At 71.2% G+C, this 354,088-nt stretch carries 302 protein-coding genes, 5 tRNA genes and 3 pseudogenes (1 of these 310 cut by a window edge); 126 read left to right on the forward strand and 184 right to left on the reverse strand.

The genetic code is table 11. The features are described from left to right. Positions 1 to 711, forward strand: partial view of a class A beta-lactamase gene (gene bla / locus ACIP6U_RS22940; protein ID WP_401720756.1) — the 3' portion only. 219 nt of this gene lie to the left of the window's left edge; 711 of the gene's 930 nt are visible here — the last part of the coding sequence; the start codon falls outside the window, past its left edge; it ends in the stop codon at positions 709 to 711. A 21-nt stretch (positions 712 to 732) separates the two neighbouring features. Here the strand turns inward: bla and ACIP6U_RS22945 are convergent, their stop codons facing one another. The 6 genes from ACIP6U_RS22945 to ACIP6U_RS22970 all read right to left on the reverse strand — a co-directional run bounded on the left by ACIP6U_RS22945 (position 733) and on the right by ACIP6U_RS22970 (position 7,468). Further along, the gene (locus ACIP6U_RS22945) at positions 733 to 1,788 is read right to left on the reverse strand and encodes a hypothetical protein (protein ID WP_401720758.1); all 1,056 of its coding nucleotides are present in this window, start codon (positions 1,786 to 1,788) and stop codon (positions 733 to 735) included. After that, complete coding sequence (locus tag ACIP6U_RS22950; protein WP_401720761.1) at positions 1,785 to 2,777, reverse strand: SCO2521 family protein; 993 nt, start codon at positions 2,775 to 2,777, stop codon at positions 1,785 to 1,787. Before ACIP6U_RS22950 ends, ACIP6U_RS22945 begins: the two co-directional genes overlap by 4 nt. Position 2,778: 1 nt before the next feature. After that, positions 2,779 to 3,759 (reverse strand): SCO2522 family protein, encoded by a 981-nt coding sequence (locus ACIP6U_RS22955; protein ID WP_401720764.1) that lies wholly within the window; start codon positions 3,757 to 3,759, stop codon positions 2,779 to 2,781. After that, on the reverse strand, positions 3,756 to 4,673 hold the full coding sequence (locus ACIP6U_RS22960) for an SCO2523 family variant P-loop protein (RefSeq protein ID WP_401721486.1): 918 nt from the start codon (positions 4,671 to 4,673) through the stop codon (positions 3,756 to 3,758). The genes ACIP6U_RS22955 and ACIP6U_RS22960 overlap by 4 nt, the downstream gene beginning before the upstream one ends. Before the next feature lie 2 nt (positions 4,674 to 4,675). Further along, complete coding sequence (locus ACIP6U_RS22965) at positions 4,676 to 6,601, reverse strand: SCO2524 family protein (RefSeq protein WP_401720767.1); 1,926 nt, start codon at positions 6,599 to 6,601, stop codon at positions 4,676 to 4,678. A gap of 63 nt (positions 6,602 to 6,664) precedes the next feature. Further along, on the reverse strand, positions 6,665 to 7,468 hold the full coding sequence (locus tag ACIP6U_RS22970; protein WP_401720770.1) for an SCO2525 family SAM-dependent methyltransferase: 804 nt from the start codon (positions 7,466 to 7,468) through the stop codon (positions 6,665 to 6,667). 221 nt (positions 7,469 to 7,689) lie between these two features. Here ACIP6U_RS22970 and ACIP6U_RS22975 point away from each other — a divergent pair, with 221 nt between their 5' ends. Further along, positions 7,690 to 8,169 (forward strand): GNAT family N-acetyltransferase, encoded by a 480-nt coding sequence (locus tag ACIP6U_RS22975; RefSeq protein WP_401720777.1) that lies wholly within the window; start codon positions 7,690 to 7,692, stop codon positions 8,167 to 8,169. Here ACIP6U_RS22975 and ACIP6U_RS22980 read toward each other — a convergent pair. Together ACIP6U_RS22980 and ACIP6U_RS22985 are read right to left on the reverse strand one after the other, a co-directional pair. Continuing rightward, a complete protein-coding gene (locus ACIP6U_RS22980) occupies positions 8,150 to 8,605 on the reverse strand; it encodes a protein phosphatase (RefSeq protein ID WP_401720778.1) in 456 nt (151 codons plus the stop codon). The genes ACIP6U_RS22975 and ACIP6U_RS22980 overlap by 20 nt on opposite strands. A 47-nt stretch (positions 8,606 to 8,652) precedes the next feature. After that, positions 8,653 to 9,309, reverse strand: coding sequence for a TetR/AcrR family transcriptional regulator (locus tag ACIP6U_RS22985; protein ID WP_401720781.1), 657 nt, complete (start codon positions 9,307 to 9,309; stop codon positions 8,653 to 8,655). Positions 9,310 to 9,425: 116 nt separating this feature from the next. Here ACIP6U_RS22985 and ACIP6U_RS22990 point away from each other — a divergent pair, with 116 nt between their 5' ends. The 6 genes from ACIP6U_RS22990 to ACIP6U_RS23015 all read left to right on the forward strand — a co-directional run bounded on the left by ACIP6U_RS22990 (position 9,426) and on the right by ACIP6U_RS23015 (position 16,596). Then, on the forward strand, positions 9,426 to 9,866 hold the full coding sequence (locus ACIP6U_RS22990) for an ester cyclase (RefSeq protein ID WP_401720784.1): 441 nt from the start codon (positions 9,426 to 9,428) through the stop codon (positions 9,864 to 9,866). Between the two features lie 178 nt (positions 9,867 to 10,044). Continuing rightward, positions 10,045 to 11,634 carry an ABC transporter substrate-binding protein gene (locus ACIP6U_RS22995; protein WP_401720787.1) on the forward strand — a complete coding sequence of 530 codons (1,590 nt, stop codon included), beginning with the start codon at positions 10,045 to 10,047 and terminating at the stop codon, positions 11,632 to 11,634. 4 nt (positions 11,635 to 11,638) lie between these two features. Beyond that, positions 11,639 to 12,601 carry an ABC transporter permease gene (locus ACIP6U_RS23000; RefSeq protein ID WP_401720790.1) on the forward strand — a complete coding sequence of 321 codons (963 nt, stop codon included), beginning with the start codon at positions 11,639 to 11,641 and terminating at the stop codon, positions 12,599 to 12,601. After that, positions 12,598 to 14,610, forward strand: a complete 2,013-nt coding sequence (locus tag ACIP6U_RS23005) for a dipeptide/oligopeptide/nickel ABC transporter permease/ATP-binding protein (RefSeq protein ID WP_401720793.1) — start codon at positions 12,598 to 12,600, stop codon at positions 14,608 to 14,610. Before ACIP6U_RS23000 ends, ACIP6U_RS23005 begins: the two co-directional genes overlap by 4 nt. A gap of 43 nt (positions 14,611 to 14,653) precedes the next feature. Beyond that, positions 14,654 to 15,670: an oligopeptide/dipeptide ABC transporter ATP-binding protein gene (locus ACIP6U_RS23010; protein ID WP_401720795.1), complete on the forward strand. Its 1,017-nt coding sequence runs from the start codon at positions 14,654 to 14,656 to the stop codon at positions 15,668 to 15,670. Beyond that, entirely contained in the window at positions 15,670 to 16,596 is a 927-nt protein-coding gene (locus ACIP6U_RS23015) for a dihydrodipicolinate synthase family protein (protein ID WP_401720798.1), read from the forward strand. Before ACIP6U_RS23010 ends, ACIP6U_RS23015 begins: the two co-directional genes overlap by 1 nt. 29 nt (positions 16,597 to 16,625) lie before the next feature. Here the strand turns inward: ACIP6U_RS23015 and ACIP6U_RS23020 are convergent, their stop codons facing one another. From ACIP6U_RS23020 to leuA, 3 genes are all read right to left on the reverse strand, one after another. Then, on the reverse strand, positions 16,626 to 17,807 hold the full coding sequence (locus tag ACIP6U_RS23020) for an exo-alpha-sialidase (RefSeq protein WP_401720801.1): 1,182 nt from the start codon (positions 17,805 to 17,807) through the stop codon (positions 16,626 to 16,628). A gap of 215 nt (positions 17,808 to 18,022) precedes the next feature. Continuing rightward, complete coding sequence (locus tag ACIP6U_RS23025; protein ID WP_401720804.1) at positions 18,023 to 18,718, reverse strand: TerB family tellurite resistance protein; 696 nt, start codon at positions 18,716 to 18,718, stop codon at positions 18,023 to 18,025. Positions 18,719 to 18,901: 183 nt separating this feature from the next. After that, positions 18,902 to 20,623: a 2-isopropylmalate synthase gene (leuA, locus tag ACIP6U_RS23030; protein ID WP_401720807.1), complete on the reverse strand. Its 1,722-nt coding sequence runs from the start codon at positions 20,621 to 20,623 to the stop codon at positions 18,902 to 18,904. Positions 20,624 to 20,970: 347 nt separating this feature from the next. On the opposite strand from leuA, the gene ACIP6U_RS23035 reads away from it, so the two are divergent. The 4 genes from ACIP6U_RS23035 to ACIP6U_RS23050 all read left to right on the forward strand — a co-directional run bounded on the left by ACIP6U_RS23035 (position 20,971) and on the right by ACIP6U_RS23050 (position 25,031). Further along, positions 20,971 to 22,041 carry a M4 family metallopeptidase gene (locus ACIP6U_RS23035; protein WP_401720810.1) on the forward strand — a complete coding sequence of 357 codons (1,071 nt, stop codon included), beginning with the start codon at positions 20,971 to 20,973 and terminating at the stop codon, positions 22,039 to 22,041. A gap of 20 nt (positions 22,042 to 22,061) precedes the next feature. Then, positions 22,062 to 22,328, forward strand: coding sequence for a protealysin inhibitor emfourin (locus ACIP6U_RS23040; protein ID WP_401720812.1), 267 nt, complete (start codon positions 22,062 to 22,064; stop codon positions 22,326 to 22,328). An 82-nt stretch (positions 22,329 to 22,410) separates the two neighbouring features. Next, positions 22,411 to 23,742, forward strand: coding sequence for a GH1 family beta-glucosidase (locus tag ACIP6U_RS23045; protein ID WP_401720815.1), 1,332 nt, complete (start codon positions 22,411 to 22,413; stop codon positions 23,740 to 23,742). After that, positions 23,739 to 25,031, forward strand: a complete 1,293-nt coding sequence (locus ACIP6U_RS23050; protein WP_401720818.1) for an MFS transporter — start codon at positions 23,739 to 23,741, stop codon at positions 25,029 to 25,031. The genes ACIP6U_RS23045 and ACIP6U_RS23050 overlap by 4 nt, the downstream gene beginning before the upstream one ends. A 21-nt stretch (positions 25,032 to 25,052) precedes the next feature. Here ACIP6U_RS23050 and ACIP6U_RS23055 read toward each other — a convergent pair whose 3' ends face one another. Then, on the reverse strand, positions 25,053 to 25,907 hold the full coding sequence (locus ACIP6U_RS23055; protein ID WP_401720821.1) for an NAD-dependent epimerase/dehydratase family protein: 855 nt from the start codon (positions 25,905 to 25,907) through the stop codon (positions 25,053 to 25,055). Between the two features lie 119 nt (positions 25,908 to 26,026). Here ACIP6U_RS23055 and ACIP6U_RS23060 point away from each other — a divergent pair, with 119 nt between their 5' ends. Further along, positions 26,027 to 26,881 carry a helix-turn-helix transcriptional regulator gene (locus ACIP6U_RS23060; RefSeq protein ID WP_401720824.1) on the forward strand — a complete coding sequence of 285 codons (855 nt, stop codon included), beginning with the start codon at positions 26,027 to 26,029 and terminating at the stop codon, positions 26,879 to 26,881. On the opposite strand, the gene era is transcribed toward ACIP6U_RS23060, so the two are convergent. Continuing rightward, positions 26,878 to 27,840 (reverse strand): GTPase Era, encoded by a 963-nt coding sequence (era, locus tag ACIP6U_RS23065; RefSeq protein WP_401720827.1) that lies wholly within the window; start codon positions 27,838 to 27,840, stop codon positions 26,878 to 26,880. The two genes, ACIP6U_RS23060 and era, sit on opposite strands and share 4 nt — an antisense overlap. 82 nt (positions 27,841 to 27,922) lie before the next feature. On the opposite strand from era, the gene ACIP6U_RS23070 reads away from it, so the two are divergent. Continuing rightward, a complete protein-coding gene (locus tag ACIP6U_RS23070; RefSeq protein WP_401720830.1) occupies positions 27,923 to 28,261 on the forward strand; it encodes a P-II family nitrogen regulator in 339 nt (112 codons plus the stop codon). Here the strand turns inward: ACIP6U_RS23070 and ACIP6U_RS23075 are convergent. The 5 genes from ACIP6U_RS23075 to ACIP6U_RS23095 form a co-directional block, all read right to left on the reverse strand. Next, the gene (locus tag ACIP6U_RS23075) at positions 28,155 to 29,165 is read right to left on the reverse strand and encodes a WxL protein peptidoglycan domain-containing protein (RefSeq protein WP_401720833.1); all 1,011 of its coding nucleotides are present in this window, start codon (positions 29,163 to 29,165) and stop codon (positions 28,155 to 28,157) included. The genes ACIP6U_RS23070 and ACIP6U_RS23075 overlap by 107 nt on opposite strands. Before the next feature lie 107 nt (positions 29,166 to 29,272). Then, positions 29,273 to 30,592, reverse strand: a complete 1,320-nt coding sequence (locus tag ACIP6U_RS23080; RefSeq protein ID WP_401720836.1) for a beta-xylosidase — start codon at positions 30,590 to 30,592, stop codon at positions 29,273 to 29,275. A gap of 142 nt (positions 30,593 to 30,734) precedes the next feature. Next, positions 30,735 to 31,208 (reverse strand): hypothetical protein, encoded by a 474-nt coding sequence (locus tag ACIP6U_RS23085; protein WP_401720839.1) that lies wholly within the window; start codon positions 31,206 to 31,208, stop codon positions 30,735 to 30,737. A gap of 218 nt (positions 31,209 to 31,426) precedes the next feature. Then, the gene (locus ACIP6U_RS23090) at positions 31,427 to 31,780 is read right to left on the reverse strand and encodes a cytidine deaminase (protein ID WP_401720842.1); all 354 of its coding nucleotides are present in this window, start codon (positions 31,778 to 31,780) and stop codon (positions 31,427 to 31,429) included. A 71-nt stretch (positions 31,781 to 31,851) separates the two neighbouring features. Continuing rightward, on the reverse strand, positions 31,852 to 32,673 hold the full coding sequence (locus ACIP6U_RS23095) for a helix-turn-helix domain-containing protein (RefSeq protein WP_124000428.1): 822 nt from the start codon (positions 32,671 to 32,673) through the stop codon (positions 31,852 to 31,854). Positions 32,674 to 32,813: 140 nt separating this feature from the next. Here ACIP6U_RS23095 and ACIP6U_RS23100 point away from each other — a divergent pair, with 140 nt between their 5' ends. Beyond that, entirely contained in the window at positions 32,814 to 34,256 is a 1,443-nt protein-coding gene (locus ACIP6U_RS23100; protein ID WP_401720845.1) for an MFS transporter, read from the forward strand. On the opposite strand, the gene ACIP6U_RS23105 is transcribed toward ACIP6U_RS23100, so the two are convergent. The 5 genes from ACIP6U_RS23105 to ACIP6U_RS23125 are packed head-to-tail and all read right to left on the reverse strand — an operon-like array spanning position 34,218 to position 38,820. Further along, positions 34,218 to 34,577, reverse strand: a complete 360-nt coding sequence (locus tag ACIP6U_RS23105) for an MmcQ/YjbR family DNA-binding protein (protein ID WP_123999877.1) — start codon at positions 34,575 to 34,577, stop codon at positions 34,218 to 34,220. The genes ACIP6U_RS23100 and ACIP6U_RS23105 overlap by 39 nt on opposite strands. Beyond that, positions 34,574 to 34,864: a hypothetical protein gene (locus ACIP6U_RS23110; RefSeq protein ID WP_401720848.1), complete on the reverse strand. Its 291-nt coding sequence runs from the start codon at positions 34,862 to 34,864 to the stop codon at positions 34,574 to 34,576. The genes ACIP6U_RS23105 and ACIP6U_RS23110 overlap by 4 nt, the downstream gene beginning before the upstream one ends. Before the next feature lie 18 nt (positions 34,865 to 34,882). Next, positions 34,883 to 36,184 (reverse strand): hemolysin family protein, encoded by a 1,302-nt coding sequence (locus tag ACIP6U_RS23115; RefSeq protein ID WP_401720851.1) that lies wholly within the window; start codon positions 36,182 to 36,184, stop codon positions 34,883 to 34,885. Then, complete coding sequence (gene ybeY / locus ACIP6U_RS23120; protein ID WP_401720854.1) at positions 36,181 to 36,678, reverse strand: rRNA maturation RNase YbeY; 498 nt, start codon at positions 36,676 to 36,678, stop codon at positions 36,181 to 36,183. The genes ACIP6U_RS23115 and ybeY overlap by 4 nt, the downstream gene beginning before the upstream one ends. Positions 36,679 to 36,690: 12 nt before the next feature. After that, on the reverse strand, positions 36,691 to 38,820 hold the full coding sequence (locus ACIP6U_RS23125) for a PhoH family protein (protein ID WP_401720857.1): 2,130 nt from the start codon (positions 38,818 to 38,820) through the stop codon (positions 36,691 to 36,693). Positions 38,821 to 39,131: 311 nt separating this feature from the next. Here ACIP6U_RS23125 and ACIP6U_RS23130 point away from each other — a divergent pair, with 311 nt between their 5' ends. After that, the gene (locus tag ACIP6U_RS23130; RefSeq protein WP_401720860.1) at positions 39,132 to 39,854 is read left to right on the forward strand and encodes an FAD binding domain-containing protein; all 723 of its coding nucleotides are present in this window, start codon (positions 39,132 to 39,134) and stop codon (positions 39,852 to 39,854) included. Between the two features lie 27 nt (positions 39,855 to 39,881). On the opposite strand, the gene ACIP6U_RS23135 is transcribed toward ACIP6U_RS23130, so the two are convergent. From ACIP6U_RS23135 to ACIP6U_RS23145, 3 genes are all read right to left on the reverse strand, one after another. Continuing rightward, positions 39,882 to 41,033: a carbohydrate kinase family protein gene (locus tag ACIP6U_RS23135; RefSeq protein WP_401720863.1), complete on the reverse strand. Its 1,152-nt coding sequence runs from the start codon at positions 41,031 to 41,033 to the stop codon at positions 39,882 to 39,884. Between the two features lie 202 nt (positions 41,034 to 41,235). Then, positions 41,236 to 42,525, reverse strand: coding sequence for a glucarate dehydratase family protein (locus ACIP6U_RS23140; protein WP_401720866.1), 1,290 nt, complete (start codon positions 42,523 to 42,525; stop codon positions 41,236 to 41,238). Further along, positions 42,522 to 43,490 (reverse strand): 5-dehydro-4-deoxyglucarate dehydratase, encoded by a 969-nt coding sequence (locus ACIP6U_RS23145; RefSeq protein WP_401720869.1) that lies wholly within the window; start codon positions 43,488 to 43,490, stop codon positions 42,522 to 42,524. The genes ACIP6U_RS23140 and ACIP6U_RS23145 overlap by 4 nt, the downstream gene beginning before the upstream one ends. Positions 43,491 to 43,576: 86 nt before the next feature. On the opposite strand from ACIP6U_RS23145, the gene ACIP6U_RS23150 reads away from it, so the two are divergent. After that, positions 43,577 to 44,359 (forward strand): IclR family transcriptional regulator, encoded by a 783-nt coding sequence (locus ACIP6U_RS23150; RefSeq protein WP_401720872.1) that lies wholly within the window; start codon positions 43,577 to 43,579, stop codon positions 44,357 to 44,359. A 209-nt stretch (positions 44,360 to 44,568) separates the two neighbouring features. Then, entirely contained in the window at positions 44,569 to 45,777 is a 1,209-nt protein-coding gene (locus ACIP6U_RS23155; protein WP_401720875.1) for an MFS transporter, read from the forward strand. 11 nt (positions 45,778 to 45,788) lie between these two features. Here ACIP6U_RS23155 and ACIP6U_RS23160 read toward each other — a convergent pair whose 3' ends face one another. From ACIP6U_RS23160 to hrcA, 10 genes are all read right to left on the reverse strand, one after another. Next, positions 45,789 to 46,778, reverse strand: coding sequence for an adenosine deaminase (locus ACIP6U_RS23160; RefSeq protein WP_401720878.1), 990 nt, complete (start codon positions 46,776 to 46,778; stop codon positions 45,789 to 45,791). A gap of 20 nt (positions 46,779 to 46,798) precedes the next feature. Continuing rightward, positions 46,799 to 47,704 (reverse strand): ribonuclease Z, encoded by a 906-nt coding sequence (locus ACIP6U_RS23165; protein WP_401720881.1) that lies wholly within the window; start codon positions 47,702 to 47,704, stop codon positions 46,799 to 46,801. A gap of 6 nt (positions 47,705 to 47,710) precedes the next feature. Continuing rightward, positions 47,711 to 48,064, reverse strand: coding sequence for a histidine triad nucleotide-binding protein (locus tag ACIP6U_RS23170; protein ID WP_401720884.1), 354 nt, complete (start codon positions 48,062 to 48,064; stop codon positions 47,711 to 47,713). A 94-nt stretch (positions 48,065 to 48,158) separates the two neighbouring features. Further along, positions 48,159 to 51,359 (reverse strand): S41 family peptidase, encoded by a 3,201-nt coding sequence (locus ACIP6U_RS23175; protein WP_401720886.1) that lies wholly within the window; start codon positions 51,357 to 51,359, stop codon positions 48,159 to 48,161. Between the two features lie 73 nt (positions 51,360 to 51,432). Continuing rightward, a complete protein-coding gene (locus ACIP6U_RS23180; RefSeq protein ID WP_401720889.1) occupies positions 51,433 to 51,993 on the reverse strand; it encodes a hypothetical protein in 561 nt (186 codons plus the stop codon). A 104-nt stretch (positions 51,994 to 52,097) separates the two neighbouring features. After that, positions 52,098 to 52,490: a VOC family protein gene (locus ACIP6U_RS23185; RefSeq protein WP_401720891.1), complete on the reverse strand. Its 393-nt coding sequence runs from the start codon at positions 52,488 to 52,490 to the stop codon at positions 52,098 to 52,100. A 20-nt stretch (positions 52,491 to 52,510) separates the two neighbouring features. Further along, positions 52,511 to 53,263, reverse strand: a complete 753-nt coding sequence (locus ACIP6U_RS23190; protein WP_401720894.1) for a 16S rRNA (uracil(1498)-N(3))-methyltransferase — start codon at positions 53,261 to 53,263, stop codon at positions 52,511 to 52,513. Beyond that, positions 53,260 to 54,336: a nitronate monooxygenase gene (locus ACIP6U_RS23195; protein ID WP_401720896.1), complete on the reverse strand. Its 1,077-nt coding sequence runs from the start codon at positions 54,334 to 54,336 to the stop codon at positions 53,260 to 53,262. Before ACIP6U_RS23195 ends, ACIP6U_RS23190 begins: the two co-directional genes overlap by 4 nt. A 258-nt stretch (positions 54,337 to 54,594) precedes the next feature. Further along, positions 54,595 to 55,728: a molecular chaperone DnaJ gene (gene dnaJ, locus ACIP6U_RS23200; RefSeq protein ID WP_401720899.1), complete on the reverse strand. Its 1,134-nt coding sequence runs from the start codon at positions 55,726 to 55,728 to the stop codon at positions 54,595 to 54,597. Next, complete coding sequence (gene hrcA, locus ACIP6U_RS23205; RefSeq protein ID WP_401720902.1) at positions 55,729 to 56,745, reverse strand: heat-inducible transcriptional repressor HrcA; 1,017 nt, start codon at positions 56,743 to 56,745, stop codon at positions 55,729 to 55,731. A gap of 149 nt (positions 56,746 to 56,894) precedes the next feature. Between hrcA and ACIP6U_RS23210 the strand changes: the two genes are divergently transcribed. Continuing rightward, on the forward strand, positions 56,895 to 57,629 hold the full coding sequence (locus ACIP6U_RS23210; RefSeq protein WP_401720905.1) for an MBL fold metallo-hydrolase: 735 nt from the start codon (positions 56,895 to 56,897) through the stop codon (positions 57,627 to 57,629). Positions 57,630 to 57,696: 67 nt separating this feature from the next. After that, positions 57,697 to 58,503, forward strand: a complete 807-nt coding sequence (locus ACIP6U_RS23215; protein ID WP_401720907.1) for a DUF3097 domain-containing protein — start codon at positions 57,697 to 57,699, stop codon at positions 58,501 to 58,503. Positions 58,504 to 58,523: 20 nt separating this feature from the next. On the opposite strand, the gene hemW is transcribed toward ACIP6U_RS23215, so the two are convergent. Together hemW and ACIP6U_RS23225 are read right to left on the reverse strand one after the other, a co-directional pair. Then, entirely contained in the window at positions 58,524 to 59,756 is a 1,233-nt protein-coding gene (gene hemW, locus ACIP6U_RS23220; RefSeq protein ID WP_401720908.1) for a radical SAM family heme chaperone HemW, read from the reverse strand. Positions 59,757 to 59,827: 71 nt separating this feature from the next. Next, entirely contained in the window at positions 59,828 to 61,690 is a 1,863-nt protein-coding gene (locus ACIP6U_RS23225; RefSeq protein WP_401720911.1) for a SpoIIE family protein phosphatase, read from the reverse strand. A 217-nt stretch (positions 61,691 to 61,907) separates the two neighbouring features. Between ACIP6U_RS23225 and ACIP6U_RS23230 the strand changes: the two genes are divergently transcribed. Continuing rightward, positions 61,908 to 66,071: a HAMP domain-containing protein gene (locus ACIP6U_RS23230; RefSeq protein ID WP_401720914.1), complete on the forward strand. Its 4,164-nt coding sequence runs from the start codon at positions 61,908 to 61,910 to the stop codon at positions 66,069 to 66,071. A 12-nt stretch (positions 66,072 to 66,083) separates the two neighbouring features. Beyond that, positions 66,084 to 66,659, forward strand: a complete 576-nt coding sequence (locus ACIP6U_RS23235; protein ID WP_401720916.1) for a two-component system response regulator — start codon at positions 66,084 to 66,086, stop codon at positions 66,657 to 66,659. 99 nt (positions 66,660 to 66,758) lie between these two features. Here the strand turns inward: ACIP6U_RS23235 and ACIP6U_RS23240 are convergent, their stop codons facing one another. Both ACIP6U_RS23240 and lepA read right to left on the reverse strand, forming a co-directional pair. Next, entirely contained in the window at positions 66,759 to 68,633 is a 1,875-nt protein-coding gene (locus ACIP6U_RS23240) for an AMP-dependent synthetase/ligase (protein ID WP_401720919.1), read from the reverse strand. Between the two features lie 226 nt (positions 68,634 to 68,859). Beyond that, positions 68,860 to 70,734, reverse strand: coding sequence for a translation elongation factor 4 (lepA, locus tag ACIP6U_RS23245; RefSeq protein ID WP_401720921.1), 1,875 nt, complete (start codon positions 70,732 to 70,734; stop codon positions 68,860 to 68,862). 221 nt (positions 70,735 to 70,955) lie between these two features. Here lepA and rpsT point away from each other — a divergent pair, with 221 nt between their 5' ends. After that, complete coding sequence (gene rpsT / locus ACIP6U_RS23250) at positions 70,956 to 71,222, forward strand: 30S ribosomal protein S20 (RefSeq protein WP_123999906.1); 267 nt, start codon at positions 70,956 to 70,958, stop codon at positions 71,220 to 71,222. 374 nt (positions 71,223 to 71,596) lie between these two features. Here the strand turns inward: rpsT and holA are convergent, their stop codons facing one another. The 9 genes from holA to leuS all read right to left on the reverse strand — a co-directional run bounded on the left by holA (position 71,597) and on the right by leuS (position 83,486). Beyond that, positions 71,597 to 72,583: a DNA polymerase III subunit delta gene (gene holA, locus ACIP6U_RS23255; RefSeq protein ID WP_401720925.1), complete on the reverse strand. Its 987-nt coding sequence runs from the start codon at positions 72,581 to 72,583 to the stop codon at positions 71,597 to 71,599. A 178-nt stretch (positions 72,584 to 72,761) separates the two neighbouring features. Beyond that, positions 72,762 to 73,007, reverse strand: a complete 246-nt coding sequence (locus ACIP6U_RS23260) for a hypothetical protein (RefSeq protein WP_123999908.1) — start codon at positions 73,005 to 73,007, stop codon at positions 72,762 to 72,764. Positions 73,008 to 73,047: 40 nt separating this feature from the next. Continuing rightward, the gene (locus ACIP6U_RS23265; RefSeq protein WP_401720927.1) at positions 73,048 to 73,929 is read right to left on the reverse strand and encodes a YceI family protein; all 882 of its coding nucleotides are present in this window, start codon (positions 73,927 to 73,929) and stop codon (positions 73,048 to 73,050) included. 96 nt (positions 73,930 to 74,025) lie between these two features. After that, complete coding sequence (locus ACIP6U_RS23270; RefSeq protein ID WP_401720930.1) at positions 74,026 to 74,907, reverse strand: arylamine N-acetyltransferase; 882 nt, start codon at positions 74,905 to 74,907, stop codon at positions 74,026 to 74,028. A 4-nt stretch (positions 74,908 to 74,911) separates the two neighbouring features. Next, positions 74,912 to 77,509 carry a ComEC/Rec2 family competence protein gene (locus tag ACIP6U_RS23275; protein ID WP_401720932.1) on the reverse strand — a complete coding sequence of 866 codons (2,598 nt, stop codon included), beginning with the start codon at positions 77,507 to 77,509 and terminating at the stop codon, positions 74,912 to 74,914. After that, a complete protein-coding gene (locus ACIP6U_RS23280; RefSeq protein ID WP_401720935.1) occupies positions 77,506 to 78,597 on the reverse strand; it encodes a helix-hairpin-helix domain-containing protein in 1,092 nt (363 codons plus the stop codon). The genes ACIP6U_RS23275 and ACIP6U_RS23280 overlap by 4 nt, the downstream gene beginning before the upstream one ends. Positions 78,598 to 78,764: 167 nt before the next feature. Next, positions 78,765 to 79,610 carry a DegV family protein gene (locus tag ACIP6U_RS23285; protein WP_401720938.1) on the reverse strand — a complete coding sequence of 282 codons (846 nt, stop codon included), beginning with the start codon at positions 79,608 to 79,610 and terminating at the stop codon, positions 78,765 to 78,767. A gap of 72 nt (positions 79,611 to 79,682) precedes the next feature. Then, entirely contained in the window at positions 79,683 to 80,417 is a 735-nt protein-coding gene (locus ACIP6U_RS23290) for a hypothetical protein (protein WP_401720940.1), read from the reverse strand. Between the two features lie 186 nt (positions 80,418 to 80,603). Next, positions 80,604 to 83,486 (reverse strand): leucine--tRNA ligase, encoded by a 2,883-nt coding sequence (gene leuS / locus ACIP6U_RS23295; RefSeq protein WP_401720943.1) that lies wholly within the window; start codon positions 83,484 to 83,486, stop codon positions 80,604 to 80,606. A 415-nt stretch (positions 83,487 to 83,901) separates the two neighbouring features. Between leuS and ACIP6U_RS23300 the strand changes: the two genes are divergently transcribed. Together ACIP6U_RS23300 and ACIP6U_RS23305 are read left to right on the forward strand one after the other, a co-directional pair. Continuing rightward, complete coding sequence (locus tag ACIP6U_RS23300; RefSeq protein ID WP_401720945.1) at positions 83,902 to 85,230, forward strand: cytochrome b/b6 domain-containing protein; 1,329 nt, start codon at positions 83,902 to 83,904, stop codon at positions 85,228 to 85,230. After that, complete coding sequence (locus tag ACIP6U_RS23305; RefSeq protein ID WP_401720948.1) at positions 85,227 to 86,840, forward strand: NADH-ubiquinone oxidoreductase-F iron-sulfur binding region domain-containing protein; 1,614 nt, start codon at positions 85,227 to 85,229, stop codon at positions 86,838 to 86,840. Before ACIP6U_RS23300 ends, ACIP6U_RS23305 begins: the two co-directional genes overlap by 4 nt. Before the next feature lie 83 nt (positions 86,841 to 86,923). Here ACIP6U_RS23305 and ACIP6U_RS23310 read toward each other — a convergent pair. The 9 genes from ACIP6U_RS23310 to ACIP6U_RS23350 all read right to left on the reverse strand — a co-directional run bounded on the left by ACIP6U_RS23310 (position 86,924) and on the right by ACIP6U_RS23350 (position 92,018). After that, positions 86,924 to 86,996: transfer RNA gene (locus ACIP6U_RS23310), tRNA-Ala, on the reverse strand. A 125-nt stretch (positions 86,997 to 87,121) separates the two neighbouring features. Continuing rightward, entirely contained in the window at positions 87,122 to 87,355 is a 234-nt protein-coding gene (locus ACIP6U_RS23315; protein WP_003976229.1) for a hypothetical protein, read from the reverse strand. Positions 87,356 to 87,753: 398 nt separating this feature from the next. Continuing rightward, a tRNA-Ala gene (locus tag ACIP6U_RS23320) sits at positions 87,754 to 87,826 on the reverse strand. A gap of 94 nt (positions 87,827 to 87,920) precedes the next feature. Then, positions 87,921 to 88,592 carry a histidine phosphatase family protein gene (locus tag ACIP6U_RS23325; protein WP_401720951.1) on the reverse strand — a complete coding sequence of 224 codons (672 nt, stop codon included), beginning with the start codon at positions 88,590 to 88,592 and terminating at the stop codon, positions 87,921 to 87,923. Continuing rightward, entirely contained in the window at positions 88,592 to 89,035 is a 444-nt protein-coding gene (gene rsfS, locus ACIP6U_RS23330) for a ribosome silencing factor (RefSeq protein WP_401720954.1), read from the reverse strand. Before rsfS ends, ACIP6U_RS23325 begins: the two co-directional genes overlap by 1 nt. Positions 89,036 to 89,136: 101 nt before the next feature. After that, positions 89,137 to 90,870 carry an LCP family protein gene (locus ACIP6U_RS23335; protein ID WP_401720956.1) on the reverse strand — a complete coding sequence of 578 codons (1,734 nt, stop codon included), beginning with the start codon at positions 90,868 to 90,870 and terminating at the stop codon, positions 89,137 to 89,139. A 27-nt stretch (positions 90,871 to 90,897) separates the two neighbouring features. Further along, positions 90,898 to 91,536 (reverse strand): nicotinate-nucleotide adenylyltransferase, encoded by a 639-nt coding sequence (gene nadD / locus ACIP6U_RS23340; RefSeq protein ID WP_123999920.1) that lies wholly within the window; start codon positions 91,534 to 91,536, stop codon positions 90,898 to 90,900. A gap of 45 nt (positions 91,537 to 91,581) precedes the next feature. Then, positions 91,582 to 91,746 carry a hypothetical protein gene (locus tag ACIP6U_RS23345; protein WP_401720958.1) on the reverse strand — a complete coding sequence of 55 codons (165 nt, stop codon included), beginning with the start codon at positions 91,744 to 91,746 and terminating at the stop codon, positions 91,582 to 91,584. Positions 91,747 to 91,856: 110 nt separating this feature from the next. Further along, positions 91,857 to 92,018: a hypothetical protein gene (locus tag ACIP6U_RS23350; protein WP_185146190.1), complete on the reverse strand. Its 162-nt coding sequence runs from the start codon at positions 92,016 to 92,018 to the stop codon at positions 91,857 to 91,859. 124 nt (positions 92,019 to 92,142) lie between these two features. Here ACIP6U_RS23350 and ACIP6U_RS23355 point away from each other — a divergent pair, with 124 nt between their 5' ends. Continuing rightward, positions 92,143 to 93,282: a M48 family metallopeptidase gene (locus ACIP6U_RS23355; RefSeq protein WP_401720961.1), complete on the forward strand. Its 1,140-nt coding sequence runs from the start codon at positions 92,143 to 92,145 to the stop codon at positions 93,280 to 93,282. 382 nt (positions 93,283 to 93,664) lie between these two features. On the opposite strand, the gene ACIP6U_RS23360 is transcribed toward ACIP6U_RS23355, so the two are convergent. The 5 genes from ACIP6U_RS23360 to proB form a co-directional block, all read right to left on the reverse strand. Continuing rightward, positions 93,665 to 94,735, reverse strand: coding sequence for a hypothetical protein (locus ACIP6U_RS23360; protein ID WP_401720963.1), 1,071 nt, complete (start codon positions 94,733 to 94,735; stop codon positions 93,665 to 93,667). A gap of 100 nt (positions 94,736 to 94,835) precedes the next feature. Further along, positions 94,836 to 95,441 carry a hypothetical protein gene (locus ACIP6U_RS23365; protein WP_401720966.1) on the reverse strand — a complete coding sequence of 202 codons (606 nt, stop codon included), beginning with the start codon at positions 95,439 to 95,441 and terminating at the stop codon, positions 94,836 to 94,838. A gap of 69 nt (positions 95,442 to 95,510) precedes the next feature. Then, positions 95,511 to 96,797 carry a glutamate-5-semialdehyde dehydrogenase gene (locus ACIP6U_RS23370; protein WP_401720968.1) on the reverse strand — a complete coding sequence of 429 codons (1,287 nt, stop codon included), beginning with the start codon at positions 96,795 to 96,797 and terminating at the stop codon, positions 95,511 to 95,513. Between the two features lie 61 nt (positions 96,798 to 96,858). Then, complete coding sequence (locus tag ACIP6U_RS23375) at positions 96,859 to 97,299, reverse strand: hypothetical protein (protein WP_401720971.1); 441 nt, start codon at positions 97,297 to 97,299, stop codon at positions 96,859 to 96,861. 134 nt (positions 97,300 to 97,433) lie between these two features. Beyond that, positions 97,434 to 98,540, reverse strand: coding sequence for a glutamate 5-kinase (gene proB, locus ACIP6U_RS23380; protein ID WP_401720973.1), 1,107 nt, complete (start codon positions 98,538 to 98,540; stop codon positions 97,434 to 97,436). 234 nt (positions 98,541 to 98,774) lie between these two features. On the opposite strand from proB, the gene ACIP6U_RS23385 reads away from it, so the two are divergent. Continuing rightward, positions 98,775 to 100,181, forward strand: a complete 1,407-nt coding sequence (locus tag ACIP6U_RS23385; RefSeq protein ID WP_401720976.1) for a polysaccharide pyruvyl transferase family protein — start codon at positions 98,775 to 98,777, stop codon at positions 100,179 to 100,181. Positions 100,182 to 100,236: 55 nt separating this feature from the next. Here the strand turns inward: ACIP6U_RS23385 and ACIP6U_RS23390 are convergent, their stop codons facing one another. The 9 genes from ACIP6U_RS23390 to rplU form a co-directional block, all read right to left on the reverse strand. Then, complete coding sequence (locus tag ACIP6U_RS23390) at positions 100,237 to 101,448, reverse strand: glycosyltransferase family 2 protein (protein ID WP_401720979.1); 1,212 nt, start codon at positions 101,446 to 101,448, stop codon at positions 100,237 to 100,239. A 149-nt stretch (positions 101,449 to 101,597) separates the two neighbouring features. Further along, positions 101,598 to 103,682, reverse strand: a complete 2,085-nt coding sequence (locus tag ACIP6U_RS23395; protein WP_401720982.1) for a hypothetical protein — start codon at positions 103,680 to 103,682, stop codon at positions 101,598 to 101,600. 167 nt (positions 103,683 to 103,849) lie between these two features. After that, on the reverse strand, positions 103,850 to 105,346 hold the full coding sequence (locus tag ACIP6U_RS23400; RefSeq protein ID WP_401720985.1) for an SDR family NAD(P)-dependent oxidoreductase: 1,497 nt from the start codon (positions 105,344 to 105,346) through the stop codon (positions 103,850 to 103,852). Between the two features lie 225 nt (positions 105,347 to 105,571). Next, positions 105,572 to 106,786: a hypothetical protein gene (locus ACIP6U_RS23405; RefSeq protein ID WP_401720987.1), complete on the reverse strand. Its 1,215-nt coding sequence runs from the start codon at positions 106,784 to 106,786 to the stop codon at positions 105,572 to 105,574. Between the two features lie 64 nt (positions 106,787 to 106,850). Then, positions 106,851 to 108,401: an alkaline phosphatase D family protein gene (locus tag ACIP6U_RS23410; protein ID WP_401720990.1), complete on the reverse strand. Its 1,551-nt coding sequence runs from the start codon at positions 108,399 to 108,401 to the stop codon at positions 106,851 to 106,853. Between the two features lie 139 nt (positions 108,402 to 108,540). Further along, on the reverse strand, positions 108,541 to 110,031 hold the full coding sequence (locus ACIP6U_RS23415) for an FG-GAP and VCBS repeat-containing protein (RefSeq protein WP_401720991.1): 1,491 nt from the start codon (positions 110,029 to 110,031) through the stop codon (positions 108,541 to 108,543). Between the two features lie 234 nt (positions 110,032 to 110,265). Continuing rightward, positions 110,266 to 111,705, reverse strand: a complete 1,440-nt coding sequence (gene obgE, locus ACIP6U_RS23420; protein WP_401720993.1) for a GTPase ObgE — start codon at positions 111,703 to 111,705, stop codon at positions 110,266 to 110,268. A gap of 146 nt (positions 111,706 to 111,851) precedes the next feature. After that, positions 111,852 to 112,106 carry a 50S ribosomal protein L27 gene (gene rpmA, locus ACIP6U_RS23425; RefSeq protein ID WP_401720996.1) on the reverse strand — a complete coding sequence of 85 codons (255 nt, stop codon included), beginning with the start codon at positions 112,104 to 112,106 and terminating at the stop codon, positions 111,852 to 111,854. 14 nt (positions 112,107 to 112,120) lie between these two features. Beyond that, a complete protein-coding gene (rplU, locus tag ACIP6U_RS23430) occupies positions 112,121 to 112,441 on the reverse strand; it encodes a 50S ribosomal protein L21 (protein WP_007381993.1) in 321 nt (106 codons plus the stop codon). A gap of 361 nt (positions 112,442 to 112,802) precedes the next feature. Here rplU and ACIP6U_RS23435 point away from each other — a divergent pair, with 361 nt between their 5' ends. Then, positions 112,803 to 114,830 carry a glycosyltransferase family 2 protein gene (locus ACIP6U_RS23435; protein WP_401720999.1) on the forward strand — a complete coding sequence of 676 codons (2,028 nt, stop codon included), beginning with the start codon at positions 112,803 to 112,805 and terminating at the stop codon, positions 114,828 to 114,830. A gap of 55 nt (positions 114,831 to 114,885) precedes the next feature. Beyond that, on the forward strand, positions 114,886 to 115,479 hold the full coding sequence (rfbC, locus tag ACIP6U_RS23440; RefSeq protein ID WP_401721002.1) for a dTDP-4-dehydrorhamnose 3,5-epimerase: 594 nt from the start codon (positions 114,886 to 114,888) through the stop codon (positions 115,477 to 115,479). A 59-nt stretch (positions 115,480 to 115,538) separates the two neighbouring features. Here rfbC and ACIP6U_RS23445 read toward each other — a convergent pair whose 3' ends face one another. From ACIP6U_RS23445 to ACIP6U_RS23470, 6 genes are all read right to left on the reverse strand, one after another. After that, positions 115,539 to 116,861, reverse strand: coding sequence for an FG-GAP repeat domain-containing protein (locus tag ACIP6U_RS23445; protein WP_401721005.1), 1,323 nt, complete (start codon positions 116,859 to 116,861; stop codon positions 115,539 to 115,541). Positions 116,862 to 116,903: 42 nt separating this feature from the next. After that, a complete protein-coding gene (gene rfbD, locus ACIP6U_RS23450; RefSeq protein ID WP_401721008.1) occupies positions 116,904 to 117,803 on the reverse strand; it encodes a dTDP-4-dehydrorhamnose reductase in 900 nt (299 codons plus the stop codon). Beyond that, positions 117,800 to 118,795: a dTDP-glucose 4,6-dehydratase gene (rfbB, locus tag ACIP6U_RS23455; protein ID WP_401721010.1), complete on the reverse strand. Its 996-nt coding sequence runs from the start codon at positions 118,793 to 118,795 to the stop codon at positions 117,800 to 117,802. Before rfbB ends, rfbD begins: the two co-directional genes overlap by 4 nt. Next, positions 118,792 to 119,859: a glucose-1-phosphate thymidylyltransferase gene (locus ACIP6U_RS23460; protein WP_401721013.1), complete on the reverse strand. Its 1,068-nt coding sequence runs from the start codon at positions 119,857 to 119,859 to the stop codon at positions 118,792 to 118,794. Before ACIP6U_RS23460 ends, rfbB begins: the two co-directional genes overlap by 4 nt. A gap of 357 nt (positions 119,860 to 120,216) precedes the next feature. Further along, positions 120,217 to 120,747 (reverse strand): hypothetical protein, encoded by a 531-nt coding sequence (locus tag ACIP6U_RS23465; protein ID WP_401721016.1) that lies wholly within the window; start codon positions 120,745 to 120,747, stop codon positions 120,217 to 120,219. Positions 120,748 to 120,825: 78 nt separating this feature from the next. Continuing rightward, positions 120,826 to 121,203, reverse strand: coding sequence for a hypothetical protein (locus ACIP6U_RS23470; RefSeq protein ID WP_401721019.1), 378 nt, complete (start codon positions 121,201 to 121,203; stop codon positions 120,826 to 120,828). A 306-nt stretch (positions 121,204 to 121,509) separates the two neighbouring features. Between ACIP6U_RS23470 and ACIP6U_RS23475 the strand changes: the two are divergent. Then, positions 121,510 to 121,993: pseudogene (locus ACIP6U_RS23475) on the forward strand (site-specific integrase); the annotation flags it as partial. Positions 121,994 to 122,145: 152 nt separating this feature from the next. Here ACIP6U_RS23475 and ACIP6U_RS23480 read toward each other — a convergent pair. The 6 genes from ACIP6U_RS23480 to ACIP6U_RS23505 all read right to left on the reverse strand — a co-directional run bounded on the left by ACIP6U_RS23480 (position 122,146) and on the right by ACIP6U_RS23505 (position 130,994). Next, positions 122,146 to 122,565, reverse strand: coding sequence for a hypothetical protein (locus tag ACIP6U_RS23480; protein ID WP_401721022.1), 420 nt, complete (start codon positions 122,563 to 122,565; stop codon positions 122,146 to 122,148). Positions 122,566 to 122,567: 2 nt separating this feature from the next. After that, entirely contained in the window at positions 122,568 to 123,425 is an 858-nt protein-coding gene (locus tag ACIP6U_RS23485) for a polymorphic toxin-type HINT domain-containing protein (protein ID WP_401721024.1), read from the reverse strand. Positions 123,426 to 123,521: 96 nt separating this feature from the next. Next, the gene (locus tag ACIP6U_RS23490) at positions 123,522 to 127,721 is read right to left on the reverse strand and encodes a ribonuclease E/G (protein ID WP_401721027.1); all 4,200 of its coding nucleotides are present in this window, start codon (positions 127,719 to 127,721) and stop codon (positions 123,522 to 123,524) included. Between the two features lie 273 nt (positions 127,722 to 127,994). Beyond that, positions 127,995 to 128,759, reverse strand: a complete 765-nt coding sequence (locus ACIP6U_RS23495; protein ID WP_401721030.1) for a TIGR03936 family radical SAM-associated protein — start codon at positions 128,757 to 128,759, stop codon at positions 127,995 to 127,997. 48 nt (positions 128,760 to 128,807) lie between these two features. Further along, positions 128,808 to 130,064 (reverse strand): hypothetical protein, encoded by a 1,257-nt coding sequence (locus tag ACIP6U_RS23500; protein WP_401721033.1) that lies wholly within the window; start codon positions 130,062 to 130,064, stop codon positions 128,808 to 128,810. 57 nt (positions 130,065 to 130,121) lie between these two features. Continuing rightward, the gene (locus ACIP6U_RS23505; RefSeq protein ID WP_401721036.1) at positions 130,122 to 130,994 is read right to left on the reverse strand and encodes a helix-turn-helix transcriptional regulator; all 873 of its coding nucleotides are present in this window, start codon (positions 130,992 to 130,994) and stop codon (positions 130,122 to 130,124) included. Positions 130,995 to 131,137: 143 nt separating this feature from the next. On the opposite strand from ACIP6U_RS23505, the gene ACIP6U_RS23510 reads away from it, so the two are divergent. Further along, positions 131,138 to 132,049 (forward strand): alpha/beta hydrolase, encoded by a 912-nt coding sequence (locus tag ACIP6U_RS23510; protein ID WP_401721039.1) that lies wholly within the window; start codon positions 131,138 to 131,140, stop codon positions 132,047 to 132,049. 76 nt (positions 132,050 to 132,125) lie between these two features. Beyond that, entirely contained in the window at positions 132,126 to 132,710 is a 585-nt protein-coding gene (locus ACIP6U_RS23515) for a TerD family protein (protein ID WP_401721041.1), read from the forward strand. Positions 132,711 to 132,767: 57 nt separating this feature from the next. Here ACIP6U_RS23515 and ACIP6U_RS23520 read toward each other — a convergent pair whose 3' ends face one another. Continuing rightward, positions 132,768 to 133,109, reverse strand: coding sequence for a VOC family protein (locus tag ACIP6U_RS23520; RefSeq protein WP_401721044.1), 342 nt, complete (start codon positions 133,107 to 133,109; stop codon positions 132,768 to 132,770). Positions 133,110 to 133,281: 172 nt separating this feature from the next. Between ACIP6U_RS23520 and ACIP6U_RS23525 the strand changes: the two genes are divergently transcribed. Together ACIP6U_RS23525 and ACIP6U_RS23530 are read left to right on the forward strand one after the other, a co-directional pair. Further along, the gene (locus ACIP6U_RS23525; RefSeq protein ID WP_401721046.1) at positions 133,282 to 133,938 is read left to right on the forward strand and encodes a winged helix-turn-helix transcriptional regulator; all 657 of its coding nucleotides are present in this window, start codon (positions 133,282 to 133,284) and stop codon (positions 133,936 to 133,938) included. A 66-nt stretch (positions 133,939 to 134,004) separates the two neighbouring features. Further along, on the forward strand, positions 134,005 to 134,706 hold the full coding sequence (locus tag ACIP6U_RS23530) for a DUF899 domain-containing protein (protein ID WP_401721049.1): 702 nt from the start codon (positions 134,005 to 134,007) through the stop codon (positions 134,704 to 134,706). Positions 134,707 to 135,413: 707 nt separating this feature from the next. Here ACIP6U_RS23530 and ACIP6U_RS23535 read toward each other — a convergent pair. The 11 genes from ACIP6U_RS23535 to ACIP6U_RS23585 form a co-directional block, all read right to left on the reverse strand. After that, positions 135,414 to 137,387 (reverse strand): TIGR03960 family B12-binding radical SAM protein, encoded by a 1,974-nt coding sequence (locus ACIP6U_RS23535; protein WP_401721052.1) that lies wholly within the window; start codon positions 137,385 to 137,387, stop codon positions 135,414 to 135,416. Positions 137,388 to 137,526: 139 nt separating this feature from the next. Next, positions 137,527 to 139,050 (reverse strand): CHAD domain-containing protein, encoded by a 1,524-nt coding sequence (locus tag ACIP6U_RS23540; RefSeq protein ID WP_401721055.1) that lies wholly within the window; start codon positions 139,048 to 139,050, stop codon positions 137,527 to 137,529. A gap of 86 nt (positions 139,051 to 139,136) precedes the next feature. Beyond that, positions 139,137 to 140,333: a rod shape-determining protein RodA gene (gene rodA, locus ACIP6U_RS23545; RefSeq protein WP_401721058.1), complete on the reverse strand. Its 1,197-nt coding sequence runs from the start codon at positions 140,331 to 140,333 to the stop codon at positions 139,137 to 139,139. After that, on the reverse strand, positions 140,330 to 142,576 hold the full coding sequence (gene mrdA, locus ACIP6U_RS23550; protein WP_401721061.1) for a penicillin-binding protein 2: 2,247 nt from the start codon (positions 142,574 to 142,576) through the stop codon (positions 140,330 to 140,332). The genes rodA and mrdA overlap by 4 nt, the downstream gene beginning before the upstream one ends. Before the next feature lie 80 nt (positions 142,577 to 142,656). Next, entirely contained in the window at positions 142,657 to 143,337 is a 681-nt protein-coding gene (gene mreD / locus ACIP6U_RS23555) for a rod shape-determining protein MreD (RefSeq protein WP_401721064.1), read from the reverse strand. Positions 143,338 to 143,353: 16 nt separating this feature from the next. Further along, positions 143,354 to 144,301, reverse strand: coding sequence for a rod shape-determining protein MreC (mreC, locus tag ACIP6U_RS23560; RefSeq protein ID WP_401721067.1), 948 nt, complete (start codon positions 144,299 to 144,301; stop codon positions 143,354 to 143,356). Between the two features lie 146 nt (positions 144,302 to 144,447). Next, positions 144,448 to 145,467 (reverse strand): rod shape-determining protein, encoded by a 1,020-nt coding sequence (locus tag ACIP6U_RS23565; RefSeq protein WP_123999956.1) that lies wholly within the window; start codon positions 145,465 to 145,467, stop codon positions 144,448 to 144,450. Between the two features lie 341 nt (positions 145,468 to 145,808). Next, positions 145,809 to 146,222, reverse strand: coding sequence for a nucleoside-diphosphate kinase (gene ndk, locus ACIP6U_RS23570; RefSeq protein WP_401721070.1), 414 nt, complete (start codon positions 146,220 to 146,222; stop codon positions 145,809 to 145,811). Positions 146,223 to 146,289: 67 nt separating this feature from the next. Continuing rightward, positions 146,290 to 146,679: a DUF4233 domain-containing protein gene (locus ACIP6U_RS23575; RefSeq protein ID WP_401721073.1), complete on the reverse strand. Its 390-nt coding sequence runs from the start codon at positions 146,677 to 146,679 to the stop codon at positions 146,290 to 146,292. A gap of 6 nt (positions 146,680 to 146,685) precedes the next feature. Next, positions 146,686 to 148,170, reverse strand: a complete 1,485-nt coding sequence (locus ACIP6U_RS23580) for a bifunctional folylpolyglutamate synthase/dihydrofolate synthase (protein ID WP_401721075.1) — start codon at positions 148,168 to 148,170, stop codon at positions 146,686 to 146,688. Between the two features lie 783 nt (positions 148,171 to 148,953). Further along, the gene (locus tag ACIP6U_RS23585) at positions 148,954 to 151,578 is read right to left on the reverse strand and encodes a valine--tRNA ligase (RefSeq protein WP_401721078.1); all 2,625 of its coding nucleotides are present in this window, start codon (positions 151,576 to 151,578) and stop codon (positions 148,954 to 148,956) included. A 136-nt stretch (positions 151,579 to 151,714) separates the two neighbouring features. Between ACIP6U_RS23585 and ACIP6U_RS23590 the strand changes: the two genes are divergently transcribed. Then, the gene (locus ACIP6U_RS23590; protein ID WP_401721081.1) at positions 151,715 to 152,677 is read left to right on the forward strand and encodes a hypothetical protein; all 963 of its coding nucleotides are present in this window, start codon (positions 151,715 to 151,717) and stop codon (positions 152,675 to 152,677) included. An 84-nt stretch (positions 152,678 to 152,761) separates the two neighbouring features. Here the strand turns inward: ACIP6U_RS23590 and clpX are convergent, their stop codons facing one another. From clpX to ACIP6U_RS23615, 5 genes are all read right to left on the reverse strand, one after another. Beyond that, a complete protein-coding gene (clpX, locus tag ACIP6U_RS23595) occupies positions 152,762 to 154,051 on the reverse strand; it encodes an ATP-dependent Clp protease ATP-binding subunit ClpX (protein ID WP_280876679.1) in 1,290 nt (429 codons plus the stop codon). A 179-nt stretch (positions 154,052 to 154,230) separates the two neighbouring features. After that, positions 154,231 to 154,911: an ATP-dependent Clp protease proteolytic subunit gene (locus ACIP6U_RS23600; protein WP_401721084.1), complete on the reverse strand. Its 681-nt coding sequence runs from the start codon at positions 154,909 to 154,911 to the stop codon at positions 154,231 to 154,233. Between the two features lie 50 nt (positions 154,912 to 154,961). Further along, a complete protein-coding gene (locus ACIP6U_RS23605; RefSeq protein WP_124000436.1) occupies positions 154,962 to 155,564 on the reverse strand; it encodes an ATP-dependent Clp protease proteolytic subunit in 603 nt (200 codons plus the stop codon). Positions 155,565 to 155,914: 350 nt separating this feature from the next. Further along, positions 155,915 to 157,303, reverse strand: a complete 1,389-nt coding sequence (gene tig, locus ACIP6U_RS23610; RefSeq protein WP_401721087.1) for a trigger factor — start codon at positions 157,301 to 157,303, stop codon at positions 155,915 to 155,917. 163 nt (positions 157,304 to 157,466) lie between these two features. Continuing rightward, positions 157,467 to 157,543, reverse strand: a tRNA-Pro gene (locus ACIP6U_RS23615). Positions 157,544 to 157,709: 166 nt separating this feature from the next. Between ACIP6U_RS23615 and ACIP6U_RS23620 the strand changes: the two genes are divergently transcribed. Beyond that, positions 157,710 to 157,783, forward strand: a tRNA-Gly gene (locus ACIP6U_RS23620). A gap of 63 nt (positions 157,784 to 157,846) precedes the next feature. Here the strand turns inward: ACIP6U_RS23620 and ACIP6U_RS23625 are convergent. Further along, on the reverse strand, positions 157,847 to 158,041 hold the full coding sequence (locus ACIP6U_RS23625) for a hypothetical protein (RefSeq protein WP_123999966.1): 195 nt from the start codon (positions 158,039 to 158,041) through the stop codon (positions 157,847 to 157,849). Between the two features lie 394 nt (positions 158,042 to 158,435). Here ACIP6U_RS23625 and ACIP6U_RS23630 point away from each other — a divergent pair, with 394 nt between their 5' ends. Beyond that, a complete protein-coding gene (locus ACIP6U_RS23630) occupies positions 158,436 to 159,542 on the forward strand; it encodes an acyltransferase family protein (protein WP_401721091.1) in 1,107 nt (368 codons plus the stop codon). 17 nt (positions 159,543 to 159,559) lie between these two features. On the opposite strand, the gene ACIP6U_RS23635 is transcribed toward ACIP6U_RS23630, so the two are convergent. The 4 genes from ACIP6U_RS23635 to ACIP6U_RS23650 all read right to left on the reverse strand — a co-directional run bounded on the left by ACIP6U_RS23635 (position 159,560) and on the right by ACIP6U_RS23650 (position 164,537). Next, positions 159,560 to 160,006, reverse strand: a complete 447-nt coding sequence (locus tag ACIP6U_RS23635) for an HD domain-containing protein (protein ID WP_401721489.1) — start codon at positions 160,004 to 160,006, stop codon at positions 159,560 to 159,562. Positions 160,007 to 160,020: 14 nt separating this feature from the next. Next, a complete protein-coding gene (locus ACIP6U_RS23640; protein WP_401721093.1) occupies positions 160,021 to 162,453 on the reverse strand; it encodes an ABC transporter permease in 2,433 nt (810 codons plus the stop codon). After that, entirely contained in the window at positions 162,453 to 163,247 is a 795-nt protein-coding gene (locus ACIP6U_RS23645; RefSeq protein WP_401721095.1) for an ABC transporter ATP-binding protein, read from the reverse strand. The genes ACIP6U_RS23640 and ACIP6U_RS23645 overlap by 1 nt, the downstream gene beginning before the upstream one ends. Before the next feature lie 96 nt (positions 163,248 to 163,343). Continuing rightward, complete coding sequence (locus ACIP6U_RS23650; RefSeq protein WP_401721097.1) at positions 163,344 to 164,537, reverse strand: PP2C family protein-serine/threonine phosphatase; 1,194 nt, start codon at positions 164,535 to 164,537, stop codon at positions 163,344 to 163,346. Positions 164,538 to 164,699: 162 nt separating this feature from the next. On the opposite strand from ACIP6U_RS23650, the gene ACIP6U_RS23655 reads away from it, so the two are divergent. Beyond that, on the forward strand, positions 164,700 to 165,929 hold the full coding sequence (locus ACIP6U_RS23655) for a GNAT family N-acetyltransferase (RefSeq protein WP_401721099.1): 1,230 nt from the start codon (positions 164,700 to 164,702) through the stop codon (positions 165,927 to 165,929). 209 nt (positions 165,930 to 166,138) lie between these two features. On the opposite strand, the gene ACIP6U_RS23660 is transcribed toward ACIP6U_RS23655, so the two are convergent. Both ACIP6U_RS23660 and ACIP6U_RS23665 read right to left on the reverse strand, forming a co-directional pair. Further along, complete coding sequence (locus ACIP6U_RS23660) at positions 166,139 to 166,948, reverse strand: Fpg/Nei family DNA glycosylase (RefSeq protein ID WP_401721101.1); 810 nt, start codon at positions 166,946 to 166,948, stop codon at positions 166,139 to 166,141. Between the two features lie 105 nt (positions 166,949 to 167,053). After that, complete coding sequence (locus ACIP6U_RS23665; protein WP_401721104.1) at positions 167,054 to 167,542, reverse strand: ribose-5-phosphate isomerase; 489 nt, start codon at positions 167,540 to 167,542, stop codon at positions 167,054 to 167,056. A gap of 207 nt (positions 167,543 to 167,749) precedes the next feature. On the opposite strand from ACIP6U_RS23665, the gene ACIP6U_RS23670 reads away from it, so the two are divergent. Continuing rightward, a complete protein-coding gene (locus ACIP6U_RS23670) occupies positions 167,750 to 169,186 on the forward strand; it encodes an amino acid permease (RefSeq protein ID WP_401721106.1) in 1,437 nt (478 codons plus the stop codon). Here the strand turns inward: ACIP6U_RS23670 and ACIP6U_RS23675 are convergent. Beyond that, on the reverse strand, positions 169,173 to 171,149 hold the full coding sequence (locus ACIP6U_RS23675; protein WP_401721492.1) for a serine/threonine-protein kinase: 1,977 nt from the start codon (positions 171,147 to 171,149) through the stop codon (positions 169,173 to 169,175). The two genes, ACIP6U_RS23670 and ACIP6U_RS23675, sit on opposite strands and share 14 nt — an antisense overlap. A 241-nt stretch (positions 171,150 to 171,390) precedes the next feature. Here ACIP6U_RS23675 and ACIP6U_RS23680 point away from each other — a divergent pair, with 241 nt between their 5' ends. Next, the gene (locus ACIP6U_RS23680; RefSeq protein WP_401721109.1) at positions 171,391 to 172,113 is read left to right on the forward strand and encodes an LPXTG cell wall anchor domain-containing protein; all 723 of its coding nucleotides are present in this window, start codon (positions 171,391 to 171,393) and stop codon (positions 172,111 to 172,113) included. Between the two features lie 46 nt (positions 172,114 to 172,159). Continuing rightward, a complete protein-coding gene (locus ACIP6U_RS23685; RefSeq protein WP_401721112.1) occupies positions 172,160 to 172,579 on the forward strand; it encodes a hypothetical protein in 420 nt (139 codons plus the stop codon). A 51-nt stretch (positions 172,580 to 172,630) separates the two neighbouring features. Here the strand turns inward: ACIP6U_RS23685 and ACIP6U_RS23690 are convergent, their stop codons facing one another. Continuing rightward, the gene (locus ACIP6U_RS23690; RefSeq protein ID WP_401721115.1) at positions 172,631 to 173,212 is read right to left on the reverse strand and encodes a biotin transporter BioY; all 582 of its coding nucleotides are present in this window, start codon (positions 173,210 to 173,212) and stop codon (positions 172,631 to 172,633) included. A 434-nt stretch (positions 173,213 to 173,646) separates the two neighbouring features. On the opposite strand from ACIP6U_RS23690, the gene ACIP6U_RS23695 reads away from it, so the two are divergent. The 7 genes from ACIP6U_RS23695 (at position 173,647) to ACIP6U_RS23725 (ending at position 180,842) form a co-directional block, all read left to right on the forward strand. Beyond that, positions 173,647 to 174,864 carry an ROK family protein gene (locus ACIP6U_RS23695; RefSeq protein ID WP_401721117.1) on the forward strand — a complete coding sequence of 406 codons (1,218 nt, stop codon included), beginning with the start codon at positions 173,647 to 173,649 and terminating at the stop codon, positions 174,862 to 174,864. A gap of 194 nt (positions 174,865 to 175,058) precedes the next feature. Continuing rightward, positions 175,059 to 176,123: an ABC transporter substrate-binding protein gene (locus tag ACIP6U_RS23700; RefSeq protein WP_401721120.1), complete on the forward strand. Its 1,065-nt coding sequence runs from the start codon at positions 175,059 to 175,061 to the stop codon at positions 176,121 to 176,123. A 20-nt stretch (positions 176,124 to 176,143) separates the two neighbouring features. Further along, the gene (locus ACIP6U_RS23705; RefSeq protein ID WP_401721494.1) at positions 176,144 to 176,980 is read left to right on the forward strand and encodes an ABC transporter permease; all 837 of its coding nucleotides are present in this window, start codon (positions 176,144 to 176,146) and stop codon (positions 176,978 to 176,980) included. Next, entirely contained in the window at positions 176,956 to 177,690 is a 735-nt protein-coding gene (locus tag ACIP6U_RS23710; protein WP_401721123.1) for an ABC transporter ATP-binding protein, read from the forward strand. The genes ACIP6U_RS23705 and ACIP6U_RS23710 overlap by 25 nt, the downstream gene beginning before the upstream one ends. Positions 177,691 to 177,845: 155 nt before the next feature. After that, complete coding sequence (locus ACIP6U_RS23715; RefSeq protein WP_401721124.1) at positions 177,846 to 179,183, forward strand: LLM class flavin-dependent oxidoreductase; 1,338 nt, start codon at positions 177,846 to 177,848, stop codon at positions 179,181 to 179,183. A gap of 12 nt (positions 179,184 to 179,195) precedes the next feature. Beyond that, positions 179,196 to 180,092, forward strand: coding sequence for a TauD/TfdA dioxygenase family protein (locus ACIP6U_RS23720; protein ID WP_401721127.1), 897 nt, complete (start codon positions 179,196 to 179,198; stop codon positions 180,090 to 180,092). Positions 180,093 to 180,200: 108 nt separating this feature from the next. Next, a complete protein-coding gene (locus ACIP6U_RS23725) occupies positions 180,201 to 180,842 on the forward strand; it encodes a superoxide dismutase (RefSeq protein WP_401721129.1) in 642 nt (213 codons plus the stop codon). A gap of 113 nt (positions 180,843 to 180,955) precedes the next feature. On the opposite strand, the gene ACIP6U_RS23730 is transcribed toward ACIP6U_RS23725, so the two are convergent. Together ACIP6U_RS23730 and ACIP6U_RS23735 are read right to left on the reverse strand one after the other, a co-directional pair. Next, positions 180,956 to 181,579 (reverse strand): histidine phosphatase family protein, encoded by a 624-nt coding sequence (locus ACIP6U_RS23730; protein ID WP_401721132.1) that lies wholly within the window; start codon positions 181,577 to 181,579, stop codon positions 180,956 to 180,958. Positions 181,580 to 181,639: 60 nt separating this feature from the next. Then, entirely contained in the window at positions 181,640 to 183,259 is a 1,620-nt protein-coding gene (locus ACIP6U_RS23735) for an FGGY-family carbohydrate kinase (protein WP_401721135.1), read from the reverse strand. Between the two features lie 206 nt (positions 183,260 to 183,465). Between ACIP6U_RS23735 and ACIP6U_RS23740 the strand changes: the two genes are divergently transcribed. The 4 genes from ACIP6U_RS23740 (at position 183,466) to ACIP6U_RS23755 (ending at position 187,633) form a co-directional block, all read left to right on the forward strand. Further along, positions 183,466 to 184,269 carry a DeoR/GlpR family DNA-binding transcription regulator gene (locus ACIP6U_RS23740; RefSeq protein WP_401721138.1) on the forward strand — a complete coding sequence of 268 codons (804 nt, stop codon included), beginning with the start codon at positions 183,466 to 183,468 and terminating at the stop codon, positions 184,267 to 184,269. Then, positions 184,266 to 185,321: a 2-hydroxyacid dehydrogenase gene (locus ACIP6U_RS23745; protein WP_401721141.1), complete on the forward strand. Its 1,056-nt coding sequence runs from the start codon at positions 184,266 to 184,268 to the stop codon at positions 185,319 to 185,321. The genes ACIP6U_RS23740 and ACIP6U_RS23745 overlap by 4 nt, the downstream gene beginning before the upstream one ends. 95 nt (positions 185,322 to 185,416) lie before the next feature. Further along, positions 185,417 to 186,838: an FGGY family carbohydrate kinase gene (locus tag ACIP6U_RS23750; protein WP_401721143.1), complete on the forward strand. Its 1,422-nt coding sequence runs from the start codon at positions 185,417 to 185,419 to the stop codon at positions 186,836 to 186,838. 561 nt (positions 186,839 to 187,399) lie between these two features. Then, positions 187,400 to 187,633 (forward strand): hypothetical protein, encoded by a 234-nt coding sequence (locus ACIP6U_RS23755; protein WP_401721146.1) that lies wholly within the window; start codon positions 187,400 to 187,402, stop codon positions 187,631 to 187,633. Between the two features lie 6 nt (positions 187,634 to 187,639). On the opposite strand, the gene ACIP6U_RS23760 is transcribed toward ACIP6U_RS23755, so the two are convergent. Then, positions 187,640 to 188,302 carry a DsbA family protein gene (locus ACIP6U_RS23760; protein WP_401721149.1) on the reverse strand — a complete coding sequence of 221 codons (663 nt, stop codon included), beginning with the start codon at positions 188,300 to 188,302 and terminating at the stop codon, positions 187,640 to 187,642. 151 nt (positions 188,303 to 188,453) lie between these two features. On the opposite strand from ACIP6U_RS23760, the gene pepN (ACIP6U_RS23765) reads away from it, so the two are divergent. Both pepN (ACIP6U_RS23765) and ACIP6U_RS23770 read left to right on the forward strand, forming a co-directional pair. Further along, the gene (gene pepN, locus ACIP6U_RS23765; protein ID WP_401721151.1) at positions 188,454 to 191,030 is read left to right on the forward strand and encodes an aminopeptidase N; all 2,577 of its coding nucleotides are present in this window, start codon (positions 188,454 to 188,456) and stop codon (positions 191,028 to 191,030) included. Between the two features lie 188 nt (positions 191,031 to 191,218). Further along, positions 191,219 to 192,256: a hypothetical protein gene (locus ACIP6U_RS23770; RefSeq protein ID WP_401721153.1), complete on the forward strand. Its 1,038-nt coding sequence runs from the start codon at positions 191,219 to 191,221 to the stop codon at positions 192,254 to 192,256. A gap of 110 nt (positions 192,257 to 192,366) precedes the next feature. Here the strand turns inward: ACIP6U_RS23770 and ACIP6U_RS23775 are convergent, their stop codons facing one another. From ACIP6U_RS23775 to ACIP6U_RS23790, 4 genes are all read right to left on the reverse strand, one after another. Continuing rightward, positions 192,367 to 193,563 carry a glycosyltransferase gene (locus ACIP6U_RS23775; protein WP_401721497.1) on the reverse strand — a complete coding sequence of 399 codons (1,197 nt, stop codon included), beginning with the start codon at positions 193,561 to 193,563 and terminating at the stop codon, positions 192,367 to 192,369. A 374-nt stretch (positions 193,564 to 193,937) separates the two neighbouring features. After that, complete coding sequence (locus ACIP6U_RS23780) at positions 193,938 to 195,077, reverse strand: serine hydrolase domain-containing protein (protein WP_401721155.1); 1,140 nt, start codon at positions 195,075 to 195,077, stop codon at positions 193,938 to 193,940. Positions 195,078 to 195,190: 113 nt separating this feature from the next. Beyond that, positions 195,191 to 196,960: a TIGR03767 family metallophosphoesterase gene (locus ACIP6U_RS23785; RefSeq protein WP_401721157.1), complete on the reverse strand. Its 1,770-nt coding sequence runs from the start codon at positions 196,958 to 196,960 to the stop codon at positions 195,191 to 195,193. Positions 196,961 to 197,191: 231 nt separating this feature from the next. Beyond that, positions 197,192 to 197,638: an NUDIX hydrolase gene (locus ACIP6U_RS23790; RefSeq protein ID WP_401721499.1), complete on the reverse strand. Its 447-nt coding sequence runs from the start codon at positions 197,636 to 197,638 to the stop codon at positions 197,192 to 197,194. A gap of 79 nt (positions 197,639 to 197,717) precedes the next feature. On the opposite strand from ACIP6U_RS23790, the gene ACIP6U_RS23795 reads away from it, so the two are divergent. After that, on the forward strand, positions 197,718 to 198,260 hold the full coding sequence (locus tag ACIP6U_RS23795; protein ID WP_401721159.1) for a CGNR zinc finger domain-containing protein: 543 nt from the start codon (positions 197,718 to 197,720) through the stop codon (positions 198,258 to 198,260). Positions 198,261 to 198,423: 163 nt separating this feature from the next. Beyond that, positions 198,424 to 201,714, forward strand: a complete 3,291-nt coding sequence (locus ACIP6U_RS23800) for a S8 family serine peptidase (RefSeq protein ID WP_401721160.1) — start codon at positions 198,424 to 198,426, stop codon at positions 201,712 to 201,714. Between the two features lie 81 nt (positions 201,715 to 201,795). Here ACIP6U_RS23800 and ACIP6U_RS23805 read toward each other — a convergent pair whose 3' ends face one another. Both ACIP6U_RS23805 and ACIP6U_RS23810 read right to left on the reverse strand, forming a co-directional pair. Next, positions 201,796 to 202,521 carry a hypothetical protein gene (locus tag ACIP6U_RS23805; RefSeq protein WP_401721163.1) on the reverse strand — a complete coding sequence of 242 codons (726 nt, stop codon included), beginning with the start codon at positions 202,519 to 202,521 and terminating at the stop codon, positions 201,796 to 201,798. Between the two features lies 1 nt (position 202,522). After that, a complete protein-coding gene (locus ACIP6U_RS23810) occupies positions 202,523 to 203,050 on the reverse strand; it encodes a sigma-70 family RNA polymerase sigma factor (protein WP_123999994.1) in 528 nt (175 codons plus the stop codon). A 211-nt stretch (positions 203,051 to 203,261) separates the two neighbouring features. Between ACIP6U_RS23810 and ACIP6U_RS23815 the strand changes: the two genes are divergently transcribed. Beyond that, complete coding sequence (locus ACIP6U_RS23815; protein ID WP_401721167.1) at positions 203,262 to 204,278, forward strand: aspartate-semialdehyde dehydrogenase; 1,017 nt, start codon at positions 203,262 to 203,264, stop codon at positions 204,276 to 204,278. A gap of 60 nt (positions 204,279 to 204,338) precedes the next feature. Here the strand turns inward: ACIP6U_RS23815 and ACIP6U_RS23820 are convergent, their stop codons facing one another. From ACIP6U_RS23820 to ACIP6U_RS23830, 3 genes are read right to left on the reverse strand one after another with little or no spacing between them, the layout of a single operon-like run. Beyond that, positions 204,339 to 204,686 carry a type II toxin-antitoxin system PemK/MazF family toxin gene (locus ACIP6U_RS23820; protein ID WP_401721170.1) on the reverse strand — a complete coding sequence of 116 codons (348 nt, stop codon included), beginning with the start codon at positions 204,684 to 204,686 and terminating at the stop codon, positions 204,339 to 204,341. Then, a complete protein-coding gene (locus ACIP6U_RS23825; protein WP_401721173.1) occupies positions 204,673 to 204,903 on the reverse strand; it encodes a type II toxin-antitoxin system ParD family antitoxin in 231 nt (76 codons plus the stop codon). The genes ACIP6U_RS23820 and ACIP6U_RS23825 overlap by 14 nt, the downstream gene beginning before the upstream one ends. Positions 204,904 to 204,948: 45 nt before the next feature. Continuing rightward, positions 204,949 to 205,422, reverse strand: a complete 474-nt coding sequence (locus tag ACIP6U_RS23830; protein ID WP_401721176.1) for a DUF1203 domain-containing protein — start codon at positions 205,420 to 205,422, stop codon at positions 204,949 to 204,951. Between the two features lie 112 nt (positions 205,423 to 205,534). Between ACIP6U_RS23830 and pepN (ACIP6U_RS23835) the strand changes: the two genes are divergently transcribed. Continuing rightward, positions 205,535 to 208,108: an aminopeptidase N gene (gene pepN, locus ACIP6U_RS23835; protein WP_401721179.1), complete on the forward strand. Its 2,574-nt coding sequence runs from the start codon at positions 205,535 to 205,537 to the stop codon at positions 208,106 to 208,108. 56 nt (positions 208,109 to 208,164) lie between these two features. Here pepN (ACIP6U_RS23835) and ACIP6U_RS23840 read toward each other — a convergent pair whose 3' ends face one another. From ACIP6U_RS23840 to ACIP6U_RS23850, 3 genes are all read right to left on the reverse strand, one after another. Continuing rightward, entirely contained in the window at positions 208,165 to 208,923 is a 759-nt protein-coding gene (locus ACIP6U_RS23840; protein ID WP_401721181.1) for an SDR family NAD(P)-dependent oxidoreductase, read from the reverse strand. 66 nt (positions 208,924 to 208,989) lie between these two features. Continuing rightward, positions 208,990 to 210,345: a sigma-70 family RNA polymerase sigma factor gene (locus ACIP6U_RS23845; RefSeq protein ID WP_401721502.1), complete on the reverse strand. Its 1,356-nt coding sequence runs from the start codon at positions 210,343 to 210,345 to the stop codon at positions 208,990 to 208,992. Between the two features lie 315 nt (positions 210,346 to 210,660). Beyond that, entirely contained in the window at positions 210,661 to 211,569 is a 909-nt protein-coding gene (locus tag ACIP6U_RS23850) for a LysR substrate-binding domain-containing protein (protein ID WP_401721184.1), read from the reverse strand. Between the two features lie 158 nt (positions 211,570 to 211,727). Between ACIP6U_RS23850 and ACIP6U_RS23855 the strand changes: the two genes are divergently transcribed. After that, a complete protein-coding gene (locus ACIP6U_RS23855; protein WP_401721187.1) occupies positions 211,728 to 212,621 on the forward strand; it encodes an SDR family oxidoreductase in 894 nt (297 codons plus the stop codon). Here the strand turns inward: ACIP6U_RS23855 and ACIP6U_RS23860 are convergent. Then, positions 212,609 to 213,601 carry an EamA family transporter gene (locus ACIP6U_RS23860; RefSeq protein WP_401721189.1) on the reverse strand — a complete coding sequence of 331 codons (993 nt, stop codon included), beginning with the start codon at positions 213,599 to 213,601 and terminating at the stop codon, positions 212,609 to 212,611. The genes ACIP6U_RS23855 and ACIP6U_RS23860 overlap by 13 nt on opposite strands. 106 nt (positions 213,602 to 213,707) lie before the next feature. Between ACIP6U_RS23860 and ACIP6U_RS23865 the strand changes: the two genes are divergently transcribed. Further along, a complete protein-coding gene (locus tag ACIP6U_RS23865; protein ID WP_401721192.1) occupies positions 213,708 to 214,211 on the forward strand; it encodes a MarR family winged helix-turn-helix transcriptional regulator in 504 nt (167 codons plus the stop codon). Between the two features lie 38 nt (positions 214,212 to 214,249). Here the strand turns inward: ACIP6U_RS23865 and ACIP6U_RS23870 are convergent, their stop codons facing one another. After that, the gene (locus ACIP6U_RS23870) at positions 214,250 to 215,701 is read right to left on the reverse strand and encodes an FAD-dependent monooxygenase (protein ID WP_401721195.1); all 1,452 of its coding nucleotides are present in this window, start codon (positions 215,699 to 215,701) and stop codon (positions 214,250 to 214,252) included. A 119-nt stretch (positions 215,702 to 215,820) separates the two neighbouring features. Between ACIP6U_RS23870 and ACIP6U_RS23875 the strand changes: the two genes are divergently transcribed. Continuing rightward, entirely contained in the window at positions 215,821 to 216,399 is a 579-nt protein-coding gene (locus tag ACIP6U_RS23875) for a TetR family transcriptional regulator (RefSeq protein WP_401721197.1), read from the forward strand. Positions 216,400 to 216,466: 67 nt separating this feature from the next. Here ACIP6U_RS23875 and ACIP6U_RS23880 read toward each other — a convergent pair whose 3' ends face one another. From ACIP6U_RS23880 to ACIP6U_RS23890, 3 genes are all read right to left on the reverse strand, one after another. Continuing rightward, complete coding sequence (locus ACIP6U_RS23880) at positions 216,467 to 216,730, reverse strand: hypothetical protein (protein ID WP_401721200.1); 264 nt, start codon at positions 216,728 to 216,730, stop codon at positions 216,467 to 216,469. A gap of 67 nt (positions 216,731 to 216,797) precedes the next feature. After that, entirely contained in the window at positions 216,798 to 218,897 is a 2,100-nt protein-coding gene (malQ, locus tag ACIP6U_RS23885; RefSeq protein ID WP_401721203.1) for a 4-alpha-glucanotransferase, read from the reverse strand. A gap of 29 nt (positions 218,898 to 218,926) precedes the next feature. Next, complete coding sequence (locus ACIP6U_RS23890; RefSeq protein ID WP_401721206.1) at positions 218,927 to 219,139, reverse strand: hypothetical protein; 213 nt, start codon at positions 219,137 to 219,139, stop codon at positions 218,927 to 218,929. 180 nt (positions 219,140 to 219,319) lie between these two features. On the opposite strand from ACIP6U_RS23890, the gene ACIP6U_RS23895 reads away from it, so the two are divergent. The 3 genes and pseudogenes from ACIP6U_RS23895 to ACIP6U_RS23905 all read left to right on the forward strand — a co-directional run bounded on the left by ACIP6U_RS23895 (position 219,320) and on the right by ACIP6U_RS23905 (position 222,160). After that, a complete protein-coding gene (locus tag ACIP6U_RS23895; protein ID WP_401721208.1) occupies positions 219,320 to 219,853 on the forward strand; it encodes a PadR family transcriptional regulator in 534 nt (177 codons plus the stop codon). Beyond that, the gene (locus tag ACIP6U_RS23900; RefSeq protein ID WP_401721211.1) at positions 219,850 to 220,548 is read left to right on the forward strand and encodes an ABC transporter ATP-binding protein; all 699 of its coding nucleotides are present in this window, start codon (positions 219,850 to 219,852) and stop codon (positions 220,546 to 220,548) included. Before ACIP6U_RS23895 ends, ACIP6U_RS23900 begins: the two co-directional genes overlap by 4 nt. A gap of 257 nt (positions 220,549 to 220,805) precedes the next feature. Further along, positions 220,806 to 222,160 (forward strand): annotated as a pseudogene (locus tag ACIP6U_RS23905) (ABC transporter permease). A 111-nt stretch (positions 222,161 to 222,271) separates the two neighbouring features. Here the strand turns inward: ACIP6U_RS23905 and ACIP6U_RS23910 are convergent. Then, the gene (locus ACIP6U_RS23910; protein ID WP_124000013.1) at positions 222,272 to 222,808 is read right to left on the reverse strand and encodes an HNH endonuclease; all 537 of its coding nucleotides are present in this window, start codon (positions 222,806 to 222,808) and stop codon (positions 222,272 to 222,274) included. A 332-nt stretch (positions 222,809 to 223,140) separates the two neighbouring features. Here ACIP6U_RS23910 and ACIP6U_RS23915 point away from each other — a divergent pair, with 332 nt between their 5' ends. The 14 genes from ACIP6U_RS23915 (at position 223,141) to ACIP6U_RS23980 (ending at position 242,172) form a co-directional block, all read left to right on the forward strand. Then, on the forward strand, positions 223,141 to 224,244 hold the full coding sequence (locus ACIP6U_RS23915) for a mechanosensitive ion channel family protein (protein ID WP_401721216.1): 1,104 nt from the start codon (positions 223,141 to 223,143) through the stop codon (positions 224,242 to 224,244). A 218-nt stretch (positions 224,245 to 224,462) separates the two neighbouring features. Then, a complete protein-coding gene (locus tag ACIP6U_RS23920) occupies positions 224,463 to 225,674 on the forward strand; it encodes an ROK family transcriptional regulator (RefSeq protein ID WP_401721218.1) in 1,212 nt (403 codons plus the stop codon). A 94-nt stretch (positions 225,675 to 225,768) separates the two neighbouring features. Continuing rightward, positions 225,769 to 227,106 carry an ABC transporter substrate-binding protein gene (locus tag ACIP6U_RS23925; protein ID WP_401721221.1) on the forward strand — a complete coding sequence of 446 codons (1,338 nt, stop codon included), beginning with the start codon at positions 225,769 to 225,771 and terminating at the stop codon, positions 227,104 to 227,106. Beyond that, the gene (locus ACIP6U_RS23930) at positions 227,107 to 228,048 is read left to right on the forward strand and encodes a carbohydrate ABC transporter permease (protein WP_401721223.1); all 942 of its coding nucleotides are present in this window, start codon (positions 227,107 to 227,109) and stop codon (positions 228,046 to 228,048) included. It begins immediately after the preceding gene. Positions 228,049 to 228,050: 2 nt separating this feature from the next. Beyond that, complete coding sequence (locus tag ACIP6U_RS23935; RefSeq protein WP_401721225.1) at positions 228,051 to 228,944, forward strand: carbohydrate ABC transporter permease; 894 nt, start codon at positions 228,051 to 228,053, stop codon at positions 228,942 to 228,944. 6 nt (positions 228,945 to 228,950) lie between these two features. After that, positions 228,951 to 230,216, forward strand: coding sequence for a 6-phospho-beta-glucosidase (locus ACIP6U_RS23940; protein ID WP_401721228.1), 1,266 nt, complete (start codon positions 228,951 to 228,953; stop codon positions 230,214 to 230,216). Further along, on the forward strand, positions 230,207 to 231,178 hold the full coding sequence (locus ACIP6U_RS23945) for an N-acetylglucosamine kinase (RefSeq protein WP_401721231.1): 972 nt from the start codon (positions 230,207 to 230,209) through the stop codon (positions 231,176 to 231,178). The genes ACIP6U_RS23940 and ACIP6U_RS23945 overlap by 10 nt, the downstream gene beginning before the upstream one ends. 194 nt (positions 231,179 to 231,372) lie before the next feature. Further along, complete coding sequence (locus ACIP6U_RS23950; protein WP_401721234.1) at positions 231,373 to 232,824, forward strand: hypothetical protein; 1,452 nt, start codon at positions 231,373 to 231,375, stop codon at positions 232,822 to 232,824. A gap of 68 nt (positions 232,825 to 232,892) precedes the next feature. Next, entirely contained in the window at positions 232,893 to 233,930 is a 1,038-nt protein-coding gene (locus ACIP6U_RS23955) for a glutamate ABC transporter substrate-binding protein (RefSeq protein ID WP_401721235.1), read from the forward strand. A gap of 81 nt (positions 233,931 to 234,011) precedes the next feature. Then, positions 234,012 to 235,349, forward strand: coding sequence for a hypothetical protein (locus tag ACIP6U_RS23960; protein WP_401721237.1), 1,338 nt, complete (start codon positions 234,012 to 234,014; stop codon positions 235,347 to 235,349). A 25-nt stretch (positions 235,350 to 235,374) separates the two neighbouring features. Further along, positions 235,375 to 237,855, forward strand: a complete 2,481-nt coding sequence (locus ACIP6U_RS23965) for a tetratricopeptide repeat protein (protein WP_401721240.1) — start codon at positions 235,375 to 235,377, stop codon at positions 237,853 to 237,855. After that, positions 237,856 to 239,223, forward strand: a complete 1,368-nt coding sequence (locus tag ACIP6U_RS23970) for a protein phosphatase 2C domain-containing protein (protein WP_401721505.1) — start codon at positions 237,856 to 237,858, stop codon at positions 239,221 to 239,223. It abuts the gene before it with no gap. 110 nt (positions 239,224 to 239,333) lie between these two features. Beyond that, a complete protein-coding gene (locus ACIP6U_RS23975) occupies positions 239,334 to 240,680 on the forward strand; it encodes a VWA domain-containing protein (RefSeq protein WP_401721243.1) in 1,347 nt (448 codons plus the stop codon). A 37-nt stretch (positions 240,681 to 240,717) separates the two neighbouring features. Beyond that, a complete protein-coding gene (locus ACIP6U_RS23980; RefSeq protein WP_401721244.1) occupies positions 240,718 to 242,172 on the forward strand; it encodes an FHA domain-containing protein in 1,455 nt (484 codons plus the stop codon). A gap of 25 nt (positions 242,173 to 242,197) precedes the next feature. On the opposite strand, the gene ACIP6U_RS23985 is transcribed toward ACIP6U_RS23980, so the two are convergent. After that, positions 242,198 to 243,184 carry a methyltransferase domain-containing protein gene (locus ACIP6U_RS23985; RefSeq protein ID WP_401721247.1) on the reverse strand — a complete coding sequence of 329 codons (987 nt, stop codon included), beginning with the start codon at positions 243,182 to 243,184 and terminating at the stop codon, positions 242,198 to 242,200. A gap of 130 nt (positions 243,185 to 243,314) precedes the next feature. Here ACIP6U_RS23985 and ACIP6U_RS23990 point away from each other — a divergent pair, with 130 nt between their 5' ends. The 4 genes from ACIP6U_RS23990 (at position 243,315) to ACIP6U_RS24005 (ending at position 251,016) form a co-directional block, all read left to right on the forward strand. Next, positions 243,315 to 243,719 (forward strand): globin, encoded by a 405-nt coding sequence (locus tag ACIP6U_RS23990; RefSeq protein ID WP_401721249.1) that lies wholly within the window; start codon positions 243,315 to 243,317, stop codon positions 243,717 to 243,719. 173 nt (positions 243,720 to 243,892) lie between these two features. Continuing rightward, complete coding sequence (locus tag ACIP6U_RS23995; protein ID WP_401721252.1) at positions 243,893 to 247,129, forward strand: FtsX-like permease family protein; 3,237 nt, start codon at positions 243,893 to 243,895, stop codon at positions 247,127 to 247,129. Between the two features lies 1 nt (position 247,130). Continuing rightward, positions 247,131 to 249,956, forward strand: a complete 2,826-nt coding sequence (locus tag ACIP6U_RS24000) for an FtsX-like permease family protein (RefSeq protein WP_401721255.1) — start codon at positions 247,131 to 247,133, stop codon at positions 249,954 to 249,956. A gap of 97 nt (positions 249,957 to 250,053) precedes the next feature. Further along, positions 250,054 to 251,016 (forward strand): ABC transporter ATP-binding protein, encoded by a 963-nt coding sequence (locus ACIP6U_RS24005; protein ID WP_401721257.1) that lies wholly within the window; start codon positions 250,054 to 250,056, stop codon positions 251,014 to 251,016. A 14-nt stretch (positions 251,017 to 251,030) separates the two neighbouring features. Here ACIP6U_RS24005 and ACIP6U_RS24010 read toward each other — a convergent pair whose 3' ends face one another. The 4 genes from ACIP6U_RS24010 to ACIP6U_RS24025 form a co-directional block, all read right to left on the reverse strand. After that, positions 251,031 to 251,711 carry a hypothetical protein gene (locus ACIP6U_RS24010; RefSeq protein ID WP_401721260.1) on the reverse strand — a complete coding sequence of 227 codons (681 nt, stop codon included), beginning with the start codon at positions 251,709 to 251,711 and terminating at the stop codon, positions 251,031 to 251,033. After that, on the reverse strand, positions 251,708 to 252,136 hold the full coding sequence (locus ACIP6U_RS24015) for an acyl-CoA thioesterase (protein WP_401721262.1): 429 nt from the start codon (positions 252,134 to 252,136) through the stop codon (positions 251,708 to 251,710). The genes ACIP6U_RS24010 and ACIP6U_RS24015 overlap by 4 nt, the downstream gene beginning before the upstream one ends. A 6-nt stretch (positions 252,137 to 252,142) precedes the next feature. Further along, positions 252,143 to 253,807, reverse strand: coding sequence for an energy-dependent translational throttle protein EttA (ettA, locus tag ACIP6U_RS24020; protein ID WP_401721264.1), 1,665 nt, complete (start codon positions 253,805 to 253,807; stop codon positions 252,143 to 252,145). 150 nt (positions 253,808 to 253,957) lie between these two features. Beyond that, the gene (locus ACIP6U_RS24025; protein ID WP_401721267.1) at positions 253,958 to 254,575 is read right to left on the reverse strand and encodes a TetR/AcrR family transcriptional regulator; all 618 of its coding nucleotides are present in this window, start codon (positions 254,573 to 254,575) and stop codon (positions 253,958 to 253,960) included. Positions 254,576 to 254,659: 84 nt separating this feature from the next. Here ACIP6U_RS24025 and ACIP6U_RS24030 point away from each other — a divergent pair, with 84 nt between their 5' ends. Then, a complete protein-coding gene (locus ACIP6U_RS24030) occupies positions 254,660 to 255,451 on the forward strand; it encodes a glucose 1-dehydrogenase (protein WP_401721269.1) in 792 nt (263 codons plus the stop codon). 105 nt (positions 255,452 to 255,556) lie between these two features. On the opposite strand, the gene ACIP6U_RS24035 is transcribed toward ACIP6U_RS24030, so the two are convergent. From ACIP6U_RS24035 to ACIP6U_RS24050, 4 genes are all read right to left on the reverse strand, one after another. Next, the gene (locus ACIP6U_RS24035) at positions 255,557 to 256,963 is read right to left on the reverse strand and encodes a Cys-Gln thioester bond-forming surface protein (protein ID WP_401721272.1); all 1,407 of its coding nucleotides are present in this window, start codon (positions 256,961 to 256,963) and stop codon (positions 255,557 to 255,559) included. Between the two features lie 270 nt (positions 256,964 to 257,233). Then, a complete protein-coding gene (locus ACIP6U_RS24040) occupies positions 257,234 to 257,707 on the reverse strand; it encodes a single-stranded DNA-binding protein (RefSeq protein ID WP_401721274.1) in 474 nt (157 codons plus the stop codon). Between the two features lie 300 nt (positions 257,708 to 258,007). Continuing rightward, the gene (locus ACIP6U_RS24045) at positions 258,008 to 260,038 is read right to left on the reverse strand and encodes a GTP-binding protein (RefSeq protein WP_401721277.1); all 2,031 of its coding nucleotides are present in this window, start codon (positions 260,036 to 260,038) and stop codon (positions 258,008 to 258,010) included. A gap of 3 nt (positions 260,039 to 260,041) precedes the next feature. Continuing rightward, positions 260,042 to 261,649: a dynamin family protein gene (locus ACIP6U_RS24050; RefSeq protein ID WP_401721280.1), complete on the reverse strand. Its 1,608-nt coding sequence runs from the start codon at positions 261,647 to 261,649 to the stop codon at positions 260,042 to 260,044. Between the two features lie 323 nt (positions 261,650 to 261,972). Here ACIP6U_RS24050 and ACIP6U_RS24055 point away from each other — a divergent pair. Continuing rightward, positions 261,973 to 262,045, forward strand: a tRNA-Arg gene (locus ACIP6U_RS24055). Positions 262,046 to 262,136: 91 nt separating this feature from the next. Further along, the gene (locus ACIP6U_RS24060) at positions 262,137 to 262,436 is read left to right on the forward strand and encodes a hypothetical protein (RefSeq protein ID WP_401721283.1); all 300 of its coding nucleotides are present in this window, start codon (positions 262,137 to 262,139) and stop codon (positions 262,434 to 262,436) included. A gap of 280 nt (positions 262,437 to 262,716) precedes the next feature. Here the strand turns inward: ACIP6U_RS24060 and ACIP6U_RS24065 are convergent, their stop codons facing one another. The 3 genes from ACIP6U_RS24065 to ACIP6U_RS24075 all read right to left on the reverse strand — a co-directional run bounded on the left by ACIP6U_RS24065 (position 262,717) and on the right by ACIP6U_RS24075 (position 265,231). Then, positions 262,717 to 263,001: a hypothetical protein gene (locus ACIP6U_RS24065; RefSeq protein ID WP_401721510.1), complete on the reverse strand. Its 285-nt coding sequence runs from the start codon at positions 262,999 to 263,001 to the stop codon at positions 262,717 to 262,719. A gap of 364 nt (positions 263,002 to 263,365) precedes the next feature. Beyond that, complete coding sequence (locus tag ACIP6U_RS24070; RefSeq protein ID WP_401721286.1) at positions 263,366 to 263,806, reverse strand: VOC family protein; 441 nt, start codon at positions 263,804 to 263,806, stop codon at positions 263,366 to 263,368. Positions 263,807 to 263,992: 186 nt separating this feature from the next. Beyond that, a complete protein-coding gene (locus tag ACIP6U_RS24075) occupies positions 263,993 to 265,231 on the reverse strand; it encodes a hypothetical protein (RefSeq protein ID WP_401721289.1) in 1,239 nt (412 codons plus the stop codon). A 91-nt stretch (positions 265,232 to 265,322) separates the two neighbouring features. Here ACIP6U_RS24075 and ACIP6U_RS24080 point away from each other — a divergent pair, with 91 nt between their 5' ends. Both ACIP6U_RS24080 and ACIP6U_RS24085 read left to right on the forward strand, forming a co-directional pair. Further along, positions 265,323 to 265,490 carry a hypothetical protein gene (locus ACIP6U_RS24080; protein WP_401721291.1) on the forward strand — a complete coding sequence of 56 codons (168 nt, stop codon included), beginning with the start codon at positions 265,323 to 265,325 and terminating at the stop codon, positions 265,488 to 265,490. Positions 265,491 to 265,500: 10 nt separating this feature from the next. Then, positions 265,501 to 266,643, forward strand: a pseudogene (locus tag ACIP6U_RS24085) (N(5)-(carboxyethyl)ornithine synthase); the annotation flags it as partial. 7 nt (positions 266,644 to 266,650) lie between these two features. On the opposite strand, the gene tatA reads toward ACIP6U_RS24085, so the two are convergent. The 4 genes from tatA to ACIP6U_RS24105 form a co-directional block, all read right to left on the reverse strand. Continuing rightward, positions 266,651 to 266,890, reverse strand: a complete 240-nt coding sequence (gene tatA, locus ACIP6U_RS24090) for a Sec-independent protein translocase subunit TatA (RefSeq protein ID WP_401721294.1) — start codon at positions 266,888 to 266,890, stop codon at positions 266,651 to 266,653. 86 nt (positions 266,891 to 266,976) lie between these two features. Further along, on the reverse strand, positions 266,977 to 268,776 hold the full coding sequence (locus tag ACIP6U_RS24095; protein ID WP_401721297.1) for an LCP family protein: 1,800 nt from the start codon (positions 268,774 to 268,776) through the stop codon (positions 266,977 to 266,979). Between the two features lie 147 nt (positions 268,777 to 268,923). Beyond that, on the reverse strand, positions 268,924 to 271,647 hold the full coding sequence (gene mgtA, locus ACIP6U_RS24100; protein WP_401721299.1) for a magnesium-translocating P-type ATPase: 2,724 nt from the start codon (positions 271,645 to 271,647) through the stop codon (positions 268,924 to 268,926). After that, entirely contained in the window at positions 271,640 to 272,011 is a 372-nt protein-coding gene (locus ACIP6U_RS24105; protein ID WP_401721302.1) for an ArsR/SmtB family transcription factor, read from the reverse strand. The genes mgtA and ACIP6U_RS24105 overlap by 8 nt, the downstream gene beginning before the upstream one ends. 243 nt (positions 272,012 to 272,254) lie before the next feature. Between ACIP6U_RS24105 and ACIP6U_RS24110 the strand changes: the two genes are divergently transcribed. Then, on the forward strand, positions 272,255 to 272,524 hold the full coding sequence (locus ACIP6U_RS24110) for a GlsB/YeaQ/YmgE family stress response membrane protein (protein ID WP_401721305.1): 270 nt from the start codon (positions 272,255 to 272,257) through the stop codon (positions 272,522 to 272,524). Between the two features lie 18 nt (positions 272,525 to 272,542). Here ACIP6U_RS24110 and ACIP6U_RS24115 read toward each other — a convergent pair whose 3' ends face one another. Next, entirely contained in the window at positions 272,543 to 273,109 is a 567-nt protein-coding gene (locus ACIP6U_RS24115) for a hypothetical protein (RefSeq protein WP_401721308.1), read from the reverse strand. Between the two features lie 390 nt (positions 273,110 to 273,499). Here ACIP6U_RS24115 and ACIP6U_RS24120 point away from each other — a divergent pair, with 390 nt between their 5' ends. From ACIP6U_RS24120 to ACIP6U_RS24130, 3 genes are all read left to right on the forward strand, one after another. After that, positions 273,500 to 275,113 (forward strand): MFS transporter, encoded by a 1,614-nt coding sequence (locus ACIP6U_RS24120; protein ID WP_401721311.1) that lies wholly within the window; start codon positions 273,500 to 273,502, stop codon positions 275,111 to 275,113. A 39-nt stretch (positions 275,114 to 275,152) separates the two neighbouring features. Then, complete coding sequence (locus tag ACIP6U_RS24125; RefSeq protein WP_401721314.1) at positions 275,153 to 276,112, forward strand: D-2-hydroxyacid dehydrogenase family protein; 960 nt, start codon at positions 275,153 to 275,155, stop codon at positions 276,110 to 276,112. Between the two features lie 91 nt (positions 276,113 to 276,203). Further along, entirely contained in the window at positions 276,204 to 276,494 is a 291-nt protein-coding gene (locus tag ACIP6U_RS24130; RefSeq protein WP_401721316.1) for a chaplin, read from the forward strand. 122 nt (positions 276,495 to 276,616) lie between these two features. Here ACIP6U_RS24130 and ACIP6U_RS24135 read toward each other — a convergent pair whose 3' ends face one another. The 7 genes from ACIP6U_RS24135 to ACIP6U_RS24165 all read right to left on the reverse strand — a co-directional run bounded on the left by ACIP6U_RS24135 (position 276,617) and on the right by ACIP6U_RS24165 (position 281,456). Next, positions 276,617 to 277,483 carry a tyrosinase family protein gene (locus tag ACIP6U_RS24135; RefSeq protein ID WP_401721319.1) on the reverse strand — a complete coding sequence of 289 codons (867 nt, stop codon included), beginning with the start codon at positions 277,481 to 277,483 and terminating at the stop codon, positions 276,617 to 276,619. After that, a complete protein-coding gene (locus ACIP6U_RS24140) occupies positions 277,467 to 277,961 on the reverse strand; it encodes a tyrosinase family oxidase copper chaperone (protein ID WP_401721320.1) in 495 nt (164 codons plus the stop codon). Before ACIP6U_RS24140 ends, ACIP6U_RS24135 begins: the two co-directional genes overlap by 17 nt. 176 nt (positions 277,962 to 278,137) lie before the next feature. Continuing rightward, positions 278,138 to 278,656: a hypothetical protein gene (locus ACIP6U_RS24145; protein WP_401721323.1), complete on the reverse strand. Its 519-nt coding sequence runs from the start codon at positions 278,654 to 278,656 to the stop codon at positions 278,138 to 278,140. Positions 278,657 to 278,881: 225 nt separating this feature from the next. After that, entirely contained in the window at positions 278,882 to 279,379 is a 498-nt protein-coding gene (locus ACIP6U_RS24150; RefSeq protein ID WP_401721326.1) for a DUF5949 family protein, read from the reverse strand. Between the two features lie 232 nt (positions 279,380 to 279,611). Then, entirely contained in the window at positions 279,612 to 279,902 is a 291-nt protein-coding gene (locus ACIP6U_RS24155; protein WP_124000080.1) for a hypothetical protein, read from the reverse strand. Positions 279,903 to 280,206: 304 nt separating this feature from the next. After that, entirely contained in the window at positions 280,207 to 280,959 is a 753-nt protein-coding gene (locus ACIP6U_RS24160) for a hypothetical protein (RefSeq protein WP_401721329.1), read from the reverse strand. A gap of 257 nt (positions 280,960 to 281,216) precedes the next feature. Beyond that, positions 281,217 to 281,456 (reverse strand): chaplin, encoded by a 240-nt coding sequence (locus ACIP6U_RS24165; protein WP_401721332.1) that lies wholly within the window; start codon positions 281,454 to 281,456, stop codon positions 281,217 to 281,219. Positions 281,457 to 281,714: 258 nt separating this feature from the next. Between ACIP6U_RS24165 and ACIP6U_RS24170 the strand changes: the two genes are divergently transcribed. From ACIP6U_RS24170 to ACIP6U_RS24210, 9 genes are read left to right on the forward strand one after another with little or no spacing between them, the layout of a single operon-like run. Further along, positions 281,715 to 282,809, forward strand: coding sequence for a DUF3344 domain-containing protein (locus ACIP6U_RS24170; RefSeq protein ID WP_401721335.1), 1,095 nt, complete (start codon positions 281,715 to 281,717; stop codon positions 282,807 to 282,809). A gap of 54 nt (positions 282,810 to 282,863) precedes the next feature. Next, a complete protein-coding gene (locus ACIP6U_RS24175) occupies positions 282,864 to 284,039 on the forward strand; it encodes a glycosyltransferase (protein WP_401721338.1) in 1,176 nt (391 codons plus the stop codon). Continuing rightward, on the forward strand, positions 284,036 to 285,460 hold the full coding sequence (locus ACIP6U_RS24180; protein ID WP_401721341.1) for a sugar transferase: 1,425 nt from the start codon (positions 284,036 to 284,038) through the stop codon (positions 285,458 to 285,460). The genes ACIP6U_RS24175 and ACIP6U_RS24180 overlap by 4 nt, the downstream gene beginning before the upstream one ends. Before the next feature lie 4 nt (positions 285,461 to 285,464). Beyond that, positions 285,465 to 286,826, forward strand: coding sequence for an O-antigen ligase family protein (locus tag ACIP6U_RS24185; protein WP_401721344.1), 1,362 nt, complete (start codon positions 285,465 to 285,467; stop codon positions 286,824 to 286,826). Further along, on the forward strand, positions 286,823 to 288,667 hold the full coding sequence (murJ, locus tag ACIP6U_RS24190; protein ID WP_401721347.1) for a murein biosynthesis integral membrane protein MurJ: 1,845 nt from the start codon (positions 286,823 to 286,825) through the stop codon (positions 288,665 to 288,667). Before ACIP6U_RS24185 ends, murJ begins: the two co-directional genes overlap by 4 nt. Continuing rightward, positions 288,651 to 289,412, forward strand: coding sequence for a polysaccharide deacetylase family protein (locus ACIP6U_RS24195; protein WP_401721350.1), 762 nt, complete (start codon positions 288,651 to 288,653; stop codon positions 289,410 to 289,412). Before murJ ends, ACIP6U_RS24195 begins: the two co-directional genes overlap by 17 nt. After that, on the forward strand, positions 289,409 to 290,575 hold the full coding sequence (locus ACIP6U_RS24200) for a glycosyltransferase (protein WP_401721352.1): 1,167 nt from the start codon (positions 289,409 to 289,411) through the stop codon (positions 290,573 to 290,575). Before ACIP6U_RS24195 ends, ACIP6U_RS24200 begins: the two co-directional genes overlap by 4 nt. Beyond that, positions 290,572 to 291,228 (forward strand): lipopolysaccharide biosynthesis protein, encoded by a 657-nt coding sequence (locus tag ACIP6U_RS24205; protein ID WP_401721353.1) that lies wholly within the window; start codon positions 290,572 to 290,574, stop codon positions 291,226 to 291,228. The genes ACIP6U_RS24200 and ACIP6U_RS24205 overlap by 4 nt, the downstream gene beginning before the upstream one ends. After that, the gene (locus ACIP6U_RS24210; RefSeq protein ID WP_401721355.1) at positions 291,225 to 292,310 is read left to right on the forward strand and encodes a GNAT family N-acetyltransferase; all 1,086 of its coding nucleotides are present in this window, start codon (positions 291,225 to 291,227) and stop codon (positions 292,308 to 292,310) included. The genes ACIP6U_RS24205 and ACIP6U_RS24210 overlap by 4 nt, the downstream gene beginning before the upstream one ends. Positions 292,311 to 292,332: 22 nt before the next feature. Here the strand turns inward: ACIP6U_RS24210 and ACIP6U_RS24215 are convergent, their stop codons facing one another. After that, positions 292,333 to 293,721 carry a glycosyl hydrolase gene (locus tag ACIP6U_RS24215; protein ID WP_401721358.1) on the reverse strand — a complete coding sequence of 463 codons (1,389 nt, stop codon included), beginning with the start codon at positions 293,719 to 293,721 and terminating at the stop codon, positions 292,333 to 292,335. A 120-nt stretch (positions 293,722 to 293,841) separates the two neighbouring features. Between ACIP6U_RS24215 and ACIP6U_RS24220 the strand changes: the two genes are divergently transcribed. Both ACIP6U_RS24220 and ACIP6U_RS24225 read left to right on the forward strand, forming a co-directional pair. Then, entirely contained in the window at positions 293,842 to 295,161 is a 1,320-nt protein-coding gene (locus tag ACIP6U_RS24220) for an ATP-grasp domain-containing protein (RefSeq protein WP_401721361.1), read from the forward strand. Then, positions 295,161 to 296,420 (forward strand): NAD(P)-binding domain-containing protein, encoded by a 1,260-nt coding sequence (locus ACIP6U_RS24225; RefSeq protein ID WP_401721363.1) that lies wholly within the window; start codon positions 295,161 to 295,163, stop codon positions 296,418 to 296,420. Before ACIP6U_RS24220 ends, ACIP6U_RS24225 begins: the two co-directional genes overlap by 1 nt. 67 nt (positions 296,421 to 296,487) lie before the next feature. Here the strand turns inward: ACIP6U_RS24225 and ACIP6U_RS24230 are convergent, their stop codons facing one another. The 3 genes from ACIP6U_RS24230 to ACIP6U_RS24240 all read right to left on the reverse strand — a co-directional run bounded on the left by ACIP6U_RS24230 (position 296,488) and on the right by ACIP6U_RS24240 (position 298,427). Beyond that, entirely contained in the window at positions 296,488 to 297,348 is an 861-nt protein-coding gene (locus ACIP6U_RS24230) for a chaplin family protein (protein ID WP_401721365.1), read from the reverse strand. Positions 297,349 to 297,461: 113 nt separating this feature from the next. Then, entirely contained in the window at positions 297,462 to 297,689 is a 228-nt protein-coding gene (gene chpD, locus ACIP6U_RS24235) for a chaplin ChpD (RefSeq protein ID WP_124000095.1), read from the reverse strand. 321 nt (positions 297,690 to 298,010) lie between these two features. Continuing rightward, positions 298,011 to 298,427, reverse strand: coding sequence for a rodlin (locus ACIP6U_RS24240; protein ID WP_401721366.1), 417 nt, complete (start codon positions 298,425 to 298,427; stop codon positions 298,011 to 298,013). Positions 298,428 to 298,620: 193 nt separating this feature from the next. Between ACIP6U_RS24240 and ACIP6U_RS24245 the strand changes: the two genes are divergently transcribed. Beyond that, entirely contained in the window at positions 298,621 to 299,034 is a 414-nt protein-coding gene (locus ACIP6U_RS24245) for a rodlin (protein ID WP_124000097.1), read from the forward strand. A gap of 240 nt (positions 299,035 to 299,274) precedes the next feature. Further along, the gene (locus ACIP6U_RS24250) at positions 299,275 to 299,685 is read left to right on the forward strand and encodes a rodlin (protein WP_124000098.1); all 411 of its coding nucleotides are present in this window, start codon (positions 299,275 to 299,277) and stop codon (positions 299,683 to 299,685) included. Between the two features lie 61 nt (positions 299,686 to 299,746). Here ACIP6U_RS24250 and ACIP6U_RS24255 read toward each other — a convergent pair whose 3' ends face one another. Next, the gene (locus ACIP6U_RS24255) at positions 299,747 to 301,690 is read right to left on the reverse strand and encodes an AMP-dependent synthetase/ligase (RefSeq protein WP_401721370.1); all 1,944 of its coding nucleotides are present in this window, start codon (positions 301,688 to 301,690) and stop codon (positions 299,747 to 299,749) included. 82 nt (positions 301,691 to 301,772) lie between these two features. Then, on the reverse strand, positions 301,773 to 302,576 hold the full coding sequence (locus ACIP6U_RS24260) for an SDR family NAD(P)-dependent oxidoreductase (RefSeq protein WP_401721372.1): 804 nt from the start codon (positions 302,574 to 302,576) through the stop codon (positions 301,773 to 301,775). A gap of 174 nt (positions 302,577 to 302,750) precedes the next feature. On the opposite strand from ACIP6U_RS24260, the gene ACIP6U_RS24265 reads away from it, so the two are divergent. Further along, positions 302,751 to 303,326, forward strand: a complete 576-nt coding sequence (locus ACIP6U_RS24265) for a TetR/AcrR family transcriptional regulator (protein ID WP_401721375.1) — start codon at positions 302,751 to 302,753, stop codon at positions 303,324 to 303,326. Position 303,327: 1 nt separating this feature from the next. On the opposite strand, the gene ACIP6U_RS24270 is transcribed toward ACIP6U_RS24265, so the two are convergent. From ACIP6U_RS24270 to iolC, 9 genes are all read right to left on the reverse strand, one after another. Further along, positions 303,328 to 304,938: a von Willebrand factor type A domain-containing protein gene (locus ACIP6U_RS24270; protein WP_401721378.1), complete on the reverse strand. Its 1,611-nt coding sequence runs from the start codon at positions 304,936 to 304,938 to the stop codon at positions 303,328 to 303,330. Between the two features lie 157 nt (positions 304,939 to 305,095). Further along, positions 305,096 to 305,959: an ABC transporter permease gene (locus ACIP6U_RS24275; RefSeq protein ID WP_401721380.1), complete on the reverse strand. Its 864-nt coding sequence runs from the start codon at positions 305,957 to 305,959 to the stop codon at positions 305,096 to 305,098. Continuing rightward, positions 305,956 to 308,712 (reverse strand): CocE/NonD family hydrolase, encoded by a 2,757-nt coding sequence (locus tag ACIP6U_RS24280; protein WP_401721383.1) that lies wholly within the window; start codon positions 308,710 to 308,712, stop codon positions 305,956 to 305,958. Before ACIP6U_RS24280 ends, ACIP6U_RS24275 begins: the two co-directional genes overlap by 4 nt. A gap of 184 nt (positions 308,713 to 308,896) precedes the next feature. Then, positions 308,897 to 310,288, reverse strand: a complete 1,392-nt coding sequence (locus ACIP6U_RS24285; protein ID WP_401721386.1) for an APC family permease — start codon at positions 310,286 to 310,288, stop codon at positions 308,897 to 308,899. 208 nt (positions 310,289 to 310,496) lie between these two features. After that, positions 310,497 to 311,999, reverse strand: a complete 1,503-nt coding sequence (mmsA, locus tag ACIP6U_RS24290) for a CoA-acylating methylmalonate-semialdehyde dehydrogenase (protein ID WP_401721389.1) — start codon at positions 311,997 to 311,999, stop codon at positions 310,497 to 310,499. Positions 312,000 to 312,013: 14 nt separating this feature from the next. Next, positions 312,014 to 313,897, reverse strand: a complete 1,884-nt coding sequence (gene iolD / locus ACIP6U_RS24295; RefSeq protein ID WP_401721392.1) for a 3D-(3,5/4)-trihydroxycyclohexane-1,2-dione acylhydrolase (decyclizing) — start codon at positions 313,895 to 313,897, stop codon at positions 312,014 to 312,016. Further along, positions 313,894 to 314,709, reverse strand: coding sequence for a 5-deoxy-glucuronate isomerase (iolB, locus tag ACIP6U_RS24300; protein WP_401721395.1), 816 nt, complete (start codon positions 314,707 to 314,709; stop codon positions 313,894 to 313,896). Before iolB ends, iolD begins: the two co-directional genes overlap by 4 nt. A 7-nt stretch (positions 314,710 to 314,716) precedes the next feature. Continuing rightward, positions 314,717 to 315,631: a deoxyribose-phosphate aldolase gene (locus tag ACIP6U_RS24305; RefSeq protein ID WP_401721507.1), complete on the reverse strand. Its 915-nt coding sequence runs from the start codon at positions 315,629 to 315,631 to the stop codon at positions 314,717 to 314,719. 68 nt (positions 315,632 to 315,699) lie between these two features. After that, positions 315,700 to 316,650, reverse strand: coding sequence for a 5-dehydro-2-deoxygluconokinase (gene iolC / locus ACIP6U_RS24310; RefSeq protein WP_401721397.1), 951 nt, complete (start codon positions 316,648 to 316,650; stop codon positions 315,700 to 315,702). Positions 316,651 to 317,039: 389 nt separating this feature from the next. Here iolC and ACIP6U_RS24315 point away from each other — a divergent pair, with 389 nt between their 5' ends. Beyond that, complete coding sequence (locus ACIP6U_RS24315; protein WP_124000110.1) at positions 317,040 to 317,240, forward strand: MerR family transcriptional regulator; 201 nt, start codon at positions 317,040 to 317,042, stop codon at positions 317,238 to 317,240. 81 nt (positions 317,241 to 317,321) lie between these two features. After that, complete coding sequence (locus ACIP6U_RS24320) at positions 317,322 to 317,963, forward strand: GNAT family N-acetyltransferase (protein WP_401721508.1); 642 nt, start codon at positions 317,322 to 317,324, stop codon at positions 317,961 to 317,963. Here ACIP6U_RS24320 and ACIP6U_RS24325 read toward each other — a convergent pair. Then, a complete protein-coding gene (locus ACIP6U_RS24325; protein ID WP_401721399.1) occupies positions 317,935 to 318,987 on the reverse strand; it encodes a zinc-dependent alcohol dehydrogenase family protein in 1,053 nt (350 codons plus the stop codon). The two genes, ACIP6U_RS24320 and ACIP6U_RS24325, sit on opposite strands and share 29 nt — an antisense overlap. Then, the gene (locus ACIP6U_RS24330) at positions 318,956 to 321,271 is read right to left on the reverse strand and encodes an MMPL family transporter (RefSeq protein WP_401721402.1); all 2,316 of its coding nucleotides are present in this window, start codon (positions 321,269 to 321,271) and stop codon (positions 318,956 to 318,958) included. The genes ACIP6U_RS24325 and ACIP6U_RS24330 overlap by 32 nt, the downstream gene beginning before the upstream one ends. A 135-nt stretch (positions 321,272 to 321,406) precedes the next feature. Between ACIP6U_RS24330 and ACIP6U_RS24335 the strand changes: the two genes are divergently transcribed. The 4 genes from ACIP6U_RS24335 (at position 321,407) to ACIP6U_RS24350 (ending at position 325,926) form a co-directional block, all read left to right on the forward strand. After that, the gene (locus ACIP6U_RS24335; protein WP_401721405.1) at positions 321,407 to 322,072 is read left to right on the forward strand and encodes a TetR/AcrR family transcriptional regulator; all 666 of its coding nucleotides are present in this window, start codon (positions 321,407 to 321,409) and stop codon (positions 322,070 to 322,072) included. Positions 322,073 to 322,309: 237 nt separating this feature from the next. After that, entirely contained in the window at positions 322,310 to 323,263 is a 954-nt protein-coding gene (locus ACIP6U_RS24340; RefSeq protein ID WP_401721408.1) for a PrsW family intramembrane metalloprotease, read from the forward strand. 71 nt (positions 323,264 to 323,334) lie between these two features. Then, positions 323,335 to 323,574, forward strand: a complete 240-nt coding sequence (locus tag ACIP6U_RS24345) for a heavy-metal-associated domain-containing protein (RefSeq protein WP_401721410.1) — start codon at positions 323,335 to 323,337, stop codon at positions 323,572 to 323,574. A 96-nt stretch (positions 323,575 to 323,670) separates the two neighbouring features. After that, positions 323,671 to 325,926 (forward strand): heavy metal translocating P-type ATPase, encoded by a 2,256-nt coding sequence (locus ACIP6U_RS24350; protein ID WP_401721413.1) that lies wholly within the window; start codon positions 323,671 to 323,673, stop codon positions 325,924 to 325,926. A gap of 647 nt (positions 325,927 to 326,573) precedes the next feature. On the opposite strand, the gene ACIP6U_RS24355 is transcribed toward ACIP6U_RS24350, so the two are convergent. The 3 genes from ACIP6U_RS24355 to ACIP6U_RS24365 form a co-directional block, all read right to left on the reverse strand. Beyond that, positions 326,574 to 327,863: a citrate synthase gene (locus ACIP6U_RS24355; protein WP_401721415.1), complete on the reverse strand. Its 1,290-nt coding sequence runs from the start codon at positions 327,861 to 327,863 to the stop codon at positions 326,574 to 326,576. Between the two features lie 179 nt (positions 327,864 to 328,042). Then, entirely contained in the window at positions 328,043 to 330,325 is a 2,283-nt protein-coding gene (locus ACIP6U_RS24360) for an ATP-dependent RecD-like DNA helicase (protein WP_401721418.1), read from the reverse strand. Between the two features lie 78 nt (positions 330,326 to 330,403). Further along, positions 330,404 to 330,748 carry a hypothetical protein gene (locus tag ACIP6U_RS24365; RefSeq protein ID WP_401721420.1) on the reverse strand — a complete coding sequence of 115 codons (345 nt, stop codon included), beginning with the start codon at positions 330,746 to 330,748 and terminating at the stop codon, positions 330,404 to 330,406. 99 nt (positions 330,749 to 330,847) lie between these two features. Here ACIP6U_RS24365 and ACIP6U_RS24370 point away from each other — a divergent pair, with 99 nt between their 5' ends. The 6 genes from ACIP6U_RS24370 to rbsD all read left to right on the forward strand — a co-directional run bounded on the left by ACIP6U_RS24370 (position 330,848) and on the right by rbsD (position 337,396). After that, a complete protein-coding gene (locus ACIP6U_RS24370) occupies positions 330,848 to 331,369 on the forward strand; it encodes a GNAT family N-acetyltransferase (protein ID WP_401721423.1) in 522 nt (173 codons plus the stop codon). Between the two features lie 142 nt (positions 331,370 to 331,511). Next, on the forward strand, positions 331,512 to 332,549 hold the full coding sequence (locus tag ACIP6U_RS24375; protein WP_401721425.1) for a LacI family DNA-binding transcriptional regulator: 1,038 nt from the start codon (positions 331,512 to 331,514) through the stop codon (positions 332,547 to 332,549). Beyond that, on the forward strand, positions 332,546 to 334,096 hold the full coding sequence (locus ACIP6U_RS24380) for a sugar ABC transporter ATP-binding protein (protein ID WP_401721427.1): 1,551 nt from the start codon (positions 332,546 to 332,548) through the stop codon (positions 334,094 to 334,096). The genes ACIP6U_RS24375 and ACIP6U_RS24380 overlap by 4 nt, the downstream gene beginning before the upstream one ends. Next, positions 334,086 to 336,032 (forward strand): substrate-binding domain-containing protein, encoded by a 1,947-nt coding sequence (locus ACIP6U_RS24385; RefSeq protein WP_401721430.1) that lies wholly within the window; start codon positions 334,086 to 334,088, stop codon positions 336,030 to 336,032. The genes ACIP6U_RS24380 and ACIP6U_RS24385 overlap by 11 nt, the downstream gene beginning before the upstream one ends. A gap of 75 nt (positions 336,033 to 336,107) precedes the next feature. Further along, complete coding sequence (locus ACIP6U_RS24390; RefSeq protein ID WP_401721433.1) at positions 336,108 to 337,010, forward strand: ribokinase; 903 nt, start codon at positions 336,108 to 336,110, stop codon at positions 337,008 to 337,010. Next, positions 337,007 to 337,396: a D-ribose pyranase gene (gene rbsD, locus ACIP6U_RS24395; protein WP_401721435.1), complete on the forward strand. Its 390-nt coding sequence runs from the start codon at positions 337,007 to 337,009 to the stop codon at positions 337,394 to 337,396. Before ACIP6U_RS24390 ends, rbsD begins: the two co-directional genes overlap by 4 nt. 265 nt (positions 337,397 to 337,661) lie before the next feature. Here rbsD and ACIP6U_RS24400 read toward each other — a convergent pair whose 3' ends face one another. The 6 genes from ACIP6U_RS24400 to ACIP6U_RS24425 form a co-directional block, all read right to left on the reverse strand. Next, positions 337,662 to 338,624 carry a hypothetical protein gene (locus ACIP6U_RS24400; RefSeq protein WP_401721438.1) on the reverse strand — a complete coding sequence of 321 codons (963 nt, stop codon included), beginning with the start codon at positions 338,622 to 338,624 and terminating at the stop codon, positions 337,662 to 337,664. A gap of 64 nt (positions 338,625 to 338,688) precedes the next feature. Continuing rightward, positions 338,689 to 339,117, reverse strand: coding sequence for a hypothetical protein (locus tag ACIP6U_RS24405; RefSeq protein ID WP_388114620.1), 429 nt, complete (start codon positions 339,115 to 339,117; stop codon positions 338,689 to 338,691). Positions 339,118 to 339,258: 141 nt separating this feature from the next. Beyond that, complete coding sequence (locus tag ACIP6U_RS24410; protein ID WP_401721442.1) at positions 339,259 to 340,341, reverse strand: helix-turn-helix domain-containing protein; 1,083 nt, start codon at positions 340,339 to 340,341, stop codon at positions 339,259 to 339,261. A 368-nt stretch (positions 340,342 to 340,709) separates the two neighbouring features. Next, complete coding sequence (locus ACIP6U_RS24415) at positions 340,710 to 341,540, reverse strand: sugar phosphate isomerase/epimerase family protein (RefSeq protein ID WP_401721445.1); 831 nt, start codon at positions 341,538 to 341,540, stop codon at positions 340,710 to 340,712. Then, on the reverse strand, positions 341,537 to 342,688 hold the full coding sequence (locus ACIP6U_RS24420; protein ID WP_401721448.1) for a dihydrodipicolinate synthase family protein: 1,152 nt from the start codon (positions 342,686 to 342,688) through the stop codon (positions 341,537 to 341,539). The genes ACIP6U_RS24415 and ACIP6U_RS24420 overlap by 4 nt, the downstream gene beginning before the upstream one ends. Beyond that, positions 342,685 to 343,842, reverse strand: a complete 1,158-nt coding sequence (locus ACIP6U_RS24425; RefSeq protein WP_401721451.1) for a Gfo/Idh/MocA family protein — start codon at positions 343,840 to 343,842, stop codon at positions 342,685 to 342,687. The genes ACIP6U_RS24420 and ACIP6U_RS24425 overlap by 4 nt, the downstream gene beginning before the upstream one ends. Positions 343,843 to 344,144: 302 nt before the next feature. On the opposite strand from ACIP6U_RS24425, the gene ACIP6U_RS24430 reads away from it, so the two are divergent. Continuing rightward, positions 344,145 to 345,191: a LacI family DNA-binding transcriptional regulator gene (locus ACIP6U_RS24430; protein WP_401721454.1), complete on the forward strand. Its 1,047-nt coding sequence runs from the start codon at positions 344,145 to 344,147 to the stop codon at positions 345,189 to 345,191. A gap of 37 nt (positions 345,192 to 345,228) precedes the next feature. Here ACIP6U_RS24430 and ACIP6U_RS24435 read toward each other — a convergent pair whose 3' ends face one another. Next, a complete protein-coding gene (locus ACIP6U_RS24435; RefSeq protein WP_401721457.1) occupies positions 345,229 to 345,408 on the reverse strand; it encodes a hypothetical protein in 180 nt (59 codons plus the stop codon). Between the two features lie 43 nt (positions 345,409 to 345,451). After that, a complete protein-coding gene (locus tag ACIP6U_RS24440) occupies positions 345,452 to 346,513 on the reverse strand; it encodes an alpha/beta fold hydrolase (RefSeq protein WP_401721459.1) in 1,062 nt (353 codons plus the stop codon). Between the two features lie 629 nt (positions 346,514 to 347,142). Here ACIP6U_RS24440 and ACIP6U_RS24445 point away from each other — a divergent pair. From ACIP6U_RS24445 to ACIP6U_RS24460, 4 genes are all read left to right on the forward strand, one after another. Further along, complete coding sequence (locus tag ACIP6U_RS24445) at positions 347,143 to 347,814, forward strand: response regulator (RefSeq protein ID WP_401721461.1); 672 nt, start codon at positions 347,143 to 347,145, stop codon at positions 347,812 to 347,814. Further along, positions 347,811 to 348,857, forward strand: a complete 1,047-nt coding sequence (locus ACIP6U_RS24450) for a sensor histidine kinase (RefSeq protein WP_401721464.1) — start codon at positions 347,811 to 347,813, stop codon at positions 348,855 to 348,857. Before ACIP6U_RS24445 ends, ACIP6U_RS24450 begins: the two co-directional genes overlap by 4 nt. A 184-nt stretch (positions 348,858 to 349,041) precedes the next feature. Continuing rightward, positions 349,042 to 349,572 carry a hypothetical protein gene (locus ACIP6U_RS24455; RefSeq protein ID WP_401721467.1) on the forward strand — a complete coding sequence of 177 codons (531 nt, stop codon included), beginning with the start codon at positions 349,042 to 349,044 and terminating at the stop codon, positions 349,570 to 349,572. Positions 349,573 to 349,594: 22 nt separating this feature from the next. Beyond that, a complete protein-coding gene (locus ACIP6U_RS24460; protein WP_401721469.1) occupies positions 349,595 to 350,092 on the forward strand; it encodes a DUF1653 domain-containing protein in 498 nt (165 codons plus the stop codon). 18 nt (positions 350,093 to 350,110) lie between these two features. On the opposite strand, the gene ACIP6U_RS24465 is transcribed toward ACIP6U_RS24460, so the two are convergent. Beyond that, the gene (locus tag ACIP6U_RS24465; protein ID WP_401721471.1) at positions 350,111 to 350,473 is read right to left on the reverse strand and encodes a DoxX family protein; all 363 of its coding nucleotides are present in this window, start codon (positions 350,471 to 350,473) and stop codon (positions 350,111 to 350,113) included. 121 nt (positions 350,474 to 350,594) lie between these two features. Between ACIP6U_RS24465 and ACIP6U_RS24470 the strand changes: the two genes are divergently transcribed. The 4 genes from ACIP6U_RS24470 (at position 350,595) to ACIP6U_RS24485 (ending at position 353,952) form a co-directional block, all read left to right on the forward strand. Beyond that, the gene (locus ACIP6U_RS24470; RefSeq protein WP_401721473.1) at positions 350,595 to 351,452 is read left to right on the forward strand and encodes a LysR substrate-binding domain-containing protein; all 858 of its coding nucleotides are present in this window, start codon (positions 350,595 to 350,597) and stop codon (positions 351,450 to 351,452) included. An 80-nt stretch (positions 351,453 to 351,532) separates the two neighbouring features. Further along, entirely contained in the window at positions 351,533 to 352,129 is a 597-nt protein-coding gene (locus ACIP6U_RS24475) for a dihydrofolate reductase family protein (protein WP_401721476.1), read from the forward strand. A 79-nt stretch (positions 352,130 to 352,208) separates the two neighbouring features. Continuing rightward, entirely contained in the window at positions 352,209 to 353,141 is a 933-nt protein-coding gene (locus tag ACIP6U_RS24480; protein ID WP_401721479.1) for a GNAT family N-acetyltransferase, read from the forward strand. A 10-nt stretch (positions 353,142 to 353,151) separates the two neighbouring features. Then, positions 353,152 to 353,952: a sugar phosphate isomerase/epimerase family protein gene (locus ACIP6U_RS24485; RefSeq protein WP_401721482.1), complete on the forward strand. Its 801-nt coding sequence runs from the start codon at positions 353,152 to 353,154 to the stop codon at positions 353,950 to 353,952. Positions 353,953 to 354,088: the final 136 nt, after the last annotated feature.

Genomic DNA, 354,088 nt, shown 5'->3' on the forward strand with positions numbered 1-354,088 from the left:
ACCCACCGCGCCGACGAGCGCTTCCCGATCTGCTCGGTCTTCAAGACCCTCACCGCCGGGGCCGTCCTGCGCGACCTGGACCGTGACGGCGAGGTCCTCGCCCGCCGGATCCACTACACGCGTGCCGACCTGGTGGACGGCGCCCCGATCACCGGCACGGCCGAACACCTCGCCAACGGCATGACGGTCGCCGAACTCTGCGACGCGGCCGTCCGCTACAGCGACAACTCGGCGGCCAACCTCCTGCTGCGCCTGCTCGGCGGCCCCACCGCGATCACCCGCTTCGCCCGCTCGCTCGGCGACCGCGTCACCCGCCTGGACCGGTGGGAGCCGGAGCTCAACTCGGCCGAGCCGGGGCGGATCACGGACACCACGAGCCCGCGCGCGATCGGCGGCGACTACGGCCGGCTGATCCTCGGCGAGGCCCTGAACCGCCGGGACCGCGACCTGCTCACCCACTGGCTCCTGAACAACACGACCGGCGCCAACCGCATCCGTCGCGGTCTGCCCGACACCTGGACGGTCGGCGACAAGACGGGTTCCGGCTCGTACGGCACCACCAACGACGTCGGCATCGCCTGGACGCCCGAGGGCGCCCCGATCGTGCTGGCGATCCTGTCGACCACCCCCGACCAGGACCGCCCCTGGGACGACGCCCTGATCGCCGAGGCGGCGGCGCTGGTGGCCGACGTACTGGGCGAGACCTCGTAGCGCCCCGGCGACCCGGCAGCGTCACTCGTCCGTCGACGGAATGCCGTGGTGCGGCAGGTTCGTCGTCGCCTCCCACAGGCGCGTGAACTGCCGCATGCGGTGCTCCACATGGGAGGGGCGGGCGTTGAGCGTGGTCTTGGCGTTGACGTCCTTGGTGTCCTGGTCGATCTCGTAGGACAGTTCGCGGTCGAAGACGATGAAGTCGCTCTTGGTGCCCAGTTGGGCCCAGGGCGGCAGCTCGGAGAAGGCCACCACGCGGGCGTCGATCTCCAGGGCGCGCTGGTTGTTGCAGAGTTCCCTGAGTTCGTCGTCTATCTCCTCGGGGACGTTGACGAGGAACAACCGGCGTATCTCCACCTCGCGTTGGACCGCGTCGCTCTGGGCCTCCAGATAGCGGGCGGCGGGCTCGCTGCCCCAGAAGTCGCGGTCCACCGAGGTGCTGGTGGCGTCGAGGCTGTGCTTGATGCAGTGGGTGAGGCCGATGAGCCAGTCCTGGTTCTCGCCGAGGCAGTCCGTGCTGCGGTTGCTCAGGTTCTCCAGGAGGCCCGCGAGCCGTTCGATCTCCTCGCTGGCGAAGGTCTTCACGGTCTCGTTGTTCAACTGGCCGCACTCCGTCGCGCTGCGGGCCAGCTTGACCACCCCGTCCGAGCGCAGCACCGAACGGTCCACGTTGCTGAAGAGTTCGGTCGCCTCGCTGATCCGGGCGAAGCGGTCGTCGACCAGTTCGGTCAGGCCGACGTGGTGACTGGTCAGGTTGTCCTGCACGTCCCTGATCAACTGGGCCTGGCCGGCCTCGATCTGTTCGAGGCGGCGTTCGAAGTCGACCAGGTACTGGACGATCAGGGCCGCCCCGCCGATGACGATGGACGCGGTCAGGTTCCAGACGTCGCCCTGGTCCTGGTCGAGCGTGTTGGTGACCAGGTAGGCGACGAGGAAGACCAGGGCGGTCACGAGGATCTTCACCAGGACCGGCGGGAAACGTAATCCCCTCGGTTCCGGCCGGGCCGGCAGGCTGGTCCGGTGCGGTGGGGCGACGGTGGTGGTCGTCGTGGTCGTGGTCACCGGTACTCCGTTCATGGTGTCTCCCCCGTCGGGACTCGGCGCGGTGCAAGGGTGTTCAGCAGGGCGAGCTGATCCCGGATCCGCTGCGAGATGCTCTGCCACTGCCGGGTGAATCCGGGCTCCTGTTCCAGTACGTCCCACAACGTGCTCAGGGTGCGGTCCCCGCGGGCGCGGGGCATCCACAGGTGCATCAGGTGCTCGACGGCCGGGCGCAGTGCCGTCAGCGCGGTGGGCGCCTCGACCGATCCGAGCCGGCCGTCGAGCAGGCGGACCACGGTGGTGAGCAGCCAGTCGTGCAGCGCGAAGTCCTCGCACAGCCCGGCCACGGCCACCGGCTTCGTCCCGTCGGGCACGGACAGCCGGATGGTGCGCAGGTCGCCCTCGCCGAGGGTGAAGCGCTGGATCGAGGGGCCGGGGTCGACACCGGGTTCGAGGCCGGCCGGGGCGGACAGCGCGGCCCAACGGAGGCGCGTGCGCCGGGACTTCTTGAACGGCACGGCTTGGTCCAGCAGCGGGTGTCGCAGGAGTTCGCGGAGCAGGCCGTCGGCGATCAGGCCGAGGTCGAGTTCGCCCGGGCGTCCGCCGTTCAGGATGCCGTCGGCCGCCTCCTGTTCGGGCAGTCGGCCGAGCGGTTCCACCCAGCCGGGCCGCATCAGGTAGTGGCCCCAGGCGCGGCGCCGTTCGGGGCCGTCGGCCGGTGCCCGGAAGTAGGCGGTGGTCTGGAGCACGCGGCCCTCGGTGAGGGTCGCGCGGACCGCGACCGTGCCGACCACGCGCACCTTCGCCCCGTTGGCCGTGGGCAGCGCGCAGTCCACGCCCGTGAGGGTCTCGGGCGAGAGCGCGTAGAGGTTGGGGCGCTCGGAGACGAGGACGCGTTCGTCGGTGCGCAGGCTCAGCAGTGCCGCGGCCGACTCGGCGTCGAGGGGCTGCTGGGACGGCAGGATGCAGGTGAGCACCTCGCCGCAGCTCAGGACCGCGCTCGCCGCGCCGGGCGGGGCCGTCATCTCAGGGCCCCGCGTAGAACACGTACGAGACGCGCTCGGCGACGGAGTCGGGGGTCGACAGGCCCTCGCGGCCGGCGCGTTCGGTCGCCTGGCGCAGGGCTCCGGCGTCCACGTCGGTCTGGTCGAGGACGACCCGCACCGCGTGTTCGACGGACAGGAACCGAGAGGGCAGCACGGACCAGGTGCGGTAGGCGCTGAACGGGGCGGCGGCCGGGTCGAGTCGGAGCAGCGGCGGTAACTCGTCCCAGGCGCCCGGGAATTCGGGCGGGCGTCCGTCCCGCGTGGTCACGTCGCGTGCGGTCAGGACGGGTTCGCCCTCGTTGCGGAGCAGGCCGAGGCGGGCCAGCTGCCAGACCGCGGCGAGGAAGGCGCAGGACCAGACGCGGTTGCCGTCGCGGTCCTGGTCCCACAACTCGACGTCGACGAAGACGGAGTGGCGGCGGGCGGCGGTCTCGCTGGGCGGCTGCCAGGGGGCGGCCCTGCGCATGGCCTGGGCGGGGCGGGCGACTGGGGTGCGCTGTCCGTTGGCGAGCCATCCCGACTGGCTGACCGGAGGCCGGGCGCCGTAGCTGCCCGGGGGCGGTGACTCGACCAGGCGGTCCGCGACGGCCTGGGCGACGGGCACCTTGTCGGCGACGGCACAGGCGGACTCGCGGGCCAGGTAGTCGATGACGAGCCCGGCCCGTCCGGCCTCCTCGAGGATCATCGGGAGCAGGTCGGCCGGGGTGGAGAAGCGGGTGAAGTAGTCGTCTATCAGGAAGCACGTGCTGATCCGCGGGGTGCGGCCCGCGGTCCGGGCGGCGGTGTCGGCGCGTGCCGCGTCCGCCCAGGGCCGTACCCGCTGGAAGTGCTCGCGCAGCCGCGCGGGGCCTCCTTCCAGGTCCTCCAGGTACAAGTGCCCGAGTTCCAGGGAGAGATGGGCCAGCGGCACCGACTGGGTGCGGGGTTCGGCCGCGGTCTCCCGGAAGACGGCCTCCGTCACGGCTGCCCCCAGTGGGTGTCGTCGGTCAGGCGGCGGGCGATCTCCTCCAGCACCTCCAGGGTGTCCGCGGTGGCGATCTGGGTGGAGACGACCTCTTCCTCGGTGATCAGTTGCTCGCGCAGCAGGAGTATCGGCTCCAGCGGTACGGTCCCGAGCACCACGCTGTCCCCGATGCCGAGGTCGGCGGCCAGCCGCCGCAGCTTCTCGTCGTACATCTGCATCCAGGCGGACTGGGCGGGCGGTACATGGGACCAGAGCGCCGAGTCGGGGTCGGGTACGGCGGCCCGCACGAAGCGGATGGAGCCCTGGAGCGCGTCCTTGTCGTGGCCGCGTTCCGCGCCGCCCTCGATGATGCCGCGCTCCGCGAAGACCAGGCCGGACGCGGCGATGACGTGCTGGCGGGTCCAGCGGTGGAAGACGACCCAGCGGGCGGGCAGGTCGCGCAACTCGCGCTGTGCCGTGGCCTCCAGGACCATGTCCATGGCGTAGCTGCGGCCCGCGCTGAGGTCCACGATGATCACGTCGAACTCGGTGTGCAGGCGCAGCAGCAGGTCCACGCACCGGCGCAGGGCGTCCTCGTCGGTGGCGAACTCGCCGCCGCCGGCGTCGCCGGGCAGCAGCACGAGCCGGCCCGAGCCGTTGGGCCTGCGGCGCAGGACGGGGTGCTCGGTGCGGCGCCAGATGTCGATCCGGACCGGCTCGGCGGCCCGGCCCTCCAGATAGGAGTGCAGTCCGCCGTCGCGGGCGCCGCGCAGGACGTCGGGTACGTCGAAGACGGCCGCGGCGGTGGGCGAGCCGAAGTCGAAGTCGACGTAGACCACGTCGTCCCCGGCCAGCGCGCGGTGGTAGGCGAGGTTGGCGCTGGTGACGGAGCGGCCGGTGCCTCCCTTGTCGGAGGCGGCGAGGACGAGCACGGTCACCCCTCTCCCGCTGCCGCGCCGCGGGCCCGCGCGAGGGTGTCGAGTTCGCCGAGCACGGCCAGCGCGATGGCGCTCGCGGTGCCGGGCTGGGTGGCGACGAGTTCGCCCGCGCGGCGCAGCCGCAGTTCGACGGTCCGCAGCGACTTCGCCCAGTCGCTCTCGGTGGGCCCGGCGGAGCCGACCGCCGACTGCATCTCCTCCTTGCCGAAGCGGTGGTTGGCCTCGCTGAGCAAGTCGGTCGCCAGGAGCGCGAGTTGGGGGCTGCGGATCGGTTCGCGGGTGTAGAAGTTGTACGCGACGACCATGCACTCGGTGAGGCGTTCGGTGATGCTCCAGGACAGCGGGCCCTCGCGTTTGGGCGCGGTCGAGTAGACGGCGTTCACGTCGTCCCAGAGGTCGACGCCCTCGCCGTCCTCGATGCGCCGCTGCCACAGGTGGTCGAAGGTCTCGTCGGCGAGGCGCAACAGCCGGTCCTGGGTGGCGGTACTGCGGGAGAGTCCGGCCAACTGGACGGTCCGTTTGAGGAGTTGGGCGGAGAAATCGGTGACCGTCCACTGCAGGGGCGGGCCGAGCCGCTCGCTGCCCTGGAGGGGCAGGGTGACGCCGGGACTGTGCAGGCGCAGGGCCTGGTCGTCGCGGGTCAACGGGCTGGTGATGCGGCCGCGTTCGGCGAGGCGTTCCATGACGTCGACGGTGCGGGCGAGGTCCTCGTCGCCCGCGCGGCGGCGCACCAGGTCGTGGACGACGATCGCGGCGACGGAGAGCGAGAAGTACTCGGACTCCAGCCGCTGGCCGGTGACCCGCCAGGGGATGTCCTCCAGCGGCCAGCGCTCGTCGCTGAACCGGGCGATCTCCGACCAGTACTGCTGGGTCACCGTCCAGCGCAGGCGCAGCGCCTCGGCGAGCGTCTGCTGCTCCTCGTTGAGCAGACCGAGGGTGAGGGTGCGGTCCGAGGAGAGGTCCTGGATGCCGTCGAGGGCGACGACGGTGAAGTAGAGGTACGGGACGGGGTCGGCGACACCGTCGGCCTGGGCCCCGACCAGCTTGGCGGGGCCGGGATCGGCACCGGCGTCGGCAGCGGTCCCGGTGCTGGTCCTCTCGGTGCCGGTCCCGCCGCTCAGGGGGACCTCCGGCGCGCTCTTCACCACGCCCCACGCCCAGCCGCATTCGAAGAGCATGCTCTCGTTCTTGAGGGCGTCCTCGGTGTCGCTGATGCCCAGCGTGATGCGGTTGGCGATGGTGGCGCGCAGCGGCTTGAAGCGCTCCCGGAACTGCTGGAGCACGGCCCGCTCGGTCAGCCGCGGCTGGCCGAGGTTGCGGCACAGCCGCCGGCCCTGGGTGGTGTCGGCGTCGAAGACGTTGACGGTGAAGGACCGCAGCAGGCCGACCATGGCGGCGGTGAGCCGCTCGCTCGTGGCCGCCCTGAGCGCGACGACCTCGGCGCGCAGGTCGGAACGGAGCGTGGTGCGGGCGAACTTGTCGAGGAAGCCGAGGGTGGCCAGGCACAGCGTCACGGACATGCTGAAGGAGTCGACGACACCGAGTTCCCGCTGCTCCGGCGTGACCTCCTGGAGCGGATCCTCGGCGGAGAAGTAGTAGTCGCCGGCGAAGGTGGGGCTGCCGTCGGCGGTGGAGTGCCGGTGCATGAACTCGCTGAGGGCCCGGACCAGGGCGGCGGGGATCTCCATCCGGCCGCCGGCCGGTCTGAGGTCGCGCAGGACGTCCTTCTGCGTGGTGTCGGGCTCGTCGAGCCGGAATTCGGGGATCTCCGTGGCGGGGTACATCAGGCACAGCAGGCGCTCGGCGTCGGCGACACTGCTGAGCCGTCCCCAGTCCCCCCAGTCCCACCGGCCGTCGGCGAAGGAATGGCGGGCAATCGCCTGCCAGATCTGAAGCAGATGTACACGCGGCTTGATCTGCATCCGCCGTCCCCCTCGCCCAGGTCGTACCGTCCGCCGCCCGATCGGAATCCGCGAATCCGGAATTCAGGAATTACCGCCCCGCCAACCGCAGGCCAGAATGATTCCCGTGTGTCCCGGACGCACCAGATGACTCGATTCACCCAGGCGCCGTGTATCGACTTTCTGCGCGAACTTCTGGAAGCTTTCCTTCACTTCTGTCTCGTTCACGTTGCACGCCGGGTAATGCCGGTCGCCCACGTCATACCCCTTCGATCCCTCCATGAACGCGGCCGCGAAAGGCGCCCCGGGCTCCAGCGCCTCCATGAAGCACGCGACGCCCCGCCGGAACTCCTCGTGCGAGGTGGAGATGGATTCGGCCACGAAGAACATCGTTCCGATCTGCCAGCGGCGTGGATCACGACGCAGACCGAAAAGTTTTCGTCGCTCCATGGCGAACAGATTGCCCTTCTCGACCTGGACCGTGGTGCGGAATCTGTCCCTCGGGTCGCCGTCCATCGCTTCGTACCCGGTGTTCCCGCACAGCACTTTCCAGAAGCTGTCCCAGCTCGGGTCGTAGTGCGGCTTCTGGCCAAGCAGATAGTTGACGTTCTTCCGCGCCCTCTCCAGCAGAGTGATCTCCGTGCACCACGGGAGCATGGACAGCGCCGGATAGAGATTGGCTCCCGCACCGATGTCAATACCGCGAATCGGCCGATCGAAATGTTCACGGAAGTGGTTACTGAAGTGCTCCCGTACGAAAGTGAGGATCTCCGCGTCCGCGTCCAGAAGATCGCGGTAGTTCTGATCGACATAGGCCCCGGGATCGAATTCGTCCCATGGCGCGTCGTCATTGAGCACGTCGGAGTCCGTCTGAACTCTGGAGGTCATGCCTGAGGATACCTCGCCGGGCACAACTCGCGGCAACTACAAGGACGTTACGCCAAATCGACGACGTACTACAAGAACTCTTGAGTGGTCAGATCGACAAAGGGATTTGGTCCTGAACAGCACTTGAGCACGCCGAAGATTCACAGCCATGCTGATCGGAACCCAGGTCGTAATTCACTCGTAAGTGGTCAACGTGCCCCGGACCTTCACCAGGAGGTGGCATGACTGCTCTGCCCGCACGCCCCTCGACCCGACAGCTGCGACTGCGCGGAGTCGACGAGGCGGACCTCGCCGCGCTGGCCCATCTGGACCGGGAGGCCTTCCCCGACGAGCCCTACCCCTACTTCGTGCTGCGCCAGCTGTACGACGTGTACCCGAGGCACCTGCTGGTCCTCGACGACGGCACCGAGCTGAAGGGGTACGTCCTCGTGGGCACGCCCCCGGACGCCACCCGGAGCTGGATCCTGGGGCTCGGCATCACCCGGGACGAGCGCGGCCGCGGTCACGGCCGGCGGCTAATGCTGGAGGTGCTGCGCCGATTACGGGCCGACCGGGTGCGGGAGGTGTGCCTCACCGTGGACCCCGCCAACCTCGCGGCGATCGACCTCTACGCGTCCCTGGGCTTCACCGCCGAACAGGACGTCCGCGTCGACTACTTCGGACCGGGGGCCGACCGCGTGATCATGCGCCTGACCCTGTGACGGGCCCCGCGAACCCCCGCACGTACCGCTTCTGCCAGGGCGTCTCCACCGCCCGCCGGTCGTAGTGCGCCCGCACGTACGCGACCGCCTCCCCGGCCGGTACGCCGTCCAGCACCGCCAGACAGGCCAGCGCCGTCCCCGTACGCCCCCGCCCACCACCGCAGGCGACCTCGACCCGCTCGTCCCCCGCCCGCTCCCAGACCTCGACCAGCGCCGCGCGGGCGTCCACCCGGTCGACGGGCAGCCGAAAATCGGGCCAGCGCAGCCACCGTGACTCCCAGGGGACGACCGCCGGCCGCCGACCGAGCAGATAGAGGGCGTACGAGGGTGTCGGCGCCGCCGGATCCAGCGGGTGCCGCAGACCTCGGCCCCTGATCAGTCGCCCCGACGGCAGCCGGAGCACCCCGGCGTCGTGCTCGTCCCACAGCTCACCCATGCGGACCCCCTCGGTTCCCGTCCCGGCGCTCGCCCGCGCGAGCCGCCTCACCGCTCCGCGGCCTCCCGCTGAACCGCCTCCAGCAGGGCCCGGGCCGCCCATCGCATCACGTCCTTGGACTCCTCGGGGTCCAGTCCGCAGACATCGCGGGTGGAGACGAGCGCCTCGACGCCGTAGACCATCGTCGCGGCCATGGTCAGGCGGCGGTGCAGGTCGGGCGGGAGGGTGTCGGCGAGGGGTTCCAGGGCGGCGCGGGTGAGGTCGAAGCGGAGGCGGTTGCGGGTGGGGACCGCCTCGGTGTCGGTGTTCGGGCCGGCGCCCGTACCCGGGTCGGCGGCGGGGTCCGTCCAGCGCTCCAGGGCGGCCCGCAGCACCGCCCGCCACACCGCTTCGTCGCCCAGTTGCAGATCGGCGGTGCGGGAGACGACCAGGTCGAGACGTTCGGCCGGGTCGTCCGGCAGATCGGCGAGGGCCTCGAAGCCGCGGGCGACGGTCTGCGTCTCGCGCAGCAGATCCTGCGGGTTGGAGAAGTAGCGGTAGGCCGTGGCCACCGAGACCTGGGCCTTGTGCGCGGCGTCGGCGACCGTGACCGGTCTGCCCTCGCGCACCAGCTCGACCGCGGCGTCGACCAGCGCGCGCCGGGTGCGCAGCTTCTGGTTGCGGCGCCCGTCGAGCCCGCGCACCTCCGCGCCCTCATCGGTCATGAGATGTCCCTCTTGTCATGAGAATGTATTCTCATTATGGTAGCAGCGTCTCACCAACGGGGGCCGCGCACCCCAGAGTGCGCGGCACGAACGAGAGGGGGTGCCCCATGGGCGCCATGACACCCGCCGAAATGGAAGCGCTGATCGAGACCCACATGGAGGCCGAGCGGATCGGGGACGCGGAGCTCGCGGTCTCCATGTACAGCGAGGACATCGAGCACGACGCGGTCGGCTGGCCGGGCGGTCCGGCCTACGGGATCCCGGCGGCCCGGGAGCGTTATCTGCAGCTGCTGAAGGACTTCCGCTCCGAGAAGGACGAGCGCACCCACACGTACTACTCGGAGAACGGCGCGACCGTCGAGGACCTGATCACCGGCGTGGTCCCCGGCTCCCTGCTGGGGATCCCCGGCAACAACCGGCGCGTGACCTTCCGGATGCTGCACGTCTTCGAGTTCAAGGACGGAAAGATCGCCCGCGAGAACGTGTGGCTGGACGGGGCGGCGATCGCCGCCCAGCTCACCGCACCCGAGCAGGCGTCCGAGCAGGCACCCCGGTAGGTATCGCCCCGACCTGACCGGTCATCAACTCCAGCCATTTCACAGCGCCATTGGTCCGACCTGTGACGGATACGCCCATTAGTGTGCGATGTCTTGACCGTCCCCAGGACCCCACCTATGGTCGCGCTGACGTCAGGACGTAGGACGTCGTATCTCCTCATCCTCGGCTGGAGGAACCGTGCACCGCCGGACCTTCCTGAAGCACACCGGCGCGGTGGGCGCGGCCGCTGCCCTGTCGTCGTCCCTGGCGGCCTGCGGGCCGGAGTCGACCAATGACACCGGGGGCGGCGGCAGGGACCGGGCACTGACCGCGGTGATCGGGTACGGGAACGACGGCAGCTGGGATCCCACGCAGACGGCGTCGGCATTCTCCATGGCCGCCAACAACCACATCTACGAAGGGCTCCTCGACACCGACCCGATCACCCGGGTGCCCTATCCGGCGCTCGGCACCGAGGTGCCGGGCGACCCGGACGCCACCTCCTGGCGGTTCGCGCTGCGCGAGGGCGCCACCTTCCACGACGGCGAGCCGGTCACCGCCGACGACGTGGTGTTCGTGTTCGACCGGATCCTCGACCCCGGGACGCAGACCCTGGCCAAGGGCTTCTTCGCGAGCTGGCTGAAGGAGGTCCGGAAGGTCGACGCACGCACGGTCGAGCTGGTGCTCAAGTTCCCTTTCCCGGACGGGCTTTCGCGGCTCACGCTGGCCAAGGTCATGCCCAGGCACGTGTTCTCGCGGCCCGGCGGCTGGGACGACGCGATCCGGGGTCTGGCGGTCGGCTCGGGACCGTACCGGCAGACCGCGCACCATCCGAAGGCCAACACCACCTTCGCCGCCTTCGAGGCCTACAACGGCCCGCGCCGGCCGGCCTTTCACAAGATGAACTGGCTGACGATCGTCGACGCGGCCTCCCGCGTGGCCCGGGTCTCGGGTGCGAGCGCGGGCGCGCAGATCTCCGACAACATCCCGTACGCCAACATCGCCCGGCTCCGCGACGGCGGGATGACGGTCGCGGGCGGGGCCGGGATGAACAACCTGTTCCTGATGTTCAACACCCGGCACAAGCCCTTCGACGACGTGCGGGTGCGGCAGGCGCTGCGCTACGCGATCGACACCGACACGATCGTCCAGGTGGCGCTGAAGGGACACGGGAAGCCGTCCTCGTCCTTCCTGAACGAGGGCAACCCCGCCTACCGGCCGGCGAAGACCGTCTACCGCCACGATCCCGCGAAGGCGAAGGCGCTGCTGAAGGCCGCCGGGGTCAGCGGGCTGAAGGTCGACATCCTCGCGGTGAACCTGAGTTGGATCGTCGACTGTCTGCCGACCATCAAGGCGTCCTGGGACGCGATCGGTGTGCAGACGACCCTGTCCCCGCAGGAGACCACCGCCGTCTTCACCAAGCTGGACCAGAAGCAGGACTACCAGGTCGTGGCCGCCGCCTCGAACCCCAACCAGTTCGGCCTCGACGCCGACCTGATCATGCACTACAACTACGGCCCGCAGAACCTCTGGATGGGCTACGCCCGCTGGGCCGAACACCCGGTCGCCAAGCGGCTGTTCAGGGACATGGACCTGGCCACCCGGGAATCCGACCCGGCGCGGAGGAAGACGATGATCCAGGACTACGTCGACGTCGTCGCCGAACAGGCCGTGCTCTACCCGGTCGTCCACAACGAGTTGATGACCGCCTGGGACCCGCACGAGCTCACCGGCATAAAGCCGCAGCCCTACCCGGGCGTCAACTTCCTCCAGGCGAAGTGGGTCTGACGCCATGACAGCTGTCGTACGGATCCTGGTCCGGCGCATCGCGCTGCTCGTGCCGCTGATGCTCGGCATCGTCCTGTTCGTGTTCCTGGTGATGCGCTTCTCGGACGTCGACCCGGCCTCCGCGTTCTTCCAGGGCGCGAACCCCACCCCGCAGCAGCTGCACGACTTCCGCGAGCGCAGCGGCCTGCTCGACCCGCTGCCCGTGCGCTACGTCGACTTCGTGGGCGACCTGATCCACGGCGACCTGGGCACCAGCACCCTGACCCGGGCGCCGGTCCTCGACCAGGTCACCACCGCGCTGCCGCTCACCCTCCAACTGACCTTCCTGGGCCTGGGTATCGCGGTCGTGCTGTCGCTCCTGGGCGGGGTGACCGCGGCGATCTACCGCGACCGGCTGCCGGACCAGATCGTCCGCGTCGTGTCGCTGACCGGGGTCGCGGCCCCCGGCTTCCTGCTGGCGTTGCTGATGATCCAGTACCTGGCCGTGGACCGGGGCTGGTTCCCGGCCGGCGGCTACATCAACCCCGCGGACTCCGTCACCGGCTGGCTCAAGACCATGGCACTGCCCGCACTGGCTCTCTCGCTGCCGGTGGCGGCCCAACTCACCCGGATCGTACGGACGTCGGTGGTGGAGGAGCTGGACAAGGACTACGTCCGCACGGCGATCGGCAGCGGGCTGCCGCCGCACGTGGTGGTCGGCCGCAACGTGCTGCGCAACGCCCTGATGAACCCGCTGACGGTGCTCGGTCTGCGGGTCGGCTATCTGCTGGGCGGCGCGGTCGTCATCGAGACGATCTTCGCGCTGCCCGGCATGGGCAAGCTGATGATCGACGCCGTCCAGAACGGCGACCCGGCCGTCGTGCAGGGCGTGGTGATCACGACCGCGATCGGCTTCGTCGTCGTGAACCTCGTCATCGACGTCCTGTATCTGCTGGTCAACCCGCGACTGAGGGATGCGGCCACATGAACACCCCGTTCACGCGCAAGGGCCTGGCCGACGCGCTCTCCCGGCCCGGCATCCGGCTGCGCGGCTGGCGCCGGCTGCCGCCGCTGTCGAAGGTCGCCGTCTGCTTCCTGGCGGTCGTCGTCCTGGTGGCGCTGCTCGCCCCGCTGCTCGCGCCCGACGACCCGCTCGCCCAGCAGCCCCCGGTCGACGGCACCGGACACCCGTCCGCCGCACACTGGCTGGGCCAGGACAGCCTCGGCCGGGACCTGCTGAGCCGGCTGATGTACGGGGCCCGCTGGTCGCTCGCGATCGGCCTGGGCGCCACCGCGCTCGCCCTCGTCGTGGGCGCCGTGCTCGGCGCGGTCGCGGCGACCTCGCGCCGGGGCGTCGACGAGACGCTGATGCGCTGTCTGGACGTGGTGATGGCGTTCCCGGGCATCGCGCTGGCGGCCGTCCTGGTGGCCGTGTTCGGCGGCGGCATCACCGTACTGATCTGCGCGATCGCGTTCCTGTTCACCCCGCCGGTGGCCAGGGTGGTGCGGGCGAACGTGCTGGACCAGTACGGCGAGGACTACGTGACCGCGGAGCGGGTGATCGGCGCGCGGACCCCGCACATCGTGCTGCGGCACGTGGCGGTCAACTGCGCCGCCCCCGTGCTGGTGTTCTGCACGGTCCAGGTCGCCGAGGCGATCGTCTTCGAGGCGTCGCTGTCCTTCATCGGCGCGGGCGTCCGGCCCCCGGACCCGTCCTGGGGCAGCGTCATCGCGGACGGCAAGAACATGGTGCTGACCGGCGGTTGGTGGGCGACGGTCTTCCCCGGGCTGCTGATGCTGATCACCGTCCTGTCGCTGAACGTCCTGTCCGAGGGCGTGTCCGACGCGTGGGCGGCGCCCTCGGCGCGCGAGGCGACGACCCGTGACCCGGGCGGGAACGCGGACCCGGGCGAGGACTCGGACAAGGACCGCCTCGAGACCGCCGAGCCCGGCACCGGCGAGGTGCTGGAGCTACCCGGTCTGGCCGCGGCGGCCCGGCGCCTGCGCGCCCGCGCCCGGCCGCTCCCCCAGGGGCAGCTGCCGATACTGGCCGTCGAGAACCTCGCCGTCGGCTTCGAGGGCCGGCACCAGGGCGTGGACATCGTCGACGGCATCAGCTTCGAGGTGCAGCCCGGCGAAGTCCTGGGCCTGGTCGGCGAGTCGGGCTGCGGCAAGTCGCTCACCGCGCTCACCATCATGGGCCTGGAGCCCAAGGGCGCCCGCGTCCGCGGCCAAGTCCGCTTCGAGCAGCGGGACCTGCTGGCCGAGCCGATGCGCGTACGCCGCCGCCTGCTCGGCCACGAGATGGCGATGGTCTACCAGGACGCCCTCTCCTCCCTCAACCCGGCGATGACGATCCGCGCCCAGCTCAAGCAGGTCGTCCGCCGCGGCGGTCACCGCAGCCCCGCCGAACTCCTCGGCCTGGTCGGCCTCGACCCCGACCGCACCCTGCGCAGCTACCCGCACGAACTCTCCGGCGGCCAGCGCCAGCGCGTCCTGATCGCCATGGCCCTGTCCCGCGATCCGAAACTCATCGTCGCCGACGAGCCGACCACCGCGCTCGACGTCACCGTGCAGGCGCAGGTGATGCAGCTGCTGCTGCGCCTGCGCGAGGAGTTGGGCTTCGCGCTGATCCTCGTCTCGCACGACCTCGCGCTCGTCGCGGACGTCACCGACCGGGTGGTGGTGATGTACGGCGGACAGATCGTGGAGACGGGCGTGACCGCCGACCTGGTGGAGGCGCCGGCCCACCACTACACGCGCGGCCTGCTCGGCAGCGTGCTCTCGCTGGAGTCGGCGGCCGAACGCCTCACCCAGATCAAGGGCGTGGTCCCCTCCCCCGCCGACTTCCCCGCCGGCTGCCGCTTCGCCGACCGCTGCCCCCTGGCGAGCGACCTGTGCCGCACCACCCGCCCCGACCTGCTGGGCCCCCCGACCCACACCACGGCCTGCCACCACCCGGCACCCGAACCGACCCCGGCGGAGGCTCTGGCGTGAACCCCACCCCCGCCGATCAGACGCACGACGCCGGAGGCCCCCAGTGAACGCGATCGTCGAGCTGTCCGACGCCCACGTGGTGCACAAGGCCCGCAGCGGCGGACTCTTCAGCCGGGACCGGGTGTACGCCCTGACCGGTGCCGATCTCTCCGTCGCACCCGGGGAGACGGTCGGCGTGGTCGGGGAGTCCGGGTGCGGGAAGTCGACGCTGGCCAAGGTGCTGGTGGGCGTGGAGCAGCCGACGGCCGGGTCGGTGGTCTTCCGGGGACGGGACCTGTGGTCGATGCCGGACGGTGAGCGCCGGGCGGCGATCGGGTCCGGCGTCGGCATGATCTTCCAGGACCCCTCGACCGCCCTGAACCGCCGGCTGCCGATCCGGCAGATCCTGCGCGACCCGCTGGACGTGCACGAGCGCGGCACGAAGGCCCAACGGGAGGAGCGGGTACGGGAGTTGATGGGCCTGGTCGGTCTGCCCCGATCCGTCGCCGACGCGCTGCCCGGCCGGCTCTCCGGCGGCCAGCGCCAACGCGTCGCGATCGCCCGGGCGTTGGCCCTGGACCCCGACCTGGTGGTGGCCGACGAGCCGACCAGCGCCCTGGACGTGTCGGTGCGCGCCCAGATCCTCAACCTCCTGCTCGACCTGCGTGAACGCCTGGGCCTGGCCCTGGTGTTCGTCTCGCACGACATCCAGACGGTACGGCGGATGAGCGACCGCGTGATCACCATGTACCTCGGCCGGATCGTCGAGGAGGCCCCGGCCGCCGACGTCACCGACCGCGCCCGGCACCCGTACACCCGCGCTCTCTTCTCGGCCACGCCCGGACTGCTCGACCCCGTCGACCCGATCCCGCTGACCGGCCCGGTCCCCTCGGCCACCCGGCCGCCGAGCGGCTGCCCCTTCCGCACCCGCTGCTGGAAGGCCGACGAGGAGTGCGTGTCCAAAATGCCGGAATTCTCGGCCGCGTCGGAGGCCGGACACCGCTACCGCTGCCACCATCCTGTGGAGGAGGACCAGTCGACCCGCGATCTCGTGCGGCAGAACCACCCCAGGGAGCCTTGATGACCTTCCCCACCCCGCTCACCGGTGTCGTCCCGCCCGTCTGCACCCCCCTGACACCGGACGGCGAGGTGGACGTCCCCTCCCTGCTCAGGCTGGTCGACCATCTGGTCGGTGGCGGGGTGGACGCGCTCTTCGTGCTCGGCTCCTCCTCCGAGGCGGCCTACCTGACCGACCGGCGGCGCAGACAGGTCGTCGAGTCGGTGGTGGGCCACGTGGGCGGGCAGCTCCCGGTCCTCGCGGGCGTCATCGACATGACCACCCCGAGGGTCCTGGACCACGTCGAGTCCGTCACCGCGGCCGGCGCGGACGCCGTGGTCGTGACGGCGCCGTACTACACGAGCACCCACCCCGCCGAGATCGCCCGCCACTTCCGGCTGATCGCCGCCGCGAGTCCGGTCCCGGTCGTCGCCTACGACATCCCCGTCGCCGTCCACAGCAAGCTGCCCGCGGAGCTGGTCCTGGAGCTGGCCGCCGACGGCACGCTGGCCGGGCTCAAGGACTCCAGCGGCGACCTGGCCGGCTTCCGCGAGGTCGTCACCGGCGCCCGCGCCCTCACCGGTTTCAGCGTCCTGACCGGTTCCGAACTGTTCGTCGACTCCGCCCTCGCACTCGGCGCCCACGGCGCCGTCCCCGGCCTCGCCAACGTGGACCCGCACGGCTACGTCCGCCTCCACCGGGCCTGCCAGGCCCGCGACTGGGACCGCGCCCGCGCCGAACAGGAACGCCTGTGCGCCCTGTTCCACCTGGTCGGCGCCGGCGACCGGGCCCGGATGGGCGGCAGCTCCTCGGCGCTCGGCGCCTTCAAGGCGGCGCTGCACCTGCGCGGGATCATCGACTGCCCGGCGACGGCGGAGCCCCAGGTACCGCTGTCGCCGGAGGAGGTACGCCGGGTGGGCAAGTTCCTGGCGGCGGCCGGACTGCTGTAGCGCCCTGCGGCCGAGAGGTCCCGGGTCACTCAGAGGCTGTCGGTCGGCAGCCGGCGGAACTCGATCGTCTCGTACGTACCCGCCACACCCGTCTCGTACAGCAGCCCGACCGTCTCCCAGCCGAGCCGCACCAGGTCGGAGTAGGCGGCCCGCTGAGTCGACAGGGTCAGCGCCTTGGTGAAGGTCGCGCCGCCGTCCGTGCTGCGCCAGATCGCCATCGCCTGGCGGGCGGTGGGCACGGACGGGCCGGAGAAGAGCAACGGAGCGCCCGGCTCGGGGAGTTGCAGGACGCTGCCCTGGACGGCCGGCACATCGCCGAGGGTGGGCTGCTGACGGTAGGGGCGGTCGAGGGTCTGGCCGGCGTCGGAGGAGTAGCTGTCGAGCCGGTTGCCCTTGCTGCTGCCGCCCTCGTCGCGGGAGCTGAAGTAGAGCCTGCCGTCCGGGAGTTCGGTGACGCTGGTCTCGTTGGCGTTGTCGTAGCCCTCGTACGAGGAGTCGACGAAGCCGATGTGCCAGGTGGTGCCGCCGTCGTCGCTGTAGATCGCGTGGCCGCCGTAGTACTTGCGCTCCTGGCCGGTGTCCGTGGAGCCCTCGGGCGGGGCGGCGGAGTGGTTGGCGGGGACGACGAGGCGGCCGGCGTGCGGGCCGCTCGCGAGGGCGACGGCGTGGCCGGGCCCGGTGGCGTACCAGCGCCAGTTCGGCTCCTTGACCTGGGCCGTGATGTCGACCGGCGCGGAGAAGGTGCGGCCGTCGTCCCAGCTGCGCTGCACGAACACCCGGCGGCTCTGCTCGGGCGTCACCTCGCCCCGCATGATCTGCGGCTCGGTGACCAGGCCGCTGTTGTAGGACGTCACCAGGACGACGGCGCCGGTGAGCGGGTCGAGCACCGGCGCCGGGTTGCCGCGGGTGTCCCCGTCCCCCTCGGTGACGACCTGGAGCGAGCCCCAGGTGCACCCGCCGTCGGCGGAGCGCTTGAGCACGACGTCGATGTTGCCGGTGTCGGACGCGCCGGTGCGCCGGCCCTCGGCGAAGGCGAGCACCGTGCCCCGCCCGGTGGTGACCGCCGCCGGGATCCGGTACGTGTCGTAGCCACCCTGCCCCGAGACGTACGGCACGGAGGACGTACAGCCGGCCGCGGAGGCGTGCGGGGTCGCGGTGAGGGGGGCCGCGAGGACCGCGGCGACGACAAGGGTGCGGCTCAGGATGGTCATCGATCTCCCTAGGGCCGTGCGACTCTGACCTTCCGTCACATGCTCCCCGGTGTCGGCGATCTCGACCTGCGCGCGCTCGCGCGGCTACACCCGCGTCGATGCCTGCGGAATCCCCACGGTCCGCCCTGGGAACGGCGGGGCGACGCCCTCGACGACCGTACGAACGGCGTCGGGCGGTTCGCCCGGACGGGTGTCCCCCACTCCCCCGGAATGCGTCAGGACGGCGTACGCGCCGACTCCAGGAGCCGGGTCACGTCGTCCGCGCAGATCGTCAGGGCCCCGCCCACCGTCGTGAGGACCTCGCGCTCGGCCGGGGTGTAGGGACCGTCCGCGAGGGCGATGCGGGCACCCTGCAGCAGGATCGATTCGCGGCCCACCGGAGCGAGGTGCGGGGCGAGCGGGTCGAGGGCCTCGTGCAGCTCTATGGCGAGTCCGGCACCGCACGGCTGGCCGTAGACCCGGCCGGTGTCGGCGGCCAGCGCCTCCACGAGCGCGTTCAGCTGCTCCTGCGTGCAGTCGTCGAAGCCGGCCGCGCGGACCGTCCCGGCGGCGGCCTCCAGGGCCGTACGGGAGCAGCTGCCGCTCGCGGCGAGGACCGCCAGGGCGACGGTGTGCACGGCGTCGCGGAGCATCGCGGAGAAGCGGGTGGTGGTCGGGTGGTCGAGGGCGTCGGTGCCGAAGTGGCGGCGGCAGGCGCCGCACTCCACGACCGGCCCGGTCTCGCCGCGCGGCAGCACCGGCACACCCAGCAGGATGAAGCGGCGGCGGCCGGTCAGCCGCTGGTAGTTGCGGTCGCCCCCGCAGCCGGGGCAGAAGAACTCCCCGTCGCCGACGGGTGTCCACGCGGTGCGCGTGCCCAGGATCCGGGCAAGCCGGGAAGCACGGCCGTCTCGTCCCCGTACTGGCAGCACGTCGCACCTCCGTAATGCCGCGGCAACATCGCCGCACCTGCGTGATGTTAGCCACATAGATGAGGCGTAGTCATCACCCCGGAAGAGACCTTTCCGTGACCTCCACGTCCGGGTGGCCGAAAAATGCGGGGCCTTGATCGCCGTATACGACGACCAAGGCCCCGAAACCGCCGGTCAGAGTGACTATCGGGTCGCGCGGTTGACGGCGGACACGACGGCCTTCAGTGACGCACGCGTCGTGTTCGCGTCGATCCCGATTCCCCACAGAACCTTGTCGCCGATCGCGCACTCGATGTAGGAGGCGGCCTGCGCGGAGGCGCCCTCGGCCAGCGTGTGCTCCTGGTAGTCCAGCAGGCGTACGTCGACGCCGACGGACTGCAGGGCGTCGAAGAAGGCCGAGATCGGGCCGTTGCCGCTACCGGTCAGGACGGTGTCCTCGCCGTCGACGGTCGCCTCGACGGTGAGCGTGTCCACCCCGTCCGTGTCCGTCGTCGACTGGCCGGTGCGGACCTGGATGCGGCCCCAGGGGTTCTCCGGGTTCGGCAGGTACTCGTCCTGGAACACCGCCCAGATGGCACCGCCGGTGACCTCGCCGCCCTCGGCGTCCGTCTTGGCCTGGATGAGCTTCGAGAACTCGATCTGCATACGGCGCGGCAGGTCCAGCTTGTGGTCGTTCTTCAGGACGTACGCGATCCCGCCCTTGCCCGACTGCGAGTTGACCCGGATGACGGCCTCGTAGGAGCGCCCCACATCCTTCGGGTCGATCGGCAGATAGGGCACGGCCCACTCGATGTCGTCGACCGTGACGCCCTTCGCGGCCGCGTCGGCCTCCATGGCGTCGAAGCCCTTCTTGATGGCGTCCTGGTGGGAGCCGGAGAAGGACGTGTAGACCAGGTCGCCCACGTACGGGTGGCGCGGGTGGACCTCCATCTGGTTGCAGTACTCCCACGTACGACGGATCTCGTCGATGTCGGAGAAGTCGATCTGCGGGTCGACGCCCTGCGAGAACAGGTTCATGCCCAGGGTGACCAGGTCGACGTTGCCGGTCCGCTCGCCCTGGCCGAACAGACAGCCCTCGACGCGGTCGGCGCCGGCCATCAGCGCCAGCTCGGCCGCCGCCACCGCCGTACCGCGGTCGTTGTGCGGGTGGATGGAGATGCAGACGTGCTCGCGGCGGGACAGGTTGCGGCCCATCCACTCGAAGCGGTCCGCGTGCGTGGACGGCGTCGAACGCTCCACCGTGGCAGGCAGGTTGAGGATGATCTCGCGCCCCGGACCCGGCTGGTAGACGTCCATCACCGCCTCGCAGACCTCCAGTGCGAAGTCCAGCTCGGTGTCGGTGAAGATCTCCGGCGAGTACTGGTACCCGAACTCGGTCTCGGGGCCCAGCAGCTTCTCGGCGTACTCCATCACCAGCCGCGTCCCGTCGACGGCGATCTGCTTGATGTCGTCCTTGGACCCACGGAAGACCACGCGCCGGAAGACGGGCGCGGTCGCGTTGTACAGATGCACGGTCGCCCGCTTGGCACCCTTCAGCGACTCCACGGTCCGCTCGATCAGATCCTCACGGGCCTGGGTCAGCACGGAGATCGTCACGTCGTCCGGAATCGCGCCCTCTTCCTCGATGATCGAGCGCACGAAGTCGAAGTCGGTCTGACCGGAGGCCGGGAACCCGACCTCGATCTCCTTGTAGCCCATCGACACCAGCTGGTCGAACATCCGGCGCTTGCGCTCGGGCGACATCGGGTCGATCAGGGCCTGGTTGCCGTCACGCAGGTCGGTGGAGAGCCAGCGGGGGGCGGCGGTGATGCGCTTGCCGGGCCACGTGCGGTCCGGAATGTCGACCTGCTCGTACTGGCCGTACTTGTGGATCGGCATACGGCTGGGCTGCTGGCGATTCACCATGATCGGGGAGCTCCTCAGGATGTCCGGAAGGACGGCCGACGACGCAACGCCAAGCTCCGCGGGGAGGGAGTCGACCTGTCTTACAGGCCCTCGCCGCGGCAGCTAAGAAGGAGCAGCCCGAAACGCATGATGCACGTATGTTATCCGAGGCATCCGCAACAGGCGGCCCCGTATCAACATGCGGGACCGTGATGCCGTTAAGGGGCGCGAGGAACTGCGCGACCAGCCCCCCACCGGGCCGCAGCGTCTAACACAGCGCAACCAGCCACGGCGGGATCATCCCCATATTTCACCAATCATGGTTGCAGCTAGTGACACCGGCATAACGCAGTGCCAAGGTGCCGCACATGACGACAAACGGGGGCTTCACGCCCGTCTTCTGCACGGTCGTTCCGCCACACATCCTCGACCACCTGGCCAGGAACGACGACCCGAACCTCTCCGGCCCAGCGCAACAGACCTTGGTCCGCGACAGCGAACTACGAGGCAGGCGAAGGGTCACCACCGAGTTCTCCCTGGCCCCGACACCGCAGGAAAAAGCGGCGTCGGACCAGCCACTCCGCACCATCTACGACGCCGAACACGGCACCGACCTCCCCGGCACCAAAGTCCGCGCCGAGGGCGCCGACCCGGGCCAGGACGCCACGGTCAACCGCGCATACGCCGGCCTCGGCGCCACCTTCGAGCTCTACCTCAAGGCCTACGGACGCCACTCGATCGACGCCGAAGGCCTCCCGCTGGACGCGACCGTCCACTTCGACGAGCGGTACAACAACGCCTTCTGGAACGGCGAGCAGATGGTGTTCGGCGACGGCGACGGCGAGATCTTCGTCGACTTCACCATCCCGATCGACGTCATCGGCCACGAACTGACCCACGGCGTCACCCAGTACACGGCCAACCTCACGTACTACGGCCAGCCCGGCGCCCTGAACGAGTCGATGTCCGACGTCTTCGGCTCGCTCATCAAGCAGTACACGCTGGGCCAGACCGCCGCCGAGGCCGACTGGCTGATCGGCGCGGGCCTGCTCGCCCCGAGCGTCACCGGCAAGGCGCTGCGCTCCATGAAGGAACCGGGCAGCGCGTACGACGACGACGTGCTCGGCAAGGACCCGCAGCCCGCGACCATGGACGACTACGTCCGCACCGGGCGCGACAACGGCGGCGTGCACATCAACTCCGGTATCCCCAACCACGCGTTCTACCTGGTGGCGAACGCGCTCGGCGGCAACGCCTGGGAGAAGGCGGGTCAGGTCTGGTACGACGTCCTGACCGGCGGCGAGCTCACCAGCAGCGCCCTGTTCGCCGACTTCGCCAAGCTGACGGCGAAGGCCGCGCGCGAGCGTTACGGCGACGGGGGCGAGGAGCTCCAGGCCGTGTCGAAGGCGTGGGAGCAGGTCGGGGTGCGGATTTCGTGAGTCCGTACTAGACAGGGCCCATGCGTATTCAGGTACGGCGCACGGGCGGGTTCGCGGGCATCGAGCGGCACGCGGAGGTGGACACCTCGGGGCGGCCCGATGCCCTCGAATGGCAGGCCCTGGCTCAACAGGCGTTGTCCGGCGGCCGGGGCAGCCGGCCGCCGGGGGTGCCGGACGGCTTCAGCTACGAGATCACCGTGGACGGGAAGACGGTGTACGCGGCCGATCCCCGACTCACCCACGAGCAACGCGAGCTGATCTCCAGGGTGTTGAAGGAAGGGGCCTAGGGAGGGCCCCGGGGAGGGGCGTAACCGGCAGTTCACGCGGGGGCGTTGACTTCCCTACCGAGGGGTAAGGATGATCCCGCCCATGGCGACTGATCCGCGTGCAGCGGCGCATCCGATCCCTCGGTTCCCTGACGGTTTCCTGTGGGGTGTGTCGACTTCGGCGCACCAGATCGAGGGGGCCGTGGACGAGCGCGAACCGTCGGTGTGGGATGTCTTCACGGCCGAACCGGGGCACATCAAGGACGGCTCGACCGCGGCCGTGGCCTGCGACCACTACCACCGCTACCGCGAGGACGTGGCCCTGCTGGCCGGCCTGGGCGTGGACGCGTACCGCTTCTCCATCTCCTGGCCGAGGGTGAACTCGCCGGGCGGACTGGACTTCTACGACCGTCTCGTGGACGAGCTGTGCGCGGCCGGCGTACGCCCGGTCCCCACCCTCTTCCACTGGGACCTGCCGGTGACCCGGGACTGGCTGGAGCGGGACACCGCCCCGCACTTCGCGGAGTACGTGTCGGTCGTCGCGGAGCGGCTCGGTGACCGGGTGAAGAAGTGGATCACCCTCAACGAACCCGCCGAACACACCCTGCTGGGCCATGCGTTGGGCGCCCACGCACCCGGGAAGAAGCTGCTCTTCGACGCGCTCCCGGTCGCCCACCACCAACTCCTCGCGCACGGCCTGGCGGTACGCGCCCTGCGCGCGGCCGGTGCGAACGACATCGGCATCGCCAACTCGCACGGCCCGACCTGGCCGGCCTCGGAGGAGGCGGCCGACGTGGAGGCGGCGGAGTTCTACGACCTCCTGCTCAACCGCCTCTTCTCCGACCCGCTCCTGCTCGGCCGGTACCCGGACGGCATCGGCGACTTGATGCCCGGCGACGTCGAGTCGGACCTGAAGGTGATCGCGGAACCCCTCGACTGGTACGGCATCAACTACTACGCGCCGACCCGGGTGGGCGCCCCGCAGGGCGCGGAGATCGAGTTCGGCGGCCTCACCATGCCCGCCGAACTCCCCTTCTCCGTAAGGGAGATCGAGGGTGTCCCGCGGACCGACTTCGGCTGGCCCGTGGTCCCCGGGGGCCTGACGGAACTCCTCACCGGCTTCCGCGAGCGCTACGGCGACCGCCTCCCGCCGGTCGTCATCACCGAGAACGGCTGCTCCTACGAGGGCATCGACGACCAGGACCGGATCGCCTACCTGGACGGCCATGTCCGGGCCCTGCACGACGCGGTGGCGGCCGGCGTGGACGTGCGCGGCTACTTCGCCTGGTCGCTGCTCGACAACTTCGAGTGGGCGGAGGGCTATCAGCGCCGCTTCGGTCTGGTGCACGTCGACTACGAGACGCAGGTGCGCACGCCGAAGGCCTCGTACACGTGGTTCCAGGACCTGCTCCGGGCGCAAAAGGCGCAGAGATGACAGCCCCCTTGGAGGACTCCCAGAACTCCCGTTCGCAGGACTCCCAAGGCTCCCCGGCCGCGCTCGCCGAGCCCGTCGAACGGGTCGGGCGCGGCTGGACGGTGTCCCTCTCGCTCGCCAACGGGGCGATCTGGGTGGGCTGGTACGGCCCGCTGCAGATCCTGCTGGCCTCGCAGGCGAAGGACTTCGCGCCGGGCTCCGGCATGTCCAAGGAGGCGATGCTGGCCTGGGTGACCGGCGCGGGCGCGCTGGTCTCGCTCGCCGCCAACCCGTTCTTCGGCGCCCTGTCGGACCGGACGACGGGGCGCTGGGGCCGCCGTACGCCGTGGATCGTGGCCGGGGCGGCGGGCGGCGCGCTGTCCCTGCTGCTGCTCGCGGGGGCGGGCGGGGTGTGGACGATGGCGCTGGGCTGGTGCCTGGTCCAGCTGACCCTGAACGCGGCCTTCGCGGCGGTCACGGCGGCGGTGCCGGACCGGGTGCCCCGGCTCCAACGCGGCTCGGTGGGCGGGTGGTTGGGGGCCGCGCAGATCCTCGGCGTGGTCGGCGGGACGGGCCTGGCGACGGTGGTCGGGGGCATCGGGGCCGGGTACGCGGCCTGCGCGGTGTTCACGGTCGTGGGTGTGCTGCCGTACGTCCTGAAGTACCCGGATCTGCGGCTGCCGGTGTCGGACCGGCCGCCGTGGTCGTGGCGGTCGTTCCTCGCGGGCTTCTGGCTGAGCCCGCGCCGGTATCCGGATCTGGGCTGGGCCTGGCTGACCCGGTTCCTGATCAACCTCAGCAACGCGCTGGTGCTGCTCTACCTCCTGTACTACCTGCGCGACCGCCTGCACTACGACGACCCCGACCAGGGCGTGCTGATCCTGACCGCGGTGAACGGGCTGACGCTGCTCGCCACGGTCGTCGTCGGCGGGGTGTGGTCGGACCGGCTGGGCCGGCGCAAGCCGTTCGTGATCTGGTCCGGGATCCTGATGGCGGTGGCGACGGCCGGGCTCGCGGTCTGGCAGACCTGGCCCGGCGCGATCGTCGCGGCGGCGGTCCTCGGTATCGGCTTCGGCGTCTTCACCTCGGTCGACTTCGCCCTGATGACGGACGTCCTGCCGAAGGCCGGGGACCGGGGCAAGGACCTCGGCGTGATCAACGTGGCGAACGCCCTGCCCCAGGTCGCGGCCCCCGCCCTCGCCGCGCCGATCGTGACGTACCTGGGCGGCTACCGGATGCTGTACCTGGTGGCGGCGGTGGTCGGGCTGGCGGGGGCGGTGCTGGTGCGGCGGATCAGGGGCGTGGACTGAGGGCCCCGACGCGGTCCGGCTTCAGAGGGCTCCGGCGTCCCGGGCGGCCCACACGCTCGGATGGATGGGCCGGAATCCCAGATCCCGGCGGATCCGCTGGGTGGACATGATGCCGAACCACGGGTCGGGGTCCGGGTTGTCCTGTAGTCCGGCGGGTACGTCGACGCCGTTGAGCTGGTACAGCTCGACCGTCGTGACGGGGGCGTCGTCGGCGATGTTGTAGATCCGCCCGGCGACTCCCGGCGCGTACAGCAGCCGCAGCAGGCCCTGGGCGACGTCCGCGTGATGACCCATGTGCAGTCGCTGGGCGGGCGCCCAGTTCCTGGCCCACATCAGGGCGTTGGCCAGATGCGGGTCCCCCTCGCCGTAGACGAAGGGGAGTCGGCCGACGCGCACGTCCATGCCCTCCAGGGCGAGCAGTTCCCGCTCCGCCGCCACCTTCGACTCGTTGTAGGCGCCCCACATCTGGCCGCCGGGCCGGCTCTCGTCCTCCTCGACGAGCGGGCGGCCCCGCCCGACGCCGTACACCATCCCGGTGCTGACCTGCACGAACCGCTCGACTCCGGAGGCCAGCGCGGCACGCCCCAGGGCGACCGCAGCGTCCCGATTGACGGCCCACGCCTCCTCGTCCGGCACCCCGCGGAAGGAGGCGGCGACATTCAGTACCGCGTCCGCTCCGGCCACCGCCTTGCCGAGCGATTCCTCGTCGCGCAGGTCGCCGACCACGACCTCGGCGCCCAGTTCGGCGAACCGCTCGCCCCTGGCCGCGTCCCGCACGAGGACCCGTACCACCTCCCCCGGCCGGGCCTGGGCCAGCAGCCTCGGGACCAACCGCCGGCCCACCTGACCGGTCGTGCCTGTCACCAACGTCAGCATGATGTGCTCCTCTCGTCACCGACCACCCTCCGGCGCCGGGGCCGGGACCGGGAGAGACCTGCTGATCGGGGGATCGGCGGTCCCTGGATAAGCCGGACCGCATGCCGCACGCTGGAGGGGTGGACCGAACCGAACTCGCCGACTTCCTGCGCCGCGGCCGGGCCCGGCTGGACCCGTCGGACGTGGGCCTCACGGCCGGCCCGCGCCGCCGTACGCCGGGGCTGCGCCGCGAGGAGGTGGCGCAGCTGGCGGGCATGTCGGTGGACTACTACACCCGCCTGGAACAGTCCCGGGGCCCGCACCCGTCCCGCCAGATGCTGACGGCCCTGGCACGCGGCCTGCGCCTGACGGACGACGAACGCGACCACCTGTTCCACCTGGCGGGCGAGGAGCCTCCGCGCCGCGACAGCCCGTCGACGCACGTCCGCCCGGGCCTCCTCCTGGTCCTGGACCGCCTGCACGACACCCCCGCGATGGTGGTGACGGACTGCGGTGAGCTGCTGGCGCAGAACGCGATGTCGAGGGCGCTGTCGGGAGACGCGCTCGCCCGTCCGCCCCGGGAGCGCAACATGCTGCGCCGCTTCTTCCTGTACGCGGACGGCGGCACGCTCTTCCCTCCGGAGGACCGCCCCGATCACGCCCGCGCCCACGTGGCCGACCTCCGCGCGGTCGCCGCGGCCCGTCCCGACGACCCGGAACCGGCCGCGCTGGTAGCCGAACTACGGGCGTCCAGCGAGGAGTTCGCCACCTTGTGGGACGAACACGAGGTGGCGGTACGCCGGTCCACGACCAAACGCTTCCAACACCCGCTGGTGGGCCTCCTGGAACTCGACTGCGAGATCCTCCTGGCCCCCGACCACCGCCACCGACTCATCATCCACACGGCCCGCCCGGGAACGGAGTCGTACGAACGCCTGCGCCTGCTGAGGGTGGTCGGCCTTCAGGACATGACGCCGCAGGGCACAGCGCGCTAGAAGCCCAGCTTGCGCAGCTGGCGAGGGTCGCGTTGCCAGTCCTTCGCCACCTTTACGTGCAGGTCCAGGAAGACCGGCGTGCCCAGGAGTGCCTCGATCTGCTTGCGGGACTTGATGCCCACCTGCTTCAGGCGGGCGCCCTTGGGGCCGATGATGATGCCCTTCTGGCTGGGGCGCTCGATGTAGACGAAGGCGTGGATGTCGAGGAGGGGCTTGTCGGCGGGGCGGTCCTCGCGGGGGAGCATCTCCTCGACGACGACGGCGATGGAGTGCGGCAGCTCGTCGCGGACGCCCTCCAGCGCGGCCTCACGGATCAGCTCCGCGATCATGACCTGCTCGGGCTCGTCGGTGAGGTCGCCCTCGGGGTAGAGGGCCGGACCCTCCGGGAGGAGGGGGACGAGGAGGTCGGCGAGCAGGTCGACCTGCTGGTCCGCGACCGCCGAGACCGGCACGATCTCCGCCCACTCGAAGCCCAGCTCCTTGCCGAGCTGGTCGATGGCGATGAGCTGCTCGGCGAGGGTCTTGGAGTCGACGAGGTCCGTCTTCGTGACGATGGCGACCTTCGGGGTCTTCTTGATCCCCGCCAGTTCCTTCGCGATGAAGCGGTCACCGGGGCCGAGCTTCTCGTTCGCCGGCAGGCAGAAGCCGATCACGTCGACCTCGGCCCAGGTGGTGCGCACGACGTCGTTGAGCCGCTGGCCCAGCAGCGTGCGCGGCTTGTGCAGCCCCGGGGTGTCGACCAGGATCAGCTGGGCGTCGGGCCGGTGCACGATCCCGCGTACCGTGTGCCGCGTGGTCTGCGGCTGGTTCGCGGTGATCGCGACCTTCTGGCCGACCAGAGCGTTCGTAAGGGTGGACTTGCCCGCGTTGGGGCGGCCCACGAAGCAGGCGAAGCCGGCGCGGTGGGCGGACTCGGCCGGCTGCTCGGATGACTGGGTGCGAACGCTCATGGCGCCCATTCTCCCTGATCCACGAGCCCACGCCGTACAAGCGTGCACCCGGGGCCCGGGACGGACCGGCCCGGGCCGTATGGTGCGCGGCATGAAGCTCATCACCGCGATCGTGAAGCCGCACCGCCTCGACGAGGTGAAGACCGTCCTGCGGGAGCTCGGCGTGCACGGTCTGACCGTGACCGAGGCCAGCGGGTACGGCCGTCAGCGCGGCCACACCGAGGTCTACCGGGGCGCCGAGTACCAGGTCGACCTCGTGCCGAAGGTCCGGATCGAGGTCGTCGTCGAGGACGCCGACGCGGAGCCCGTTCTGGAGGCGATCGTCAAAGCCGCGCGGACGGGGAAGATCGGGGACGGGAAGGTGTGGGCGATGCCGGTCGAGACGGTCGTACGCGTGCGGACGGGTGAGCGCGGTCCCGACGCGCTCTGACCGCCAGTACTCCGCCCACGAACCCCACGGCCAGCAGCAGCGCCGCCGCGAGCCAGGGCAGCGCGAAGAACGAGGCGCTCTCCGACTGCCGCGTGCCCGGCGCGCTGGCGGTCAACGTGACGTCCCCCCAGTCGAGTTGGGGCGCGCCCTTCCACGGCTCGCTGAGCTTCACGCTCTGCCCTGGCAGCAGTTCGGCGGGGATCCGGGTCAGACCGCGGGACAGGAGCGTACGGCCGAACAGGCCCTGCGCCTTGAGCGTCACCTTCGGATCGAGGGTGACGTTGCCGGTGTTGCGGAGGGTGTAGGAGATCGTCGCGTCGCTGTCCCCCAACCCCGGTACCAGTGGCTGGTGGTGGGTGATGTGGACGTTCTCGACGGCGAGCGCGGGGAGGGTCGGCCCGCCCACCCGGAGGTACACCCGGGCGGCGACGGCGCGTTGCACACCCAGGGCCAGTGATCCGTCGCCCTTGTCGATCCGCTCGTCCAGCGCGACCAACGCGCCCGGGTGGTCGCCCGGTTCGGCACCCTCGGGCACCGTCAGGGTGAAGGGGACGGTGACCGTCTTGTGGGCCGGCACGGTGACCCGGGTCTTCGCGGGCTTCGCCCAGGCCCCCACGCCCCGCTGCTTCTCGTCGACCGTGCGCACCGCGAACCCGCCGTCGCGGGCGGTGTTGTAGGCGTCGGCCGCGTACAGCCGGAAGGTCAGCGGCTTCCCCGTCTTGTTGGCGACGACCACCTTGTCGTCGATGGTCTGCCCGGGATCGGCGGAGAGATAGAAGTAGGGCCGCGCGGCGACGGCCGAGGAGACGGGATAGACGGACCAGCTGCCGTTGTCGGCGGCGTGCGCGGGCGCGGCCTGCCAGGCGAGCAGGAGGCCCAGGAGGAGGACGTACAGCTTGCGCATGGGTGCGGACCCCCACGGACGAGACCATGGACAAGAAGAAGGACAAGGAGAAGGACGAGAAGAAGGACGGGAGGGAGTGGGGCGGGCGGGTGCGGACGCCCTTGCCGTCAGCTGAGCGTGAGCGTCAGGACTCCGGAGTACGAGCCCGGAGGCGTGAACGCCGGTACGTCCAGCGACAGTCCGGCGTCGACGGTGAACTCACCGCCGGTGACCGTCCCGTCGGGGGCCGCCGCGAGGGTCGCGCCCGAGAGGCCCACCGAGCCGGCGGAACCGGCCTGGCAGGTGCTGGGACTGCCCGCCTTGGTGGCGCAGGCAGGGCTCCAACTCAGCTTCCCGGCATCGATCTTGGCGCCGGGACCGGTGAAGTCGGTGACCTTGCCGGTCAGGGACCAGCCCGCGGGGCCGCCGCGGTAGTCCTTGACGGTGACGGCGTTCAGGGCCCCGGTGGAGGCCCCGCCCTGACCGAAGTCGACCGCCGAGAGTGCCACGGAGTCGCCGGCCTGGGACATCGACAGCGTCCCCGCCTTCACGGTCGTGGTCAGCTTCTGGCTGCCGTCCGGCACGGGTGTCGTGTCGTTGACGAGGTAGGCCGCGGGTCCCGCGCCCTTCTCGGCGTTCCACGCGCTGCCCTCGTAGGCCACGATCCCGGTCGTCGTCTTGTCGTTGACGACGAGCGAGCCGCTGAAGGCGCCGTTGCTGCCGGCGGTGACGGTCGCGGTGTCCGCGGTCTGGGTGGACCCGGAGCGCCCGGCCAGGGTGACGGTCGCGCCCGGCGTGAAGTCGGTGCCGCTCACGGTGACACTGTCACCGGGGTTCCCGGAGGCCGAACCCAGCGAGATGGCACGGTTGTTGGTGGGATTGGCGTCCGTCGCGGTGACGGTCTGGGAGACCGGCGCGGGCGGGGTGATCACCGTGCAGGGGGTGTCCAGCTCCAGGATGTAGCTGGTGTGGATGTTGTAGTCGCCGGGCGAGAGGGTGATCGCGCCGGGCGCGGTGACCGTGAAGGTGCCGGTCATGGAGAACGACGGGAAGGCGCCGTTGCCGGGCACCGGGTCGTTCTTCTTGGGCCCGGTGACGGTCACGGAACCGGTCTGCGCGCCGCCCAGGGTGACCTTTCCGGTGGGCGTCATGATGTCGGCCGGCAGGGCGATGGCCGTCGGGTTGTTGGCGGCCGGCTTGACCACGGTGTAGGTCACCGTGAGGGTGTCGCCGACCTTCGGGCTGGTGTTGTCCACCGAGACGTTGGCGGTGGTGGTGCCGTCGATCGGCGGGATGCCGGCGATGGCGGGCGGGATGCAGTGCGTGCCGAAGTCCACGTTCGTACCCGCTGCGCCGGCCGGACAGGCCAGCGCGCCGCCCGCGGTCACCGCGAGTGCGGTTCCCGCGAGCAGTGACGCCCAGCGGCGTCTTCGGTTGTGCGAACCCATGGGTGTGCCCCCTCTTCTCTGTGCTCGCTGGGGGCATTGATGTGCGGATCGCGTGAGAAGTCAATGGAGACGCCGAAACGAACTGATGAGCCGTCAGTTCCTGTATGGAGCAGAGGAACTGACGGCTCATCAATGAACTACATCAGTCGAACACGAACGGCCCCGGCGACTGCGCCGCGGTCGCCGTACACGTGACGTTGATGCCGAAGATGGTCATCTGCAGCGAGCCGCCGAACGCCTCCAGGCTGTCGCCGGAGGCCACGGTGCCGTTGAGCGGGCCGACGGTGACGGGGTCGCCGGTGGCCATCGCCGGGTTCTCCGTACCGGTGAAGGCGGTGGTGCCGCCGCTCGCGTTCACCAGGGTGAGCGTGGAGGAGATGGAGTCCTCCGACAGGGCGATCGGAGCGGTGATCGCGGACGTGACGGTGATGGTGGCCGCCGTGCCGTCCTGGGTGGCTGTGAGCGTGGCCTGGCCACCGCCGAAGATGCCGCAGTCGGCGTTGATCGTCGCCTCCTGCGGGGTGACGGCGAGGGCGCTGGGCGCGAACGCGAGCGAAGCGGCCGCGAGGGCCCCTACCGCCATCGCCGCACCTGTACTGATTCGTTTGCCGTTCATGGGGATCCGGCTCCCTTCCCGTGCGGGAATTGCCATGTGGGGATGGATGGGAGAGGTCCGAACGGGCCGTCGGCGGGGCGCGGTGCGGGGCGCCGAGTGGGGGGTGGTGGAGCTGTCGCCGGAATCTGACGGTCCGTCGGAACTAACGGTTCCATTGATGCGTGAGAGACACGGAGGCGGCAAGGTTGAATTCCGGCCGACTCTGAAAAGAGCGATTTTCAGCCTGCGGTCGCGGTGCTCCGCACGGTGCCGTCGGGTCCGGCCAGCAGCACGGGCGTCCCGGCTCCGCCCAGGTCAGCCACGGCCGCGAGATCCCCGTCCGGCACCGCGTCGGCCTCCGTGACGACCGCCGCCGCCTCCAGCGACTTCGCCCCGGAAGCCACCGCCATCGCCACCGCGGTGCGCAGCGCGCTCAGCTTCAGTGACCGAAGCTCGACGGTCCCGGCGACATACGTACGGCCGGTGTCGTCCCGTACGGCCGCCCCCTCGGGCACACCGTTGCGGGCCCGCGCGGAGCGGGCCAGGGTGACGATCTTGCGGTCCTCGGGGTCGAGCGCGTTGCTGTCGGTCATGCCCAGAGCATACGAAGAGCCGCCCTCGCCACCCGGCCACGGGGTACCCGCGTCACCCGGGGCGGCTCGCGTCAGCCCGCCACGGGGTACATCGCCCCGCGCCGCGCCTGCGGGGAGGCCAGCCACTCCAGCTTGGCCGCGGTGTTCGCCTCGTCCAGCGGGGTGTGCAGCACGATCGTCAGGTCGGGGCGGGCCGGCACCCGCATCGCCGTGGACTCCACGACCAGCAGTCCGGCCAGCGGATGGTCCAGTTCCTTGCGGATCTGCCCGGCGTCCTCGATGTCCCGCTCCGCCCACAGTGCGGCGAACTCCGGGCTGTCCGCGTGCAGCCGGTCCAGCAGCTCCTGGTACCCCTCGTCGTCGGGCCGCGCGGAGGAGGCCGCCCGGAACTGCGCGACGACCGTCCGCGCGTTCTTCTCCCAGCTCTTGGAACGGGACCGGTAGAGCGGGTCGGTGAAGAAGTCGACCAGGCAGTTCTGCGTGCCCTCCTGCCGCATGCCGAGCACGATCGCGGCGGCCGCGTTGTACTGCACGCAGTTGTAGTACGCGTCCATGATGTGCGCCGGATACGGCATCCACGTGTCGATCAGCCGGCGCAGCCCCTCGCACATGTCCCGCTTCTCCGGGGCCACTTCGGGCACCGGCGGGTTCAGTCCGGCCAGCACGTACAGATGCCGGCGCTCGGTGCCGCTCAGCCGCAGCACCCGGGCCACCGCGTCCAGGACCTGCGGGGAGACCGAGATGTCCCGGCCCTGCTCCAGCCACTGGTACCAGGAGGCGCCCACGCCGGCGAGCACCGCGACCTCCTCGCGGCGCAGCCCCGGGGTACGGCGCCGGGCGCCGCCGTCGGGCAGTCCCGCCTCGGCCGGACTCACCCGGGCCCGCCTGCTCATCAGGAACTCGCGCAACTCGGTCCGCCGATGGCTCCTGCCCACGTCCTCAGCCACGTACAGATCCCCCTCTGTCTGGTGGTGCCACCACCACGATAAGTTCCGACTCCCCACGCTTATTCCGGCCGCCCGATGCTCTTGCCATGGCGATCGAGACCACGACCCCGACCACTCCGTCCACCCCTTCGCACGGCACTCCCCGGCTGTCCACGCGGGACAAGCTCGTTCTGTTCGTCCTGTGCGCGGCCCAGTTCATGGTCGCCCTCGACTTCTCCGTCCTCAACGTCGCCCTGCCGGTCCTCGGCCCGGACCTGGGCATGAGCACCTCGGCCCTGCAGTGGGCGGTGACGGCGTTCGCGCTCCCGTCGGGCGGGTTCCTGCTGCTCTTCGGCCGCATCGGCGACCTCTACGGCCGCCGCAGACTGTTCCTGACCGGGCTCGCGCTGTTCGGCGCCGCCTCGGTGCTCGCCACCTTCGCCTGGGACCCGGCGTCCTTCCTGGCCGGGCGGGCGCTTCAGGGCCTGGGCGCGGCGGCGATCGTGCCGACCGGCATGTCCCTGCTGACGACGACCTTCCCGGAGGGCCCGGCCCGCGACCGCGCCCTGGGCATCTCCGGCACCCTGCTCTCGCTGGGCTTCACCGTCGGCATGGTGGCCGGCGGTGTGCTGACCGACGCGCTCGGCTGGCGCTCGACGATGGGCCTGCTCTCCCTCTTCGCCCTGATCGTCCTGCCGCTGGCCCCCGGCCTGCTCCCCGAGTCCCGCACCCCCGACCGTCCGCGTCTGGACATCCCCGGCGCGATCACCGTCACCGCGGGCCTGCTCGCCCTGATCTACGCCCTGTCCACCGCCGCCGACCGCGGCTTCGGCGGCGCGGACGTCATCGTCACCCTCGTCGCGGGCGTTCTGCTGCTGACCACGTTCGTGGCCGTCGAGTCCCGTACCGCCCAGCCCCTGGTCTCGCTTCCGATGCTGCGCCGCCGCACGGTGGCGTGGGGCAACATCGGCGGCCTGGTCACCTTCTCGATGATGTCGACGGTCGTCTTCGTGCTGACCCTGTACTTCCAGGAGGTCCTCGGCCTGTCCGCCTTCGAGACGGGCCTGGTCTTCGGCGTCCAGGGCGTCCTGTCGGCGGTGGCGGGCGCGTACGCCCCGAAGGTCATCGGCCGGCTCGGCGCCCGCCGCACCCTCGCCCTCTCGCTGGCCGGCCAGGGCGCGCTGGTCGCCGCCCTGCTGGGCCTGAACGCCCACACCTGGTCGGTCTGGCTCGCCACGACCGCCGTCTCGCTGGCGAGCATGTGCCACCTGGGCGCGATCATCTCCTACGGCGTCACCGTCACCTCGGGCGTCCCGGACGAGGAACAGGGCCTGGCCACCGGGCTGGTCACCTCCACCCAGCAGATCGGCCTCACCGTCGGCATCCCGCTCCTGGGCGTCCTCGCCACCACCTCGGACGACCTGCTGTCCGGCGTGCACACGGTCCTGGCGATCGACTCGGTGATCGTGCTGGCCGCCGCCGCACTGGTCGCGGTGGGCCTGCGGGTGCGCTCAGGGGCGGTCGAGGCGGAGCCGCTCGGCGCGCGGTAGACCGGCCACCACCAGGTCGTACGAGTCCTCCACCAGCTCCCGGACCACCCGGTCCGGGAGCTCGCCGTCGACCGTGACCGTGTTCCAGTGCCGCTTGTTCATGTGATACCCGGGGATGATCAGCCCGGGGTACTCCTCCCGCAGCCGCACCGCGTCCTCGGGGTCGCACTTGAGGTTCACGGTGAGCGGGCTGCCGTCGAGGCGGGTCAGCGCGAACAGCTTCCCGAGCACCTTGAAGACGGAGGTCTCGGGGGTGAAGGGGAAGTCCTCGACGGCGGCGTTGAACGAGAGGCAGAGGCCACGCAGTTCGTCAGGGGTCATACGGTCGTCTCCTCACCGGTCGCCGGACGGCCGTGACCGCAGTCGATCACGCCACCGTGGACGTCCACCACATCCCCGTGCCCGTCGAGGTACACCGTCACCCGTGCCGGCTCGTGCACGACCTCGAAGGGATCGCCGTCCCCGAAGCCGTACGTCTCCACCACGAACGTCTCCTCCGGCCGCAGCCAGTGGTCGCTGCCGTACGGCTCCAGGATCAGCTCCAGCATCGCCGTACCGCTGTTGGTCACCCGCATCCGGGCCACCGGTCCGTCGTCGGCCTCCGTCACTCCCGTCCCACTCCCCCGTCACTCCTTCGGCTTCGCCTCGGTGTCGGCCGGGTCCACCGGCTCCACCAGGACCGTGACGATCTTGTTGCGGCGGCCGGCCGAGTCCTCGGCGGTCAGGCGCAGTTCACGTCCGTCCGGCAGTTCGACGACGCTGGACGCGCCCGCGATGGGCACCCGGCCCAGGGCCTTGGCGAGGAGGCCGCCGACGGTCTCCACGTCCTCGTCGTCGTACTCCTCCAGGCCGTACAGCTCGCCCAGGTCGGTGATGTCGAGGCGGGCCGTGACGCGGTAGCGGTCGTCGCCGAGCTCCTCGACCGGCGGGAGTTCACGGTCGTACTCGTCCGTGATCTCGCCGACGATCTCCTCCAGGATGTCCTCGATGGTGACGATGCCGGCCGTGCCGCCGTACTCGTCGATGACGACGGCGACGTGATTGCGGTCCTGCTGCATCTCGCGCAGCAGATCGCCCGCGTTCTTCGTGTCGGGCACGAAGGCGGCGGGGCGCATGGCCGTCGACACCAGCTCGCTCTCCGCGTCCCGGCTGATGTGCGTCTTGCGGGCCAGGTCCTTCAGATACACGATCCCGACGATGTCGTCCTCGCTCTCCCCGGTCACCGGGATGCGCGAGAAACCCGACCGCAGGGCGAGGGTGAGGGCCTGACGGATCGTCTTGTAGCGCTCGATGACGACGAGGTCGGTCCGCGGGACCATGACCTCCCGTACGAGCGTGTCGCCCAGCTCGAAGACCGAGTGCACCATGCGGCGCTCGTCGTCCTCGATCAGCGACTCCTTCTCGGCGAGGTCGACCAGCGCGCGCAGCTCCGCCTCGGAGGCGAAGGGACCGCGGCGGAACCCCTTGCCGGGGGTGAGCGCGTTGCCGATGAGGATCAGCAGATACGGGACCGGCCCCATGATCCGGGCGAGCGGCACCAGCACGTACGCGGCCGCGGTCGCCGTGTTCAGCGGATGCTGGCGGCCGATGGTGCGCGGGGAGACCCCGACGGCCACGTACGACACCAGGACCATCACGCCGATCGCGACCAGGAGGGCCTCGGTGGTGCCGGAGAACTCCTGGAGACAGGCGTACGTCACCAGCGCGGCGGCCGCCATCTCGCAGGCCACGCGGACCAGCAGGGCGACGTTCAGATAGCGGGTCGGGTCGGCCGCGACCTGCGCCAGCTTCGCGCTGCCCCGGCGGCCGGACTTGACGGCCTCCTCGGCACGGAAGCTGGACACGCGCGCGAGGCCCGCCTCCGCGCAGGCGGCGAGCCAGGCGACGACGACCAGCGCGACGGCGCCCGCGACGATCTGCGGGCTCATGAGACGGTCGGAGCCGGAGAGGGGCCGGTCATGCCCTTCTCCGCACGCCAGCCGTCCACGATGGCGGCCTGCAGACCGAACATCTCGGCCTTCTCGTCCGGCTCCTCGTGGTCGTAACCCAGCAGGTGCAACACCCCATGGACGGTGAGCAGTTGGAGCTCCTCGTCCATGGAGTGCTGCGTCGGCGCTTCCTCGCCCTGCTTCTTGGCGACCTCGGGACACAGCACGATGTCCCCGAGCAGCCCCGCCACCGGCTCCTCGTCGTCCTTCGCCGGCGGACGCAGCTCGTCCATCGGGAACGACATCACGTCGGTCGGCCCCGGCAGGTCCATCCACTGGATGTGCAGCTGCTCCATGGCGTCGTCGTCCACGACGATCACCGAGAGCTCGGAGAGCGGGTGGATACGCATCCGCGCGAGCGCGTAGCGGGCGATGTCGAGGATCGCCTGCTCGTCGACCTCGGTTCCGGACTCGTTGTTGACGTCGATCGACATGGTCGTGCTGGTCTACTTCCGCTTGTTACGGGCGCCCTTGTGGGTGCCGTTCTCCGTACCGTTCTCGCTGTCGTACTTCTCGTACGCGTCGACGATACGGCCGACCAGCTTGTGCCGTACGACATCCTGCGACGACAGCCGCGAGAAGTGGACGTCGTCGACCCCTTCGAGGATGTCCTGCACCTGGCGCAGACCGCTCTTGGTGCCGCTCGGCAGGTCGACCTGCGTCACGTCACCGGTGATCACGATCTTCGACTCGAAGCCGAGCCGGGTGAGGAACATCTTCATCTGCTCGGGGCTCGTGTTCTGGGCCTCGTCCAGGATGATGAAGGCGTCGTTGAGCGTGTTGTGCGTCAGCAGGTAGTCCGTGGTGACGTACAGCGAGTCCTCGGCCGCCACCTGGATGCAGACCGTCTCCTCCCTCCCCGCGGGCTCGATGCTGTCGATGAACCGCATCGGGCGTCCGCCGCCTCCGGCCGCGTGGTACTTGTCGCGCTTGCGGGCGAGGCGGAAGGGTTCGATGCCTTCGGGGAGGCGGATGTCCACGACATGACTGTCATGGACGTGGGCCGCCAGAGCCGTGCCCTGCTCCCGGCCTTCGGCCGGACGACGCCGTGTGTACGCGACACCGCCGAGCGACTGGACCAGGGCGATGATGTCGTCACGCAGCAGGATCGACGTGGTGGAGAACTGGATTCTGCAGGTCCGGTCGGACTGCGTGACCGGTCCGCCGTCGGAGTCGAGCAGGCCCTGGAGAACGGCCAGTCGTACTTCGGCGGTGTTGTGCAGGTAGTCGTCCGGGACGAACTTGGTGTGCGAGCGGGTGCGCAGCAGATCCAACTCGCGCAGAACCCGCGTGACGGGGTTTTCCAGGGTGACCACGTCGCCGGGTGCCTTGATCCGGTTGAGGATGTAGTCGGGTCCGCCCTTGTGCCGTACGACGACACCAGGCAGCGCGCCTTCCAGTGCCTCGGCCAGTTCCGCATCCTCCGTCGCGAAGGACGGGGTCGCGGAGCCGGTGAGGCATCCGTCACCGAGCAGTAGGCCCAGCGCGTACGGGTCCATGGGGACGTCACGCCCCGGGAAGGAGACGGGAGCCGTGAGCATCGGCAGCTCGTACCGGCGAGCGTGTGCCGCACGCAGGTTGCCGATCATCTCCTGGGTCTCCAGGACCCGCCACGGCTTGTCGCGGCGCTTGTCGTCGCGTGTCCTGACCGTCCACAGGTGCTCGCCGCAGGCCAAGGTCCAGGAACCGTCCTGGGCAGTGACACGGTAGATGTCGCGCTCACCCTGCGGGTAGACGCCGAGTACCGGGGTCGGCTCACCGTTCGAGCCGATGACCAGGTCACCGACCTCAAGGCTGCCGATAGGGCGCCAGCCCTCCGGCGTCAGGACGTTGGTGAACACCGGCTGACTTCTGCCACGCATGTACGCCAGCGGCGCCACCTCGATCGTTCCCGCCGCCATCAGCTTCGGGATCGACTCCGGGTCCAGCATGTCGTGCAGCGCGTCGTACAGCGGGCGCAGGTAGGGGTCGATCTTCTCGTAGAGCGTGCCCGGCAGGAAGCCGAGCCGCTCGCCCGCCTCGACCGCGGGGCGGGTGAGGATGATGCGGGTGACCTGCTTGGCCTGCAGGGCCTGCACCGCCTTGGCCATGGCGAGGTAGGTCTTGCCGGTGCCGGCCGGACCGATGCCGAAGACGATCGTGTGCTTGTCGATCGCGTCGACGTACCGCTTCTGGTTCAGGGTCTTGGGGCGGATGGTGCGGCCGCGCGAGGACAGGATGTTCTGCGTCAGGACCTCGGCCGGGGTCTCCTGGCCGTCGCCCTTCCCGTTCTCGCTCGCCCTCAGCATGGCGATCGAGCGTTCCACTGCGTCCTCCGTCATCGGCTGGCCCGTGCGGAGCACCAGCATCATCTCGTCGAACAGGCGCTGGACGAGGGCGACTTCACCGGCGTCGCCGACCGCGTTGATCTCATTGCCCCGGACGTGGATGTCGGCCGCCGGGAAGGCCTTCTCGATCACGCGCAGGAGGGCGTCGCCGGAACCCAGCACGGTGACCATCGGGTGCTGGGCAGGGACCGTGAACTGTGCTCTGGCCTGCCCCTGCGCGGGGGTGGGAGCTGTGGGTGTCTGAGTCATGGGCCGGCTCTGTAGGCCTGCGATTCCTCCTCGTCACGGCCGCGTAGCTGAGGGCGGCCTCGCGGTTCCAAGAGTACGTCGGTGCACTGACAACGCCGTAGGGCTTTTCGCGGGTGTGGGCGCCCTGTGTGAAGCGATGAGCCCTGCATGCTCCCCCCGCGCGTGGGAAGAATGCGCTCCGTCACCACTATTCGTGCGCCGCTACACGCGTTCGAAGACGGCGGCGCTCATCCCGTCCGTCCGGATCGCCCTTCCGGATCGCCCTTCCGGATCGTCCGCCCGGATCATCTGCCGGAGAAAGAAGGTAGGCCGTGCTCCTGCGTCTGCCCACGTCCGTGTCCGAGGCACAGCGGTGCCTGACCGAGGGGGCGATACCCGTCGGTGGTGCCACCCTCGTGTGGGCGGGCTGGCAACGGGACGGCTTCCCGGAACAGGCCGTGTCCCTGCGCGAGGTGCCGGAGGCGAACGTCCTCGGCGCCGAGGAGCTGGGGGCGGCGGTGCTGCTGCACCAGGTCGACGAGCGGGTGCCGGAGGTGCTGCGGCGGGCGGCGGCCGGGATAGGCACGGGTGCCGTGCGGCGGACCGCGACGGTGGGCGGGAACATCGTCGGCAGCACGCTGCGGTGTCTGCTGCCCGCGGCCCTGGTGCTGGGCGCCCGCGCCCTGGTGCTGACACCGGAGGGTCCGATCCGCACGGACCTGGCCGAGCTCCTGGCCAAGCAGCCCCTCCTCCTGAGCCTGCACTGGCGCGCCCCGGTCGCCAGCGGCTACCGCAAGCTCCCCGAGGCGGCGGGCGGCCCCCCGCCCTACGTGGTCGCCTCCGCGGTCCACGCCCCCACGGGCACGCGCCCCCTGCTACGGGTCGCCGTGCGGGAGGGGTACGAGGTGATCAGCGAGTCCGTTCCGTGCGACACCGGCACGGAGGCGGTGCTGGAGGCGCTGGACGGTACGGCACTGGGGTCACTGCCGGCGCAGGTGCGCGAGGTGGTCCATGAGCAGGTCAGCGAGGTACTGGGGCGGGCCGGGGAGCGCTGAGGGGCCGATCCTCCGAGTCCTGAACGGTCAGGTCGATCTGCCGAAGCCGATCGTCGGCACCGCCCGGCGCAGCGGCCACGGTCTCGCCGCCGCCTCCGGGAGGAGGGTCTCCAGGAAGGCGTACCGCTGGAGGGCCGTCGGGTCCTGGGCCTCGACGGACTGGACCTTGCGCCACCAGGCCGCGATCTCGGACCAGCCGGGCGCCGAGAGCGAGCCGCCGAACTCCTGGACGGACAGCGCCGCCGTGAGGCCCGCGAAGGCGAGGCGGTCCGCGAGCGGCCAGTCGGCCAGGGTGCCGGTGACGAAGCCGGCCACGAAGACGTCACCGGCGCCGGTGGGGTCGAGGGCCTCCACGGCGATGGCGGGCACCTCGGCGGTCTCGCCGGTCCGCCGGTCGACCGCGTAGGCGCCCTCCGCGCCGAGGGTCACCACCGCGAGCGGCACGTGTTCGGTGAGGGCGTGGGCGGCGGCGCGCGGGGACTTGGCGCCCGTGTAGCGCATGGCCTCCTCCGCGTTCGGCAGGAAGGCCTCGCAGTGTTCGAGGTCGGGCAGGCCCGCCAGGTCCCAGGCGCCGGTCTCGTCCCAGCCGACGTCGGCGAAGACGCGGGTGCCCCGGCGCGCGGCCTCGGCGATCCAGGGGGCGGGCTCGCCGGGCGTGAGGGAGGCGACGGCGGCACGCGCGCGGGGCGGGTTGTCCAGGACGCCGGTCTTGGCGACGGCCACGGCCTCGGAGGGCGGCTCGTGGCCGTGGGAGACCATCGTGCGCTCGCCCTCGTAGGCCATGGACACGGTGACCGGGGAGTGCCAGCCGGGAACCGTGCGGGAGGTGGAGAGGTCGATGTGCTCGCCCTGCTCCAGGGCGTCCCAGCAGTACTCCCCGTAGTGGTCGTCGCCGAAGGCCGCGGCGAGGGACGTGCGCAGGCCCAGACGGGCCAGCGCGGTGGCCATGTTGGCGACACCGCCGGGGCTCGACCCCATCCCGCGCGCCCAGGACTCGGTCCCGCGCACCGGGGCGGTCTCCAGACCCGTGAAGACGATGTCGAGGAAGACCGTGCCCGTGAGGTACACGTCCCAGGGGGGATCGTCCGGTGCGCGCACGGCGGCCAGCGGGTCGACCTCGGCCTGACACTGCGGTCCCGAGGTGACGGGCGAGGGTCCCTTCCCATTGGGCGCGATCACGGTGCACTCCCTGACATGGTGCGGATCAGGCCAGTGTGCACCACACCACCGACAACCGGCCGTCGCAGCAGGCCCGCCCGTGGGTCGCGCCGGGGAGGGGAGCCGCAGGTCCACCGCGTGCCGCCGCGCCGTCACCGCGTTCGCGCCCCGGCCGCCGCCCGCGACCGGATCCGGCCGCCCCGGCCCCGACCGCTGCCCGTGCCTACCAGCGAGGCACGCTCGGCGTCTCCCACCCCGGTTCCGCGACCCGCATCGCCGCCGCGTCGTCCCGCTCGCGCAGCGACCCGTCGTCGTCGAGCCACCGCCGATGCAGCAACTCCAGCCTGCCGCGGTCGAGTTGGACGCCGAGGCCGGGCGCGTCGGAGACGGCGACCTTGCCGCCCGCGAAGGTGAGGCGCTCGGTGAGGACGTCCTCGGACTGCCAGGGGTAGTGGGAGTCGCAGGCGTGGTGGAGGTTGGGGACGGTGGACGCGACATGCGTCATCGCGGCCAGGCTGATCCCCAGGTGCGTGTTGGAGTGCATGGACACCCCGACGCCGAACGTCGCGCAGACGGCGGCGAGTTGCTGGGTGTTGCGCAGTCCGCCCCAGTAGTGGTGGTCGGAGAGGACGACCTGGACGGCGTCCCGCGAGAACGCCTCCCTGATCTCGGCGAAGGTCGTCACGCACATGTTGGTGGCGAGCGGCACGTCGGTCCCGGCGGACACCTCGGCCATGGCGGGCGTACCGAGGGCCGGGTCCTCCAAGTACTCCAGAAGGCCGCCCACCTCCTGCGCCACCTTGAGCGAAGTCGCCACGGACCAGGCGCCGTTGGGGTCGAGCCGCAGCGGGTGCCCGGGGAAGGCCTCGGCCAACGCCCGTACGGCGGCGATCTCCTCGTCCGGCGGGAAGACCCCGCCCTTGAGCTTGAACGAGGTGAACCCGTACCGCTCCTTGAACTTCCGCGCCTGCTCGACGACCCCCGCCGGATCGACCGCGGCGCCCCAGTCGTCCTTCTCGCAGGCCACGCCCGCCGGATGGTCGGCCCACTTGTAGAACAGGTACGCGCTGTACTCGACGGCGTCCCGCACCTTGCCCCCGAGCAGCGCGTGCACGGGCAGGCCGAGGGTCTTGCCGAGGGCGTCGAGGCAGGCGACCTCGAAGCCGGAGACGACGGACAGGCGCAGCTTGTCGGCGGTCTGGACCCCGCGCAGCCCGCCGACGTCGACCTGAGCGGAGACCCGTGAGTCGTCCACGGACACCTCGTCGGCGATCGTGAACAGCCCGTTCAGATCCGTGACCTGACGGCCTTTCAGTTTCTGGGCGAACGGCCGGGCCAGTTCCAGGTACTTGGTGTCGCCGTACGTCTCGCCGACGCCGGTGACCCCGTCGGCCGTCTCCACCTCGACGATCAGCCGGGGGGTGTACGGCTGGTGCACGCCCTGCGTGTTGAGCAGGGGCGGGTCGGCGATCAGGATCGGCGTGAGCCGTACGTCGGTGATGGTGAGGTTCACAGGGCGGCTCCTACGAGGTCGAGGCCGGCGGCGAGGAGGGCCTTGAGGTCGGCCAGGTCGGCGGCCGAGGGGTCGGTGAGCGGGGCGCGGACGGGACCGACGGGCCGGCCGCGCAGTCGGGCCGCCGCCTTGACCAGCGAGACCGCGTATCCCGGTACCCGGTCGCGGAGTTCGACGAGCGGGACGTAGAAGTCGCGCAGCAGCTTGTCGACGGTGCCGTCGTCGCCGGCGCTCAGGGCGGCGAAGAAGGCGTTCGCGATCTCGGGGGCGAAGGCGTGCACGGCGGAGGAGTAGGCGGGGACGCCGACGGTGGCGTAGGCGCGGGCCTGGATCTCGGCGGTGGAGGCGCCGTTGAAGAAGAGGAAGTCCTCGGGGGCGGCCAGGGTGAGGCGCTGGAGGCGGTCGAGGTCGCTGTGGCCGTCCTTGAGGCCGATGACGCCGGGGATCCGCGTGATCCGCCGGAACGCGTCCATCCCGAAGGCGACCTGGCCGCGCTGGTAGGCGATGAGCGGCAGCGAGGTGCGGGCGGCGATCTGCTCCAGTTGCGCGACCAGTCCGTCCTGCGGGGCGGCGACGAGGTAGTGCGGCAGGACCAGGAGGGCGTCGGCGCCGGCCTCCTCGGCGATGCGCGCGAACCGTACGGCCTGCGCCCAGCCGTAGCCGACGCCGGCGACCACGGGCAGCCGGCCGGCCGCCTCCTCGACGGTGACGGCGACGACCGTGCGGTACTCGTCCTCGTCCAGCGAGAAGAACTCGCCGGTGCCGCAGGCCGGGAAGACGGCGCCGGGTGCGGCGGCGATCTGCGCCGCCACATGGGCGCGGAAGCCGTCCGGGTCGAGCGAGCCGTCCTCGTGGAAGGAGGTGAGCGGGAAGGAGAGCACACCGCCCGTCATCCCGTCCCGCAGCCTGCGCACCACGGTCTCCGTTGCGCCGTTCACCTTAGGCACCTGAGGCCATCTCCCCATGTAGACGTTATCCACGTATGAAGACAGAGATTAGATACGCGAACCACGACCGTCAATGGGGCGCTCACGCTCGCTACCATCGGCGCATGTCAGAGCCCGGTGGCGTCCGCGAGGTGAAGTCCGCCGCCCGCACGGTCGAGCTGCTCGAACTGCTCGCCGCGCGCGGCGACCGTCCCGCGCGCCTCCAGGAGCTCGCCGACGAGCTGGGCGTGCCGCGCAGCTCGATGTACGCGCTGCTCCAGACCCTGATCAGCCGCGGCTGGGTGCGCACCGACGTCACCGGTTCGCTCTACGGCATCGGCATCCACGCGCTGCTCACCGGCACCACCTACCTCGACTCCGACCCGCGCGTGCGTGCCGTACGCCCGTATCTCGACGAGGCCTCCGTGGCGCTCGGCGAGACGATCCACATGGGGCGCCTCGACGGGTGGGACGTGGCGTATCTCGCGACCCGGGAGTCGCACGAGTACCTGCGCACGATCCTGCGGGTCGGGCGGCGGCTGCCGGCGCACGTGGGCGCGCTGGGCAAGGCGCTGCTGGCCCAGCGCCCGGACGAGGACCTGCCCGAGGGCCCGTACGAGGCCCTCACGCCCAACACCCGCACCACCCGTGAGTCCCTGGCCTCCGACCTCGCCCTGATCCGCGCCCGCGGCTACTCGATCGACCGCGAGGAGGGCGTCCTCGGCATCGTCGGCTTCGGCTTCGCGCTGCGCTACGACACCCCGGCCCAGGACGCGATCAGCTGCGCGGTGCCGGTGGCCCGGCTGACGACCGAGCACGAGGAGCGGATCGTGACGGTCATGCGGGAGATCAGGGAGAAGATCGAGTCGGCGACCCCGGGCGCGGCAGGCGCGGTGCACTGGCGTTAGCCCTGGTCGGACAGGCCGGGTTCACCTCGAAGTCGCTCTCCGCTACCCGACCTCTCCCACCCCAAACACAACGTGCGCCACATCACACATCCCGGGCTTCTTTCCGGAACCGCGTGCTTGATACAAATTCCTCGCGCGTTCCTGTCCGTCGACGGCCTGCGCCCAACCCCCTTCATGAGCCGCTTCTTTCGCATGCCCTGGGAACGCCCGTGTTCGCCCCCCGCACCATCGCCTGGCCCCTCGTCGCCCTTTTCACGGCCGGGTACCTCGCTCCCTACCTCCTCCCGACCACCGTCGGCCGCCTGGACTCCGGGCTGCCGCTGAGCGCCACTCAGGCCGGCGCCCTCGGCAGCGCCCTGCTGCTGAGCTCGGCCGCCGCCGGCTTCGTCCTCGCCTCCCGCGTCGACCGCGTGGGCCCCCGCACCCTCGCCCGCATCGGCCTCGCCCTCGCCGTCCTCGGCTACGGCACCGCCGCCCTCACCACCGCCGTCCCCGCGGTCGTCGTGGGCGCGCTGGTCGGCGGTTTCGGCTCCGGTACGGCCACCACGGTCGCCGCCACCGGCATCGCCGCCCAACCCGACCCGCATCGCACCACCACGGTCGGCCTGCTCGGCGTCTCCGCGCTCGCCGGCGCGGTCTATCTGACGGTCCCGCACCTCGGGCCGGGCCACGGCCAGCCACTCGCCGCGATCGCCCTCACCGCACTGCTCGTCTGGCCGCTCACCGGCCGCCTCCCGCTCCGCACGGCGACCACCCACGCCGTGCTCGACGGCAGCCGCCTCCCGCACTTCCGCGCCGGACTGCTCCTCGCCGTCACCATGCCCTGCTGGTCCCTCGTGCAGAACTCCCTGTGGGGCGTCAGCGGCCGGATCGGCCTGGACCAGGCGCGGTTGGCGGAGACCACCGTCGGCGCGGTCTTCGCGGTGGCGCTCGGCGCGGGCCTGTTCGGCGTGACGGTCGCGGGCGCCCTCGGCCCCCGCCTGGGCCGCGCGCTGCCCATCGGCGCCGGTACGGCCGTCATCGCGCTCTGCATCCTGCTGAGCGCGTCCGCGACCGACCTGACGACCTTCGCGACCGGCGAGATCGCCTGGAACCTGCTCTACCCGGTCGTCCTGTCGTACGTCATCGGCCTCGCCGCCTCCCTCGACCCACGCGGCCGCTGGGCCGTCCTGGTCGGCTCGGCGTCCTCACTGGGCACGGCGGCGGGACCGCTGACGGGGAGCGTGCTGGCCGCGCGGGCCGGGTTCCCTGCGATGGGGGCAATCCTGGCGGTCGGGCTGCTGGTGATCGCCGTACCGATGACCACGGTCGCGCTGGGCTTCGGCAGGCGTCAACTGCCGGTCGTGGAGATCCCGGTGGAGACGATCTCCGTGGACACGCCCGTCCCGCACGCGTACGACACGACACCGGCGGCCTAGAACACATAGGTCTAGAACTCGTACGCGTCGACCTCGGCCAGGTACCGCGCCCGCAGCTCCTCGTCGTCCTCCAGGAAGGACGCGACGAACGAGTTGCGGGCCAGTTCGCGCAACCGGTCCTCGCTCAGGCCCAACGCCGAGTGAACGGCATCGAAGGTGTCGCCCGCGTAACCGCCGAAGTAGGCGGGGTCGTCGGAGTTGACCGTGCAGAGCAGACCGGCGTCCAGCATGGCGGGCAGCGGGTGCTCGGCCAGGACGTCCACCGCGCGCAACCGGACGTTGGACAGCGGGCACAGGGTCAGCGGGACCCGGTCCCGGACCAGACGGGCGACGAGTGTCTCGTCCTCCATGCAGCGCAGCCCGTGGTCGATCCGCTCGACGCCGAGGACGTCCAGGGCCTCGGTGATGTACTCCGGCGGACCCTCCTCACCGGCGTGCGCGACCCGTCGGAGACCGAGGGCCGCGGCGGCCTCGTAGACCTCGCGGAACTTCACCGGCGGGTGGCCGACCTCCGCCGAGTCGAGGCCGATGCCGACGATCCGGTCGAGGTACGGCTTCGCGGCCTCCAGCGTCTCCATGGCCGACTCGGCGGACCGGTCGCGCAGGAAGCAGAGGATGAGGCGGGTGGAGACGCCGTGGTGCGTCTCGCTGCTCCCCAGCGCCCGCCACAGGCCGTTCACCACCGTGCCCATGTCCACGCCCCGCGCGAGGTGCGCCTGCGGGTCGAAGAAGATCTCCGCGTGCCGTACGCCCTGCGCGGCGGCGCGGGCGAGATAGGCGTTCGCCAGGTCCTCGAAGTCCCGCTCGGTGCGCAGGACGGCCATCAGCTCGTAGTAGAGGTCCAGGAAGGTCTGGAGGTCGTCGAAGAGATACGCCTTGCACAGTTCCTCGGTGTCCGCGTAGGGCAGCGCGACACCGTTGCGGGCGGCGAGCGCGAAGGCGAGCTCCGGCTCCAGGGTGCCTTCGATGTGCAGGTGCAGTTCGGCTTTGGGGAGAGGCATCGAAGTATCGTACGGGTGTTTTATCGACGTTTCGGAACCGGCACCCGCAGCAGATCGTGCGCCACGGTCAGCTCCCCCTCGTAGCCCGCCGCCCGCGCCTGCCGCTCGAACTCGTCGGGGTCGGAGTAGCGCTGGCTGAAGTGGGTGAGGACCAGATGCCGTACGCCCGCCTCGCGCGCCACCTCCGCCGCCTGCCCCGCGGTCAAGTGACCGTGGTCCACGGCGAGTTGCTCGTCCGCGTCGAGGAACGTCGACTCGATGACCAGCATGTCGCAGCCCTCCGCGAGGGCGTGGACGCCGTCGCAGAGACGGGTGTCCATGACGAACGCGAAGCGCTGGCCGTGGCGCGTCTCGCTGACCTCGGCGAGGGAGACGCCGCCGACCGATCCCTCGCGCTGGATACGGCCCACGTCCGGGCCCTTGATGCCGTGCTCGGCGAGGCGGTCCGGGAGCATACGGCGGCCGTCGGGCTCCGTGAGGCGGTAGCCGTAGGACTCGACCGGGTGGGACAGCTTGCGGGCTTCCAGGGTGTACGAGGGCGTGGTGACGAGTACGCCGTCCGCGTCCACGGGAGCCTCAGTGATGCCGACCGTCTCGCGGTACGCGGTGGAGTAGCGCAGGCGGTCGAAGAAGTGCTGCCCGGAGCGTGGATAGTGCGCGGTGATCTCGTGCGGGACCCGGTCCAGGTTGATGCGCTGGATGACGCCGGCGAGACCGAGGGAGTGGTCGCCGTGGAAGTGCGTCACGCAGATCCGGTTGAGGTCGTGCGCGGCGACGCCCGCGCGGAGCATCTGGCGCTGGGTGCCCTCGCCGGGGTCGAAGAGGATGCCTTCGGCGTCCCAGCGGAGGAGGTAGCCGTTGTGGTTGCGGTGGCGGGTGGGGACCTGGCTGGCTGTGCCCAGGACCACGAGTTCGCGTACGGACATGGCGGTTTATCCAGGGGGCCACGTGAGGCCGCGGCCTCCGAGCACATGGGCGTGCGCGTGGAAGACGGTCTGGCCCACGCCCGCACCGGTGTTGAAGACGATGCGGTAGCTGTCCAGCTTGTCCTCGTCGGCCACGGCCTGGGTCTCGCGGAGTACGTCAGCGGCGAGTTCCGGTGCGGCGGTGGCCAGTTCGGCGGCGTTCGCGTAGTGCGCCTTGGGGATGACCAGAACGTGGGTGGGGGCCTGGGGGTTGATGTCCCTGAACGCGACGGTGGTCTGAGTCTCACGGACGATGGTGGCCGGGATCTGTCCTGCGGCGATCTTGCAGAACAGGCAGTCGTCCTGGGGCTCTCCTGGCATGCGCCGCTCCTCAACCGATCGATCGAATATGGGGCATCGTAGCGTTGTCGGGTGCGGGTGGTTCGTGGCTGAGCGCGCAGTTCCCCGCGCCCCTTTAGGTGGGCAAAGCGGGCGGGGTTTTGGCCGGACTGGTCTCCAGTGACTCAAGGGCCAAGCGGATCGCCTCGTCCAACTGAGGGTCCCTGCCCGCTGCCCAGTCCTGAGGGCGTTGCAGGACCTCCACATCGGGATCCACCCCGTGGTTCTCCACGCCCCACCCGTAACCCTCAAGCCAGAACGCGAACTTGGGCTGGGTCACTCGGGTGCCGTCGACCAGGTGGTAGCGGTTGTCGATGCCGATGACTCCGCCCCAGGTGCGGGTGCCCACGACCGGGCCGATGCCGAGGGCCTTGATCGCGGCGTTGACGATGTCGCCGTCGGAGCCGGAGAACTCGTTGGCGATGGCGACGACGGGGCCGCGGGGGGCGTCCTCGGGGTAGCTGTAGGGGCGGACGCCGCGGGGGACGTCCCAGCCGACGATGCGGCGGGCCAGTTTCTCGATGACCAGTTGGGAGGTGTGGCCGCCGCGGTTCTCGCGGATGTCGACGACGAGGCCCTCGCGGGCCACCTCGATCCGCAGGTCGCGGTGGATCTGGGCCCAGCCGGGGGCCTGCATGTCGGGGACGTGGAGGTAGCCGAGGCGGCCGGCGGAGTGTTCGTGGACGTAGGCGCGGCGGTCGGCGACCCAGGCGTGGTAGCGGAGGGGTTCCTCGTCCGAGACCGGGACCACGACCGCGTGGCGCTGGTCGCCGCCGCCGGACGGGAGGATCGTCAGCTCGATCGGTTTGCCCGCCGTGCCGACCAGGAGGGGGCCCGGGCCGGGGATCGGGTCCACCGGCCGGCCGGCTACCGCCACGATCGCGTCGCCCGCGCGGACCGCCACGCCGGGGGCGGCCAGCGGGGAGCGGGCGTCGGGGTCGGAGGTCTCGGCGGGCAGGACCCGGTCGACGCGCCAACTGCCGTCCTCGTGACGGGAGATGTCGGCACCGAGCAGGCCCTGGCGCTCGCCGTCGCCGTGGCCGCCGCGCGCGGTGACGTAGGCGTGCGAGGTGCCCAGCTCGCCCTGCACCTCCCAGAGGAGGTCGACGAGGTCGTCGTGGGTGGCGATCCGGTCCAGGACGGGGCGGTAGCGGTCGAGGACGCCGGCCCAGTCGACGCCGCCCAGGTCGGGGCGCCAGAAGTTGTCCCGCATGAGGCGGCCGGTCTCGTCGTACATCTGGCGCCACTCGGCGGCCGGGTCGACGGTCTGGCGGACGCGGCTGAGGTCGACGGTGATGTTCGTGTCGCTGTCGTCGTCGCCGGAGGCGCGCCGGTCGCTGGGGACGACCTTGAGCTTGCCGTCGGTCCACAGCAGGACCCGCTTGCCGTCGCCGCTGACCGTGAGGTGGTCGGCGTCCGAGGCGAGGTGCTCGATGCGCTGCTGGACCAGGTCGTACCGTTCCAGCGCGGTCCGCGGGTCGGGGTCGTCCGGGGTGGCCCGGGAGGCGCCGAGGACACCGCGCACCGGGTGGCGCAACCACAGCACACCGTCCTTGGCGGCGCGCAGGGTGGAGTAGCGGGCGGCCTCGACCGGGAACGGCACGATCCGGTCGGCGAGCCCTTCGAGGTCGATACGGGTGCTGGGGGCGCCCTCGCTGTCGGGCGTCTCGTCCTTGTCCGGGGCCTCGAAGGGCCGGCCGTGGCGCTGCGGCCCGAAGGGGGACGGGGTGGTCGCGGCCAGCGTGATCAGGTGCGGGCGGGAGCCGCCGACGAAGGCCAGGTCGAAGACGTGCTCGTCGTAGACCGGGTCGAAGGAGCGCGCGGAGAGGAACGCGAGGTGCTTGCCGTCGAGGGTGAAGACCGGCGAGTAGTCGCGGAAGCGGAGCGGGGTGGCCTCGGTGACCGAGAGGTCGGTGGTGTTGGCGAGCCGGAGCTGGCGCAGCGGGCGCGGGCCGGGGTGGGACCAGGCGAGCCAGCCGGAGTCGGGCGAGAAGACCAGGCCGGAGACGTTGCCGTCGGCGCTGCTGTCGATCTCGCGGACCTCGCCGCTGTCCCGCTCGACGAGCAGGACGCGTCCGTCGTGCGCGGCGACGGCGACCCGGCTGCCGTCGGGCGCCACGGCGAGGTCGAGGACCCGGCCGAGCTGTCCCGCGGCGAGCCGGCGCGGGGTGGCGCCGGGGGCGCTGCCGGTCGCGGGGGCGAACTCCAGGGCGTCGTCGCCCTCGGCGTCGGTCACCCAGACGACGTGCTCCTCGCCGTCGGCGCGGAAGGTGCGCGGCAGGCGGGCCCGTACGCCGGGTTCGGCGGCGAGCGCGCGGGCCGGGCCCGCGCGGTGGGTGACCCAGTGCACGGCGCCGCGGACGGCGACCGCGCTGCCGCGGGCGGTGTGGTCGGGGTGGGCGGAGCCGAACCAGCGGGCCGCGTTCACGGGGAAGGGCTGGAGGTCGACGCGCGGGCCGCCGAGCCGGATGTCGAGGCGGCGGGGTTCGGCGCCGTCGAGGTCGTCGAGGACCCACAGCTCGCCGACGCTGGAGTAGACGAGTCGGCCGCCGTCGCCCGCCAAGTGCCGTGCGTAGAAGCCGTCGACGGGTGTGTGGCGGCGCAGGTCGGACCCGTCGGCGAGGGAGGAGTAGACGGCACCGACACCCTCGTGGTCGGAGAGGAAGGCGATCCGGTCCCCCACCCATACGGGGGTCTCCAGATTCCCGTCCAACTCCTCGTGCAGGCGCACGAATTCGCCGTCGCCGTCCGGGTCGATCCACAACTTGCCCGCCGTACCGCCCCGGTACCGCTTCCACCAGGCGGCCTCGCGGCCCATCGGCGCGGACAGCAGCACGGTGGACGGCCCGAAGGCCACATCGCCGACCGGCCCGTACGGCAGGGTGGCGGCCGGTCCGCCGTCCAGCGGGACGGCCCGCGCCCAGCTGCGGCGCAGGCTCGCCTGACCCTGCGCGCTGATCGCGAGCACCTCTCCGTCCGGGGTCCAGCCACGCACCTGGGTACGCGAACTCCCCCAGTGCGTAAGGCGTTTGGCGGGGCCGCCGTCGACCGGCGCGACATGCACCTCGGGCGCGCCGTCCCGGCCGGACGTCCAGGCGACGGTCGTCCCGTCCGGCGAGATGCGCGGATGGTTGACCGGCACGTTGTCGGCACTGACCCGCCAGGCCCGACCACCGTCGAGGGGCGCGAGCCACACATCGTCCTCGGCGGTGAACGCCACCGAGTCGCCGTGCAGATGCGGATACCGGAGATAGGCGTGGGCCGCGGGCTGTGTCACCCGATCACTCTATGCAGTCGCGCTCACCGGGCACAGGGGTTTGGATCACTTGGCCACGGACGGTCCGGCCCGGTCACTTGCCCTCGACCGGCCAGCAACTGGGGTCGCTCTGGCAGTAGATCGTCCGGGTGACGGTCACCGTGACCGTGGGTTCGCCGGGTTGCTGGTAGGTGGCGGGCGGGTTGACCGGGGACGGGGTGGCGTTGCAGTTGCCGAGGCCGTTCACCCGGAACCACTCCTTGCCGCCCACCTTGGCGACCAACTGACCGCGTACGCAGGAGCCGTTGACCGCGCGGGTGACCGTCCCGGTGACGGTGATCTCCCGGCCGTCCTTGGTCTCGCCCTGGCAGTCCACGTTGGCGACGGTCGTCTCGCTCGCCTCGGGCGTCGACTTCCCGGGCGTGTAGGCCTTGTCGTTGCCGTAGTTGGCGGTGCAGCTGAGCCACTGGACGTCGACGTTCTTCCGCTCCAGCTCCTTGGTCGCGGTCTGGTCGGTCGTGTACGCCACCGCGGCGGTGCTCAGCCCGTTGGGATCGCACCCGACGGTCCCGCCGACACCGAGCACCACGAGCCCGGCCACGGCCAGCACCCGCGGTCCGCGCGGCCGAAGCCAAATCCGCCTCAATGCCCCCATGGAGGGCAGCCTGCCACTTGGCACGGCACCACGGTAGACCGCATGTGGTCACCTTGGGAGGCACAACGACAACCTGCCGGGCCCGAACATCCGCCCAGTGGCCGTCAGCCGCGCAGCAGCAACCACTCCTGAAGTTCCACCAGATTGCCCTCGGGGTCCTTGAGATGGGCGACGCGCATCCGGTCGGTGAAGGGGGCGGGGCCGTGCAGGAGGGTGGCGCCGCGCTCGGTGATCTGGGCGCAGTAGGTGTCGAGGTTGTCGACGCGCAGGACGACGAGGGAGCGGTGGCCGGTGGCCGAGTCGCCGAGTTCGCCCAGGACTTCGGCCATCATGGCGCGGTCCTGGAGGGCGATGCCCGCCGAGCCGGTGGCCGGGCTGAACTTCTCGTACGGGCCCTCGGTCGCGCCCGACTGCGGCTTCAGGCCGAGGACTTCGGCGTAGAAGCGGTAACAGGCGGCGAAGTCGGTGACGAGGAGGCGGACTTGGGCGAGTTCCATGGGTTCCCCCGGGAGGACGTTCAGGACCAGCGGCCGGTGCGGCCGAGGAGCAGGGCCGTCGCCGCGGTGCCCGCGGTCGAGGTACGCAGCACGCTACGCCCGAGGCGGTAGGCCTTCGCGCCGGCCTCCTCGAAGCGCGTCAACTCCTCGGGGGAGACGCCGCCTTCGGGGCCGACGACCAGCACAATCTCGCCCGTGGCGGGGAGTTCGGCGGTGGCCAGCGGGTCGCTGGGGTAGGCGCGGTCCTCGTGCAGGACGGCGGCGAAGTCGGCTTTGGCGAGAAGTGCGACAACCTGGGCGGTCGTCGCCGCGTCCGCGACCTCCGGGAAGCGCAGCCGGCGGGACTGCTTGCCGGCCTCGCGGGCGGTGGCCCGCCACTTGGCGAGGGCCTTGAGGCCGCGCTCGCCCCTCCACTGGGTGATGCAGCGGGCGGCGGCCCAGGGGACGATCGCGTCGACGCCGGTCTCGGTCATCGTCTCGACGGCCAGCTCGCCGCGGTCGCCCTTGGGCAGGGCCTGGACGACGGTGATACGGGGGGTGGGTTCGGGTTCCACCGGGAAGTCGGAGGGCTCGACGAGGAGCCGGTCCTTGCCCTCGGTCCGCAGGACCGCACCGGCCGCGCCCCGGCCCAGACCGTCGGTCAGCACCACGTCCTCGCCGGGCTGCAGCCGTCGTACCGAGACCGCGTGCCGTCCTTCGGGACCTGTCACCTCGACGACCGACCCGGGGCCCACGCCCTCCAGGGAGTCGACCACGAACACCGGCGCGGTCACCGGAAGCCGCCCTTGCCCGACAACGCTGTCAGCGCACTGTCCAGTTCGGCCGCGAGGACCTCCACCAGCTGTCCTGCGGGCAGTTCGCGGGCCATGCGGTGGCCCTGTCCCGCCCACAGCGCCATGCCCTGCGCGTCCCCGGCCTTGGCGGCGGCCTTGCGCAGCGGCGAGGTGAGGTGGTGGACCTGCGGGTAGGCGGCGGGGGCGTACGGGCCGTGCTCGCGCATGAAGCGGTTGACCAGGCCGCGGGCGGGGCGGCCGGAGAAGGCGCGGGTCAGTTGCGTACGGGCGAACAGGGGGTTGGTCAGCGCCTGCTTGTGGACGGCGGCGGCGCCGGACTCGGCGGTGGCGAGGAACGCCGTGCCGAGCTGGGCCGCGCTCGCGCCCGCCGCGAGGACGGAGGCGATCTGGCCGCCGCGCATGATGCCGCCGGCGGCGAGGATCGGCAGGGTGACGGTCTCGCGGACCTGGGCGACCAGGGAGAGCACGCCGATGCCGGAGCCGTCGTTCTCCGGGATGTCCCGGTGGGTGCCCTGGTGGCCGCCGGCCTCCACGCCCTGCGCGATCACCGCGTCGGCGCCGGCCCGCTCCACCGCGAGGGCCTCCTCGGCGGTGGTCACGGTGACCACGGTGAAGGTGCCGGCCCGGCGCAGCGAGTCCAGCACGTCCCGGCTCGGGATGCCGAAGTGGAAGGAGACCACCGACACCGGGTTGTCGAGCAGCACCGCGAGCTTGGAGTCGTAGGCGTCGTCCCGGCCGCTGTCAGGATCGCCCAGCTCGGTCTCGTACCAGGCGGCCTCGCCGGCCAGCTGGTGGGCGTAGATCTCGACGGCGCCGGGGTCGGCGTTGTCCGGCTGCGGCATGAACAGGTTCACGCCGAAGGGACGGTTCGTGAGCCCTCGGATCTGCTTGATCTCCTGGTACATGCCGTCGGCCGTCTTGTACCCGGCGGCAAGGAACCCCAGCCCGCCGGCCTCGGACACGGCGGCGGCGAGCCGCGGCACGGAGACGCCGCCCGCCATGGGCGCCTGCACGATCGGGTGAGGGAAGAGATCGGTCAGTGCGGAGGACATGACGGCATGTTGTCACGTCCTCCGAACAAGTCCGAATCGGCCTTCGGCAGGGCATAGGCCTACGGCATCTCACGGCACCGGCGGGATGTCGATGGCCATTTCCCGCCGGTACGGAGTCCGGGGGCGGCAGCCCCCGGCAACCCGTCACCGACCGTTGAACGCGTCCTTCAGGCGAGAGAACAACCCTTGCTGCCCCGGCTGACTGTGCCTGCCCGGGGGACAACCCCCGGACCCCCGGCAGCCCGCCCGCAGGTCACGTCAGCGACCGTTGAAGGCGTCCTTCAGGCGAGAGAACAACCCTTGCTGCCCCGGCTGGAACTGCCCCGTCGGGCGCTCCTCGCCGCGCAGTTGGGCCAGTTCGCGCAGCAGGCGTTCCTGCTCCGGGTCCAGCTTGCTCGGGGTCATGACCTCGACGTGCACGATGAGGTCGCCCCGGCCGCCGCCGCGCAGATGCGTGACGCCGCGGCCGTGCAGCGGGATCGACTGGCCGGACTGGGTGCCGGGCCTGATGTCGACCTCCTCCAGACCGTCCAGCGTCTCCAGCGGCACCTTCGTGCCGAGGGAGGCCGCGGTCATCGGGAGGGTCACCGTGCAGTGCAGGTCGTCACCGCGCCGCTGGAACATCGCGTGCGGCAGCTCGTGGATCTCCACGTACAGGTCACCGGCGGGGCCGCCGCCGGGGCCGACCTCGCCCTCGCCCGCGAGCTGGATCCGGGTGCCGTTGTCGACGCCGGCCGGGATCTTGACCGTCAGCGTGCGACGCGAGCGGATCCGGCCGTCGCCCGCGCACTCCGGGCAGGGGGTCGGTACGACCGTGCCGAAGCCCTGGCACTGGGGGCAGGGGCGGGAGGTCATGACCTGGCCGAGGAAGGACCGGGTGACCTGGGACACCTCGCCGCGACCGCGGCACATGTCACAGGTCTGGGCCGAGGTCCCCGGCGCCGCGCCCTCACCGTTGCAGGTGGTGCAGACGATCGCCGTGTCGACCTGGATGTCCTTCGTGGTGCCGAAGGCCGCCTCGTCCAGCTCGATGTCCAGCCGGATCATGGCGTCCTGGCCCCGGCGGGTCCGCGAGCGCGGGCCGCGCTGCGAGGCCGTGCCGAAGAACGCGTCCATGATGTCCGAGAAGTTCCCGAAGCCGCCCGCGCCGAAGCCGCCGGCACCGCCGCCGGCCTGCGAGAGCGGGTCGCCGCCGAGGTCGTAGACCTGCTTCTTCTGCGGGTCCGACAACACCTCGTAGGCGGCGTTGATCTCCTTGAACCGCTCCTGGGTCTTCGGATCCGGGTTGACGTCCGGGTGCAGCTCGCGCGCGAGCCGACGGAACGCCTTCTTGATCTCATCCTGCGACGCGTCGCGGCGCACGCCGAGAACGGCGTAGTAGTCCGTGGCCACTTACGACTCCGCCAGGATCTGTCCGACGTACCGTGCCACTGCGCGTACCGCTCCCATCGTTCCCGGGTAATCCATGCGGGTCGGTCCGACCACGCCGAGCTTGGCGACTGCCTCGCCGCCCGAACCGTAGCCCACCGACACCACGGAAGTGGAGTTGAGTCCCTCGTAGGCGTTCTCGTGACCGATGCGTACGGTCATGCCCGAATCCCCTGCCTCGCCAAGCAACTTGAGGAGTACGACATGTTCCTCCAAGGCCTCCAGAACGGGGCGGATGGTGAGGGGGAAGTCATGTCCGAAACGGGTGAGATTGGCCGTTCCGCCGATCACCAGCCGCTCCTCGTTCTCCTCGACGAGTGTCTCCAGGAGGGTGGAGAGCACCGTCGAGACCGTGCCGCGGTCCTCGACGTCGAAGGCGTCGGGGAGGTCCTCCACGAGCCGGGGGACGTCGGAGAACCGGCGGCCCGCGACCGTGCTGTTGAGCCGCGCCCGCAGATCCGCGAGCGAGGTCTCCCCGAAGGGCGCCGGGCAGTCCACCATGCGCTGCTCGACCCGGCCCGTGTCCGTGATCAGCACCAGCATCAGCCGGGCCGGAGCCAGTGCGAGCAGCTCCACGTGGCGCACGGTCGAGCGGGTCAGCGAGGGGTACTGCACGACGGCGACCTGCCGGGTGAGCTGCGCGAGCAGCCGTACCGTGCGGGCCACGACGTCGTCGAGGTCGACGGCGCCGTCCAGGAAGTTCTGGATGGCGCGCCGCTCGGGGCCGCTCATCGGCTTGACGCCGGCGAGCTTGTCGACGAACAGCCGGTAGCCCTTGTCGGTGGGGATGCGCCCGGCGCTGGTGTGCGGCTGGGCGATGAAGCCCTCGTCCTCCAGGGCCGCCATGTCGTTGCGCACCGTCGCCGGGGAGACGCCGAGGTTGTGCCGCTCGGTGAGGGCCTTCGACCCGACCGGCTCCTCGGTGCCGACATAGTCCTGGACGATGGCGCGCAGCACCTGGAGCCGTCGTTCACTCAACATCGCGCACACCTCCCGAACTCGTCCCCTGGGCGCTTCGCCTGGCACTCTGTCCAGCCGAGTGCCAGCATTCCCCGGCCAGTGTACGGCGGAGGGGTACTCCCCGGGCAAGGACGGCCTGCGGAGCGACCCCGTAGAGCTAGCGTCGCCGTATGACGGTGACTTGGGAAGAGCTGGGGTGGGAGCGGCTGGCGCAGGGAGTCGGCCGGTGCCGCCTGCCCGGCTGGGACTGCACGGCGGGGCTGGTCGTCGGGGACGGCACGGCGCTCGTGATCGACTCGGGGTCGAGCCTGGCGGAGGGCGCGCTGCTGCGGACGCGCGCGCAGGCGCTCGCCGGCCACCGTGTGACCCATCTCGCGCTCACGCACCCGCATTTCGACCATGTCTTCGGGGCGGCGGCGTTCGCGGGCGCGGAGGTCCTCGGCGTCGTGGGCCTGGACGTGATGTCCGTCCACGCGCGCGAGGAGCTGCGGGCGGACGCGGTGCGCAACGGGCTGGACGAGCGGGCGGCGACCGAGGCCGCGGACACGCTCGTCGCGCCGCGCCACCAGGTCTCCGGCGAGTGGACGCTCGACCTGGGCGACGGCCGCCAGGTCCTGCTGGCGAACGTCGGCCCGGGCCACACCGCCCACGACCTCGCGGTCCTCGTCCCTGCCCTGCCCGACTCCCCCGCGGTGGTGTTCTGCGGCGACCTGGTCGAGGAGTCCGGCGAACCCCAGGCGGGCCCCGACGCCGTACCGTCCCACTGGCCCGCCGCCCTCGACCGCCTCCTCGACCTCGGCGGCGAGGACGCGCTGTACGTGCCGGGGCACGGGGCGGTGGTGGACGCGGGGTTCGTGCGGGGGCAGCGGGACGAGCTGGCGGCACGCTTCGGCGTCTCACCATGAGGTCGGCCACGGCGTGTCGCCGCCATCTGTACGGCGTCACCGCGGCGCTTCTCCTATCGTCATCCGAATGCGCCAGTACTCCGCCGATCTGACCCCGCCGTGGAAGAAGCCGAAGCCCGTCCCCGAGGTCGCGGCGGAGGCCGGACTGGTCGTGGAGGAGCCCGGCACCGGTTTCTGCGGCGCGGTGATCCGCTGCGAGGCGGGCACGGTGACCCTGGAGGACCGCTTCGGCAAGCACCGGGTCTTCCCGCTGGAGCCGCGCGGGTTCCTCCTGGAGGGCCGCGTGGTGACCCTCGTACGCCCCGCCTCGGGCCCCGCCCGTCCCTCCCGCACGGCATCCGGTTCGGTCGCCGTGCCGGGCGCACGCGCGCGTGTGGCGCGTGCCGGGCGCATCTACGTCGAGGGGCGGCACGACGCGGAACTGGTCGAGCGGGTGTGGGGCGACGACCTGCGCGTGGAGGGCGTGGTCGTGGAGTACCTGGAGGGCGTGGACGATCTGCCCGCCATCGTGGACGAGTTCGGCCCGGGACCCGACGCCCGGCTCGGCATCCTGGTGGACCACCTGGTGCCCGGCACCAAGGAGTGGCGGATCGCCCAGGCGGTGACGAGCGAGCACGCCCTGGTCGTCGGCCACCCGTACATCGACATCTGGGAGGCCGTGAAACCGTCCTCCCTCGGCATCGAGGCGTGGCCCCGGATCCCGCACGGCCAGGACTGGAAGACGGGCGTGTGCCGAGCCCTCGGCTGGCCGGAAAACACCGGTGCGGCCTGGCAGGCGATCCTGGGCCGGGTGCGGTCGTACAAGGACCTGGAGCCGGAGCTGCTGGGACGCGTGGAGGAACTGATCGACTTCGTCACGGCACCCGGCGACTGAGCGCCGAGCACCCCGACGGTTCAGTCCACCAGGTCCCGCACCACCGCGTCCGCCAACAGCCGCCCCCGCAGCGTCAGCACCGCCCGCTCCTGCGCGTACGGGCCCTCCTGGAGCAGTCCGTCCGCGAGCGCCCGGTGTGCGGCCTTCAGGCCCTGCTCGTGCAGCAGCGACAGCGGTACGCCCTCGCGCAGGCGCAGTTCCAGCAGGATGCGCTCCACGCGCCGGTCCTCGTCCGAGAGGAGCTCGCGGCCCGCGCCCGGCGATCGTCCCGCCGCCAGGGCCGCCGCGTACGCGCCCGGGTGTTTCACGTTCCACCAGCGCACCCCGCCCACGTGGGAGTGGGCGCCGGGGCCCGCGCCCCACCAGTCGGCGCCGCGCCAGTACAGCTCGTTGTGGAGGCAGCGGCCGGCGTCGGAGGTGGCCCAGTTGGAGACCTCGTACCAGTCGAATCCGGCCGCGGAGAGCATGTCCTCGGCGATCAGGTACCGGTCCGCGTGGACGTCGTCGTCGGTCATCGGGACCTCGCCGCGGCGGATACGACGGGCCAGCTGGGTGCCCTCCTCGACGATCAGGGCGTACGCGCTGACGTGGTCGGGGCCGGCGCCCAGGGCCGCCTCGAGGGACGCCCGCCAGTCGTCGTCGGACTCGCCGGGGGTGCCGTAGATCAGGTCGAGGTTGACGTGCTCGAAGCCCGCCGCGCGGGCCTCCGCGACGCAGGCCTCGGGGCGGCCGGGGGTGTGGGTGCGGTCCAGGATCCTGAGTACGTGCTGTTTCGCGCTCTGCATGCCGAAGGAGATCCGGTTGAAGCCGCCCGCGCGGAGCGTGGCCAGATATCGCGGGTCGACGGACTCCGGGTTCGCCTCCGTGGTGACCTCCGCGTCGGGGGCGAGGCCGAACTCGTCGCGGACCGCGCCCAGCATCCGTACGAGATCGTCGGCGGCCAGCAGGGTCGGGGTGCCGCCCCCGACGAACACCGTGCGCACCGGGCGCGGGTCGTCGCCCAGCACCTTGCGGGCGAGGCGGACCTCGTCGATCAGGGTGTCGGCGTAGTTGTCGCGGGAGGCGAGGACGCCGCCGGTCCCGCGCAGCTCGGTCGCGGTGTAGGTGTTGAAGTCGCAGTAGCCGCAGCGGGTCGCGCAGTACGGGACGTGCAGATAGAACCCGAGGGGGCGGTCGGCGGCGCCGGCCAGCGCGGCCTGCGGGAGGGCGCCGTCGTCGGGGACCGGTTCACCGTCGGGGAGTGCGGAAGGCATGCGTTCCATTGTCCAGCACGGCGGCCCGGTCCTCGCCCGGCCGTTTCCGGCAGGACTTTCCTCTACGTCGCTCAGGCCTGTTCCGCCTGGAGCACCAGCAGCGCCAGGTCGTCCTCCGGTGGCTTGCCGCCGAACTCGTGGACCAGGCGGCGGATGCGCTCCGCGATCAGCTCGGCGCTCAGGCCCGCGCAGCCGGCGAACGCCGTCGCGAGGCCGTCGGCGTCGTCGAACTGACGGGGTCCCGACCGCCGTTCGGTCACGCCGTCGGTGACGCAGAGCAGGGTGTCGCCGGGGCGCAGTTCGAAGGTCTCGCTGGTGTACGTCTCGTCCTCGATGACGCCGAGGAGCGTCTGCGGGCGCGCGGCCGTGACCACGGTGCCGTCGGGGCCGAGGAGCAGCGGGAGGGGGTGTCCGGCGGAGGCGAGGGTGCAGCGCACTCCGCCGTCGAAGGGGGCCAGCTCGCCGTAGAGGAGGGACAGGAAGCGGGTCTGCGGGCCCTCGCCGGGTCCCGGCGGGCGTACGAGGGCCCGGGCGGCGGCGTCGGCGGCCTCCGTGGCGTCGTCGAGGAGGAGGCGGTTGAGGCGGTCCAGGACGTCGGCGACGCGGTAGCCCTCGCGGGCCAGCAGCCGCAGCCAGGGGCGGGCCAGGCCGATGACGACGGCGGCCTCGGGGCCCTTGCCCTGGACGTCGCCGACGGCGAAGCACCAGCGGCCGTCGCCGGCCGGGAAGAGGTCGTAGAAGTCGCCGCTGGGGCCGCCCTTGTCGCAGGGTTCGTAGACGAGGGCGCTGTGCACGCCGGGGATCTCGGCGACGGCGACGGGCAGCAGGCCGCGTTGCAGGACCCGGCTGATGGTGGCCTGGCGGGCGTACTGGCGGGCCGCGCCGACGGCGAGCGCGACCCGGCGGCTGAGGTCCTCGATCAGCCCGGTGACCTCGTCGGGGAAGCGCAGGAGTCCGGACCGCCCGATGACGAGCGTGCCGAGCGGCCGGCCGCCGGCGATCAGGCGGTACGCGAGTGCCGTGCCGTGCGGGCCGAGCGCGCCCTCGGGCCAGGGGTAGCCGGCCGGTCCCGGCCGGGAGGCGTCGGCGGGGTGCGGCGGGTCCTTCTCCAGGGCCCGGCGCAGTTCCTCGATGCGGTTCTCGCTGCCGTGCCAGACGCGGGCGAGCCGCAGTCCGGTGCCGCCGCTGCCGTCGGCCCAGCCGCCGCGTCCGGTGGCCTCGTCCTCCAGCCAGACCGCGCACCAGTCGGCGAGCCGCGGCACGATCAGCTGGCCGGCGAGGGCGGCGACCAGGTTCTCGTCGAGCTGTCCGGCGAGCAGGTCGGAGGCCTCGGCGAGGAAGGACAGGGCGCCGCGGTCCAGCCACTCGCGGTCGTACTCGGCGCGCAGCGGTTCGGGGGCGAGGATCTCGGCGGCGTCGAGGCCGTGGGTCACGGCGTGCCGGCCGGTGTACTCCTCGATGCCGTCCGCGGCCGTGGTGCCCTCGGCGGACAGCCGTGCCCAGACCGTCTTGGCGCCCCTGCGGTAGGTGACGCCCCAGGACTCGGCGAGGGTGGCGACCAGGCGCAGTCCGCGGCCGTGCTCCGGGGTCTCGTGCGACTCCCGCTGGTCCGTGTCGCGGGGTGCGTGGGAGGCGTCCGTGTCGCGGGGCGCGCGGGAGGGGTGGTGGTCGCAGACCTCGACGACGACGTCACCGTTCGCCTCCTCCATCCGGCAGGCCACCTCGACGTCGGTGCCGGCGTGCACGACGGCGTTGGTGACCAGCTCGCTGACCACGACCACGGCGTCGTCGGCGAGCCGGTCGGTGAGGTGCTCGGTGCCGGGCAGGGCGACCTCGGCCCATTCGGTGAGCGCGGCGCGCACGATCGCGCGGGCGGTGCCGGGCGCGAGGGGGCTGCCGGGGAGCGCGGCGGATTTCTGCGCGCGCGGGCGCACACCGCCCGGGCGCTGCTCCGCGCTGCTCCACGCTTCCGCGCCCCTCCGCGCTCCCGTGCGCGGGCGCGTCGGAGGCGCGGAAGGCGGTCTCCCGTTGCGTCGGAATGGCCCCCATCGACAGCTCCCGGAACGGTTCGCACGAATACACCTCAGTAGACGCCGACAGAGTGACAGACTGGCCACGCCCATAAGCGCCGAGTTACCGAAGTGGGCCGCCATGAGTGAGAACAGTGGTACACGTGTGCTCGAAGACGGTCACAAACCGGAGCAACTTCGAGCATCGGAGCTGCGCCCGCTGCTCGCCGCGATGATCGCGGCCCGGGACGGTGACTTCACCAAGGTGCCGGAGACCGGCCAGGGGCTGGTGGCCGAACTGACCGCCGCCTTCAACCAGATCATCGACCGCAGCACCCACTTCAACTCCGAGGTGCAGCGGGTCAAGCGGGAGCTGGTGCGGCACGGACGGCTCGACGAGCGGGTCAGCGCCAGTCCGGGGCAGGGCGCCTGGACCTCCCGGGTCAACGACGTGAACCAGCTCCTCGACGCCCTGGTGGCGCCGGCGGCCAACGCCACGCGGGTGCTGGACGCGGTGGCCGGCGGCGATCTGACCCAGCGGGTCGATCTGCACGACGGCAGCAGGCAGTTGCGCGGTGATCTGCGGCGCCTGGGCCGGGCCGTGAACAAGATGGTGGACCAGCTGTCGCTGTTCACCGGCGAGGTGACGCGGGTCGCGCGCGAGGTGGGCACGGAGGGGCGGCTCGGCGGCCGGGCCAAGGTGACGGGTCTGTCCGGCAGTTGGCGCGATGTGACCGAGGCGGTCAACACGATGGCGTCCCGGCTGACCGCGCAGGTGCGGGACATCGCCCTGGTGACGACGGCGGTGGCGCGCGGCGACCTGACCCGGACGGTGACCGTCGAGGCCACCGGTGAGCTGCTCGAACTGAAGCTGACCGTGAACACGATGGTGGACCAGCTGTCCGCGTTCGCCGACGAGGTGACGCGCGTGGCCCGCGAGGTGGGCACCGAGGGGCAGTTGGGCGGGCGGGCCCAGGTGCGGGGTGTCTCCGGGGTCTGGAAGGACCTCACCGACAACGTCAACTTCATGGCCTCGAACCTGACCTCGCAGGTCCGCAACATCGCCCAGGTGACGACCGCCGTGGCCAACGGCGACCTGTCGCAGAAGATCACCGTGGACGCGAAGGGCGAGATCCTGGAGCTGAAGTCGACCATCAACACGATGGTGGACCAGCTCTCCGCCTTCGCCGACGAGGTGACGCGGGTCGCCCGCGAGGTCGGCACCGAAGGCAACCTCGGCGGCCGGGCCCAGGTGCGCGGGGTCTCCGGGGTCTGGAAGGACCTCACCGACAACGTCAACTTCATGGCGGACAACCTGACGTCGCAGGTCCGCAACATCGCCCTCGTCTCCACCGCCGTGGCCCAGGGCGACCTCGGCAAGAAGATCACGGTCGAGGCGAAGGGCGAGATCCTGGAGCTGAAGTCCACGATCAACACGATGGTGGACCAGCTCTCCGCGTTCGCCGACGAGGTCACCCGCGTCGCCCGCGAGGTCGGCACCGAAGGCAACCTCGGCGGACAGGCGCAGGTGCGCGGGGTCTCCGGGGTCTGGAAGGACCTCACCGACAACGTCAACTTCATGGCCCTGAACCTGACCTCGCAGGTACGGAACATCGCCCAGGTGACGACCGCCGTGGCCAACGGCGACCTCTCGAAGAAGATCACGGTCGACGCGCGCGGCGAGATCCTGGAGCTGAAGGACACCGTCAACACGATGGTGGAGCAGCTGCGGGCCTTCGCCGACGAGGTGACGCGCGTGGCCCGCGAGGTCGGTACCGACGGCCGACTGGGCGGCCGGGCCCAGGTGTTGGGCGTCTCCGGCGTGTGGCGGGACCTGACCGACAACGTCAACTACATGGCCGACAACCTGACGTCACAGGTACGGAACATCGCCCAGGTCACCACCGCCGTGGCCAACGGCGACCTGTCGAAGAAGATCGACGTGGACGCCCGCGGCGAGATCCTGGAGCTGAAGACCGCCATCAACACGATGGTCGACACGCTGTCCTCCTTCTCCTCCGAGGTCACCCGGGTGGCCCGCGAGGTCGGCTCCGAGGGCCAACTCGGCGGCCAGGCACGGGTGGAGGGCGTGTACGGCACCTGGAAGCGCCTGACGACGAACGTGAACGAACTCGCGTCGAACCTGACCACCCAGGTCCGCGCGATCGCCGAGGTCGCCTCCGCGGTGGCCCAGGGCGACATGTCCCGCTCGATCACGGTGGAGACGCAGGGCGAGGTCGCCGAGCTGAAGGACAACATCAACCTGATGGTGGCCAACCTCCGCGAGACGACCCGCGCGAAGGACTGGCTGGAGTCCAACCTGGCCCGCCTCGCCGCGCTGATGCAGGGCCACCGCGACCTGATGGAGGTCGCCGACCTGATCCTGCGCGAGCTGACGCCGCTGGTGAACGCCCAGTACGGCGCGTTCTTCCTCGCCGACCCGGACGAGGACGGCGCGGCCCTGCACACCGCCGTTCCCACGAAGGGGCTGGCGTTCATCGCCGGTTACGGGTCGGCGCAGGGCGCGACCGTCGACACCGGCGGCATGCCGGTGCACGGCCTGGTCCGCCAGGCGGCCCGCGAGAAGAAGCGGATCCTGGTGGAGGAGGCCCCGCCGGACTACATCAAGATCAACAGCGGGCTGGGCGAGGCGGCTCCCGCAAGCGTCGTGATCATCCCGATCCTCTTCGAGGACAAGCTGCTCGGCGTGATCGAGCTGGCCTCCTTCTCCCGCTTCTCCGACGTCCACCTGGCCTTCTTCGACCAGTTCGTGAACACCATCGGCGTCGCGATCAACACCATCATCGCCAACTCCCGCACCGAGTCCCTGCTCGGCGAGTCCCAGCGCCTGGCCATGCAGCTCCAGGAACGCTCGGACGAACTCCAGAAGCAGCAGGCGGAGTTGCAGCGCTCGAACGCCGAACTGGAGGAGAAGGCAGCCCTGTTGGCCACCAGCTCCCAGTACAAGTCGGAGTTCCTGGCGAACATGTCGCACGAGCTGCGCACCCCGCTGAACTCCCTGCTCATCCTGGCCCGTCTGCTCTCCGACAACCCCGACGGCCATCTCACCGACCAGGAGGTCCAGTTCGCCACCACCATCCACCGCTCCGGCTCCGACCTCCTCCAACTGATCAACGACATCCTCGACCTGTCGAAGATCGAGGCCGGCCGGATGGACGTACGCCCGAAGAAGCTGCCGCTGATCAAGCTGCTCGACTACGTCCACGCCACCTTCCGCCCGCTCACCCTCGACCGGGGGCTCGCGTTCGAGGTGACCGTCGGCGAGGACGTACCGCGCGAGATGCACTCGGACGAACAGCGCCTCCAGCAGATCCTGCGCAACCTGCTCTCCAACGCGATCAAGTTCACCGCGACCGGCCGGGTCGAGCTGCGGGTGACCCGGATCAAGGACCCCGAGCACCGCTACGTCCGCGACAGCGGTGACGTCATCTCCTTCGCGGTGACCGACACCGGCATCGGCATCGCCGCCGAGAAACTCCCGGTGATCTTCGAGGCGTTCCAGCAGGCCGACGGCACCACCAACCGCAAGTACGGCGGCACGGGCCTGGGCCTGTCCATCAGCCGCGAGATCGCGGGCCTGCTGGGCGGCCGCATCATCGCCGAGAGCCGCCCCGGCCAGGGCTCCACCTTCACGCTGTACGTCCCCGTCGTCACCCCCGGCCATCCGGCGACCGTGGCGACCCCGGAGGACCCGGCGGTGCCGGTGCCGCAACAGCTCTCCGCCGAGCCGTTCCAGGCCACGCACGACCCCGACGACTCGTGGCCGGCGCCCACCAAACTGGAGGCATGGAAGGCGGGCCGGGCCGGACAAGTGCTGCCCGGCAGGCGGGTGCTGATCGTCGACGACGACATCCGCAACGTCTTCGCCCTCACCCATGTCCTGGGCCGCGTCGGCATGCCGGTCCTGTACGCGGAGAACGGCCGCGAGGGCATCGAGACGCTGGAGCGCAACCCGGACGTCGAACTCGTCCTGATGGACATCATGATGCCGGAGATGGACGGCTACGAGACCATCGCGGCCATCCGCCGCGCTCCCCGCTGGACCGGCCTGCCCATCGTCGCGCTGACCGCGAAGGCGATGCCCGGAGACCGCGAGAAGTCCATCGCGCGGGGCGCCAACGACTACGTACCGAAGCCGGTGGACGTCGACCAACTGCTCACCGTCGTCTGCGCGCTCCTCGATCCGGAGGGCACGGACGAGGCAGTGGCCGATGCCGTCCCGGAGACCGTCGCACCGGGACCGGGCACGACAGGGGAAGCCGCGGTCCCGCCGGACACCGAATGAGGCACAGTCACCATGAGCGCTGAGGCAACGACCGAAGAGCGCGCCAGCATCCTCCTCGTCGACGACATGGAGGACAACCTGATCGCGCTGGAGGCCGTCCTGGGGTCCCTCAACGAGCCGATCGTCCGGGCGCGTTCGGGCGAGGAGGCGATGAAGGCGCTGCTGCGCCAGCAGTTCGCCCTCGTGCTGCTCGACGTCCGGATGCCCGGCATGGACGGCTTCGAGACGGCCGCGAACATCAAGCGGCTCGACCAGACCAAGGACATCCCGATCATCTTCCTGACCGGCGCGGACGACGACTCCGGCTACGCCTTCCGCGGCTACGCCACGGGAGCCGCCGACTACTTGACCAAGCCCTTCGACCCATGGGTCCTCAGGGCCAAGGTCAACGTGTTCCTGGACCTGCACCGCAAGAACGTGCAGCTGGAGCGGTTACTGACCCAGGAACAGGCCGACTACAACAGAGCGAACACTCAACTGGCCCAACTGGAGCGACAGTTGGAGGGCGACGAACCGCTCGACGTGCCGGCGCTGCGCGCCCATGTAAGGGAGCTGCGCCAGCTTCTGAGCCGAGGCCGCATCAACTGACCCAGGGGCGCGGGGCTGTATCAACTTGCGGCTCCGCCGCGTGGGCGCGACGAGTCACAACGCCCCATCAGCAGCCGTACAGCCCCGGTGCCCTTCCCTCTACGCCTCGCGAGAGCCCGCATACATCTCGTCGATCAGCGCCTTGTACTCCCGCTCCACCACCGGCCGCTTCAGCTTCAGGCTGGGCGTGATCTCCCCGTGCTCGATGTCGAGGTCGCGCGGCAGGAGGCGGAACTTCTTGATGGTCTGCCAGCGCTGGAGACCCTCGTTCAGTTCCTTGACGTAGCCCTCGATCAAGGCGACGGTCGCGGGCGCGGCCACCACCTCGGCGTACGACTTGCCCTCCAGGCCGTTCTCCTTGGCCCACTCCAGAATGGACGGCTCGTCAAGGGCGATCAGCGCGGTGCAGAAGTTCCGGTCGGCGCCGTGCACGAGGATGTTGGAGACGTACGGGCACACCGCCTTGAACTGCCCCTCCACCTCGGCGGGCGCGATGTACTTGCCGCCCGACGTCTTGATGAGGTCCTTCTTGCGGTCCGTGATGCGCAGGTAGCCGTCGGGCGAGAGCTCACCGATGTCGCCGGTGTGGAACCAGCCGTCCGACTCCAGCACCTCGGCGGTCTTCTCGGGCAGCCCGTGGTAGCCCTCCATGATGCCGGGCCCGCGCAGCAGGATCTCGCCGTCCTCCGCGATGCGCACCTCCGTGCCGGGCAGCGGCTTGCCGACCGTGCCGGTGCGGTACGCCTCGCCGGGGTTCACGAAGGAGGCCGCCGAGGACTCGGTGAGCCCGTAGCCCTCCAGGATGTGGATGCCGGCGCCGGCGAAGAAGTAGCCGATGTCGGGCGCGAGCGCGGCGGAACCCGAGACGCAGGCACGCAGGTTGCCGCCGAAGGCCTCGCGGATCTTGGCGAAGACGAGCGCGTCGGCGACCTTGTGCTTGGCGCCGAGCCCGAAGGGTACGGAGGCCGTGCCGGTGCGCCGGAAGTTGTCCTGGGCGGCCTTGGCGTACTCGCGGGCGACCTCGGAGGCCCACTGGAAGATCTTGTACTTGGCGCCGCCGCCCGCCCGGGCCTTCGCGGCGACCCCGTTGTAGACCTTCTCGAAGATCCGTGGGACGGCCGCCATGTACGTCGGCCGCACGACCGGCAGATTCTCGATGATCTTGTCGACGCGGCCGTCGACGGCGGTGACGTGCCCGACCTCGATCTGCCCGGACGTGAGCACCTTGCCGAAGACGTGCGCGAGCGGCAGCCACAGGTACTGCACGTCCTCGCCGCTGATCAGGCCGGTCGCGGCGATGGCCTTCGCCATGTACGACCAGTTGTCGTGCGGGAGGCGCACGCCCTTGGGGCGGCCTGTGGTACCGGAGGTGTAGATCAGGGTGGCCAGCTGGTCCTTGGTGATCGCGCCGACCCGCTCCTTGATCAGGTCGGGGTTCTTCTCCAGGTGCTCGGCGCCGCGCTGCTCCAGCTCGGCGAGGGTGAGCACCCAGTCACCGGACTCGACGCCGGTCGGGTCGATCACGATCACGTGCGTCAGGTCGGGCAGCTCGGCGCGCCTGGCGACCGCCTTGGCCAGCTGCGCCGCGTCCTCCGCGATCAGCACCCGGCTGTCGGAGTCGGCGAGGATGAACGCCGACTCGTCCTCGTTGGTCTGCGGATAGACGGTGGTCGTGGCGGCGCCCGCGCACAGGATGCCCAGGTCGGCGAGGATCCACTCGACGCGGGTCGAGGAGGCGAGCGCGACGCGCTGCTCCGGCTGGACGCCCAGCTCGATCAGGCCGGCCGCGATGGCGTAGACGCGCTCGGCGGCCTGGGCCCAGGTCAGCGACTTCCAGTCGTCCGGGCCCTCGCCGGCGGCCGACGGTACGGGGTAGCGGTACGCCTCGGCGTCCGGTGTGGCCGAAACGCGCTCCAGGAAGAGGGTCGCCACGCTCGGCGGACGGTTCTCGATCAGGGTCTGTGTGTCGCTCACGACATCCTCCGGGCCCGCGACAGTGCGGCGGCTGGCTCAAGTGCGGCTGTTGTTTAACTCGCGAGTAACTATCGAGCAGGGGATCAGAGTAAAGCGCGACCGGCCACCGCGTAAGGGGCGGCGGACAGCCACTTCCCACCAGGAGCGACGCCCGGTCCACCGACGGACGACACCGGGCCCGCCGCGCGGCAGCGCGACGGGCCCGGGAAATCGGTACGGCACGGGACTATTTCTTGCCCTTGCCCGATCCCGCGTTCTCGTCGCTGGACAGCACGGCGATGAAGGCCTCCTGCGGAACTTCCACGGAACCCACCATCTTCATCCGCTTCTTGCCCTCCTTCTGCTTCTCCAGCAGCTTGCGCTTACGGGAGATGTCGCCGCCGTAGCACTTGGCGAGGACGTCCTTGCGGATGGCGCGGATGGTCTCGCGGGCGATCACCCGGGAGCCGATGGCGGCCTGGATGGGCACCTCGAAGGCCTGTCGCGGGATCAGCTCGCGCAGCTTGGCGACCAGCCGCACGCCGTACGCGTACGCCGCGTCCTTGTGCGTGATCGCCGAGAACGCGTCGACCTTGTCGCCGTGCAGCAGGATGTCCACCTTGACCAGACTGGAGTCCACCTCGCCGGTGGGCTCGTAGTCGAGCGAGGCGTACCCCCTGGTCTTGGACTTCAGCTGGTCGAAGAAGTCGAAGACGATCTCCGCGAGCGGCAGCGTGTACCGGATCTCGACCCGGTCCTCCGACAGGTAGTCCATCCCGAGCAGGGTGCCGCGCCGGGTCTGGCACAGCTCCATGATCGAGCCGATGAACTCCGACGGCGCCAGGATCGTCGCGCGCACGACGGGCTCGAAGACCTTGTCGATCTTCCCCTCGGGGAACTCGCTCGGGTTGGTGACGACGTGCTCGCTGCCGTCCTCCATGTCGACGCGGTACACCACGTTGGGCGCGGTCGCGATCAGGTCGAGCCCGAACTCGCGCTCCAGCCGCTCCCGGACCACGTCCAGGTGCAACAGCCCGAGGAAGCCGACGCGGAAGCCGAAACCGAGGGCGGCGGAGGTCTCCGGCTCGTAGACGAGCGCGGCATCGTTGAGCTGGAGCTTGTCGAGGGCCTCCCGCAGCTCCGGGTAGTCGGACCCGTCCAGCGGATACAGGCCCGAGAAGACCATCGGCTTGGGGTCCTTGTACCCGCCCAGCGCCTCGGTCGCGCCGTTGTGCAGGGTGGTGATCGTGTCACCGACCTTGGACTGGCGGACGTCCTTCACACCGGTGATCAGATAGCCGACCTCGCCGACCCCGAGCCCGTCGGCGCCGAGCATCTCCGGCGAGTTGGTGCCGATCTCCAGCAGCTCGTGGGTGGCGCCGGTGGACATCATCCGGATCCGCTCACGCTTGTTGAGCTGCCCGTCGATGACACGTACATACGTGACGACGCCCCGGTAGGAGTCGTACACCGAGTCGAAGATCATCGCCCGGGCGGGCGCGTCGGCGACACCGACCGGCGCCGGGATGTCCCGCACCGCCCGGTTGAGCAGCGCGTCGACCCCGAGCCCGGTCTTGGCGGAGACCTTGAGCACGTCGTCGGCATCGCAGCCGACCAGGTTCGCCAGCTCCTCGGCGAACTTCTCCGGCTGGGCGGCCGGCAGGTCGATCTTGTTCAGTACGGGGATGATCGTGAGGTCGTTCTCCATCGCCAGGTAGAGGTTGGCGAGAGTCTGGGCCTCGATGCCCTGGGCGGCGTCGACGAGGAGAACGGTCCCCTCGCACGCGGCCAGCGACCGCGAGACCTCGTAGGTGAAGTCGACGTGCCCCGGGGTGTCGATCATGTTGAGGATGTGCGTGGTGCCCTTGTCGGGCCCCTCGGTGGGGGCCCAGGGCAGACGCACCGCCTGGGACTTGATCGTGATGCCGCGCTCGCGCTCGATGTCCATACGGTCGAGGTACTGAGCGCGCATCTGTCGCTGCTCGACCACACCGGTCAGCTGGAGCATCCGGTCGGCCAAGGTGGACTTGCCGTGGTCGATGTGCGCGATGATGCAGAAATTGCGGATCAGAGCCGGGGCGGTCCGGCTCGGCGCGGGCACAATGTCAGGGGTCGCGGGCACGCAGGGTCCTGTCTCTTGAGGCGCCTTGTGCCTCGGGTCGGATCGATACGTAGGCTCCATGGTCCCACGGGCGGGGACCTGCGACCGGTTTGGGCCATCCGGTGGGCCCCTGGTAACGTTGGCAGCTGTGTCTCATGCCCTCTCAGCACGGGACACACCCAAAGAAATCACCTGGCACGAGGCCCTCGCGGTCCCGTGCCTGAACCTGAAAAGGCTCATTCGTGGCGAACATCAAGTCCCAGATCAAGCGGATCAAGACCAACGAGAAGGCCCGGCTGCGCAACAAGGCCGTGAAGTCCTCCCTCAAGACCGCGGTCCGCAAGGCCCGTGAGGCTGCTGCCGCGGGTGACGTCGAGAAGGCCACCGAGCTGCAGCGCGCTGCCGCGCGTGCGCTCGACAAGGCCGTCTCCAAGGGCGTCATCCACAAGAACCAGGCCGCCAACAAGAAGTCGGCGCTTGCTTCGAAGGTCGTTGCCCTCAAGGGCTGACACATTGATGTGAACACCGGAAGGACCCGGGCGGGCCCTCTCTCCCGCCCCCGACCGGCACCTACGGATACCGCGCACGACTGCGTTCGCCACGCGGGCGCGGAATCCACCAGCTTGATCCCGAAGGCCCCGACCTCCGCCCTTCCCCGGGCGGCAGGCCGGGGCCTTCGGCATGCGCGGAGGCGGCCCCGACGACTGCGCCGCGCGCCTGGTTTTGGGTCTTGGTCTTTGGTCTTTGGTTTTTCAGCCCGTCCGGCGTTTGAGGACGAGGCCCGTTCAGGGCCGATCGGGGGTCCAGGGGGCGGAGCCCCCTGGCGGGGTCGAAGGGGCAGCGCCCCTGGGGATGGGACGGGTAGGGGCGGCGGGGGCGAAAACTACCGGCCGCGCGACCGGGCCGCCCGCGCGATGATCACGACCGCCTTCTCCAACGCGTACTCAGGATCGTCCCCGCCCCCCTTGACCCCCGCATCCGCATCGGCCACCGCCCGCAACGCGACGGACACCCCGTCCGGCGTCCACCCCCGCATCTGCTGCCGGACCCGGTCGATCTTCCACGGCGGCATCCCCAACTCCCGCGCCAGATCGGCCGGCCGCCCACCCCGAGCGGACGACAGCTTCCCGATCGCCCGCACGCCCTGGGCCAACGCACTGGTGATCAACACCGGCGCGACCCCGGTCGACAACGACCACCGCAACGCCTCCAACGCCTCGGCCGCCCGCCCCTCCACCGCCCGATCGGCGACGGTGAAACTCGACGCCTCGGCACGCCCCGTGTAGTACCGCCCGACGACCGCCTCGTCGATCGTCCCCTCGATGTCGGAGACCAACTGAGAGACCGCGGCCGCCAGCTCCCGCAGATCGCTCCCGATGGAGTCGACGAGCGCCTGGCAGGCCTCGGGCGTGGCCGACCGCCCCGTCGCCCGGAACTCGCTCCGCACGAAGGCCAGGCGATCCGCCGGCTTGGTCATCTTCGGACAGGCCACCTCCCGCGCCCCCGCCTTGCGCGCGGCATCGAGCAGCCCCTTGCCCTTGACTCCGCCCGCGTGCAGCAGCACCAGGGTGATCTCCTCGGCGGGCGCCCCGAGATACCCCTTCACATCCTTGATCGTGTCGGCGGACAGATCCTGCGCGTTGCGTACGACCACGACCTTGCGCTCCGCGAAGAGCGACGGACTGGTCAACTCGGCGAGCGTGCCGGGCTGCACCTGGTCCGAGGTGAGGTCACGTACGTCCGTGTCGGCGTCGGCGGCCTTGGCGGCGGTCACCACCTCCTGCACGGCACGGTCGAGCAGGAGGGCCTCCTGGCCCACGGCAAGCGTCACCGGGGCGAGAGGGTCGTCTTCAGCAGTCTTCCTGGCCATTGCGACAAGCATGGCACGCGGCACCGACAACGACCGCCGACCACCTTCCGCGCACCGCGTCAGCGACCTCCACCACAGTCACAGTCACGGCCACTGCCACTGCCACTGCCACTGCCACTGCCACTGCCACAGTCACCGCCACCGTCACTGGCGCTGCCACCCGCCACCGCCGGCAGGCCTACGGCTCCTCGCGCCAGCCGTCCCACTCCCCGGCGAACGCGTCCAACTCCGCCGGATCCAGCCGTCCCGCCTCGTCCCGCAGCACCACCAGCCACTGCGCGTCCTCGGCATCGTCCTCACCGGCCAGCGCGTCCCGCACCAACCGCGGCTCCTCGGTGACCGCGAACCGCTCCCCCAGCGCCCGCACCGCCTCCTCGGCGGCATCACGATCGGGCAGCACCAGCACATGTCTCACATCGCTCACGGGCCCATTCTGCCCGCCACCGCATGTGCGCCCTCGCGCGTCAGCCCTTGCGCACGATCTGCACGTCCAGCTCGATCCGGATGCTCGGCCCCACCACCGCGATCCCCCGCGCCAGCATCGTCTGCCAACTCACCGTGAAGTCGTCGCGATGCAACTCGGTCGTGGCCCGGAAGGCCCCGCGCACCTCGCCCTCCATCCCGTTGCCGAGGCCGAGATACTCCGTGTCGAGGGTGACCGTGCGCGTGACCCCGTGCAGCGTCAGCGCCCCGGTGACGGCCCACCGGTTGCCGCCCTTGTGCACACACCGCTCGCTGTAGAACTCCAGCGTCGGGAAACGGGCCACATCCAGGAAGTCCGCCGACCGCAGATGGTCGTCGCGCATCCGCACATTGGTGTCGATGGACGACGCGTCGATCACCACATGCATCGCCGACTGCCCCACCGGCTCGGCGATCCGTATCGCCCCGGCGAAGATGTTGAACCGCCCGTGGACCCGCGCGAGCCCGATGTGCCGTGCGGTGAAGGCGATCGAGGAGTGCGCCGGCTCGATGTCCCAGTCACCGACCGCCGGCAGCTCCAGGGGCTGCGCCAACTGGAGGGTCACATCGCCGAACGAGGCGAGCGTGCTCTCCGCGACGGTCGCGCTCGCCCGGTACGGCGTGTACCCCTCGGCCGACACCGCGAGCCGGTACTCCCCCGCCGGCACCGTGGTCACGAACGCCCCGAAGGGATCCGTCTCCCCGCACACCACCTTGCGCCCGTGCGCGTCGCTCACCGCGAACTCCGCATGCTGCACCGGCTCGTTGACCGGATCGAGCACCCGACAGCTCAGCACCCCGGCACTCGGCGGAGTCTGCACCGCCGCCAGGGGACTCGACCGCTGCACCCGGTTCGTACGGTTTCCACGCCCACGGCCGAACATCAACGCCACCTCTGCACGCCTCGACATCACTGTTGCCGAAGATGCATTCGATCACCGATGCGGCTTTCGAGGCAACTCAGGACCACATCGCGGGAATTAGCCATACTGGTCGGTTTTCCGTACAGTTGGCACACAGTCGAGCTCGATCCCGAACCGCTCCCGATAGACCGCCAGCACCTCCTCGTCCGTGCCCAACTCCCGCTCCTCCCGAGCCCCGTCCCCGCCCGTCACCTTGAAGGTGCGCCCACTGAGCGTGATCCTCCCGCCGTCCTCCGTGACCCGCGAGCACACGAGCGACCGCGTGAAGTGCGAGGCCGGCGAGGTGCTGTGCCACCAGGCCCCGGCCACGAAGTCCCGGAGCACGCGCGGGCGCACCTCGATGCGGTACTGGGCCTCGCCGCCTCGGACGACGTCCAGATCTCTCCTTTCCCCCGCGCCCGCGTCCGCCCCGACGATCCGGAACACGCCCCCGGGATCCGCCTGCTCCCCCCGCTCCCCGAACGCCAGCGGATAGTGGCTGTGCGCCCCGAACCCGACGTCGGCCAGCCACTCGCTCCCGTCCACCGTCCGCACCTTCAGCGCGAGATGGTCGTACGGGATCCCGAGCCGCCCCTCGCCCCCGTGCACCCGCGCCGCCAGCAGCGTGACCTCGAAGCCGAGCGCGGTGAGCAACGCCCCGAACGCCCCGTTCAGTTCGTAGCAGAACCCGCCCCGCCGAGCCCCCACGATCTTCTCCACCAACCGCGCCTCCTCCAGCACGATCTCCTCGCCGAGATGAACCGAGAGGTTCTCGAACGGCACGGCCCGCAGATGCCGCAGATGCAGATCGCACAGCAGGTCGACGGTGGGTTCGACGGCCGGTCCCGCGGCGGGTCCATCGCCGGGATCGACGGCGAGGTCGGCTGCGGAACCGCCGGCACCCGCCGGACGCTCGAATCCCAGCCGGCGGAGATAGGCATCGATCTGCACGGAGTCCATGCCCTCAGTCTCTCGCCACCCGCACCTCCTCGCCCGTCCCCGTGACCGCCAACGCCCCGTCCCGGTCGGTCCGCAGCACCACCGCGCCGAGGGCGTTCAACGCCGCGACCGTGCTGGGGGCCGGGTGGCCGTACGTGTTGTCCGCGCCGACGGAGATCAGCGCGAGCCGTGGCGCCACCGCGCGTATCAACTCCGGATCCTGGTACGCCGACCCGTGATGAGCGACCTTCAACACGTCCACGCCGACCACCGACGCCCCCTCGGGCGATCTCAACAGCGCCTGCTGGGCCGGGGGTTCGAGATCGCCGAGGAGCAGGACGCGCAGTCCGCCCGACCGGACGAGCAGGGTGACGCTGGCGTCGTTCGGCCCGTCCGGGGTCGGCGCCCCGGGCGGCGGCGGCCACAACACCCGCCAGGACAACGGCCCGGTGCGCCGCTCCTCCCCGGCGACGGCCCGGGTGAGCGGAATGTGCCGAGCAACCGCCTCCTTCCGTACGAACTCGACCTGGTCCACCGGTTCCGCCAACCCCGTCGTCTCGATCGCCCCGACCGCACGCCCGCGCAGCACTCCGGGCAACCCGGCCACGTGGTCGGCGTGGAAGTGGGTCAGCACGACCAGCGGGATCCGGGTGATGCCGAGTGTGCGCAGACACCGGTCGACCAGCGCCGGGTCGGGTCCCGCGTCCACGACGACTCCGGTGCCCTCGCCCGCCGCGAGAACCGTCGCGTCGCCCTGGCCGACGTCACACATCGCGAACCGCCAGCCCGGCGGCGGCCACCCCGTCACCACCCTGGTCAACGGCGGTGGCTGGACGACGACCAGGACGAGCAGCACCCCGCACAGCCCGCACCACCACGGATGCCGCAGCAGCCGGCGGCCGGCGAACAGGACGACCACCGTGACGAGTCCGAGCAGCGCCGCCCCGCTCCAGCTCCCCGGCCAGTCCACTCCCCCGCCGGGCAGCGCGGCCCCGGTGCGGGCGACCTCCGCGATCCACCCGGCGGGCCAACTCGCGCACCAGGCAAGCACCTTGGCCACCGGCAGCGCCGACGGAGCCGTCGCCAGCGCCGCGAACCCCAGCACCGTCGCCGGGGCCACCGCCACCTCCGCGAGCAGGTTGCACGGCACGGCCACCAGGCTCACCCGCGCCGACAGCACGGCGACGACCGGCGCGCACAGCGCCTGCGCCGCGGCCGCCGCGGCCAGCCCCTCCGCCAACCTCGCGGGCACCCCGCGCCGCCGCAACGCCTCGCTCCAGCGCGGCGCGAGCGTGAGCAAGGCACCGGTGGCCAGCACCGAGAGCAGGAAGCCGTAACTCCGGGCCAGCCAGGGGTCGTACAGCACCAGCAGCAGTACGGCCGTCGCGAGCGCCGGGATCAGCGATCTGCGGCGCCCGGTCGCCAGCGCGAGCAACGCGACCGCCCCGCAGGCCGCGGCCCGCAGCACACTCGGGTCGGGCCGGCACACGACGACGAACGCCAGCGTCAGGGCTCCGCCGAACAGCGCCGTGGCGCGCAGCGAGATGCCGAGCCGCGGGGCGAGCCCCCGGCGTTCCGCCCGCTGGGCCAGTCCCGGTGGACCGATGAGCAGCGCGAGGATGATCGTGAGGTTGCTCCCGGACACGGCGAGCGTGTGCGCCAGGTCCGTCTCCTTGAAGGCCTCGTCCAACTCGGGCGTGATCCGCGAGGTGTCCCCGACGACCAGCCCAGGCAGCAGCGCCCTGGCATCCGCCGGCAACCCGTCGGTCGCCTCACGCAGTCCACCCCGCAACCGCCCCGCGAACCGCTGCGCCCCCGACGGCCCCTCCACCACCTGAGGCACCGCCTGCCCACGCACCCGCACCACCCCCGCAACCCGATCACCACCGACCAACGCCGGCACCAACCGCCCCACGACCCACAGCCGCGTGGAGGGCAGCACACCCAGCCACGGCGACTGCGCCGGGCCGCTGACGGAGGACGTCGTACCGGCATCGGCACTGGCACCGCCACCAGCACCAGCACCAGCACCAGCACCAGCACCAGCACCGACATCAACGATCACCAACACCGGTGCCCGCGTCCTCACCTCCGTCCCGCCCGTCTCCCGAACCCGTCGCACCTCCCCCTCGATCAGCACGGACTCCGGTGCCGCGTGATCCCCGTTGATCCGAGGCCGGGTGAGCCGTGGATCGCCGGTGACCTCGACCTCGGCCCCGACGCTGGCGTACTGCTCGGCCAGACCAGGCACCGGCCCCCGTCGCACGTCGGCCCCGTGCAGCCCGGCGGAGAGCGCGGCCGCGGCGACGCAGAGCAGGACGGCGGCGACCGAGACGCGCTGCCATGCCACGCCCTCGACCGACCTGCGCCGGCGCAGGAGCAGCAGCACTCCCGCCACCACCAGGCATCCGACGGTGACCCCGGTGACCCACCCCGCCGACGCGTCCAACATCAGCGCCGCCGTCGCCCAGGTCGCCAGCGCGGGCGGCACGAGCCGTAGATCCGTCGGGCCTTCCTGCCGGGGATGGGCCTCGCCGAGCCGTTTCCCGGAGGCGGCGTGAACGGCCGACCGCTCGAACTCACCGCGAACCGCCGTCCGCTCATCGGAACCGGGCGCCCTCATGGCCGTACGAGATTCCGAAGATCGGCAAAACGGCGGTCGCCGATGCCGTTCACTTCCCGCAGCTCATCCACCGAGCGGAAGCCGCCGTGCTGGGTGCGGTAGTCGATGATGTGCTGGGCCAGCACCGGTCCGACGCCCGGCAGGGTGTCGAGCTGGTCCACAGTGGCCGTGTTCAGAGCGACCGGGGCCGCGGGAGCCGCTCCCGCAGCCGCTCCGACCGGCCCGCCCGCCGCCCCCGGCACCGCGCCCGGAGCAGCGGCGCCGGCCGGGCCCCCGACGACCACCTGCTCCCCGTCCACGAGGAACCGCGCCCGATTGAGCCCGTCCGTACGCGTACCGGGCCGCACGCCGCCCGCCGCACGCAGCGCATCCTCGACACGCGAACCCGCCGGCAATCGATGGATCCCGGGCTCCCGGACCTTGCCGCTGACGTCCACCACGATCTCGGCACCGGCCACGCCCGCCGCACCGGCCGCGCCCACCGCATTCGACGCACCCGCCGAGCCCGCAACGCCCGCCGAGCCTCCCGACCCCGTCGACCCCGGCGCCCCGCTCTCCCTCCCCGCCGCCCCGAACGGCGCCCCCGCCCGCACCACCTCAGGCGCCCGTACGGACTCCGTCCGACCCGTCCAGAAGTGCTGCACCGCGAACACGGCCGCCACCACGAGCAGCACCCCGAGCGCGACCACACTCCGCCGCTCCAGCCCGCACCGCGTCTGCACCCACAGCGGCATCCGTTCCCGCACCGACGCCCCGAGCCGCCCACGCCAGGCATCCGCAGGCCGCGCGCCTCCGGCATCGACGCGGGCGTCGTCCTCCGCCAGGTCCTCCTCCAGCGGCGGCCCGACCCCCGGCTCCCGCCACCCCTCCACGCCAACACCCGCATCCGCACCCGCACCCGCACCCGCGCGCCCAGGAAACAACACCTCGGCCCGACGCCGGAGTTCCTGAGCCGACGCATGCCGCTGTCGGGCCCCGCCCCTGCCCCGGGACGGTTGGCGGCGATGGCGGCTCCTGCCGTCGGAGGCGGGACCGCGCCCCGGTCCGCTGGTCGCCGTCGCTGTGCGTGATCGTGATCGAAGTGCCATGCGACGAGGATCGGGCACCCGCCGGCATCGCGATGATCTTGCTCAATTCCCGTGGACGATCGCCGAGTTGTGGATAACTCCACCACCCACACGGGTGAGCCTCAGCACCACCGACGCCCTGTCACCGGCGCCCGCCCCCACCTCACGCCACCTCACCGCACTGCACCTCACCGAGGCGAGACCACCGCCCCCAACAACCCGGGCCCGGTGTGCGCCCCGATCACCGCTCCCACCTCGCTCACATGCAGATCCGCCAGCCCCGGCACCCGCGCCCGCAACCGGTCAGCCAAGGCCGCCGCGCGGTCCGGCGCGGCAAGGTGGTGGACCGCGATGTCGACCTGCGCGTTGCCGGCCCGGTCGGCCACGATCTCCTCCAGGCGGGCGATCGCCCTGGACGCCGTGCGGACCTTCTCCAGGGGTTCGATCCGGCCGTTCTCCAGCTTCAGCAGCGGCTTCACGGCCAGTGCCGAGCCCAGCAGGGCCTGCGCGGCGCCGATCCGGCCGCCGCGGCGCAGATAGTCGAGGGTGTCGACGTAGAAGTAGGCGGAGGTGCCGGCGGCGCGCTTCTCGGCCGCCGTGACCGCCTCGTCCACCGTGCCGCCCGCCTCCGCGGTCTCCGCGGCGGCGAGTGCGCAGAAACCGAGGGCCATCGCGATCATCCCGGTGTCCACGACGCGCACCGGCACCGGTGCCTCGCGCGCGGCGAGGACGGCGGCGTCGTAGGTGCCGGAGAGTTCGGCGGAGAGATGGAGGGAGACGATGCCGGTGGCGCCCGCTTCCGCTACCTTGCGGTAGGTCTCGGCGAAGAGCTGGGGGCTGGGGCGCGAGGTGGTGACGGGGCGCCGCTTCTGGAGCGCCTGGGCCAGCGAGCGGGTCGAGATCTCGGTGCCCTCGTCCAGCGCCTGATTGCCGAGGACCACGGTCAGCGGAACCGCTGTGATGCCATGACGCTCCATCGTCCGCGGCGGCAGGTAGGCCGTTGAATCGGTGACGATCGCGACATGGCGGGACATGAGCTGGAGGTTACCTGCCGTAGCGCGTGGGCGGCAGCCCGGGCCCGCTCACCTGGGCAGTCTTTGACCGGATCAAGTCGTGCTCTCCGGGCGGGGCTTCTTCTGCCAGGGGTAGGTGGGGCGCCGGCCGGGCGGGGTGATCGCGGTCCGGGTCGGTTCCTCGGCGGAGCGCGAGCCGGGTGTCTCCGGCCAGGTCTGCTGCGAGGCCGCCGCGTCGGCGGCCGGGGCCTCGGGCCACGGCGTCGGGGTGCTGTGCGGCTCCGCCTTCGTCCAGTGCCGCAGGGCGCCGGCCTCCATGTCTATCTGTGAGCTCAGCGAGTCCAGATCGTCCTCGGCGAACCGGTGGGCCCGGTCGCGGACCGCCCAGCGCAGGGAGTCGGCCGACTCCGTGATGCGCGCGGTGCGGGCGCGCAGATCGGGCAGCCGCTGGGTGAGGGTGGCGCGATCGGGGTCGGACTCCAGGCGCTTGAGCTCGCCGTCCAGCTCGTGGCCGTGCGCGCTGAGCCGCTGGAAGAGGGCGAGGGACTCCTTGAGGGACTCGTCCGCGCTCGCACCCGCGCGCAGGGCGTCCTGGGTGGCGCGCATCGACGTACGCAACTTGAGGCGCAGCTGGGCGACCTCGCCCGCCGGGCCCTGCTGGACGAACGTCTTGGCGCGCAGGGTGTGGTCCTCGACCGTGCGGCGGGCCTCGCCGATGGTGCGGTCCACGCCGCGCTTGGCGGCGCCGATCACCTTCACCGTCGCGTAGGCGCCGAGCACCAGGAAGAGAACGAAGAGCAGGGCGAGCACTGCGATCACGGCTTCCACCACTCCTCCTCCGGCGTCGCGACGGTCGTCGCGCCGCTCTTCCACGGTAAACGCAAAGGGCAGACCCGGAGTTCCAGAAAAACCCCGAACCTGCCCGTAGGGGACTACCCGGAGCCGTACCCACGACTCCGGTGCCCATGCCTACCGCTGCCCATCGCGTCCAGCGCCGGGCGTCACCGCGGAGCGCTACGCCGGAACGATGTTCACCAGCTTCGGCGCCCGCACGATCACCTTGCGGATGCCCGCGCCCTCCAGCGCCGCCACGACCTTCTCGTCGGCCAGCGCGACCTTCTCCAGCTCCTCGTCGGAGATGGACGGCGGGACCTCCAGGCGGGCCTTGACCTTGCCGCGGATCTGCACGACACAGGTGATGGTCTCGTCGACGACGTACGCCGGGTCGGCGACCGGGAAGTCCTGGTGGACGACCGAGTCGGTGTGGCCCAGCAGGCGCCACAGCTCCTCGGCGATGTGCGGGGCCAGCGGCGCGATCAGCAGCACCAGCGGCTCGGCGATCGTCCGCGGCAGTGAACCGCGCGTCTTGGTCAGGTGGTTGTTCAGTTCGGTGACCTTGGCGATGGCGGTGTTGAAGCGCAGGCCCTCCAGGTCCTGGCGCACGCCGTCGATCGCCTTGTGCAGGGCGCGCAGCGCCTCCTCGTCGGGCTCGGCGCCGGTGACGGTGATCTCGCCGGTCGCCTCGTCGACGATGTTGCGCCACAGCCGCTGCAGCAGCCGGAACTGGCCCACCACCGCGCGCGTGTCCCACGGCCGCGAGACGTCCAGGGGGCCCATGGCCATCTCGTACAGGCGCAGGGTGTCGGCGCCGTACTCGGCGCAGATCTCGTCCGGAGTGACCGCGTTCTTCAGGGACTTGCCCATCTTGCCCAGCAGCCGGGAGACCTGCTCGCCCTCGTAGTAGTAGGCGCCGTCGCGCTCCTCCACGTCGGCCGCCGGTACGGCGAAGCCGCGGCTGTCGCGGTAGACGAAGGCCTGGATCATGCCCTGGTTGTACAGCTTGTGGAAGGGCTCGGCCGAGGAGACGTGTCCCAGGTCGAACAGCACCTTGGACCAGAAGCGGGCGTACAGCAGGTGCAGTACGGCGTGTTCGGCGCCGCCGACGTACAGGTCGACGCCGCCGTGCGGCTGGCCCTCGCGCGGGCCCATCCAGTAGCGCTCGATCTCGGGGTCGACCAGCTGCTCGCTGTTGTGCGGGTCCAGGTAGCGCAGCTCGTACCAGCACGAACCGGCCCAGTTGGGCATGGTGTTGGTCTCGCGGCGGTACTTCTTGGGGCCGTCGCCCAGGTCCAGGGTGACGTTGACCCAGTCCGCGTTGCGCGACAGCGGTGTCTCGGGCTGGGTGTCGGCGTCGTCCGGGTCGAAGGTGCGCGGGGAGTAGTCCTCGACCTCGGGCAGCTCCAGCGGCAGCATCGACTCGGGCAGGGCACGGGCGGTGCCGTCCTCGTCGTAGACGATCGGGAAGGGCTCGCCCCAGTAGCGCTGGCGGCTGAACAGCCAGTCGCGCAGGCGGAAGTTGACGGTGCCCTCGCCGATGCCCTTGCGGGCCAGCCACTCGGTGATGCGCGCCTTGGCCTCGGCGACGGGCAGGCCGTCCAGGGAGATGTCGTCGTTCGAGGAGTTGATGATCTTCGCGTCGTACGACCCGAAGGCGTTCTCCCAGGTCGAGGTGTCGGTGCCGCGGCCGTCGGTCGGCTCCACGATGCAGTGGATCGGCAGCTCGAAGGCGCGCGCGAAGTCGAAGTCGCGCTGGTCGCCCGCCGGGACGGCCATGATCGCGCCGGTGCCGTAGCCCATCAGCACGTAGTCGGCGATGAAGACGGGGATCCGCTCGCCGTTGACCGGGTTGGTCGCGAACGCGCCGGTGAAGACACCGGTCTTGTCCTTGGCCTCGGCCTGCCGCTCGACGTCGGACTTGGCGCCGGCCTGCGCGCGGTACGCGGCGACGGCCTCCACCGGGGTGGCGTGGCCGCCGGTCCACACGTCGTGCGTGGACTCGGGCCAGGCGGCCGGGGTGAACTTGTCGACCAGCGGGTGCTCGGGCGCCAGCACCATGTAGGTCGCGCCGAACAGGGTGTCGGGGCGCGTGGTGAAGACGGTGATGTCCTCGCCGTCCACGGGGAAGTCGACGCGGGCGCCCTCGGAGCGGCCGATCCAGTTGCGCTGCTGCAGCTTGATGGCCTCGGGCCAGTCCAGCTCGGTCAGATCGTCCAGCAGCCGGTCGGCGTACGCGGTGATCCGCATGTTCCACTGGCGCAGCTTGGCCTTGAAGACCGGGAAGTTGCCGCGCTCGGAGCGGCCGTCGGCGGTGACCTCCTCGTTGGCCAGCACGGTGCCCAGACCGGGGCACCAGTTGACCGGCGCGTCCGAGGCGTACGCCAGGCGGTACTCGCCCAGGATGTCGGCGCGCTCGACGGCGCTCAGCTCCTGCCACGCGCGCGTGGTGCCGTCGGCGCTCGGTACGGCGCGCTCACCGGTCTCGAACTGGGCGATCAGTTCGGCGATCGGACGGGCCTTGTCCGCCTCAATGTCGTACCAGGAGTTGAAGATCTGCAGGAAGATCCACTGGGTCCACTTGTAGTACTCGGGGTCGATCGTGGCGAACGACCGGCGCCGGTCGTGGCCCAGGCCCAGCCGGCGCAGCTGGGCCTTCATGCTCACGATGTTGGACTCGGTGGACACGCGCGGGTGCGTGCCGGTCTGCACCGCGTACTGCTCGGCGGGCAGGCCGAAGGCGTCGAAGCCCAGGGTGTGCAGGACGTTGTGCCCGGTCATGCGCTGGAAGCGGGCGAAGACGTCGGTCGCGATGTAGCCCAGCGGGTGGCCGACGTGCAGGCCCGCACCGGAGGGGTACGGGAACATGTCCATGATGAACTTCTTGGGCCGCGCGACGATCGCCGGGTCACCGGCCAGGTCGCCCTTGGGGTTCGGCGCCGCGTAGGTGCCCTCGGCGCCCCAGAAGTCCTGCCAGCGTGCCTCGATGTCAGCGGCCATGGCGGCCGTGTAGCGGTGCGGCGCCGCCGCCTCGGCGGCGGCAGCGGGGTTCATCTCGCTCATGATCCTCAAAGCTCCATCGATCGTCTCTGCCCGGCGGCTGTATCGTTCGGAAACGAAAAATCCCCTCGCACAGGAGGGGATGCCGCGCCGATGCCGACCTGCCGGTAGTGGCGGTCGGGACTGATCAGCGCGGCTCGCTAAGCAGAAGGCGTACGGCACGCATGCGGTCAGAGTACCGCAGCGGTTGAGCAAGCCGCGACGCGCTTCCGTATGGCTGTGAGACACGACCGCCGCACGGCAGGAGAACCGAACCATGGCCAATGGTTACTTCGCGTAACAGACGCTAAAGGGACATCGCAACAAGCGCATGCCCCTTTGGTAACAACGCAATAACTCAAACCTCGTACCGATCGGTATGGCTCCACTTAGAGTGCGGCAGCGGGACCGCCTTCCCGAACTGCTCGGAGTTGCCCCCATGAACGCTCGTCGTAGTAACAGCTCGCTCCCCAAGACAGGCCGTTCGGCCTATGGGGTGGCGTCGGCTGTCGTCCTGCTCCTCATACCCGTGATCGTGCTGGTGGGAGGTAACCGGTTCCGCGACTTCCTGAACTTCGGCGCGGGAGTCCTGTGCCTCGTCTCCCTCAGCTGTTCGGTGATCTGGGGCCTGGTCGCCCAGGACCGGATCCTGCTGAACACGCGCCAGCGCATCATCGGGCAAGCGGTGCACCGGACGACCGCGGTCGCCTCGATCGCGTTCCTGCTGCTGCACATCACCACGAAGATCGCGCTGGACCACACCCAGTTGATCGCCGCCCTCGTCCCGTTCTCGCTCGGCGTCTCCGGAAGCGCCGGACTGATCGGCATGGGCTCGCTGGCCGGCCTGCTGATGATCTTCGTGGGCATCACCGGCGCCCTGCGCAGCCAATTCGCCGCCCCCGCCCCCGTCGCGGCCCGCTGGCGCGCGATGCACATGCTGGCGTACCCGGCCTGGGGCCTCTCGCTGGTGCACGGCCTCTACGCGGGTCGCGCGGCGAAGCCCCAGTTCACGATCATGTACAGCCTCTGCCTGATCGCCGTCATCGTGGCCTTGGCGCTGCGCGCCGCGCCGCGTCCGGTCAAGCGCAAGATCACCGACCGGATCATGGCGGTCCTCGGCACCGAGGAGCGGTCCGGCCGCGACGAGTTGGAGGCGAGCCGGGCCCGGATGGCGGAGACCTCCGGCGGCCCTCGCTCCGACTCCCGGTCCGACTCCCGCTCCGGCTCGGCGCTGCCGGGCTACGAGAATGCGAGGGCGCAGCAGGGCGACCCGATGAACCGCCCCTCCCCCTCGTACTACGACGCCCCGTCGCGCACGATGAGCCCGGAGTCCACCGGCGGTTTCGCGGCCGCCTACCGGGCCGCCACGCCCCCGCAGGACGGCCGGCAGCCCTTCGACCAGACCGCCCGTATGAACCTGCCCATGGACGTCCAGGACACGGGGTCGTTCCAGCGCGTCGACAACGGCACCAACGCCACGGGCAGTTGGCCCGTGCCGTCCCCGCCGCCGCTCAGTGAGGCACCCCCGTCGGCGTACGACCCGCTCCAGGACACGGGATACAACATCCCGACCTATGGCAATTCGGGCAACGCCGGGTACGGCGGAAGTGATGCGTACAACACCGGTGAGTCAACCGGTGCCTATGGCACGTACAACCCGGACGACACGTACAACAGCGGTCCCGCCAATGAACCATCACCCGGATCGTCCTTCGACAATCCGGGATCGGGCGAACCTTGGAACACGCCTTCCGGAGGCTATAGGTGAACGAGGCCCTGCCCGACGTACCAGAAGTCCGCGTGGTCGGACTTCCCCAGCTCACGTCAGGCTTCGACCTTGTCGAACGACTCGACCTGCCCATGCACCTCAAGGTGCACGGGCCGCTTGAACCCCTGGGCGGCGAACAGCTCGCGAAGCTGTCCGAAGCCATCAACCTGAAGGGCCGCGGCGGCGCGGGCTTCCCCTTCCACAAGAAGCTGCGCTCGGTCGCCGAAGCGGCGATCAAGCGCGGCGTACGGCCGGTCGTCGTCGTCAACGGCAGCGAGGACGAGCCGGCCTGCCGCAAGGACACGGTGCTCATCAACCGTGCCCCGCATCTCATCCTGGACGGCGCCCTGTTGGTCGCCGAGGCCCTGGGTGCCCGCACGCTCGTGGTGGGGGTCACCCGGGAGTCGACGCAGCGCTCGATGGAGGCCGCGCTCGCCGAACGCGGCCTGAGCAACAGCCGTCGCTCCGCGCTCAAGGCGTTCGTCCAGCGCAACCCGGTCCGCATGGTCACCGGCGCCGCCGCGTCGCTGATCCGCTCGATCGACGGCGGCCCGGCGATCCCGCCCGGCCGCAAGGTGAGCGCCTCGCAGAACGGCGTCGGCGGCGCCCCGACCCTGCTCTCCAACGCCGAGACGTTCGCCCAACTCGCCATCGCCGCCCGCATCGGCCCCGAGCGCTACGGCAACACCGGCCTCTACGACGAGCCGGGCACCGTCATGCTGACGGTCTCCGGCGCGGTCGCGCGCCCCATGGTGATCGAGGTCCCCACGGGCGTACCGCTGCGCTACGTCCTGCAGTTGGCCGGCGCCCCGCCGGTGCCCCAGGGTGTGCTGACGGGCGGTTACCACGGCAAGTGGATCGACGCGGCGACGGTCAACGAGGCGATCGTCTCCCGCAACTCCCTGGACGCGGTGGGCGGTGCGCTCGGTGCCGGCGCCATCCTGCCGATCACCCAGGAGACCTGTCCGCTGGGCGAGTCGCTGCGCGTGGCGCAGTGGCTGGCGGAGGAGAGCGCGGGCCAGTGCGGTCCCTGCTACCTCGGCCTGCCCGCCGCCGCGCGCGGCATGGAGGACATCATCAACGGCGGCGGTCCGGCCGCCCTGGAAGCCCTCAAGCAGGTCGCCAAGAACGTGAAGCGGCGCGGCGCCTGCTCCCACCCCGACGGCTCCGCGATGTTCCTGGAGTCGACCATCAAGGCGTTCACCGACGACCTCGCGGCGCACGTCCTCGGGAATGGCTGCGGACGGCCCGTGGAGGGCGTTCTGCCGCTCTTCGAGGGCGGCAGGACCCCTGCGGGCATCACGAGCGGCGAGGGCGCCGGAGAGGACAGCGGCGGCAGCCGGCAGAAGATCTTCGTCGACTGGACGCTGTGCCGGGGCCACGGCCTGTGCGCGGACATCCTCCCCGAGGTGTTCCAGCTCGGCGCCGACGGCTTCCCCACCGTCGCCCAGGCGAAGGTGCCGCAGTACGCGGAGGCCAAGGCACTGCGCGCGGTGCGCCGTTGCCCGGCGCTCGCCCTGCGCATCGAGGAGGACACCCGTCCGCAGGCACCCGCCCGCAACCTCCCGGTCCTCTCCCAGGGCCGTGGCCGGCGGGCGCTCGGCCGCTGAGAGTGGGGACACGAAGAAGGCGGGCCATCCGATCGGATGGCCCGCCTTCTTCGTTCACCAGCTGTGAAGTTGTCCAACTTCTGTGGAGCTAAGGAGAATTGAACTCCTGACCTCCTGCATGCCATGCAGGCGCTCTACCAACTGAGCTATAGCCCCTTGTGACGCTCCGTCCGGGTTCCCCCGGCGGCGACGCCAACATTACCGGTGGACCCGGTGGAGCACCAAATCGTTTCCGTCCTCCACGAGGTCGAGCGCCACCGGACGTCGAGCGGCCACGCACGTCAAGCGGTCACGAACGAGTAGAACCGCTTGAGCGTGCAGTGCTCCTCCAGAAGCCGGCCGTAGATCGGCTCGCCCTCCAGTTCGCGGTACGTCTCGATCGGGTCGCCCTTTATGATCAGCGCCCGCGCGCACTCCTCGCACCAGTACTGGTAGTCGGGATTGACCGGTTCCATGTCGCGGACGATCGGCGTCCCACTGCCGCACCAGTCGCACTTTCGCCTGTGTGCACCCATCGATCAGCTCCAGCTGTGGCCGCAGGCCGTGCACACGTAGGAAATTCCGCCGTTGTCGCCGAGGACTTGCGCGACATGCGCGGAACCGCAGGAAGGGCAGCTGAGCCGGGTGACCGTGTCCCGTGTCGACGCTGCATCAGGGAGGTGGCCGACCTCCCTGAGGATGCTCGCAGGCATCACTGCTCCCTCCCGTCGGGCCGCGACCCCTTCCGGCCGTTTGATTCTGCCACGGCCGGACCTATACGGTCAGCGACGCCTCAGTACCAGTCCGGACACGGCTCACCCGGGGCGCCCTCTCAAAGAGGTATACGCCTGCGGACCTCGAAGCGCTCAAGAGAGCGGTGACGAAAAATCCCGCCCCCCTCGTGGGTGGACGGGATCTTGTCGATCGTCTCCTGTGGAGCTAAGGAGAATTGAACTCCTGACCTCCTGCATGCCATGCAGGCGCTCTACCAACTGAGCTATAGCCCCTCGCGTCCTCCCCGACCGGCGGGGCGAACAAGAAGAACTTTAGCCTGCGACCTGCCGGAAAGTGAAATCCGGTGGCAGGCAGGCCACCAGGGCTTCAGTCGTCGTCGCCGAGCACCGGTTCCGGCAGCGTGCCGGCGTTGTGCTCCATCAGCCGCCAGCCGCGGGCGCCCTCGCCCAGGACGGACCAGCAGCAGTTGGAGAGACCGCCCAGGCTCTCCCAGTGGTGGGACTCCAGACCGAGCAACCGGCCGATGGTGGTGCGGATCGTGCCGCCGTGGCTGACCACGACCAGCGTGCCGTCGTCGGGCAGCTTCTCAGCGTGCTTCAGCACCACGGGGGCGGCCCGGTCGGCGACCTCGGACTCCAGTTCACCGCCACCGCGACGGACCGGCTCGCCGCGCTTCCACGCCGCGTACTCCGCACCGTGCCGCCCGATGATCTCCTCGTGGGTCAGCCCCTGCCAGACGCCCGCGTAGGTCTCCCGCAGCCCCTCGTCGTGGGTGACCTCCAGGCCGGTGAGCTCGGCGAGCTCGGCCGCCGTGTTCGCGGCGCGCTGGAGGTCGGAGGCGACGATCGCGTCCGGGTTCAGCGAGGCGAGCAGCCGGGCGGCGCGACGGGCCTGGGCGACGCCCGTCTCGGTGAGCGGGACGTCCGTGGTGCCCTGGAAGCGGCGCTCCACGTTCCAGGAGGTCTGGCCGTGCCGCCACAGGATGACGCGGCGGCCCCGGCCGGGACGGCCCGCGGCGACCTCACCTGTGGCGCCCATCACCAATCACCGCCCTGGTCGGCCGCCTCCTCGGCGGCGCGCACCTTGGCGTGCTCGGCGGCCTTGCCGCGGGTGGCCTCGGCGTCGGCCGGCAGCTTCAGCTCGGGGCAGTCCTTCCACAGCCGCTCCAGGGCGTAGAAGACCCGCTCCTCGCTGTGCTGGACGTGGACGACGATGTCGACGTAGTCGAGCAGGATCCAGCGGGCGTCGCGGTCCCCCTCGCGGCGCACCGGCTTGGCGCCGAGCTGCTTGTTGAGCCGCTCCTCGATCTCGTCGACGATCGACTTGACCTGGCGGTCGTTGGGCGCGGAGGCGAGCAGGAAGGCGTCCGTGATCGACAGCACGTCGCTGACGTCGTAGGCGATGATGTCGTGCGCGAGCTTGTCGGCGGCCGCCTGAGCGGCGGCGGTGATGAGCTCGGTGGAGCGGTCCGTGGCGGTCACTACATGGCTTTCGGTCGGCGGGCACTTGACCCCAAGGGTCTCACGGACCGCCGGGGGTACCCCACGTGATTGTTGGATCACGCGGGGCACCACGCCCGGTACTACGTCCCGTCGGCCGACGCGGGCTTGTAGTCCTGGCCCAGGATCACCGTGACGTCCGCGCTCGCGGAGGCGTCGCCCTTGCTCACCGCCGAGGTGGACAGGCCCAGGGTCTTGGCGACCTCGGTGGCGTTCTCCTTGTCGGCGGCGTCGGCGTAGACGACCTTGGTGGTGGCCTGGGTGGTGGCCGGGGTGCCGCCCTCCAGGAAGGTGAAGCCGCCGTTGAGGAGGACGACCCGGGTCTTCTCGGTGTTGTCCTTGACGCCGCTGGCGTTCTGCACGGACACCCGCACCGCGGAGCCCTGGTCGGGGCTCTTGGCGCTGCCGCCGAGGACGTCCTTGACGACGCTGGCGCTGGTCTGCGCGCTCAGTGTGCCGTCGCTCTGGACGGGCAGCAGCGCGGTCTTGTAGTCGCCGCTCTTGGCGAGGTCGGAGAGCTTGGCGAGGAAGGTGCCGAGGTCCTTGTCGGTGAGCGAGGGGTCGAGGATCTGCGCGAGCGTCTGCACCGTGGTCGTCGCGGCCCCCGCGTCCGAGGAAACCTTGCGCAGCACGCCCTGCATGACCTGCCCGAACCGCTCCAGCTGCGCGTTCTGTGCCTCGCCCGGGCCGCGGTAGGTGGCGTAGGCGATGGCCATGGCGCCGCTGAGGGTCTGATCCTTGCCCTTGCGGACGAGCGGCGCGGTGCCCTTCTTGGTGGCGGCCGGGTCGGGGACGTCGGCATTGGTGTCGACGTCGATGTTGCCGACCAGGTCGACCAGGTTCTGCAGATAGGGGGTGTCCAGCCGCCACGTGCCCTCGATGTCGGTGCCCAGGACCGTGTCGAGCGCGTCCCGGGTGCCGGAGGAGCCGTCGCCGTCGACGGACTTGGCCAGCGTGGTCGAGTTGCCGTCGTCGTCCGTCACGGACAGGGAGTTGGGCAGCAGGACGGTGGTGCCCTGCTTGGTGGTGGTGTTGTCGACGAGCAGCGCCGTGGAGGTGCCGCCCTTCTTGGTGTTGTGCAGGTGTACGACGATGACGTCCCGCTTCTGGGCGGCCACCGACGTCGCCGTGCCGGTCTTCGTGCCGTCCGAGTCCGAGAGCCCCGGCAGCTTCCCGGCGTACCAGAGGTAGCCGACCCCGCCGGCCGCCACCAGGGCGAGGACCACGACCAGGGCGACCAGCCGGCTGTGGGCGCGGCGCTTGGCCTCCTCGCGGCGCTCGGTGCGGTTCTCGGTGAAGTTGAGCCAGTCGATGACGTCCTCGGAGTTGCCGTCGGGCTCCTCCACGAAGGCGAACTGCTCGGTGCGGTAGTCCCGGTCGGCCCGCGCGGGGCCCTCCGTCTCCTCGTCCGTCTCCGGCGGCCCCGCCTGCTGCGGGATGTAGGCGGTCTGCTCGGCGGTCCGCGGCTGCTGCTGCGCGCCGGCCGCCGCCCGGCCGTAGGGGTCGTAGGAGGCACCGCCGCCGTAGGTGTCGTAGGACGGCGTGACGGGCTGCTGTCCGGTGCCGTACGGGTCGTACGCAGGCGCGGCGGGCTGCTGGCCCGTCCGGTCCGCCTGGCCCTGCTGGGCCTGTTGACCCTGCTGGCCCGTCGCGTACGGGTCGTAGCCGTAGCCCTGCTGCTGCGCGTACGGGTCGTACGGCTGCTGCGGAGGCTGCTGCTGCGGCGGGACCTGGCGGTACACGGGCTGTCCGTACTCGTCGTAGCCGACGAGTTCGTACTGGTCGCCCCCGTACCCCGGGTCGTATGAGTCGTTCACCGGTGCCCCTCTCGGCTCACTCGCCGCTCACTCGCCGCCGTACAGCTCGCGCTTGTCGATGTAGCGCACGACACCGTCCGGCACCATGTACCAGATGGGGTCTCCCTTGGCGACTCTCGCACGGCAGTCCGTCGAGGAGATGGCGAGTGCGGGAACCTCCACGAGAGAGACACCACCCTCGGGGAGTCCGCGGTCGGTCAGTTGATGGCCGGGCCGGGTGCAACCGATGAAGTGCGCGAGGGAGAACAGCTCCTCCGAGTCCCGCCACGTGAGGATCTGGCCCAGGGCGTCGGCGCCGGTGATGAAGAAGAGGTCCGCGTCCGGGTTGAGCGCGCGCAGGTCGCGCAGGGTGTCCACGGTGTAGGTCGGACCACCGCGGTCGATGTCGATGCGGCTCACCGAGAACTGGGGGTTCTCCGCGGTCGCGATCACCGTCATCAGATAGCGGTCCTCGGCCGGCGAGACGTCGCGGTGCGTCTTCTGCCACGGCTGGCCGGTCGGGACGAACACCACCTGGTCCAGGGCGAACTGCGCGACGACCTCACTGGCCGCCACGAGGTGCCCGTGGTGGATCGGGTCGAACGTTCCGCCCATGACGCCGAGACGGCGCTTGCCGGGGGTCGACGGCGCGTTGCCGGGACCGGTAGGCATGTCCTGCTCTCCCATGCGTGCAGACCCTACCGGCCCGGCCTGAGAACCCCGTCCGGCCGCTCAGCGGTCACGGTTGAAGCGGGTGGTGATCCACAGCAGGAGCATCAAGAGGACGAAGGCGCCGCCGCCGGTCACGTAGGGGCTGAGGCTCTCGTGGTTGCCGCCGTGCTCCTCGCCCTCGGCTGCGAGGGTGGCCAACTGGGCTGCGGTGCTGTGGAAGCTCATCTTCGGCAGGACCAATCCGGTGTGGGCGGACAGAGATGTCGGGCCCATGGTAAGCGGGCGGCCACGCGGCGATCACGCCGACTCCGCCGTCAGGGAACTTCGGACGGCTCTCAGTCGTCTTTCCGCTTGTAGCCACGCAGCAGGAACCACGCGGTCAGCACACAGCCCAGCATCATCACGATCAGTACGACCCGGAGCAGGTTCCCGGCGCCTTGCTGCTCGGCCGCGCTCGCGGCGTCGGTGAGCCAGGCGGCCGGGGGGTTGTGCGGCATGCGGGGACTCCTTCGGTGTAGTGCCCGTCCACCGTAACTCCGCCTAGGCTGGGACCGGCTTCGGGGGCGCAAAGGACCGCACAAGGGTCAGCAAAGGGCCACTCACAGGCAGCTGGGGGAAGACATGTCCGACGACAGCCACGAGCACAACGGACACGAGAACGTGCCGAGCAGGCAGCGCAGGCGTTTCCCGGGTATCTCCTCACGGGCGTACGAGCACCCGGCCGACCGCTCCGCCCTGGTGGCGCTGCGCAAGCTCAGCGGTTTCGACACGGTCTTCAAGGCACTCAGCGGGCTGCTGCCGGAGCGCAGCCTCAGGCTGCTGTTCCTGTCCGACTCCGTGCGGGTGTCGGACCAGCAGTTCGCCCACCTCAACGACATGCTGCGGGACGCGTGTTACATCCTGGACCTGGAGAAGGTCCCGCCGATGTACGTCAGCCAGGACCCGCAGCCCAACGCGATGTGCATCGGTCTGGACGAGCCGATCATCGTCGTCACCACCGGCCTGGTCGAGCTGCTCGACGAGGAGGAGATGCGGGCGGTCGTCGGCCACGAGGTGGGCCACGCGCTGTCCGGTCACTCGGTGTACCGCACGATCCTGCTGTTCCTGACCAACCTGGCGCTCCGGGTCGCCTGGATCCCGCTGGGCAACGTGGCGATCATGGCGATCGTGACGGCGCTGCGCGAGTGGTTCCGCAAGTCGGAGCTGTCGGCGGACCGGGCGGGCCTGCTGGTCGGCCAGGACGTGACGGCCTCGATGCGCGGCCTGATGAAGATCGCGGGCGGCAACCACCTGCACGAGATGAACGTGGACGCCTTCCTGAAGCAGGCCGAGGAGTACGAGGCCGGCGGCGACCTGCGCGACTCGGTGCTGAAGATCCTGAACGTGCTGCCGCGCACCCACCCCTTCACCACGGTCCGCGCGGCCGAGCTGAAGAAGTGGGCCGAGTCCCGCGACTTCCAGCGGCTGATGGACGGCCACTACCCGCGCCGCGACGAGGACAAGAACACCTCGGTCACCGACTCCTTCCGCGAGTCCGCCGCGAGCTACGCGACCAACGTGAAGACCTCCAAGGACCCGCTGATGAAGCTCGTCAGCGACATCGCGGGCGGCGCCGGCGACCTGGGCGGCCGGGTCCGCCGCGGCTTCGGCGGCTTCGGCACCTCGACCCCGAGCGGGAACGGCTCCTCGGACGGCCCGTCCACGGACACCCCGCCCACGGAACAGCCCCCGAAGGACACCCCGCCGCGGGACGAGGACTGACCGGACGGCGACCGACCGGACGCCGGCCCACCCGCCTGGGCCGGGTCCGGGGTCCACGGGCCGCGTGGCCTCGAACCGACGGGCCTGCGCCCTGGCCGGACGGCCTGGCGTGGGCCCGTGGCACACCGCCGAACGCGGCGAGCCGCCTCCATGCGACGCCAACCGGCCCACGGCCTCGGCACGGGCCGGGGTCCACGGGCCCACCCGCCCCCGTACCTGACGGTCTGGCCTGAGTCGGCCACGCCCGACGTGCCGCCGCAGGCAGCAGGCCGCCGCCGGGCCGTCCACCGGCGAGAATCCTGGATTCCGCCCGTTCACCGGACGGCGCGACGGAGCCCGCCCCGCCCCGCCTCGACGGCCCCGTCACACCGTGAGCCGCCCGCTACACCCTCGGCTGCGCGCTCGTCGCCAGGGTTCCGCACAGGGCCGTCGCGCTGCCCGTGGCGTAGGGGTTCGTGCCTGCCGGGCCGCCCGTCTTCGCCGTCTCGCCGGCCAGCAGGGGGTGGAGGTGGTTGGTGGAGTCGTCCGTGCAGGACAGGGGGCCCGCCTGGACGTAGGAGACGACCAGCTGGGCCTGGTGCAGGCGCAGGTCGTCGCGGTCGAAGCGGAACTGGAGCTCGCGCCGGACGGTGAAGAGCGAGGCCGGGGTCCTGGCGTCGGCGCCGGCCGGCCGCAGCGCGTAGACGAAGGTGTGGTCGGCGGTGACCTCGAGCGTGAAGGAGTCCGTCTCGGCGGCCTGGAGCGTGCCCTGGACCCGGATCTTCCGGTCGGCGAGCTGCGCCTCGCGCGCGTCGAAGCGAACCAGCCATCCGGTGGGCGCGTGCCGCCCGTCCGCGGTCGGGTGCTCGAAACTCTGGTCGAACTGGTCGAGTTGGGCGCCGTCGAGGATGACCCGTACGGGCCGGACGTCCTGCCCGCTGATCACGTCGGGGTAGAGCGAGGACCGTACGAGGTAGTCCTTGGCCGTGGTCAGCGCGGTGACGACCTGGCTGTCGGAGAAGTGCGCGGTGCGCCGCGAGGCGGGCAGCGGTATGCCCTCGGCGCCGACCAGGTACTGCGCGGCGGGGCTGTGCGCGTACAGCGACTCGGGATCGGCCGCCCCGGGCACCTCGGTCTGCGGGGCGAGCGGGATGACGGTCATCCGCAGGGGCTCGACGGGCTGCGCGGTCGCGGGTGACTGGTAGGGATGCCGTACGCCCATGTAGATCGCGGTGCCGAAGGCCACCGCGATCAGCAGGACCAGGACCAGCGCCTGCCGGGACAGGCCCCGGCGCAGCGGCGGGCGGCGGCGGACGGCGGGCGCGTGGTCGGCGATGCGCTCCTGCGCGGAGAACTCCTGGAGCCGGGCAGCACGGACGAACGACTCGTCGAAGACGACGGATCGGTACTCGTCCTCGCCACCTCCGGGGCCGCCCTCGGGAGTCCCCTCAGGTGGGTTTCCAGGCCCGCCCATATCTTCAGGGTAGGTCTCAGGAGGCTCAGGTAAACGCCCTGATGTGCGACAACTTCTGACAGGTTCTCACCAGGACCGCACACCGGCGGCCGGGGGCCGCTCAGGGCGAGCGCGGGATGACCGAGACGGGTGGCTGGGAGTAGTCGGCGGACGCGGACGGCGGCGGTGCGCTGCCCTGCTCCAGACCGGTCGAGGCGGGCGCCGGCACCCGGTCGCGGCTGCCGCCCGAGGAGGCACCCCGGTAGACCGCCGAGAAAGCCAGCGCGACCATGCCGATGCCCATCACGAGGGCGAGCATCCAGGCGACGGGACGGTGCCAGCGGACCTGTTTGCCGTACGTCCCCGGGGCGCCGTAGCGACGCTCCCAGCCCTGTGGGTCGTCGGTGTCGTCCAGGTCGTCGAGCTCGGGATCTTGGCCGAAACCGGTGCGGCCGTAGCCGTCCTCGTAGCGCTCGCCCGTGCCGTGCGTCCGGCGGGCTTCCGCCTCGGAGGCCTCCGCTCTCGCCTGGGCGGCGGCCAGCAGGCGTTCGACGGCGGTCGGCTCGTGTACCACGGCCGCCCGGACGAAGGCCTCGTCGAAGACCACGGATGCGAACTCTTCGTCCGACATTCCGCGGTCGTGGTCGTCGTCGGGCTCCCAGCCGTCAGGGAACGGCGTGCCCCCCACGTCCTCCGGCACCTCTCCAGAGTAGACCTGGGGGGTCAATTTGGGCAGACGGTATGGAAATTCATCCGCCTGCTGAGACGCCCGGTCGGCGGGCGGCCGATGGCCGGCTCAGCGCCTGATGTGGCCGTCGCCGGTGACGATGTACTTGGTGCTGGTCAGCTCCGGCAGGCCCATGGGGCCCCGGGCGTGCAGCTTCTGGGTGGAGATGCCGATCTCCGCGCCGAAGCCGAACTGGCCGCCGTCGGTGAAGCGCGTGGAGGCGTTCACGGCGACCGTGGTGGAGTCGACCAACTGGGTGAAGCGGCGGGCGGCCTGCTGGGAGGTGGTGACGATCGCCTCGGTGTGCCCGGAGCTCCACAGCCGGATGTGCTCGACGGCCTTGTCCAGGGAGTCCACCACGGCGGCGGCGATGTCGTAGGAGAGGTACTCGGTGTCCCAGTCCTCCAGGGTGGCCTCGACGACGGTCGCCTCGGAGTCCTTCGCGTACGCCAGCACCCGCGGGTCGGCGTGCACGGTCACCCCGGCCTCGGCGAGGGCGTCCAGGGCGCGCGGCAGGAACTCGGCGGCGATGTCCTGGTGGACCAGGAGGGTCTCGGCGGCGTTGCAGACGCTGGGCCGCTGGGCCTTGGAGTTGATCAGGATGTCGACGGCCATGTCGAGGTCGGCGTGGGCGTCGACGTAGACGTGGCAGTTGCCGACGCCGGTCTCGATCACGGGGACCGTGGACTCGGTGACGACGGTCTGGATCAGGGAGGCGCCGCCGCGCGGGATGAGGACGTCGACCAGGCCGCGGGCGCGCATCAGTTCGCGCACGCTCTCGCGGCTCTCACCGGGCACCAGCTGCACGGCGTCGGCGGGCAGGCCCGCACCGCCCACGGCGTCCCGCAGGACCCGTACGAGGGCGGTGTTCGACTCGTAGGCGGAGGCGGAGCCGCGCAGCAGGACCGCGTTGCCGGACTTCAGGCAGAGGGCGGCGGCGTCGACCGTCACGTTCGGGCGGGCCTCGTAGATGATGCCGACGACACCGAGCGGGACGCGGACCTGGCGCAGGTCGATGCCGTTCGGGAGGGTCGAGCCGCGGACGACCTCGCCGACCGGGTCGGGCAGCGCGACGACGTCCCGGACGTCGGAGGCGATGGCGCGCACCCGCTCCGGGGTGAGGGTGAGCCGGTCGATGACCGTCTCGCTGGTGCCGGCCGCGCGGGCCTTGGCGATGTCCTTGGCGTTGGCCTCGACGATCTCGCTCGTGCGGACCTCCAGCGCGTCCGCGACGGCGAGCAGCGCGTCGTCCTTGTCCGCGCGCGGCAGCGGGGCGAGGTCGGCGGCGGCGGACTTGGCGCGGTAGGCGGCCCGGGTGACCGGGGACATGGAGTCGTACGGCGAAAGCGTGGTCATGCCCGCAGCGTAATGCTCCGGACGGGTGCGTCCAGCGCGTATCCCATACCCCGAGACGGGCTCAAAAGGGGTGAACCCCCACCGGGCTGGCGGGTGGTGGGCCGTATCCCTCGGCGAGGCGCTGGTGGTAGGTCTGGCGGTCGATGACCTCCAGGCCGACGATCTCCCAGGGCGGCAGCTTGGCGGTCTGGCGGTGCTCGCCCCACAGGCGCAGCGCGACGGCGGCCGCGTCGTGCAGGTCGCGCGCCTCCTCCCAGTAGCGGATCTCCGCGTGGTCGTTGGCGTAGCGGCTGGTCAGCAGGAAGGGGTGGTCGTGCGCGAGCTGCTCCAGGCCGCGGCGGACCTCGGTGAGCGGGGTCTCGTCGCCGGAGACACTGAGGGTGATGTGCCACAGGCGGGGCAGGTCCGCCGGCTCCGTGTACCGCTCGCCGGCCGCGACACTGGTCAGGGCCCGCTCCTCGCCGGTCGCGCGGGAGGCGGCCCCGGGGCGCACTCGTCTCACGACGGCCTCCTTCACCAAAGGTCGAGCGGTGCTCGCGCGGATTGTGTCCCTGGGACAAAGTTGAGCAGGCCGGGGGCCGCCGCGTGGCACTTTTGCGGAACGTCCACCACCGGGGGACGGACGTTTCGGCCCAATTACGGGTGCAGGACGACGAGGTCGTCCCTGTGTACGACCTCACGCTCGTACGCGGCGCCCAGCTCGCGCGCGAGCTCCCGCGTCGAACGTCCGATCAGCTGGGGGATCTCCTTGGCGTCGAAGTTGACGAGCCCCCGGGCGACCGCGCGCCCGGTGGAGTCGCGCAGCTCGACCGGGTCCCCGGCGCTGAACTCGCCCTCGACGGAGGCGATCCCGGCCGGCAGCAGCGAGGTGCGCCGCTCCACGACGGCCCGGACCGCGCCGTCGTCCAGGGTGATCGAGCCCTGGGGGGTGGAGGCGTGCTGGAGCCACAGCAGGCGGTCGGCGGAGCGCTTGCCGGTGGCGTGGAACCAGGTGCCGGTGTCGCCGCCGGACAGCGCCTCGGCCGCGTGCACCGCGCTGGTCAGCACCACGGGGATGCCGGCGGCGGCGGCGATCCGGGCCGCCTCGACCTTCGTGACCATGCCGCCGGTGCCGACGCCTGCCTTGCCGGAGCTGCCGATCTCGACGTGCGCGAGGTCCTCGGGCCGGCGGACCTCCGCTATCCGCGAGGTGCCGGGCCTGCTGGGGTCGCCGTCGTAGACGCCGTCGACGTCGGAGAGCAGGACCAGGAGGTCGGCGTGGACGAGGTGGGCGACGAGGGCGGCGAGGCGGTCGTTGTCGCCGAAGCGGATCTCGTCGGTGGCGACGGTGTCGTTCTCGTTGACGACGGGCAGCGCGCCCATGGCGAGCAGCTTGTCGAGGGTGCGGGAGGCGTTGCGGTGGTGGGCGCGGCGGCTCATGTCGTCGCTGGTGAGCAGGACCTGTCCGACACGGACGCCGTAGCGGGCGAAGGAGGCGGTGTAGCGGGCGACCAGGAGGCCCTGGCCGACGCTGGCGGCGGCCTGCTGGCGGGCCAGGTCCCGGGGGCGGCGGCGCAGGCCCAGCGGGGCGAGTCCGGCGGCGATGGCCCCGGAGGAGACGAGGACGACCTCCCGCTCCCCGCCGCCGCGGCTCTTGGCGAGGACGTCGACGAGCGCGTCCACCCGGTCGGCGTCCAGACCGCCGGCCGCGGTGGTCAGCGACGAGGAGCCCACCTTGACGACGATCCTGCGGGCTTGCGCCACGGCCTGCCTTGCCCCTGCCACCTTGCTCTTCCGTCCCCTCGCCTGCTCGGGCTGCACCGCCCGGCAATCTACGCGAACGGGGCTTCCCGGCGCGCGGGCATTCCAGTCCCCGGACATCATCGCGTAACGGCATCCTCACGCCCCGCGTACGGCAAAAAGGTTGCACCGGTTGCTTATAGAAATTAAAGGCGACACAAACATAAGTTGAACTCTGTGCCCCCTACAGTTCGCCGCGTGAAGCGCATACTCCTCAGGTCGGGCAAGAGCCCGTACGACGTCGTGCCGGTCGAACAGGCCCTCCACCAAGACGTCTTCGCCACAAACTCGGGCAACCTGATCTTCAGCGACGCCTCCCACAAGATCCTGCAGACGCCGGACACCGAGGTCGTCTCGAACGGCATCAGGACCGACATCGCGGCGGCCGACCGTATCAACGAGGAGTACGACGCCTTCGTCGTGCCCCTCGCCAACGCGTTCCGGCCCTCCTTCGAGCCCCAGCTGCAGCGGCTGACCCGGCTGATATCCCGGCTGAAGATCCCGGTCGTGGTGCTGGGCATAGGCGCGCAGGCGGGCCTGAACTACAACGCGGCGCGGCTGAAGCCGATGGAGGAGTCGGTACGCGCCTTCGTCTCCGCCGTCCTCGACCGCAGCGCCTCGATCGGGGTGCGCGGCGAGTTCACCGAGAAGTACCTGCGCGACCTGGGCTTCCAGGACGTCGAACTGATCGGCTGCCCCTCGCTGTTCATGTACGGCAAGGAGCTGACCGTGCAGAAGGGCGCGGCGGAGCTCACCGCCGAGTCCCGGATCGCGGTCAACGGCTCGCACAGCGCGGTGCAGAAGCAGGGCCTGGACCAGGTCATCGCCCGCGCCCACGCCCGCTATCCGCACCTGACCTTCATCGGCCAGAACCTCAGCGACGCGCAGCAGCTGCACTGGCGGGACCTGTCCCACCCGAACGCGGCGGTGACCGCGATGCCGACCCACCCGGACCACCCGATGTACCGGGAGGGCAAGGCCCGCGTCTACATCGACCCGATCACCTGGATCGACGACCTGCGCGGCTACGACTTCTCCTTCGGCTCCCGCATCCACGGCAACATCGCGGCGCTGCTCGCGGGGACGCCCGCCACGGTGCTGTGCAGCGACTCGCGCACGCTGGAGCTGTGCCGCTACTTCGAGATCCCGCACCGCCGGATCGACAAGCTGCGCGAGCACCCCGAGGCCGCGGACCCGGCCGCGCTGTACGCGGAGGCCGACTTCAGCGGCCTGGTCGGCAACCACCAGGAACGCTTCGAGCGGTTCACCGGGTTCCTGGACCGTAACGGCCTGGAGAACACCTTCGCGCACGGCGACGGCGGCGCGGCCCACGACGCCCGCATGAAGGAGCTGTCCTTCCCGGCCGGCGTCCGCCCCTGGAACGACGCGGACATCTCCTCGCTGACCTCCCGGTTCGGCTGGCTTCAGAGCCGTATCGCCGAACTGTCGCTGGACAACGCCCAGTTGAGACGGGAGCTGGCCCGAGGTGCGGCCAAGGCGGCCAAGCCGGCGGCGGCGAAGGCGGTCGCGACACCGTCCGTCTACCGTCGGGCCCGCCGTGTGGTGGCCCGCCCGATCCGCCGGGCACTTCAGTCGGGCAAGTAGAGACACCAGCAGCGATACGGCCGTACAGCCCCTGGCTGTACGGCCGTTGCCGTCGTCATGCGGCCGAGGCCGTGCGGCCCGGGGTCGGGAGCACCTTGCGGGCCTTCTTGGCCGCCCTCTTCAGCACGGAGCCGACGGAGTGCTCGCGGTAGCCGGGGAAGCCGCGGGCCTCGCGCGGGGCGGCGAGGTATATCCAGTCGGGTATGCCGATCGCCGCGTCACGGAAGTACGGGTAGCCGAAGTAGAGGTGGTGACCCTTGCGCTCCAGGAGCCTGGCGGCCTCCTGCTTGTCCTGTACGAACTCTATGACGGGCAGCAGGAGTTCGGGCCGTCGCTCGGCCACCAGGTGCAGCCTGAGGCGCTCCTCGACCCGGAGCCGGGCGGCGATGCCCTCGCTCCAGTACTCCTCCATCAGCGGCTTCGCCAGCTCGAACTTGTGCCGCCTGACCTTCTCGCTGTTCCTCAGGTACTTGACGCCGAACTGCGGCAGCAGCGTCACCAGGAAGGGCCTCACCAGCAGCGCGTCCCGCCGCTCCCCCGGGGGCACGAACTCGGCGATCAGGCGCATCAGGGCGCGCGCGGAGTCGAAGCGCAGGATGTAACTCCCGGTCTTCGTCACGTGCTTGCCGTCGTCGCGGCCCACCAGGTAGTAGCAGGTGTAGTCGGCGATCACGGAGACGCCGTCGGCGCGCAGGTACGCCTCCATGGTGAACAGCGCGTCCTCGCCGGTCCACAGCGACTCGTCGAAGCGCATGCCGTGCCGCTCCAGGAACTCCCGGCGGAACAGCTTCTGCGCGCTCAGCGTGAACTTGATGTTGGAGGAGAAGACGTCGGTGCGGTCGAAGGACCGGTCCCACATCGTCGTCGGCGGCTTGCGGTTGACGCCCTCGACCCGGCCCAGGACCACGTCCGTGCGGTTGCGGTCGGCCGCCGCGACCATCCGCTCCAGCGCCTCCGTGCCGAGCCGGTCGTCGGCGTCGAGGAAGAAGACGTAGCGCCCGGCCGCCTTGCCGAGGCCCACGTTGCGCGGGCCGCTGGGGCCGCCCGAGTTGTCCTGCCGGATCACGGTGACCGGCATCGGCGCCCGGGCCGCGAAGGCCTCCAGGCACTCCCCCGTGCCGTCCGTGGAACCGTCGTCGACCGCGATGACCTCGATGCGCGCCGGGTCGATGGTCTGCGCCTCGACGGAGGCCAGGCACTCGAGCAGGTACGGCATCGCTTCGTACGCCCCGATGATCACGCTCACATCAGGCTGCGCCACGGTCACGTCTCCCCTTGGTCACTGGCAGTTTCCCCCTGGTCGATCCGCTCGACACCTGCAAGACGGACGACCGGCCGGGACGGTTGCCTGGAGATACGTAAAAGAGCCCGGTTTTCGACGGTCACTCCGCGAAAACCGGGCCCTTCTCACCTTTTTCACACGGTCGGCGGCTGTGGCGTCGACAACGCGTCGGAGAGCTCGTCCGCGCCGGGGACACCGGCCGCGTTGCGGGACTCCTGGCCGAGGTTGCGGGTGCCGGCCTTGCGGGCCAGGTCCGCCACCGCGGTGTTGAACTGCTCGATGGAGGTCGGCTCGTCCGGGCCGAGCAGGTACTGCTTGAGCTCCTTGCGGTCCGCCGCCAGCTTGTCGGCGGCCGGGTCGCGGACGGCGGCCAGCAGCTCGCCCAGCTCCGTGGCCTTGTTGGAGAGGATCACGGCCGCGCGCACCGCGGTGTTCTGCCGCTTGAACTCCTCCACGCCAAGACCGGCGGAGTCCGCGACCGCGTACGGCTTGCCGCTCGCGATGAAGTCGGAGACCACGCTGGAGATGTCGGAGACCATCGCGTCGGACACGTTGAAGCAGTCGTACAGGCGCGGCTCGGCGCCCGTGACGACCCGGTGCTCGAAGCTGCCGAAGGAGCGCCAGTAGGCGTCGTTCCACTCGGCACGCAGCCGGGCGACCTCCGCGTGCCGCTCGACGTCGACCACGCCGTCGCGGGTGGCCTCGGCCTCGTCGCCCTTCTCGCCGACGGTGCCGGACAGTTCGGCGATCCGGGCCTCGATGCGGACCAGGTCGGCCTTCGCCGTGTCCTGCTCGGCCGTGTCGGCGGTGAAGCGGGAGTCGGTGGTGCGCTCCAGGGCGGCCTTCTCGACCAGGGCCGTGATGCGCCGGTGCGCGGCGCCGGCCGCGGCGGAGACGGTGCCGGTGAAGGGGTGCGGCTTGTACAGGACGCGGACCGGCGGGTCGGCCTTGATCAGCTTCTTGACGATGTTCTCGCCGGCCAGCACGAGGGAGGTGTTGCCGGGGTCGCCGTCCCAGCCCTCCCAGGTGGGCGCGTACAGGATCGTGGGGATACGACCGTCCACGGCACCCTGCCGGGTCTCGATCGGCGCCAGCTGCGGGCGGCCGACCTCGACGATGTCCTCGTCGCGGACGCCGACGTCGGCGATGGCGTAGCGGTCGCGGCCGGCCCGGCCCGCGGTCCACACCTCGTCGTAGACCTTGCTGAACGGGTTGACGCTGGCCAGCTTGTCGCTGTCGCCGTGGCCGATGAAGACGTGCTTCATGGTGGGCACGCGCAGCAGGTGGATGTTCTTGCCGACGTTCGCCGCGTACAGGGCGACGCGCACGGTGTTCAGGTCCATGTTCATCAGGTGCACACCGCCGGGCACGCAGATGACGGGGACCGTGGTGGGCGCCAGGCTCTGCAGTATGACCCGCTCGCGCAGGATGATCAGCGGCTTGGAGTCCAGCTCCTCCATCGTCTCCAGCCACATGTTGACCTGGTACGTGGAGTCCTTGGAGCCGGAGAAGTACAGCACCGTGTCGGGCCGGTAGTCGCGCAGCCACTCGTCGACGGCGGCCAGCACCTTGTCCGCGTTCGGCGGGATCTTGCTGCCGCGGACGTACGGGACCAGCGCCAGGACGTAGAGGGAGCCCAGGAGCAGGGTGATGCCGATGCCGACGAAGCCGGCGACGGAGTTGTCCACGGCGCAGGAGACCAGGATGCCGATGACGGCGAAGAGGTCGAGGTGGAGCATCTTCTCGGCCGAGCGGTTCAGCAGGCCGGGCGGCGGGGCGTCCGGGATGCGGATGCGCGACTCGAGGTCGACGTTGCGGGTGGCGACCGGCATCCGGCGGCGGTTGCGGATCAGCGTGACCAGCGCGCCGTGCGGGGCCTGGAGGCCGTAGAACGCGATGAAGCACGCTATGGCGCCGTAGTAGATCAGGTTGTCCGCGAGGTCCATGCGGGCCAGCAGCAGGATCAGCAGGAGCTGCCTGATCAGGAAGCGGATCGACAGGCCGGCGCGGACCTTGCTGAGCCGGTTGACGAGGTAGCTGCCCTTGCGGTGCAGATAGTGGTCCGCCAGATACGTCACGGCGGCGGCGGCCGCGAAGGCGTACACGTTCGGGACGAGCGCGGCCAGCATGAGGGCCGGGTAGCCCAGCATCATCAGGGCCGCCGCGGCCAGCTCGGCCGCGCTGCCGACGCGGGCGACGCGAATAGCGGTGGATATCACTGAGAACCTGCTCTGCGAGGGAGTGCCGTTTGGTCTGGGGGTGCGCAGGGTTTGTGGTTATTCGGTAGTAATTCGCCGGAGGTACGGATTCAGGCCTCTGCGAACACTCGGTTAACGAGCGATCGCAGAGGCCTGAATTACCGACGAAGAAGAATTGGCGCCAATTATTACACGCCGTCCTGGCGGTCGAGCACCGAGGCCAGCGCCGCCTCGAAGCCGGAGGCCTGCGCGGCGCCCGCCGTCGGGTCCTGCTGGCGGACGTCGATGACGTGCCCGGTCAGCTCGGACAGCAGCACGTCGAGCGAGGTGCGCGCGACGGCCTCGGAGGACAGCAGGCTGCCCGTCGGCTCCTGGCCGAAGGCCTTGGTGCGCATGGGCGTCGCGGTGCGCTCGGGGTTGACGCAGTTGACCCGGATGGAGTCGCCGGCCCACTCGTCGGACAGGGCCTGGGTGAGGTTCACCATGGCGGCCTTGGTCGAGGAGTAGAGGCTGTACTCGGCGCGGCCCCGGGTGTAGCTGCTGGAGGTGTACAGCAGCAGCTGGCCCTTGGTCTCGGCCAGGTACTTGTACGCCGAACGAGCGATCTGCACGGGAGCCAGGTAGTTGACCTTGAGCGCTTCCTCGATGGTCGCGTTGTCGGTCTCGGCCAGCTTGCCGATGCGCAGCACGCCCGCGGTGTTCACGACGTAGTCGATCCGGCCGGTCTCCGCGTACGCCTTGGACAGCGCGTCGTCGACCTCCTCCGGGTTCTCCACGTGGGTGCCGGTGGTGGAGCGGCCCAGCGCGTAGACCTTGGAGCCGTAGGACTCGGCGAGCGCGGCGATGTCCTTGCCGATGCCGTAGGAGCCGCCGAAGATGACGACCGTCTTGCCGGTCAGGAGCTCGCGGTAGGTCGCCTCGTCCATCTGCTCGGGCGTGGCGGTGGAGGCGAGCTGGAAGAGCTTGTCGGCGATGAAGACGTCGACGGGCTGGGTGACCTTCATGTTGTACTCGTCGCCCGCGACGACGTGGATCGGCACGTCCGGCAGGTACTTGAGCACGACCGAGCAGTCGTCCGTGGCCTGGAAGTTGGGGTCACCGGCGGCGACCTCGTAGGCGCGCTTGATCGTGGCCAGCTTGAAGGCCTGCGGGGTCTGACCGCGGCGCAGCCGGGCGCGGTCGGGGATCTCGGTGATGAACTCGCCGTCGTCGCCGTGCGTGCGGGTCACGATGATCGTGTCCGCGGACGGGATGGCGACGTCGACGGCCTGGAAGCGCTCCAGGGCGACCACGCAGTCGTCGATGACGCGCCGCGACAGCAGGGGGCGCACGGCGTCGTGGAAGAGGACGTTCAGGTCCTCGCCCTCGGCCAGGCCCTCGCCGAGGGCCGCGATGGCGCGCTCGGTGGTCTCGTTCCGCGTGGAGCCGCCCTCGATGATCTTCTTGACCTTGGTGAACCCGGCCTTGGCGACGATCTTCTCGATGTCGGGCACGTATCCCGGCGCCATCAGCACGATGATGTCGTCGATCGAGTCGGCCCTCTCGAAGGTGGTGAGGGTGTGCTCGATGACTGCCTTGCCGGCGATCTTCAGCAGCTGCTTGGGGATCGACAGACCCACGCGCTGGCCGGTGCCACCCGCCAGGATCACTGCGGTGGTACGGGGCTTGGCTATGTGCTGGGACACAGAGGACCTACCTTGGGCGATTGGGAACGGGGAAATGGTCCCACTTGCGGTAACCGCAGTGCAAGGCGAGCGCCGTTCGCTGCATATGTGCCCGCTACCTGGCATTCACCTTGCACTGCTGGTGACGCGGGAAGCGTTGTCCGGGTTCCCGCTTCATCGCTGTGAGTAACTCCACAGGAGCCGGAAATCTACGCAGTGTGACGCCTGTGGTGACGGCCGCGCGGCTCAGTGGCGCCGCAGCTTCTTCAGGCAGCGGTGCCCGAGCACCTTCACCAGCTCCTTGGAAGAGGTCTGGTGAACCGTGCGCGCCTTCGCCGGCGTGGTGTGTCTGACCGGCACCTCGGCGGCCGCGGCGAGCACCCCGTAGAGCGCCTGGGCGGCCACCTCGGGAGCGATCCGCGGCTCGGCCGGCGGCTCCCAGGCGGGCGGTTTCGGCCGGGCCGAGAGAACGCCCGGATCACCGATCACGCGGACGCCCAGCGCGCCGATCCGGCCGGCCATCTCGGCGCCGATCCCGGCGGCCGCGTCGAGGGCCCAGCCCGGGGTGGTGATCTTCACGTCCTCCGGCGAGGGGCTGCACGAGTTCTTCATATGCATGACGGCGCCGTTGCGCACGAGCTTGGAATACAGCTCGTCGGGAAGTCCATTGCCGCGGAATTCCATATTAAGATTCCGCAGCATTTCGGTCTCGGCGAGGGTGAGGGAACGGTTCGCCGCGTCCGGAACCGGCCGCAGCAGCCCCGCGGGCAGTCCGAGCAGCGCCTCGAAGGTCCGCATCAGCCCGTCCCGGTCCGCGTCGTCCACCACGACGACGGTGACCCGCTCGGGCCCGACCACCCCGGCCCATCGCTCCACCAGCCGGTCGTGCCGGTGCCGGCGCCAGAAACTGGGGTTGGGCTTCTCGTACGGGGCCTTGCGGAGCATGTGCTCCAGCCAGTTCTCGTAGCCCATGCGCAGCCCGTTCTGCACGTACTGCTGCCACTGCGAGGGCATGATCCGGGCCAGCGGGCGCAGGGTGACCAGGATGTGCACGCGGTCCCCGCCGAGCTGCTCCACGATCCGGCGTACGGTCGCCTCGTCCTCGGCGTCGGCGAAGAACTCGCTGCTCACCACCGAGGTGCTCCCCTTGGTGGCCGCCACCTGATCCAGCAGCCGCGTCCAGTGTTTGTCGGTCGGCGCGGTGTCGCCCATCATCGCCGGCCGGGCACAGGCGGCCAGCGCCGCCTCCATCGGATGTCGGGTGCTCGCGGGGAACACGACCCCGTACTCGGGTAGTTGCTCCTTCACGGCGAACAACGCGCCCTGGATCGAGGTGGTCCCCGTCTTGTGCGGACCTATGTGCAGCAGCCGGGTGCCTGCGGGCAGCGGGGCAGGCTGTGGGGCGAGGCCTGCGCGACTGCCGTTCACCCTGTCGTCATCACTCGTACAGTCGATCTCCATGGTTAACGGAGGGTAAGAGGAGTACCTGAGATTGGCCTGAGAGTCGCCTGGGACGCGGATGAGGTCACACCAGCTCGACCCCCGGCCGCCCCGCCTCCACCCGCAGCCGGCCCAGCGTGCTCGGCGTCGCCCGCGGGCTCAGGACCGTGTCGACCACGCGCACCTGCGCGTCGATTCCGTCGTGCCGGATGTCGAAGAGGTGGTAGCCGCGGTGGGCGTCGATCAGTTTCCAGTGCGGGTTGTCCGGCATGCGCGGGTCCCACTCGGTGTGGAAGGCGGCCTGGTTCTGGTCGCCGTTGCTGGAGACGGACGTGCCCACGAACTCGGCGCCCACTACAGCGGACCGCGGATCGGCGAAGTCCTTCTTCAGGTCGCTGATCATCGTCAGATGGCGGTCGCCGGTGAGCACGACGGGGTTGCGGACCTGCGCGAACTCCCGCATCAGCGCGTTGCGTTCGGTCTGGTACCCGTCCCAGGCGTCGTAGTACCAGAGCTTGCCCTCGCCGACCTGGAGGTCGGTCTCGGCCATCATGATCTGCGAGGCGATCAGGTTCCAGCGCGCGGGCGAGCCGTGCAACCCGTCGAGCAGCCACTTCTTCTGCTTCGCGCCCAGCATGGTCGACGAGGGGTTCTGGGCACCGGCCTGGCTGGTGGCCTGGTCGCTGCGGAACTGGCGGGTGTCGAGGACGTTCAGCCGGGCCAACTGCCCGAATTCCAGGCGCCGGTACATCTGGATGTGCGGCCCGCTCGGCACGGCGCTCGCACGCACCGGCATGTGCTCGTAGTAGGCCTGGTAGGCCGCGGTGAGGCGGGCCACGAAGGCGTCGTGGGTCTGTTTGCCGGGGTCCTGCGGGATCTCGCCGGCGAAGTCGTTGTCGACCTCGTGGTCGTCGAAGGTGACCACCCAGGGGGCGTTCGCGTGCATCGCGGCGAGATCGGGGTCGCTGCGGTACTGCGCGTACCGGTTGCGGTACTCGACCAGGGTGTACGGCTCTCCCGTGCCCTCGTGCCGGCGCGGTCCCGTCGAGGCCGGCACCGACTCGTAGATGTAGTCGCCGACGAAGAGCACGACGTCGGGGTCCTGCGCGAGCATGTCGGCGTACGGCGTGAAGTAGCCGTTCTGCCAGTTCTGGCAGGAGGCGAGGGTGACCCGCAGCGAGCCGCCGGTGCTGTTCGGCGCGGGGGCGGTGCGGGTGCGGCCGGTGCGCGAGAGCCGGCCGCCCGCCCGGAAGCGGTACCAGTACACGCGGCCCGGGCGCAGTCCGCGTACGTCCACGTGGACGCTGTGCCCGTACTCGGGCCGGGCCAGGGCGACGCCCCGGCGCACCGGCTTGCCGAGCCACTTGCTCTCCGAGATCTCCCACTCCACCTGGACCACGCGGTCCGGCATTCCGCCGCCGTGCAGCGGGTCCGGGGCGAGCCGGGTCCACAGCACGACCCCGTCCGGCAGCGGGTCCCCTGAGGCCACCCCGAGGCTGAACACCCCGTCGGGCAGGGCGGCTTCGGCCGCCCGCGCGGTACCGGGCAGCCAGAGCTGGGCGGAGGCGGCGGCGCCGAGAACGGCGGCCCCCGTGGTCAGAAATCGGCGCCGGTCAGGCGAGATTGCTCCGGTCACGGGTGAACTCCCTTGCCTGTCTGGCCTCTTGGACACCTAGAGGCTCACGCAGGCGGGCGGTCCACCCGTTGAACAGAGGCACTCGTGCACATGACAACCAGGCAGACAGTCGGCACGGGGCCGATCGGTCCACAGACGGTCAGTACGCGAATCCCGAGCCGAACTTCGCCTTCGTGCTGGTGGTGCCGAGGAGAGTGTTGCCGAAGGAGATCGTTCCGCCCGGCGACACGACGGTGCTCGCACCCGATCGGAACGACCAGACGTAACCCGCCTCGCCGTTCTCCCCCGGCGAGCCGACGACCAGATCGGCCTTCCCGTCGTGGTTCGCGTCCCCGAGGTGCACGGCCCGCCCGAAGGCGTCGCCCTTCTCCCCGGTCCCGGGCACGCCGGCGGTGTTCTGCGAGACCGCCCGCGCGCCGGCCCCGGTCGGCCCGGCGGCCGTGCCACGCAGGACCACGACCGAACCGGCGTCGGCGACGGACCCGAGGTTCTCGCCGGGAACTCCGGTGACGACGTCGGGATAGCCGTCGCCGTCGACGTCGGCGATCTGGACGTCGGAGCCGAAGCGGTCGCCCGTCTCCGCGGTGCCGGGCACACCGGGGGTGTCCTGCCAGAAGAACTTCGCCGCCACGCCGTCGGGACCCTCCGCGGTGCCCGGGATCCAGCCGATCCGGCCGCCCTTGACCCAGTTGTGCATGAGGTCGCTGTCGTACCCGTCGACGGCCCGCCCCACCACGATGTCGGCGTAGCCGTCCCGGTTCACGTCCCCGACGTCGAGGTTCTCGCCGCCCTGGAGGCCGGCGCCGTCGACGTCGTAGACGAGGGTGAACGGCGTGAGTCCGTTCTCGGTGCCCAGCCAGTAGACGATCCGCCGGGAGTCGAACTCCTCGGCGTCGTTCTCGGCGGCGACGAGGTCGGTGAGGCCGTCGCCGTTGATGTCGCCGGCGGCGAGGTCGAGGACGCGGCTGTTGTACGGGTCCTTCACCACCTGACCGGCGTAGATCCCGGAGCCGTCGCGGGCGAAGGGGCCGCGCAGCACGGACAGGTCGCGCTGGTCCCGTACGGTCACGACGTCACTCGCGCCGTCGCCGTCGATGTCCGCCGCGATCAGCCGCCCCTGCGCGCCGAGTCCGTCGTGCGCGCTCGCGCCGGCTATGAGCGAGGTCCCGCCCGACAGGCCGTGGGCGCCGCCCCAGAGAACCTCCACCAGGCCGGAGTCGGTGCCTTTCGTGGTGTCCTCGCCGCCGACGCCGACGACCAGGTCGAGGTATCCGTCCCGGTCGATGTCGGCCGTGGTGAGCGCGCTGCCGAAGCGGTCGCCCTGCTCCGGGGTGCCGGGCACACCGGCGCTGTTCTGCGTGAACACCTTGCGCCCCGAGGTGGTCAGCCCGTTCTTCGAGCCGTACAGCACGGCGACGTACCCGGCCTGCGCCCTGCCGCCGACGGTCGCCGCGGGCGCGGCCACGGCGAGGTCGGCGTAGCCGTCACGGTTGAAGTCCTGCGTGACCTTCGGCGCGACCGGTGCGGCCTGGGCGGACGGCGTCACGAGAGAGGTCGTCGCGGTCGCCGCGAGCACGGCGACCGCGACGGCCAGGGCACGACGGGATCTGGGAAGGACGGACTCGGCCATGTCGACTCCGGGAATCGGAAGGGCAGTTGAGCGCGGAGAGGCTCAACTCCCTCGTCCACGCTGCCCGGTTCGACTCGCCATGAGGCAGGGTGGTTGCCCTGAAATGCGCTGCAAGTTCTCCGGACGTTAACCGAACCAGCCCGTCCGGCGCTTGAGGACGAGGCCGTCCAGGCCGAAGCGGGGGTCCGGGGGCGGCAGCCCCCGGCAGACGGCGCCCCCGAACGTCCGGTACTCCTACTCGAACGGGTCGAACTCGCCGAACTCCCGGAGGGACTCGTCGCGCTCGGCGTCCCGGTCCCGACGCCGCTGGGCCGCGGGCCGCGGCGCCTCGAAGCGGTGGTCCTCGCCCCGTCGGCCGAGCATCTCCGCACCGGCCATCACGGTCGGCTCCCAGTCGAAGACGACCGCGTTGTCCTCGGGGCCGATGGCGACGCCGTCGCCGGAGCGGGCGCCCGCCTTCATCAACGCGTCCTCCACACCGAGGCGGTTGAGGCGGTCGGCGAGGTAGCCGACGGCCTCGTCGTTGCTGAAGTCGGTCTGGCGGACCCAGCGTTCGGGCTTCTCGCCGCGCACACGGAAGAGACCGTCCTCCTCCGGTACGACGGTGAAGCCGCTGTCGTCGACCGCCTTCGGGCGGATGACGATCCGGGTCGCCTCCTCCTTCGGCTTGGCGGCGCGCGACTCGGAGATCAACTCCGCGAGCGCGAAGGAGAGTTCGCGCAGGCCCGTGTGCGCGACCGCCGACACCTCGAAGACCCGGTAGCCACGGGCCTCCAGGTCGGGCCGCACCATCTCGGCGAGGTCCTTGCCGTCGGGTACGTCGATCTTGTTCAGGACGACCATGCGCGGGCGCCGGTCGAGGCCGCCGTACTGCTTCAGCTCCTCCTCGATGATGTCGAGGTCGGAGATCGGGTCGCGCTCGGACTCCAGCGTCGCGGTGTCGAGGATGTGCACGAGGACGCTGCACCGCTCGACGTGGCGCAGGAACTCCAGGCCGAGGCCCTTGCCCTGGCTGGCGCCGGGGATCAGACCCGGGACGTCCGCGATCGTGTAGACGGTCTCGCCGGCCGTCACCACACCCAGGTTCGGGACCAGGGTCGTGAACGGGTAGTCCGCGATCTTCGGCTTGGCCGCGCTCAGCACGGAGATCAGCGAGGACTTGCCGGCGCTCGGGTAGCCCACGAGAGCGACATCGGCGACCGTCTTCAGCTCCAGGACGATGTCCCGGAAGTCACCGGGCACGCCGAGCAGCGCGAAGCCGGGGGCCTTGCGGCGGGCCGAGGCCAGCGCCGCGTTGCCGAGGCCGCCCCGGCCGCCCTGCGCGGCGACGAACGAGGTGCCCTCGCCGACCAGGTCGGCGAGCACGTTGCCCGCGCCGTCGAGCACGACCGTGCCGTCCGGCACCGGCAGGATCAGGTCCTGGCCGTCCTTGCCGGAGCGGTTGCCGCCCTCGCCGGGCTTGCCGTTGGTGGCCTTGCGGTGCGGGGAGTGGTGGTAGTCGAGCAGCGTGGTCACGGACTGGTCGACGATGAGGATGACGTCCCCACCCCTGCCGCCGTTGCCGCCGTCCGGGCCGCCGAGCGGCTTGAACTTCTCACGGTGGACGGAGGCACAGCCGTGGCCTCCGCTACCCGCGGCGACATGCAGCTCGACGCGGTCCACGAAGGTGGTCATGGGATGTGCCTCCAGTTACGTACAACAGTGTTTCCAGATCAACACGCGAAAGGCGGACCCGCTTCCCGGAAGGGAAGTGAGGTCCGCCTCGCGAAAGCTTCCGATCAGTTGTCCGAATCAGTCACCTGACTCGGCTACCTGATGTGTCAGGCGACCGGAACGATGTTCACGACCTTGCGGCCACGGTGGGTGCCGAACTCCACCGCGCCCGAGTTCAGCGCGAACAGCGTGTCGTCGCCGCCACGGCCGACGCCCGCGCCGGGGTGGAAGTGGGTGCCGCGCTGGCGGACCAGGATCTCACCCGCGTTGACGACCTGACCGCCGAAGCGCTTCACGCCGAGCCGCTGGGCATTGGAGTCGCGACCGTTCCGGGTGGACGATGCGCCCTTCTTGTGTGCCATCTCTCCTCAGTCCCTTACTTCGCAGCCGCGGGGATCTCAGTGACCTTGATCGCCGTGTACTGCTGGCGGTGGCCCTGACGACGGCGGTAACCGGTCTTGTTCTTGTAGCGAAGGATGTCGATCTTGACGCCCTTGTGGTGGTCCACGACCTCGGCCTGGACCTTGATGCCGGCCAGCACCCACGGGTCGCTGGTCACAGCGTCGCCGTCGACAACGAGCAGGGTCGAGAGCTCGACCGTGTCGCCAACCTTGGCAGTGGAAATCTTGTCAACCTCAACGATGTCGCCGACAGCAACCTTGTGCTGGCGACCACCGCTGCGCACGATGGCGTACACGCGGATCTCTCTTTCGCTCGGAGAACGGCACCCCCGCAGGCCAGCGATCCGGTACGAACACGGACAGCCTCTCCCGGTCGCCGAGGCGTCCGGAAGGTAAGAGGTTTACGGGGATGTGGCATGCCTCTGTTCTGACACGCCGACGGTCTAGGTTACGGGCCCGCTCACGGCCTGGTCAAACCGGGCCGGTCCGCCCCGTAATCGCGGGGGATCCGGCATGGAACCGGAGGGTCCGAATCCTCCTCTTGTACCCCAAAGCACTGCGGCTAGTCTGTGACTCCAGCCATACACATCTTGGCCACCGCACGTCCACGTGACAGCCACCCCGCAGGGCAACCCGACAGGAGAACAGGTTCCTCAGATGCCGACCAAGGTGAGCGTCATCATCCCGGTGTACAACCCTGGAAAGTACATTCAGCCCTGCATCGACTCGCTGTTGAAGCAGACCCTCTCCGTCGACGAGTTCGAAGTCATTTTCGTCGATGACGGGTCGACCGACGAAACGCCCGCCGAACTGGATTCCCTTGCCGCCCAGCACCCGCATTTCCGGGTCGTCCACATACCGAATTCGGGTTGGCCGGGCAAGCCGCGGAACATCGGCGTGGGCGAGGCGAAGGGCGAGTACGTCCAGTTCGTCGACCAGGACGACTACCTGGCCTCGGACGCGCTGCGACGGCTGTACGAGATGGGTCACCGCAACGGGTCGGACATCGTCATCGGCAAGGTGGCCAGCAACTTCCGCGGTGTGCCGCACGGGGTCTTCCGGGTCGACCGGGAGAAGTGCACCATCCACGACGCACCCCTGTACGACAGCCTCACACCGCACAAGATGTTCCGCACCGAATTCCTCCGCGAGAACAACATCGCCTATCCCGAGGGAAAGCGGCGGCTGGAGGACCAGCTCTACATGATGGAGACGTACTTCCCCGCGAAGGTCGTCTCCATTCTCGGCAGCTACACCTGCTACTACTACTCGAAGCGCGACGACGGAAAGAACGCGGGCTCCACCAGGCCGGTTCCGTCCGGCTATTACGGAAACCTCCGCGAGGTCCTCGACGTCGTCATCGCCAACACCGAGCCCGGTGAATTCCGGGACATGCTCCTTCGCCGTTTCTACCGGGTGGAGATGCTCGGCCGGATCAGCGAGCCGAACGTTCTGAAGTACGAGCAGGCCTATCTCGACGAGATGGTCGACGCCATCCAGCCGCTGGCCAAGGACTTCATGGGCGACGGCGTGCACGACGGGCTCGGCGCGATCTCCCGTATCCGCTCCACACTGCTGCGCCGCGACGACCGCGAGGCCCTGCTGCGGCTCGCCGAGTTCGCCCGGGGCGTCAAGGGCGTGGCCCGCCTCGAGGACGTCGCCTGGCAGCCGAACGGCAAGCTGGCCGTCACGGTCACCGCCCGGCTCACCCAGGGCGAGGACGGTGAGCCGCTCAAGGTGCTGCGCCGCGACGACCGCTTCTACCTGCACCCCGAGTACACCGACGGGCTGCTCGGCGAGGGCGAACTGGTCGACGTCACCGACGAGTTGGCCGAGTACAAGGCCGAGATGTCGCTGCGCAACCGCGAGACGGCCGTCGAGTGGCCCTGCGCGATGGAGTTCACCTCCGCCGTCGAGGACCTGGGCGACGGCGCCTGCGAGGTCGTCCTGCGCGGCACCGGTCAGGTCAACCCGCAGGGCGCCAAGGGCCGCGGCCCCGTCTCGCGCGGCTTCTGGGACGTGTGGGTCCCGGTGCGCGGTCTCGGCCTGGTCCGCAAGGCCCGGCTGGGTGCCGACCGCGACCCGAAGGTCGACACGGAGTGCCGCCCGGCGCTGCTCGGCTCCCCGGCCCGCCCGGTCATCCCGTACTTCACCGACCCGCACGGCAACCTCACGCTCGACGTGGCCCGCCGCAGCAAGAAGCTGGCGGAGTACCTGGAGGGCCGTCCGGTGCTCCGGATGCCCGGCAGCCGGCCGGAGCTGCGGCTCGACGTGTTCGCCCGCCCGGCGACCGCGCCGCTGAAGACGGAGCTGGTGCTGACCGCCGAGGGCGGCCGCGCCCACGTGGTACCCGCCCAGGTCGTCCCGATAGAGGGCCGCAGCCACCTCCTCCTGCCCGAGCGGGTGACCGTGCCCGCCGGCCGCTGGCAGGCCTCCGTGCGGCTGGACGGGGAGAAGAACCCCGCCCTCCCGCTCTGCACGGTGACCGTCAACGGCGGCGGACGACTCCGACTGGGCAACGAACTCCCGGTCGTGGACGCGGAGTTGGTCCGCGCGACGGTGACCAGGCGGCGCAAGGCGACGGTCCGCCGCAGGCTGCGCGTGGTCGGCGGTCCGATCGTGCGCCGGCTGCCCTCCGCCGCCCGCAAGAAGGTCCGCCGGCTGGCGGCGAAGTTCGTCGGCTGACCACCGCCCACCCCGGACACACCGCACGACACAGCACACCAAGGATGTGAACGACATGAGGCAGCTCGGCATCGCCGGCGCCTGGGTCCACGAGCCGAAGGTCTTTCCCGACGCGCGCGGCAGCTTCCACGAGTGGTTCAAGGGACCGGACTTCGCCGAGGCCGCCGGCCACCGGCTGAACCTGGCCCAGGCCAACTGCTCGGTCTCCAGCCGCGGCACCCTGCGCGGCGTCCACTTCGCCGACGTACCGCCCAGCCAGGCCAAGTACGTGAAGTGCGTGCGCGGCGCGATCCTGGACGTCATCGTCGACATCCGCACCGGCTCTCCCACGTACAAGCAGTGGGAGGCCGTACGGCTCGACGACGTGGACCACCACTCCGTCTACCTCTCCGAGGGGCTCGGGCACGCCTTCATGGCGCTGACCGACGACGCGACCGTGGTCTACCTGTGCTCCGAGGGCTACGCCCCCGAACGCGAGCACGGCATCAACCCGCTCGACCCCGACCTCGGCATCGAGTGGCCGACGACGGTGGAGCCGGTCCTCTCCGAGAAGGACGCGGCGGCACCGACCCTGGCCGAGGCGGAGGCGCGGGGGCTGCTGCCGTCGTGGGAGGACTGCCAGGCGTACTACGCAGAGCTGCGCGGCTGAGCGACGCAGGGAAGGGGCCTCGCGGACTGATCCGCGGGGCCCCTTTCCGTTTCCGTAGGTCAGCCGGGGACCGGACTGAAGCCGCGTCCGCCCGAGATCCCCGGCCCGAGGTCCAGGTCGGCCGACGTGAAGGTCTGCGTCGGGGCGCCGGAGCGCACGACCCGGATCTCCCCCGCCTGCTCGACCACGAGTTCGGCCGCCCGGTCGCCGTCGGTGTCGAGCAGCACGGCCGAGGTCCCGGGCAGGGCCCGCGCCCCCTTGAGGGTGAGTCCCCCGGCACTCCCTCTCAGGACGAGGACCTCCTGCTTCAGGCCCTTCTCGACCTCGGCCGAGAACACCACGTCGGCGTACCCGTCCCCGTCCGTGTCACCGACCGCGGGCCGGCCGCCGAACGAGCAGAAGGAGAACGGCCCTTGGACCGGCAGCCCCGCCGTGTCCGCCGTGAACCGCTGACTTCGTACCTTGGGCCCTCCGTACAGCACGCCCAGCCGGCTGCCGCCCTCCGGAGTCATGGGGTCGCCCCGCATCTCGCAGGCGAGCCCCGCCACGACGTCGGCGTACCCGTCCTTGTCGATGTCCGCCGTCCTGAGCGAGGAGCCGTAGAAGTCCTCGCCCCGCTCGTCCGTGAGCCGCGGCCCCTTGGACAGCTTCCCGCCCGCGGCGCCCCGGTACAGATAGGTGGCCTCTGCGATGGGTGCCTCGTCCACCAGGGTCCCCCAGGAGACCAGGAGATCGTCCTTGCCGTCCCCCGTGATGTCCCCGAGGGCGGCGGGCACCGCGTCGTAGTGGGCCGGGTCGCTGGGCGTCAGGTCGACGGAGACCGTGCTGTGCGGCACGCCTTTGCGGTCGAACGGCCCCAGCAGCACCCGTACGGCGTTGTCGTGACTCCCGGCGACCCCGGACAGGACCAGATCGGCATGCCCGTCCGCGTCGACGTCTCCGGTGAGCGGCGCGGAACCCGTCAGCCGGGCCGCACCGGAGAGTCCCTTGTCGCTCCCCCAGACGACGAAGACCGTGCGGTAGCCCGCCTGGGTGATGAAGTCGGCTAGCCCGTCACCGTCGAGGTCGGCGCTGAGGCTGCTGCCGGCGCCGCCGAAGCCGCCGCCCTCGCCCGCCTTGCCGAGCCCGAGCCCGTTCTGGGTGACGATCTGCGCTCCCTTGAGCCGGGGGCCCTGTGCGGAGCCGCGCAGGACGGCCGCGTATCCGGCGGCGTACTTCCCGTTCACGGTCGCGGTGGTGTCGGAGACGACGAGGTCGCCGTATCCGTCCCCGTCGAAGTCGGAGCGGACGCCGGGGTGTCGGGGTGGCGCCTCGCCGCCGTCCGAACCGCAGGCGGTCAGCAGCAACACCAGGGCGGCGCCGACGACATGACGTCTCTTCATGTCACCTCCGCCCCTCCGCCCCGGTGTTGGGTTGTACCGCTGTCAGCCCCGCTCCGCCGTCACCAGCGCCGGGAACGCCTCCGTGAGCGCCTCGCGCCAGTCGCGGATCGGCTCGATGCCGGCCGCCGCCCACCGATCGTGGCCCAGCACGCTGTACGCGGGCCGGGGCGCGGGGCGTACGAAGGCCGCGCTCGTGGTGGGCCGGACCCGCTCCGGGTCGGCGCCGAGCCGCTCGAAGATGGCCCTGGTGAAGCCGTACCAGGTCGTCTCGCCCGAGCTGGTGCCGTGGTAGACGCCGGCCGGCGCGGTGCCGGCGAGGGCGCCCTGGCCGAGGCGGACCAGCCGGTCGGCGAGGTCGGCGGTCCAGGTGGGCTGGCCCCGCTGGTCGTCGACGACGTCGAGGGTGTCCTTGACGCCCTCCAGCTTGATCATCGTACGGACGAAGTTGCCGCCGCCCGCGCCGTACAGCCAGGCCGTGCGCACGACGTAGCCGGTCCGCGGGAGGGCGTCGAGGACCGCGCGCTCGCCCGCGAGCTTGGTGCGGCCGTAGGCGCCGCGCGGCCCGGTGGGCGCGTCCTCGGCGTACGGCTTCTCCGCGTCGCCCGCGAACACGTAGTCCGTGGAGACCTGGAGGAGTACGGCACCGTCGGCCGCGCACGCCTCGGCGAGGTGCCGGGCGCCGTCGCCGTTGACGGCCAGGGCCTCGTCCTCGCGGGACTCGGCGTCGTCGACGGCCGTCCAGGCGGCGCAGTTGACGACTACGGCGGGCCGGTGCTCGGCGAGTGCCGTGCGCACCGAGGCCGGGTGGGTGAGGTCGAGGTCGGCGCGGGCGGCGGCGACGGCCGGGATCCCGGCGGCGGCGAGTGCGGCCAGGACGTCCTGGCCGAGCATGCCGCCGGCGCCGGTGACCAGCCAGTTCTGCTTCTGGAGCGGAGGGGTCACAGCGCGGCCCGCTCCTTCAGCGGCTCCCACCAGGAGCGGTTGTCGCGGTACCACTGGACCGTCTCCGCGAGGCCCTGCTCGAAGGTCTTGCGCGGCTCGTACCCGAGCTCCTCGCGGATCTTCGTGCAGTCGACGGAGTAGCGGCGGTCGTGGCCCTTGCGGTCCTCGACGTACTCGACGCTGGTCTCCCAGTCGGCGCCGCAGGCCTTGAGCAGCAGCCCGGTGAGCTCCTTGTTGGAGAGCTCGGTGCCACCGCCGATGTTGTAGACCTCGCCGGCGCGGCCCTTCGTCCGCACCAGTTCGATGCCCTGGACGTGGTCGTCGATGTGCAGCCAGTCGCGGACGTTGCCGCCGTCGCCGTACAGCGGGACCTTCTTGCCGTCGAGGAGGTTGGTCACGAAGAGCGGGATGACCTTCTCGGGGAAGTGGTGGTGCCCGTAGTTGTTGGAGCAGCGGGTGACGCGGACGTCCAGACCGTGGGTGCGGTGGTACGACAGCGCGATCAGGTCGCTGGACGCCTTCGCCGAGGAATAGGGCGAGTTGGGCTCCAGCGGGTGCGTCTCGGGCCAGGAGCCCTCGTCGATCGAGCCGTAGACCTCGTCGGTGGAGATGTGCACGAAGGTCTTGATGCCGGCGCGGTGGGCGGCGTCGATGAGCGTGTGCGTGCCGACGACGTTCGTACGGACGAACTCGGCGCCACCGTCGATGGAGCGGTCGACGTGCGACTCGGCGGCGAAGTGCACCACCTGGTCGTGCTCGGCCATCAGCTTGCCGACCAGTTCGGGGTCGCAGATGTCGCCCTGCACGAAGGCGAACCCCGGGTGCGCGCGCACGTCGTCGAGGTTGGCCGGGTTGCCGGCGTACGTCAGCTTGTCCAGCACGGTGATCGCGACGTCACCGGGTCCTTCGGGGCCGAGCAGCGTACGGACGTAGTGCGAGCCGATGAATCCGGCGCCGCCGGTCACCAGGATTCGGGTGGGAGCGGTGGTCATGAAGAGATCTGCACCTTGCTGTGATCACCGAGCACGAGCCGGTGGGCCGACGGGTTGCGGGGCGCGGGCGTGACCTCGACGTCGCGCCCGATGAGCGAGGCCTCCACGCGGCGCACGCCGGTCACCGAGGATCCGCGCAGGACTATGGAGTACTCGATCTCGCTGTCCTCGATCCTGCAGTCCTCGGAGACGGATGTGAAGGGACCGATGTAGGCGTGCTTGACGACCGAGCCGGCGCCGACGATCGCGGGGCCGACGATGCGGCTGCCGCTGACGTGGGCGCCCGCCTCGATCCGTACCCGGCCGATGATCTCGCTCTCCTCGTCGACCGTGCCCTCGATCAGCGGCTGCACGGTCTCCAGGACGGACCGGTTGACCTCCAGCATGTCGGTGACGTTGCCGGTGTCCTTCCAGTAGCCGGAGATGGTGGTGGAGCGGACGTCGCGCTTGTCGTCGATCAGCCACTGGATGGCGTGCGTGATCTCCAACTCGCCGCGCCAGGAGGGCTCGATGGAACGGACGGCTTCGTGCACGGCGGGCGTGAAGAGATAGACCCCGACCAGCGCGAGATCGCTCTTGGGCTGCTTCGGCTTCTCCTCAAGACCCACCACCCGCCCGTCGGCGTCGAGTTCGGCGACACCGAAGGAAGTGGGATTCGGAACCTTGGTCAACAGGATCTGCGCGTCGGGCCGTTCGGTGCGGAACTCCTCGACGAGGCCCTTGATGCCGCCGACGATGAAGTTGTCGCCGAGGTACATCACGAAGTCGTCGTCACCGAGGAAGTCCTGGGAGATGAGCACGGCGTGGGCGAGCCCGAGGGGCGCGTCCTGGGGAATGTAGGTGACCTCGATCCCGAACTGCGATCCGTCGCCGACGGCCTCCCGGATCTCCTCGGCGGTGTCCCCGACGACGATCCCGACCTCTCTGATCCCCGCCTCGGCGATCGCCTCCAGCCCGTAGAACAGCACGGGCTTGTTCGCCACCGGCACCAGCTGCTTGGCCGAGGTGTGGGTGATGGGACGGAGGCGGGTACCCGCTCCTCCGGAGAGCACGAGTGCCTTCACGTGATAAATCCCCGTTTGTCTGAATTAAGCATCATCTCGGTCACATCATAGCCGCGCTATACAAAGCTAGATTCACCGCTCGTTCACATGGTTGCCTGCTGCGGGTCAATTCGTGGTCGAGGTCACGAGAAAGGGGGCGCGGGGCTTCGGGAGGCGCGAGATCCGGCCATTTCGCCGGTGGCCCAAGGACCCAGGGGCCGGATCAGGGACTGGACCAGGGGATGAGGGCAGCGCGCAGGGGCGGTGGGGAACTCGGTTCTCGCCTCGAACCCGTCGAGCGTCGTACCGCCACGCCACGCGTGCTCCTTACCTGACGCGGGGCCTACAACTGGAGATGCCGTCGGCCGGCCGCGCCGCCTATCCCGCGAGCGTCTCCGCCACGCGCCTGTACCGCTCGGACTGTTCCCTGGCCAGTTCCCAGAGGGCGGGCAGACCGTCCGTCCGAAGCCGCTCCGCCGCTTCCCGCCGGCAGGCCGGCTCGAAGTCGGCGAGGCTCGTGAAGGGGTCGACCTCGGACGGCCAGGCGGCCGTCGCCTCTACGGCGGCGGTCAGCCCTTGCGCGGGCGCGATCTGCTGATCAGGACGAGCGGCGACAAACGCGATGAACACGACTGTCCCCGCGCTCCTGAAGAAGGCCGCGCCCGGCAGTCCCGCCGGGTACTCCCCGTCCAGAGCCCAGTTCATCCCGAAGGCCGGCCCGAGCAGACTGCGGTCGACCTCCCGTTCCCGCCCGCCGAGAAAGTCCACGACGTGCTCCAGGCCGGCCGCGACGACGTCGTACCGCGGGCCGAGCCCGGCCCCGCCGGCGAGCACCCGCACAGCCCCGCCGAGCCGGATGGCCGCGGCGCAGCACAGGGCGAGGCCTGCCGAGTCGAAGGGCTCGTCCACGGTGGTGCTCCTTCCCCGGCGCGCAGCCACCTTCGTCCGGGGCCAGGTTCAGTGGGTCGAACCTGGCCCCGGACCGGGCTACGACCCGGGCTCGCCGAAGGTGTGCAGCCGCACTGTCACACCCTGCTGACGGGCGAAGTCGGCAATGCCCTCGACCGCGGCCGCCAGCGCCTCGCCGAGTCTCCTCAGCTCAGGTACACGGCGTTCCCTGTCGGGCGCGGCCTGCACGGCCTGCCAGGCGGCCTTGTAGGCCTCCTCCAGCGGACCCATCTTCTCGTCATAGGCGATGAGGCTGTCCAGCGCGAGCGCGGGTCGGCTGCTCTGCACGTCGGCCATGTCCAACTGGGCGGTGACCGAGATCAGATCACCGACCAGCTTCACGTGGGCCGTGCCGACCTTCCGGCTCAGCAGGATCTCGGCCAGCACCGCGTTCCAGTGCTCTTCGCGGTCCAGCATCAGTCCTCCCAGCTCTCGGACCGGGCGCGTACGAGGGCGTCGGTGACCTGGCGGAGGGCGGCTTCAGTTGCTTCCGCTCGGTACGTACCTGGTCGACCTTCCTGCCGGATGCTTGGTAGGCGCTTTGGAACGCGATCCACGCCCCGCAAGCCAGGAGCAGTCCTTCAGACGCGGACCGGCCTCGCTCGAACCGTTCCCGGAAGCCCATACGCGGCTAGTGACTCCCCATCCACAGTTCGAGCCGGGCGTGTTCGGCCATGAGTTGCGCGGCGAGTTCGACCACGTCGTTGCCGACGATCTTGCCACCGCAACATCGCCCGCAACGGCACCCCACGGCCCCGGCACTTCGAACCCCTCACCGCCGACGAAGCCCGCCGGCTCCTCACCACCATCCAAGGCCACCGGCCGCACGCTCTGTTCGAACTCGCTCTCCACACCGAACTCCGCAAGCGCGAACTCCTCGGATCGCACCGGGAAGACCTCGACCTCGACGCAGACACCGCCGAAATCCGCCGCACCCTTCAGCGCGCCACCGCAGACAGGCTCACCGCGCTGCCGACCAAGACGCGGGCTTCCGAGCGCCGCGTCGCTCGCCCCACCCAATGCGTCCACTCACTGAAGCACCACCACGAGCGGCAGCAGCGCGACGGCGAGACCGCGGGCGCAGCGAGGCAGCACAGCGGGCACGTGCTTACCACGGTGCAGAGCCGCCCCCCTCCTCCTGGAACAGGGCATCGAACTCGTCGTCATCAAGGAACTCCTCGGCCGCGCCCTTGACACCCTGACGGCACTGGCGGCAGGCATCAGGTGATGCCTGCCGCCAGTGCCGTCAACGACTGCCGTCACGGCGCTCTGAAGCCCCGCCAAAGCGCATCTGACAGAGTCTCACATTTGCCGCAGCGCAGACCATGCCGGAGAAGCGCACCCGGACGCCTCACCGGATCAAGCCTCGCAGTCAGCTTTCGCGCGAGCGAGGATGGCAGTGGCCTCACGAACGGCACCGATGAGCGTGCGCTTCTCCTGGTCGACTTGCGATATCTTCCCGCCCGCCAAACCGTATGCCTTTTCATAATTGACCCAGGATTCATAGGCGATTCGCAGCCCCTCCGAACTGGCCCGACCAACAGCAAATTTCTGGCCAAGCGTCAAAGGGGGTTCACGATGCCCCATCCACAACTCAATTCTGGCTTTGGCGGAAACGAACTCCGCGACAACCTCGATCACGTCGTTGCCGATCATGTTGCTGCCCATCATCTGAACAGCAAGATTGATCGCCGTTGAAGCCGTGGGGCCTCGCAACTGCTCGGGTGCTTCCCAGTTCGGCGGCTGACCCTTGAGCGACTCCCAACCATCAGCTGCCACGATCAGAGCCTCCTCTGCGGGTGGGAAGAATTGAGTAGCCAACCGGCGATATTCTGAGATTCATTGGCCGGTACGTCCACTCCACCAGCCCTCAAGATTCTCGCGCAGTAGGTCACGCAGTTGTTTGTATTGTTGTCGTGTGGACCGAGATTGACATCCTCCATAGCATACTGAGCCCGCTGCGCATTCCTTGCGTTGGGAAGCGGAACCCTGACAACAATCGTGCCGGACGAATGGGGTCGAGCGCGAACGCCAGGAACCGAATCCGAGCCTGGCTGCGAACCTGCCTCGGTGTGCATCGTCGTGTCTCCGTGCGTAACCGAGACGGACGCGTGCCCCTCGACGTCGTCGAAGTAAACATCCGCGTACCCCTCGTCGCAGTTGTGAACGAGTACCGGAGTTGCCCCCGCCAGCACATAGTACGAGTGGATCCCGGTGACAGTCAGGTCATGCGTCCGCTGCCGCTGCTCGTAGTGCCGGTTGCCCGTGATCTCGACCGTCGTGCCCGACGCCGTACGCAGCTTCATGCCGGGTTCGAGGGCGCCGGCCTTGATCCATGCGCCCTCCGACACCACCCAGAACGGGTGGGTCGTCGTGGCGATCAGGGCCTGCTTCTTGCCCGCCGGCGTCTTCACCGTCAAGTCGGAGAAGGACTTGTCGTCCTCCGTGACGATCGTGCCCGCCACCTCGCGGACCGTCGTCCTGCCCGTCTTCGCGTCGGTCGTGACGACCTTGTCGCCGAGCTTGACCTTCTCGATCGGCTTCGTACCGCCGCCGGCCAGGAGGACCTTTGTGCCGGGTAGGAAGCTATGGCATTCAGGGTCCGACTTCTTCGACTTCTTGAGTGCGGCCGCCGACATCTCAGGACGAGGCCGCAGAGGGACGTCGCAGCAAAACAGGACGGCCCACCCGGTAAGAACCGGGCGGGCCGTCCATCACACTGCGCAGTAAGCGCGTCAGTCCTCGGTCGAGGCCGACACACCCGACGGGGACTGCTCCGCCGCCACCGTCTTCTTCGACGCGGACTTCTTCGCGGTGGCCGTCTTGGCCGCCTTCTTGACCGTCGCCTTCTTCGCGGCCGTCTTCTTGGCCGCGGTCTTCTTGGTGGCGGTCGCCTTGGTCGCGGCCTTCTTCGCCGTGGCCTTCTTGGCCGTCTTGCGGGCCGTCTTCTCGGCCGCCGGAGCCTCGGTGCCCGCCTCCGCGGACTCCTCGGGCGCGGCCTGGGCCGGCGCCTCCGCCGACGGGACGACCACGACGGCCGCCTCCTCGGACGCGGTGGGCGCGGTGGCCTTGCGGACGGCGCGGCGGCGCGGACGGGCCGGGGCCGCGGTCTCGACCGGCGCCTCGGGCTGCTCGGCCGCGGCCGGAGCCGCCTCCGGCTGCCGCTCGGGCGCCATCTCGGCGACCGTCACCACGGCGGCCTCCGCTCCCGCGGGCGAACCGGCGGGCGCGGACACCTTGCGGGTGGCGCGACGACGGGTACGTCCCTTGGGCGCGGCCTCGTCGACAGCGGCAGCCTCGGCCGGGACGACCGGGTCCGCCACCGCGGCGGGCTCGGCGAGCGCCTCGGCGGCCGACTCCGAGCGCACCGGTCGCTGCGCTGCGGCCTCGGCCGTCACGGACTGCGCCGTCGGCGCCTCGGGCGCGGACTGCTCCGCCCGCTGCTCGCCCGTCCCGTACTCGTCGGACCCGTGCTCGTCCGAAGACCTGTGCTCGTCCGACCTGTTCTCCCGTCGGGGCGCACCCGCCGGGGCCGACGCACGCCGGCCGGCCCGGCGCCGCGAACGGCCACCGCGGACCGCGGCCTCCGCCTCGGCGACGCTGCTGTACAGCTCCTCGTCGGGCGTGAACGCGGGCCCGTCGAGCGCGATCGGCTCGGCCACCTCGGCGGCGACCTCGGCCTCCGTCTCGGTCTCCTCGTGCGTGTCCACGGCACCCGCGGACTCGTGCTCGTGCTCGTGGGTGTGCCCGTCGCCGCCGCGCCCGCGCTTCTTGCGCTTGCCGCCGCCACCGGCGGAGCTCGGCTGCTCCATGTGCACGATGACACCGCGCCCGTTGCAGTGGACGCAGGTCTCGGAGAAGGACTCCAACAGTCCCTGGCCCACCCGCTTGCGGGTCATCTGCACGAGCCCCAGCGAGGTCACCTCGGCGACCTGGTGCTTCGTACGGTCCCGGCCCAGGCACTCCAGCAGGCGCCGCAGCACCAGGTCCCGGTTGGACTCCAGGACCATGTCGATGAAGTCGATGACGATGATGCCGCCGAGGTCACGCAGCCGCAGCTGGCGGACGATCTCCTCGGCCGCCTCCAGGTTGTTGCGCGTGACGGTCTCTTCGAGGTTGCCGCCCTGACCGGTGAACTTGCCGGTGTTGACGTCGACGACGACCATCGCCTCGGTCCGGTCGATCACCAGCGAACCGCCGCTGGGCAGCCAGACCTTGCGGTCCAGGGCCTTGGCGAGCTGCTCGTCGATCCGGTACGTGGCGAAGACGTCGACCTCGGAGGTCCACTTCGACAGCCGGTCGGCGAGGTCGGGGGCGACGTGCGAGACGTAGCCGTGGATGGTGTCCCACGCCTCGTCACCGCTGACGACGACCTTGGTGAAGTCCTCGTTGAAGATGTCGCGGACGACCCGGACCGTCATGTCCGGCTCGCCGTAGAGCAGCGTCGGCGCGTTCGAACTGCCGCCGTTCTTCGACTTCTTCTGGATGTCCTCCCACTGACCCTGCAACCGCTCGACGTCACGGCGCAGCTCGTCCTCGCTCGCGCCCTCGGCTGCGGTGCGCACGATGACGCCCGCGTCCTCGGGGACGATCTTCTTGAGGATGGTCTTCAGCCGGGCCCGCTCGGTGTCGGGCAGCTTGCGGCTGATGCCGGTCATGGAGCCCTCGGGGACGTACACGAGGTAGCGCCCGGGGAGGGAGACCTGGCTGGTCAGGCGCGCGCCCTTGTGTCCGATCGGGTCCTTCGTCACCTGGACGAGCACGGACTGGCCGGACTTCAGGGCGGCCTCGATGCGGCGCGGCCCGTTGGCCATGCCGAGGGCCTCGAAGTTGACCTCACCGGCGTACAGGACGGCGTTGCGGCCCTTGCCGATGTCGATGAACGCGGCCTCCATCGACGGCAGCACGTTCTGGACCTTGCCCAGGTAGACGTTGCCGACGTACGAGGTGGCCTGCTCCTTGTTGACGTAGTGCTCGACGAGCACGCCGTCCTCCAGGACGCCGATCTGCGTGCGGTCGCCGTACTGGCGGACGACCATCACGCGCTCGACGGCCTCGCGGCGGGCCAGGAACTCGGCCTCGGTGATGATCGGGACGCGGCGGCGCCCCTGCTCACGGCCTTCGCGGCGGCGCTGCTTCTTGGCCTCCAGACGGGTCGAGCCCTTGATGGACTGCACCTCGTCGGACGGCTCGGACTGCTTGCGCGGCTCGCGCACCTTGACGACCGTGCGCTCCGGGTCGCCCTCGGTGGGCTCGTTGTCCGGACCGCTGTCACCGGCGCGGCGACGGCGACGACGGCGACGACGGCTGCTGGAGCTGGAGCCACCGGAGTCGGCGCCCTGCGCGTCGTCGTCGGACTCGTCGTCGTCCTCGTCGGTCCGGTCGGTGTCCTGCGCGGCGGCGGGCTCGTCGGACTCGTCGTCGTCGACGGCATCCTCGCCCCCGGCCTCGGCCAGCTCGCCGCGACGACGGCGACGGCCGCCCCGGCGCCGGCGCCGGCGCGAACCGGTGTCCTCGGACTCGTCGTCGTCGACGGCGTCCTCGGCCGACTCGTCGGCCTCCTCCGAATCGTCCTCGACGACGGGCTCGACGGGCCGCGACTCGGCCTCCTCGGCGAACGCGGCACCCCGGCCGCGACGACGGCGGCGCGGCGCGGCGGGCGTCTCCTCGACGCGCTCCACACGCTCCACGGGCTGCTCGTCGATCTCGTCGGCCTCGTCGGTGTCCACGGCCTCGGCGGCGGCCTGGGCCGCGGCGCGCTCGGGCGTCTGGAACTGGAACGTGGGCTCGGTGAACACGGGCGCCTGGAACACGGCGACCGAGGGGCGCGCGGGCCTGCGCGGCGCGCCGTCCTCGTCACCCTCGCTCGCGTCGGCGACCGCCGCGGGCGCGGCGAATCCACCGGCGGCCTTACGGGCGGACCGGCGACGGGCCCGACGCGGGCCGCCGTCCTCCTCAGCGGAGGCAGGGGCGGAAGCAGCAGGGGCTTCGGCGGCGGGCGCCTCGACGGCAGCGGCCTCGGCGTCACGCCCGTTCACGGGAGAGGCGGCGGGTGCGTCGGCGGTCTCCACCGACTCGGCCGCCTGGTCGGCCCGGATTTCCGTGGGCTCACCGGCGGGCGCGGTCACCCGGCGGGTGGCGCGACGGCGGGTACGACGGGGAGCGGCGTCCTCGTCGGCGGAGGCGGGGGCAGGTGCTTCGGCGACAGCCTCGGTGGAGGCGGCGGGCGCCTCGACGATGACCTCGGCCTCGGCGGCGTCCGCACTCGGCGCACCGGCGGGCGCGGAGGCCCTACGTGAGGCGCGACGGCGGGGACGACCGGCGTCCGGGGCCTCCTCGACCGCGGCCTCGGCGGCGGCGGCGGCGGAAGTCTCGTCGACGGCGGGCGCCGCCACGGTCGTGGCGGGCACGACGGTCTCGGCAGCCTCAGCGGCCACCGGCGCACCGGCGGGCGCGGACACCCGGCGGGTGGCCCGACGGCGGGTACGGCGCGGAGCGGCCTCCTCGTCGGAGTCCGCCTCCTCGACGCTCTCGGGCGCCGCCACGGCGGGCACCTCGGCGGTCGCGGGCACCACGGTCTCGGCCACCTCGGCGGCCACCGGCGCACCGGCGGGCGCGGAGGCACGACGGGTCGCACGACGCCGCGGACGACCAGCGGGCGCGGCTTCCTCAGCGGCGACTTCCGCCACCGCGGCCTCGTCCGTCTCTTCGGTCCCGTCCGTCTCTTCGGTCGCCGCTACCTCAAGGGTCTCGTCGACCTTCTCGTCGTCCTCGGCCGGTATGGCCGGCGCGACGACGTCTTCCGGTGCCTCGGCGGCACCGCCGACCGGTGGACCTGCGGGTCGGGAAGCGGCACGGCGCCGACGACGCGGCGGCAGTGTGTCGCTGGGGGTGTTCTGTTCGGAACCCTCGATGGGTTCGGTCGGTTCGAGCATGCGGGCGTTTCTCCCGTCAGGCTCCCGGGCGCCGCACCTGGTCCGGTGTCGATGGCATCGACCACCGCTGACGTCCGCGGCTCGCGCGATGCGCGGTGCCGCCGTCCGGGGCGCGGGCGCCGCACGGGAACTCTCTAGTGTCCTGTCTCGCCGGTTCCGTACGCCATGTTGCGTACGGCCTGGCGAAAGTCTTGTGGTCAGTGCACTGCCCGACCCAGGTGGCTCCCGAGTACGAGGGCGGCGCTACGACGTCCGTCCTTCGCGGGACCTTCCTTACACCGGCGCCTTCGCGGCGGCAGCGGGATCGGCCGTGGATACAGCCGTCGCAGCCTCGCGGTCGGGCGCGAGCGGGTCGGTCACCGTGCCGGTCTCTTCATCGAGCAGCCCCTGCGCCAGCCTGGTCACCGCTGCGGGGACCGGCGGCGCCAGGTCGGCCACGGCGCGGAGACCGGACAGGACGTCGTCGGGTCGTACGGCAGGCGTCACGTGCCGAACAACCAGCCGCAGTATCGCACAGGGCTGGTCCGTCGGCCTATCTGCCTGCGAACTGTGCGTTTCCAAGTGTACGACCGCGGAGCGCGCGTCGAAGGTTCGAACGCCGTTCTTGGTCATGCGCTGGACCTCGACGGCACCGGCGGCGTTGAACGCGCCGACGGCCCGCTCGGCCTCCGCCGGATCCACGCCGTCCAGCCGCAGCTCCCACACGGAAGCCGTGAGCCGGTCCGCGAGCCCGGAGGTCCGGGCCTCCACCGCGTCCACGACATCGAGCCCGGTGGGCATCGACTCGTCGAGCAGCGCTCTCAGTTTCTCGGGATCGCGCGCCGCGGTGAGCGCGATCTCCAGGTACTCCGCCTCACTGCCCGTGCCGGTGGGTGCGGCATTGGCGTACGACACCTTCGGATGCGGCGTGAACCCCGCCGAGTAGGCCATCGGCACCTCGGCACGGCGCAACGCACGCTCGAAGGCGCGCTGGAAGTCACGATGGCTGGTGAACCGGAGGCGGCCGCGCTTGGTGTAGCGCAGTCGGATGCGCTGCACCGCGGGAGCGGGAGGCGGGCCTTCGGGCTGTCGCTTGCCCAGTGTCGTTCAGTCCTTCGTGAGTGCGGTCGTACTGCTACCTAGAGTACGTGCCTCGGGCCCCGACGGTTCCCGGGCGCCGACGATCTCGACGGGCGCGGGCTCCCCGAAGAGCATCCGCCGGAAGTCGGCCCGCGCCTGCCGCACGGACTCACGGGCCGCGGTCAGCGCCTCCCTGCTCGCCCGTCCCACCGTGCGCGCGACCTCGGCGACGGGCCGCACCACGGCGTCCCGTACGACGTGTCCGACCGGCGTCAGCACGGTCTGGTACACCCACCGCACGGGCTCGACGAAGATCCACCGGAAGAGGGTGCCGAGGAACCGTCCGACGGCGAGCGAGATCCGGGACGCGATCCGCCACCCGTGCCCGAGCGCGTCCGCCACCTCCCGCCCGACGACGGCCAGCAGGTGCCCGACGGGCACGAGCACCCACTGCCACAGGGCGAGCGCGGGCAGGACGAACAGCACGCGTGCGATCCAGTACAGCCCGACGCCGATCGCCGACAGCGCGATACCGATCCCGCGGACGATCCCGGTGACGACCGTGCTCGCGAGCCACACGAGCCCCTTGGCGCACCACACCACCGCCCGCCCCACCGGCGTCACCACCCACACCACGCCCCGCGCGACCCACAGCACACCGTGCCCGACAGGCGTGAGCACGCGCGCGTAGAACCACATCAGTCCGGCCCCGAAGCTCCGCGTCAGCCAGGCGAGACCATGCCCGACCGGCGTCAGCACGTACTCGTACAGCCACGTGAGGGGTACGACCACGAGCACGCCGAACAGCCACCCCAGCGCCTTCCCGAGAGGCACCACCCCGAACCGCCACAGCCCCACGAACGGCCACACGAAGACGGCCCGCGCCAGCCACGCCAGCGCCCGCCCCACCGGCGGGAACACCCTGTCCGCCAGGAACCGCCAGGCGACGACGAGCGCGTCCCACACCACCGTCGCCGGCGCGACGACGAGCACGCCGAACAGCCACCCCAGCGCCGCCCCCAAGGGCACCACCCCGTACCTCCACAGCGCCACGAACGGCCACACGAAGACGGCGCGCGCGAGCCACTCCAGTGCCCGTCCCACCGGCCGGAACAGCCTGTCCGTCAGGAACCGCCCGGCGACGACGAGCCCGTCCCACACCATCCGCGCCGGCACGATCAGCACCAGCGCGACGATCCGCACGGGCAGGCGTATCGCCACGACGAGACACCCCTCGGGCGTCTGCCGCGCGGGCCGTTCTGCGGGGAACTTGTCCAGGTCCATACCGAGCTAGACGCATTGGCCCCCGCTACGGATGCGCTCCCCGACCGGTCGGCCCGCTCACGATTTGGTGTCGGTGCGCGCCGAGGACCACTGCAACAGGAAGCGCAGGGCCTCGTGGGACGGCGAGCCGGGTTCCGCCGTGTAGGCGACCAGCTGCTGGTCGGGATGGGTGTCGACGGAGAACTGCTGGACGTCGAGGGTGAGGGTGCCGGCGACGGGATGGCGGTAGACCTTGGTGAGTTGACGCGGCCCGCGCACCTGATGACTGGCCCACCAGACACGGAAGTCCGGGTCGCGGACGCCGAGTTCACCGACCAGGGCGGCCAACGCGGGGTCGTGCGGGGTGCGTCCGGCCTCCATGCGCAGCACGGCGACGCACTCGCGGGCGGCCCGCGGCCAGTCCCCGTACAGGGCCCGGAAGTCGCCGTCGAGGAAGGTCAGCCGGATCAGGTTGCGCTCGGGCAGGGGCAGTTCACCGAAGTCGGTCAACAGCGCCGCGGCCCCGCGGTTCCAGGCCAGTACGTCCATCCGCCGGCTCAGGACCGTCGCGGGCACGTCGGACATGGTGTCCAGCAACTCGCGCAGCCGGGGCGCCACTTCCGTACGCCCTGCCCGTCGCCGCGCGGGACCGGCGGCGGAGACGTCGGCGACGTCCGCGACGGCGAACAGGTAGTCCCGTTCGTCCGGAGCGAGGTGCAGGGCGTCGGCGAGCGCGTCGAGCACCGGCCGCGAGACCCGCCGGGTACGCCCCTGCTCCAGCCGTACGACGTAGTCGACACTGACGTGCGCGAGCTGGGCCAGCTCCTCCCGCCGCAGCCCCGGCACCCGCCGCAACCGCCCGTCGTCCGGCATCCCGACCGCGCGCGGATCGAGAGCGGCGCGACGGGAGCGCAGAAAGGCGCCGAGTTCGTTGCCAGGGTTGTCGACCATGTCTCCAGTGTCCGCGCGACCGGTCCCGGGTGCCTGGTACTGGTCTGCATAGGCAGGGTCGTCCCTGGCACGGGGGTGCGGGCCGGCGCGACGGTGAATCACGAACCCACCGTCCCGACCCGATCGAAAGCGCAGGACACCTCATGCGAACGGACGTCACCTTCCTCAGCGCGGGCCTGAAGATCGCAGCCCACCTACACACCCCTGACCACGCGGCTCCCACCCCCCTCCCGGCGATCGTCGTGGGCCACCCCGGCAGCGGTGTGAAGGAACAGACGGCGGGCCTGTACGCACGCCGGCTGGCCGAGCACGGCTTCGTCGCCCTGGCCTTCGACGCGGCCCATCAGGGCGAGAGCGAGGGCGAACCGCGCGGCCTGGAGGACCCGGCCCAGCGGGTCGAGGACCTCAAGGCCGCGGTCTCCCACCTCACCACCCGCGCCGACGTCGACCCCGACCGCATCGGCGTCCTCGGCATCTGCGCCTCGGGCGGCTACGCCCTGACGGCCGCCGCGACCGACCGGCGCGTCCGGGCCGTGGCCACGGTGAGCGCCGCGGACATCGCCCGCCAGTTCCGCCTGGGCGCGGACGGCACGCAGAACCCGGCGGTCTTCCAGGACATGCTGACGGCGGCGGCGACGGCCCGTACGGCAGGGGCCCACGGCGAACCCCCGCGGACCTTCCCCCTCTTCCCGGCCACGGAGGAGGAGGCCCGCAAGGCCGGCCCGCACGTGTACGAGGGCTGGGAGTACTACTGCACACCCCGCGCCGCCCACCCCCGCTCGGCCAAGTCCCTGACCTGGACGAGCGTCGACCACCTCGCCCTCTTCGACGCCTTCCACGCCCTCCCCCTGCTGTCCCCGCGCCCCCTCCTCCTCGTCACCGGCCGCGAGGCGGTGACGTCCTGGATGAGCGTGGAGGCCTTCCAACGCGCCACCGGCCCGAAGGAACTCCACTGGATCGAGGGGGCCACACACGTCGACCTCTACGACAAGGACGGCCCTGTCGACGAGGCGGTCACGGAACTGACGCGGTTCTTCACGGCGCACCTGTCCTGACCCGCGCTCCTGCCGTACCGGCTGGAGAGGCACACTTTGCCTGTCCCAGTCGCATCGCCAAGAGGATGACTCGCGCATGATCACGCTCACGAAGGAAGACGGTCCCGCGGATCTGGACGGGGTGACCCACCTGTCGATCGGGGTCTCCTGGGATCCCACCGCCGGCAGCAGCGGCGGGATGATGGGGATGCTCCGCCGCAAGAGCGGCACCGACCTCGACCTGATCGCCATCGCCATGCAGGGCGCGGACCCGGTCCGTCTCGCGGGCCTCGATTCGCTGGACCCCATGGGCAACGGCTCGTTGGTCCACAGCGGCGACAACCAGACCGGACGCGGAGACGGCGACGACGAGACGGTCACCGTCGAATTCGGCCGCGTACCCGCCAACATCACATCCATCGTGTTCGTCGCCGCCGCCTACAAGAAGGGCAGCTCGTTCCAGAAGGCCCGCAACATCAGCTTCAAGGTCTACGACGCGACCGGAGGCACCGCCCAGCAGGTCGCCGACATCTGGCCGAGCCTGCTCAGCCAGGACAACGGCTGCGCCGTGGCCAAGGCGCTGCGGGTCGGCACCACCTGGAAGCTCGAAGTGATCAATACGACGGGCAAGATCAAGCAGGGTGACGAGCACGCGCTGATGCGCTTCGCCGCCAGCAAGTAGCCCGGCGGGGAAAGGGCCCGGTCCGTCTCGACCCCTGCCTGACCGATCAGCGGGCGATCACGTCGAACTCGTTGCCCTCGGGTCGGCGAACGTGGCGTAGTGGAGCCGGCCGGCCTCGACCTCGTTGAGCTTGGTGGCGCCCAGGCCGGTCAGCCGGGTCACCTCCGCTTCGAAGTCCCCGGTGACGAAGTCGAAGTGCATCCGGTTCTTGACCGTCTTGTCCTCGGGGACCTGGCGGAAACCGATACGCGATCCCGGGACGGCCGGGTCGGCGGCCACGCCCGCGCCCGCCTCGTCCGCACCCTCGTCGACGGCCCGGCCGAGGGCTTCGGCCCAGAAGGTCGCGACGGTCTTGGCGTCACGGGCGTCGAAGGTGACACCCAACACGGAGATGGACATGGTGCCCTGCTTTCTGTCGTCACACGCTTGTCACTAGTCACTTGTCACGCGCCGTCGGCCACAGCCCGGCTCACGGCCACGTCACGACCGTAAACCCGCCTACTTCATTTTTGCAAGTTAACTTGCAACAAGCCCACAGCAGGCATAACCCGAAGCTGACTACACTCATTGCATGAAACGTCGTGCCTTCGGTCAGTACTGCGGTCTCTCCCGCGCCCTGGAGCTGGTCGGTGAGCGGTGGGCGCTGTTGGTCATTCGCGACCTGGCGGTGCGGCCGCAGCGGTACAGCGACCTGCTCGGCGGGCTGCCCGGCATTCCCACGAACGTGCTCTCCACCCGCCTCAAGGAGCTGGAGGAGGCCGGCATCGTCGAGCGCCGCGCGGTGTCGACGCCACAACGCGGTGTCGTCTACGCCCTCACGCCCGCCGGCCGCGACCTCGAACCGGCCGTATGGGCCCTCGGCCGCTGGGGAACCACCCAGCTCGGCGAGCCCCGGCCCGGTGAGATCGTCACCGCCTCGGCGGTCGTCATGGCGCTACGGGCCGTCTTCGACTCCGACCGGGCGGCCGGACTGACCGCGACCTGGGAGATCCACGCCGGCGACCTGGTGGTCCACGCCGCCGTCACCGACGGCCGGCTCGAAGCCGGCAGCGGTCCGCCCCCGGTCCGGCCCGATCTCGTGATCACCTTCGAGCCCGACGACCTGCCGTCCTTCGTGGCACTCATGCAGGCCGCCAAGTGCGGGCTGGTGGAACTGGACGGGTCGCGCGAACTCCTGGACACGTTCATCCGGGTGTTCTCCAGCGCGCAGCCGGCCATCGACCGATGAGTTCCACCGCCGCCCGAGGTCTACCCCTCCACGAGCCAAAGCCGTGCCCGAGCTCTGTGAGGGAACATGACCACCAACGCACTGCCACTGCCCCCCGTCGTGGACACCGCGACGTGGGAACACCGCCTCGAAGCCCTGCGTGCCCGCGAGAAGGCCGCGACGCGGGAGCTCGACGCCATCGCCGCTGAGCGTCGGCGGCTGCCGATGGTCGAGATGCCGGACTACACCCTTGAGGGCGAGGACGGCCCCGTACGGCTGGCGGACGTCTTCGAGGGCAAGAGCCAGCTGATCGTCTACAACCACATGTGGTTCGACGGCAAGGAGTGGCAGTGCCCGGGCTGCACCGGGCTCACCTCGCAGTACACCCGCCTGAAGTTCCTGGACAACTACGACGCCCGATTCGTCGTCGTCACCCAGGGCCCGATCAAGGAGGCGCTCGCCTACCGGCACCGCGTCGGCAACCGGATGTCGTGGTACTCGACCGCGAACAGCCCCTTCGGCACCGACGTCGGCGCGCCCCCCGGCGGCGGCTTCGCGGTCAACGTCTTCCTGCGCGACGGCGACACCGTCTACCGCACCTGGCACACCACGGGCCGCGGCACCGAACAGCTCAGCCACACCTTCCCGTTGATCGACATCCTGCCCTACGGCCGCCAGGAGGAATGGCAGGACTCCCCCGACAACTGGCCCCAGTCCCCCACCTACAGCGGCTGGGCCAACTCCCAGGAGATCGCCGCGTTCTACGGCCCTGAGGCCGACGGCAGCTGAACGGACCGCGGGCGACGAGTGGTCGCCGCCCGCCCGGGAGGCCTTCGGCCTGCGTACGGGGTTCGACGGCGGAGGGACCGCGGCGACGTTCGGGGCGGCGAACTCCCGGTTGGTCAGGGTCTGTTGGCGAATGACGGCGGGCAGGTCCGGCAGGGCCAGCAGTCTGTCGCACGCCTCGACGGAGGCCGCGAACTCGCCGACCCAGTACGCGGTGATCGAGAACTCGAAGAGGAGCCCCCAGCGGTACACCCAGGGCCTGGTGAACAGCAGGTCATCCGGCTCCGGACAGCACTCCTCGGGCCGCTGGCGCGGAACAGGTTCAGGAAGGCGGGCATGGTCACCTCGCTCGCCCTGGTCCTGGCGGCCGGCGTGGCCGACCCGACCGCCGCGGCGACGCGCAGCGTGACCGACCAGGCGAGGGCGACGGCCGGCAACGGCGGCGACCACTGCAAACCGGGCCACCCGCACGAGTCCCGACCCCCCGGCCACAAGACCAACTGCAAGGGACCGACGGGCCCCACCGACCCCCGCCGTCCCGTCCCCCACGCCCGCAACGGCCCCTGGTCCCCCCCCCCTGAACTCACCCGAGCCGGGCAACGTCAACAGCGCCACCTGACCACCCCTCACACCTCGGCCCGGCCACGTCGAACGACGCGACCGGGCCGGCTGCGCAACAGCGCCACTCCAGAGCCACCAACGGCACCACGTCAGTGCGAGTGCCCCCCAGGCGCAGCAGCCGCGTTCTTGACCGTAAGAGGCAGCAACTTCTTCCCCGTAGGCCCGATTTGGATGGAAGTGTCCATCTGCGGACACACCCCACAGTCAAAGCAAGGCGTCCACCGGCAGTCCTCCACCTCCGTCTCGTCCAGCGCGTCCTGCCAGTCCTCCCAGAGCCAGTCCTTGTCCAGGCCCGAGTCGAGGTGGTCCCAGGGCAGGACCTCCTCGTACGTCTTCTCGCGGGTCGTGTACCAGTCGACGTCGACGCCGAAGGCCGGCAGCGTCTTCTCCGCGCAGCGCATCCAGCGCTCGTAGGAGAAGTGCTCGCGCCAGCCGTCGAAGCGGCCGCCGTCCTCGTAGACCGCGCGGATCACCGAACCCACCCGCCGGTCGCCCCTCGACAGCAGGCCCTCGACGATGCCCGGCTTGCCGTCGTGGTAGCGGAAGCCGATCGAGCGGCCGTACTTCTTGTCGCCGCGGATCTTGTCCCGGAGTTTTTCGAGGCGCGCGTCCGTCTCCGCCGCCGACAGCTGCGGGGCCCACTGGAACGGGGTGTGGGGTTTCGGGACGAAGCCGCCGATCGACACCGTGCAGCGGATGTCGTTCTGGCCGGAGACCTTGCGGCCCTCGGCGATCACGTTCATCGCCATGTCGGCGATCTGGAGGACGTCCTCGTCGGTCTCCGTCGGCAGGCCGCACATGAAGTACAGCTTCACCTGGCGCCAGCCGTTGCCGTACGCCGTGGAGACGGTCCGGATGAGGTCCTCCTCCGTGACCATCTTGTTGATGACCTTGCGCATGCGCTCCGAGCCGCCCTCCGGCGCGAAGGTCAGGCCCGAGCGACGCCCGTTGCGCGTCAGCTCGTTCGCCAGGTCCACGTTGAAGGCGTCCACCCGCGTCGACGGGAGGGACAGGCCGATCTTGTCCTCCGTGTACCGGTCCGCCAGGCCCTTCGCGATGTCGCCGATCTCCGAGTGGTCCGCCGAGGACAACGACAGCAGGCCCACCTCCTCGAAGCCCGTCGCCTTGAGGCCCTTCTCCACCATCTCGCCGATGCCCGTGATCGAGCGCTCGCGCACCGGGCGGGTGATCATGCCCGCCTGGCAGAAGCGGCAGCCGCGCGTGCAGCCGCGGAAGATCTCGACGGACATGCGCTCGTGGACCGTCTCCGCCAGCGGGACCAACGGCTGCTTGGGGTACGGCCATTCGTCGAGGTCCATCACCGTGTGCTTCGAGACGCGCCACGGGACGCCCGACCGGTTGGGGACCACGCGGGCGATCCGGCCGTCGGCGAGGTACTCGACGTCGTAGAAGGCCGGGATGTACACCGAGCCCGTCTTCGCGAGGCGGAGGAGGACCTCCTCGCGGCCGCCGGGGCGGCCCTCCGCCTTCCACTCGCGGATGATCCTCGTCATGTCGAGGACCGCCTGCTCGCCGTCGCCGATGATCGCCGCGTCGATGAACTCCGCGATGGGTTCCGGGTTGAAGGCCGCGTGGCCGCCCGCCAGGACGATCGGGTCGTCCAGGCCCCGGTCCTTCGACTCCAGCGGGATGCCCGCCAGGTCCAGGGCCGTGAGCATGTTCGTGTAGCCCAGCTCCGTGGAGAAGGACAGGCCGAACACGTCGAACGCGCCCACCGGGCGGTGGCTGTCCACCGTGAACTGCGGGACGCCGTGCTCCCGCATCAGCGCCTCCAGGTCCGGCCACACGCTGTACGTGCGCTCGGCGAGGGTGCCCTGCTGCTCGTTCAGGACCTCGTAGAGGATCATGACGCCCTGGTTGGGCAGCCCGACCTCGTAGGCGTCGGGGTACATGAGCGCCCAGCGGACGTCGCAGGACTCCCACGGCTTGACCGTGGAGTTGAGCTCACCGCCGACGTACTGGATCGGCTTCTGCACATGCGGGAGCAGGGCTTCGAGCTGCGGAAACACGGACTCTGCGGCCGCAGCGACTTCGGCAGGCATCTCGCGCACCTTCGTGGGCTGGACTGAAAGGACTGGGGTGACCATCCAGCCTAACGCGACCTCGGGACCTCCCCGACCGCCCGGGACCTGCCCCGGGGACCTCCCCGACCGCCGAGAGCCCCCGGGACCCCCGCATCCCTCAGAGCACGGCCGACGTCCTGATCCCCTTCCACACCTCCGGCAGCCGCGCCTCCACGGTCGCCGCGACCTGCTCCTCACGCCCGTACAGCACCCCGTACGTGAAGGTGTCCTCCCCCGCCGCGTGCGCCACGGCGGACAGCTCGCGCAGGGTCTGGCGGGTCATCACGCTGTCCTGGTGGTCGCCGAGCAGGCTCTGCACCGACTTCATCGACTTGACCAGGGCGGACGCGGGGGAACCGAGGGCGGGTGCGGCGGCCTCGGCCGAGTACCGGGCCCGCTTCGCCTTCTTGCGCGCCTCGTGGACGGCCACGTCGCGCTCGGCGCCGGGTTCGAGGTCGATGGCCCGGTCCACCAGGACCGACAGCTTCCCGAAGTCCTTGTGTACGGCCTTGGCGATCACCTTCTCCGGCTTCCCGGCGGCGTCCGCGCGCAGCGGCGGGTCCGCGACGAGGGCGTCCAGCGCGTCGAGCAGGGCCAGGTAGCGCGCGGAGTCCAGGACGCCGGTCAGCCGGCTGCGTGATCCGCCTCGGCTGGCGTTGGCCCAGGTGTGCAGGCGGGTGCGGAGGGGGCCGTGGACGAGGGTGGGGGGCAGGACGTCGACGGCGGCGGTCAGCCGTTCGGTCATCACCTCGCGGTCGCGGTCGACGCCGAGTTCCCCGGCCAGCCACTTCAGTTCCTCACCCATCGGGTCCGTGACCGTGCGGTCGAGGACCTTCGCGTACGAGCGGAAGGCGCTGCGCGTCCGACGGGTGGCGACCCGCATGCGGTGGACGGAGTCGGGTGCGTCCTGCCGTACGGCGGGGTCGAGTGCGAGCAGTGCGTCCCGCTGCTCGCGGACGTACGCGAGGACGTGGTCGCCCGCGGTCACCGGGTCCGCGGGCGCCGGCTGCGCCGACTGCTTCTTCTTGCCGCCGCCCTTCCGCTTCGGTGCCGTCTCCGCCAGCGCCCGGGCCAGCTTGGACGACGACTTCGAGGGCCGTACGCCCGCCTTCCGCAGCCGCTTGTCGACCTTGTCGAGGAAGGCCGGGTCACCGCCGTCGGCCAGCTCGACCTCCAGCTCGGTCCACTGCGCGGCACCGGCGCCCTCCGCGAGCCCCTCGGCGTGTACGGCGTCCACGCTCACCTCGGCGAGGAGGCGGCCGTCGGCGTCGACGAGGTGGCGCAGGTCGCGGTCGGAGCGCAGCCGGACGACCGGGACCAGTTCGGCGTCCCGGACCCGGGAGCGGACCAGCCCGGCGAGGTCGGGCGGGAGGGTGTCGGCGAGCGGGGCGTGGATCTCGTCGCGGATGTCGGGGGCGACCGGGAACTTGAGGTGCCAGCCGGCGTCCGAGCCGCCGGTGCGGCGGCGCAGGGTGATCTTCGCGGCGGCCAGGCGCTGGTCGGCGGTGTCGTAGTAGGTGGCGTCCAGGTGCGCGACGCCCTTGTCGACGACGGTCGCGACACCGGAGACGCCGGTCAGGTCGGGCAGTCCACTGTCGTCGGATTCGTACTTCCGCTCGATCTCACGCTTTGTGTCCGCCATGACCTGAATGTAATGGGATTCCCTGCTCAGCGGCAGGGCCCGTCGTGTGTGAATCCCGGGGAAACGCAGGGACAACAGGCGATTGCCTACGCCGACATCGGTCGCTGCACCCTGATCGACTGCAACAGCCCCACCGCCACCCACACCGCGAACATGGAGGTGCCGCCGTACGAGACGAAGGGCAGCGGCAGGCCCGTGACCGGCATGATGCCCAGCGTCATGCCGATGTTCTCGAAGGCCTGGAAGGCGAACCACGCCACGATCCCGGCGGCCACGATCGTGCCGTACAGCTCGGTCGTCTCGCGGGCGATGCGGCAGGCCCGCCACAGGACGACGCCGAGCAGCAGGATGATCAGGCCCGCGCCGACGAAGCCGAGCTCCTCCCCCGCGACCGTGAAGACGAAGTCCGTCTGCTGCTCGGGCACGAACTGGCCGGTGGTCTGCGAGCCGTGGAACAGCCCGGAGCCGGTCAGTCCGCCGGAGCCGATCGCGATGCGCGCCTGGTTGGTGTTGTAGCCGACGCCCGCCGGGTCGAGGTCGGGGTTGGCGAAGGCGGCGAAGCGGTTGATCTGGTAGTCGTCCAGGATGTGCAGCTGCCAGACCGCGATCGCGCCCAGCGCACCTGCGGAGATCAGCCCGAACACCCAGCGGTTGGAGGCGCCGGAGGCGAGCAGTACGCCGAGGATGATGATCACCATGACCATGACCGACCCGAGGTCGGGCATGAGCAGCACGACCAGGATCGGTACGGCGGCCAGGCCCAGGGCCTGGAGGACCGTACGGGGGTCGGGGTACTTCTTGTCGCCTGCGTCGACCCGGGCGGAGAGCAGCATCGCCATGCCGAGGATGATCGTGATCTTCACGAACTCCGAGGGCTGGAGCGAGAAGCCGCCGCCGAGCACGATCCAGGAGTGCGCGCCGTTGACCGTGGAGCCCAGCGGGGTGAGCACCAGCAGGATCAGGAAGACCGAGGCGCCGTAGAGGATCGGGACGGCGGTGCGCAGGGTGCGGTGGCCGAGCCAGACGGTGCCGATCATCAGGCAGAAGCCGATGCCGGTGTTCATGAGGTGCCGGAGGAGGAAGTAGTACTGGTCGCCCTGGTTGATCTCGGTGCGGTTGCGGGTCGCCGAGAAGACGAGGACCGCACCGATCATCGACAGGGCGAGCGCGGCCAGCAGTATCGGCCAGTCGAGGCGCCGGGCGAGCGAGTCGCGGGCGAAGATCCGGGTCCAGCCCGCGCGCTCGGGGCCGTAGCCGGAGACGGAGAAGCTGTTGCCGGTCATGTGAGCATCCTCCGGCTGCCTCGCTTACGGGGTCGCCTTCGCGTGTTCTGGTTGGTCGTGGGCGTGTTGGTGGTCGCGCCCGGCTGCGTCTCGTCCGGCGCGGCCGTGCCCTGGTCGGTCGCCTTGAGCTCCTTGACGGGGTCCTTGGCGATCTTCGGGGAGTTGATCGTGCCGTCCGTCCTGACCTTCGGCAGCCCCTTCTGCGGGGTCGGCAGCATCGCCTTCTTCTTGTCGATCGAGCCGTCGGCCTGGACGCCGTAGAGGGCGTTGTAGATCCCGCGCACGGCCTCACCGGAGGCGCCCGAACCGGTACCGGCCTGGGCGATGGTCATGATGACCGTGTAGTCCTTGGAGTAGGTGGCGAGCCAGGACGTGGTCTGCTTGCCGTAGACCTCGGCGGTACCGGTCTTGGCGTGCAGCGGGATCTTGTCCTGCGGCCAGCCGCCGAACTTCCAGGCGGCGGTACCGCGGGTGACCACGCCGGCGAGCGCGGAGTCCATGCCCTTGATGGTCGCCTGGTCGACCGGGAGCTTGCCCACGGGCTTCGGCTTGATCTCCTGGACGGTCTTGCCGTCGGGACTGACGATCGCCTTGCCGATGGTCGGCTGGTACATGGTGCCGCCGTTGGCGAGGGCACCGTAGATCGCGGCCTCCTGGATCGGCGTGACGAGGGTGTCGCCCTGGCCGATGGAGTAGTTGATCGAGTCGCCCTCGCGCATCTTGTTGCCTTCGAGGCAGTTCTCGTACGCGATCTGCTGGACGTACGTGCCGCCCTTCTTGCCGGTCTTGCACCAGTAGGCCTTGTTGGCCTCCCAGGTCTCCTGCTTCCACTTGCGGTCCGGGACGCGGCCGGTGACCTCGTTGGGGAGGTCGATGCCGGTCTCCTTGCCGAGGCCGAACTGGTGGGCCGCCTTGTAGAAGTAGTCCTTGGGCTCACCCTTCTTCGGGTTGATGCCGCCGTCCTTCTTCCACTCGCGGTCGGCGAGACCGTAGAAGACGGTGTCGCAGGAGACCTCCAGGGCGCGGCCCAGCGAGATGGGGCCGAAGCTCTCGCCCTCGAAGTTCTTGAAGACCTGACCGCCCACCGAGTACGAACTGGTGCAGGGGTAGCCGCCGTCCCACTCGTAGCCGGCCTCGACCGCGGCGGCCGTGGAGACCACCTTGAAGGTCGAACCGGGCGCGGACTGACCCTGTATGGCCCTGTTGAGCAGCGGGTAGTCGGAGTTCTTGCCGGTGAGCTTCTTGTAGTCCTTGGCGGAGATGCCGCCGACCCAGACGTTCGGGTCGTAGGTCGGCGCGGACGCCATGGCGACGACCCGGCCGGTCTTGGCCTCCATCACCACGACGGCGCCGGAGTCGGCCTTGTAGTTCTCGCCGGTGATCTTGTCGTACACGTCCCGGGCCTTCTTCATGGCCTGGTTCAGCTCGTACTCGGCGACCCGCTGGACGCGGGCGTCGATGCTGGTGACGAGGTTGGCGCCGGGCACGGCGGCGTCGGACTCGGCCTTGCCGATGACGCGGCCGAGGTTGTCGACCTCGTAGCGGGTGACACCGGCCTTGCCGCGCAGTTCCTTGTCGTACTGGCGCTCGAGGCCCGAGCGGCCGACCTGGTCGGAGCGCAGATAGGGCGAGTCGGTGTCCTGGGCCTTGGTGATCTCGTCGTCGGTGACGGGCGAGAGGTAGCCGAGCACCTGGGCGGTGTTGGACTTGCCCGGGCTCGCGTAGCGGCGCACGGCCTCCGGCTCGGCGGTGATGCCGGGGAAGTCCTCGGCGCGCTCGCGGATCTGCAGGGCCTGCTTGGCGGTGGCCTCGTCGGTGATCGGGATCGGCTGGTAGGGCGAGCCGTTCCAGCAGGGCTTGGGCGTCTGCGCGTCGCAGAGCCGGACCTTCTGGATGACCTCCTGGGGCTTCATCCCGAGGACGCCGGCCAGCTTGGTGAGGACGGCCTTGCCGTCGTCCTTCATCTTCAGCAGGTCGGTGCGGGAGGCGGAGACCACGAGCCGGGTCTCGTTGTCGGCGAGCGGCACGCCGCGCGCGTCCAGGATCGAGCCGCGCACGGCGGGCTGGACGACCTGCTGGACGTGGTTGCCGGACGCCTCCTTGGCGTACTCGTTGCCCTCGCGGATCTGCAGGTACCACAGGCGTCCGCCGAGGGTGCCGAGCAGGGAGAGGACGAGGATCTGGATGACGACGAGCCTGATCTGGACGCGTGGGGTCCGACCGGTCTCGGGGATGTTGGTCACTGCGGCTGCCTCCCCCTCTCAGTGTGTGTCTGTGTCATATCCGACGGACCTGTGAATGGCCGCCGCCAACTCCGGCGCGCTCACAGCCGCTTGACCCCCTTGATGCGGCCCACGCGGGTGGTACGGGCGCGCGCCTTGGTCTTCAGGGAGCCGAGGCCGCCGCGCTGGCCGCCGATCTTCAGGCCGGTGCCGGCCGACAGCCAGCCGGAGGAGATGTCGGTGGCCTTGCCGGCCGCGGAGTTGGTCTCGGCGAGCGGGTCGTTCTCCGCCTTGCGGGCCAGCGCCATGATGCCGGGCACGACGAACGGGGCGAGCAGCAGGTCGTACAGGGCGGCCGAGAACAGCAGGCTGGGCAGGCCGACATGGCGGGCGGCGGTGTCGCCGACGAGGGCGCCCACGCCCGCGTACAGCAGGGTCGAGCCGACCGCGGCGGCGACCACGACGACCATGGGGCCGGTGGCCGACTTGAGCCGGCCGTTCTCCGGTCTGGCCAGGCCCGCGAGATAGCCGACGACGCACAGCACCAGGGCGTAGCGCCCGGCCGCGTGGTCGGCGGGTGGCGCGAGGTCGGCGAGCAGTCCCGCGCCGAAGCCGACGAGGGCGCCGCCGACATGGCCGTAGACCATGGCGAGGCCGAGGACGGTCAGGAGCAGCAGGTCGGGGACGGCACCCGGGAGGTGGAGGCGGGCGAGGACGCTCACCTGGAGCACCAGGGCGACGACGACCAGGGCCGAGGAAAGCAGGATCCGGTTGACGCGCATGGGGGTGACTCAGCTCCTACTGCTGCTCTTGCTGTTGACCGTCGACGGGTGCGCCTGCGGACGGGGTGACCGTGACGGTGACCGTCGGTGTGGGGGTCGGCTTGGGCTTCTTCGGGAGCACCGTGTCCCGCGGGTCCTGCTTGGGGGCCTCCACGACGACGCCGATGACGTCGAGTTTGGTGAAGGCGACGTACGGCGTGACGTAGATGGTGCGGGTCAGGCCGCCCGCGGAGGGTTCGACGCGGGAGACGACGCCGACCGGGACGCCGGGCACGAAGGGCTTGTCGGCCTGCGAGCCGAAGGTGACCAGGCGGTCGCCCTTCTTCACCTCGGCCTTGCCGTTGAGGAGTTCGACGCGCAGCGGGCGGTCGCCCTGTCCGGAGGCGAAGCCGAGTTCGTCGCTGCCCTCCATGCGGGTGCCGACGGTGAAGTCGGGGTCGTTGGCGAGCAGCACGGTGGAGGTGTTGGGTCCTACGGTGGTCACGCGGCCGACCAGACCGTCGCCGTTGAGGACGGTCATGTCGCGCTTGATGCCGTCGTTGGCGCCGATGTCGATGGAGACCGTCCAGGAGAAGCCCTGGGCCGCTCCTATGCCGATGACCTGGGCGCCCTTGATGCCGTACTGGCCCTCGCCGGCGACCTTCAGCATCTTGTCGAGCTGTTTGAGGCGGCTGGCGTTGCGGTCGTCGCTGCCGAGCTTCGCCTTGAGGGCCGCGTTCTCCTGCTCAAGACGGGCGAGCCGGTCGTGCCGCTCGCCCGAGTCGCGGATCGCGGAGACGGCGTTGCCGACCGGGTCGACGGCGGACGACACACCGTTCTCGATCGGGCCGAAGACCGTGGCCGCGGCCTGGCGGGCACCGTCGACCGGCGAATCCTCTCCGCCGCGGATGTCCACCGTGATCAGCGCGAACGCGACGGCGATCAGCAGCACCAGGAGCAGCCGGCTCTCTCGTGTGTCCCTCACGTGCGGCGGCCGTGCCTTCCTCATAGGAATGTGCAGGGGGTGTGTGTGCCATGCAGGTGGTTGTTTGTGCGCGAGCTTATGCCTCTATATCAACGATCCGCCGCACGAGAGGAGATCGTCTCGTACGGCGGAATCGAAGAGTTACGTCATCTGCGCGGCGAGGCGTCGAGAACCTGCTGAAGTGCCTCGAACTCCTCGACGCACTTGCCGGAACCGAGCGCCACGCTGTCCAGCGGGTCCTCGGCGATGTGGATCGGCATGCCGGTCTCCCGGCGCAGCCGCTCGTCCAGGCCGCGCAGCAGGGCGCCGCCGCCGGTCAGGACGATCCCGCGGTCCATGATGTCGCCGGACAGCTCGGGCGGGCACTTGTCGAGGGTGGTCTTCACGGCGTCGACGATCGCGTTGACGGGTTCCTCGATCGCCTTGCGGACTTCGGCGGCGGAGATGACCACGGTCTTGGGCAGGCCGGAGACCAGGTCCCGGCCGCGGATTTCGGTGTGTTCGTCAGCGTCGAGGTCGTACGCCGAACCGATCGTGATCTTGATCTGTTCGGCCGTCCGCTCACCCAGCAGAAGGCTGTACTCCTTCTTGATGTGCTGGATGATCGCGTTGTCCAGTTCGTCGCCCGCGACGCGGATGGACTGGGCGGTGACGATGCCGCCGAGCGAGATGACCGCGACCTCCGTGGTGCCGCCGCCGATGTCCACCACCATGTTGCCCGTGGCCTCGTGGACCGGCAGGCCGGAACCGATGGCCGCGGCCATGGGCTCCTCGATGATGTGCACCTGGCGCGCCCCGGCCTGGGACGACGCCTCGATGACGGCACGGCGCTCGACGCCGGTGATGCCCGAGGGCACGCACACGACGACGCGCGGCCGCGCGAGATACCGCCGCTTGTGGATCTTCAGAATGAAGTAGCGGAGCATTCGCTCGGTGATCTCGAAGTCGGCGATCACGCCGTCCTTCAGCGGGCGCACGGCAACGATGTTGCCGGGGGTCCGCCCGATCATCTTCTTCGCTTCGGCGCCGACCGCCAGAATTCCACCGGTGTTCGTGTTGATCGCGACGACGGACGGCTCGTTGAGTACGATCCCGCGACCCCTGACGTACACCAGCGTGTTGGCGGTCCCGAGGTCGACAGCCATGTCACGGCCGATGAACGACATTGAGTTCCCCATCAGGATTCGTCTGGCCTTCCTGGGAGCTTTTGAGGGCTTTTCAGGTCGGCGAAGTGGGTGCAGTGACGTGAAGGCTTCCATCGTAGACGCGCCTTCGCGAACACCGCGTGAGGGTCTTCGCCATTGTCAGCAGATGATGCGCGGCCCCGCTTGTGGAGACGGCCCATCGGGGGCACTCGTTCCCCCGATCGGCACGCATATGCCGAGGGACGGCCGAAAAGGGCCACCCGTCCCAGGTCAGGAGAGCCCCCCGGCTGACACCCAGTCAGAAACGTCCACGAAAACTCCGTAAGCGGTCACCCGGAGGGCTGTGCGTGGTCTCGGAGGGGCTATGCGTGGTCCGGGAAGAAGATCTTCACCTCGCGCTCCGCCGACTCGACAGAGTCGCTCGCGTGGATCAGGTTCTCCCGCACGATGACGCCGAAGTCGCCGCGGATGGAGCCGGGGGCGGCGGCGATCGGGTCGGTCGGGCCCGCCAGGGCGCGGACGCCCTCGATGACCCGCTCGCCCTCGACGATCAGCGCGACGACCGGACCGGACGCCATGAACTCGACCAGCGGCTCGTAGAAGGGCTTGCCCTTGTGCTCGCCGTAGTGCTGCTCCAGCGTCTCCTGGTCCAGGGTGCGCAGCTCCAGCGCGGCGATCCGCCAGTCGGCCTTGCGCTCGATGCGGCCGATGATCTCGCCGGTCAGGCCACGGCGGACCGCGTCGGGCTTGAGCAGGACGAGGGTGCGCTGAGTCACGGCGGGGCTCCTTGGATCAAGAATCGTGCGGGGTGTTCGAAGATTACAGGGCGTGTCCGGGCCCCTGTCACACAGCGTCAGGTGTAGAGGAGCCCGCTGAGCCCGCCTGCGCGACCGTGGCCGAGGCGGCCTGCTCGGCGAACCTCGCCTTCGCCTCGTCGATCTTTCTGCCGTAGTGCACCGAGGCCCACCACAGGGCCGCGAAGATCGCGCCGAGGAAGAACATCGACGGCACGATGAAGCCGGACGCGATCAGCGCGATCTGCAGGGCCCAGCCCATGGCGATCCCGCCGGGGCGGGTCACCACGGCGCACAGCAGGACGGACAGGAGCATCGCGATGCCACTGACCGTCCACACCGTCGACATGGACAGGTCGGGGTCCTTCATGGCCACCAGACCGGCGAAGCCGATCACGAAGAACTCGCCGATCAGGGTGGAAGAACAGAGCGTACGCACGGGTGGTCAGCCCCTCCCCAGGAGCAGTCGGGCCTCGCCCACTGTGATGACGGAGCCGGTCACGAGCACGCCGCCGCCCGCGAACTCGCCGTCCTCCTCGGACAGCGTGATCGCCGCCTCCAGCGCGTCCGGCAGCCGCGGCTCGACCTGGACGCGGTCCTCGCCGAACACCTCGACGGCGATGCCCGCGAGCTCGTCGGTGTCCATCGCGCGGTGGCTGGAGTTCTGGGTGACGACGACCTCGGCGAAGATCGGTTCGAAGGCTTCGAGCAGCCCCCGCACGTTCTTGTCGGCGCTCGCCCCGACCACGCCGATCAGCCGGCTGAAGTCGAAGGCCTCACCGACCGCCTCGGCGGTGGCGCGGGCGCCGGCCGGGTTGTGCGCCGCGTCCAGCACGACGGTGGGCGAGCGGCGTACGACTTCGAGGCGGCCCGGCGAGGACACGGCCGCGAAGGCCTTGCGGACCGTTTCGAGGTCGAGCGGCTCGGGGCGCTGGGAGCCGACGCCGAAGAACGCCTCGACGGCGGCGAGGGCGACGGCCGCGTTGTGTGCCTGGTAGCCGCCGTGCAGGGGGAGGTACACCTCGCCGTACTCGCCGCCCAGGCCGCGCAGGGTGAGCAGCTGTCCGCCGACGGCGACCTGGCGGGCGACGACTCCGAACTCGAGTCCCTCCCTGGCCACGGTGGCGTCGACGTCGACGGCCTTCTTCAGGAGCACCTGGGCCGCGTCCACCGGCTGCTGGGCCAGGATGACCGTCGCGTCCTGCTTGATGACGCCGGACTTCTCCTTGGCGATCTCGCCGGGCGTCTCGCCGAGCCGGTCGGTGTGGTCCAGGTCGATGGGGGTGACGACGGCGACGTCACCGTCGATCACGTTGGTGGCGTCCCAGGTCCCGCCCATACCGACCTCGACGACGGCCACGTCCACGGGGGCGTCGGCGAAGGCGGCGTACGCCATGCCGGTGAGCACCTCGAAGAAGGACAGGCGGTAGGGCTGCTGCGCGTCGACCATCTCGACGTACGGCTTGATGTCCTCGTACGTCTCGATGAACCGCTCGGCGGAGATCGGGGCGCCGTCCAGACTGATCCGCTCGGTGACCGACTGGACGTGCGGGGACGTGTAGCGGCCGGTGCGCAGCTCGAAGGCGCCGAGGAGGGCCTCGATCATGCGGGCGGTCGACGTCTTGCCGTTCGTCCCCGTGATGTGGATCGAGGGGTACGAGCGCTGGGGGTCCCCCAGGAGATCCATCAGCGCGGCGATGCGGGTGACGCTGGGCTCCAGCTTGGTCTCGCCCCAGCGGCCGGCGAGCTCCGCCTCGACCGCGCGCAGTGCCTTGTCGACCTCCGGGTCCTCGGGACGCGCCGGCACGTCTGCCTCCGGCGGTGCGCCCTGGGTACGCAGGGTGCGGCTGCCGGCCTCGATGACCGCGAGGTCGGGATCGCGGTCGGTCTCGTTGGCGATGATCTCGTCGAAGGGGTCGGTGTCGCTCACGGGCCCCAGTCTACGGAGCCGAACTGACAGCGCGCCCAGGGAGTGGGGTGCGTGGTCTTCGTGGGCGGGTGCGGGTGCGTTGCGGCTGATCGCGCAGTTCCCCGCGCCCTTCAAAGCCGGAGGCCGACGGCGTGCGGCTGCCCCGCAACTCGGCGCCCAAGGAATGGGGTGGCTGGTCCTCGTCGGCGGGTGCGGGTGCGTTGTGGCTGATCGCGCAGTTCCCCGCGCCCCCAAAAACCACAGGCCAGCGGCGCCCAGCCGTCCCGTAACTCAGCGCCCAAGGAATGGGGTGGCTGGTCCTCGTCGGCGGGTGCGGGTGCGTTGTGGCTGATCGCGCAGTTCCCCGCGCCCCCAAAAGCCACAGGCCAGCGGCGCCCAGCCGTCCCGTAACTCAGCGCCCAAGGAATGGGGTGGCTGATCCTCCTCGGCGGGTGCGGGTCCGCCGTGGCTGATCGCGCAGTTCCCCGCGCCCCCAAAAACCACAGGCCAGCGGCGCCCAGCCGTCCCGCGCTCCGAGCGCCCAGAACTCGGTGCCGCGCAGCCCCCGCCCCCCAACCCACTCAGCTCGCCGCCGCGCAGCCTCCAGCCGCCCCATGTCCAACGCCCAGCCGCGCGCAGCCCCTCGCCGCCTCCAACCCACCCAGCTGCGGGCAGTCGTGCCGCTGGGGCGGCGCGGGTGGGCGCGGCGGCGGCCGGCCAGCGCCGGGGAGTGGAACGGCCTGGCGTGTGCGAAGGCCCCGGAGGCTTGGAGCTCCGGGGCCTTCAGTGACGTACAACAGATCCCTACGCGGGCGGCAGCCTGTCCAGCTGGGACTGGATGCGGGCGATGTCCTCGTCCGCCTTTGTCAGGCGGCCTCGGATCTTGTCGACCACGTTGTCGGGGGCCTTGGCCAGGAACGCCTCGTTGCCGAGCTTGGCTGTCGCCTGGGCCTTCTCCTTTTCCGCCGCCGCCAGGTCCTTCGCCAGGCGCTTGCGTTCCGCGCCGACGTCGATCGTGCCGGAGAGGTCCAGAGCGACCTCCGCACCGGAGACCGGCAGGGTGGCCGTCGCCGTGAAGGACTCGCCCTCCGGCTGGAGGCGGAGGAGCTGGCGGATCGCCGCCTCGTGGGGGGCCAGCGCCGTGCCGTCGAGCGTGAGGCGGGCCGGAACCCGCTGGCCCGGCTGCAGGCCCTGGTCCGCGCGGAAGCGGCGGACCTCCGTGATGACGGCCTGGAGCGTCTCGATCTCGCGCTCGGCGGCCTCGTCACGGAAGGCGCTGTCCTTCGGCCACTCCGCGACGACCACCGACTCGCCGGCCGTCAGCGTCGTCCACAACGTGTCCGTGACGAACGGGACGACCGGGTGGAGGAGGCGGAGGGTGACGTCCAGGACCTCGCCCAGGACCCGCTTCGAGACCTCCGCCGCCTCGCCGCCCGCCTGGAACGTCGTCTTCGACAGCTCGACGTACCAGTCGAAGACCTCGTCCCACGCGAAGTGGTAGAGGGCATCGGAGAGCTTGGCGAACTGGAAGTCGTCGTAGAACGCGTCGACTTCGGCCACCGTCTTGTTCAGGCGGGACAGGATCCAGCGGTCCGTCGCCGACATCTCGGACGGGGACGGGAGCGGGCCTTCGATCGTCGCGCCGTTCATCAGCGCGAAGCGCGTCGCGTTCCAGATCTTGTTCGCGAAGTTCCGGGACGCCTGGACCCAGTCCTCGCCGATCGGCACGTCGGTACCGGGGTTGGCGCCGCGGGCCAGGGTGAAACGGACCGCGTCGGAGCCGTACTTGTCCATCCAGTCGAGCGGGTCGACGACGTTGCCGAAGGACTTCGACATCTTCTTGCCGCGCTCGTCACGGACCAGGCCCGTCAACGCGATGGTCTTGAAGGGGACTTCGCCGTCCATCGCGTACAGGCCGAACATCATCATCCTGGCGACCCAGAAGAAGATGATGTCGTGGCCGGTCAGCAGGACGTCCGTCGGGTAGAACTTCCGTAGATCCGCGGTCTGTTCGGGCCAGCCGAGGGTGGAGAAGGGCCACAGGCCGGACGAGAACCAGGTGTCGAGGACGTCGGTGTCCTGGCGCCAGCCCTCGCCCGCCGGCGGCTCCTCGTCGGGGCCGACACAGACGACCTCGCCCTCGGGGCCGTACCAGACGGGGATGCGGTGGCCCCACCACAACTGCCGTGAGATGCACCAGTCGTGCATGTTGTCGACCCAGTCGAAGTACCGCTTCGACATGTCCTCGGGGTGGATCTTGACCCGGCCGTCGCGGACCGCGTCACCGGCGGCCTTGGCGAGCGGGCCGACCTTGACCCACCACTGCATGGACAGCCGCGGCTCGATGGTCGTGCTGCAGCGCGAGCAGTGGCCGACGCTGTGGACGTACGGCCGCTTCTCGGCGACGATCCGGCCCTGCGAGCGCAGCGCGGCGACGATCGCGGAGCGCGCCTCGAAGCGGTCCAGGCCCTCGAAGGGACCGTGGACGGTGATGACCGCGCGCTCGTCCATGACCGTGATCGACTCCAGGCCGTGGCGCTGGCCGATCGCGAAGTCGTTCGGGTCGTGGGCCGGGGTGACCTTGACGGCACCCGTGCCGAACTCGGGGTCGACGTGCGTGTCCGCGACGACGGGGATCGTACGGTCGGTCAGCGGCAGCTTGATGCGCCTGCCGACGAGGTGCTTGTACCGCTCGTCGTCCGGGTGGACGGCGACCGCGGTGTCACCGAGCATCGTCTCCGCGCGGGTGGTCGCGACGACCAGCGTCTCGTCCCCCTCGCCGTACGTGATGGAGACCAGCTCGCCGTCGTCCTCCTGGTACTCCACCTCGATGTCCGAGATGGCCGTCAGACAGCGCGGACACCAGTTGATGATGCGCTCGGCGCGGTAGATCAACTCGTCGTCGTACAGCCGCTTGAAGATGGTCTGGACGGCCTGGGACAGACCCTCGTCCATGGTGAAGCGCTCGCGGCTCCAGTCGACGCCGTCGCCGAGGCGGCGCATCTGGCCGAGGATCCTGCCGCCGTACTCCTCCTTCCACTGCCAGACCCGCTCGACGAACTCCTCGCGGCCCAGGTCCTGGCGGGACTTGCCCTCCTCGGCGAGCTGCTGCTCGACCTTGTTCTGGGTGGCGATGCCGGCGTGGTCCATGCCCGGCAGCCACAGCGCCTCGAAGCCCTGCATGCGCTTGCGGCGGGTGAGGGCGTCCATGAGCGTGTGCTGGAAGGCGTGGCCCAGGTGCAGGGAGCCGGTGACGTTCGGCGGCGGGATGACGATGGTGTACGGCGGCTTCTCGCTCTTCGCGTCGGCGGCGAAGTAACCCCGTTCTACCCAGCGCTCGTACAGCGGTCCCTCTACATCGGCCGGCGCGTACTGAGTCGGCAGTTCGGTGTCGGGCGCTGTGGGCTGCTGCTGAGCATTCTCGGTCACGGGCCCAGTTTAGGGGTGTCGCGGGGGTGTCCCGAAACGCCTTTGTTCTGTAACGGTGCGGCCCCCGATGCAGTGAGGTTCCTGTGCCTGCGCCAGGATGTCAGGGCCACATAAACATCTGGAGGGGAACCCAGTAATGAGTCACGACCAGCCGGGCCCGTACGGCGGGCAGCCCCAGCAGCCCGGTCCGTACGGCCAGCCGGGCCCGTACGGCCAGCAGCCGCCGCAGGCGCCCCAGCCCGGCTACGGCTACCCCCAGCAGCCGCCCACCCAGGCGCAGCCCGGTTACGGCTACCCCCAGCAGCCCCCGCAGGGCGTGCCGCCGCAGCCGAACCCGTACGGCCAGCAGCCTCCTTACGGCCAACAGCCCTACCCGCCGCAGCCGCCGGCCTCCGGTGGCGGCGGCAAGAAGACCGGCGTGATCATCGGCGCGGTGGCGGTCGTGGCGGCGATCGCGGTCGGCGCGTACTTCGTGATCGGCAGCGGCAGCGACAGCGGCTCGGGCAGCGTCAAGGACGACGGCCCGCACAAGCTGACGGCGCCGGCGACGGTGATCAACGGCGAGTACAAGAAGTCGGACAGCGCCGACTCCTCGAACGGGCTGACCGCCGAGGACAAGGCGGACTTCCAGAAGTGGGGGGTCAAGGACCCCAAGGACGCGAGCGCGGGCTACGCGAAGGGCACGGGACTCAGCGCCAAGAACCTCTCCTTCAGCGGCGTCTACGGCACCATCGACGACCCCGAGGCCGTCGTCGACGCGATGTTCGTGAAGCTGAAGAGCGAGTCCGAGAAGGACGAGGGCAGCGGCGACAGCACCGGCAAGATGGTCGGCAGCCCGGAGAAGGTCACGCCGGCCGGCTTCGAGAACGGCGTCATGAAGTGCCAGGTCGCCGAGATCACGAACAACGACTCGTCGGCCACGGACTCGGGCGCCGCCAAGACCATCAAGATGCCGATGTGCATCTGGGGCGACCACAGCACGGTCGCCGCGGTCACGTCCTTCGGCCTCGCCCAACTCGCCAGCGGCGACGGCGGTTCGGTCGCCGACCTGGCCTCCCTGGCGGCGAAGCTCCGCAACGACGTGCGCGTGAAGGCCTGATGACGACGCCGTAGGTTCAACATCGAAGGGGCCCCGGTCAGTTGACCGGGGCCCCTTCGGCTTCGCGTGTGTGCCGCGCGGCGGTTACGCCGTCTTCTGCTCCCCCGGCCCCCGCCCGTTCCGCGCGTCCCGCGGAATGAGCGTCGGGTTCACGTTGGAGTGGACGACGTCCGCCGTGATGACCACGCGAGCCACGTCCTTACGGGACGGGACCTCGTACATCACGGACATGAGGACTTCCTCCATGATGGCGCGCAGGCCGCGCGCGCCGGTCTGGCGGAGGATGGCCTGGTCGGCGATGGCCTCCAGGGCCTCGCGCTCGAAGTCCAGTTCCACACCGTCGAGTTCGAAGAGACGTTGGTACTGCTTCATCAGCGCGTTGCGCGGCTCGATCAGGATCTGGAGCAGGGCCTCGCGGTCCAGGTTGTGGACCGAGGTGATGACGGGGAGGCGGCCGATGAACTCGGGGATCATGCCGAACTTGACCAGGTCCTCCGGCATGACGTCCTCGAACTGGTCCTTGGCCTGCAGCTCCCGCTTCGAGTGGATCGTCGCGCCGAAGCCGATGCCCTTGGCGCCGGCCCGCGACTCGATGATCTTCTCCAGACCGGCGAAGGCACCGCCCACGATGAACAGCACGTTCGTCGTGTCGATCTGGATGAACTCCTGGTGCGGGTGCTTGCGTCCGCCCTGCGGCGGGACCGAGGCCGTGGTGCCCTCGAGGATCTTCAGGAGGGCCTGCTGAACGCCCTCGCCGGAGACATCGCGGGTGATGGAAGGGTTTTCACTCTTCCTGGCGACCTTGTCGATCTCGTCGATGTAGATGATCCCGGTCTCGGCCTTCTTGACGTCGTAGTCCGCCGCCTGGATCAGCTTCAGCAGGATGTTCTCGACGTCCTCGCCGACGTACCCCGCCTCGGTCAGCGCGGTGGCGTCCGCGATGGCGAACGGCACGTTCAGCATGCGGGCCAGGGTCTGGGCGAGCAGCGTCTTGCCGGAACCCGTGGGACCGAGCAGAAGAATGTTGGACTTCGCCAACTCGATCGCGTCGTCACGGCCGTTGGCGCCACCGTTCTCGCCGGCCTGGACGCGCTTGTAGTGGTTGTAGACCGCGACGGACAGGGCCTTCTTCGCGGGCTCCTGGCCCACGACGTAGCCCTCCAGGAACTCGTAGATCTCCCGCGGCTTGGGGAGTTCCTCCCAGCGGACCTCGCTGGTCTCCGCGAGTTCTTCCTCGATGATCTCGTTGCAGAGATCGATGCACTCGTCGCAGATGTACACACCAGGCCCTGCGATGAGCTTCTTGACCTGCTTCTGGCTCTTGCCGCAGAACGAGCACTTGAGCAGATCGCCGCCGTCACCGATGCGTGCCACGGTGTGCTTCCCCTTCGCCTGGGAGACGCCTAGATCCAGCGGCTCCTGGTGCTGCCTTAATCCGACGGTACCTTGCCGGGCCCCCCGTTCGGGCCCCCCTTGGCGCGGTTCACTTTGACGTGCAGCGTGTCAAAGCACATGAACCATGCCAAGGGGCGGCAGACGATACAGCCTTCCGTCTAGGAGACGGCGGCGTTGTTCATCTTCCGGGTGGAGATGATCTGGTCGATCAGACCGTAGGAGAGCGCCTCCTCGGCGGTCAGGATCTTGTCGCGCTCGATGTCCTCGCGGATCTTGTCGATCGGCGTGGTGGAGTGCTTGGCCAGCATCTCCTCCAGCTGCGCGCGCATCCGCAGGATCTCGTTGGCGGCGATCTCCAGGTCGGAGACCTGTCCGCGGCCGGTCTCGCTGTAGGGCTGGTGGATCAGCACGCGCGCGTTGGGCAGCGCCATGCGCTTGCCCGGCGTACCGGCGGCGAGCAGGATCGCGGCGGCGGAGGCCGCCTGGCCCATGCAGACCGTCTGGACGTCCGGCTTCACGAACTGCATCGTGTCGTAGATGGCCGTGAGCGCCGTGAAGGAGCCGCCGGGGCTGTTGATGTAGACCGAGATGTCCCGGTCGGGGTCCATCGACTCCAGGCACAGCAGCTGCGCCATGACGTCGTTGGCGGAGGCGTCGTCGATCTGGACGCCGAGGAAGATCACGCGCTCCTCGAAGAGCTTCGCGTACGGGTCGTACTCGCGCACGCCCTGCGAGGTGCGCTCGACGAAGCGCGGGATGACGTAACGGGACTCCGCCGCGGGACCCGTGTACTCGGCGCGCGTGCGGTCGAACAGGCCGCTGCCGGGGAAGTCGTTCACTGTCTCTCTCCTAGGGGCTGAGGCGGTCGGCTGGGGGCTTGCAGGGGGCCTCAGGCCCCGGTGCCGCCGCCGCCCGGCATGTTGGCTGCCGTCGTGATGACCTCGTCGATGAGGCCGTACTCCTTGGCCTCGTCGGCGTCGAACCAGCGGTCGCGGTCGGAGGCGCGGGTGATCTCCTCGAACGACTGACCGGTGTGCTGGGAGGTCAGCTCCGCCATGCGCTTCTTGGTGTGCAGCAGACGCTCGGCGTGGATCTTGATGTCGGAGGCCGAGCCCGCCAGTCCGGCGGACGGCTGGTGGATCAGGATCTCGGCGTTCGGCAGCGCGAAGCGCTTGCCGGGGGTGCCCGCGCTGAGCAGGAACTGGCCCATGGAGGCGGCGAGGCCCATGGCGATCGTCACCACGTCGTTCTTGATGTACTGCATGGTGTCGTAGATCGCCATGCCGGCCGTGATCGAGCCGCCGGGGCTGTTGATGTAGAGGTAGATGTCCTTGTCCGGGTCAGCGGCGAGAAGCAGCAGCTGCGCGGTGATCTTGTTGGCGATGTCGTCGTCGACCGGCTGGCCGAGGAAGATGATCCGCTCGTTGAGCAGCCGGTTGTAGACCTGGTCGCCGAGGCCACCACCGAAGGAAGGCTCGGCGGCGGAAGGCATCAGATTCGTCACGTATCCACCTGCTCGTCTTACGACGGCGCCGGGCCGTCTTCACGTGTTCCCGTCCGGGGGTTTCGGGGTACTCCCCTGCTCCCCGTATTCATGGACCCTAACGCGCAGGCTCGTCCAGTGAATCCCGGGAAGGGGGGTGTTCGCCGGGGGCGTAGTGCCTCCGGCGGTCCGCAGTCGCCTACTCGCCGTGGTGGACCTGTTTCGTAGGCGGCTCACGGCCGGTGGGGGTTCAGCGCGCAGTTCCCCGCGCCCCTGAGGTCGGCATACCTAGGTAGGCGAACGGGCCCCGGGGTCAAAGTCCCCAGGGCCCGCCCTACGACCTATTGAGGCGCCGTGGCTCAGGCCTCGGTCTTCTCCTCGGCCGGGGTCTCCTCGGCGGCGGCCTCGGTCGCCTCGACCGTCTCCGCGGTCTCGTCCTCGTCGTCGAGGTCGATGACCTCGCCGTTGGTGTCCTTGACCGTGGCGGCCTCGACGACGACCGCCAGGGCCTTGCCGCGGGCGACCTCACCGACGAGGAGGGGGACCTGGCCGCCCTCGACGACGGCCTGGGCGAACTGGTCGGGGGACATGCCGGAGGAGGCCGCACGACGCATGAGGTGCTCGGTGAGCTCCTCCTGGTTGACGTTCAGCTTCTCCTGCTTGACCAGCTCGTCGAGGACGAACTGGGTCTTGATGCCCTTGACCGCGGCCTCACGCGTCTCGGTCTCGAACTCCTCCTCCGTCTTGCCCTGGATCTCCAGGTACTTCGGGAGGTCGAGGCCCATCTGACCGAGCTGGTGGTGCTCCAGGTTGTGCTTGCGGGTGTTGATCTCGTCCTCGAGCAGCTTCTCGGGGACGGGCACCTCGATGAGCTCCAGGAGCTTGTCGAGCACGCGCTCCTGGGCCTGGGTGGCCTGGTCGTACTGCTTCATGTTCTCGAGGCGCTTGCGGCTGTCCGCCCGCAGCTCCTCCAGGGTGTCGAACTCCGAGGCGAGCTGCGCGAACTCGTCGTCCAGCTCGGGCAGTTCGCGCGCGGCGACCTGGGTGACCTTGACGGTGACCTCGGCCTCCTGGCCGGCCGCGGAGCCGCCCTTGAGCTCGGAGGCGAAGGTGGCCTCGGCACCGGACTCGAGGCCCTTGACGGCGTCGTCGATGCCGTCCAGGAGCTCGCCCGAGCCGATGGTGTAGGAGACGCCGCTGGCGATGCCGTCCTCCAGCACCTCGCCGTCGACCTTGGCCTCCAGGTCGATGGTGACGACGTCGCCGTCCTCGGCGGCCCGCTCGACCGGGGAGGTCGACGCGAAGCGCTCGCGGAGCTGCTCGACGGACTGGTCGATGTCCTCTTCGCTGACCTCGACGGCGTCCACCTCGACCTCGATGCCGGAGTAGTCCGGGATCTCGAGGGCGGGACGGATGTCGACCTCGGCCGTGAAGTTCAGCGTCTCGCCGTCCTTCAGGTCCGTGATGTCGACCTCGGGCTGGCCCAGGACGTTGAGCTCGGCCTCGTTGACCGCCTCCGTGTAGAACTTCGGGAGAGCGTCGTTGACCGCCTCCTCCAGGACCGCACCGCGGCCGAACCGCTGGTCGATGACGCGCGCCGGGATCTTGCCCTTCCGGAAGCCCTTCACCGTGACCTGCTGGTTGATCTTCTTGTACGCCGCGTCGAGGCTGTCCTTGAGCTCCTCGAAGGGCACCTCAATGCTGAGCCGAACCCGAGTCGGGTTCAGGGTCTCGACGGCGCTCTTCACGGTTGGGTCTCCTTGGGGGCTGACTTTAGGGATCGTGCCCGGCTGCAGAGACACGCGGGCATGCAGCTTGCATAGTAACGGCAGCGGCGACACGCCCCAAAGGCGATCACGGGACGCGATCACCGGACGTGATCGCGTGAGTGCGCCGGTGTCGACCGGCAGCTGGTCGGGGTGGCGGGATTTGAACCCACGGCCTTCCGCTCCCAAAGCGGACGCGCTACCAAGCTGCGCCACACCCCGTCTGGTGCGACACGTAGGGTACATGCCCGCAGGCCCCGGGATCGCCGCATTTCACCAGCGTCGGTCACCGGCCGGTACGGACGGGAAACGGGGTGTGCGACGAGGGGTGGTGACCCGCTACGATGCCTTGTGTGCCGCGGTCGCTCCGACCTGCGGCGCGTGCTGTGCGGGCGTAGCTCAATGGTAGAGCACCAGTCTTCCAAACTGGCTACGCGGGTTCGATTCCCGTCGCCCGCTCCATACGACCTCGGGGCCCGGTTCGGACGAACCGGGCCCTGCGGCGTTCACGGCACCGCGGGAGACCTAGAACTGGATCGAGTTGATGGTCTCCGCTATGGAGTTCAGGAACCGTTGGATGTCGTCGGCCATGCCGGTCGAGGCGAGGAAGAAGCCGAACAGCACGGCGACGATCGCCGGGCCCGCCTTGATGGATCCCCCCCTGAGCAACACCACCAGGATGATCGCCAACAGCAACACCACTGACAGCGAAATGGCCACAACTCATCACACCCTCGGTCGGTCCGCTCACCCGGCCCGGGGGACGCGACCTCGCGCACCCCGCCAGGACCATCGTGCCACCAACCCGGCCTCCGTATGCGGCGCGTGAGGCATCGTCGGCCACTCCTGTGCCCGACCTTTGCCTTGGCCATGAGCCCCGGAGCGCTCCGACCGGTAATTCGGCAGCATCGTTTCCATACCCACACAGTGTGTTCGCAGGCATTTCGAGCAGAAATTTCAGAGGAGTTGACCGCCTGCCCTTATGCGCCCTTTCGTCGGGATTAAACGTGACAAGCCGGACGTCAAGAAGACCTTCTAGGTGCCTGCAACGCTCCAACCAGGAATAACGCGGCGAGTTTTACGAATACGCGGAGGCGCCACTAAGGTGCCTCAGATGTTCCAAGAGGCGACCCGGCGCACACCCGACAAACAGCGCGACGCGTTCTTCGACAACGCCAAGTACCTGGCGATCGTGCTGGTGGCCATGGGCCACTCGTGGGAGCCGCTGAAGGGCGGCAGCCGCATCCTCGAGGGTGTCTACACGGTCGTGTACGCCTTCCACATGCCGGCGTTCATCATCATCTCGGGCTTCTTCTCGCGCAGTTTCGACATGCGCCCCGACCGCCTCAGGCGGCTGGTCACCGGTGTCCTGGTCCCGTACGTGATCTTCGAGACGGCGTACAGCCTCTTCCAGCGCTACGGCAACGACGACCCGGGCATGCGGATCACGCTGCTCGACCCGTGGTTCCTGACCTGGTTCCTGGTCGCGCTGTTCATCTGGCGGCTGACCACCCCGCTGTGGAAGGCCGTCCGCTGGCCGCTGCCGCTCGCGCTCGGCGTGGCGATGTTCGCGTCCGTCTCGCCGGAGATCGGCGACGACCTGGACCTGCAGCGGGTGTTGCAGTTCCTGCCGTACTTCGTGCTGGGACTGTGCCTGAAGCCGGAGCACTTCCGGATGGTGCGCACCCGCAGGATGCGGATCGTGGCCGTGCCGGTCTTCACCGTCGCGCTGGCGGTCGGCTGGTGGGCGGTGCCGCGGATGAACACCGCGTGGTTCTTCCACCGGGACGCCGCACAGGAGTTGGTGGCGCCCTGGTGGTCCGGGCCGGTCATGGTGCTCGCGCTGTTCGGCTGCTCGGTACTGCTGACCGCCTGCTTCTTCGCCTGGGTGCCGGGCCGCCGGATGTGGTTCACGACGCTCGGCGCGGGCACGCTCTACGGCTATCTGCTGCACGGCTTCGTCATCAAGGCCGGTGAGTACTACGGCTGGTTCGAGCCGAAGTGGCTGCACCGGCCGCTCGGCGAGATCTTCGTGACGCTCGTCGCGGGCGCCGTCATCACCGCGCTGTGCACCGCGCCGGTGCGGCGGGTCTTCAAGTTCGCGATGGAGCCCGAGATGAGGTGGGCCTTCAGGCCCGACCCGGCGGAGGCGGCCCGCGGACGCGACGAGACGCGGGAGCAGAAAGAACAGCGGGAGCAGCGCGAGAAGGTCTCGGCCTAGAGCTCCTCAGTCAGCGTTCACCGTTCACCGTCCAGACCGAGAAGCGCGCGCATCCGTGCGTACTTCTCGGTCAGCCGGGTCCGGGTCGCCTCGTCGTCGAGGCGGGCGATACGCGCCGGGTCCGCGTTGTGCGCCAGGTCCGCGCGCTTCACCAGCAGGGCGCCCGGGGTGTCGAGAATGCGCCGGGCGTACGTCTCCGAGGCCTCCCCCGCCCGCTTGGTGACGGCGAGCACGATGTCCTTCGTACGCCGGCTCAGCGCGGCCTGCTCCAGCCAGTGCGCGGAGAGCGCGTCGTCCTCGACGGCGTCGTGCAGCCAGGCCGCCGCGATCTGGTCGTCGTCGCCGCCCCGCGCGCGTACGCCCTCCGCCACGGCCGCCAGGTGTTCGCCGTACGGCCGTCCCGCCTTGTCGGTCTGGCCCTCGTGGGCGGCGCGGGCGGTGGCCTCGACCTCGGTCAGCGTCATCGTTTCGGTGCCGGTCACTCCTCCAGTGTCTCCTTGCGCAGCGCCGCACGGGCGGGAAGGGTCGCCGCCGTCAGGCCGAGGACGACGATCGCGCCGGCGAAGGAGCCGTAGACCAGCGGCGGGATGTAAGGCCCTTGTCCGGTCAGCCCGTTCATCATCGGGATCAGCGTGGCCAGGGCGATGGCCGTGCCGAGGGCGATGCCCGCGAGAGCGACCAGAAGGGCCTCCCAGCGGATCATGCGCAGCACCTGGCGGCGGGTGGAGCCGATGAGGCGGAGCGTGCCGAGTTCGCCGCGCCGGTCGAGGACGGTCATCACCAGGGTGTTGACGGCGGCGACGGCCGCGAAGCCGCCGAGGACGCCGGCCATCACGCCGTTCGCCCAGGCATTGAGCTCGCGGTCGACGGACTGGGCGGTGGTGTAGTCGGCGCGGTCCAGAACCGTGCCGAAGGCCTTCAACCCCTTCTCCGTACCGCCCTTGGTCCACAGTTCGGTGTCGAAGGCGGAGCTGACGTGGGTGGCGAGGTCGGCGCGGGCCATGGTGACCTGGGACAGCCCCATGCCGCGTCCGTACGTCGCCACGAGCACCGGCGAGGCCTTGGTGCCGTCGGGCAGGCGCAGCGGGAACCGGTCGCCGACCTTGACGTCGGCGTTGTCGGCGAGGGACGCGTCGACGGCGATCTCCCCGCGCCCGAGGGAGAGTCGGCCGTGCTTCACGTCCAGATCCTGTACGGCGGTCAGGTCGCGGACGGAGCCGGTGACGCCCTGTGCGGTGGCCGAGTCCAGGCCGCCGGTGATCGGGACGAGCACGGAGGTCTTCAACAGGCCGACGGCGGCGGTGACTTCGGGGCCGCTCCCGGCCTGTCGTACCGCCTGCGGGGTCAGGCCCGGGTCGGCGGTGACGACATGGTCGGCGAGGAGGCCGGCGTGCTGCTGGTCGGCGGTGACGCGTTCCTCGCTGGTGTGCATGAAGACCAGCACCGAGGAGAAGGCCATCGCGAGCACGATCGGGGTGATCGCGGAGGCCAAGCGGCGGGCGTTGGTACGGGAGTTGGCGGCGGCCAGCGCGGCCGGGGCGCCGGCGCCGCGCAGCGGGAGTCCGAACAGGGCGGCGCAGGCGCGGGCCACGAAGGGACCCAGCAGCGCCACGGCGAGCATGAAGAGGCAGACGATGCCCAGGGCCGCGTTGGCCGCGTCCTCGCCCGTGAGGGAGGCGGACAGGCCCGCGCAGACGCAGCCGCCGGCCGCGGCGGCGATGCCGAGGGGTGTGCGGATCCAGCCGGGGCGCAGCCGTTCCACCGACGCCTCGGTGAGCGCCTGGCCCGGTTTGATGCGGGAACTGCGGTGTGCGGCCATGTATCCGGCGCCGAGGGCGGTGAGCAGGACCGCGCCGGTCGCGGAGACGAGCGGGATCCAGGAGACGGCGAAGTCGACGGCCTGCGGTACCGCGCCCTTGTCCTTCAGCTGGCCGAACCACCAGCGGGCCAGGGCGATTCCGGGCAGGCAGCCGAGGGCGCCGGCGAGCGGGGCGATCAGGAGGGTCTCGGTGGCGATCGTGCGGCGGATCTGGCGCGGGGTGGTGCCGAGGGCCCGCAACAGGGCGAATTCGCGGGCGCGTTGGCCCACGGCGAGGGCGACGGTGCCGGCGGCGGTGAAGACGGCGACCATCGTGGCGACGCCGCCGAAGGAACCGCCGATGCCCATCAGCACCTCCTTCGCCTCGGCCAGCGTCGGGTCCTGGACACCGCCTCGGTCGGTGCCGGTGTGGACCTCGGCCCGGTCGCCGAGGGCGTGCGCCACCTGGGACTTGAGGGTCCCCGTCCCGACCCCGTCCTTCGGGAGCACCGCGACGGCGTCGATCTTCCCGGGGTGACCGGAGACCCGCAGCGCGTCGGAGTCGGCGAGCCAGGCGGTGCCGGCGCGGGTGCCGGTGGTACCGGAGACGAGGTAAGTGCGGCTTCCGTCGGGGGTGTTGAGGCTGACGCGCTCCCCGACGGAGGCCGTCTTCCCGCTCAGGACGATCTCGCCGGGGTGCGGTGCGCGGCCGACGGTGAGCCGCTCGCCGGTGAAGGTGGTGGAGGTCCAATTGTGGGCGGTGAGGGGGCCGTTGGGGCCGCCGACGGGGAAGGTGACGTCGGCGACGGCGGCGCGTGCGCCGGGTGCCGAGGCGGCCCTGGCCACGAGCGAGTCGTCGAGCCGAGCCCGGTCGGTGATCGGTTCGCTGTCCGCGCCGTCGCCGTGTCCGTAGTGGGCGCGTTGCTCGGCGGCGGCCACGACGGGGGCGGCGGCGTACCGGCCGGCCGGGACCTCGGCCCGTATGCCGGTCTCCAGGAGGATGCCGCAGGCCGACGTGATCATCGCGGCCATGGCGAGCGCGATGAACGTACCGACGAACGCGGAGGGCCGGAAGCGGAGGGCCGCACGGGCGAGGCCGTTGGGCGCGAACATCACGCCGCCGCCGGTGCGTAGGTCGGGCGGGTGGTGAGGGCCGTCATGCGGGACGCGATCGTTGAGGCCGGGGCGCGGTTGAGGTGGTCGGCTATCTCGCCGTCCGCGAGGAACAGGACGCGGTCGGCCCAGGCGGCGGCCGTGGGGTCGTGGGTGACCATGACGACCGTGGCGCCGTGGGTGTCGACGGCGTCGCGGAGCAGGGCGAGGATCTCGGCGGCCGTCGTGGTGTCCAGGGCGCCGGTGGGCTCGTCGGCGAAGACCACGTCGGGGCGGGTGACCAGGGCGCGGGCGATCGCGACGCGCTGCTGCTGGCCGCCGGAGAGCTGGCCGGGGCGGCGGCGGGCCTTGTCGGCGAGGCCGACCTGGGCGAGTACCTCGGCGGCGCGGCGGCGGTCGGGGCGGTGGCCCGCCAGGCGGGTCGGCAGGACGACGTTCTGCTCGACGGTGAGGGACGGCAGGAGGTTGAAGGCCTGGAAGACGAAGCCGAGGCGGGTGCGGCGCAGCGCGGTGAGCTTGTTCTCCTTCATGCCGGTGATGTCCGTGCCGCCGAGGCGGACGGTGCCGCGGGTGGGGCGGTCGAGGCCGGCCGCGCACTGGAGGAACGTGGACTTGCCGGAGCCGGAGGGGCCCATCACGGCGGTGAAGCTGCGGCGCGGGAGGGTGAGGTCGATGCCGCGCAGGGCGTGTACGGCGGTGCTGCCGCGGCCGTAGCGACGGGTCACTCCGTGGAGTTCGACCGCCCACTCGCCCGGCGCGTCCGGCATGCCTGATTTCTTCCGGTCCGATGACATGTCTCGAACGTACGGATCGGAGGGGGGCCGGGACGATGAGGGCGGCTGGCGGATCGGGGCGGGGGTAAACCCCACCGTGCCGGTCCCTCCGCGAGGCTAGGCAGGCCTTGACGTGGACGTTGCCGCCGCCGTCGGCCCCTCCCTGCACACCAGCAGCAGTGCCCTGTCGTCGTTCACGTCCTTGGCGACCGCCTCGATCAGGTGCCAGGCCGCGCCGTGGAAACCCCCGGCCACATACCGGTCGGCCTCGCCGGTGAGGCGGTCGATGCCCTCGACGATGTCCCGGTCGGAGGTCTCGACCAGGCCGTCTGTGAACAGCATCAACACGTCCCCGGGCCGCAGCGAGCCCTTCACAGGGTCGAACTGGGCACCGTCGTACACACCCAGGAGCGGGCCGTCGGCGGCCTTCTCCTCCCAGCGGCCGCTGCCCGCGCTGAGCTGGAGGCCTGGCGGGTGGCCCGCGGAGTAGAGCTCGTAGTCGCCGGAGTCCAGGTCCAGGACCAGGTGGATGGAGGTCGCGAAGCCCTCGTCCCAGTCCTGGCGGAGCAGGTAGCCGTTGGCGGCGGGGAGGAACGCGTGCGGGGGCAGGGAGCCGAGGAGGCCGCCGAACGCTCCCGACAGCAGCAGCGCACGCGACCCCGCGTCCATGCCCTTGCCGGAGACGTCCGTGAGGACGACCTCCATCGTGCGGCCGCCGTTCGTACGGGCCGCGACCACGAAGTCGCCCGAGAAGGACTGGCCGCCCGCCGGACGCAGCGCCATCTCCCGGTGCCAGCCGTCCGGCAGCGTGGGCAGCTTGCTCTGCACCCGGATCCGCTCACGCAGGTCGAACAGCATCGTGCCGCCCCGCCGCCACGGCACACCCACCCGGCTGCGGAACTGCGCGACGAGCAGCCCGAAGAACCCGCACGCGGCGACCACCAGCACCACACCCGGCGTGACCCGGGAGGGCCCCTCGGTGTACGGACCCAGCTCGACGGACTCCACGATCAGCGCGGTGGCCGCGGCCGCGTACAGGGCGAGCAGGCTCGCCGGGCGCAGCAGCAGGCCGCCCGCGACGATCGGCAGGACCAGCGCGGCCGGCGAGCACCACACCGAGTTGGCGAGGGTCGTGGCCGCGATGATCGGGACGGTGAGCAGCAGTCCGGCCAGCGCGACCCAGTCGGAGCCGTCGCCGCGGAAGTAGTCCACGGCGCTTCGGCGCATGCCGACGCGAGCCCGGTGCCACTGCATCTTCAACCGGGCCGTGAACGTGTCGGCTTCCGCGCGCCGCTCTCGTCCTGCTGCCATTAGTTCGGGACCCTATCCATCGGACCAGCCGCTTGGCACGGGAGGTCCCACTTGTCCCCCGTCCGAGGCTCAACTTCACAGTGAACTTCACAGGAAGCCGATCCGTCGCCGTCAAGGAGAAATTCCCTCGCTCGTCACGCAATGCCCTGATAGGCATGGTTCATGGGGACTGACTTGCGGGTGCTTCGGCAGGACGACTGGGACAAGTGGTACGACAGCCTCATCCGGGCCTTCGGCGGAGTGCCGGAATCATCGGAGGAGCGGGCGCTGTGGCGCGAGCGTACGGAGATCGACCGTTCCATCGGCGTCTGGGACGGTGACGCGTGCGTCGGCACGGCCGGCGCCTTCGCCTTCCGGCTGACCGTGCCGGGCGGCGCCGCGGTGCCGGCGGCCGGTGTGACCATGGTCTCGGTGGCCGCCACGCACCGGCGGCGCGGGGTGCTGACGTCGATGATGCGACGGCAGTTGGACGACGTACGGTCCTGGGGCGAGCCGTTGGCCGTGCTGACGGCCTCCGAGCCCGCGATCTACGGGCGGTTCGGGTACGGCGTCGGCACGCACCACACCAACGTCGAGGTGGAGACCACCCGGGTCCGGCTGGCCGTGCCGCCGGGCACCGACGACGTGCGGCTGCGGTACGTCGCTCCGGTCGACGCGATCGAGGCCTGCGAGGCGGTGTACGCGCGCAAGGTGGCCGGGCGGCCCGGCATGCTCGCCCGGGTGCCCGGCTGGGAGCGGCTGTGGGTGCTGGACCCGGAGAGCGAGCGGGACGGCGCGTCCCCGTTGCAGTGCGTGCTCGCGGAGCGGGACGGCGAGGTCGTCGGGTACGCGCGGTTCCGGGTGAAGCCCGACTGGGAGATCAGCGGGCCCAAGGGCACGGTGGTGGTGCAGGACTCGGAGTCCCTCGACCCGGCGGCGCACGCGGCGGTGTGGCGGTTCCTGTTCGGGATCGACCTCACGTCGTCGTTGACCGCGCGCGGGCGTCCGCTGGACGAGGCGTGGCTGCACATGGTGTCCGACGTCCGGCGCTGCGGGCTGCGCGTCCGTGACTCGCTGCACGTACGCCTCGTGGACGTGGGGGCCGCGCTGGAGGCGCGCACCTACCAGGCGCCGGTGGACGTGGTGTTCGACGTCGAGGACGCCTTCTGCCCCTGGAACACGGGGCGTTGGCGGCTCTCCGGCGACCCGAAGGGCGCGTCCTGCGCCCGCACCGAGGACCGGGCCGATCTCGCCCTGTCCGTACGGGAGTTGGGCGCGGCCTACCTCGGCGGCGTGACCCTGGGCGCACTCGCCGACGCCGGCCGGGTGCGAGAACTGCGGCCCGGCGCGCTGGCGGAGGCGTCACTCGCGTTCGCGTCCACGGTCACGCCGTGGTTGCCGCACGGGTTCTAGTGCGTCGCCCAGGGCGCGGGACTCACCTGAACACGCCCGCTTCTGCCGGCGGTTGAGGCAGCACGAAGAATCGCGGGCGGCTGGTCCGGCAGTGTCGGCCGCGCCGCCGCGGACGTGGCGCGGGGATGTCGCTCGGGTGGCACGGTCGTGGATGACACCGCGGCCGCCGCACCCGCTCCACAACGCGGCGCGACCCGCCCGGACTTGGGTCAGCGCCGCTGGCAGCCCGGGCACCAGAACAGGTTGCGGGCGGCGAGGCCGGCGGTGCTGATCTCGCCGCCGCAGATGTGGCAGGGCAGGTTCGCCCGGCGGTAGACGTACACCTCGCCGCCGTGGTCGTCGACGCGCGGCGGGCGGCCCATCGCCTCCGGCAGGTGCTCGGGGCGGACGGTGTCGATGCGGTTGTTGCGGACGCCCTCGCGCATGAGGCCGACCAGGTCGGCCCAGACGGCGTCCCATTCGGCCGGGGTGAGGTCCTTGCCGGCGCGGTAGGGGTCGATGCCGTGCCGGAAGAGGACCTCGGCGCGGTAGACGTTCCCGACGCCCGCGATCACCTTCTGGTCCATGAGGAGTGCGGCGATCGTCGTACGGCTGCGGGAGATCCGCCGGTACGCCGTCGTCGGGTCGGCGTCCGCGCGCAGCGGGTCGGGGCCCAGGCGCCCGTGTATCGCCTGCTTCTCGGTGTCCGTGATCAGCGCGCAGGTGGTGGGGCCGCGCAGATCGACGTACGACGTGGTGTTCGCGAGCCGCAGCCGGACCGTGTCGGTGGGCGGCGGGGCGGGCGCGTCCCCGAAGGTCACCTTGCCGAACAGGCCGAGGTGGATGTGGACCCAGTCGCTGTCGCGGAAGCCCAGGAAGAGGTGCTTGCCGTGGGCCTCGGTGCGGGTGAGCCCGGCGCCGTCGAGGAGGGCCGCGGCGTCCGAGAACTTGCCCTGGGGGCTGGTCACGCGCGGTGCCGTGCCGGCGAAGCGGTCGGCGTAGTCCGACGCCAGCCGGTGGATCGTGTGCCCCTCTGGCACGGTGCCTGTTCCTTTCCGGCCCCCGGAAGTCCGCCCCGGGGAGTCCGCCTCGGGAGTCCGTCGGACCCCCGAGGGTGGCGATGTCGTACCGGCCGGTCTCGCTGTTCAGTCCTGCTGCGGGTGGTGGGCCGGGATCGGGGGCAGTTCGCCCGTCGTCTCGTACGTGCTGAGCATCTCGATCCGGCGGATGTGGCGCTCGCCCTCGGAGAACGGGGTGCCCAGGAAGGTCTCGACGAACTTCGTGGCCTCGTCCGCGGTGTGCATACGGGCGCCCACGGCGACGACGTTCGCGTTGTTGTGCTGCCGGCCCAGCGAGGCGGTCTCCTCGCTCCAGGCCAGGGCCGCACGGACGCCCTTCACCTTGTTCGCGGCGATCTGCTCGCCGTTGCCCGAGCCGCCGATCACGATGCCGAGGGCCTCGGGGTCGGCCGCCGTGCGCTCCGCGGCGCGCAGGCAGAACGGCGGGTAGTCGTCCTCGGCGTCGAAGATGTGCGGGCCGCAGTCGACGGGCTCGTGGCCTGCCTCTTTGAGCCACTCCACGAGGTGGTTCTTGAGTTCGAAGCCGGCATGGTCGGAACCGAGATACACACGCATGGTCCGAGTGTGACACGGCTGTTTCCGGGAAGCAGCGCCGGGTGTCCAGCCGGAAAAATCTGTCCCCTACCACCGAACCTCAAGAAAACCTCAAGTAACAATCTGGATTCAGAGGTTCACGAATCAATTCACCTCGGATTCACTGGACCGGCCCGTACACCCCCCGGTACGGGAGACCGCTCACCCGGACCAAAGGAATTTCCCCCCATGACTGGTCTGCAGGCCGGACTCAAGAACCGGCATCTGACGATGATCGCCATCGGTGGCGTCATCGGCGCCGGCCTCTTCGTCGGTTCCAGCTCCGGCATCGCGACCGCGGGCCCCGGCATCCTGCTGTCGTACGCACTCGTCGGCACGCTCGTCGTGCTCGTGATGCGGATGCTCGGCGAGATGTCCGCCGCGAACCCCACCTCCGGCTCCTTCTCGGCCCACGCCGACCGGGCGCTCGGCCGCTGGGCCGGGTTCTCCATCGGCTGGCTGTACTGGTTCTTCTGGGTCGTGGTGCTGGCGGTGGAGGCCACCGCGGGTGCCAAGATCCTGGAGGGCTGGATCCCGGCCGTGCCCCAGTGGGGCTGGGCGCTGATCGTGATGGTGGTACTGACCGCCACCAACCTGGTCTCGGTCGGCTCCTACGGCGAGTTCGAGTTCTGGTTCGCCGGGATCAAGGTCGTCGCGATCGGCGCGTTCATCGTCGTCGGCGCGCTCGCGGTGGCCGGCGTGCTGCCCGGCGCGGACACCGACAAGGCGAGCCTCGGCAACCTCACCGGCCACGGCGGCTTCCTGCCCAACGGCCCCGGCGCCATCCTCACCGGCGTCCTGCTCGTCGTCTTCTCCTTCATGGGCAGCGAGATCGCCACCCTGGCCGCCGGCGAGTCCGAGGACCCGCGGCGGGCGGTCACCAAGTCGACCAACAGCATCATCTGGCGGATCGGCGTCTTCTACCTCGGCTCGATCTTCATCGTCGTGACCCTGCTCCCGTGGGACGACGCGTCGATCAAGGAACAGGGCTCGTACGTCGCCGCCCTCGACTCGCTCGGTATCGCGCACGCCGGCCAGATCATGAACTTCATCGTGCTGACCTCGGTGCTGTCCTGTCTCAACTCCGGCCTCTACACGGCCTCCCGCATGGCCTTCTCGCTCGGCGAGCGCGGGGACGCGCCGAAGGCGTTCGCGCGGACGACCTCGCGCGGTGTGCCGCTGGCCGCGATCGTCTGCTCCGTCGTGTTCGGCTTCGTCGCCGTCTTCTTCAACTACAAGTTCCCCGACTCGGTCTTCCTCTTCCTGGTCAACTCCAGTGGCGCGGTGGCCCTGTTCGTCTGGCTGGTCATCTGCTTCTCGCAGCTGCGCATGCGGCGGATCATCCAGGCGGAGGCGCCGGAGAAGCTGGTCGTGAAGATGTGGCTGTATCCGTATCTGACCTGGGCGACGGCCGGGTTGATCGTGTTCGTGCTCGGCTACATGCTCACGGACACCGAGCACGACGGACGCGAGACAGTGCTGCTGTCGCTGCTGGTCGCGGCGGTCGTGCTCGCCATCGCCTTCGTCAAGGAGCGGCTGCGGCCGGGCACTTCGACGGCCGCCGCGGGCGTGCCCGCCCAGGGCGAGCCCGCCGACGCGCCGGTGGCCAAGGTCAAAGCACCGTGAAGCTGTCCTTGACCTTGCCGTAGGTCTTCAGGGCCTGGGCTTCGATCGGCGGCTGGTACCAGGTGTTGATCTGGTACGACCTTCCCTCCTGGTCGAAGCCCAGCAACCGGGCATGCCACTGCACGCCCTTGAGCGTGAAGGTGTACTCCCACACGACCGCGGGGTTGCCGCGGAACGTCGTCCTCTCCAGGCGGATCTTCTGGTAGCCCTCGCCCTGGTGGGCGTTCTGCTCCGAGGTCTCCCAGCTCCGCATCAGATCGCCGCGGGCGATGGACGACTTGCCCACGAGCTCCTGTCCGCCGTCCGGCGAGGTGTAGTGCACCTCCGCCCCCGTCTTCAGATCGCGCCGCCAGCCGGTGGGTGTCGCCCACGCGAACCCGCCGGCTTCGCGATGCGCGCCCGGCGGCAGGCTCTGCGGGCGTGCGGTGCCTTCGACGGTGGGCGACGGGCTGGAGGGGGTCGAGGGGGAGGCGGAGGCGGAAGAGGAGGCCTGCGGGGACGTGGACCCGTCCGCCCGGTCGCCGCCCGGTGAGCCGGAGTTGGCCAGCAGGACGACCGCCACGACCGCGCCGGCGGTGACCACTCCGACGGCGGCCACGGCAACCGCGCGGCGACGGCCACGGCTCGGGGCGGCCGGGGCGGGGCTGTTGGCGGGTTCGGGGAGGTCGCTCGCGGGTGTGCGGAGGGGGTGGGGGCCGAGGTCGGGACGGGGTGCGGCGGAACGGGCGGCCGGGGCAGGGCTGTTGGCGGGTTCGGGACGCTGCTGGGTCACGGCCTGGGCGCGGACCAGGGAGACGCCTGTGGCCTGTGGGGTGATCGGGCCCGCGGGTGGTTCCGAGCGGAGTTCGGACGGGACTTCGGTGGAGGCGTTGGAGATCCGGAAGTCATGGGTGTCGGCCCGGTTCTCGACGGAGGAGGACGCGGTGGCGGGCCGCTGGGTCGGCGGCGCGTCCTCGACGGGTTCGGGCAGCCGTGGGTCGCGCAGTCGGCGGAGGACCCGGGTCCGGACGTGGGCCGGGGTGGACGGCTCGGACACCGGGGGCGACAGCGGCTCGGGCTCCTCCGCACGCGCCGGTTCCTCTTCCTCTCCCCCAGCCTCCTCCCGTACCTCTGGTACCTCTTCTGTCTCTCGTACGTCCTCTGCCTCCCCTGCCTCCTCCGGCTCTCCCGTCGGTGCCTCTCCCCCGCCCACCGGCAACGTCACCAGCGTCGGCGGGAACGCCACCGGGCGCAGGGCCGCCTCCAGTTCGTCCAGGCCGGGGCGGACCGTGGGGTCCTTCTCCAGGAGCGCGGCCAGGATGTCCTGCAACGGGCCTGCCGCGAGGGGCAGTCGGGGCTCCTCGTAGAGGACCGCGTGCAGGGTGGCCAGTGTGGTGTCACGGGAGAAGGGGGAGCGGCCGCCGAGCGCCGCGCAGAGGGTCGCGCCGAGGGACCAGATGTCGGAGGGCGGGCCCTGGGGGCGGCCGGATATGCGCTCGGGCGCCATGTAGTCGGGCGAGCCGACGAGCATGCCGACCATGGTCAGCGCCTTGGCGTCCTGCATCGCCGCGATGCCGAAGTCGGTGAGGACGACGCGCTCGCCGGCGTCCTCCACCAGGACGTTCCCCGGCTTGATGTCCCGGTGCAGGACGCCGCGTTCGTGCACCTGGCGCAGCGCGGTGACCAGGCCGACGCCGATCCGGGCGGCCTGGCGCGGGTTCAGCGACCCGTCCTGCACGGTCATCTGTTCCAGGGAGCGGCCGACGACCAGCTCCATGACGATCCACAGGCGTTCGCCCTCGTCCACCACGTCGTACACGCGCACGACGTTGGGATGGTCGATCCGGGCGGTGGCCCGGGCCTCGCGCAGGGTGCGCTCACGGCGGGTCCTGGTGTCCTCCGCGTCCAGTCCGTCTATGCGCATCTCCTTGACGGCGACCGGGCGGTCGAGTATTTCGTCGGAGGCTCGCCACACCCGCCCCATTCCCCCCTGGCCGATACTTTCGACCAGGCGATAGCGCCCCGTCACGAGCAACCCTGGAACCCCACCGCTTCTCGTGTTTCCCGTATTCCCCGGCAATCCGCTGCACCCCCTCGGTTATCCCCACCACGCTTCTACGGATACACAATGGTCACACTTCATGCCGTACCAGCATAGTGGTGAGAAATCTTGTGGTAGCTCTTCAAGTACTGCGAATTCAGGCGCAGCCAAGGGGGATGTGAACATGAGTTCTCGTCGCACGACGACCATCGCGGGATCGCTGGTCGCGGCATCTTTCTCGACGGTGATGATCCTTTCCTTCACTGCCAGCGCGGACGACCAGGGTCCCGGCAGCGGCAAGGGCGGAAAGGCCGTCGACGAGGCGCCCGCGGGTGTAAAGCTGACCACCACCCTGCCCTCGAAGATCTCGGTCGACAACGGCTCGCAAAAGACGGCGATCACCGCCGCGGTGAAGAACGAAGGGACCAAGGACAGCGGAAAGATCCAGCTATTGGTCGTCGGTTTCGACGGCCTCACGGTCAAAAACGTTCAAGGCTGTTCCCAGATCGACACAGCGAATCTTCCGGAGGGTTCAAACAGCGGTTTCGCCTGTCCCATCGACAATCTCGCGGCCGGAAAGTCGAAGTCGTACGCGGTGGACGCCACGTACGACCTGAGCAAGACCGGCAAGATCTGTCTGCCCGTCCAGACCGGCGACGGGAAGAAGACGTACTGGCAGCAGGGCCCGGTCCCGTTCGGTACGACCAACCCGTCGCCGAACGCCCCGGCCACCCCGCTGCTCCTCGGCACCGACAACAAGCCGGTGGCGCCGGGCGGCGACGAGCTGCCGAAGACCGGTCCCGACAGTGACGTGCTGCCGCTGGGGGCGGCGGGCGCGACCCTGCTGGCGGCCGGCGCGGCCGGGCTGTGGTGGTCGACGCGGCGACCGTCGAAGCAGCGCGCCTGATCGGGGCGGTTCAGGGCCGGGGTGCGTGAGCGCCCCGGCCTTTCCCATGGCCGACACCCTTGCTCCGGCGACTGGGCTGTGGCTGACTGGCAGCGGCGTCGAGGGGGAGTGGATGGGCAACTGGGTCGTGATCGCGGAGTACTACAGCGACATCTACAGGACCGAGTTCATCCACCGTGGGCTGGAGACGAAGGACCAGGCACTGCGGGCGCTCCGTGCTGCCGCCCACACGTACGTGCCGAGCAAGAACATCGTCGAGAAGCGGCGTCGCGTGTACCGCTTCGCCGGCCAGGAGGCATACCTGGTGGTGATCAAAGGCAAGCTGTCGGAGTGGGAGTGCACGCTGCGCATCGCGGAGCTGGTCTCGGACTCGATCGACCCGGCCGTGGCCGAGCGGGTGCAGCTGAACGACGGCGCGGCAGAGGTGGCCGACATGCCGCAGGACCGCATCCCGCCCAGCTACTGAGCGGCGCACCGAACTCCGCTCGAGCCGACCGGCCGAGGTTGAACGACGAGCTCAGCCCTTGTTCGCGAACTTCCAGGCGGTGGGCAGCACGCCCATCGCCAGGGCCGCCTTCAGGGCGTCGCCGAGCAGGAACGGGGTGAGACCGGCCGCGATCGCGGCGGACACCGACATGCCGGCGGCGACGGCCAGGTACGGCACGCCGACGGCGTAGATGATCGCCTCTCCAAGCAGCATCGTGCCCGCCATCCGCAGCACCGAGCGGTCGGCGCCGCGGCGGGCCAGGGCGCCGACGGCGGCGGAGGCGAGGATCATGCCGAGGATGTAGCCGAAGGAGACCGAGAGACCGGAGGTCCCGGAGGCGAACCACGGCATGCCCGCCAGGCCGGCCAGCGCGTACACGGCGAGCGCGGCGACCCCGCGGCGGGCGCCGAGGCTGGTGCCGACGAGCAGGGCGGCGAAGGTCTGGCCGGTCACCGGCACCGGGGAGCCGGGCACGGGGACCGCGATCTGGGCCGCGAGGCCGGTGAGCGCGGCGCCGCCGAGCACCAGCGCGAGGTCGCGGACGCGGGAGGCCGGGAGCAGGTCGGCGATGACCTTGCCGGTGGCGACGGGGGCGGCTGTGGCGGTGCTCATGGGGACTCCGCGGTTCGGGGCAGTCGGGGACAGAGTGACGCTAACCCGGGGTGCGTGCGCCGATCACCGTCAGCGCCCGACAAAGGGGGGCGCGGGGCGTTCGTGGGTTTCGGACAAAGAGTGTCTGTTACACCGGGTGGGGAGTGATACCCGTCACTGAGGCAGGAGCGTTTCGCTCACTCCCGGGCCGCGGGCCGAGCTGTCGGGTCCCGCCAAACGAATCCTAGCGGTCTGGTCGGATTCACCTTCTCTGGCCTACCCTTCCCCCATGGATGCCCAGGCCCGGAACTTCTCGTCGCGTCGCCACGTCGACCTGCGACGCGTCGGCGCGAGCGGCTGTCGCCGGACCTAGCGGGGCGGGCGGAGCGGATCCGGACGCGCCTCGAATCGAGTGACGGCGCACTGTCAGACCCGTTCCCGAGGATGAAAACGCCATGGCATCCACGCTCACTTCCGTTCCTGCCCCTCCCCCTCCCCTCTCCACGTCCGTGCAGCGCGCCGCCGATCCCGATCGGCGGCGGACGAGCGCGAGTCACGTGCTGCGGTCCGTGCTGGAGCACGGGCCGGTGGCGCGCAGCACCATCGCCCGGCTCACGGGTCTGTCGCCGGCGTCGGTGACGGACTACTGCGCCCGGTTCACCGAACTCGGCCTGATCCGCGAGGCGTCGGCGCCCCGGCGGTCCAAGGGCGTGGGGCGGCCGCATGTGCCGGTCGACCTGGACGACTCGCGGTTCGTGGTCGGCGGGGTGCATGTGGCCGTGCCGTACACCACGGTCGCACTGCTGGATCTGCGGGGACAGGTGGTGGCCCGGCGGGAGGTGAAGCACGAGCGCACCGATCCGGGGTGGGTCCTCGCACGCGCCGCCGAGGGGCTGGACGCGCTGCTCGCCGAGGCGCGCGGCAGCCGGCCGCTGGGTGTCGGAGTGGCCGTCGGCGGCTGGGTGGACCGCGATTCGGGGACCGTCGTCGAGCACGGGCTGCTGGGCTGGCGGGACGTCCCGGTGCGGGAGACGCTCGGCGCGCGCACCGGGCTGCCGGTCCATGTCGACGGCCACGCACGGGCGTTGGTGAACGGGGAGCGGCTCTTCGGGCGGGCGCGCGGCAGCCGGAGCGTGCTGCACCTGTTCGTCGGCAACGTCGTCGACTCGGCGTTCGCCTCGGGCGACGAGGTGCACCACGGGCCGCGCTCGCAGGCCGGCGTCATCGCGCATCTGCCGGTGCCGGGCGGCACGGAGCCCTGCGAGTGCGGCCGAACGGGCTGCCTCCAGGCCGAGTTGAGCGAACGGACGCTGTGCCTGCGGGCCCGGCGGGCCGGTGTCGTCGACGGGGTGAACCCGATGCACGTGCTCGCCGCGGCGACCGCCGGCGACGAACGGGCCGTACGGCTGCTGGTGGAGCGGGCGGGTGCCGTCGGCCGGGCCGTGCGGCTGCTGCTCGACGTGCTCAACCCGGAGACGGTGGTGGTGACCGAGATCGGTGTCATACACCGGGAGGACTGCCTCGCCGCGCTGCGCGAAGGGGTCGGCGACGAGCGCGCCGGGGCCGTCGTGCCGACGAGCTTCCCGGACTCCGTGCTCGCGGTGGCGGGCGGTTCGGTCGTGCTCGACGTGCTGTACCGGGATCCGTTGAGTGCCTCACCTGAGGCTACTTAATTCAGAAACTCCGAATGTTGACAGGGATCACGGATGACCAGGAGCATTCTTCTCATGACCTGTCGCACCCTTTGTTGCTGACGCGGTGACGCGCCCGGAGCGCGTATCTCTTCCTGCGTGAATTCCCCTTCCTCGGGCCTTCCGTGCCCGGAATTCCGCCTGCTTTCCCACCTCCGTACTCAAGGGGCCCTCCCATGTCTTCTCCCACTTTTCCCGGTGTCGACCGGCGTCTCTTCCTTGCCTCCGCGCTCGGTGTCGCGGCCGTCGGACTGACCGGCTGCGCGGGCTCCACCACGGCCTCCGCGAAGTCGGTGGCCGACCTCTCCGCCCCGCTCGCCGAGAAGGTCCCGGCCGGCACCAGTCTGAAGATCTCCTCGTATCTGAACACCCAGCAACTCCAGTTCAAGCTGGCCAAGCTGCCGAAATTGCCGTTCACGGTGTCGAGTTGGCTGAACATCGGGGCCGGTCCCGATGTCATCAACGCATTCCGCGCGAAGTCCCTTGACCTGGCGAACAACGCCGGTATTCCACCGATCCAGGCCCACTACCAGGGATTCGACGCGAAGATCGTCGCGATCAACGTCACCCGGAAACCCAACTACCTCTTCGCCACCAAGCCCGGCAGCGACATCCGCACGGTCGCCGACTTCAAGGGCCGCAAGCTCGCCTTCTCGCAGGGCCAGGCCCAAGGCGTCGTGCTGCTGCGGGCGTTGAAGGAGGCGGGGATCGCGTACGACGACGTGAAACTGGTCCCGCTGACCAGCAACCAGTTCCTCACCGCCCTCCAGTCGGGCCAGGTGGACATCGCCCCGCTCGGCAACAGCCAGGCGCCCGCCTACCTCCAGCAGTACGGGCCCAAGGGCGCCCGCACCATCGACACGGACGTCGTCGACCTGCTCAACCTGCTGTGGGCGCCGGCCTCCGTGCTGGCCGACCCGGCGAAGGCGGCGGCCGTCGCCGCGTACATCCCGCAGTGGGCGCAGGGCCAGGTGTGGCAGTACGAGCACCCCGACATCTGGAACGAGGAGTTCTACGTCAAGACGCAGAACCTGACCCTCGCCCAGGCCGAGGGCATCACGAAGCTCGCCAACAAGCCGCTGTTCCCGCCGAGTTGGGACGAGGCGGTGAAGTGGGAGCAGGAGACCGCCGAGCTGCTCGCCGAGGGCGGCTTCGTGAAGAGCTTCAAGGTCGACTCGCTCTTCGACCGCCGCTTCGAGGCCATCGCCGCGCGGGCCGTACCGGCGGAGTACCGCAAGTGAGCGCCCTGAGCACCACCACCGTGAGCGCGGGCGCGGGCGCCGTGGCCGTCGAGGACGACACCGTCCACCGGGTGCGCAGGCGCCGGCGCCTCTCCCCCGGCAGGCGGCTGCCCGCCGCCCGGATGATCGGGCCCGCCCTGTTCATCGGCCTGTGGGCGATCGCCTCCGCCGCCGGGCAGCTGGATCCCGGGGCGATCCCGGCGCCCTGGACGGTGGCGCGGACCGCCGGGCGGCTGTGGACCGACGGCACACTGCCGACCGATGTGCTGACCTCGCTGGAGCGGGCCGCGTACGGCTTCGCGATCGGGCTCACCGCCGGGGTGCTGCTCGCGCTCGCGTCGGGGCTCAGCCGGGTCGGGGAGGCGCTGATCGACGGGACCGTGCAGCTCAACCGGGCGATCCCGACGCTGGGTCTCATCCCGCTGTTCATCCTCTGGCTGGGCATCGGCGAGACCTTCAAGATCGCCATCATCGCGATCGTCGTCTACATCCCGATCTACCTGAACACACACGCCGCGCTGTCCGGAATCGACAGCCGGTACGTCGAACTCGCCGAGGTCCAGGGCCTGTCGAGGATCCAGTTCGTCCGGCAGATCGTGATCCCCGGCGCGCTGCCCGGATTCTTCGTGGGACTCCGGCTCGGCGTCACCGGCTCCTGGCTGGGCCTGGTGGTCCTGGAGCAGATCAACGCCACCAGCGGCCTCGGTTACATGATGTTCCAGGCCACCAACTACGGCCAGTCCGACGTGATCCTCGTCGGTCTGCTCATCTACGGGATCTTCGGCCTGATCTCCGACAGCACGGTCCGTCTCATCGAACGGAGGGTGCTGTCGTGGCGCCGCACACTGAGCAACTGACCCGCCCCACCGCCGTCCGACTGCGCGGCCTGACCCGGTCGTTCGAGGGGCGTACGGTCCTCGACGGCCTCGACCTGGACATCCCCGCCGGACAGTTCGTGGCGCTCCTCGGGCACAGCGGGTCCGGCAAGTCCACGCTGCTGCGGGCCGTCGCGGGCCTCGACCACGAGGTCGCCGGGAGCGGTCGACTCGCCGCCCCGGAACGGGTGTCGGTGGTCTTCCAGGACTCTCGGCTGCTGCCGTGGCGGCGGGTGCTGGACAACGTACTGCTGGGGCTGGGGACCGGTGGGGAGGAGAAGGGGCGGGCCGCTCTCGCGGAGGTGGGGCTCGCCGGGCGGGAGCGGGCGTGGCCGGGTGAGTTGTCGGGGGGTGAGCAGCAGCGGGCGGCTCTTGCGCGGTCGTTGGTGCGGGAGCCGGAGCTGTTGCTCGCGGATGAGCCGTTCGGGGCGCTGGATGCGTTGACGCGGATCAAGATGCATGCGCTGTTGCGGGAGTTGTGGGAGCGGCATCGGCCCTCGGTGTTGCTGGTCACGCATGACGTGGACGAGGCGATCGTCCTCGCGGACCGGGTGCTGGTGCTGGACGCCGGGCGCGTCGGGCTCGACCTGGCCATCGATCGCCCCCATCCCCGCTCCTATCGCGATCCTCTGCTCGGCGAATACCGGGAGCGGCTGCTGGCCGCGCTCGGTGTGACCGAGGACGTGGGGTGACGCCGGATTTCCTCGCCCCCGCCGCCCCTACCCGTCCCATCCCCAGGGGCGCTGCCCCTTCGACCCCGCCGGGGGCTGCGCCCCCAGACCCCGCTTCGGCCTGAACGGCCTCGTCCTCAAACGCCGGACGGGCTGAAACACACGAAGGACACCTCATGCCCCGCACCCTCCATCTCAACGCCTTCCTCATGAACACCGGCCACCACGAAGCCTCCTGGCGGTTGCCGGAGAGCGATCCGTACGCGCACGTCCGGCTCGACCACTACGTGCAGCTCGCTCGGACCGCCGAGCGCGGCACCTTCGACTCGCTCTTTCTCGCCGACGGGCCGCAGTTGTGGAACAACCTGGCCCAGCGGCCGGCCGGTGCGCTGGAGCCGCTCACGTTGCTCACCGCGCTCGCCACGGCGACCGAGCACATCGGGCTGATCGCCACCGCGTCGACGTCCTACAACTCGCCCTACAACCTGGCCCGTAAGTTCGCCTCGCTGGACATCATCAGCGGCGGCCGGGCGGGGTGGAACATCGTCACCACGGCCGGGGCCGAGGCCGCTCGGAACTTCGGGCTGGATGCCGAGCCCGCGCACGCGGAGCGGTACGCGCGGGCCGCCGAGTTCCTCGATGTGGCGCTCAAGCTCTGGGACAGCTGGGAGGACGACACGATCCTCGCGGACAAGGCCGCCGGGGTGTGGGGGGATGACCGGAAGATCCATCCGCCTCGGCATCGGGGGGCCTACTTCAGCGTCGAGGGCGCGCTCAACGTGCCGCGTACGCCCCAGGGTTACCCGCTGCTCGTGCAGGCCGGCTCGTCCGAGGACGGGAAGACGTTCGCCGCACGGTACGCGGAGGCGGTGTTCACCGCGCAGCAGACGATCGAGGACGCGCGGGCCTTCTACGCCGACCTCAAGTCCCGTACGGCGGCGGCCGGCCGGGACCCCGAGCACATCAAAGTGCTGCCCGGGATCGTGCCGGTGCTCGGCTCCACGGAGGCCGAGGCGCGGGCGAGCGAGCGGCTGCTCGAAGACCACATCGTGTACGAGCATGGAGTGGACCGGCTGGAGCGGTTGCTCCAACTGCCCGCCGGTGCGCTGGAGTTGGATGCGCAGCTGCCGGCCGATCTGCCCTCCGAGGACGCCGTCGAGGGGGCCAAGAGCCGCTACACCCTCGTGGTGGAACTGGCCCGGCGCGACCGGCTCACCGTGCGGGAGCTGATCGGGCGGCTCGGCGGCGGGCGCGGCCACCTCACCTTCGCCGGCACGCCCGAGCAGGTCGCCGACGCGATCGAGACGTGGTTCACGCAGGGCGCGGCCGACGGCTTCAACATCATGCCGGCGGTGCTGCCTTCGGGTCTTGAGGCCTTCGTCGACCACGTCGTCCCGATCCTGCGCGCCCGTGGGTTGCTGCGCACGGAGTACGGGCCCCGCCAGACCCTCCGGGAGCGCTACGGGCTCCCCCGCCCCGCCAACCAGTACGTCCAGACACCCGCCCTCGTCTGAAAGGCCCAGGTCATGACACTCGACATCCAGATCCAGAAGGTCACCGCGCACATCGGCGCCCGCGTCTCCGGCGTGGACATCTCCCAGCCGCTCGCGGAGGACACGGTCGCCGCCCTCCGCGAGGCCCTCAACACCCACAAGGCCCTGGTCTTCGACGACGTCCACCTCGACGACGCCGAACAGGAGGCGTTCGCCCGGCACTTCGGCGACCTCACCACCGCCCACCCGACCGTGCCCTCCGTCGCCGGCGCCCCGAACGTGCTGCCCGTCGACAGCGAGCAGGGCCGCGCCAACCACTGGCACACGGACGTCACGTTCGTCCTGAACCCGCCGCAGGCCAGCACCCTGCGCAGCATCACGCTCCCGCCGTACGGCGGCGAGACCCTGATCACCAGCTCGGCCGCCGCCTACCGCCAACTCCCGCAGCCGCTGCGCCAGTTGGCCGACACGCTGTGGGCCGAGCACACCAACGACTACGACTACGCGGTGCCGGTGGAGGACATCGACGAGGACAAGGCGGCCCAGCGCGCCCAGTTCACGTCCATCAAGTTCCGCACGGCCCACCCGGTGGTCCGCGTCCACCCGCTGACCGGTGAACGCGGCCTGTTCATCGGCGGGTTCGCGCAGCGGATCGTGGGCCTGTCGGTCGGCGAGTCCCGCAAGATCCTCGACCTGCTCCAGTCGTACGTCACCCGCCCGGAGAACATCCTGCGCCACCGCTGGTCCCCGAACCAGCTCGTCCTCTTCGACAACCGCATCACCCAGCACTACGCCGTCGACAACTACGACGGCCTCCCCCGCCGCCTGAACCGCGTGACCGTCGCGGGAGACGTCCCCGTCGGCATCGAGGGCAAGGAGAGCTACGCGATCGAGGGCGACGCCTCGCACTACACGTCCGTGGCGGCGTAAGGACCCGCCGTTCCGAAAGACCCCCGCGGTGCACCCGCGGGGGTCTTCTTGTTGCTAACGTGTAGTTGCAAGTCTTGTGCAATAAGAGGTTCGGAGGGGAACCCACCCATGCCCGTCTACACGCTTCCCGACCTGCCGTACGACTACTCCGCGCTCGCCCCCGTGATCAGTCCCGAGATCGTCGAGCTGCACCACGACAAGCACCACGCGGCCTATGTGAAGGGTGCCAACGACACGCTGGAGCAGCTCGCGGAGGCGCGGGACAAGGAGTCGTGGGGGGCGATCAACGGGCTGGAGAAGAACCTGGCGTTCCATCTCTCCGGGCACATCCTGCACTCGATCTACTGGCACAACATGACCGGTGACGGGGGCGGCGAGCCGCTGGCGGCGGACGGTGTGGGGGACCTGGCCGACGCGATCGCCGAGTCCTTCGGGTCGTACGCCGGCTTCAAGGCGCAGCTGACCAAGGCGGCCGCGACCACGCAGGGTTCGGGCTGGGGTGTCCTCGCGTACGAGCCGCTCAGCGGGCGGCTGGTCGTCGAGCAGGTCTACGACCACCAGGGCAACGTCGGACAGGGCGCGACCCCGATCCTCGTCTTCGACGCCTGGGAGCACGCCTTCTATCTCCAGTACCGGAACCAGAAGGTCGACTTCATCGACGCCATGTGGGCCGTCGTCAACTGGCAGGACGTGGCCCGGCGTTACGAGGCCGCCAGGTCCCGCGCGGATGTGCTGCTGCTCGCCCCCTGAGGGCGCGATGAACGTCCTGCCTCGTGATCGTCTTCTCAACCTTCACCGGCAGGCGGAATGACGGAAGCCCCTGGGAGGACGTGACTCCCAGGGGCTTCCCATGTGGCGACGGCCTACCGGTTGTCCGGATCGCAGGGCACGTTCAGGGACAGCAACGCCGTCGATCCCGTGATGCCCACCCGGAGTTCGGTGATCGCCGCGTTGCGCAGGCTCGGGAAGACCCGGCGGTACTCCCTGGCCGGGATCGACAGCAGGGTGCACAGGACCAGGCGGAACAGGGTGTTGTGGGCGACCACCAGGACCCGTTCGCCGTAGTGCGCGGCGGCGATCCGGCGCAGGGCCGCCGCTCCGCGGGCCGCGGCGGCCCGTGGGTCCTCGGCGCCGGGGAAGGGGTTGGCGGCCGGGTCCACGCGGAAGGCCTCGGCCCGGGTCGGGTAGGCGGCCGCGAACTCCGCCAGCGTGCGCCCCTCCACCACCCCGAAGTCGCACTCCCGCAGGTCGGGGTCGAGGGACGGGACCAGGCCCAGGGTGCGGCAGGCGGGTTCGGCGGTGGCCACGGCCCGGGACAGCGGGGAGGTCCACACCGCGTCGACCGGACGGGCGGCGATCCATCGCCCGAGCGCCTCGGCCTGCGCCACCCCGGTAGGGGTCAACGGGACGTCACTGACACCGGCGTAGCGGTTCTCGTCGTGCCAGACGGTCTGCCCGTGCCTGGCCAGCAGAAGGGTGGTGCTCATGGCTTCGGAGTATCCAGGCTCGGCGGGAGTACGCGTACGCGGCGCGACGTCGGTCCGCCGTCAGTCCGCCGTCGTCCCGGTGCGGCGGGCGTGCGCGTGGGCCGCGACCGGCGCCGGGAGCCAGCCCCGCGCGGTCAGTTCGTCGATCAGGCGGCCGTACGGCTCGGCGAACAGGGCCGTGCGGGCGGGGTCGGGTTCGAGGACCGAGTGGATGCGGACCATGCGCTCCGCGATCTCGGGCAGGGGGCCGCGGCCGGTGCCGTGGGCGGCCAACGCGGCCATGCCCAGGGCCGGTTCGGTCTGGTGGGGTACGCGGGCGGGGCGGCCCAGGACATCGACGCGCAGCTGGTTCCAGTACGCGCTGCGGGCGGCGCCCCCGGTGAAGGTGAGGGGGCCGTCCAGCGGGGCGCCCAGCTGGTCGAGGTAGTCCACGCAGAGCCGCTCCGCGAAGGCCACACCCTGGAGCAGGGACGCCCACAGGTCGGCCCCGTCGGCGGGCTCGCCCAGCACGATCGCCGAGGCGGCCGGCGCCAGGAACGGGAACCGTTCACCGGGTGACACCAGCGGGTACGTCACCGCGCCGGACGGTTCGTGGGCCGCCGCCCGTGCGTCCATCGCGGCCGGGTCGGCGCCCGAGAAGGCCGCGGTCAGCACGCCCGCGCCCACGCTCGACGCCCCGCCCGGCAGCCAAGTGCCGTCCGGCGCACGGTGGTTGTAGACCACGCCGGTCTCGTCGCGGACCGGGGTGACGGAGGCGCCCTTGAGGACCAGCGTGGTGCCGAGCACCGAGTTCCAGGAGCCGGGCCGCAGCGCGCCCGCCGCGATCTGCGCCGCGCAGCCGTCGGTCATGCCGGCGATCACCGGCGTGCCGGCGGGGATGCCGGTCGCCTCGGCGGCGGCCGACGTGACCTCACCGAGCCGGCTGCCGGGGCGTACGACCTCGGGGAACAGCTCGTCGGGCAGGCCCAGTTCGGCCAGCGCGGTGTGCGGCCAGGCGCCGGCCTCCGCGTCGTAGCCGGTCTTGAGGGCGTGACTGGAGTCGGCGGGCGGCGGCTCGCCGATGAGCCGGGCGACGATCAGGTCGGGCTGGTGGGCGAGCCGGAGCCGGGGCGGGCGGGGCGGGTGGACCAGGCGGAGGTGGGGGTGCGGGCGGGAGGCGGATCCGGGGTGGGAGGCCGACCCGGAGGGCTGCCCGGCGCGCCGTCCGCCACCCCCGCTCCGGCCCCGGAGCGGACCCGCGCCGCCCGCGCCCCGGCCGCCCGCACCCTCGTACTCCCCCGCCAGCCACAGCACCTTCGGCAGCGCCCAGGTGTCCTGCACCGCGAGGCCCGCCCGGCGCGCCCGCGCGGCCTGGGCCGACGCGCGCCCGTCGTCGTACATGAGCGCCGGCGTCACCGGGCGGCCGGTGCCGTCCGTCAGGAGGACCGTCCCCGAGGTGCCGCAGACCGCGAGGCCCCCGACGCGTACGTGCAGCCGGTCGGCGAGCGCGGCCCGGGACGCCGTGCGCAGCGCCCGCCACCAGTCCTCCGGGTCCTGCTCGTGCCGCACCCCGTCCCGGCGTCCGGCGAGCGGTGCCGAGCCCCGGCCGAGGACCGTCCCGTCGGCCGTGACCAGCAGTACGCGGACGCTCTGGGTGCCCAGGTCGACGCCCAGCCACGCCTCGCCCTCATCCGCCGCCATCCGGACCTCCCACGCGTCACGACCGACTCTGAGAACTTCACACCCATCATCGATATTGACCCGAGTTTTTCGCTCGCGCGAGGGATTGACGGCCGACATTCGCCGTTACACGCTCGGTTGGCGGTCCAGTACGACGGATGCCGACGGGATGTCTGCGGATCACGACGCCCGATGACCACGACGGACGACCATGAATCGGAGGGGCCATGAGCGGCAGTGCCCAGCAGGGCCCCGCGGTCCGCCGCTCGGCACTGGCCGAACTCGTCCTGGCCGAGGGCTCCGCGACCGCCGCCGATCTCGCCGAGCGCTTCGGCGTGAGCCTGATGACGATCCACCGGGACCTCGACGAGCTCGAACGGCAGGGGATCGTACGGAAGTTCAGGGGCGGGGTGACCGCGCAGCCGTCCGGTGTCTTCGAGTCGAACGTGCAGTACCGCCTGAAGACCATGCTCGCCGAGAAGGCCGCGCTCGCCGACCGCGCGATGCGGCAGCTGGAGCCCGGCATGGCGATCATGCTGGACGACTCCACGACCGCACTGGAACTGGCCCGCAGGCTCCGCCTCGGCGAGATCACCCCACTGACGGTGGTCACCAACTTCCTGGAGGCCATCACCCTCCTCGCCGACCAGCGCGGTATCCACCTGATGGCGCTGGGCGGCGACTACGACCCGCTGCACTCCTCCTTCCTCGGCGTCTCCTGCGTCGAGGCGGTCCAGTCCCTGCGGGTGGACGTCTGCTTCGCGTCGACGTCTGCCGTGCACGGCGGTTACGCCTACCACCAGGAGCAGCACATCGTGTCGGTGAAGCGGGCGATGCTCGACTCGGCCGCGCGCAACGTGCTGTTGATCGACCACACCAAGCTCGCCCGGACCGCCCTGCACCGGGTCGCCCCGCTCTCCCGCTTCGACCTGCTCCTGGTCGACGACGGCGCGCCGGCCGAGGCACTGCGGGACCTGGACGAGCACAAGGTCCGCTACGAGGTCTGCCCGACGGGAGAGCCACCGCCATGAACAGCCCCCTCCCCGCGCCGAACCACCCCGTCCGTGTCCTGGCCGCCGGTGACCACTTCGTCGTACCCGGTCTGATCACCCGCGCCGTGACCGACGAGCTGCGCGAACGAGAAGCGTCGGTACGGGAGTTGACCCTGCCGTGGCCGCTCGAACCGTTCGGTCCGGTCGCCGAGGTCGAGGAGGCGAGCGGCACCGAGGACGGACTGATCGAGGCGCTCGCCGACGACCGCGAGGTGCTGGTCACGCAGATGGCACCGGTCACCGAACGCGTCCTGGAGTCCGCCCCGGGGCTGCGCCTGGTCATCGTGTGCCGCGGCGGCCCGGTCAACGTCAACCTCGACGCGGCGAAGATCCACGACGTCCGTGTCTCCTACGCGCCGGGCCGAAACGCCGCCGCCACCGCCGAGTTCGCCGTCGGCCTGCTCCTCGCGACCCTGCGCCGGATCCCGCAGGCGCACAACCTCCTCGCCGGACAGGGCAGTTGGCAGGGCTCGGCCTACTACACGTACGAACACAGCGGTCTGGAGCTGGAGGACCTCCCCGTGGGTCTGGTCGGCTACGGCGCCGTCGGCAGCCGGGTGGCGCGGGTGCTGTGCGCGTTCGGGGCGCAGGTGATGGTCTACGACCCCTATGTCCGCGGCGAGATCCACGGGCTGCGGGTCTCCTCCCTCGACGAACTCCTGCGCCGCTCCCGGGTGATCACCCTGCACGCCCGGCTCACCCCCGAGACCCGCGGTCTGATCGGCTCCCGCGAACTCGCCCTGCTGCCCGAGGGGTCGGTGGTCGTGAACGCGGCCCGCGGCCCGCTGCTCGACGAGAACGCGCTCTGCGAGGCGCTGGAGAGCGGGCGGTTGTCGGCGGCGGGACTCGACACGTACGAGCGGGAGCCGGTGCCCGCGGGGTCACGGCTGTTCGGGCTCGGCGACCGGGTGGTGATGACCCCGCATCTGGGCGGGGCGGCGCGCGCGGTGGCGGAGAAGGCGGCGCGGATCGCGGCGGCGGAGGTGGGGCGGTGGGTGCGGAGGGAGCCGCTGGCGCACCAACTGACGTGAGCGGCCGCCGACTTACAAGGCGAAACGCCGTCGCCGTGTGACGTGAACCCCGCCCCCGCACACACATCAACGTCCGCCCCGAGGAGGCCCCCGGCATGTACATCGGCATCGATGTGGGCACGTCCGCCGTGAAAGCCGCCGCCTTCGACCACGCCGGTCGTGAACTGGCCGTCGAGGCAAGCCCCGTGGGCCTCGCCCTGCACGAGGGCCGGGTCGAGCAGGACATGTACGAGGTGTACCGGGCGGTCGTCGGAGTGCTGGGGCGGCTGACGCTGCGGGTGCCGGGGCCGGTCGAGTTGGCGGGGCTGACCGGGCAGGGCGACGGGGTCTGGCTGGTCGACGGGCAGGGGATGCCCGTGCGTCCCGCCCTGTCCTGGATGGACGGCCGGGCTCATGAACTGCTCGACGGATGGCTGGCGGACGGCACCTTCGAGACGGTGTTCCGCCGCACCGGCAGCGCCATGTTCCCGGGCTGCCCCGGCCCGTTGCTGGCCTGGCTGGACCGGCACGAGCCGAAGTCCCTCGACGCGGCCGCCACCGCCCTGTACTGCAAGGACATGGTCTTCGGACGGCTGACAGGGGCGCCGGCCGGCACGGATGTCTCCGACGCGTCGATGCCGTTCCTCGACCCGCGGACCCGGAGGTACGACGAGTCGGTCGTCGAGCTGCTCGGCCTCGGTCACCGGCGCGGACTGCTCGCGCCCGTCGGCGACCCGATCACGACCGCCGAGGCACGCGGCGAGGGCCTGCCGGCCGGGACGCGGGTGTCGAACGGCCCGTACGACCTGGCGGCCTGCGCGCTCGGCGCGGGTGTCACGGCTCCCGGCGACGGTCTGCTCATCGTCGGGACCTGTCTGGCCGCGCTGGTCGCCACCACCGAGCTGGATCTGAGCGGCGAGCCGGCCGGCCTGTACATCTCGACCGACCGGCCCGGGCACCGGCTGCGCGCGATGCCGGCGATGGTCGGTACGGCGGCCCTGGACTGGGTGCTGTCGACGACGGGCGTCCGGCACGAGGAGGTCGACGCGCTGCTCGCCGGGACACCGCCCGGGGCGCACGGCGTCCGCGTGCTGCCGTACTTCGCCCCGTCCGGCGAACGCGCCCCCTTCGTGGAACCCCGCCTGCGCGCCGAACTCACCGGCGTCAGCCTGGAGTCGACGAAGGGCGACCTGATCCGCGCCACCTGCGAGGGCATCGGCTACGCGGCCCGGCACTGCCTGACCGCGGCCGGCCTGACCGGCACCCTCGCCGTCTGCGGCGGCGGCACGCGCAGCCCCGCGTGGATGCAACTGCTGGCCGACGTCCTGGGCCGCCCGCTCCGGGTGACCGAGGGCGAAGTGGGCGCCCGCGGCGCGGTCATGGCGGCGGCCACCCGCCACGGCATCCCCCTGGACACGACCGCATGGACCCGCCCGACCCGCATCGTCGCGCCTGACCCGGACCGCGCGGCGTACTACTCCACGGGTTTCGAGGACCACCTCGGCCGGCTGGCGGTGGCGCGCGACCGGAGCCGGTGAGACCGGAACGGACAGGTTCTGACCGACGGGTCCGAGGGCCGGTGATTCCAAGGCCACTGGGTCCAGGGCCGCTGGATCCGAGGGCCGGTGGATCCAGGGCCGCGTACGCGCGGCGAGGGCGGGTCGAGCGGTCCGAACCACGCGACGAGCCCCCGACCGGCCCGACCTGGCCGCGCGACGCGTACCCGGCAGCGGTCGCGTGCCTCGAAGCGCGGCGCAGGACGGCCGCCGTCGAGACCCGACCCGCCCCCGCGAAACCCCGCAAGGGCCGCCGTCTAGGGCCTGTCCGGCGGATCAGGCCGGCTATGAGGTGCGGTGCCTCTTGGCCGAGCCGAGCGGGGTCTGGTGCGTGCAGCTGCAAGGCGGAGGAGGGAGTCGACGCGGAGCGTCGGCGACCGACGACAACGCGGCAGATGTGCGTGCCGGGGCCCGCGACGCCGGACTGATCCGCCGGACAGGCCCTAGCCGGATCCCGCCTTACCGGACCCGGTGATTTCGGGAGCGGGCGCGGGCGAATCGCGGTGTACTACCGGCCTGGTCGTGCGTGGCGAGGAGGCGTTCATGACTGTGCTTCGACGGTGGTGCCCGAACTGTCTCGGGTGGCAGGACTTCCAGATGATGAACGGGGCCGAGAAGGCCGCGGTCCGTGACGAGAAGGGGTCCCGGCACTACGTGGAGGACCTGTGGCGCTGCGTCGTCAAGGGCTGTGTCCGGTACCAGCCCGCGTACCACGCGCGAGGCGGCGGCGATCTCCCCGAGAGGTTCCGGGAGGAGAAGGCCGCCGCCTCTGAGTAGGGATGTCTACAGGTTGCTGAAGTCCGGGCCCGCCGTGCGGCTGCGCTTGATCTCGTAGAAGCCCGGGACCGAGGCGACCGCGACCGTGCCGTCCCACAGGCGGGCGGCCTCCTCGCCCTTGGGGGCGGGGGTGACGACCGGGCCGAAGAAGGCGATCTGCTCACCGTCGGGGCCGGGCACGGCGATGACGGGGGTGCCGACGTCCTGGCCGACCTTGTCGATGCCCTCCTTGTGGGAGGCGCGCAGCTCGGCGTCGAACTCGAAGTCGTCCTGGTCGGCGTAGTCGATCAGGTCGGCGGGCAGGCCGACGTCCGCGAGCGCGCCGGCGATGGCCTCACGGGTGGGGCCCTCGCCCTGGTTGTGGATGCGGGTGCCGAGCGCGGTGTAGAGGGGGCCGAGGATGTCCGCGCCGTGCTTCTGCCAGGCCGCGGTGACCACGCGGATCGGCGCCCAGGCCTTGGTGGACAGCAGCTCGCGGTACTCCTCGGGCAGCTCGTCCAGCTTGGGCTCGTTGAGCACCGCCAGGCTCATGATGTGCCAGTGGACCTCGATGTCCCGCACCTTCTCCACTTCCAGCACCCACCGGGAGGTCATCCAGGCCCAGGGGCACAGCGGGTCGAACCAGAAGTCGACGGGGGTCTTGGTGGAGGTGGTCGCGGTCTCGGACATTGCTCTCCTCAAGAAATACGGCTCTTTCCGCGGACAACACCGGGGGCGGCCGCCCTCATTCCCGGGTGCCCCCCGTCAGGGGCACATGGCAGGATCGGTCCTGTTCCGCCGTATTCCCGCTCTGTCCGTCATGCTCGAAGGAGTGCCGTCCGTGCCCGGTGAGAATCTGTCCCGTGACGAGGCCCGCGAGCGGGCCGCCCTGCTGTCCGTCGACGGGTACGAGGTGTCGCTCGACCTGCGCTCCGCCGTCGGCGACGCGGACGGCGAACCGCGCACCTTCCGTTCGGTGACCACGATCCGCTTCCGCTGCAACGAGCCGGGCGCCACCAGCTTCGCCGACCTGATCGCGCCGAGCGTGACGGCCCTCTCCCTCAACGGCAGGGACCTCGACCCGGGCGCGGTCTTCGACGGCGTACGGATCCAGCTGGAGGACCTGGCCGCGGAGAACGAGCTGGTCGTCGACGCCCGCTGCGCGTACTCCCGCACCGGCGAGGGCATGCACCGCTTCGTCGACCCCGAGGACGGCGAGGTCTACCTCTACACGCAGTACGAACCGGCCGACGCCCGCCGGGTGTTCGCCAACTTCGAGCAGCCCGACCTCAAGGCCCCCTACCGCTTCGAGGTGCGCGCGCCGGAGGGCTGGACGGTGTGGTCCAACGGCGCCGGCACGCTGACCGACGGCGTGTGGCGGTTCGCGGAGACGAAGCCGATCTCGACGTACATCACCTGCGTGACGGCGGGCCCCTACCACTACGTGACCGACTCCTACGAGCGCGTCCTCGAGGACGGTACGAAGCTGGAGATCCCGCTCGGCGCGCTGTGCCGCAAGGGCCTGGCGCCCTACTTCGACGCGGACGACATCTTCCTGGTCACCAAGCAGGGGCTGGACTTCTTCCACGAGTACGTCGACTACCCGTACCCCTTCGGGAAGTACGACCAGGCGTTCGTGCCCGAGTACAACCTCGGCGCGATGGAGAACCCGGGCCTGGTCACCTTCCGCGAGGAGTACATCTTCCGCGGCAAGGTGACCCGGGCGTCCTACGAGAGCCGGGCCAACGTCATCCTGCACGAGATGGCGCACATGTGGTTCGGCGACCTGGTCACCATGGAGTGGTGGGACGACCTGTGGCTCAAGGAGTCCTTCGCCGACTTCATGGGCGCGTTCGCACTGGTCGGCGCGACCCGCTTCACCGACGGCTGGATCACCTTCGCCAACCGCCGCAAGGCCTGGGCCTACCGCGCCGACCAACTCCCCTCCACACACCCGATCACCGCCGACATCCGCGACCTCCAGGACGCCAAGCTCAACTTCGACGGCATCACGTACGCCAAGGGCGCCTCGGTGCTCAAGCAACTCGTCGCGTACGTCGGCCAGGACGCGTTCCTGGAGGGCGCGCGCCGCTACTTCAAGCGGAACGCGTACGGCAACACGCGCCTCGCCGATCTGCTGTCGGTCCTCGAGGAGACCAGCGGGCGGGACATGGCGTCCTGGTCGCGGTCCTGGCTCCAGACGGCCGGGGTCAACTCCCTCACCCCGCAGGTGGTGCTGGACGTCGAGGGCGGCCGGATCGCCGAGCTGACCGTGCTCCAGGACGCGGCCGAGTCCTACCCCGAACTGCGCCCGCACCGGGTGGTGGTGGGCCTGTACCGGATGCAGGACGAGCGGCTCGTCCGGTACGAGCGGGCCGAGGTGGACGTCGACGGTCCGCGGACGGTCGTGGTGGAACTGGCCGGTGCGGACGCCCCGGAGCTGGTGCTGGTCAACGACGACGACCTCACGTACTGCAAGACCCGCTTCGACGCGACCTCGCTGGACACCCTGCGCGAGCACCTGGGCGCGCTGACCGACCCGATGGCACGTGCCCTGTGCTGGTCGGCGCTGTGGAACATGACCCGGGACGCGCTGCTGCCCGCGCCGGACTTCATCGACATGGTGGCGCGGTTCGGGCGCCGCGAGACCGACATCGGCGTGCTGCAGATGCTGCACGCGTGGGCCGACTCGGCGCTGGTGAACTACTCGCCGCCGTGGTGGCGCAAGACGGGTGGGGAGATCCTGGCGGACATCGCGCTGCGGGACCTGCGAGGGGCCGCGGCGGGCAGTGAGCAACAGCTGGCGTGGGCGCGGTTCTTCGCGTCGGTGGCGTCGGCGCCCGGCGATCTGGCGTTGCTGCGGGGGCTGTTGGACGGCACGGAGACGATCGAGGGGCTGGCCGTCGACCAGGAGCTTCGCTGGGCGTTCCTGGAGCCGCTGACCTCGCACGGGGCGGTGGACGAGGCGGTGCTGGCCGCCGAACTGGCCCGGGACGACACGGCGTCCGGCAAGCGGCACCAGGTGCGCTGTCTCGCCGCCCGGCCGTCGGCGGCCGTCAAGGCGCAGGCGTGGGCCCAGGTGGTCGAGTCGGACGCGCTGTCCAACGCGCTGGTGGAGGCGACCATCGCGGGCTTCCAGCAGCCCTCGCAGCGGGAGTTGACGGCGCCGTACGTGGAGAAGTACTTCGCGGCGATCGAGCGGGTGTGGGAGCAGCGGTCGATCCAGATCGGGATGGACGTGGTGCGGGGGCTGTTCCCGGCGTACCCGACGGCCGAGGACGCGCAGTCGACGCTGGACGCGACGGACGCGTGGCTGGCGGCGCACGAGGAGGCGGCGCCGGCGCTGCGGCGGCTGGTGCTCGAGGCGCGGGACGATCTGGCGCGGGCGCTGCACGCCCAGGCTTTGGCCAATTATTAAGCCGCGGGTCACCGTTACGGAATCCGGTCAATCACACCCGTAACCCCTGGTCCTCCCCATTCGGACCAGGGGTTTTCGGGGCCTTATCGGCATCCGAACACCCGTCCTTTAGTGCCGCCTTGTCCGTATTTGTCGACGGGCGTGTAACAGCGGTTAAAACGCGGCTGTGGCGCGGGAAACCCCCAGTCATGAACCACAACACCCCGCTCTCCCCCCGCCCGCTCCACCACCTCGCCGAGGTCCACCGCCGGGTGATGACGGCGGCCCAGCTCCGCTCGCACGGTGTGTCCGCCGCGGAGACGAACGAGCAGTGCCGGCCCGACGGCCCCTGGCAGCAGCTGCTGCCGGGGGTCGTGCTGCTGCACCCGGGCCCCTCGACCGGCGAGGAGCGGCTGCACGCGGTGCTGCTGTACGCGTCCCGCGAGTCGGCCCCCGGGGTGCCGGCCCAGCCGAACCCGCAGGAGCCGCACCGCCCGGTGTACACGGAGGTGATGGTCACCGGTCTCGCGGCGCTGGCCCTGCACGGCTTCGCCGCCGCGCCGCCGCTGCCGTCCCTGGACCGCATCGACGTCCTGGTGCCCCGGCTGCGCCGGCTGCGCTCGACGGGCTGCGCGAGGATCGTGCGCACCGCCGCGATGCCGACGGCCGAGCCGCGGCTGGGGGTTCCGGTCGCGCCGGTGGCCCGCGCGCTGGCCGACGCGGTGTCCGAGCTCGCGGACGCGGAGGCGGTACGCCGGCTGCTGACCGAGGCCGTGCGCGGCGGGCACTGCGAACCGGCGGCGGTGGTACGGGAGTTGAACACGGCGAAGCTGCTGAGCCGGCCGCACGTGGTGGACGCGGTGGACTCGCTGCTGGCCGAGGGCCGCGCGATCGCGGAGGACCGGCTCTACCGCATGGTGAGTGAGTACGGCCTGCCCGACCCGGTCTGGAACGTGGACCTGCGCCTCCCGGGCGGCCCGCACCTCGGCGGCCTGGACGCGTACTGGCCCGAGCAGGCGGTGGCCGTCGAGCTGGACACCCGCGCCCCGCGCCAGGACGAGGACGCCTTGTGGTCGGAGTACGCCCGCAAGCGCGAGCACCTGGAGCGGCTGGGCATCACGGTCGTCTACGTCACGCCCAAGAAGCTGCGCGACGCGATGGAGCAGCAGGCGGCGGTCGTCCGCACGGCCCTGATGGCGGCGGGCGACCGCGATCCCGCCGCGTATGTCGTGGTGCTGCCCCGGTAGTGACGGACCGGGGCCGTATCAGGAGGGGAGAGGAGGGGCCGCCGGGCCTTGGGGGACCGGCGGCCCCTCCTCATGTGCGCGGCGCGAGGGGGGGCGAACTGGCCGGTGGATCAGCCGAGTTCCGGGATCGGTTCGTCGTGGACGTCGTGGACCACGTGGTCCAGCAGGTCGGCGTACGCGGCGATCATGCGGGTGCGGCTGAAGCGTTCGCGGCCGGCCGCCAGGGCGTCGGAGAGGATCACGCGGTCGGTGACCGCGGCGGACCAGGCGTAGGCGATCGCGTCGGGGTCGAAGGGGGTCACGAAGCCGTGGCCGGCGACGATGGACGCGCTGTCGCCGACGTCCGTGGTGACCGGGACCGCGCCGCACATCATGCCCTCGATCAGGCACAGCGGCGCCGCCTCGCCCGAGGACGAGGTGAGGGCGACGACGTCGGAACCGGCGTACACGCTCTCCATGTCCTGCCGTACGCCCAGCAGGTGGACCCGGTCGGCCACAGCCGCACGGTCGTCGCCGAAGGCGATCTCCATGTCGGCCCACAGGGCGGGGTTGGTGTCGGTCATGCCGGCGCCGCACATCACGACGTGGCCGCCGCCCTCGCGGGTCAGCCAGGCGCGGGCGGCCCGCAGGAAGAGGGAGACGTTCTTCATCTGCGCGTAGCGGGCGGCGAAGACGACGACCGGGGCCGTGGCGGGGATGCCGAGGGAGGTACGGAAGGCGAGTCGCGCTGCCGGGTGCGGGCGGAAGCGCAGGAGGTCGACGCCGTTGGGGATGACGTGGAGGAGGTCGCCGGGGATGCCGGCGGCCTCGTAGGCGTCGCGGGTGGACTCGGCGCAGCAGACGCAGGCCACGACCTTGCCCTCGTCGATGGCGGTCTTGAGCTCGTCCAGGGCCGGGCCCTGGTTCTCCGGGTCGGACCGGTGCAGGCACACCACGACCGGGCGGCGCGGCAGGCCCGCCTGGTTGAGGAGGGCCAGGGGCTGCTCCTTGAGGGAGAGGATGACGTCCGCGCCGGCCATCGCCCGGGCGGTGTCGGCCAGTTCGGGCCCGGTGAACACGGACGCGGCGACCGTGCCGTCGACCAGGCCGGCGCTGCGGCCCAGGGAGGTGACGTCGATCCCGCCGGCCGTCAGTGACCGGTAACAGGCGTCGTCCTCCATCCGCTGGGTCGTGGCCTCCCGGTGCACCTCACCGTGCAGACTCAGCACCCGATGCCACTGCTGACTGCCTTCCACCAGTCCCAACAGCACATCGCTGTGCACGATCCGGGCTCCTCCGGAGAAGAAACCCTCGTAGACCGACAGCACACGCAGCCCGCGCCTCGCACGCACACGACCACCCGCCTTGCACCAGATCGAGCCATCCCCGTGAAGCCAGCGGGTTAGGCGTTATGAGGCGGTACAGACGTTTCAGACGAATGAACGCGGCGTCTCGTGTCGAAGTCGTCTGCGTTTACTCGGAACGCGTCGGTCCGCCCGCCCGCGCCGCCTTCCCGCACGGCCTTCGCCCGCCTCCCTGACCTGCTGCTTTGTCGCGCTCCACAGGCCGCGCCGGTCCAGTGACCGGCGCGGCCCAGGGCAAAGAAAACGGCAAGGACGATACCCGGACGGACCAGGGTGTAGGCCATGAGAGCGACCGGGCGAAACAGAGCTGCCTGCTTGCCCTACTTGCCCTACTTGCCTTACTTGGCGCAGAACTCGGCGTCGATGACCGCCACGCTGTCACCGGACCAGTCGCCGTTGAAGTTCAGCGCGAGGCTGTGCCTGCCGTCGGCGGTGGCGACGGCCTCGCTCGTGGAGCCGTGGATGCCGCCGCTGTGGCCCCAGACGGAGACGCCGCAGGAGAGGTCGTACCGGATCAGGCCCAGGCCGTAGGCGGCGTTCGGGAACTGCGGCGAGGAGATGGTGGTCTTCATCTCCTTCAGCTGCCGGGGCGGCAGCAGCCGTCCGCCGAGGAGCGCGCGCACGAAGCGGTTGAGGTCGGCCGAGTCGGAGATCATCGCGCCGGCCGAGGAGGCGGCGGTCGGGTTGAGCCTGGTGACGTCGTAGGTGGGTCCGGTCGCCGTGTCGGCCAGCTTGGAGTAGGCGCGGCTGCTGGGCGCGCCGACGGTCGTGCGGTCGCCCGGGACCGAGGTCTCGTCGAGGCCCAGCGGTTCGATGACACGCTTGTCGATCTCCTGGCCGTAGGAGTGGCCGGTGACCTTCTCGATGACCATGCCGGCCAGGACGTAGTTGGTGTTGGAGTAGTTCCAGGAGGTGCCGGGCGCGAAATCCGGTTCGTGGGTCAGGGCGAGGTCGACGAGGTCGGCCGGGTCGCGGTGGTCGTAGCGGTGCTTGAAGAAGCCGTCCGGGCGGAACAGCCGGCGCTGGAACTCCTCGTCGGACGTGTAGTCGAAGAGGCCGCTGGTGTGGTTGAGCAGCTGCCGGAGCGTGATCTTCCGGCCGTCGTTGCCGTTGCCCCGGACGACGCCGGGCAGCCACTCGTCGACGGTGTCGTCGAGGGAGAGCCTGCCTTCCGCCTCCAGTTGGAGGAGCACGGTGGCGACGAAGGTCTTGGTGATGCTCGCGATGCGGTAGTGGTCGTCGGCCGACCGCGGGGCGCCCGTCCGCAGGTCGCCCACGCCCTCGGTCGCCCGCCAGGTGCCGCGGGTGTCGCGCGCGGTGGCCGTCACGCCGGGCACCCCGTCCGCCACGGCGGCCCGGATCGCCTCGCGGGTCGCGTCGTGACCCCGGTCGGCCGGTGCCGCGAAGGCGGGAGCCGCCAGGGCCAGCGACAGCACGGCTGCCGTCGCCGCCACGGTCGCCCGTACACGTACGGTCATGTCTTTCCCCCTGTCTCGCCCGCTCGCCGTCGGAGCGGGTCGTGGTCCGTTCGGGGGCGAAGACCTGAGGTGATTCAGGTGGGTTGCTCGGCTGTGGACCGGTTGAGTGGCTTTCAGCCCTTCTTCAGGACCAGTTCCGTGTTGCGGTCGGTGGCCTTGCCGCCGAGCACCTGGCTGGCGCCGGGGGCGTTGTAGGAGACCTCGCGGTAGAGGGCGGCCAGGCCCGTCTGGGAGAGGTCGGCGAAGTCCGTCCGGTGCGGGGCCGCGGACTCGACGAGCGTGGTGAACAGAGACAGCGTGCCGTCCTTGTTGTCGGCGATCTCGATGACGCGGGCGAGCTGCGGGTAGTCCACGTGCGAGGCGGTGGAGATCTCCCAGAAGGAGCGGCCGTCGGGCGCCGAGTGCGGGGTGATCTCGTTGCGGTGGATGTGGCCGTTCACCCAGGCGAGCACGTTGCGGTGGCTGCCGAGCAGGGCGATGACCTCCTGGCCGTTGTGCCGCCGCTCGCCGGGACGCGCCGGGTCGGCGTGCGAGGTGTTGGTCATCGAGTGGCTGGTGTGGTGGCTGAAGACGATGACGTACGAGTCCTTGTGGTCCCGCAGTTGCCGGTCCAGCCACTTCAACTGGGCCGAGCCGATGGACCCTTCGTAGTGGCCGCCCGGGTCGGTGGTGTCGAGGCTGATGCCCACCACGTCGTCGGCGATGCGGAAGGTGTAGTACTGCGTGCCGGCGGCCAGGTTGGCGCTGGAGTAGCCGTGGCCGACCGGGCCGACCCCCTGGTGGGCGGGGTCGAGGTGGGCCTTGAGGTAGTCGGTCGCCGTGTACGGCGCGCGCCTCTCGTCCGGCGTGACCGAGCGCATGTCCCGGGTGTGCGCCTTGAGCAGGTCCCGGAAGGCGAGGCCCTTGGGGTCGTTGCCGCTCTTGATGAGCTTCTGGAGCTTGGCCGACTCGGACGCGGACAGCGACATGAGCTTCTTGCCGCCGACCGCGAACTCGGCGAGCCAGGAGTCGCCGTGGCCGTAGCAGCCCAGCGGCAGGCTGTCGTGGTTGCCGACCGTGGAGTACCAGGGCAGGTTGAGGCCGGGGCTCCGCACCTCGCGGATCGCGGCGTTCAGGTAGCCGCCCAGGTGCGGGAAGCCGAGTTGCTTGTCGCCGTCGCGGATCGTCGAGTCGGGCTGCCAGAACAGTTTGCTGCCGCTGTTCTGGACGCCCTCGTAGTGGCGCGGGTCACCGGTGTTGGGGGTGATCCGGCCGCCGCTCATGATGGTCAGGAACCACTCCAGCTCGGACTTGGCGTTGTTGTCCGTGTTGTCGCCGGTGGTCATGGCGAAGTGCAGCGGGCTGCCGGTGACGGGCGCCCCGCGCAGGGCGTTGACCCGCTCGACCAGCGAGACCGCGCCCTGGACGGTGAGCGCCTCGTGCGGGCGCCAGGCGTGCCGGTCGGCGGAGCGGACGTACTCGAGCCGCATCGGGTGCTGGCTGTCGATCAGGTGCAGGTCGGTCAGCTGCACGAACGCGGCGAGCGCGGTACGGCGGCCGGCCCGGCCCGACTTGGCCGCGGCCAGCTCCCCGCGCACCACGCGGGACCAGCCGGTGCCCGAACCCAGGCGCCGGAAACCGGAGTTGGTGCGGGGGGCGGCGACGGAGGCGAGGGTGGTGCCCTTGGTGTAGGGCGCCAGGGGGGCGGCCGGGGCCTGCCGGGAGTCGGCGACCGGGGCCTGGTGGGCGATGCCGCTCGCGGGTGCTGCGGAGGCGGCCTGGCTGTCGGTGGGCCGCAGGGCGTAGCCGACGCCCGCGGAGACGGCCGCCGCTCCGGTGACGGCGAGGACGGTACGGCGGTTGACCGCCGGCTTGGGACCGGCGACAGAGCGTATGCGCGACATGGCGCGATCTCCCCGAGTGCGAACGCGTCGGCAGGGTCGCGGGACGGTCGCTGTCGCGAACTTCCCGCTCGCTCTGGAGCCTTGGCACCGGGAATGACCTGCGCGTGAACGAGGCCGCAACGCGCAGCGCCGATCACCGTACGTCGATCTTGGACTACCCTCCGCGCCCACGACCGCTCCTCGGACGGCCCGGAGCCGGTCACGCACTGTTCATCTTTCGGGGTACTGAAGCTATTCCAGGCGCCCCGCCGCCGGCCGCTCGCGCCACAGCCGCAGTCCTACGTCGACCAGGCCGACGCGGCGCAGATCGGCCACCTTCTCCAGTGGATGCCAGGCCGCCAGGTCGGTGGAACCGCCGACCTCCGGGCGCAGTTCGCCGCCGGTCACCCGGCCCTCGTAGACGAGCCGTACGCCGTGCCGGTCGACGGTGCGGCCGAAGCGGTGCGTGGTCGTGAGGCGGAAGGAGTCCACGCCGAGCAGTCCGGTGACCTCGATGTGGTAGCCGGTCTCCTCCTCGACCTCGCGCAGGACGGTCTCGTAGGGGTCCTCGCCGTGCTCCATGCCGCCGCCGGGCAGCGTCCACTCCGGCCGGCCGTGGCGGTCGGTCCAGCGGGCCAGCAGGATCTGCTCGTCGCGGACGCACATGGCGTAGGCCGCCACCCTCAGCTTCTTGCGCACTCCCACACTCCCGTTATAACCGTTGTCCTTGACGTCAAGAGTTAAAGTGGGAGGACGCAGCCGGTCGTAAGGAGCCCCCATGTCCACCGTCCTCCCCGACCCGCGCCCCCTCACCGGCGAGCCCCTCGCGCTCGATCTTCTCAATACGCGGTGGGTGGCGGAGGGGTCGGCGCACGATCTGCTCACCGACACCGACGGACTGGCGGTGTGGCTCGGCGCGAACGGTCTCGCGGACCGGTTCGCCGCGGACGCGACGACCCTGCGGCACACGCTCGGGGCGCGCGACGCGCTGCGGGCGGCCGTGGCCGGGGCGCCGGGCGCCGCCGAGGCGGTCGACGCCGTGCTCGGGCACGGACGGATCCGGGCCACGCTCACCGCCGAGGGGCCCGGGGAGCGGCCCGAGTTCGCCGACCCGGCGTGGGGTCCGGCCTGGCTGGCGGCGCGCGGCTATCTGGAGCTGCTGACGGCCGCCCCCGACCGGATCCGCGGCTGCGCCCACGAGACCTGCGTCCTGCACTTCTTCGACACCTCGCGCAACGGCACCCGCCGCTGGTGCTCCATGGCCACCTGCGGGAACCGCGCGAAGGCCTCGCGGCATTACGCGCGCTCGAAGGAAGTGTGAACCTTGGTGTGATGTGCCGGGTTTGACGGGTATTGACCTCAAAGGGCATCGCGGGTTTTCCCCATACATCGTCATCATGTCGGTCAACACTTCCCAAACAACTGTCCCTTGGGTAAAGCTGAGCGATCGTTCACGCCCGTTCCTTTACCTCCAAGGGATGCCGATGACCCACTCCCCCCAGCGCGATCCGATATCCGGCGGTGCGAGACGCATGGCGCGGATCGCCGTGGCCGCCGGCCTGGTCGCCGCGCTCTCCGCGGCGGGGCCGATACCCATGGCCTTCTCCGCGGACGACCCGGCCACCACCACCCCGGCCGACGACGTCGTCAAGTCCGCGCACGACAAGCTCGGTTCCGACGACGCGGACCTGCTCGCCGAGGCCAAGGCGGCCGGCGACAAGAACGTCACGATGATGATCGCGACCGCTCCCGGCCAGACCGAGCAGGTCGCCAAGCAGCTGGACGCGGTCAGCGGCGGCCTCGTGGGCCGCACGTTCGACAAGGTCGGCTACGTCAGCGCCACCGTCCCCACCGCGAAGGCGGACTCGGCCATCGCCGCCGCCGTCAAGCTCTCCTCCGTGCACGGCATCGACCTGCGCGAGGAGATCCCGCTGGACGACCCGAGCACCAAGAGCGCGGGCAAGTCCGCCTCGGCGGCCGTGACCTACCCGGCGCCGAGCAGGAAGACCCCCGCCGAGAACCCGTACAACCCGTCCTTCGAGACGGGCGCCGTCGACTTCGTGCAGGACCACCCGAAGGCGGACGGCCGCGGTGTCACCATCGGCATCCTCGACTCGGGCGTGGACCTCGGCCACCCCGCGCTGCAGAAGACCACCACGGGTGAGCGGAAGATCGTCGACTGGGTGACGGCGACCGACCCGATCGCCGACGGCGACGCCACCTGGCGCGGGATGATCACCTCGGTGTCCGGCCCCACCTTCACCTACCAGGGCAGCACCTGGTCGGCGCCCGCCGGCTCGTACCGGATCAGCGTCTTCAGCGAGAGCGCCACCACGGGTGGCGACGCCGCCGGCGACGCGAACCGCGACGGGGACACCACGGACAAGTGGGGCGTCCTCTACGACGCCGCCGCCGGCACCGTGCGGGTCGACCTCAACAACAACCACGACTTCGGTGACGACACCCCGCTGAAGCCGTACAAGGACGGCTTCCAGATCGGGTACTTCGGCACCGACAACCCGGCGACCGACGTCGTCGAGCGGCAGCCGTTCGTCGTCGAGATCCGCAAGGACGTCGTCTACAACGCGGCCGGCTCGAAGGCCGACTTCGTCAACATCGGCGTCATCGAGTCCGAGCACGGCACGCACGTCGCGGGCATCACCTCCGCCAACGGCCTGTTCGGCGGCAGGATGAACGGCGCGGCCCCGGGCGCGAAGATCGTCTCCTCGCGCGCCTGCACCTGGACCGGCGGCTGCACCAACATCGCGCTCACCGAGGGCATGATCGACCTCGTCGTGAACCGCGGTGTCGACATCGTGAACATGTCGATCGGCGGCCTGCCCGCGCTGAACGACGGCAACAACGCGCGCTCCGAGCTGTACACGCGGCTCATCGACACCTACGGCGTGCAGCTGGTCATCTCGGCCGGCAACTCCGGTCCTGGCGCCAACACCATCGGCGACCCCGGCCTGGCCGACAAGGTCATCTCGGTCGGCGCGACCATCTCCAAGGAGACCTGGGCGTCGAACTACGGCTCGGCCGTGAAGACCAAGTACGCGATGATGCCCTTCTCCTCGCGCGGTCCGCGGGAGGACGGCGGCTTCACGCCGACCCTGTCCGCGCCGGGTGCGTCGATCAACACCACCCAGACCTGGCTGCCGGGCGCCCCGGTCGCCGAGGCGGGCTACACGCTGCCGGCCGGCTACTCCATGCTCCAGGGCACCTCGATGGCGTCCCCGCAGGCCGCGGGCGCCTCCGCGCTGCTCCTGTCGGCCGCCAAGCAGAAGAACATCGAGCTCACGCCGCTCACCCTGCGCACGGCCCTGACCTCGACCGCCGACCACATCAAGGGTGTGCAGGCGTACGAGGAGGGCGCGGGCCTCATCAACATCCCCGACGCCTGGGAGTCCATCAAGGACGGCGCCACCGCCCACGACTACGCGGTCAAGGCGCCGGTCGACACCGCGATCGACTTCGCGCTGAAGACGCCGGGCTTCGGCACCGGCCTCTACGACCGCGAGGGCGGCCTGAAGGCCGGCCAGAAGAAGACGTACGACGTCACCATCACCCGTACGTCCGGTGCGGACAAGGCGATCCGGCACGAGCTGCACTTCGAGAACAACGCCGGTGACACCTTCAAGATCCTCGGCTCGGACGAGCCGAAGCTGCCGCTGAACCAGCCGGTCACCGTCAAGGTGCAGGCCAACCCGAAGTCCGCGGGCCTCAAGAGCGCCATCCTGGAGCTCGACGACCCGAGGACCGAGGGCCTGGACAAGCAGATCCTCACCACGGTCGTCGTCTCGGCGCCGGTCAAGTACACCTACTCCGCGTCGAGTTCGGTCCAGCGCAACGCCACCCAGTCGTACTTCGTGACCGTGCCCGAGGGCGCCAGGTCGCTGGAGGTCGCGATCGGCGGGCTGAAGGACAAGAGCCAGACCCGGTTCATCGCGATCCACCCCTACGGCGTTCCGGTGGACAACACCTCGACGCCGTTCTGCTACAACAACTACCTCGACGGCAACGGCTGCCGGCCCGACGTGCGTTCGTACGCCGACCCGCAGCCCGGCGTCTGGGAGATCGAGGTCGAGGCGCGCCGCACCTCGCCGCTGCTCGACAACCCGTACAAGCTGAACGTCGCCGCCTACGGCGCTGCCTTCGACCCGGAGGTCGTGACCGTGCCCGAGGCGAAGGTCGGCACGCCGGTCGCCGCCTCCTGGAAGGTGACGAACAACTTCGCCGCGATCGACGGCAAGCTGGCCGGCGGCCCGCTCGGCTCCGCCAAGTCGGCCCGCCCGACCATCACGGAGGGCGTGACGCAGACGACCACGGTCGAGGTGCCCGCGGGCGCCAAGTCCCTGGACGTCGCCATCGGCAACGTCTCCGACAACGCCGCCGACCTGGACCTGGTGGTGCTCAACGCCGCCGGCACCGAGGTCGGCAGCTCCGCGGACGGCGACTCGGAAGAGGCCGTCTCGGTGCCGAACCCGGCCGCCGGGACGTACACGGTCCAGGTCATCGGCTACTCGGTGCCGTCCGGCTCCACGGCCTACGACTACCAGGACGTGTTCTTCTCCGCCGCGCTCGGCGCGGTCACCGTCGACGAGTCGGTGCCGGTGAAGCTCGGCACGGGCCAGTCCACGACCGTCTCCGCCAGCGTCACCGCCGCGGCGGCCGCCCCGGAGGGCCGCGAGTTCTTCGGCCAGGTCCAGCTGGTGAACGGCAACGGCACGGTCGCCGGCCTCGGCAGCGTGAAGATCGAGAAGGTCACCCCGTAGTCGGTGGTGAGCCGTAGCAGGTGATACGGCGGTGAGGGCGGGCGTCCGGTCGGGCGCCCGCCCTTTCTCACGCGCCCTTCCTCATTCGCAGGGCACGTGGGCCGACTCGGGCAGCGCCCGGAGGATCCCGGCGCGTTCGCGGGCGACCGAGCTCTCGCCGACGACCACGTAGTCCGCGACGGACGATCCCTTCTGCACGCCCACCAGGACGTGCTCGCCCTTGTGCAGGCTCTTGATGGCGGCGCCCTCCTCGAGGACGACGGTGACCTGCCCGGCGGTGTTCTCCGGCTTGTACGCGCGGGTCACGTCCAGGGTGATCCGCTGTCGGCCCGACGTGCCGTGCACCCAGGCCGTCCTCTCGACCTCGCCCTCGACGACCAGACGGGCGCAGGCGAGAAAGCCGGGGCTGGTGAAGGGGGAACCCGCCGCGGAGTCCGCCTCGGAGCTCACCGCCTTGTCGCCCGCGGAGTCGCTGGTCGCGTCGGCCCCGCCGCCGGACTGTGCCAGCAGCCAGCCCATCCCCACCAGGACGGTCCCGGCGGCGGCCACGGCCACGGTGGCGAAGGCGAACCTGCGCACCCGCCGCAGGTCGCGGGGTGCCCGTACCGCAACGGGCTTCTTCCGCGGCTGCTCCAGGTCGGCCAGCGCGTCCCCGATGAGCCCCAACTGCTCGCGCAGCAGCGCCACATCGGCCTCGGCCTCGCGGAACTCGGTCATGAACGTGTCGTCGGTCCGGACCCCCGGTGCGGGAGACTCCCCCGTGATCGCGGCCATGAGCGCGTCGGTGTCGTTGTGTTCGGCGGTCATCTCACACCACCTCGTCCTCGTGCAGGCGGGTGCGCAGGGCCCGTACCGCCGTGTGCAGTCTGCTCTTGACCGTGCCCTCGGGGATGCCGAGTTCGTCGGCGATCGAACGGACCGGCAGATCGGCGAAGAACCGCAGGACGAGGACCTGGCGCTGGGAGTCGGGCAGCTCGTCCAGGCCCTGGGCGACGGAGAGGGAGAGCACGCTGGTGTCCTCGCCCGAGGGGTGCTCCAGCTGGCGCAGGGACGCCAGCCGCTCGCCGATCCGCTCCTGGCGACGCTTGGCGCGATGCCAGTCCATGGCCAGGTTGGAGGCGACGACGGCCGCCCACGCGGACACGTCGCGCGGGGCCTCGTCGCCCTTGGCCGCCCGCTCCAGGAGCCGCAGGCGGACCTGCTGCACCCCGTCCGGCAGGTCCGCCTGCGGTACCCCGCCGAGCGCGAGCACCGCTCTCACCCGGCGTTCCTGAGCCGCGTCCAGAGGATCACCGTGATCGTCCCTCTGGGCACGGCGGGCCTTTCTGCGCAGCACAAGCCACCCCCCTCACCACGTTTCCTCTACGACGCCGGCGGGCCCGGAAACGTTCGGCGCGGGCCCGGGAAATTTTCTGGAGGCGTACGTCACACCACGCGGCCGGCGTCCCATTCCTCGGGCATGCGCGGCAAAGAATTGGACAGGCTGACCCGGGTCGGCCGCATGATGGAAACGCCGCAGACGTACAGGAACAGGTAAGGGAGTCGCTGTGAGGGTCGGAATCGTCGGAGCCACAGGTCAGGTCGGCACGGTCATGCGCAGCATCCTCAAGGAGCGGAACTTTCCGGTCACCGAGCTGCGTCTGTTCGCCTCGGCCCGCTCGGCGGGGACGGTCCTGGACGGGGTGACGGTGGAGGACGCGGCGACCGCCGACTACTCCGGTCTCGACATCGTGCTGTTCTCGGCGGGCGGCGCGACCTCGAAGGCGCTGGCGGAGAAGGTCGCCGCGCAGGGCGCGGTCGTGATCGACAACTCCTCGGCGTGGCGCAAGGACCCGGCCGTACCCCTCGTGGTCTCCGAGGTGAACCCGCACGCGATCGTGGACCGGCCCAAGGGCATCATCGCCAACCCGAACTGCACGACGATGGCCGCGATGCCGGTGCTGAAGCCGCTGCACGCGGAGGCCGGTCTGGAGGCGCTGGTCGTCGCCACCTACCAGGCGGTGTCCGGTTCCGGTCTCGCCGGCGTGGCGGAGCTGCACGGGCAGGCGCAGAAGGTCGTGGCCGACGCGGACAAGCTGACGCACGACGGCAGCGCGGTCGACTTCCCCGAGCCGCAGGTCTACAAGCGCCCGATCGCCTTCAACGTGCTCCCGCTCGCCGGCTCGATCGTCGACGACGGCCTGAACGAGACCGACGAGGAGCAGAAGCTCCGCAACGAGTCCCGCAAGATCCTGGAGATCCCGGAGCTGAAGGTCTCCGGCACGTGCGTCCGCGTCCCGGTCTTCTCGGGCCACTCCCTCCAGGTCAACGCGCGCTTCGCCCGCCCCATCACGCCGGAGCGCGCCACGGAACTGCTGGGCGGCGCCCCGGGCGTGGCCCTCTCCGACATCCCGACCCCCCTCCAGGCGGCCGGCCAGGACCCGTCCTACGTCGGACGCATCCGCGCCGACGAGACGGCCGAGAACGGCATCGCCCTCTTCATCTCCAACGACAACCTCCGCAAGGGCGCGGCCCTGAACGCGGTCCAGATCGCGGAGCTGGTGGCGGCGGAGCTGAGCGCGTAGCGCGGGGCACGTACGCGGAAGGGGCGCCCACCGATCGCCGGTGGGCGCCCCTTCGTCTGTTCAGAGCGCCAGATGCCGCCGCAGGGCCGCGTCGATCTCGGCCATGCGCTGCCGGGGCACCGAGCCGATCGTGCGCAGCAGCCGCTCCGGCGCGAGCGCCCGGATCTGCTCGCACTGGACCTTGGAGTCCTTGGGAAGACCGCACTCCGCCGCGGGCAGCAGCACCTGGAAGGGGTACACCCGGGACGTGTTCGAGGTGAGCGGCACGAGTGTCACGACGCCCTGTCCCGTGCGCGCCACCGCCGCGTTGGCACCGTCGTTCGACACGATCACGGCCGGACGCGCCTTGTTGGCCTCGCTCCCGCGCGCGGGCTCGTAGTCGACGAGGTAGATCTCACCGCGCTTCATCGGTCAGTCCGTCTCCCGAGAACTGATCCCAGAACGCGGCGTCCTCGCCGGCGTCCCACTCGGCGAACGCCGCCGCGTACTGCCCTTCCAGCTGCGACTGCCGCAACAGCTCGATGGCGGCGTGTATCACCGCGGATCGGGACTCGGCCTCCTTCTGGACGGCGTACTCGTCAACGAAAGCGACATCTTCCTCCGGAAGACTCACACTGATCTTCATACCCCTACGGTACCTCAGGTATGACCAGCTTGCCTACTAGATGCCCTACCCTCGGTGCACCTCGTACAGGAAGCAGCCGTACTCCACGGCCCGGACGTGGACCAGTGCCACGGACGGGTCGTCGAAGGCGTCTCGGAAGGCGTCGTCGTCCGGGGTCTCGACCAGCCGGCCGCCCAGGATCCGCCCGTCGGCGGAGTAGCGGCGCAGGACGCGGTGGGCGTTCGCGAAGGGGTACCCGGAGCCGGCCGCCGGCCCCGCGCAGTCGTCGGCGTGGACGAACACCGGCCCCTGCTCGTCGTAGGCCCCCGGCTCCGCGCCCGTCTCCGCCGCCCAGCGGCGCAGTGGGGCGTACGAGACCAGGGCGATCCGCTCCCCCGGCTCGCTGCGGCGGAGGCAGCAGCGGAGGGGGGCGCCGCCCTCCTCGTCGAGCACGGGAACCATTCGGGCGCCCGCGTCGTCAGCAGAGCGCAGCTCCTTCAGGACCGTCGGGTCGACGGGTCGTGCGGTGTAGGTCGTCATGACTCCAGGCTCGCGCTCGGCCCGCCCGCTCACCGGCGGGAAATGGACATCGCGTTCCCGTCAGGTCCCGTGGAAGGATGGCGCAACCCACACATAACGAGGAGATGACCGCGTGCCTGGCACAAACCTGACTCGCGAAGAGGCGCGGCAGCGGGCGAAGCTGCTGACCGTTGACTCGTACGAGATCGATCTCGACCTCTCCGGCGCGCAGGAGGGCGGTACCTACCGGTCCGTGACCACGGTGCGCTTCGATGTCGCGGAGGGCGGCAGCGAGTCGTTCATCGACCTGGTCGCCCCGGCGGTCCACGAGGTGACGCTGAACGGCGAGCCGCTGGCGCCCGCCGAGGTCTTCGCGGACTCCCGGATCGCGCTGCCCGGCCTGCTGGAGGGTCGCAACGTCCTGCGGGTCGTCGCGGACTGCGCGTACACCAACACCGGTGAGGGCCTGCACCGTTTCGTCGACCCGGTCGACAACCAGGCCTACCTCTACACCCAGTTCGAGGTCCCGGACGCCCGCCGCGTCTTCGCCTCCTTCGAGCAGCCGGACCTGAAGGCGACCTTCCAGTTCACCGTGAAGGCGCCGAGCGGCTGGACCGTCGTCTCCAACTCGCCGACGCCCGAACCGAAGGACGACGTCTGGGTCTTCGCGCCGACGCCGCGCATCTCGTCGTACATCACGGCGCTGATCGTCGGCCCGTACCACTCCGTGCACAGCGTCTACGAGAAGGACGGGCAGAGCGTGCCGCTCGGCATCTACTGCCGGCCCTCGCTCGCCGAGTTCCTCGACTCCGACGCCATCTTCGAGGTCACCCGGCAGGGCTTCGAGTGGTTCCAGGAGAAGTTCGACTACCAGTACCCGTTCCAGAAGTACGACCAGCTGTTCGTGCCGGAGTTCAACGCGGGCGCGATGGAGAACGCGGGCGCGGTGACCATCCGCGACCAGTACGTCTTCCGCTCCAAGGTGACGGACGCCGCCTACGAGGTGCGCGCGGAGACGATCCTGCACGAGCTGGCCCACATGTGGTTCGGCGACCTGGTCACCATGGAGTGGTGGAACGACCTCTGGCTGAACGAGTCGTTCGCCACCTACACGTCGATCGCCTGCCAGTCCTACCACCCGGACTCCCGGTGGCCGCACTCGTGGACGACCTTCGCCAACTCCATGAAGACGTGGGCCTACCGGCAGGACCAACTGCCCTCCACCCACCCGATCATGGCCGAGATCAACGACCTCGACGACGTGCTCGTCAACTTCGACGGCATCACGTACGCCAAGGGCGCGAGCGTCCTGAAGCAGCTCGTGGCGTACGTCGGCATGGACGAGTTCTTCGCGGGCGTGCAGGCGTACTTCAAGCGCCACGCCTTCGGCAACACCCGCCTGTCCGACCTCCTCGGCGCCCTGGAGGAGACCTCGGGCCGGGATCTGAAGGCCTGGTCGAAGGCCTGGCTGGAGACAGCCGGCATCAACATCCTGCGCCCCGAGATCGAGACCGACGCCGACGGTGTCATCACCGCCTTCGCCGTCCGCCAGGAGGCCCCGGCGCTCCCGGCCGGAGCCAAGGGCGAGCCGACCCTGCGCCCGCACCGCATCGCCGTCGGCCTGTACGAACTCGACGAGGACACCGGCAAGTTGGTGCGCGACGAGCGCGTCGAGCTGGACGTGGACGGCGAGTTGACGGCCGTACCGCAGCTGGTCGGCAAGCGCCGTCCGGACGTGATCCTGCTCAACGACGACGACCTGTCGTACGCCAAGGTCCGCCTGGACGAGCAGTCGCTGGCCTTCGTCACCGAGCACCTCGGCGACTTCGAGTCCTCCCTCCCCCGCGCCCTGTGCTGGGCCTCGGCCTGGGACATGACCCGCGACGCCGAACTCGCCACCCGCGACTACCTCTCCCTCGTCCTGTCGGGCATCGGCAAGGAGTCGGACATCGGTGTCGTGCAGTCGCTGCACCGCCAGGTGAAGCTGGCGATCGAGCTGTACGCCGACCCGTCCACCCGCGAGGCGCTGCTGACCCGCTGGACCGACGCGACGCTGGCCCATCTGCGGTCCGCCGAGCCGGGCGGCGACCACCAGCTGGCGTGGGCCCGGGCGTTCGCGGCCACGGCCCGTACGCCGGAGCAACTGGACCTGCTGGACGCCCTGTTGGAGGGCACGCAGACGATCGAGGGCCTGGCCGTCGACACCGAGCTGCGCTGGGCGTTCGTGCAACGCCTCGCCGCGGTCGGCCGGTTCGACGAGGCCGAGATCGCCGGCGAGTACGAGCGGGACAAGACGGCGGCCGGTGAGCGGCACGCGGCCAGCGCCCGTTCGGCCCGGCCGACCGCCGAGGCGAAGGCGGAGGCCTGGGCGTCGGTCGTCGAGTCCGACAAGCTGCCGAACGCCGTGCAGGAGGCGGTCATCGGCGGCTTCGTCCAGACCGACCAGCGCGAGCTGCTCGCGCCGTACACGGCGAAGTTCTTCGAGTCCGTGAGCGGGGTCTGGGAGTCGCGTTCGCACGAGATGGCCCAGCAGATCGTGGTCGGCCTCTACCCGTCGATCCAGGTCTCCCAGGACACCCTGGACCGCACGGACGCCTGGCTGGCCTCGGCCGAGCCGGGAGCGTCGCTGCGCCGCCTGATCTCCGAGTCCCGCGCGGGCGTGGAGCGGGCGCTGAGGGCGCAGGCGGCGGACGCGGCCGCTTCGTAGGCGGTTCCGCTACGGCCATGAGGGGCGCCCGGCGATCCGCCGGGCGCCCTTCGCCGTCATCCCGGGAACATCCCGCCGGTGACGTTGACGAACGTGCCGGTGATGCTCGCCGCGTGGTCCGAGGCGAGGAACACGGCGGTCGCGGTGATCTCGGCCAGGGTGGGGTTGCGGCGGGTCATGCGCAGGCTCGACAGATGGCCGAGGATCCCCTGGATCGCCGCCTCGTTGAGGTCCGGGTTGACCTTGCCGAGCTTCTCGATCGTGAGCGTCTCGGGGATGCCCGCGGCCCACAGGCCGACGGCGCGCACTCCGCGCGGGCCCAGCTCCATCGCCAGGTTGCGCACCAGGCTGTCGGTCGCCGCGTCGGCGGGGCCGGTGCCGCCCATCATCGGACTGCCGTGCGCGGAACCGCTGTTGAGGGTGAGGACGACACCGGAGCCGCGCTCGGCCATACGGCGGGCGGCGGCACGGGCGGTGATGAAGTTGGCGCGGGTGCCGTTGATCACCGGCCGCAGGAAGTCGTCGACGGGCATCTCGGTGATCGCCGTCCCCTGGACGTCGCCGCGCGAGACGAGGTTGAAGGACACGTCCACGTCCCCGACACGGGCGAGGTGCTCCTCGACGGCCGCCTCGTCGAGCGCGTCGACGACGGCCACCTCGGCGTCCTTGATGTCGGCGGCCACGGCCTCCAGCGTCTCCCGGGTGCGTCCCACGAGGTGGACCCGGGCGCCCTCGGCGGCGAAGGCACGGGCCACGGCCGAGCCGATGGAGCCGCCGGCGCCGTAGATGATCGCGGTCTTGTCGGTGAGCAGCATGGTGATCTCCTGAAGTGGTGTTCGTTGACACCGATACAGACGCACACCACCGGGATCAGTCATCGGTCAGAGTTTCAGCGGCAGTCCGAAGGCCGGGAAGAGGTGCGGCTCGAAGGACATGACCTCCACGATCCGGTCGTCGGCGTCGAAGCGGAGCACGTCCAGGACCTGGGCGCGGTAGACGTTCGTGCCGGGCCTGCGGACGTAACCCCCGGACGCCAGCTGGCCGTTGGCGCGGGCGGGCAGAGCGCGCCAGTGGCCGAAGAACATCGGGGAGGCCGGGTCGAGGCTGGGCCGGAGAAACTCGACGAGGGCGTCGCGGCCGGTGAACCAGAAGGGGTTCGGCGGCATGGTGAGCGTGACGTCCTTGCTGAGCAGGTCGGTCATCGCGGCGAAGTCGAGGCGTTCGACGGCGGCCATGTACCCCTGGAGGACGGCGCGTTGGGCGTCGGTGGGCGCGGCGGCGGTCCAGTCGCCACGGCGGTCGGGCAGGTGGTCGCGGAGGGTGGGGCGGGCGCGCTGGAGGGCGCTGTTGGCGGAGGCCACGGTCAGGTCGAGGGCCTCGGCGGTCTCGGCGGCGGTGAGGCCGAGCACGTCCCGCAGGATCAGCACGGCGCGCTGGCGGGGCGGGAGGTGCTGGATGGCGGCGAGGAAGACCAGCTCCAGGGTCTCCTTGCCAACGGCGGCGGCCTCGGGCTGCTCCTCCGCCGAGGGCAACTCGTCGTCGGGATAGGGCTGGAGCCAGGTCAGCCGGGCCGGGGCCTCGCCGGTGCCGTGGTTCATGCCGGGGATGGGCTCGTAGCGCTGCGGGCGACGGGCGGTACGGCGCTGGAAGTCGAGGCAGGCGTTGGTGGCGATCCGGTACAGCCAGGTCCGCGCGCTCGCCCGCCCCTCGAAGGCGTCCCGGGCCCGCCAGGCCCGCAGGAAGGTCTCCTGCACGAGGTCCTCGGCGTCGTCGTACGAGCCGGACATGCGGTAGCAGTGCACCTGGATCTCACGGCGATGGGTCTCGGTGAGCGCGGCGAAGTCGGTCTCGGTGAGGGCGAGTTGGGGGGCGGGGGTGTGCGGGGCCGAGGTCTTCGTCGCGGGGGCTTCCGTCACGGGGACTTCCGTCACGGAACCCGGCGTGACGGATTCCCGTGCGGTGTCCCGGGCCGTGCGGGCCACGCGCCGGAGGCGGGCGACGGACGACGACAGTTCCGTCACGCCGGAGTAGAAGACGGAAGGCGGCTGCGGCACCAGCTCCTCCACCTGCCGCCCGATCTCCTTGATCAGCCCGTGCACACTGACCCCGGCGTCCCCCTGCCGCTCCCGGTAGGCCTTCTGCCGGCAGGCGGCGGAACAGTAGACGGAACTCCGGCCCGTACGACCGTTACGAGCGGGCAGCGGCTTCGCACAGACCGCGCAGACGTCGGCGACCACGGGCACCTCCGGGAAATGCGTCACGCGGGGACGAGGTGACGCTATCGCGAGGGGAGGCGGGCGGAGGCGTCGCCGTCGGGGGAATCGCGTCGCGGGGGTGTCACTGCCGCGGGGCCGGTCGGGATCACTGCCTGCACGGAGGCGGTGCCGCCGGCGCGGCGAGGTACTGCCGACGTCACCAGGTCGGTGCCGCCGTCGCGGGGGCTGTGCCCCGGTCGCACGGCGGTAGCGCCACGGAAGTCGGTACCGCCGAGGCACCGCGACGCCGTCAGGAGCGCCCCGCCACCGGCAACCGCACCTGGCAGCCGGCGGCAGCTACGTCGGTTCCGGCCCCGTGAGATGGCTCCGGGCCGCCTTGCGGAACGCGGTGACCAGGCGGCCCCGGTCTCCCGCGCGGGTGGCCAGGGCGACCTGGGCGGGGGCCACGCCGGTCAGGGGGACGACCGTGAGGTCGGGGCGCATCGCCCGGCCGCGCGGGTGGGCGGTGATGGCCACGGCCCGGCCGTCGGCGACGACCTCGAACTTGTCCTCCAGGGCGCCGACGACGGGCCCGTCGGGTGCGCGGCCGCCGTCCGGGCGGGGTTCCAGGCGCCAGAAGGCCTCCCACGCGGGATCGGCGCCGGGGATCCGGGGCAGCGGTTCGTCGGCGATGTCGTCGACGGTGACGGACTCCTTGCCGGCCAGCCGGTGGTCGAGCGGGAGCACCACGACCCGCTGCTCGTCGTAGAGGACCGTCACCTCCAACCCGGCGCTGGGCAGCGGCAGTCGGGTCACGACGGCGTCCACGCGGTGGTCGAGCAGGGCCTCACGGGACTCGCCGAAGCCCAGGTGCCGGGTCTCCACCTCGGCATCGGGGTGCCGGTGACGCAGTTCGCGCACCGCGGGGGTGACGATCACGCCCGCGGTGTAGCCGACGGTGATCAGGGTCGGCCGGGCGGCGGCGCGGGCCTGCGCGGCGGCCTGGGCCGCGGAGTGCAGCAGCGCCTCGGCGTGCGGCAGGAACACCTCGCCGGCCTCGGTGAGCCGGGTGCCCCGCGGGGTGCGGTCCAGGAGCCGGGCTCCCACCTGCTGTTCCAGGCGCCGGATCTGCCGGCTCAGGGACGGCTGGGTGGTGTGCAGCGCGTCGGCGGCCCGGCCGAAGTGCCGGTGCTCGGCCACGGCGGTGAAGTAGCGGACCAGCCGGAGGTCCAGGTCGAGATCGGGGGTGCCGTCCGAGAAGGGCATGCTCCCACCGTACCGCCACGGCCTGGAGTGATGCCCGAAACGTATTGCGCCATGCGAAACAGGCTTTGGACGTGGACGGGCGCCCCTTCGGACGATGGAGGCACGGCACCTCCTTCTCCACGGAGGCGCGGCCCCACCTTTCCTCCGAAGGACACACCATGCGCGTATTCGTCACGGGCGCCACCGGCTTCATCGGTTCCGCCGTGGTCCGCGAACTCCTCACCGCCGGTCACCAGGTCACCGGCCTCGCCCGCTCGGAACGGTCCGCCGCGGCGCTGGTGGACGCCGGGGCCGAGGCGCTGCACGGAAGCCTCGACGACCTCGACAGCCTGACCAAGGGCGCCGCGTCCGCCGACGCGGTCGCCCATCTGGCGTTCATCCACGACTTCTCGGACTTCGAGGCGTCCTGCGCGGCCGACCTGCGGGCCATCGAGACGATCGGCGCCGCGCTCGAAGGCTCCGGCAAGCCCTTCGCGATCTCCTCGGGAACGGCGGGGCTGCGGCCCGGCCACATCGTGGCCGAGGACTACACGCCGGAGGGCGAGTGGTTCGGCTCGCCCCGACTGCGGTCGGAGATCACCGCCCTGGGCCTCGCCGACCACGGGGTCCGCTCGTCCTCCGTCCGCTTCGCGCCCACCGTGCACGGCCGGGGCGACCACGGCTTCGTCCATCTGCTGATCGAGATCGCCCGCGCCAAGGGCTTCTCGGCGTACGTCGGTGACGGCGCCAACCGCTGGCCCGCCGTGCACCGCCTGGACGCGGCCCGGCTGTTCCGGCTGGCGCTCGAAGAGGCCTCGGCGGGCACCCGGGTGCACGCGATCGCCGAGGAGGGCATCGCCTTCCGGGACATCGCCGAGACCATCGGCCGCCGGCTGGACCTGCCGGTCGACGGCGTCTCCCCCGAGGACGCCGACGCCCACTTCGGCTGGATCGGCCGCATCGCCGCCCTGGACATCCCCGCGTCCAGCGAACTGACCCGCGAGCGCCTGGGCTGGGAACCGACGGAGCCCGGTCTGATCGCGGACCTGGAGGAGGGGCACTACTTCGGCTGACGGGCGACGACAGAGACGGTGGCAAGGGCAGTAGGAGAGGCAGTAGCAGGGGCGGGGGTGGCGACCGGGACAGTTGCCGCGCCGGCCGCCTTCCTCACCGGACCACCCCGCCCCGCCCCCAACTGCCCCGCCACCGTCGCCCCGAACGCCAGCGCCATCCCGGCCAGTTGGACCGGTGTCAGCGCCTGTCCGAGGGCCGACCAGCCCACGATCGCCGCGGTCAGCGGGGAGAGCGGGCCGAGGAAGGTGACCTGCGTGGCGGTGAGGCGGCCGATGCCGCGGAACCAGAGCCAGTACGCGAGGGCCGTGTTGGCGAGGGCGAGATAGAGGTAGCCGCCGATCGCGCGGCCGTCGAGCGCCGGCGGGGCGCCCTCGACCAGGAACGCGAGCGGGGCCATGAGCAGGCCGCCCGCGGTCAACTGCCAGGCGGTGAGCGCCAACGGGCCCACGCCCTCGGGCCGGCCCCACTTCTTGGTGAGCACCGTGCCGGTCGACATGGAAGCGGTCGAGGCGACGGCGGCCAGCACGCCGACGGGGTCCAGCGCGCCGGCCGCCTTCAGTACGACCAGACTGACGCCGAACGCGGCAACGGCCCCGGCGACCAGCGCCCGCCCTGTCGGCCGCTGCGCCAGCAACAGCGCCGAGAGCCCGATCACGAACAGCGGCCCCACCGAGCCGACCACCGCCGCCATCCCGCCGGGCATCCGGTACGCGGACAGGAACAGCAGCGGAAAGAACGCGCCGATGTTCAGGGCACCGAGCACCGCCGCCTTCGCCCACCAGATGCCGCGCGGCAGCACCCGGGCCAGCGCCAGCAGGACAAGACCGGCGGGCAGCGCGCGCATCAGGCCGGTGAACAGCGGCCGGTCCGGCGGCAGGAACTCCGTGGTCACGGCGTAGGTCGTGCCCCAGGAGACGGGGGCGAGGGCGGTGAGGACGGTGAGCACGGGCAGGGTCGGACGCCGGCTTGCGGTGGCCATGGGACGCACCCTTCGAGATAGGTCGATGCTAATTAGCTTAGCGCTAAGCGACTTACCGTCAAGCCACTTTCTTGCGGCCGATCGACCCACGGCGGATACTCGACCCATGACCCACAAAGACCCCGTCGACGCGATCGTCGAGCAGTGGGCGGCGGTGCGGCCCGATCTCGACACCGCCGCGATGGAGGTCTTCGGGCGGATCTTCCGGCTCTCCCGGGAGATGGGCGACCGCATGGAGAAGGCGTACGCGCCCTACGGCATCGCCCGCGGCGAGTTCGACGTGCTGGCCACCCTGCGGCGCTCCGGCGCGCCGCACACCCTCTCGCCCCGCCAGCTCTCGGCGACGCTGATGCTCACCACGGGCGGCATGACCGGCCGCCTCGACAAGCTCGAACGGGCCGGCCTGCTCCGCCGCTCCCCCGACCCGCACGACCGCCGCGCCCTCCAAGTCACCCTGACCGAGAAGGGGTTGGACATCGTCGACCGCGCGGTCGCAGCCGGTCTCGCCGTCGAGGCGGAGGCCCTGTCCACCCTCGACGGCGAACAGGCCGGCCAACTGGCCGACCTGCTCAGGGAGTTGCTCGCGGGGACACAGAACACCCAGCGGTAGCGGGCCCGTTCGGCCCAGTCCAGCCCCGCCCGGACCCGTCAGCCCACGTGCGCGGCGAGCGCCCGCTCGATCGCCGGCGCGTCCGCCGAGTCCGCCGCCCAGGCCACGTACCCGTCGGGCCGCACCAGCAGGGTCGTACGCCGCCTGCTCGCCCAGCGTTCCACGGCGAGCAGGTCCTTGCGGGCGCCCTGGTCGTCGTACCCCTCGCGCCCTTCGTCCGGTGTGATCAGTACGAACCGGCCGCCGCGCAGAGCCTCGTAGAGGCGGCCGCCGTCCTTCAGGGCGATGTCCGGGGCGCGGGTGCCGGTGAGGCGGTGGGCGCCTCGGGGCGACGGGTAGGCGTAGCCGAGGCCGGAGACCTGGGCGAGGGCCTTGCGCTGGACGGGGCGGGCCACGTTGACGAAGGCCGAGACCAGGCCGCGGACGGCGCGCAGCACCGGGCTCTGCGCGCGGGCGAGCCGGACCAGACCGCCGCTGCTGCGCAGGACCGCCTTGCCGACCGGGTGCCGTTCGGACTGGTAGGTGTCGAGGAGGCCCTCGGAGGCCCGGCCCTGGACGGCCGCGGCGAGCTTCCAGCCGAGGTTGGCCGCGTCCTGGAGGCCGGTGTTCATGCCCTGGCCGCCGGCCGGGGAGTGGACGTGCGCCGCGTCGCCCGCGAGGAAGACCCGGCCGACCCGGTACTCGGGTGCCTGGCGTTCGTCGCTGTGGAAGCGGGAGAGCCAGCGGGCGTCGTGCATGCCGTGGTCGGTGCCCAGCGCGCGCCGGGTGACCTCCTTGATCTCGTCGAGGTCGAGCGGGGCGTCGTCGGCCACCTCGTTGCGGCGGTTCCAGCCCATGACCCGGTACCAGCCGTCGCCGAACGAGGCGATCATCGCGAAGGCGTCGCCAGCGCCGTTGACGGTGAGCACGCCCTCGGGTGGTTGCGCCAGCCGCACGTCCGCCAGGAACAGCGACTTGATGACGGAGACACCCGGGAAGGGCAGCCCGACGGCCCGGCGTACGGCGCTGTGGTGGCCGTCCGTGCCGACGACGTAGGCGGCCCGCCGGGTAGCGTCCGTGCCGTCCGCGCCACGGACGTCGAGGTCGACCCCCTCGTCGTCCTGCCGCAGCCCCACGACCTCGGCCTCGTACTCGAACGCGACCCCGGCCTCGCGCGCCCGTCGCTCCAGCAGCCGCTCGACCTCGTACTGCGGGGTGATCAGCAGGAACGGGAACCGGGACGGCAGCGTGCCCAGATCGAGCGTGAGCCGGCGGAAGAGGCGCAGGCCGGTGATGGTGTCGCCGGTGGCGAGCAACTGCTCGGCCAGTCCGCGGGCGTCGAGCTGCTCCAGGGTGCGGGCGTGCACACCGAAGGCCCGGGAGAGGTTGCTGAGTTCGTGCGGGCGCTTTTCGAGAAGGGTGACGCGGACGCCGGCGGTGGCGAGGTCACCGGCCAGCAGCAGACCCGTGGGGCCGGAGCCGACGACGATGACGGGGGTAGTGGTACGCATGGTGGCCTCCTGATGCCAACGCCTGTTTGCCAACACCTGTTGACATTAACGAAGATAGGCCCGCGTCGGCACCAAGTCAACACTCGTTGGCAAACACATGTTGGCCTACACTCGTAGGCATGAACGGAAACACCACAGACGCCCCGCGCCGCCGCTCCGACGGCACGCGCGACGCGATCCTCGCCGCCGCGCGCGAGCGCTTCGCGGCCGACGGATACGAGCGCGCCACCATCCGCGCCATCGCCAAGGACGCGCACATCGACCCCTCGATGGTGATGCGCTACTACGGCAACAAGGAGGGCCTCTTCGCGGCGGCCGTCTCCGTCGACCTGGAGCTGCCGGACGTCGGCGCGCTGCGCCGACAGGACGTCGGCGAGGTCCTCGTCAAGCACTTCCTCGCCATGTGGGAGGAGAGCGAGGTGCTCACCGCCCTGCTCCGGGTCGGCGCCACCAGCGAGGCCGGGGCCGTGCGGATGCAGGCGATCTTCCGCGACCAGTTGCTGCCGGTCGCCCGCCAGGTGTGCCCGGACCCCGAGCAGGTGCCGACCCGGGCCGCGCTGTGCGCGACGCAGTTGCTGGGGCTCGCGCTGACCCGTTACGTGCTGCGGCTGCCGCCGGTCGTGGCGCTGGCCCGCGAGGAGATCGTGGCGTGGCTGGCGCCCACGGTCCAGCGGTACCTGACCAGGCCGAGCCCCTGAGAACACACTGAGGGCGCTGTCCTCGCGGTACCTACCGCAGGAACAGCGCCCTCACTGAAGAGTGCGGTCAGACCTTCGCCTTGGCCGGGGCCTTCGTCTTCGGCTGACGGTCCTTGGACTTGTCCAGGGCCAGCACCAGGCCCGCGATGATCGCGAACAGGGCGAGCGGGCACAGCACGTAGAGGCCCAGCGTCTCGATGACGCTGAGGCCCTTGCCGGGGTCGTCGCCGTCGTCGCGCGTCAGCGCGAGCGCGGGGGACGACATGAGCAGCATCATCAGCGTCGTTCCGGCAGCCAGGGCGCCGGCGCGCAGGGCGTTCTTCTTGTCCACGATCACAAAAGTATCGAACGACGAATGAGGACGCTCGTCCGGGGTGCCGTATGGGGAATCACCGGGGTCATCCCGCCCGGATCACCTCGATCAGGGCGTGCAGTCGCGGTGAGGCCGCGAGTTCCTCCAGGGTGACCGGGCGCCCGTCGGCGTCCGCGATCGGCAGCCGCCAGTTCGGGTACTGGTCCCAGGTGCCCGGCAGGTTCTGCGGCCGGCGGTCGCCGACCGTGTCGGGGAGCCAGACGCCGATCAGATGGGCCGGGGTGCGCAGCAGGAAGCGGTGCACGGCCTGGATCTCGGCCTCCTCGGTGGAGGTGCCGTGGCCACCGCCGGTGCCGTGCAGCAGGCCGAGCCGGGCGAGCAGGGCCAGCCACTCCCCCGTGTCCGCCGCCGCCTCCGCCCGCTCCTCGTCCACCGGGCGGGTCAACAGGCCCAGGCGGTCGCGGAGTTCGACGTGTTCGCCGGTGAGGCGGGCGGCGGTGGAGGGCAGGTCGTGGGTGGTGGCGGTGGCGAGACAGTCGGTGCGCCAGGCCTCCGGCGGCACCGGGCGGCCGTCGCCCTCCCAGTCCCGTTCGAACCACAGCACGGAGGTGCCGAACACCCCGCGCTCGCGCAGCGCCTCCCGCACGCCGGGCTCCACGGTCCCCAGGTCCTCGCCGATGACGAAGGACCCGGCGCGCTCGGCCTCCAGCACGAGGACGGCGAGCATGGCCTCGGCGTCGTAGCGGACGTAGGTGCCCTCCGTGGGCGGGCGGCCCTGTGGGACCCACCAGAGGCGGAACAGGCCCATGACGTGGTCGATGCGCAGGGCGCCGGCGTAGCGGAACAGGGCGCGCAGCAGCCGGCGGTAGGGCGCGTAGCCCGACTCGGCCAGGCGGTCCGGGCGCCAGGGCGGCAGACCCCAGTCCTGGCCGCGGGAGTTGAAGGCGTCCGGCGGGGCGCCCACCGACATGCCGGCCGCGAAGTACTCCTGTTGCGCCCAGGCGTCGGCGCCCAGCGGGTGCACGCCGACCGCGAGGTCGTGGACGAGCCCGACGGGCATGCCGGACGCGCGTGCGGTGCGCTGGGCGGCGGTGAGTTGGGCGTCGGTGAGCCAGGCGAGCCGGCAGTGGAAGTCGACGCGGTCCATCAACTCGCCGCGGGCGCGCGCCGTTTCGGCCGAGCGGGGGTCGCGCAGGTCTTCGGGCCATCGGCTCCAGTCGGGGCCGTGCACCTCGGCGAGGGCGTACCAGGTCGCGTGGTCCTCCAGCGCCTCGCCCTCGCGGGCCAGGAAGTCGACGTACTCCGCCCGCCTGCCCGGCCCGAGCGGCACCTCGCGGATCAGCTCCAGCGCCTCTCGCTTCAGCTCCCAGACCGCGTCCCGGTCGATCAACTCATCCTTCTCGAGCACCGCTTCACGCAGTCGCGCGGCCCGCTCAAGGAGCGTCCGCAGCCGCTCGGGCTCGGTGACGTACGCGTACTCGGGGATGTCCTCGACGCGCAGGTGGACGGGGTCGGGGAAGCGGCGGGAGGAGGGGCGGTAGGGGGACGGGTCGGTGGGCGGTCCGGGCACGGCCGCGTGCAGGGGGTTGACCTGGATGAAGCCGGCGCCGAGCGCACGTCCTGCCCAGGCGCTCAGTTCGGCGAGGTCCCCCAGGTCGCCCATGCCCCAGGAGCGCCCGGAGAGCAGGGAGTAGAGCTGGACGAGCAGTCCGTACGAGCGTCCCGTGGGCGTGGGCAGATGGGCCGGGGCGACGACCAGGTGGGCCTCGGCGGTGCGGCCGTCGGGCGCGGTGGCGGTCAACCGGTGGACGCCGTGCGGGAGTCGGTCGGTGTCGGCGCGGGTCTCGCCCTGCTCGGTCTCGATCCGCAGCCGGGTGCCGGCCGGGAGAGCGTCGAGCGCGGCGGACGTACCGCCGCTCCACACGACCACGGTCGGCGGCAGCAGCCGCTCCGCCAGTTCGCGCTCGCGGGCGTCGAGCGCTGCGCGGGCCGCCTCCGGGGTGCTCGCGTCGACGCCGAGGGCGGCCAGGGCGAGCGTGACGGCGGTGGCGGAGGCCATGACCGTACGGTCCGGGGACGGACTGTAGGAGCCGGCGACGCCGTACAGCGCGGCCAGCCGGGTCAGGTCCTCGGCGTACGGGTCCTCGGCGGACGGTTCGGGTGCGTCCGGCCCCTGCGCGCTCATCCTCGGCCTCCTGGCGCCTGCGCGGTCATCTACAGCGCCGTGAATTCCGGCTCTACGTCGGCGAACGGCGCCGACTCGCTGGTCAGCGAGGGCGCGTCGGCGAGCGGCGGCTCACTGGTCAGGGGCTCGGCGTCGGGCAGCGGAGGTTCGCTGGTCAGCGGGGTCTCGGCGCAGGCGCCCTCCGAGCTGAAGACGCACGGATCCGCCTCGGGTTTGGAGAGGGGGTGTGCCAGTGCGGCCACGGGGGCCTCCTTATTTCGGGTACGGCGACCTTGCGGGTTACCGCAGGCCTACCCAGCGGGCGCGGTGGCAGACGCACGACGGGGGACTACGTGCCTTTCCTCACATTCTGCGTGGGGTCGCCCGGCACCGCCGCTCCCCACTATTCACTCAGTACATGTATCGCGTGCATAATGATCGCCATGAGCACCCGTCACATCCTGTTGGGGCTGCTCGCCTCGGGGTCGAGCCATGGCTACGACCTCAAGCGACGGCACGACGAACGCTTCCCGCAGGCCCGTCCGCTCGCCTACGGGCAGGTCTACACGACCCTGCAGCGCCTGGTCCGGGACGGCCTCGCGGAGGTCGAGGGCACCGGCTCGGACGGCGGTCCGGAACGGACCAAGTACCGCTGGACCGATGAGGGGGAGCGTGAACTGGCCGAGTGGGCGCGGGAGATCGCCCCGCCCGCGCCCTTCGTGACGAACGAGATCTTCGCCAAGGTCGTCGTCTCGATCCTGTCCGGCGGTGACGCGGACGCGTATCTGCGCGCCCAACGCGCCGCCCACATGGAACGGATGCGGGAGCTGACGGCGGTGAAGACCGCGCGCGGTGCCGATCTCGCGACCGTGCTCTCGGCCGACTACGCCCTCAACCACCTTGACGCCGACCTGCGTTGGATGACCACCACGGGGGTCCGGCTCACCACTCTGATCGCGGAGGTAGACGCAGCATGAGCGACAAGGGGGGCGGGGCGGTGCCGCTGCTGGCGGCCCGTGACCTCGTCAAGGCGCACGGCAGGACCGAGGCCCTGCGCGGCGCGTCGGTCGAGCTGCGGGACGGCGAACTGCTCGCCGTGACCGGCGCGAGCGGCAGCGGGAAGTCCACGCTGCTGCACTGTCTCGCCGGGATCGTCCGCCCGGACGCGGGCTCGGTGACGTATGCCGGGCAGCGCCTCGACGAGCTGCCGGAGAAGCGGCTGAGCGAGCTGCGGCGGACCGAGTTCGGGGTGGTGTTCCAGTTCGGGCAGCTGATACCCGAGCTGACGGCGCTGGACAACGTGGCGCTGCCGCTGCTGCTGGCGGGTGCCTCGCGCACGGAGGCCCACGCCGGGGCCGACGAGTGGCTGGAGCGGTTCGGGGTGCGCGGCCAGGAAGACCTGCGCCCCGGCGAGATGAGCGGCGGCCAGGCCCAACGGGTCGCGCTGGCCCGGGCGTTGGTGACCACTCCACGGATCGTCTTCGCGGACGAGCCGACGGGAGCGCTCGACTCCCTCACCACCGAGCAGGTGATGACGGCCCTGGTCCACACGGCCCGCGACACGGGCACCGCGGTCGTCCTCATCACCCACGACGACCAGGTGGCGGCCTACGCGGACCGAGAGCTACGCCTGACGGACGGGGCCGTGGCCGCACAGGGGGTGGCGGCGTGAGCGGGGGCACGGGCAGAAGCGACGGCAGCGGGGCCGGCAGGAACGACGGCACCGGAACCGGCGGACCGGGCAGTGGCGCCCTCGGCGGCGGCCAAGGTACCGGCCGGGACCGCGGCACCGGAACCGGCGGACCTGCCGGCATCGACACCACCCGCCCCCGCCCAAGCGGTCCTGGCGGCGTGAGCGGGGGCACCCGAACCGGCGGACAGGGTGGGAGCCGCGCCGCCCACCCCCGCCGAAGGCCCGGCGGCAGCGTGCTGCTTGCCGATCTGCGGCTTGCCTGGCTGCTCACCCGGGGGTCCGATCGACGGGAGTGGTGGCGGGTCGGGCTGACCGTGGTGGGGGCGGCGCTGGCGACGGGGATCGGGCTGGGGGTCGTAGCGCTGCTGTCCTTGGACGGGTGGTACTCCGCGTCCTTCGGGTCCGGGCTGTTCGACTCCCCGAGTGACCGGCGGAACGTGAGCCTGGCGCTGGGGCTGCTGCTCCTTCCGGTGCTCGGGTTCCTCGGGCAGTGCGCGCGGATCGGGGCGGTGCACCGGGACCGGCGGCTGGCCGCGCTGCGACTGGCGGGGGCCGCGCCCCGGCAGGTGCGGCGGATCGCGGCGCTGGAGTCGGGGCCCGCCGCGCTGGCCGGTTCGGCGCTCGCCACGGCCGTCTTCGTACCGGTGCTGCTGACACGTGGCCGAGCCCGACCGCCGTGGTCTGGGCCGGGATCGCGCTGGTCGCCGTGGCCGTGCCGGTGCTGGGCGCCGCCGTGGGCGCGGTGTCGCTGCGCCGGGTGGTGGCCGATCCGCTGGGCCGGGTGCGCCGGACGCGGCCGGTGCGGGGGCCGGGGCGGCTGTTTCGCACGGTGACCCGGCTGCTGGTGGCGCTGCTGCTGGTCATCGCCGTGACGCCGGTGACCGGCAGTCCCGTCTCCTTCGGTCTGGGCCCGGTCACGGTGATCGCCCTGGCGGTGCTGGGCAGCCTCACCGCGATCTGGCTCTCGGGCGCCTCCTCCCGTCAGCTGGGCGAGGGCTTCGCGGCCCGCACCGGGCGCCCCGCGCTGCTCATCGCGGCGGAACGGCTGCGCGAGGACCCCTGGGCCACCGCCCGTACGCATGCGGCGGTGCTGCTGGTGACGGTCGTCGGCTCGGGCTTCGTCGGCGTACGGCAGGTGCTGCTCGCGGAACTGGACGAAAGCCGCCGCGAGGGCGGCACCGCGGCGCACATGGCCCGCTACACGACCGGCATCGACCTCGCCGGCGCCGCGATCCTCGTCGCCCTCGCGCTCGTCCTGACCGGCCTGGCCGTCGGCACCGCCGAGTCCCTGGCCACCCGGCGCCGGGGCCTGGCCGCGCAGGCCGCCGCCGGGGTGCCGCACTCCGTACTGGCCCGGGCGCTGCTCCTGGAGACCGCGCTGCCGCTGACCCCGGCGATCGCGGTGGCCGGTCTCGGCGGACTGGCGATCGGCGTCTGGTACGGCTCGGCCGTCTCGACGGACTCCCTGCCCGTGCCGTTCACCGCGCTCCTGGCCCCCTGCGCCGTGTACGCGGCCTGTCTGCTGGCGGCGGCCACCTCGCTGCCCCTGCTGCGTCGCTCGGTCCGGCCGGCGGAGCTGCGGCACGCGTGAGCCCATGGCGGTCCGCCCCCGGGAGCACGAGGGGCTCCCGGGGGCGGACAGGGCCCCGTGCCGCATTCGCCGTATCCCCGCTGACCAGGGGATATGCGAAAGCCCGGATCGTCAGGCGGATATGCCGTCGATCCGGGCCACAGCGTCTTCCGCGCCGTACGGTTGCAAGTACGGCATCCAGCGCGGGTCCCTGTGTCCGGTCCCGATGATGCGCCAGGCCAGTCCGGAGGGTGGGGCGGGTTTGTGGCGCAGCCGCCAGCCGATCTCGAAGAGGTGTCGGTCGGCCTTCACGTGGTTGCAGCGGCGGCAGGACGCCACCACGTTGTCCCAGACGTGCTTGCCCCCGCGGCTGCGCGGAATGACATGGTCGACGCTGGTTGCGACGCCACCGCAGTACATGCACCGGCCCCCGTCACGCGCGAACAGCGCCCGCCGGGTAAGAGGAACGGGCCCCCGATAGGGAACCCGTACGAATCGCTTGAGCCGGACCACGCTGGGTGCGGGGACTGTGACGGTTGCGCTGTGCATAAAGGCGCCGGATTCCTCCAAGGCGACAGCCTTGTTCTCCAGGACGAGGACGAGCGCGCGGCGGAGCGGTACGACGCCGAGTGGCTCGTACGACGCATTGAGGACCAGGACGTGCGGCACGGATGCCTCCTTGTGCGTCGGCGGCGCGTGGCTCGCGCCGGGACGATCTGTAGCCAGTCTCCCCTCATGCCTGGTGGAAGCGCCACCATGTCCCGGTAACGGGCTGGGAGTGTTTTCGACCACATCCGAAGCATGCCCCGGACGGGGAAAGCTTCATCCCACCTGTACTTCCCCGTGCGGGCGCGGTCCCTCCCCGGAAGACGGCAACAATCCACACACGATGCCCCGATAGTGTGGTGAACCTGCCCCGCCGGTGACCTTTTCGTGACCTGAGAGCCCGAGACCTTGACCGCCGGCCGGTGGGGCGGAGGCTGCACCTGGAGGTACCTGCCGTGTCCTTGTCCGCCGTCCTACTGGCCGCCGGCCCGTCGCCGTCGCCGACCCCCTCGGAGTCGACGACCCCGGCGGTGCCCTCGCTCCAGGACGCCCAGGAGAGCGCGACCAACGCCGCCAGCTGGGTCGAGCAGAACTGGTCCACCTGGCTGGCGATCGGCCTGCGGGTGCTGCTCATCCTGGTGATCGCCGGGGTGCTGAGAATCGTCGTACGGCGGGCGATCACCAAGCTGATAGACCGGATGACGCGCACCGTGCAGGCGGTGGACGGCACCGCGCTGGGCGGTCTGCTGGTCAATGTGGAGCGGCGCCGGCAGCGGTCCCAGGCGATCGGCTCGGTGCTGCGCTCGGTGGCGAGCTTCCTGATCCTCGGCACGGCCGCGCTGATGATCCTGGGCACCTTCCAGATCAATCTGGCCCCGCTGCTCGCCTCCGCCGGTGTCGCGGGCGTCGCGATCGGTTTCGGCGCCCGCAACCTCGTCACGGACTTCCTCTCCGGCGTCTTCATGATCCTGGAGGACCAGTACGGCGTCGGCGACCAGATCGACTCGGGCGTCGCCTCCGGCGAGGTGATCGAGGTCGGCCTGCGCGTGACCAAGCTGCGCGGCGACAACGGCGAGATCTGGTACGTCCGCAACGGCGAGATCAAGCGCATCGGCAACCTCTCCCAGGGCTGGGCGACCGCGGGCGTCGACGTGACCGTCAAGGCGTCCGAGGACCTGGACAAGGTCAAGGCCACCCTCGACGAGGTCGCCGAGAAGATGACCGCCGAGGAGCCCTGGAACGAGCTGCTGTGGAGCCCGATCGAGGTGCTCGGCCTGGACAGCGTCCTGCTGGACTCGATGGTCGTCCGGGTCACCGCCAAGACGATGCCCGGCAAGTCCCTCTCGGTCGAGCGCGAGCTGCGCTGGCGCATCAAGCGTGCCTTCGACGCGGCGGACATCCGCATCGTCGGCGGCGCCACGGCCCCCCTCGAGGAGAGCGAGACCCCCGACCCGACGGCGGCCGTGGCGGCCCCCTCGGTGTACGCCAACGCGGACTCCCCGCAGACGGCCGCCGCGTCGCCGATAGTCCAGCAGCGGCCTTCGACCCCCGCGAAGTAGCCCGCGGCCAGCGCGAAACCCGCCCCCAGGTAACGAGTCTGTTGCCTCGGGGGCGGTTTCTATTGACGCCCCCTTCGCACCGGGCTTACGTTCCTTTCCAGCCAATAGGAAACTTTCCTAACAGTGATCACCCGCCGACCGGGCACCATGGTCACCGGATGGACTTCCAGCGGAGGTCGCTGAGAAGCTGGGCAGTCGAAAGGCAGGTGGCGACCCACATGGCAGGAACAGCCGGCACACCGGGCACCCCGCGGGTCCTGCGCGCCATGAACGACCGCGCCGCCCTGGACCTCCTCCTGGAGCACGGCCCGCTCTCCCGCACCCGGATCGGCAAGCTCACCGGCCTCTCCAAGCCCACCGCCTCCCAGCTGCTCGCCCGCCTGGAGGCGGCCGGACTGGTGCTCGCCACCGGCACCACCGAGGGCCGCCCGGGCCCCAACGCCCAGCTGTACGAGGTCAATCCGGCGGCCGCGTACGCCGCGGGGCTCGACGTCACCCCGGAACGGGTGCTGGCCGCGGTCGCCGACGTCACCGGCCGCACGGTGGGCTCGTACGAACTGCCCACCCCGGGACGGCGGCCGGCGCAGCCCGTGGTCCGGCAGGTCACCGACGCCCTCGACGGTGCCGTCAAGGCGGCCGGGCTGGCCCGGGACGACGTCCACCGGCTCGTCATCGGCACCCCCGGCGCCTTCGACCCCAACACCGGCCGGCTGCGCTACGCCTCGCACCTGCCGGGCTGGCACACCCCGGCGCTGCTCGACGAACTCGCCGCCGCACTGCCGATGCCGGTCGAGTACGAGAACGACGTGAACCTCGCCGCCGTCGCCGAACAGCGGCTCGGCGCGGCCCGCGGCCACGGGGACTTCGTACTGCTGTGGAACGAGGGCGGCCTCGGCGCCGCGCTCGTCCTCGGCGGGCGGCTGCACCGCGGCTGGACCGGCGGCGCCGGCGAGGTCGGCTTCCTGCCGGTGCCGGGCGCACCCCTGGTCCGGCAGGTGACCAAGGCCAACAGCGGTGGTTACCAGGAGCTGGCCGGTTCGCAGGCGATCCCCAAGCTGGCCCGGCAGTTCGGCGTCGAGGACATCCCCTCGGGCTCGTCCACCGAGGTGGCCGCCGCCCTCGTCGCTCGCGCCGCCGAGACCGACAGCGGCCCGGAACGGCGACTGCTGGAGACGTACGCGACGCATCTCGCGACCGGTCTGGCCTCGCTGGTCTCCGTCCTCGACCCCGAACTCGTCGTCCTCAGCGGGGCCTCGCTGACCTCCGGCGGCGAGACCCTGCGCGCCCTGGTCCAGGCCGAGCTGGAGGAGCTGGCCGCCTCCCGGCCCCGGCTCGTCGTCGGCGACGTCACCGAACAACCCGTGCTGCGCGGCGCGTTGGAGAGCGCGCTCGCGACCACCCGCGACGAGGTCTTCGACACCTCGCGCTGAACCCCCTCCAAGCCCCACGCACCACGCCCCACCCGTCCTCCTTCTTTCCTCTGCTTCCCTCACCCACCTCGCCCCGTCCCTGGGAGACCCTGCCATGCCCGGAATGTCCCGGAAAGCGGCCGTCGCTCTCGCCGCTTCCGCCTCCATCGCCCTGCTGGCCACCGCCTGTACCGGCCAGTCCTCCTCCGGCTCCGACGACGACGCCTCGAAGGACACGACCATCAACTTCTGGCACGCCTGGAGCGCGCCGAACGAGGTGAAGGCCGTCAAGACGCTGGTCGCCGGCTTCGAGAAGGCCCACCCCAACATCCACGTCAACATCGTCGGCAACGTCACCGACGACAAGATCAACCAGGCGCTGCGCGCGGGCGGCGACAAGGCCCCCGACGTCATCTCGTCGTTCACCACGAACAACGTCGGCAAGTTCTGCTCCTCGGGCGCCCTGGTCGACCTCAACCCCTTCTTCAAGAAGGCGGACATCGACCCGGAGACGACGTTCCCGAAGGCGATGAACGAGTACACCCAGTTCGACGGCAACCGCTGCACGGTGCCGCTGCTCGGTGACGCCTACGGCCTCTACTACAACAAGACGGCGTTCGCCAAGGCCGGCATCAAGACCCCGCCGAAGACCTGGTCCGAGTTCGAGACCGACGCCAAGAAGCTGACGATCTCCGACGGCGACAGCTACAAGCAGCTCGGGGTCATGCCGAACTACCACGGCTGGGAGACCACGACCGAGCACATCTTCGCGCAGTTCTCGCCCACGTACTTCGATTCCAGCGGCAAGTCGAACGTCGCCAAGGACCCCGCGTTCACCGCCGGTTTCGAGCTCCAGAAGAAGCTCGTGGACGAACTCGGCGGATTCAAGAAGCTGGAGAAGTACCGCGCCACGCTCGGCGACGAGTGGGGCGCCAAGCACCCCTTCCACACCGGCCAGGTCGCCATGCAGCTGGACGGTGAGTGGCGCCTGGGCATGGCCCTGGACGCCAAGCCCGAGTTCGAGATCGGCGTGGCCCCGCTGCCCGTCCCCGATGACCAGGCCGACCAGTACGGCAAGGGCTACATCACCGGCACCATCGCCGGCATCGCCGCCACCAGCCACAAGCAGAACGCGGCCTGGGAGCTGGTGAAGTACATGACCACGAACACGGACGCGGTGGTCGGCTTCGCCAACGACATCCACAACGTGCCCTCCACGCTGGCCGCCCTGAAGTCCCCGAAGCTGAAGTACGACCCGCGCTTCAAGACCTTCCTGGACATCGCCGCGAACCCGAACTCCACCACCAGCCCGGCCTCCATCAACGGCGGCCAGTACCTGGTGACGATCCAGAACTTCGGCTACGACTTCGAGAGCGGCAAGGTGAAGAACCTCAAGTCCGGCCTGGAGAGCACGGCCAAGCAGATCGACACGGACATCGCGCAGGCGAAGTAGATGTCCACGATCACTCTGGCGTCGAAGCGCCGCAGGTCGGCGCTTCGCACCTTCGCCTTCATGTCGCCCTGGCTGATCGGGTTCGCGGTCTTCTTCGCGTACCCGATGATCTCGACGATCTACTTCTCGTTCATGCACTACGACGGCTTCAAACCGCCGACGTGGAGCGGCACGAAGAACTGGACGTACGTCTTCGAGCACTACCCCCTCTTCTGGCCCGCCCTGCGCAACACCCTGTGGCTGGTCGTGATCACGGTGACGCTTCGGGTCCTGTTCGGACTCGGCGTCGGCCTGCTGATCACCAAGATCAAGACGGCCACCGGTGTCTTCCGCACCCTGTTCTACCTGCCCTACCTCGCCCCGCCGGTGGCGGCCACGATGGCGTTCGCCTTCCTGCTCAACCCCGGTACGGGCCCGGTCAACTCGATCCTGGAGAAGATCGGCATCCCGGCGCCGGGCTGGTTCAACGACCCCACCTGGTCCAAGCCGGCCCTCACCCTGCTCGCCCTGTGGGGCATCGGCGACCTCATGGTCATCTTCATGGCCGCGCTGCTCGACGTGCCCAAGGAGCAGTACGAGGCGGCCGAGCTGGACGGCGCCTCGGCCTGGCAGCGGTTCCGGTTCGTCACCCTGCCCAACATCTCGCCGATCGTCATGTTCGCGGTGGTCACCGGCGTGATCCAGGCGATGCAGTACTACACCCAGCCGCTGATCGCGGGGAAGGTCGCCTCGGGCGTGATCCAGGGCGCCGGCACGCAGTTCGAGCCCGGCTACCCGGAGAAGTCCACGCTCACCCTCCCCCAGCTCGTCTACAACCTCGGCTTCCAGCGCTTCGACTACGGCTCCGCGTGTGTCGTCGCCCTCGTCCTCTTCGTCCTGTCGATGGTGTTCACCGCGTTCCTGATGCGGCGTCGGGGCGGTCTCAACCTGGCAGGTGACTGACCATGACCCAAGTCCTGGACAAGCCCGTGGAGTTGGGGACCCCGGCCACTCCCGCCGAGCGCACGGCCCGGCGCCGGGCGCTCCTGGAGTGGATCGCGATCCACTCGCTCGGCGTGGCGGCGGCGCTCTTCTTCGTGCTCCCGTTCGTGTTCGTGTTCCTGACCTCGCTGATGAGCGACACCCAGGCCCTCAGCCGCGATCTGATCCCGCACACCTGGGAGTGGGGCAACTACAAGAAGGTCTTCGACACCCCGGGCTTCCTGACCTGGTGGAAGAACACCCTGATCTACGCCGGTCTCGGCACCGTCCTGAGTGTCGCGTCGTCGATCCCGGTGGCCTACGCGCTCGCCAAGTTCCGCTTCCGCGGCCGGAACCTCTCCCTGATGCTGGTCATCTCGATGATGATGCTGCCGCCCCAGGTCGTCATCATCCCGATGTACCTGTTCTGGGCGAAGCAGCTGGACCTGTCCGGCACGCTGTGGCCGCTGATCATCCCGATGGCGTTCGGCGACGCGTTCACCATCTTCCTGCTGCGCCAGTTCCTGCTGACCATCCCGAACGAGTACCTGGACGCGGCGAAGGTCGACGGCTGCGGTGAACTGCGCACCCTGCTGCGGGTCGTCATCCCGATGGCCAAGCCCGGCATCGCCGCCGTCGCGCTCTTCCAGTTCTTCTACGCCTGGAACGACTACTTCGGTCCCCAGATCTACGCGTCCGAGAACCCGGGCGCCTGGACACTGAGTTACGGCCTGGAGTCCTTCAAGGGCGCGCACCACACCGACTGGAATCTGACCATGGCCGCGACCGTACTGGTCATGGCCCCCGTGATCCTCGTCTTCTTCTTCGCCCAGAAGGCGTTCGTCGAGGGCGTCACGCTCACCGGAGTGAAGGGTTAACCCCGTATGAAACTCACCGTGGTCGGCGGAGGCTCGACCTACACACCCGAACTGATCGACGGCTTCGCCCGGTTGCGGGACACCCTGCCCATCGAGGAACTCGTGCTGGTCGACCCGGCCGCCGAGCGCCTGGAGCTGGTCGGCGGGCTGGCCCGCCGGATCTTCGCCAAGCAGGGGCACAACGGCAGGATCGTCACCACCTCCGACCTGGACGCCGGCGTCGAGGGCGCCGACGCGGTGCTGCTGCAACTGCGCGTCGGCGGCCAGGCGGCCCGCCAGCAGGACGAGACCTGGCCGCTGGAGTGCGGCTGCGTCGGCCAGGAGACCACCGGCGCCGGCGGTCTGGCCAAGGCGCTGCGCACGGTCCCGGTGGTCCTGGACATCGCCGAGCGGGTCCGCCGGGCCAACCCGGACGCCTGGATCATCGACTTCACCAACCCGGTGGGGATCGTGACCCGCGCGCTGCTCCAGGCCGGCCACAAGGCGGTCGGGCTGTGCAACGTGGCGATCGGCTTCCAGCGGAAGTTCGCCGGGATGCTGGGCGTCGCGCCCACGGACATCCACCTCGACCACGTGGGTCTCAACCACCTCACCTGGGAGACCGGGGTGCGTCTGGGCGGCCCCGAGGGCGAGAACGTGCTGCCCAAGCTGCTGGCCGAGCACGCCGACGCGATCGCCGAGGACCTGCGCCTGCCGCGGGTCCTGGTGGACCGGCTCGGCGTGGTCCCGTCGTACTACCTGCGCTACTTCTACGCCCACGACGAGGTCGTCCGCGAGCTGCGCACCAAGCCCTCCCGGGCCGCCGAAGTGGCGGAGATGGAGCGGCAGTTGCTGACGATGTACGGCGACCCCGCGCTCGACGAGAAGCCGGAGCTGCTGGCCAAGCGGGGCGGCGCCTACTACTCGGAGGCGGCCGTGGACCTCGCGGCCTCGCTGCTGGGCGCCGGCGGATCGCCGTACCAGGTGGTGAACGCCTACAACCGGGGCACGCTGCCCTTCCTGCCCGACGACGCGGTGATCGAGGTCCAGGCGGCCGTCGGCCCGCAGGGCCCGACCCCGCTGCCGGTGGCCGCCGTCGACCCGCTGTACGCGGGCCTGATGGCCAACGTGACCGCCTACGAGGACCTGGCGCTTGAGGCCGCCCTGCGCGGCGGCCGCGACCGGGTGTTCAAGGCGCTGCTCGCGCATCCCCTCATCGGCCAGTTCGAGTACGCCGAGACCCTCACCGACCAGCTGATCGCACACAACCAGGAGCATCTCGCGTGGGCATGACCGCACGTGTCCTCGCCGTCGACGCCGGCAACAGCAAGACCGACGTCGCGGTCGTGGCGGCCGACGGGGAGATCCTCGCGACGGCCCGCGGCGGCGGGTTCCGGCCGCCCACGGTGGGGATAGAGACGGCCGTGGACTCCGTCGCCGCGGCGGTGGAGGAGGCCTTCGCCGCCGCCGGCGTGGAGTCGGTCGAGCACGTCTCGGCCTGTCTCGCCAACGCCGACTTCCCGGTGGAGGAGGAGCAACTGGCGGCGGCGCTGCACGCGCGCGGGTGGGGCGCCGGGATCGAGGTCCGCAACGACACCTTCGCCATCCTGCGGGCCGGTATCACCGAGCCGCGCGGGGTCGCCGTGGTGTGCGGGGCGGGCATCAACTGCGTCGGCATGCGTCCCGACGGCCGCACCGCCCGCTTCCCCGCGATCGGCCGCATCTCCGGTGACTGGGGCGGTGGTTGGGGCCTGGCGGAGGAGGCCCTGTGGTTCGCCGCCCGGGCCGAGGACGGCCGCGGCGGGCCGACGGCGCTGGCGCACGCCCTGCCCGCCCACTTCGGCCACACCACCATGCTCGAACTGATCGAGGCACTGCACCTGGAGGAGGTCGCGTACGCGCGGCGGCACGAACTGACCCCGGTCCTGTTCGCCACCGCGGCCGACGGCGACCCGGTCGCCCGCGCGCTGGTGGACCGGCTGGCGGACGAGGTGGTGACCATGGCGACGGTGGCGCTGACCCGGCTCGACCTGTTGGAGGAGGAGACCCCGGTCCTGCTCGGCGGCGGTGTGCTGGCCGCTCAGCACCCCCAACTCAACGACGGGATACGGGACTTGCTGGCGGTACGGGCGCCGAAGGCGGTGCCGCTGGTGGTCACGGCGAGCCCGGTGCTGGGGGCGGCGCTGCTGGGCCTGGACCGGGTCGGAGCGGCGGCCGAGGTGCACCGGCGCGTGCGGGCGCACTTCGAGGAGTGAGGTCGCGGGAACCGAACTGATTCCGGCGGCGTATTCATGGGCAGGGGGTGCTGCGGGCGTCGCGCTGTACCGGTATACCGGCTACTGAACCGCGCTCCACCGGCTGCGATCGGATCAAGATCCAGTGAAGGCCGGTGCGGATGTCGGTGCGGGCGGCGATACTTGCGGCGACGATGACCATGGGGGAGGTCGAAGTGACACACCCGCCGAAGAGCACCACGGCGCCACCGGGTTCCGGCCTGCCCACGATGCCGGTCGTGCCGCCGCAGCAGGGACAGCCCGTGCCGCCCGCGGCACCGTCGGGTCCGCCCGTCGCGCCCGGGCCCGCGCGCCGTACGGCCTTCGCCGAGGGCGCCGACCGGCTGCGGGCCGCCGCGACCACCGAGCCGGGGCGGCTGCGGATCATCGGCGCGCTGCTCGCGCTGCTCGTCGTCCTCTTCGGCGCGATCACCGCCTGGCAGATGGCGGACCGGGCGGCCGCGGCCGACGACGTCCTCAACCGCAGCCAGCCGCTCAGCTCCGACGCGGCCGACATATACCGCGCGCTCGCCGACGCCAACACCGCGGCGGCCAGCGGCTATCTGGCGGGCCTCCAGGAGAAGCCCGCGACGCGGCAGGCGTACGAGAAGGACATACGCGAGGCGGCGGCCAAGCTGGTCAAGGCCGCCGCCAACTCGGAGGCCGGATCCGAATCGGCGAACGCCATCGCCGACCTGAACGAGCAACTGCCGGAGTACAAGGGCCTGGTCGAGACGGCCCGGGCCAACAACCGGCAGGGCTTCCCGGTGGGCGGCGCCTATCTGCGCGCGGCCAACGAGAAGATGCAGACGCAGATGCTGCCGAAGGCCCAGGACCTCTACACCTGGGAGAACCAGCGGCTCCAGTCGGACTACGCGGACGCGAAGGCGTTCCCGTGGGCCGCGCTCGGCCTCGGCGTCGCCGTGCTGGCCGCCCTGGTCTGGGCCCAGCGGCGCAACTACCAGCGCACGAACCGGGTGTTGAACCACGGCCTGGTCACCGCATCGGGCGCCTGCGTGGTGGTCCTGCTCTGGCTGGTGGTCGGCCACACGGTCGCCCGCGCGGGCCTGAACGACTCCTACGAACACGGCGTGCGCTCCCTCAACGTCCTCCAGGACGCCCGCATCGCCTCCCTGACGGCCCGCAGCGACGAGAACCTCAGCCTGATCCGCAGGGGCGCCGACACCAAGAAGGTCGGCGACCAGACCATGGACGCCTACGCGGTGGGCTACGACACCGAGATCGGCCGGCTCGCCTCGGCGCTCGCCAAGGCCGACTCCCTCGCCGACGACTCGGCGGGCGCGAAACCGGTCGCGGACGCCAACAGCTTCATGAAGGCGTGGAAGGACCGGCACGTGGTGGCCCAGGGGCTGAACGACAAGGGCAACTACCAGCAGGCCCGGGACAAGGTCATCGGGGTCGGCAAGGACCCCACGAGCGTGTGCTTCGACAACGTCGACAAGGCGCTGAAGACGGCGCTCGATCATGAGCAGGGCGAGTTCGAGCAGGCCGCGACGGGCGGCCGGGACGCGTTCACCGGGCTGCCGTACGGGGCCGCGGTGCTCGCGGTGCTGGCCGCGGCCGGCGCGGTGCTCGGCATCGGGCGCAGGCTGTCGGAGTACCGGTGAACAGGCCAGTGGTGAACGGGATTCGGGGGAAGTCGGGTCGGGGGAAGGCTCCGAAAGGGGGCGTGAGGATGAACGCACACCGTCTGTCACAGCGTCCGCGGTCCAGCCTCCGGGGCTGGGGCGGGGTGGGTGCGATGGCGGTCGCCTGCGCTCTCACCGTGGTCTTCGTGCTGCTGCCCCTGTCCCAGTCCAAGGGCGCGGACGGCTCTGTCGGGACCGGCGGGCAGGGCGTCGCCGACGGCCGGCAGGCCAAGGCGGAGGAGTGCACGAACCCGCAGGACCGGAGCCTGTCGCCGACGGGCGGCGGTGCCACGACGACCATCGACGAGATCAAGGCCCGCAAGGACCGGCGGCTGATCGTCGGCGTCGACACCAACAGCTACCGCTGGGGCTACCTCGACCCGACCAACGCCTCCGGCGCGCTGGAGGGCTTCGACATCGACCTCGTCCACCGGATCGCCCAGGACATCCTCGGCGACCCGAACGCGGTCTCGTTCAAGGCGATACCGACCAGCAGGCGGATAGAGGCGATCGAGAGCGGCGAGGTCGACATGGTGGTCCGCACCATGACGATCACCTGCGACCGGATCAAGCAAGTCGCCTTCTCCGCGCCCTACTTCAGGACCGGCCAGCAGGTCCTTGCACCCAAGAACTCGACGATCACCGGCTACAACGCCACTCTCGCCGACAAGAAGGTCTGCTCGGCCGAGAGTTCCACCGCGCTCGACAACCTGACGGCGGACAAGGGCGACAAGATCCCGGCCTCCACCGACATCTCGACGACGGTCCCCAACCAGCTCGACTGCCTGGTGAAGTTGCAGCTCGGCGAGGTCGACGCGGTGGTGACGGACGGCGCGCTCGCCGCGAGCCAGGCCGCGCAGGACCCGGCGGTGGAGCTCAAGGGCGCGCCGTTCACCGACGAGTACTACGGCGTGGCGATGAACTCGAAGGCCGACGATCTGGTACGCCAGGTCAACCGGACCCTGCGGAACTACGTCGACGACGGCGGCTGGCAGGCGTCGTACGCGAAGTGGCTGCACGCGACCCTGGACCAGGGCGACAAGAAGTCGCCCTCGGCGACCCCTCCCGTGGCGCACTACCGGTGAACGACCATCGACCGACGGACGATTGACGGAACACGGCACGACCACGACACGACGGCACACGACAGCAGCGAGAGGTGATCGATGGGCGTCACGGACCCCGCCGGGCCGGTGATGGACCGGGACGAGGTGGACCGTGCGCTGGCGCGGCTCGGCGCGGAGCACGAGGCGGTCGAGACCTCGCTGCTCGCCCTCCAGGACCACGCGGGCCGCAGACTCCTCGAAGGCGCCGAGCTGACGGGCACCACCAAGGAGCGCTGGGCGTCCGCGGACGCGTCGATCACCCTGCTGTGGGCGTACTTCGACGCGTACAGCGGCGCGTTGCGCTCCGCCCGGGACATCCGCTCCCGGCGCCGCTGGTCCAGCCGTGAGGACCTGGTGGAGCTGACGGAGCTGCTGCGCGGCGAGTGCGTCACGGTCGCCGGTTCGGTGTCCACCGAGGCCACGGCGAACGCGCCGACGCTGGGGTCCGCCGCCGGCAGGCTCAGCCACCGCTTCTCGCTGGTCACGCTCGTGGAGCGGATGAACGAGCTGTACGCGACGAGCCTGGACATGGTCGTCGCCGCCGACGCGGTGTGGTCGGCGCTGCCCGCCCGGATCGATTTACTGGCCGCGGAGTTGCAGCGCACCCGCAAGCTCGCCCACTCCGTCGGCGTGCGCCCCGGTGAGCACCCGGCGGGCGACGACCTGGAGCGCATCACCCGCACCCTGACCTCGCTGCGTGAGCAGGTGGTGTCCGACCCGCTCGCGTACTGGGTCGCCGCGCAAGGGAGTTCGGCGCCGGGCGGCGGCCGGCCCGACACGACGGTGTACGACCGTGAGGCGCGCGCCCTGGAGGACGTGCGCCGGGAGATCGACGCCGTGCTCACCGTCCGGCAGGACGCGGAGCAGCGGCTGGTCAGGCTGCGGGACGTGCTCTCGCGCGCGGACCGCACGCTCGCCGAGGCGCGCAACGCGCGTGGCGAGGTGCTGGCGAAGATCGCCGCCACCGAGGTGCCGGTGGTCAGCGGCCCGCCGACCGTGCTTCAGGAGCAGTTGGCGACGGCCGCCGAGTACCGCAGGCACGCCCAGTGGCATCGGCTCTCGCCGCTCCTGGAGTCCCTGGAGCAGAAGGCGGAGGACGAACTGCTGCGCGCCCGCGAGTCGTTGAGCGCGGTCACCCAACCGCTCGCGGTCCGCGCGGAGTTGCGCGGCCGGCTGGACGCGTACAAGGCGAAGGTAGCCCGGCACGGGCTCGCCGAGGACAGGTTCCTCATCGAGCGGTACGACGCGGCGCGCCGCATGCTGTGGAGCGCGCCGTGCGATCTGCGGGTGGCCGAACAGGCCGTGCTGCGCTACCAGCACGCGGCGGCCGAACTGCTCACCGCCCCGCCCGCGGCGGACCAGGGCGGACCGCAGGACCGTAGGGGGCCGGGAGCATGAGCGACTCGAAGGGGGCGGCGGCGTCATGAGTCAGGCGGAACAGAAGTGCCAGCGGCCGGACTGCGAGGGCACGTACGAGGACGTGGGCGGCGGCGAGCTGTACTGCGACACGTGCGGCCTGGCCCCGGTCGTCTCGGCGGACGGCATGGTGAGCTCGCCGCCGACCGGGCTGACCGGCGGCCGCAAGGGCTCGGCGAACAGCGCCAGTTCGCGCGCCAGCAGCCGCAGCAGCTCGCGTACGTCGTCGCAGTCGGCGAAGTCCCGGCGCTCGGTGTCGGGACGGTTGTCGCGCTCGGTGTCGGGCGGCTCGACGGGCCGTTCGGTGTCGGTGCGCAGCTCCGGCTCCAGTACGGGCACCAGCAGCCGTGGCCGGCTCGGCGTCGGTCTGGTGCAGGTGCCGGACGTGCCGCGGCCCGACCCGCGCGCGATGGTGCAGGACAACCCCGAGGTGCCCGAGCGCAAGCGGTTCTGCTCGCGCTCGGACTGCGGGGCGCCGGTGGGGCGTTCGCGCGGCGACTCACCCGGGCGTACGGAGGGCTTCTGCACCAAGTGCGGCAACCCGTACTCGTTCACGCCGAAACTGGCAGCGGGCGATGTGGTGCACGGCCAGTACGAGGTGGTCGGCTGTCTGGCGCACGGCGGGCTCGGCTGGGTCTACCTGGCCGTGGACCGCGCGGTGTCGGACCGGTGGGTCGTGCTCAAGGGCCTGCTGGACACCGGCGACCAGGACGCGATGGCGGCGGCGATCTCCGAGCGGCGGTTCCTGGCGGAGATCGAGCACTCCAACATCGTGCGGATCTACAACTTCGTGGAGCACCTCGACCAGCGCACCGGCTCGCTCGACGGCTACATCGTCATGGAGTACGTCGGCGGCAAGTCGCTCAAGGAGATCGCCAACGACCGCCGCACGCCCGAGGGCAAGCGCGACCCGCTGCCGGTGGAGCAGGCGTGCGCGTACGGCATCGAGGCCCTTGAGGCGCTCGGCCATCTGCACAGCCGCAACCTCCTGTACTGCGACTTCAAGGTCGACAACGCGATCCAGACCGAGGACCAGCTGAAGCTGATCGACATGGGCGCGGTGCGCAGGATGGACGACGACGAGTCGGCCATCTACGGCACGGTGGGCTACCAGGCGCCGGAGGTCGCGGAGGTCGGCCCGTCGGTGGCCAGCGACCTGTACACGGTCGCCCGCACCCTCGCGGTGATGACCTTCGACTTCCAGGGCTACACGAACGTCTTCGTGGACTCCCTGCCCGACCCGGACAACATCGAGGTCTTCCGCCAGTACGAGTCCTTCTACCGGCTCCTGGTCCGTGCCACCGACCCCGACCCGGCCCGCCGGTTCGCCTCCGCGCAGGAGATGGCCGAGCAGCTGACGGGCGTGCTGCGCGAGGTCGTGTCGCTCCAGACGGGCCGCGCCCGCCCCGCCCTGTCGACCCTGTTCGGGCCCGAACTGAGGGTCACGGACGCGGAGTTGTTCCCGAAGCTGACCGGCGAGGTCTCGCGCCTCGGCGCCCGGGCGACATCGCAGCAGCGGCCGCCCGAGCTCACCTCGGGGGATGCTCCCGCGCTGGTCAAGTCGGTCGACTCACCGGCCGCCGCGCTCGCCCTGCCGGTCCCGCACGTGGACCCCGCCGACCCCAACGCGGGGTTCCTCGCGGGCCTGATGACCACCGCGGCGACCGAACTGCTCGGCGCGCTCGCCGCCGCGCCGGCCCAGTCGGCCGAGACCCGGCTGCGGCAGATCCGCGCCTGGCTGGAGAACGGCGACTCGGCGACCGCGCTGAACGCCCTGCAGGCCCTGGAGAGCGAGCGGCCCGACGACTGGCGGGTGGTCTGGTACCGGGGCGCGGCCGCCCTGGTCACCGGCGACCAGGAGGGCGCGGCGCTCGCCTTCGACGCGATCTACGACGCCTTCCCCGGCGAGATCGCCCCCAAGCTGGCCCTCGGGCTGTGCGCGGAGGTGCTGGGGCAGCTGGACAACGCGGCCGAGTACTACCGCCTGGTCTGGTCGACCGACCCCAGCTATGTGAGCGCCGCCTTCGCGCTGGCCCGCGTCCAGCTGGCGAGCGGGGACCGCGCCGGGGCCGTACGGACGCTGGAGTCGGTGCCGGAGTCGTCGATCCACTACACGGCCGCGCGCGTGGCCGCCGTACGGGCGCGGCTGCGTCAACGCACGGCGGTCGCCGCGGACGTACCCTTCCTGGACGACCTGACCGCCGCCGCGGGGCAGGTCGAGGCGCTGGACGCGTACGGTCTGGACCCGGCTCGCCGGGAGCAGTTGTCGGCCGAGGTCCTCGGGTGCGCGCTGGACTGGATACTCTCCGGGGGCCAGGGTTCGGCGCCCGCGCGGCGGGCGCTGCTCGGCAGCGACCTGGACGAGCGGGGCCTCCGCTTCGGCCTGGAGCGTTCGTACCGCACGCTGGCCCGGCTGGCGCGGGGCGGCGAGGAGAGGATCGACCTGGTGGAACGTGCCAACCGTTACCGCCCCCGGACGTGGGTGTAGCTGATGTCGCAGATGCCCCAGCTGTCCGCGTGCCCGAGCTGCGAGTGGCCGCTCGAGTCGGGCGACCGCTTCTGCGGTGCGTGCGGATACGACCTGTCCGCGGTGCCCGCACCGCCCGACGACCACCCCACGGTCATGCTGAACGGCACGGACGTGCCGTCCGGCGACGACGGCGTGGCCTGGCCCGTCGCCCCCGAGCCGAGCAGTTCGAGCACGCCCGCGGCGACCCATCTGCCGACGGACCTGCGCGGCACGGACTCCGGCGGCACCCCGCTGTCCCCGGAGCACCCGCCGCCGCTGCCCCAGGCCGCCGGACTGCCGGCCGGTCCGCCCACCGGATCGCCGGTCTCCCCGGCCTCCGGGGTGCGCTTCGACCGGCCGCCGGAGCCCGACGAGTACCCGTTGCAGGCACCGGACCCGCGGCTGGCCGAGCAGGCCGGTCCGGCGTCGGAGGCCAAGGTGTGCGTGGCCTGCCGGGCGGGTCACGTCGACCGGGACGGCTACTGCGAGAACTGCGGGCACGCCCAGCCCCGGGAGCGCGACCACATGGAGCAGGAGTGCGGCCCGCTGGCCGCCGTCAGCGACCGGGGTCTGCGCCACCACCGCAACGAGGACGCGTTCGGCATCGGCCTCGCCACACTGCCCGACGGCTCGCCCGCGTCGGTGGCGATCGTCTGCGACGGCGTCTCCTCGGCGACCCGTCCCGACGACGCCTCGCTCGCCGCGGCCCGGGTCGCCACCGAGTCGCTGCTGGCCGCCCTGCCCCGCGGCACCCACCCGCAGCAGGCGCTGCACGACGCGATCGTGGCCGCCTCGCTGGCCGTCAACGCGCTGGCCGACGAGCCCGCCACGGCCCGCGAGCACGCCCCGCACCAGAACGCGCCGGCCTGCACCATCGTCGGTTCGGTGGTGACCGCGGGACTGCTGGTCGTCGGCTGGGTCGGCGACAGCCGCGCCTACTGGGTGCCGGTGGACCGCGCCTCACCGCCGGCCCGGCTGACCGAGGACGACTCGTGGGCCGCGCAGATGGTGGCCGCGGGCCTGATGAACGAGGCCGAGGCCTACGCCGACGAGCGCGCCCACGCGATCACCGGCTGGCTCGGCGCGGACGCCTACGAACTGGATCCGCACACGGCTTCCTTCAAGCCGGACCGGCCGGGTGTAGTGGTGGTGTGCACCGACGGGCTGTGGAACTACGCGGAGGCGGCCGAGGACATGGCCGAGGTCGTCCCGCCGGACGCGGCCGTGCGTCCGCTGCACAGCGCCCAGGTTCTGGTCGGCCACGCCCTGGACGGCGGGGGCCACGACAACGTAACAGTGGCCGTCGTGCCGTTCCCGGCCCTGCCTCAGGGGGCAGGATCGGCCTGAGGCCGTACACGGGGAACGCACGGCAGCGCACGGGCGGACCGGAGGGGACCGGTTCGCGATGACGTCATCGCCCCGCCAACCGCGGGGTTTTGAGGGGGATTTGAGTAGGCATGGCCAATTTCGCGAAGTCGAACGTGCCGCAGTTCTCGGTGGACGTGTACCAGAACGAGTACCTGCCGGCGGACGGCAACGAGGTCAACGCGATCGTCACGGTGACCGCCACCGGCGGCGGCACGATCGGCAGTCCGGTCGCCGCGCCCCAGCTCTACGCGCCGGGGCGGGGGCCGTCCGCGGCCGTGGCGATCATGGTCGACTGTTCCGGCTCGATGGACTACCCGGCGACCAAGATGCGCAACGCGCGGGACGCCACCGCCGCCGCGATCGACACCCTGCGGGACGGGGTGCACTTCGCGGTGATCGGCGGCACCCATGTGGCCAAGGAGGTCTACCCGGGCGGCGGGAACCTGGCGGTCGCCGACGCCACCACCCGCGAGCAGGCCAAGCAGGCGCTGCGCAAGCTGAGCGCGGGCGGCGGTACGGCCATCGGCACCTGGCTGCGGCTGGCCGACCGGCTGCTGTCCTCGGCGGACGTGGCGATCCGGCACGGCATCCTGCTCACCGACGGCCGCAACGAGCACGAGTCGCCCGAGGACCTGAAGGCCGCGCTCGACTCCTGCGCCGGCCGTTTCACCTGTGACGCCCGCGGCGTGGGCACCGACTGGGAAGTGAAAGAAGTCACAGCGATCGCGTCCGCACTGCTCGGCACGGCCGACATCGTCGCCGACCCGGCCGCCCTCGCCTCCGACTTCACGCGGATGATGGAGAAGGCGATGGGCAAGGAGGTCGCCGACGTCGCGCTGCGGGTGTGGACCCCGGTGGGCACGACCATCAAGTTCGTCAAGCAAGTCGCGCCCACGGTCGAGGAGTTGACCGACCGCCGCACCGAGGCCGGGCCGCGCGCGGGCGACTACCCCACCGGGTCCTGGGGAGACGAGTCCCGTGACTACCACGTGTGCGTCGAGGTCCCGACGGCCGGCATCGGCCAGGAGATGCTCGCCGCCCGGGTCTCGCTGGTCGTCCCGCAGCCCGACGGGAGCACTCAAAACCTGGGCGCCCAGGGGCTCGTACGGGCCATGTGGACCGACGACATGGCCGCCTCGACGTCGATCAACCCTCAGGTCGCCCACTACACCGGGCAGGCCGAACTGGCACAAGCCATCCAACAAGGGCTCGATCTACGCAAAGCGGGAGACTTCGACGGAGCAACGGCCAAACTGGGCAGGGCCGTTCAGCTCGCGAGCGACTCCGGAAACGCGGATACTGCGAAACTGCTTGCGAAGGTGGTGGACGTGGTCGATGCCGCGACAGGTACTGTGCGACTGAAGGCGAAGGTCGAGTCGGCCGACGAGATGACACTCGAGACACGGTCCACAAAGACTGTTCGTGTAAAGAAGTAAGCACGAGAGACGACGAAGGGAAGGGGGACGAGCCGACATGCCGACCTGCCCGAACGGACACCAGTCGGGTTCCGACGACTGGTGCGAGGTCTGCGGTCACCGCATGGCCGGTGCCGTGCCTCCGCCCCCGCCGCCCGGTGGCGGCTACGGCTTCCCGCCGCCCGGCCAGGGTCAAGGCCAGGGCCAGGGCGGACGGTCCCATCTGTCCGCCGTGCCGGACCGCGCCGAGCCGGAGCTCTGCCCGCAATGCCGTACGCCCCGTGAGGGCGGCGCGCCCTTCTGCGAGGAGTGCCGGTGGAACTTCCTGACGAACACCGCGACCTCGTACACCCCGGCCGCCCCGCGCCCCCCGGCGCCCGGCCAGGGCCCAGGTCCAGGTCCCGGTCCCGGTCCCGGCGGCCCGCGCTACCAGCAGCAGCCGCCGCCCCCGCCGACGTTCGGCGGCGGTGACCCGTACGAGTACCAGGGCTCCCGCCCGTCCCAGATGAACCGGCCCGCCGAACCGATTCCGCCGTACGGCACCGACCCCTCGGGCCCCGGTGGCCAGGGCGGACCCGGCGGTCAGGGCGAGCAGGGCGGCCCCGGTGGTCCCGGCGGTCTCTTCGGCAACCCGCCCGGCCAGGGCGGTTACGGAAACCAGCCCGGGGGCCAGGGCGGTCCCGGTGGCTACGGAAACCAGCCCGGCGGCCCCGGTGGCCAGGGCGGTTACGGCAACCAGCCCGGCGGTCAGGGCGGGTACAACAACCCGCCCGGTGGCTACGGCGATCCCTCGCGTCCGGTCCCGCCGCCGCCCGGGCCCACCCCGCCCGCCGGTCCCGGCGCGACCTCGGGCGCCCCGCAGGCGTACCAGCAGCAGTCCGCGCCGCCCGTCTTCCCGCAGGAGACGGGACGTCCGCCGCAGCAGGGCGGTCCGCCCTTCGGCGGCGGTGACGACGACTGGGTGATCTCCCCGCCCGCCGGTGGACCCGGCGGCCAGGGCGGTCCCGGCGGCCAGCGTCCCGGTCCCGGCGGTGGCTACGGCTATCCGCAGCCCGGCGCGACCCAGGCCCCGCCCGGACCCGGCTTCCCGCAGGCGCCGCAGCAGCCGGCGACCTGGACGGCGACGATCGGTCCGGACCGCGAGTACTTCATGGCGATGATGCAGCGCTCGGGCCCCGAGGCCGCGGGCCTCAACCTGCCCGCGTACTCGCCCGAGCAGCAGCGCACCCTCGGCGGCAACCAGGTCACCATCGGCCGCCGCCGCCACTCCACCGGCGACACCCCCGACATCGACCTGGCGGTGCCCCCGGAGGACCCGGGCGTCTCGCACCAGCACGCGGTACTGGTCCAGCAGCCGGACGGCAGCTGGGCGGTCGTCGACCAGAACTCGACGAACGGTACGACGGTCAACGGCGGCGAGGAGCCGATCCAGCCCTTCGTGCCAGTGCCGTTGCAGGACGGGGACCGGGTGCACGTGGGGGCGTGGACGACGATCACGGTCCGCCGGGGCTGAGTCCGCGGGGGCTGTCGCCTCTGTCTCAACCCGCGAGGGGCCAGGCGTACGGTCCCTCCGGGTCGTCCAGCCAGGCCCACTCGTGCTCGCCGCTGACCGTGATCCCGTACCGCTCCCGCGTCGGCATGCCCTCGCGGTTCCACAGCGCGTACGCCTCCTGCGGGTCGAGGCTGCCGCGGCTGAGGGCGAGCAGGAAGCGGAACAGTTCGTGGTCGCGGGCGCTGCTCGGCACCCCGCCGAGCGGTACCGGCTCCCGGTCCGGCCTGCCCTCGCCGCGCAACGGCACGAAGTAGGCGGGCGTGCGCAGGAAGCGGCCCTCGGCGTGAGCGGCGCCCCGGACCGTCAGGGCGAGCAGGCCGGTGGCGAGCGGGGTCAGGATCCGGGCGCCGGGGCGGCACTGGGCGAGCCAGGCGTGCGGGACCGAGGTCAGGGCGCAGGTCGCGATGATCCGGTCGAAGGGGGCGCGCTCGGGCACTCCGCGCGCTCCGTCGCCGGTCACGACGGCCGGATGATGACCGGCCGCGGCCAGGTGCTGCCGGGCCGCCTCCGTGATGTCCGCGTACAGGTCGACGGTGGTGACCAGGTCGTCGTCGCCGAGCCGGTGGGCCAGCAGGGCCGCGTTGTAGCCGGTGCCGGCGCCGACCTCGAGGACGCGATCACCGTCCCGCACACCCAGCTCGGCCAGCATCATCGCCATCAGCGAGGGCTGGCTGCTGGAGGAGACCAGGTCGCCGTCGCGCAGCCGGGTGGCCAGCGGGGCGTCGGCGTAGACACCGCGCAGCCAGCGCTCCCGGGTGCGCGGATCGGGGCTCTCGCCCCAGCGCCGCTCGTAGCCGCCCTCGACGGCGACGTAGTAGTACGGCACGAAGAGATGGCGCGGCACGGTCTCGAACGCCGCCCGCCAGACGGGGTCGCGGGCCCACACCCCGGTGGCCTCGATCGTCCGCACCAACGCGGCCCGCGCCGAGCCGGCCCGCTCGGCGAGGTCCTTGTCGAGTGCGTACGCGCTCATACCCTCCACTGTGCTGCGGCGGGCGGGCGGACGCGAGTGCCCGGGATGTGCGTACGGGGGCGCGCGTGCCCGCTTTCTTCCAGGACCTAAGCCTTGAGTCCTGGTCCGCCCCGTCTGAGACCATGGAGGCGTGACAGAGATCCGGCGCGGCACGCTTCAGGAGCAGACCTTCTACGAGCAGGTCGGCGGGGAGGAGACCTTCCGCCGCCTCGTCCACCGCTTCTACCAGGGTGTGGCCGAGGACCCGCTGCTGCGGCCCATGTACCCGGAGGAGGACCTGGGCCCGGCCGAGGAGCGTCTGGCCCTCTTCCTCATGCAGTACTGGGGCGGCCCCACGACGTACAGCGACAACCGCGGCCACCCCCGGCTGCGCATGCGTCACGCGCCCTTCACGGTGAACCGCGAGGCGCACGACGCCTGGCTGAAGCACATGCGGGACGCCGTGGACGAGCTGGGTCTGTCCGAGGAGCACGAGCAGACGCTGTGGAAGTACCTGACGTACGCGGCGGCCTCGATGGTGAACACCCCGGACTGATCCGGACCGTCCGGACTGACCAGGTCCGACCGAAGCTGACATTCCGCGTCACGATCCGGTCAAGCTCGGTCAGTAGGCGCTTACCTGAATTGCCTTCCGTCTGAAAGCATCGCCCGCAGGTCTGGACAACTTCCAGGCGGCCACGGGGGGTCGGGGTGACGGTGTTCGGCGCGGTGACGAGGCTTGTCCTGCTGCGCGCCCGCGCGCACCGCCTGCTGCTGACCGCCGCGCTCCTCACGGTCCTGCTGACCACCGCGGTCCTCGCGACCCTCACCGCCTACTCGACGGCGATCGACGACGCGGCCCTGCGGCACTCCCTCCAGGACCCCCGCAACGCCGCCGACACCGCCCTGATCGTCAAGGCCGACGTGCCGCCCGAGGGGCGCAGCGCCGCCGACCGTGCCGTACGGGAGGGCGCTCAGCGCACCTTCGGCGGGCTGCCGGTCACCGTACGGACGCTGCTGCGCTCGGGCCCGTACGCCCTGCCGCGCTCCCTCCAGGCACCGGCCGAGCGCTCGGCCGACCCGGATCTGACCTACCTCGCGGCCCTGGACCCGACGCAGGTGCGGATCGTGGCGGGCCGGGCACCCGCGGCGGGCGCGCGGGCGGCCGGCGTCGAGGCCGCGCTCCCCCAGACCGCCGCCCGCGCCCTCGGTCTGAAGCCCGGCGCCCGGCTCACCCTCACCGACCGCCTCGGCGGCCCGAAGGTCCGCGTCACCCTCACCGGCCTGTACCGCCCTGTCGCCGCGGACGCCCCCTACTGGAAGCTGGACGATCTCGGCGGCCGCGGCATCAGGACGGTCGGCTTCACGACGTACGGTCCCCTGCTCGCCGCCCCCGACGTCATCACCGGCGGCACGGTGAGCGCCGGTCCCTCGGCGTGGATCGCGTCGGCCGACTTCTCGACGCTGACGACCGCCCGGATCGACGCGCTCGGCGAGAGCTCCACCGCCGGCGGCGCGGCCCTGCGCAAGCAGCCCGCGCTCAGCGGTACGACGGCCGCGGCCACCGCCCTGCCCGACGTCCTGGACCGGATCCAGCGCTCCCTGCTCGTCTCGCGTTCGACCCTGCTGATCATCGCGCTGCAACTGGCCCTGCTCGCCTCCTGCGCGCTGCTGCTCGTGGCCCGGCTGCTGAGCGCCGAACGCACCGGCGAGACACGGCTGTTGCGGGCGCGCGGTGCCTCCCGCACCCGGATCGCGGCGCTCGCCGCCCTGGAGGCGCTGTTCCTCGCGGTGCCCGCGGTGGTGTGCGCGCCGCTGCTGGCGGGACCGCTCACCCGGCTGCTGGCCGGGCACGGGTCGCTGGCCCGGATCGGGCTGCGTCTGGACGTGCCGGCCGGCGGGCGGCTCGGCGTCTGGCTGGTGGCCGCGGGCGTGGCCCTCGGCTGTGCGCTCGCGGTGACCCTGCCCGCCCTCACGGTCGAGGGCTTCCGCCCGCGCAGGTCCCGCGCGCTGCCCGCTCCGCTGCGCGCGGGCGCGGACCTGGGCCTGCTGGCGGTGGCCGGGGTGGCGTACTGGCAGCTCGGCCGGCAGACCACCGGCGCCGTCTCCGACGACACCACCGGCACGCTCGGCATCGACCCGTTGCTGGTGGCGGCCCCCGCGCTCGCGCTGCTCGCCGGCACGGTCCTGACCCTGCGGCTGCTGCCCCTGGTGGCGCGGCTCGCGGAGCGCCGGGCGGCCGGCGGGCGCGGGCTGACGGCGGCGCTGGCGGGCTGGCAGCTCAGCCGCCGCCCGATGCGTGGCGCGGGCCCGGTCCTGCTGCTGGTCCTCGCGGTCGCCCTCGGCATGCTGGCCATCGGCCAGGGCGCCTCCTGGGACCGCTCGCAGGACGACCAGGCCGACTTCGGCGCGGGCACCCAGGTCCGCGTCCAGGGCGCGGGCGACGCGGGCCTCGGCCGCACGGACTCCTACGCGGCCCTCCCGCACGTGCGGGAAGCCGCTCCGGCCGTCCGCACCGAACTCCCCCTCTCCGACAGCCGCACGGCGACCGTGCTGGCGCTGGACACCAAGCACGCGGCCGAAGGGGTGCTGCTGCGCCGGGACTTGGCGCCCGGGGCGGTGGGGCCGCTGGTGCGGGGGCTGGGGGGAGTGCCCGCGGCGGCCGGCGCCAAGGTGCCCGCGCACAGCTCCCGAGTGCGGCTGACGGCGACCCTGTTCAGCACGCCCCGCCAGGGCACGACGGCGGACGTGACGGCCACCCTGGAGGACGCGTACGGCACCCCGTACGAGATACCGGTGGGCGAACTGCCCTCCGACGGCCGCCCTCACGCCCTGGACCTGGGCGCCGCCACGGGCCCGCTCACGCTCATCGGGCTACAGCTGGTGCTGCCCCAGCCCGCGGGAGAGGCCGAGCAACACCGGTTGGTGCTCGGCGAGTTGACGGCCACCGGTGCCGATGGGACGACCCGGTCGGTGGCCCTGCCCGCCCGCTGGAAGGCCGGCGCGCACGGTGACGGACTGTCCGCCGCGCCGGGCGACTCCGCCAACCCGACCAAGCCGAAGGTGAGTTCGTCCGGACCTCCCACCGTCACGTACGGCACAGGGTATGTCCCGACCGCCGAGGCCTGGCTCGCCCCCGCGCTGACCGTGCGCGTCCAGGTCCCCCAACCGCAGTCGCCCGAGGTCACCGCCGTCGCCACCGACCGCTTCCTCGCCTCGGCGGGCGCGCGCACCGGGCAGCGCGTGGACCTGACGTTCGGCGGCCAGACCGTGTCCGCGATGATCGTGGACTCGGTACGGCAGTTGCCGACGACGAGCGACACGGACGGCGGCGCCCTGCTGGTCGATCTGCCGTCCGTGAACCGGGAGTTGGAGTCCCGGTACGGCATCGGCGTCACGCCCACGGAGTGGTGGCTGCGCACCGACACCGGCGGCTCGGGACAGGTCGCCGCGGCGCTGCGGGCGCAGCCGGACATGGACCCCGCGCAGGTCGTGGTGCGGGACGAGATGGCGGCGCAGTTGCGCGACGACCCGTTCGGCGCGGGCCCGGAGGCGGCGTTCGGCGCAGCGGCCGGGGTGGCGGCGGCGCTGGCCGCGGTCGGGTTCGCGGTGAGTGCGGCGGGGTCGCTGCGGGAGCGGGGCGCCGAACTCGCCGTGCTGCGCGCCCTGGGCGCCCCGCGCCGCCGGCTGGCCCGCATGATCGCCCTCGAACAGGGCGTCCTGGTGGCACTGGCCCTGATCGTGGGCACGGCGCTGGGCGCGGTACTGACCCGGGCGGTGATCCCGCTGATCGTGCTGACGGGTGAGGCGGCCCGACCGGTACCTGCGGTGCTGGTCGAACTGCCCGTCCCCCAGGTGGCGTTGCTGCTCGTCGCGGTGGCGGTGGCCCCGCTGCTGGTCACCGGGGCGCTTGCGCTGCGGCGGGCGGATCCGGTGGTGTCGTTGCGGGATTCGGGGGGTGAGTGAGATGGGCCGATTCATCGGCGGGCGGCTGCCGGCCCGTGCCGTCCGTACGCCGGTACTGGCCCCCTGGGTCCGTACCCGACTGCGTACCGCCCCGGGCGCCGCCTGCGCGCTGGCGCTGCTCGTCGCGCTGACCGCGTGCCTCGCCGCGGCCCTTCCCCGGGCGGTCGACCGGTACGAGGACGCCGGACTGCGGCATGCCGTCGAGCAGGCGCGTCCCGACAGCACCAGTGTGGACGTGTCCACCGACCAGCCCGACCCCCTCATGTCGCAGGGCATGCGGGAGGACGCGCTGCGCCCCGAACAGCTCGGCGCCCAGTACCGGAAGGTCCTCGACGCCGTCCCGCGCCCGCTCGCCGCCGACCCGGGCCAGTCGACGTACGGGGTGCGGACCGGCGCTCCGATGGAGGCGCCGGACGCCTTCCTGCCCCGGCCCAACGGTGTGCCCGCTCAGGTCACCCTCACCGCGCAGCACGACCTCGCAGGCCATGTCCGGTCGGTGACCGGCCGGCTGCCGCGCGCCTCGGAGCAGGTGACCACCACCACGGCCGAGGTGGAGGCCGCGGTCAGCGCCGAGACCGCCGAGCGCATGCACATCAAGGTCGGTTCGGTGCTCCACGTGCCCGGCGTGGAACGCGCCCCGCTCGCCGTACGCGTCACCGGCATCGTCACCCCGCGCGACCCGAACGGCGCCTACTGGGCCACCCGGCCCCTCCTGCGCACCCCCAGCCTGATCCTCCTGCCGGGCGCGGGCGCCGAGGGCGACCGGTACTGGCTCGGCGGCCTGCTGCTCGCCCCCGAGGCCGCCCCCGCACTGCTGGGCACACCCGGAAACCCGTTGCGCTACTGGCAGTTGGCGCCCGCGCCCGACGATCTGCACGCCTACGAACTCGACCGCCTGAAGTCCGCGATCGCCTCCCTGGAGGGCGGCCCGGCCCTGCGCGAGATGCGCACCCTCACCGACCCCACCACCGACGTGAGCACCGAGCTGGACGACGTCCTCGTCACCTACACCGACCTGCGCTCCGGCATCCGTCCGCTCGTCGCCGTGGCCGCGGTCGGCACGGGCACGGTCGCCCTGGTCGTCCTGCTGATGGCGGGCGGCCTCGCCGCCGACCGCCGCCGCTCCGAACTGCTCCTGCTGCGCGCCCGCGGCGGATCCCTGCGCGGAGTGTCGGGCCGCCTGCTCGCGGAGACGTCGATCGTGTCGCTGCCCGCCGGCGCCCTCGGCCTGGCGGTCGCGCTCCTCGCCCTCCCCGGCGGCCGGCTCTCCTACGCGATCGCCGCGGCGGCCGGCGCCACCGCCGTCGCCTGCACGGCCCTGCCGCTGCGCGCGGCGGCCGTCCACCGGGTGGTGCGGCTGCACGGCGCCCGCGAGGACGTGGCGTCCGTACGACCGTCCCGGCGCCGTACGGTCGCGGAGCTCACCCTGCTCGTCGTCACGCTGGGCGCGGTCGAGACCCTGCGCCGGAGGGGCACGTCCGGCGACGAACTCGCCTCCCTCGCACCGGTGTTGGTGGGTGTGGCCGCGGCGCTGGTCCTGGTCCGCCTCTACCCGCTCCCGCTGCGCGGCCTGGCCCGCCCGGCGGCCCGGCTGCGCGGCGCGGTGGGCCATCTGTCCCTGGCCCGCGCGGGCCGCACCTCCGCCTCCGCGGTCCTGCCCCTGCTGGCCCTCCTGACCGCCCTGACCACGGCGGCCTTCGGCGGCTCGGTCCTGGCGGGCGTGAGCGAGGCCCGCGACCAGGCCGCCCTCCTCACCGTCGGCGCCGACGCCCGCGTCGAGGGAAACCCCGCGCTGCCGTCGTCCCTGCCGGACCGCGTGCGCGCCCTGCCCGGGGTCCGGGAACTGACACCGGTGAGCATCAACTACCAGGCCAAGCCGAACGACGACAGGCAGTCGGTACCGGTGGTGGGCGTGGACCCGCGGAGCTACGCGGAGTTGACGTCACGGACGGGGCAAGGGGCTTTCGGAGCGGGGGAGTTGAGAACTACGGCGGGAGCTGACGCGGGTTCGGGATCGGGATCGGGCTCTGATACGGGTACGGGGTCCGGTACGGGTACGGGGTCGCAGTCGGACGTGCTGCCGGCGATCGCCTCGCCCACCGTCGCCGCCACCTACGGCACCCGCCCCTTCCCCGTCCGTCTGGAGGACGGCACCAGGGTCACCGTCCGCATCACGCTGGTCCGCGATCGCACGCCCGCCGTCACCAGTGCCGACTTCCTCGTGGTGGACCGGGCCGGCCTGAGCGCCGAGGCGGCCCGGCCGACCGTCCTGCTGCTGACCGGCGACCACCTCGACGGAGCCGCCCTGCGCCGGGTGGCGGGCGACGCGGGCGTCCTCCTGCGCTCCGAGGAACGGGCGGGGTACGTCGACTCGCCCCTGCAGTCCGGTGCCGAACGCGTGTACACGGCCGCGGTCGCCGCCGGCGCCGGTTACGCCGTACTCGCCCTCCTCCTCTCCCTCGTCCGCGCCGCCCCCGAACGCCGGGCCCTGTTGGCCCGCCTGCGCACCATGGGCCTGACCCGGGCGCAGGGCCGACGCCTGCTCGTCCTGGAGTCACTCCCCCAGGCGGTGCTCGCGGCGGCGGGCGGCGCGCTCACGGGCTGGGCGGCGATCCGGCTGCTCTCCCCCGGCATCGACCTCACGACCATCGCCCTGGCCTCCGCCCAAGTCCCGGCGGGCGCGGCCGAGTTGCACACGGACGCGGTGTCGCTCACGGTCCCGGCACTGGCGATCATCGCGGTGACGGTGGGAGTCGCGGGGGTGCAGGCGTGGTGGACGGGTCGGCGGGGGTCGGTGGCGGAACTGCGGGTGGGGGACGGCCGATGACCTGTGCGACCGGCGGAACCGAGGGTGCGGGACGGCCGATGGCCCGTGCGACTCACGAATTGCGGCACCGACGAGGCACCGTCCCAGGAGATCCCCGATGACCACGACGAACCCCACCCTCGCCGACCTGGCCCAGCGCGCCACCGCGCACCGCGACCGCCCCGCCTACGGCCACGACGCCCTGATCACCTGCGACCGGCTCGTCCGTATCTTCACCACGGACGGTATCGAGGTGCAGGCCCTCCAGGGTCTTGATCTCCTGGTCCGCGAGGGCGAGTTGATGGCGTTGGTGGGCGCGTCCGGCAGCGGCAAGTCCACGCTGATGAACATCCTCGCCGGCCTGGACACCCCCACCGCGGGAGCCGCCCGCGTGGCCGGCCACGACCTGCTCGCCATGACCGCCAAGGACCGCCTCGCCTACCGTCGCGACACCATCGGCTTCGTCTGGCAGCAGACCTCCCGCAATCTGCTCCCCTACCTCACCGCCGCCCAGAACGTCGCCCTGCCGATGCAGCTGACCGGTTCCCACGGCCGCCGCTCCCGCCGCGCCCACACCGAACGCGCCCTGGAACTCCTGGAGTTGCTCGGCATCGCCGAGTGCCGTGACCGCCGCCCGCACCAGATGTCCGGCGGCCAGCAGCAGCGCGTCGCGATCGGCGCGGCCCTCGCCAACAGCCCCTCGGTCCTGCTCGCCGACGAACCCACCGGCGAACTCGACTCGCACACCGCGGAACAGGTCTTCGCCGCCTTCCGCACGGCGAACGAGGCCCTGGGCACCACCATCGTCATCGTCACCCACGACCAGGCCGTCGCCGGCGAGGTCCGCCGCACGGTCGCCATCCGCGACGGCCGCACCTCCACGGAGGTCCTGCGCCGCAGCGAGGTCGACGAGACCACGGGCCACGAGACGGTGGTCGCCCGCGAGTACGCCATGCTCGACCGTGCGGGCCGCCTCCAGCTCCCCGCCGAGTACACCGAGGCCCTGGGCATGCGCGACCGCGTCGGCCTGGAACTGGAGCCGGACCACATCGCCGTATGGCCGGACGACAGTGACCGATAGATACCGGGCACGGCTCAGCGGACGCTGACGCCCAACGTCTCAAGTCCCGCCGTGCGTACGGCGATCGACCCATAGGCGGTACGCAGCCGCAGCCACGCGCCGGAGGAGAAGAGCCGCCACTCCCCCGAGGCGCCGGCGGGTCCGCGCAAGAAGCCGAGGGACTGGGCCGCGTGCAGGACTCGTACCGGAAGGCGGGTGTCGCCGACCGTCCGGGACCAGATCTCCCGCCCGATCCGGTCGAGTTCGGCCCGGGTACGCAGCTCCGGCGCCAACTCCTGCATGCGGGACCGGAATTCGGCGACCGCCGCGCCGACCAGCGCGCGCAGCGCGTCCGGTTCGGGGAGTCCCGGCACCGGCCGCCAGCCGCCGCGCGGCGGCAGGACTCCGGCCCACGGCGGCCCGGTCACCGCAGCCGGCACGCCGGCCGTGGCGGCCGACTCGTCGACGGACTCCAGGAGTTCACCGGCGGAGACGGTCACGTCCAGGGTGACGTCGAGACCGTTCTCGTAGGGCTTGCCGAGTCGTACCGCGCGGATCGCCAGTACCTCGAAGGACGGCGGTCGCCCGAAGACGGCGAGCGCCGTGCCGGCCGCCTGAAGGCGCACCGCTGCTCCACGGTCGTAGTGGAGCAGCCGGGAGAGGAAGGCCGCGAGGTCCGCCGCCTCCCCCTCGTCGGCGAGGTGCAGCACCGTCATGCGGCGACGGCCCCCTGCTCAGGGTCCGCGGCGGCCGCGTCGTCCGTGTACTCCCGCAGGAACTCCCGCTCCTCGGCGGTGAGTCGGCGCGGCCGCTGGGCCTCGAAGTCGAACGGCACGACCACCGTCGAGGCCCGTACGTAGACCAGGTCGTCGTCCTTCACCTCGTAGGTGATGGTGAAGGACGCGGCCTTGATCTGCGTGATCCACAGCTCGACGTCCACCGGGTGGTGCCGGTGGACGAGCTGCCGCTTGTAGTCGATCTCGTGGCGCGCCACCACCGACCCCTGCTGGAAGTCCTTTTCCGGGCGGAACAGGAAGTCGATACGGGCTTCCTCCAGGTAGCGGACGAAGACCGCGTTGTTGACATGGCCGTAGGCGTCCATGTCCGACCAGCGCAGTGGGCAGCGGTAGATGTGGCGCAAGATCGATCAGCCCCGGGTCAGCTTCTTGTAGGTGGCGCGGTGCGGCCGCGCGGCGTCCGGTCCGAGCCGCTCGACCTTGTTCTTCTCGTACGACTCGAAGTTGCCCTCGAACCAGAACCACTTGGAGTCGCCCTCGTAGGCGAGGATGTGCGTCGCCACCCGGTCCAGGAACCACCGGTCGTGGGAGACGACCACGGCGCAGCCGGGGAACTCGAGGAGCGCGTTCTCCAGGGAGCCGAGGGTCTCGACGTCGAGGTCGTTGGTCGGCTCGTCGAGGAGCAGCAGGTTGCCGCCGAGCTTGAGGGTGAGCGCGAGGTTGAGGCGGTTGCGCTCACCGCCGGAGAGGACGCCGGCGGGCTTCTGCTGGTCGGGACCCTTGAAGCCGAACGCGGAGACGTACGCCCGCGAGGGCATCTCCACATGGCCGACGTTGATGTAGTCGAGCTCGTCGGAGACGACGGCCCACAGCGTCTTCTTGGGGTCGATGTTCTCGCGGCTCTGGTCGACGTAGCTGATCTTGACGGTCTCGCCGACCTTGATCGAACCGGAGTCCGGCTCCTCCAGGCCCTGGATCATCTTGAACAGGGTGGTCTTGCCGGCGCCGTTGGGACCGATGACCCCGACGATGCCGTTGCGCGGGAGGGTGAAGCTGAGGTTGTCGATGAGGACCTTGTCGCCGAAGGCCTTGCCGAGGTTGTTGACCTCGACGACGACACTGCCCAGGCGCGGGCCCGGCGGGATCTGGATCTCCTCGAAGTCCAGCTTCCGCATCTTGTCGGCCTCGGCGGCCATCTCCTCGTAACGCGCCAGGCGCGCCTTGGACTTGGCCTGACGCCCCTTGGCGTTGGACCGCACCCACTCCAGCTCGTCCTTCAGACGCTTCTGCCGCTTGGCGTCCTTGGCTCCCTCGACCTTGAGGCGGGTGGCCTTGGTCTCCAGGTACTTGGAGTAGTTGCCCTCGTAACCGTGCAGACGGCCGCGGTCGACCTCGCAGATCCAGCCGGCCACGTTGTCCAGGAAGTACCTGTCGTGGGTCACGGCCACGACGGTGCCGGCGTACTTGGCGAGGTGCTGCTCCAGCCAGTTCACCGACTCGGCGTCGAGGTGGTTGGTGGGCTCGTCGAGGAGCAGCAGGTCGGGCGCCTCGAGCAGCAGCTTGCAGAGCGCGACGCGGCGCTTCTCACCACCGGAGAGGTTGGCCACGGGCCAGTCGCCGGGCGGGCAGCCCAGCGCGTCCATGGCCTGCTCCAGCTGAGCGTCGAGGTCCCAGGCGTTGGCGTGGTCCAGCTCCTCCTGGAGCTTGCCCATCTCGTCGAGCAGCGCGTCGGAGTAGTCGGTCGCCATCAGCTCGGCGATCTCGTTGAACCGGTCGAGCTTGCCCTTGACCTCGGCGACACCCTCCTGGACGTTCTCCAGGACGTTCTTCTCCTCGTTCAACGGCGGCTCCTGAAGCAGGATGCCGACGGTGTAACCGGGAGACAGGAACGCGTCACCGTTCGACGGCTGCTCCAGCCCGGCCATGATCTTGAGGACGGTGGACTTACCGGCGCCGTTCGGGCCGACGACGCCGATCTTCGCCCCAGGGAGGAAGCTCAGGGTGACGTCGTCGAGAATCACCTTGTCGCCGTGCGCCTTGCGCGCCTTGCGCATGGTGTAAATGAACTCAGCCAAGAGAAACCGTCCGGCAGCTTGAAATCTGGCAGTGGGCAGATACACCCCATCTTGCCCGAGGTCCACCCTTGGGTGTTAACCCGTTTGGTCGGGGGGCTGTGACCTGGGGGTTCTCCTGCGCACTCGGAAAGCCGTTCGCAGCAGGCAAGATCAGTTCCCTGCCGCGGGCCACGCGAGCAGGGCCAGTTCCGCGGTTTCGGTCAGCTCCGTCGCCGTGGCCCCGTCGCGGGCGCGTTGCGACATGCCCTGGATGACCGCGGCGAAGTACGCGGACAGCGCGCGGGGGTCGGCCGCGTCGGACAGTTCGCCGACCGCTTGTGCCCTGCGCAGTCGGGCCTCGAAGACTCCCAGGTTCCCGTTGCGCAGGTCTCGTAGGAATGCCTCGACCTCGGCGTCCTGCGGGGTGACGTTGGTGGCCGCGCTGATCGTCAGGCATCCGGCCGGGTGGGCCGGGTCGGGATAGATGACCGCCGCCTCGCGCAGGATGCGGGTGAAGGCGCCGCGGGCGGTGGGTTCCTCTTCGAGGGCGACGCCCATGAAGGCACCCACGGGTGAGCGCCCGTAACTGTGCACCACCTCCCTGAACAGTGACTTCTTGTCCCCGAAGGCCGCGTACAGGCTGCCGGGCCTGATGCCCATCGCCTCCGTCAGCTCGCCGATGGAGGTGGCCTCGTAGCCGCGTTCCCAGAACAGACGGGTGGCCGCTGTCAGTGCCGTGGCACGGTCGAACGCCCTCGGCCGCCCTCGCTTGGCGTGTGTGTCAGTCACCCCTCCATTTTAGAGCGCTCGCTCAAGAAGGCGTGTTACCTTTTTTGAGCAATCACTCAACAAATCGGGGAGTGGCCAACAGCCATGGGCACACGCACACTTGCGGGCACACGCGCACTTGAGGGAAAGACCGCACTGGTCACCGGCGGCAGCCGCGGCATCGGCCGGGCCATCGCGCAACGCCTCGGCCGGGACGGCGCCACCGTCGCCGTCGCCTACGCGCGCGACGAGACAGCCGCGGACGAGGTCGTCGAACGCATCCGCAAGGACGGCGGCCGGGCCTTCACCCTGCACGCCGAGCTGGGACGGCACGGTGACGCGACCTCCCTGTGGGCCGCCTACGACGCCCAGATCGAGGCCTACACACCCGGCGGGGGCATCGACATCATCGTCAACAACGCCGGCATCGGCCGCAGCTCCGCCCTGGCGTCCCTGACCGAGGACGCCTTCGACGAGGTCTTCGCCGTGAACGTCCGCGCACCGTTCTTCATCGTGCAGCAGGGGCTGGAACGGCTGCGCGACGGAGGGCGGATCATCAACATCTCCAGCGGCGCGGCCCACCTCGCGATGCCGGAGATCATCGCCTACGGCGCCACCAAGGGCGCGCTCGACACCTTCACCCTCAACCTCGCCAAGGAACTGGGCCCCCGAGGCATCACCGCCAACTCGGTGGCGCCCGGCATCATCGACACGGACGTCAACGCGAGCTGGCTGCGCGGCAATCCGCAGGCCGAAGCCCACGCGGCGTCCCTGGCCGCGCTGGGCCGGGTCGGCCGGCCGGAGGACGTGGCCGACGTCGTGGCGTTCCTCGCCTCCGACGACGCACGCTGGGTGACCGGCCGGGTGATCGACGCGACGGGCGGCTCCGGACTGTGAGCCGCCCTCCGCTGCGAACTGCCCTCTGCCGTGAGCTACCGTCCACTGCGAACTGCCCTCAGCGGTGAGTCGCTGTCCGCTGCGAGCCGCCCTCCGCCGTGACCGTCACCCCTCCGCGGACATCTCCTTCTTGCGGACCAGCACCAGCACCGCCCCGCCGATCACGACCAGCCCGATGGCGACGCCCGCGATCAGCGGGGTCACGGTGGAGCTGCCCGTCGCGGCGAGGTTGGTGTCGTCCGCGACGCCTCCCACCGTGGCCGGGCTGGGCTCGCTGAGGGTCTGGACCGCTTCGCCGCCCGCGCTGCCCTGCGTCTTGCAGTCGAGGACCCCGGTGAAGCGCTGCGCGAAGCCGTTCGGCCCGGTGATCGTGAAGTCGTACGTCTGGTCCTCCTGCAACGGGACCGTCACCGTCTGCGACTCCCCCGCCGGGATGCTGTACTCGGCGCCCATCAGCGCGAAAGTGAACGCCTCGTCGCCCTGGTTGGCCGCGGTGAGGTCCAGGCCGCCCTTGGCGCAGTTCTTCGCCGCGGACAGTGCCGGTATGGCTCCCTGGCTCGCCCAGCTCGCGCTCGCCGTCGCCGAGACCGTCGACTCGCTGGAGCCGGCCAGGATCTGCGTCTGGCTCCGGCTCTCGGAGGCGAAGGCACGGCCGACCGGCACCGTCGTCGAGGCCTGCACGGTCAGCTCCGCCGAGCCGGCGGTGGTGTCTTCGGGCACGTCGAAGAAGACCTGGCTGCCGTCCAGCGCGGACGTGATCGGCTTGCCGTCCTTGCCGACGATCCGCACCCCGCTGATGGCGGCGTCCGCCGGCGGCGTCAGCGTCACACCGGCCGCGTTCGTGTGCACGGTCACCGGTCCGAGCAGCTCGCCGGGGTGGCCGGAGACGGCGGCCGGGTCGAGGGTGAGGGAGGCCTTGGGCTCCTTCAGACCGGACGCGCTCTTCTGCAGGTAGTCCGCGAGCCGCTCGGCCTGCGGGTCGACCGCGTCGACGTCGGCCCCGTCCGAGTAACGCCAGATGGCCACCTGGGTGCCGGCCGCCGCGTCCTGCTCGGTCAGGCCCTGGACACCCGCCCTGGCGGCGAGCGCCGCGAGGTCGTTGACCTGCGGGTAGGAGTTCTGCAGGATCCAACGGATCTTGCCGGCGTCCTTGTTGGCGGCCAGCGAGGTGCCGCTCCAGGCGGTCTCGTGGTACTTCGCGTCCCGCTGCGTGGGGTTGTGGATGTCGACGCAGTACGTCTGCAGGGTGCCGCCGCCGTCCACGGACATCTCGAACAGCCCCGCCGAGACCTCCTGGTCGCCGCCGGCGTCGTGGATCACGGCCGTGCCGTACGTCTTCAGGGCGCCTATGGTCGCGGTCGCCCCGCCCTGACCCTGCGTCGTCTCCTCGGCGGCCGCCGATCCGGCCGCGGCCAGCACACCCGCGGCGACGAGTCCGGACACGAGAGTGGCGGCGGCCAGCCGGGCCGCGCCCCGCCTGCACACGGACAGCACAGAGAACGAAGAAAGCACCAAATTCCCCTTCGAGCAGGACCCGTTGACGTGGGGGGTGTGGTCCCACCAGCAGAATCAGAAGCCCCGAGAGATATCACCGGCATCCTAGGGACGCGGCACACCACGCCTCCCGGTCATACCGTCGGACAAACGATCCGACTCGGAATCGTTATCGCCAGGACCGCGCCCGAGCAGGGCTTATCGACAAATCCACCGGCCCGCACCAGGCCGCACCGGGCGCATTCGCCGATAAGCCGCAGTCCGGTCAGCTCGGGGCACTGTCCACCATCACGTCACCGCCACAGGTTCCGGCTCCTGTGGGGACAAGTCCGCCTCCGAACCGCCCGGCGGTGTCTCCCAGTTGGGCTCCGGCTGCGCGGACGCGGCGGCCGATCCCGGCTCCTGCTTGTTCGCCCGCCGGAAGGCCGACGTACCGCGTGCGAGGTCGTGCCCGATGGCCACCGCGTCCAGGTCCGCCGAGGTCCAGCTCTGTCCCTCGCGCACGTCCGTGCGCACCTTCAGCCGGCCCTGCACGATGACGGGGTCGCCCACACTGAGCGACGCCGCCACGTTCGTCGCGAGCTGCCGGTTGGCCCACACCGTGAAGAAGTTGGTGTGCCCGTCCGTCCACGTGTTCTTCTCGCGATCCAGATAGCGCGCGGTCACCGCGAGCCGGAACCGCGCGGACGGTCCCGACGCCAGCTCCCGGTACACCGGCTGCGTCGCCACGTTCCCCACGGCACAGATGATCGTCTCGTTCATCACGAACCCCTCCCTCGCCCGGCCGCGGAGGCCGGGCGGACATGCCTACGGGCCCGTCCCGTACGGCTGCGTCTGTGTCTTTCGCCGCCGCGGCGATCACGTCCGTCGCGATCGCCGCACCGCCAGACTGCCTCCGTCGGGCCGAGCCCGCTGAGCCCTGTGGACCACCCTCCGCCTGTGGAAAACTCCGTCACCCGGACGAGTGATCCACCGTCATGACTCCATTCACCCGGCCCCCTTGGCCGGCCGGGTCCACCCCGACCAGCCCTCGCTCGTCACCGCGCCACCGGGTCACCGGCGTCACCGCGTGCCCGCCGCCGCCCCCACCCCCGCGACCCGTCCGAACTGCTCCCGTACCTCCCGGTACCGCAGCAGCTCCGCCGCCACCGGATCCAGCACCCGAGCCCGCCCGCACCCGGCGGCCGCTTCCCTCAACCGCCGTTCCGCGTCCGTCCCGTACCGCCGCGCGGGACCCCGTGCCGCCATCCGGCAGCTCCACTCGACGAGGGGCCCGCCGATGATCCCGGCCACCATGAGCAGCACCGGCACCCCGAGGTTCGGTGCCATGAAGCCGATGATCTGGCCCAGCAGCCACAGCCCGCCCACGACCTGAAGGATCGTCATAGCGGCCTGGGTCAGCACCGCCCCGGGCCACCAGCCCGGCCTGGGCGGGCGCCCAGGTGGCAGTCCGGCCCGCGCCGCCAGCTCGTCGAGCGCCTCGGGCAACCCCTGCGAGCCCCGTACGGCCGCCTCGCGCACCGCCTGCGCCCACGGCGCGGGCAGCCCGGCCGAGGCCCGGTCGGCCAGCGTGCGGACCGCCTGTTCGACGCGCTGGCGGGCCGTGGCCTCCTCGTCCTCCTGCGTGCGCAACGGGAGCCGCCCCGTGGGGGTTTCGTACCGGTCCTGGTACCAGCGCCACAGCCGCAGCCAGGGCGTCCCGCACGCGCGGTTGGCGTTGCGCAGCCACGCGCGCTCGGCGGCCTCGCCCGCCGCGGTGGCGCCCACGGCGTCCGCGAGCCGCGCGGCGAACTCGTCGCGTGCCTCCTCACTGAGGCCGGTGCGGCGCCGAGTGGCGTAGACGGACCGCAGCCCCGTCGCGGCGGCGTCCAGGTCGGCCGAGATACGGCGCGCCGGGGCGCCGCGCTCCGCGACGAACTGGCCGAGCGCCTCGCGCAGTTCGCCGATGCCGTCCCCGGTGAGGGCGGACAAGGCGAGCACGGTCGCGCCCGGTTCGCCGTACTCGCCGAGCGCGATCCCGTCCTCGTCGAGGAGCCGTCGTAGGTCGTCCAGGACCTGCTCGGTGGCCTCGCCGGGCAGCCGATCGGTCTGGTTGAGGACGACGAACATGACCTCCGCGTGGCCCGCCATGGGCCGCAGATAGCGCTCGTGCAACATGGCGTCCGCGTACTTCTCGGGGTCGACGACCCAGATGACCGCGTCGACGAGCGCCAGGACGCGGTCCACCTGCTCCCGGTGCTGGACGGCCGCCGAGTCGTGGTCGGGCAGGTCCACCAGGACGAGCCCGCGCAGCTGCGCCTCCGCCTCGGCGCTCTGCAACGGCCGCCGCCGCAGCCGGGGCGGGATGCCGAGCCGCTCGATGAGTCCCGCGGCCCCGTCGCTCCAACTGCACGCGATGGGGGCCGCGGTGGTGGGCCGGCGTACGCCGGTCTCCGAGATCGCCACTCCGGCGAGGGCGTTGAACAGCTGCGACTTGCCGCTGCCGGTCGCTCCCGCGATGGCCACGACGGTGTGCTGCCCGGACAGCCGGCGGCGCGCGGCCGCCTCGTCCAGCACCCGCCCGGCCTCGGCGAGGGTCCGGCTGTCGAGCCGGGTCCGCGAGAGCCCCACCAGTTCCCGCAACGCGTCGAGCCGCGACCGCAGATGGCCGTCGTAGGCGAGCGGCGCGGCCATCGCCTGCGCGCTGGGCCCCCTGGTCTCCACCACGGGCGGCACGTACCCGGGCGCGACGGTGCCGTCCTCGGCCACGCGGCGTGCGATCAGCCCGTCGTCCCAGACACTCGTGGCTTCCGCGGCCGCGGAGTCCGTACGAGTGTGGGTGTCGTCGTCTTTACGTCCGCTGCCGGCGTCGGCGTCATCGCGCGCATGCGTGCCGTCCTCGTCGCCCTCTCCGAGGGGATGTGCGTCCGAAGTGCCCTCTACAGGGGAGTCGTTTTCGGATGCGTCCCCTACAGGGAGGCCTTTTTCGGAAACGCCCTCTTCAAGGGGACCCTTTTCCGGATGCCCGTCCGCGGCCTCTGCCTCCCCCGCCTGATCAGCGTGTTCCGTCCGATCGGCGTGATCCGTGTGGTCCTGGTCAGTGATGGCGGTCACCGGTCACCTCTCCTTCTGCAGTACGGACAGCGCGGCGATGAGTTCGGCCTGGGGTTCGGGGTGTACGTCGAGTGCGTCGAGGGGCGCGAGGCGGCGCTCGCGCTCCGTGTGGAGCACGCGGTCCACGTACTCGGTGAGCAGCCGCCCGCCCCGGTCGCGCAGCCGCAGCGCCCCGTGCGCGCCGATCCGCTCGGCGAGCCCCTCACCGGCCGAACGCGCCCGGCGCCCGCCCAGGAGCGCGGTGGCGACCAGTACGGCGACCACCTCGGGGTCCGGCGCGACGGTGCGGTCGAGGTCGCGCACCTCCTCCTCGGCGTACTCCTCCACCTCGCGCCGCCAGCGCCGTACCGCCATCCCGATGCGGTGCTCGGCGCTCTCCAGGGAGGGGTCGCGGTCGGTGAGACCGGGGGCGCCCGCCGCGGGTTCGCGCCGCCAGGTCTCGTCCACGCGCTCGTCCGCGGCGGTGACGGCGCACAGCAGGAGGGCTGCCAGGCTCTCCATGAGGGCGTCGAGGAGTTCGCCGGCGGAGCAGTCGACCGGGAACGCGCGCCAGCGCTTCAGCGCGTCGCCCGCGAGCACGGCGCCGGCCTGCAACCGCCCTCGTACGCGCGCGTGCTCGCTGTCGTAGGCCGCGTCGACGGCGGAGGTGAGCCGGAGGGCGGCCGCGTACTGCGCGGCGGCGGCGCTGGCCAGTTCGGGCATCCGGGACTTGAGCGAGTCGAGGACGCCGTACGCGGTGCGGGCCAGGGTGTGCTGCCGATTGACGGGGTCCTGCACCTGGTGGATGAGCCAGTTGCGCAGCGAGGCGACGGCGGTGGCCGGCAGCAGCCCGCCGCCCCAGGCCGACTCGGGGAGTTCGGGCACGGTGAAGCGGGGCACGTCACCGAGGCCGGCCTTGGTGAGCAGCGCCGCGTACTGCCGGGACACCTCGGAGGCGACCTGGTGCGGCACGCGGTCCAGGACCGTCACGAGGGCGGCGTCGTACTCCTTGGCGGTGCGCAGCAGATGCCAGGGGACGGCGTCGGCATAGCGGGCGGCCGTGGTCACCATCACCCAGATGTCGGCGGAGCAGATGAGCTCGGCGGCCAGGACGCGGTTGTCGGCGACCAGGGAGTCGATGTCGGGGGCGTCGAGGAGGGCGAGGCCGCGCGGGAGGGTCTCGGCGGTCTCGACGCGCAGCACGCGCGCGGGGTTCTCACCCGGGAGCAGCAGGTCGTCCCCGGGCTCCTGATGGGGCACCCACACGCGCGTGAGGTCGGGCAGCACGCGCATCCCGCTGAACCAGTGATGGTCCTCCGGGTGGCACACCAGCACCGGTGTGCGCGTGGTCGGCCGCAGGACGCCCGCCTCGCTGACCCGCCTGCCCACAAGGGAGTTGACGAGGGTCGACTTGCCGGCGCCGGTGGAACCGCCCACCACGGCCAGCAAGGGCGCTTCGGGCTCTCGCAACCGGGGCACCAGATAGTCGTCGAGCTGTGCGAGCAGTTCGTCGCGGTTGGCACGCGCGCGTGGAGCCCCCGCCAGGGGCAGCGGGAAGCGTGCGGCGGCGACACGGTCGCGCAGGGCGGAGAGTGCGTCGAGCAGCTGAGGCCGTACGTCCAAGGTCACCACATGTGAAGAATGCCCAATTTTAGGGGAATTCTGAAGCATATGAGCATGTCTGCGCGCCGACCGGACACAAGGGATGGAAGGGATGACTGGGACGCGGCCACAGTCCAGGCATAACGAGTGCACAACACCCGGGGCGTGAGCGGCCAAAAGCGATGCACGATTCGTACCTGCCTGCGATTATCAGGACCGCTTCACTGAACCTCCACATCGAGCCACGGAGGCGAAGCAACAGGGACAAGGACGCGGGAGCCCTATCCTTGTCCCCGGCAACGTCACGGATCAGCCCACACCCGGGCAGCACCAGACACGAGGCCACCACACCGGCCCCCGTAGCTCAGTGGATAGAGCAGGCGCCTTCTAAGCGCTTGGCCGCAGGTTCGAGTCCTGCCGGGGGCGCACCGTCTCCGCCCTCCTTCGGGAGGGCGTTTTTGCTGTTCGGAGTGGATGCAGCGGCGCGCGAACGTTGGGCCCCGTCCAGGAGGGGCTCATGACCGTCGAGCATCGGTGGCTGGTGGACGAGACTCCCTGGCCCGATCAGGCCACGCTGGCCTACGGCGAGATGGTGGAACTGACGACGCCACACCCACCGATTCCGGAACTGGTCCGGCTCGGGCCGGAGATCGTGGGCAGTCGCGGTGTGATCGTCGCGTGCCTCATCGAGCAGGACGAGCGTGTGGCCACGTCGAACCGCTGGCGGACGACCTGCCTGGAGCCGCCGAAGGGCTACATCGTGCAGGTCGGCGAGTACTCCCACTGCGTGCTCCCGCAGCAGACCGAGGTCCTCTGATTCAGCGGGAGCCTGCCTACGGTCACTGCCGAATGCCGGCGGTGACCCAACGCGCACCAACCGATCTTTGGCGCCCTCGTTCTCGTGAAGTCGCCGCACGAACTCCGGTCCGGTCCCGTCGAGGCCGAGGCGCTGAAGGTTCGACTCGACGATCTGCGCCGGGCGAGGACCCGGCTCGCTGATGAGGTGCTCGTAGTCGACGACCGCATCCCCACACCCTCCGCAGGCATCCCTTGGAGGATCACCGCCATTTCCTCCCCCCTCCCCCCGGGGGGCTTCCTCAGCCGTTGTCCGGCAGGGGTGTTGGGGGTTCCGGACGCGTCCACACCGGGTCGTGCGGATCCGGCCGACCGTGAAGACGGCTCGGCACGGGTCCCGGGACGGCCAGCCGCCTGCGTGCGACTCCGGCGAAGGACTGACGACGGCCCTCGACCAAGTCCCGCAGCTCGAACCAGCGTTCCTGCGTGGACGTCTCCCGAACGAGGGCCAGATGCGTTCGCCAGATCTGCTCGTCGATCGCATGAGCCGCGTGGGCGACGTCGTAGTCGGCAACGAGACTCACCATGGCCAAAGCGTCGTTCCACGGCCGCCAGTTGATAGCCGTGAGGGCGCCATCCGGCTCGCCCACTGGTCGCCCTCTCGTCTCCTGAGACAGTTGGCTCAGAGCAACCAGGATCGCGGCGGACTCCCGCAGCACCTGAGCGCAGGCATCCGTCTGCCGTTCCCACGACCGCTGCCCTCGTTGCGCCCTGCTACTCACCATGGAGCCGGCGAAAACGCCCAGCAGAGTTGTCAGTACGGCACCGCCCGTGGTCGCGATGAAACTCCAGTCGGTACTCACGGCTCACAGTCTCAGCTCTCCGCCCAGCCTCCGGAAGCCACTTGGCTGCCCATGCTGCCGCCGAAGAACGCGCTGCTCCTCCTCCGTCTCAGCCCAACTGCTCCGCCAGCCCCACGATGATGCCCTCCGGCCCCCGGACGTAGCAGAGCAGATAGATGTCCTCGAACCGGGCGATCTCGCCGAGGAGTTCGGCGCCGTGCGGGCGCAGGCGGGCAACCGTGTCCTCAAGGTCGTCGACGGCGAACATGACGCGGTGCGTGCCGAGGATGTTGTGCGGCCGGTTGCGCGGCCCGTCGCTGGTCGCCTTGGGGCTGCGGTACTTCGCCAGTTCGAGCTTGCTGTGACCGTCCGGGGTCCGGACCATCGCGATCTCGCAGTGGACGCCGTCGAGTCCGGTGCACTGGTCGGCGAAGGGGCCCTGGACCTCTCCCCTGCCCTCCAGCTCCATACCGAGTTCCAGGAAGAACGCGACGGCGGCGTCCATGTCCTCGACGACGATGCCTACGTTGTCCATCCGCTGAATCGCCATGACGGCTTCTCCTTCTTCCTCGTACGGCCGGTGGTGGCCGCTGATGTCCCTGGGACGGAGCCGGTGTCACGTTCTCGACATCCGCGGACGGCCCAACTCAGAAAATCTGGATCGGACCGCGCCTCACGTGAGATTCATCCGGATGCACCGCCCACCGCAGGGCCGGCCCCGCCGCCCGAAGAAGCGTCACTGCACCGCCGCCTCAGGCTCCCCCGCCGCCGACGGATGGACGTATCGGCCCTCGTTGAACGGCGTGAACCAGGCCTTGAACGCCACGGGCACACCTCCGGGCGCGGCCCCCGCCACAGCTCCGCCGATCCCATCAACCCCCTCGGCCGCGTCGACCCCCTGGATCCCCTGGATCGCTCCGATCCCCCCGATCCCGTCCATCGAGTCGTCGTAGAGCCACTCGTGGCCCATGTCCTCGTAGACGTTGCCGGCGAACGCTTCGAGAGCGGCCGATACGTCGTCGTCGAGGAGGCCGTACAGCTCCAGGGTCGTGGTCGCCTGGCTGAGGAGGAAGCGGAGGGCGAGTTCCTCGGCGACGCAGCTGAGCCGCTGGAAGCTGCCGTCGGTGAAGCGGGTGGTCATGGCGATCACCGTGACCAGGAAGCGCCGGGAGAAGCGGGCGTCGTAGTTGAGCGCGTACCGGTCGGGAAGTCGCTCCAGGTGCCACAGCGGACCCTCACACTCCGCGACGGTCGCCTCCTCCTGCGTCAGCACCTGTACGTCCTCGAACAGCTCGTCCACGAGGAAGTCGATCGCGTAGACCAGCGCACCGGCGGCCAGACGCGCGCTGGCCGGTGGGACCCCGGTGCCGCCGCCGTCGCCCCCTGCCCCCTCGCCCTCTTTCTCCGCGTCCTCGCCCTCCCCCTGCCCCTCGTCCTCGATCACGCCGAACGCGGCCGGCGAGAACGACCGCAGCTGGTCCGCCAGCTCCAGCATCTGCCGTCGTACGGCCGCCGTTTTCGCCTCGGCGTCGTAGCCCCCGTCGGTGCTCTCGGTCGTCGGGCCGCCGGTGTGGCGGGCCTTGCGGGCGGCGGGGTCGTCGGGCGGGGCGTCCGGGCCCTCCGCCGCGTCGAGGCTCTGTCTGGCCAGGTCAGGGTGGAGTTCGACCTCGCAGCGGTCGATCGTCCAGTCGGCCAACAGCTCGGAGCGTTCCAGCAGTTCGTCGACCAGCGCCTGCACCGATTCCTCGGCGAGTTCCAGGGCCGGGGCGTCCACGACGACCTTCAGCAGGGCGCCGCCCGGGTGGACGGCGACGATGGTGTCGAGGACGTCGACCTCCACGCCGTCGGGTCCCTCCACGGCCCGTACAGAGTCGAATCCGTCCTCGATGAGCGCCACGGCGCCGGCGCGTTGGAGCGGGTCCATCTCCGGAGTGCCCTCCGGGATGCAGGTGTCCACAGTCACTACGTACGTCACGGGCCCGAGCCTGTCAGGCGGGAGCCGTCGAGCGCGAGGGAACGGGCCCGTCGACACCGAGGTTTTGGACGGAGGCCATCGCATCCACACCGTGTCCGACCTGCGCGGCACGCCGTCGGCCGGACTGCCGGCGGACGGGATCGAGCCAGGACCGGAGTACCGTGGGCCTACCGAGCGCACCTCGCACGCCGTCACCGTTTCGGCGTCGCCCTCGGGGAACGGCAAGGCGGCCGGAGCCATCGCGACCGGTCGGAAATGAGCCGCCCCACATGAACCCGAGCCTGCTGTCTCTCGGAGTACTCGCCTCCTCGCACAAGGAGAACGAGTTCCGGCTGCCGCTGCACCCCCGCCATCTCGACCGGATCGCTCCGGACATAAGAGAGCGCATCTTCCTCGAACAGGGCTACGGCGAACGCTTCGGCGTGGCCGACGACGCGCTGCGCCCCCTCGTGGCCGGCCTGCGCTCCCGTGAGCGGCTGCTCGCCGACTGTGACGTCGTGATGCTGCCCAAACCGATGCACGACGACGTCGCCGAACTGCACGAGGGCCAGACGCTGTGGGGATGGCCGCACTGCGTGCAGGACGAGAAGATGACGCAGCTCGCCATCGACCGACGGCTGACCCTGATCGCCTGGGAGGCCATGAACCACTGGACCTCCACCGGCGCCTTCAGCGTCCACGTGTTCCACAAGAACAACGAACTCGCGGGCTACTGCTCGGTGTTGCACGCCCTTCAGCTCGGCGGGCTGACCGGGAGCTACGGGCGTCGGCTGCGCGCGGTGGTCATCAGTTTCGGCGCCACGGCGCGCGGCGCGGTCACGGGCCTGGGCGCCATGGGCGTCTCCGACGTCACTGTGCTCACGCAGCGGGCCGCCGCGGCCGTCGCCTCACCGATGCCGTCGGTCGTCATGGGCCACTTCGAGGAGCAGGAGGACGATCCGTCGCGGTTGCAGGCGGTCACCGGGCTCGGCCCCGTGCCGCTCGCGCAGTACCTCGCCGGGTTCGACATCGTCGTCAACTGCGTCCTCCAGGACACCGACGCGCCCCTCATGTTCGTCAACGACGAGGAACTCGCCCTGTTCCAGCCGGGCACCTTCTTCATCGACGTCTCCTGCGACGAGGGCATGGGCTTCGCCTGGGCCCGCCCGACCACGTTCGGCGAGCCGATGCACACGGTGGGACCGGGCTGCCACTACTACGCCGTGGACCACAGTCCGTCCCACCTCTGGAACTCCGCCAGCTGGGAGATCAGCGAGGCGCTCCTCCCCTACCTCGGCAAGGTCATGAGCGGCCCTGCCGCCTGGGACGCCGACGTCACCCTCAAGAAGGCCATCGAGATCCGCGACGGCGTCATCCAGAACCCGAAGATCCTCTCGTTCCAGCACCGCTCGGCCACGTACCCGCACGCACCCTTGCCGCCTACTGAGGTGACTGAGCCGGCCCGGACGGCTGAGGCGACTGCACCGGCTGCGACTGCTGCGGGGACTCCGAATACTCCATCGCCCCCTCCTCCTTCATCGCCTTCGCCTCGCTCTTGAGGATCCGCATCGACTTGCCCAGCCCGCGCGCCGCGTCCGGCAGCTTCTTCGAGCCGAACAGCAGGATGAACAGGATCGCCACGACCAGCAGGTGCCAGGGTTCCAGTCCGTTACGGAGCATGTCGTACGCCCTCTCTCATCCCCCGCGCTCTATTGCAGTCTTGCGCAACTGTACAACCCTGAGCCAGGAGCCGATCCCCCGCACCCTCACTCGTCGGAGTCCCGCCGACCGCTCGCCGCCGCATAAGCCTGCGCCGGCGTCATCGCCACCCCGTTGAGACTGACCGTCTTGTACGGGCTGACCTTGGCGCAGGTCTTGGACTGGTCGGCGGTGGAGGCGTGGGCGTTGGAGACCGCGGCGGCGGTGTCGGCCGGGGCCGGCGAGGACGTACCCCCCGGGTAGTCGCTCCCGCTCGGCCAGTCGCCGCCGATCACCAGGGTCAGCCCCGTCCCGGTGCCCTGCTCCAGATGTGAGGTGGGCAGGCCCAGGGACTTGGCGACCGTGCGGGCCTCGCCCTTCTGGCCGGTGCCGTAGGTGAGCGTGGTCGTCGTCGCGGGGCTCGGCGCGTTGGCCGTGGTCGTGGCCGGGCTGAAGCCCTGGTCCGTGAGGGCGGTCGCGACGGTGGAGGCGCGGCCGGTGATCTGGGTGCCGTTCTCCACGGTCACCGCGATCTGGGCGGCGGGCACCGCCTGGACCGTGGCCGAGGGCTTCGCGGTCGTCGCGGCCGCTGCGGACTTCTTGCCGGAACCGTCGGTCAGCGGCTGGTCGCCCGCGATGGTGGAGAAGAGCGTCCTGGCGCCCGCGCCCACCACGACACGGTTCTCGTCGGCCGGGTCGGGGGCCGTCTGCATGGTCGTGAACGTCATCCGCTTGGTGGGGACCTTGTTCACGTCGGCCGCGAGCGAGATCAGCTTCTTGACGGTGCCGAGCCCGTCGTCCACGGTCAGCGCCTTGGTGGCGGCGTCCGCGAGACCGTAGACCGCGGTCGGGTCCGTCAGCGTGCCCGCGCTCTTGAACTTGCGGATCATCGCACTGAGGAAGATGTGCTGGGAGACGGTCCGCCCGAGGTCGCTGCCGTCGCCGAAGCCGTGCCGGGAGCGGACGAACTGCAGCGCCGCCTCGCCCTTGAGGGTGTGGGTGCCCTTGGAGAGCTTGAGGTGCGAGTAGGTGTCGTAGACGTTGCTGCTGACGCACACGGGGACGCCGCCCACCGCGTCCGACATCTTGACGACCCCCGAGAAGTCAAGTTTGACGAAGTGGTCGATGGGGATGCCGGTGAGCTGGTGGATCGTGGCCACCTGGCAGGCCGGACCGTACTGGAGAGCGCTGTTGATCTGGCCGTAGTACCCGGCGGTGGACGTGCCGTTCGCGGTGTCCTTGCAGGCCGGGACGTTCGTCATGGTGTCGCGCGGGATGCTCATGATGGTCGCGTTGGAGCGGTCGGCGGCTATGTGCACCACCATCTGTACGTCCGCGTTCCCGCTGCCGCTCTGCACGCCGGTCTGCGAACAGCCGCCGCCCAGCTTGCAGTCGGCGGCACTGGTCCGCCCGTCCGAGCCCATCACCAGGATGTTGATCGGCGTACGCCCGAAGGCGTCGGCCTTCTCCGAGCCGCCCTTGCCGTCGAGCGCGACGCTGTTGATGTTGCCGTTCAGGTGCTCGTAGAACCACCAGCCGGCCCCGGCCGTGGCGATCACCAGCACGGCCAGACACAGTCCTACGGTCCTCAGGATCCGCCTGCCGCGCCGCACCGGACGCGCCCTGCGCGCCCCCCTGCCACCGCGCGCGCGGGCGGCCTCCCGCGCCGCCGCCCGACCGCCGCCCACCGGTCGCGCTCCGGCGGACCTCCCCGGCTCTCCGGCGGACCTTCGCGGCTCTCCGTCGGACCTCCGCGCGCCGCCACCCGATCTCCCCGTCCCCCCGGACGACTTCGCGTGCTGCCCGGGCACCCGGTCACCACGGCTGCGGGTGGCCTGGCCGCCCCTGCCGTCCCACGGGTCGCTCATCTCCCACTCCCCTGAACGGTTCGGGCCCGAGCAGGGGCTCCTTGGGTTGCGTAGTTGCGCAATCTAACAAACCCCTGGCCGGTTCAGGACAGGCTCCCGCCCGATTCACAGGTGAGGGATCTCAAGGGGTCTCGGGGGAACCCGACGTCACCGAAACCCGTCGTGCCGCCGCTCGTACCGTCTCCGGGCCGCCAGGAGTGCGCCGGCGTAGAGGACCAGAACGGCGGCGAGCAGCAGGTAGTACACGGCGGGGAGCGCGGTCAGGCCGAGCATCGCGCCGAGCGGTGACGGCGGCAGGGCCAGGCCGATCACGGCCAGGGTGACCGCCGACCACACCACCGGACCCGGCCGGCGCCCCTGCGCGGCGCGGCTGCCGACCCGCAGCAGCACCATCACCAACGCCTGCGTGAGCAGGTTCTCGGTGAACCAGCCGGAGTGGAACGCCGCTTCGTCGTCCCCCGTCCCCGGCCCGTGCAGGGCGAGCGCGAGTGCACCGAAGGTGGCCAGGTCGGCCACGGCGTTCAGCGCGCCGAACCCGACGATGAACCGCAGCAGCGCGCGCGGGCGCAGCACGGTCGGCCGACGCAGCACCGCCGCGTTCGGGCGGTCGTGGGCGAAGGCCAGCTGTGCCGCGTCGAAGCACAGGTTCTGCGTCAGCACCTGGGCCGGCAGCATCGGCAGGAACGGCAGCAGCAGCCCCGCGCCGAGCATCGCGATCACGTTGCCGAGGTTCGAGGAGAGCGTGACGCGCAGATACGTGGCGATGTTGCCGCCCGCGTACCGGCCCGCCGCGACGGCGTGGGCGACCGCGGTGAGGTCCTTCTCGGCGAGCACCACATCCGCGCCCTCACGGGCCACGTCGGCGGCGCCCCGCGGCGCGATCCCGACGTCGGCGGCGCGCAGCGCGGGCAGGTCGTTGACGCCGTCCCCGAGGAACCCGACGGTGTGCCCGGCGGACCGCAGGGCGTGCGTGATCCGGGCCTTGTGCTCGGGGGTGCAGCGCGCGAACACCGTTGTACGGCCGACCAGTTCGGCGAGTTCGGAGTCGCCGAGGCCGTCGATGCGGTCGGCGGTGAGTACGGTCCCGTCGGCGACCGGGACACCGAGGTCGCGGCAGGCGCGGGCGGCGGTGCCGGGGTGGTCGCCGGTCAGGATCTTCACGGCGACACCGCGGTCGGTGAGCACCCGCAGCGCGTCGGCGGCGGTGGGCGCGAGGGCGTCCCGCAGGGTGACCAGGCCGCGGAAGGTGAGGCCGCGTTCGTCGGCCGGCGTGTACGCACGCGCGCGTGCCGGGCGTTCGGCGGTGGCGACCGCCAGGACACGCAGCCCGGCGGCGGCCTGCCGGGCGGCGAGGCCCCGCACCCGATCACGCGCGCCTCCGCCCTCGCCTCCACCCTCGCCCTCGCGCTGGTTCTCCTCGAACACGCAGCGCTCCAGCACCGCCTCGACGTCTCCCTTGACGACCAGGGTGTGCGTGCCGAGGCGGCCGGGGGTGCGCACGACGGCGGTGGCCAGGCGCCGGACCGGGTCGAAGGGAACGGCCGCGGTCCCGTCGTAGGCCATGAGCTCGTCCTCGTCCGCCGCGTCCAGGAGCGCCTCGTCGAGGGCGTCGGGGGCGGGCAGGTCGGCGAGTTGGAGGGTCCACCAGGCGTTGACGCCGGCCCAGCGCAGCACCTCGGGGTCGTCGCGGCCGTCCGGGCCGAGGGCGCTGTCGACGACCGGCCGGTCCTGGGTGAGCGTGCCGGTCTTGTCCAGGCACAGCACGTCCATCGCGCCGATGTCGTGCAGCGCGGGCAGCCGCTTGACGATCACCCCGTGGGCGCGGGCCAGCAGCGAGGCGCCGCGGGCCAGGCAGGTGGTGACGAGCACCGGCAGCATCTCCGGCGTCAGCCCGACGGCCACCGCGACGGCGAACGGCAACGTCTCCAGACCGCGCCCCCGCAGCGCCGCGTTGGCCATGAGCACCAGCGGCGGCGTCAACAGCATGAACCGGATGAGGATCCACGAGATGCCGTGCACGGAACGGTCGAAGGCGCTCGCCCCGACTCGGTCGGCGGTACGACCGTGAGCGGCCGCGAACCGCGTGTGCGCGCCGGTCGCGGTGACGATCGCGGTGGCACTGCCGACGGCGACGCTGCTCCCCTGGAAGCAGAGCTGCGGCTGCTCGAACGGGCCGACGGACACGGGCGGTTCACCGAGAAGGCCGCCTTCTACGTCGTCCACCGCGCCCGGCACATCGGCGGCGGACTTGGCGACCGGCGCGGACTCCCCGGTGAGGGCGGCCTGGTGCACGCTCAAGCCGCTCGCGCGCAGCAGACGTACGTCCGCCGGGACCACGTCTCCGGGGCCGAGGCGGATCACGTCACCCGGGACCAGTTCGTCCACGACGATCTCGTGGACGGTGGGTGACGCGTCGTCGTCGGCGCGGCGCAGCACGGTGGCGGTGGTGGCGACCAGTTCGCGCAGCGCGGCCATGGAGCGGTCGGCGCGGTGCTCCCCGGACGCGCGCAGCACGCAACTGACCACGACCAGCAGGAGGATCACCGAGGCGGTGCCCCAGGCGAGGACCGCGGCCGACACCAGACCGAGGCACAACAGGACCGCGGTGAACGGGTCCCGCAGACTGCGCACGAACAGCCGTGCCCAGGAGGCCTCGCGACGGGCCGGCAGCGTGTTCTCGCCGAACCGCGCCAGCCGCTCCTCCGCCTGCGCCCGGGTCAGCCCGCGCGGGCTGCTCTCCAGTCGCCGCAGCTCTTCGAGCACGGTTGGTACCGACGCGTCGGCGGGCGTGACCGGCACGGCCGCCCCGGCCGACCCGGTCGATACGGCGGTGCGCAGGCCAGCTCCCTCGGCCGCCGTCGGCTCAGGCACCGGTCCCGCGCAGCCGACGTACCGGCGCGGTGGTCTGGTGCGAGCGGGCGGTCAGCTGGCCGACCATCACGCGCACGACGGTCACGATGTCGGGGTCGTCGACGTAGTAGACCTGCCGCCGGCCCTCTCTGCGGGAGCGGACGAGCCCGGCGAGCTTCAGTTTGGCCAGGTGCTGGCTGACCGCGGGCAGCGCGCCGCCCACCCGGTCGGCGAGGTGCGTGACGTCGCTCTCGCCCTGGGACAGCGCCCACATGATGTGCAGTCGGGCCGAGGAGGCGAGCAGGCCGAACACCGCGGCCGCCTCCGTAAGAACCTCGGCGGACGGGTCCTCGTAGCTCCCTACGCCCCCGACGTTCTCCGCCACAGTCCGCTCCCGTCCCACCCATGTCACAGCCGTCGTTCACCCGACATCCACACGCTCGCCCAGTCTAGGCGGCGGCACCGACAGCGCCCGCCGCTCGTGCCCGGAGTTCGCGGATTGCGCAATGTCTTGAGCGAGTGACAGAACCTCGACGATCTCGTGATCACCGGCGATGGAACGGGGTATCCGACCTAGGCTTGCGCAACCAAGCAACCGACTGAGCAACCCTTACTGGAGGACAACGACGTGGGCATCATCGGCTGGATCATCCTCGGCCTGCTCGCCGGAGCGATCGCCAAGATCCTGCTGCCCGGCCGCGACCCGGGCGGTCTGATCGGCACCACCCTCATCGGCATCGCGGGCGCCTTCGTCGGCGGCTGGCTCTCCTCCCGCTTCCTGGACCGCCCGGTGGAGAACCACTTCTTCGACCTCTACACCTGGGGCTCGGCGATCGCCGGCTCGCTGGTCCTGCTGATCGGCTACCGCCTGCTGTTCGGCAACACGCGCCGCGACTGACCAGGCGCCGCCGAGGGTCTACGGGGCGCGGGAACCGGGTACGGCGCGGCCATCGCGCTCCCCCACCCGCGCCTCCTCAAGACACCTCCGCAGGAACGGCACCATCCCGCGCTCCAGCAGAGCCGCTTCCCACTCCTCGCCGCCCCGGCCGCCATCACCCTGACCGGCGTCGCCCTGACCGGCCTCAGCGCCCTCCTCAAGGGGCCGGCTCCGCGCCGCCGCCACCAGCAGCCACCCCAGATCGCCGACCGCCACCCCGACGGCCACCGCCCCGGTGAGCAGCGCCGCCGTGATCAGACCGCCTCCGACGTACGGCCGGTCCGCGAAGACGCGCATGCCGTACCCGGCGATCAGCAGGACGACCGCGGCCACCGCCGACAGCACGGGAATCAGCATCACCAGCAGGTTCTGGACCCCGTCCGAGCCGTTCGCCCTGGCCGCGGTGACGATGCCGGCGCGCTCGTCCAGCGCCCTGGCCCGCAGCCACTCCCGGTCCACCGACCCGCCGACGCGCTCGAGGGCCTGGTCGAGCACACGCTCGAACAGCGCCCCGTCGATGTCCTGCGACGGTCCAGGATCTGCCATGTCTCCCCCGTTGGTTGAGGACTGGCGAGTGTAATGGTTCATGACTTGCGCAACCTTTGAAGGCCGGACGTCTGCGGGCATGGAGGCGGTCCCCCAAAGCCTCGATTTCCCGGAATCAACGGCATTCACACGTCCGAAGGCGTAACACACCCATAGGCATAGGGTTGCCGAATTGTTATCCGGTGAATTCCGTTGTCCACGGCGGACGTTGAATGTCAAGGCCGCTGAACAGGCCGCCGGTACAGCTGTCGAAAATCCGCTGATTATCGGTTCCGGATGTCGGATTCCCAGGTTTTCGCGCCCCCTGGCCCGCTTCGACTCCTCGTCCCGCCCCAGAGTGTCGGCCGGAACAACCGACCCCGGTGCACGGCACCGCAAAGGGAGAATTCAGTGAACGTCACGACCACGGCGGGCGCGCCGGTCGAGCGACGGGCGGCCACGCTCGTCATGGCCTGCGTCGGCGTCTTCGTCGCCTATCTGCCGGTGACCACCGTCTCGGTCAGCCTGCCCACCGTGCAGCGCGCGCTGCACGCGTCGACCTCCCAGCTCTCGTGGGTGTCCGACGCGTTCGTGCTGCCCATGGCCGCGCTCATCCTGACCGCCGGCGTCTTCGGCGACGTACACGGCCGCAAGAAGGTCTTCCAGGCGGGCCTCGCATTCGCCGCCGCCGGCGCCGCCGTCGCTCTGTGCGCGCGGTCAGTCCAGGTGCTGTGGGTGGGCCAGGCCCTCGCCGGAATCGGCGCGGCCGCCCTGCTGCCGACCACCCTCGCGCTGATCAGCCACGCCGTCCCGGACCCGCGCGAACGCGGCAAGTACGTCGGCCTGTGGGCGTCCGCCCTGCTGGCGGCGCTCGCCGTCGGCCCGCTGATCGCCGGCGTGATCCTGAACCACGCCGGCTGGCGCTGGATCTACCTCCCGGCCCTCCCGGTGTCCCTCCTCGCCATGGCGATCGCCGCCCGCACGCTCGTCGACTCCCGCGCCCCCGGCGCCGCCGCCCGCCGCCTGGACTGGCCCGGCCAGCTCACCGCCGCGCTCGCCGTCACGGCTCTGGTCTACGGGGTGATCGAGGGCGGCGCCGAGTCCTTCACGGACGTCAAGGTGCTGCTCGCCCTGTTCGTCGCGGTCGTCGGCGGTGTCGCCTTCGTCATGGCCGAGCGGCGCAGCACGAGCCCGATGCTGGATCTGTCCCTGTTCCGCAGCCCGGGGTTCAGCGCGACCACGCTGGTCGCGATGATCAGCTTCCTGGGGCTGATCGGGTTCTTCTTCGTGCTGAGCCTGTACTTCGGCATGGTGCAGCGACTCGACACGCTGGAGGCTGGCTACCGGCTGCTCATGGTCACCGGCGTGTGTCTGCTCGTCGGCCCGATCGCGGGCCGCCTGATGCACCGCATCGCACCCCGCCTCATGATCACCGCCGGTCTGCTGGTCACCGCGGGCTCGCTGTTCGCGCTGACCGGCATCGACGCCGGCACGTCGTTCGGCTCGCTGGCCTGGCGGCTGGCGCTGCTCGGCCTGGGCCTCGGCTGCGTGATCACCCCGATGACGGCCACCGCCGTCAGCTCGGTGCCGCACCACCTGGCCGGCATGGCCGCGGCCGGCAACAACGCCTTCCGCCAGGTCGGCGGCGCCCTCGGCCCGGCCGTCCTCGGCACCCTGCTGACCACGCGGGCCACCGACGCCCTGCCCGGCCATCTCACCGACGCGGGCCTTGCCCGGCCGACGGTCGAGGCGGTCACCGCGGCGGTGGACCGGGGCGGCCTCGGCGCCGCGGCCGGCCTGGACCTGGGCCCCGACGGGCCGCGCGCCCTGGCGGCCCTCAGCGAGGCCTTCCTGGACGGCCTCCAGCTCTGCCTGCTCGTGGCCGGCACCCTGGCCCTGCTCGCCGCCCTGGTCGCCGCGGTCCTGCTCCGCCCCCGCCGCGAATCCCTCACCAAGGCCGCCGCCTCCCCCGCGCAGGAGCACCCACCGGCCGACGCGGCCACCGACCTCGTACGCGACCATTAGTCACTGATCTCTGCCACCCATCCGAGGAGAGGACCCGACGTGCGCCTGCGGTGTGCTGTGCTCGACGACTTCCAGCAGGTCGCGACCGAACTGGCCGACTGGTCGTCCGTGGCCGGGCAGGTGGACGTCGTGTCCTTCTCCGAACACTTCGGATCCGAGGACGAACTGGCCGCCGCCCTCGCCGAGTTCGACATCGTGGTCACCCTGCGCGAGCGCGTCCCCTTCCCGGCCGGCCTGCTCGCCCGCCTCCCCCGGCTGAAGCTGCTGATCGCCTCCGGCATGCGCAACACGGTCATCGACTACGCCGCCGCCGAGGCGCACGGCGTCACCGTGTGCGGCACGGCGAGCTCCTCGACCCCGCCCGTGGAGCTGACCTGGGCCCTGCTGCTCGGCCTCGCCCGGGGGATCGTCGAGGAGAGCAACTCCCTGCGGTCCGGCGGGCCTTGGCAGCAGTCGGTGGGCGCCGACCTGCACGGGCGGCGGCTCGGACTGCTGGGCCTGGGGAAGATCGGCAGCAAGGTGGCGCAGGTCGGGCTGGCCTTCGGAATGCGGGTCGGCGCCTGGAGCCAGAACCTGACCGGGGAGCGCGCGGCGGAGGTGGGCGTCGAACTCGCCGCCTCCAAGGAGGAGTTGCTCTCCGACAGCGACTTCGTCTCCGTCCACCTCGCCCTGGGCGACCGCACCCGCGGCCTGCTCGGCGCCGCCGAACTCGCCCTCCTCAGGCCCACCGCCTATCTGATCAACACCTCCCGGGCCGCGATCGTCGACCAGGACGCGCTGCTCGCCGCGCTCCACGAGGGCCGGCTCGCGGGAGCGGGCGTCGACGTCTTCGACGTGGAGCCCCTCCCCGCAGGTCACCCCCTGCGCACGGCACCCCGGCTGCTCGCCACGCCCCACCTCGGTTATGTGTCGCGGGCGAACTACGAGACGTACTACGGACAGGCGGTCGAGGGCATCCGGGCCTTCCTGGACGGAAAACCGGTACGACGACTGGGATGAACGACCGTGACCACCTGTCAGCGGAGGCGTTGAACGGGAAGTGCGACGGCGAGTGGTGCCGGCGCACTCCTCGAGTACAAAGGAGAACGTGATGTCTCGCATCGCGAAGACGGCCGCCGTCGCCCTCGGCGCCGGTGCCGTGGTCCTCAGCGGGACCGGCCTGGCCATGGCGGACGCCGGCGCCCAGGGCGAGGCCGTCGGCTCGCCCGGCGTGCTGTCCGGCAACGTCGTGCAGGTCCCGGTCCACATCCCGGTCAACGTGTGCGGGAACACCGTCAACGTGATCGGCCTGCTGAACCCGGTCTTCGGCAACAGCTGCGCCAACCTGAGCGACCACAAGGGTGGTCACCCCGGCCCGGGCGGCTACGGCTACGGCGGCTGACCCACAGTCGTACAACCGGTCGTACCGGCAGTACCGCAGTACCCACGGAAGAGCCCCGGCACCTCGAGCGCCGGGGCTCTCCCCGTGTCCGGAAGGCCATGTCCGGCCGAGAGATACGACCGTCAGGCGTACCGGTAGATCCGGCTGACGTCCTCCAGCGACTCCGGTGTCACGTTCCAGGGCGGCATCTTCTCGCGCCGGGCGACGATCCGGCCGTGCTGCCGGTTGGCCGGTCCCGGCGGGGTGGCCGGCAGATAGCGGGCGCCGCGGTGGCGGCTCTGCCAGCGGGACCACTGCAGGTCGATGAAGGCGTGGTGCAGCCAGAAGACGGGGTCGTTGACGGAGGCTCCGCCGAGCATGACCCCGCCGACCCACCGGTGGACCCGGTTGTGGTTGCGCCAGGAGACGGTGCCGCGGCCGGTGCCCCACCCCTCCAGCTTGTTGCGGAACCCCTTGGTGAGCGTGGAGTCCCAGGGCGAGAAGTCGTACACCGGCTCGGCGAGCGCCGACTCCAGCTCGGACTTGGTGGGCAGCGTCATCGGGTCACGGGCCCGGCCGAGGTCCCGGGTGAGGAACTCCCCGTCGGTGACACCCTCCTTGATGGTCCAGTTGCCCGTCCCGTAGGCGAAGGGTCCGGTCGTCACCTGATGGTCCGAGCTCCGCCCGTTGCCGCCGAGCAGGTCCTTGGTCCAGGGCGCGGAGGTCGCCGTACGGTTCCGCGTCCAGTCCCAGTACGGCACCGACACCGAGGAGTCGACCCGGCGCAGCGCCTTCTCCAGCTCCAGCAGGAACTGCCGGTGCCAGGGCAGGAAGGAGGGCGTCATGTGCGCCGCCCGCAGCCCGTCCTCGCCGTCGGCCGTGTAGTACTCGATGTGCGTCCGTACGAACTCGTCGTACTCCCCCCGCCGTTTGACCTCCAGCATCGCCTTCACGAACCGCTTCCTCTCGGCGGCCGTGAGGGTGCTGACGTCCTTACGCGTGTACGCCATGTTCGCCCCCCATGTGCATCTTCCCTCCGCTCATCGGCCCCGGCGCGAGATCGCGCAGCTGCTCACCGGGGCCCAGTTCGTCGACCGCCGCCCGGGCCGCAGCGAGCGGCGTCGGGTACGAGCGGTAGTGGTCGATCATGCTCAGCCAGGTGCCGTCGGCCCGGCGCATCAGGTGCAGCGGGCGGCCGTCGACGGTGACCTCCCAGTGGATGTTCCGGCCGGATGCGTGCGCCGTGGCCGTCGGGACACCGACGATGTGCCGGCCGCGGTAGGTCTCGTCGAACGCGCCGTCCCCGGGCCGCGGTTCGTCGTGCACGGGCCGGGAGGCGGCGACGACGGGCGCGAGCGCCAGGGCCACGGCCGGCACCAACAGCCCACGCAGCACGTCCCGTCGGGTGCCCTGCGCGGGCCCGCCTCTCGCGCCGCCCTTCGCTGCCGGTTCCGCGCCCACGGGTACTCCACCCACGCTGACGACCATGGTCTGCCTTTCGTCGGGTCCGTCTCTCCACCCCGGTAACCGCCCGACGGCCCGCACGGTCACGTCGTACGGCTCACGGAGTGACCGGGTCCGGACATGCCGACGGGCCCGGACCGTCGCGGCGGTCCGGGCCCGTCGGCCCTGTCGTGTCGTTCGTACGAGTGCGCAACCCGCCCTTACAGGCCGGGGCCGAGCCCCAGGTTCGCGCCCGGCACGGTCTGGAGCACCGGCGCGAGGACGCCCGCCTGCGGGAGCTTGAGGTCGGGCAGGCCGGCGTTGTCGGCGTTCGGCGGGGTCAGCGGGGCGTCCAGGGACAGGCCCGGCGCGAGGGTGCGCAGGTCGGAGGCGGGCGTCTGGAGACCGACGTGGTCGAAGTCGTCGCCCAGGATGTGCGGCAGCGGGGCGCGCAGGCCGAGACCGGGCAGGCCGCCGTGCACCGGCAGCTGCGGGATGACGCGCTCGGGGATGAGGCGGCCCTCGACGTACCGCGGTCCGTCCGGCTTGCCCGGCATGGGCACGGGGATCTCGCCGCCGACCTTGGGCAGTGCGATGTTGAGGGCCTGCTCGGCGCCCTCCAGCGGCACGGGGACGGGGACCGTGCCGACCGCGGCGGCGGGGGTCGCGGTGGCGGCGCCCACGGCGGCCGCGACGCCGGTCAGGACGGCGGCAAGGGTTCCTCGGGTGGTCGACTTCATCTCGGGTACGGTCCCTTTCGGACGGTCGGAGGGCTCTGCGTGCGTACCGAGTAACGAGGCTGCCGACGGCATCAGTTCAAGTTTCGCCCGGGTGCAGCAGTAGTCAGCTTGTCGAGAAGTCCCACCAGTTGAACGGTCCGCCCCGTCCGCCCGGCCCGGCCGGTCCCGTCAACGGCGACCGGGCCCGTGGGCGGATCCCGGTCGCCGTTGGATCAAGTCCCCGCGTCAGCCGCGCAGTTTGCGGGCCGGCAGGACGACGTGGGCCGCCGAGTTGAGGGTCTCCTCCGAGCCCGCGAACGCGGCCAGCGCCTCCGCCTCCAGCGGCTTGCCCGGCTCGGCCTCGGGCCAGGGGCGGGTGGTGAACACCAGGTAGGCGTAGCCGCGTTCCTCGACGGCCGCGAGCCACTCGGGCGGCGGGACGCACTGGGCGTTGCAGCCCGGCATGGTGACGACGGCCTGGCCGCCCTCGACGAGCATGCTGACCGGCAGGCTCGGCCGGGTGGCGGCGTCGACGAGCTCTCCGCCGACGGGCAGCCCGGCGTTCTTGAGCAGCTGCGCCACGGCGGCGGAGGAGGCCTCGGGGCCGTTCGGCGCGTCCCCGAGGGGATAGGCGAGGAGATAGGGCATGTCGCCGTCGGGGGCCTCGCCGCTCCAGGCAAGCACGACGAGCGTGCCCAGGTCGGCGGCGCCGAACGGGCGGGTTTCGCTTGAGGTTGAGGTCACCGCGCGACCTTATCGACGCTCCGGAAGGCCCCCTGACGCCTCATCACCCGACCGGGCGATCGTGCCCGCCGTGTCCACACGAACGGGGGACGGCGCTCGAACACGGCCGAGGGCCGACTCCGCGCGGTGAGGACTCGACGAGGAGTCCGCCGGGGGAATCGGCCCTATCGGTGAAACGCCGGGAAACGTAGGGAATCGCCGGGAATCCCCGACAAACGCCGCCGGAATTACGTCACTTCTGCAGCGGAAGCCCGCCGAGCAGCCCACCGGTGTTGTTCAGCGCGGCGGTCGCGCCCTTCACGGTGTTGAGCAGCGAGTCCTTGTTCTCGGTGTCGAGGGCGTTCGACTGGTGCTGCAGCGGCATGACGTCGACCGGGTCCACGCGACCGCTGGTGAGCGTGTTCACCGCACCGTTGAGGCTGGTGGGCGTCACATCGGAGGCGTTGTAGGCGAACGCGGGCGCGGCGGCACCGACGAGGGCCACGGAACCGGCAACGACTGCGGCGGCCTTCAGGGACTTCATCGGGTTCGGGTTCCTTTCTTCGGCAACTCAAGTCACCAGGTGGAATTCTGACGCCGTGCCTAACGACTTCCCACGGGGCGGGAAACCCCGGGAGCAGAAACTTTCTGCGGCCCACCCGAATGAACGGTGCGTCCGATCGGCGTTTCTCATCCTCATATGAAAAGGCCGCCGGGCCGACCCGGAATGGATCGGCCCGACGGCCTTTCGACGTGCCCCACCAGCCTGCCCCCACCAGCGTGCGCCTACGGGCGTACGTCTTTCGGCATACGCCCCCAGGCACACGCCCGTAGGCGCACGCCCGGCGTCAGCTCGTCGGCAGCGCGGGCAGCGCCGGCGGCGCCACCGGGAGCGCGGGTGCCGCCGGAAGGGCGGGCAGGGCCGGCAGTCCGGGCAGGCTCGGGGCGGGCAGGCCGCCGCCCAGCAGGGTGGCGGCGAGGACGTTGACCAGGCCGGTCAGGACACCGGTGACCGCGGGGACGACCTGGGACACATCGCCGGAGGTGACCGCCGCGAGCAGGGTGGTGACCGCCTTCTGGAGGGCGGCGAGGGCGTCGGCCGTGAGGTCGGCGGGCGCCTGCGCCTGAGCCTTGGCGTCGTCCGCCTCGACGTCGCCGCCGCTCTTGGTGGTGGGCAGCCCGGGCAGGGCCGGCACGGCCGGCAGCGCCGGAGCCGCCGGGACGGCCGGCACCGCGGGAACCGCCGGTGCCGCGGGAACCGCCGGAGCGGCCGGGGCCGCGGCGGTGACCTTGGCGATGGCGTCCTTCACCGCGTCGCCCAGCTTGGTCGCCTGGTCGGCGGAGAGCTGGCCGTTGTCGGCGCCGAGCACCGCGTTGAGCAGGTCGGTGACCGGGGTGAGCACGGTGCCGAGGTTGCCCAGGCCCTTCACCTGGGCGAGGAGCGCGTCCGCGCCGGGGACGGGCGCATGCGCCGCGGCCTGGACGCTCCGCTCCCGGGCCGAGTAGGCGTCGACCGCGACGGCCGCCGGTGCGGCGAGGCCGATGAGGAGGGTGGCGCTGAGGGCGGTGGAGGCGATACGCCGTGCGGGCAGAGCACGCATGGGTGTTCCTTTCGGTGGTGCGTCGGATCTTGAGCCCACCGTGAAAGCGCCCACTGCACTCTGCAACCGAACGAACACGCCCGGCCACGCCCCGATCCCGGCACCTTCGACGTCCTCCCTGGTGAGAAGCGCGTCGACGGGTGCACGCCAAGTCCGGCACCCCACCCCCCATTCGGGGCAACGAGAACCGGCCGCCCGCCCGTGATGGAACCACGGGAGGACGGCCGGCCCAGGGTGTTGCGCTGCGTCGACAGACGTCAGTCGTTGGCGCACTCGTTGCCGAACGCGGGGTTCAGCAGCGCGATGACGTTGACGGTGTTGCCGCAGACGTTGACCGGCACGTGGACCGGCACCTGGACGACGTTGCCCGACAGCACGCCCGGGGAGTGGGCGGCAGCGCCGTGCGCGTCGCTGTCGGCGGAAGCGATGCCGGCGCCGCCGGCGACGGCCGCGGCGGCGACGGTGGTAAGGGCCAGGCCCTTCGCGATACGCGACATGGAGAGGTGCTCCTTGGGGGTTGACACAAACATCCGGGCGGACACCCGGCGCTGTGTCAACGCGCGGCGCCCGCGCGGGTTGTGCCGCCAATGGGGTGATCCCGAAAAGGGGGCCCCTTCACCATTCCGACACACTTGTCACGTTTCGCCGGATTAATACGGATAGCGGCTAGAGTTGCGCACCTCCTCACACACCCCTATAGCAAGCAAATCGCATTCATGACGCCCCCCTGACTTCCCGAAAGGGCCAAGCCGGTCATGCGCATTTCTCTGGGTCCGCCGCTGCGCCGTGCGACGGTGGGAGTCCTCGCCCTCGCGACGATCTGGGTACCCGGCGGTGCGCGGGCCGCCGCGCCGCCCGCCACCGAGGCACAGCGCGTCCCCTTCGCCGAGCGCTACCACGCGGTGCAGCACGGCGGCATCGTCCGCGCGGCCAACGCGGCCATCAGCTGCCGCACCGGCGCCACCGCAAGTACCCCCGCCTGCCCGGCCGTTCGCGAGGGCGGCCGGGGCGCGAACGGTGACTTCGACATGTTCTACGTCGATGTCGACCGCGACCCGAACACCTACAACTCCTCCCGCGCCGAGGTCCGGCTGCCGCAGGGCGCCCGGGTGACGTACGCGCGCCTGTACTGGGGCGGCAACCTCAAGGTGGGCGAGCAGAAGCCGCCGAAGGACAACGGGCGGGTGCTGATCGCGGAGCCCGGCGGGGAGTACAAGCAGGTTCTCGCGGACACGGTCGTGGGGCACCGGGTGGCGAAGGGCGCGGACGCGTTCCAGGCCTCCGCGGACGTCACGAAGCTGGTCCGCGAGAGCAGTTCGGGCCTGTACACCGTGGCGCAGGTCAATGTGGCGATGGGGAGGTCGGCCGCCGGTGCGTGGGGCGGCTGGACGCTGGTGGTGGCGTACGAGAACACGGCGGAGCCGCTGCGGCGGCTGTCCCTGTGGGACGGTTTCGACTCGCTGGAGCCCGGCGCGGGCCGCGAGATCCGGCTGCGCGGAGCGCGGATTCCGAGGGGCGCCGGCGGCCGGGTCGGGCTCGTCGCGTACAACGGCGACCGCGCACGCACCGGAGATTCGCTCACACTGTCGACCGGCCGTGGTTCGAACACCCTGTTGGCCGATTCCGCCAACCCCGGTGACGACGTACTGAATTCCACCATCTCGGAGCCCGGCGCGGCCCCGGAGTCCCGGGTTCCGGCGTACTCGAACACGCTCGGCTACGACTCCGATGTGTTCGATCTCGGCAGCGCTCTGCGGCGCGGCGGTGACCAGCTGGCCTTCCGGCTCGTTTCCCAGCGGGACGCGGCATGGGCCGGCGTGCTCTTCGCGGCCGTCGACGCACAGCAGTGAGGCGCGTTCCCGCCCGCAGTCCCGAGCGCCGTCCGTGAGCGAGGAAACCGCGCAATGCACCTGTCAGCACCCGACCCTCGGCCACGGGTCCTGCACCTCACCCAGCCGGTGGACGGCGGGGTCGCCCGTGTCGTCACGGACCTGACGCGGGCTCAGCTCGCGGCCGGCCTGCACGTCACCGTCGCCTGTCCGCAGAGCCCGCTCACGGACCGGCTGCGGTCGCTGGGCGCGGAGGTACGGCACTGGGAAGCGGCGCGGTCGCCGGGACCGACACTCGTTCGAGAGGTACGCCGACTGGGGCGGGTGCTCGCGGACGTGCGGCCCGATCTGGTGCACGCGCACAGCGCCAAGGCCGGGCTGGCCGGGCGGCTCGCGGTGCGGGGGCGGATCCCCACGGTGTTCCAGCCGCACGCCTGGTCGTTCGAGGCGGTCGGCGGGACCACGGCGGCGCTGGCGCTCAGGTGGGAGCGGTGGGGGGCGCGTTGGGCCTCCCGGGTGGTGTGTGTGAGCGAAGGGGAGCGCGCGACCGGCGTGCACGCCGGGATCGACGGCCGCTGGACGGTCGTACCGAACGGCATCGACCCCGAGCGCTTCCACCCCGCGGCCGTGGACACCGTACGGGCGACGCTGTTGCCCGAGGGGGATCCGGCGGCTCCGCTCGTGGTCTGTGTGGGGCGGCTGTGCCGGCAGAAGGGGCAGGACGTCCTGCTGGAGGCGTGGGAGGCCGTGGCGCGGCGGGTGCCCGCGGCCCGGCTGGTGCTCGTCGGGGACGGTCCTGACCGCGCCGAACTCGCCGCGCGCGCTCCCGCGTCCGTGCTGTTCGCGGGGGCCGTCGCCGACCCGGTCCCCTGGTACCAGGCCGCCGATCTGGTGGTGCTGCCCTCGCGCTGGGAGGGCATGGCCCTCGCGCCGCTGGAGGCGATGGCCTGCGGGCGGCCCGTGGTGGTGACCGACGTGGACGGCGCCCGGGAGAGCCTGCCGCCGGAGCTGGCGCCGCGCTGTCTCGTACCCCCGGACCGTCCGGCCCGACTCGCCGACGCCGTGGCCGAGTTGCTGCTCGACCCGCTGCTGCGCGAGTCGCTCGGCCACCACGGGCGCCGATACGTCCTGACCACGCACGACGTGCGGCACGCGGCCGAAGCGGTCGCCGCCGTGTACCGCGAGCTGCTGGGCGCCGCGCCCACCGCACCCGTCGTGCCCACCGAGTGCAGGGAGCCCATCCCCTCGTGACTGCGGAAAGTACGGTCCCCTCGCCCGGCGGGCAGCCACGGGATCTCGGATTCTCACCCCTCTCGGTCATGCCGCGCGGCACCGCCGCCGGTTTCCGGTTCCCCGCCCGCCGGCCGCCGGCCCGGCCCGCGTCCCCGGTGCCGCTGCTCGCCGCGGACCTCGCCGGCGCCCTGGTCGGTACCGTCGTCCTGGCCAGAGCTCCGCACGGACCGCTCCTGATGGCGCTACTGGTCGCCGCGTCGATGCTGCTGCGCACCCAGGTGCCGCGCCCGGTGCCGGGCGTCCTGGACGAACTGCCCACCGTCTGCGGCCGGATCGCGGTGTCCTGGATGGCGCTCGCGTCGCTCGTCGCGGCGCACTCCCCGCAGCACGCGATCTCCGCGCGCACCCTGCTCCTCGGCTTCCTGATCCAGTCGGCGGCGGCCTCGGCCGGCCGCGGTCTGGTGCACTGGCGCCGCCGCACCGCCGGGCTGACCCGCCCCCGCACGGCCCTCGTGATCGGCCCGGCGGCGACCGCCCAGCGCGTGGCCGCGTCCGTCCTGCGCCACCCGCGCTCCGGCGTGCTGCCGGTCGGCGTCGTCGCCGAACACCCGGACGGCACCGACGGGTTGCCTGTTCTGACGACGGGTCAGGAGGTGCAGCGCGCGCTCATCCAGAACGGCGTACGGGACGTGCTCTGCGTGCATCCCTCGGTACGGACCCAGCAGGGGCCGCTGCTGCGGGCGCTCGCCGAGTCGGGGTGCGCGGTGTGGGAGGTCGACGCGGACTCACCGTCGTACGCGTCCAACCACCAGTTCGCCGGGTTCTCCTGCCGGCGGCTCGACATGGGGTACGGGCGGCGGCGCGGCAGCGTCGGCAAGCGGGCGCTGGACGTGCTGGTGTCCGGGACGCTGCTGGCGCTGGTCAGCCCGCTGCTGCTGGTGTGCGCGGTGGCGCTGCGGCTCAGCGACGGACCCGGGGTGGTCTTCCGGCAGGAGCGCATCGGCAAGGACGGGCGCCCCTTCACGCTGCTGAAGTTCCGCACCCACCGCCCGGTCGACGAGCACGAGTCGGCGACCCGCTGGAGCGTGGCGAACGAGCACCGCATGTCGTGGTTCTGCCGCTTCCTGCGCCGCACCTCGCTGGACGAGCTGCTCCAGCTGTGGAACGTCTTCTGGGGCGACATGAGCCTGGTCGGGCCGAGACCCGAACGCCCTTATTTCGTCGCCCAGTTCAGCAAGACCTACCCCGGCTACGCGGCCCGTCACCGGATGCGGACCGGCATCACCGGGCTCGCCCAGATCCACGGGCTGCGCGGCGACACCTCGATCGAGGACCGGGCCCGCTTCGACAACGCCTACATCGACAACTGGTCGCTGTGGCAGGACATCTGCATCCTCCTGCGCACCGCCGCCTCACTCGTGCGTCCGACGGGAAGCTGAGCCGATGAGCCACGCGCTGACCCTGCCCAGGGTGCGGGAGTGGTCCCCCGTCCTCCCGGTGATCGCCGTGATCGCCCTGCTCGGACTGCCCCTCGCGCCCGGCGGCGACGGGGGCGCGGGCCCGGCCGACGCGGTCTCCGCGCTGGTGGTGCTGTACTGCGGGATCCGGCTCGTCCGGGACCGCAGGCGCCCCCTGACCCGTACCTCCGCCGTGGTTCTCGGCCTGCCCGTGATCGGGCTCGCGATCGCGGCGATGGGGGCGGCCTCGCCGGGCGCGGGCATCGGGGGCCTGGGCCGCTACCTCCAGGTCTTCGTGCTGGTGCCGGCCGCCGTCGTGCTGCTGGCCCGCGACCGGGGCGACTTCCGCCTGCTGGCCTGGTCGTTCGTCGGCCTCGCGCTGTGGCAGGGGGCGATCGGCGTGCACCAGTTCGTCACCGGGACCGGCGCCTCCTACCAGGGCGAGGACATCCGGGCCGTCGGCACCTTCGGGGCGAGCGACGTGATGGGGATGGCCACGGTCGTCTCCTTCGGACTGATCTGCGCGCTGGGCCTGGCGCTGGGGCCTGTCGGCCGAACAGCCGTACGGCAGCGGGCCCTTGCCGTCGGCTGCGCGCTCGCCCTGCTGATCCCGCTCGCCCTGTCCTTCAGCCGCGGGGCGTGGATCGCCACGGCCGTGACCTGTCTGGTGCAGCTGGTCCTCGCCGGGCTGCGGCGGGCGCTGAAGGTGGGCGCGGTCGCCGTCGCCGCCGGGGTGATCCTGGTCGGCGGCTTCGGGGTCGGCTCGGCGATGCTCCAGGAGCGGATCGACAGCATCACCCAAGTCACCGACGCCCCCGACCAGTCGGTCGTCGACCGGTACACGATGTGGGCGGCCGCCGTCGACATGTGGCGCGAACAGCCGCTCACCGGCGTCGGGTTGAAGGGCTTCCCCGAACACCGGGACGCGCACGCCTCCCTCGCCCTGTCCGCCGGCAGCGACACCGAGGGCGCGGGCGCGGCCTTCCGCAAGCAGCCCCTGCTCTCCCCGCACAACATGTACCTCCTCGTCCTCGCCGAACAGGGCCTCATCGGCCTGCTCGCCCTCGCGGGCAGCTGGCTGGCCCTGCTGGTGTGCGGCCTGCACGGCCTGTGGCGCGCGCGGAAGTCGGACACCGGCCTCGACTGCGCACTCGTCGCCTGCGGGCTGCTGGTCTGGCAGTTGATCGACTTCGTGTACGCCGACATCGGCGGCCCCTCGACCGTGCTGACGGCGGTGTGCTTCGGGCTGGTGGCCTGGTGGTCGCTGGTCGGAGCCCGCGGCTCGGACCCGGCGCCGGCCCCCGCGCTCTCCGTCGCCCCGCGCGCCGAGGAGGCCGCGGCACGATGACAGTGACGCCCTCACGGACCCCCGGGACCGACGCCGACACCGACGCCGACGCCAAGGCGGCCGTCCCCGCGGCCCGGACCCAGTCCGACGGCGTCACCGAACTCGCCCCCGTCTCCCGCGGGTTCCTCGCCAAGGCCGCGTTCGTCACCGCCACGATGTCCATCGCGGGCGCTCTGCTCGGCCTGATCCGCGACCAGGCGCTGGCCCGGCTGTTCGGGGCCGGCAGCGAGACGGACGCGTTCCTGGTCGCCTGGACGGTGCCGGAGTTCGCGGCCACGCTGCTGATCGAGGACGGGCTCGCCTTCGCGCTGATCCCGGCGTTCAGCCTGGCCCTGGCCCGCCGCGCGCAGGGCGCCCCCGGCGACCCGGTGCGCGCCCTGGTCGCCACCACGCTGCCCCGCCTCGCGCTGGCCTTCGTCGCGGTCGGCGCCCTCCTGGTCGCCGCCGCGCCCTGGGTGGTCGAGGCCCTCGCCCCGGGCCTGCCCGACCGCGCCCTCGCGGTGGACTGCACCCGCCTGACGGCGACCTGCGTACTGAGCTTCGGCCTGGCCGGCTACTGCAGCGCGGCCCTGCGCGCCCACCGCCGCTTCCTGGCCCCGGCCGCGATCTACGTCGCCTACAACACCGGCATCATCACCGCGATGTTCGTCCTCGGCGGACGCTGGGGGGTGCGCTCGGCGGCGGTCGGTGTCGCGGTCGGCGGACTCCTGATGGTGGCGATCCAGGCGCCCACCCTGGTACGGCAGTTGAGGCGCGGGGCGAAGTCCGCGGCGGGCGCGGCCGGGACGGGTGTGGAGGCGGCCGGTGCGGGCGCAGCGGGCACCGACGCGGCGGGCGTCGGCTCGTCGAGCGCAGGCGCACAGGGCGCGGCAGGCACCGCGAACGCGGCGAGCGGCGCCGGCACTCGCGCCGGTGGCTCCGGCACCGAAACCGGCGCCGGCGCCGGCGCCGGCAAGCAGACCGTGCGCCCCATCGACTTCGCCCTCGTCGCCACCGTGCTGCTGTTCGCCCTGTGCCGCCAGTCGCAGGTGCTCATCGAGCGCTTCCTCGGCTCCACCCTCCCCGCCGGTGCCATCTCGCACCTGAACTACGCGCAGAAGGTCGCGCAGATCCCGATGACGCTGTCGATGATGCTGTGCACGGTCACCTTCCCGGTGGTCGCGCGGGCGCTCGCCGACGGCGACACCGAGCGGGCCCGCAGCCGGGTGGAGCGCGATCTGGCGCTTGCCGCGTCCATGGTGCTGCTCGGCGCGGCCACGGTGATCGCCTGCGGCCCGCAGATCATCGAACTCCTCTTCCAGCGGGGCGCGTTCACCGCCCAGGACACGGCGGCGACGGCGAGCGTGATGCGCGTGTACGCCCTCGGCCTGCTCGGCCAGACGCTCACCGGCGTCCTGGTCCGCTCCTACTTCTCGGCCGGCCGGGCCACCTGGTACCCGGTCGTCGCGATGGCCGCCGGCATCGTCGTGACGTCCTGGATCGGCGCGTGGACGCTCGCGCCGTGGGGCGTCTCCGGCATCGCCCTCGCCAACGCGGCCGGCATCACCGTCACCGCCGTCCTCCTGCTGGCCGGCATGGGCCCGCGCAGCGTGCCGATCCGCACCCGGCGGGTGCTGGCGGAGCTGAGCAGGCCGGCCCGGGCCGCGGTGGTCGCCACGGTGGCCGGGGCGTTCGTCGCGAGCCGGGTCGACGCCGCCGTGCCAGGGCTCGCCGCCGGCACGGTCACCGTCGCGGCCGTCTTCCTCCTCCTGTGCTGGGCCCTCGACGCCCAGGGCGTCGTCCCCGCACTCCGTTCCGTCCGTTCCGCGACCCGAAGGCTGACGCATGGCCGCACCCGTTGACTCCCCAGCCACCGCCGGCCGCCGCGCGCCCGGCCCGGTCCCGTGGGTGGCGATGTACCACTCCGTCGGTGACTGCTCGGACGACCCGTACCGCATCACCGTCACCCCCGAACGCCTCGACGCCCAGCTCACGTGGCTGGGCCGGCGCGGCCTGCGGGGCGTCTCCATGGCCGACCTGCTCGCCGCCCGGGCCCGCGGCGAGGGCCGCGATCTGGTCGGGCTGACCTTCGACGACGGGTACGCCGACTTCCTCGACGGCGCCCTGCCGGTGCTGCGGCGGCACGGCTTCGGCGCCACCCTCTTCGTGCTGCCCGGCCGGCTCGGCGGCGACAACGCCTGGGACCCGCTGGGCCCGCGCAAGCCGCTGCTGACCGCCGACGGCATTCGGCGCGCGGCCGACGAGGGCGTCGAGATCGGCTCGCACGGCCTCACGCACGTCGACCTCACCAAGGCGGACGACACCACGCTCAGGGCCGAGGTCGCCGAAAGCCGTTCCGTGCTGGCCGAGTTGACGGGCGTGCTGCCAATCGGCTTCTGCTACCCGTACGGCACGATCGACCAGCGCGCCATGGACGCCGTACGGGACGCCGGGTACGCGTACGCCTGCGCCATCGACCCCGGCGAGCTCAACGGCCTGCTGGCGCTCCCCCGCGTGCACGTCGGGCAGAACGACACCGCCGTACGCCTCCACCTCAAGTACCGGCTGCACCGCCTGCGTCGGCGTCCCGTCGAGGGGCTGCGGTGAAGGCGCTGCATGTCATCACCGGCCTCGGCGTGGGCGGTGCGGAGCAGCAACTGCGGCTGCTGCTGCGGCACTTGCCGGTCGACTGCGATGTCGTGACGCTGACCAACCCGGGCGCGGTCGCCGACGGTCTGGTCGCGGACGGGGTGCGGGTCACCCACCTCGGCATGGCCGGCAACCGTGACCTGGCCGCGCTGCCCCGGCTGGTCCGGCTGATCCGCTCGGGCCGCTACGACCTCGTGCACACCCACCTCTACCGCGCCTGCGTCTACGGCCGGCTCGCCGCCCGGCTCGCCGGCGTGCGCGGGATCGTCGCCACCGAACACTCCCTGGGCGACTCGCAGATGGAGGGCCGCAGCCTCACGGCGGGCGTGCGCGGGCTCTATCTGGCCAGCGAGCGCCTCGGCCGTTCCACGGTCGCCGTCTCCCCCACCGTCGCCGACCGGCTCAAGCGCTGGGGCGTGCCCGGGCCGCGCATCGAGGTCGTCCCGAACGGCATCGACCTGACCCGCTTCGGCTTCGACCCGGTCCGGCGCCACCGCACCCGCCAACGGCTCGGACTGCCGGAGGGCGCGTACGTCGTGGGCGGGATCGGCCGGCTCACGGCGGGCAAACGCTTCGACGTCCTCATCCACGCCCTGGCCCGACTGCCGCAGGACTACTGGCTGTTGCTGGTCGGCGGCGGCCCGGAGGAGAACGTCCTGCGGCGCACCGCGCACGAGGCCGGGGTCGCCGACCGGGTCCTGTTCACCGGCGAACGCCCCTACGTCTCCGACGGCACCCCCGGCCCCGATCTGCCCTCCCTCACCGCCGCGATGGACCTGCTCGGCTCGCCGTGTCCCGAGGAGGCGTTCGGCCTGGCGATCATCGAGGCGCTGGCGTCCGGGCTGCCCGTGCGCTACGCGTCCTGCCCCGCCATCGAGGACCTGCCTCCCGGTGCCGCGGCCGGCGCGCGCCAAGTGCGGGGCGGGGCCGAGGAGTTCGCCGCCGCGATCGCCGCGGCCCGCGCCGCGGAACCGGGCCCGCGCGCCGCCCCCGACGCGGCCCGCCACTACTGCATCACCCGCAGCGCCGCCCAGTTGATGAACGTCTACGCGGCCGCGGTTCCCCAGAAGTCGTCGCCCTTGTCCCCGTCCCCTTCACCCCAGGGAGCCAGTTCCCCATGACCGAGAACACCTCAGGCCCACGCCGCCCCGCCGCCCTGAACCGCGCCCGGGCCCTGCCCCCGTGGACCCTCGTCGCGGCCGGCGCCCTCGTCGGCGGTCTGCTCGGCGGCGGGTACGGCCTGGTCCAGCCCGCGGAGTACACGGCCACCAGTTACGTCGTCGCCGTCCCGACCGAGAAGTCCGACCCGGCCTCCGCGCTGGGCTTCGCGCAGGCCTACGGGCGGGTCGCGACCCAGCTCGCGGTGCTCGGGGACGCTCAGGTGTGGGCGGGCGTGCCGGTGAAGACGCTCCAGTCGAGCGTGCAGACGGCGACCTCGCCGGACGCGCCGATGGTCGCGATCACCGCCACCTCCGAGCGCCCCGACCGCGCCGCCGACATGGCCAACGCCGTCTCCCGCGCCCTGACCCGGCACGCGAACGACGTCAAGGCCACCACCAACGTCGAGCTCCAGCAGTTCGCCCGCGCCACCAAGCCGACCGCGCCCTCCTCCGCCTCCCCGGCGGTGACCGGACTGGTCGGGGCGAGCGCGGGCGGGCTGCTCGGCGGCCTGGTGCTGCTGGTGCGGCCGCGCCGGACCGCCGCCGCCGAGGCGGGCCGGCCCGCCTCGGTGCCCGGCCCGGCCGTCCCCGCCGAAGCCCACGGCCAGCTGTGACCTACACGACCCGACTGGTCACCGACGAGGGCGAGTTCGCCGAACTCGCCGCGGACTGGGCGCGGCTGTACGCCAGTTGCCCGTCCGCGACCCCGTTCCAGAGCCACGCCTGGCTGCACTCGTGGTGGCTGTCCTACGGCAGCCCCGGCCGCCTGCGGCTGCTCCTGGTGCGCGACGGCGCCGAACTCGTCGGCGTGGCACCGCTGATGCGGGTACGGCGCCCGGTGCCCGCGCTCGTGCCGCTGGGCGGGGCGATCTCCGACTACGGGGACGTCCTGCTGGACGAGGAGCGCGGTGAGGAGGCCGTCACCGCGCTCACCGAGGGGCTGGCCGCGTGCGCCCGCACCGCTCTGATCGACCTGCGCGAGGTGCGGCCCGGCGGCGCGGCCGAGCGGGTCTACGAGTGCTGGCGCGGGCCGCGCCGCCGGGTGGGCGACTCGCTGTGCCTGGAGCTGCCCGCCCTGCCGATGACCGACCTGGTCGCCCGGCTGCCCTCGGGCAAGGCCCAGCGGGTCCGCGCCAAGCTGCGCAAGCTGACCGCGCTCGGCGTCGAACGGCACGTCGTGACCCCGGACGAGGTGGACAAGGCGCTGCGCCGGCTGCTGGAGCTGCACCAACTCCAGTGGCAGGGGCGAAAGGTGACGTCCGAGCATCTGCGGCCCCGGTTCTGCGAGCACCTGGTGCGCTCGGTCGGGCCGATGGTCCGCTCCGGGGACGCGGTCGTCACCGAGTTCCGGCTCGACGACGACGTGGTGGCCGTCGATCTCACGCTGCTGTCCCGCCGGCTTGCGGGCGGCTACTTGTACGGCGCCCACCCGTGCCTGCGCGAACGCAAGGCGGACGTGGCCGTGATGCTCCTCGACGCGTGCGCCGAGCATGCCCGGGGGACGCTGAGCCTGCTGCGCGGCAACGAGCCGTACAAGCATCACTGGCGGCCCGAACCCGTCGTCAACCAAAGGCTGTTGCTGGCCAGGCGCCGCACCGCCCCGCTGCTCGCGGCGGCCGTCTGTGACGTGGCGGCGCGGCGGCGGGGCAAGGAGCTGGTGCGGACGTGGAGGGAGCGCGGTGGCGGCGGACCGTGAACGGCCCGCCGCCGGTCCGGACTCACCGGTTGCGCGACCACCAGTCCAGGCGCAGACACAGCTTCCCGCCGAGCCAGTACTCGACCCAGTCGCCGAGATCCATCGGCGAGCAGTTGGCCGGGTGTGCCGGGGTGGGCTGCGGGCTGGGCTCGGTCGGCTTGGGCGGTGTGGTCGGAGTGGTCGGTTCGGTCGGCTTGGGCGGTGTGGTGGGCTCGGTCGGTGTGGTCGGGGTGTCGGTGCGGCCGAAGAGGACGGACCGGTAGACCTTCGACGACTTGGGGTTGGACGAGCACTGCCACACACCGTGCGGGCAGTAGTCGGTCAGCGTGTTGTACAGCGGCTTGTGCTCGTCCATCCAGGCGAGCATCCGCTTCATGTACTCGGCGTTGTCGCCGTTGCGGAAGAGTCCCCATTCCGGATAGGAGATGGGCTTGCCGTGGGATTTGGCGAAGTCCACGTGCTCCTGGAGTCCGTAGGGCTCTTTCACCTGCTCGTCGAAGGTCAGCCCGGACGGCTGGTCGTAGGAATCCATGCCGAGGATGTCGACGGTGTCGTCACCCGGATAGCACTGCGTCCAGGGAATGGCGTCCCGGCCGCGGGTCGGCGTGAAATCGAACCGGAATTTCTGGCCCGGCACCGACCGCATGGTGGTGACGATCCTGTTCCAGTACTTCTTCCAGGACTCGGGGTCCGGTCCGCAGCGGGAGGTGTAGGTGGTGCCGTTCATCTCCCAGCCGAGCACGATCACCGTGTCCGGCACCTTCAGGTCGACAAGCCGCTGGGCGAGCGCCTTGAAGTGCCGGTCGAAGTCGCCGGCCGCGCCCTGCCGCAGCAGCGCCCGCACCTGGTAGTCGGACACGCCCTCCTCGTTGCGCTCCAGCATGGGGACGTTGAGGACGAGCATCCGGTCGTCCCGCTCGGTGCGCCAGTCCGCCCACACGTCGAGGAACCCGGGCGGTCCCTCGATGTTGCTCCAGCGGTCGCCGGGCAGGTAGGTGTGCCCGACCCGCAGCTCGGCGCCGCCCAGCCAGCGGCTGAGCTCGGCGATCCGGGCCACCCCGCGGGCGCCGTAGTCGAGGTAGGCGCCGAAGGCCGGGGTGTCCTTCTTGGGCTCGGCGGAGGGGGTCTTGGTCGGCGGGGTCTGCACGGACGGGGTCTGCACGGACGGGGTCTGGGCGACCGGGACCTGGGCGGCCGGGGTCTGGGCGGGCAGGGGCTGGGGGGCCGTCGGGGCCTCCACCGCCGGCTGCGGCACCGCGGGTGCCGGGGACGTCGGCGTCGGAGCGGGAGGATCGGCGACCCGCACCACCCCCGCGGCGAAGCCAGGTCCGGACGCCAGGACAGCCGACACGACGACGGTGGCCGTCACGACCGCCAGCCGCCGGGACCGGGGACGTCGCTGCTGGGTCATACCTGCTCCTTTCTCCACTCTCGAATCTGCACTCTCGGACTTCCTTTACTGACACTCAGTCATATGAACGGCAATCACGCCACCGCCACTACGGCCTTCGAGTGAGAAGAAAAAATGCCCGTGTCGCTGTTTGACATCCGCGTCCCCGCGGTTCTCCTGCGAATCGACCGGAATCCCTTTCACCACGGCACACTCGGCGCCGTGCGCTCGCTCGGCAGAGCGGGGGTGAATGTGCACGTGATCGCGGATTCCACCGGAAGTCCCGTTTCCCGATCGCGTTTTGTACGTCAATTGCACCCACCGCCGCCACCGGGCGCGACCGCCCACGACATCGCCGTGGCGCTGCGCCGGGTGGCCGCCCGGATCGCCCGCCCCGCCGTGCTGATCCCGATGGACGACGCCAGTGCCGTCGCGGTGGGCGGGCTGCGCGACGAACTCGCGCCCTCCTACCTGCTGCCCGCGATGCCCGGCGCGGTGCCCGGGCGCGTCGCAGACAAGGCCGAACTGGCCGACCTGTGCGCCGCGTTGGAGGTCCCGCACCCGACCACGCTGATCCCCGACAGCCCGGCCCAGGCCGCCACCGCCGCCTGGCAGCTGGGCCTGCCGCTGGTGGCGAAGTGGAGCCGGCCCTGGCTGGTGCCGACCGGCACGGGCCTGCGCAGCACCGTCGTCGTGCGCTCGGCGCAGGAGGCGCGCGAGCTGTATCTGCGCTCCGAGGAGGCGGGCAGCCGGCTGCTGCTCCAGGCGTTCCTGCCGCCGGGCCCCGAGCGCGACTGGTTCTTCCACGGCTACGTCGACCGCTCGGGCGCCGTCCGCGGCGGCGGCGCGGGCCTCAAGCTGCGGGCCTGGCCGCGCGGCGCGGGTCTGACGGCGCTGGGCCGCTGGACGCCCAACCCGCAGGTGACGGCGCTGGCCGAACGCCTCACCGGCGAACTCGGCTACCGCGGCGTCCTCGACCTCGACTTCCGTCGCTGCGGCCGCACCGGCCGCTATCACCTCCTCGACTTCAACCCGCGCCCCGGCGCCCAGTTCCGCCTCTTCGCCGACGGCGCGGGACTGGACGTCGTACGCGCCCTGCACCTCGATCTGACCCACCGTCCGCTGCCGGCGCCGGCGCCGCTGGCCGGGCGGGAGTTCGTGGTGGAGAACTACGCGCCGCTGGCCGCGCTGCGCCCCGCCCCCGCCGGCCGCGAACTGGCCTGGCACGCCGACGACGACCGGGAACCCGGCCGCGCCCTGTGGCCCCTGTGGGGCCGCCATGTCTCCACCCGCCTCCGCGACCGCGTACGCGGCCCCGGCGCGGTGCCCGGTATTCCGGCACCCGCCCGCGTGGTCCACCAGGCCGCCGCCCCGGCACCCGGCCTGTCCCCCCGCACCCACCCGTCCGACCTGTCCGACCCGTCCGACCTCTCCGACGACGAGAAAGCGAGCAGCTGCTGATGTACGACCTGCTGGTGGTGGGCGCGGGCCCGTACGGCCTGTCCATCGCGTCCCACGCCGCGGCCGCCGGGCTGAGCCTGCGTGTCTTCGGCCGGCCGATGGCCTCCTGGCGCGACCACATGCCCGGCGGCATGTTCCTCAAGTCTGAGCCGTGGGCCTCCAACCTCTCGGATCCGGCGGCCCGTTGGCGCCTGGACGTCTACTGCGAGGGCCAGGGCGTGGCCGCGCGGCACGGGGAGCCGATCCCGGTCGATATGTTCGCCGACTACGGCCTCTGGTTCGCCCGCAACGCCGTCCCGGAGGTGGACGAACGGACGATCACCCGCGTCGCGCCCTGCCCCGGCGGCTTCGAGGCGGTCACCGACGACGGCCAGGTGCTGCACGCGCGCACGGTCGCACTGGCGGTCGGCGTCATGCCGTTCGTGGAGATCCCCTCGGCGCTGCGCGCCCTGGACTCCTCGCTCGTCTCGCACAGCAGCCACCACAGCGACCTGGCCCGCTTCCGCGACAAGGACGTCACCGTCATCGGCGGCGGCCAGGCGGCCCTGGAGACCGCGGCCCTGCTCGCCGAACAGGGCACGCGCGTACGGGTGTTGGCGCGGGCCGACGGACTGTGCTGGAACGACGTACCGCCGCCGTGGGTGCGCCCCTGGTGGCAGTCGGCCCGCTCCCCGCACAGCGGCCTGGGCTGCGGCTGGCGCAACTGGTTCTACGCCGAGCGCCCCGGCCTCTTCCACCGGCTGCCGGAGCGCACCCGGGCCGGCATCGCCGCGAGCGCCCTCGGCCCGGCGGGCGCCTGGTGGGTACGGGAGCGGGTGGAGTCGGGCGTCGAGGTGCTGCTCGGCCACGAGGTCACGGCGGCCCGCGCGGTACCGGGCGGACTGCGCCTGGAGGCACTGGACCGGAGCGTGTCGTCACTGCGCACCCTGGAGACCGAACACGTCATCGCGGCCACGGGGTTCACCGCCACCCGCGAACGCCTCTCGCTGCTCTCCGACGACCTGCGCACCGGCCTCGCGGCGGTCGCCGACGGCTCCCCCGGGGTCGGCCGCGACTTCGAGTCCTCGCACCCAGGTCTGTTCCTGGCGGGCCTGGTCACGGCCGCCGGCTTCGGCCCGGCGATGCGCTTCGTGCACGGGGCGACCTACACGGCGGGGGCGCTGGTACGGGGAGTCCGGCGCCGGCTGCGGACCAGTCCGGCCGGCGGGGCGATCCCGGCGCCGGCGAGCGGTGGGGACCAGGTGCAGGTGCGCCGATGACGAACGCCGGGTGCCGGACGCTGACCGTCCGGCACCCGGCGCACCTCGTACTGCTCGTACTGCTCGACTACCGGTGAGAGCCGGCCCGACCGCGCCGGTAGAGCACGGCGCCGGCCACGATCATCGCGGCGCTGACTCCCGCGGCACCCAGCATGGCCTCGCTGCCGGTGTGCGGCAGGGTGGGCGGAGGCGTGTGGTCACCGCCACCGGGGGGCGGGGTGTACGGCGGAGGCGTGTGGTCACCACCGGGCGGAGGGGTGTGATCGCCGCCGGGGGGCGGTGTGTGGTCACCTCCGGGCGGAGGGGTGTGGTCACCTCCGGGCGGGGGCGTGTGGTCACCGCCGGGGGGCGGGGTGTGGTCCCCAGCGGGGGGCGGTGTGTGGTCACCTCCGGGAGGAGGCGTGTGATCGCCACCGGGCGGGGGCGTGTGGTCACCGCCAGGGGGCGGGGTGTGGTCCCCACCGGGGGGAGGCGTGTGGTCACCGCCAGGAGGCGGGGTGTGATCCCCACCGGGCGGGGGCGTGTGGTGGCCTCCGGGCGGCGGCGTGTGGTCTCCGCCCCCGCACGAGTCGCCGGAGCCGTAGCCCGAGTCCTCGCACTCGTCGTCGGAGCCGTAGCCGGAGTCGTCGTCGCCGTACCCGGCGTGGCCGTGGTGCCCGCCGCCGTGCGAGCGGCCGTGCGTGGCCTGGCCCTCGGCACAGGAGTTGCCGAACGCCGGGTTCAGGGCGGCGACCACGTCGACGGAGTTGCCGCAGGCGTTCACCGGTACGTCGAGCGGGGCCTCGACCCGGTTGCCGGACAGGACACCAGGTGAGTCCGTGGCCGCGCCGCCCGTGTGCGTGTCGGCCAGGGCGGGGCCGCCGCACAGGGACAGAATGCTTGTCGCGGCGGCTGCCGCGACCATTCCCTTACTCAGGGTCTGTCGCATCTCTTTGTCTTCCTGCCTGAAGAAGAAGTGGGAAAAGCCGGCCTCGGACCGGGAAAAGACGTCCAAGGCCGGCTGTGACGCAGCCGAACGGCTGGTGCCTACGCGTTACGAGGTCAGTCGTTGACGCACGTGTTGCCGAACGCCGGGTTCAGGAGCCCGATGACGTTGATCGAGTTGCCGCACACGTTGACCGGAATGTGGACGGGAACCTGGACCACGTTGCCCGAGAGGACACCCGGCGATCCGATGGCGGCACCCTCGGCACCGGCGTCGGCGAAGGCCGGGGCGGCCAGGCCGAGGGCCATGACGACGCCCGCGACGACTGCGGCGGTCTTCTTCATGAGCTTTCCCTTCTCTGCGGTCATGCTCTGGTGACGGCCGAAACCGAGCGAGCACATTGGAGCGGCTCGCCATGACCTGCAGGCTGCAAAACGAGGGATAGACAGCGGAAGAAACTACGGAACATGAGCCACCGGATAATTCACTCGAACGCTCCGTGCCGAATTGACATATTGACCCACGAGGAGCAGTAACGCTTCTTCTCAAGCGGGCGCGCAGAAACGTCGGGCAGGTGCGAACAACGGTGGGGAGTCTCGTGGCGAGGCCCGGACGGCCGCACCGGAGAAACCGGTGGGCCGCCCGAGCCGTTTCGGTCGGTCGCGTCAGCTGCCGACGGCGCCGTTGCCCGACAGCACCGGGATGTTGTCCAGGATGTGCGACGCCGGCTCGTCACCCTTGGCCTGGGTGGAGTTCTCCGCGCACTGCTGGTTCTGCGGCGCCGACAGGACGGGCACGTCCTGCAGCACGGTGACCGGGACCAGGACGCCGACGATGGAGGCGGCGTTCACCTTGGCCGGCAGACCGACGCAGAGCTTGTTGAGGCTGCCCTGCACGAGCGAGCCCTGCGGGCTCATGGCGCCCTTGGTCTTGGCGTTGCCAAAAGCCTGCTCGGCGCCGTTGCCGTTGGTGGTCGTGACGCCGTCGTCGTTGCCAATGGCCAGCGCCTGGGGGGCAGTCGCGGCCGATACTCCGGCGACAGAAGCCGCGACCGCGGCTGCGGCCATTGCCTTCTTGAACATTTCTCCGGTCCTTTCCTGACGGGAGCACACATTCCTGCTTCCACCTCAACAAGGGGCGGCCGGATAGGTTTCGTGACTTCACCCGGTCGGATTCCACGTGGGCCATTGGAGTGAACGGCAGCAACCATGCGGCCCAGCGCCAGTTGTGCAGGTCGCTCCGGTGGACGGGGTGACTCCAGAAGGGACCACGCAAGTGATCAAGAAGGTTATGGCTGCCGCGGCGATCGCCGCCTCCGTCGCCGGTGTATCGGCCGCGACCGCGCCCCAGGCGCTGGCCATCGGCAACGACGGTGGCGTCACCACCACCAACGGCAACGGTTCCGAGCAGGTCTACGGCAACCAGGCCACGTACGGCAACATGAGCCCCCAGATGGCGCTCATCCAGGGCTCCCTGAACAAGCCCTGTGTCGGCCTGCCGGTCAAGGGCAACCTGGCCTCGCTCGTCGGTGTGGTGCCGGTGACGGTCGCCCAGGACGTGCCGATCCTGTCGGCCCCGCAGAACCAGCAGTGTGTCGAGAACTCCACCCAGGCGAAGGGCGACGAGCCGCTGTCGCACATCCTGGACAACATCCCGGTCCTGTCCGGCAACGGCTCCGCCGGCAGCTGATCACTGGGCACACGCGAACGGGCCGCCGAATTCCCGGCGGCCCTTTTGCATGCCCTTCGGTATGCCCTTCTGCATTCCGTCTTGATTCCGTGCGGCGCGCGCCCGTCGAGTGCGCTGCGCCAATCGGGGCATAAAGCGCAACCAAACGACTTCTCGCGGGTTGATCAACACGCGGCTCTGCAACGGAGTCCGCTCTCCGAAACTCTGCACGGAGTCCGCTCTCCGAAAGGGAACGAAATCATGAAGAAGCTGTTGGCGACCGCCGCGATCGCTGCCTCCGTCGCGGGTGTGTCGGCCGCCACCGCGCCCCAGGCGCTGGCGATCGGCAACGACGACGGTGTCACCACCACGAATGGCAACGGCGCCGAGCAGGTCTACGGCAACCAGTCCACCCACGGCGACATGAGCCCCCAGCTCTCGCTCGTGCAGGGCACCCTGAACAAGCCGTGCATCGGCCTGCCGGCCAAGGTGAACGCCGCCTCCATCGTCGGCCTGGTTCCGGTCACCGTCCTCCAGGACGTCCCCGTCCTGTCGGCCCCGCAGAACCAGCAGTGCACCGAGAACTCCACCCAGGCCAAGGGCGACGAGCCGCTGTCGCACATCCTGGACAACATCCCGGTCCTGTCCGGCAACGGCGCCGTGGGCAGCTGACCTCAGCAGCACCGCGAGAGCGGGTCGCCGAGCACTTCGGCGGCCCGCTTTTCCGTGCCCGCTACCGGGACCGCTTCTTCTGGTCGGGCTTGGCGTACAGCTCCTCGATCGCGTCCCCGTACACCGCCCGTACCGCGTGCCGCTTGACCTTCAGGGAAGGGGTCAGCAGCCCGTTCTCCTCGGTGAACTCGCCCTCGACCAGGGTGAAGGCGCGGATCGACTCGGCGCGGGAGACGGCTTCGTTGGCGTAGTCGACGGCCTTCTGGACGTCCGCGCGGATCCGTGGGTCGCGTGCCACCTCGGACAGCGGGGTGTCGGCGGGCATCCTGCGGACCGTCAGCCAGTGGGCGACCGCCTCGGGGTCGAGGGTGACCAGGGCGGCGACGAAGGGGCGGTTGTCGCCGACGACCAGGCACTGGCCGACCGGTGAGCGGCTGCGCAGCCGGTCCTCCAGGACGGACGGGCAGACGTTCTTGCCGCCGGAGGTGACGAGGATGTCCTTCTTGCGGCCGGTGATGGTGAGGTAGCCGTCCTGGTCCAGGGAGCCGAGGTCGCCGGTGGCGAACCAGTCGTCCTGGAGGACGGCGTCGGTGGCCGCCGGGTCGTTCCAGTAGGTACCGAAGACGATCCCGCCCTTGATGAGCACCTCGCCGTCGTCGGCGATCCGGATCGCGGTGCCGGGGACCGGGAGGCCGACGGTGCCGGGGCGGGGTTTGAGGGGCGGGACGATGGTGGCGGCGGCGGTTGTCTCGGTCAGGCCGTAGCCCTCGTAGACGATGATTCCCGCCGCGTAGAAGAACAGGTTGAGGTTGCGGTCGAGGGGGGAGCCGCCGCTGATCGCGTAGCGCATGCGGCCGCCGAGTTCCTTGCGGATGCGGCGGTAGACCAGCAGGTCGTAGAGGGCCCAGGCGGCGTAGAGGGGCGGGGTGGGGCCCTTGCCCGTGTCGAGGAACCTGTTCAGGTACGCCTCGCCGAAGCGGACGCCGATGCGGTCCGCGCGGTCGAAGGAGGCGCCGCGGCCGATCTTCTCGGCGGTGGCGCGGCCGGTGTCGTGGATCTTCTCGAAGAGGTACGGGACGCCGACGAGGAAGGTCGGGCGGAACTCCTTGAAGGCGGGGCGGAGTTCGTCGGGCTTGATGCTCGGGCAGTGGCCTGTCTCGATGCGTGCCATCAGGCAGGCGATCTGGAGGGTGCGGCCGAGGATGTGGGCGAGGGGGAGGAAGAGGAGGGTGGAGGCCACCTGGCGGGTGACCTCCTTGAAGATGGGGTGGAGCAGCTCGACCGTGTTGGCGGCCTCGGCGTGCAGGTTGGCGTGGGTGAGGACGCAGCCCTTCGGTTGTCCGGTGGTGCCGGAGGTGTAGCAGACGGTGGCGATGGTGTCGGGGGTCAGGGCGGCACGGCGCTTGGTGACCTCCTCGTCGGGGAGGTCACGGCCGAGGGCGGTGAGTTCGGCGAGGGCGTCGGCGTCCAACTGCCAGGTGTACGGCGGGTGTTCGTGGTCGGTCGTGCCCCTCGCCACCGTCTCCGCGTTCTCGGCGGTCTCCGTGACGACGAAGCGGGTGCCCGAGTCGCGGACGATCCACTCGACCTGCTCGGCGGAGGAGGTGGCGTAGATCGGGACCGTCTGGCCGCCGGCGGCCCAGATCGCGAAGTCCAGGACCGTCCACTCGTAGCGGGTGCGGGACATGACCGCGACCCGGCCGCCGGGTTCGAGGCCGGCCGCGATCAACCCCTTGGCCACGGCGGTGACTTCGCGGGCGAAGGCCGTCGCGGTGACCGGCCGCCAGGTGCCGTGCTCCTTGCGGCGCAGGAGTACCGCGTCGGGGGCCTCGGCCGCGTTGGTGAAGGGCAGGTCGGCGGTGCTGCCGGTGGTGGGCGTGGGAGCCATGGACGCGGTACGGGCCTCGCGGACCGTGCCGTGTTCGTCCCTGACCAGCTCGACCTCGGCGCGGGAGGCCAGGTCGGCGCGCTGCTTGGCCCGTTTCAGATCCTTGCGTACGCCCATGGCGGCTCCCGGTCGCAGGGTGCTGAACGGAGGTCAACTTACCGGGGCGTAACGAAAATTCAATGGGTTCCGCGGGGTCGGTTCAGGCGGCCGCGGAGTCGGCGGGCTCCAGCACCTTGCGGGTGATGCGCTCGCCGATCGCCGTCACCAGGGTGCGCGGGCGGCGCGGGTTGAGATGGGCGCCCAGCGCGTTGCCCAGACCCGGGGTGAGGTACGCGCGGTCGCGGTCGAGGGCGCGCAGGGCCGCGCGGACGACCGGTTCCGCGGTGGTGGGGGTGCCCATCGCGGCCCTGCGGGTGCCGATCGCCTCGAAGAAGCCCGTCTCGACCGAGCCGGGGCACAGGGCCGTGACCTTGATCCCGCGGCCTCGGTACTCCTGGCGCAGCGCCAGCGAGAAGTTGAGGACGAAGGTCTTGGTGGCGCCGTAGACCGCGAAGTACGGGGAGGGCTGATAGCCCGCCGTGGAGCCGACGTTGAGGACGGCTCCGGAGCCGCGCTCCAGCATGCCGGGGAGTACGGCGTGGGTGAGGTCCACCAGGGCGAGGACGTTGACCATGATCTCGTCGTGCTCGCGTCGTGGGTCGATCTCCTCGAAGCGGCCGCAGGTGCCGAAGCCCGCGTTGTTGACCAGCAGGTCGACGGTGAGACCGCGGGCGGCGAGGGCTTCCGCGACGCGGTCGGCGGCATCGGGCTCGGCGAGGTCCTGGGGCAGGACGTGTGCCTGGATGCCGTATGTCGTACGCAGCCGGTCGGCCAGTTCCTCCAGCCGGTCCCGGGAGCGGGCGACGAGGATCACGTCGTGGCCGCGGGCGGCGAGCTGACCGGCGAACTCGGCGCCCAGTCCGGAGGAGGCGCCGGTGATCAGGGCGGTGGATGTGGTGGTCATGGCCCTTCCCTTCAGAAGGTCGAGGTGAAGACGAGTCGAATCTCTAATTAAGACACTACTGTAGCGTTTATTTTCTTAACTGCAACAGCTCTGACTCAGATATTCGAGGAACGGCGACCCCGGCGTATCGTCTACCTCCAGTGGGGGTCAGGAGCCGACGGAGTGGAGGTGCCCATGGGCCGAGCGCTGCGGGCCGATGCCGAGCGCAGTGTGCGCGCGATTTTGGAGGCGGCCGAGCTGGTGCTCGCCGCCGATCCGAACGCGTCCATGGAGCAGATCGCCGAGGCCGCCGGGGTGGCCAGGACGACGGTCCATCGGCGCTTCGCCAGCCGGCAGGCGCTGATCGAGGCGCTCGCCGAGTCGGCCGTACGGCAGCTCACCCAGGCCATCGAGGACGCGCGGCCCGACACCACGCCGCCGCTGATCGCGCTGCACCGCGTCACCGCCAACGTGCTGCGGATCAAGGGGGCTTGGAGCTATGCCCTGGGGCAGCCGACCGATCAGGGCGGCGGCGCCGCGGCGGGCTGGGAGCAGCTCGGGGCGCGCTGCGTCGAACTGCTGGGGCGGGCCCAGGCCGAGGGTCTGCTCGACCAGGCCGCGGACCTGGAGTGGGTCCGCCGGGTCTACTACGCCCTGATCGGCGAGGCCCTGCACGACGACGAGCGCCCGGACCCCGATCCGGACGCCCTGGCGACGCTCGTCGTCGACACGTTGTTGTACGGCGCCGGCCGGCGGCCCGGCGCCGGCTGACTCAGCGCACCGTGCGGTCCGCCGTTTCGATGGCGTCGGCGAGCCGCTTCACGTCCTTGTCCTCCGTCCGGTCCGCCAAGTCGCGGGCGCGGTCCTCGAGTTCGCCGAGGCCGGGGTCGCCGGGGAGCGAGTTCCAGCGGTCGTCGCCGGAGCGCAGGGAGTCGGCGAAGTAGGCGGCCACCGCGGCGACCTGGAAGCGGGGGCCGGCCTTCCATACGGAGCCCTGGAGCGCGTCGGTCTCCAGCTCGCCGGACTTCTCGTGCGGGTCACGGGTGTCGGGGTCGAGCCAGCGGACGGTGGCCGTGGCGAGGTGACCACTGGCGCCCTCGCGGACGCGGACCGCGTACAGGGCGGTGACGGTGTGGCCGGGGCCGACCTCGCCGCCGTCGACACGGTCGTTGCGGAAGTCGTCGTCGGCCACCTGGCGGTCGTCGTAGCCGACGAGGCGGAACTGCTCGACCGTCTCGGGGTCGAAGGCGACCTGGGCCTTGGCGTCACGGGCGGTGAGGTCGATGTTCTGCGGGAGTTGGTCGCAGAAGACCTTGCGGGCCTCCTCCTCGCCGGAGACGTAGACGGTGTGGCCGTCGCCCTTGTCGGCGAGGCGTTCCATCAGGGCGTCACCGTAGTCGCTGCCGACGCCGACGCCGAAGAGGGTGATGCCGTACTCGCGGCGGGCGTCCGAGATGCGGTCGAGGATGGAGTCCGGGTCGGTGTCGCCGTCGTTGGCGAGGGCGTCGGAGATGAGGACGACACGGTTGGTGGCGCCCTCGCGGCGGCCCTCGACGGCGGTGTCGTAGCCGGTCTCGACGCCGGCGCCGAGGTTGGTGGAGTAGGTCGGCTCCAGGCTGTCGATCGCGTCGTGGATCCGGCCGCGGTGGTCGCCCAGGCGGGTCATCGGCAGGACGGTCTCGGCCTTGTCGCTGAAGGTGACGACGGCGACCGAGTCGTCGTCGCGCAGCCGGTCCGTCATGGTGTCGAGGGACTTCTGGGCGAGGTCGAGGCGGCCCTCCTCGCTCATCGAGCCGGAGATGTCGATGACGAACGTCAGGGCGGCGGGCGGGCGTTCACCGGTCTGTGAGCTCGGGCGGGTGGCGAGGCCCACGCGGACCAGTGACCAGTCCTCGTCCTGCGTGCGGGCGCCGTCGACGGTGACCGTGAAGCCGTTCCCGTCGGGGCGCTCGTAGTCCTGGCGGAAGCTGTTGACGAACTCCTCGGGGCGGATCGTCGCGGGGTCGGGCCGGTGTCCTTCGGCGAGGGTGCGGCGGGCGTAGCCGTAGGAGGCGGTGTCCACGTCGAGGGCGAAGGTGGAGAGGTAGTCGGGGGTCGGGGAGGGCGCGGCGAAGGAGTCCTCGCCCTTCTGCTCGCCCTGCCGGCTCCCGTCCCCGGCCGTCGGGGCGAGGGGTGCCGGGGCCGGGAAGCCGTTGCGGTCGGAGCTGTCCGAGGACTTGCTGCCGTCGGAGTCCCCTCCCCCGCAGGCCGTCAGCAGCAGGCTGCCCGTCGCGGTGAGGGCGAGCACGGCGGTGCCCAGCCGCCGGGTGCGGCGGCGTGGCGTGCCCGGCCGTGAGGTGCCTGGCCGTGGTGTGCCCGGCCGTGGTGTTCGGTACCACTCCATCTTCCGTTCCCCCTTGCTCCGGCTTGCTCCGTTGACGTCGACATCTGTGACTGTGACGGCGCGGGGAGCCGGAACGTGCGGCACGGGGTGTTGCGGAAGGATCTCAACAAGGCCACGATCATGGCCCGTTGAGACCGGTGGGTAACCCTCCGTTGACCTAGGAGACGACGTCCTTGCGGGCAAAACCGCGGAAGGCCAGGGCGAACAGCACGAGCGCGTACGTTACCGAGACCGCGGTGCCCTGGATCATGCCGGACCACTCCAGGTGCGGCTGGACGGCGTCCGCCCAGGCGAACTGCCAGTGCGCGGGCAGGAAGTCGCGCCAGTGGCCGAGGGCCGTCACCGCGTCCAGGACGTTGCCGACGATGGTCAGACCGACCGCGCCGCCGACCGCTCCGAGGGGTGCGTCCGTCTTCGTGGAGAGCCAGAACGCGAGCCCCGCGGTGACCAGTTGGGAGACGAAGATGTACGCCACCACCACGACCAGTCGCTGCGCCGCCGTGCCCGGTTCCAGCGCGCCGCCGGTCGGGATCTCCAGCGGGCCCCAGCCGTAGGCGGCCGTGCCGACGGCCAGCGCCATGACCGGCAGCAGGATCATCGCGGCCAGGCTCAGGCCGAGCGCGACGACGAGCTTGGACCACAGGAGGCGGGCGCGCGGGACGGGGGCGGCGAGCAGATAGCGCAGGGAGGACCAGCCGGCCTCCGAGGCGACCGTGTCCCCGCAGAACAGGGCGACCGGGATGACGAGCAGGAAGCCCGCCGACACGAACAGGTTCACCGCGGCGAAGTTGGCGCCGGACGCGGTGGCCGTGTCCATCAGCGTCACGTTGCCATTGCCGTTGCCCGGCCCGCCGCCGATCGCGAACGCGATCAGCAGCACGAACGGCAGCGCGGCGAGGATCGCGCCCATGACCAGGGTGCGGCGGCGCTTCAACTGCCGGGCCAGCTCTACGCGGAGGGGCAGGGTGCGGCCGGCCCGGTAGCCGGACGCCACCTCGGCGCGCTCGACGAGCGTGCTCATGCGGAACCTCCGATCAGGGTGAGGAAGGCGTCTTCGAGCCGGCGGTGCGGGCCGAGGGAGGCGACGGGGACGTCCAGGCGCACCAGCTCTACGAGGAGACTCGCGGCGACCTCCGCGTTCGTGCGGGGAGGCGCGGGCGGCTCGGGAAGGGGGGTGGTGTGTCGGTGGCCGTCCGCGGGTTCGTCGTGGCTGGTCGCGCCGTTCCCCGCGCCCCTGGCCGGCGTCGGGGCCAGGCGTACCAGCAGGCCGCCCTCTGTTCGTGTTGCCGAATCGACGCCGGGGAGGGCCGCGACCTTCTCGACCAGGGGGTCCGCGATGGCGGACGCGAGGCCGACGAGGAGGGTGTCGCCCGAGCCGATGATCTCGCCGACCGGGCCCGCCTGGACGAGTCGGCCGCGGTCCATGACGACGAGGTGGGTGCAGGACTGCTCGACCTCGGCCAGGAGGTGGCTGGAGACGATCACCGTGCGCCCGGCGGCCGCGTACCGGATCATCACCTCGCGCATCTCGCGGATCTGTGGCGGGTCGAGGCCGTTGGTGGGTTCGTCGAGGATGAGGAGGTCCGGGAGGCCGAGCATGGCCTGGGCGATGGCGAGGCGCTGGCGCATGCCCTGCGAGTAGGTGCGGACCGCACGGGCCAGGGCGTCGCCGAGACCGGCGATCTCCAACGCCTCGTCCAGGTGGGCGTCCTCGATGGGTCGGCCGGTCGCCGCCCAGTACAGCTCCAGGTTCTCGCGGCCGGAGAGGTGCGGCAGGAAGCCCGCGCCCTCGACGAACGCACCGACCCGGGACAGGACCGGGGCGCCGGGGCGGATCGCGTGCCCGAAGACGCGGATCTCACCGGCGTCCGGCTTGATCAGGCCCATCAGCATGCGCAGGGTGGTGGTCTTGCCCGCGCCGTTCGGCCCGAGCAGGCCCAGGACCTGGCCCTTCTCGACGCGGAAGGACACGTCCCGGACCGCGTACCGGTCCGCCGAGCGCGCGTACCGCTTGCTCAAGTCCGTGATCTGGAGCGGGACCTCGGCCAGCGCCGGGTCCGGGGGCACCGCGGTGGTGCGGCGGCGGCCCGACAGGAGCAGGGCGAGGGCGATCACCGCGCCGACCAGCGGCAGCCACCACACCCAGGACGGGAGCGGGGCGGCGGCGGTCGTCACGCCGGGCGCCGTCGGCACCTTCAGGTCGCCCTTCAGGGAGACGGTGTACGTCGCCGGGGCGGTCGGTGAGGCGTATCCGAGGTCCGTGGAGGCGAGGACCAGGCGCAGCCGGTGGCCCTGCTCGATCTCGTGGTCGATGGCCGGGAGCGTGAGGGTGACGTCCTTGCCCGCCTTGGCGCCCTCGACGCGGATCGGCGTGACCAGCTGGGAGGGCAGTACGGGAGACGTGCCGCCGGGCCCGACGTCGTACACCTTGCCGAAGAGCACGGCGTCGTCGGTGGTCGACTTCACGTGGACGGTGACCGTCGGCGAGCCGGTGATGCGCAGGCCGCTGCCGACCGGCTTCGACTCGAACCGCGCGTACTGGCCCGGGAAGTCCAGCGAGACGCCGACGCCCAGCGAGGAGAGCTGGGCGAGGCCGCCGCCGCCGAGGCCGGGCAGGGCGGAGACGGCGGGCGGGCTGGCGCCGGCCGGGTTGTCGAAGCTCTGCTCGCGGCGGCCGGTCAGTTCGATGGACTTCCGGCCGCTCTCCAGGCCCGGGTAGGTGTCGGAACTCGCGCCGCGCAGCAGGGCCGCGCCATCGGTGGAGTCGACGCCTCCGGTGCGGGTGACGCGGAAGGCCGGGCCGGTGTCGGTGGCCTTGTCGTCCTTGAGGTAGCGGTCGAACCAGGCACGCACGCGTGACTGCACACGGCCGGTCTCCATGTCGCCGCCGTCGTGCCCGCCCGCGATCCAGTCGACGTCCACGGGTGCGCCGTTGGCGCGGATGGCCTTCGCGGCGGCGTCGGCCTGGTCGAGCGGGAAGAGGGAGTCGGTCTGGCCCTGCAGCAGGAGCGTCGGCACCTTGATGCGGGTGCCCACGGCGGACGGTGAGCGGGCGTCCAGCAGTGCGCGCGCCTGCGCGTCCGGCTTGCCCGCCTCCGCGACCCGCTCGTACATCCGGCACAGCTCGGGCTGGAAGTTGTCGCAGCCGCCGCCGGAGTTGACGAAGATGCCGGCCCACAGCTTCTTGAAGACGCCGTTGGGGAAGAGGGCGTCCGAGAGGTTCCAGTAGGTGATCGCCGGGGCGATGGCGTCCACGCGGCTGTCGTAGCCGGCCGCGAGGAGGGAGATCGCGCCGCCGTACGAGGCGCCGGCGACGCCCACGCGCGGGTCGCCGGGCTTGTCGAGCTGGACCTGGGGTTGCTCGGCCAGCCAGTCGATCAGCTTGGAGACATCCTTGACCTCGCCGTTCGGGTCGTTCAGGCCGATCTTGCCGGTCGACTTCCCGAAGCCGCGGGCCGACCAGGTCAGGACCGCGTAGCCGTCCTCGGCGAGGTTCTCGGCCTGTTGACGTACGTCGTTCTTGTTGCCGCCGAAGCCGTGGGCGAGGAGCACGGCGGGGTGCCGTCCGGCGGTGGTGGGGGTGAAGTACGAGGTGTCGATGCGGACGCCGTCGATCGACATGGTCCGGTCGGTCCGGTGTGCCGGGGTCTTCTCGTCCGAGGCGACGGCCGTCCACGTTCCCGCTGCCGCGAGTACGGCGATGGCGGCGCCGGCTGCGAGTGCGCGGCGCGGCCTTCGCAGTAGGTCTCGCGGGGTGGGGAGTCGAAGATCCATGCGTTCAACCGTACGGGGCGTCTCTGACAGTTTGAGGGGACCCCGGGGTGAACGTGCGGACCTTCTCTGGGAGTACGGGGTGGTTTTGTCGTACCGCGAGTGGTGTACGGGGGAGGGGGTGGGAGCTTCTGTGGATTGCCGGGTGCGGGCTGGATGTGGCTGGTCGCGCAGTTCCCCGCGCCCCTTACGCCAGTTGATCCTCGGGGAGTGAGATCAGCCACCGTGTCTCCCTGCGCGGTCGCAAGTACAGCGCCCAGTACACCGTTGCCGCTGCCGTGATTCCGCCTGTCCACAGCAGGTAGGACACCTCCTGTTGGCTCAGGATGTATGCCAGGACCGCGATCAGGAGCAGAGGTACCGCGGGCCAGAGGGGCATCCGCCAGGCCGGGGTGTGTTTGTGGGAGCCGCGGCGGGACAGCAGCGCGGCTGTCGCGACCAAGAGGTACATGCCTGTCACCGAGACGCCTGTTACGCCGTACAGGGTGTCCAGGTTGACGAAGCAGAGCAGGGCGCCCGGGATGCCTACGGCCAGGGTGGCTATCCAGGGGGAGCCGAAGCGGCCGAGTTTCGAGAAGACCGTGTTGATCGGGGCGGGCCAGGCCTTGTCGCGGGCCGAGGCGTACAGGACGCGGGAGTTCTGGATGACCATGACGATGCCCGCGTTGATGATCGCGAGGGCCACGCAGAGGCTGACGAAGGTGCCGACGGCGGAGTTGGACCAGGCCGTCACCATGCCGCTGATGTCACCGCCGGAGAGGGCCGAGAGGTCGGACGCGCCCATCGTGATCGCGATCACCGGGACCAGGATGATCACCGACGAGATCGCGAGGGTGGCCAGGACCGTGCGGGCCACGTTGCGGCGCGGGTTCTCCAGCTCCTCGGAGAGGTAGACCGCCGTCGAGAAGCCCTGCGTGACGAACAGGGCGATCGCCAGGCCCGACACGACCAGCATCGCCGTCACCGTGTCCTTGTGACCGCCCGCGCCCGCCACCTGCATCGACACCAGGCTGCCCGCGCCCCGCTCGCTGTGTGCGAAGCCCAGGACCGCCACGACCGCCGCCGCGATGACCTCCAGGACCAGGAAGACGCCGGTGATCCAGGCGTTGGCGCGCAGGTCGAGCAGGCCGGCCAGGGTGGCGAGCAGCATCACTCCCGCGCCGGCGATCGACGGGTTCAGGTGCACCACCGGCGCCAGGTAGTCCGCCGTGCCCATCGCTATCACCGGCGGCACGATCATGACCACCAGCAGGGACAGTACGAAGACCAGCCAGCCCGCCAGTCGGCCCGCCAGCGTCGAGACCATCGCGTACTCGCCGCCCGCGCTGGGGACGAGGGTGCCCAGCTCCGAGTAGCAGAACGCCACGGCGATGCAGAGGACCGAGCCGATCGCGATCGTCAGGGCGGTGGCGGTGCCCAGGGTGCCGAAGAGGTCGGGGACCACCACGAAGAGCGTGGAGGCGGGGGTGACGCAGGAGAGCGTGAGGAGGGTGCCGCCGACGATGCCGATGGAACGCCGTAGTCCTGGAGCAGGGGCCGTGGTGGACTCGGCCAGGGGCGGGTGAAGCGTGTCGGTCATTCGGCGGTTCCGATCGGCTCGGGCGGATGCCTCCGGCAGCTGGGGCGTGCTGCATGGAACCCCGACGAAAACCAACACGTCAATGGCCCTTCACCTACGGATTTCGTAGATGAAGGGCCATTGACGTGTCGTATGCGTCAGAAACAGGCTGTTGCCGCTGCGCTTCCGCGCCCTACTGGAATCGCAGGGCGCGGGCGGAAAAAATCCGTCAGTGGTTGCGTGGGAAGCCCAGGTCGACGCCGGTGGGGGCGTCGGCGGGGTCGGGCCAGCGGGTGGTGACGACCTTGCCTCGGGTGTAGAAGTGCGTGCCGTCGTTGCCGTAGATGTGGTGGTCGCCGAAGAGGGAGTCCTTCCAGCCGCCGAAGCTGTGGTAGCCGACGGGGACCGGGATGGGCACGTTGACGCCGACCATGCCGGCCTCGATCTCCAGCTGGAAGCGGCGGGCCGCGCCGCCGTCCCGGGTGAAGATCGCGGTGCCGTTGCCGAACGGCGAGCTGTTGATCAGCGCCACGCCCTCGTCGTACGTCTCCACGCGCAGCACGCACAGGACCGGGCCGAAGATCTCGTCCTGGTAGGCCTTCGCGGTGGTCGGCACCTTGTCGAGGAGGGAGATGCCGATCCAGTGGCCGTCCTCGAAGCCCTCCACCGTGTGGCCGGTGCCGTCCAGGACCACCTCGGCGCCTTCGGCCGCCGCGCCGGTGACGTAGGAGGCGACCTTGTCGCGGTGGACCTTCGTGATGAGCGGGCCCATCTCGCTGGTGGGGTCGTTGCCGGGGCCGATCTTGATCTTCTCGGCGCGTTCGCGGATCTTGTCGACGAGTTCGTCGCCGATGGAGCCGACCGCGACGACCGCGGAGATGGCCATGCAGCGCTCGCCCGCCGAGCCGTAGGCCGCGGACACGGCCGCGTCGGCCGCCGCGTCCAGGTCGGCGTCCGGGAGGACGAGCATGTGGTTCTTGGCGCCGCCCAGGGCCTGCACGCGCTTGTGGTTGGCGGCGGCGGTGGTGTGGATGTAGCGGGCGATGGGGGTCGAGCCGACGAAGGAGACGGCCTTGACGTCCGGGTGTTCCAGGAGGCGGTCGACGGCCACCTTGTCTCCGTGGACGACGTTGAAGACGCCGTCGGGCAGGCCCGCCTCGGCGAGGAGTTCGGCGATCTTGATCGATGCCGAGGGGTCCTTCTCGCTCGGCTTGAGGACGAAGGTGTTGCCGGTCGCGATGGCGATGGGGAACATCCACATCGGGACCATCGCGGGGAAGTTGAAGGGCGTGATGCCGGCCACGACGCCCAGGGGCTGGCGGATGGAGGAGACGTCGACGCGGCTGGCGACCTCGGTCGACAGCTCACCCTTGAGCTGCACGGTGATCCCGCAGGCGAGGTCGACGATCTCCAGGCCGCGGGCGACCTCGCCCAGCGCGTCGGAGTGGACCTTGCCGTGCTCGGCGGTGATCAGCTCGGCGATCGCGTCCCGGTTGGCCTCCAGCAGCGCCCGGAACCTGAACAGGATCGTGGTGCGCTTGGCGAGCGAGGAGGTGCCCCAGGTCGCGTACGCGTCCTTGGCCGCGGCCACCGCCGCGTCCACCTCCTCGACCGACGCGAACGCGACGTTCGTGGTGACCGCGCCGGTCGCCGGGTCGGTCACCGGCCCGTAGGTGCCCGACGCGCCTTCGACGGTCTTGCCGCCGATCCAGTGGTTGACGATCTTCGTCATGCCCAGATGCTCCTTCACAGATGGCGGCGTCGGGTGGAGACGTGCCGTTCGTACAGCTCACGTGCCTTGACCGCGGACGCGCGCGTCGCGGTCTCGGCCACAGGAACATCCCACCAGGCCTGCGCCGGAGGCGCGCCCGACACTGTGTCTGCGGTTTGCGTCTCGACGTAGACACATGTGGGAGTGTCGGCGGCCCGGGCCTCGGCGAGTGCCGTGCGCAGGTCCGCCACGGTCTTGGCGCGCAGGACGCGCATGCCCAGGCTGGCCACGTTGGCGGCGAGGTCGACGGGCAGCGGGGGGCCGGTGAAGGTGCCGTCGTCCGCCGGGTAGCGGTAGGCGGTGCCGAAGCGCTCGGCGCCCACCGACTCCGACAGGCCGCCGATGGACGCGTATCCGTGGTTCTGGATCAGGAGCAGCTTGATCGCGATGCCCTCCTGTACGGCGGTCACGATCTCGGTCGGCATCATCAGGTACGTGCCGTCGCCGACCAGCGCCCAGACGTTGCGGTCGGGGGCGGCCAGCTTGACGCCGATCGCGGCCGGGATCTCGTAGCCCATGCAGGAGTAGCCGTACTCCAGGTGGTACTGGTCCCGTGAGCGGGTGCGCCACATCTTGTGCAGGTCGCCGGGGAGCGAGCCGGCCGCGTTGATGATCACGTCCGTCTCGTCGACGAGGGCGTCCAGGGCGCCGACGACCTGCGGCTGGGTGGGCCGGATGTCCGGCTCCTCGGCCTCGTAGCAGGCGTCGATCCGCTGCTCCCAGCGCTCCTTGTCCTCGGTGTACTCGGCGGCGTAGGAGTCGGCGACGCGGTGCTCGTGCAGGGCGAGGGCCTGGGTGAGTTCGGTCAGGCCGGAGCGGGCGTCCGCGATCAGCGGGGTGCCGGCGAGCTTGTGGCCGTCGTAGGGCGCGATGTTGAGGTTGAGGAAGCGGACGCCGTCGCCCGCGAAGAGGGTGCCGGAGCCGGTGGTGAAGTCGGTGTAGCGGGTGCCGACGCCGATCACCAGGTCGGCGGTGCGGGCGAGTTCGTCGGCGGTCGCCGTGCCGGTGTGGCCGATGCCGCCGACGTCCTGCGGGTGGTCCCAGCGCAGGGAGCCCTTGCCGGCCTGGGTGGAGGCGACCGGTATGCGGGTGGCCGCCGCGAACTCGGCGAGGGTGTCCTCGGCGCGGCTGTGGTGCACTCCCCCGCCGGCGACGACGAGCGGGCGGCGGGCGGACCTGATCTGCCGTACGGCTTCGGCGAGTTCGGCCGGGTCGGCGGCCGGACGGCGTACCACCCAGGTGCGTTCGGCGAAGAACTCGTCCGGCCAGTCGTGGGCCTCGGCCTGAACGTCCTGCGGGAGCGCGAGAGTTACCGCTCCCGTCTCCACCGGGTCGGTCAGTACGCGCATCGCCTGAAGGGCGGCCGGGATCAGCTGCTCGGGGCGGTTGATCCGGTCGAAGTACCGGGACACCGGGCGCAGGCTGTCGTTGACCGACACATCGCCCGCGTACGGGACTTCGAGCTGCTGGAGCACCGGGTCGGCGGGTCGGGCGGCGAAGACGTCGCCGGGCAGCAGCAGGACCGGGAGGTGGTTGATCGTGGCGAGGGCGGCGCCGGTGACCAGGTTGGTGGCGCCGGGGCCGATGGAGGTCGTCACGGCGTGGGTGGAGAGGCGGCCCGACTGACGCGCGTAGCCGACGGCCGCGTGCACCATGGCCTGTTCGTTGCGGCCCTGGTGGTAGGGCATGTCGTCGGCGTACTCGATGAGTGCCTGGCCGATCCCGGCCACGTTGCCGTGGCCGAAGATGCCCCAGGTCGCGCCGATCAGCCGCTGCCGGGTGCCGTCCCGCTCGGTGAACTGGGCGGCCAGGAACCGCACCAGCGCCTGCGCGACCGTGAGCCTCGTCGTCGAGGTCATCGGTAACCCTCCGTGTGCTCGGGGTGGAAGCAGATCCGCCACTCCCGCGTCTCACCCGGCCCCGCCATGACATTGAGGTAATACATGTCGTGACCGGGCTGGGCGATGGACGGGCCGTGCCATCCATTGGGGACGAGGACGGCGTCGCCGGAGCGGACCTCCGCGAGGACGTCGGATCCGCCCTCACGGGAGGGAGATACGCGCTGATAGCCGAAACCGTTCGGGCCGTCGATCTCGAACCAGTAGATCTCCTCCAACTCGGCTTCCACACCGGGCCGGTGCTCGTCGTGCTTGTGCGGCGGATACGAGGACCAGTTGCCGCCGGGTGTGATCACCTCGACGGCGATCAGCTTGTCGCACTCGAAGGCGTCGGCTGAGGCGAAGTTGCGGACGTGCCGCACCTGCGTGCCGCTGCCACGCTCTTCGACGGGGACCTCCGGCGCGGGGCCGTAGCGGGCGGGGAGTCGTCGCTCGCACTTCGCTCCTGCCAGGGCGAAGCGGCCTCCCGCGCCGGAGGCGATCTGGACCTGGGCGTCCCGGGGTACGTACGCGAAGTCCGTGACGGACGCGAACACGCTTTCCCTGCCCAGGAGTTGAAACACATCGGTACCCATTTGCACCGTACATCCGCCCTGCAGCGGAAGCACGATCCACTCGCTGTCGCCGGTGGTGAAGGTGTGCGTGCCGCCCGCGCCCAACTCGACGATCCGCAGCCCGCTGTACTCCCAGCCGGCCCGCTTGGGGTCGACGTCGAACACATAGTTGGCGTCGGCGGTGGAGCCGCGCGGAATGTACAGCCTGTTGCCGGTCATACGGCCCTCACAGCAGTCCTACGGCGGTGTCCACGGCGGCGGCCACGTCGCCGTCCGCCGGATACAGCAGCGAACGGCCCACCACCAGGCCCCGCACGGTGGGCAGTTGGAGGGCGCCGCGCCACTTCTCGTACGCCCCGTCCTGGTCGTCGCCGACCTCGCCGCCGAGCAGCACGGCGGGCAGCGTCGACGTCTCCATGACCTCGGCCATGTCGTCGGGGTTCTCGGTGACGGGGAGCTTGAGCCAGGTGTAGGCCGAAGTGCCGCCCAGGCCCGAGGAGATGGCGATGGACTTGATGACGGCCTCGGCGGAGAGGTCGTTCTTCAGTCTGCCCTCGTCGGTGCGGCGGCTGATGAACGGCTCGACGAACAGCGGGAGTCGGCGCGCGGCCATGTCGTCGATCGCGCGGGCGGTGGACTCCAGGGTGGTGAGCGAGCCCGGGTCGTCGTAGTCGATGCGCAGCAGCAGCTTGCCCGCGTCGAAGCCGAGCCGTTCGATGTCCTCGGCGCGGTGGCCGGTGAAGCGGTCGTCGAGTTCGAAGCTGGCGCCCTGGAGACCGCCGCGGTTCATCGAGCCCATGACGACCTTGTCGTCCAGGGCGCCGAGCAGCAGCAGGTCGTCCAGGATGTCGGCGGTGGCGAGGACGCCGTCGACGCCGGGGCGGGAGAGCGCCAGGCAGAGGCGTTCCAGCAGGTCGGCGCGGTTGGCCATGGCGAACTTGCGGTCGCCGACGCCGAGCGCGCCGCGGGCCGGGTGGTCGGCGGCGACGATCATCAGCCGGCCGGAGTCGCCCAGCAGCGGGCGGCGGACCCGGCGGGCGGCGGCCTCCGCGACGGCCTCGGGGCGGTGGGCGCGCAGCCGGACGAGTTCGGCGACGTCGACCTGCGGGGGCGTGGCAGCGCGCGCCGGTCCCGCGGTCATGCCGAGGCATCCCGTGCCCGCGGTCTCGTCGTCGAACCCGTCGTCGCCCCCGCGGACGCGACCCGCCCTCACAGCACCGCTCCGGCCTTGAGGGCGGCGTCGATCTCGTCGGTGGTCGGCATCGCCGAGGAGCATTCCAGGCGGGAGGCGACGATCGCGCCGGCCGCGTTGGCGTGCCGCATGATCGTCTCCAGGTCCCAGCCCTCCAGCAGGCCGTGGCAGAGGGTGCCGCCGAACGCGTCACCGGCGCCGAGTCCGTTGAGGACGGTCACCGGGAGGGGTGGCACCTCGGCCGACTCGCCCTTGCTGTTGACGGCGAGGACGCCCTTGGGGCCCTGCTTGACGACCGCCAGTTCGACACCCGCGTCCAGCAACGCCTGCGCGGCCGCCCGCGGTTCACGCACTCCGGTGGCGACCTCCACCTCGTCGAGGTTGCCGACCGCGACGGTGGTGTGGCGCAGGGCCTCCTCGTAGAAGGGGCGGGCCGAGTCCGGGTCCTTCCAGAACATGGGGCGCCAGTCGAGGTCGAAGACCGTCGTACCCGCCTTGGCCCGGTGGGCGAGCGCCGCCAGCGTCGCCGTACGGCTCGGCTCCTCGCTCAGGCCGGTGCCGGTGACCCAGAAGATGCGGGCGTCGCGGATGGCGTCGAGGTCGAGCTCGTGGGCGTCGATCTCCAGGTCGGGGGCCTTGGGCTGCCGGTAGAAGTACAGCGGGAAGTCGTCCGGCGGGAAGACCTCGCAGAAGGTGACCGGGGTGGGCAGACCGGGGACCGGGGTCACCCAGCGGTCGTCGACGCCGAAGCCCTGGAGGGCCTCGTGCAGGTAGACGCCGAAGGGGTCGTCGCCGGTGCGGGTGATCACCGCGCTGTTCCGGCCGAGCCGGGCCGCGGCGACCGCGACGTTCGTCGCCGAACCGCCGAGGAACTTGCCGAAAGTGGTCACCTGCGGGAGCGGAACGCCGGTCTGCAGCGGATACAGATCGACACCGATCCGTCCCATGGTGATCAGGTCGTACGCCATCGGCTTCCCTTCGTCACGGCTCTCCTCCGGTTTGTAGCCCCGGAGCCGGAGCCCTGTCAATGTTTTGTCCGGACATTCGGACGAGTCATCGACAGCGCTTGCCGTTCGGCCGGAAAGGGAGGTGCGGGCAGAGGGACGGACACCCGTGTCAATGCGCCGCGCCCGCGAGCCCGCGTGCGCCTTTGCTGTACTCGTGTCACAAACGCCCCCTCCGTGTCACACATGTCGCGTGTACGCGGGTTCTGCGTCACACCCCGCGCACAGACACTGCCCAGCCATCACTCTGCGTCGTTGAGCGGGCACAGGCTTTGTGATCGCCAGCGCAGCGCCCGGCTCCCCCGACGGCCGTTCCCGGCCGCCCCCGCGGTGCGCGCAGGGAGGTGCGTTTCATGACCGACCGACGGCTGTGGTCGTACAAGGAGATCGCCGCACACATCAAGGTGCAGCCGGACACCGTGCGGTCCTACCGCAAGCACGGTCTGCTGCCCCCGCCCGACCACGTCGAGGGCGGCAAGCCCTACTGGTACGCCGACACGGTCCGCACCTGGGTCGCCTCCCGGCCCGGCAACCGCGGCCGCAGAGAGGACTGAGCCGAGGAGGAGACGGCCGGGAAAATGAGCTGTGCCCCACCTGGTCGGTGGGGCACAGTCGTCCCCGTGACCGACTTCCCCGTGACCGACTTCTCCGTCAAACCCGTGCTGACCGGCGAAAGGACCGTGCTGCGGCCCTTCACCGCGGCCGACGCTGACGGCATCTGGGAGATCGTCCAGGACCCCGAGGTCGTCCGGTTCACCTTCGAGCCCTCCACCGACCTCACCCCGGAACGCCTGCGCTCCTGGTACGGCTCCCGGGCCGACGCCCCCGACCGGCTGGATCTCGCCGTCACCGACCCCGCCACCGGCGAACTCCTCGGCGAGGTCGTCCTGTACGAGTGGGATCCGGCGGCGCGCAGTTGTACGTTCCGTACGCTGATCGGACCCCGGGGGCGCGGCCGGGGCATCGGCACCGAGGCCACCCGGCTCATCGTCGGCCACGGCTTCGAACAACTGGGCCTGCACCGCATCGAGTTGGAGGTCTACGGCACCAACCACCGGGCCCTGCGCGTCTACGAGAAGGTCGGCTTCGTCGTCGAGGGTGTGCGTCGGGAGGCCTCGCTGCGGGACGGCGAGTGGGTCGACGCGATCCTCATGGGCCTCCTCGACCGGGAGTGGACCGCGCGCCATCGCGTCGAGAGCAGCTCCACCAATGGCCTCGACGACCACCCCGGCAGCGGTCTCGACGGCCTCAACGCCCGCGGCTCCACGGCTCGATGACCGTCACGCCCGCTCCCGGCGCCGTCCCCATCGCGGCCAACGCGTCCGGAGTGGCGTCCAGCGTGATCGTCGACGTCACCAGGAGGTCGGGGCGCAGGGCACCGGCGCGGACCAGCTCCAGCATCGGCGGGTAGGTGTGCGCGGCCATGCCGTGGCTGCCGAGGAGTTCCAGCTCCAGGGCGATCGCGCGGGCCATGGGGACGGGGGTCGTGCCGTCGGCCGACGGGAGCAGGCCGACCTGGATGTGCCGGCCGCGCCGCCGCAGACCGTTCACCGAGGCGGCGCAGGTGATCGGTGAGCCCAGGGCGTCGAGGGACAGGTGGGCTCCCCCGCCGGTCAGTTCACGGATCGCGGCGGCCGGATCGGCGGTGCGCCCGGCGTCCACGGACTCCGCCGCGCCGAACTTCCGCGCCAGGTCCAACGCCCCCGGCGACACGTCCACGGCCACGACCCGCGCCCCCGCGGCCGCCGCGATCATCACCGCGGACAGGCCCACGCCCCCGCACCCGTGCACGGCGACCCACTCCCCCGCCGCGACCCTGCCCTGCTGCACCACCGCCCGGAAAGCCGTGGCGAACCGGCAGCCGAGCGCTGCCGCGGTGGCGGACGACAACTCGTCGGGTACGGCGACCAGGTTCACGTCGGCGTGGTCAAGGGCCACGTACTCGGCGAACGAACCCCAGTGCGTGAAGCCGGGTTGGGTCTGCCGTTCGCAGACCTGCTGGTCGCCGGCCATGCATGCCGCGCAGCTTCCGCAGGCGCACACGAAGGGGACGGTGACCCGGTCGCCGGGGTGCCAGTCGTGCACCCCGGCGCCGGTCTCCTCGATCACGCCGGCGAGTTCGTGGCCCGGCACGTGGGGCAGGGTGATGTCCGGGTCGTGGCCCTGCCAGCCGTGCCAGTCGCTTCGGCAGAGGCCGGTGGCTTCTACCCGGACGACCACTCCGTGGTCTGCGGGGCGGGGGGCTGGTACGTCGCGTACTTCGGCGGGTTCACCGTAGTGCTCGAATACCACCGCTCTCATGTGGACTCCCATCGCCGTCGCGGTCTGCGGGCTCGTCGTGGCTGGTCGCGTTCCCCGCGCCCCTGAGCCTCTGACCCTCACCTTCGCTCAGGCCGAACCGTTCATGGAAGCGCCGCAACGGGCCCGGCGCCCACCAGGTCGCCTTCCCCGTCAGTCTCATCACCGCCGGTACCAGCAGGCCTCGCACGATCATCGCGTCCATCAGGACGGCGAGGGCGATGCCCAGGCCCAGCATCTTGGTGTTGGTCACTCGGGAGGTGCCGATGGCGACCATGACGACCGCCAGGATGACCGCCGCCGCCGTGATCAGGCCGCCCGTGCGCTGGAGTCCGTGCCGTACCGCCTCGTTGTGGTCGCCCGTTCTGTCGTACTCCTCCTTGATGCGGGAGAGCAGGAAGACGCCGTAGTCCATGGAGAGGCCGAAGGCCACGCAGAACATCAGGACCGGCAGGGTCGTCTCGATGGAGCCGGTGCTGGTGAAGCCGAGCAGGCCGGAGAGGTGGCCGTCCTGGAAGACCCAGACCACCGCGCCGAACATGGCCGACAGACTGAGGGCGTTGAGCACCACCGCCTGGATCGGTATCAGCACGCTGCCGGTGAGCAGGAAGACCAGGAACAGGGTGACCACCGCGATGAAGCCGGCCGCCCAGGGCAGGCGCTCCGCTATCGCGTGCTTGGAGTCGACGAGCACGGCCGCGGTGCCGGTCACCTTGGTGTCGAAGGGGGCGTCCGTGGCGCGCAGGTCGCCGACCAGGCGCTGCGCGTCGTCGCCGACGGCCTCGCCCTTCGGCGTCACGGTGAAGTACGCGGAGTCGCCCTTCACCAGCGGGCCGTCGACGCGCACCACCTCGGGCAGCGCGGCCAACCGGTCCTTGTAGGCGGTGTACTGCGCCGGGGTCGCCCTGCCCTCTGCGAGGACTTCGAGGCCGCCGCCGGGGCTGCCCGGGAAGCCGTCCCGGATGTGCTGCTGGACGACGTGCGACTCGGAGGTCGAGGGCAGCTGGCGGTCGTCCGCCGTGCCGAACTTGACGCTCAGGAACGGCAGTCCGAGCAGGACCAGCACGGCCGTCGTGGCCAGGGCGAAGAAGGGGGCCCGGCGCATGACGAGGGTCGCCAGACGCGCCCAGGCCCTGCCCTTCTCGCCGGAGCCGGCCGGAGCGGAGGCTGAGGCGGCCTCGGTGGCAGCGGGCCCGGACCGGCGCCGGCGGAACAGGCGGCGCAGATCCAGGGCGTCGACCCGGTGGCCCAGCAGGATCAGGGCCGCCGGGAGCAGGATCAGGGCGGCCGCCGCCGCCAGCAGGACCACCGCGATGCCGGCGTAGGCGAAGGAGCGCAGGAAGTACTGCGGGAAGACCAGCATCGCCGCCAGGGAGACCGCGACCGTGAGGGCCGAGAAGAGGACCGTCCGGCCGGCCGTGCGCAGGGTGGTGCCGACGGCCTGCAACGGCTCGGCGCCGCCGGACAGTTCCTCTCTGAAGCGGCGGACGATGAAGAGCGCGTAGTCGACCGCGAGGCCGAGGCCCAGGGCCGTGGTGAGGTTGATCGCGAAGACGGACACGTCGGTGAGCTCGGTGAGTCCGCGCAGTACCGCGTTCGTACCGAGGATCGCGACGATGCCGATGCCGAGCGGGAGCAGGGCGGCGACGGCGCTGCCGAAGACCATCACCAGCAGGACGAGCGTCACCGGCAGGGCGATCAGCTCGGCGCGGGCCAGGTCCTCCTTGATGATCGTCTGCATCTCGTGCCGGACCGCGACGATGCCGCCGACCTTCACTTCCACCGGGCCGTGCGTCCCCCTGAAGTGGGGCGCCATGCGGTCGAGGGTGTCGCTCATCGTGCCCTCGTCGCCGGTGATGCGGGCGGCGATCAGCGCCTCGTGGCCGTCCTTCGCGCGCAGGGAAGGCGCCGTCGCGGCATCGGCCTGCCAGTAGGAGCCGACGCCGGTCACGCCCGGCTCGGCGGCGAGGCGGGCGGTGAGGCTCCTGGCCTCGGCGGCGACCGCGGGGGCGTCGACGGAGGCGCTGCCCGAGTCGAGCAGGAGCAGGAAGTTGGGCTGGGAGTCCGGGAACTCGCGCTCCAGGGCCTTGGTCGCGTACGTGGACTGGGCGTCCGGGTCCTCCCAGCCGCCGCTGCCCAGGCGGTCGGCGACCCCGCTGCCCGCCACCACGGCGAGGGCGGTGATCACCAGGGCCACCAGCAGCGACAGCCGTGGCCGGGCGGTAACGAAGCGGGTCCAGCCACCGAGCCTCGGCGGCTCGTTCGGCGGCTTGTTGACTTCGGTCATCGTGCGGTGTCCCCTTCACCGTGGAAAACCCGTGGAAGCCATAGACTGGCAAACACGAGAGATCGCTCGCGTTTCTCCAGAATGCGAGCGACCGCTCGTGTTTGTCAATGGCGTTCGGAGACTTGGGGACAACGCATGCCCGACACCTCGCCGACCGATCAGCCGCGCCGTCGCCAGGCCCGCGGTGAGCGCCGTATCGCCCAGCTCCTCGAAGCCGCCACCACCGTCTTCTCCACCACCGGCTACACGGCCGCCAGCACCAACGCCATCGCCCGTGAGGCCGGCGTCTCCCCGGGCACGCTCTACCAGTTCTTCCCGAACAAGGAAGCGATCGCGATCGAGCTGAGCCGGCGGCTCATGCACGAGATGCGGGAGATGTACGGCGAGGCGCTCGCCCCGGTCGATCCCGAGGACACGCTGGAGGAGATCGTGGGCGGCGCCGTCGACCGGTTCATCGCCTTCAACTGCGATCACCCCGTGTTCTTCTCGCTCCTGCACGGCCCGGACGTCCCGGGCACGCTCGACGTGGAGCACGAAGCGCTGCACGCCGCGCTGCTGGGCCGGGTGGAGGCCCTGATCGCGAGCCTCCTGCCCGAGGCGCCCGCCGCCGACGTCACCCGCACCGCGCAGGTCTGCCTCGGCACGTACAAGGCGGGTCTCGAACTGGTCCTCTCGCACACGGGCGCCGAGCGGGACGCCTACATCCAGGAGATCAAGAACGTGCTGACCCGCTACCTGGAACCCCTGGTCGGCGACCGTCTCGGCCGCCCCTCCGACAGGACGGCGACGGCCCGCTCGTAGCCCGCCCAGCCCAGCGCGTCCGGACCGGACGCGACGACCGGCGGGATCTCCCGAAGAGGTCGAGCGCGACCGGCAGCCCCGGCCGATCCCGTACGCCCGCGGCGGTGCGGACACCCCGCCGGACATGTTCAGGGGCGGATTCCCGGACTGCGGCACAGCGCGCGGCTACCTAAAGTGCGGACAAAACGCCCGTACGCCGCCGACCTGTGCCGAGCCCATCGCCAGAGGGGACCCGCCGTGACCCACTCGACGCCGCCGCCCGACGCCTCCCGGGCCCGCATCCCCGGACCGCAGCAACCGCCGCCGACGTACCCGCAGATCCGGACGGGACTGTGGAAGCGGTGCCTGGGCGGCGGGCTCGCGCTGTGGATGCTGACCGCGCTGGTCACGTACGCGACGAGGAACACGACGCTGCTGCCGACCCTGATCCTGCTCGGCAGCTTCCTGGTGCCGGTCACCTTCGTGCTGTGGGCGTACGAGCGGCACGGCCGCGACCTGGGCGTCAGCGTGATCCTCGGCTGCTTCCTGACCGGCGGCACGCTCGGCGTGCTGGGCGCCTCGGTGATGGAGTACTACCTGCTGCACCCCTCGTTCTGGATGTTCGTCGGCGTCGGGCTGATCGAGGAGGCGATGAAGCTGGGCGCGCTGATGTTCGTGCTGCGCCGGCAGGTGCGGATCCGCGGGATGCGGTCGGGGCTCGTGCTCGGCGCGACCGTCGGCTTCGGCTTCGCGGCCCTGGAGAGCGCCGGGTACGCCTTCAACGCGGCCGTCTCCACCCAGGGCATCGATCTGCGCGCCCTGCTGGAGACCGAGATCCTGCGCGGGGTGCTCGCGCCCTTCGGGCACGGTCTGTGGACGGCGATCGCGGGCGGTGTCCTGCTCTCCTACCGTCGCCCGAACGGGCGCTTCCAGTTCATCGGCCCGGTGTTCGGCGCGTACCTCGGTGTCTCCCTGCTGCACGCCCTGTGGGACTCGACGCACGGCATCGCGATCTGGCTGGTGGCCCGGCTCGCGGGCACCGGAGTGGAGAAGCAGCTCTTCGCCCAGGGGTACATTCCGCGGCCGACCGAGCAGCAGGAGCACCTTTTCACGTTGTTCTCGGTGGGCGGGATGGTGCTGGTGTCGCTGCTCGCCATCTCCTGGGCGCGGTCGCTGGCCCGCCGTGATCCCTCTTGGAGAAATACCCCCTAGGGGTATAGTGTGAGGGTCGATGGGCCCCCACGGGCCTCCTCGACCCCACACGCCTCGATGAGGAGAACGACATGACCGCCCACACCGACACCCCGGGAACCGTCACCACCGTCTACCAGGTGACCGGGATGAGCTGCGGACACTGCGAGGGCTCCGTCTCCGGCGAGATCTCCGAACTCCCCGGCGTGACCTCGGTGAAGGCCGTCGCCTCGACCGGTGAGGTCACCGTCGTCTCCGAGCGCCCGCTCGACGAGGCGGCCGTGCGCGCGGCGGTCGACGAGGCCGGCTTCGAGCTCGCCGGCCAGATCTGAAGCGGCGTCGGCACCACAGTTCTGCTCTCCGACCGGGCCGTGCCGACCAGCTGATACTGGCTCCGCACGGCCTGGTCCGATGTCTGGAGTCCGGACATGACCAGTACCACCGCAGAGACACCCGTAGCCGCCTCTGAAGCGGCCGAGGTCGAGCTGCTCATCGGCGGGATGACCTGCGCCTCCTGCGCGGCCCGCGTCGAGAAGAAGCTCAACCGCATGGACGGCGTGACCGCCACGGTGAACTACGCGACAGAGAAGGCGAAGGTCAGCTACCCGGCGGGAATCCAGGTCGCCGACCTGATCGCGACCGTGGTGAGGACCGGGTACTCGGCCGAAGAACCGCCTCCGCCGCAGCCGCCCGCCTCGACACCCGGGGAGACGGCCGACGAGGATCCCGAACTCGCCGCCCACCGCGAGCGGTTCACCGTCTCCGCCCTGCTCGCCGTCCCCGTGATCCTGCTGTCGATGATCCCGGCCCTGCAGTTCGACAACTGGCAGTGGCTCGCGCTCACCCTCGCCGCGCCCGTGGTCGTCTGGGGCGGACTGCCCTTCCACAAGGCCGCGTTCACCAACGCCCGGCACGGCGCCGCCACCATGGACACCCTCGTCTCGGTCGGCACGCTGGCGGCGTTCGGCTGGTCGGTGTGGGCGCTGTTCTGGGGCGACGCGGGCATGACCGGCATGCACGACGAGTTCCGCCTCACCGTCTCCCGCGCGGACGGCGCCTCGACGATCTACCTCGAAGTGGCCGCGGGAGTGGTCGCGTTCATCCTGCTGGGCCGTTATCTGGAGGCCCGCTCCAAGCGGCGGGCGGGCGCTGCGCTCAGGGCGCTGATGGAGCTGGGCGCCAAGGACGTGTCCGTGCTGCGGGGCGGGCGCGAGGTCCTGATCCCGGTCGCTCAACTGGCCGTCGGCGACCGCTTCGTCGTACGCCCCGGGGAGAAGATCGCCACCGACGGCACCGTCGTGGAGGGCGCGTCCGCCGTGGACGCGGCCCTGCTGACCGGTGAGTCGGTGCCGGTGGACGTACAGGCCGGCTCGGCCGTCACCGGCGCGACCGTGAACGTCGGCGGGCGGCTGGTCGTCGAGGCCACCCGGGTCGGCGCCGACACCCAACTCGCGCGGATGGCGCGGTTGGTGGAGGACGCGCAGAACGGCAAGGCGGAGGTGCAGCGCCTGGCCGACCGGATCTCGGCGGTGTTCGTGCCCGCCGTCATCGTGATCGCGCTCGGCACCTTCGGGGTGTGGCTCGGCGTCACCGGCGACACGGTGGCCGCGTACACCGCGGCCGTGGCGGTACTGATCATCGCCTGCCCGTGCGCGCTGGGCCTGGCCACGCCGACCGCGCTGCTGGTCGGCACGGGGCGTGGCGCGCAGCTCGGCATCCTCATCAAGGGCCCGGAGGTCCTGGAGTCCACCCGTCGTGTCGACACCGTCGTCCTGGACAAGACCGGAACGGTCACCACCGGCCGCATGACCCTTCAGGAGGTCCACGTCGCCGACGGCACCGACGAGAGCGAGCTGCTGCGGCTCGCGGGCGCCGTCGAGCACGCCTCCGAGCACCCGGTCGCCCGGGCGATCGCCGTGGGCGCCGCCGAGCGGGCCGGGGAGCTCCCGGAGGTCGAGGAGTTCACGAACGTGCCCGGTCGGGGCGTACGCGGGCGGGTGGCGGGCCGTGCGGTGGCCGTGGGCCGGCTCGCCGAGTACGCCGGGGATCTGCCACCGGAGCTGGCCCGCGCCAAGGACGCGGCCGAGCGGGGCGGTCGTACGGCCGTGGTGGTCGGCTGGGACGGGGTGGCACGCGGTGTCCTCGCCGTCGCCGACGCGGTCAAGGAGACCAGTGCGCGGGCGGTGGCCGAGCTGCGCGCGCTGGGGCTCACGCCGGTGCTGCTGACCGGGGACAACCGGGCGGTGGCCGAGGCGGTGGCGCGGGAGGTCGGCATCGAGCAGGTGATCGCGGAGGTGCTGCCCGAGGACAAGGTCGACGCGGTACGGCGGTTGCAGGGCGAGGGCCGGACCGTGGCCATGGTCGGTGACGGAGTCAACGATGCGGCGGCGCTCGCGACGGCCGATCTGGGCCTGGCGATGGGCACGGGCACGGACGCGGCGATCGAGGCGAGCGATCTGACCCTGGTGCGGGGTGACCTGCGGGTGGCCGCGGACGCGATCCGGCTGTCCAGGAGGACGCTGTCCACCATCAAGGGCAATCTGGTGTGGGCCTTCGGCTACAACGTGGCGGCACTGCCCCTGGCCGCGGCCGGTCTGTTGAATCCGATGATCGCGGGGGCCGCTATGGCCTTTTCATCCGTATTCGTGGTGACCAACAGCCTCCGCCTGCGGACGTTCCGCTGAACTGCGGGAAGGTTACCGGCGGTTAGGGCGATTCGAAGTAAGAGTCCCCCTAGAGTCGGAGGCCAGCCTCACATAAGCTCTTCACAAGGCTCGCGCATCATCCTTACGCTTGAGCCCCGGTCGCAGTATCGGGGCTCTTGCGCATCTAACGGACATTTGCAAGAGACGCAGATCACAGTGATGTGAACGTAACCATCGAAGGGGTTCGAAGGTCTAAGTTGACGATGTCAGACAGCGTCTTGGGGGGCGTTGACTGGCATCTGAGGATGTCTTGGGGGACTTCCTCAGAGATGCGTTGCCGGGGCACGTACATCGGGAAGCTTTGAGCGGCCCTCCCGAGCGTGCGCTGTCCCGGCAGATCGCACACCCAGTAGTACGACGAGTTCTGCTCGTTTTGCTCAAGCAGAACGCGTTTTGCTCAAGCAGTACCGCAGCGATTCAGGCGCTGTTCTTCACAGACGCCCGGCCGGATCCCGTGGGGGGAATCCGCACCGGGACATGGGAAGGCGCCCTGTACGCCGGCCCGTGGGGGGACCGTCGGCAGGGCGCCTTCCGCTTTTTGCCGTCCCTGTACGCCGGTGAGCGCGCCGGCGGGGATACGAGTGAGGGGGCGCCGATGAGCGACGCCCCCTCCACACCGGAAACTGTCAGCGAGCCTCGACCGGGACGAAGTCCCGCTCCACCACGCCCGTGTAGATCTGGCGCGGGCGGCCGATGCGGGAGCCCGGCTCCTTGATCATCTCGTGCCACTGGGCGATCCAGCCCGGCAGCCGGCCGAGGGCGAACAGGACCGTGAACATCTCGGTCGGGAAGCCCATGGCCCGGTAGATCAGGCCGGTGTAGAAGTCGACGTTCGGGTAGAGGCTGCGCGAGACGAAGTAGTCGTCGGAGAGCGCGTGCTCCTCCAGCTTGAGCGCGATGTCCAGCAGCTCGTCGGACTTGCCGAGGGCCGAGAGGACGTCGTGCGCGGCGGCCTTGATGATCTTGGCGCGCGGGTCGAAGTTCTTGTAGACCCGGTGGCCGAAGCCCATCAGACGGACGCCGTCCTCCTTGTTCTTCACCTTGCGGATGAAGGAGTCGACGTCGCCGCCGGAGGCCTGGATGCCCTCCAGCATCTCCAGCACGGACTGGTTGGCGCCGCCGTGCAGCGGGCCCCACAGCGCGTTGATACCGGCCGAGATGGAGGCGAACATGTTGGCCTGCGAGGAGCCGACCAGACGGACCGTGGAGGTCGAACAGTTCTGCTCGTGGTCCGCGTGCAGGATGAGCAGCTTGTCGAGCGCGGCGACGACGACCGGGTCGAGGTCGTACTCCTGGGCCGGCACCGAGAACGTCATGCGCAGGAAGTTCTCGACGTAGCCGAGGTCGTTGCGCGGGTAGACGAACGGGTGGCCGATCGACTTCTTGTACGCGTAGGCCGCGATCGTCGGAAGCTTGGCGAGCAGCCGGATCGTCGAGAGGTTCCGCTGCTTCTCGTCGAAGGGGTTGTGGCTGTCCTGGTAGAAGGTGGACAGCGCGGAGACGACCGACGACAGCATGGCCATCGGGTGGGCGTCGCGCGGGAAGCCCTTGTAGAAGTTCTTGACGTCCTCGTGGAGCAGGGTGTGCTGCGTGATCTCGTTCTTGAACGAGGAGAGCTCGTCGACCGTCGGCAGCTCGCCGTTGATCAGCAGGTAGGCGACCTCGACGAAGGTCGAACGCTCCGCCAGCTGCTCGATCGGGTAGCCGCGGTAGCGGAGGATGCCCGCCTCGCCGTCGAGGTAGGTGATGGCGGATTTATAGGCAGCGGTGTTCCCGTAACCGCTGTCCAGCGTCACCAGACCGGTCTGGGCGCGGAGCTTCCCGATGTCGAAGCCCTTGTCGCCGACGGTGCTGTTGATCACCGGGTAGGTGTACTCGCCGTCGCCGTACCGCAGTACTACAGAGTTGTCGCTCACGTCTTCCCTCACCGACGTAGTGCCTCATCTTCGAGGTTGCCCTGACTGTCTCTACCATCCCCCAATTGGCTCAGGTGAGTGCACTCGGGGTCGACCATCGGGCCTATCGGCGGCACTGAGTGCCGCCAACTTTCTCATCCTGCCCGGTTCATACCCGGACCGGAAGTGCTCTGTGACCTTCATGACTCATTTGATCGATCATTTTTTGAAATGAGCCGGAAATCGAGTGCCGTACAGCGCCGGCCCGCCGACACCGTGCGTACCGCCTGACCGATCGCCTTGCGCGAACCGACCAGCACCACCAGCTTCTTGGCCCGGGTGACCGCCGTGTAGAGCAGGTTCCGCTGGAGCATCATCCACGCGCCCGTGGTGACCGGGATGACCACGGCCGGATACTCGCTGCCCTGCGAGCGGTGGATGGTCACCGCGTACGCGTGCGCCAGTTCGTCCAGCTCGTCGAACTCGTACGGAACCTCCTCGTCCTCGTCGGTCAGCACCGTGAGGCGCTGGTCGACCGGGTCGAGCGAGGTGACAACGCCCACGGTGCCGTTGAAGACACCGTTCTTGCCCTTCTCGTAATTGTTGCGGATCTGGGTGACCTTGTCGCCGACGCGGAAGACCCGGCCGCCGAACCGCTTCTCGGGCAGCTCGGGGCGGCCGGGGGTGATCGCCTGCTGGAGCAGTCCGTTGAGGTTGCCCGCCCCCGCCGGTCCCCGGTGCATCGGCGCGAGCACCTGGACGTCCCGGCGCGGGTCGAGCCCGAACTTGGCCGGAATACGACGGGCCGCCACGTCCACGGTGAGCCGGCCGGCCTCCTCGGTGTCGTCCTCGACGAAGAGGAAGAAGTCCTTCATGCCGTCGGTGACCGGGTGCTGCCCGGAGTTGATCCGGTGCGCGTTGGTCACCACGCCCGACTGCTGGGCCTGGCGGAACACGCGGGTGAGGCGCACGGCGGGGATCGGGCCGCCGTCGGCGAGCAGATCGCGCAGCACCTCGCCGGCGCCGACGCTGGGCAGCTGGTCGACGTCCCCGACGAAGAGCAGATGGGCGCCCGGCGGGACCGCCTTGACCAGCTTGTTGGCGAGCAGCAGGTCCAGCATCGAGGCCTCGTCGACCACCACCAGGTCGGCGTCCAGCGGGCGGTCCCGGTCGTAGGCCGCGTCACCGCCGGGCTTCAGCTCGAGGAGGCGGTGCACGGTGGAGGCCTCGGCGCCGGTCAGCTCGGCCAGCCGCTTGGCGGCACGGCCGGTCGGCGCGGCGAGCACGACCTTGGCGCGCCTGGCCCGCGCCAGCTCCACGATCGAGCGCACGGTGAAGGACTTGCCGCAGCCCGGGCCGCCGGTCAGCACGGCGACCTTCTCGGTCAGCGCCAGCTTGACGGCGGCCTCCTGCTCGGGCGCGAGATCCGTGCCCGTACGCCCCTTCAGCCAGGTCAGCGCCTTGTCCCAGGCCACGTCCCGGAAGGCGGGCATCCGGTCCTGGTCGGTGCGCAGGAGGCGCAACAGCTGGGCGGCGAGGGACAGTTCGGCCCGGTGGAAGGGCACCAGGTAGACGGCGGTGACAGGGTCCGCGCCGCCGTCGGGCGCGGGGACCTTCTCCCGTACGACACCGGGCTCGCCGGAGTCCTCGTCCGGGAGGGCCAGCTCGGCGAGGCACTCGATGACCAGGCCCGTGTCGACCTGGAGGAGCTTGACCGCGTCGGCGATCAGGCGCTCCTCGGGGAGGTAGCAGTTGCCCTGGTCGGTCGCCTGGGACAGCGCGTACTGAAGGCCCGCCTTGACGCGCTCCGGGCTGTCGTGCGGGATGCCGACGGACTGGGCGATCTTGTCGGCGGTGAGGAAGCCGATGCCCCAGACGTCGGAGGCGAGCCGGTAGGGCTGATTCTTCACGACGGAGATCGAGGCGTCGCCGTACTTCTTGTAGATGCGCACGGCGATCGACGTGGAGACCTCGACGGTCTGGAGGAAGAGCATGACCTCCTTGATCGCCTTCTGCTCCTCCCAGGCGTCGGCGATCTTCTTGGTGCGCTTGGGGCCGAGCCCTGGCACCTCGATGAGCCGCTTGGGCTCCTCCTCGATGATCGTCAGGGTGTCCAGGCCGAAGTGCTGCGTGATGCGGTCGGCGAAGACCGGGCCGATGCCCTTGACCAGACCGGAGCCGAGGTAGCGCCGGATGCCCTGGACGGTGGCCGGCAGGAGCGTCGTGTAGTTCTCGACGGTGAACTGCTTGCCGTACTGCGGATGGGAGCCCCAACGCCCCTCCATCCGCAGGGACTCGCCGACCTGGGCGCCCAGGAGCGCGCCGACGACGGTGAGCAGATCGCCCGCGCCGCGGCCGGTGTCGACGCGCGCGACCGTGTAGCCGTTCTCCTCGTTGGCGTACGTGATCCGCTCCAGGACGCCTTCGAGGGTGGCGAGTCGGCGCTCGCCCGCCTGTGCAGGACTCCCCGGCTGATTGGACATGATCCGACGGTACCGGCCGGGTGTGACAGCGGGCGGGGCGTTGCCGAGGAGGAGCGGACAGGAGCCGTCCGGAACGCCCTAGGTCCCGCGCCTGCGGGTCGCGGCGAACGCGATGCCGGTCCCCGTCACTCCGTACAGGAGGAGCAGCGCGCCCTCGCGCCGCAGGCTGCGGCGTTCGACCTCCTGGGCGAACGTCAGCTGGGCGTACGTGCTCGTGCCGGTCGAGCGGCCGGTGGCGGTGTCGTAGGAGAGCGCGCAGCGGTCGCCCCTGCGCATGTGTCCCGGGGAACTCTCGCCGTGCGCGTCGAGATGGAGCCCTGGGCAGTCGGGGACGCCGTGGGCCGCGCCGGCTCTCAACAGCGACAAGGCCCCCCACAGCAGCGGCAACAGGAACAGCACGAGTAACGCGCCTCGGAGTCTCATCGCGTCACCCTAGGGCCCGCCCGGCGCATCAGGCCCGCGTCGCGGGCCCGGCCGACAATCGGGATGCGGTCCCAAAGCCGCATCCCTAGGCTCGCGTTCATGTTCACCGACGGGGTACGACTTGAGCGCCTGCGGGCCGACCACGCGCCCGCGCTGCTCGCCTTCGAGCGCGCCAACCGCGCCTACTTCGCGCGGTACATCTCGGATCGGGGTGACGCGTTCTTCCTGGAGTTCGCCACCGTCCTCGACGCGCGGCTCGCCGAACAGGACGCCGGCGTCTGCCACTTCCACGTGGTGGTCGACGAGCGGGGTGAGCTGATCGGCCGCGTCAATCTCGTGGACGTCGAGGAGGGCAGCGCCGATCTCGGCTACCGGATCGGCGAGCGCTGGGCGGGCCGGGGGGTCGCGACCGAGGCGGTGGCGCAGGTGTGCCGGCTGGCCGCCGGGGCGTACGGGCTCGGCGAGCTGATCGCGAGCACCGCGGTCGGGAACACGGGGTCCAGGACGGTCCTCGAACGGAACGGGTTCACGCTGGTGGGGGACGAGGTCGTGGCCGGGAAGCCCGGCGTGCGGTACCGGCGCCCGCTGGAGCCCTCCGAGGCGGCCGGTCCGGCCGACTGAATCGCTCCGGCACCGGCTGGGTCCCTCCGCCGCCGTCCGGAACATCACGATCCGGTCTCAGGGTCTTGTGAACCGTCGTGTAATCGATTCCAATCCTTGGTGCACGTCGATGTAATCGATTCCACGAGGAGGTGGAACGGCGATGGCGAGCATCAAGGACGTCGCCGCCGAGGCGGGGGTCTCCGTCGCCACGGTGTCGCGGGTCCTGAACGACCATCCGTCGGTCAGCGCCGACGCACGCACGCGCGTGCTGGCCGCCGTCGAAGCGCTGGGCTACCGCCCGAACGCCGTCGCCCGTTCCCTGCGCACCGACCAGACCCACACCCTCGGCCTGGTCATCAGCGACGTGATGAACCCGTACTTCACCGAACTGGCCCGCTCCGTCGAGGAGGCGGCCAGGGCGCTCGGGTACAGCGTGATCATCGGGAACGCGGACGAGCGGCCCGAGTTGCAGGACCACCACGTACGGACGCTGCTGGACCGTCGTATCGACGGGCTGCTCGTCTCCCCCACCGACGGCGGTTCGCCGCTGATCGTGGACGCCGCCCGGGCGGGGACGCCGGTGGTCTTCGTCGACCGGTGGATCCCGGGGATCGAGGTGCCCGTCGTCCGCGCGGACGGGCGGACCGCCATACGGGATCTCGTCGCGCATCTGCACGCGCTCGGGCACCGGCGGCTCGCGATCATCGCGGGCCCCGCGGCCACGACCACCGGCAGCGAGCGCGTCGAGGCCTTCCGGGAGGCCCTCGGCGAGTACGGGATCCCGCTGCCGGACGCCTACATCGGCCAGGGCGACTTCCAGGCCGAGAGCGGGCGGCGGGTCACCGAGGGGTTCCTCGACCTGCCCGAGCCGCCCGAGGTCGTGTTCGCGGCCGACAACCTGATGGCGCTCGGCGCGCTGGACGCCGTACGCGCGCGTGGGCTGCGGGTCCCCGAGGACCTCGCGCTCGCCGCGTTCGACGACATCCCCTGGTTCGTGCACACCGATCCGCCGATCACCGCGATCGCCCAGCCCACGGGCGAGTTGGGGCGGGCCGCCGTACGCGCGCTGGTCGACTCCATAGAGGGCCGGGCCCCGCGGTCCGTCACCCTTCCCGCACGTCTCGTCGTACGCCGCTCGTGCGGCGAGCCGCCGGCTTCAGCGGAGCCGGCCCCCGCAAGGAACAGGAGCCAGTCGTGAGCAACGAGGACGAGTTGCCGCGCATCAAGGACGAGTTGCTGCGCATCGAGGGCATTCGGAAGACCTTCCCCGGCGTGGTGGCGCTCGACGGCGTCGACTTCGACCTGCGCCGGGGCGAGGTGCACGTGCTGCTCGGCGAGAACGGCGCCGGCAAGAGCACGCTGATCAAGATGCTGTCGGGCGCCTACCACCCCGACGGAGGCCGGGTCCTGGTGGACGGCGAGGAGGTGCACATCCGCGGGGCGCAGGACGCCGAGCGGCTGGGCGTCGCCACCATCTACCAGGAGTTCAACCTCGTCCCCGATCTGACGGTCGCCGAGAACATCTTCCTGGGCCGGCAGCCGCGCCGCCTCGGAATGATCGACCGGAAGCGGATGGAGGCCGACGCCGAGGTGCTGCTGAAGCGCGTCGGGGTGAATGTGTCCCCACGCGCGCGTGTGCGTGAACTCGGCATCGCCCGGCTCCAGATGGTCGAGATCGCCAAGGCGCTCAGCCTGAACGCGCGCGTGCTGATCATGGACGAGCCGACCGCGGTGCTCACCTCCGAGGAGGTGGAGAAGCTCTTCGCCATCGTGCGCTCGCTGCGCGAGGACGGCGTGGGGATCGTCTTCATCACCCATCACCTGGAGGAGATCGCCGCGCTCGGCGACCGGGTCACGGTCATCCGCGACGGCAGGTCCGTCGGCCAGGTGCCCGCGACCACGGCCCAGGACGAACTCGTACGCCTCATGGTGGGCCGCTCCATCGAGCAGCAGTATCCGCGCGAACGGCCCGACGCGGGCGGCGCGTTGCTCACCGTCGAGGGGCTGACCCGGGACGGTGTCTTCCAGGACATCAGCTTCGAGGTGCGGGCCGGCGAGGTCGTCGGCATCGCCGGGCTGGTCGGTGCGGGGCGTACGGAAGTGGTGCGGGCCGTGTTCGGGGCGGATCCGTACGACAAGGGGGCCGTGAAGGTCTCCGGGGACCCGGTCCGCCGGCACGACGTCAACGCGGCGATGACCGCGGGCATCGGGCTCGTGCCCGAGGACCGCAAGGGGCAGGGGCTCGTTCTCGACCAGACCGTCGAGGAGAACCTCGGTCTTGTCACCATGCGGGCCGCCACGCACGCGGGGCTCGTCGACCTCAGGGGCCAGCGCACGGCCGCCGCGCGGATCGCCGGGCAACTGGGCGTGCGGATGGCCGGGTTGGGCCAGCAGGTGCGCACCCTGTCCGGCGGCAACCAGCAGAAGGTCGTCATCGGCAAGTGGCTGCTCGCCGACACCAAGGTGCTCATCCTCGACGAACCCACGCGCGGGATCGACGTGGGCGCGAAGGTCGAGATCTACCAGCTGATCAACCAACTCACCGCTCAGGGCGCCGCCGTCCTCATGATCTCCAGCGATCTGCCCGAGGTGCTCGGCATGAGCGACCGGGTGCTGGTGATGGTCCAGGGCCGGATCGCGGGCGAACTGACCGCCGACGAGGCCACGCAGGACGCGGTGATGTCCCTCGCCGTCAGCAACATCTCCCACGTCACTACCGAAGCGGAGGCCGACCGTGGCCACTGACACGCTCAAGAGCACCACAGGCGCCGGTGGCGCCACGAGCGGGCTGCGCCGCCTCCTGCTCGACAACGGCGCGCTCACCGCGCTCATCGTCCTCGTCATCGCCCTGTCGGCGCTGTCCGGGGACTTCCTGACCACCGACAACCTCCTCAACGTCGGCGTCCAGGCGGCCGTGACCGCCGTCCTCGCCTTCGGCGTCACCTTCGTCATCGTCTCGGCCGGCATCGACCTCTCGGTCGGCTCGGTCGCCGCCCTCTCCGCGACCGTGCTGGCCTGGAGCGCCACCCAGCACGGCGTACCGGTCGTCATCGCGGTGATCCTGGCCGTCGCGACCGGCATCGCGGCGGGCCTGGTCAACGGCTTCCTGATCGCGTACGGGAAGCTGCCGCCGTTCATCGCGACGCTCGCGATGCTGTCGGTGGCGCGCGGTCTCGCGCTGGTCGTCTCCGACGGCTCGCCGATCCCCTTCCCGGACTCGGTCTCCCACCTCGGCGACACGCTCGGCGGCTGGCTGCCGGTGCCCGTCCTGGTCATGATCGTGATGGGACTGATCGCCGCGTTCGTGCTGGGGCGGACGTACATCGGCCGCTCGATGTACGCGATCGGCGGCAACGAGGAGGCCGCGCGGCTGTCCGGCCTGCGGGTGAAGAAGCAGAAGCTCGCCATCTACGCGCTGTCCGGTGTCTTCGCCGCTGTCGCGGGCATCGTGCTCGCGTCCCGGCTGTCCTCGGCGCAGCCGCAGGCCGCCGACGGCTATGAGCTGGACGCGATCGCCGCGGTCGTCATCGGCGGCGCCTCCCTGGCGGGCGGCACCGGCAAGGCGTCCGGCACGCTGATCGGCGCGCTGATCCTGGCGGTGCTGCGCAACGGCCTCAACCTCCTGAACGTGTCCGCCTTCTGGCAGCAGGTCGTCATCGGCGTCGTGATCGCGCTGGCGGTACTGCTCGACACGCTGCGCCGCAAGGCCGGGGCGACCCCGGTGGCGGCCGGCACCGGTGGCAACAGGGGCAAGCAGGCCGGGACGTACGCGCTCGCGGCGGTCGTCACCGTGGCGATCGTGGGCGCGACCTCCTTCCTCCACAACGACTCGTCCTCGTCGAATCCGAAGATGGGTCTGTCGCTGTCCACCCTCAACAACCCCTTCTTCGTGCAGATCCGGGCCGGCGCCCAGGCCGAGGCGAAGAAGCTCGGTGTGGACCTGACCGTCACGGACGCGCAGAACGACGCCTCCCAGCAGGCCAACCAGCTGCAGAACTTCACCAGTTCGAGCCTCGGCGCGATCATCGTCAACCCGGTGGACTCGGACGCGGCGAGCAACTCCGTGAAGGCCGCCGACAAGGCGAAGATCCCGGTCATCGCCGTCGACCGGGGCGTCAACAAGGCGTCCGTGGACGCCCTGGTGGCCTCCGACAACGTCGCGGGCGGCGAACTGGCCGCGAAGACCATCGCCGAGAAGCTCGGCGGCTCCGGAAAGATCGTCATCCTCCAGGGCCAAGCGGGCACTTCGGCTGCCCGAGAGCGCGCTCAGGGCTTCTCCGACGGTCTCAAGGCCTACCCTGGAATCCAGGTCGTGGCACAGCAGCCCGCCGACTTCGACCGCACCAAGGGCCTCGACGTGATGTCGAACCTGCTCCAGGCCCACCCCGACGTCCAGGGTGTCATCGCCGCCAACGACGAGATGGCGCTCGGCGCGATCAAGGCGCTGGGATCCAAGGCCGGCAAGTCGGTCTCGGTGGTCGGTTTCGACGGCACCCCGGACGGCCTGACCGCGGTCAAGGGCGGCTCGCTGTACGCGTCCGTGGCCCAGCAGCCCACCCAGCTCGGCAAGATCGCCGTGGAGAACGCCCTCAAGGCCATCCAGGGCAAGAAGGTCCAGCAGACGATCAAGGTCCCGGTGAAGGTGGTCACGAAGGAGAACGTGGCCGGCTTCACCGGCTGACACAGGAGAACGCGGCCGGCTTCACCACCGGCCGGCAGCGGGTGCGTCTCTCGTCATCTCTCAGGGGAGTCCTTCATGTACGACTACGACCTTCTGGTCGTGGGCTCGGCCAACGCCGACCTGGTGATCGCCGTCGAACGGCGCCCGGACGCGGGCGAGACGGTGCTCGGTGGCGACCTCGCCGTGCACCCGGGCGGCAAGGGCGCCAACCAGGCGGTCGCGGCCGCCCGGCTCGGGGCCCGTACCGCGCTGTTGGCCCGGGTCGGCGACGACGCGTACGGCAGACTGCTGCTCGACTCGCAGCGGGCGGCCGGGGTCGACACGGTGGGCGTGCTGGTCGGCGAGGCGCCGACGGGGGTCGCGCTGATCACCGTGGACCCCTCGGGTGACAACAGCATCGTGGTGTCGCCGGGCGCGAACGGCCGGTTGAAGCCGCAGGACATCCATGCGGCGGAATGCCTCTTCCAGGCCTCCCGGGTGGTCTCGGTCCAGCTGGAGATCCCGCCGGAGACGGTCGAGGAGGTGGTCCGGAGCCTGGCGCCGGACAGCCGCTTCGTCCTCAACCCCTCCCCGCCCAGGCCGCTTTCCGCCAAGGTGCTGGCGGCCTGCGACCCGCTGATCGTCAACGAGCACGAGGCGAGGGTGGTCCTGGGCGAGGCATGCGTGAGCGACCGGCCGGAGGACTGGGCCAAGCTGCTGCTCGCCAAGGGGCCGCGCTCGGTGGTGGTGACGCTGGGCGCGGAGGGCGCGCTGGTGGCGTCCTCGGCGGGCGTCGAGCGGATCCCGTCCGTGAAGGTGGATGCCGTGGACACCACGGGCGCCGGTGACGCGTTCACGGGCGCGCTGGCCTTCCGGCTCGCGGCGGGCGCCGATCTCGTCGAGGCGGCGGCCTACGCGGCCCGGGTCGGGGCGGCGGCCGTCACCAAGGAGGGCGCCCAGGTGTCCTTCCCGACCGCCGAGGAGGTCGAGGCGCTGTGAAGAAGGCGGGCATCCTCAACCGTCATCTCTCCGGCGCCCTCGCCGAACTGGGCCACGGCGACGAGGTGTTGGTGTGCGACGCCGGTATGCCGATCCCGGCAGGACCGCGCGTCGTCGACCTCGCCTTCCGGGCCGGCACCCCGTCCTTCGCGGAGGTCCTGGACGGCCTGCTGGTCGAGCTGGTGGTCGAGGGCGCGACGGCGGCGAAGGAGATCCGCAAGGCCAATCTGGCCACGGCCTCGCTGCTGACCCGCGAGTTCCCCGACCTGGAACTGGTCCCGCACCAGCGGCTGAAGGAACTGTCGGCCGGGGCGCGGCTGGTGGTCCGCACGGGCGAGGCACGGCCGTACGCGAATGTGCTGCTGAGGTGCGGGGTGTTCTTCTGAGCCGCTGATCCTGCGGGGGGCGTGGGCGGGATCGCGGTGCGGGGCCGTGGGGCGGGATCGCGGTGCGGGGGCATGGGGCGGGATCGCGGTGCGCGGGCATGGGGCGGGATCGCGGTGCGCGGGCATGAGGCGGGATCGCGGTGCGCGGGCATGAGGCGGGATCGCGGTGCGCGGGCATGAGGCGGGATCGCGGTGCGCAGGCATGAGGCGGGATCGCGGTGCGCAGGCATGAGGCGGGATCGCGGTGCGGGACCACGGTACGAGGTCATGGTGCGGGGAAAGCGAGCCGGATGCCGTACTCCCTCTCGGCGCGGCGGAGGGCCGGGACGAGGGCGGTTCGCAGGGTGCGGATCTCCTGGCTGTGGGCGGCGAGGAAGCGGGCGCGCAGAGCCCGGCGGGCGGGTTCCCGTACGGCTTCGACCGGGTGCATGCAGGTGGCGTAGGCGCTGCCGAGCGTGGTGTCGACGCGGGCGAAGTCGGCCGGGGCCGCGGTCATGAGGTGACTGTCGACGAGGGAGAAGAAGGCGTCCTCGTCGCGGACCGTATAGCCCTGCTTCGCCAGGCAGCGGGGCAGGGCGGCGAGGGCCTCGACGGCGGCGGGATCGTCGCGGTCGGCGGCGAGTTCGCCGAACCACCGCTTCTGGAGCGGCAGATACACGCCCCGCACCTTCTCGGCCGCCGCCGCGCCCCGCGCCCGGCAGGCACGGATCTGGGCGGCGCTGCCGGCCCCGGTGGGAGCGGGGCTCGCCGGCGGCGCGGGTGACTCCGCCCCGGAGGGGCTCGCCACTGGCCCCTGACTCCCGGCCGGCCCCTGACTCCCGGCCGCCCCCCGGCTCCCCGCCGACCGCGGGCCCGGCACCTCAGGCCCGTGGCCGAAACCGTGTCGGCCCAGGAAGGCCAGGTCCGGCAGGTTCGAGTACGAGATGAAGGCCGGCGGGACCTGCTCGGGCAGGGCGAAACCGTGCTCGCGTGCGCAGTCGGCGGCGACGGAACGCGCCACCTGCTGTCCGAAGGCGTCGAGGCCCTGGGTCCAGCGGGACTCGGCGCCGGTGGTCGGCAGCACCATGCGGGCGGGGTCCGCGGGGAGGGCGTAGGTGAGCCGTGCGGGCGCCGGGGCGGGGGCGCGGGTCGCGCCGGCCGTCGTCGAGCCGGCCGCGGTCGAGCACGCGCCGGTGAGCAGGGCTGCCGCGACGGCCAGGGTGGCGCGCGCGAGCGTCTTCGGGGTCACGTCCGTCCTTCCGCCGGGCCGGAGCACCGCCGGTCGGCGGCGCTCCGGGAGACACGGGTCGGGGTCAGTGGGTGATCGCCACGTTGTCGGCGGGATCGAAGAGGCTGGCCACGGTGAAGGGCGTGTTGTCGCTGACGGCGGTGCACAGCGCGTAGGTCGAGTCGGTGACGCTGTGGTAGCCGTCGTAGCCGACGACGTACCGCTTGGCGCAGGTGAACCAGGTGCCGTCGGAGCGGCGCAGGCGGCCCGCGTAGTCGTCGTAGTTGCGGGAGTTGGTGTTGTACGAGTAGGTGAGGTTGAGGTCGTTGCAGCTGCTGGTGGCCGACTTGTAGCGGATCGTGCCGACGCTCTCGTAGTCCCCGGTGGTCAGCGACTGGGTCACGCACGCCTGCGGGGCGGCGGACGCCACCGGAGCGAGCGCGACTCCGGTCGCGGCGGATACGAATACGAGCGCGCCGGCGACGAGGGCCCGGTTCATGCTCCACTTCGACATGCTTGTTTCCCCTGTTCGTTCGTGTTCGGCGCCGGTGTACGGACCGGCCCGGGTGGTACCGCCGGACACGGTCGCAGCGTGGGTCCCGTCCGAACCACGACCTTCGAACAGTCTCGAAAGTCCCGGGCCCGGAGCCGGAGTTCACCGCTCCGGCGCAACGTGTGTGACGCGTGGGGCCAGGGGAACGGTCGACGCTGTTCCGCCCTCTGGCGGAAACGGGGACGGCTGGCCGGAAGTCGTCAGGCGCGACCCCGGTGACGGCGGGGAGAGCATCGCCGCGCCGAGCGGGGTGAGGGTGTGCAGGACCGTGTTCTGCGCGCGCTTGCTCATGATCAGGCCGGCGTCGCGCAGCACGGTGGTGTGATGCGTGGCCGTGGCGGGCGAGACACCCAGGTGGCGGGCCAGTTCCGAGGTGGTCGCGCCGTGCGCGAGCGTCGCCAGCGCGGCGGCCCGCGTACGGCCGAGCAGCGCGGAGAGAGAGGCGTCGGGGCGGTCGGGCGTGGCGAGCCGGGTGCTGTGCACGGGGTAGACCAGCACCGGTCGCAGGGCGGGGTCGGCCAGCGACACCGGTGTCTGCCAGCAGAAGTAGGAGGGCACCAGGCGCAGTCCGCGCCCGTCGAGGTACAGGTCGCGGTCCTCCACGTAGTCGACGTGCAGGACCGGCGCGCACCAGCGCATGGCGGGCGAGAGGTCGGTGAGCAGTCCGGCGACCCCGCCGTCGAGGATCGCGCGGGAGAGCAGCACCCTCTCACCGCCGAGCGACTCGTACATCCGGTCCTGATGCGGTGCCACGACGGCTTCGTGATAGGCGCGCAGCACCCGCACCAGTTCCTCGCGCGGCCGGCGTTCCGTCAGCCGGGGCGCCCAGTCGGGGGCGCCGACGAACCGCGCCAGCAGGCCCACCTCGTGGGCGACCTGGGCCGGCGGGGTGTCGAGGATCGCCGCGAGCCCCTGCTCAAGGCCGTCGGCGGACTCCTGCGGCGACAGGAAGTCGGGCCAGTACCGCGCCCTGGGCAGCAGCGGGACGAGCACCCTGCGGACGGCCGCGCCCAGTCGGCTGCCGGTGAGCACGGCCCGGGTGGTGCGGTGCCAGGCGGCGTAGGCCCAGCGGCCCTGCGAGGTCTGGAGCCGGTGCAGGCTGAACGTGATCTCCCAGAGCGGGTCGGGAGCGCTCGCCACCCGGATACGGGTCAGGTCGTCGGACGTGAAGTGGATACGCAGCACGGAGCAGCCCCCCGGATCGGCGGCCGTCCCCCGTCCGCCAGGCAGCAGCCTGGGGCCTCACCCACCCCCGGACAACGGATGGATCCGGCCGCTCCCCGCCGTCACCGCGGGTGCGTCATTCTCGGCCACGGACCGGGCACACCGACTGGGCACACGTTCGAGGGGGCCCAGTCCGTCGACCGAACCCCCTCGGGTTTTCCCCTCCGTATCAGAACCCCCGCGATCCCCCCAGATCCCCCTCCAAAGGTCCTGATGCCAAGTACGACCCGCGAGGTGGCGGGAGGGTTGCACGGCCTTCTCGACTTTTTTCAGCAACGCCCGTACGCGTTCTTTCAGCGGCTCCCGTACTCGGTGGTACGAGGTGGTTCTCACATCACGTGCTCCGTGAAGCGCCGAGCCGTCTCCGCGAGCACCTCCCGGCCGTCCCGCGCCCACAGGCGGTCGTTGAACAGCTCGACCTCGATGGCACCGGCGTACCCGGCCGCCTCGACGTACCCCTTCCACTCCCGCATGTCGATCGAGCCGTCCCCGATCTGCCCGCGCCCGTTGAGGACGCCCTCGGGCAACGGGGTGGTCCAGTCGGCGAGTTGGAAGGTGTGGATACGTCCGCCCGCGCCGGCCCGGGCGATCTGCTCGGGCGCCCGGTCGTCCCACCAGATGTGGTACGTGTCGACCGTGACGCCGACCTGATGGGCCGGGAAGCGTTCGGCGAGGTCGAGCGCCTGGGTGAGCGTCGAGACCACACAGCGGTCGGACGCGTACATCGGGTGCAGCGGCTCGATGGCCAGCCGCACGCCATGGGACTCGGCGTACGGGCCGAGCTCCCCCAGCGCGTGGGCGATCCGCTCCCGGGCGCCGTGCAGGTCCTTGGAGCCGGCCGGCAGTCCGCCGGAGACCAGGACCAGGGTGTCCGTGCCGAGGGTGGCGGCCTCGTCGACCGCGCGCCGGTTGTCGTCCAGCGCCTTCGCGCGCGCGTCCGGCTCGACGGCCGTGAGGAAGCCGCCCCGGCACAGGGTGGTGACGGTCAGGCCCGCGTCGCGCACCAGCTTGGCGGTGGCGTCGAGGCCGTACGCCTGGACGGGTTCGCGCCACAGGCCGACGTTGGTGACGCCGAACTCGGCGCAAGCGTCGGCCAGTTCCGGCAGCGACAGCTGCTTGACCGTCATCTGGTTGATGCTGAAGCGGGCGAGATCGCTCACTGGGTCACTCCGTACAGGGACAGCAGGTTCCGCATCCGGTCCTCGGCCAGCTTCGGGTCCGGGAACAGGCCCAGGCCGTCGGCGAGTTCGTAGGTGCGGGCGAAGTGCGGGAGGGAGCGGGCCGACTGCAGTCCGCCGACCATCGTGAAGTGGGACTGGTGGCCCGCCAGCCAGGCGAGGAAGACCACGCCCGTCTTGTAGAAGCGGGTCGGGGTCTGGAAGAGGTGGCGGGACAACTCGACGGTCGGGTCGAGGAGTTGGCGGAAGCCGTCGACGTTCCCCGTGTCGAGGACGCGGACCGCCTCCGCCGCCAGCGGCCCGAGCGGGTCGAAGATGCCGAGCAGGGCGTGACTGAAGCCCTGCTCGTCGCCCGCGATCAGCTCGGGGTAGTTGAAGTCGTCGCCGGTGTAGCAGCGCACGCCCTGCGGCAGCCGGCGCCGGATGTCGATCTCCCGCTGAGCCTCCAGGAGCGACACCTTGATCCCGTCCACCTTGTCGGGGTGCGCGGCGATGACGTCGAGGAAGGTGTCGGTGGCCGCGTCCAGGTCGGACGAGCCCCAGTAGCCCTCCAGCGCCGGGTCGAACATCGGGCCGAGCCAGTGCAGGACGACCGGCTCGGACGCCTGGCGCAGCAGATGGCCGTAGACCTCCAGGTAGTCCTCGGGCCCCTTGGCGACGGCCGCCAGCGCCCTGGACGCCATCAGGATGGCCTGCGCACCCGACTCCTCGACGAGGGCCAACTGCTCCTCGTACGCGGCCTGTACGTCCGCCAGGGTGCCGCCGGTGATCTGGTCGGTGCCGACACCGCAGGCGATCCGCCCGCCGACCGCCTTGGCCTCGGCGGAGGATCGGCGGATCAGCTTGGCCGCGCCCGCCCAGTCGAGCCCCATCCCGCGCTGGGCGGTGTCCATCGCCTCGGCGACCCCGAGCCCGTGCGACCACAGGTGGCGGCGGAAGGCGAGGGTGGCGTCCCAGTCGACGGCGGCGGCCGAGTCGGGCGACACGTCCGCGTACGGGTCGGCGACGACGTGCGCCGCCGAGAAGACCGTACGGGAGGTGAAGGGGGCGCCGGGGTGGACGGCGAGGGGTTCGGGTCGGGGGTCGTAGGCCCTCAGTCCGCCCTTGAAGTCCGGGAGTTGGATGGTCACAGCGTGATCTCCGGTACGTCGAAGCGGCGGCCCTGTGCCGACGACTTCAGCCCCAGCTCGGCGAGTTGGACGCCGCGGGCACCGGCGAGGAGGTCCCAGTGGTAGGGGGCGTCGGCGTAGACGTGGCGCAGGAAGAGCTCCCACTGGGCCTTGAAGCCGTTGTCGAAGTCGGTGTTGTCGGGGACCTCCTGCCACTGGTCGCGGAAGACCTCGGTGGCGGGCAGGTCCGGGTTCCAGACCGGCTTGGGGGTGGAACTGCGGTGCTGGGCACGGCAGTTGCGCAGCCCGGCCACGGCCGACCCTTCCGTGCCGTCCACCTGGAACTCGACGAGTTCGTCGCGGTTGACGCGGACGGCCCAGGAGGAGTTGATCTGGGCGATGGCGCCGCTGTCGAGTTCGAAGATGCCGTAGGCGGCGTCGTCGGCGGTGGCGTCGTAGGGCTTGCCGTTCTCGTCCCAGCGCTGCGGGATGTGGGTGGTGGCGATGGCCTGGACGGACTTGACCCGGCCGAACAGCTCGTGCAGGACGTACTCCCAGTGCGGGAACATGTCGACGACGATGCCGCCGCCGTCCTCCGAGCGGTAGTTCCACGACGGGCGCTGGGCGGCCTGCCAGTCGCCCTCGAAGACCCAGTAGCCGAACTCGCCCCGGATGGACATGATCCGGCCGAAGAAGCCGCCGTCGATGAGGCGCTTGAGCTTGAGCAGGCCCGGCAGGAAGAGCTTGTCCTGGACGACGCCGTGCTTGATGCCGGCGGCGTCCGCGAGCCGGGCGAGCTCCAGCGCGCCCTCGAAGTCGGTGGCCGTCGGCTTCTCGGTGTACAGGTGCTTCCCGGCCGCGATGGCCTTCTTGAGCGCCTCCTCGCGGGCCGAGGTCACCTGGGCGTCGAAGTAGATGTCCACGGTCGGGTCGGCGAGGACCTCGTCGACGTCCGTCGAGATGTTCTCCGGGTCCAGGCCGTGCTGGTCGGCGAGCGCTTTCAGCGCGTACGCGCGGCGGCCGACGAGGATCGGTTCCGGCCACAGCACCGTGCCGTCGCCGAGGTCGAGTCCGCCCTGCTCGCGCAGGGCGAGGATCGAGCGGACGAGGTGCTGGCGGTAGCCCATGCGTCCGGTCACGCCGTTCATGGCGATACGCACCGTCTTGCGTGTCACGTGTTTCCCTTCGCCCTCGTACGTTTCCACGTACGTTTCAAGAACGCAGCAAGCGCTTTCTACATATGCAGAAGTTAGCCTTTGCGCACTGGTCTGTACAAGACCGTGATGGGGTCGAGTTGTTCGAGGGGGCGAACAACCGGGGTCCGTGGCCTTATCGTCTGCTCGGACGGGGGCGGCTCCCTGCCGTCCGCTCGGGCGGGGACTCCCTTCGAGCAGCCCGAGTACGACGGCGTACGAGGGTGTACGACGGCGTACGACTAGATGCGCGACCGAAGAAGCGCGACCGGAGGACGAACGACATGACGGTGACCCTGGCGGACGTGGCGGCCCGCGCCCAGGTCTCCCCCGCGACGGTGTCGCGCGTGCTGAACGGGAACTATCCCGTCGCGGCCTCCACCCGGGAGCGGGTGCTGAAGGCGGTCGACGAGCTGGACTACGTGCTGAACGGACCGGCGAGCGCGCTGGCCGCGGCGACGTCCGACCTGGTCGGGATCCTGGTGAACGACATCGCCGACCCCTTCTTCGGGATCATGGCGAGCGCGATCCAGGCGGAGATCGGGGGGCCCGGCGGGCGGGCGGGCGGCGAACGGCTCGCCGTGGTGTGCAACACGGGCGGCTCCCCGGAACGCGAGCTGACGTATCTGACCCTGCTGCAACGGCAGCGGGCCGCGGCGGTGGTGCTGACCGGCGGCGCGGTCGAGAACCTGCCGCACGCGGCGGCCGTGGCGGCGAAGCTGCGGCGGCTGACGGAGGCGGGGACGCGGGTGGTGCTGTGCGGGCGGCCGCCGGCGCCGGACACCGGGGCGGTGGCGCTCACCTTCGACAACCGCGGGGGCGGGCAGCGGCTGACCGAGCACCTGATCGGCCTCGGCCACCGCAGGCTCGGCTACATCGCGGGACCGGAGGAACGGACGACGACACGGCACCGGCTGGAGGGACATCGGGCGGCGCTGGCGGGGGCGGGGATTGTTGAGGACCCCCGGTGGACGGTGCACGGCCGCTACGACCGTCAGGCGGGGTACGAGGCAACGCTGGAACTCCTGCGCCGGGACCCGTCGTTGACGGCCGTGGTCGCGGCGAACGACTCCGTCGCGCTGGGCGCGGCAGCCGCGCTGCGGGAGTCGGGACTGCGGATCCCGGACGACGTGTCCGTCGCCGGCTTCGACGACCTGCCGTTCAGCGTGGACGCGGTGCCCGCGCTGACGACCGTGCGCTTGCCGTTGGGCGAGGCGGGGAGCCGGGCGGGACGGATCGCGATGGGGCGGGAGGAGCCGCCGCCCGGGGGGATCGCGACGGTTGGGGGGGAGTTGATGGTTCGGGGGTCTACGGGGGTGCCGCGGGGGTGAGTTGGGGGGAGGTCGAGCGGGGGTCCGCCGAACTGCCTCACAGGCACGTACGAGCCAGCCATTCGTCGGAGCTGTACGTATCCCTCGCCGGGTCCGGCACCGTGGCCGGTGTCTCCTCGACCATGTCCTCCGGGCGAATGCGCTCCGGCAACCTGCCGAACCGCGCGCGCCGCCCGGTCTCGGTTCCGTCCGGGAGTTCGTTCTTCTCAGGTGTCATCTCGTGCTCCTCGGTTGTGCGGCGGCGCAGTCGCCGCCCTTGGTCAGAATCGGTCGACGTCGAGGACGGCCCGGGCGAACGCCTCGGGTGCTTCCTGCGGGACGTTGTGGCCGATGCCCCGCAGTGTGCGGTGGTCATAGGGGCCGGTGAACTTCGCCCGGTAGGCCGAGCCGTCGCCGGCCGGGGTGAAGGGGTCCCGCTCGCCGTCGAGCGTGATGGTGGGCACCGCGATGTCCGGTCCGGCGGCGAGCCGTGCCTCGATGCCGTCGTAGCGGGGGTCGCCTTCGGCGAGGCCCAGCCGCCAGCGGTAGTTGTGGATCACGATGGCGACGTAGTCCGGGTTGTCGAAGGCCGCGGCGGTGCGGTCGAAGGTGGCGTCGTCGAAGTCCCACGTCGGGGAGACGTTGTGCCAGATGAGCTTCGTGAAGTCGTGCCGGTACTCCGTGAGGCCCAACTCCCCCCTGTCCGTGGCGAAGTAGTACTGGTACCACCACGCCAGCTCGGCCGCCGGGGGCAGCGGCTGCTTGTTCATCTCCCGGTTGGTGATGAGGTAGCCGGTCACGGAGACCAGGGCCTTGCAGCGCTTGGGCCAGAGCGCGGCGATGATGTCGGCGGTCCGCGATCCCCAGTCGAAGCCGCCCAGTACGGCCTTCTCGATCCGCAGGGCGTCCATCAGGGCGATGATGTCGAGGGCGATCACCGCCTGCTGCGCGTTGCGGAAGGTGTGGGGCGAGCGGAAGCTCGTGGTGCCGTGTCCCCGCAGGTAGGGGACGATCACGCGGTAGCCGCGGGCGGCGAGAAGGGGCGCGACATCCACGTAGCTGTGGATGTCGTACGGCCAGCCGTGCAGGAGGATGACGACCGATCCGCGGGCCGGGCCGGCTTCGGCGTAGCCGATGGTGAGTTCGCCCGCCCTGACCTGCTTCAGTGCCGGGAAGGAGCCGTCGCCCGTGCCCGGCGTCCGGGGCGCTGCCGCCTTCTCGGCACCGGATCCCGAGGACAGGGCCGCTGCGGCCGAGGGGTGATTCAGGCCGGCCAGTGATACCGCGGCCGCTCCCGCGGCGCCCGCGCCGGTGACCTTGCCGAAGGTGCGCCTGTCGATCATTCGTGAACCGTTCTGTCCGTGTCGGCCGGCCGGGCGCCGCACGCCCAGCCGAGGTCTCTGACCAGCCATGGTGGTGCCCCGGCGCGTTCGGCACATCGGTGACGGGCCGCAGACATGCTGCGGGTTTCCCGCAGGCGCGTCCGCGGGTCTTGGCGGCACCGGGATTCGCTTTACCGTGCCGCCGATCTCTCTGACCGCGCCGTCTGTCCTTGGGGCCGGGCCGCCGATCCCTGGGGCCGGGCCGTCTGACCCTGGGGCAGCGCCGCCGGTCCCTCGGGCCGCGCCGCCGATCCTTCTGACCGCACCATCCGTCCCTGAGGCCGGGCCGCCAGTCCCTGGGATCGCGCCGTCAGACCCTGAGGCAGCGCCGCCGGTCCCTCGGGCCGCGCCGCCGATCCTTCTGACCGCACCATCCGTCCCTGAGGCCGGGCCGCCAGCCCCTGGGATCGCGCCGTCAGACCCTGAGGCAGCGCCGCCCGTCCCTGAGGCCGCGCCGCCGATCCTTCTGACCGCACCATCCGTCCCTGAGGCCGGGCCGCCAGCCCCTGGGATCGCGCCGCCAGTCCCTAGGGTCACGCCGCCGATCCCTCAGGCCGCGTCGGCCGGGTCGCCCCGTAACCTTTGCTTCCATGAATTCCGGCCGCGCCGAACAGGGGGTGGAGGCTGTGTCGCGCCTCAGTGTGGTGATCGCCGACGATCATCCGGTGGTCCGTGCGGGCATGCGGGTGCTGTTGTCCCAGGACGCGTCCTTCGAGGTCGTCGCCGAAAGTTCCACGGTCGCGGAGACCGTCCGGTGTGTGACGGAGCACCAGCCGTCCGTGCTGGTCCTGGACCTCACCATGGCAGGGCAGTCCAGCCTGCCCTCGATCCCCGACCTGCTCGCGGCGTCACCGGGCACCCGCATCCTGGTCCTCACGATGCAGGAGGACCCCGCGTTCGCGCGCGCGTCCCTGCGGATCGGGGCCGCCGGATATCTGCTCAAGGAAGCGGCGGCGGAAGAGCTGGTCGGCGCGGCTCGGCAGGTCGCGAAGGGAGCCACGTACCTCCAGCCGGCCATGGGCGCCCGACTGGCCGTCTCCGACACCGGGATTCCCGGCGCCGAGGGGGACACCTCGCTGTCGGTGCGGGAGCTTCAGGTCCTCTCGCTGCTCGCTCTGGGCCACACCAATCAGGAGATCGCGCAGCGGCTGCACGTGTCCGTCCGGACCGTGGAGACCCACCGCGCCAGGGTTCGGGACAAGCTCGGGACCGAGACACGGGCGGAACTCATCGCCGCGGCCCGTGAACGCGGGCTGCTGTGACGCACGATGGGCCGCGCGGCAGGACCGGCCCGATCATGGAGGCGGCGGGCGCGGCGCTGCTCGTCGTCGCGTTCGCGGTCGAGGTCCTTCAGCAGCAGCCTCGTTGGGTGATGAGGTTCGCCCTCGGCGCGGCCGTCGTCCTCATCGTCGCGGCGGCGCTGAGCAACGCCGTCCGGCGGGCCTGGCTGGCGGCGCTGAGCGGGCTCTCGCTCATTCTCGCCGTGGAGCAACTGGTCCGTATGACCAAGGAGCCGCTGTTCAACGGCCTGAACATCGTGCCGCTCCTGCTGATCGGCTGCGCCGCGATGCTGGGCCGCAGTGCGGTGTCGCGCCGCCGTGCTCTCGCGCGGGAGCTGGCTCAGGCCCGCAGTGACGGTGAGGAGCGCGAACGTCGGCGCTGGGCCCGCGAGTTGCACGACGAGACCCTTCAGGAACTGGGCGCCGTCCAGATCGTTCTGTCCACCGCCGTCGGCGCCGGCCAGTCCGCCGCGACGAACGAGGCCATCGACCAGGCGCGGGGCCTGATCGCGAACCAGATCACGTCCCTGCGGCACCTGATCGTGGAGATGCGGCCCTTCGCCCTCGACCAGTTCGGACTGGTGGCCGCTCTCGAGACGCTGTGCCGGCGCACCGAGGAGACGTTCGGGCTGGACACGGAACTGCGCGTCGCAGCGGCGTGGAGCGGGCCCGGCGACGAACTGTCGCCGGAGGCCCAGGCGCACGTCTACCGCATCGTGCAGGAAGCGGTGAACAACGCGGTCAAGCACGCGCAGGCGAGCCACCTCCTGGTGGAACTCGACAGCGACGACCACGCGCTCGGCGTGACGGTCCGGGACGACGGCCGCGGGACGATCCGACGACCTTCCGACCCGACCGACCGGACCGCACCGCGCACGGTGCTCTCCACGGGCACCGGACTCCCGGCCATGCGCGAGCGCGCCCACCTGCTGAACGGACACCTCACCGTCCACTCCACTCCCGGCGAGGGAGCCTGCGTCAGCCTGCGGGTACCGCACGATGCCAAGCGACGCATCTGGCAGTAGGCACCGCCGCTTCCGCGGGTGGCCGCGTGCCTGGTACATGAGCGCGATGGCGGTACTGCGCATGGCGGCCGGGGCGCAGTGACACGAGCATGCCCCCTGCCCTGGGATGCGATCTTGCGTCAAGCTGGACACACCCCGCACCACCAGGAGCCAGCGGACACAAAGAGAAGGAATCCATAGAAGAATGAGGGACTACCTCTTCCTCCTCTTAGGAATACCGGCCGGAATCGTGTCGAACGGAATCTATCAGTACTTGAAGATTTTCACTTCGCGAAGGATTGACCGCATCAAACTGGAAGGAGTGTGGGGCGAACATATGGGCGAGTCGGGCGAACGCCAGTGCAGCATCGGCGAAATTCGCTACGACCTCCGGAGAAGGATGTGGGCCTTCGACGGGACGAATTACCACAACGACGGACGCCCTTACTGCCACTGGGTAACACTCACCAGCTATTTCGACAACGAAAAGCGGGAGTTCTACTACACGTTCTCGAACACACTGGCAGAGACAGGACAGACGGGATACATCGGGTTCGGCGTCCTGCGCTTTCGCCGCCAGGACAGAAAATGGGTTCCGGATCGCGGATTCTTCATTTCGGGAACGGAAGGGGAGAGTTACAGGTCGCACTCGGTGGTTCCACTGGAGCGCATCCCCGACAACCCGCAGGAAGCACATGCGGTGTTCGTGGCCCAACTAGGCATGCCGGAAAACTAGAGACCTGAGCAGGTACGAGATCTTGGAGCACGAGAGAGGAGACCGAAGCCTGTCCGGAGCGACCGGCGAGGGCGGATGGGTCTCGATCGACTACACCAATCACCGAGGAGATCGCGGCATCAGGCTCGTGAAACCTCGACGCGTCTGGCTGGGTGCAACGGAATGGCATCCCGGAGAGCAGTGGCTCCTTGAAGCATTCGACCGGGACCGGCAGGCACTCAGAAACTTCGCATTGCAAGATATTCACGAATGGCATACAAGACAGGAACAATCTGCGACGGCCGAGGTCAGGCCCGGAGTGTATCGACACTTCAAGGGGGAGCTTTATCATGTGATGGCCACTCTTCGACACAGTGAGACCGAACAAGAGATGGTCCTGTACAGGACCCTGTACGGGGAATTTTCCCTCTGGGTCCGTCCCAGAGAGATGTTCGAGTCGGAAGTGACGGGACCTCAAGGAGAGCGGGTGAGAAGGTTTCAATTCGTCAGTGAACTGTCGGCCGTGACCGATGACGGCTGACGGGACTCCACCCCGCCCTCACAACCAGGCGATCCCCAGCCCCGCAGTCACCCCCGCCACCACAACCAGCCCCGCATTGAGCCCGACTTGGCGGTCCCCCCGCCTCAAGTGGACCCTGAGCGCGCCCACTTGCAGCAGCACGAACCCGACAGCCGCCACCACGGCCAGCCAAGGCGCGATGTCGGTCGCCGGCGGGAGGATCAGGCCGATGGCGCCGAGTACCTCCACCCACCCGATCGCCCTCACCGACCGCATCGGCGTCTCGTCCACCCACGCCATCATCGGGCGGAGCTGCTCGCGGGTGCGGAGGAGCTTCAGGGTGCCGGCGTAGAGGTAGAAGAGGGCCAGCAGGGCGGCGGTGATCCAGTAGGCGAGGGTCATGAGATGCGTCCAGGGGCGGTCATGCCTCGATTGCAGCGGCTGGGCCCGGGTGGCGTCCAAGACCTGTTCCGCCGACTTCATACCGTGCGGGTATCGTCCCAGGGTGGAGGGGGTGGGCGGGATGGAACTACGCACGCTGCGCTACTTCGTGGCCGTTGCCGACGAGCTCCACTTCGGGCGGGCCGCAGCTCGGCTGCACATCAGTCAGCCGCCGCTCAGCCGGGCGATCCAGCGGCTGGAGAACGACCTCGGTGCCGTGCTTTTCGAGCGGTCGTCCGCCGGGGTCGCGCTCACGCCCGCCGGGGCCGTGCTGCTCGACGAGGCTCGGGGGCTGCTCGATCAGGTGGAGCGGGCGCGTGTGCGGGTGGCCGTCGCCTCCGGGGTCGCGGTCCTCACCGTCGGGCTGCTCGGCGACTCCGGCGATCCTCTGGTCGCGCGGCTCGCCGATGCCTATCGGCTGCGGCATCCGGACGTCGAGGTGCGAGTGCGCGAGACCGAACTGGCCGACCCCACCTGTGGGTTGAACGCCGGGGTGGTCGATGTCGCCCTGACCCGGGGGCCGTTCGACGAGACCGGGCTCGTCGTACGGGAGTTGCGGGCCGATCCGGTGGGGGCGTTGCTGCGGGACGACGATCCGTTGGCCGGGCGCGGAAGTCTGAAGCTGGCCGATCTCGTCGATCGGCGGTGGTTCCGGTTCCCGGAGGGGACCGATTCCCGCTGGCCGGGGTACTGGAACGGCGGCGAGGTCCGGGAGGGGCCCGTGGTGCGGGCCGTCGAGGAGTGCCGGCAGGCCGTGCTGTGGAACGGGACCGTCGGGATGACCCTCGTCGACCACCCGCCGGGGGCCGGGCTCGCCGTCGTGCCGCTCGTCGACATGCAGCCGAGTCCTGTAGTGGTTGCGTGGAGGGGCGCGGAGGCCAATCCGCTGGTCCAGTCGTTCGTGCGGGTCGCTGCGGCCGTCTATCGCGGCCGGCGATGAGTTCCGCTCCCTCCCGCGGTCTTCACCCCCGCAAGCCACAGCCCGCAGGCAGCAGCCCGCCTACGACAGGAATGAGTCCCATGCGCATCGTGGTCAGTGAGTTCATCAGTCTCGACGGAGTCGTACAGGCCCCCGGAGGTCCCGAGGAGGACACCGACGGAGGGTTCGCGCATGGTGGGTGGTCGCATCCGTACTTCGATCCGGAGGTGGTCGGCGGGGCCTTCGCCGCGGGTCTTGAGCGGGCCGAGGCGCTGTTGTACGGGCGTCGGACGTATCTGACGATGGCCGGGGCGTGGCCCGAGCGGGCCGGGGATCCGTTCGCCGACCGGCTCAACTCGATGAAGAAGTACGTCGTGAGCGACAGCCTCGGCGACGGCGAACTGGCCTGGAACAACACCGAGCGGATCCCCGGCACCGACGCCCTCGCGCGGATCCACGCGCTGCGGGAGAGCGAGGGTGGCGACCTGGCGATGATGGGAAGCCCGACGCTCGTGCGGGCCCTGCTCGGCGCGGGGCTCGTCGACGAACTGCAGCTCATCGTGATGCCCGTGCTGCTCGGCGGCGGCAAGTCCATCTGGCCGGACGACAAGGTCAAGCGGGGGTTCGAGCTCGTCTCCACCGTCGCGGGGAAGACCGGCGTCCAGGTGTGCGTCTTCCGGCCGGCCGCCGAGGGGTAGCCGCCGGAGGCGCGGGGGTCGTAGGCTCGGTCCGACGGGATCTCTGACTGAGTCAACTATCACCCAGGGGGCGACCACCATGACCGTCCAGGACATCCGCGCCTTCAACCGCTTCTACACGAACGTCATCGGCGCCCTCGACTACAGCCGCCACCTCTACGCCCCCTACACCCTCACCGAGTCCCGCGTCCTGTACGAACTCGCCCACTCCCCGCGCACCGACGCCGCCGACCTGCGCGGGGAACTGGGCCTGGACGCCGGTTACTTGAGCCGGATCCTCAACAAGTTCGAGCAGGACGGGCTGATCGAGCGGGTGCCGTCCAGGGAGGACACCCGGCGGCGGCACATCACCCTCACCGCGCACGGGCGCGAGACCGCCGCGCTGCTCGCCGAGCGTGCCAACGAATCCGTCGGCACGCTCCTCTCCGGCGTGCCGGCCGCCGACCGGCCCCGGCTGTCGGAGGCGATGCGTACCGTCCGGGAGATCCTCTCCGAGGGCCGGCGCCCCCGCCGCGAGGACGTCCTGCTGCGCGAGCCCGGGCCCGGTGATCTGGGGTGGATCGTGCAGCGCAACGCCGCGCTCTACGCGGCCGAGCACGGATTCAACGCCGACTACGAGGGGCTCGTGGCCCGGATCGTCGCCGACTTCGCCGAGGACCACGATCCGCATCTGGAGCGGGTGTGGGTGGCCGAGCTGGACGGGCGGGCGGTGGGGAGCGTGATGTGCGTGCGCGACGACGCCCCGGGCACCGCGCGGCTGCGACTGCTGCTCGTCGAGCCCGACGCCCGCGGCCTCGGCATCGGCGACCGGCTCGTCGGCGCCGTCGTCGACTTCGCGCGCGGCGTCGGCTACCGCGATCTCGTCCTGTGGACCAACGACGTACTGACCGCCGCCCGCCACGTCTACCAGCGCCGCGGCTTCGTCCTGGTCGCCGAGAAGCCGCACCGGTCCTTCGGAAAGGACCTGATCGGACAGGACTGGCGCCTGGACCTGCACGGGACGGGCGAGTGAGAGTAGAGGCATGAGACTGGCGTTCTCCACCCTCGGCGTCCCCGGCCTGCCCGTCACGGACGTAGTCCGGCTCGCGGCCACCCACGGCTACCACGGCGTGGAGCTGCGCGCCCACCCGGAGGAACCGGTGCACCCCGGCCTCGACCTCGACGAACGGGCCGACGTGGCCGCCGAGTTCAAGGCCGGCGGCATCGACGTCCTCGGCATCGCCGGGTACGCGCGCGTGGCGGCGCCCGGCGACGACGGGCCGGTGATCGAGGAGGTCCGCCGCCTGGTCGACCTCGCCCGCGACCTCGGCGCCCCCTACGTCCGGGTCTTCCCCGGCGGCGGCCACGAGCAGACCCGCGAGCGCGCCGACGCGACGGCGGCCCGCAGGCTCGGCACGGCCGCGGAGTACGGCGCCGACCTCGGCGTACGCATCCTGCTGGAGACGCACGACTCGCACCGCACCGGCGCCGACGCCATCCGCGTCCTGGGCCGGGTCGGCCACCGCAACGCCGGCGCGCTCTGGGACGTCATGCACACCTGGCTCGGCGGCGAACAGCCCTCCGAGTCCTACGCCGCCCTCGCCCCCTTCCTCGGCTATGTCCAGGTCAAGGACATCGCCTCCGCCGACAACACCACCCCGCTCCCCCTCGGCGCCGGCGTGCTGCCGCTCGCCGAGTGCGTGGAGGTGCTCTCCCGGCACGGGTGGGACGGGTGGCTGTGCTGGGAGTACGAGAAGCGGTGGTACGAGGAGGCCGCGCCGCTCGACGGGCTGCTGGCGGCCGGACACGACCACCTCTGCCGGCTCCTCAACGACTCGGCGTAGCCCTCCGGCGAGGGCTGGGGGCGAGGCGCGGCCGCCGGATAAGACGTCGTTTCTAATGGTGAGGAACGGATCGTCGGCGTCTATGCGTCCGTCCACTCGGCACGATTGGAGTAGGACTCGTAGCTGTACTGTGTCC

It is taken from the genome of Streptomyces sp. NPDC088794, from assembly GCF_044750545.1.
In the GTDB taxonomy this organism is placed as follows: domain Bacteria; phylum Actinomycetota; class Actinomycetes; order Streptomycetales; family Streptomycetaceae; genus Streptomyces.

Excerpts from the sequence above, each read along its gene's own strand:
- ACIP6U_RS24330 (WP_401721402.1), bottom strand. The coding sequence starts at position 321,271 with ATGACCGAAGTCAACAAGCCGCCGAACGAGCCGCCGAGGCTCGGTGGC.
- ACIP6U_RS23860 (WP_401721189.1), bottom strand. The coding sequence starts at position 213,601 with ATGGCCACCGCAAGCCGGCGTCCGACCCTGCCCGTGCTCACCGTCCTC.
- ACIP6U_RS23925 (WP_401721221.1), top strand. The coding sequence starts at position 225,769 with ATGCCCGGAATGTCCCGGAAAGCGGCCGTCGCTCTCGCCGCTTCCGCC.
- rpmA (WP_401720996.1), bottom strand. The coding sequence starts at position 112,106 with ATGGCACACAAGAAGGGCGCATCGTCCACCCGGAACGGTCGCGACTCC.
- ACIP6U_RS23715 (WP_401721124.1), top strand. The coding sequence starts at position 177,846 with ATGCCCCGCACCCTCCATCTCAACGCCTTCCTCATGAACACCGGCCAC.
- ACIP6U_RS23070 (WP_401720830.1), top strand. The coding sequence starts at position 27,923 with ATGAAGCTCATCACCGCGATCGTGAAGCCGCACCGCCTCGACGAGGTG.
- iolD (WP_401721392.1), bottom strand. The coding sequence starts at position 313,897 with ATGACCTCGACGACGAGGCTCACGGTCGCGCAGGCGCTGGTGCGGTTC.
- ACIP6U_RS23940 (WP_401721228.1), top strand. The coding sequence starts at position 228,951 with ATGAAACTCACCGTGGTCGGCGGAGGCTCGACCTACACACCCGAACTG.
- chpD (WP_124000095.1), bottom strand. The coding sequence starts at position 297,689 with ATGAAGAAGACCGCCGCAGTCGTCGCGGGCGTCGTCATGGCCCTCGGC.
- ACIP6U_RS24455 (WP_401721467.1), top strand. The coding sequence starts at position 349,042 with ATGAGGGACTACCTCTTCCTCCTCTTAGGAATACCGGCCGGAATCGTG.
- ACIP6U_RS23795 (WP_401721159.1), top strand. The coding sequence starts at position 197,718 with ATGTCCACCGTCCTCCCCGACCCGCGCCCCCTCACCGGCGAGCCCCTC.
- ACIP6U_RS23630 (WP_401721091.1), top strand. The coding sequence starts at position 158,436 with ATGTTCCAAGAGGCGACCCGGCGCACACCCGACAAACAGCGCGACGCG.
- era (WP_401720827.1), bottom strand. The coding sequence starts at position 27,840 with ATGGGCGCCATGAGCGTTCGCACCCAGTCATCCGAGCAGCCGGCCGAG.
- ACIP6U_RS23670 (WP_401721106.1), top strand. The coding sequence starts at position 167,750 with ATGACTGGTCTGCAGGCCGGACTCAAGAACCGGCATCTGACGATGATC.
- hemW (WP_401720908.1), bottom strand. The coding sequence starts at position 59,756 with ATGCCTTCCGCACTCCCCGACGGTGAACCGGTCCCCGACGACGGCGCC.
- ACIP6U_RS23690 (WP_401721115.1), bottom strand. The coding sequence starts at position 173,212 with ATGAGCACCGCCACAGCCGCCCCCGTCGCCACCGGCAAGGTCATCGCC.
- ACIP6U_RS22970 (WP_401720770.1), bottom strand. The coding sequence starts at position 7,468 with ATGACCTCCAGAGTTCAGACGGACTCCGACGTGCTCAATGACGACGCG.
- ACIP6U_RS23675 (WP_401721492.1), bottom strand. The coding sequence starts at position 171,149 with ATGGGGCGGGTGTGGCGAGCCTCCGACGAAATACTCGACCGCCCGGTC.
- ACIP6U_RS24315 (WP_124000110.1), top strand. The coding sequence starts at position 317,040 with ATGACCGACCGACGGCTGTGGTCGTACAAGGAGATCGCCGCACACATC.
- nadD (WP_123999920.1), bottom strand. The coding sequence starts at position 91,536 with ATGGGAGAGCAGGACATGCCTACCGGTCCCGGCAACGCGCCGTCGACC.
- ACIP6U_RS23780 (WP_401721155.1), bottom strand. The coding sequence starts at position 195,077 with ATGACCGTACGTGTACGGGCGACCGTGGCGGCGACGGCAGCCGTGCTG.
- ACIP6U_RS24070 (WP_401721286.1), bottom strand. The coding sequence starts at position 263,806 with ATGGCGATTCAGCGGATGGACAACGTAGGCATCGTCGTCGAGGACATG.
- leuS (WP_401720943.1), bottom strand. The coding sequence starts at position 83,486 with ATGAGCGAGATGAACCCCGCTGCCGCCGCCGAGGCGGCGGCGCCGCAC.
- ACIP6U_RS23235 (WP_401720916.1), top strand. The coding sequence starts at position 66,084 with ATGAGCGCTGAGGCAACGACCGAAGAGCGCGCCAGCATCCTCCTCGTC.
- ACIP6U_RS23825 (WP_401721173.1), bottom strand. The coding sequence starts at position 204,903 with ATGAAGATCAGTGTGAGTCTTCCGGAGGAAGATGTCGCTTTCGTTGAC.
- ACIP6U_RS24060 (WP_401721283.1), top strand. The coding sequence starts at position 262,137 with ATGACCGTCGAGCATCGGTGGCTGGTGGACGAGACTCCCTGGCCCGAT.
- ACIP6U_RS23960 (WP_401721237.1), top strand. The coding sequence starts at position 234,012 with ATGGGCGTCACGGACCCCGCCGGGCCGGTGATGGACCGGGACGAGGTG.
- ACIP6U_RS24445 (WP_401721461.1), top strand. The coding sequence starts at position 347,143 with ATGAATTCCGGCCGCGCCGAACAGGGGGTGGAGGCTGTGTCGCGCCTC.
- ACIP6U_RS24175 (WP_401721338.1), top strand. The coding sequence starts at position 282,864 with ATGCACCTGTCAGCACCCGACCCTCGGCCACGGGTCCTGCACCTCACC.
- ACIP6U_RS24135 (WP_401721319.1), bottom strand. The coding sequence starts at position 277,483 with ATGGCGTACACGCGTAAGGACGTCAGCACCCTCACGGCCGCCGAGAGG.
- ACIP6U_RS23510 (WP_401721039.1), top strand. The coding sequence starts at position 131,138 with ATGCGAACGGACGTCACCTTCCTCAGCGCGGGCCTGAAGATCGCAGCC.
- ACIP6U_RS23590 (WP_401721081.1), top strand. The coding sequence starts at position 151,715 with ATGAGTCACGACCAGCCGGGCCCGTACGGCGGGCAGCCCCAGCAGCCC.
- ACIP6U_RS23195 (WP_401720896.1), bottom strand. The coding sequence starts at position 54,336 with ATGTCCTCCGCACTGACCGATCTCTTCCCTCACCCGATCGTGCAGGCG.
- ACIP6U_RS23720 (WP_401721127.1), top strand. The coding sequence starts at position 179,196 with ATGACACTCGACATCCAGATCCAGAAGGTCACCGCGCACATCGGCGCC.
- ACIP6U_RS23360 (WP_401720963.1), bottom strand. The coding sequence starts at position 94,735 with ATGGGCGGGCCTGGAAACCCACCTGAGGGGACTCCCGAGGGCGGCCCC.
- ACIP6U_RS23650 (WP_401721097.1), bottom strand. The coding sequence starts at position 164,537 with ATGGCAGCAGGACGAGAGCGGCGCGCGGAAGCCGACACGTTCACGGCC.
- ACIP6U_RS23750 (WP_401721143.1), top strand. The coding sequence starts at position 185,417 with ATGTACATCGGCATCGATGTGGGCACGTCCGCCGTGAAAGCCGCCGCC.
- ACIP6U_RS23875 (WP_401721197.1), top strand. The coding sequence starts at position 215,821 with ATGAACGGAAACACCACAGACGCCCCGCGCCGCCGCTCCGACGGCACG.
- hrcA (WP_401720902.1), bottom strand. The coding sequence starts at position 56,745 with ATGTTGAGTGAACGACGGCTCCAGGTGCTGCGCGCCATCGTCCAGGAC.
- ACIP6U_RS23145 (WP_401720869.1), bottom strand. The coding sequence starts at position 43,490 with ATGGGGAGATGGCCTCAGGTGCCTAAGGTGAACGGCGCAACGGAGACC.
- ACIP6U_RS23985 (WP_401721247.1), bottom strand. The coding sequence starts at position 243,184 with ATGAGCGCGTACGCACTCGACAAGGACCTCGCCGAGCGGGCCGGCTCG.
- ACIP6U_RS23535 (WP_401721052.1), bottom strand. The coding sequence starts at position 137,387 with ATGCCTGCCGAAGTCGCTGCGGCCGCAGAGTCCGTGTTTCCGCAGCTC.
- leuA (WP_401720807.1), bottom strand. The coding sequence starts at position 20,623 with ATGGTGAATCGCCAGCAGCCCAGCCGTATGCCGATCCACAAGTACGGC.
- ACIP6U_RS23850 (WP_401721184.1), bottom strand. The coding sequence starts at position 211,569 with ATGCCCTTCTCGGACGGCACCCCCGATCTCGACCTGGACCTCCGGCTG.
- ACIP6U_RS24140 (WP_401721320.1), bottom strand. The coding sequence starts at position 277,961 with ATGGTCGTCAGCGTGGGTGGAGTACCCGTGGGCGCGGAACCGGCAGCG.
- ACIP6U_RS23315 (WP_003976229.1), bottom strand. The coding sequence starts at position 87,355 with ATGGGTGCACACAGGCGAAAGTGCGACTGGTGCGGCAGTGGGACGCCG.
- ACIP6U_RS23115 (WP_401720851.1), bottom strand. The coding sequence starts at position 36,184 with ATGAGCCCGCAGATCGTCGCGGGCGCCGTCGCGCTGGTCGTCGTCGCC.
- ACIP6U_RS23680 (WP_401721109.1), top strand. The coding sequence starts at position 171,391 with ATGAGTTCTCGTCGCACGACGACCATCGCGGGATCGCTGGTCGCGGCA.
- ACIP6U_RS23840 (WP_401721181.1), bottom strand. The coding sequence starts at position 208,923 with ATGCTGCTCACCGACAAGACCGCGATCATCTACGGCGCCGGCGGCTCC.
- ACIP6U_RS24305 (WP_401721507.1), bottom strand. The coding sequence starts at position 315,631 with ATGACCGCGGGACCGGCGCGCGCTGCCACGCCCCCGCAGGTCGACGTC.
- ACIP6U_RS23820 (WP_401721170.1), bottom strand. The coding sequence starts at position 204,686 with ATGAAGCGCGGTGAGATCTACCTCGTCGACTACGAGCCCGCGCGCGGG.
- ACIP6U_RS24325 (WP_401721399.1), bottom strand. The coding sequence starts at position 318,987 with ATGAGAGCGGTGGTATTCGAGCACTACGGTGAACCCGCCGAAGTACGC.
- ACIP6U_RS23485 (WP_401721024.1), bottom strand. The coding sequence starts at position 123,425 with ATGTCGGCGGCCGCACTCAAGAAGTCGAAGAAGTCGGACCCTGAATGC.
- ACIP6U_RS24000 (WP_401721255.1), top strand. The coding sequence starts at position 247,131 with ATGGGCCGATTCATCGGCGGGCGGCTGCCGGCCCGTGCCGTCCGTACG.
- ACIP6U_RS24010 (WP_401721260.1), bottom strand. The coding sequence starts at position 251,711 with ATGACGGTGCTGCACCTCGCCGACGAGGGGGAGGCGGCGGACCTCGCG.
- ACIP6U_RS23655 (WP_401721099.1), top strand. The coding sequence starts at position 164,700 with ATGGGGACTGACTTGCGGGTGCTTCGGCAGGACGACTGGGACAAGTGG.
- ACIP6U_RS24215 (WP_401721358.1), bottom strand. The coding sequence starts at position 293,721 with ATGACCCAGCAGCGACGTCCCCGGTCCCGGCGGCTGGCGGTCGTGACG.
- ACIP6U_RS24285 (WP_401721386.1), bottom strand. The coding sequence starts at position 310,288 with ATGACCGACACGCTTCACCCGCCCCTGGCCGAGTCCACCACGGCCCCT.
- ACIP6U_RS24435 (WP_401721457.1), bottom strand. The coding sequence starts at position 345,408 with ATGACACCTGAGAAGAACGAACTCCCGGACGGAACCGAGACCGGGCGG.
- ACIP6U_RS23900 (WP_401721211.1), top strand. The coding sequence starts at position 219,850 with ATGAGCGACAAGGGGGGCGGGGCGGTGCCGCTGCTGGCGGCCCGTGAC.
- ACIP6U_RS24370 (WP_401721423.1), top strand. The coding sequence starts at position 330,848 with ATGTTCACCGACGGGGTACGACTTGAGCGCCTGCGGGCCGACCACGCG.
- ACIP6U_RS22945 (WP_401720758.1), bottom strand. The coding sequence starts at position 1,788 with ATGAACGGAGTACCGGTGACCACGACCACGACGACCACCACCGTCGCC.
- ACIP6U_RS23020 (WP_401720801.1), bottom strand. The coding sequence starts at position 17,807 with ATGACCATCCTGAGCCGCACCCTTGTCGTCGCCGCGGTCCTCGCGGCC.
- ACIP6U_RS23640 (WP_401721093.1), bottom strand. The coding sequence starts at position 162,453 with ATGTTCGCGCCCAACGGCCTCGCCCGTGCGGCCCTCCGCTTCCGGCCC.
- ACIP6U_RS23865 (WP_401721192.1), top strand. The coding sequence starts at position 213,708 with ATGACCCACAAAGACCCCGTCGACGCGATCGTCGAGCAGTGGGCGGCG.
- ACIP6U_RS24160 (WP_401721329.1), bottom strand. The coding sequence starts at position 280,959 with ATGCGTGCTCTGCCCGCACGGCGTATCGCCTCCACCGCCCTCAGCGCC.
- rfbC (WP_401721002.1), top strand. The coding sequence starts at position 114,886 with ATGAGGCAGCTCGGCATCGCCGGCGCCTGGGTCCACGAGCCGAAGGTC.
- ACIP6U_RS23565 (WP_123999956.1), bottom strand. The coding sequence starts at position 145,467 with ATGTCGTTCATCGGCCGTGACATGGCTGTCGACCTCGGGACCGCCAAC.
- ACIP6U_RS23785 (WP_401721157.1), bottom strand. The coding sequence starts at position 196,960 with ATGTCGCGCATACGCTCTGTCGCCGGTCCCAAGCCGGCGGTCAACCGC.
- ACIP6U_RS23265 (WP_401720927.1), bottom strand. The coding sequence starts at position 73,929 with ATGTTCGGCCGTGGGCGTGGAAACCGTACGAACCGGGTGCAGCGGTCG.
- ACIP6U_RS24255 (WP_401721370.1), bottom strand. The coding sequence starts at position 301,690 with ATGGGCGTACGCAAGGATCTGAAACGGGCCAAGCAGCGCGCCGACCTG.
- murJ (WP_401721347.1), top strand. The coding sequence starts at position 286,823 with ATGACAGTGACGCCCTCACGGACCCCCGGGACCGACGCCGACACCGAC.
- ACIP6U_RS23350 (WP_185146190.1), bottom strand. The coding sequence starts at position 92,018 with ATGCCGCACAACCCCCCGGCCGCCTGGCTCACCGACGCCGCGAGCGCG.
- ACIP6U_RS24130 (WP_401721316.1), top strand. The coding sequence starts at position 276,204 with ATGTCTCGCATCGCGAAGACGGCCGCCGTCGCCCTCGGCGCCGGTGCC.
- ACIP6U_RS23515 (WP_401721041.1), top strand. The coding sequence starts at position 132,126 with ATGATCACGCTCACGAAGGAAGACGGTCCCGCGGATCTGGACGGGGTG.
- ACIP6U_RS23605 (WP_124000436.1), bottom strand. The coding sequence starts at position 155,564 with ATGCCTTCCGCCGCCGAGCCTTCCTTCGGTGGTGGCCTCGGCGACCAG.
- ACIP6U_RS23040 (WP_401720812.1), top strand. The coding sequence starts at position 22,062 with ATGCGTATTCAGGTACGGCGCACGGGCGGGTTCGCGGGCATCGAGCGG.
- ACIP6U_RS24360 (WP_401721418.1), bottom strand. The coding sequence starts at position 330,325 with ATGTCCAATCAGCCGGGGAGTCCTGCACAGGCGGGCGAGCGCCGACTC.
- iolC (WP_401721397.1), bottom strand. The coding sequence starts at position 316,650 with ATGGCGTACGACCTGATCACCATGGGACGGATCGGTGTCGATCTGTAT.
- ACIP6U_RS24005 (WP_401721257.1), top strand. The coding sequence starts at position 250,054 with ATGACCACGACGAACCCCACCCTCGCCGACCTGGCCCAGCGCGCCACC.
- ACIP6U_RS23160 (WP_401720878.1), bottom strand. The coding sequence starts at position 46,778 with ATGCCTCTCCCCAAAGCCGAACTGCACCTGCACATCGAAGGCACCCTG.
- ACIP6U_RS22990 (WP_401720784.1), top strand. The coding sequence starts at position 9,426 with ATGACACCCGCCGAAATGGAAGCGCTGATCGAGACCCACATGGAGGCC.
- ACIP6U_RS23635 (WP_401721489.1), bottom strand. The coding sequence starts at position 160,006 with ATGACGCTGACCGAGGTCGAGGCCACCGCCCGCGCCGCCCACGAGGGC.
- ACIP6U_RS23830 (WP_401721176.1), bottom strand. The coding sequence starts at position 205,422 with ATGACGACCTACACCGCACGACCCGTCGACCCGACGGTCCTGAAGGAG.
- ACIP6U_RS23165 (WP_401720881.1), bottom strand. The coding sequence starts at position 47,704 with ATGTCCGTACGCGAACTCGTGGTCCTGGGCACAGCCAGCCAGGTCCCC.
- ACIP6U_RS24440 (WP_401721459.1), bottom strand. The coding sequence starts at position 346,513 with ATGATCGACAGGCGCACCTTCGGCAAGGTCACCGGCGCGGGCGCCGCG.
- ACIP6U_RS23445 (WP_401721005.1), bottom strand. The coding sequence starts at position 116,861 with ATGAAGAGACGTCATGTCGTCGGCGCCGCCCTGGTGTTGCTGCTGACC.
- ACIP6U_RS23035 (WP_401720810.1), top strand. The coding sequence starts at position 20,971 with ATGACGACAAACGGGGGCTTCACGCCCGTCTTCTGCACGGTCGTTCCG.
- ACIP6U_RS23930 (WP_401721223.1), top strand. The coding sequence starts at position 227,107 with ATGTCCACGATCACTCTGGCGTCGAAGCGCCGCAGGTCGGCGCTTCGC.
- ACIP6U_RS24195 (WP_401721350.1), top strand. The coding sequence starts at position 288,651 with ATGGCCGCACCCGTTGACTCCCCAGCCACCGCCGGCCGCCGCGCGCCC.
- ACIP6U_RS23055 (WP_401720821.1), bottom strand. The coding sequence starts at position 25,907 with ATGCTGACGTTGGTGACAGGCACGACCGGTCAGGTGGGCCGGCGGTTG.
- ACIP6U_RS23920 (WP_401721218.1), top strand. The coding sequence starts at position 224,463 with ATGGCAGGAACAGCCGGCACACCGGGCACCCCGCGGGTCCTGCGCGCC.
- ybeY (WP_401720854.1), bottom strand. The coding sequence starts at position 36,678 with ATGTCGATCGACGTCAACAACGAGTCCGGAACCGAGGTCGACGAGCAG.
- tatA (WP_401721294.1), bottom strand. The coding sequence starts at position 266,890 with ATGCTCCGTAACGGACTGGAACCCTGGCACCTGCTGGTCGTGGCGATC.
- ACIP6U_RS24095 (WP_401721297.1), bottom strand. The coding sequence starts at position 268,776 with ATGAGCGACCCGTGGGACGGCAGGGGCGGCCAGGCCACCCGCAGCCGT.
- ACIP6U_RS23975 (WP_401721243.1), top strand. The coding sequence starts at position 239,334 with ATGGCCAATTTCGCGAAGTCGAACGTGCCGCAGTTCTCGGTGGACGTG.
- ACIP6U_RS24230 (WP_401721365.1), bottom strand. The coding sequence starts at position 297,348 with ATGCGACAGACCCTGAGTAAGGGAATGGTCGCGGCAGCCGCCGCGACA.
- ACIP6U_RS23730 (WP_401721132.1), bottom strand. The coding sequence starts at position 181,579 with ATGAGCACCACCCTTCTGCTGGCCAGGCACGGGCAGACCGTCTGGCAC.
- ACIP6U_RS24390 (WP_401721433.1), top strand. The coding sequence starts at position 336,108 with ATGTACGACTACGACCTTCTGGTCGTGGGCTCGGCCAACGCCGACCTG.
- iolB (WP_401721395.1), bottom strand. The coding sequence starts at position 314,709 with ATGACCGGCAACAGGCTGTACATTCCGCGCGGCTCCACCGCCGACGCC.
- ACIP6U_RS24040 (WP_401721274.1), bottom strand. The coding sequence starts at position 257,707 with ATGAACGAGACGATCATCTGTGCCGTGGGGAACGTGGCGACGCAGCCG.
- ACIP6U_RS24375 (WP_401721425.1), top strand. The coding sequence starts at position 331,512 with ATGGCGAGCATCAAGGACGTCGCCGCCGAGGCGGGGGTCTCCGTCGCC.
- ACIP6U_RS23980 (WP_401721244.1), top strand. The coding sequence starts at position 240,718 with ATGCCGACCTGCCCGAACGGACACCAGTCGGGTTCCGACGACTGGTGC.
- ACIP6U_RS23435 (WP_401720999.1), top strand. The coding sequence starts at position 112,803 with ATGCCGACCAAGGTGAGCGTCATCATCCCGGTGTACAACCCTGGAAAG.
- ACIP6U_RS23215 (WP_401720907.1), top strand. The coding sequence starts at position 57,697 with ATGCGCCAGTACTCCGCCGATCTGACCCCGCCGTGGAAGAAGCCGAAG.
- ACIP6U_RS23735 (WP_401721135.1), bottom strand. The coding sequence starts at position 183,259 with ATGGCGGCGGATGAGGGCGAGGCGTGGCTGGGCGTCGACCTGGGCACC.
- ACIP6U_RS24165 (WP_401721332.1), bottom strand. The coding sequence starts at position 281,456 with ATGTCGCGTATCGCGAAGGGCCTGGCCCTTACCACCGTCGCCGCCGCG.
- ACIP6U_RS23805 (WP_401721163.1), bottom strand. The coding sequence starts at position 202,521 with ATGACCGCCGAACACAACGACACCGACGCGCTCATGGCCGCGATCACG.
- ACIP6U_RS23800 (WP_401721160.1), top strand. The coding sequence starts at position 198,424 with ATGACCCACTCCCCCCAGCGCGATCCGATATCCGGCGGTGCGAGACGC.
- ACIP6U_RS23500 (WP_401721033.1), bottom strand. The coding sequence starts at position 130,064 with ATGGACCTGGACAAGTTCCCCGCAGAACGGCCCGCGCGGCAGACGCCC.
- ACIP6U_RS24430 (WP_401721454.1), top strand. The coding sequence starts at position 344,145 with ATGACGGTGACCCTGGCGGACGTGGCGGCCCGCGCCCAGGTCTCCCCC.
- ACIP6U_RS23285 (WP_401720938.1), bottom strand. The coding sequence starts at position 79,610 with ATGTCCCGCCATGTCGCGATCGTCACCGATTCAACGGCCTACCTGCCG.
- holA (WP_401720925.1), bottom strand. The coding sequence starts at position 72,583 with ATGGCCAGGAAGACTGCTGAAGACGACCCTCTCGCCCCGGTGACGCTT.
- ACIP6U_RS24145 (WP_401721323.1), bottom strand. The coding sequence starts at position 278,656 with ATGAAGTCGACCACCCGAGGAACCCTTGCCGCCGTCCTGACCGGCGTC.
- malQ (WP_401721203.1), bottom strand. The coding sequence starts at position 218,897 with ATGAGCGCGCAGGGGCCGGACGCACCCGAACCGTCCGCCGAGGACCCG.
- ACIP6U_RS23490 (WP_401721027.1), bottom strand. The coding sequence starts at position 127,721 with ATGCTCGAACCGACCGAACCCATCGAGGGTTCCGAACAGAACACCCCC.
- ACIP6U_RS23015 (WP_401720798.1), top strand. The coding sequence starts at position 15,670 with ATGACCTTCCCCACCCCGCTCACCGGTGTCGTCCCGCCCGTCTGCACC.
- mmsA (WP_401721389.1), bottom strand. The coding sequence starts at position 311,999 with ATGACGAAGATCGTCAACCACTGGATCGGCGGCAAGACCGTCGAAGGC.
- ACIP6U_RS23870 (WP_401721195.1), bottom strand. The coding sequence starts at position 215,701 with ATGCGTACCACTACCCCCGTCATCGTCGTCGGCTCCGGCCCCACGGGT.
- ACIP6U_RS23645 (WP_401721095.1), bottom strand. The coding sequence starts at position 163,247 with ATGTCATCGGACCGGAAGAAATCAGGCATGCCGGACGCGCCGGGCGAG.
- ACIP6U_RS23695 (WP_401721117.1), top strand. The coding sequence starts at position 173,647 with ATGGCATCCACGCTCACTTCCGTTCCTGCCCCTCCCCCTCCCCTCTCC.
- ACIP6U_RS24185 (WP_401721344.1), top strand. The coding sequence starts at position 285,465 with ATGAGCCACGCGCTGACCCTGCCCAGGGTGCGGGAGTGGTCCCCCGTC.
- ACIP6U_RS23210 (WP_401720905.1), top strand. The coding sequence starts at position 56,895 with ATGACGGTGACTTGGGAAGAGCTGGGGTGGGAGCGGCTGGCGCAGGGA.
- ACIP6U_RS23005 (WP_401720793.1), top strand. The coding sequence starts at position 12,598 with ATGAACACCCCGTTCACGCGCAAGGGCCTGGCCGACGCGCTCTCCCGG.
- ACIP6U_RS23170 (WP_401720884.1), bottom strand. The coding sequence starts at position 48,064 with ATGCCAGGAGAGCCCCAGGACGACTGCCTGTTCTGCAAGATCGCCGCA.
- ACIP6U_RS23075 (WP_401720833.1), bottom strand. The coding sequence starts at position 29,165 with ATGCGCAAGCTGTACGTCCTCCTCCTGGGCCTCCTGCTCGCCTGGCAG.
- ACIP6U_RS24475 (WP_401721476.1), top strand. The coding sequence starts at position 351,533 with ATGCGCATCGTGGTCAGTGAGTTCATCAGTCTCGACGGAGTCGTACAG.
- ACIP6U_RS23080 (WP_401720836.1), bottom strand. The coding sequence starts at position 30,592 with ATGGGTTCGCACAACCGAAGACGCCGCTGGGCGTCACTGCTCGCGGGA.
- ACIP6U_RS23180 (WP_401720889.1), bottom strand. The coding sequence starts at position 51,993 with ATGGGGGCATTGAGGCGGATTTGGCTTCGGCCGCGCGGACCGCGGGTG.
- ACIP6U_RS23855 (WP_401721187.1), top strand. The coding sequence starts at position 211,728 with ATGCGCGTATTCGTCACGGGCGCCACCGGCTTCATCGGTTCCGCCGTG.
- ACIP6U_RS24350 (WP_401721413.1), top strand. The coding sequence starts at position 323,671 with ATGACCAGTACCACCGCAGAGACACCCGTAGCCGCCTCTGAAGCGGCC.
- ACIP6U_RS23770 (WP_401721153.1), top strand. The coding sequence starts at position 191,219 with ATGAACCACAACACCCCGCTCTCCCCCCGCCCGCTCCACCACCTCGCC.
- ACIP6U_RS23665 (WP_401721104.1), bottom strand. The coding sequence starts at position 167,542 with ATGCGTGTGTATCTCGGTTCCGACCATGCCGGCTTCGAACTCAAGAAC.
- ACIP6U_RS23700 (WP_401721120.1), top strand. The coding sequence starts at position 175,059 with ATGTCTTCTCCCACTTTTCCCGGTGTCGACCGGCGTCTCTTCCTTGCC.
- ACIP6U_RS24265 (WP_401721375.1), top strand. The coding sequence starts at position 302,751 with ATGGGCCGAGCGCTGCGGGCCGATGCCGAGCGCAGTGTGCGCGCGATT.
- ACIP6U_RS23185 (WP_401720891.1), bottom strand. The coding sequence starts at position 52,490 with ATGGAACTCGCCCAAGTCCGCCTCCTCGTCACCGACTTCGCCGCCTGT.
- rodA (WP_401721058.1), bottom strand. The coding sequence starts at position 140,333 with ATGACCGGCAACAGCTTCTCCGTCTCCGGCTACGGCCCCGAGCGCGCG.
- ACIP6U_RS24470 (WP_401721473.1), top strand. The coding sequence starts at position 350,595 with ATGGAACTACGCACGCTGCGCTACTTCGTGGCCGTTGCCGACGAGCTC.
- ACIP6U_RS24485 (WP_401721482.1), top strand. The coding sequence starts at position 353,152 with ATGAGACTGGCGTTCTCCACCCTCGGCGTCCCCGGCCTGCCCGTCACG.
- ACIP6U_RS23100 (WP_401720845.1), top strand. The coding sequence starts at position 32,814 with ATGGCGATCGAGACCACGACCCCGACCACTCCGTCCACCCCTTCGCAC.
- ACIP6U_RS23505 (WP_401721036.1), bottom strand. The coding sequence starts at position 130,994 with ATGGTCGACAACCCTGGCAACGAACTCGGCGCCTTTCTGCGCTCCCGT.
- ACIP6U_RS23405 (WP_401720987.1), bottom strand. The coding sequence starts at position 106,786 with ATGGAGATCGACTGTACGAGTGATGACGACAGGGTGAACGGCAGTCGC.
- ACIP6U_RS23345 (WP_401720958.1), bottom strand. The coding sequence starts at position 91,746 with ATGAGCTTCCACAGCACCGCAGCCCAGTTGGCCACCCTCGCAGCCGAG.
- ACIP6U_RS23230 (WP_401720914.1), top strand. The coding sequence starts at position 61,908 with ATGAGTGAGAACAGTGGTACACGTGTGCTCGAAGACGGTCACAAACCG.
- ACIP6U_RS23725 (WP_401721129.1), top strand. The coding sequence starts at position 180,201 with ATGCCCGTCTACACGCTTCCCGACCTGCCGTACGACTACTCCGCGCTC.
- ACIP6U_RS23280 (WP_401720935.1), bottom strand. The coding sequence starts at position 78,597 with ATGGCACTTCGATCACGATCACGCACAGCGACGGCGACCAGCGGACCG.
- ACIP6U_RS23275 (WP_401720932.1), bottom strand. The coding sequence starts at position 77,509 with ATGAGGGCGCCCGGTTCCGATGAGCGGACGGCGGTTCGCGGTGAGTTC.
- ACIP6U_RS23085 (WP_401720839.1), bottom strand. The coding sequence starts at position 31,208 with ATGAACGGCAAACGAATCAGTACAGGTGCGGCGATGGCGGTAGGGGCC.
- mreD (WP_401721064.1), bottom strand. The coding sequence starts at position 143,337 with ATGCGCGTCAACCGGATCCTGCTTTCCTCGGCCCTGGTCGTCGTCGCC.
- ACIP6U_RS23760 (WP_401721149.1), bottom strand. The coding sequence starts at position 188,302 with ATGTCCGAGACCGCGACCACCTCCACCAAGACCCCCGTCGACTTCTGG.
- ACIP6U_RS24115 (WP_401721308.1), bottom strand. The coding sequence starts at position 273,109 with ATGGCAGATCCTGGACCGTCGCAGGACATCGACGGGGCGCTGTTCGAG.
- ACIP6U_RS23095 (WP_124000428.1), bottom strand. The coding sequence starts at position 32,673 with ATGAGCAGGCGGGCCCGGGTGAGTCCGGCCGAGGCGGGACTGCCCGAC.
- ACIP6U_RS23050 (WP_401720818.1), top strand. The coding sequence starts at position 23,739 with ATGACAGCCCCCTTGGAGGACTCCCAGAACTCCCGTTCGCAGGACTCC.
- ACIP6U_RS24280 (WP_401721383.1), bottom strand. The coding sequence starts at position 308,712 with ATGGATCTTCGACTCCCCACCCCGCGAGACCTACTGCGAAGGCCGCGC.
- ACIP6U_RS23525 (WP_401721046.1), top strand. The coding sequence starts at position 133,282 with ATGAAACGTCGTGCCTTCGGTCAGTACTGCGGTCTCTCCCGCGCCCTG.
- ACIP6U_RS22950 (WP_401720761.1), bottom strand. The coding sequence starts at position 2,777 with ATGACGGCCCCGCCCGGCGCGGCGAGCGCGGTCCTGAGCTGCGGCGAG.
- ACIP6U_RS24205 (WP_401721353.1), top strand. The coding sequence starts at position 290,572 with ATGACCGAGAACACCTCAGGCCCACGCCGCCCCGCCGCCCTGAACCGC.
- ACIP6U_RS23965 (WP_401721240.1), top strand. The coding sequence starts at position 235,375 with ATGAGTCAGGCGGAACAGAAGTGCCAGCGGCCGGACTGCGAGGGCACG.
- ACIP6U_RS23955 (WP_401721235.1), top strand. The coding sequence starts at position 232,893 with ATGAACGCACACCGTCTGTCACAGCGTCCGCGGTCCAGCCTCCGGGGC.
- ACIP6U_RS23745 (WP_401721141.1), top strand. The coding sequence starts at position 184,266 with ATGAACAGCCCCCTCCCCGCGCCGAACCACCCCGTCCGTGTCCTGGCC.
- ACIP6U_RS23520 (WP_401721044.1), bottom strand. The coding sequence starts at position 133,109 with ATGTCCATCTCCGTGTTGGGTGTCACCTTCGACGCCCGTGACGCCAAG.
- ACIP6U_RS23105 (WP_123999877.1), bottom strand. The coding sequence starts at position 34,577 with ATGACCCCTGACGAACTGCGTGGCCTCTGCCTCTCGTTCAACGCCGCC.
- ACIP6U_RS23470 (WP_401721019.1), bottom strand. The coding sequence starts at position 121,203 with ATGCTGGACCGCGAAGAGCACTGGAACGCGGTGCTGGCCGAGATCCTG.
- ACIP6U_RS23540 (WP_401721055.1), bottom strand. The coding sequence starts at position 139,050 with ATGGCGGACACAAAGCGTGAGATCGAGCGGAAGTACGAATCCGACGAC.
- rfbB (WP_401721010.1), bottom strand. The coding sequence starts at position 118,795 with ATGACCACCGCTCCCACCCGAATCCTGGTGACCGGCGGCGCCGGATTC.
- ACIP6U_RS23355 (WP_401720961.1), top strand. The coding sequence starts at position 92,143 with ATGTCCGACGACAGCCACGAGCACAACGGACACGAGAACGTGCCGAGC.
- ACIP6U_RS23150 (WP_401720872.1), top strand. The coding sequence starts at position 43,577 with ATGTCAGAGCCCGGTGGCGTCCGCGAGGTGAAGTCCGCCGCCCGCACG.
- ACIP6U_RS23740 (WP_401721138.1), top strand. The coding sequence starts at position 183,466 with ATGAGCGGCAGTGCCCAGCAGGGCCCCGCGGTCCGCCGCTCGGCACTG.
- ACIP6U_RS23415 (WP_401720991.1), bottom strand. The coding sequence starts at position 110,031 with ATGGCCGAGTCCGTCCTTCCCAGATCCCGTCGTGCCCTGGCCGTCGCG.
- ACIP6U_RS24275 (WP_401721380.1), bottom strand. The coding sequence starts at position 305,959 with ATGAGCACGCTCGTCGAGCGCGCCGAGGTGGCGTCCGGCTACCGGGCC.
- ACIP6U_RS23125 (WP_401720857.1), bottom strand. The coding sequence starts at position 38,820 with ATGACTCAGACACCCACAGCTCCCACCCCCGCGCAGGGGCAGGCCAGA.
- ACIP6U_RS23325 (WP_401720951.1), bottom strand. The coding sequence starts at position 88,592 with ATGGGCGCCACAGGTGAGGTCGCCGCGGGCCGTCCCGGCCGGGGCCGC.
- ACIP6U_RS24155 (WP_124000080.1), bottom strand. The coding sequence starts at position 279,902 with ATGAAGTCCCTGAAGGCCGCCGCAGTCGTTGCCGGTTCCGTGGCCCTC.
- ACIP6U_RS24335 (WP_401721405.1), top strand. The coding sequence starts at position 321,407 with ATGCCCGACACCTCGCCGACCGATCAGCCGCGCCGTCGCCAGGCCCGC.
- ACIP6U_RS24405 (WP_388114620.1), bottom strand. The coding sequence starts at position 339,117 with ATGTCGAAGTGGAGCATGAACCGGGCCCTCGTCGCCGGCGCGCTCGTA.
- ACIP6U_RS22980 (WP_401720778.1), bottom strand. The coding sequence starts at position 8,605 with ATGGGTGAGCTGTGGGACGAGCACGACGCCGGGGTGCTCCGGCTGCCG.
- ACIP6U_RS22965 (WP_401720767.1), bottom strand. The coding sequence starts at position 6,601 with ATGCAGATCAAGCCGCGTGTACATCTGCTTCAGATCTGGCAGGCGATT.
- ACIP6U_RS23370 (WP_401720968.1), bottom strand. The coding sequence starts at position 96,797 with ATGACCACGCTTTCGCCGTACGACTCCATGTCCCCGGTCACCCGGGCC.
- ACIP6U_RS24030 (WP_401721269.1), top strand. The coding sequence starts at position 254,660 with ATGGGCACACGCACACTTGCGGGCACACGCGCACTTGAGGGAAAGACC.
- obgE (WP_401720993.1), bottom strand. The coding sequence starts at position 111,705 with ATGACCACCTTCGTGGACCGCGTCGAGCTGCATGTCGCCGCGGGTAGC.
- ACIP6U_RS24240 (WP_401721366.1), bottom strand. The coding sequence starts at position 298,427 with ATGTTCAAGAAGGCAATGGCCGCAGCCGCGGTCGCGGCTTCTGTCGCC.
- ACIP6U_RS22985 (WP_401720781.1), bottom strand. The coding sequence starts at position 9,309 with ATGACCGATGAGGGCGCGGAGGTGCGCGGGCTCGACGGGCGCCGCAAC.
- ACIP6U_RS23895 (WP_401721208.1), top strand. The coding sequence starts at position 219,320 with ATGAGCACCCGTCACATCCTGTTGGGGCTGCTCGCCTCGGGGTCGAGC.
- ACIP6U_RS23685 (WP_401721112.1), top strand. The coding sequence starts at position 172,160 with ATGGCCGACACCCTTGCTCCGGCGACTGGGCTGTGGCTGACTGGCAGC.
- ACIP6U_RS24465 (WP_401721471.1), bottom strand. The coding sequence starts at position 350,473 with ATGACCCTCGCCTACTGGATCACCGCCGCCCTGCTGGCCCTCTTCTAC.
- ACIP6U_RS23000 (WP_401720790.1), top strand. The coding sequence starts at position 11,639 with ATGACAGCTGTCGTACGGATCCTGGTCCGGCGCATCGCGCTGCTCGTG.
- ACIP6U_RS24345 (WP_401721410.1), top strand. The coding sequence starts at position 323,335 with ATGACCGCCCACACCGACACCCCGGGAACCGTCACCACCGTCTACCAG.
- ACIP6U_RS23935 (WP_401721225.1), top strand. The coding sequence starts at position 228,051 with ATGACCCAAGTCCTGGACAAGCCCGTGGAGTTGGGGACCCCGGCCACT.
- ACIP6U_RS23755 (WP_401721146.1), top strand. The coding sequence starts at position 187,400 with ATGACTGTGCTTCGACGGTGGTGCCCGAACTGTCTCGGGTGGCAGGAC.
- ACIP6U_RS22975 (WP_401720777.1), top strand. The coding sequence starts at position 7,690 with ATGACTGCTCTGCCCGCACGCCCCTCGACCCGACAGCTGCGACTGCGC.
- ACIP6U_RS24250 (WP_124000098.1), top strand. The coding sequence starts at position 299,275 with ATGAAGAAGCTGTTGGCGACCGCCGCGATCGCTGCCTCCGTCGCGGGT.
- ACIP6U_RS24365 (WP_401721420.1), bottom strand. The coding sequence starts at position 330,748 with ATGAGACTCCGAGGCGCGTTACTCGTGCTGTTCCTGTTGCCGCTGCTG.
- ACIP6U_RS23300 (WP_401720945.1), top strand. The coding sequence starts at position 83,902 with ATGAACGCTCGTCGTAGTAACAGCTCGCTCCCCAAGACAGGCCGTTCG.
- ACIP6U_RS24170 (WP_401721335.1), top strand. The coding sequence starts at position 281,715 with ATGCGCATTTCTCTGGGTCCGCCGCTGCGCCGTGCGACGGTGGGAGTC.
- ACIP6U_RS23270 (WP_401720930.1), bottom strand. The coding sequence starts at position 74,907 with ATGGACTCCGTGCAGATCGATGCCTATCTCCGCCGGCTGGGATTCGAG.
- ACIP6U_RS24065 (WP_401721510.1), bottom strand. The coding sequence starts at position 263,001 with ATGGTGAGTCTCGTTGCCGACTACGACGTCGCCCACGCGGCTCATGCG.
- ACIP6U_RS23530 (WP_401721049.1), top strand. The coding sequence starts at position 134,005 with ATGACCACCAACGCACTGCCACTGCCCCCCGTCGTGGACACCGCGACG.
- ACIP6U_RS24480 (WP_401721479.1), top strand. The coding sequence starts at position 352,209 with ATGACCGTCCAGGACATCCGCGCCTTCAACCGCTTCTACACGAACGTC.
- ACIP6U_RS24270 (WP_401721378.1), bottom strand. The coding sequence starts at position 304,938 with ATGGAGTGGTACCGAACACCACGGCCGGGCACACCACGGCCAGGCACC.
- ACIP6U_RS23090 (WP_401720842.1), bottom strand. The coding sequence starts at position 31,780 with ATGACCGACAGCAACGCGCTCGACCCCGAGGACCGCAAGATCGTCACC.
- ACIP6U_RS23045 (WP_401720815.1), top strand. The coding sequence starts at position 22,411 with ATGGCGACTGATCCGCGTGCAGCGGCGCATCCGATCCCTCGGTTCCCT.
- ACIP6U_RS24225 (WP_401721363.1), top strand. The coding sequence starts at position 295,161 with ATGTACGACCTGCTGGTGGTGGGCGCGGGCCCGTACGGCCTGTCCATC.
- ACIP6U_RS24260 (WP_401721372.1), bottom strand. The coding sequence starts at position 302,576 with ATGACCACCACATCCACCGCCCTGATCACCGGCGCCTCCTCCGGACTG.